The 461,373-nt window shown below is 36.3% G+C and carries 367 protein-coding genes, 12 tRNA genes, 3 rRNA genes, 1 other RNA gene and 1 riboswitch (2 of these 384 cut by a window edge); of the genes, 194 read left to right on the top strand and 189 right to left on the bottom strand.

Annotated elements, in window-relative coordinates; genetic code table 11:
* Both M2265_RS13790 and M2265_RS13785 read right to left on the bottom strand, forming a co-directional pair.
* Positions 1 to 749 carry the 5' portion of a trypsin-like peptidase domain-containing protein gene (locus M2265_RS13790; RefSeq protein ID WP_243655489.1) on the bottom strand. It extends 364 nt beyond the left edge of the window, so only the first 749 of its 1,113 coding nucleotides appear in the window; it begins with the start codon at positions 747 to 749; its stop codon lies beyond the left edge, outside the window.
* A gap of 26 nt (positions 750 to 775) precedes the next feature.
* The gene (locus M2265_RS13785; RefSeq protein ID WP_132772517.1) at positions 776 to 1,345 is read right to left on the bottom strand and encodes an RNA polymerase sigma factor; all 570 of its coding nucleotides are present in this window, start codon (positions 1,343 to 1,345) and stop codon (positions 776 to 778) included.
* 800 nt (positions 1,346 to 2,145) lie between these two features.
* On the opposite strand from M2265_RS13785, the gene M2265_RS13780 reads away from it, so the two are divergent.
* Complete coding sequence (locus M2265_RS13780) at positions 2,146 to 6,189, top strand: glycoside hydrolase family 2 TIM barrel-domain containing protein (protein WP_207902492.1); 4,044 nt, start codon at positions 2,146 to 2,148, stop codon at positions 6,187 to 6,189.
* Positions 6,190 to 6,602: 413 nt separating this feature from the next.
* Here M2265_RS13780 and M2265_RS13775 read toward each other — a convergent pair.
* The 9 genes from M2265_RS13775 to M2265_RS13735 all read right to left on the bottom strand — a co-directional run bounded on the left by M2265_RS13775 (position 6,603) and on the right by M2265_RS13735 (position 12,218).
* Positions 6,603 to 6,676, bottom strand: a tRNA-Asp gene (locus M2265_RS13775).
* Between the two features lie 14 nt (positions 6,677 to 6,690).
* Positions 6,691 to 6,767 (bottom strand) — tRNA-Asp (locus tag M2265_RS13770).
* 26 nt (positions 6,768 to 6,793) lie between these two features.
* Positions 6,794 to 6,870 (bottom strand) — tRNA-Asp (locus tag M2265_RS13765).
* Positions 6,871 to 6,918: 48 nt separating this feature from the next.
* Positions 6,919 to 6,995: transfer RNA gene (locus tag M2265_RS13760), tRNA-Asp, on the bottom strand.
* A gap of 73 nt (positions 6,996 to 7,068) precedes the next feature.
* Complete coding sequence (gene prfA, locus M2265_RS13755) at positions 7,069 to 8,142, bottom strand: peptide chain release factor 1 (protein ID WP_132772513.1); 1,074 nt, start codon at positions 8,140 to 8,142, stop codon at positions 7,069 to 7,071.
* 92 nt (positions 8,143 to 8,234) lie between these two features.
* Positions 8,235 to 8,564 carry a DMT family transporter gene (locus M2265_RS13750; RefSeq protein ID WP_021189301.1) on the bottom strand — a complete coding sequence of 110 codons (330 nt, stop codon included), beginning with the start codon at positions 8,562 to 8,564 and terminating at the stop codon, positions 8,235 to 8,237.
* A 62-nt stretch (positions 8,565 to 8,626) separates the two neighbouring features.
* Positions 8,627 to 9,205 (bottom strand): Crp/Fnr family transcriptional regulator, encoded by a 579-nt coding sequence (locus tag M2265_RS13745; protein WP_132772511.1) that lies wholly within the window; start codon positions 9,203 to 9,205, stop codon positions 8,627 to 8,629.
* Positions 9,193 to 9,942 carry a UDP-2,3-diacylglucosamine diphosphatase gene (locus M2265_RS13740; protein WP_132772509.1) on the bottom strand — a complete coding sequence of 250 codons (750 nt, stop codon included), beginning with the start codon at positions 9,940 to 9,942 and terminating at the stop codon, positions 9,193 to 9,195. Before M2265_RS13740 ends, M2265_RS13745 begins: the two co-directional genes overlap by 13 nt.
* A 101-nt stretch (positions 9,943 to 10,043) precedes the next feature.
* Complete coding sequence (locus M2265_RS13735; RefSeq protein WP_132772507.1) at positions 10,044 to 12,218, bottom strand: M1 family aminopeptidase; 2,175 nt, start codon at positions 12,216 to 12,218, stop codon at positions 10,044 to 10,046.
* 149 nt (positions 12,219 to 12,367) lie between these two features.
* Between M2265_RS13735 and M2265_RS13730 the strand changes: the two genes are divergently transcribed.
* Entirely contained in the window at positions 12,368 to 14,485 is a 2,118-nt protein-coding gene (locus M2265_RS13730) for a prolyl oligopeptidase family serine peptidase (RefSeq protein ID WP_132772506.1), read from the top strand.
* Between the two features lie 80 nt (positions 14,486 to 14,565).
* Positions 14,566 to 15,615: an NAD(P)-dependent alcohol dehydrogenase gene (locus tag M2265_RS13725; RefSeq protein ID WP_132772504.1), complete on the top strand. Its 1,050-nt coding sequence runs from the start codon at positions 14,566 to 14,568 to the stop codon at positions 15,613 to 15,615.
* Positions 15,616 to 15,694: 79 nt separating this feature from the next.
* Here M2265_RS13725 and M2265_RS13720 read toward each other — a convergent pair whose 3' ends face one another.
* The 18 genes from M2265_RS13720 to M2265_RS13635 all read right to left on the bottom strand — a co-directional run bounded on the left by M2265_RS13720 (position 15,695) and on the right by M2265_RS13635 (position 33,444).
* Positions 15,695 to 16,924 carry a thioredoxin family protein gene (locus M2265_RS13720; protein WP_132772502.1) on the bottom strand — a complete coding sequence of 410 codons (1,230 nt, stop codon included), beginning with the start codon at positions 16,922 to 16,924 and terminating at the stop codon, positions 15,695 to 15,697.
* A gap of 129 nt (positions 16,925 to 17,053) precedes the next feature.
* On the bottom strand, positions 17,054 to 18,241 hold the full coding sequence (locus tag M2265_RS13715) for an aminopeptidase C (protein ID WP_132772500.1): 1,188 nt from the start codon (positions 18,239 to 18,241) through the stop codon (positions 17,054 to 17,056).
* A gap of 131 nt (positions 18,242 to 18,372) precedes the next feature.
* Positions 18,373 to 19,431, bottom strand: coding sequence for a TerC/Alx family metal homeostasis membrane protein (locus tag M2265_RS13710; protein ID WP_021189307.1), 1,059 nt, complete (start codon positions 19,429 to 19,431; stop codon positions 18,373 to 18,375).
* A gap of 3 nt (positions 19,432 to 19,434) precedes the next feature.
* The gene (locus M2265_RS13705; protein WP_132772498.1) at positions 19,435 to 20,406 is read right to left on the bottom strand and encodes a polyprenyl synthetase family protein; all 972 of its coding nucleotides are present in this window, start codon (positions 20,404 to 20,406) and stop codon (positions 19,435 to 19,437) included.
* Positions 20,407 to 20,464: 58 nt separating this feature from the next.
* A complete protein-coding gene (locus M2265_RS13700; protein WP_132772496.1) occupies positions 20,465 to 21,028 on the bottom strand; it encodes a DUF3109 family protein in 564 nt (187 codons plus the stop codon).
* Positions 21,029 to 21,037: 9 nt separating this feature from the next.
* Complete coding sequence (locus M2265_RS13695; protein WP_132772494.1) at positions 21,038 to 21,823, bottom strand: DUF3108 domain-containing protein; 786 nt, start codon at positions 21,821 to 21,823, stop codon at positions 21,038 to 21,040.
* A gap of 41 nt (positions 21,824 to 21,864) precedes the next feature.
* Positions 21,865 to 22,377 carry a DUF2480 family protein gene (locus M2265_RS13690; RefSeq protein WP_132772493.1) on the bottom strand — a complete coding sequence of 171 codons (513 nt, stop codon included), beginning with the start codon at positions 22,375 to 22,377 and terminating at the stop codon, positions 21,865 to 21,867.
* A 61-nt stretch (positions 22,378 to 22,438) separates the two neighbouring features.
* Positions 22,439 to 24,535: a peptidylprolyl isomerase gene (locus M2265_RS13685; RefSeq protein ID WP_264599355.1), complete on the bottom strand. Its 2,097-nt coding sequence runs from the start codon at positions 24,533 to 24,535 to the stop codon at positions 22,439 to 22,441.
* A 169-nt stretch (positions 24,536 to 24,704) separates the two neighbouring features.
* Complete coding sequence (lptC, locus tag M2265_RS13680; protein WP_132772489.1) at positions 24,705 to 25,313, bottom strand: LPS export ABC transporter periplasmic protein LptC; 609 nt, start codon at positions 25,311 to 25,313, stop codon at positions 24,705 to 24,707.
* 13 nt (positions 25,314 to 25,326) lie between these two features.
* Entirely contained in the window at positions 25,327 to 26,649 is a 1,323-nt protein-coding gene (locus tag M2265_RS13675; protein WP_021189314.1) for a hypothetical protein, read from the bottom strand.
* Positions 26,650 to 26,873: 224 nt separating this feature from the next.
* Positions 26,874 to 27,857 carry a DUF6427 family protein gene (locus M2265_RS13670; protein WP_021189315.1) on the bottom strand — a complete coding sequence of 328 codons (984 nt, stop codon included), beginning with the start codon at positions 27,855 to 27,857 and terminating at the stop codon, positions 26,874 to 26,876.
* A 127-nt stretch (positions 27,858 to 27,984) separates the two neighbouring features.
* Entirely contained in the window at positions 27,985 to 28,200 is a 216-nt protein-coding gene (locus M2265_RS13665) for a CcmD family protein (RefSeq protein WP_132772488.1), read from the bottom strand.
* A gap of 28 nt (positions 28,201 to 28,228) precedes the next feature.
* The gene (gene ccsA, locus M2265_RS13660; RefSeq protein ID WP_132772486.1) at positions 28,229 to 28,894 is read right to left on the bottom strand and encodes a cytochrome c biogenesis protein; all 666 of its coding nucleotides are present in this window, start codon (positions 28,892 to 28,894) and stop codon (positions 28,229 to 28,231) included.
* Positions 28,895 to 28,927: 33 nt separating this feature from the next.
* Positions 28,928 to 29,587: a heme exporter protein CcmB gene (locus tag M2265_RS13655; RefSeq protein ID WP_132772485.1), complete on the bottom strand. Its 660-nt coding sequence runs from the start codon at positions 29,585 to 29,587 to the stop codon at positions 28,928 to 28,930.
* Positions 29,588 to 29,660: 73 nt separating this feature from the next.
* Positions 29,661 to 30,068: a hypothetical protein gene (locus M2265_RS13650; protein ID WP_031287862.1), complete on the bottom strand. Its 408-nt coding sequence runs from the start codon at positions 30,066 to 30,068 to the stop codon at positions 29,661 to 29,663.
* Between the two features lie 96 nt (positions 30,069 to 30,164).
* Positions 30,165 to 31,997, bottom strand: coding sequence for an ABC transporter ATP-binding protein (locus M2265_RS13645; RefSeq protein WP_132772483.1), 1,833 nt, complete (start codon positions 31,995 to 31,997; stop codon positions 30,165 to 30,167).
* A gap of 59 nt (positions 31,998 to 32,056) precedes the next feature.
* Positions 32,057 to 32,581 carry a hypothetical protein gene (locus M2265_RS13640; protein WP_132772482.1) on the bottom strand — a complete coding sequence of 175 codons (525 nt, stop codon included), beginning with the start codon at positions 32,579 to 32,581 and terminating at the stop codon, positions 32,057 to 32,059.
* A gap of 74 nt (positions 32,582 to 32,655) precedes the next feature.
* Complete coding sequence (locus tag M2265_RS13635; protein ID WP_132772480.1) at positions 32,656 to 33,444, bottom strand: S-adenosyl-l-methionine hydroxide adenosyltransferase family protein; 789 nt, start codon at positions 33,442 to 33,444, stop codon at positions 32,656 to 32,658.
* A 355-nt stretch (positions 33,445 to 33,799) separates the two neighbouring features.
* Here M2265_RS13635 and M2265_RS13630 point away from each other — a divergent pair, with 355 nt between their 5' ends.
* The 11 genes from M2265_RS13630 to M2265_RS13580 all read left to right on the top strand — a co-directional run bounded on the left by M2265_RS13630 (position 33,800) and on the right by M2265_RS13580 (position 43,462).
* Positions 33,800 to 34,765 carry a PhoH family protein gene (locus tag M2265_RS13630; protein WP_132772558.1) on the top strand — a complete coding sequence of 322 codons (966 nt, stop codon included), beginning with the start codon at positions 33,800 to 33,802 and terminating at the stop codon, positions 34,763 to 34,765.
* Positions 34,766 to 34,814: 49 nt separating this feature from the next.
* The gene (locus M2265_RS13625; RefSeq protein WP_132772478.1) at positions 34,815 to 35,765 is read left to right on the top strand and encodes a phosphoribosylaminoimidazolesuccinocarboxamide synthase; all 951 of its coding nucleotides are present in this window, start codon (positions 34,815 to 34,817) and stop codon (positions 35,763 to 35,765) included.
* Between the two features lie 17 nt (positions 35,766 to 35,782).
* The gene (locus tag M2265_RS13620; RefSeq protein WP_132772477.1) at positions 35,783 to 36,163 is read left to right on the top strand and encodes an STAS domain-containing protein; all 381 of its coding nucleotides are present in this window, start codon (positions 35,783 to 35,785) and stop codon (positions 36,161 to 36,163) included.
* A gap of 1 nt (position 36,164) precedes the next feature.
* Positions 36,165 to 37,076, top strand: coding sequence for a ribonuclease Z (locus M2265_RS13615; protein WP_132772475.1), 912 nt, complete (start codon positions 36,165 to 36,167; stop codon positions 37,074 to 37,076).
* A 196-nt stretch (positions 37,077 to 37,272) separates the two neighbouring features.
* Positions 37,273 to 38,331, top strand: coding sequence for a histidinol-phosphate transaminase (hisC, locus tag M2265_RS13610; protein ID WP_132772473.1), 1,059 nt, complete (start codon positions 37,273 to 37,275; stop codon positions 38,329 to 38,331).
* Between the two features lie 4 nt (positions 38,332 to 38,335).
* Positions 38,336 to 39,475, top strand: a complete 1,140-nt coding sequence (gene hisB / locus M2265_RS13605) for a bifunctional histidinol-phosphatase/imidazoleglycerol-phosphate dehydratase HisB (RefSeq protein WP_132772472.1) — start codon at positions 38,336 to 38,338, stop codon at positions 39,473 to 39,475.
* A gap of 154 nt (positions 39,476 to 39,629) precedes the next feature.
* Entirely contained in the window at positions 39,630 to 40,223 is a 594-nt protein-coding gene (hisH, locus tag M2265_RS13600) for an imidazole glycerol phosphate synthase subunit HisH (protein WP_031287866.1), read from the top strand.
* Between the two features lie 20 nt (positions 40,224 to 40,243).
* Positions 40,244 to 40,996 (top strand): HisA/HisF-related TIM barrel protein, encoded by a 753-nt coding sequence (locus M2265_RS13595; protein WP_132772470.1) that lies wholly within the window; start codon positions 40,244 to 40,246, stop codon positions 40,994 to 40,996.
* 2 nt (positions 40,997 to 40,998) lie between these two features.
* Positions 40,999 to 41,751: an imidazole glycerol phosphate synthase subunit HisF gene (gene hisF, locus M2265_RS13590; protein WP_132772469.1), complete on the top strand. Its 753-nt coding sequence runs from the start codon at positions 40,999 to 41,001 to the stop codon at positions 41,749 to 41,751.
* A gap of 61 nt (positions 41,752 to 41,812) precedes the next feature.
* Positions 41,813 to 42,397 (top strand): bifunctional phosphoribosyl-AMP cyclohydrolase/phosphoribosyl-ATP diphosphatase HisIE, encoded by a 585-nt coding sequence (gene hisIE / locus M2265_RS13585; protein ID WP_132772467.1) that lies wholly within the window; start codon positions 41,813 to 41,815, stop codon positions 42,395 to 42,397.
* Between the two features lie 144 nt (positions 42,398 to 42,541).
* Positions 42,542 to 43,462: a WD40 repeat domain-containing protein gene (locus tag M2265_RS13580; RefSeq protein ID WP_031287868.1), complete on the top strand. Its 921-nt coding sequence runs from the start codon at positions 42,542 to 42,544 to the stop codon at positions 43,460 to 43,462.
* Positions 43,463 to 43,468: 6 nt separating this feature from the next.
* Here the strand turns inward: M2265_RS13580 and M2265_RS13575 are convergent, their stop codons facing one another.
* From M2265_RS13575 to dacB, 4 genes are all read right to left on the bottom strand, one after another.
* Entirely contained in the window at positions 43,469 to 43,939 is a 471-nt protein-coding gene (locus tag M2265_RS13575; RefSeq protein WP_132772466.1) for a GAF domain-containing protein, read from the bottom strand.
* Between the two features lie 70 nt (positions 43,940 to 44,009).
* A complete protein-coding gene (ruvA, locus tag M2265_RS13570) occupies positions 44,010 to 44,591 on the bottom strand; it encodes a Holliday junction branch migration protein RuvA (RefSeq protein ID WP_132772464.1) in 582 nt (193 codons plus the stop codon).
* Positions 44,592 to 44,603: 12 nt separating this feature from the next.
* The gene (locus M2265_RS13565) at positions 44,604 to 46,883 is read right to left on the bottom strand and encodes an NADP-dependent malic enzyme (protein ID WP_132772463.1); all 2,280 of its coding nucleotides are present in this window, start codon (positions 46,881 to 46,883) and stop codon (positions 44,604 to 44,606) included.
* Between the two features lie 109 nt (positions 46,884 to 46,992).
* Complete coding sequence (dacB, locus tag M2265_RS13560; RefSeq protein ID WP_132772461.1) at positions 46,993 to 48,414, bottom strand: D-alanyl-D-alanine carboxypeptidase/D-alanyl-D-alanine-endopeptidase; 1,422 nt, start codon at positions 48,412 to 48,414, stop codon at positions 46,993 to 46,995.
* 136 nt (positions 48,415 to 48,550) lie between these two features.
* Here dacB and M2265_RS13555 point away from each other — a divergent pair, with 136 nt between their 5' ends.
* The 3 genes from M2265_RS13555 to M2265_RS13545 all read left to right on the top strand — a co-directional run bounded on the left by M2265_RS13555 (position 48,551) and on the right by M2265_RS13545 (position 52,703).
* On the top strand, positions 48,551 to 50,326 hold the full coding sequence (locus M2265_RS13555) for an aminopeptidase P family protein (RefSeq protein ID WP_132772460.1): 1,776 nt from the start codon (positions 48,551 to 48,553) through the stop codon (positions 50,324 to 50,326).
* Between the two features lie 134 nt (positions 50,327 to 50,460).
* Positions 50,461 to 51,570, top strand: coding sequence for a beta-N-acetylhexosaminidase (locus M2265_RS13550; protein WP_264599354.1), 1,110 nt, complete (start codon positions 50,461 to 50,463; stop codon positions 51,568 to 51,570).
* Positions 51,564 to 52,703, top strand: a complete 1,140-nt coding sequence (locus tag M2265_RS13545; RefSeq protein WP_413716346.1) for a family 20 glycosylhydrolase — start codon at positions 51,564 to 51,566, stop codon at positions 52,701 to 52,703. The genes M2265_RS13550 and M2265_RS13545 overlap by 7 nt, the downstream gene beginning before the upstream one ends.
* Before the next feature lie 116 nt (positions 52,704 to 52,819).
* Here the strand turns inward: M2265_RS13545 and M2265_RS13540 are convergent, their stop codons facing one another.
* The 3 genes from M2265_RS13540 to M2265_RS13530 all read right to left on the bottom strand — a co-directional run bounded on the left by M2265_RS13540 (position 52,820) and on the right by M2265_RS13530 (position 57,045).
* Positions 52,820 to 53,248: a response regulator gene (locus tag M2265_RS13540; RefSeq protein ID WP_132772457.1), complete on the bottom strand. Its 429-nt coding sequence runs from the start codon at positions 53,246 to 53,248 to the stop codon at positions 52,820 to 52,822.
* Positions 53,249 to 55,120, bottom strand: coding sequence for a PAS domain-containing sensor histidine kinase (locus M2265_RS13535; RefSeq protein WP_132772455.1), 1,872 nt, complete (start codon positions 55,118 to 55,120; stop codon positions 53,249 to 53,251).
* A gap of 134 nt (positions 55,121 to 55,254) precedes the next feature.
* Positions 55,255 to 57,045: an alpha-L-fucosidase gene (locus M2265_RS13530; protein WP_243655488.1), complete on the bottom strand. Its 1,791-nt coding sequence runs from the start codon at positions 57,043 to 57,045 to the stop codon at positions 55,255 to 55,257.
* A gap of 888 nt (positions 57,046 to 57,933) precedes the next feature.
* Between M2265_RS13530 and M2265_RS13525 the strand changes: the two genes are divergently transcribed.
* The 8 genes from M2265_RS13525 to M2265_RS13490 all read left to right on the top strand — a co-directional run bounded on the left by M2265_RS13525 (position 57,934) and on the right by M2265_RS13490 (position 69,063).
* Positions 57,934 to 59,667 (top strand): hypothetical protein, encoded by a 1,734-nt coding sequence (locus M2265_RS13525; protein ID WP_132772453.1) that lies wholly within the window; start codon positions 57,934 to 57,936, stop codon positions 59,665 to 59,667.
* A gap of 25 nt (positions 59,668 to 59,692) precedes the next feature.
* Positions 59,693 to 63,178, top strand: a complete 3,486-nt coding sequence (locus tag M2265_RS13520; RefSeq protein WP_132772452.1) for a DEAD/DEAH box helicase — start codon at positions 59,693 to 59,695, stop codon at positions 63,176 to 63,178.
* Between the two features lie 18 nt (positions 63,179 to 63,196).
* On the top strand, positions 63,197 to 63,862 hold the full coding sequence (locus M2265_RS13515; protein WP_132772450.1) for a hypothetical protein: 666 nt from the start codon (positions 63,197 to 63,199) through the stop codon (positions 63,860 to 63,862).
* Between the two features lie 12 nt (positions 63,863 to 63,874).
* Entirely contained in the window at positions 63,875 to 64,531 is a 657-nt protein-coding gene (locus M2265_RS13510; protein ID WP_021189872.1) for a hypothetical protein, read from the top strand.
* A 32-nt stretch (positions 64,532 to 64,563) separates the two neighbouring features.
* Positions 64,564 to 65,316 (top strand): hypothetical protein, encoded by a 753-nt coding sequence (locus M2265_RS13505; RefSeq protein WP_021189873.1) that lies wholly within the window; start codon positions 64,564 to 64,566, stop codon positions 65,314 to 65,316.
* A gap of 4 nt (positions 65,317 to 65,320) precedes the next feature.
* Positions 65,321 to 65,692, top strand: coding sequence for a hypothetical protein (locus M2265_RS13500; RefSeq protein WP_132772448.1), 372 nt, complete (start codon positions 65,321 to 65,323; stop codon positions 65,690 to 65,692).
* Between the two features lie 101 nt (positions 65,693 to 65,793).
* Positions 65,794 to 66,276: a hypothetical protein gene (locus tag M2265_RS13495; RefSeq protein WP_132772447.1), complete on the top strand. Its 483-nt coding sequence runs from the start codon at positions 65,794 to 65,796 to the stop codon at positions 66,274 to 66,276.
* A gap of 420 nt (positions 66,277 to 66,696) precedes the next feature.
* Complete coding sequence (locus M2265_RS13490) at positions 66,697 to 69,063, top strand: glycoside hydrolase family 3 N-terminal domain-containing protein (protein WP_132772445.1); 2,367 nt, start codon at positions 66,697 to 66,699, stop codon at positions 69,061 to 69,063.
* Positions 69,064 to 69,169: 106 nt separating this feature from the next.
* Here M2265_RS13490 and M2265_RS13485 read toward each other — a convergent pair whose 3' ends face one another.
* The 9 genes from M2265_RS13485 to M2265_RS13445 all read right to left on the bottom strand — a co-directional run bounded on the left by M2265_RS13485 (position 69,170) and on the right by M2265_RS13445 (position 84,955).
* Positions 69,170 to 70,204 (bottom strand): sialidase family protein, encoded by a 1,035-nt coding sequence (locus M2265_RS13485; RefSeq protein WP_021189876.1) that lies wholly within the window; start codon positions 70,202 to 70,204, stop codon positions 69,170 to 69,172.
* Positions 70,205 to 70,273: 69 nt separating this feature from the next.
* On the bottom strand, positions 70,274 to 70,891 hold the full coding sequence (locus M2265_RS13480; RefSeq protein WP_132772443.1) for a hypothetical protein: 618 nt from the start codon (positions 70,889 to 70,891) through the stop codon (positions 70,274 to 70,276).
* Between the two features lie 105 nt (positions 70,892 to 70,996).
* Entirely contained in the window at positions 70,997 to 72,577 is a 1,581-nt protein-coding gene (locus M2265_RS13475) for a SusD/RagB family nutrient-binding outer membrane lipoprotein (protein ID WP_132772441.1), read from the bottom strand.
* 2 nt (positions 72,578 to 72,579) lie between these two features.
* The gene (locus tag M2265_RS13470; RefSeq protein ID WP_132772440.1) at positions 72,580 to 75,900 is read right to left on the bottom strand and encodes a SusC/RagA family TonB-linked outer membrane protein; all 3,321 of its coding nucleotides are present in this window, start codon (positions 75,898 to 75,900) and stop codon (positions 72,580 to 72,582) included.
* A gap of 22 nt (positions 75,901 to 75,922) precedes the next feature.
* Complete coding sequence (locus M2265_RS13465; protein ID WP_132772438.1) at positions 75,923 to 77,098, bottom strand: ROK family protein; 1,176 nt, start codon at positions 77,096 to 77,098, stop codon at positions 75,923 to 75,925.
* 329 nt (positions 77,099 to 77,427) lie between these two features.
* Positions 77,428 to 78,864, bottom strand: a complete 1,437-nt coding sequence (locus M2265_RS13460) for an alpha-L-fucosidase (protein WP_132772436.1) — start codon at positions 78,862 to 78,864, stop codon at positions 77,428 to 77,430.
* 73 nt (positions 78,865 to 78,937) lie between these two features.
* Entirely contained in the window at positions 78,938 to 80,518 is a 1,581-nt protein-coding gene (locus M2265_RS13455; protein ID WP_132772435.1) for a SusD/RagB family nutrient-binding outer membrane lipoprotein, read from the bottom strand.
* Between the two features lie 12 nt (positions 80,519 to 80,530).
* Positions 80,531 to 83,755 (bottom strand): SusC/RagA family TonB-linked outer membrane protein, encoded by a 3,225-nt coding sequence (locus tag M2265_RS13450; RefSeq protein ID WP_132772434.1) that lies wholly within the window; start codon positions 83,753 to 83,755, stop codon positions 80,531 to 80,533.
* 21 nt (positions 83,756 to 83,776) lie between these two features.
* Positions 83,777 to 84,955, bottom strand: coding sequence for an ROK family protein (locus M2265_RS13445; protein WP_132772432.1), 1,179 nt, complete (start codon positions 84,953 to 84,955; stop codon positions 83,777 to 83,779).
* A 383-nt stretch (positions 84,956 to 85,338) separates the two neighbouring features.
* On the opposite strand from M2265_RS13445, the gene M2265_RS13440 reads away from it, so the two are divergent.
* From M2265_RS13440 to pnp, 3 genes are all read left to right on the top strand, one after another.
* Positions 85,339 to 86,553: an acyltransferase family protein gene (locus tag M2265_RS13440; RefSeq protein ID WP_132772430.1), complete on the top strand. Its 1,215-nt coding sequence runs from the start codon at positions 85,339 to 85,341 to the stop codon at positions 86,551 to 86,553.
* 230 nt (positions 86,554 to 86,783) lie between these two features.
* Entirely contained in the window at positions 86,784 to 87,062 is a 279-nt protein-coding gene (gene rpsO, locus M2265_RS13435) for a 30S ribosomal protein S15 (RefSeq protein ID WP_021191167.1), read from the top strand.
* 262 nt (positions 87,063 to 87,324) lie between these two features.
* On the top strand, positions 87,325 to 89,484 hold the full coding sequence (gene pnp, locus M2265_RS13430; RefSeq protein WP_132772429.1) for a polyribonucleotide nucleotidyltransferase: 2,160 nt from the start codon (positions 87,325 to 87,327) through the stop codon (positions 89,482 to 89,484).
* Between the two features lie 96 nt (positions 89,485 to 89,580).
* Here the strand turns inward: pnp and M2265_RS13425 are convergent, their stop codons facing one another.
* Together M2265_RS13425 and M2265_RS13420 are read right to left on the bottom strand one after the other, a co-directional pair.
* Complete coding sequence (locus M2265_RS13425; RefSeq protein ID WP_021190954.1) at positions 89,581 to 89,907, bottom strand: DUF493 domain-containing protein; 327 nt, start codon at positions 89,905 to 89,907, stop codon at positions 89,581 to 89,583.
* 68 nt (positions 89,908 to 89,975) lie between these two features.
* The gene (locus tag M2265_RS13420; RefSeq protein WP_132772427.1) at positions 89,976 to 92,258 is read right to left on the bottom strand and encodes a GH92 family glycosyl hydrolase; all 2,283 of its coding nucleotides are present in this window, start codon (positions 92,256 to 92,258) and stop codon (positions 89,976 to 89,978) included.
* 149 nt (positions 92,259 to 92,407) lie between these two features.
* Here M2265_RS13420 and M2265_RS13415 point away from each other — a divergent pair, with 149 nt between their 5' ends.
* Positions 92,408 to 93,412: a LacI family DNA-binding transcriptional regulator gene (locus M2265_RS13415; protein WP_132772425.1), complete on the top strand. Its 1,005-nt coding sequence runs from the start codon at positions 92,408 to 92,410 to the stop codon at positions 93,410 to 93,412.
* Here the strand turns inward: M2265_RS13415 and M2265_RS13410 are convergent.
* Positions 93,396 to 93,881, bottom strand: coding sequence for a methionine-R-sulfoxide reductase (locus M2265_RS13410; protein ID WP_132772423.1), 486 nt, complete (start codon positions 93,879 to 93,881; stop codon positions 93,396 to 93,398). The two genes, M2265_RS13415 and M2265_RS13410, sit on opposite strands and share 17 nt — an antisense overlap.
* Before the next feature lie 345 nt (positions 93,882 to 94,226).
* Between M2265_RS13410 and M2265_RS13405 the strand changes: the two genes are divergently transcribed.
* The 16 genes from M2265_RS13405 (at position 94,227) to M2265_RS13330 (ending at position 111,322) form a co-directional block, all read left to right on the top strand.
* The gene (locus M2265_RS13405) at positions 94,227 to 95,492 is read left to right on the top strand and encodes a c-type cytochrome (protein WP_132772421.1); all 1,266 of its coding nucleotides are present in this window, start codon (positions 94,227 to 94,229) and stop codon (positions 95,490 to 95,492) included.
* A gap of 38 nt (positions 95,493 to 95,530) precedes the next feature.
* On the top strand, positions 95,531 to 98,536 hold the full coding sequence (locus tag M2265_RS13400; RefSeq protein WP_132772419.1) for a TAT-variant-translocated molybdopterin oxidoreductase: 3,006 nt from the start codon (positions 95,531 to 95,533) through the stop codon (positions 98,534 to 98,536).
* Between the two features lie 29 nt (positions 98,537 to 98,565).
* Positions 98,566 to 100,041: an NrfD/PsrC family molybdoenzyme membrane anchor subunit gene (nrfD, locus tag M2265_RS13395; protein ID WP_021189355.1), complete on the top strand. Its 1,476-nt coding sequence runs from the start codon at positions 98,566 to 98,568 to the stop codon at positions 100,039 to 100,041.
* 5 nt (positions 100,042 to 100,046) lie between these two features.
* Complete coding sequence (locus M2265_RS13390) at positions 100,047 to 100,583, top strand: DUF3341 domain-containing protein (protein ID WP_021189356.1); 537 nt, start codon at positions 100,047 to 100,049, stop codon at positions 100,581 to 100,583.
* Positions 100,567 to 101,205 (top strand): c-type cytochrome, encoded by a 639-nt coding sequence (locus M2265_RS13385; RefSeq protein ID WP_380918722.1) that lies wholly within the window; start codon positions 100,567 to 100,569, stop codon positions 101,203 to 101,205. The genes M2265_RS13390 and M2265_RS13385 overlap by 17 nt, the downstream gene beginning before the upstream one ends.
* A gap of 19 nt (positions 101,206 to 101,224) precedes the next feature.
* The gene (locus M2265_RS13380) at positions 101,225 to 102,460 is read left to right on the top strand and encodes a hypothetical protein (protein ID WP_021189358.1); all 1,236 of its coding nucleotides are present in this window, start codon (positions 101,225 to 101,227) and stop codon (positions 102,458 to 102,460) included.
* A gap of 42 nt (positions 102,461 to 102,502) precedes the next feature.
* Entirely contained in the window at positions 102,503 to 103,840 is a 1,338-nt protein-coding gene (locus M2265_RS13375; protein ID WP_132772417.1) for a cytochrome c oxidase subunit II, read from the top strand.
* Between the two features lie 28 nt (positions 103,841 to 103,868).
* Positions 103,869 to 105,731, top strand: a complete 1,863-nt coding sequence (locus M2265_RS13370) for a cbb3-type cytochrome c oxidase subunit I (RefSeq protein ID WP_206368676.1) — start codon at positions 103,869 to 103,871, stop codon at positions 105,729 to 105,731.
* 76 nt (positions 105,732 to 105,807) lie between these two features.
* Complete coding sequence (locus M2265_RS13365; RefSeq protein ID WP_132772415.1) at positions 105,808 to 106,851, top strand: COX15/CtaA family protein; 1,044 nt, start codon at positions 105,808 to 105,810, stop codon at positions 106,849 to 106,851.
* 78 nt (positions 106,852 to 106,929) lie between these two features.
* A complete protein-coding gene (cyoE, locus tag M2265_RS13360; protein ID WP_021189361.1) occupies positions 106,930 to 107,838 on the top strand; it encodes a heme o synthase in 909 nt (302 codons plus the stop codon).
* Positions 107,838 to 108,425 (top strand): heme-copper oxidase subunit III, encoded by a 588-nt coding sequence (locus M2265_RS13355; RefSeq protein WP_021189362.1) that lies wholly within the window; start codon positions 107,838 to 107,840, stop codon positions 108,423 to 108,425. Before cyoE ends, M2265_RS13355 begins: the two co-directional genes overlap by 1 nt.
* Before the next feature lie 9 nt (positions 108,426 to 108,434).
* Positions 108,435 to 109,169 carry a cytochrome c oxidase subunit 3 gene (locus tag M2265_RS13350; protein WP_021189363.1) on the top strand — a complete coding sequence of 245 codons (735 nt, stop codon included), beginning with the start codon at positions 108,435 to 108,437 and terminating at the stop codon, positions 109,167 to 109,169.
* 27 nt (positions 109,170 to 109,196) lie between these two features.
* Entirely contained in the window at positions 109,197 to 109,574 is a 378-nt protein-coding gene (locus M2265_RS13345) for a cytochrome C oxidase subunit IV family protein (RefSeq protein ID WP_021189364.1), read from the top strand.
* Positions 109,575 to 109,579: 5 nt separating this feature from the next.
* A complete protein-coding gene (locus M2265_RS13340; RefSeq protein ID WP_132772413.1) occupies positions 109,580 to 110,308 on the top strand; it encodes an SCO family protein in 729 nt (242 codons plus the stop codon).
* Position 110,309: 1 nt separating this feature from the next.
* Positions 110,310 to 110,852 carry a DUF420 domain-containing protein gene (locus tag M2265_RS13335; protein WP_132772411.1) on the top strand — a complete coding sequence of 181 codons (543 nt, stop codon included), beginning with the start codon at positions 110,310 to 110,312 and terminating at the stop codon, positions 110,850 to 110,852.
* Positions 110,853 to 110,866: 14 nt separating this feature from the next.
* The gene (locus tag M2265_RS13330; protein WP_132772409.1) at positions 110,867 to 111,322 is read left to right on the top strand and encodes an ABC transporter ATPase; all 456 of its coding nucleotides are present in this window, start codon (positions 110,867 to 110,869) and stop codon (positions 111,320 to 111,322) included.
* A 64-nt stretch (positions 111,323 to 111,386) separates the two neighbouring features.
* Here the strand turns inward: M2265_RS13330 and mtgA are convergent, their stop codons facing one another.
* Complete coding sequence (gene mtgA, locus M2265_RS13325) at positions 111,387 to 112,115, bottom strand: monofunctional biosynthetic peptidoglycan transglycosylase (RefSeq protein ID WP_132772407.1); 729 nt, start codon at positions 112,113 to 112,115, stop codon at positions 111,387 to 111,389.
* Positions 112,116 to 112,373: 258 nt separating this feature from the next.
* On the opposite strand from mtgA, the gene mutS reads away from it, so the two are divergent.
* A complete protein-coding gene (mutS, locus tag M2265_RS13320) occupies positions 112,374 to 114,983 on the top strand; it encodes a DNA mismatch repair protein MutS (RefSeq protein ID WP_132772405.1) in 2,610 nt (869 codons plus the stop codon).
* Here mutS and M2265_RS13315 read toward each other — a convergent pair.
* Positions 114,980 to 116,158, bottom strand: a complete 1,179-nt coding sequence (locus M2265_RS13315; protein ID WP_132772403.1) for a hypothetical protein — start codon at positions 116,156 to 116,158, stop codon at positions 114,980 to 114,982. The two genes, mutS and M2265_RS13315, sit on opposite strands and share 4 nt — an antisense overlap.
* A gap of 97 nt (positions 116,159 to 116,255) precedes the next feature.
* Here M2265_RS13315 and M2265_RS13310 point away from each other — a divergent pair, with 97 nt between their 5' ends.
* Positions 116,256 to 116,963, top strand: a complete 708-nt coding sequence (locus M2265_RS13310; RefSeq protein WP_132772401.1) for a tRNA1(Val) (adenine(37)-N6)-methyltransferase — start codon at positions 116,256 to 116,258, stop codon at positions 116,961 to 116,963.
* Position 116,964: 1 nt separating this feature from the next.
* The gene (locus M2265_RS13305) at positions 116,965 to 117,459 is read left to right on the top strand and encodes a metallophosphoesterase family protein (protein ID WP_132772399.1); all 495 of its coding nucleotides are present in this window, start codon (positions 116,965 to 116,967) and stop codon (positions 117,457 to 117,459) included.
* 7 nt (positions 117,460 to 117,466) lie between these two features.
* Here the strand turns inward: M2265_RS13305 and M2265_RS13300 are convergent, their stop codons facing one another.
* Entirely contained in the window at positions 117,467 to 117,802 is a 336-nt protein-coding gene (locus M2265_RS13300; protein WP_021188513.1) for a MerR family transcriptional regulator, read from the bottom strand.
* 199 nt (positions 117,803 to 118,001) lie between these two features.
* Between M2265_RS13300 and M2265_RS13295 the strand changes: the two genes are divergently transcribed.
* A complete protein-coding gene (locus M2265_RS13295) occupies positions 118,002 to 118,343 on the top strand; it encodes a hypothetical protein (RefSeq protein ID WP_132772397.1) in 342 nt (113 codons plus the stop codon).
* Positions 118,344 to 118,409: 66 nt separating this feature from the next.
* Here the strand turns inward: M2265_RS13295 and accD are convergent, their stop codons facing one another.
* The 5 genes from accD to dprA all read right to left on the bottom strand — a co-directional run bounded on the left by accD (position 118,410) and on the right by dprA (position 122,376).
* Positions 118,410 to 119,252 carry an acetyl-CoA carboxylase, carboxyltransferase subunit beta gene (gene accD, locus M2265_RS13290; protein WP_021188511.1) on the bottom strand — a complete coding sequence of 281 codons (843 nt, stop codon included), beginning with the start codon at positions 119,250 to 119,252 and terminating at the stop codon, positions 118,410 to 118,412.
* A gap of 121 nt (positions 119,253 to 119,373) precedes the next feature.
* Positions 119,374 to 119,471, bottom strand: an RNA gene (ffs, locus tag M2265_RS13285) — signal recognition particle sRNA small type.
* Between the two features lie 84 nt (positions 119,472 to 119,555).
* The gene (locus M2265_RS13280) at positions 119,556 to 119,783 is read right to left on the bottom strand and encodes a DUF6814 family protein (RefSeq protein ID WP_021188509.1); all 228 of its coding nucleotides are present in this window, start codon (positions 119,781 to 119,783) and stop codon (positions 119,556 to 119,558) included.
* On the bottom strand, positions 119,776 to 121,260 hold the full coding sequence (locus M2265_RS13275; RefSeq protein WP_132772395.1) for an MFS transporter: 1,485 nt from the start codon (positions 121,258 to 121,260) through the stop codon (positions 119,776 to 119,778). The genes M2265_RS13280 and M2265_RS13275 overlap by 8 nt, the downstream gene beginning before the upstream one ends.
* 24 nt (positions 121,261 to 121,284) lie before the next feature.
* On the bottom strand, positions 121,285 to 122,376 hold the full coding sequence (gene dprA, locus M2265_RS13270; RefSeq protein ID WP_132772393.1) for a DNA-processing protein DprA: 1,092 nt from the start codon (positions 122,374 to 122,376) through the stop codon (positions 121,285 to 121,287).
* A 154-nt stretch (positions 122,377 to 122,530) separates the two neighbouring features.
* Here dprA and M2265_RS13265 point away from each other — a divergent pair, with 154 nt between their 5' ends.
* Positions 122,531 to 122,761, top strand: a complete 231-nt coding sequence (locus tag M2265_RS13265; protein WP_132772391.1) for a hypothetical protein — start codon at positions 122,531 to 122,533, stop codon at positions 122,759 to 122,761.
* Positions 122,762 to 122,850: 89 nt separating this feature from the next.
* Positions 122,851 to 123,456, top strand: coding sequence for a hypothetical protein (locus M2265_RS13260; protein WP_132772390.1), 606 nt, complete (start codon positions 122,851 to 122,853; stop codon positions 123,454 to 123,456).
* A 1-nt stretch (position 123,457) separates the two neighbouring features.
* Here M2265_RS13260 and rsmG read toward each other — a convergent pair whose 3' ends face one another.
* Together rsmG and M2265_RS13250 are read right to left on the bottom strand one after the other, a co-directional pair.
* On the bottom strand, positions 123,458 to 124,093 hold the full coding sequence (gene rsmG, locus M2265_RS13255; RefSeq protein ID WP_132772388.1) for a 16S rRNA (guanine(527)-N(7))-methyltransferase RsmG: 636 nt from the start codon (positions 124,091 to 124,093) through the stop codon (positions 123,458 to 123,460).
* A gap of 24 nt (positions 124,094 to 124,117) precedes the next feature.
* Positions 124,118 to 125,263 carry a glycosyltransferase gene (locus tag M2265_RS13250; protein WP_132772386.1) on the bottom strand — a complete coding sequence of 382 codons (1,146 nt, stop codon included), beginning with the start codon at positions 125,261 to 125,263 and terminating at the stop codon, positions 124,118 to 124,120.
* A gap of 201 nt (positions 125,264 to 125,464) precedes the next feature.
* Here M2265_RS13250 and tgt point away from each other — a divergent pair, with 201 nt between their 5' ends.
* From tgt to M2265_RS13235, 3 genes are read left to right on the top strand one after another with little or no spacing between them, the layout of a single operon-like run.
* Positions 125,465 to 126,595: a tRNA guanosine(34) transglycosylase Tgt gene (gene tgt, locus M2265_RS13245; protein WP_108160421.1), complete on the top strand. Its 1,131-nt coding sequence runs from the start codon at positions 125,465 to 125,467 to the stop codon at positions 126,593 to 126,595.
* Between the two features lie 23 nt (positions 126,596 to 126,618).
* Complete coding sequence (locus M2265_RS13240; RefSeq protein ID WP_132772385.1) at positions 126,619 to 127,698, top strand: LptF/LptG family permease; 1,080 nt, start codon at positions 126,619 to 126,621, stop codon at positions 127,696 to 127,698.
* 11 nt (positions 127,699 to 127,709) lie between these two features.
* Positions 127,710 to 128,621 carry a DMT family transporter gene (locus tag M2265_RS13235; RefSeq protein ID WP_132772383.1) on the top strand — a complete coding sequence of 304 codons (912 nt, stop codon included), beginning with the start codon at positions 127,710 to 127,712 and terminating at the stop codon, positions 128,619 to 128,621.
* Between the two features lie 129 nt (positions 128,622 to 128,750).
* On the opposite strand, the gene M2265_RS13230 is transcribed toward M2265_RS13235, so the two are convergent.
* The 3 genes from M2265_RS13230 to gltB all read right to left on the bottom strand — a co-directional run bounded on the left by M2265_RS13230 (position 128,751) and on the right by gltB (position 137,953).
* Entirely contained in the window at positions 128,751 to 131,696 is a 2,946-nt protein-coding gene (locus tag M2265_RS13230; RefSeq protein ID WP_132772381.1) for a VIT domain-containing protein, read from the bottom strand.
* Positions 131,697 to 131,965: 269 nt separating this feature from the next.
* Positions 131,966 to 133,423, bottom strand: coding sequence for a glutamate synthase subunit beta (locus M2265_RS13225; RefSeq protein ID WP_132772379.1), 1,458 nt, complete (start codon positions 133,421 to 133,423; stop codon positions 131,966 to 131,968).
* A 15-nt stretch (positions 133,424 to 133,438) separates the two neighbouring features.
* Positions 133,439 to 137,953 (bottom strand): glutamate synthase large subunit, encoded by a 4,515-nt coding sequence (gene gltB, locus M2265_RS13220; protein ID WP_132772377.1) that lies wholly within the window; start codon positions 137,951 to 137,953, stop codon positions 133,439 to 133,441.
* A gap of 932 nt (positions 137,954 to 138,885) precedes the next feature.
* On the opposite strand from gltB, the gene M2265_RS13215 reads away from it, so the two are divergent.
* The 7 genes from M2265_RS13215 to M2265_RS13185 all read left to right on the top strand — a co-directional run bounded on the left by M2265_RS13215 (position 138,886) and on the right by M2265_RS13185 (position 144,877).
* Positions 138,886 to 139,983: a mandelate racemase/muconate lactonizing enzyme family protein gene (locus M2265_RS13215; RefSeq protein WP_132772375.1), complete on the top strand. Its 1,098-nt coding sequence runs from the start codon at positions 138,886 to 138,888 to the stop codon at positions 139,981 to 139,983.
* A 133-nt stretch (positions 139,984 to 140,116) separates the two neighbouring features.
* Positions 140,117 to 141,097 (top strand): deoxyhypusine synthase family protein, encoded by a 981-nt coding sequence (locus M2265_RS13210; protein WP_021188785.1) that lies wholly within the window; start codon positions 140,117 to 140,119, stop codon positions 141,095 to 141,097.
* Positions 141,098 to 141,104: 7 nt separating this feature from the next.
* The gene (locus M2265_RS13205; RefSeq protein ID WP_132772373.1) at positions 141,105 to 141,662 is read left to right on the top strand and encodes a hypothetical protein; all 558 of its coding nucleotides are present in this window, start codon (positions 141,105 to 141,107) and stop codon (positions 141,660 to 141,662) included.
* 67 nt (positions 141,663 to 141,729) lie between these two features.
* Complete coding sequence (locus M2265_RS13200) at positions 141,730 to 142,302, top strand: non-canonical purine NTP diphosphatase (RefSeq protein WP_132772372.1); 573 nt, start codon at positions 141,730 to 141,732, stop codon at positions 142,300 to 142,302.
* 2 nt (positions 142,303 to 142,304) lie between these two features.
* Positions 142,305 to 143,270, top strand: coding sequence for a glycosyl transferase family 90 (locus tag M2265_RS13195; RefSeq protein WP_132772370.1), 966 nt, complete (start codon positions 142,305 to 142,307; stop codon positions 143,268 to 143,270).
* Between the two features lie 129 nt (positions 143,271 to 143,399).
* Entirely contained in the window at positions 143,400 to 144,218 is an 819-nt protein-coding gene (locus tag M2265_RS13190) for a helix-turn-helix domain-containing protein (protein WP_132772368.1), read from the top strand.
* Between the two features lie 80 nt (positions 144,219 to 144,298).
* Positions 144,299 to 144,877, top strand: coding sequence for a DUF417 family protein (locus M2265_RS13185; protein WP_132772366.1), 579 nt, complete (start codon positions 144,299 to 144,301; stop codon positions 144,875 to 144,877).
* A 70-nt stretch (positions 144,878 to 144,947) separates the two neighbouring features.
* On the opposite strand, the gene M2265_RS13180 is transcribed toward M2265_RS13185, so the two are convergent.
* The gene (locus tag M2265_RS13180; protein WP_243655487.1) at positions 144,948 to 147,305 is read right to left on the bottom strand and encodes an OstA-like protein; all 2,358 of its coding nucleotides are present in this window, start codon (positions 147,303 to 147,305) and stop codon (positions 144,948 to 144,950) included.
* Between the two features lie 142 nt (positions 147,306 to 147,447).
* On the opposite strand from M2265_RS13180, the gene tilS reads away from it, so the two are divergent.
* The 7 genes from tilS (at position 147,448) to M2265_RS13145 (ending at position 152,236) form a co-directional block, all read left to right on the top strand.
* Positions 147,448 to 148,773 carry a tRNA lysidine(34) synthetase TilS gene (tilS, locus tag M2265_RS13175; protein ID WP_132772362.1) on the top strand — a complete coding sequence of 442 codons (1,326 nt, stop codon included), beginning with the start codon at positions 147,448 to 147,450 and terminating at the stop codon, positions 148,771 to 148,773.
* Between the two features lies 1 nt (position 148,774).
* Positions 148,775 to 149,269, top strand: a complete 495-nt coding sequence (locus M2265_RS13170; protein WP_132772360.1) for a hypothetical protein — start codon at positions 148,775 to 148,777, stop codon at positions 149,267 to 149,269.
* Positions 149,270 to 149,361: 92 nt separating this feature from the next.
* Positions 149,362 to 149,685: a DUF4834 family protein gene (locus M2265_RS13165; protein ID WP_021188792.1), complete on the top strand. Its 324-nt coding sequence runs from the start codon at positions 149,362 to 149,364 to the stop codon at positions 149,683 to 149,685.
* 35 nt (positions 149,686 to 149,720) lie between these two features.
* Positions 149,721 to 150,824 (top strand): DNA replication/repair protein RecF, encoded by a 1,104-nt coding sequence (gene recF / locus M2265_RS13160; RefSeq protein ID WP_132772359.1) that lies wholly within the window; start codon positions 149,721 to 149,723, stop codon positions 150,822 to 150,824.
* Positions 150,817 to 151,143, top strand: coding sequence for a DUF721 domain-containing protein (locus tag M2265_RS13155; RefSeq protein ID WP_132772357.1), 327 nt, complete (start codon positions 150,817 to 150,819; stop codon positions 151,141 to 151,143). Before recF ends, M2265_RS13155 begins: the two co-directional genes overlap by 8 nt.
* A 29-nt stretch (positions 151,144 to 151,172) precedes the next feature.
* Positions 151,173 to 151,745, top strand: a complete 573-nt coding sequence (locus tag M2265_RS13150) for a Crp/Fnr family transcriptional regulator (RefSeq protein WP_132772355.1) — start codon at positions 151,173 to 151,175, stop codon at positions 151,743 to 151,745.
* Positions 151,746 to 151,789: 44 nt separating this feature from the next.
* Positions 151,790 to 152,236, top strand: a complete 447-nt coding sequence (locus M2265_RS13145; protein WP_132772354.1) for an SRPBCC domain-containing protein — start codon at positions 151,790 to 151,792, stop codon at positions 152,234 to 152,236.
* On the opposite strand, the gene M2265_RS13140 is transcribed toward M2265_RS13145, so the two are convergent.
* From M2265_RS13140 to sucC, 3 genes are all read right to left on the bottom strand, one after another.
* On the bottom strand, positions 152,231 to 152,851 hold the full coding sequence (locus M2265_RS13140; protein WP_021188797.1) for an L-threonylcarbamoyladenylate synthase: 621 nt from the start codon (positions 152,849 to 152,851) through the stop codon (positions 152,231 to 152,233). The two genes, M2265_RS13145 and M2265_RS13140, sit on opposite strands and share 6 nt — an antisense overlap.
* A 100-nt stretch (positions 152,852 to 152,951) precedes the next feature.
* Positions 152,952 to 154,397 (bottom strand): asparagine--tRNA ligase, encoded by a 1,446-nt coding sequence (gene asnS, locus M2265_RS13135; RefSeq protein ID WP_132772352.1) that lies wholly within the window; start codon positions 154,395 to 154,397, stop codon positions 152,952 to 152,954.
* 184 nt (positions 154,398 to 154,581) lie between these two features.
* A complete protein-coding gene (gene sucC / locus M2265_RS13130; RefSeq protein ID WP_132772350.1) occupies positions 154,582 to 155,775 on the bottom strand; it encodes an ADP-forming succinate--CoA ligase subunit beta in 1,194 nt (397 codons plus the stop codon).
* Positions 155,776 to 155,948: 173 nt separating this feature from the next.
* Here sucC and M2265_RS13125 point away from each other — a divergent pair, with 173 nt between their 5' ends.
* From M2265_RS13125 to M2265_RS13110, 4 genes are all read left to right on the top strand, one after another.
* The gene (locus tag M2265_RS13125) at positions 155,949 to 156,602 is read left to right on the top strand and encodes an ABC transporter ATP-binding protein (RefSeq protein ID WP_183916712.1); all 654 of its coding nucleotides are present in this window, start codon (positions 155,949 to 155,951) and stop codon (positions 156,600 to 156,602) included.
* 96 nt (positions 156,603 to 156,698) lie between these two features.
* Entirely contained in the window at positions 156,699 to 157,187 is a 489-nt protein-coding gene (locus M2265_RS13120) for a hypothetical protein (RefSeq protein ID WP_132772346.1), read from the top strand.
* Between the two features lie 7 nt (positions 157,188 to 157,194).
* The gene (locus M2265_RS13115; RefSeq protein ID WP_132772344.1) at positions 157,195 to 157,740 is read left to right on the top strand and encodes an HAD family hydrolase; all 546 of its coding nucleotides are present in this window, start codon (positions 157,195 to 157,197) and stop codon (positions 157,738 to 157,740) included.
* 138 nt (positions 157,741 to 157,878) lie between these two features.
* The gene (locus tag M2265_RS13110) at positions 157,879 to 158,886 is read left to right on the top strand and encodes a LacI family DNA-binding transcriptional regulator (protein ID WP_021188801.1); all 1,008 of its coding nucleotides are present in this window, start codon (positions 157,879 to 157,881) and stop codon (positions 158,884 to 158,886) included.
* Between the two features lie 74 nt (positions 158,887 to 158,960).
* Here M2265_RS13110 and lpdA (M2265_RS13105) read toward each other — a convergent pair whose 3' ends face one another.
* Positions 158,961 to 160,349, bottom strand: a complete 1,389-nt coding sequence (gene lpdA / locus M2265_RS13105) for a dihydrolipoyl dehydrogenase (RefSeq protein ID WP_132772342.1) — start codon at positions 160,347 to 160,349, stop codon at positions 158,961 to 158,963.
* 253 nt (positions 160,350 to 160,602) lie between these two features.
* Here lpdA (M2265_RS13105) and M2265_RS13100 point away from each other — a divergent pair, with 253 nt between their 5' ends.
* On the top strand, positions 160,603 to 160,896 hold the full coding sequence (locus M2265_RS13100) for a DUF3817 domain-containing protein (RefSeq protein WP_232789346.1): 294 nt from the start codon (positions 160,603 to 160,605) through the stop codon (positions 160,894 to 160,896).
* A gap of 18 nt (positions 160,897 to 160,914) precedes the next feature.
* On the opposite strand, the gene M2265_RS13095 is transcribed toward M2265_RS13100, so the two are convergent.
* The 7 genes from M2265_RS13095 to M2265_RS13065 all read right to left on the bottom strand — a co-directional run bounded on the left by M2265_RS13095 (position 160,915) and on the right by M2265_RS13065 (position 170,106).
* Positions 160,915 to 161,319 carry an acyl-CoA thioesterase gene (locus M2265_RS13095; RefSeq protein WP_021188803.1) on the bottom strand — a complete coding sequence of 135 codons (405 nt, stop codon included), beginning with the start codon at positions 161,317 to 161,319 and terminating at the stop codon, positions 160,915 to 160,917.
* A 66-nt stretch (positions 161,320 to 161,385) separates the two neighbouring features.
* The gene (gene lpdA, locus M2265_RS13090) at positions 161,386 to 162,792 is read right to left on the bottom strand and encodes a dihydrolipoyl dehydrogenase (protein ID WP_021188804.1); all 1,407 of its coding nucleotides are present in this window, start codon (positions 162,790 to 162,792) and stop codon (positions 161,386 to 161,388) included.
* Between the two features lie 162 nt (positions 162,793 to 162,954).
* On the bottom strand, positions 162,955 to 163,491 hold the full coding sequence (locus M2265_RS13085) for a plastocyanin/azurin family copper-binding protein (RefSeq protein ID WP_021188805.1): 537 nt from the start codon (positions 163,489 to 163,491) through the stop codon (positions 162,955 to 162,957).
* A gap of 43 nt (positions 163,492 to 163,534) precedes the next feature.
* Entirely contained in the window at positions 163,535 to 165,139 is a 1,605-nt protein-coding gene (locus tag M2265_RS13080; protein ID WP_132772340.1) for a response regulator, read from the bottom strand.
* Positions 165,139 to 165,714: a chemotaxis protein CheB gene (locus M2265_RS13075; protein WP_021188807.1), complete on the bottom strand. Its 576-nt coding sequence runs from the start codon at positions 165,712 to 165,714 to the stop codon at positions 165,139 to 165,141. The genes M2265_RS13080 and M2265_RS13075 overlap by 1 nt, the downstream gene beginning before the upstream one ends.
* Before the next feature lie 129 nt (positions 165,715 to 165,843).
* A complete protein-coding gene (locus tag M2265_RS13070; protein ID WP_132772339.1) occupies positions 165,844 to 166,653 on the bottom strand; it encodes a CheR family methyltransferase in 810 nt (269 codons plus the stop codon).
* Positions 166,654 to 166,665: 12 nt separating this feature from the next.
* Positions 166,666 to 170,106, bottom strand: a complete 3,441-nt coding sequence (locus tag M2265_RS13065) for a response regulator (protein ID WP_132772337.1) — start codon at positions 170,104 to 170,106, stop codon at positions 166,666 to 166,668.
* 364 nt (positions 170,107 to 170,470) lie between these two features.
* Here M2265_RS13065 and floA point away from each other — a divergent pair, with 364 nt between their 5' ends.
* The 4 genes from floA (at position 170,471) to M2265_RS13045 (ending at position 174,490) form a co-directional block, all read left to right on the top strand.
* Entirely contained in the window at positions 170,471 to 171,460 is a 990-nt protein-coding gene (gene floA / locus M2265_RS13060; RefSeq protein ID WP_021188810.1) for a flotillin-like protein FloA, read from the top strand.
* 143 nt (positions 171,461 to 171,603) lie between these two features.
* Complete coding sequence (locus tag M2265_RS13055; RefSeq protein WP_132772335.1) at positions 171,604 to 172,905, top strand: DUF3472 domain-containing protein; 1,302 nt, start codon at positions 171,604 to 171,606, stop codon at positions 172,903 to 172,905.
* 484 nt (positions 172,906 to 173,389) lie between these two features.
* Positions 173,390 to 173,908 carry a KdsC family phosphatase gene (locus M2265_RS13050; RefSeq protein ID WP_206368672.1) on the top strand — a complete coding sequence of 173 codons (519 nt, stop codon included), beginning with the start codon at positions 173,390 to 173,392 and terminating at the stop codon, positions 173,906 to 173,908.
* A gap of 3 nt (positions 173,909 to 173,911) precedes the next feature.
* Entirely contained in the window at positions 173,912 to 174,490 is a 579-nt protein-coding gene (locus tag M2265_RS13045; protein WP_183915987.1) for a Maf family nucleotide pyrophosphatase, read from the top strand.
* Between the two features lie 34 nt (positions 174,491 to 174,524).
* Here M2265_RS13045 and M2265_RS13040 read toward each other — a convergent pair whose 3' ends face one another.
* The 12 genes from M2265_RS13040 to M2265_RS12985 form a co-directional block, all read right to left on the bottom strand.
* Positions 174,525 to 177,458, bottom strand: a complete 2,934-nt coding sequence (locus M2265_RS13040) for a TonB-dependent receptor domain-containing protein (protein WP_132772334.1) — start codon at positions 177,456 to 177,458, stop codon at positions 174,525 to 174,527.
* 97 nt (positions 177,459 to 177,555) lie between these two features.
* On the bottom strand, positions 177,556 to 177,999 hold the full coding sequence (locus M2265_RS13035; RefSeq protein ID WP_132772332.1) for a hypothetical protein: 444 nt from the start codon (positions 177,997 to 177,999) through the stop codon (positions 177,556 to 177,558).
* Positions 178,000 to 178,189: 190 nt separating this feature from the next.
* Positions 178,190 to 179,359 (bottom strand): IS4 family transposase, encoded by a 1,170-nt coding sequence (locus M2265_RS13030; protein ID WP_132773957.1) that lies wholly within the window; start codon positions 179,357 to 179,359, stop codon positions 178,190 to 178,192.
* 137 nt (positions 179,360 to 179,496) lie between these two features.
* Positions 179,497 to 180,258, bottom strand: a complete 762-nt coding sequence (gene trpA, locus M2265_RS13025; RefSeq protein ID WP_132773387.1) for a tryptophan synthase subunit alpha — start codon at positions 180,256 to 180,258, stop codon at positions 179,497 to 179,499.
* Between the two features lie 3 nt (positions 180,259 to 180,261).
* Positions 180,262 to 181,446, bottom strand: coding sequence for a tryptophan synthase subunit beta (gene trpB, locus M2265_RS13020; RefSeq protein WP_132773389.1), 1,185 nt, complete (start codon positions 181,444 to 181,446; stop codon positions 180,262 to 180,264).
* On the bottom strand, positions 181,427 to 182,065 hold the full coding sequence (locus tag M2265_RS13015; protein WP_132773391.1) for a phosphoribosylanthranilate isomerase: 639 nt from the start codon (positions 182,063 to 182,065) through the stop codon (positions 181,427 to 181,429). Before M2265_RS13015 ends, trpB begins: the two co-directional genes overlap by 20 nt.
* A gap of 1 nt (position 182,066) precedes the next feature.
* The gene (gene trpD, locus M2265_RS13010; protein WP_132773393.1) at positions 182,067 to 183,056 is read right to left on the bottom strand and encodes an anthranilate phosphoribosyltransferase; all 990 of its coding nucleotides are present in this window, start codon (positions 183,054 to 183,056) and stop codon (positions 182,067 to 182,069) included.
* A 208-nt stretch (positions 183,057 to 183,264) separates the two neighbouring features.
* Entirely contained in the window at positions 183,265 to 183,729 is a 465-nt protein-coding gene (locus M2265_RS13005) for a hypothetical protein (protein WP_021188821.1), read from the bottom strand.
* A gap of 80 nt (positions 183,730 to 183,809) precedes the next feature.
* Positions 183,810 to 184,031, bottom strand: a complete 222-nt coding sequence (locus M2265_RS13000) for a DUF2795 domain-containing protein (protein ID WP_021188822.1) — start codon at positions 184,029 to 184,031, stop codon at positions 183,810 to 183,812.
* Between the two features lie 144 nt (positions 184,032 to 184,175).
* Positions 184,176 to 184,934, bottom strand: coding sequence for an ABC transporter ATP-binding protein (locus tag M2265_RS12995; protein WP_021188823.1), 759 nt, complete (start codon positions 184,932 to 184,934; stop codon positions 184,176 to 184,178).
* Positions 184,935 to 184,963: 29 nt separating this feature from the next.
* Positions 184,964 to 185,707 carry a lysophospholipid acyltransferase family protein gene (locus tag M2265_RS12990; protein WP_132773395.1) on the bottom strand — a complete coding sequence of 248 codons (744 nt, stop codon included), beginning with the start codon at positions 185,705 to 185,707 and terminating at the stop codon, positions 184,964 to 184,966.
* Between the two features lie 100 nt (positions 185,708 to 185,807).
* Positions 185,808 to 187,178, bottom strand: a complete 1,371-nt coding sequence (locus tag M2265_RS12985; protein WP_132773397.1) for a dipeptidase — start codon at positions 187,176 to 187,178, stop codon at positions 185,808 to 185,810.
* 200 nt (positions 187,179 to 187,378) lie between these two features.
* Here M2265_RS12985 and M2265_RS12980 point away from each other — a divergent pair, with 200 nt between their 5' ends.
* Together M2265_RS12980 and M2265_RS12975 are read left to right on the top strand one after the other, a co-directional pair.
* Positions 187,379 to 190,099, top strand: coding sequence for an outer membrane beta-barrel protein (locus M2265_RS12980; protein WP_132773399.1), 2,721 nt, complete (start codon positions 187,379 to 187,381; stop codon positions 190,097 to 190,099).
* A 10-nt stretch (positions 190,100 to 190,109) separates the two neighbouring features.
* The gene (locus tag M2265_RS12975) at positions 190,110 to 190,904 is read left to right on the top strand and encodes a GLPGLI family protein (protein WP_132773400.1); all 795 of its coding nucleotides are present in this window, start codon (positions 190,110 to 190,112) and stop codon (positions 190,902 to 190,904) included.
* 133 nt (positions 190,905 to 191,037) lie between these two features.
* Here the strand turns inward: M2265_RS12975 and M2265_RS12970 are convergent, their stop codons facing one another.
* Positions 191,038 to 191,217 carry a hypothetical protein gene (locus M2265_RS12970; RefSeq protein ID WP_021188827.1) on the bottom strand — a complete coding sequence of 60 codons (180 nt, stop codon included), beginning with the start codon at positions 191,215 to 191,217 and terminating at the stop codon, positions 191,038 to 191,040.
* Positions 191,218 to 191,344: 127 nt separating this feature from the next.
* Positions 191,345 to 193,483 carry a S46 family peptidase gene (locus tag M2265_RS12965; RefSeq protein ID WP_132773402.1) on the bottom strand — a complete coding sequence of 713 codons (2,139 nt, stop codon included), beginning with the start codon at positions 193,481 to 193,483 and terminating at the stop codon, positions 191,345 to 191,347.
* Between the two features lie 186 nt (positions 193,484 to 193,669).
* Here M2265_RS12965 and M2265_RS12960 point away from each other — a divergent pair, with 186 nt between their 5' ends.
* The 4 genes from M2265_RS12960 to M2265_RS12945 all read left to right on the top strand — a co-directional run bounded on the left by M2265_RS12960 (position 193,670) and on the right by M2265_RS12945 (position 196,184).
* Complete coding sequence (locus M2265_RS12960) at positions 193,670 to 195,019, top strand: DEAD/DEAH box helicase (protein WP_132773404.1); 1,350 nt, start codon at positions 193,670 to 193,672, stop codon at positions 195,017 to 195,019.
* Positions 195,019 to 195,258 (top strand): hypothetical protein, encoded by a 240-nt coding sequence (locus M2265_RS12955; protein WP_132773406.1) that lies wholly within the window; start codon positions 195,019 to 195,021, stop codon positions 195,256 to 195,258. Before M2265_RS12960 ends, M2265_RS12955 begins: the two co-directional genes overlap by 1 nt.
* 157 nt (positions 195,259 to 195,415) lie before the next feature.
* On the top strand, positions 195,416 to 195,766 hold the full coding sequence (gene gldC / locus M2265_RS12950; protein WP_021188829.1) for a gliding motility protein GldC: 351 nt from the start codon (positions 195,416 to 195,418) through the stop codon (positions 195,764 to 195,766).
* Between the two features lie 10 nt (positions 195,767 to 195,776).
* Positions 195,777 to 196,184, top strand: coding sequence for an EVE domain-containing protein (locus M2265_RS12945; RefSeq protein WP_021188830.1), 408 nt, complete (start codon positions 195,777 to 195,779; stop codon positions 196,182 to 196,184).
* A gap of 60 nt (positions 196,185 to 196,244) precedes the next feature.
* Here the strand turns inward: M2265_RS12945 and M2265_RS12940 are convergent, their stop codons facing one another.
* From M2265_RS12940 to M2265_RS12910, 7 genes are all read right to left on the bottom strand, one after another.
* Positions 196,245 to 196,772: an acyl-CoA thioesterase gene (locus tag M2265_RS12940; protein WP_021188831.1), complete on the bottom strand. Its 528-nt coding sequence runs from the start codon at positions 196,770 to 196,772 to the stop codon at positions 196,245 to 196,247.
* Positions 196,773 to 196,785: 13 nt separating this feature from the next.
* On the bottom strand, positions 196,786 to 197,703 hold the full coding sequence (locus M2265_RS12935) for an SDR family oxidoreductase (RefSeq protein WP_243655511.1): 918 nt from the start codon (positions 197,701 to 197,703) through the stop codon (positions 196,786 to 196,788).
* Entirely contained in the window at positions 197,703 to 198,653 is a 951-nt protein-coding gene (locus M2265_RS12930; protein WP_132773408.1) for a M20/M25/M40 family metallo-hydrolase, read from the bottom strand. Before M2265_RS12930 ends, M2265_RS12935 begins: the two co-directional genes overlap by 1 nt.
* A 55-nt stretch (positions 198,654 to 198,708) precedes the next feature.
* Positions 198,709 to 199,359, bottom strand: a complete 651-nt coding sequence (locus M2265_RS12925; protein WP_021188832.1) for a lipoprotein signal peptidase — start codon at positions 199,357 to 199,359, stop codon at positions 198,709 to 198,711.
* 60 nt (positions 199,360 to 199,419) lie between these two features.
* Positions 199,420 to 199,806 carry a TraR/DksA family transcriptional regulator gene (locus M2265_RS12920; RefSeq protein WP_021188833.1) on the bottom strand — a complete coding sequence of 129 codons (387 nt, stop codon included), beginning with the start codon at positions 199,804 to 199,806 and terminating at the stop codon, positions 199,420 to 199,422.
* 3 nt (positions 199,807 to 199,809) lie between these two features.
* The gene (ileS, locus tag M2265_RS12915; protein WP_132773410.1) at positions 199,810 to 203,223 is read right to left on the bottom strand and encodes an isoleucine--tRNA ligase; all 3,414 of its coding nucleotides are present in this window, start codon (positions 203,221 to 203,223) and stop codon (positions 199,810 to 199,812) included.
* Positions 203,224 to 203,458: 235 nt separating this feature from the next.
* On the bottom strand, positions 203,459 to 203,812 hold the full coding sequence (locus M2265_RS12910) for a HesB/IscA family protein (protein ID WP_132773412.1): 354 nt from the start codon (positions 203,810 to 203,812) through the stop codon (positions 203,459 to 203,461).
* 409 nt (positions 203,813 to 204,221) lie between these two features.
* Here M2265_RS12910 and glyA point away from each other — a divergent pair, with 409 nt between their 5' ends.
* The 8 genes from glyA (at position 204,222) to purE (ending at position 211,759) form a co-directional block, all read left to right on the top strand.
* Positions 204,222 to 205,493, top strand: a complete 1,272-nt coding sequence (gene glyA / locus M2265_RS12905) for a serine hydroxymethyltransferase (protein ID WP_132773414.1) — start codon at positions 204,222 to 204,224, stop codon at positions 205,491 to 205,493.
* 242 nt (positions 205,494 to 205,735) lie between these two features.
* Complete coding sequence (locus tag M2265_RS12900) at positions 205,736 to 206,326, top strand: RNA polymerase sigma factor (protein ID WP_132773416.1); 591 nt, start codon at positions 205,736 to 205,738, stop codon at positions 206,324 to 206,326.
* A gap of 214 nt (positions 206,327 to 206,540) precedes the next feature.
* On the top strand, positions 206,541 to 207,224 hold the full coding sequence (locus M2265_RS12895) for a zinc metallopeptidase (protein WP_132773418.1): 684 nt from the start codon (positions 206,541 to 206,543) through the stop codon (positions 207,222 to 207,224).
* A 155-nt stretch (positions 207,225 to 207,379) separates the two neighbouring features.
* Positions 207,380 to 208,717, top strand: coding sequence for a signal recognition particle protein (gene ffh, locus M2265_RS12890; protein ID WP_132773420.1), 1,338 nt, complete (start codon positions 207,380 to 207,382; stop codon positions 208,715 to 208,717).
* A 259-nt stretch (positions 208,718 to 208,976) separates the two neighbouring features.
* Positions 208,977 to 209,576: an NADH-quinone oxidoreductase subunit A gene (locus M2265_RS12885; RefSeq protein ID WP_132773422.1), complete on the top strand. Its 600-nt coding sequence runs from the start codon at positions 208,977 to 208,979 to the stop codon at positions 209,574 to 209,576.
* Entirely contained in the window at positions 209,573 to 210,076 is a 504-nt protein-coding gene (locus M2265_RS12880) for an NADH-quinone oxidoreductase subunit B (RefSeq protein WP_021188837.1), read from the top strand. The genes M2265_RS12885 and M2265_RS12880 overlap by 4 nt, the downstream gene beginning before the upstream one ends.
* 24 nt (positions 210,077 to 210,100) lie before the next feature.
* Positions 210,101 to 211,243 carry a 5-(carboxyamino)imidazole ribonucleotide synthase gene (locus M2265_RS12875; RefSeq protein ID WP_132773424.1) on the top strand — a complete coding sequence of 381 codons (1,143 nt, stop codon included), beginning with the start codon at positions 210,101 to 210,103 and terminating at the stop codon, positions 211,241 to 211,243.
* Between the two features lie 6 nt (positions 211,244 to 211,249).
* Positions 211,250 to 211,759, top strand: a complete 510-nt coding sequence (gene purE, locus M2265_RS12870; RefSeq protein WP_132773426.1) for a 5-(carboxyamino)imidazole ribonucleotide mutase — start codon at positions 211,250 to 211,252, stop codon at positions 211,757 to 211,759.
* 54 nt (positions 211,760 to 211,813) lie between these two features.
* On the opposite strand, the gene M2265_RS12865 is transcribed toward purE, so the two are convergent.
* The 4 genes from M2265_RS12865 to bshA all read right to left on the bottom strand — a co-directional run bounded on the left by M2265_RS12865 (position 211,814) and on the right by bshA (position 215,437).
* Positions 211,814 to 212,794, bottom strand: coding sequence for a sugar phosphate isomerase/epimerase family protein (locus M2265_RS12865; RefSeq protein WP_132773427.1), 981 nt, complete (start codon positions 212,792 to 212,794; stop codon positions 211,814 to 211,816).
* Positions 212,795 to 212,924: 130 nt separating this feature from the next.
* The gene (gene frr / locus M2265_RS12860) at positions 212,925 to 213,488 is read right to left on the bottom strand and encodes a ribosome recycling factor (protein WP_132773429.1); all 564 of its coding nucleotides are present in this window, start codon (positions 213,486 to 213,488) and stop codon (positions 212,925 to 212,927) included.
* 30 nt (positions 213,489 to 213,518) lie between these two features.
* Complete coding sequence (gene pyrH / locus M2265_RS12855; RefSeq protein ID WP_021189335.1) at positions 213,519 to 214,223, bottom strand: UMP kinase; 705 nt, start codon at positions 214,221 to 214,223, stop codon at positions 213,519 to 213,521.
* A gap of 77 nt (positions 214,224 to 214,300) precedes the next feature.
* The gene (gene bshA / locus M2265_RS12850; protein WP_021189334.1) at positions 214,301 to 215,437 is read right to left on the bottom strand and encodes an N-acetyl-alpha-D-glucosaminyl L-malate synthase BshA; all 1,137 of its coding nucleotides are present in this window, start codon (positions 215,435 to 215,437) and stop codon (positions 214,301 to 214,303) included.
* A gap of 159 nt (positions 215,438 to 215,596) precedes the next feature.
* Here bshA and M2265_RS12845 point away from each other — a divergent pair, with 159 nt between their 5' ends.
* From M2265_RS12845 to M2265_RS12825, 5 genes are all read left to right on the top strand, one after another.
* Positions 215,597 to 216,313, top strand: coding sequence for a DUF1003 domain-containing protein (locus M2265_RS12845; protein WP_132773431.1), 717 nt, complete (start codon positions 215,597 to 215,599; stop codon positions 216,311 to 216,313).
* A complete protein-coding gene (gene arfB / locus M2265_RS12840; protein WP_021189332.1) occupies positions 216,303 to 216,707 on the top strand; it encodes an alternative ribosome rescue aminoacyl-tRNA hydrolase ArfB in 405 nt (134 codons plus the stop codon). Before M2265_RS12845 ends, arfB begins: the two co-directional genes overlap by 11 nt.
* A 324-nt stretch (positions 216,708 to 217,031) precedes the next feature.
* Positions 217,032 to 217,406, top strand: a complete 375-nt coding sequence (locus M2265_RS12835; RefSeq protein WP_021189331.1) for a BlaI/MecI/CopY family transcriptional regulator — start codon at positions 217,032 to 217,034, stop codon at positions 217,404 to 217,406.
* 27 nt (positions 217,407 to 217,433) lie between these two features.
* Entirely contained in the window at positions 217,434 to 219,251 is a 1,818-nt protein-coding gene (locus tag M2265_RS12830) for an energy transducer TonB (RefSeq protein WP_132773433.1), read from the top strand.
* 43 nt (positions 219,252 to 219,294) lie between these two features.
* Positions 219,295 to 220,176, top strand: a complete 882-nt coding sequence (locus M2265_RS12825) for a hypothetical protein (protein ID WP_132773435.1) — start codon at positions 219,295 to 219,297, stop codon at positions 220,174 to 220,176.
* A 34-nt stretch (positions 220,177 to 220,210) separates the two neighbouring features.
* Here the strand turns inward: M2265_RS12825 and M2265_RS12820 are convergent, their stop codons facing one another.
* The 13 genes from M2265_RS12820 to M2265_RS12760 form a co-directional block, all read right to left on the bottom strand.
* Positions 220,211 to 220,501 (bottom strand): chaperone modulator CbpM, encoded by a 291-nt coding sequence (locus tag M2265_RS12820; protein WP_132773437.1) that lies wholly within the window; start codon positions 220,499 to 220,501, stop codon positions 220,211 to 220,213.
* A gap of 4 nt (positions 220,502 to 220,505) precedes the next feature.
* Positions 220,506 to 221,402 (bottom strand): DnaJ C-terminal domain-containing protein, encoded by an 897-nt coding sequence (locus M2265_RS12815; RefSeq protein WP_021192046.1) that lies wholly within the window; start codon positions 221,400 to 221,402, stop codon positions 220,506 to 220,508.
* Positions 221,403 to 221,447: 45 nt separating this feature from the next.
* The gene (locus tag M2265_RS12810) at positions 221,448 to 224,135 is read right to left on the bottom strand and encodes a carboxypeptidase regulatory-like domain-containing protein (protein ID WP_132773439.1); all 2,688 of its coding nucleotides are present in this window, start codon (positions 224,133 to 224,135) and stop codon (positions 221,448 to 221,450) included.
* A 256-nt stretch (positions 224,136 to 224,391) separates the two neighbouring features.
* Positions 224,392 to 225,966 carry a M28 family peptidase gene (locus M2265_RS12805; RefSeq protein ID WP_132773441.1) on the bottom strand — a complete coding sequence of 525 codons (1,575 nt, stop codon included), beginning with the start codon at positions 225,964 to 225,966 and terminating at the stop codon, positions 224,392 to 224,394.
* Positions 225,967 to 226,053: 87 nt separating this feature from the next.
* Positions 226,054 to 226,500 (bottom strand): ribose 5-phosphate isomerase B, encoded by a 447-nt coding sequence (rpiB, locus tag M2265_RS12800; RefSeq protein WP_021192041.1) that lies wholly within the window; start codon positions 226,498 to 226,500, stop codon positions 226,054 to 226,056.
* The gene (gene tatC, locus M2265_RS12795; RefSeq protein WP_021192040.1) at positions 226,500 to 227,369 is read right to left on the bottom strand and encodes a twin-arginine translocase subunit TatC; all 870 of its coding nucleotides are present in this window, start codon (positions 227,367 to 227,369) and stop codon (positions 226,500 to 226,502) included. Before tatC ends, rpiB begins: the two co-directional genes overlap by 1 nt.
* Positions 227,370 to 227,444: 75 nt before the next feature.
* Positions 227,445 to 228,794 carry an acetyl-CoA carboxylase biotin carboxylase subunit gene (gene accC / locus M2265_RS12790; RefSeq protein WP_031289467.1) on the bottom strand — a complete coding sequence of 450 codons (1,350 nt, stop codon included), beginning with the start codon at positions 228,792 to 228,794 and terminating at the stop codon, positions 227,445 to 227,447.
* Between the two features lie 82 nt (positions 228,795 to 228,876).
* Positions 228,877 to 229,350, bottom strand: coding sequence for an acetyl-CoA carboxylase biotin carboxyl carrier protein (gene accB, locus M2265_RS12785; protein WP_132773443.1), 474 nt, complete (start codon positions 229,348 to 229,350; stop codon positions 228,877 to 228,879).
* Positions 229,351 to 229,430: 80 nt separating this feature from the next.
* Positions 229,431 to 230,420 carry a beta-ketoacyl-ACP synthase III gene (locus M2265_RS12780; RefSeq protein ID WP_021192037.1) on the bottom strand — a complete coding sequence of 330 codons (990 nt, stop codon included), beginning with the start codon at positions 230,418 to 230,420 and terminating at the stop codon, positions 229,431 to 229,433.
* Positions 230,421 to 230,425: 5 nt separating this feature from the next.
* On the bottom strand, positions 230,426 to 231,364 hold the full coding sequence (plsX, locus tag M2265_RS12775; RefSeq protein ID WP_132773445.1) for a phosphate acyltransferase PlsX: 939 nt from the start codon (positions 231,362 to 231,364) through the stop codon (positions 230,426 to 230,428).
* 106 nt (positions 231,365 to 231,470) lie between these two features.
* Positions 231,471 to 231,662: a 50S ribosomal protein L32 gene (gene rpmF, locus M2265_RS12770; RefSeq protein WP_021192035.1), complete on the bottom strand. Its 192-nt coding sequence runs from the start codon at positions 231,660 to 231,662 to the stop codon at positions 231,471 to 231,473.
* Positions 231,663 to 231,676: 14 nt separating this feature from the next.
* Positions 231,677 to 232,213, bottom strand: coding sequence for a YceD family protein (locus M2265_RS12765; protein ID WP_132773447.1), 537 nt, complete (start codon positions 232,211 to 232,213; stop codon positions 231,677 to 231,679).
* Positions 232,214 to 232,321: 108 nt separating this feature from the next.
* Positions 232,322 to 232,972, bottom strand: coding sequence for an epoxyqueuosine reductase QueH (locus tag M2265_RS12760; RefSeq protein WP_021192033.1), 651 nt, complete (start codon positions 232,970 to 232,972; stop codon positions 232,322 to 232,324).
* Positions 232,973 to 233,127: 155 nt separating this feature from the next.
* Between M2265_RS12760 and M2265_RS12755 the strand changes: the two genes are divergently transcribed.
* Positions 233,128 to 234,255: a hypothetical protein gene (locus M2265_RS12755; protein WP_132773449.1), complete on the top strand. Its 1,128-nt coding sequence runs from the start codon at positions 233,128 to 233,130 to the stop codon at positions 234,253 to 234,255.
* Positions 234,256 to 234,262: 7 nt separating this feature from the next.
* Here M2265_RS12755 and M2265_RS12750 read toward each other — a convergent pair whose 3' ends face one another.
* The 7 genes from M2265_RS12750 to M2265_RS12720 all read right to left on the bottom strand — a co-directional run bounded on the left by M2265_RS12750 (position 234,263) and on the right by M2265_RS12720 (position 245,580).
* Complete coding sequence (locus M2265_RS12750; protein WP_132773451.1) at positions 234,263 to 235,111, bottom strand: transglutaminase-like domain-containing protein; 849 nt, start codon at positions 235,109 to 235,111, stop codon at positions 234,263 to 234,265.
* 78 nt (positions 235,112 to 235,189) lie between these two features.
* Complete coding sequence (locus M2265_RS12745; RefSeq protein ID WP_132773453.1) at positions 235,190 to 235,849, bottom strand: ABC transporter ATP-binding protein; 660 nt, start codon at positions 235,847 to 235,849, stop codon at positions 235,190 to 235,192.
* 68 nt (positions 235,850 to 235,917) lie between these two features.
* Complete coding sequence (locus M2265_RS12740; RefSeq protein ID WP_132773455.1) at positions 235,918 to 238,314, bottom strand: ABC transporter permease; 2,397 nt, start codon at positions 238,312 to 238,314, stop codon at positions 235,918 to 235,920.
* 431 nt (positions 238,315 to 238,745) lie between these two features.
* Positions 238,746 to 239,654 (bottom strand): DUF4097 family beta strand repeat-containing protein, encoded by a 909-nt coding sequence (locus M2265_RS12735; RefSeq protein ID WP_132773457.1) that lies wholly within the window; start codon positions 239,652 to 239,654, stop codon positions 238,746 to 238,748.
* 227 nt (positions 239,655 to 239,881) lie between these two features.
* Entirely contained in the window at positions 239,882 to 242,326 is a 2,445-nt protein-coding gene (locus M2265_RS12730; protein ID WP_132773459.1) for an ABC transporter permease, read from the bottom strand.
* Between the two features lie 243 nt (positions 242,327 to 242,569).
* Entirely contained in the window at positions 242,570 to 242,791 is a 222-nt protein-coding gene (locus tag M2265_RS12725; protein ID WP_031289462.1) for a helix-turn-helix domain-containing protein, read from the bottom strand.
* Positions 242,792 to 243,138: 347 nt separating this feature from the next.
* On the bottom strand, positions 243,139 to 245,580 hold the full coding sequence (locus M2265_RS12720; RefSeq protein WP_132773461.1) for an ABC transporter permease: 2,442 nt from the start codon (positions 245,578 to 245,580) through the stop codon (positions 243,139 to 243,141).
* Positions 245,581 to 246,089: 509 nt separating this feature from the next.
* On the opposite strand from M2265_RS12720, the gene M2265_RS12715 reads away from it, so the two are divergent.
* Positions 246,090 to 246,773, top strand: coding sequence for a hypothetical protein (locus M2265_RS12715; protein WP_132773463.1), 684 nt, complete (start codon positions 246,090 to 246,092; stop codon positions 246,771 to 246,773).
* A gap of 157 nt (positions 246,774 to 246,930) precedes the next feature.
* Here M2265_RS12715 and M2265_RS12710 read toward each other — a convergent pair whose 3' ends face one another.
* From M2265_RS12710 to M2265_RS12635, 16 genes are all read right to left on the bottom strand, one after another.
* A complete protein-coding gene (locus M2265_RS12710; RefSeq protein ID WP_132773465.1) occupies positions 246,931 to 249,336 on the bottom strand; it encodes an ABC transporter permease in 2,406 nt (801 codons plus the stop codon).
* A 71-nt stretch (positions 249,337 to 249,407) separates the two neighbouring features.
* Entirely contained in the window at positions 249,408 to 251,792 is a 2,385-nt protein-coding gene (locus M2265_RS12705; RefSeq protein WP_132773467.1) for an ABC transporter permease, read from the bottom strand.
* 38 nt (positions 251,793 to 251,830) lie between these two features.
* Positions 251,831 to 254,215 carry an ABC transporter permease gene (locus tag M2265_RS12700; RefSeq protein ID WP_132773469.1) on the bottom strand — a complete coding sequence of 795 codons (2,385 nt, stop codon included), beginning with the start codon at positions 254,213 to 254,215 and terminating at the stop codon, positions 251,831 to 251,833.
* Positions 254,216 to 254,255: 40 nt separating this feature from the next.
* Positions 254,256 to 256,646 (bottom strand): ABC transporter permease, encoded by a 2,391-nt coding sequence (locus tag M2265_RS12695; RefSeq protein WP_132773471.1) that lies wholly within the window; start codon positions 256,644 to 256,646, stop codon positions 254,256 to 254,258.
* 63 nt (positions 256,647 to 256,709) lie between these two features.
* A complete protein-coding gene (locus tag M2265_RS12690; RefSeq protein ID WP_132773473.1) occupies positions 256,710 to 259,070 on the bottom strand; it encodes an ABC transporter permease in 2,361 nt (786 codons plus the stop codon).
* A gap of 164 nt (positions 259,071 to 259,234) precedes the next feature.
* Positions 259,235 to 261,598 carry an ABC transporter permease gene (locus M2265_RS12685; protein WP_132773475.1) on the bottom strand — a complete coding sequence of 788 codons (2,364 nt, stop codon included), beginning with the start codon at positions 261,596 to 261,598 and terminating at the stop codon, positions 259,235 to 259,237.
* Between the two features lie 54 nt (positions 261,599 to 261,652).
* Positions 261,653 to 264,034 carry an ABC transporter permease gene (locus M2265_RS12680; protein WP_132773477.1) on the bottom strand — a complete coding sequence of 794 codons (2,382 nt, stop codon included), beginning with the start codon at positions 264,032 to 264,034 and terminating at the stop codon, positions 261,653 to 261,655.
* A 136-nt stretch (positions 264,035 to 264,170) separates the two neighbouring features.
* Positions 264,171 to 266,543, bottom strand: a complete 2,373-nt coding sequence (locus M2265_RS12675; RefSeq protein ID WP_132773479.1) for an ABC transporter permease — start codon at positions 266,541 to 266,543, stop codon at positions 264,171 to 264,173.
* A 164-nt stretch (positions 266,544 to 266,707) separates the two neighbouring features.
* Complete coding sequence (locus M2265_RS12670; RefSeq protein WP_132773481.1) at positions 266,708 to 269,113, bottom strand: ABC transporter permease; 2,406 nt, start codon at positions 269,111 to 269,113, stop codon at positions 266,708 to 266,710.
* Between the two features lie 52 nt (positions 269,114 to 269,165).
* Complete coding sequence (locus tag M2265_RS12665; protein ID WP_132773483.1) at positions 269,166 to 271,571, bottom strand: ABC transporter permease; 2,406 nt, start codon at positions 271,569 to 271,571, stop codon at positions 269,166 to 269,168.
* 46 nt (positions 271,572 to 271,617) lie between these two features.
* Positions 271,618 to 274,017, bottom strand: coding sequence for an ABC transporter permease (locus M2265_RS12660; RefSeq protein ID WP_132773485.1), 2,400 nt, complete (start codon positions 274,015 to 274,017; stop codon positions 271,618 to 271,620).
* Between the two features lie 71 nt (positions 274,018 to 274,088).
* A complete protein-coding gene (locus tag M2265_RS12655) occupies positions 274,089 to 276,488 on the bottom strand; it encodes an ABC transporter permease (protein ID WP_132773487.1) in 2,400 nt (799 codons plus the stop codon).
* A 54-nt stretch (positions 276,489 to 276,542) separates the two neighbouring features.
* The gene (locus tag M2265_RS12650) at positions 276,543 to 278,942 is read right to left on the bottom strand and encodes an ABC transporter permease (RefSeq protein WP_132773489.1); all 2,400 of its coding nucleotides are present in this window, start codon (positions 278,940 to 278,942) and stop codon (positions 276,543 to 276,545) included.
* A 93-nt stretch (positions 278,943 to 279,035) separates the two neighbouring features.
* Entirely contained in the window at positions 279,036 to 279,713 is a 678-nt protein-coding gene (locus M2265_RS12645) for an ABC transporter ATP-binding protein (RefSeq protein ID WP_132773513.1), read from the bottom strand.
* 49 nt (positions 279,714 to 279,762) lie between these two features.
* Positions 279,763 to 282,129 (bottom strand): ABC transporter permease, encoded by a 2,367-nt coding sequence (locus M2265_RS12640; protein WP_132773491.1) that lies wholly within the window; start codon positions 282,127 to 282,129, stop codon positions 279,763 to 279,765.
* A 105-nt stretch (positions 282,130 to 282,234) separates the two neighbouring features.
* Positions 282,235 to 283,488, bottom strand: coding sequence for an efflux RND transporter periplasmic adaptor subunit (locus tag M2265_RS12635; protein ID WP_132773493.1), 1,254 nt, complete (start codon positions 283,486 to 283,488; stop codon positions 282,235 to 282,237).
* A gap of 312 nt (positions 283,489 to 283,800) precedes the next feature.
* Here M2265_RS12635 and M2265_RS12630 point away from each other — a divergent pair, with 312 nt between their 5' ends.
* The 4 genes from M2265_RS12630 to M2265_RS12615 all read left to right on the top strand — a co-directional run bounded on the left by M2265_RS12630 (position 283,801) and on the right by M2265_RS12615 (position 288,787).
* A complete protein-coding gene (locus M2265_RS12630; RefSeq protein ID WP_132773495.1) occupies positions 283,801 to 285,108 on the top strand; it encodes a TolC family protein in 1,308 nt (435 codons plus the stop codon).
* Between the two features lie 104 nt (positions 285,109 to 285,212).
* Positions 285,213 to 286,574 (top strand): sigma-54-dependent transcriptional regulator, encoded by a 1,362-nt coding sequence (locus M2265_RS12625; RefSeq protein ID WP_132773497.1) that lies wholly within the window; start codon positions 285,213 to 285,215, stop codon positions 286,572 to 286,574.
* Positions 286,575 to 286,577: 3 nt separating this feature from the next.
* Positions 286,578 to 287,897: a sensor histidine kinase gene (locus tag M2265_RS12620; RefSeq protein WP_021191053.1), complete on the top strand. Its 1,320-nt coding sequence runs from the start codon at positions 286,578 to 286,580 to the stop codon at positions 287,895 to 287,897.
* Between the two features lie 362 nt (positions 287,898 to 288,259).
* Positions 288,260 to 288,787 carry a hypothetical protein gene (locus M2265_RS12615; RefSeq protein WP_031288932.1) on the top strand — a complete coding sequence of 176 codons (528 nt, stop codon included), beginning with the start codon at positions 288,260 to 288,262 and terminating at the stop codon, positions 288,785 to 288,787.
* A 72-nt stretch (positions 288,788 to 288,859) separates the two neighbouring features.
* Here the strand turns inward: M2265_RS12615 and M2265_RS12610 are convergent, their stop codons facing one another.
* Positions 288,860 to 290,023 (bottom strand): BamA/TamA family outer membrane protein, encoded by a 1,164-nt coding sequence (locus tag M2265_RS12610; RefSeq protein WP_132773499.1) that lies wholly within the window; start codon positions 290,021 to 290,023, stop codon positions 288,860 to 288,862.
* A 456-nt stretch (positions 290,024 to 290,479) separates the two neighbouring features.
* Between M2265_RS12610 and M2265_RS12605 the strand changes: the two genes are divergently transcribed.
* The 36 genes from M2265_RS12605 (at position 290,480) to M2265_RS12430 (ending at position 331,373) form a co-directional block, all read left to right on the top strand.
* Positions 290,480 to 290,552, top strand: a tRNA-Thr gene (locus tag M2265_RS12605).
* Between the two features lie 21 nt (positions 290,553 to 290,573).
* Positions 290,574 to 290,654 (top strand) — tRNA-Tyr (locus tag M2265_RS12600).
* 55 nt (positions 290,655 to 290,709) lie between these two features.
* A tRNA-Gly gene (locus M2265_RS12595) sits at positions 290,710 to 290,782 on the top strand.
* A gap of 94 nt (positions 290,783 to 290,876) precedes the next feature.
* Positions 290,877 to 290,948, top strand: a tRNA-Thr gene (locus tag M2265_RS12590).
* Positions 290,949 to 291,004: 56 nt separating this feature from the next.
* Positions 291,005 to 292,192, top strand: a complete 1,188-nt coding sequence (gene tuf / locus M2265_RS12585) for an elongation factor Tu (RefSeq protein ID WP_132773501.1) — start codon at positions 291,005 to 291,007, stop codon at positions 292,190 to 292,192.
* A gap of 164 nt (positions 292,193 to 292,356) precedes the next feature.
* Positions 292,357 to 292,427: transfer RNA gene (locus M2265_RS12580), tRNA-Trp, on the top strand.
* Between the two features lie 19 nt (positions 292,428 to 292,446).
* Positions 292,447 to 292,641, top strand: coding sequence for a preprotein translocase subunit SecE (gene secE, locus M2265_RS12575; protein ID WP_031288930.1), 195 nt, complete (start codon positions 292,447 to 292,449; stop codon positions 292,639 to 292,641).
* Positions 292,642 to 292,659: 18 nt separating this feature from the next.
* On the top strand, positions 292,660 to 293,205 hold the full coding sequence (gene nusG, locus M2265_RS12570) for a transcription termination/antitermination protein NusG (RefSeq protein WP_132773503.1): 546 nt from the start codon (positions 292,660 to 292,662) through the stop codon (positions 293,203 to 293,205).
* 186 nt (positions 293,206 to 293,391) lie between these two features.
* Positions 293,392 to 293,835: a 50S ribosomal protein L11 gene (gene rplK, locus M2265_RS12565; protein ID WP_021191050.1), complete on the top strand. Its 444-nt coding sequence runs from the start codon at positions 293,392 to 293,394 to the stop codon at positions 293,833 to 293,835.
* Between the two features lie 22 nt (positions 293,836 to 293,857).
* The gene (gene rplA, locus M2265_RS12560) at positions 293,858 to 294,556 is read left to right on the top strand and encodes a 50S ribosomal protein L1 (RefSeq protein WP_021191049.1); all 699 of its coding nucleotides are present in this window, start codon (positions 293,858 to 293,860) and stop codon (positions 294,554 to 294,556) included.
* A gap of 2 nt (positions 294,557 to 294,558) precedes the next feature.
* Entirely contained in the window at positions 294,559 to 295,077 is a 519-nt protein-coding gene (rplJ, locus tag M2265_RS12555) for a 50S ribosomal protein L10 (protein ID WP_132773505.1), read from the top strand.
* An 80-nt stretch (positions 295,078 to 295,157) separates the two neighbouring features.
* Positions 295,158 to 295,529 carry a 50S ribosomal protein L7/L12 gene (gene rplL / locus M2265_RS12550; RefSeq protein WP_021191047.1) on the top strand — a complete coding sequence of 124 codons (372 nt, stop codon included), beginning with the start codon at positions 295,158 to 295,160 and terminating at the stop codon, positions 295,527 to 295,529.
* Positions 295,530 to 295,698: 169 nt separating this feature from the next.
* On the top strand, positions 295,699 to 299,508 hold the full coding sequence (gene rpoB, locus M2265_RS12545; protein ID WP_132773507.1) for a DNA-directed RNA polymerase subunit beta: 3,810 nt from the start codon (positions 295,699 to 295,701) through the stop codon (positions 299,506 to 299,508).
* A 74-nt stretch (positions 299,509 to 299,582) separates the two neighbouring features.
* Positions 299,583 to 303,860 carry a DNA-directed RNA polymerase subunit beta' gene (gene rpoC, locus M2265_RS12540; RefSeq protein ID WP_132773509.1) on the top strand — a complete coding sequence of 1,426 codons (4,278 nt, stop codon included), beginning with the start codon at positions 299,583 to 299,585 and terminating at the stop codon, positions 303,858 to 303,860.
* A 1,235-nt stretch (positions 303,861 to 305,095) separates the two neighbouring features.
* A 16S ribosomal RNA gene (locus M2265_RS12535) occupies positions 305,096 to 306,625 on the top strand.
* A gap of 126 nt (positions 306,626 to 306,751) precedes the next feature.
* Positions 306,752 to 306,828 (top strand) — tRNA-Ile (locus tag M2265_RS12530).
* Between the two features lie 79 nt (positions 306,829 to 306,907).
* Positions 306,908 to 306,981 (top strand) — tRNA-Ala (locus M2265_RS12525).
* Between the two features lie 263 nt (positions 306,982 to 307,244).
* Positions 307,245 to 310,132, top strand: a 23S ribosomal RNA gene (locus M2265_RS12520).
* Positions 310,133 to 310,225: 93 nt separating this feature from the next.
* A 5S ribosomal RNA gene (rrf, locus tag M2265_RS12515) occupies positions 310,226 to 310,337 on the top strand.
* Together the 16S, 23S and 5S rRNA genes with 2 tRNA genes alongside form the textbook arrangement of a ribosomal RNA operon.
* Positions 310,338 to 310,472: 135 nt before the next feature.
* Positions 310,473 to 311,489 carry a LacI family DNA-binding transcriptional regulator gene (locus M2265_RS12510; protein ID WP_021187795.1) on the top strand — a complete coding sequence of 339 codons (1,017 nt, stop codon included), beginning with the start codon at positions 310,473 to 310,475 and terminating at the stop codon, positions 311,487 to 311,489.
* A gap of 184 nt (positions 311,490 to 311,673) precedes the next feature.
* Positions 311,674 to 314,265 (top strand): alpha-amylase family glycosyl hydrolase, encoded by a 2,592-nt coding sequence (locus M2265_RS12505; RefSeq protein WP_132772091.1) that lies wholly within the window; start codon positions 311,674 to 311,676, stop codon positions 314,263 to 314,265.
* 21 nt (positions 314,266 to 314,286) lie between these two features.
* Complete coding sequence (locus M2265_RS12500; RefSeq protein WP_132772092.1) at positions 314,287 to 317,271, top strand: SusC/RagA family TonB-linked outer membrane protein; 2,985 nt, start codon at positions 314,287 to 314,289, stop codon at positions 317,269 to 317,271.
* A gap of 19 nt (positions 317,272 to 317,290) precedes the next feature.
* On the top strand, positions 317,291 to 318,847 hold the full coding sequence (locus tag M2265_RS12495) for a RagB/SusD family nutrient uptake outer membrane protein (protein WP_132772093.1): 1,557 nt from the start codon (positions 317,291 to 317,293) through the stop codon (positions 318,845 to 318,847).
* A 26-nt stretch (positions 318,848 to 318,873) separates the two neighbouring features.
* The gene (locus M2265_RS12490; protein WP_165905965.1) at positions 318,874 to 319,848 is read left to right on the top strand and encodes a SusF/SusE family outer membrane protein; all 975 of its coding nucleotides are present in this window, start codon (positions 318,874 to 318,876) and stop codon (positions 319,846 to 319,848) included.
* 49 nt (positions 319,849 to 319,897) lie between these two features.
* Positions 319,898 to 321,745 carry a glycoside hydrolase family 13 protein gene (locus M2265_RS12485; protein ID WP_132772095.1) on the top strand — a complete coding sequence of 616 codons (1,848 nt, stop codon included), beginning with the start codon at positions 319,898 to 319,900 and terminating at the stop codon, positions 321,743 to 321,745.
* A 3-nt stretch (positions 321,746 to 321,748) separates the two neighbouring features.
* A complete protein-coding gene (gene pgmB, locus M2265_RS12480) occupies positions 321,749 to 322,396 on the top strand; it encodes a beta-phosphoglucomutase (protein ID WP_021187800.1) in 648 nt (215 codons plus the stop codon).
* A 15-nt stretch (positions 322,397 to 322,411) separates the two neighbouring features.
* Positions 322,412 to 324,694: a family 65 glycosyl hydrolase domain-containing protein gene (locus M2265_RS12475; protein WP_132772096.1), complete on the top strand. Its 2,283-nt coding sequence runs from the start codon at positions 322,412 to 322,414 to the stop codon at positions 324,692 to 324,694.
* A 19-nt stretch (positions 324,695 to 324,713) separates the two neighbouring features.
* On the top strand, positions 324,714 to 326,051 hold the full coding sequence (locus M2265_RS12470) for an MFS transporter (protein ID WP_132772097.1): 1,338 nt from the start codon (positions 324,714 to 324,716) through the stop codon (positions 326,049 to 326,051).
* 103 nt (positions 326,052 to 326,154) lie between these two features.
* Positions 326,155 to 327,045, top strand: coding sequence for a DUF4886 domain-containing protein (locus M2265_RS12465; RefSeq protein ID WP_132772098.1), 891 nt, complete (start codon positions 326,155 to 326,157; stop codon positions 327,043 to 327,045).
* A 52-nt stretch (positions 327,046 to 327,097) separates the two neighbouring features.
* Entirely contained in the window at positions 327,098 to 328,045 is a 948-nt protein-coding gene (locus M2265_RS12460) for a polysaccharide deacetylase family protein (protein ID WP_132772099.1), read from the top strand.
* 53 nt (positions 328,046 to 328,098) lie between these two features.
* Positions 328,099 to 328,587, top strand: coding sequence for a DinB family protein (locus M2265_RS12455; protein WP_132772100.1), 489 nt, complete (start codon positions 328,099 to 328,101; stop codon positions 328,585 to 328,587).
* Positions 328,588 to 328,745: 158 nt separating this feature from the next.
* Entirely contained in the window at positions 328,746 to 329,261 is a 516-nt protein-coding gene (locus M2265_RS12450; RefSeq protein WP_132772101.1) for an RNA polymerase sigma factor, read from the top strand.
* Complete coding sequence (locus M2265_RS12445) at positions 329,227 to 329,877, top strand: hypothetical protein (RefSeq protein WP_132772102.1); 651 nt, start codon at positions 329,227 to 329,229, stop codon at positions 329,875 to 329,877. Before M2265_RS12450 ends, M2265_RS12445 begins: the two co-directional genes overlap by 35 nt.
* 5 nt (positions 329,878 to 329,882) lie before the next feature.
* Entirely contained in the window at positions 329,883 to 330,356 is a 474-nt protein-coding gene (locus M2265_RS12440) for a DUF4252 domain-containing protein (RefSeq protein WP_021187807.1), read from the top strand.
* A gap of 4 nt (positions 330,357 to 330,360) precedes the next feature.
* Positions 330,361 to 330,888, top strand: a complete 528-nt coding sequence (locus tag M2265_RS12435; protein WP_132772103.1) for a DUF4252 domain-containing protein — start codon at positions 330,361 to 330,363, stop codon at positions 330,886 to 330,888.
* A gap of 2 nt (positions 330,889 to 330,890) precedes the next feature.
* Positions 330,891 to 331,373, top strand: a complete 483-nt coding sequence (locus M2265_RS12430) for a hypothetical protein (RefSeq protein WP_132772104.1) — start codon at positions 330,891 to 330,893, stop codon at positions 331,371 to 331,373.
* 67 nt (positions 331,374 to 331,440) lie between these two features.
* Here M2265_RS12430 and sucD read toward each other — a convergent pair whose 3' ends face one another.
* Complete coding sequence (gene sucD, locus M2265_RS12425; RefSeq protein ID WP_132772105.1) at positions 331,441 to 332,319, bottom strand: succinate--CoA ligase subunit alpha; 879 nt, start codon at positions 332,317 to 332,319, stop codon at positions 331,441 to 331,443.
* Positions 332,320 to 332,410: 91 nt separating this feature from the next.
* Positions 332,411 to 332,944 carry an RNA methyltransferase gene (locus M2265_RS12420; protein ID WP_132772106.1) on the bottom strand — a complete coding sequence of 178 codons (534 nt, stop codon included), beginning with the start codon at positions 332,942 to 332,944 and terminating at the stop codon, positions 332,411 to 332,413.
* A 111-nt stretch (positions 332,945 to 333,055) separates the two neighbouring features.
* Here M2265_RS12420 and rpsT point away from each other — a divergent pair, with 111 nt between their 5' ends.
* Positions 333,056 to 333,310 (top strand): 30S ribosomal protein S20, encoded by a 255-nt coding sequence (gene rpsT / locus M2265_RS12415; protein ID WP_021187811.1) that lies wholly within the window; start codon positions 333,056 to 333,058, stop codon positions 333,308 to 333,310.
* 139 nt (positions 333,311 to 333,449) lie between these two features.
* Here the strand turns inward: rpsT and M2265_RS12410 are convergent, their stop codons facing one another.
* Complete coding sequence (locus M2265_RS12410; RefSeq protein WP_132772107.1) at positions 333,450 to 334,292, bottom strand: DUF1080 domain-containing protein; 843 nt, start codon at positions 334,290 to 334,292, stop codon at positions 333,450 to 333,452.
* A 43-nt stretch (positions 334,293 to 334,335) separates the two neighbouring features.
* Positions 334,336 to 335,169: a helix-turn-helix transcriptional regulator gene (locus M2265_RS12405; protein ID WP_021187813.1), complete on the bottom strand. Its 834-nt coding sequence runs from the start codon at positions 335,167 to 335,169 to the stop codon at positions 334,336 to 334,338.
* Between the two features lie 397 nt (positions 335,170 to 335,566).
* Between M2265_RS12405 and M2265_RS12400 the strand changes: the two genes are divergently transcribed.
* Positions 335,567 to 337,057 carry a succinate CoA transferase gene (locus M2265_RS12400; protein ID WP_021187814.1) on the top strand — a complete coding sequence of 497 codons (1,491 nt, stop codon included), beginning with the start codon at positions 335,567 to 335,569 and terminating at the stop codon, positions 337,055 to 337,057.
* 171 nt (positions 337,058 to 337,228) lie between these two features.
* On the opposite strand, the gene M2265_RS12395 is transcribed toward M2265_RS12400, so the two are convergent.
* From M2265_RS12395 to M2265_RS12380, 4 genes are read right to left on the bottom strand one after another with little or no spacing between them, the layout of a single operon-like run.
* Entirely contained in the window at positions 337,229 to 338,170 is a 942-nt protein-coding gene (locus M2265_RS12395) for a glycerophosphodiester phosphodiesterase family protein (RefSeq protein ID WP_132772108.1), read from the bottom strand.
* An 11-nt stretch (positions 338,171 to 338,181) separates the two neighbouring features.
* Positions 338,182 to 338,694, bottom strand: coding sequence for a shikimate kinase (locus tag M2265_RS12390; protein ID WP_132772109.1), 513 nt, complete (start codon positions 338,692 to 338,694; stop codon positions 338,182 to 338,184).
* Positions 338,695 to 338,698: 4 nt separating this feature from the next.
* Positions 338,699 to 339,889: a BT_3928 family protein gene (locus M2265_RS12385; RefSeq protein ID WP_410528397.1), complete on the bottom strand. Its 1,191-nt coding sequence runs from the start codon at positions 339,887 to 339,889 to the stop codon at positions 338,699 to 338,701.
* A gap of 1 nt (position 339,890) precedes the next feature.
* Positions 339,891 to 340,436, bottom strand: coding sequence for a DUF1599 domain-containing protein (locus tag M2265_RS12380; RefSeq protein ID WP_132772111.1), 546 nt, complete (start codon positions 340,434 to 340,436; stop codon positions 339,891 to 339,893).
* Positions 340,437 to 340,623: 187 nt separating this feature from the next.
* Here M2265_RS12380 and M2265_RS12375 point away from each other — a divergent pair, with 187 nt between their 5' ends.
* The 6 genes from M2265_RS12375 (at position 340,624) to M2265_RS12350 (ending at position 349,401) form a co-directional block, all read left to right on the top strand.
* Positions 340,624 to 341,421 (top strand): HipA family kinase, encoded by a 798-nt coding sequence (locus tag M2265_RS12375; protein WP_021189641.1) that lies wholly within the window; start codon positions 340,624 to 340,626, stop codon positions 341,419 to 341,421.
* Positions 341,399 to 341,782 (top strand): DUF3037 domain-containing protein, encoded by a 384-nt coding sequence (locus M2265_RS12370; protein WP_021189640.1) that lies wholly within the window; start codon positions 341,399 to 341,401, stop codon positions 341,780 to 341,782. Before M2265_RS12375 ends, M2265_RS12370 begins: the two co-directional genes overlap by 23 nt.
* 65 nt (positions 341,783 to 341,847) lie before the next feature.
* Complete coding sequence (locus M2265_RS12365) at positions 341,848 to 342,657, top strand: serine O-acetyltransferase (RefSeq protein WP_021189639.1); 810 nt, start codon at positions 341,848 to 341,850, stop codon at positions 342,655 to 342,657.
* A 1-nt stretch (position 342,658) separates the two neighbouring features.
* Positions 342,659 to 343,531, top strand: coding sequence for a cysteine synthase CysM (gene cysM / locus M2265_RS12360; RefSeq protein ID WP_132772112.1), 873 nt, complete (start codon positions 342,659 to 342,661; stop codon positions 343,529 to 343,531).
* A gap of 749 nt (positions 343,532 to 344,280) precedes the next feature.
* A complete protein-coding gene (locus tag M2265_RS12355) occupies positions 344,281 to 347,502 on the top strand; it encodes a SusC/RagA family TonB-linked outer membrane protein (RefSeq protein WP_206368692.1) in 3,222 nt (1,073 codons plus the stop codon).
* 12 nt (positions 347,503 to 347,514) lie between these two features.
* Positions 347,515 to 349,401, top strand: a complete 1,887-nt coding sequence (locus M2265_RS12350) for a RagB/SusD family nutrient uptake outer membrane protein (RefSeq protein WP_132772113.1) — start codon at positions 347,515 to 347,517, stop codon at positions 349,399 to 349,401.
* Between the two features lie 98 nt (positions 349,402 to 349,499).
* Here the strand turns inward: M2265_RS12350 and M2265_RS12345 are convergent, their stop codons facing one another.
* The 3 genes from M2265_RS12345 to M2265_RS12335 form a co-directional block, all read right to left on the bottom strand.
* Complete coding sequence (locus M2265_RS12345; RefSeq protein WP_132772114.1) at positions 349,500 to 349,790, bottom strand: hypothetical protein; 291 nt, start codon at positions 349,788 to 349,790, stop codon at positions 349,500 to 349,502.
* 63 nt (positions 349,791 to 349,853) lie between these two features.
* Positions 349,854 to 352,100 carry a Tex family protein gene (locus M2265_RS12340; protein ID WP_132772115.1) on the bottom strand — a complete coding sequence of 749 codons (2,247 nt, stop codon included), beginning with the start codon at positions 352,098 to 352,100 and terminating at the stop codon, positions 349,854 to 349,856.
* 96 nt (positions 352,101 to 352,196) lie between these two features.
* The gene (locus M2265_RS12335; protein ID WP_132772116.1) at positions 352,197 to 352,712 is read right to left on the bottom strand and encodes a twin-arginine translocase TatA/TatE family subunit; all 516 of its coding nucleotides are present in this window, start codon (positions 352,710 to 352,712) and stop codon (positions 352,197 to 352,199) included.
* Positions 352,713 to 352,920: 208 nt separating this feature from the next.
* On the opposite strand from M2265_RS12335, the gene M2265_RS12330 reads away from it, so the two are divergent.
* Positions 352,921 to 354,276 (top strand): MATE family efflux transporter, encoded by a 1,356-nt coding sequence (locus M2265_RS12330; RefSeq protein ID WP_132772117.1) that lies wholly within the window; start codon positions 352,921 to 352,923, stop codon positions 354,274 to 354,276.
* 61 nt (positions 354,277 to 354,337) lie between these two features.
* Here the strand turns inward: M2265_RS12330 and M2265_RS12325 are convergent, their stop codons facing one another.
* From M2265_RS12325 to M2265_RS12315, 3 genes are all read right to left on the bottom strand, one after another.
* Positions 354,338 to 355,729: a dihydrolipoamide acetyltransferase family protein gene (locus tag M2265_RS12325; RefSeq protein ID WP_132772118.1), complete on the bottom strand. Its 1,392-nt coding sequence runs from the start codon at positions 355,727 to 355,729 to the stop codon at positions 354,338 to 354,340.
* Positions 355,730 to 355,836: 107 nt separating this feature from the next.
* Complete coding sequence (locus M2265_RS12320; RefSeq protein WP_132772119.1) at positions 355,837 to 357,099, bottom strand: competence/damage-inducible protein A; 1,263 nt, start codon at positions 357,097 to 357,099, stop codon at positions 355,837 to 355,839.
* 102 nt (positions 357,100 to 357,201) lie between these two features.
* Positions 357,202 to 359,844 carry a putative LPS assembly protein LptD gene (locus M2265_RS12315; RefSeq protein WP_243655477.1) on the bottom strand — a complete coding sequence of 881 codons (2,643 nt, stop codon included), beginning with the start codon at positions 359,842 to 359,844 and terminating at the stop codon, positions 357,202 to 357,204.
* 171 nt (positions 359,845 to 360,015) lie between these two features.
* Here M2265_RS12315 and M2265_RS12310 point away from each other — a divergent pair, with 171 nt between their 5' ends.
* Both M2265_RS12310 and M2265_RS12305 read left to right on the top strand, forming a co-directional pair.
* Complete coding sequence (locus M2265_RS12310; RefSeq protein ID WP_232789198.1) at positions 360,016 to 360,846, top strand: N-acetylmuramoyl-L-alanine amidase family protein; 831 nt, start codon at positions 360,016 to 360,018, stop codon at positions 360,844 to 360,846.
* Between the two features lie 69 nt (positions 360,847 to 360,915).
* Positions 360,916 to 361,869: an MlaD family protein gene (locus M2265_RS12305; protein ID WP_021189627.1), complete on the top strand. Its 954-nt coding sequence runs from the start codon at positions 360,916 to 360,918 to the stop codon at positions 361,867 to 361,869.
* A 40-nt stretch (positions 361,870 to 361,909) separates the two neighbouring features.
* On the opposite strand, the gene M2265_RS12300 is transcribed toward M2265_RS12305, so the two are convergent.
* The 3 genes from M2265_RS12300 to M2265_RS12290 form a co-directional block, all read right to left on the bottom strand.
* Positions 361,910 to 363,994, bottom strand: coding sequence for an alpha/beta hydrolase family protein (locus M2265_RS12300; RefSeq protein ID WP_132772120.1), 2,085 nt, complete (start codon positions 363,992 to 363,994; stop codon positions 361,910 to 361,912).
* 319 nt (positions 363,995 to 364,313) lie between these two features.
* On the bottom strand, positions 364,314 to 364,577 hold the full coding sequence (locus M2265_RS12295) for a hypothetical protein (protein ID WP_021189623.1): 264 nt from the start codon (positions 364,575 to 364,577) through the stop codon (positions 364,314 to 364,316).
* Between the two features lie 35 nt (positions 364,578 to 364,612).
* Positions 364,613 to 364,706, bottom strand: a riboswitch (SAM-I-IV-variant riboswitch).
* A gap of 88 nt (positions 364,707 to 364,794) precedes the next feature.
* Positions 364,795 to 365,529, bottom strand: a complete 735-nt coding sequence (locus tag M2265_RS12290; RefSeq protein WP_132772121.1) for a class I SAM-dependent methyltransferase — start codon at positions 365,527 to 365,529, stop codon at positions 364,795 to 364,797.
* Positions 365,530 to 366,190: 661 nt separating this feature from the next.
* On the opposite strand from M2265_RS12290, the gene M2265_RS12285 reads away from it, so the two are divergent.
* Positions 366,191 to 366,823 (top strand): DUF6266 family protein, encoded by a 633-nt coding sequence (locus M2265_RS12285; RefSeq protein ID WP_132772122.1) that lies wholly within the window; start codon positions 366,191 to 366,193, stop codon positions 366,821 to 366,823.
* 404 nt (positions 366,824 to 367,227) lie between these two features.
* Here the strand turns inward: M2265_RS12285 and creD are convergent, their stop codons facing one another.
* Genes creD through M2265_RS12265 form a run of 4 tightly spaced genes read right to left on the bottom strand, consistent with a single transcriptional unit; the run spans position 367,228 to position 370,154 of the window.
* Positions 367,228 to 368,670, bottom strand: coding sequence for a cell envelope integrity protein CreD (gene creD, locus M2265_RS12280; RefSeq protein ID WP_132772123.1), 1,443 nt, complete (start codon positions 368,668 to 368,670; stop codon positions 367,228 to 367,230).
* Between the two features lie 10 nt (positions 368,671 to 368,680).
* Positions 368,681 to 369,184, bottom strand: coding sequence for a Coq4 family protein (locus M2265_RS12275; protein ID WP_132772124.1), 504 nt, complete (start codon positions 369,182 to 369,184; stop codon positions 368,681 to 368,683).
* Positions 369,185 to 369,234: 50 nt separating this feature from the next.
* Entirely contained in the window at positions 369,235 to 369,537 is a 303-nt protein-coding gene (locus M2265_RS12270; RefSeq protein WP_021189616.1) for a winged helix-turn-helix domain-containing protein, read from the bottom strand.
* The gene (locus tag M2265_RS12265; RefSeq protein ID WP_132772125.1) at positions 369,537 to 370,154 is read right to left on the bottom strand and encodes a hypothetical protein; all 618 of its coding nucleotides are present in this window, start codon (positions 370,152 to 370,154) and stop codon (positions 369,537 to 369,539) included. The genes M2265_RS12270 and M2265_RS12265 overlap by 1 nt, the downstream gene beginning before the upstream one ends.
* A gap of 158 nt (positions 370,155 to 370,312) precedes the next feature.
* Between M2265_RS12265 and M2265_RS12260 the strand changes: the two genes are divergently transcribed.
* Both M2265_RS12260 and M2265_RS12255 read left to right on the top strand, forming a co-directional pair.
* Positions 370,313 to 370,394, top strand: a tRNA-Leu gene (locus M2265_RS12260).
* 77 nt (positions 370,395 to 370,471) lie between these two features.
* A complete protein-coding gene (locus tag M2265_RS12255) occupies positions 370,472 to 371,797 on the top strand; it encodes a trigger factor (RefSeq protein WP_132772126.1) in 1,326 nt (441 codons plus the stop codon).
* A gap of 222 nt (positions 371,798 to 372,019) precedes the next feature.
* Here M2265_RS12255 and M2265_RS12250 read toward each other — a convergent pair whose 3' ends face one another.
* Positions 372,020 to 376,339: a translocation/assembly module TamB domain-containing protein gene (locus M2265_RS12250; RefSeq protein WP_165905966.1), complete on the bottom strand. Its 4,320-nt coding sequence runs from the start codon at positions 376,337 to 376,339 to the stop codon at positions 372,020 to 372,022.
* Between the two features lie 83 nt (positions 376,340 to 376,422).
* Here M2265_RS12250 and tsaD point away from each other — a divergent pair, with 83 nt between their 5' ends.
* Positions 376,423 to 377,424, top strand: a complete 1,002-nt coding sequence (gene tsaD, locus M2265_RS12245) for a tRNA (adenosine(37)-N6)-threonylcarbamoyltransferase complex transferase subunit TsaD (protein ID WP_132772128.1) — start codon at positions 376,423 to 376,425, stop codon at positions 377,422 to 377,424.
* Positions 377,425 to 377,481: 57 nt separating this feature from the next.
* Here tsaD and M2265_RS12240 read toward each other — a convergent pair whose 3' ends face one another.
* The gene (locus tag M2265_RS12240) at positions 377,482 to 378,267 is read right to left on the bottom strand and encodes a hypothetical protein (RefSeq protein ID WP_132772129.1); all 786 of its coding nucleotides are present in this window, start codon (positions 378,265 to 378,267) and stop codon (positions 377,482 to 377,484) included.
* Positions 378,268 to 378,462: 195 nt separating this feature from the next.
* Between M2265_RS12240 and M2265_RS12235 the strand changes: the two genes are divergently transcribed.
* A complete protein-coding gene (locus M2265_RS12235) occupies positions 378,463 to 379,359 on the top strand; it encodes an energy transducer TonB (protein WP_132772130.1) in 897 nt (298 codons plus the stop codon).
* Positions 379,360 to 379,506: 147 nt separating this feature from the next.
* Positions 379,507 to 380,016, top strand: a complete 510-nt coding sequence (locus M2265_RS12230) for a hypothetical protein (protein ID WP_132772131.1) — start codon at positions 379,507 to 379,509, stop codon at positions 380,014 to 380,016.
* 69 nt (positions 380,017 to 380,085) lie between these two features.
* Here M2265_RS12230 and M2265_RS12225 read toward each other — a convergent pair whose 3' ends face one another.
* The 3 genes from M2265_RS12225 to aspS all read right to left on the bottom strand — a co-directional run bounded on the left by M2265_RS12225 (position 380,086) and on the right by aspS (position 384,539).
* A complete protein-coding gene (locus tag M2265_RS12225) occupies positions 380,086 to 381,222 on the bottom strand; it encodes an acyltransferase (protein ID WP_132772132.1) in 1,137 nt (378 codons plus the stop codon).
* A gap of 80 nt (positions 381,223 to 381,302) precedes the next feature.
* Positions 381,303 to 382,691 carry a LutB/LldF family L-lactate oxidation iron-sulfur protein gene (locus M2265_RS12220; RefSeq protein ID WP_132772133.1) on the bottom strand — a complete coding sequence of 463 codons (1,389 nt, stop codon included), beginning with the start codon at positions 382,689 to 382,691 and terminating at the stop codon, positions 381,303 to 381,305.
* A gap of 93 nt (positions 382,692 to 382,784) precedes the next feature.
* Complete coding sequence (aspS, locus tag M2265_RS12215) at positions 382,785 to 384,539, bottom strand: aspartate--tRNA ligase (RefSeq protein WP_132772134.1); 1,755 nt, start codon at positions 384,537 to 384,539, stop codon at positions 382,785 to 382,787.
* A gap of 519 nt (positions 384,540 to 385,058) precedes the next feature.
* Between aspS and mraZ the strand changes: the two genes are divergently transcribed.
* The 14 genes from mraZ (at position 385,059) to M2265_RS12145 (ending at position 402,184) form a co-directional block, all read left to right on the top strand.
* Positions 385,059 to 385,532: a division/cell wall cluster transcriptional repressor MraZ gene (mraZ, locus tag M2265_RS12210; protein WP_031288067.1), complete on the top strand. Its 474-nt coding sequence runs from the start codon at positions 385,059 to 385,061 to the stop codon at positions 385,530 to 385,532.
* Positions 385,525 to 386,439, top strand: a complete 915-nt coding sequence (gene rsmH, locus M2265_RS12205; RefSeq protein ID WP_132772135.1) for a 16S rRNA (cytosine(1402)-N(4))-methyltransferase RsmH — start codon at positions 385,525 to 385,527, stop codon at positions 386,437 to 386,439. Before mraZ ends, rsmH begins: the two co-directional genes overlap by 8 nt.
* A gap of 20 nt (positions 386,440 to 386,459) precedes the next feature.
* Entirely contained in the window at positions 386,460 to 386,870 is a 411-nt protein-coding gene (locus tag M2265_RS12200) for an FtsL-like putative cell division protein (RefSeq protein ID WP_021189603.1), read from the top strand.
* Between the two features lie 9 nt (positions 386,871 to 386,879).
* Positions 386,880 to 389,003, top strand: a complete 2,124-nt coding sequence (locus M2265_RS12195) for a penicillin-binding protein (protein WP_021189602.1) — start codon at positions 386,880 to 386,882, stop codon at positions 389,001 to 389,003.
* A 1-nt stretch (position 389,004) separates the two neighbouring features.
* Entirely contained in the window at positions 389,005 to 390,462 is a 1,458-nt protein-coding gene (locus M2265_RS12190; RefSeq protein WP_132772136.1) for a UDP-N-acetylmuramoyl-L-alanyl-D-glutamate--2,6-diaminopimelate ligase, read from the top strand.
* Positions 390,463 to 390,466: 4 nt separating this feature from the next.
* Entirely contained in the window at positions 390,467 to 391,711 is a 1,245-nt protein-coding gene (mraY, locus tag M2265_RS12185; RefSeq protein ID WP_132772137.1) for a phospho-N-acetylmuramoyl-pentapeptide-transferase, read from the top strand.
* A 4-nt stretch (positions 391,712 to 391,715) separates the two neighbouring features.
* Positions 391,716 to 393,089 (top strand): UDP-N-acetylmuramoyl-L-alanine--D-glutamate ligase, encoded by a 1,374-nt coding sequence (gene murD, locus M2265_RS12180; protein ID WP_132772138.1) that lies wholly within the window; start codon positions 391,716 to 391,718, stop codon positions 393,087 to 393,089.
* Between the two features lie 35 nt (positions 393,090 to 393,124).
* Positions 393,125 to 394,333, top strand: coding sequence for an FtsW/RodA/SpoVE family cell cycle protein (locus M2265_RS12175; RefSeq protein WP_021190261.1), 1,209 nt, complete (start codon positions 393,125 to 393,127; stop codon positions 394,331 to 394,333).
* 12 nt (positions 394,334 to 394,345) lie between these two features.
* Complete coding sequence (gene murG, locus M2265_RS12170; protein WP_132772139.1) at positions 394,346 to 395,449, top strand: undecaprenyldiphospho-muramoylpentapeptide beta-N-acetylglucosaminyltransferase; 1,104 nt, start codon at positions 394,346 to 394,348, stop codon at positions 395,447 to 395,449.
* Positions 395,450 to 395,454: 5 nt separating this feature from the next.
* The gene (gene murC / locus M2265_RS12165; protein WP_132772140.1) at positions 395,455 to 396,810 is read left to right on the top strand and encodes a UDP-N-acetylmuramate--L-alanine ligase; all 1,356 of its coding nucleotides are present in this window, start codon (positions 395,455 to 395,457) and stop codon (positions 396,808 to 396,810) included.
* Positions 396,803 to 397,645 (top strand): cell division protein FtsQ/DivIB, encoded by an 843-nt coding sequence (locus tag M2265_RS12160; RefSeq protein WP_132772141.1) that lies wholly within the window; start codon positions 396,803 to 396,805, stop codon positions 397,643 to 397,645. Before murC ends, M2265_RS12160 begins: the two co-directional genes overlap by 8 nt.
* A 24-nt stretch (positions 397,646 to 397,669) precedes the next feature.
* Positions 397,670 to 399,034 (top strand): cell division protein FtsA, encoded by a 1,365-nt coding sequence (gene ftsA, locus M2265_RS12155; protein WP_132772142.1) that lies wholly within the window; start codon positions 397,670 to 397,672, stop codon positions 399,032 to 399,034.
* 140 nt (positions 399,035 to 399,174) lie between these two features.
* Positions 399,175 to 400,860: a cell division protein FtsZ gene (gene ftsZ / locus M2265_RS12150; protein ID WP_132772143.1), complete on the top strand. Its 1,686-nt coding sequence runs from the start codon at positions 399,175 to 399,177 to the stop codon at positions 400,858 to 400,860.
* Positions 400,861 to 401,041: 181 nt separating this feature from the next.
* Complete coding sequence (locus M2265_RS12145) at positions 401,042 to 402,184, top strand: sugar phosphate isomerase/epimerase family protein (RefSeq protein WP_031288438.1); 1,143 nt, start codon at positions 401,042 to 401,044, stop codon at positions 402,182 to 402,184.
* A 23-nt stretch (positions 402,185 to 402,207) separates the two neighbouring features.
* On the opposite strand, the gene M2265_RS12140 is transcribed toward M2265_RS12145, so the two are convergent.
* The gene (locus M2265_RS12140) at positions 402,208 to 402,849 is read right to left on the bottom strand and encodes a response regulator transcription factor (RefSeq protein WP_132772144.1); all 642 of its coding nucleotides are present in this window, start codon (positions 402,847 to 402,849) and stop codon (positions 402,208 to 402,210) included.
* Between the two features lie 257 nt (positions 402,850 to 403,106).
* On the opposite strand from M2265_RS12140, the gene mscL reads away from it, so the two are divergent.
* The 5 genes from mscL (at position 403,107) to tsaB (ending at position 405,296) form a co-directional block, all read left to right on the top strand.
* Positions 403,107 to 403,514, top strand: coding sequence for a large-conductance mechanosensitive channel protein MscL (gene mscL / locus M2265_RS12135; protein WP_021190117.1), 408 nt, complete (start codon positions 403,107 to 403,109; stop codon positions 403,512 to 403,514).
* A gap of 188 nt (positions 403,515 to 403,702) precedes the next feature.
* Complete coding sequence (rpmH, locus tag M2265_RS12130; protein WP_045753170.1) at positions 403,703 to 403,861, top strand: 50S ribosomal protein L34; 159 nt, start codon at positions 403,703 to 403,705, stop codon at positions 403,859 to 403,861.
* A gap of 66 nt (positions 403,862 to 403,927) precedes the next feature.
* A complete protein-coding gene (locus tag M2265_RS12125) occupies positions 403,928 to 404,365 on the top strand; it encodes a ribonuclease P protein component (protein ID WP_031288357.1) in 438 nt (145 codons plus the stop codon).
* Positions 404,316 to 404,570 (top strand): membrane protein insertion efficiency factor YidD, encoded by a 255-nt coding sequence (gene yidD, locus M2265_RS12120; RefSeq protein ID WP_132772145.1) that lies wholly within the window; start codon positions 404,316 to 404,318, stop codon positions 404,568 to 404,570. The genes M2265_RS12125 and yidD overlap by 50 nt, the downstream gene beginning before the upstream one ends.
* Before the next feature lie 18 nt (positions 404,571 to 404,588).
* The gene (gene tsaB / locus M2265_RS12115; protein WP_132772146.1) at positions 404,589 to 405,296 is read left to right on the top strand and encodes a tRNA (adenosine(37)-N6)-threonylcarbamoyltransferase complex dimerization subunit type 1 TsaB; all 708 of its coding nucleotides are present in this window, start codon (positions 404,589 to 404,591) and stop codon (positions 405,294 to 405,296) included.
* Here tsaB and M2265_RS12110 read toward each other — a convergent pair.
* Both M2265_RS12110 and M2265_RS12105 read right to left on the bottom strand, forming a co-directional pair.
* The gene (locus tag M2265_RS12110; protein ID WP_132772147.1) at positions 405,291 to 406,193 is read right to left on the bottom strand and encodes a CorA family divalent cation transporter; all 903 of its coding nucleotides are present in this window, start codon (positions 406,191 to 406,193) and stop codon (positions 405,291 to 405,293) included. The genes tsaB and M2265_RS12110 overlap by 6 nt on opposite strands.
* Positions 406,194 to 406,304: 111 nt before the next feature.
* Positions 406,305 to 406,916, bottom strand: a complete 612-nt coding sequence (locus M2265_RS12105) for an OmpH family outer membrane protein (RefSeq protein WP_021190122.1) — start codon at positions 406,914 to 406,916, stop codon at positions 406,305 to 406,307.
* 190 nt (positions 406,917 to 407,106) lie between these two features.
* Between M2265_RS12105 and gyrB the strand changes: the two genes are divergently transcribed.
* The 4 genes from gyrB (at position 407,107) to M2265_RS12085 (ending at position 415,663) form a co-directional block, all read left to right on the top strand.
* On the top strand, positions 407,107 to 409,065 hold the full coding sequence (gene gyrB / locus M2265_RS12100) for a DNA topoisomerase (ATP-hydrolyzing) subunit B (RefSeq protein ID WP_132772148.1): 1,959 nt from the start codon (positions 407,107 to 407,109) through the stop codon (positions 409,063 to 409,065).
* 567 nt (positions 409,066 to 409,632) lie between these two features.
* Entirely contained in the window at positions 409,633 to 411,678 is a 2,046-nt protein-coding gene (locus tag M2265_RS12095; protein ID WP_165905967.1) for a helix-hairpin-helix domain-containing protein, read from the top strand.
* Complete coding sequence (locus M2265_RS12090; protein WP_132772150.1) at positions 411,678 to 413,765, top strand: ComEC/Rec2 family competence protein; 2,088 nt, start codon at positions 411,678 to 411,680, stop codon at positions 413,763 to 413,765. Before M2265_RS12095 ends, M2265_RS12090 begins: the two co-directional genes overlap by 1 nt.
* Positions 413,762 to 415,663 carry an ATP-dependent DNA helicase RecQ gene (locus M2265_RS12085; RefSeq protein ID WP_132772151.1) on the top strand — a complete coding sequence of 634 codons (1,902 nt, stop codon included), beginning with the start codon at positions 413,762 to 413,764 and terminating at the stop codon, positions 415,661 to 415,663. Before M2265_RS12090 ends, M2265_RS12085 begins: the two co-directional genes overlap by 4 nt.
* Position 415,664: 1 nt before the next feature.
* Here the strand turns inward: M2265_RS12085 and M2265_RS12080 are convergent, their stop codons facing one another.
* From M2265_RS12080 to M2265_RS12045, 8 genes are all read right to left on the bottom strand, one after another.
* Complete coding sequence (locus M2265_RS12080; protein ID WP_207902484.1) at positions 415,665 to 416,003, bottom strand: YciI family protein; 339 nt, start codon at positions 416,001 to 416,003, stop codon at positions 415,665 to 415,667.
* A gap of 123 nt (positions 416,004 to 416,126) precedes the next feature.
* Entirely contained in the window at positions 416,127 to 416,690 is a 564-nt protein-coding gene (locus M2265_RS12075) for a YdeI/OmpD-associated family protein (RefSeq protein ID WP_132772152.1), read from the bottom strand.
* Between the two features lie 13 nt (positions 416,691 to 416,703).
* The gene (locus M2265_RS12070; RefSeq protein WP_132772153.1) at positions 416,704 to 417,537 is read right to left on the bottom strand and encodes a sulfurtransferase; all 834 of its coding nucleotides are present in this window, start codon (positions 417,535 to 417,537) and stop codon (positions 416,704 to 416,706) included.
* Between the two features lie 105 nt (positions 417,538 to 417,642).
* Positions 417,643 to 419,577, bottom strand: coding sequence for a 30S ribosomal protein S1 (gene rpsA, locus M2265_RS12065; protein WP_021190131.1), 1,935 nt, complete (start codon positions 419,575 to 419,577; stop codon positions 417,643 to 417,645).
* A 468-nt stretch (positions 419,578 to 420,045) separates the two neighbouring features.
* Positions 420,046 to 421,020 (bottom strand): YihY/virulence factor BrkB family protein, encoded by a 975-nt coding sequence (locus M2265_RS12060; protein WP_031288364.1) that lies wholly within the window; start codon positions 421,018 to 421,020, stop codon positions 420,046 to 420,048.
* A 2-nt stretch (positions 421,021 to 421,022) separates the two neighbouring features.
* Entirely contained in the window at positions 421,023 to 421,430 is a 408-nt protein-coding gene (locus tag M2265_RS12055; protein ID WP_132772154.1) for an acyl-CoA thioesterase, read from the bottom strand.
* A gap of 1 nt (position 421,431) precedes the next feature.
* On the bottom strand, positions 421,432 to 422,472 hold the full coding sequence (mltG, locus tag M2265_RS12050; RefSeq protein ID WP_021190134.1) for an endolytic transglycosylase MltG: 1,041 nt from the start codon (positions 422,470 to 422,472) through the stop codon (positions 421,432 to 421,434).
* 2 nt (positions 422,473 to 422,474) lie between these two features.
* Positions 422,475 to 423,293 carry a PASTA domain-containing protein gene (locus M2265_RS12045; RefSeq protein ID WP_132772155.1) on the bottom strand — a complete coding sequence of 273 codons (819 nt, stop codon included), beginning with the start codon at positions 423,291 to 423,293 and terminating at the stop codon, positions 422,475 to 422,477.
* Between the two features lie 155 nt (positions 423,294 to 423,448).
* Between M2265_RS12045 and M2265_RS12040 the strand changes: the two genes are divergently transcribed.
* Positions 423,449 to 424,453, top strand: a complete 1,005-nt coding sequence (locus M2265_RS12040) for a D-alanine--D-alanine ligase (protein ID WP_132772156.1) — start codon at positions 423,449 to 423,451, stop codon at positions 424,451 to 424,453.
* A gap of 54 nt (positions 424,454 to 424,507) precedes the next feature.
* Here the strand turns inward: M2265_RS12040 and M2265_RS12035 are convergent, their stop codons facing one another.
* From M2265_RS12035 to M2265_RS12025, 3 genes are all read right to left on the bottom strand, one after another.
* Positions 424,508 to 425,692, bottom strand: coding sequence for a serine hydrolase (locus M2265_RS12035; RefSeq protein WP_132772157.1), 1,185 nt, complete (start codon positions 425,690 to 425,692; stop codon positions 424,508 to 424,510).
* A 136-nt stretch (positions 425,693 to 425,828) separates the two neighbouring features.
* Positions 425,829 to 426,323: a dihydrofolate reductase gene (locus M2265_RS12030; RefSeq protein ID WP_132772158.1), complete on the bottom strand. Its 495-nt coding sequence runs from the start codon at positions 426,321 to 426,323 to the stop codon at positions 425,829 to 425,831.
* Between the two features lie 37 nt (positions 426,324 to 426,360).
* Positions 426,361 to 427,182 carry a thymidylate synthase gene (locus M2265_RS12025; RefSeq protein WP_132772159.1) on the bottom strand — a complete coding sequence of 274 codons (822 nt, stop codon included), beginning with the start codon at positions 427,180 to 427,182 and terminating at the stop codon, positions 426,361 to 426,363.
* A 334-nt stretch (positions 427,183 to 427,516) separates the two neighbouring features.
* Between M2265_RS12025 and mtaB the strand changes: the two genes are divergently transcribed.
* Positions 427,517 to 428,836: a tRNA (N(6)-L-threonylcarbamoyladenosine(37)-C(2))-methylthiotransferase MtaB gene (gene mtaB / locus M2265_RS12020; RefSeq protein ID WP_207902485.1), complete on the top strand. Its 1,320-nt coding sequence runs from the start codon at positions 427,517 to 427,519 to the stop codon at positions 428,834 to 428,836.
* A 55-nt stretch (positions 428,837 to 428,891) separates the two neighbouring features.
* On the opposite strand, the gene M2265_RS12015 is transcribed toward mtaB, so the two are convergent.
* Positions 428,892 to 429,788 (bottom strand): EamA family transporter, encoded by an 897-nt coding sequence (locus M2265_RS12015; protein ID WP_132772160.1) that lies wholly within the window; start codon positions 429,786 to 429,788, stop codon positions 428,892 to 428,894.
* Between the two features lie 190 nt (positions 429,789 to 429,978).
* Between M2265_RS12015 and M2265_RS12010 the strand changes: the two genes are divergently transcribed.
* The 3 genes from M2265_RS12010 (at position 429,979) to M2265_RS12000 (ending at position 432,793) form a co-directional block, all read left to right on the top strand.
* Complete coding sequence (locus tag M2265_RS12010; RefSeq protein WP_243655478.1) at positions 429,979 to 430,470, top strand: C40 family peptidase; 492 nt, start codon at positions 429,979 to 429,981, stop codon at positions 430,468 to 430,470.
* Positions 430,471 to 430,563: 93 nt separating this feature from the next.
* Positions 430,564 to 431,076, top strand: coding sequence for a hypothetical protein (locus tag M2265_RS12005; protein WP_232789200.1), 513 nt, complete (start codon positions 430,564 to 430,566; stop codon positions 431,074 to 431,076).
* Between the two features lie 145 nt (positions 431,077 to 431,221).
* Positions 431,222 to 432,793: a calcineurin-like phosphoesterase C-terminal domain-containing protein gene (locus M2265_RS12000; RefSeq protein WP_207902486.1), complete on the top strand. Its 1,572-nt coding sequence runs from the start codon at positions 431,222 to 431,224 to the stop codon at positions 432,791 to 432,793.
* Positions 432,794 to 433,031: 238 nt separating this feature from the next.
* Here M2265_RS12000 and M2265_RS11995 read toward each other — a convergent pair whose 3' ends face one another.
* From M2265_RS11995 to M2265_RS11975, 5 genes are all read right to left on the bottom strand, one after another.
* On the bottom strand, positions 433,032 to 434,357 hold the full coding sequence (locus M2265_RS11995; RefSeq protein WP_132772163.1) for a mechanosensitive ion channel family protein: 1,326 nt from the start codon (positions 434,355 to 434,357) through the stop codon (positions 433,032 to 433,034).
* A gap of 43 nt (positions 434,358 to 434,400) precedes the next feature.
* Complete coding sequence (locus M2265_RS11990; RefSeq protein WP_031287965.1) at positions 434,401 to 435,774, bottom strand: nucleoside permease; 1,374 nt, start codon at positions 435,772 to 435,774, stop codon at positions 434,401 to 434,403.
* 45 nt (positions 435,775 to 435,819) lie between these two features.
* Positions 435,820 to 436,437 carry a bifunctional nuclease family protein gene (locus M2265_RS11985; RefSeq protein WP_132772164.1) on the bottom strand — a complete coding sequence of 206 codons (618 nt, stop codon included), beginning with the start codon at positions 436,435 to 436,437 and terminating at the stop codon, positions 435,820 to 435,822.
* Between the two features lie 241 nt (positions 436,438 to 436,678).
* Positions 436,679 to 437,653: an electron transfer flavoprotein subunit alpha/FixB family protein gene (locus M2265_RS11980; protein ID WP_132772165.1), complete on the bottom strand. Its 975-nt coding sequence runs from the start codon at positions 437,651 to 437,653 to the stop codon at positions 436,679 to 436,681.
* A 21-nt stretch (positions 437,654 to 437,674) separates the two neighbouring features.
* Positions 437,675 to 438,412 (bottom strand): electron transfer flavoprotein subunit beta/FixA family protein, encoded by a 738-nt coding sequence (locus M2265_RS11975; protein WP_132772166.1) that lies wholly within the window; start codon positions 438,410 to 438,412, stop codon positions 437,675 to 437,677.
* Positions 438,413 to 438,748: 336 nt separating this feature from the next.
* Between M2265_RS11975 and M2265_RS11970 the strand changes: the two genes are divergently transcribed.
* Positions 438,749 to 439,081 carry a tetratricopeptide repeat protein gene (locus M2265_RS11970; protein ID WP_132772167.1) on the top strand — a complete coding sequence of 111 codons (333 nt, stop codon included), beginning with the start codon at positions 438,749 to 438,751 and terminating at the stop codon, positions 439,079 to 439,081.
* An 84-nt stretch (positions 439,082 to 439,165) separates the two neighbouring features.
* Positions 439,166 to 439,585 (top strand): copper resistance protein NlpE, encoded by a 420-nt coding sequence (locus M2265_RS11965; protein WP_021189447.1) that lies wholly within the window; start codon positions 439,166 to 439,168, stop codon positions 439,583 to 439,585.
* 66 nt (positions 439,586 to 439,651) lie between these two features.
* Here M2265_RS11965 and M2265_RS11960 read toward each other — a convergent pair whose 3' ends face one another.
* The 5 genes from M2265_RS11960 to M2265_RS11940 form a co-directional block, all read right to left on the bottom strand.
* Positions 439,652 to 440,779: a cysteine desulfurase family protein gene (locus tag M2265_RS11960; protein WP_132772168.1), complete on the bottom strand. Its 1,128-nt coding sequence runs from the start codon at positions 440,777 to 440,779 to the stop codon at positions 439,652 to 439,654.
* A gap of 50 nt (positions 440,780 to 440,829) precedes the next feature.
* Positions 440,830 to 442,458 (bottom strand): apolipoprotein N-acyltransferase, encoded by a 1,629-nt coding sequence (gene lnt / locus M2265_RS11955; protein WP_132772169.1) that lies wholly within the window; start codon positions 442,456 to 442,458, stop codon positions 440,830 to 440,832.
* A gap of 2 nt (positions 442,459 to 442,460) precedes the next feature.
* Complete coding sequence (locus M2265_RS11950; RefSeq protein WP_132772170.1) at positions 442,461 to 443,174, bottom strand: PH domain-containing protein; 714 nt, start codon at positions 443,172 to 443,174, stop codon at positions 442,461 to 442,463.
* A gap of 33 nt (positions 443,175 to 443,207) precedes the next feature.
* Positions 443,208 to 443,873, bottom strand: a complete 666-nt coding sequence (gene rsmI, locus M2265_RS11945; protein ID WP_132772171.1) for a 16S rRNA (cytidine(1402)-2'-O)-methyltransferase — start codon at positions 443,871 to 443,873, stop codon at positions 443,208 to 443,210.
* 139 nt (positions 443,874 to 444,012) lie between these two features.
* On the bottom strand, positions 444,013 to 445,005 hold the full coding sequence (locus tag M2265_RS11940; protein WP_132772172.1) for an aldo/keto reductase: 993 nt from the start codon (positions 445,003 to 445,005) through the stop codon (positions 444,013 to 444,015).
* 299 nt (positions 445,006 to 445,304) lie between these two features.
* Between M2265_RS11940 and serS the strand changes: the two genes are divergently transcribed.
* The 4 genes from serS (at position 445,305) to M2265_RS11920 (ending at position 453,158) form a co-directional block, all read left to right on the top strand.
* Positions 445,305 to 446,576 carry a serine--tRNA ligase gene (serS, locus tag M2265_RS11935; RefSeq protein ID WP_132772173.1) on the top strand — a complete coding sequence of 424 codons (1,272 nt, stop codon included), beginning with the start codon at positions 445,305 to 445,307 and terminating at the stop codon, positions 446,574 to 446,576.
* A 545-nt stretch (positions 446,577 to 447,121) separates the two neighbouring features.
* The gene (locus tag M2265_RS11930) at positions 447,122 to 450,331 is read left to right on the top strand and encodes a SusC/RagA family TonB-linked outer membrane protein (protein ID WP_132772174.1); all 3,210 of its coding nucleotides are present in this window, start codon (positions 447,122 to 447,124) and stop codon (positions 450,329 to 450,331) included.
* 11 nt (positions 450,332 to 450,342) lie between these two features.
* Positions 450,343 to 451,917, top strand: coding sequence for a SusD/RagB family nutrient-binding outer membrane lipoprotein (locus M2265_RS11925; RefSeq protein WP_132772175.1), 1,575 nt, complete (start codon positions 450,343 to 450,345; stop codon positions 451,915 to 451,917).
* A gap of 278 nt (positions 451,918 to 452,195) precedes the next feature.
* The gene (locus M2265_RS11920) at positions 452,196 to 453,158 is read left to right on the top strand and encodes an endonuclease/exonuclease/phosphatase family protein (protein ID WP_207902487.1); all 963 of its coding nucleotides are present in this window, start codon (positions 452,196 to 452,198) and stop codon (positions 453,156 to 453,158) included.
* 248 nt (positions 453,159 to 453,406) lie between these two features.
* On the opposite strand, the gene M2265_RS11915 is transcribed toward M2265_RS11920, so the two are convergent.
* The gene (locus M2265_RS11915; RefSeq protein ID WP_132772177.1) at positions 453,407 to 454,192 is read right to left on the bottom strand and encodes an IS4 family transposase; all 786 of its coding nucleotides are present in this window, start codon (positions 454,190 to 454,192) and stop codon (positions 453,407 to 453,409) included.
* Positions 454,185 to 454,448 carry a DUF4372 domain-containing protein gene (locus M2265_RS27015; protein ID WP_132772178.1) on the bottom strand — a complete coding sequence of 88 codons (264 nt, stop codon included), beginning with the start codon at positions 454,446 to 454,448 and terminating at the stop codon, positions 454,185 to 454,187. The genes M2265_RS11915 and M2265_RS27015 overlap by 8 nt, the downstream gene beginning before the upstream one ends.
* Before the next feature lie 205 nt (positions 454,449 to 454,653).
* On the opposite strand from M2265_RS27015, the gene M2265_RS11910 reads away from it, so the two are divergent.
* Positions 454,654 to 454,992, top strand: a complete 339-nt coding sequence (locus tag M2265_RS11910) for a hypothetical protein (RefSeq protein ID WP_132772179.1) — start codon at positions 454,654 to 454,656, stop codon at positions 454,990 to 454,992.
* Positions 454,993 to 455,003: 11 nt separating this feature from the next.
* Here the strand turns inward: M2265_RS11910 and M2265_RS11905 are convergent, their stop codons facing one another.
* The gene (locus tag M2265_RS11905) at positions 455,004 to 456,236 is read right to left on the bottom strand and encodes an IS256 family transposase (RefSeq protein ID WP_132772180.1); all 1,233 of its coding nucleotides are present in this window, start codon (positions 456,234 to 456,236) and stop codon (positions 455,004 to 455,006) included.
* A gap of 971 nt (positions 456,237 to 457,207) precedes the next feature.
* Here M2265_RS11905 and M2265_RS11900 point away from each other — a divergent pair.
* The 4 genes from M2265_RS11900 to M2265_RS11885 form a co-directional block, all read left to right on the top strand.
* Complete coding sequence (locus tag M2265_RS11900; RefSeq protein ID WP_132772181.1) at positions 457,208 to 457,498, top strand: transposase; 291 nt, start codon at positions 457,208 to 457,210, stop codon at positions 457,496 to 457,498.
* A 59-nt stretch (positions 457,499 to 457,557) separates the two neighbouring features.
* The gene (locus M2265_RS11895; RefSeq protein WP_207902488.1) at positions 457,558 to 457,842 is read left to right on the top strand and encodes an IS3 family transposase; all 285 of its coding nucleotides are present in this window, start codon (positions 457,558 to 457,560) and stop codon (positions 457,840 to 457,842) included.
* Positions 457,843 to 458,191: 349 nt separating this feature from the next.
* Positions 458,192 to 459,682 carry a transglutaminase-like domain-containing protein gene (locus M2265_RS11890; RefSeq protein ID WP_132772183.1) on the top strand — a complete coding sequence of 497 codons (1,491 nt, stop codon included), beginning with the start codon at positions 458,192 to 458,194 and terminating at the stop codon, positions 459,680 to 459,682.
* A gap of 22 nt (positions 459,683 to 459,704) precedes the next feature.
* On the top strand, positions 459,705 to 461,373 hold the 5' portion of the coding sequence (locus tag M2265_RS11885) for an O-antigen ligase family protein (RefSeq protein ID WP_132772184.1). Its footprint extends 92 nt past the window's final position; 1,669 of the gene's 1,761 nt are visible here — the first part of the coding sequence; it begins with the start codon at positions 459,705 to 459,707; its stop codon lies beyond the right edge, outside the window.

Raw genomic sequence — 461,373 nt, 5'->3', positions numbered from 1 at the left:
TAAATATCTTCCCCTAAATCTGATGCTGCGGTTTTAAAGGTGTATGGTAAAGTTTTGCCTCTTTTAAAGTTAGCATCTTCAATTAGTAGTATCGCTAAATCATTGCTGGCGTCCGAATGGATTACCTGTGCTTTGTATGATTCCCCTTTATTATTTTGCAGGTATATTGAATCTGCACCGCTTACAACATGGTAGTTGGTCACGACATAACCATTATTTGAAACCATAAACCCTGTAGCTCCATATTGACTGACAGAAGATTCACTTGCTTTGGTTGATTTATTATTAATACTTTTCAGCGCAGCATTATGTTCATTGACATCTTTCTTCACATTATTCATGTCACGCTTCAATGCACTGTAATCTGTATTAGCTTTATCAATATTCTTATAATATCCTGAAATCCATAATGTGGAAAATACGGCAACTACGGCTACCGAAGCAGCTACTAATGAACTTGCTTTCAATTTTTCCCATAAAGAGATTACTTTTGTTTGCTTCATCGGAATCACTTTCGCCTGCTGATGCGACTGGTGATAACTTTTAGCGGACTGTGCGAGTTGCTGTTTAAAATCAATACGTGACTGTGTATCTTTAAGATTGTCAAGAAATTGACGGTGTTGCGTTAGCTGTGCCGAGAAAGAAGGGTTTTCTGCACAGAAAGATTCGAAAGAAGCACGCTCTTCTTTTATCATTTCATCCCTGAGATAGCGATCTGCTAATTCAAAAAACTCTTGTTGACTCATCATACTCATTGTTTGTTATACTAATTTCTTTACTGCATGAAAAATAGTTTTTTCAATCTTTGCAGGCATTTGTATTTTTGAGTTTTGGCATTGTCAGTATTGGTATATCCAAACTTCTCGCAGATCTCCTGCATGGAATGGTTCTGGATATAGAAATCGTGGAGAATGGTTTTACAAGGTTCTCCTAAAAGAGACATTGCGTGTTCCATTTGGTCAAATTTTTTGTCAAGCTCCTGATGTCGCTCGATATCATCGTTATCCGGTAACGAATCTTCATAACCTCGGATATCTACTGATCCAAAACCTGCACGATTTAACTGCTTAAGCCAAAGTCTTCGGCAAATCGAATATAGATAGGTTTTAAGTTTACTGCTTAATTCAAAATTACCTTTAGAAACCTTGTCATAAAGAACAATCACGGCCTCTTGGAAGATATCTTTTGCCTCATCTTCGCTTCCGTTATTTTGAGAAATCATATGGGCAATAGATGGATAGTATAATTCATATATTGCATCCAATGCAATACTACTACCCGATTTAATACCGGCTATGATTTGCTCATCATTTTCGAGCTTATTTGATTTACTGATCTTACTCACCTATTAATACCTTAATATAACTAATAGTAACCCAACGAGTTTAATATTTGTGTTGTTTGGTAGAAAAACCCATTCTACGTAGGGCCAAACCTACTCTTTTTTTTTGATAAGCGTAAATTTTTTAAACGAAAAAAATAACGGTTTCGTGTGCATCAAGTTTATTTTTGATTTTGGCCACTTAGATCTTTCTGATGCTTTCCTGATTAACTTTTTGAATGGAATGGCACTAATTCATCTTTAGAGCCTATTTAAAAATCATATATGAGAGAAAGCAGTTTTACTATTAATGCGCTTTCTAAAAGAAATGCCCACCGATATTGCCTTCTAATTTGATGCTACCTTTTGAAATGCTAAAAACTAATTATGTGTTGGTTATTGTTAAAGGGAATTAACTTGGTGGATTAAAGATAATATGCTATTGTACCGTATCTGTAATGTAATGATAATATAGGTGTACTGTAACTTAATAAGATACACTAAACCTACATAATACCTACATAATACCTACATAATATCTATATAATCTATTCACGAACAGCATCTTTAATATTACTTAAGGATGAAGAGCAAAGGAGGATAATTGAAAAGCGTTTTCATGGTTTAACAAATAATCAAAGATTATGTCGAAATTAAGAACTGCTAATGGAAAATATTGAACGGTCCGCCATAAAACTTTATTGAACAAAATTTAAACAGGATCTTATATATAAATTTTACGCAATCGAATGATTAATTGTAGGTACTTGTATTTCATTATATTGCTTATATTTTTGTGGACAACCTCTATTTAATAAATGAATATGATCAAATCATTATCTATGCGAATAAGCTGTGTCATGGCAGTTTTATTAGCATCGGCCTTTCAGGCGAATGCACAAATCGGAGATCCGATTGCGGGCTTTCGTTATGGGGTCGAAACGATTCCAACAGGTAAAGAGTGGGAGTCTCCCCAAGACCTCGCGCTCAATAAGGAGCAACCCCATGCTTATTTTTTCTCTTTTAAAGATGCTGATAAGGCTCGTAAAGTATTACCGGAAAATAGTGAGTATTGGCAGTCTTTGAACGGTACCTGGAAATTTAATTGGGTAAAAACCCCTGATGAAAGACCGAAGAATTTTTTTGATCCTAAAGCAGATGTAACAGCTTGGGATAATGTTGGTGTTCCAATGAGCTGGAATATAGCGGGCATTCAAAAAGATGGTACGCTAAAATATGGTGTGCCTATTTATGTTAACCAACCGGTTATTTTTCAACATCAGGTAAAAGTGGATGATTGGCGCGGAGGTGTTATGCGTACTCCTCCGAAGCATTGGACAACGTATATCTATAGAAATGAAGTCGGATCTTATAGACGCTCATTCGAGGTACCAACCAATTGGGACGGCCGTGATATCTATATTAATTTTGATGGTGTAGATTCATTTTTTTATCTATGGATCAATGGGAAGTACGTCGGTTTTTCAAAAAACTCACGTAATGTAGCTTCTTTTAATATCACTGATTATTTGAATAAGAAAGGTGAGAATGTTGTCGCTGTAGAAGTGTACAGGAATTCAGATGCTTCTTTTATTGAGGCTCAGGATATGTTCCGTCTTCCGGGGATATTTAGAACTGTCGCTTTAACAGCAAAGCCGAAGGTTCAGATTCGTGATGTTGTCGCCATTCCAGATCTGGATGAAAAGTATCAAAATGGAACTTTAAGTATTAAAGCTGAAATCTTAAATAAAGATAAAAAAGTTGCTAAAGGTCATCAGATTAAATATTGTCTCTATGCGAATGAACTTTATAGCGATGTTAATACAGCTGTAAAATCTATTTTGGTATCTAGTGATGTGGTAGATATTAATCCGAATACCTCATCTATCGTTAAAGCTACTCTTCAAGTTGAAAACCCCAATAAATGGTCAGCAGAGCGTCCATACCGTTACACACTTGTTGCTGAATTAAAAGATAGTAAAAACCGTACAATAGAAACATCTTCTCTTTATGTTGGTTTCCGTAAAGTGGAAATTAAAGATACAAAGGCTTCTGATGATGAGTTTGGTTTGGCAGGACGTTATTTCTTTGTAAATGGTAAAACTGTAAAATTAAAAGGGGTAAATCGCCACGAATCAAATCCTGAGAAAGGAAAAGTGGTGACACATGAGCAGATGGAGCAAGAAATCATCTTGATGAAGAAAGCGAATATCAATCATGTTCGTAATTCACATTATCCAGATGATCCATATTGGTATTACTTATGTGATAAGTACGGAATCTATTTAGAAGATGAGGCTAATATTGAAAGTCATGAATATTACTATGGCGATGCTTCTCTTTCACACCCTCCGGAATGGAAGAATGCACACGTAGCACGTAACTTGGAGATGGTTCATGCAAATGTAAATCATCCTGCTATTGTTCTCTGGTCATTGGGTAATGAGGCCGGCCCAGGAAACAACTTTGTAGCGGCATATGATGCGATTAAAAAATTTGATACATCACGTCCTGTTCAGTACGAGCGTAATAATAATATCGTTGATATGGGATCAAACCAATATCCTTCAATCGAATGGGTTCGTCAAGCTGTAAAAGGGCAGTTTAAGATGAAATATCCTTTCCATATTTCCGAATATGCACACTCTATGGGGAATGCATCGGGTAACCTGATTGATTACTGGGAAGCGATTGAATCGACAAATTTCTTTATGGGCGGAGCTACTTGGGATTGGATCGATCAGGCCATGTATTTTTATGATAAGCAGTCTGGTGAAAAGTTCTTTGCTTATGGAGGTGATTTTGGTGATAAACCTAATGATGGAACATTTGTCAATAACGGATTGATTTTCGCAGATATGAAGCCAAAGCCACAATATTATGAGGTAAAGAAAGTTTACCAGAATGTGGGTGTTAAGGCTGTTGATATTGCACAGGGTAAAATAGAAATCTTTAATAAGAACTATTTTGTTTCTTTAGCGGATTACGATATCGTTTGGTCTTTATATGAAAATGGTGTGGAGATACAGAAGCCTGTCTCAGTAGTAAAGGGTGAAACAGTGGAAGCACGTGAGAAGAAAGTGGTTACATTACCTTTGGACTTTCAAAAATTAAATAAACAATCTGAATACTTTGTTAAAGTACAGTTCTTATTAGCTAAAGATCAATTATGGGCAGCTAAAGGATATTTACAGATGGAAGAACAGTTGTTTGTTAAAGCCGCAACAGAAAACCCTACTATAGCTGCTGTTCAGACAAACGCTAAACTAAGCATCGTTGATGAACAAAAGTTAAAAGTAATTAAAGGTTCAGATTTCATTATTAAGTTTGATACGGAAAATGGTAGTATTTATAGCCTAAGCTATGCTGGTAAACAGGTTATTCGTGATGGTGAGGGACCTAAATTAGATGCTTACCGTGCACCTGTAGATAATGATAACTGGGCTTATCAGCAGTGGTTTCAAAAGGGCTTACATAATCTGAAGCATAAAGCTTTATCCAGCTCGATCTATACCAGACAAGATGGGGCAATAGTTCTATCATTTATGGTCGAATCGCAAGCGCCTAATGCAGCGACTATTCATGGTGGTACTTCTGGAACATATACGATTGAAGAACATAAAGACAAACTTTTTGGCGCTAATGACTTCAAGTTTACAACAAATCAGGTCTGGACAGTGTACCAAGATGGTTCGCTCGAATTAGCCGCTAATGTAACATCCAATGATGAAACGTTAGCTTTAGCCCGACTAGGTTATGGTTTGCAATTACCAGAACAATATAGCAACTATACATATTATGGAAGAGGACCGATCAATAACTATGCAGACCGTAAAACTGCACAAAATATAGAGTTACATACGAGTACGGTTAAAGATCAGTTCGTTCCATGGCCAAATCCTCAAAGTATGAGTAATAATGAAGAGGTGCGTTGGACAGCTTTAACGGATGAGTCGGGGTCTGGTGTGGTCTTTATTGCCAAAGATCATATGTCGACATCTGCATTACCCTGGAGTGAGATGGAAGTTACCTTAGCAAGTCATCCCTATAAATTACCAAAAAGCTCAGGTACACATTTACATGTGGATGCGGCAGTTACCGGTTTGGGTGGCAATAGCTGTGGGCAAGGACCTCCATTGGAACAAGATCGTGTGAAAGCAAAATCAACTTCGTTTGGCTTTATTATCCGTCCTGTTGCTAATCAGGATTATCGTCAGAAGTCTCAAGTTTCTCTAGCGGGTGATGTGCCGATCTCGGTATCAAGAAGCCGTAACGGCGACTTGCATATCGCAAGTGAGCAGGTAGGTGCGGAACTATATTATACCATTGGTAAAGGAAAGCCACAAATATTCAAAGCTCCTGTTAACTTACGTGAAGGTGGTATTGTGACAGCATGGGCAAAGGGCAATGAGAAATTGAAAGCTTCTTTCCAATTTCCTAAAATAGAAAGTATCCCGATGCAAGTTATATTTGCTTCGAGTGAAGAAACAGGGGAAGGTGAAGCTTCTAATTTATTAGATGGTGATCCAAGTACAATTTGGCATTCGATGTATTCAGTTACTGTGGCACAATATCCGCATTGGGTAGATTTTGATGCGAATGCAATTAAAACCATTAAAGCCTTTACCTATACCCCACGTCAAGGTGGTGGTAATGGTACCATTAAAAGCTATAAATTGCAGGTGAGTATCGATGGCAAGAACTGGAGCGAGCCAGTTGCTGAAGGTAATTTCGAAAATAATGGAAAACCGAAGACCGTAACTTTGGCTAAGCCGGTAAAAGGTCGTTTTATTCGTTTTACAGCACTAAGTTCGCAAAATGGACAAGACTTTGCTGCAGCAGCGGAATTCTCTGTGAGCGCAGAATAATAGCTTTATAATAAAGCAGGAGAGAAGCCTTAGTATGCCTTGCATATTAAGGCTTCTTTTTTTGTCAGTATCTATATATTGATCGGAATTTTAGATTGTATGTTTAATTTAGACAGTTAGCCAATGATAATCTTGTCTTGCGCTATTGTGGGTCAAAAATGATGTTAGGGTAGAGACTTGCCACAATAATCTGCTAGATCTATCTCTGGGTTTGAAAAATAGATGAAAAGCGTTAAAATAATAAGGTATTTAGATGTTCATGAAGTTGAACATGTCTTGCGTTAAGCATATTTCGTATAGCTATACTAAAAGCTATCTATAGAAAATGTAATAAAAAAGAATAGGTGAATTAGGGAGAAGTTCTAATAAACAAAAAAAGCTTTCAATTTTCATTGAAAGCTTTTTTATTCCAGCGGTCCGGACGGGACTCGAACCCGCGACCCCATGCGTGACAGGCATGTATTCTAACCAGCTGAACTACCGGACCGTTTTTACTTTTTTTGGCGGTCTGGACGGGACTCGAACCCGCGACCCCATGCGTGACAGGCATGTATTCTAACCAGCTGAACTACCAGACCGAAAAATGTAAAATGTTATTTAAAATTGGCGGTCCGGACGGGACTCGAACCCGCGACCCCATGCGTGACAGGCATGTATTCTAACCAGCTGAACTACCGGACCAAATTTTAAATGTTGTTAAAGAACTATTCGAGATTACTCTCTTATTTCTGGCGGTCTGGACGGGACTCGAACCCGCGACCCCATGCGTGACAGGCATGTATTCTAACCAGCTGAACTACCAGACCGTTTACCTTCTCTCTTGAAGGTGTGCAAATATAGCGTTTATTTCTTTATTTGCTAATATTATTTTAAAAAAAACTAGTCTACGGCTCCGTCTTTCATCTTTTCTGCATTCTCAGCGAACTGTAATGCGTCGATAATCGGCTGAATATCACCGTCCAAAATAGCTGGTAAATTGTATGTTGTCATTCCAATACGGTGCTCTGTAAATCTTCCCTGAGGGTAGTTATAAGTACGAATTTTTGCAGAACGGTCACCGGTTGAGACTAAAGTTTTTCTTTTTGCTGCAATATCGCCGTTCTTTTTGTTCAATTCGATCTCGTAAAGTTTAGTACGAAGCATTTCCATTGCCAATTCACGGTTCGCTAATTGAGAACGTTCTACTTGACATACCACTACAATACCAGAAGGTTTGTGAGTCAACTGTACTTTTGTTTCTACCTTATTGACGTTCTGACCACCGGCACCACCTGAACGTGACGTATGCATCTCAACATCTCCTGGGTTGATGTCAACATCCACTTCTTCAGCTTCTGGAAGAACAGCAACAGATGCCGCAGAAGTATGGACACGACCTTGCGTTTCTGTATCAGGAACACGTTGTACACGGTGTACACCTGATTCATATTTCAATTGCCCGTAAGTATCTTCACCCATTACTTTCAAGATTACCTCTTTATAGCCACCAGAAGTTCCTTCCGTTACATCCATAACCTCAACTTTCCAGCCTTTGGTTTCAAAGAAACGGGTATACATACGGTATAAATCTCCGGCAAATAATGCCGCTTCATCACCACCAGTACCACCACGAATCTCTAAAATTGCATTTTTGTCATCTTCCGGATCTTTCGGAATCAGCATCATGCGGATTTCATCTTCCTTCTCTTCTTTTGCAACTAATAATTCATCAAGTTCTTCTTTCGCCATATCGCGAAGTTCTTGATCTTTCTCATTGCTGATAATATCTTTATTGGTATCGATATTGCTTACCATATTTCTGTAAATATGGTACTGATCTACGATTTTGCCTAAATCTTTGTATTCTTTATTTAATTTGGCAAAACGCTTCATATCTTTGATGGTCTCTGGATTGCTTAATTCAGCCTCCACTTCTTCCCATCTTTCTTTTATCGCCTGTAATTTTTCTAACATAATTCACATTATTCAAACCCTGCGACATGCGCAAGAGCTTTTAAGCTTACAAAAGTAAAGAAATTTTGTCGATTTAATAATAGTTCTATTGCTTAATGTGAAGAAACTGCCTTCAAGCCTACAATAGATGCGATAAGAGTGAAAATGAAGAATATGCGCCAAAAATCTGCAGGTTCTTTAAAGAAGAAGATTCCGATTAAAACTGTTCCTACGGCACCAATTCCTGTCCAAACTGCATAAGCAGTACCGAGCGGTAATGTTTGCGTTGCTTTGATTAGTAAACCCATGCTTAAAAACAGGGAAAGGACAAATCCGAAATACCAAAGATACATGGCAGAACCTTCGCTTTGTTTTGCCTTTCCTAAGCAGGTGGTAAACCCAATTTCAAATAACCCACCTAAAATTAATAATATCCAATTCATAGCCTTTTTTTTTGCAAAGATGGATACAATTAGCGTAATTATTTTTTACTAATGTTAAAAAATTACCGAATGTTGGCGCGGATACGGCTTAGGGTGACTTGGGAAATTCCTAAATAGGAGGCAATGTAACCTAATTTGATACGGTTGATATAAGTGGGGTATTTGTCTAGCAGATCCATATATCTACTTTGTGCAGTATTGAAAAGTTTGGACATCGCTCTCTGTTCAATTTTAATAAACTCGTACTCTGCAATTTTTCTCCCTAAGTTAGCAATGCGAATATTTTCTTCATACAACCTAAAAAGGGCGGGAGAGTTTATTTTAAATAAAGTAGCATCTTCTACAATAGCAATGTTTTCATATCCAGGCTCATTTCGGGCGTAGGTATTGATCGACATCAGCATACAGCCTGCATCATTAAAATCAAGTGTGATTTCTCTATTAGGAACTTCATAATAGACGCGTGCTAATCCTGATGATAGTATGTAGATATCATGTTGCAGTTTGTCCTGTTGTATAATGATGGTATTCCGAGGGATATGGACTTCGGTCGTAATAGCTTCTATAGCCTCAATGTCATCTGCTTCTAAGGGGTAGTAACTCAAAAGGCAATCGCGTAAACTTTTTTTTATTTCGACCATTTTTCAAGTTTTAGTTTATGACCATCCCAGACTGCATAGGTCTGGTAATTCATCCATTCACCTAAGTTTATCACTCGGCTCTGATCCGAAAGTTTGATGTCATAAGGTAAATGACGATGTCCGAAAATGTAGAAATCATGGTGCTGCTTGGCTTCCATTTCTTTTGCATAACCAATGAGCCATTCCTGATCTTCACCTAAAAAATGCTCATCTTCATTATTAGCAAGTCGACTGTGTTTTGACCAGCGTGTGGCAATGCCGATTCCTAAATTTGGGTGCAATCTTGCAAATAGCCATTGACAGGTCTTACTTCGGAAGAATTTTTTTAAGATTTTATATTTACGATCTCCCGCACCTAAGCCATCACCATGATGGAGATAAAAAGATTTTTGATCTCGGTTTATGAGTAGTTCGTCATCGACAATAGTTGCTTGCAGTTCGTTTTTAAAATAATCGAACATCCACATGTCATGATTTCCTTTAAAGATGGTTAATTTGACTCCCTTATCCACCAATTCTGCCAGTTTTCCTAGAAAACGAATATATCCTTTTGGTACAACGGTACTGTATTCAAACCAAAAGTCAAAAATATCACCGACTAAATATAATTCAGCAACATCATCTTTAATATGATCAAGCCAAGATATAATTAGACGTTCCCTTTCTTTGGATTTACTTTGTGGATAAGATCCCAAATGAAAATCCGAAGCGAAATAGATATTTTTTCCTGTTGACATGTGGTCAAAACTACCTAAATCACTTCGGATTTCAAACTTCGATAAATTTGTTTTTTACAATTCTAATTTTTAATGGAAATAACATCCATTAAAAATTACCATCAGCGTTTTTCTTTAAGCTGTTTGATGAATGGTGCTAAATATGCTTTTGCTTCGGAATCCAATGATTCAATTGATTTATTCAATTTTGAAGGAGCGATTTTTTTTATGGCCAGCAATGATGCACTTAATACAGCATAGGATTGTTCTTTTAGACCTTTTTCAATAATAGGCAAGTATTTATGATTATCGCTATTTCCTAATGCGGCCAATGCTGAAGCTCTTACTTTCGTTTTGGGATCCTGTTGCGCCATGGAGATAATTTTTGCTTCAACACTATTTTTAACGGATGGATCTGTTAAATCCAATCCTTGAATTGCAGCAGCTCTAAGATCTTCTTCTTTGTCGTTTAATGCTTCTATTAACAATTTTGTTGTTTCCGTATTTTTATTGTGTAAGGCATATCCAATAGCTTTAATACGGTTATAATAGGTCGGTACATTTTGATATTGATACGTATAGTCGGACATTGTTTTATTATCGATAACCTCACCAACCAATATTTTAGCAGGATCAAAATCGATAAAATCAGGTTTTTGTTCAAAAGGAAAACTAAATTCCTGTGCTCGCTGATTAATAAGAATAGTTTTAGTCTCTTTTCCATTTGCCGTATAAAAATCGATGCTTAAAGGTAAAGTGAACGTTTGTAAGCTGACATCCTGCATCTGCTTAATGGCTAATTTCTGCGTCCCATTTTCATAAGTATATTGGATATTTAAAATAGGATGACCGCCTTGATAATACCATTGATTGAAATATGGACTCCAATCTTTACCTGTTATTTCTTCCATAGCAAGTCGAAGCTGGTGCGTTTCTCCTGTTTTATGGGCATTGTCTGTTAAATATTTTTGTAACGATTTATAGAAAGCAGCATCTCCCATCTGATTTTTTAATGCATAGAGAATTACCGATCCTTTTGAATAGGAAATATTATCAAACATATCTTCTTTATCGTTATAATGAAAGCGTGCTAAGGTAGGGCTTATTCCATTTTTGGTCGATCTTAAATAACTTTGCAGTTTTTCAAACCGAGATTTATCTTCTTTATCTTGTCCGCCATCATGACCGCGCCATATCACCTCTCCAAATGTTGCAAAAGATTCATTCATGGTCAGATTTGACCATGATTCGGCTGTTACTAAATCACCGAACCATTGATGAAATAGTTCATGGGCAATAGTTCCTTCCTCATTATCATCTAGTAATTCCCGTGTTGTCTTTTGTACCGGTTCACCATGTAAAGTTGCGGTTGTATTTTCCATAGCTCCCGATACATAGTCTCGCGCAACTACTTGGGCATATTTATTCCAGGGATATTCTACGCCTAAAATTTGACTGTAGTAAGCCATCATTGCTGGTGTTTTGCCGAATATATCTTTCGCATATGGAGCGTATTTTGGTTCGAGGTAATAATCTACCGGAATGGATTTGTAGTGATCATTTGTTATTTTGAAATCACCAACGGCCATCATAAATAAGTATGGAGCATGAGCTTGGGTCATTTCCCAAGTATCTGTTCGGGTACCATCCGTATTTTTATGCTGTGCTGTTAACGCTCCATTAGAAAGGGTTGTATAGTGGTCCTGCACCGTAATGGAGATTTCAGAAGTAGTTTTTTGATTTGGTTTATCTATGGTAGGAAACCAGGCCGAAGAGGCCTCCGTTTCACCCTGTGTCCATATCTGGATCGGTTTATTTGGAACTTTTCCATCCGGGTTGATAAAATACAATCCTTTTGCATCGGAAATTGCCGCACTGCCTTTGGCTTTTAATTCATCTGGTTTAGAAGTGTAGGCTATATAAATGGTGTATTTCTCGGTCCCTTGAAATGGTTTTCCTAAGTTAATGAATAGCGATTCGCCATCATAATCATATTTGAGTGGTGTTTTTTGATTACCTTCTTGTAATGCAATCTCTTTTATGTCCATCCCCTTGGCATCTAAGCGTAAAGAGTCGGTCGGATAGAAGTGAGGTTTTAGCGTCAACCATTCTTCTCCATATAGGTAGCGTTTTCCGTAATCAAATTTTACATTCAGTTTAGTATGGACCAAATCATTGATTTTAGTCTCTGTGGCCCGGTATTGATTGATCGGTAACGCTTGATTAGGTTGTGCAAATACTGTTGTTAAGCTGGCAGCAGTTAGTACACTTAGCGTTAAAAATATTTTATGAATCATTCGATGTTAATTTATACTTAGGCAATTTGCGATATTTTCTGTAGTAAACGAATTTTGTTGAAAAAATGTTTGCCTAATCTAATTATTTAAGCGACGCTGAAACACGTTATAATTTATTAAATTTGTTTATAACCTCATTTGAAAAAAACATGAATAAAAAACTGAGTTTAATTTTAACAGTAATAGCTATGTCGTCCGTACATCTTGGAAACGCACAAGAATTGAAATATCCAGAAACAAAAAAAGGTCAGGTAGTTGATCAGTTCTTTGGCGAATCAGTGCCAGATCCTTACCGTTGGTTGGAAAATGACTTAGCAGCGGATACAAAATCTTGGGTTGTTGCACAAAATAAAGTGACGTATGATTATTTAGCTCAGATTCCATATCGCGATCAGCTGAAACAACAATTGACAGATATTTGGAATTATGAGAAAGTTGGAACTCCTTTTATAGAGGGTGCTTATACTTATTTTTATAAAAATGATGGTTTGCAGCAACACGCCGTTCTATATAGAAAATCAAATAAAGGTGGAAAGGAAGAGGTCTTTTTAGATCCAAATACATTTTCTAAAGATGGATCAACTTCTTTGTCAGATGTAAGTTTTTCAAAAGACGGTAGTTTGATGGCTTATTCTATTTCAGAAGGAGGCTCGGATTGGAGAAAAGTAATTATTTTGAATACTGCTGATAAAAAACAAATTGGTGAGACGTTAATTGATATCAAATTCTCAGGTATTGCCTGGAAGGGGAATACTGGATTTTATTACTCCAGCTATGATAAACCGAAAGGCTCAGAATTATCGGAGAAAACAGATCAGCATAAAGTTTATTTTCATCAACTAGGTATCGCTCAGGCAAAAGATAAAATGATTTTCGGTGGAGCTGCTGTTCAACGCCGTTATATCGGTGCCAACTTAACGGATGATGAGCGGTTTTTAATCATTTCTGCCGCAAATACAACGACCGGCAATGAATTGTATGTACAGGATTTATCTAAGCCTGGAAGTAAGATCATCAACATCTTAAGTGGATTTGACAGTAACACAAGTATTATTGATAATGATGGCGATACTTTTTATGTGCAAACAAATTTAAATGCACCAAATAATAAATTGGTGAAGATGAACATTCGTCAACCTGAATCGAAGAACTGGATTGATGTTATTCCTCAAACGGAAAATGTTCTTGAAGTTTCGACTGGTGGCGGTTATTTATTTGCTAATTATCTTAAAGATGCAATCTCAGTTATTGAGCAATACGATTATACAGGAAAAAAAATCCGTGAGATCAAATTACCGGGTGTAGGAACTGCTGCAGGTTTCTCCGGTAAGAAAAAGGAAAAAACAATCTATTACGGTTTTTCAAATTACATCACCCCATCTACAAGTTTTACATTTAATGTAGACAATGGACAATCTGAGGTTTATATTAAACCTAAAGTGAAGTTTAATTCAGATGAGTTTGAATCTAAACAGGTTTTCTACACATCAAAAGATGGAACAAAAGTTCCAATGATCATCACGCACAAAAAGGGATTGAAGCTGGATGGTAAAAATCCGACCATTGTTTACGGTTATGGTGGCTTTAATATCAGTTTGACTCCTGGTTTTAGTGTATCTACAGCCAATTGGATTCAAAATGGTGGCGTATATGCTGTCGCAAACTTACGAGGTGGAGGCGAATATGGTCAAAAATGGCATGATGGTGGCCGTCAGTTTAATAAGCTGAATGTGTTTAACGATTTTATTGCCGCAGCAAAGTATTTACAGAGCAATGGCTATACTTCTCCTGATTATACTGCACTATCTGGAGGTTCAAATGGAGGATTGCTCGTTGGGGCAACCATTACCTTAGATCCAACTATTGCAAAAGTAGCTTTACCAGCAGTAGGAGTGCTGGATATGTTACGTTATCATACATTTACAGCTGGAGCAGGTTGGGGATATGATTATGGTACTGCTAATGACAGCAAAGAGATGTTTGATTATCTGAAGGGATATTCACCTGTACATAATGTTAAAGAAGGTGTTTGTTATCCTGCGACTTTGGTTACCACCGGAGATCATGATGACCGTGTAGTGCCTGCACATTCTTATAAGTTTGTTTCAGAACTACAGGCAAAACAGAAGTGTGATCGTCCTGTTCTCATTCGGATTGAAACAAAAGCTGGGCATGGGGCAGGCCGTTCTACAGAAGTGGTGATTAATGAAACAGCTGATAAATATGCTTTTACCCTGTGGAATATGGGAATTAAAGCACTAAAATAAATATCATTTCAAAGTAAATCCACTCCCGACAAGAGTGGATTTTTTATTAAAAGAGCTACTTTTACTTAAAACAAACTAAGATGAGTACAAAAGCATATGCAGCCTTTTCGGAGGCGGAAGATTTAAAACCACATCAGATTCAACGCCGGGATTTGCAGGATAAGGATATTTTTATTGATATTCAATATTGTGGTGTTTGCCATAGTGACATTCATACAGCAAGAGCAGAATGGGGACAGCCTCATTACCCCGTAGTTCCTGGTCATGAAATTATTGGACGTGTGTTGGCCGTAGGACCAAATGTGACAAAATATGAGGTCGGTGACCTTGTTGGTGTAGGCTGTATGGTCGAATCATGCAAGCACTGTAATCCTTGTGATGAAGGGTTGGAGCAGTACTGTGAAAGTGGGATGATCGGCACTTATAACAGTGCTAAATCTAAATATGGTGGTATTACCTATGGTGGCTACTCGGAGAATATCGTTGTAGAGGAAGATTTTGTCCTGAGTATCCCGACAACAATTGATGTGAAAGCAGCTGCTCCTTTATTGTGTGCAGGTATTACAACATGGTCGCCTTTGCGTCACTGGAATGTGAAAAAAGGTGATAAAGTTGGTGTAATTGGTCTTGGAGGATTGGGGCATATGGGTGTTAAATTTGCGAAAGCGATGGGTGCACATGTTGTCATGATTACAACTTCTCCAGAAAAGGGTGAAGATGCAAAGAAATTAGGTGCTGATGAAGTTTTGATTTCTAAAGATGCGTCACAATTGCAGGCGCATGCAAATACGTTTGATTTTTTATTGAATACAATTCCAGTGGGTCATGACGTTAATCCATATTTAAGTCTTTTAAAATTGGATAAAACAATGTGTATTGTAGGAGCTGTAGAGCCATTGCCTGGAGTTCATGGTGGTTTGCTGATCGGTAAGCGTAGACACTTAGCAGGATCGTTGATCGGTGGCATCAAAGAGACGCAGGAAATGTTAGATTTCTGTGGTGAACACCAGATCGTTTCAGATGTTGAGGTTATCAATATTCAAGATATCAATAATGCATACGAGCGTATGATTAAATCAGATGTGAAGTACCGTTTTGTAATCGATATGAAATCATTGAAAAACAGTTAATAATTTCTGCGGTATCGAAAAGGGTTGAAAATAAATAATTTTCAACCCTTTTTCTATTTAATAATTATGTTCAAGAGTATTATAAATTCCAGGTTGGGATATCACTTTTCATTTTAGCTAGTGTATCCTGATAGTTATCTTGTTCGCCTTCTGTCGCTAGAGATAATGCTTCTTCTTGCCATTTTATAGCATTTATCTTATCTCCTTTTTTATACAGTAGATTGGCATAGGTGTCTAAGTATGCGCTTTTTACATCTTGTTCTACAGCTCTTTTGCTCCATTTTAAAGCTGCGTCTAAACATGCCGCATCGGTACTGTTTTCAAAAATTTCCCAAGCATAACTATTCAATTGATTTGAATTTAGATCTTCTGATGTTAAATAGCTGTCAACAATATTTGTTAAAGAAGACCAATTACGCGATTGTACATAATACTGTGCCTTCATCAATTTGAAGATTGGGTCAAAATTGATATTTGCGTATTTGTCGGAAATTTCTGTTTTTAAAGCTTCCCAATTAGGTTCTGTATTGAAATCGATTTTAGTTCCTAATACTTCATTGATGGCCACAGTGGCAAGTACACGATTTGCCGCGCCGTTTTTTTCTAATAAAGCATCAATTTTTTCAGGATTATCCCGTAGTAGCTCGAAAGCTTTAGATCGGGATGTGCGTGTGTTTGCCACGAGATAGGCAGCACATTCTTTCGTTAAATTTTCAGGTTTGGTATGGGAGATAATGATATCTTCAGCTTGTGTCACAGTAGCTTCATCATAAGCTGTGTTCGCAGCTCTAACCATTCGGTGCGCTAAGGCTAAATCTGTTGGATTCTCGTTAAACGCTTTTAACAAAGCATAATACTGTGTTTCAGGTTTTAAAGCATCTTTACTCCGCTCAATGAATTCATCAGCATCGCCACCTCCGACCATACGGTGCACAAGTTCACCTTGAGGATTGAAAATTAAGAAGGTAGGATATGCGGCAATTTTGTAGTCTTTACCGAACCGTTCGGCTTCTTCATACCATGCTTTCACTTCTTCACTATCCTTGTCCGTTTTATCCATTTGGATTTTGGCGTTAACAAATTTAGAATTGAAGAAATCTCCCACTTTTGTTTGTGGAAATACACTAGCACTCATGTATTTACAAGGACCACACCAGGTAGTAAACAAATCCACAAAGATAAATTTGTTTTCTTTTTTTGCTTTTTCTTTAATTTGGCTCCAGTTCAATCCGTGCTCAAATGTTATTCCTTTTTCTTGACCTATAACGGCAAAGGGTAAAATAAGGAGGAATAATAATATCTTTTTCATAACCAGTCTCTAAGAAGTTGCTCACTTAATCATTTCTTGAAATTAAAGTTATGTAATAAAATTGTAAAAAAAATAGGTTACAGAAATTTATTTCTGTAACCTATTTGTAGAATGGTGCTTTTTATAAGCCTAGATCTTCATTTTGGACTTTAAACCTTTTTGAATTCCGTCTTTATGAACTAAAAGTGATGTTGTTTTGTAACGAACAAACTCTTTTGTGACATACAAGTAACCTTTATAATCGTTTGTCACACCCCAAGAGTTTTTAACGATATAATACTCTTTACCTGTTTGATCTTTGGCTAATCCAACGATGTGCATACCGTGATCATCAGTTGTTTGGTAGTTGTCGAAAGCAGTCTGTCTTTGTTCAGCTGTAATTTTAGCCTCAGGTTTTGGTCCAACAAACATTTCTTGTTGTTCTTGTGGGGTCATTTGCTCGAATGGTTTTGCAGGGACATACGCCACACCATTTTTCCAGCTAAAGCTTTTCTCAGAAACATCTGTTGCCCAAGCTACTGTATAACCATTATTCAATGCATTATCAATGATATCAGTTAGGTCATTGATTTGAACATTATAAAAATTATCAAATGACCAGTTATCAGGAATCAATAATACAAATTTATTGTAGTAAGGTTGATCTGTAACAGAAGCAATACCGACATATTCATCAGGGTTAATACCAATTACTTGATCAGCAAATGTACGTGGTGTATAGCTTTTACCTTTGTATTGGAAGTTTTTAGGGACTTCACCTAGGTACGAATCCATTGCGGCAGTGTACGCTTTTTCCCAGTTTGGAGTTAACGTTTTGCTTTTTACAAAAGTAGCTAACATGGCATCCAACATATTGGTCATTTCACCAAAGTTGTTTTTATCAGATCCATAGTGTAGGCCTGTGTACTCTGTTTGTGGCAAAGCACCATAGTGGCGGAACGCATTTAAAACATCATGAAATTGTCCACCCTCGCCTAAAGATAATCCGCCGTGTAAACGCACGTAGTTTTTTGCTTTTCCTAAATAAGTATTACGAGCAGAGAAAATCTGTGAAATTTCTACAGGTTCTTTTCCCATACGGATCATTTCAGACTCGAGGAATGAATTCCCAGAATATGACCAACAAGTACCGGAAGAACCTTGGTTTTTGATCGAAGTATTTTTTAGATTAATGATTTCGGTAAAAGTGAAGCCAGCCTTACTGTTATCATTTTGATTTGTTTTTAAGGCATTGATTAAATTATCCTGAGCCTGTACTACTTGTAATGAAGCTGCAAATAGTGATGCTGCCAATACGAGTGATTTATTCCAATTCATTTTTTAAAAGTTAATGATTTTATGATGCTAAATTAAAAATAAATTCATTTACCATCATGACATTCTTACAATTTGATTGTAATAAAATTGTGCTTAACAAAAAAACGGGGCTTTTAAAGCCCCGTTTTTTATTAATTTTCTATTTTGAGATCTGGTTTTTTAGGAAATACCAATGACGCGACGACACTGATCACCAAAATACTGACGATAATAATCAATGAATGTGATGTTGAAAAACCAATTTGTACCAACCAGTGATGCAGTAACATTTTTAATCCAATGAAGATTAGTAAAAATGCTAATCCTACCTTCAAGTAATGGAATTTGTGAATGATATTAACCAGTAAGAAGAACATAGAACGCAATCCTAATACCGCGAAGATATTAGAGAAAAATACGACGTATGCATCTTTTGTTACCGAGAAGATCGCTGGAATAGAATCTACAGCAAAAATCAAATCGGTAAATTCAATTACCAGCAGAACCAAGAATAAAGGTGTCATATATTTGACACCATTTTCAATATGGAAAAAGTGACCACCATCTAATTTAGGCGTTACCTTAAAATATTTAGATGCAAATTTTACCACAGGATGGTTTTGTGGATCCACTTCTTCCTCTTGATTTCTATTTAAGAACATCTTAATACCGGTAATCAATAAGAATCCTCCGAAGATGTATAAGATCCACCCGAATTTTGTAATCAATGCTGCTCCTAAGAAGATGAATATGAAACGCATTAATACGGCTCCAATTACGCCCCATACCAATACTTTATGGTAGTAACGTTCTGGAATACCAAAAGATGAAAATAAGAGCACCATAACGAAGATATTATCGACAGAAAGGGCATATTCTACTACATAGCCTGTTATAAATTCTAGGGCTAGGTTATTATTGTATAACGCAATGCTTCCTTCCAGATCTCCAGGTATGATTTTAACGTCATGCAGATGAGCTTTGATGACTTGTTGCAGATGATCTAGATCTTGAATGTTGTGTAATTCATGGCCATAGTGACGTAACACCCAGTAGAAGCCTAATGCTAATAATACCCAGATTATACTCATGATGGCGGCACTTTTTAGGGATACAGTTTTGTCTCCTTTCGAAAACACTCCTAAATCGATCGCTAACATTAAAATAATGAAGATTAAAAATCCTCCAAAAAACATGATCTCGTGACTCATTTTCTATTTTTTTCTTTCAGTTGTAAATTTGACAAGTTGTAGTAACCCTGTTTTATATTCATTATCAGGAAATTCATCTAATATTTTAAAAGCATCTTTTTGGTAATCCAACATTTTTTCTGTTGCATATTCCAATCCACCACTTTGTCTTACAAACGCGATGACTTCTGCTACTTTTTTATTGTCATCATTATGGTTTTTTACCAGATTGATGATTCTTCTTTTTTCTGATTTGTCCGCTTGACTCAATGCATATATCAGTGGTAGAGTCATTTTTTTCTCTTTGATATCATTACCGAGTGGCTTGCCCACATCGTCGACTCCAAAATCAAATAAATCATCTTTTATCTGAAAAGCGATACCGATTTTTTCGCCAAATGCATGTAGTTTCTGAACGGTCGCCGCATCGGCTCCCGAAGATGATGCTCCACAAGCACAACAGGAAGCAATCAATGAAGCTGTCTTCTGACGGATGACTTCAAAATAGATTGATTCTTCGATATCCAGTTTCCGCGCTTTTTCAATCTGTAATAATTCACCTTCACTCATTTGTTCAACGGCCTCTGAAACAATTTTCAGTAAGTCATATTCATGATGCTTTACTGAGAGAAGCAATCCTTTGGAAAGTAAAAAATCTCCGACTAGAACGGATACTTTATTTTTCCAGAGTGCGTTCACAGAAAAGAAACCTCTTCGTTCATTTGCATTATCTACAACATCATCATGGACCAATGACGCTGTATGAAGTAACTCAACTAAGGAAGCGCCACGATAGGTGGATTCTTTTATACCGTTGCACAGGCCTGCCGAAAAGAAAACAAACATTGGACGCATCTGTTTTCCTTTGGTTTTCACAATATATCCTGTAATACGATCTAATAGAGGGATTGAACTTTTCATTGAAGCTTTAAATTCAGTTTCAAAAGTTGCCAATTCCTTGAGGATGGGACGTTGTATTTCTTTTAATTTCAGCATGCAAGATGGTTAAAAACCACTATAATCTCCTTAAATGTCTATAAATATAAGCAATAGATTATAATGAATCTACCGCATTCTCTAATTTTTGGTACCATTCGTCACCATATTCCCGAATCAACGGGTCTTTTAGAAACTTGTATACGGGAACCTGTAGTTCTTTTCCAAAAGTACATGCATCTTTGCAGATGTGCCATCTGTCGTAATGAAGCACATCAAATTCAGGATAATTTGTCGTGCGAATAGGGTATAGGTGACAGGAAATTGGCTTTTTCCAGTTGATATCTCCAAGCTCATATGCTTTTTCAATGGCACATTTTGTGATACCATTTTCCCAGGTAACATAGGCACATTCTTTATTGCCATCGACACATGGGGTTGTTAAATCTCCGTCCATATCAATCACATGTGTGCCTTGATCTTCTATGGCTTCTATACCCTTAGCTGTCATGTAAGGTTTTACTTTTGGATATATCTCCGCAAGTATGGCCAGCTCATTTTGTTTTAATGGAGCGCCGGAATCTCCTTCTATACAGCAAATGCCTTTGCATTTGGAAAGATTGCATACGAAATCATTGTTAATCAAATCTTCGTGCACTAATACATTTCCTACTTCTATCATGATATTTTTTTATTTTGAATAACTCGCACGCTGTCCGAGTTTATGTTTCAAGCCTTCGGCTTTTAAGAGTTCTAATGTCACAGAACCAATTAAAATGTCTACGTTAGCTTTTACTGGGATACGATTCCCATCATTGGTTACCCAAAGATATAACTTACTGTTTTTCTTGAAAATTCGACCTGGCTTTATTTCAGGACTGAATTTAAGACATTCTAATGATCCTAAATCTGTTTTTATGGTTTCTACACCAATATATTTGATGCCTAATGTGGCGATTTCGTCGTTTAAGAAATAAGTCAATTTAAATGACTCTCCTGGCTTGACAGACGAAAGGTCCAAATTGCGCGCAAAATAGTATGCTGATAGTAAATCAAATGTTTGAGATACTACACTTTTAAAGTCTCCTTTGTTTCCGCTTACTGATCTTGTCTTTTGGTCGAAAGTAACCTTATCATTCCTTCTGTAGCCTCCTTCTCGGATGTTTTCAGTGTAATAATAAGGAAGATAAGTCTTACCATCTATATAGGAGTTGTATTCGTTCTTTACTGTATATAAAGCAAATGCTCCGGCAGTTTTCCCAGTTGCATATAACCGAAATGCAGGCGCCCCACTACCTGATTTAGTATCTGTTACCGTCAATAGGCCAGTTGCCGCAGAGAGAAAACCATACTTTAATTTGTACTCTAATTTTTCTCCGCCTTTAAAAGCGGATTCTTTCAAATGAGGAAGTTCTTGAGCAAATATCTGACCGCAGAAACTGAGCACTAAGAGTATTAACGAGACTAGCTTTTTCATATACGTAAGAATACAAAAATATTTTGAAATTACGAATACCGCTATTTACGTTTAAAGACAGGAACGGTAGAACAAGGTTCTCCATACATGATACTTTTCGCAACTTTTGCCAAGGCAGTAGTGAACTGAACGAAAGCCGATTCTGGAATTTTGATATCTCCACATCCTTTTACAACTACGCGTTGATCTGTATATTCAGACATGTCAATTTCGGCTATAGTTTGGGCGTATAGTATACGTTCCAGTTCAACCAGATCTCCAAATACAACAGTCTTTGCAAATGGTTCTAATTTGGTCGCTAAGAGCATATATGCCCATGTCTGGACAATAGCATCAGTCGAACATGTAATTGCGACATGTTTGCCCGCATATGCTGACCAGTCATGTGTTTTTATAAAATCTCTAAAGTCTTTCTCTTTCAAGATCAGGCCATGAAATAGATTGTCTTTAATATCATATTCAACAAGTTCACCTGTTGGCTTGAACTTCGCAAGATCTACAGTGATAATACCACTCTGAGCAACTTTATTTACAATGTCGGTTTGAATATCCATATCAAATAATAAAAAAGCCGGACGATATACTCGTCCGGCTACAAAGTTAATTAAAATTATCTTAAAAGAATTTCACGCGATTGTCAGTGATTTCTGATTTATCTTGTAAAGCTTTGAAAATTGAAGCCCAAGAACGTTGCAGTTTTCCGGCTAAAATTTGTTTTTTCTGAGCATTTAAATCAGGAATCGCAGCAGGGTTAACAAAGCCATTCACTTGAACAGCGTATACACCTTGTGCACCTTCAATTGCTTTAGATGGTTTGTTCGGTTGTAAACCAAATACAGTACCTACCACTTTGTTTTCTAAAGAAACTCCAGGGATAACTGGATTTGCCAATACGATATTTTCAACTGCTACTGGAGTTTTACCTAATTTCTGTCCTACCTGATCAAGAGAGCTAGCACCGCTTAAGGCAGCATTCATTTTCTCTGCCAATAGTTTTGCTTTAACTGCATTTTTTACAGCAGGCTCAATATCTTTTTTTACAGTTGCTAAAGGCAAGATACCTTTAGGTTGTACATCTACAAGGCGTGCTAATATATACGATTGTTCTGTTTCAAAAACACGATCAGAAATATCATCTTTTTTAGCTTCGAATGCCCATTTGATCAATTCTCTTGGAGCTTCATTGCCGTCTAATGTATTATCCATTGCTAAAACACGAGTTGCAGTAGTTGCTTTCAATCCTAATTTTTGAGCTTCTTGAGCAAAGTTTTGTGCTGTAGCTGCAGTCAAGAAAGCATTTGCTTTGCTATGTGCCGTGTTTAATGTTTCTTTACCGCTGATAATCGCTTTATCTACGATCGCAGCTTTAACATATTTTGCAGAACCAATTTGATTCTCGATTTTGATGATATGTACACCAAATTGTGATTCCACAACTTTAATATCACCTGTTTTTCCATTGAATACAGCGTTATCAAAAACAGGAACCATTTGTCCACGAGGGAATGTTCCAAGTTCGCCGCCATTTACTTTACTACCTTGGTCAGTACTGAATTGGACAGCTAGTGAAGAGAAGCTTTCTCCCTTCGCTAATAAACCTTTGATTGAGTCTGCTTTTGCTAATGCTTTCTGAACACCACCTTCAGCAGTTGCATTCAATAAAATGTGACTAGCTTTTACGGAGTCAGGTCCAACAGTTGTTTGTGCTACTTTAGCAATTTCAAATAGACCGTTAGATTCGTAAGGACCAACAATAGTTCCAGCCGGAACATTGAAAAGTACTGAATCCAATGCTGGACTTAATTGACCTTTTTTAACAAAAGTGTAAGGGTATTTATTGTCGGAGTTGATCGATGCAAATAAAGAATCGTTTGTTGAAGCTGCTAATTCAGTTTTCAATCTATTGATAGTCTCTTTTGCATAATCGATATCTTTTGCAGTAGGACGTGCATCTACAACAACATACTCGATAGAGCGAGTTTCTTCTTGATTTTTAAATGAGTTTTTATGCTCATCGTAATATGCTTGATAATCAGCATCCGTGATTTTAATTTCACTATCCTTAACGCCAGCATAATCCAATAATACATATTTGAAATTTGCTAATTTATTGCGTTGTTGATATTCATCATTAGCTTCTAAAGATGTAACATAAACACTGTTGTTTAATAAGCTTGAGTATTTATTGTTCAAACGTTCTTCCTTTACAGCTGCTAATAACATTTCCCACTGTTGTGCTGCCTGAGGATTACCTGCAGTGTTTAATTGTGAAATGAATGTTAACAATTGGTTACGATTAAATTGACCTGTCTGTGGATCAGTAAAAGCTTGAACGATTTGATTAGAAGGACGATTACCAGTTACTAAATCATTTAATTCATTCTTACCAACCTCTAAGCCGATTTTTTCAATTTCGCTTTTTAGGATTTCTTTTTGCAACAATTGATTCCATACCTGTTGTACAGCATATGATTTCATTTGAGGAGTCAAGTTACCACCCATTTGTTGCTTAAACATTTCTGCTGTTTGATCAACTTGTTGGTTGAATTCTTGGAAATCGATTTTCTCTCCATTTATTTCTGCTACGCGATTTTGGTTTTTAGCCCAAAACGGAGTTCCAGATTTGACAACATCTCCTAATAAAAATGCTAGAATTGCCACAGCCATAGCTCCAGTTAAAATGAAACCAGCTCGGTTGCGCAAAAAGCTCATTAATCCCATAGTCTGTTTATTGTGTTTATTATTGTTTAAATACTTAAAATACCATTATTTAGGAAATAGTATGCCTAAATGCGGTGCAAGATACAATTTTTATAAAAAAAAGAGTAATTATTTCTGATTAAGGGAAACTTATTTCATCCAAATTTGTTTTGAGCAAATTTTATTGACCAAATGAAGGGAACATACTATTGTCTTTTACGAGCATGACACCTGTTGAATTTTGGATATTTATTTTTTTAAAATCCTTATCAGAAGTAAAGGAAGATCCTTGCAGGTTACCTCTATTATCTTTGAAATAGGCCGTTATAGGCATATTATTATAGAAAGATTCTTTGCCTTCATCGTAGATGATTTCATCTGTTTTAATGATTGACCCGTCTGCCATCGTTACGACAACGTTCTTTTTGAAAGTTGTTGTTTTTGCCGCTTCATGCTGAATCGCATAATCCGAGATAATACGTTGTGTTTCTTTAACATCTTTATCATAGAATATGATCTGGATACCTTTAGGGAATTCATACACTTGCGTACTATCATGTTTAATGCGCATTTCAGGAGCAGTCATCCGTGCTTTTACGATCGTTGAATCGCTATAGATGACGTCGACGTGACGAGAGATATCAACGGCTTCTTCTTTTTTAAGATTAGCGATCCGATCTACTTCTTTTAAATCGGGTTCACAAGCTGTAAAGAAGATTGCCCCTACTGCAATGAGGAGCAGTAGAGGCAATGTATAATGCTTTTTTGAGGCAATTGTATGTGTTGCCATATCAGTCTCTTGATTAATCAATGGAGTTTCTTCTAAACCAACGGTCATTTAAAGTAAAACCAACATTCAAGTTGACGTATCTCTCTCTGATCAAGCTATTGTTCATGGTTCCCATTTGTCCCAGTTCTGCAGAGATATTGATTTTGGAAAATGCACCACTGTAAGGATTTCTTGCTAATGGAAGGCCAACACCAAAGGTAATAGCCATATCATTGATATCCTGTTTGTTGATAAAGTATTGCGTTCTGTTATAACGGAAGCCGATACGGTAATCCATTAAGCTTGTGTATTTAAATGAAGTTGGATCTGGTGTGATTTGTCCACCGATTGCAAATCCATAATTTGTTTTTAAGTTTTCTTCGTTTTTTCTTACCTGAAATTTCGACCAGTCTGCATATTTGAATTCTGCCCCTACTAACCAACGGTTTGTTCTGGCAAAAGTAATACCTACATTATGTTTTAATGGAAGGTTTAAATCTCTTCTTGTTCGCTCAGTTTGACTCACTGTATCCAAAGCGATGTTTGTGTCGTCACTATTGTTTGAGGGTAGCGTACGCGTTACAAATGATGTTGTGCGGTCATGGATCGCATTATTCAATGATCCCGAATAACCAACTGTTATAGAATATTCTTTATTGATCGTTTTGTAATACTGCGCTCCGTAGTCAAAGCTTACGCCTTGGATTTCACGTTTATCTTGTTGTTGTACGTTCAGACCGTAGTTAAAGGGCAATTCAAGTCGGCTAAAATCATTTAACGTACCAAATAGGTAAGAAATATTAGCTCCGACACTGAAATTCTTCGTGATATTAACACCGTATCCGAAATAAGCTTTTGTTAACCCACCTTCTCCGGTAAATGTTTTTCTGTAATTAACGGTATCTATTTTTTGTGTACTGTTTGAGTTGTAACCTAAATCTGAGTATGGTAAAAGACCGATACTGATACCGCCCGCTTTTTTCATTGGGAAGGTCATTGTGATATGACTGAAAGCAAAATCTGCCGTATTATCTGACTTATTTTTCGAACTCAATTGGGTGAAATTTCCATATAGACCGGCATCAAAAGTACTGAATTGGGCAGCAGAGTATGAAGCTGGATTACTAGGATTCGTATTATAAACTGAACCGAAGTAACGGACACCCGTGGATAAGCCACCCATCGCACGATGTTGAGGTAGTAGATCTTCACGCATTTGACCTAAGCCAAATTGTGAATAAGGTGATGCAGACGTCGACTTCTGCGCAAATGCTGCTGACGAGCTGTATAATAAGCCTAAAGTCAATAACACTTGAGGTACTTTACTTGTAATGGAGCTTAAAAAGCGTTTCTGCATGATTATAGATTAAAGTTGCGAAACTTTTATTTTATATAAATAATATATTAAAGTTTTGTGTTTCAAAGATTCTAAAAATATGCGAAAAGATCGGTATAACGGGTTAAAAATCTGTTCAAATTTATATTTTAAGATGATCCTATCAGCATACAAAACTATTTAATTTTTGCGACCTTGTAGAGTTGATTTTGTTAAAAAAGGTTAAACTCCTGATAGCTAAAATTTTAGAAAAACTGAAAATACAGTATTGTTAAAATAATGATTGCATATACACTCTCAAAAAGCCATTTTTTCTTTGCATGTGTGAAATAATAAGCCATATAAATTGCCAATGGAGGTGCACATAGTAGAAAGTGTGTTTCGGTTATTTGCTTGTTCCAATAAAAGGAACCAACTGCTAATAACAACATGAAAAATAAGAGCTGAAATGATTTTCGAATATGTACTACGCTCTTAAAAAAATTATCTTTTAGAATGATGAGAAAAAGTATCAAATTAAATACGATGGGTATAAGTACAAAGTAATCATGAATTTCCATCGTTACTGTTGTTGGAAATGTTTTCGTCAGCGGTAGCCAGATGCTATAGAAATCCTTAAATCTCCCTAACCAAAGGTAGATTACCGCAAGGATAAAATAGATGGTTGCAAAACCCAACAACGGTGAAATCCATTCTCTCCAGTTGAATGGTCTGAAAATGATGAGACTGATCCAAAGTAATAGAAACATGATGATGAAAGGGAAATAGATCAAGCTACCGATAGCTACGATCATGCCCAGGTCAAACATCAGTGCCTTGATATCTTGTTGCCGGTATAAACTTAATAATTTGCTCAGCATCCATACTGATATGAAATTACAGATCAGGGTAGGTGATATAACCAGAAATGGTAAAAACAAACTGGCTAAAGTCAAATACATCAATGCAACAAGAAAACTTGGTTTACCCAACAAGTTGAAATGACCGATGATTCGATTTAGGATGGTCGCTTGAATAATGGTTAATCCTAATGTCACCAGCACATTCATTTGCGGTGATAAGGTATTGATACCGTCCTTTCCGAGTAAATTACCAAGTGCGGGCTCAAATAGGATAGGAGTCAGGCTTTCGGGCAGATGAATGAATACGCCAAAGCATAAGAAAAATCCTATAAGTATAAGAAGAACGATATTAATGGGCGTGAATTTCCTAAATTGACTGATAATCATGTATGCCTTGTTACAAGTTGTTCTCTACAATATTACTATTTAATTCCGAATTAGGTTGATTAAAACCAACAATGCCATCACATTTTTGATATGATAGCATTGCCTTTTATAAGATGATATTGTAAAATTATTTTTGATTTTGTTTCTTTTCTAATCTTGTTATTTTCCTATCCAGGATAAACAAATAACCAGCTATTCCTAAGAACAAAACGAGCATAACCAAAACAACCACGTATATTTTACCTGAACTTCTTAGTCCGGTCGCCATATCAATTTCGCTTTGTGCAAAGATGTTTAATGTTGTCATGAAGACTAAAGCGATTGATAGTGATAACTTTTTCATATCAATTGTAATAAGATTTTTCAAAAAATTAATTAATTTCATTTTGCTTCTGTTCGATGATACGTAAACGGTAGCGTAAGGTAAACATCCAAGTACCGATCAAAATCCACCCAATGACGGCTGTATAAAATACCGGTCTTAACTGATTGTTCATGTCCAGGTTACTGAAAGCGCTATTTCCTCCGCTTCCTGGGTGCAGTGAATCAGTCAGTTTTGGTAAGATATAAAGCAAAACAATCATGATAGGAAAAGCAAAAATATTATATACGGCAGATATTTTAGCTCTTTTCTGCTCCTCTTCAAGCGCATTTCTTAAGACCAAGTAGGCCAAGTACATCAATGTCGCAATGGCAGATCCATTCAATTTAGGATCATTGGGCCATGCTTCTCCCCAGGTAATATTTGCCCATAGCATACCTGTGGCTAATCCCATAAAACAAAATGTAATCCCGGTATTTACAGCTTCTACCGCCATTAAATCATACTCTTGCTTACCCGTATTCAAGTACTTGATGCTGTAGATAACAGATATTGTATAAAGGAATAGCATTGCAAACCACATCGGGACATGGAAGTAAATATTTCGGATGGTTTCATGAAGAAGGAATAAAGCAGGTACTGGACCTAGTAGCCCTGCAATGATGACCAATGAAATTAAGACTACTGCCAAAATTTTCCACCAACTTTTTCTCATTTTTATGAATATTTAAAAACTGTAATTGTGCAATTAATCACGCCAAAGGTAAGGAAATAACAATAAAGAAACAGTGATTGTGATGATATTAATTGCAATTAAAACGACGATTTCATTCAAACTTTCTGCTCTATCCATACCCTGCATTGCATTCTGTGACAGCTTAATCAGTACAATAAGCAACGGAATAATAACGGGAAAACTCAGGATGGCCATTAAAGTGCTGTTATTTCCAGCTTTAGAAGTAATACCCGAAACCATAGTGAAAACAGAAGAAAAACTGACACTGCCCAGGATGACTGCAAAAAAGTATAAAACGGGATCGCCTAATGGATTTTTAAAAATTACAGAGTAGGTGATGTATGCAACTACGGCCAAAAATGCCATCAAGCACATATTATAAAAGATTTTAGCGAGTATAACTGCTTTCGGGTTTACGATGGAGTAATAATAAAGTTGGCGTTGTTGGTTTTCTTGTGTAAAACTCTTATTAATGGCATTCACCGATGCGAAGAGCATGATAATCCAAAATAAAGCGTTCCATACCGTAGCATCTACAGATTTGAATGCTTGATAGCAAACAAATACTGTAGATATTACATATAGTAAAATGCTATTGATGGCATATTTGGATCGCCACTCTAGAATAGCATCTTTATAGACTAAAGTTTTTACTTGTTGTAGTAAATTCATACAGCGCAAAGATACAAATGAAATGTAATAAGCTGAATGAATAGTGCAACGAGGAAGTAAATTTTAAAAGGTTTTAGGCTTTATCAACTTTGCTTTTTGCTGTATCGACAGCATCGTCAACGTGATCTGCTAATTTATGAGCAGCGCTATTGGTATTATTCAATGCTTCTCTGCCTACTTCTTTTGCTTTATTTTTTAAAGCATCCACTTCATCAGAAGCTTTATCTTTCAATGATCCAAATCCTTCAGCAGCTTTATTTTTTAAAGCATGTAATTCTTCGGAAGCCTGGTTTGCTAATTTCCGAGCTCTTTTTGCTTCTCTTTTTGATACATCTTTTAGAGAACGAGTCAGATCTTTAATTCCGTCATTAGCACGACTTAATTGTTTCTTGCCATCATCAGTACCTAATAAATACCATGCTGCAGCACCTGCTGCTAAACCTATTAACGCAAATGCAACTAATCCATTTTTATTTTTCATATCGCTCATATTTTAATATACTTCTTTCAACTATGATACCAATTAAACAGTTGATACAGAGAAAAGTTTTAAATGGGCTTATGAATTAACATTTTTTTACACTTCAATCTTATGTTTGGATTGCAATGAGTACAGGTGATGGTATAGTCCACTACCTTTGCTCATTAATTCGATATGATTTCCTGATTCGGACACCACGCCGTTTTCGATGACCATAATTTGATCCGAGTCTACAATAGTAGACAATCGATGTGCGATGATAATGGAAGTTCTTCCTTTCATTAATTCTTCAAGTGCTAATTGTACTTGTCTTTCTGATTCGGAATCCAATGATGATGTTGCTTCATCCAGGATAAGGATCGCAGGATCTTTCAATAAAGCGCGCGCAATTGCGATACGTTGACGTTGACCTCCGGATAATTTAACCCCTCTTTCACCTACCAGTGTATCATAGCCCTCCGGGAAATTCATAATAAAATCATGTGCATTTGCACGTTTTGAAGCTGTAATGATATGGTCAGCATCAGCGTCTAGGCGTCCATAAGCAATATTTTCACGAATAGTACCGCCAAAAAGTAAGACGTCTTGTGGAACAATGGCGACTTGATTACGGATGTCAGACAATAAATAGTCAGCGCTGCTCATCCCATCATATAGAATCTCTCCGCTGTCAGGTTTGTAAAATTGCAAGACCAATGAAGCAATAGTTGACTTACCGATACCACTCGGGCCGACGATCGCAATTTTTTGTCCAGCTTTCGCATGAAAGGTAATATCTTTTAATATTTTAATATCAGGTCTGCTAGGATAAGAGAAAGATACATGGTTGAAAGTCAGATCACCATGAAAATGTTTACGGATCTCTTTAGAAGATTCATCGATTGTGATACTTTCCTGTTCTTCCTGTAGAATTTCCAGTACGCGTTCGCTTGCTCCCAGAGCTTTCTGAATATTGGCATAGAGTTCTGGAAAACTACCCATAGATCCAGCAACGAACATCGAATATAGAATGTAAGTGGTCAAATCTCCAACAGACATTTCTCCTAAAAACACTAGCGTAGAACCGTACCAGATCACTGCAATGACAGCACCAAAGATACAGAAGATGATAAAGGAAGCAAATGCACCACGATATGTTGCACCTTTTACTGCTAAGCCAACAACGGCATCTAGTTTATTGGAATATCTGTTTGATTCATAATATTCATTGACAAAAGCTTTAACATTGCTGATTCCCTGTAATGTCTCTTGCACGATGGTGTTAGATTCTGCCAATTTATCTTGAGCCTGACGTGATAGATTTCTGATGAATTTACCAAATACAATAGCTGTTACAACGAGTACTGGCAAAATGCATAAGTTCATTAAAGCTAGCTTTGGTGATACAAAAACTAATAATGCAACACCAAATGCTAAGCTGATACACTGTCTCAAGATTTCAGCTAAAGTAGTTGTCATGGTGTCTTGTATCTGCGCTAAATCTGCAGATAACCTACTATTGAGTTCGCCAACGCGACGATTGGCAAAATACTCCATGGGAAGTGATATCAATTTCTGGTATGAATCCCGGCGAATTGATGCGAGAGATTTTTCTGCAATCTCCACAAATAAACGAATTCTAAAAAAAGAGACAATGGAAGTAAAAGTGAGGATAACAAAAGCGATGGATCCTATTTCAAAAACATCGGCTGGGAGCCATGTGTAAGTTTGTTTTCCTTCAGAAGCATCAATCATTGCACCTAAAAGTGCTGGGAAAGTCAGCATTGCCAAACTTGAAAGTATCAAGAAAAGCATTCCTAACAAAAACTTGGTTCTAAATGGTTTTAGATACGCTAGTATTTGTGCCGCTCTTTTTAATAATTCCTTATTAAGTTTCGGTTTTGGTAGTTCTTCTTCTTGCTTATTTCCGCTGTTAAATCCTCTTGCCATAGCACCAATCAATTTAATATTGAGACCTGCAAAAGTAACTACTCTTCATTAATCACTTATCATCCTTTAGTAATTTTTTGATTTCGATATACGAAATAACTCAGAACAGCTATGATAGCGAGGGCGATATAAAGTAAAATATTTGAACTATTGTCACTTCCTTCTAGGTTTTCTATATCTTTTTTGAGTTTCTCATTCTCTTTTTGCAGCTTATTGATGGTACCCATGTAAGCAGAAACCTGTTTGTCATATTCCGAAGCTAGATTCTGGAACTTCTGTTTTTCATCATCTTTGATGCTGATGAGTCTACGTGTTTCCAAAAAAATATTGTTGTCAGTGATGACGATATTTTTTAAAATATCTATGGTGCGCTGCATATCATCTTTCGATTTAAAAAGCCCAAATATGGCTGATTTCTTTTCCAGACTTAGATCGTATTCTCCAAATTTTACTTTACGATCTTCAATAAGTTTATTGACACGCATACGTTGTGCCTCAAAGGAAGTTGAGTCTGCATTTTGTGCGCTAACAGCAAAACCTGTCAGAAAGAATAGAAGAAAAGAAAGACTTTTTATAAACTGCATATTCAAATGATATTTTTTTAAAATCTTGGATAAGACAAAAAAAAGGAATAAAAGTTTAATCGCTCGTTTTGTTATTAATTGTGGAATTCGATTCTGATGATATGAGATTCATCATCAAATAATCCTAAGAGCTGACTTGCGTTTGCTTTATTCATAGCGATCTCCAGGTAATTACTGATTCCAAACAAACATAGTTTTTCTCCCTCCGTTACCTCATTGTAGTTCCATGATAAATTAGTGATGGTTTCACTTCTTTTAAAATAGAGTGTGAAGCTTCGACCTTTTTGTACACGGTTAAATAGTTCCTTGGAGATATTGGTAATCGCATTTCCAAAAGCATCGACATAGACGACATTACCGCGGATGGTATCATTGTCATATATAGGTTGTAATGTGACTTTTTCAACGGTTTGATCTATGGAATTGCCAATATCCGTTAATTTACCGCCTTTAGCAATGTGACAGGCCGATTTGGTCAAAATATCAGCAAGTGGAAAATGTAAGTATCGAAGATCCTGAATCAAATTAAGTTCAACAAGTTCTTGAGGTTTATCACCATTTAAGAGTAAGCTAAAGATGCCATTGTCAGCACCTACAAAGAAGTGATCATTATACATCATTGCCACGTAACGTGATCCTTCATGAAATAAGGTGTTGATTCCAATGATATGGACTGTTTTTTTTGGGAAATAATGATAAGCATTGGCCAGCACAAAAGCTGCTCTCGGAATATTGAAGGCAGGTATTTCGTGTGTAATATCAACAATTCGAACATCCGGAAGTTCCGATATCAAACTGCCTTTAAGTGCTGCTTGATAGAAATCTTTATGTCCTAAATCTGTTGTTAATGTAATAACTCCCATTCTTCTTAATTACCCTTTATGATATACCCTAGAATTCTTTTTGTTAAGGTTTTAATATATAAACTTAATCCTCAAAATTAAAGTAAAATTAACTCAAAAAAAAGAAAAGGTACGCAAAAGTACGTAATGTCTTCTGATAAAAATAAATAGAATGTACATATTCGATCCGATCGATTTGAGTTGGATGTTTTTAATCTTGATATCCACCAATATAAAAATAAAAAATGAACTCTTTTTTTTATTTTTGTTGCATATTCTGATGCTAAAATTGATATTAATACTGTATTTTTGGATATTGGTTGATGTTTGTAGGTAACAGGCCAATATGGAAATAATTCACCTTAAATTGAATGATTTGAACGAATTACAAATTACATTGGATGCTATCAATTTAGCGATACTTTGGGGCGCTCAGAATGAGCACTTTGACTACATAAAAAAACAGTATCCAAAATTGAGAATTGTAGCTAGGGGTAATGAGATGAAGGTATTGGGTGATGAAAAGCAACTTGAATCTTTCAAAAATTCCTTTGACGATGTTATCAACCATTTGGAAAAGTACAATAAACTTTCCTTAATGGATTTGGAAAACCTGATGCAGACAACTTCGGGATCTGCTGTACTGGAAGAAAAAATGCTTGCTGATAAAGCTGCAAGTGTCGGTTCCGAGCCTATTGTTTTTGGGCCTAATGGCATTATTGTGCGTGCACGTACACCGAATCAAAGAAAGATGGTGGATAGCATCACGAACAATGACATCCTTTTCGCTATAGGTCCTGCAGGTACAGGTAAAACCTACACCGCTGTTGCCTTAGCGGTCCGTGCATTACGCAATAAAGAAATCAAACGTATCATCTTAACACGACCGGCTGTTGAAGCTGGAGAAAATTTGGGCTTTCTTCCGGGAGATCTAAAAGAAAAAGTTGATCCTTACTTACGTCCTTTATACGATGCGCTTGATGATATGATTCCAGCAGAAAAACTTAAAGGATATCTCGAGAATAGAACCATTGAGGTCGCTCCGTTAGCTTTTATGCGTGGACGTACTTTAGATAATTGTTTTGTGATTTTGGATGAGGCACAGAATGCAACCGATATGCAATTGAAAATGTTTTTAACCCGAATGGGACCGACAGCAAAATTCATTGTTACGGGTGACGTGACGCAGATCGATTTACCAAGAAAGAATCAGTCAGGACTAGCAACTGCTGTACGATTGCTGGATAATATTGAGGGTATTGATATTATACATTTAAACGGTTCAGATGTTGTGAGGCACAAATTAGTGAAACGCATTTTAGAGGCTTACGGAGATATTTAATAGTCAATAATAAATTTGAGATAGAGAGATACTATCCATTCATCAATATATGAACGCAATACAAGAAACAAATTTCAATTTCGAAAATCAAACCTCTTTTTACAGAGGTAAAGTACGTGATGTATATACCATTGCTCATGAATATTTAGCTATGGTGGCTTCAGATCGTATTTCGGCATTCGATGTGGTTTTACCAAGACCTATCCCGTATAAGGGACAGGTGTTGAATCAGATCGCTGCAAAATTTTTGAAAGCAACGGAAGATATTCTGCCAAACTGGGTAGTTTCTGTTCCGGACCCAAGTGTTACCATTGGTAAAATGTGTGAGCCTTTTAAAGTAGAAATGGTGATCCGTGGCTATTTATCTGGTCACGCTTGGAGAGAGTATAGTGCAGGAAAACGTTCGGTATGTGGCGAAGCGCTGCCAGAGGGATTGAAAGAAAATGATAAATTACCAGAACCTATTATTACTCCCACGACAAAAGCAGCAGTAGGTCACGATGAGGATATTTCAAGAGATGCTATTTTAGCAAGAGGGATCGTGAGTGAAGAAGATTATATCCAGTTGGAGAAATATACAAAAGCATTATTTCAACGAGGTACTGAAATCGCAGCCGAAAGAGGATTGATCTTGGTGGATACCAAATATGAATTTGGCAAAAAAGATGGTCAGATTATTTTGATTGATGAAATTCATACACCAGATTCTTCCCGTTATTTTTATGCGGAGGGTTATGCTGAACGTCAGGCGAGTGGTGAAGCACAAAAGCAATTGTCGAAAGAGTTTGTACGCAAATGGTTAATTGAAAACGGATTTCAAGGTAAAGATGGACAGCAGGTTCCGGAAATGACAGATGAAATAATAAAATCAATTTCTGAGCGATATATCGAACTTTATGAGCATATTGTAGGCGAGAAGTTTGTTTATCCAAATCAAGAAGATGTTTTGGAACGTGTAGAACGGAATGTGACTCAAGCTTTAAAACAACTAAAATATTAAGAGAAAGGATCTAAATTATGAAATATACGATTGATAAGCATGACCGCTATATTGTAATAGAACCGCTTTGTGATAGCTTAGATGCGGAAAAAGCGATTAAATTAAAAGGTGAGTTTTTGTTGAGAAACACGGTTGGTCAACGTAATATTATTTTAGATTTATCTAATGTGCGTAAAATAGACGAAAGCAGTATTCGCTTGGCACTATTGGCAAATCGTCTTTGTGATTCAAGTGGTGGGCTATTCATTCTAGCAAACTTGGACTCTGAAGTCCTTGAGGTATTGGAAATGTCTCACCTACAGACCAACTTTACGATCGTAAACTCTGTTAAAGATGCTGAAGACCGTGTTTTTGCACACGAAATTGAATTAGATTATAGAGGAGAGAAAGAAAAATAATATGCGATTTGAAGTTTTGATTTTAGGGAATAGTTCCGCAACGCCTATGTATGATAGGCATCCAACTAGTCAAGTCGTAAACTTCAATGAGCAATTGTTCTTAATTGATTGTGGAGAAGGTACACAAATGCAGCTTAGCCGTTATGGCATTAAAAGCAATAAAATAAATCATATTTTTATCAGTCATCTGCATGGAGATCATTACCTCGGTTTAGTTGGGTTATTGTCCTCCATGCACCTGATTGGGCGTAAAAGTGATTTACACCTTTATGGACCAAAGGGACTTGATGAAATATTGGCTGTTCAGTTTAAATATTCAGAGACATTACTTCGCTACGATCTTATTTTCCATGAAACTTCTGCCGAAGAACCACAGGTTATTTTTGAAAATAGAACCATTAAAGTAAGTACATTCCCTTTGACTCACCGAATTCCCTGTACGGGCTTTCGCTTTGACGAGGGACAGCGTTCACGCCACCTACTTGTAGAAGATATTGAGGAGGCCGGTATTCCTGTTGCTTATTATCAATTATTGAAAAACGGGGTGGACTATGTTCGTGAAGATGGGCAGGTATTCAGCGCATCAGACTATACTTTACCTGCACCATTATCCCGCAGTTATGTGTATTGTTCAGATACCATTCGTACAGCAAACTACTTACCCTATATTCAACATGCGACATTAATCTACCACGAATCTACTTTTCTCCATGAGATGGTCGATCGTGCAAAGGAAACTTTTCATACGACAGCCTTGGAGGCCGCAGAGATAGCAAAGGAAACGCATGCAGATAAATTATTATTAGGTCATTATTCTGCACGATATAAAGATTTACAGCCTTTATTACTTGAGGCGCAGTCTGTTTTCCCGAAAACGATGCTATCGCAAGAGGGAAAATGGTTTTCGGTATAATGTTATTTGTAAAATCTCCCTGTTATATTAAATTACGCCAAAAATTCTCAGAAGGGAGCAATAAAGTTATATTTGAGCAGCATGCGTCAATACCTATGAACTAACAATAAATAAGGCTAAATTTCTATTGATCTGTAATTATATTGTGGATGTAAGCAAATTTATCTAAGTTTACGATTTAAAATTTAATAATTTAATGGACACTCCATTCAACTTAACGAAACTTTTACGGGAAAATATTAAAAATCTCGTACCTTATTCTTCTGCTAGAGATGAATTCAAGGGGGAAGCATCTATCTTAATTGATGCCAATGAAAACGCTTTTGGTTCTCCTTTAGCGCATAACTATAACCGTTATCCAGATCCTCTGCAACATCAACTTAAGCATAAGCTAGCACATATTAAAGGAGTGCCTGCAGAGAATATGTTCTTAGGTAATGGAAGTGACGAAGCTATTGATATCTTATTTCGTGCATTTTGTCGTCCAGGTGTTGATAATGTAATTTTAGTCCCACCTACATACGGCATGTATGAGGTTTCAGCCAACATCAACGATGTTGCTTTTCGGAAGGTAAATTTAACAAAGGAGTATCAATTGGACTTAGAGGGCATTGAAAATGCTGTCGATGAGCATACTAAATTGATCTTCATTTGTTCACCGAATAATCCAACCGGTAATACGATAAATCGTCATGATATCGAAACCATTTTGAACAACTTTGATGGTCTGGTTGTGGTGGATGAAGCTTATATTAATTTTTCACAAACTAAATCCTTTACTCAGGAATTGGCCGAATACCAAAATTTAGTTGTTTTACAGACGCTTTCAAAAGCATGGGGCTTAGCAGCTTTACGTTTAGGGATGGCCTTTGCAAGTATCGAAATTATTTCGGTGTTCAATAAGATAAAACCACCGTATAACATTAACCAAGCGACACAGGATATTGTTCTGGAAGCATTAGATCAAGTTGATCAGGTTAATGGCTGGATCAAACAAACTGTGGTGGAACGTGAAAAGTTAGTGCAGGGATTGTACAAACTGGATATGGTCCAACACATTACTCCTTCTGACGCCAACTTTATTTTGGTAAAAATGAATGATCCAAGAGCAGTATATGCCTATTTGGTATCACACGGCATCATTGTACGTGACCGCTCGAAAGTTGAACTTTGTGAAGGCTGTCTTCGAATTACAATCGGTACACCAGAAGAGAATCGTATATTATTGGAAAAATTAACCACAATCAACATATAAAATAATGCCTAATCAGCTAAAACGTGTATTGTTTATCGACCGTGATGGTACTTTAATTTTGGAGCCTGAGGATCAACAAATTGATTCTTTTGCTAAACTTAAATTTTACCCAGGTGCATTGCAATACCTTCCACGCATCGCGAAAGAATTAGATTTCGACTTAGTATTAGTTTCTAACCAAGATGGTCTGGGTACAGATGTTCATCCAGAAGAAAACTTTTGGCCTGTCCATCAATTTATACTGGATACATTTGCGGCTGAAGGTGTAGTTTTTTCTAAAGAACATATCGACCGTACGTTTCCTCATGAAAATGCGGCTACACGCAAGCCAGGTATTGGTATGCTATTGGATTATTTCGATCCTTCACAATATAATCTAGCACAGTCTTTTGTTATCGGAGATCGTGTCAATGATGTAAAGCTGGCTCAAAATCTAGGTGCTAAAGCTATTTGGCTACGTAATAATGATGACTTGGGGGCTTTGGAAAATGTGCAGATTGATGCAGAAACAATTGGTCTTGAAACAACCGACTGGAAGTCTATTTATGAATACCTGAAGTTAGGAACACGCACCGGTGAACATCATCGTAAAACGAATGAAACGGATATTTATATCAAATTGAATTTAGATGGTTCAGGAAAAGGTGATATTGAAACAGGTTTGCCATTTTTTGACCATATGCTGGATCAGATTGCCCGTCATGGTGCAATCGATCTGACAGTAAAAGCGAAGGGTGATTTACATATTGATGAACATCATACGATAGAAGATACTGGTATTGCGCTGGGAGAAGTATTCTTAAAGGTTTTGGGTGATAAACGTGGTATTGAACGTTATTCATATACATTACCTATGGATGATTGCTTAGCGCAGGTTGCTTTGGATTTTGGTGGCCGTAATTGGATTGTTTGGGAAGCTGATTTTAAGCGTGAGAAAATTGGTGATATGCCTACAGAGATGTTTTTCCACTTTTTCAAATCATTTTCGGATGCATCTAAGTCTAATTTAAATATCAAAGCTGAAGGTGACAATGAGCACCATAAGATCGAAGCAATATTTAAGGCCTTTGCCAAATCAATAAAGAAAGCTGTACGTCGTGATGCTGATAATATGGAGCTCCCGAGTACGAAAGGAGTTTTGTAATCGATAGATTAGAGATATTAGATTTGAGACGATAGATAATAGATTGGAGACCGTATATTGTTTCCTAATTTCTAAAAAAAAATAGAATATAAGAAAATCAGATATCTTCAATCTCATGTCTGATATTTATTATCTGACATCTAAAAAGACAAAAATGATAGGAATTATAAATTACGGAGCCGGTAATATATTTTCATTGACAGCAGCTTTAGATCGTGTTGGACTAGCCTATGGCATGGTCAACAAGGAAGAAGAGCTGGAACAATATGATCGTATTATCATTCCTGGAGTAGGGCATGCAGGTGCAGCGATGCAAAAACTGCGTGACTCAGGTTTAGCTTCATGTATCCATAACATTGATAAGCCTGTTCTGGGTATTTGTGTGGGCATGCAGTTGCTAACGGATTTCTCAGAAGAAGGAAATGCCTCTTTATTATCCATTATACCTTTGAAGACCTTACACTTTGATAAAAAAATCAAGGAAAAAGTTCCGCATATGGGTTGGAATAGTGTATCGATCAGAAATGACAATCCATTATTCAGCAATATAGAAGATAATGCTTATTTTTACTTTGTACATTCGTATTTCATTGAGTATGATGCGAAATACACGGCAGCAATGTGTGCTTATGGATTGCCATTTTCGGCCGCTATAGCAAAAGGTAATTTTTATGGTGTGCAGTTTCATCCTGAAAAATCAGGAAAGGCTGGCGAGCAATTATTAGTGAATTTTTCAAAATTAAGTTAGAAAATAAAAAACAGTTTACAATGTATATTATACCCGCAATTGATGTATTAGATAAGAAAGTTGTTCGTCTAAGAGAAGGAAATTATGACGATGTTACTACTTATGAAATCAGTTTAGAAGAGCAGATTGAGAAGTATCATGCAAATGGTACAGAATTGGTACATATCATTGATTTAAATGGTGCAAAAGGTGATTTTAGTAATCAAGAATATTTATTTGATATCATTCAAAAAACAGAAATGAAAATTCAATACGGTGGCGGTGTTCGCAGTATTGAAAAAGTTAAAGAATTGGTTGATGCTGGTATTTACCGTGTTATTGTTGGTACTCAGGCAATCACTAATCCATCATTCTTGGAAGAATTAAGTACCTTGAATGAGGGTAAAGTTAAATATGCCGATCATATCGTTATTGCAATTGATGTATTGGACGAGGTGATTAAATATTCAGGTTGGTTGGAATCTTCTCCAATCAAGTTAATTGCATATATCGACAAATGTTTAGCTTTAGGTTTTTACCGTTTCTTATGTACTGATATCAGCAAAGATGGTAAATTAGGCGGTGCTGGTGTTGAATTATATAAAAAACTATTAGATCATTCTCCTATAATTAAATTAATCGGATCTGGTGGTATCAGTTCAATGGAAGACATCAGCAACTTAAAATCATTGGGAAGAATGGAGTCTGTTGTTGTTGGTAAAGCGATCTATGAGAATAGAATTTCAATTGAAGAGATTAAAGATTGGAATTTGAAATCGTTAATTAACTTCTAGGGATGTTAGCAAAACGTATAATTCCTTGTCTTGATGTTAAAGATGGCCGCACAGTAAAGGGAGTTAATTTTGTTGATTTACGTGATGCTGGTGACCCAGTTGAATTGGCATGGCAGTATTCTGAACAGGGGGCTGATGAATTGGTCTTTTTAGATATTGCAGCCACGCATGAAGGGCGTAAAACAACTATTGACCTGGTTAAGGCTGTTGCGCGTCAGGTCAATATTCCATTTACAATCGGAGGTGGAATTAACGAAATGAAAGATGCTGAGATTTTGTTGAATGCTGGAGCGGATAAGATTTCGATCAACTCTGCTGCTGTTCGTAATCCACAATTGATCAATGATCTTGCCGCAGCGTTTGGTGCACAATTTGTTGTTGTTGCGATTGATACGCGTTTTCTAGAAGGTCAAAACTTTGTCCACTTAAGTGGAGGCCGTATCAAGACTGATATCAAAACGGAGGATTGGGTACACGAAGCTCAGGAAAGGGGGGCAGGTGAGATTTTGCTGACATCTATGGACCATGATGGAACGAAGAATGGATTTGATAATGGATTATTGAAAAAAATCAATGATGCTATTACTATTCCGTTAATTGCATCCGGTGGTGCGGGTAATCAGCAACATTTTGTCGATGTATTTCAACAGGCAAATGTAGATGCCGCTTTGGCAGCATCAGTGTTTCACTACGGTGAAATCCTTATCCCAGAATTAAAGAATACTTTAAGGAGTAATGGTATTGTAGTACGTTAAATTTGCTTACTAAAGCAACTCTAATGACTTCATACCATGTACTCGATACTAATTAAAAGAAATGTTAGATTTTTCAAAAAGTGACGGACTTGTCCCTGTAATTGTACAAGACGCCCAAACATTGGAAGTGTTAATGCTCGGTTATATGAACGAAGAAGCATGGCAAAAAACACAAGCCGAGAAGCGTGTTACTTTTTTTTCAAGAAGTAAAAACCGCTTATGGACTAAGGGTGAAGAAAGTGGGAACTTTTTAGAGGTTGTTGGCTTACATATTGACTGCGATAAAGATACGGTATTAATTAAAGCGAGACCTGCAGGCCCTACTTGCCATACAGGTAGCCGCAGTTGTTTTAATACTGATTTTAATCAAAACTTCTTGCTGGAGCTAGAGCGAATCATCAAGCATCGCTATGAATTTCCTTCCGATGAATCATATGTTAATCGTTTGCGTTCAAAAGGAATCAATAAGATTGCTCAAAAAGTAGGTGAAGAAGCCGTAGAAACTGTTATCGCTGCATTGACAGAAACAGAGCATGATTTTATTAATGAAACTTCTGATCTATTGTTTCACCTTCTCGTATTATTACGCGAAAAAGGAATTTCATTAGAGACAATTGCTAAGAATCTCGAAGGTAGACATCAATAGTATTGTTCTACGTTATTAAGATGTATAAAATTTGTAAAAAAGGCACCTACGGGTGCCTTTTAAGATTTATAATACGCTGTAAATTTACTGATATAGCTTCTAGTTGATGTAAATTTAGCTAAGTTTGTATAGGGTAATATGATTATGGATACATTAGAAATGGAATTAGCAGCAACATTAACTGGACATCAAAATCCTATCTTCGCTTTGGAGAGAGGATATTTTACCAATACGTTCTTTTCTGGAGGAAATGATAAAGGTGTAGTGGAATGGGATTTGCAAACGAAGTCATTCAAGCGCATTCTTTGTGCTGTAAGTTCTTCAATTTACGCCTTGCATCTTATCCCTAATACCTCTTTTTTGGCGATCGCACTTCGTGAGGGTAAAGTTATGATTGTTGATGTTGAAAATCAAAAATTAATAGCGAGCATTCAAGTTTCTAAGAAAGCAATTTTTGCCCTTCAGAGTATTCCGACCAAGAATGAGCTGGTTGTCGTAGGGGAGGACGGTATTGCTAGTGTATGGTGTTTGACAGATTACAAGAAGATATATGAATTTGCTATTTCCTCAAATACAATCCGTACGATTGCTCTTTCTCATGATCAAAAGAAAATCGCATTTGGAGATAAGAACGGGGATATATTTTTATTCTCTGCAGAAGATTATCATTTTCTATTAGCGAACCAGAAACATACCATGCCGATTACGAGTCTGATCTTCTCTCGTAGCGGACTTGAGCTCTTGAGTGGAGCTAGAGATGCCGCATTGAAAATCTCCGACGTAGCAACTTTAAAAGAGCAGCATGGGTTTGTTCCGCATATGTTTACCGTATATGGCATTTACCCACATCCCAGTTATCCAGTATTTGCGACGGTTAGCCGGGACAAATCTTTCAAAATTTGGGATGAGGAAACCTATGCTTTACGCAAAACAGTCAGTCGTGATAAATTTTATGACTCGCATACTTTATCGATCAACACCGGACTTTGGACTACTTCTGGAAAATACTTTCTCACTGCAGGTGATGATAAATTAATCAAAGTCTGGGAGATGAAATTGTCTTAGGTATTCTTAAGAAAGCAAAGCAACTATTTCAGTTAAATATTGCTCATCGACAGCATCGAAATCGTTGAGTTCGCTACTATCTACATCTAGAATACCGATGATGTTGTTGCCCTTATAAACAGGGATAACAATTTCTGATTTTGAAAGTGAGCTGCAAGCGATATGCCCGGGGAATTCATCCACATTGGGTACGATAATGGTTTTATTTTCTTTCCAGGAAGTTCCGCAAACGCCACGACCATACTGGATACGCGTACAGGCTACTGGTCCCTGAAAAGGTGCTAGTACAAGTTGCTCACCCTCAATCAAGTAAAAACCTACCCAGAAAAAATTGAACTGTTCCTTCAGTGCTGCGGCAATATTTGCCAGGTTAGCGATTTGATTCGTTTCACCGGTGATCAAGCCTTTTATTTGAGGAAGAAGAGCAATATATTGTTCTTCCTTTGTTCCTTTTTTAATTGTTAAATCTTCTGCCATAAAAAAAGCGCTATTATGCTGTTCAAAGTTAACAGAATAATAGCGCTTGTTAAAAATAAATAATCTTTCTTTACAACTTTTTCAAAGCTAATTTGATCATTCCTTCGACGGTCAGATTTGGATCCGTTTGGATGACAGTATTTAAAACTTTTTCTGAGGTAGCTTTATTGAATCCTAACATGACCAAAGCAGATAATGCTTCGTCTGGTACAGATTGTGCCATTGGAATCGTTGATAAGGATTCTACACCTTGTTTTTTTAGCTTATCCTGCAATTCTAAAATCAAACGTTGCGCTGTTTTAGGACCAATACCTTTTATTTGCTGAATCAGTGTAACCTGACCATTTACAATAGCAGATTGTATTTCTTCCGGTGTATTGGATGAAAGGATCATACGCCCTGTATTTGGACCAATACCTGATACTGAAATCAGATTTTCAAATAGTTTTTTTTCACCTTCTGTTGCAAATCCGTACAAGGTATGCGCATCCTCCCTAACCTGAAAAGAAATGAATAGCTTACATTGCTCCTGGTCTTTAATCAAGGAAAAAGTATTGAGGGAAATATGGATATAATAGCCAATCCCACCCACGTCGAGAATAACATGGGTAGGTGCTTTATGTGCTAATTTCCCGTTAAAATATGCATACATAGCGATACGGAATTAATTACCTTGTTTTTCGTGAGATTGTACATCGACAACAGCGATCGTTACCATATTCACGATTTCGCGAACTGAACTATCCAATTGTAATACGTGAACTGGTTTGTTCATACCTAATAAGATTGGACCAACTGCCTCGGCGTTGCCTACTTCCTGTAATAATTTGTATGCAATATTTCCAGATTCCAAATTCGGGAATACCAACGTATTTGCTGGTTGTCCTTTCAATGTACTGAATGGAAAGTTTGCTTCTAATAGCTCACTGTTTAATGCGAAGTTTGCCTGTAAATCACCGTCTGCAACAATTTCAGGATGCTCCTTGTGTACGATTTTAATTGCCTCACGTACTTTTGTAGGTGTGTTACCTTCGTTAGAACCGAAATTAGAATAAGAAAGTAATGCAATACGAGGGCTTACATTCATTTTTCTAACTGCTTTATCTAACAATACGGTGATGTCTGCCAACTCTTTTGCTGAAGGCTCTTTGTTAACAGTGGTATCTCCTAAGAAGATAGGACCTTTTTTTGTTAACATCATATACATACCTGCAATACGGCTACCTTCTTTTGCTCCAATAACATGGATTGCTGGTTTGATCGTATTTGCATAGTTTTTTGTTAATCCAGAGATTAGCGTATCGGCATCGCCAAACTGTACCATGCTAGCTCCGAAGTAGTTGCGGTCGATTAAAAGTTTTTTAGCATCTAATTTCGAAAGACCACGACGTTGTCTCTTCACAAATAAATGTTCAACATATTGGTTGACACGTTCTGTTTCCATTTCTTCAAATGGATCAATGATCTGTACGCCTGCTAATTCAAAACCGTACTCATTAATTAAAGCATTGATTTTTCCTTTTTTACCTAGCAAAATAGGAACTGCAATACCTTCTTCTTTTACGATCTGCGCCGCACGAAGTGTTTTGTAGTTATCTGCTTCAGCAAAAACAACACGTTTAGGATTACGTTTTGCTGCCATTGTCAAGTTGCGCATAATAGCATCATCTTGACCTAATCTTTTACGAAGAGTTTCTCTGTATTTATCCCAATCTTCAATGGTATGTTTGGCAACACCAGATTCAATCGCCGCTTTTGCTACTGCTACCGAAACTTCAGTGATCAAACGTGGATCATTAGGTTTTGGGATGATATAATCTGCTGAGAATTTTAGATTATTGGTGTTATATGCTAAGTTTACTTCTTCTGGAACAGGTTGTTTAGCTAGATCAGCAATCGCTTTTGTCGCCGCTACTTTCATCTCTTCGTTAATCGCTGTAGCACGTACATCTAAAGCACCACGGAAGATGTAAGGGAAGCCCAATACATTATTTACCTGGTTCGGGTAATCCGAGCGTCCTGTACCCATAATTACGTCGTTACGTGTCGCAATTGCTAGATCGTAAGCGATCTCCGGGTTAGGGTTTGCCATTGCTAATACAATCGGCTGATTAGCCATAGTCAATAACATCTCTGCTGTCAACACATCTGCAGCAGAAAGTCCGATGAATACATCAGATCCGTTTACCGCATCAGCAAGCGTATGGATATCACGATCGGTAGCGTAAGTTGCTTTCATCGCATCTAACGTTTCACGGTCACGACGAATAACACCTTTACTGTCTAACATGACAATATTTTCTTTTCTAGCACCAGCAGAAACGTACATACCTGTACATGAAATAGCTGCAGCGCCGGCACCGTTTACAACGATTTTTACATCCTCGATCTTTTTGTTGATCAATTCGCAAGCGTTGATCAAAGCTGCACAAGAAATAATTGCTGTACCATGCTGATCATCGTGCATGACCGGAATATTCATTTCCGCTTTTAAGCGTCTTTCGATTTCAAAACATTCTGGAGCTTTAATATCTTCCAGGTTGATACCACCAAAAGTCGGTTCCATTGCTTTTACGATGTTGACAAACTCATCCACATTTTTAGTGTCAAGTTCAATATCGAAAACATCAATATCAGCGAAGATCTTAAATAATAAACCTTTACCTTCCATAACTGGTTTACCGGCTACAGCACCGATATCTCCAAGACCTAAAACGGCCGTACCATTACTAATAACTGCAACTAAATTACCTTTTGCAGTATATTTGTAAGCATCTTCATTATTTGCAGCGATAGCTAAACAAGGCTCAGCAACACCTGGTGAATAAGCTAGCGATAAGTCTCTTTGAGAATTTGTTGGCTTGGTTGGCACAACAGCTATTTTACCAGGTCTACCCATTGAGTGGTAGTCTAATGCCGCTTGTTTACGATTTACATTACTCATTTTAATTCTTTTATATAGTGCTAGTTTGTTAAACTAAGGTTACAAATGTATCATTCTTTTTTTGAGAAAGAAATGATAATTAGTCAAAAATTTATTCTGAAGTGTCAATTTATTTTAATACATCAAGAAGTGTGAACATTCGTTTGCGCATAGCGCTAGTCGATCCTGAGTAATTATTCACTAACAGTGTGAAGGTAAACTTTTGTCCTGTGCTATTATTTTGGATACCTGTATAGCCCAGTGCACCTCCAATTGTACCGCTTTTCATCTTCATATTATTGTATTCGGGCAGACTTTTATAGAATTCCGGGAACCAGGATTGTGATTGAGCATATTGCATAATTTTGTTCATTGCAGCAGTCGTTACCCTATTTTGTGGAGAGAGACCGGACCCATCCTGATTGTTGAGTTCACTGCTATTGATCTGCAATTTATTCTCCCAATATTTTTGAATAAAGGATGCTCCCTCACTCGTTTCAGTCTTTTGTGCCGTTTGGTATGCAATTGCTTTCAATAATGCTTCACCGTATAAGTTGATGCTTTTTTGGTTGAACCAGTAGATAATCGCAGCAAGATCGGGTGATTCATGGGTGTCCAGAAGATGTCTTGAGATTTCTGTTGTTGAAATCGCTTTGCTGTTACTTGGTGATTCAGCAGTTTTAATGCCGACATTCTTAAGTGCTTTTGTTAATTGAAAGGCAACATCATAAGCGGGATCCGGTACGGAGATTTCAATTGTTTTTTTGAGATCTGAACCATACGTGCCCCTGATGTAAATATTTGTAGCGTAAGGACCTGAATAAGCATATACATTGTCGCCCGAGCCGTTTTTTCCGGTAGTCACTTCGTTCGTGATTTTTACATAGGAAAGATCCGCAGTGAGCTTTTGTATTGTTGCTGGTTTTCCAAGCGCATCGTTAGGTGTGAAAACTACCCCTACGGTATTTTCTCTCCAGTTTAGTGAAGACACTCCTGCACCGTAATAGTTTCCAATATCGGACCAGATCCAGCCACCTGGAACTTTATATCCTTGATAGCGGCTATCATCACCGATGATACGGCCTTTTATTTCCTTAATACCTGCATTCTGGATTGCGTAAATCCATTTGTTGAGTATTTGTTCTTCACTGGTTTCAGGGTAACGGTTACTTCCTAAGGTAGGATCTCCACTACCTTCAATAATAATATCTCCATGGAGCACGCCGTCGGCCTGTATCGTTCCGGTATAAGATAGATTGGTTTTAAATTTAAAATCCTTGCCTAGGATATCAAATGCTGTGCTGGCGGTGATAATCTTCATCGTAGAAGCCGTTGCTAATCCTATCTCTTGATTATGCTGAAAAATGGGTATTCCTGTGCTTGCATCAAATACGGATAGCGATGCTGTACCATTTTTTAATGAAGGGTCTTTTTCAAATTGACGGTAAGCTTCTTCAATTTTTGTTTTTGTTGCTGACTGTGAAAAAGTAGGAATACTGTATAACGGGGATAAGCAGATACTGAGAAGGGTAAGGGATATACTGGTTTTCATTAATATTAAATCTTTCTGTTTTCATAAAGATACTATTGTTTGATCAAAAGTGTTTAATATGAAAGTCAAAAGTTACCCTTGAAAAGGTGTTTACTTCTTGAAATTTTATAACTTGCATGATCAAATTAAAGAAACAATGACGCATTCAGAAAAATTGACGGCAATTAGAAGTCTGATGAAAGAGCAAGGTGTTGATGGTTATATCATTCCTTCTTCTGATCCGCATATAAGTGAATATTTACCAGATCGTTATAAGTGTATCGCTTGGACATCAGGGTTTACAGGTTCAGCAGGTACTTTAGTTATTACACAGGATTTTGCTGGTCTGTGGACAGACACCCGTTATTTTGTTCAGGCAAATGAACAGTTGGCAGGAAGCGGTTTCGAACTTGTGAAATTAAAAGTTCAAGGGAATGCGGAGTACGCAGATTGGTTAGGCGAGCATTTAACAAAAGGTGCCAAAGTTGCTTTTGACGGTAATTTAGCTTCTTTGTTAGTTGCACAATCTGTTCAACAAATCTTGAAACCTCTTGATATTGTAGTTGACGGTCATGTGGATCTATTGTCTCCATTGTGGGAGGGTAGACCGGCTTTGCCTTTAGCAAAAGCATATTTATTGGCCGATACGACAACAGGTCAATCTACAAAATCTAAATTGGCGGCTGTTCGCGCTGTATTGGCCAAGAATAGAGCACAGGCACATCTGGTTTCTTCTTTAGATGATCTAGCTTGGTTGCTTAATATCCGCGGACGTGACGTACCATGTAATCCTGTTGTTTTAGGATTCGTTTATGTGACAGCAGATGAAGCTATTTTATATATTGAAACAGCTAAATTAGACTCGGAAACGGTTATCAGTTTAGAAGCTTCCGGTGTAACTGTTAAGCCTTATGAGGAAGTGTATGCACAAGTGAGCAATCTAGCTGTAGAATCTATTTTGATTGATCCGAAAAGAACTTGTTTTGCTATTTATGATTCTATTCCTTCTGGCGTAAAAATCATTGAGAAAATCAATCCTTCAGCTTCTCTGAAAGCCATTAAAAATGAAGTAGAGATTGGACATACGCGCGAAACGATGATCAATGATGGTGTTGCGATGACTAAATTCTTTAAATGGCTGGAATCGGCAGTGCCTGCCGGTGGTCAATCTGAGATTTCTATAGCCGCAAGATTACAAGAGTTTAGAGAGGAGCAACCTGGTTTTAATGATATTAGTTTTGGTACCATTGCCGGCTATTTAGACCACGGTGCATTGCCACATTATTCCGCTAGTAAAGAAAGCAATTACGATTTAAAAACGTCAGGGCTGTTATTGGTCGATTCGGGAGGTCAATATCAGACAGGAACAACAGATATTACGCGTGTGGTTTCGTTGGGAAATATTACGCAGGAAGAGAAGGAAGATTATACAATTGTATTGAAAGGTACGATAGAAGGTAGCCAGGCTATTTATCCGCAAGGATCTAAAGGCTATCAGATTGATGCGATTACACGTCGTCCGATTTGGGCTACATTACGTAATTATGGCCATGGTACTGGTCATGGTGTTGGTTTCTTTTTGAATGTGCACGAAGGTCCGCAGACATTTAATGCCGCAAATATTGATGTTGCAATTGAAGCGGGAATGATCAGTTCGATTGAACCGGGGTTATACCGTGAGGGAAAACATGGTATCCGTATTGAAAATCTTGTCTTATCAAAACATGCTGATTCTTCCATATTCGGAGAGTTTATGGATTTTGAAACATTGACAATCTGCTATATTGCAACAGATCTAGTTGATAAAACGTTACTGGATCAGCAACATATAAACTGGTTGAATCAGTATAACCAATGGGTTTATGATAAACTGGAAGGCAGATTGAATGATGATGAAAAGGCTTGGTTGAAAACCAAAACGCAAGCAATTTAAGATTATTTAAAATGTAATATAATAGGAAAAGGAGATCATATGATCTCCTTTTTTAGTTTAATGTAACGGGCATGCTATAACGTTTTAATTTTTTAAAATTAATGCTACTTTTGTTGAAAGACCAAATCACTATCATGCGTAAAATCCTATTTTTAAGTTTTATTTTTTTCTATTCTTCTGTCTTATTCGCACAGAAGAACCTGATACCGATGCCTCAGCATTTGGAGATATCAAAGCAAGGTTCCTTTCCTTTAAAAGGAAATCTAACCGTTGGAGCAGGGGCATTTGAGACCCAAGCAAAATATTTGGCTAATCAATTAGAAAGCTTATTACAGACGAAAGTTACTCTTAAAAAATCGGGACCAATCCGATTTCAGAAAATCAACAATACTGTCTCGGAAAAGCATGATTATTATGAATTAAAGATAGGTCCTAGTGGTGTCTTCATAGCCGCTTCTACAGAAAGTTCCGCTTTTTATGCTGTTCAAACTTTGTTGCAGCTTGTGGAGGAGAACCAAGCTAGTGGAAGTATTCCTGCTTTGGAAATTAAAGATTATGCGAAGTTCACTTATCGTGGTGCACATCTTGACGTCAGCAGACATTTTTTTACTGCCGATGAAGTGAAATTATTTTTAGATTATTTATCGCGTTATAAAATGAATAAGTTTCACTGGCATCTTACAGATGACCAAGGATGGCGTATTGAAATCAAAAGTCATCCGAAACTTACCGCTATCGGAGCATACCGTGCAGTGACAGATGATGTGAAAGATTCTAAATTAACTAAAGATGGCCGTTACGGCGGATTTTATACACAGGAGCAGATTAAAGATGTTGTTGCCTATGCAAATAAACTACAGATTGAAATAATCCCTGAAATTGAAATGCCAGGTCATGCTCAGGCTGCATTGGCTGCATATCCTGAACTTTCTTGCACTGGGGGTCCTTTTCAGGTAGGAACAACTTGGGGTGTTATGGATGATATCTATTGTCCTAAGGAGGAAACTTTTGCGTTATTGGAAGATGTGATCGATGAAGTTGTTACACTTTTTCCAAGTCATTATATTCATATCGGTGGCGACGAGGCACCTAAAACAAGATGGAAAACCTGTGCACATTGCCAGGAAATGATTAAAAAAGAAGGATTAAAAGATGAGTTCGAGTTGCAATCTTATTTCATCAAACGGATGGAAAAATACATCAATGCAAAGGGAAAAGATATTATCGGCTGGGATGAATTTTAGAAGGCGGTCTGGCTCCAAATGCCACAGTTATGAGTTGGACAGGTATTGAAGGTGGTATTCATGCCGCAAAGACAGGACACGATGCCATCATGACTCCCGTCAGTCATATGTATCTGGATTATTATCAAGGGAATCCGCAATCTGAACCGTTGGCTTTTAATGCTGAACTTCGCTTGGATAAAGTGTATAGCTTCAACCCGATACCCAAGGAGTTGAATGCGCAAGAAGCAAAGCATATCTTGGGACCACAGGCCAATATGTGGACGGAGTATATTACAAATTTTAAACATGTTGAATATATGTTGTTTCCTCGATTGTTGGCTTTGTCTGAAGTGGCATGGGGAACATCAAAACCGGAAGCGTATAAATCTTTCGAAAACAGGGTGATTCATGAGTTTACTTATCTGGACAGAAAAAAGATCAATTATAGTAAAGCTATTTTTGAATTGAATGGTAATATCGTTTCCAGAGACGGAAAGATGTATTATGAATTGTCAACAATCAAAAATGATAATACGATTCGCTATACTACAGATGGAACAGCACCGACTGTTCAAAGTGCCGTTTATAAGGAGCCTGTTGTAGTGGATAGAACAATGACCATCAATGCTGCAAATTTTAGTGCTGCACGTATGGTCGGTTCGGTCCTGAAGCAGGACTTTGTAATCAGTAAATCTACTGGGAAATCTGTTCAACTATTGCATGAGCCAAATGAAGCATATCAAGCTAACGGTACAGCAACATTGGTGGATGGAGTTTATGGAAATAAGCAGTATTTTAAGAAAAACTGGTTAGGATTTAATGGTAAAGATTTAGTGGCTACGATTGATATGTCTGAGCCAGTTTCATTTTCAAATGTGGAACTGAATGTCGTTGATCAAAATGCGAGTTGGATATACTATCCGCAAGCTGTTAAAGTTTATATTTCTCAGGATAATCAAAATTTTACTTTAGTAAAAGAGGTGGGAAAAGAAGTGATCGCCGTATCTAAAGGGACCATCAAATTGTCGTTTGAAAAGCAGACTGCTAAATTTGTTAAAGTTGAAGTGCAACATCTGAATAAGATTCCTGCAGGATCTGGTGGTGCGGGTTCGCCGGCTTGGTTATTTGTGGATGAGCTGTCGGTATATTAGTATTTATCATACCTATTGAAATATGCTAAAGAGCTACTTTAGGATCTGAATACAGACAGATTCATAAAGTAGCTCTTTTAATTTGTCGGATGCAAGATTAAATAAATAGCATCATGTTATGCTTCATTATTGAGTTTGCGGATCAATTCATACAATTTAAGTTTATCTATGGGTTTCAAAATGTATCCATCAATGAATGGATAGTCTTGAATTTGTTCCCTATCGGTCCTGCTTGTTGATGAACTTATGATATAAATGTTCAAAAGATTTAAAAAGTCATGACCAAACTCTTCTAATTTATCCATCATTTCCCAACCTGTCATAAAGGGCATGTTAATATCGACAAATATTATTTCTGAAGAAGGATCGAGATTTTCCTTTTTATTTTCAAAATACTCTAATGCATCTAGCGCATTTTCAAATAAGTTGATCTGTAGCGGAAAGTCTGGAAAACTCTTGATCATGTTACTGAAAATAACGCGTAAAATAGCATTATCATCGACAAGGGTGACAGTTCTTATTTTTATAGTATTGGTTGATCCCATTTAGTTGTTTTCTAAAAAATTTACTAAAAAAGTAGTGCCGTTATTTGGCTTGCTAATAACATCGATCTTACCTCCTAAAGATTCAATCTGATAGCGTGTGATGAATAAACCTAGGCCTTTGCTATCAAAGCCACGATGAAAAACTTTTCTAAACATAAAGATTTGCGATTTGAATTTGGGTAGGTCAATGCCTATTCCATTATCTTGGATGCTCAATAAGGTTGAATTATTCTGTTGATATGTTCTGATATGAATTTGTGGCTGAACACGGGGAACGGTGTATTTTAGTGCATTGCTAAGCAGATTATAAATAATACTTTCGAGATATATTCTAGAGTATTGCAAATACTCAATCTCAAAATCTGTTGTCAGGATCACTTTTTTACTATATATCTCTGCTAAAAATTGATCATATACCTTTTTAAAAATTGTAGGCAAATGACAGTTCACCTTTTCTATGTTTCTATTTTGACTAATTTCTAATATCTCTGATAGCTCTTGCAACGTATCTGTTAGACTGTTGTTACTACTTTTCAGTAGTCTAAAATATTCTTTGTTAACTTCTTTTCTGTTTTCATCTTTCAGTTCATCGATGAGCATATGGATATTGCTTACGGGCTCTCTTAAATTATGGGCTACAATATGATTAAACTCTTCCAACTGGCGCACTTTAGTTTCCAGATCTATCTTGACAATTTCGATTTCCTTTTTTTGCCTTTCTAAAATTTCAAGATTCTTTTTACATTCCGATATGTCCTGTAGCTGAACAATAAAAAAAGATACTTCATTACACTGATTATGTACTGCCGAGGTGGTTACTGAACACCATACATAGTGGCCGAGTTTATGGCGGTACCGCTTTTCTAACATGAAGCTGTCTATTTCTCCTTTTAACAATCGTTGACGTTGCTTATAATCATTATCGATATCGTCAGGATGTGTGTAATCAAAAAAGTTGGTGCAGGATAGTTCATCTTGCGAAAAACCTAAAATTTTAGTGAGCATTTTATTTGCATCAAGGCAATAACCTTGAATACTTGTCAATGATATCCCTAATCCGGAGAAATGAAAAGCTTGATTGAATTTATGTTGATTATATCTAATTTTCTCAAGCGATTTAATTTTTTGGGAAATATCGGAGACAACAACTGCTACACGATCTTTTGCTTTATGTATGGGTTTAATTTTTAATTTGAACCATCTACCTTTATGCGTATCAAAAGGAGAAGGAAATTCCATATGATAAACCTTGTTATAGGTTAATGCCTTATTGATCAATGGTAATGTTTTTTCGGCCATTTCCGAAGGAAATAGATCTGCAATATTTTTGTTCAAAAATTGCTCTGGTTCATAAAATAATAAATCCGGTTCGCTGGTCCAATAGTTTTTGAAAACTCCTTCTTTAGTTACTTCAAAGACAATATCATCGAGCGATGTTATTAAAAGTTGAAGTTCTTGTTTGCTATCTAGTAACTTTTTGTTTTCATTGACGAGTGGGGAAACATCCTGAATGCTGATGAGCATGTGGATATCAGGTCTATCAGGTATTAATTTAGAGCTAAAAGAAAGCCAGATAAACGTATTGTCTTCTGTTGTGATACCGTAGATCATATCACGCTGAACCGCACCAGTCTCCAATGTCCTAAAAAATGATAATTCATTGGGATGTATCGGATGTTGACTTTCTTTGCTGTAGAAGACCAACGCCTCATGTATTTTTTTATGTGCTATTTTGTCATAAGGTAATAAGGATTTCGCCTGATTATTTAATGCCAAAATATGCCCTTCACAATCAAGCGCAACTAATCCTTCAAAACCTAAAGTTTCTAGAAGTATATTTTGTTTGTCCAATGCTTGATTGTGAAATTTCATTCGCAATTCTAGTTGAGAAAACCTGTTTTTCTAATGTTGATGCATGCAAATGTGCACATTTTCTTGAAATTTAATAGCAAAACTGCATATTCAAATGTATATTAATGGCCTTATATGCTATACATAACCCATATTTATTTAATTTTTTCTAACCAAATACTGTTTAACCAAAGTTGTTGATTTCCACCTGTCTGGAACGTGATCTTTTGTTTACCTGTTTGACGAATATGAAATGTACCTATGGAAGTGTTCACAAACTCATCGGTGTAATTATTCTCGTTCGGTTCTACTACCATTTTTCCATTTGGTGTTAGTTTTCCTGAAGCTGTTTGATTGCTTGTTTGAACCTTAATTTCTACCGGATCTGTATTAGGATTATGTGCAGATACATCTATTTTATAAGTTCCTACTTCAGGAAAATCTATCTCCCAGACAATGGTTTCTCCAGCTGTTTGAATATGGTTAGGTTTTTTTCCGTCATAACGAATTACTTTTAATTGTTCTCTGTTTTGTGCATTAGTACTATTTAAAGCAAAACCACCAAAAGTGGACTCAGCAACGATATCTTTATCCAGTTGCAATGGTTCATTGTAATGGATTACTATGGTAGATACATAGTTGTCTGTTTGCTTATTGGGAAGATGTACATGCAGGATGCCACCAATTTGTTCAAATTTTAAATTTTTATTGTCTGTCGTTCCTTGTATGGATACCTGTGCTGGTTTTGTTTTAATTCCTGATATCCGCAATACCCGATCCAGTGGCCAATTAAACACCTGAGCATATACATTTGTTTGTTTTCCTGTAGTTTTGGTTGTTAAATACCCCCAATCATGCTGGTTGGCTCTTAGATCTAGACCAGTTGCCCCATAGATACTTTCTCCATGTTTATTGAGCCATTTACCGATATCTTCAAGTCTTGATACACTTTCATAAGGTACAGTACCATCTGCACGAGGTCCAATATTTAAGGTAAATCCACCGTTTAGGCTAACATTTGAAATCAGCGAATTGAAGATCTGACTGGTTGATTTCCATTCATTTTCTTGACCGTTGTAGCCCCACGAATGTGCAATAGTACCTGGTGTTTCCCACGGATGTTGAATGTATGAGGTTCCAAATTGATTATCGCCGAAGGTTTCAAAATCAATATTTTTCTCATCCGTAGGTAAACCTAGTCTTGAATTAATCAGGCAGTTGGGCTGTAAGGTATGAATAAGCTCCACAACCTGTTCAAGCTGTTCTTTTTTAATTATTGATTTTTGATACGGAATCCACATATCAAACCACATAAGTGCGATATCGCCATAGTTTGTTAAAAGTTCACGTAATTGTGGTATTACTTTTTCCTGCCAATACTGATTGTACTGGGTGTCGGTGACATGTCCTGTGAGCTCCTGATTATGATCCCAGGCATATGGGTGTTCCCAGTCAATCCAATGTGAATAATAGAAACCTAGCTTCATGTTATGTTTTTTACATGCTGCAGCTAATTCTTTGATGATATCTCGATTGCTTCCGCTTAATTTACTAAGACTATAATTCCCAATTTTGGTATCCCAGATGGCTACACCGTCATGGTGTTTTGTAGTCATGATGATATATTTCATGCCTGCCTTTTTAGCAAGCAGTACCCATTCTTCAGGATTGATCTGATCCCATACGAAGCGTTTCGCTAACTCACCATATTCATCTTTAGAAACCCGGTTTCGATAGCGGAGCCATTCTGCGTAATTGTTGATATAGCGTAGTTTTTCGCCTTTCCACAATCCTTCTGCGCCACTGTATAAACCCCAGTGTATAAACATCCCGAAGCGATCATGACTAAACCATTTGGTTTTAGGATTTTCCTGGGCAAAAAGTGTAAATGTTAACGTTAAGAATAAAGAAATAGTAATTGAAATTCTTTTCAGATTTTGTAGCATAAAGGTTCCAGTTCTTATGTCTTACTAATATAGTGAAAAAAATCTTACGTAGGGCTAGTGATAGATGATTTTGGTTATTCTACTATCTTAGTTTAGGCGTAGTTATTTCAGTTTTATTTTTCTTACTTCTTGTCTAATAGGATAATAACTATTTTCGATTTTTACCTGAGCACATTTTATTTAAATTGAAAACGCACCGTTACACAAACGTAGGTTCCTCTCTTTTAATTTTTAGGGAGCAAACGAAGATCAGATGATTACCAGATTATGTCTTTTAACATTACTTGTTCAGTGTTTGTTCAGTGCTTGCTCAGTGATCACTCAGTGTAGACTGTATCAATAATGACTGATTACTGTCTAAAAATTGGTTAAAAATTGGTATTAGTTATCATATGGTATTAGGATGTTCCCGTTCTAACTTGATTATCTATAAAACTAATCAGGTAATTCAGACAATCTTTTGTCATCCTAAATTGCTTTTAGCACATCAAATTCGTGGAACCGTATGGTGAGTTGTTCATCTTTATCCAAGAAGAGCTCCGGATCAAGTTATAAGTAGTCTTCCAAATGATTTTTTTCATTGAATTGAAATCCAACTAACCGTTTGAGAATTGCGCGTTCCATAGACATATTTCCGGACAATTGATCGAGATTGGATTGGAGTGCCCGATACACTTGCTTATTTAGCCTGTTGATCATCTGTGAGTCGTAAAGATTCTGGTGAATCTCTGTAAAGCCAAAGCTGAACTATGTAGCTGTAAAGTATAGATGTTATTGTAATTCATATCTTTTGTATAGATATTTTATACAAATAATTTAAAATTACAATATTTAATATATATTTGTATATTAAATCTATACTAATTATTTATTGTTAAATCTCTAATTATGCAACTTAACACCCAATTATTGGTCGATCGATTGGTTCAGCGGATTGATTTAGATCGTATTTTTTTGTTTAATTTTCTCAATGATAGCGACGAAAGTCCACATCTTTTATTAGTTGTTAATCCTATAAAGGGTATCTCTGTTCAAAGTATTGAACCTATTATCCGCCTCTGTATGGCCGATATGCCCGATATTCCATTCCATGTGATCTGGACAGGGGAGTGGAGTAATCAGTTGAAAAAAGGAAGCCTTTATTTTACGTATGCTTCTTTGCCTGCACACCTGCTTTATCAGGCAGACAGCAAAAAGAGCCCCATTTTAGGGGGTAAGCTCGTGATCAGTTTAATGGAAATGTCTCATGTAGACTATGCTAAAGGCAAAAATTTAGCCGATGAATTTATGTTCGCATGTTACAATTTTCAATCTAAAACGGATTATTTTCAAGCAACTGCCATGTTGCATCAGTTTATTGTGTTGCGGTTAAAAGGATTTCAAACCATGGCGGGTGTAACGATTGGTAAAGCACAAAATCTGGAGCATATTCTTAAACTGATGCGGGGCACTTTACCTGGACTTTTTAAGATTTTTACTTATGATGCCCATAGTACACCTTTGTTGCGGTTATTGGATACTTGTCATAGTTATTTGAAGAAAAAGGATCGTCTCGATATTTTAGAAGAGGAATTTGAGTTTTTACTGGCGCATTGTCAGGCATTTGGTCAGGCTTTGGATAGTATGGTTGATTATATTTGGAATGGCGTAGCGGTATATATTAAGGAGAAGAGTGATCGTGCTGCTGCTGTATCGGTAGCTAAAGATACTGTTGCTATTATGGCTAAAAAATCTCATCCAATAGTTTCAGGGCCTGCTACATTGGAAAATTTTTCAGGTTTTCCATGGCCACAAAAATATAAGGATGATGCTAATTTACTTCTTGATAAGTTGTATTCAGGCTGTCATCCAGAACAGATCTTATTGGTCAATTATCAAACTGACGGCTTATCACATGGTAATCCTTTTCAAGAGCGTGTTGCTCAAGAGGAGAATGGTATCAAAGTTGAACTTTTTCTGGTGGTGCTTACTAAACGGAACTCACCCTATACATTTCAGATTAGGAAAGTGGGTGATGTTCGAGCATCAGTTGTATTTCTTGATTTGCCTTATGTGGAAAAGCAGTTGACTCTTGGAGGCCGGTTTGTGAGTGTTGTCTGGCAGAAGTCTTGGATTTTGCGGCAAAAGTCTACTTTCAATTCTAAATTGGTACCTGTAGTAGTAGATTGGTCTGCAAAATTTGAGAAAATTAAAATCATATCAGAAAATGCTGTTGTTGTGATGCGTAATATATTGATGACGATAACAGACTCTCCACTATTGATGGCAGATACGGCTTTGTTGCTATTGCGCGAATTGTACAGTATTGGTATACAGACCTATCTGCGATGTGCTGTGGGATATATCCCTAAAAATACTGATTTATTGGATCTCATGGAGTGGTCTGCTATTGCCAGTACCGATGTAATAGAGGGTATTCTGAATGATAATGAACTCGATATGTTGATCCTTTCCATCATTTTGAAACCACAGGAGATCTGGTGGAAAAGTGCGGCAATGGATATGGATGATCAGCATAAAAATTTAATCATAACGCGTGCTCGTTCCGTGGTTGAATTGTATGAACGACTGTTAAAAGCCGTCGTTAAATCTATAGAACAGCGTATCGAGCAAGTTAGCTAGGGAATAAACAACAAACAATAAATTTATGGGAATTAATAAAGTACAGGATAGCCAAGAGCTCTCCTTAGCCACTGCTTTGCCTAAACGGAAGTCATCAGAACCTTTTCAGATTCCTTGGGAGGATGGAGATCCTTTTAAAATGGGAAGAGAATATCTTTTACAGTTTTGTAAAAGGAAGTCTTTTGGGATCGATTATTCCGGGCGGATAACAGTTCATGTAAATGGTATACCTCCACATTTTGAGATTCGTAAACCTGGTGTGGAGGAGGTTGTTCAGATTAAAGTAAGTCGTGATTATCTTGAAGTTAATTGTAGTTGTGGGAAAAAGGCAAAGGGACTTTGTACACATGAAGCCCGTTTTCTTTACGACAAAATACCAGATAGTAGGGATCTTTACTTTAAAGGGCTTTATCCCAAAGTTCTGGACGAACTCTTACCGTGGCAACTCAAGATGCTACATTTTGAAATAGAAGATTTTTACGGTAGTATCAATTTAAAGATATGCAACCATACTACATATGGTAGGATGTTTAAAGTAATGGGACAGTCGTCGAATGATGAACAAAGAATCCAGATTCCAGATAGTCATATTATCGCGGACATGCCAGCGGAGAAGAGTGATAACGTTAAGTTTTTTGTTCCGCTCAATTTTTTGGCTTTTGGAATCCCTGTTGTTTTTCCATTTAAATCCAGGAGTCCGAATTCCGATTCTTTTACAAAGAGTTATTTGTTTGATGAATTACAGACCGTACTTTTCTTGAGCCCAAAAGATGGATACCTAGAGCGTTTCTGCAAAAGAATTGTCTCTCTTATTCTGGCTGATAAGGCTTTTAAAGAAAAGAATCTAGGTAGTTTAGATTTTTATAGTCATTATCGTAAGAACCAACAACAGATACTGCAGGTCTGGCGCGATCTATTATCGGATCCAATATTTAATATTAACCTTAATTTCGTCAGTACAAATCGATCATATCAATATGCTTATCAGATCAATTTAAGTAGAACTTACGGCCTACATAGTTCTCAGGTTTTGCTGGCAGCAGATCGATTAACAATAAAAGCACATCTTTATGATGAAGTCGTTTATCAAAAGCTCGTCGTGGAGGTATATGTAGATGGTATTCTTCTCGAAGAACCTACTTTTCTTGATTTTAAAAACTGTTACTTCTTAAAAATCAGTGATGCTCAGGTGCTTTTTATCGATAATCTTGAAATGGAATATCTGTTGCGCCGCTTTCGGGCTTTTGACTTTACTGTCACGGCTCTGCCGGAGCAGTACGCTGATTTTTTGACGGATTTGGTTGTTCCGTTGAGTAAATCTTGCTCTCTTGAGATTCACTCTCATCAGGAAATAAAGAGGAGACATGTTCTCTACGATCCTGCGTTTAAGCGGATGCTGACGATTCGTGAGCTAGATAACTTTCTTCATCTGGAGGCACATGTTGTATATGAAAATATAGGAACTTTTCCACTGAAATGGGATGCTAATTTGGTAATTGCACCGAAACAGGAAGACTTTACTTATTTTATGCGCGACAAGATACAAGAGGAGGAATTTCGAAGTTTTATTTTGCAACAGCATCCCTCTTTGGCATCATCTACGGCTGATAGTAACTGGTTTATCCCGATTGATTTACTTCAGCATCGTAGTTGGTTACATGATTTTATTGATAAGTGTAAGTCGGAGGGTATCTTGATTGTACTTGAGGAACTTCAAGTTGGTACTTCCTATTATCAACATCAGCTCAATTGTACGGTACGGAATATTCATTTTGAAAATAATCAATGTGCAATTTTGTTGGCTCCTAAATTTGGCAATCAGGCTATGACAATCTCTGATTTTGAAGATCTGATTATGGAGGGACAGCAAGTATTTCGATTGCCCGATTCTTCTTATGGAATTATAATGAAAGAGGTTCGACATCTCTATAAGCCTTTATTTTTAAGTTCGGTTCGGGATGAAGACAGCTTAGTGCTCAATACGGTACAGCTTATTTCGCTACAGCCTAATTTGGAAAAGATAGATGCTAAAATTATTCAAGGGAGCATCCGAGAACGTCGGGAGAAATTGATGAATATGGATGAGATGCCTTTGCTGAATGTTCCTGATACTGTGTTGGCGACATTGCGCCCTTATCAACAGGTTGGATTCAGCTGGATGGCTTTTTTGAATGAGTTTGGTTGGGGTGGTCTTTTAGCGGATGATATGGGATTGGGTAAGACCCTGCAGGTAATTACTTTGCTAGAGTATTATTATCATGCAAATCCTCAAGGTGCTCCTTCTCTTATTGTATTGCCCAATACGTTGTTGTTTAACTGGGAGCAGGAATATCAAAAATTTGCGCCGAACCGTCTGGTTCGAGTTTATCATGGGAAGTTACGAGCGCCTGTTGCGGAGTTAGAAGCGGGGACTGTTGTGTTGACGACATACGGTACGTTGATGACGGATGTGGAAGAGTTTGAAATGACGACATTTAGCTATCTGGTTATGGATGAGTCGCAGGCTGTGAAGAATCGGAATTCAAAGCGTTTTGAATGTTTGTCTGAGATAAAAGCATCTTATCGGATCGCGATGACCGGTACGCCTATTGAAAATGGGATTCAGGATATCTATTCACAAATGATGCTGGTCAATCCTGGTTTTTTTGGTAATTATCGAAATTTTAATAAAACGTATAAAGGTGTTAAGGATGAAAATCTTGTACAGGAAACTGTGGGAAGCCTTCAAAAGGTGATCGCACCTTTTATACTTCGCCGCACTAAAAAACAAGTGGCTCTTGATCTTCCCGAAAAAACAGAAACTGTCCTTTATATGGATATGCTTCCTGACCAAAGGAAGGTTTATGATCGATATAGGAAACTTTTTAAGGGGGAATTGAAAGAGAATCTAAAAGGAAAAGATGCATCGAAGTCTAAGTTTTTGGCTATTGAGGCGCTCAGTAAATTGCGGCAGATCTGTAATTCTCCGAGCTTGATTAAAGGGGAGGTGTTAACGAGTTCTTCAGTGAAATTAAATTATATCGATGAAATTTTGGATGAGGTTGTGCCAGGGCATAAGGTTTTATTGTTTTCTTTTTATACGTCTATGTTGCAATTGGTGGGAAAAAGAATCGCTGAAAGGGGTATAGACTATGCGTATTTGGATGGTAAATTGAATCAGTTGGATCGGAAGAAGGCGGTGGAAAGGTTTCAGAATGAGGATGATTGCCGGATCTTTTTGATCAGCTTAAAAGCTGGTGGTACGGGGTTGAACCTGACGGCGGCGGACTATGTCTATATTTTGGATCCTTGGTGGAATCCTGCCGCAGAGGCGCAAGCGATAGACCGTTGTTACCGCATCGGTCAGGATAAACATGTGATGGCTTACAAAATCGTGTGTAAGGATACGGTGGAAGAAAGGATCTTGGAGATGCAGGCGAGTAAAAAGAGTGTGGCTGATGGGTTGATTTTGGATGAAGCGAATCTGATGAAATCGTTGAGTAAGGATGACCTGCTGAAATTATTTGAATAACCTTTATAAACTTCAATTATGAAAAGTGATGTTATAATTAAATCCTCTTATTCGGGGATGATGTATGCTAATGATTTTCAACGTTGGTATACTTATTTTGATCGGAGGCTCAAGGCTGAATGGAGTCCTTCTGATCTTTCTTTTTTACTCGGTAAGCCTGATCATTTTTATATGGATTTCGAGAAACTATTTGAGGTTTCTAAATTTTTATTATCTGAATCTATTTTACTAGATCGCATTTATGCTTGTTCGAAAGTTGTTCCAATGGAATTTTTTAGGGAACCTTACGAAGGTTCTACAGAGCGTATTGTTCGTGTTAAAGTAGTCGAAGATGAGGTTAAATGGTATTATAAAATCGAATTAGGCTGGACGTTTCAGCGGGGTAAAGATAAACCTGCTGCTCCTTTGCTTTATCTGGAAGAATGGAAGCCGGAAATTAATCTTCTACTGGAGTCTGATGCCATGATCCATGTGCGCTCTAGATTGGAAGGATTGTTAGCGAGAGGTGGATTTGAAGAAGGAAAATCCTCGTGGGAATTATTTCAAGAGGTGCGGCATACGGGTTTGTCGAAATTGATCATTTACCCGAGACACTTGAAAAACTGTTTGTATCAAATGATTCAGCAAGGAAAAATAGTAGTACGCAATGTAGATGATCGTTATTGTTTTAGTTCTGTGAAATAAGAGTGATTTAATATGATAGAATTATTTAAAAGTGACAAGGAGAAGCATCGTTTTTCTTCAACGATGAAGTATGCAAGTTCGATCTATTTTTTGCTGTTGCATCGAATAAGTTGCGATTACAGTCCTGAAGAGCTTTCATTCTTATTAGGACAGGATGATGACTTTGTATATCAATTAGAGCGGTTTAAGATATCTATGAGTAATCTAGAACTGATGACTCACCTAACTTGGGTTTTTGAAAAAAAGGAGCTAAGTTTTGAATCTTATGATGACAAAACTAGTTATGAGTTTGAACTTGGGGTTTGGGTGGAGAATGGGGTGAGATACTACCAAATGGATTATTTTATTAATGCAGTTGAAAGCATTTCTTTTTTTAGATTAATGGAAAATCTAAATATCAAAAGAATTGAAGATGCTGAAAGTCCAAGTTCATTTGAACGGGGTGTATGCCAAACATTTTTTGAAGCGATATTGTCCACCGATTATTTTAAAAGACCTAGGACAGCTAGACAAATTAAGGATTGCCTTGACGGCCATTTGGAGGATTATAAGATTCCTGTTATTTATTTTAAGAGAGAGTTGGATTTGCTCTGGGGTAGGAAGGGAACTGCTCCTCTAAAAAGAAGCAAAGCAAATAGCTATAGTTATCGGTATAGCCTGCATAAATAAACGGAAGTTATTATTTTTTAAACTAAAAATCTATGAAAAATATGGATTCAGAGGCTATTGCTATACCACAAAGTTTTCAACTCGCTTGTCAGCTTTTTGGTATTAAAGTGGCTGACTTTTTACAGCTTTATGTAAATCATTTTTCTTACATAGACCTGCATTTTGATGACAAATCTGTGTATTCTTTGGTAACTAAATCTTTCGATTATGTGATTCCAAAACAAGAAGAGGATAAACATAAATTGAATATTGAATTAACTGCAATAGAGCGCGATAAGGGGGTGAAATTAGTTCAGAGGCAAATTAAACTGGCCATGAACAGAAACTACAGTTATTCGCAAAGGAGAATGAAGGGTAAGCTGTTGACGAATCAACTTTATGATCTTTTTTCAAAAGATTGTGAGATAAAGAATGTCATTTATCTGGATGAAGAAACCAAGATAACACTAAATAAAGATTTGATGTTTAGATCACTTGTTTCGGGTATTTCGGCAACGCAGTTTTTGAATGGTATCATGCAATGTGTGGCGATCCCAGATTATCTAGCGAGAATACATTTAAATAAATCCATCTATAACCCAGTTTTAGGTGTATTTATTAGGGTATTTGATGGTTACGGTAGTATACGTGATAAGGAATTTCAAGATTCGGTACCATGCAGAGAAATGATGATGGAAATTCAAGAATTGAATAAGCGTTATTTCTTTTGTAGAGATGTGGACGAGAGAAAAGCGCATTATCAGGGATGGTTAAATAACTATTTAGAAAATAACAGTTTAAGTTAATGATATGAAGAATTTAGAGAATATTAAGCTCACTGATGAGTTTAAACAATTTTGTGATATTTTTAATTTCACACCTGAAAATGTTATTCAGGCTTTTGTTGATAAAGTTGATATAGCGGCGTACATGTGCTTTCCATTGGATCCTGATCGATGGGCCAATTTGTTTATGATGGAGTATTTAATTAAATATACGGATTCGGAAGGAGCATTGCAGGCTTACTTTGAATTTGGGGAAAAGTGGGCTATGATTATGAGAGCAGGGGAAAAGGATGCTCTTGAGAAAACTAAAAAACTGCTGGAGGATTGGCATAAATCTGTATTGGAAGACCGTATTAATCAGATTATGATGGGGGATGACGATAAGTTACAAAAATAAAAGTTTGAGACCTAACAGTTGAATTATCATGTTATGTTTACGTAAAGCTGTAGCACTCCTTCACTTATTTGCGTTATCTTTATACTAACGATATATAAACTATGACAAAAAAAATTTTTTATGGTGTTGCTGTTCTGGCTTTAATTAGTAGCTGTGCAAAAGATAGTGGTACTCCAGATCCTGACTTTTCGAAAGATATTCAAGTTCGATTGGGGGCATATGTGTGGCATCCTGTTATAGGGAACGCGAAGGAAACCGATTATAATCTAGATGACTGCGAAATGGATAACAGTTACCGCTTTATCTTTCAGGAAAAGTCAAATCAATTGAATCTGGATAAAGGGGTGAAAGTCTGTGAGGCGAATAAAGGAGCTTTTGAGGAGTTTATTTTCAAAGATGAGAATAATACAGGCTTTACTTTTAATAAAGAAAAGGGTACGATTAAATTTGCAAATCAAGATCAGTATTCTTCCTATACCGTAGTGGTTAATGGGGATAAACTGGTGTTAACGAGTCAGAATAATAATCCTGCGGCTTTTGTTAGGCCCGTGAAATATTATTTTAAAGGGGTGAAGGCTCAATAATTTGATATTCGCGTGAATGCATCCAATTAGTGAAGGCGTTCTGCTGGGGTTGAAAAAAACAAAATTTCCTCTGAGCCTAATATTGAGCTATAAAGAGAAGGATTGAGTTATTCGTTATTGGAAAGATTTGAAATGACTACTCGTCTTTATAAAATTTAACAGACCTTGAGAAAAGCTCATATTTTTTATAATCCATTCTAAAGAGAAGGATATTTTTGGTCAAGTTATTATCAGATTACGGTAGGAAGAGGATCGTTTATAACGCGTTTACATTAGTCATAAAAAAGGACGATCAAAATCGTCCTTTTTTATGTTTGTTACTTTTAGTAATATTATTATGATGTATTACTGATTTCTAATGCTAAAACGTTAATTTAGGGGTTTACAAACCGACCGATGGTCTCTTTTATACAATCTTAAATGAAACTTAGCAGTATATTTTTTAGTGGAATGTTATTTCTAGCGATTCCAAACTTACAGGCGCAGCAGCCAGCTTATAAAAACAGTAAACTTCCGACAGAGAAAAGAGTTCAGGACCTATTGGGGAGAATGACTAAGGAGGAGAAAGTTGGTCAATTGTCGAAATTGTTGGGTTGGGAGATGTATGAGAAGAGGGCTAAGGGTATCGGTGTAAGTGCAAAACTGAAAAAAGCAGTTCAGGAGCAGCATATTGGTCTGCTCTGGGCAACCTTGCGTGCTGATCCGTGGACTCAAAAAACGCTGTTAAATGGTTTGAGCCCTGTGGAAGCGGCACGAGCGACTAATGCGATTCAACGCTATATGTTGGATAGTACCCGTTTAGGTATTCCTTTGTTGTTATCTGAAGAAGCTCCGCATGGTCATATGGCTATAGGTGCTACTGTTTTTCCTACAGCAATTGGTCAAGCAAGTACTTGGAATCCAGTTTTAATTGAACAGATGGCGGCTACGATTGCAAAGGAAACTTACGCTGTAGGTGGAAAAAATGGTTATGGTCCTGTATTGGATCTAGCACGTGATCCACGGTGGTCACGAACAGAAGAGACTTATGGTGAAGATGCGTACTTGATCGGGCAGATGGGAAGGGCGATGGTGAAGGGCTTCCAGGGTGATGTAATTGGGAAAGAAGATAAAATAATTGGTACACTTAAACACTTTGTTGCCTACGCTGTTCCTGAAGGTGGTCATAATGGTGAAGGTGTTTCTGTCGGTGAAAGAGCAATGCGTCACCATTATCTGTATCCTTTTGAACAAGCTGTTCACGCAGGAGCAGGTTCTGTGATGACGGCTTATAACAGTATTGATGGTATTCCTTGCTCTGCAAATCCCTGGCTACTGAAAGATGTATTGCGTAAAGATTGGGGATTTAACGGTTTTGTCGTATCCGATTTATTAAGTATTTCTGGATTAAACGGAGGGCACGCCACAGCTTCTACTGCAGCAGAGGGAGCCTCACAAAGTATACATGCCGGTCTTGATGTAGATTTGAGCGGTACAGGATATGGTGCTAATTTATTGGAGGCGGTCAATAGCGGTCTTGTAGAAACTTCAGTTCTTGATACTGCTGTGGCACGTGTACTGCGTATGAAATTTAATCTGGGTTTATTTGACCGTCCTTTTGTGGATGAAAAACTGGTTGCAAAAAAGGTAGCTACTGTTGAAAATGTGACTATAGCACGTAAAGTAGCTCAGGAGTCTATCGTATTGCTTAAAAATGAAGGAGACTTATTGCCTCTGAAGAAAACGGTTAAACGTATTGCAGTTGTTGGTCCTAATGCGGATAATGCCTATAATCAATTGGGAGACTATACTGCTCCGCAGGCTGATGGTAAAGTGAAAACAGTATTGGCTGGTATCCGTGCTGCGGTAGGTAAGGGGACACAGATTGATTACGTGAAGGGCTGTGCTATCCGTGATACGCTTAATAGTAATATACAAGATGCGGTTGCGGCGGCGAAGCTGTCGGATGTGGTTGTTGTGGTATTGGGTGGTTCTAGTGCCCGTGATTTTAAAACAACTTATCAAGCTACAGGTGCCGCAAATGTCGATATCAATGCAGTTAGTGATATGGAAAGTGGTGAGGGTTTTGATCGTGTCTCTTTGGATATGATGGGGCATCAGCTACAGTTATTACAGGCTTTGGAGAAAACAGGTAAACCTATTGTGCTTGTGACCATCATGGGAAGACCTTTGAATTTGAATTGGGCAGCTGCACATATCCCCGCTATTGTGAATGCCTGGTACCCTGGGCAGGAGGGTGGACTTGCGATAGCTGATGTGCTGTTTGGAGATTATAATCCTGCTGGACGCATGCCGATTTCAGTACCTCGTTCTGTAGGACAGTTGCCAGTACATTATAATCATAATAAACCTAAACATCATGATTATGTGGAGATGTCGGCTAAGCCTTTATATGCTTTTGGCCATGGTTTGAGCTACAGTAAATTTGAATATGCTAATCTTGTTGTTGATGTGAAGGAAAGTGCAGACGATTTTGCTTGTACGGTTGCTTTTGATGTGGAAAACAAAGGACTGTTAAACGGTGATGAGGTGGCTCAGCTTTATGTTGTGGATGAGGTTAGTTCAGTAGTTACAGCTATCAAACAATTGAAACGATTTGAACGTAAGTCTATTGGGGCTGGTAAGCGTGAAAGGGTCACTTTTCAATTGACTAAAGAGGATCTGAAGCTTTGGGCTGTGGATAACCGGTGGAAAACTGAGAAGGGAAAATTTAAATTACTGATTGGTGCAGGATCTGATGATGTGCGACTGGAAGGTACATTGGAATTGAAGAAGGACTATTTGTAGGAAAAATAATACACTCGGAAAGTATACTATACTTGCATCTTTAATGATCCTACTCGTTTAGGATGTAAAATAAAATTGGGGCTGTCTATTATTGACAGCCCCAATTTTATTTTAATACAATGTGTTTAATATTCTTTCTATTCCAGGTATAGGTAATATGTATCAAACCATCATCATCTTGTATTATTGTCGGGTAGGAGTATTCATCCCCCTTTTTACCATCTTCTAAGATCAATGCATCTTTCCAATTCAGACCGTCTTTAGATAGTGCCACGCGTAGTTTCGTACGTCCTTCCCACCAATCTTTTCCGGCAAGATCGGGATTATAAACGATCATAAATTTTCCATTGTTTAGACGTATTGCGTCTGTTGCCGCATTTGGATTAAGCAGATTTGTAGCTTGCCAAGGTTGCCAAGTCTTTCCGTTATCGTTGGAAAAGGAGCTCATGACTTTATTCTCTTTACTGCGACACAGGACTTGAATTTTTCCATCTGCATGTTGTACAACACTCGGTTGGATCACCTGAATGGGGCTATCATGGTTAATGTTAACAATTGACCACGTTTTACCTCTATCTGCGCTGATCTCTAAATGAGCTTTCCAAATTTCGTCTTTTGACTCGGTGCTTGAAGGGGAAAGGATAGTACTATTTTTTAGGGTGATGGGTTTGTTTTTGATGGGACCTAAAATGTTTTGGGGTAATGCTTTCGCTGTTGACCAGGTATTGCCCTTATCTAGCGAATATTTGTAATAACCTTTCCATTCTCGAGGATTAGGTCCTATTTTATAATAAAGATATAGGCTGTCCGATGCTGGATGTTGATAAAATACAGGGTTCCATGTTGGATAGCGTTTGTCTCCAAGGACTCCATCGGCAACTTGCACAGGGGTCTGCCATTTGCCATTAATATAATGTGAAGTCCAGATCACAACATCGGGATTGGATTCATGTGTACCTCCAAACCAGGCGGCAATTAGGCTATCTTTTCCAATTTGTTCGATGGTAGAGGCGTGGCACTGTTTGAAAGGTACCTGACCTTCGTTAAAAATCTGAGTTGATGTTAATAGTGCTGGTCTATAATTATTGCAAGAAGAAAGGATAGTTAGTATGATTATAGAAAAGAAGAATAGTTTGTTCATATAAGTTTATTTGGTCCTGCACTTTTTCATATGTTAAACGAAGTACAGGAGTCTTTTTGGTTTTATTTTTTAGTTCGTTAATGTTTTAATATCTGATATATTGATTCCGGTAAAGCAATCGTCCTGACAATTTCCTATGACATAACCGCATGATGAGATCATCCCATTATTTTTCGTTTCAAAAAATATCTTTTTCTTTTCTTGTGCTACAAGCCATTCACCTTTTGCCTTGGTATAAACGTCATCGAGTGTCATAATTTCAGTTGCTCCTAATCCATTATATTTTCCTAATTCTTTTTCAGATTCTGACCAGCTGAGGTATTCTTTTAATGTAATCTTCTTATCCTTGAGGTATGTTTTGAATGCTTCCGTTATATTTGCTTCAATTGCTTCAATTTTCTCATCTGTCCAGCCCGTAGCCGGCGAGATAAATTGATTACCAAACCGCTGAATGAGATGCTCTCGTTTTGTTACTTTTCCATTGATGACTGATATTGTTGTTGTGGCACTTTGTGTCATTAATGAGGTGTTTGTTTGGTATTGATAGGAGTTATAGCTTTCTTTTTTGAATTCTTTAAACTTATCAAAGCTCTCTTCAAATTGATTTGAATATTCAAGGTCGCTATTTTTACAGGAAAATACAGACAGACTCAATAATAAAGATAAGGTGTAAATGATCTTTTTCATATATAAGTATATTGATTGGTTGAAAAGATAACGAGGTTTGACGAAATATTGCTACAAAATAAAGGAAGCCACTTGTGTGGCTTCCTTTGTTAAGATTATTTAATTTTAATTAACGTCCCAGAAAAGTTTGGTGTTGACATTATCTTGTGCTTTTACAGCGTCGTAATTCGTCCCGTTATTAGACAATTCAGATTGTGCGATGTTCCATCTAACAGGTACGGTTTTCTGTCTGTCTGACGGTGCTACTCGGAAAGCGAAAGTTGGATAGTCCAATCTTCTCACTTCTGACCAGTTTTCTGTAGATTGAATGATATTAAAATGTAACCATTTTTGCATGGCAATAAGTTGAATCTTATTTCCTCCCCAGCCCACATTTGAAATATATTTATTTATTTGTTCTCCTGTAGTAGGGGCAGGAACAGCCACATCATTATTGTTACTTGCTGTACGAATATTTTGTTGCATTTCAATTGAAGCTCTGATACCATCTTCGAAGGAAGTTTTTGCTGAAGCATCGTTTCCACCTCGTAATCTAAATTCTGCAATTAAAAATTTAACTTCAGCAGCCGTTATCAATATACCCGGGAATCTCTCATTTCTGGAATATGTCGAACGGTTGTAAGTCGTAATTTTACTAGGATTTGTTGTTGTGTTAATCAGTAATTCAGCTTGCGAAGCAACAGGTAAAGCTGGATCTAATCCCATATATTTCCCTGCTGCGCCAGGTCCTGGTTCGAACATATATGGCAATCTTGGATCAGCTTTGGCTACCATATCGTCAATCATAGTCTTCCCCGCAATATTATTGTTCCAGCTTTCAAGGGCGTCTCTAAATCCTTTGGAATTAATATCTGTAGCGATATCGACGATATCTACCTGGATATTGTCTTTGTTCTCTAATACTAATGGGGCACTGTTTAGAATATCAGCAATTTCTTGATTGGTTCTCGCAGAAAAAGCTTGAACTTGTCCAACTCGGGTTAGCATACGGAGGCGCAATGAATTGCAATATTTTCTCCATAAATCCAAAGATCCTGAGTTTACTAAATCCTGGGTTTTGAAACCTGTTAAAATACCAGGGGCAACCTTAAGATTTGTAAGTTCAGTGTTAATTGCTTTCAGATCATCTAACATAGCAGTGTATATGTCAGTAGCTTTATCATATTTAGGATAAGAAATTGTATAATTACCTCCATTCGTACTTAATTTTCCTGCTTCCGACCAAGGAATATCTCCATGCAAATCAACTTGCTGCTGGGTCATATCATAAAAAAATATTTTAGCAGCCAGATAAAATATTTTCTTATCATTCTTCTCTAATTCAGGAGCAGCATTATAGATTTTTTCAAATTCTCTAAATTGTGTTAGGCCTTGATAGTATCTTTCCCAACGATCTGTAATTGCAGCGGCCCCCGGTGTTAGTTGTTCATCGGCATTTTGCCAGCCAATTGTTTGGATATAGCGATGAGTTGTGGGCGCAAGGGTTACAAAATAGTTGCGGTATGTAGGGATAACTAATTCACGGTAAGTATATAATATTCCTGTAAATTGTTTTTCTATAGTTGTCTCAGTAACCTTTGATGGGTCACGATAGAGTTCATCAAAGGATGATTTTTTACAAGATGTTATTGTCGAAAGTGAAGCTGTACATAGCCCAGCGATCACAAAATATTTATTAATTTTCATAATTAGAAACTTGCTCTTAACATTAAACCATATGTTCTTGTTGCAGGACTTGTGCCAGCATTAGATACTTGATTAACCCAATACGATCCTCCTGTCATTTGTTCAGGATCTAAATCTTTGATACTTCGGTAGATAAAGAATAGATTACGACCAAACGCTGAAATTTGAATGTTTTTTGCTTTTAGTTTAGACGTAACCGATGAAGGAAGTCTATACCCAAATGAAAGTTCACGCATTTTAATATAATTGTTATCTTTTACGTAGAGACCATAATTAGAGTTTGAATATTGAGGGCCACCCCAGTTGTAGGTCTGTGCATAGTAATAAGCCTGTGAAATGATATTACTATTTGTTGAACCATCACTTAATGTACCTTGCATTAACATTCCGTCATGAAATACTTTTTCACCATTGGGTCCTGAGCTGCCATTGGTTGCAATTCCTTTACCACTTGATAAGTAGTAACTTAATCCGCCGTGTTCTGTATCCATTGCATTTAAACTTTCTTCTAGTAAGCCTCTGCTGATCATCCAATTAATACCTGTTGGCATAACTTGTCCACCCCAGCGGAAATCAATTAGTGCGTCTAGTGTAAAGTTTTTATATGTAAATGTATTAATAAAACCACCTGTCACCTTTGGCATAGCATTACCCGCTTTGATCCATTTGTCTGCATCTAATTTGTAGAGTCCGTTGTCTGACACAATTTTGTTACCATTAGCATCTAGTGCATTAGGATGAACCATGATATCTCCCATTGATTGTCCTACTACTGCTACTAATTGTGCAGCATTGCCATCATAATCTCTTAGTAGAAGTTTTGATTCTTTTCCAGGAAGTTCCTCAACAACGTTTTTATTTGATGCAAAGTTTAGGACAGAATTCCATTTAAAGTTTTCGGATTGAATTGGTGTACCTGTAATCGCAAATTCCCAACCTTTATTTCTAAGAGTACCAACATTTGCTAAGATTGAAGAAGAACCTGATGAAATCGGAAGTGTAAAATCAAGAATTTGATTAACGATTTTTCCATTATAATAAGTAAGATCAATACCTAATCTATTTTGAAACATTTTAGTTTCTAAACCAAATTCAAATTCATGTTTATTCTCTGGTTTAATGAGTTCGTTTCCGAAACTCGATGTAGGTACATTAGTGTAAAGAGTCGGTAATGAGCCCCCTTGAATTCCTAAGGAATTCTGTGTATAGCTCAATGCGCTTCTGTAAATATCAGGGTATTTTCCCACGATACCAAAAGATCCTCTTAATTTGGCGTAATTGAAGGCCTCTGGTAAATCAAATGCTTCCGATAAAATTAAACTTGAATTGACTGAAGGATAATATAGTATGTTACGATCCGGATGCATTGTTGATACGACTTCTCTTCTTAGCGTTCCTTCAAGAAACCAATAGTCTTTGAAGTTAAAGTTCAATGTTCCGAAAAATGCATCTTGTAGTCTGTTTCGTTTAAGGCTATAACCTCTGCTTAAATTTACTGAAGAACTTACATCAAACCAATCTCTTACACTTAATCCTCCACTTGTAGCAGATTCCACATCGGTACTTAAGGTTTTTGTAGCAGTATAACCAACCATTGCACCTAATTTAATATCTTCAGTTATTTTCTTGCTATATGAAGCAAGAAAATCTGCATAATAAATGTTTGCATTTTGATTTTTTAACGAGTAGTAACCCGTATTCTCAAAAGCCAGTGGTCTTTCGTTTGGTTGCTTATCTTCAATTCTTCCTCCTGTAATATCTGCCGAGAAGCGGGCACGTAGAGATAGATCATCAGTTACTTGATAGGTGTTCGTGAAAGATCCGATGAGACGATTTGAATATTCATCATATTGTTTTGCCTTCACATTCCACATATAATCCAAAACATCTGCTTTGTAACCGTTGTATCTTAAATTTTCATCAGGTGTTAGACTTTGTGCTGTAGGACCATCAATAACATACTTATAACCCAAACTTGTTCTATATTTGTCAAGATACCATTCTGGATTGTCGAATGTGGAAATCATTCCCGTAAAGTTGTTAATTAGACGATCAGTAAGGAAAGGTCTATTATGTGTATGCTGGTTAATAAAATTGACTGTAACGTCAGTGGTTAGTTTCTGCCATAATTTAAAACTAGCACCTAGGTTGGCAATATTCTTTTTATTATAAGAATCTAGCGAAGTCATTTGATTATCTTGACGTGTCAACGAGAAGCGAATATTTGAAGTTTCTGTTGAATGTCCTAAAGCCAAGTTTATTGTTGAATTATTGGGATTGTTGAATAATTTATTATAAGAGTTTTGGGCTACATATGGTCTAACTTTTCCATCCCATGAAATTATAGGTTGTCCATCAAATTTTGGTCCGAAGTTGATTGATGCAGGTAGTACTCCTCTTGTAACACCATCAATAGCACGATCAGCTCCGTAATAGAAAAATTTATCTTCTGCTTGCCCACCATTAGCATATTCTTGACTATATCCAGGTCCTCTTACATCTTGAAATCTTGGTAAATAAGCGATCTGATCATGTGTATAAGTTGCATTGAAATCAATAGAGAAACCTTTTCCTCCTTTTCCAGATTTTGTTGTCACCATAACAACTCCATTGAGTGCTTCAGATCCATACAGTGCCGCCGCAGAAGCTCCTTTCAGAATAGTGATGTTCTCGATATCTTCTGGATTCAGGTCTTCAAGACCATTACCCCGTGCACGTTGGTCGCCCCAGTAATCACTATTGTTAAAAAGGTTTTGGCGCATTGGAACACCATCTATAATTACTAGAGGTTGTGAGCTGCCTGTAATGGAATTTGTACCACGAATATTGATGTTGATCCCCGAAGTTGCTCCACCTGGAGCCGCGGAAATACGGACACCAGGTGCTTTACCATATAATGCTCCTGCAAAGTTAGGACTTCCTGTTTTGGTTAGCTCTGCAGCTCCAACTGTACTCATGGCATATCCCAGCTCTTTAGGGGCTCTTTTTATACCCATTGCGGTTACAACAACTTCATCCAGTGCTGAAGCATCTTCTGTTAAAGTAGCATTAACCGTTTTAGTTGAACCAACTACAATTTCTGTTGACTTGTAGCCAATATTGGAAAAACGTAAAGTTTCACCTTGTGAGGCTTGGATTGTAAAACTACCATTTGCATCTGTCTGTGTACCGCGAGCTGTTCCTTTTACGGAAACGGTTACACCGGCGACAGGTCCTTTTGCATCTGTTACTCTCCCGGTAATAGATTGCTGTGCGAAAAGGGAGGATGCACTAAATAAGGTGCATAATGCCAATCCCGCACTTTTTTTGTAAAAATAACTCATAACGAATGGTTTATAAGTGTGATTAGTTTGTGTGAAAAAGTGTTTGTATAAAGTTTTCTATGATAAAGGCTGAAGTTCCTAGACTTTGTGCCTGTTTATTGGTATCAGATATTTTTAGTTGTGTGGCCTGTGCTAATCGTGGGATACAAAATTCATTGATTGCGGTTTGGATCTGAGGCATTAAAATTGTTCCTGCCCGAGCTCCTCTTCCACTAATGATGATTGCTTCAGGATTGAGGATATGAATTAATGTCGCAATACCTTTTCCCAGCATATAGCCTATTTTGCCTAAGTTGGCAACAGCTAATTGATCGCCATTTAGCGCACTTTCTAATAGTGCATCGCCCTGAGCTAATAGATTATTGTGCTGATCTTCTTCTAAGCTTGATTTTTCTCCAGCATTAATTGCTGTCTGTACGTTTTTTACTGCGGCGGTAAGAGAAGCTTCTACTTCAAGACAGCCCTTTTTTCCGCAGGAACATAATTCATTGCTGTCACTAAGCGGAATATGACTGAATTCACCAGCGTAACCGCTTGATCCTTTGAATATTTGGTCGTTCACGATCATGCCCAAACCTACACCCCAGTTGAGATTGATGACTAATGAACTTTTTATGTTTTTAGCAGCACCAAATTTTTGTTCTGAAAAAGCAATACACGTGGAGTCATTTTCAATGATCGTTGGGATTTTAAAATGATCGAAAATATGTTTTTTAATATGATGTAACTTAGATTGTTTGTCATATGAATCATTAATACCTTTTTCTGTATCCACAAAACCAGGCATACTAATACCGATACCTAAGAAATTGGTAGCAGGTATGTTTGATTCTGCAATTAAGTCTTCAGTTAGACTAATGATTGTTTCTAAAGCTTTATTGCTGTTTTTTAATGGATTATAGTTGTCGACATTTTCTGCTATGACGTTATTTTCTAGATCAAATATGTAAATAGATGTGTAGAATTGGTCTAGTGCAATAACTAAGGTATAGGTGTTTAAATTGTTGTTTATTTTAAATTGGATAGCTCTTCTGCCACCAGTAGAAGCTGCGAGGTCATTACCTTCAATTAAATTCATTTCCAGTAATGAATTTACTGATTTTGTAATAAGTGGAATACTCTTATTAAATGTCTTGCTCAACTGCGCAATCGATTGCAGTTTTTGAAAGTAAATTGCTTTTATAATCTGGTTATTCATAATTGGATTGGTTTTCCGTAATAGTAAAGTTACAGCAATATTATTAAGATGCAAATACTTTTTGCTTTTTTTTAATAAGTAAATTTTCTTAATAAGGGGAATTAATATCATTTTAATCTAGTGAAGAGATTTAGATTAAGATTTCGATATTTTGTGGGGAATTAGAAGGGGAAATTAAAATTTTTAGGAACTTTTTTATTTTAAAGCTATTTTTTGAAAAAAGATATAAGTTTCGAACAATTGTAACAGGATTCGGAGAGATGGAGGAAAAAAAACCCTACTGCAGGATCAGATGCAGTAGGGTTTGTGTAGTTATTTATTATTAAACCTTATTTCGATTTTAATTGAATAACGGTAGCATAGTTTAATTTAGTACCTGGATTCTTAATAACAATTTGATTTTCCTTTTGTGTCCATTTCAATTTTCCTTTGTGACCTAAGATACTCATGTCTTTAATTTTGAAATTCTCAGGAACGTTGAACGTAAACTCACTTGGTTGTTTATAGCTGTCACCTTCTACAATATGGAAAATATTGACGGTCTTGCTATCCTTACTTCTGGTATAGTAGTAATCTCCTTCATGATAGGGTGCAATAGGTCGGGTAGCATAGACTGCTCCTTGGTTGATCTGCATCCATGATGCTAATTCTTTTAATCTGTCGTAAGCCGCTTGATCGTAATCCCCGTTTGGTCCAGGCGCGATATTCATTAAATAATTGCCACCCCTTGCGATAATTTTGATCAAAGTTTCTACAATTTTTTTAGTTGGTTTGTATTGATCATTAGGAACATAGCTAAAAGAGTTGCCCATGGTAATACAGCTTTCCCAAGGGATGTCTAATGTATGTTCTGGGATGGCCTGCTCTGGTGTGACATAATTTTCCCACTTACCCGGTACAGTACGGTCGACGACAATGATGCCGGGTTGGTTCTTACGGGCCATATTTCCGATACGGTCCATATCAATATCTTGTTCTACCTTAATGGTTCGTTGCCAGTCAACAGATTGGTCAATGGTTTTGAATGGTCTTACCCAACCGCCGTCTAGCCATAAAATATCCACTTTTCCATATTCAGACGTCAATTCATTTAATTGGTTGTAGGTATAGTTTTTAAACTTCTCCCATCTTTCAGGATGTTTTTGCGGATCGTAATTTACGTTACGGTCTTTAGGCGGGAAATAGTTCCACCAATAAAAATCGGTATGCCAATCAGGTTTGGAAAAATAAGCTCCAATTTTAAAACCATCGCTACGGAAGGAGTTGAAAATTTCTTTTGTAATGTTGGCTTTTGGGTTTTTTGAAAATGGTGTATTTGGGGAGGTGACTTTGTAGTCAGACTCTTTCGTGTCAAACATAGCAAATCCATCGTGGTGTTTTGTGGTAAATACGACATATTTCATCCCGGCAGCTTTTGTGGCATCGGCCCATTTTTTAGGATCGAAATCTGTTGGATTGAATGTTTTTTGTAAATTTTCGTAGTTCTTTACATAATCATAGTAGTTTTTGCCGTGCTCTGGTTTACGTTGTGTCCAACCTTCATCTTCCGGACATAAGCTCCAGCTTTCGACAATTCCCCATTGACTGTACGTGCCCCAGTGCATAAAAAGTCCGAATTTCATGTCCTGCCACTGTTCTAGGTTTTCAATAACTAACGGGTCTGTTGGTTTTTGATAACCAGAAGATACATTGTGCGCTTGTCCAAATGCTACTGTAGCTGTTGTCGCTATTAGAGCAGTTGATATAATTGTTTTTAATGTTAGCATGTATAAATATAGTTAAAATGATAAAAAGAAAGCCGCCATTTGGCAGCTTTCAATAGGTATGTTGTGGGTTTAATTAATTTACATCCCAGAAGATTTTGGTATCACGCGTATCTTTTGAACGAACAGCATCGTAATTCTCCGAGTTAACAGAGATCTCTCCGGTAGGATATAAGAATCTTAATGGTAGAGTCGAATAATTCGCTGCCCCGGCTGTTAATATCGTGATTTTTGGGTAGCCAGTTCTTCTGTATTCAGACCACGCATGTTGTGCTTGTAAGAATCCGTAATGCAGCCATTTTTGAGTTAAAATCAGTTCTAATTTTTGTGTTGAATTTCCACTATATTTTGCTGTTGAATTGTCAACGAAATTAGTGATTACGGCATCGGTAGGCTTTGTTTCTGTTTTTAAGCCAGACGTATTTAAATTATTAAGATAATAATAGAAAGTAACGGATTGCTTAAGTGCTAGATCATAAGCGGCTTTCGCATCTGTGTCATTTCCCCATCTTAAAAGCGCCTCAGCTTTAGCAAAGTTTGTCTCAGATGCTGTTGCAACTATACCTGGCAGTTTTGCGTTATCAAAGAATGTTGCTGAATCCAGCACTGCATATTTTTGATAATTTGTTAATATGTCATTTTCAGTGAAGGTTATCGGCATGGCATTATATTCCTTATTTGGGGTAAATATACCATCTTTTGTCACACCGAATTTATCATAAAATACAGGGATACGCGGGTCATCAGCAGGTTTCATTATTTTATTTAGCATGTAATCTGTAGCATATTGATTATTGCCCTCTGTTAATGCTTCACGTAATGTTCCTGTGTATGTTGTTAATGGTTGGAGCAAAATATCTGTACTACCAGGAACGTAGTTTGCATTAGAAGAACCGTCAACTAGCGGGTATGTGCCTGGATCATTCAACATTTCTAAAACTTCTATTTTAGCTTTACTTTCGTCTACATTTGAAATTCGCATTAATAAGCGTAAACGTAAAGAGTTGGTATACCGTCTCCATTTATTAAGACTACCGGCATTTAAAATATCAAACTTTGAAAAATCTCCGGTGGTTGCCGCTTTGCTAAAATAAGTGTTAATTTCTTTCAGATCGTCTATAAAAGAATAATACAGTTCTTTTTGATCATCGAATTTTGCTTTTTTTGCAATACTTGTTAAAGGTAAACTCCCAGCTTCTGAAAATGGAATATCACCATAATTGTCAATCAGCTTTGAAGCTTCATCGTACATAACAACTTTGCCTGCTTGTAGGAAAATTTCTTCCTTCGCTTGATTTTCTTGGCTTAATTCTGCATACGCAGCTTCCATCTTTCGATAGACACCTAATACGCCTGGAGCATAGAAATCTGTCCAGTAGCCATAGGAATAACTGTCATTTGGCTGGTACATCGTATTGTTCGGTATAAAAGACGATGTCTGACTGTATATTGTTTGATTGGATAGAATAAATGTTCTGTAATGCCAATAGGATGGGCGAACTCTATCGTTGTTTAACAAATCTGCAAAAAAGCCAGGTATACTAGCCTCAGTGGTTTGATCGGGATTGTTAAACGCATCTTCCAATTGTGATTTACATCCTGTAAACCCAAGGGTAGATAGCGTTAAAAATAATAGGATATAAAATGATTTATTCATGATTAATTACGATTAAAAATTAGCATTCAATGAAAACCCGAAACTTCTAGTAGCAGCATTAGAACCCACATCTACACCTTGGGACCACCATTGATTTCCAACAGGTGATTCTGGATCAAGATTTTTTAGTGTTCTGTAGAAATAAAATAGATTTCTACCCATTAACGATACTCTAACGTTGTTTAATTTGAGTTTTTGTGTTACAGAAGATGGAATTCGGAAACCAACTGAGAGTTCCCGCATTTTTACAAACGAATTATCATATACTGCTCCTTTCTCAGTCCATGAATCCGCTCCCCAAGCGAAGGTATTCATGTAATAGTCAGCGGCGCTTAGGTGTACATCATTTTTCTCACCAGTATTCTGATTTACACCATCCAAAGTAACACCAGTTTCTCTGTATTCCAAGGTGTTTTCATAAGCACCGGTTCCCATGGCATATTTCTGATTTTCAGAAACCATTTTACCCCCTAATCTATAATCGACGGTGAAATCTAATGACCAATTTTTATAGTTGAATGTATTAGTCATACCACCTATTGCCTTTGGTAATATATTTCCTACATATTTATACTTTGTTTTATCAATAACATAGTAACCTTCATCAGAAATTAGATTATTACCCTGATCATCTTTAGCAATATCGTAGGCATAAATATTGCCTAATTTTTTACCTACTTCGGCAACGACTTTTAAGGAGTTCTCATCTGCGCTGTAGAACGTTAGCATATCGCCGCCACTATTTAATTTATCCACCATAGTTCTATTGAAGGAATAGTTTAGACGGGTATTCCAACTGAAATTTTCACGCTGGATAGGAGTTGCTGTTAATGAAACTTCTAGACCATTATTTGAGATACGACCTACATTCGTCCATTGAGAAGTTGCTCCTGATGATGCTTCTGTTGTTAGATTTAGAATTTGATCGTCAATGTAATTATCATAATAGCTGATATCTAAACCTAATCTGTTTTTTAAAAATTTAAGTTCTAATCCATACTCCCATTCGTATTTCATTTCAGGCATAAGTCCCAAATTTCCATAGCTACCATTATATGTCAAAGAAGGTACAGATCCATTAATTGTAGCTATTGCATTTTGACTATTTGCGACATTTGCAACATATATTCCGGCATCGTTTCCGACAATACCGTAGGACACACGTAATTTTCCAAAATTGAAATTTTGAGACTTCCAGCCCAGAGCATCACTAAAAATAAAACTTCCGCTTACAGAACCATATTTGTAGTTGTTGTTGCCGGGAGGCATGGTGGAAGAATACTCGGAGCGATAAGTACCGTCTAAATAAGCAAATCCTTTATAACCAATATTGGCCATTCCGAAATATGCATATTTTATTTTTTTCTTACGCTCATTCCCTGTCGTCGCTGGTGCATAGCTATTGCTGATACTAAACCAATTTTCTTTCACAAGCCCACTTTGTGTAGTAGACGATTGGTCATCATAATTTTCTTCTCTAGATTGAAAACCTGCACTTACACTGTAATCCCAATCACTGTTTATTTTGTTAGCATAAGTCGCTAATACATCGCCATACAGTATTGAGTACAGTCCTTTTGAAGTGCTGAATCCACCGGAACTATTCGTTGTTGAATTATAGCGTGTTGCATGCTCGTTGTATTGTTTATTTGTGATGGCTGCCGAAGTAAAATCATTACCGATACGGCCTCTTAATTTGAGGTGATTCACGACATCCCAATTTAAGGTGGCACTTGTTAACAAGCGATTTTCTGTTTCGTCGTAGCTATTTTTATATTGAGACCAGAAATAATCCAACAAATTATATGGTCGAATGGCATATTTGAAATCCTCATCACGACCAGTAGTAGCTACAGAATATTTATAGCCATCCGAAGTTTGATATTTTTCTTTTAGAACAGACATGTCTTCTGTACGACTAAAGAAACCTCCAAAAGATCCGAGAACTTGTCCTAGTAATTGCGATCGATTATGAGTTTCTGTATTTGTATAGTTTGCAACGAGATCCAATGACAATTTTTCGTGCATTTTTACTGTACTATTTAGATTGAAGGTATTTCTACTTTGTTTTGAACCCGGACTTGTACTTTTATAATCCATACGTGTACCGCTCAAACGATAGTTCACTTTGTCTGTTTGATTTGAAATTGCAAAGTTAATATTTGAATTATAACCATTGTCAAAGATATCCTTAAAGTTATTTTCGCGTGCTTCGTATTTCTTGGTTGTTCCATCCCACCAATTTACTTCTTCACCAGTAAATTTTGGGCCAAAATTTCCGTATGAACGGAAGTATGGGCGTCTTCCTGAGGGTGAGTCTTTATCTGCGATCCAACCCTCCGCATCAGCACCGTTCGCTAGATTGGTCGCAGCGTCATAACCAGGGCCATAGATATTTTGGAATTTCGGTAAGAATGCGGCACGTTCTATAGAACCATTATAGTTAAAATCAATACCTAAACCTTTTCCTTTAATGCCTTTTTTAGTGGTGATGACAATAACTCCACTTGCCGCATCAGATCCGTATAGTGCACTCGCCGCAGATCCCTTTAAAATAGTCATACTTTCAATATCGGCAGGATTAATATCTAACATTCCATTACCACGGACACGTTGGTCATCCCAATAGTTATTGTTATTGGCGCCTTTGGTTCCATATTGTTCATCATTACGAATAATTACACCGTCTACAACATAAAGGGGTTGACGTTGGTAATTTAAAGAGTTAATACCGCGAATTTGAACATTTACAGCACTTGATGCGCCGCCAGGCGCTGTAGTAATTTTTACGCCAGAAACTTTACCATATAAGGCTGATCCTATGTTCGTATTTCCTGCTTTAGTAAGTTCCTCTGCTTTGATGGTGCTAACTGCATACCCTAAAGCTTTTGCATCACGTTTGATACCCATTGCTGTTACGACGACTTCGTCTAATGCAGAAGCATCTTGCGTTAGTGTTACATTAATCGATTTAGTTGAGCCAACAGTAATTTCAGTAGTTTTGTATCCAATCGTTGTAAATCGCAAGATTTCTCCCTGTGAAGCCTGGATGGTAAAACTGCCGTTTGCAGTGGTTTGTGTCGCTCGTGAGGTTCCTTTTATGGTAACTGTTACGCCAGATACTGGTCCTGAAGCATCTTTTACTGTTCCGGTAATGGATTGCTGTGCGAATAAGGATGATGCACTGACTAAAGTGCATAAAGCTAATCCCGCACTCTTTTTCTGAAAATAATTCATGAGTTATGATTTATAAGCTAATTAGTTTGTAGTTATAAGGGTTTGTAATGTGTTTTCTATAATAAAGGCAACAGTCCCAATACTTTGTGCCTGTTTATTTGTTTCTGATATTTTTAATTGTGTTGTGCTGGCCAATCTAGGTATGCAAAATTCATTTACTGCAGTCTGAATCTGAGGCATGAGTATGGCGCCGGCTTTGGCTCCCCGGCCACTGATGATAATGACTTCAGGGTTGAGGATATGGATTAATGTAGCAATGCCTTTTCCTAACATATAGCCAATTTTTCCAAGACTGGCAATAGCAAGCTGATCACCCTGTAATGCATTCTCCAGTAAAGCATCTCCTTGTGCTAATAGGTTATTATACTGCTCGGCTTCTAAACTCGATTTTTCTCCGGCCTTTAAAGCATTCTGTACATCTTTTACTGCAGCGCTGAGGGATGCCTCTACTTCTAAACATCCTTTTTTTCCACAGGAACAAAGGGTGTTGCTATGGCTTAGCGGTATATGGCTAAATTCTCCTGCATAACCACTCGATCCTTTAAATATTTGACCGTTTACGATCATGCCTAATCCGACTCCCCAATTTAAATTGATGACTAACGCATTTGTTGTCTTTTGTGCCGCGCCAAATTTTTGTTCGGCAAAAGCAATGCAGGTGGAGTCGTTTTCAATAATCGTCGGAATTTTAAAATGATCAGTGATGTGTTTTTTAATGTGGTGTAGGTTACATTTTTTATCGTACGAATCATTAACGCCTTTTTGTGTGTTTACAAATCCGGGCATACTGACACCAGCCGCAATAAAATTGGCTAGTGGAATCTGTGACTTAGTAATAAGCTGATCAGCATAACTGATGATGTTTTGGAGTGCTTCTGACTCGCAAGAAAGGGGATTATATTGATCAGTAATCTGTTCAATTATTTTGTTTTCAAGATTATAAATGTAAATCGATGTATAATATTGATCAAGCGCAATAACTAACATATAATGAGAAAGGCTATTGTTTAGCTTGAATTGAATAGCGCGTCTTCCTCCCGTTGATGTCGCAAAACCATTACCCTCAATAAGTTTCATTTCCAGTAAGGAATTTATTGATTTGGTAATAACCGGAATACTTTTATTAAAAGTTTTACTTAGCTGTGCAATTGATTGGGATTCCTGAAAGTAAAGTGCTTTTAAGATTTGGCTGTTCATCATTAATAATCTTCGTATTGTCGTATTGAAAGCATAAAGAAAGCAAAATTTATTTGTAAATTCAATTACTTTATAATATTTATTAATAAGTAGTGACGTCTTCCTCTTTTTTTATCAATAATGAATAGTTTAATTTGATTTTATTTTCAAAAGTTTTTTGGAATGTAACAGACGTAAAAAGCTCGCGGATTTTTTTACAGTTGTTATGCATACTTTATTGCTTCTACTTTCTTATGTTTTTGTTTCAGGTGATGATGGATAATATTGGTGTCATTTAGATATTATTAAGAAAAAAATAAAAGTCCGTGTTTATGCTATTTTAAATTAAAATGCGCGTAAAAGTGAACAGTAAAATTGTTATTTTTATGCCATAAACAAACTATTTTATGAAACAGCGTTATTATTCACTTGACGTATTCCGAGGAGCTACAGTTGCTCTGATGATTATGGTCAATAACCCTGGAACATGGGCTCATATGTTCGCACCATTAAAACATGCCGGTTGGCATGGCTGTTCCCCAACAGATCTTGTTTTTCCTTTTTTTCTATTTGCAGTTGGTAATGCCATGTCTTTTGTTATTCCTCGACTTCAGGAAGCTGGAGATGTTGTATTCTGGAAGAAAGTGATCAAAAGAACGGTTTTGATTTTTGCTATTGGTTTATTCCTTAACTGGGCTCCGTTTGTGCAGTGGGACGGTGATACACTTGGTCTGAAACATTGGGTAAATCCAAATAATCCTGAAAAGGGTATCCGGATATTAGGTGTACTTCAGCGCATTGCTTTGGCGTATTGTTTTGCTTCTATTCTGGCTTATTACTTTAAAGAGAAGGCGTTAATCTGGATTTCTTCTGTTATCTTATTGGCTTATTGGGCTATTTGTGCTTTTGCTGGACAGGCAGGAGATCCTTATAGCCTTGCAGGTTGGTTTGGAACTCCGATTGATATACAGCTATTAGGAGTAGCTCATATTTATAAGGGAGAAGGTGTGCCTTTTGATCCTGAAGGCCTGATGAGTACATTACCGACTATTGTACAAGTCGTTTTTGGTTATCTTGCCGGTACTTATATCAAGAAGCAAGGGCAGGTAGATTGGTTATGGTCTAAGGTTTCTGAAAGTAAAGAGCCTCATTTCAAATTACTTTCAGGGTTATTTGTAACGGGGTTTATTCTGGTAGTTTTAGCATGGATCTGGTCATTAGGTTTTCCGATCAACAAAAAAATATGGACAAGTTCCTATGTGCTGTACACAACGGGATTAGGAATTATGACCATCGGTGGAATGATCTGGTTTGTTGAAGTACAAGGTGTGAAAAATGGTTTGACTAAATTTTTTGATGTGTTTGGCAAAAACCCACTTTTTATCTTTGTACTAAGTGGTGTTTTACCGCGATTGGTAGGGCTGATCCGTATTCCGGATGGGGTAGGAGATGATGGAACTGTTTTATACACCAACGCATTTACCTGGTTTTATATATCAATCTGCAAACCTTTACCAGGCCCACCAGAGGTCGGTTCTTTCTTTTACTCGTTATGCTTTTTGGCCTTGATGTGGGGTATATGCTATTACTTGGATAAAAAGAAAATCTATGTGAAAGTTTAAGGTATTCCTTATTAATGCAGAACGAATTTTAAGTTTATTGTTATCAGGTGTTTTGTCCCTCAATTGATTTCAACTTTATGTAAATTACCAGGTGCATATTAAGGTGGCACTTTAATATTACTGCGTTACTACTTAAATTTTAATCTTCATTTTCTTTGCAGATTAAAGTTTAAGTGCTACCTTTGCAGTCAATTAACAAAAATTTTTAACGCTTTAATATTATTTCAGAGATGTATTTAAGTAAAGAGTACAAAGCAGATATCTTCGCGGAATTTGCAGGTTCGGCAACGAACACAGGTTCTACAGAAGGACAAGTAGCTTTATTCACTAAGAGAATTGCTCACTTAACTGAGCATTTGAAAAAAAACAGAAAAGATTTTAACACACAACGTGCCCTACAAATGTTAGTAGGTAAACGTCGTTCATTATTAGCTTACCTGTACAAAACTGACATCAACCGTTACCGTGCGATCATTAAAGGTCTTGGTTTACGTGATATCATCAAATAAGCTTTTAGTTATAAAAACTTTAGAAAGCCGTCTCTTTGGAGATGGCTTTTTTTTGTCGCTAAATTTTGAAATGATGATCTTATGCTACTTATTATTATAAAACCACCTTCAATGGTTAAGGGTAGCATGATAATTACTGTCATAAATGCAACTTACGTCAGTTTGATTATAAATATTTTACCTTATCTTTGCGATGAAATTAAAATATTTTTAATATAGGTATGCTGCCAAAAGATGAAAAGCATATCGCAAATAACAACGAATGAGTTATAACGAAATCAAAACAGTAATTGATATGGGCAATGGCTCCCAGATCGAACTTTCTACTGGTAAATTGGCTAAACAGGCTGATGGTGCAGTAGTTTTAAAACAAGGTGATACGATGCTTCTAGCAACAGTCGTTTCTGCTAAAGAAGCGAAATCTGGAGTTGACTTTTTACCTTTGTCAGTAGATTACCAAGAGAAATACGCGGCGACAGGCCGTATTCCTGGCGGTTTCTTACGTCGTGAGGCACGTTTGTCAGATTATGAGATCTTAATCTCTCGTTTGGTAGATAGAGCTTTACGTCCTTTATTCCCTGAAAACTATCATGCAGATACGCAAGTAATGATCTCTTTGATCTCTGCAGATAAAGATATTATGCCTGATGCATTAGCTGGTTTAGCGGCTTCTGCTGCTATTGCGGTTTCTGATATTCCTTTCAATGGACCTATTTCTGAGGTTCGCGTTGCTAAGATCGATGGCCAATTGGTGATTAATCCAAAAATGTCTGAATTAGAAAGAGCAACTTTAGAATTTATCGTAGCTGGTTCTGCTCAAGATATCGGTATGGTTGAAGGTGAGTGTAGTGAAATTTCTGAGGCTGAAATGGTAGAAGCAATTGCTTTTGCGCATGAGGCGATCAAAAAACAAGTTGCTGCTCAAGTTGAATTAGCAAATTTAGTCGGTAAAAATCTAAAACGTGAGTATAACCACGAGCCAACTAATGAGACTTTGAGAGCTGAAATTTTCAGTGCGACATACGATAAAGTATATGCTGTAGCAGCTTCTGCTTCTGCAAAACATGACCGTTCTGAAGCCTTCGCAAAAATTGCTGAAGAATTCAGAGCGACACTTCCAGAAGAATTGGATGAGGATACAAAATTCTTATTCAAAAAATATTTCCATGATGTACAATACGATGCAGTTCGTAATTTAGTATTGGACGAAGGAAAACGTCTTGATGGACGTGATGTACGTACTGTACGTCCAATCTGGTCGGAAGTAAATTATTTACCTGCGGCTCACGGTTCGGCTGTATTTACACGTGGTGAAACACAATCATTGACTTCTGTTACTTTAGGTGCTAAAGATGCAGAACAAATGATCGATGGTGCTTTCATCAACGGTTATAACAAATTTATCTTACACTACAATTTCCCGGCTTTCTCTACAGGTGAGGCTAGACCAAATAGAGGTCCAGGTCGTCGTGAAGTAGGTCACGGAAATTTAGCATTACGTTCATTGAAACGAGTATTGCCTGCTGATACTGAAAACCCTTACACGATCCGCGTTGTTTCTGATATTTTAGAATCTAACGGTTCTTCTTCAATGGCAACTGTTTGTGCTGGTACATTAGCATTATTAGATGCGGGTATTAAATTGAAAGCTCCAGTTTCTGGTATCGCGATGGGTTTAATCTCGGATGAGAAAACGGGTAAATATGCAATTCTTTCTGATATCTTAGGTGATGAAGATCATTTAGGTGATATGGACTTTAAAGTAACGGGTACTGAAAAAGGTATTGTTGCTTGTCAAATGGACTTAAAGATCAATGGATTGAAATGGGAAGTTTTGACACAAGCTTTGGATCAAGCGAAAGAGGCTCGTCTTCATATCTTAGGTGAAATGAAGAAAACAATTTCTGAGCCACGTGAAGATTACAAACCTCATGCTCCTCGTATTGTTCAGATCATCATCGATAAAGAATTTATTGGTGCTATCATCGGTCCAGGTGGTAAAATTATCCAAGAAATGCAACGTGAAACAGGTGCTACTATTTCTATTGAAGAAGTAGATGGTAAAGGTATCGTTCAGATCTTTGCGGACAATAAAGCTGCTATTGATGATGCAAGTACACGTATTAAAAATATCGCTGCTAAACCTGAGGTAGGTGCTACTTACGAAGGTAAAGTGAAGTCTATTATGCCTTTTGGTGCTTTCGTTGAAATCATGCCAGGAAAAGATGGTTTATTACACATCTCTGAGATTGATTGGAAACGTTTTGAAACGATGGATGGAATCTTTACTGAAGGTGATAAAGTAACGGTTAAATTATTGGATATCGACAAACAAGGTAAATTGAAACTTTCTCGTAAAGCTTTATTGCCTCGTCCTCCTCGTGAAGATAAACCTGCTGCTGACGCAGCTCCACAAGCGTAAGTTTTAAAAACTTAATCATATAAAAAGCTCACTGAAAAGTGAGCTTTTTTTTGCTAAAAAAAACAGGCTGTCTATTTGACAGCCTGTTTTCATTTGTTATAACATGATAACGGATTCTATTTTAGATACTTCTTTGTAATAATCAATTACTTCATCGGCATTATTGACAAAAGTCTCTACGGTGATGGACTTGTATTTACCACCTGATGATTCTTTTTCCGCGTATTTGGTGCTTGCATGCGTAAATACTTGTTTTACTTGCTCTATTTTCTCCAAATCGGCTTTTACAATGAATTTGAATTTGTACAAGGATGGAAATTGTTCTACAGCAATCAATTTTTCTTTGAAATTTGTATAGAAATCTTGCTGATTATTTCCGTCTTCAATATCTTGGATATTGATGTTGTTGTTTAATTCTGACATTTTTAATCTCCTTTTGTTGATTATTATCAAAAGCTATTCCATAAATAGTGGCCTGACAGACTTGCAGATTAATTGTCGACTGCAATAGGTCTATCCTGTGGTGCTTTACCCCAATTTTTGTTTGGTGTACTGCTCATTTCAATTTCGATCGTACCACCTTTTAAAACTTCGTCATAAGTGATGAATGATTTGGAATACGATACGCCATTGCGTTTTATACTTTTGATATAGCTGTTTTTCTTCGCTTGGTTTTTAACCTGTATCGTTAACTGTTTATCATTTGGAAGGGTAATTGTAGCTTTTTCCATCATCGGTGATCCGAAAACATAGACACCGCTGATTGGATTTAATGGATACATACCCATTGCTGAAAACACATACCAAGCACTCATCTGTCCAGCATCGTCATTACCACACAAACCATTAGGTTTGCTTGTATAAAATTCCATCATGGCTTTACGGGCAAGTGCAGAACCTTTCCAAGCTTCTCCTGCATATGCATACAAGTAAGGGATATGGTGATTGGGTTCATTGCCTTGAGCATATTGACCAATAAGACCAGTAATATCATTTGAAGCTTCTCCGCCCAGATCTGAAGACATTGTTGTGAACTCGTCAAGTTTTTTTAAGAAGTTTTTATCGCCTCCAAAAAGATTGATTAGGCCTTTTACATCTTGAGGAACTAACCAGGTGTATTGCCATGCATTACCCTCACAGTAATCGTTTTCGCGGTGTTTAGCCATCAATGCGTTGAATGGTCTTCTAAACTCACCGTTAGCTTTTCTTCCCACAAAATGACCTACTTCTTTATCAAAATATTGCTCATAAAGCTTATATCTCTTCTCAAAATATGCAGCATCTTCTGTTTTGCCTAATTTCACCGCCATTTTGTAAGCACTATAATCTGCAATAGCATATTCTAATGCCCAAGCTACAGATTCATGATCCATGCTGTCAATTGGAATATATGTTAAGTCACGTACGAATTTTAACCCGTTTTCGTAACCCATTGCGGTGGTTTTTACTGCTTCCCAAGCCAATTCGTAATCTTTCTCATCTAAAATCCCTTTGATAACTGCATCAGCTACTACAGGTATTGCCGGTAATCCAACCATAGTATTGGTCTCATTACCCTGTAAATGCCATACCGGTAATTTTCCCTGTTGCTGATAAATCGCCAGCATGGTTTTAATAAAATCCTGATTGATCTTACGATCCTCCAGTAAATTCATTAACGGGTGAAGGCCACGGTAAGTATCCCATAAAGAGAATACGGTATGGTTGGTAAAATCCTGTTTTTCGTACACTTGTTTGTCTGTACCTAGATAATCGCCATTTGCATCATTAAAGATGGTCGGTGCAAAATAGGTATGATACAAAGCGGTATAAAAAATGGTTTTGGTATCTGCATCTCCTTCAAATTGAATTTTATTTAAAGTGCTGTTCCATTTGTCATTTGCTTGTTTCTTGGCATCTGCAAAATTCCAGTTCGGCATTTCCACCTGTATGTTTTCTAAAGCATTTGTCGTACTTACAGATGAAAGACCAACCTTCACTTCAATGGTTTTATTTTTTACAGCATCAAAAAATAAAGCAGCTTTAATCGCTTGACCTTTTACGGTAGAAGAACCCAATTTTTGACTGTTCTCCTCATAGAACTGCACTTTTTGGATAGGAACAGATGTTTTTAAAGCAAAATATACTTTTTGATCACTTGCCCAACCTGAAGAAAAGCGGTATCCGACGAATGTGCTGTCATTGATTTGCTTAATGTACGAGTCTGTTGTTTTATCCCAGTTCATCTTAAAAGAAAGGTCGATGAATAAGTGGGCATTGTCCGATTTATTATAGACATACTGATGATAGCCAACACGCTCAGTTGCTGTTAGATTTGCCTGAACTTGGTAATCGTCTAATAGAACACTGTAAAATCCAGGCTGGGCTATTTCATTTTCTTTTTTAAAGCTAGATCCATATCCAGTACCCATCTTGTTAAACTCTGCAGGTTTTAACTGTACTTTACCGTTTGCAGGTACAATCATAATATCATTAAGATCGCCAATACCGGTACCACTAAGATGTGTATGGGTAAAACCCAGAATTTCTTTGCTTTTATAATTGTAACCACTGCACCAGTCCCAGCCATTAAACTGATCCCAGGTCTGTGCAATCTGAGATGGACCTAATTGTACAGCTCCTAATGGCACATTGGCTCCGACAAATACGTGTCCATGATCTTCGGAACCGATAAAAGGGTTCACATATTGAGTCAAATTTTGTTGAGCCATTAAACTTAATGGCGATAATGCAAGAATACTTAATAAAATTTTATTGTAATTCAATTGAATCATAATTAATTAGTTTGATCTTATTTAGGGGTGAAATATAGCATTTTTTTTGCTTAATAAATCCTTTTAGCTTAAATATTTTTACAATATATGGCGTTATTACTTTATTTTTTTTTAGATTAGTAACTCATATTATAAACACATTATACTTAATGAAGAAGAGAATTTTGATCAGTGATATAGCAAAGGCTTTAGGGGTTTCGGTTACTACGGTATCTTTTATATTGAATGACAAAGCCAAGGAGAAGCGTATAAGTGAGTCATTGACAAAGCGAGTTCTTGATTATGTTAAAAAAGTCGGCTATAAACCTAATGAACTTGCTAAAAGTTTACGTACAGGTAAAACGAAAATTATCGGTCTCATCATCGAAGATATTTCAAATCCATTCTTTGGTAATATCGCGCGTTTGATTGAAACTAAAGTTTATGAGCAAGGATATCGGATTATCTATTGTAGTACCAATAATGATAGCGAGAAGACCAAAGAGCTGATCGGTATGTTCAATGACAGACAGGTTGATGGTTTTATCATTACACCTTCCGAAGGAATTGAGGAGACAATTTCTAATTTGCTTCAATCTAATGTGCCTGTTGTTTTATTTGACCGCTATTTGCCGGATGTGGAAACAGATTATGTTATCGCTGATAATTTTCAAGGCGCCTTTGATGCCACCGTTCATTTTAATGAGCAGGGCTATAAACGAATCGGTCTAGTGTCGTTATACTCTGATCAGACCCAAATGCGGGATCGCCTAGATGGCTACATGAAAGGTATGGATCAATTTAAAAAGCAGGTATACATCAAGAAAATACAACTGGACGCATCAGAAGCAGAGGCAATTGATGACTTACATGAGTTTGTTGTAGATAATCGCCTGGATGCTGTTTTATTTGCAACTAATTATTTGGCAATTACAGGACTTAAGTCTGGGAAGAAACATAATTATAAATTACCGGCACTAATTGCATTTGATGATCATACGGTATTTAAATTGCACGAACCTGCCATCACTGTTGTTTCGCAACCTATTGAAGAAATTGCGGATCACATTATCAATATTTTATTGCTAAAATTGCAGGGTAAAGCCAAATCAATAAAACATCTGACACTACCCTGCGAATTGAAAATACGTGAATCTTCTATTTTGAAGCAATAGTATCTGCTACAAATACCATAGAAATGGAGTTGACACAATGACGTGTGTTTTTATCGGTCAATCTTTCGCCGATGAAAACATGCCCGAGGTGTGCTCCACATGCGTTACACAGAATTTCTGTTCTTCTTCCATCTGCATCTGTTTCTTTTCGTATGGCCCCTTTGATTTCATCATCAAAACTAGGCCAGCCACAATGCGAATCAAATTTATCTTCCGAACGATAAAGTGCCGCGTTGCATCTTTTGCAAACGTAAGTTCCTTTTGTTTTATTATCCAGTAGGGTGCCCGTGTAAGGACGCTCCGTTCCTTTGTGAACAATAACATGTTCCTCTTCTGGCGTTAATTTGTTATATTTTGTTGAATCTTCCATTGTCTTAAAGATTGATGTTTGTTTTGAAGCTTGATGCGTCTGTGCATTACAGGAGGTTATTAAAAAAATCAAGCCATATAAAAATACTAATTTTTTCATGATAACTGCATATCTGTAAAGTTACAATTCTCTAATCAATTCTTTGTCAGCATACTGTTATCAAGAATCACTTTCGGGTAGTTTTGAATTTTTTTATGTCCTATTGATGTCTTAAATTTGAGGCTTATCAATTTCCGCCTTGAAGTACAAGAGGTGGTTTAAATCTGCATTAAATAGTCATTTTAAAATAATTTAGAACGATTATAAATTGATAAATAACGTCACAAAATTGTCAGGGATTTATTAATAAGTTATACTTTTGTGGCATTACTAGGCAGAGTGTGCTCTGTTTAGAATGGTGTTTAAATTTTTATATTCACAAATAAATAGTATAAAGTGTTAAATATGAGAAATATCTCATCCGTTTTGGGAAAACTTGCGAGGATAGCGTCAATGAGTTTGGTGCTGTTATTTGCCGTTACGACGCTGCATGCGCAAGATGTCAAGGAAGGTGAAAAAATCTTCAAAGCAAAGTGTACGAGCTGTCACAAAGTTGATAGAAAAGTTGTTGGTCCTGCCTTAAAAGGTATAACCGAAACTAAGTCTGAAGAGTGGTTGATTAAATGGATTAAAAACTCTCAAGCTTTAATTGCTTCCGGTGATGCCGATGCAATTGCAATTTTTGAAGAGTACAATAAATCTGTGATGACTTCTTTTACAGATTTGTCAGATGATAATATTAAGTCAGTATTGGCTTATATTAAAGCTGAGTCTGTTGAGAAACCTAAAGAAGATGGTGCTACAAGTGGTGGAGCTGCGAAAGATGACAATGCTAACATGTTTATGATCTTCGGATTAATAGGTGTTGTTGTTTTAGCAATTGTTGTTATCGTTGTTTTAAACCGTGTTATCCGTACTTTAGAGAAAGTAATCGCAACAAATCAAGCTGCTGTTGAAGCAGAAGAAGAGCCTCAAACGAGTTCTAAATTCCTTGCTTTTGCTAAAGCTTTTGTTAAGAACAAGAAATTAGTCGGATTTGCTGTATTAATGCTTGTTGCTTTATTGGCTGTTGGTGGTTGGAAAACCATGTGGAACGTAGGTGTTCACACAGGTTATCAGCCGGTTCAACCGATTAAATTCTCGCACCAATTACACGCAGGTGTAAACAAAATTGAGTGTCAATATTGTCACGGTGGTGCTTTCAAATCTAAAAATGCATCTATTCCTTCTGCAAATGTTTGTATGAACTGTCACAATACGATTACTGGTTCTGAGCATTATGATGGTGAAATTTCACCTGAGATTGCAAAAATCTACCGCGCATTGGACTTTAATCCTGAGACTCGTACTTACGGAAACAATCCTAAGCCGATTCAATGGGTTCGTATTCACAACTTGCCAGATTTTGCTTATTTTAACCACTCACAACACGTTACAGTAGCAGGAGTAGAGTGTCAGACTTGTCACGGACCTATTGAAACAATGGAAGAAGTATACCAATACTCGCCATTAACAATGAAATGGTGTGTGGATTGTCATAAGGCAACAGATGTGAAATCAGATAACAAATACTACGAAGACTTAATCAAAGCGCATGAAAGCATCAAAAAAGGTGAAAAAATGACAGCGGCGATGATCGGTGGTCTTGAGTGTGGTAAATGTCACTATTAATAATTATTCAGAAATACGCAATCTTATATACAGCTTAAATGGATAGCAATAAAAAATATTGGAAAGGTTTGGAAGAATTGAAACAAACACCTGCTTTTGTAGAAAAAAGCAAGGGTGAGTTTGCCGAATCTATTCCTGTAGAAGATGTCTTAAATGAAGCAGGGTTGAGTACAAAAACTCCTCGCCGTGACTTCTTAAAAGCATTAGGTTTTGGTGTTGGGGCTGTTACTTTAGCAGCTTGTAACAGCACTCCTGTGCATAAAGCAGTTCCTTATTTAATTAAACCAGAGGAAATTACTCCAGGTATTCCTAACTTTTATACTTCGACTTTTAACGGTCAGAGTATCTTAGTAAGAACGCGTGAAGGTCGTCCTATTAACGTAGAGGCAAACCCGAACGCAATTGGTTTAAATCAAGGTACAGATTCGGGAACTGCAGCATCAGTTTTAGACTTATATGATGAGTCTAAATTAAAAACAGCCCAAATAAAAGGGCAGGATGTTGAATGGTCTAAATTAGATAGTACTGTTATCGCTGCTTTAAATGCAGCAGCTACTGCTGGAAAACAAATTACTATTGTTGCAAGCACAGTAAATAGTCCTACTACATTGGCTGCAATCGCTAAATTAACAGCGAAGTACCCAACGACTAATTTGGTTCAAGTAGACGCTGTTTCTTATAGCGCTATTATTGAAGCGAATAAAAACTCTTTTGGTAAAGCAGTTGTTCCTTCATACAATTTTGAAAAAGCAAATGTTGTTGTTTCAGTAGCAGCTGATTTCTTAGGAACTTGGTTAGCGGGTGAGGAGCATACACAACAATATATTAAAAACCGTGATTACAAATCATTGAAAAATGGTAAGATGTCACGTCACATTCAGTTTGAGTCAGGTCTAAGTATGACTGGTTCAAATGCCGATGTGCGTATCGCAATTAAACCTTCGGAAGAAGCAGCTGTTTTAATTTCATTATATAATGCAATTACAGGTTCTTCTTTAGCAGGTGGTATTGCTGCAAAAAGAGCACAAACTGCGGTTACTTTAGCGGCAAAAGAATTGTTAGCGAACAAAGGTGCTGCTGTTGTGGTTGCTGGTTCGAATGATATTAACATTCAAACATTAGCAAATGCGATCAACAGTGCATTAGCTTCATACGGATCGACAATTGATTTAGATAATTTCTCTAAACAACATCAAGGTTCTGACGTTGCATTTGCACAATTCTTGACAAACGCAAATGCAGGTCAGGTAGGTGTTGCTTTATTCTTAAACAGTAACCCTGTTTATGATTATTTCAAAGCTGAAGACGTTAAAGCGGCATTGAAGAAAGTTGATTTTACATTATCTTTCTCTCAACGTGCTGATGAAACAGCTTCAGAATTGACTGCTATTGCTCCAACAAATACATTCTTGGAGTCTTGGGGTGATGCTTCTCCAAAAGAAGGTTTATTCTCAATCGTTCAACCGACAATTAATCCTGTATTTAACACACGTCAAGCGGATCAATCTTTATTGGTTTGGGCAGGTGATACAACAGATATCTATTCATTCGTTAAAAACCTTTGGACTTCAACTATTTTAGCTGGAAGTACAAAGAACTGGAATAGCGTTTTGCAAACAGGATTTGAATATAAAGGTGCAAAAACTGCAGCTTCTTATTCATTCGCTGGTAATGTAGAGGCTGCTGCTAGTGCTGCTATCGCAGCTGCTAAAACAGTAGTTGGTGAGTTCGAATTGAAATTATATGAATCAAGCGCTTTACGTGACGGTAGATATGCAAATAATGCCTACTTACAAGAAGTTCCTGATCCGGTTTCAAAAGTAACTTGGGACAACTATGCTGCTATTAATCCTAAAGATGCTGAGAAATTAGGATTGGGTGAAGATGCAACAGTTACTGTTGAAGCTAACGGTTACAAAGTTGAGTTACCAGTTGTTCAACAACCGGGACAAGCTTTGGGTACTGTTTCAGTAGCTATCGGTTACGGACGTACTAAAGTTGGTAAGGCTGGTAATAATGTAGGTAAAAATGCTTACCCTTTTGCAAGCTTAGTTAATGGTACAATTCAGTTTGTAGCTAAAGCAACTATCGCTAAAGCGAATACCATTTATCAATTAGCGCAAACACAAACACACCACACAATCGAAGGTCGTAACATCATTCGTGAAACTACTTTCGCTAAATATTTACAAGATCCTAACTCAGAGTCAGGCCGCTTTACAGATAAACACAAAACGTATGATTTGTGGAACAAGTATGAGCAACCAGGTCACAAATGGGTGATGGCAATCGATCTAAATGCATGTACTGGTTGTGGCTCTTGTATCGTTGCTTGTAACGTAGAAAACAATATTCCTGTTGTAGGTCGTGATGAGGTTCGCCGTCGTCGTGAGATGCACTGGTTACGTATTGACCGTTACTACACGATCGAAGAAGATGGTAAAGAATATACAAAAGAAGCGGATATTGAAAAACTGAATAGTTTCGAAAATGTAACCGTTGTTCACCAACCGATGTTATGTCAGCATTGTGCACATGCACCATGTGAGACGGTATGTCCAGTATTAGCTACTGTTCACTCATCAGAAGGTTTGAACCATATGGCTTACAACAGATGTTTCGGAACACGTTACTGTGCGAATAACTGTCCATATAAAGTACGTCGTTTTAACTGGTTTAACTACTGGAATGATTCACGTTTTGACAACTACTTGAATAATGAGTTTACACAATTGGTATTGAATCCAGATGTAACGACACGTTCACGTGGGGTTATGGAGAAATGTTCGATGTGTATCCAACGTATCCAAGCGGGTAAATTACATGCGAAAATGGAGAACCGTAAAGTAAAAGACGGCGATATCCAAATGGCGTGTCAACAAGCATGTTCTGCAAATGCGATTATCTTTGGTGATGCTAATGATCCAGAATCAGAAGTATCTAAAGCATTACGCAATGAGCGTGTTTATTACGTACTTGAGGAAATCAATGTACAGCCGGGTATCGGTTATATGACAAAAGTTAGAAACACTTTTGAGGCGTAATCTTGTTCATTATTTGAAATAAAAATACTATGTCATCGCATAACGAATCAATATTAAGAGAACCATTAATGACCGGTAAGGACATTACGTATGCTAAAATTACGGATGATATCTTACTACCGGTTGAAAATAAACCGAATAAAGCATGGTGGATCGGATTCACTGTAGCCGTATTAGGTGCTTTATTATGGGTAGTCAGCGTTAGTTATACCTTTTGGACAGGTATCGGCGCTTGGGGTCTGAACAAAACTGTAGGCTGGGCTTGGGATATCACCGACTTTGTATGGTGGGTAGGTATCGGTCACGCAGGTACGTTAATTTCGGCCGTATTATTAATTTTCCGCCAGAACTGGCGTAATTCTATCAACCGTTCGGCAGAGGCGATGACGATCTTCGCCGTTATCTGTGCCGCAACGTATGTTGTAGCTCACATGGGGCGTCCTTGGTTAGCATACTGGATTTTCCCTTTGCCAAACCAGTTCGGATCTTTATGGGTTAACTTTAACTCACCATTAGTATGGGATGCATTTGCGATCTCTACATACTTCACGGTATCCTTAGTATTCTGGTACTGTGGTTTATTACCGGATATCGCGACTATTCGTGACCGTGCTACTGGTTTAAGACAAAAGATTTATTCTGTATTGTCTTTCGGTTGGAACGGATCAGTAAAAACTTGGCAACGTTTTGAGATTGTGTCAATTATCTTGGCAGGTATCTCAACTCCATTGGTACTTTCGGTACACACGATTGTATCTTTTGACTTTGCAACTTCTGTTATCCCAGGATGGCATACAACAATTTTCCCTCCATACTTCGTTGCTGGTGCGATCTTCTCAGGTTTTGCGATGGTGCAGACTTTATTGTTGATCTTACGTAAAGTAATGAATTTTGAGAATTATATCACGATGTTCCACATTGAAGCCATGAATAAAATTATCATGACGACAGGTTCTATCGTTGGTATTGCATATTTAACAGAGTTATTCATCGCGATGTATTCACAATCGGAGTACGAAATGTACGCTTTCCAAAACCGTATGTTTGGTCCTTATGCTTGGGCTTACTGGTCAATGATGACTTGTAACGTAATTTCTCCACAATTATTCTGGTTTAAGAAAATCCGTACGAGTATTCCTATTTCATGGATCTTATCAATCGTGGTAAACATCGGTATGTGGTTTGAACGTTTCGTAATTATCGTGACTTCATTACACCGTGATTATTTACCTTCATCTTGGGCTATGTTTTACCCAACTTGGACAGATGTTGGTATTTTCGTTGGATCGATCGGCTTATTCTTTACATTGTTCTTATTGTTCTTACGTTTCTTACCAGGTATCGCGATTGCAGAGGTTAAATTATTGCTGAAAAGCTCTAGTTTACAACAAAAAACGAAATTGGTTAAAGAAGGCGCATTCCCAGCTGAACAAGTGGAATACTTTAGAGATTCTTTAGGTAAATATGATTCGGTAACAGAACAAGAAATTAAAGAGTTAAAATAATAGCAATGGGCAATACAAAATATATATTAGGTAGTTTTGCTGATCCGGATGAAATGATGCATGGGATCGACAAATTGCAGAAAAATAATGTAAGCATCTATGATTGCTTTACTCCAATGCCAATTCACGGTATTGAAGATAAATTGGGCGTTAAACCTTCGCGTTTGCCTATTGCAGCATTTTGCTTTGGAGCACTAGGAACAACATTAGGATTCAGTTTATTGTACTATACAATGGTACACGACTGGCCAATGAATATCGGCGGTAAACCATCATTCGCTATCCCGAACTTTGTTCCAGTAACATTTGAGGTGACTATTTTAATCTGTGCCTTGGGTATGGTTGCAACTTTCTTTTATCGCAATCATTTATTCCCGGGACGTACACCTCGCGTAATGGATTTAAGAGCTACAGATGATCGTTTCGTTATCGCTATAGATGCTCGTGAGAACACAGACCATGCTTTGATCGATTCTTTATTGAAAGAAGCCGGTGCTGTAGAAGTTAAGTACAATGATAGAAAATATGTTAGTTATGAATAAGAAGAATTTACTAGTTACAGTATGTGCAGCTCTGTCGTTGACAGCAGTCGTTTCTTCTTGTGGTGACAAGACTACTCGTAGTACAGGTTGGGAGTTTTCTCGCAACATGTACGATCCGATTGCTTTCAATCCTGATCAACCAAACGAGAATTTTAAAAACAAGCAAACTGCACAAACACCTCCAAAAGGTACAGATCCAATCGGTTTTACCAGATTTGAATATGCTAACACTTTGGAAGATTACGAACGCGCAGGACGTGAAGTTACTAACCCTTTTGAGTTAACACAGGCAAGACTTGAAAAAGGCCAAGCTTTGTTTACTACTTACTGTGCTGTTTGTCACGGACCAGAAGGTAAAGGTGATGGTTCTATTACAAAAGACCGTGAAATTACAGATTCTAGAGGCACACGTAAGCTTGAGAATTTCCCTAATCCACCGTCTTATCATAAAACGGATGCTGCAAATTCTTCTCGTGGCGGTATGATGGCTGATTTGACAGATGGTAAGATTTACCATACGATTTATTACGGTCACAACTCAATGGGATCGCATGCATCGCAGTTGTCTCCTGAAGAACGTTGGGAAGTTGTTATGTACGTTCATGAATTACAAAAGAAATAATCTAACATCAGATAAATAAATGGGAACTCACAATCATCATCACGATTATAATTTCAACGAGCGATTCGAGTTTGCTGGTAAAGCAAAAACATTCAGTATCATCGCAATCGTTGTTGGTATAGCTGCAGTAGCCTACGGAATGCTTATGGGCGATCATATTCTAGTAGAGCGTACTTATGCTAACTTATTATTGATGGGTTATTATTTTACATGTGTATGTGCTGCTGGAGCTTTTTTCCTAGCATTACAATATGTAACACAATCTGCTTGGTCAGCTGGTATCATCCGTATACCTCAGGCTATGGCAGGTATTTTGCCTATTGCGTCAATCATTTTATTAGTGATTGTTGCATTGGGATTAAGCACTCACAATCTATACCATCACTGGTATGCAGAAGGTCTTACAGATCCGAATAGCCCTGCTTATGATAGTATCATCGCTGGAAAGTCATGGTATTTGAATTTTTCAGGTTTTTTAAGTCGCCAGGTAATTTTTATGGGACTATATAGTATTTTTGCCATTATCTTAGCGAAATTGTCTTATAAAGAAGATTTAGAAGGTGGTTTAAATTCTTATAAAAAGAGCTTTAAATTATCAGCTATATTTTTAGTTATTTTTGGTTTCACAACTCCAATTTGGTCATTTGATACCATCATGTCATTAGAAGCACATTGGTTTTCTACGATGTTTGGCTGGTATAACTTTGCAGCAATGTGGGTTAGTGGTCTTTGTGTGATTACAATTATTTTAATTGTATTACAAAAAGCAGGTTACATGAACTGGGTAAATGAAAATCATTTACATGATCTAGGTAAATTGATCTTTGGTTTTTCTATCTTCTGGACTTATGTTTGGTTTGCACAGTTTATCTTAATCTGGTATGCTAACATGCCTGAGGAAACTGTATATTTTTACAAACGTTGGGAGCCGGAATATAAACCATGGTTCTGGTTAAACATTGTTATCAACTTTTTAGCTCCTTTATTGCTTTTAGTTGATCGTGATGCAAAACGTAAGAAAAATGCCATGTTATTCGTTGCGATTTTATTACTAGCAGGTCACTGGTTAGATTACTATATCATGATTATGCCTGGTACAGTTGAATCTCATCGTGGGTTTGGTATTGTAGAAATTGGTACAGCACTTGGATTTGTAGGTTTATTTACATTCTTAGTAATGAGTAAATTGAGTAAACAGAGCTTAGTGGCTAAAAATCATCCTTTCTTGGATGAGAGTTTACATCACCAAATATAGTTTCGCTTTTAAAGGGATATTACGTAAAATCGTTATAAAGAAATGAGCTTTAAATTAAATAATAGATTCAAATCCATCTCAGGTTTGGTCCTTGCAATCGGGTTGTTATTCACAGTCCCATCGTTTGCAAGCCAAGATTCTGTAGTGGTAGATACGACTAAAGCTACGGAAGCTGTTGCAGCTAATGCAACAGCTGCTGGAGCAAATGTTGTCGATTCGGCTACAACTGCAAAAGCAGAAGTTGCTGCGTCAGCAGGTACGGCTACAACAAAAGTTGACGCCAAAGCTGCAGAGGTAGAGAAGAAGATAGACCCTCAAGTCTATAAAAACTTCATTTATTATGTTTTATTATTCTTAGTTATCTGTACAGTTGTTGCTGTTATTGGTAAAGTTATCTCAATATATGAGTTAACAAATAAGATGAATAGAAAGCATAATCCTTTAGCATCAAATAGTTTCCAGGCATGGTTATTATTCATCTTCCTATTTGTTTTCTTAGGAGGTGTTTATTATTCATTCTCTCACTATGGTGGTATGTCTTGGAGAGACGCTGTAACAGAGCATGGTGCGAAGATCGATACGATGTTTATCATCACAACAGTTATTACAACTTTTGTATTGATCATTACACACATTTTATTATTGACGTTTACGTTCATTTATAGAATGAAGAAAAATGGTAAAGCTTACTATTTACCACATAACAATACGATTGAAAAGATTTGGACGATCGTTCCAGCTGTTGTTTTGACAGTATTGGTATTATTTGGTTTCTTTACTTGGAGATCAATTACAAATGTGCCAGAAGATTTACAAAAATCTGCTCTTCAGATTGAAGTGTTAGGTGAGCAATTTGCTTGGCATGTGCGTTACCCAGGTTTAGATGGTCAGATTGGAAAACGTAATTATAAATTAACAACTCCGACTAATCCTTACGGTATCGATTTCAATGATAAAACTTCATGGGATGATATTCAAGGTGCTGATATCGTGATTCCGGTTAATAAGTCTGTTCGTTTCCACATCATTTCGAAAGATATTATTCACTCATTCTACATTCCTGATTTCCGTGTTCAGATCAATGCTGTACCGGGTATGACGAATTACTTCCAATTCACTCCTACTGTGACGACTGAAGAAATGCGTGAGCGTATGAATGATCCTAAATACGATTTTGTTATGTTATGTAACAAGATATGTGGTCAAGGTCACTATAATATGCAGAAAAAAGTAATAGTTGTTAGTGAAGCGGAATATAAAACATGGTTAGCGACGCAAAATAAATATTTTACTGAGGATTTACAGAAAGAGTTTGCCGCTAAAGAAGTAAAAACACCACAGTTAAAAGATAGCGTAAACCTTACTGCTTCATTAAATTAATTAGAATAATTGAATTTTAAAAACGAATATGTCAAGTACAGTTATTTCGCATAGCGCTGAGCATCACGATTCGCACGGACATCATCAAGAGTCATTCATCTCGAAGTATATCTTCAGTGGTGACCACAAGATGATTGCTAAGCAATTTTTGATCACGGGTATTTTCATGGCGGTATTTGCTATGATCTTATCCATCTTATTCCGTATCCAACTTGCGTGGCCGGATAAGGAATTTCCGATTCTGGAAGTATTCTTAGGTAAATGGGCTGAAGGTGGTCGTATTGCCCCTGATTTTTTCCTTTCTCTGGTAACCATTCACGGTACCATTATGGTATTCTTCGTTTTAACAGCGGGTCTATCGGGTACTTTTAGTAATTTACTGATCCCTTATCAAATCGGTGCACGCGATATGGCGTCTCCTTTGATGAATATGTTGTCCTACTGGATGTTCTTTGTAGCTTCGGTTATCATGATTGCTTCTTTCTTTGTTGAAAGTGGACCTGCATCAGCTGGTTGGACAATTTATCCACCGCTATCTGCAGTACCTACAGCAATTGCAGGGTCTGCTACAGGTATGACTTTATGGTTGGTAAGTATGGTTCTTTTCGTAGCATCACAGTTGATCGGTGGTATTAACTACGTAAGTACAATCTTGAACATGCGTACTAAAGGTATGGATCTTTGGAAAATGCCTTTAACAATCTGGGCTTTCTTCTTAACTGCCATCGTAGGTATGTTATCTTTCCCAGTATTAGTATCAGCAGTTGTTTTATTGATTTTTGACCGTTCATTCGGTACTTCTTTCTATTTATCAGATTTAGTTGTTCAAGGTCAGATTTTACCTAATGAAGGTGGATCTCCAATTTTGTTCCAACACTTATTCTGGTTCTTAGGTCACCCGGAAGTTTATATCGTTGTTATGCCTGCATTGGGTCTTACTTCGGAGGTTATCTCAACAAACTCTCGTAAACCGATCTTTGGTTACCATGCCATGGTTTACTCGTTAATTGGTATTACAGTTTTATCATTTATCGTTTGGGGTCACCATATGTTTGTGACAGGTATGAATCCTTTCTTAGGAGGTGTATTTATGATCACAACATTGATTATTGCAGTTCCTTCTGCGGTAAAAGCATTTAACTATATGGCGACATTATGGAGAGGTAACATCCGTTTCACTCCAGCTATGATGTTTGCTATTGGTTTAGTATCTTTCTTTATCTCAGGTGGTCTTACAGGATTATTCTTAGGTAATGCAGCATTAGATATCAACCTGCACGATACTTACTTCGTTGTAGCCCACTTCCACTTGGTAATGGGATCTGCTTCGATCTTCGGTATGTTATGTGGTGTTTACCATTGGTTCCCTAAAATGTTTGGTCGTATGATGAACACTAAATTGGGTTACTTACACTTCTGGATGACATTTATCGGTGCTTACTTGGTATTCTTCCCGATGCACTTTATGGGTATTGATGGCGTTCCACGTCGTTACTATGCATTTACTGAGTTTGCCTTCATGGAGAAATGGGTTTCTGTTAACATGTTAATTACTTGGGCAGCTATCGTTGCAGGTTTAGGTCAAGTAGCTTTCTTGTTCAATTTCTTCTACTCCATTTTCTTTGGAGAAAGAGCTCCTCAGAACCCTTGGAAGTCCAATACATTAGAGTGGACTACTCCAGTAGAACATATCCACGGTAACTGGCCAGGAGAGATCCCAACAGTACACCGTTGGCCATATGACTACAGTAAGCCAGGACATGATGAAGATTTTATTCCTCAGACTGTACCTTTCTCAGAAACAATGAGCTCTAATTTCCTTCATGATTTCGAAGGTAATGAAGAAGCTGAGCGTATCCAGACAGAATGGGATGCTCAAAATAAAAAATAAGTAAAATGAATATTTAGAGTAAGTTGTGCGAAATGACTTACTCTAAATATTATTGATAACCAAAAAGGTAAAAGATATGTTTCCAGCAGCTGAAAAGCGTTTTATTCGATCCAATTTCATTACAATAGTTGTTTTGTTTTTAGTGATTGTAGCTGGAGGTGTTGTACGTAGTACGGGGTCTGGAATGGGATGTCCCGATTGGCCTAAATGCTTTAATCGGATTATTCCCCCTACGGATGTATCACAGTTGCCGGTTGGTTATGAAGAACATTATATAACAGGTAGAGCTAAGAAAAATGAGCGATTTGCCAAGATGATTGAATTCTTTGGCTATCGTGATTTGGCAACTAAAATTCGTCATGACAAAAGTATTCTTGCACATGAAGAGTTTAATGTAGCAAAAACATGGACAGAATATGCCAATCGTTTAGTTGGTGTTGTAGCTGGTTTTTGTTTACTGTTTACAGCCATCTATTCTTTTACCTATATTAAATCTAAACGATCAATTTTTATTTGGTCGGTGGTTAATGTTTTTGTTGTTGTCGTTCAAGCTTGGTTGGGTTCGATAGTTGTTTCAACTAATTTAACTCCTTGGGTGATTACAGTACACATGCTTCTTGCATTGGTTATTGTAGCAATCTCCATCTATACCTACTTTAAAGCAACAACATTACGGGATAAGTCCATCCTGATTAACCGAGATTCCAGTGGATTAAAAGTACTTGCTATCGTCTCTTTAGTGTTGATGTTAGTGCAGGTTGTCTTCGGAACAGAAGTACGGGAAATTGTTGATATGTTGACAGCTTCCGGTATGCCTAGAGAAGATTTTATACAAAATATTGGCCAACATTTTGAAATACATCGTTGGCTAGCATATAGTTCTTTGATTTTAGTAATTGTATTGTTCTTTTTAGTGCGTACAAAGTTTAGTAGTAGTACAGTTCAAGCAAGATTTGGTACGCTACTCTTTATTTTAGTAGGTATTCAGATGTTATCGGGTATTATCCTGGCAAGATTTGCTGTTCCTGCATTCGCACAGACAACTCATTTGGTCATTGGCAGTCTTTTATTTGGATGTCAATATTATTTGATGTTGTTGTTAGGAAAATCGCAACGTTAATTGAATGAATGAAATGGATGTATAAGGTAATTTAGTTTTTACTTTGTACAAACAATTAAAAAGAGGACATTTGTCGCTATGAAAGAATTTATTTCTGATTTCAAGAAATTAGTTAAGTTAAGACTGACATTAACGGTTGTTTTTTCGGCATCCATCTCTTTTTTGATCGGAGCAAAGCAACTTGGAGGGGATATTTTGTGGATCAATTGGTTGCTATTGACATTAGGAGGCTTCCTAGTGACAGGTGCAGCGAATGGTTTCAATGAGATTATCGAAAAAGATCTAGACAAGTTAATGACCCGTACTGCTGACCGTCCGCTTCCTTCAGGAAGAATGACAACTGGTCAGGCCTTGATTCTAAGTTTATTTATGGGAATCTTGGGAACTTTGGTTTTGGTACGTTTGAATTTTGTTGCGGGATTATTATCGGTGTTTTCCATATTGTTATATGCATTTGTGTATACGCCATTAAAAAGAAAATCACCGATTGCTGTATTTGTAGGTGCCTTTCCTGGTGCATTGCCACCATTGATTGGTTATTTTGCTGCATTTAGTCAAGATGACTTAGCGATCTACAGTCAAACGAATGAAAGTGCAATCATTATGATTCCATTTATTTTGTTTGGAATTCAGTTTTTGTGGCAATTCCCACATTTCTGGTCTCTAGCATGGGTGATTGATGACGATTATAAACAGGCGGGTTTTAGGTTATTGCCAACAACCAAGCGTGATAAGATTTCTGCTTTTATGGTCTTTCTTTCGGCATTGATCATGATACCAGCAGCATTTCTTCCCATGTATTATGGTTTCGGAGGCTGGATCTTTACAGCTGTTTCTGCGATAGGGGGTGTGTTCTTTGCTTATTATGGCTTTCAGCTTTTTAAGAATCAGGATATTGCTTCGGCTAGAAAAGTGATGTTTACTTCATTTTTTTATCTTCCTATTACGCAATTAGTGTTATTATTTGACTTTATACCTTTGAAATAATGTTAAATCAAGGAGTACAACAAACTGACGAGAAGTTAGTATCGCGTAAGGCTCAAAAATTCACCCTATGGTTGGGGATGCTGGGTATGTTTATGATGTTCGCAGCATTGTCCAGCGGTTTTATAGTCTATACGGCAAGTGGTGTTGATAAAGGACTTAAAACATTATTACCAGATACTTTTATCTATAGTACGATGGCAATTGTTTTAAGTAGTGTTACCATGCATTTTGCTTATAAGGCAGCGCAGGTAGGTAATTTGGCTAGACAGAAAGCGTTGCTTTTTGCTACCTTAATTTTGGGAATTATATTTTTTGCGCTACAGGTTTATTCGTGGGAAATATTAACAGAAAGAGGCGTTTATTTTGTGAATAACAATGCGTCACAGTCTTTTGTTTATGTTTTTACAGGAATGCACTTAGCACATATTATTGCGGGAGTGATCGTGTTGATTACCGCTTTAGTGGGAGTATTTAAACCACTTCCTCCAGACGGCAATCAATTCCGCATGAATCTAGCCACTATTTTTTGGCATTTTCTCGATCTTTTGTGGATTTATATATATGTTTTCTTACTTTTGAATCAATAATAGTAAACAATGAGTACAACTGTATCACAATTGGATAAGGTAAAAACCGGTCCATGGAATGGTGGAAAATCACCTTGGAATTTGGAATACGGAAAAATCATGATGTGGTTTTTCTTAGTTGGGGATGCCTTTACATTTTCTGCGTTTTTGGTTTATTACGGAACGCAACGATTTGCACATAGTACATGGCCAGATGCGGATAAGATTTTCCAATCTATACCAGGTATTGCAGAACACGGACAACCTTTAGTGTTCGTTGGTATTATGACTTTTATTTTGATTATGTCTTCTGTGACTATGGTTTTAGCTGTAGAAGCAGGGCATCGTAACTCAAAAAATGAAGTCGTAAAATGGATGTTATGGACAATACTTGGTGGTATTGCTTTCGTAGGCTGTCAAGCGATTGAGTGGACTCACTTACACCATGCTGGTTTCTGGTTTGGTCAAAACCCGGCTACAGGTTTAGAGGGTGATGCTATTAAAGATGCTTTGCAACCGTATTTTACACATGATATCTCCTATACTTCAGCGTTGCAGTTTGCCAATCTGTTCTTTACGATCACAGGTTTTCACGGTTTTCACGTTACTGTAGGTATTATCTTAAATATTATCGTCCTGTGCATGACTTTGAATAACACATTCGAGAATCGCGGTTCGTATTTAATGATTGAAAAAGTAGGTTTATACTGGCACTTTGTGGATTTAGTTTGGGTGTTTGTATTTACATTCTTCTATTTAGTATAATTATAAGTTTTTAATTTTAGAAAAGCTATGTCACAACATCACGATAATATTGCTCATGAGGAGCACGGACACGGAGAAGGAATGGACAAAAAGGGTATCTGGAGAATTTTCTTCGTCCTTTTAGCATTAACTGCTGTCGAATTCTTAATCGCATTGGGGTTTGTTCATCATTGGCAAATCTTAGCAAAAGGTGCTTTAGTTAATACCATCTATATTGTATTAACATTAGTAAAAGCTTACTATATTGTAGCTTACTTTATGCACTTGAAATTTGAGAAATCCAGTTTCATCGTTACTGTAAGTATTGTATTTATCTTCATTATTTATTTTATCATTTTAATGCTAACTGAAGGTAACTTCTTATTGAATGATTTGCATCCTCACCAGTTGTGGGAAAATAAATAAAATAAATGGGTAAAAATACTGGTAAAAATAAAGGTATTCAAACTATCATGATCCTGGCAATAATATTATTATTGCCAGGATTTTTGTATGTAGTGCTGAATAGAACTGGAATGGCGAATTCGTATTCTACTTTGCCAATATTCGGTCAGAAAGAAGTTCCAGGTACTACCCATCGTAAATGGGGCAGAGATATCATGGATACAATCTATCATGAGGTTCCAAATATGTCTTTTATCAACTACGATGGCAAACCCGTTGAGCTGTTTGGGAAGGATAGCGCTATTACTGTTGTACATCTTTTTTATTCAAGAGATAAGTCGTTTTCGACAACAATGATTAATAGCCTAAATAAGATATCTGGTGAGTTTAGACATAATAAGATGATTAAGTTCTATTCTGTTTCTGTCGACACGACTTATGACACACCCGATGTATTAAAAAATTACATTAAGAATATTGATCCCTCAGATAAAAGATGGTACTTTGTAAGTAAACCAAATTCGGATATCTTTAAATTTGCAAAAGATGGTTTACTGCAGGATGCTTTAGCCACAGCAGATGTCAATAATCCTTTTGTTGTAGGATCATCTTACGTTTTGATTGATACGAAACGTAGGATCAGAGGATTTTATGATATCACGATGAAAAAGGAAGCGGAACGCTTAAGTGATGAGATTAAATTGTTGGTTGTGGAGGAAATAAGAAATCATCCTCCAAAGATTGAAACTAAATAAAATGGGACAAACAGCAGAAGAGAAGAAGTATAATAAGTGGATTGTCGTTTTATCGGTTGTTATACCACTTGTAGTAGCAGCTTTGTTTGGCGTTAATTTACGCAAATTAGGGTATGATGTAGAGCCTTTGGGATTTTTGCCCCCTATATATGCAACGATCAATGGTATCACTGCGGTATTATTGTTCTGGGCGGTTTTAGCGATTAAAAAAGGTAATCGTAAATTACATGAAAGATTAATTAAACTTTGTGTATGTTGTTCTGTTGCGTTTCTAGGGATGTATGTTGCTTATCATATGACCGCTAACTCTACACCATACGGTGGAGAGGGCATATTACGCCCGATATACTATTTTATATTAATAACACATATAGTATTATCTGTTATTATTATCCCTTTTGTACTGATTACTTATGTAAGAGGTATTGCCGGGTCGTATGAAAGACATAAAAAGATAGCACGTATTACTTACCCGATGTGGTTATATGTAGCGGTAACGGGTGTTATTGTATATTTGATGATTTCACCATATTATGTTCACTAATTAATTCAAAAGTTATGACAAGTGCGTGGGTATATCAATCAAATCGTTTCTTTACTGATGATGAAGCGTTATTGATTCAAAACAGGTTGGCAGATTTTGCCGCAGGCTGGAAAGTGCATGGAGAACCTTTATCTGCTCAGGCGGAGATTAGGTATAACTTGTTTATTGTGCTATCCGTGGATGAGCAGATTGCTGCAGCATCTGGTTGTTCAATTGACAGTTCCGTTCGCTTTTTGAAGACACTAGAAGCAGATTTTGATATTCAGCTTTTTGATCGTATGAACGTTGCTTTCAAAAAGGAAGGTCAGTTGCATGCTGCATCCAGATCTGAATTTGAAAATTTAGTAAAAGATGGTCAAATTGACGACACAACTGTTGTCTTTGATAATACGATCACCTCTTTAGCGTCTTTAACTGATAAATGGCAGATTCCTTTTGGAGAAAGTTGGCATAAACGAGTTTTCGGCTAGATAATAAAAGAAGCGATGATTGATTAATCATCGCTTCTTTTATTATAACCTGATCATATTTTTGCTATTCTGGTATTTGGTAATGATCCATGTAACGAACAATACTATTTGCTCTACGATTGACATATGCTGAAGGATTTCGGGCATCCCACTGTCTTGGATTGGGCAGGATTGCAATGATCAGTGCGGCTTGTTTCTTTGATAAGGTAGATCCTGATTTTTTAAAGTAATACTGGGATGCAGCTTCTGCTCCATAAACACCTTGCCCCATTTCAATAACATTGAGATAGACTTCCAGAATTCTTCTTTTACTCCAGAATGTTTCGATTAAAACAGTAAAGTAAGTTTCTAAACCTTTTCTAAGCCAAGAACGCTTTGGCCACAGGAATACATTTTTTGCTACCTGCTGACTGATTGTACTTCCCCCACGTAATTTTTTTCCATCTTTATTTTTCTCTATAGCTTTTTGAATAGCATCAGTGTCAAAACCCCAGTGCGTCATGAAATGAGCATCTTCACCTGCTATCGCAGCACGTTTTAGGTTGTCCGAGAGCTCATCGTAATTTAACCAATCTTTTTCCAGTTTAAATCCTTTATCAGCTGCCTGTAACTCAAACCCACGTTGGATCATGAGCCAGGTAATAGGTGGATTGATCAGTTTAAGTGCGAGTACCCAAAATAGAGTTATTGCAAAGAAACCTCCAACAATACGTATTGACCAAGTTTTAACTTTTTTTTGCCAACCTGTTTGAACCTTTTTTTTCTTTACTTGATTCGTTCTTTTAATTGCCATATCTTTTGAAAAACAATGCAAAGGAACGAAATATTTTGCCCAATTGTTATGTTCAGTATTGTTTATGATATGCTTTTTTTTAGATGTTCTTTTTTACAAGCCTGAGATCGAGGTAATGGATATTCTTCGGTATGTATGTATATTGAAAAATGATTTAAGGCGAAAAGAGAATTAAGTTTTTCATATTCTACGAGATCGTTTGTCTAATCAGGTAGATTATGTTATTTTTACGGCTTATTATCAATAAACGAAATCCAATTGGCAAAGGCAGAAAAAAAGGTAACTCCATTAATGCAGCAGTACAATGCGATCAAGGTGAAATATCCAGGTGCATTATTGTTGTTCCGTGTAGGTGATTTTTATGAAACATTTGGTGAAGATGCCATTAAGGCCGCCAGTATTTTAGGGATCGTACAAACTAAGAGAGGAAATGGAACCGAATCGGAAACTGCTCTGGCAGGTTTTCCGCATCATTCTCTGGAGACTTATTTGCCAAAACTTGTCCGTGCAGGTCAGCGTGTAGCTATCTGTGACCAATTGGAAGATCCTAAGCAAACCAAAACCATCGTTAAACGTGGAGTAACAGAATTGGTGACTCCTGGCGTTTCTTATAATGATAATATTGTCCAACAGAAGTCCAATAATTATTTAGCCTCAATTTATATTGAGAAAACGCAGATCGGAATTTCTTTCTTAGATATTTCTACTGGTGAGTTTTTAGTCGCACAAGGTACGCAGTCTTATATTGACAAACTTTTGCAGGGATTTAAACCAACTGAAGTCATCATGTCGCGTAAGCAATCCAAAGAATTTTTGGAGCTATTCGGGAGTCAGTATTATACCTATATGCTAGACGAATGGCCTTATACTGGAGATTACGCAACAGAGCACTTATTGAAACATTTTGAAGTTAATTCAATGAAGGGTTTTGGTATCGACCGGATGCCTATTGGGATGGTTGCTGCCGGTGTTGCCTTACATTATCTGAATGAAACAGAACACCGCAATCTGCAGCATATTTCTAATATTTCGCGTATTGAAGAAGATCGTTACATGTGGTTAGATCGTTTTACAGTTCGTAATCTCGAACTGATCGGATCTGCAAATGAAAATGCGACGACTTTATCGGATGTTTTGGACCAAACTGCTTCTCCCATGGGGGCGCGTTTATTAAAACGTTGGATTGTAATGCCATTGAAAGATCGTAAATCAATTCAAGAGCGTCTCGATGTGGTTGCTTACTTTTCTGAGCATAAAGATTTACGCGATGCCTTGATTCAAGAGATTAAGTATGTAGGCGATCTTGAGCGGCTTATTTCTAAAATTGGTCTTCAGAAAGCTTCACCCCGCGAAATTGTACAGTTGAAACGTGCCTTATATGCTGTTGAAAAATTAAAGGAGCTAACGAATCAGGAAAATTCTGAAGCCCTTCGAGCCATTGCTGATCAGCTGGATGTCTGTCGTATCATTCGTGATAAGATTGAAAAAGAAGTTTTCGCAGAACCTCCTGTTGCCTTGAATAAAGGAAATGTAATTGCTGATGGTGTGGACGATGAATTGGACCGTTTACGTAAGATCGCTTTCGGAGGAAAAGATTATTTAATCGAAATCCAAAAGAGAGAAGCAGAGGCAACTGGTATCCCTTCCCTTAAAATTGCTTTTAATAATGTTTTTGGCTATTACTTAGAAGTTACCAATACACACCGTGATAAGGTACCTACAGAATGGATTAGAAAGCAGACTTTGGTGAATGCCGAACGCTACATCACCGAGGAGCTAAAAGAATATGAAGATCAGATTTTAGGTGCTGAGGAAAAAATTCAGGTCATTGAGAATCGTCTTTATGCCGAATTGTTAATTGCTATTGCGGCTTTCATTAAACCGATTCAATTGAATGCCCAGTTACTGGCGAAATTAGATGTGCTTTTGAACTTTGCTGTTATCGCAGAAAAGAATTATTATGTTCAGCCCGACATATCAGAAAGTAAAGTATTAGATATTAAAGGTGGTCGTCACCCTGTGATTGAAAAGAAAATGGCCATTGGTGAAGATTATATCACGAATGATGTTTACTTAGATAATACGACGCAACAGATTATCATCATTACTGGTCCTAATATGGCCGGTAAATCGGCGCTCTTGCGCCAAACGGCATTAATCGTACTCATGGCTCAGATCGGTTCTTTTGTTCCTGTAAAGGAAGCAAAGATAGGTCTTGTGGATAAAATCTTTACCCGGGTAGGAGCATCTGATAATTTATCGTCCGGTGAATCAACATTTATGGTTGAAATGAATGAAACGGCCAGTATCATGAATAACCTCTCTGACAGGAGTTTAATTTTATTGGATGAAATTGGTCGAGGAACAAGCACTTATGATGGTATCTCTATCGCTTGGGCTATCGCTGAATTTCTTCACAACCATCCTGCAGCTAAGGCCAAAACATTGTTTGCTACTCATTATCATGAATTGAATGAATTGACCAATTCCATGCCCCGCATCAAGAATTATAATGTGACGGTTAAGGAGATGAACAATAAGGTTATATTCTTACGTAAGTTAGTTCCAGGAGGCTCAGAACATAGCTTTGGTATCCACGTAGCTAAATTAGCAGGTATGCCACCAAAATTACTATCCCGTGCAAATGAAATCTTAAAAAGATTAGAGCAGGAGCGGACTGGTGGCGAACAGATTAAGGATAGTATGCGCAAAATCCAAAAGCAAGCCTATCAATTACAGATGTTTTCGATTGATGATCCCGTCCTTGAGAAAATCCGTGATATGCTGAATAATTTGGATGTGAATACGTTGACCCCTGTGGAAGCGCTTATGAAATTGGATGAGATCCAGCGGTTATTGAAAAATTAGAATCTGAAAAATAATTCAATACTTCCGTAGTGGTTGTAGATGTTGCTGAGAAGATTATGATCCCACTGGTATGGGGTATAATGATATCCAGCTTCTATTCCTATATAATTTTTTCCTTTAATCTGACGCATTCCTGCCATACTAAGTCCCAAGTGCATAGTATTCACAGTATGTAATTTTGTGGAATTTCCGCCGGATATATAATCGCCATAGCCATCGTAATAACCATCTGTATAGATATCTTCAGATATTCCTGTGTCGACCATATCTATTCCGATATTAAGTTTAGGAATGACAATATACTTGGTGTTATCATAGATTTTGTAACCGACAGCTCCGCCAAAAAATAAACCGAAATTGGAATTCACAGATTCGCTCTGATCGTAATAATTGTAGTCAAAATTTTTATCGTTGCTATTGATACGGACCTTAAATCCCCCTTCAAATATAAATGACTTTTGGAGCGAACTCATAATAGTAAAACCAAGAGAAAGATTAGGTCCAAATGTGGTGTTTTTTCCACCTAAAGGACCATATACACCTATATATGGAAGAAAACCTATCTTAGACTTATTGTAATAATCTGCTAAAGCTAATGTCTCCTCAAGTTCCTCTTTTACTGCATGCTCTTGTTTTTCAGGTACCGTTTGTTTTACAGATGATGCCTGGTTACGCAATAACTCTTCGTTCGAAAAAAGATTTAAGATGTCAATTTCTGCATCGGAAAGCGTATAGGATTGAGACTGCAATAAAGCTTTTGCACGTGTTTTAATGAGCTGGTCGATCGGATGTCTTAGTGGAACATAATTATATTGTTGTTTATTAGATTCATACTGATAGGCAAAATCCTCTCTTGCAGCATCAGCAAAGCGGTTCAATAATTGTTCATCAAAACCATTGTCTAAATAACGCTCGATGGCATTGCCACTACTTTGTTTAGCGATGATCAAATGTACTATTTTGATTCGCTGAACAAGTTCTATAGTCCCACAGCTTTGTTCTATCTGAGCTAAGATCGATGCTAATTTATCGTACTGGTTTGCATTTAATATCTTAGTCAAGGGGTCAAGCGAGCTGTTGATCGTTAGTTCGCATTTATCTTGTGCAAAGGATGAAGGAATGATCGTGAATAGGGTGATAATACTGAAGAGAATAACAGAAATATATCGGTTCATACGTATTTGTTTTTATTGACCTAAAGTAATAAAAATTTATTCAAATATTGTAAAGATCAAATAGTGCAACGGTTTTAAAAGAATTATCTTTGTGACAATGGCTTCTATATTTCAGTTTAAAGAGTTTGCCGTTGATCAATCTGATTGTGCGATGAAAATTAATACCGATGCTGTGTTATTAGCTTCACTCGTTCATGTTGAATCCTCGGAACGTATATTAGATATTGGTACAGGTACAGGTGTGATTGCGCTTATGTTAGCACAGCGCTGTGCGGATAGCGAGGTGATCGCTGTGGAAATTGACCCTGCAGCCGCGAAGCGTGCAGCAATAAATTTTAGAAACTCCAATTTTGGAGACCGAATGGTGATGCACGCTTGTTCATTTCAAGATTTTACTGATACAGGCTCTTTTGATTTTATTATTTCTAATCCGCCATTTTATACCGATTCGTTGCATAATCCCGATGCGAGGAAGAAGTTGGCCAGACATACCGATCTTCAGTTTTTTAACGAGCTGTTGACCTTCGCAGCAGACAAACTACAGGTAGATGGGCAATTGGCTTTGATCGTTCCAAAACTGTTGGCCGATGAACTGAAGGATATTGCGGAAACTTTGGATTTATGTTTAAAAGAGGAGATTCAGATCCGATCTTTCAAAGGTGATGCCGTAATCCGCAAGATAATTGTTTTTCAGAAAGCTTATCGTGGAGTTTCAACAGTTTCTGATTTTATAATTTATGAAGCGAAAGGTGTTTATTCAGAAATGTATAAGACTGCTTTACGACCTTATTTTTTAGCTTTTTAGTATGACAAGAATTGGATTGATATCAGATACACATGCTTATCTGGACGAGTCGGTGTTTAAGCACTTTGAAAACTGTGATGAAATCTGGCATATTGGTGACTTTGGGAATGCCGAAGTTGCAGACCAACTGGAAGGTTTTAAACCTTTACGTGGAGTGTATGGCAATATCGATGATCAAGGACTACGTCATCGTTTTCCCGAAGATCTGAGGTTCACCTGTGAAGGCGTAGATGTTTGGTTGACACATATCGGCGGATATCCCGGTAAGTATGTACCACGGATAAAAAAGGAGATAACTACTCATCCTCCCCAGCTTTTTATTACGGGGCACTCGCATATCTTGAAGGTGATGTATGATCAGAAGTTAAAATGCCTGCATCTAAATCCAGGGGCTGCGGGAAAACAGGGCTGGCACAAAGTGAGAACACTTATGCGCTTTGAAATTAATGGCAGTAAAATTGAAAATTTAGAAATTATTGAACTTGCAGGAAGGTAGCAACTCATTATAAGCTGTCGCGTACTTCCAATAAAAAGCTCTTTAATTTTTCTAAAGAATCGACGACGCGCTGATTTTCTTTAGCTTCAGATTTATTAGTGCGCAGATATTCACGTGCACCTTGAAGGGTATAACCTTTATCTTTAACCAGATTGAAGATGATTTTTAAATTAGCAATATCATCTTGGGTAAATAGACGATTTCCTTTTTTATTCTTTTTTGGTTGAATAATATCAAATTCACGCTCGTAGAAACGAATTTGGGAGGCGTTGACATCAAACATGGTTGTCACTTCACCCATCGTGTAATACAATTTATTAATTTCGCGCTCTTTGTAAGGCATACTAATCTGTTAATTTTTATATAACAAACTTAGATAAATTTGTTGAATATCGTTGCACCTAATATAAAACAAATTTATCGTTCTTTCCTCTACCATCAAGAATTATTTTATAGAGGAAATATACAATGTAAGATAGATAATAAAAATTATCTATCTTGATTCGTAGTAATTTATAGTATTGGATTTAATTTGAAAAGATATGATTTTGGTTAGTCGGTTTTGGACAAAAGTATTTTCATGGGGAAAGGCTGATGCCATTACTATTTATCCTTTTATTTTTCTAAAGAAGCGTATATTTAAAGATAACCGTCAATTGATCAATCATGAGCAGATACATATGAGGCAGGCGGTGGAATTACTCATCATATTCTTTTATATCAGTTATCTTATTGAATTTTTATTTCGTTATCTGCAGTACAGAAATTTCCATCAGGCTTATCTGAATATATCTTACGAGCGGGAGGCTTATGCGAATGAGGCTGATTTTGATTATTTATCCAAGCGGAGATTTTGGGCTTTTCTAAAGTATCTAAAAAAATAAGAGCTCCAATAGTAGGAGCTCTTGTTTTTTTCGGTGTTCCACCGAAGATATTTTAAAGACCGATTATTATTTAATCAATCTCAAGTATGTTGATACTTTTTCTTTTAATTGTCTTCTGTCTACGATAAAATCCAGGAAGCCGTGCTCTAAAATAAATTCTGAAGTCTGGAATCCTTTAGGAAGATCTTTTTTGATTGTTTCTTTGATAACACGTGGACCTGCGAAACCGATTAAAGCTCCAGGTTCAGCAATATTGATATCTCCTAACATGGCGTAAGAAGCGGTAACACCTCCTGTCGTCGGATCTGTAAGCAAACACACATAAGGCAGTTTTGCTTTAGCCAATAGGGCTAATTTTGCCGCTGTTTTTGCCATTTGCATCAATGAGAATGCAGCCTCCATCATACGGGCTCCACCTGATTTGGAAATCAACATAAAAGGAATGTTATGTTCGATACAGTAATCGATGGAACGTGCAATTTTCTCACCTACTACAGAACCCATAGAACCTCCGATGAAGTTAAAGTCCATACAAGCGATAACCAGTTCCTGCCCATCGATTTTACCATGGCCAGAACGAATAGCATCAACCAGACCTGTTTTAGCCTGACTTTCTTTTAAGCGTTCTGTATAAGGTTTTGAATCGAAGAAATTGATCGGGTCACCTGAGCTTAATGTCGGGAATAATTCAGTAAACTCGTTATTATCAAAAATGATTGAAAAATAAGCTGCAGAACCAATTCTAAGGTGGTATCCACAGTATTGACAAACGTAATTGTTTTCGATTTGTTCAAGGTTCAACAACGGTTTTTTACATGATGGACATTTGTTCCACAATCCGTCTGGCGCCTCTTTTTTATTTTCTGTTGCCGTGTTAATTCCGGCTTTATCTCTTTTAAACCAACTCATACGATAGTTCTAATTCAGTTACAAATAAACAAAATTATTTTGTTTAGTAGAAGTATTCCTTAAAATTGCTGTGTATTTACGATTTGTGAAAGGAAGCTGACCCGAAATTTTGGGCATAAAAAATGGGTAAGCTCCTTTTATCGCACCGCTCAACCAAATACCCTTGCTTTGTTCCCAACCTGGGGGAGTCAATGGGAGCTGGTCGTAAAAGACTTACCCGTCACAAAAGTAGAAAAAAAATCCTTCTAAAGAAAGATATTTTGCTATTAGTGCTTACTTCGCTGATAGTCAATAAGAATAATTTTAAGTCTTGTCTTTTCCATACTCGCCACAGAGCGAATAATACCCAAAAAGACCTAGACCAAGTGAGATAATTGGTGTTAAAATGAACATAATAATGATTCCGAATACTAAATCTTCTTGATGTCCGATCATTATTTTAGGAATTGCGAGCTCAAAAAGACAAAAGTATGCAGTAAATAGCGCCAGCGCAATCCAAAGAATCCCTAATATTTTTTTTAGTTTATCCATTGTTGAGGTGATTAGGTTTATTTTTAATATACAACGATCCGATTATGAAACATACAGCCGCAATAATGATCGGATACCAGAGTCCTGCCAAATAAAATTCAGGATCCTGAGCAATTTGCGCATTTGTCGTCAGGTAAGTCGAAATTGCAGGCAATAAGCCTCCGAAAATGCCATTACCGACATGGTAAGGTAAGGACATGGACGTGTAACGAATTTTAACCGGAAACATTTCCACCAGAAATGCCGCGATTGGTCCATACACCATGGTGATGTATATGATCTGAATAAATATCAATGCCGTTAAACCTATGCGGTTACTACCATGCACAGTTACCGTTTTTTTAATGAGCGTATCTTGTTCGGTCGATTGATCATGGCTTATTTCTTGAGAACGTGTTCCATCAGTATACTGGATGATCGTTTGAAGCTTGTTATCGGCCAATTTTAATGTATTGGTCGAGCTCACTTCTTTTGTGCTGGTATCCGCTAGTTGATACATCGCTTTGTATATAGGTCTATAGGTACAAAGTGCCAGTAGCATACCCAAAAGCATAATCCATTTACGGCCGACTTTGTCACTTAACCAGCCAAAAAGAATAAAAAATGGTGTTCCGATCAGCAATGCCGTTCCTAAGATCATATCAGCTTCGTCCGAATTGAGGTGCATCACAGTTTTCATGTAACTCATGGAATAGAATTGTCCCGTATACCATACGACTCCTTGTCCCATAGCTGCGCCAAATAAAGCAAGCAACACAAATTTTAAGTTATACCGGTTTCCAAAGCTTTCTTTTAAAGGATTTTTGCTTGTTTTACCCTCTTCTTTCGCTTTGGCAAACTCGGGCGATTCACTCATGTTTTTACGGATGAGGTAAGACACATACACCATCAATATGGATAGAATAAATGGAACACGCCATCCCCAGGCGTCAAATTGTTCTTCGGTCAAGATGTATTTTGTTACGAGTATAACAACCAAAGAGATAAATAAACCGAAAGTTGCTGTCGTCTGTATCCAGGATGTCCAATAGCCACGTTGACCTTCAGGGGCATGTTCTGCCACATAAGTTGCCGCTCCACCATATTCACCACCAAGTGCCAGCCCTTGCAATAAACGTAAGATCAGTACCAGTAAGGGGGCAAGAAAGCCAATGCTCTCATAGCTGGGTATACAACCGATCAAGAAAGTGGCACCTCCCATGAGCAACAGTGTAACCATAAATGTGTATTTTCTTCCGATAAGGTCTCCTAATCTACCGAAAAAAAGTGCACCGAAGGGTCTGACAACAAAACCAGCAGCAAACGTGGCTAAGGTAGAAAGGAAAGCCGCAGTCGGATTGTCCGCAGGGAAAAATTTGGTTGAAATGACGATGGATAAACTTCCGAAGATAAAAAAGTCATACCATTCAATCAGTGTTCCCATGGAGGACGCACCGATTACTTTCCAAATAGTTTTGGTATTTGTATTTTCTTTCATTTAGATTTATAAGGTTGTTTAGGTTTAAATTTTATACATTTTTCCAGGTAAAGAGGTGATATGACCATTCATCTCCATTTCGAGTAAAATCATCGCAAGTTTACTTTGTGGCCAGTTACAGTAACGCGTGATGTCGTCAATACCCACTTGCTGTTTACCCTGGAGAAAGAGATAGAGGTGCAACTGATCTTTATTTAACTCAGGAGGTAGGAGTGGGAGCTGTATACCTGTTTGTTTTTCTGAAGTTTCCCAATTCATCAGGTAGCAAAGATCTTTCGCATCCCGGATCAGATGTGCGCGGTTGGTTTTAATTAAATAATTACAACCTGCCGAATAAAGCTGATCTATTGCTCCCGGGAATGCGCATACATCGCGGTTATAGCTATTTGCTATTTCAGCAGTAATGAGCGCGCCTCCCTTTGTGGCCGCCTCTATGACAATCGTTACATCAGACATGCCTGCTATAATGCGATTTCGCATAGGGAAATTTTGTCGGTCAAGATTGCTGTCTGACGGAAATTCGGTTAGTAATCCACCTTGTTGAAGCATTGCTGACGCTGTTTCTCTATGAGTCGCCGGATAAATCCGGTCTAGTCCATGTCCTAATACACCCACTGTTGGTATCCGATGCAGTAAAGCATTTTTGTGAGCCATGATATCGATACCATAGGCCAGTCCACTTACAATTGTGGTATCAAGAGGCTGCATCTGTTCAATGAGCGTATCGCAAATTTTGCGACCATAGCTGGTGGCATTTCTCGTTCCGACAATGCTGACCATACGTTCTTTATTGAGGTCGGCATTCCCTTTGTAATATAAGACCAGTGGTGCATCCTCACAATTTCTCAATTTCTGAGGATAATCCGGATTATCTATCCATAAAACTCTTATCTGGTGTTTTTCAACAAATGCCATTTCTTTTTCGGTTGCTTCCTGATAGTTTTTCGCAGCGATTTCATTAGCTGTTCGACTGTTTACTCCTGGAATTTTTGCTAAAGTACTGGCATTTGTCTCTAAGATTTCTTGCACAGAGCCGCAGTGCGTAAGCAAAGCTCGCGCAGTTTTAGGTCCTACCCCCTTAATTTTGGTAAGTGCTATTTGATGATAAAAGTTCATATTCGGTTATTTAAAGATAATAATATTTTACTGAAATTCAGGCTAAAACAGTTTTACTTTTGGTATCAAAAATGATTAGAAAAGAATTTTACTTTCATATTTTAGAGAATTATGAGATAGCTTGTATCTTTGTTTGAAATAAAAATATATGACTATGGAAATGAAAGAACCGTTTGATATAGAAATTGAAAATATTGTTTACTCGGTATTCCCAGAAGAGGAAGATACTTATGTGATTTTTAAAGAAGGGGTAGAATATGTACAGATTATTAAAGATACAGAGAATCTGTGGTTGAAAACCAATCCTGAGACTGGTTTACCAATGTTTGGTATGGATGAAGAGATTAATGCGATTGGCAAAAAAATTATAGAAGAATTGGGTTAATAATTCAAGATAGATAGACAGTTAAACAAAGTTAAAATCGTCGCTCATATTTCTTTTGTTGTTATTTTTAAATAACTAATTATAAAGAAATGAATCCAGGTCGCTTATTTTTTTTGATGTCTATCTGTCTGCTTTTATTTTTTAGCCGGGTCAAATCTTCATCTGCTCATTTTGTTTTTTCCTATCAAGATACCACTCTTCGGAATAAAAAAATAATTAATCAGGATACCAATATACTGGATACTGCGCTAATAGTTGGGAAAAAATTAACGGCGGAAGAGAAAATGGCCGAAAAGCAGGTTACATATAAGTCCATATACTTTTGGGGAGATACCAAAAATATGGTGACCTTGCCATATCAGGGCGGTCTTGCCGTTAATCTCAATAAGTTGTATAATCTTTTGAGTAAGAAGGGTCGTGCTTCTCGGAGACTTCAAAGACTATTCGAGCGGGAGTTCGAGCAAGACAAAGTCTTAGCACAATGGACTGCGCTAACTGAAGCCTACACGTCTTTAACGGGAGACTCTTTGGTTAAATTTCGTTCTTATTATGAACCTTCCTCCAAATGGTTGCGCAAGGCAGACCATTACGATCAGATTGCTTATGTGCAGCACAGTTTAAAAAACTACCTAGATTCTGTCGAAATCATTCATCAACGTCTGAGTCTCCCTAAATTAGAAATCTTAAATCCCTAAATTACATCGGAACATAAACGACATATTTCGTTTCGAAGAAATCTTCTTTAAAATAATCGGAAAGTGGGTGCAGCTCAGCTTTCAGTCGTGACTCTTTAATTTCTTCTTTAAGATCACCACCTTTTAGATATAAGATACCGTTAGGAATTCCATTTTTATCCTGTTTAAGGAATTTATTGCGGATCCAAGGAGCAAAATCTGCTAATCGTGTTACAGCACGTGATACAACAAAATCATATTTGTCGTCCAATTGTTCTGCACGGATGTGATCTGCTTCAACATTCTCAAGTCCTAAAGCAGACGCAACTTCGCGAACAACTTTAATTTTTTTTCCGATCGAATCTACTAAATGAAATTTTACTTCAGGAAATAAAATAGCCAATGGTATTCCTGGGAATCCTCCGCCTGTGCCAACGTCTAAAATACGAGTGCCCGGAGCAAATGTCATGACGTATTTTGCAATACCTAAAGAATGTAATACATGATGCAGATAAAGGCTTTCAACGTCTTTGCGTGAAATAACATTGATCTGATTGTTCCAAAACGGATAAAGTTCTGCAAGTTGTGCAAATTGTGTTTTCTGAACTTCTGTTAAGTTTGGAAAATACTGATATATGATGTCTACTGTAGGATTCAAAGTGAAAGTTTTAAAATATGAATATTATTTCCAGCTAAGTGATTTCTTTTTACGGTTGAATAGTCCGTTGATGCAAATATAGAAATAGTAGATGATGTCTAATAATGGTAACCACCAAATGAGGTCAGAAACTGCTAATTTCTTATATATTGCCCTAAAAACAATGAGCTGTGCAAGTAGGCGAATTAGATATGCAGCTACAGGTACGTACCAGTAATTAGGGAAAATAATCGCAGTCAGGATAATCGTAAAGTAGAATAAAAATGAAGTGATCAATTGCATACCCAACATACGCTGATGTCTTTTTTTGTAGATAACCGAAGCGCCCGAATGCCGTGCTTTTTGTTTGTAATAGCTTTTCCAGGTTGTTTTAGGTTCTGAGTAAACGATAGCATCCTCATGAATGGATATGGCTACATTTTTCTTCGTAGCGTTTTCATTTACAAAAAGATCGTCATCACCAGATTTAATGTGCATGTGTGATGCAAATCCCTTTTTACTGAAAAATAACGTTTTTGTGTAGGCCATGTTTCTGCCTACAGCCATGTAAGCATCTTTTTTTATCGCATACGATAAGTAACTCATTGCTGTATGCGTTGTCTCGAACCGGATAAGTTTATTGAGAAAACCTCTATATTTAAAATAAGGGGAGTACCCGATGACAATCTCTGTATCCGGTTGGTTAAGTGCTCCAGCTATTTCTTTTAACCAATTGCTTGAATTTGGATTGCAATCAGCATCTGTGAAAACCAGTTTTTCGTAAATAGCAGATTTAATTCCTAGGGTAACGGCGAATTTTTTTCCATGCTTAAGCCGTATATGTTCCTTAATATCGACAATTCTTAAGTTATCATATTGAGATTGATATTCTTTTAAAATCCATTTTGTCTCGTCAGTAGAGTAATCATTAACAACAATCACTTCAAATTGGGGATAATCCTGCTCTAAAATTGATGCTAAAAACTGCTTTAGATTTTTTTGTTCGTTATGTGCACAGATGATGACAGAAATAGGATCAAATTGATCTTGTTCCTGATAAGAATGCACTTTATGACGACTCAGTTTTCCGTATACAATTATAATATAGTACAACTGGATGAGCAGTAATAAACCGATGATGCCAAAGGCGATATAAGGGTAATAGAAGGCGTATTGCTGTACGATGTTCATAGGTTGCAAAGATAGTATGTTCCAAGGATATTTGCTTTAATAATGTTTTTTGTGCTGTAAATGTTAAAATCTTGTAAAAGGTCAATCTTTGCATTGCTTTTTATAGTATTTTTGCAAAGATTTTAAAAAAAGCATGTTGGGGAATTTGCTTCTGAAACAGTAAAAATCATCAAATTAGAATCCCCAAAAAATAAAAGATTAATGAAATTCACTCTTCAAGTACAAGATAAATTTTCTAAAGCGCGTGCAGGTGTTGTTGAGACAGCTCATGGAAAAATTCAAACTCCCATTTTTATGCCGGTTGGAACAGCTGGTACGGTCAAAGGTGTGCATCAGCACGAATTGAGAAATGATATTAAAGCTCAAATTATTTTGGGAAATACTTATCATTTATATCTAAGACCGGGACTGGATGTTTTGAATAAGGCAGGTGGTCTTCACAAATTTAACGGTTGGGACCGTCCAATTTTAACAGATTCTGGAGGTTACCAAGTTTATTCATTGTCAGACAATCGTAAGATACGAGAAGAAGGTGTGACGTTCCGGTCACATATTGATGGTTCAAAGCATTTATTTACTCCTGAAAATGTGATGGATACACAACGAGTAATCGGTGCGGATATTATCATGGCTTTTGATGAGTGTACTCCTTATCCATGTGACTATGGGTATGCCCGTCGTTCGATTGAAATGACTCACCGTTGGCTGAAAAGATGTTGTGATCGTTTTGATAGTACAGAACCATTATATGGATATGACCAGACATTGTTCCCCATTGTTCAAGGATCAGTATATAAAGACTTACGTGAAAGATCTGCTGAGAAAATTGCGTCTTTCAATCGTGAAGGAAATGCAATCGGTGGTTTATCCGTAGGAGAGCCTGCTGAGGAAATGTATGCGATGACGGAAGTTGTCTGTAATATTCTTCCAGAAGATAAACCTCGTTACCTAATGGGGGTAGGTACACCAATCAATCTACTTGAAAACATCGCTTTGGGTATAGATATGTTTGATTGTGTAATGCCAACGCGTAATGCACGTAACGGTATGATTTTTACACGTCACGGAACGATCAATATCAAGAATGAAAAATGGAAAGACGATTTTTCTCCAATTGATCCAGATAGTGATCTTTACTCAGATCAAGTATATACAAAAGCATATTTACGCCATTTAATCCGTTCGCAAGAACTTTTAGGTGCACAGATTGCTTCTTTACATAACTTACACTTCTATTTATGGCTGGTAAATGAGGCACGTGAGAAAATTGTAGATGGTACATTCTACGATTGGAAAAATAAAATGGTCAAAGTATTAGGTCAACGTTTGTAATTTTTTTGCATCTTAGTAGTATTATGTTTTCTATTATCGATCGTTACATTATTAAAAAGTACTTGAGCACATTTGTGTTCACGATGGCTATTTTTACAGTCGTCATGGTCATTTTTGATATTTCTGAGCGATTGGATGATTTCTTGAAATATAATGCTCCTATGGACAAAATTATATTTGAATATTACGCAGGATTTATCCCGTTTTATTTAAATTTCCTTTGTCCTCTGATCAATTTTATCGCTGTTATCTTCTTTACTTCGAAGATGGCCGATCAAACGGAGATCGTACCCATATTAAGTGCCGGCTATAGTTTTAACCGGCTTTTAAGACCCTATATTTTTTCTGCAACGCTTATATTTGCAGTTTCTTTTGTCTTTAACCTTTATATTATTCCGAAAACGAATAAAATGAAGATCGGTTTTGAAAATGTGTATGTAAAACCTTTGAAAGATAATACGAAAGTGTCCACGCATATGCAGATTGATAAAAACAGTTATGTATACATAGACAACTTTGATAACAACTCCAAGATTGGATATAAGTTTGTACTGGAAAAATTTAAGGGTGATACCTTATTGGAAAAAATGATCGCTGAGCGTATTACATGGGATTCTGTAACGACTAAGTGGAAAATACATGATTATACAAACCGGATTATTAATGGTCTTCATGAACGAATGGACAAGGGTACCGTAAAAGATACCACTTTGGATATGAAGCCGAGTGATTTTGAACTGTATGATAATATTTTTACAGCCATGGATACGAAAGAGCTGGACGAGCGTATCCATAAAGAGGAAATTAGGGGTACAGGGATGATGACAGATCTTAAATTGGAGAAATATAAACGTTATGTCTATCCTTTTTCGGCATTTGTGCTTACTTTGATGGGCGTTGCCTTATCCTCTAAGAAGGTCAGAGGAGGTATTGGTCTTAGTTTGGGTATCGGTATCGGATTGAGCTTTACCTACATCGTGTTCATTCAATTTGCCACTATGTTCTCATTAAAAGGAGGGCTCCCTCCTTTGATTGCAGTGTTAATTCCCAATATTACATTTTTAATTATTGCAATCTATTTGGCTATAAAGGCGCCAAAATAAACAAACCGACAATGTCAAAAATTAAAATTAATCAGAATGTTCTTATTCTGCATTTAACAATCCTGATATGGGGTTTTACAGGAATTTTGGGTAATTTGATTTCGATATCTGCTATACATCTTGTTTGGTATCGGGTTTTGATTGCGGCGATTTCTCTATGGATTTATCTTGCCGTTAGCAAGCAGCAGATTCTGGTAAAAAGAAAGGATTTTATCTCTTTCATAATGGTCGGAGGTGTCGTAGGGCTTCACTGGGTACTCTTTTTTTATGCAATTAAGGTATCTACAGTATCAGTAGCTTTGGTAACATTATCTTCTTTGACATTGTATACTTCTATTTTGGAACCCCTGATCAATAAGAAAAAGATCGCCCTAATGGATATGTTAGTTGGTGTAGTGATAATAATGGGTATCTATATGATATTTCAATTTGAATCCAATTATATTGAAGGTATTCTTGCGGGCTTAGCATGTGCATTCTGTGCAAGTATTTTCTCGATTGCAAATGCCAGAATGGTTAAAAAATCAAGCGCTACCTTGATCACATTTTATGAAATGCTGGGTGCTTTTTTCTGGGTGTCAGTTTTTATGTTATTCAGTGGAGATTTTAATGAAAATATGGTTCTCAATCAATCGGATTTAATTTATCTATTGATCTTAGGGGTATTGTGTACTGCCGTTGCGTATGTTTTAGGTGTTGCTGTGATGAAAGAATTGAGTGCTTTTACAGTTGCTTTAACGACAAATCTGGAACCTGTTTATGGCATTTTATTGGCCATGCTGATCTTCGGTCAAAAAGAGACGATGAGTTTAGGTTTTTATGGTGGTGCTGCCATTGTTTTAGGTGCAGTTTTCTTCTATCCTTACTTAAAAACAAAAATCGAGAAACGGAAGCAGGATTTGGTTATTAGAAAAATCTATTAATTATCTATTTTAGCTTTATATATCTGCTCTTGTTACAGAACGGAATTTAATGGATTTATTGCGTATCCTGATAAAAAAAGCGTGCTTAAAACTGATTTTAAGCACGCTTTTTTTTGACTTAGCACTGGATTAAAAATCAAATGTTCCGATGGTCACATGCTGCTCTTTGGTTTTATCTAAGTACAGGGGGATGATTTTACGTTCCTGTTTTCCGGAGCTATAATAGGTGAATATTTCTGCCATAACTGCTGTTGGACCTGCTAGCGTTAGCGAATTATCATTATAAAAATCTACTTCGACTTTATATTTTCCTTTGACTGCTCTTTTTAATAGAAATTGTTCAGGGCCATATCCTCCGGTAAAATCATTACTTAAACGTCCTCCCATTGCAGTGCTATTATTGCTGTAAAAGCATTTTTCTCCATATGGATCTGTCACCCAAAGATCTATATCTGTATTGTTTGAATTCCAATTGATCACTACACGAATATCAACAGGAAGATCTGCAGTGAGTTTTTTGCTGATGTTATTGCTATTAACATGAGTCTGGTTTAATTTTAATAAATTATTTAACTCCATCACAATAATTTCTTCAATACCATCGTCGCGATCGGCTGCTTCAGGGGAATAACTTTGCGTTAGGATACTATATAATTGATCAAAAGCTTTTTGATATTGTTTATTATCTAATAATGCTAAAGCATAATCGCGGTGGCTTTGCGGATCCATAGGACGCCAGTCTACGATTTTCTTATTGATGTAAAGTTCATATTGATATTGTTCCCATTGTTTAAGTGTGTAAGCTATTGTCTTAAATAAATCTGCATTTTCAATTTGAAGATCTGCAAGTGAGCTCAACACTAATAATGCTTTATCTTTTGTGCCTTTTCGAAAGAAAAAATTAGCAACGTCAAAATAGAAGCTCGGAGTACCCAAATATGCTTGGCGAAGTTCGAGATATGTTTGATAGGGATTCGCTGATTTTTTTAAGACCTGCAGATACATATTGTCATTTTTAATGTCAGGAATGGTGATTTTTGCACCAGCAGTTATTCTGTCACTCACATCAGTGCCGGAATAATGCTGTTGATCAGAAACTGGGTCTTCTAAATCGCTTAATATTATTTCCTTCAGATTTGAATATTGATCATCTGCTAAAAACATCTGTCTGCTTTCTGATGATACCATTTTTGATGTTGCAGCTTGTGCATTATTGATTGGATGAACTTCGGGCTCTACAAATGATTCTTCTACGATCCTGTTAGGCTGTGGATAACTTTTCTTTGCTTTGAAGTCGGTCTGCCACCATTTTTTTAATTCTTGGACAGCGGTTTCAGCCTGTGCCAATAAATCATGCATACGTTCCTCCCGAAGAACGCTTTGTTCTTTAATCAATTTATGATAAGCTGGAAGCAATTCTGTTGGAGGCAGGATGGCATATCGTACATAATCTTCCACGGTTTCCAATACAATTAAACTTGTGTTACGGGTAACAATACCAAATTGCTTACCAAGTTCTTCAATACGTTCTTTATTTTCCGTGTAATCAACATCTAATGTTGCAATCTTTTTCTGAGCCCAGATTTTATGAATATCCAACTCATTTTCTTGATAATTGATGTCAATTTTGACTTCTTGAGTTGCACGATTCCCGTAGCCAAAGAGTAAGGTAATCTGTTTTAAATCGTTGTTTTTTCCGAGACCTGAAATCGCGATATGATCCTGTACTTCTGTATGGATCGCTGGATATATTTCTGAGAAATCAGCATGTTCTTTGATCCCTAAAAATTTTAAATTTTCTGAACTTAATTTCTTGATACCGTCAATAGGTGATGTGTTCAATAGATTGAGCGTTTTTGCACCAGTTTTTTTGCTAATGGCCTGGAGTGTGCTGTAATCTGCAATAGCAGAAGAAGAGATACAATATGTTGGTTTGTTGATGGTTACTTGATTTGACCCAAATGTGGATAACCCTTCGGTAAAGAAAAGATATTCCTCCGCTTGCAGCACTTGATCATTCAATTTTGAATAGTCTGTTCCGCCATCATAAGTTAAATGCAAGAGATAATTTTTTAGAGCAGTCCAATTTCCCTGTTCTATGTGAAATGTTCCCGCTTTTACATAGCTGATATTCAGTAAGCCCAGCTCTATAGTTAAATTCTTTTTTTGTTGTATGATGAGATCCAGAAGTGCTAATTCTTTTTGAATGTCCTTATCTTTAGCACTTAAAGAATTGTCCCAGATGATCCCAATTTTGTTTTTCCAGGTTTTTGCTTTCGAAGGAGCATCGATAAATATATTGCTAAGGAAATAGAAAGATTGATCTTGATTAACCTGTGTCAAAATGATGTTCTCATTTGGTCGCTTAGGTAGTCCAATAACTAATGATTTTTCAGGTATAAAATTGTTTTTAGCTATAGCCGCTTGATAAATGTGATTTTTTTCTGAAAATATGAGTGATCCATCTGGTTTGCTGATCAATGTCGGTACCTGGTCTGTTTGGTAGATATTTACCTGAAGTTTAAACCGCTCGATCGCTTGTTTATAGGCTAAAGGTAAATGGTATTGAAAACCAGTCGAAGCATGGAATTGTAAATTCTCTTCATAAGTTATGCTAATGGTTCGTTGACCTTGTTCAGGTATAGGATATATTCTGGTCTTAAAATTATTGCCTTCTACACGCTCTAATAATCCAGGATCTACACGACGAGATTCAATACTTTCGAAGACTTCAGTCCCTTTGTTTTTATCAACTGCAACAGCTTGACGTAGTTTTCCATTAATATCAAGGGCGTATCCTGTTACCGAAACACCTTCAGGCATGGGGAATGTCAGTATGCCCTCCAAGTCTTTGTTTTCATTATTACGGAAGGTCATTGTCATCGTTGTTTTCGCGATGTTACCAAAAATATTAACTTGAATATCGAGCTCCTGTAGATTAACTTTTGCCTGATCTTTTGGATCATTCGATATTTTTAAGCTGGGAATAGGTCTATTTGGATTATTCTGTGATTTAATATTCTCTCCCTGAAGTAGGAGACATAAAATCAATGCTATTATGAGGATCTTATTCATATTTTTTGAATTAGCTTGCTGTGTTCATTTAAGATGATGCATCTTAGTAACGAATTCCATAATTAACCGCAGGATTAAAAAACTTCATGTAGGTTGAAAATCTTAGTCCCGGTTAAAATGAATAAAAGCTTTTTGAGATCAGCGAGGGTCCATATGCTACTCATCTTTGAGATGAAATAACCGGATGAGTCAGTGACAGGAAGTGCTATAAAAGAATAAACCCCGTAAATATATTTACGGGGCTCATTCTTTTCTATTTAGGATTGGTATTAAGCATATTGATGAATAGCTTCTTTGCTTTCAAGCTCCGAATGCCCCATTAGGAATTCGTCTACTTTTCTAGCACACTCACGGCCTTCTGATATCGCCCATACAACTAATGATTGTCCTTTCCTACAATCTCCAGCTGTAAAGATCTTATCTACCGAAGTCTGGTAAGCTTTATCTGTCGCAACTATATTTCCTCGGCTATCGACTTGAACACCCAGTTTTTCTGGCAATTGTTGCTCTGTATGTTGATAACCGACAGCTAAAAGAACAAGATCTGCCGGAATTTCTTTAGGCTCTGATTGACCTAATTTTGTTCTTCTACCGAAATCATCTACTTCGTATTCGACCTCTATGATCTGAACAGCTTTGACATTTCCATGGTCATCACTGATGAAGGCTTTTGTTTCGGTTGCCCAAAGTCGGTCACAACCTTCTTCTTGTGATGATGAAGTGTTGAAGGTGATTTTATCTGATGGCCATGGATTATTCTTTAATCGTTCCTTTGCAGGGATTGGTTTACGTGCGATCTGGGTAATGCTCTGTGCCAGTTGTCGATTGGAAGTACCGATACAATCCGATCCAGTATCACCGTCACCGACTACGACTACATGTTTTCCTTGGGCGATGATGTGCTCTTCCGTGTATTCAATACCACTCACTTTTTTATTCTGCTGTTTCAGAAAGTCCATCGCGAAATGAACACCCTTTAATTCTTTTCCAGGAATATCCAAATGCCAAGGAACAGTTGAGCCTGTTGCTAAAATAACAGCATCAAAAGAAAGTAACTCATGGTGGGAGATGTTTTTGCCAACCTCAGCGTTTACGTTAAATTTAATACCTGATTCCTGCATCACCGAAATCCGGCGGTCAATAATTTTCTTGTCTAATTTAAAATCTGGAATACCATAACGGAGTAAGCCTCCCAGTTGATCATCACGTTCAAAAACGACAACGTCATGACCAGCTTTATTTAATTGTGCGGCTGCAGCTAAACCCGCAGGTCCTGATCCAACAATAGCAACTCTTTTATCTGTTTTAATATAGCTTTTGTTAGGTTTTACATAACCTTTATTGAAAGCAATTTCAATAATATGTTTTTCAATTTCTTCAATGGTAATAGGAGAACTGTGTATACCCAATACACAGGCCGATTCACATGGAGCCGGACAAATTCTTCCTGTAAATTCGGGAAAGTTATTTGTTGAGGTCAATATGTTGTATGCATCTTCCCATTTTCCATCGTAAACGGCATCATTAAACTCAGGTATTACATTGCCCAAAGGACATCCTGAGTGACAAAATGGAATACCGCAGTCCATACAACGTGCGGCCTGTGTATTCAGTTGACTATCTGTGTAACCCTTGTTGAATTCCTGAAAATTCTGTATTCTGTAAGCTACCGGTTCTTTTTGCGGAAGCTCACGATCGTATTCTTTAAATCCTGTTATTTTTCCCATGATTTTTCCTCCTGATTATGCTTCAACTAATTTTGTACGTAATACCTGTTTGTATTCTTTTGGAAATACTTTGATAAAGCTGTTTTTCTCAGCAGTCCAGTTTTCGAGAATATGTTGTGCAATTTTGCTGTTTGTGAGTAAAATATGTCTTTTTAGCAATGCAATAATTGCGGTTTCATCTTCTTGTTCCAATGGATCAAGATCAACCATTTCAGTATTACAATTGTCTCTAAATGTTCCTTGCTTATCATAGATCCAGGCGATACCACCGCTCATACCAGCGCCGAAATTTCTTCCAGTAGCTCCTAAGATAAGTGCACGTCCCCCGGTCATGTATTCACAACCATGGTCGCCAAGTCCTTCTACTACTGCCGTAGCACCTGAATTACGAACAGCAAATCGTTCGCCGGCTTGTCCATTAATAAAGAGATGTCCCGATGTAGCACCAAATAGAGCAACATTACCGATGATGATATTTTCATGCGGTATCAATTTACTTTCTGCTTTCGGATAGATCGCTAATTGTGCACCAGATAATCCTTTACCAACATAATCATTCGCTTCACCTTCTAACTCAAATGATAGTCCTTTTGTTGAGAATGCACCAAAACTCTGTCCCGCAGAACCTTCAAATTTGTAATTGATGGTATTATCAGGTAAGCCTTCGGATCCGTATAGTTTAGAAATCTCATTCGACAATAGCGTACCGATGGTACGATCCGTATTTTTAACCGTGAAAGTTCCAAAAACTGGAGTTTTGCTTTCTAAGGCATGTTTCGCTTGTTTCAATAATCCCCAGTCTAAGATCATACCCATGCCGTGATCTTGTTCTTCAGTATTGTAAAGAGACTGATTAGGATCGTTGGGCTCAACATATAATATGCCTGAGAAATCAATTTTGGAAGCTTTCCAATGATCTATGTTCTCACGTTTTTTAAGGAACTGTGCTTTTCCTACCATTTCATTGATGGTACGGAAACCCAATTCTGCCATGGTCTCTCTGATTTCTTCGGCCATGAAGCGGAATAGGTTAACAATGTCCTCAGGTTTACCGGTGAATAATTTTCTTAATTCTGGATCTTGTGTGGCTACACCTACTGGACAAGTATTCAAGTGACACTTACGCATCATGATACAGCCACCAGCAATAAGGGCAGCAGTTGATACGCCCCATTCTTCTGCACCTAATAAGGTTGCTACAACGATGTCCCGTCCAGTTTTTACCTGTCCATCTGCTTGTAGTACGATACGGCTTCTAAGTTTGTTTTTCACCAAAGTTTGGTGTGCTTCTGCTAATCCCAATTCCCAAGGTAAACCTGCGTGCTTTGTCGAACTGATCGGAGAAGCTCCTGTTCCTCCGTCAAATCCTGCTATCAGAATAACGTCGGCATGTGCTTTTGCGACACCCGCAGCAATAGTTCCAACACCCGCTTTTGAAACGAGTTTGACATTGATACGTGCAGCACGGTTTGCATTTTTTAGATCAAAGATTAATTGTGCTAAATCTTCAATCGAATAGATGTCATGATGTGGTGGCGGGGAAATTAACCCTACACCTGGCGTTGAATGTCTTGTTTTAGCAATCCATTCATTAACCTTAGGTCCAGGAAGCTGACCGCCCTCTCCAGGTTTAGCACCTTGAGCCATCTTGATCTGTATTTCGTCTGCCTGTGTCAGATAGTTAGATGTTACACCAAATCGTGCTGATGCCACTTGTTTGATTGCAGAACGCATGGAATCGCCATTCGGTAGGGGCTGATAACGGAGCTCATCTTCACCACCTTCTCCAGTATTTGATTTTGCACCGATGCGGTTCATCGCAATTGCCAGTGTGCTGTGTGCTTCATGTGAAATAGAACCAAATGACATCGCACCTGTGGCAAAGCGTTTTAAAATATCACTAGCTGGTTCTACTTCTTCTAAAGGAATTGCTGTTCTATGTTTAGCAAAATCTAATAAACCACGCAGGGTGAACATCTGTTCTTTTTGGTTGTTTATTTTTTCCGCATATCTTTTATAAGTAGCATAGTCGTCATTGCGACAAGCCTGTTGCAGAAGATGTACAGTATCAGGGTTCCAAAGGTGTCCTTCACCTCTTCGTTTCCATTGGTAGAGACCACCTTCAGGAAGTAACGTCTGTGGAGTACGGCTTTCTTTGAAATTCACCCAATGTTTTGTCAGTACTTCCTGTGCAATATCATCAAGGTTTAAGCCGCCGATACGGGATACAGCACCGCAAAAATATTTGTCTACAACAGTTTTATCTAAACCTAATACTTCAAAGATTTGTGCACCATGATACGACTGCAGGGTCGATATTCCCATTTTTGAAAATATCTTTAATAATCCTGCATTTACTGCCTTTACGTAGTTTTTGGAAAGTTCAGGCCATGTTAATTCGGTTTCGATTTTACTTTGTTCTTTCATCGTACGAATACTCGCAAGCGCCATGTAAGGATTGATTGCGGTGGCTCCGAATGCTAGTAAACATGCAAAATGATGAACTTCCCAAGCATCTCCAGCTTCTACAACAAGACCAACAGCACCGCGGTTTCCTGTTTTAATTAAATGGTGATGTACTGCAGATACAGCTAATATAGATGGAATAGGTGCATGTTGCGAATCTATCGCACGATCTGAAAGTATTAATACTTCGAATCCATCACGTACAGCATCATCTGCATAACGACAAAGACGTTCTAATCCAGCTTCCAGGGAACCATTTTGACCATCTGCTCGGAAGTAAGATTGTAAAGTTTTTGCCTGAAATACACCCGTGTCTATTGACCGTAGCTTTTCTAATTCTTTCGAGGTCAATATCGGATGTTCAAGCGTAACGCAGTGACAGAATTTTTTATCTTCAATGAGTATGTTGCCTGCATTTCCAATGAATGTTGCTAGACTCATAACCAAACGCTCTCTTATTGGATCAATAGGAGGGTTTGTCACTTGAGCAAAAAACTGCTTGAAGTAACTGGATAAGTGTTGCGGTTGATCGGAAAGTATAGCTAATGGTACATCAGATCCCATGGAACCTGTTGGCTCATACCCGGTCAATGCCATTGGTGTTAGAATTGTTTCTAAGTCTTCTCTCGAATATCCGAAAGTCTGCTGATACTTAAATACCGATTCTTTAGACAGGTAGGTATAGGTAACTCGAGGCTCAGCCAATTCTGTTAATTTTATTTTATAACTGTCTAACCAATCGCCATAAGGCTGTTGACGTATTAAGTCACCTTTTACCTCTTCGTCAGATAAAATTTTACCTTGTTCCATATCGACCAAGAAAATTTTACCAGCTTGTTGTCTTCCCTTTTTGATGATTGTTGATTCATCAATTGGAAGTGCTCCTGCCTCTGAAGCAACGATAACACGATGATCTGAAGTGATGGCATAGCGTAACGGACGCAGTCCGTTTCGATCTAAGGTTGCACCAATGGACTTGCCATCAGTAAAACAAAGAGCAGCTGGACCATCCCAAGGCTCCATTAATGTGGCGTGGTATTCGTAAAATGCCCGTTTTAATGGATCCATTTGTGTATTGCCATCCCAAGCTTCAGGTACCAGCATCAGCATCACATGGGAAAGACTACGGCCACTGTGTAATAAAAGTTCTGCAACATTGTCTAGACATGCAGAATCAGATTGACCACGGTCTACAACAGGTAGTAAGATCTCCATCTCTTCTTCTGTAAAATAAGGAGACGAAAGCGCACGCATGCCTGCGTAAAACCAGTTCAGATTTCCTGTTAATGTGTTGATCTCACCATTATGCGCTAACATACGGAAAGGCTGTGCTAAAGACCAGGAAGGGAAAGTATTGGTTGAAAAGCGAGAGTGTACTAATCCAAATGCAGAAACAACTCTTGGATCGCGAAGGTCTTTAAAATAAGTGCCAACTTGGTAAGTTGTCAACTGACCTTTATAAATAATTGTTTTGCAAGATAAGGAAGCGAAGTAAAGCGGTAGTGGGTATTCTTGATATTGTTTGATTTTTTGGATAATCAAACGTCTGAGGACAAATAATTTGCGTTCAAATTCTTCAGTGTTATGTACGGTCTCGGGTCTGTCGATAAAGAATTGAACTATTTCGGGTTCAGCGCTTAATGCTGTCGGGCCTATACCTGCTCTACTTACTGGTACATCCCGAAATCCAAGGAATTTCATATCCCTTTCAGTAGCCGCTTCTTGTATAACTGTTCTGCAAATTTTGTTCATTTCAGGTTCTTTGGGTAGGAAAACCATTCCTGCTCCATAATATCCTGGTTCTTTAAGTTGTATACCCAGGTTAATACATTCTTCCCAAAGAAACTCATGTGGTAATTGGATCATAATACCTGCGCCATCTCCACTCTCTGGATCACAGCCACAAGCACCACGATGCTCCATATTTTCTAACATGGTCAAGGCATCTTTTACCTGTGCATGTGATTTTATTCCTTTAATATGCGCTACAAAACCAACCCCACAGGCGTCATGCTCAAAACTCGGGTCGTATAGCCCTTGCTGATTTGTGTTACTTTCAATCATCTTCCTATTCAATTATTACTTTGCTAATATATGAATAAAAACATTAAAATATTATAGATTTTATAAATTATTTTAAATAAGCTTATGTTATTTGTAAATAAAAAGTCTTTTATTGCTGATATTGTATTTTGGAAGAGCTTTGTGATTTGTTTTTTGAATGAGCATGTTACGTGTTGTAATAAATGATTTGTATTATCTTAATGATTGGTGACGCAGTTTTAAAGCGGGTTCATCAAGATTATCTGCCTTTTACTTGATTAAAGTATGCTTCACTCTTTATTCGCACTTTGTTCGGGAAGCCTTCGGTAAAGCTCTACCTTTTGTCTTCTGTTTGTCTACTGTTTGTCTTCCGTTTGTCTACTGTTTGTCTTCCGTTTGTCTACTGTTTCAGTATAGGCGAGGTATAGGATGGGTATAGGATCGGTATAAGCAAGCCGAATCCTTTTCGAACCTTTTGCGAACGAAGGGCGAAATGAACTCTTACTTTATTCAATTGTGAATGACTGCCGTTTGACTTAAGTTCGAGTTTGCTAGGGGAGAGATAGGAGGCAGGTCCCACAGTTGTTCGTGTTTTATTCGGTAGGTGTTCGCCACCCTGCCGAATACCTGTCGAATAATAATCGAAGGGTACTCGAACCAGACTCGAAGAGTTGTCCTGCCAGTGCCCTAGCAATGTCGGAGTAAGGCGAAAGAACGTATGCACTTGTATGGACTTTTACGGACTTCCATGGACTTTCACGGACTTTCCTTTGCGCATTGTATTCCGATCTCAATAAGAAGTCGATCGGAGACAGGTCCTTAAAAAATAATAGATTTCAGTATATAACTAATTCTGGAACGGATAAGCTTTGCGCTATATTTTAGATATTCTTTATCTATCTTAGCTTTTGTTATTTTCGCTGTGAGGTAGGAAATACATAATAGTTTAAACCATGAAAATCACTGAAATAGAAATTTATAGATTAAGCATTCCTATGGAGCCTTTTGTCATTGCAACAGGCACTATGGATTTTGCACAGAACACCTTTATTCGGATTCTTACGGATACCGAAATCGTTGGGGTTGGTGAATGTTCTGCCTTTCCTATGATTGTAGGGGAAACCCAGGACACCTGTTTAGTGATAGCGCGTGACTTTGCGAAGTTATGGAAAGGTAAAGATCCTTTAAATATAGAGGAGCGTCTCGCAGAGCTAAATATGTATATAGCCGGCAATACAACAATAAAATCTGCATTTGACATGGCTTTATATGATATTGCATCAAAAAATGCAGGAGTTCCGTTATATCAATTTTTAAAAGGTATTCCACGAGAGATCGTAACCGATATCACTTTAGGTATCGCCAGTCCGGAAGAAATGGCAGCTAAGGCAAAAGAGTTGTACCGTGCAGGGGCTGTGATGTTGAAAGTGAAATTGGGCAAGGATCCTAAAACGGATATCGCAAGGATTCGGGAAATCCGTAAAGCGGTCGGCTTTGATATGCCGATTCGTATTGATGCAAATCAAGGATGGACATACGAAGGTGCTGTAGAAGCTTTGCAGGGACTGGAACCTTTTAAGATTCAGTTTTGTGAACAGCCTATGCGTACTTATTTAGATCATTTGCTTCCTGAACTTCGTACCGAAACAACGGTTCTGATCATGGCAGATGAATCTGTTTATAGCCATCATGATGCGGAGCGCTTGTGTCGTGCAGATGCCTGTGACTATATTAATATTAAATTTTCAAAATCAGGAGGCATTCATGAGGCATTAAAAATCGCCGCAATAGCTGCTGAATTTAATATTCCCTGTATGATAGGGGGGATGCTTGAAAGTCGATTGGCTTTAGCCGCGAAAGTTCATTTTGCTTATGCTGCGCCGAATGTGAAGTTTTATGATTTGGATACTTGTATGGTCGGCCATCTAGAGGATCCTGTTGTCGGTGGTATTCAATATAAAGGATATCATATTCATCTTTCGGATCTTCCGGGTATTGGTGCTGATATTAACCAGGAATTTTTGGATTCCTGTGAGCGATGGGTAATTTAAGATTGCAAATATTTTTTAACATTTGTTAAAAAATGCTTGAATAGCATGCTGTTTGGCAGACCTCCAAGCTTAAAATAAATAATATTCAGTACCTTTGCTACACTTATTATTTTATTAAAAGTAACAAAATATTATGAGTACACAAAAAGGTCCTATTTCTCAGTTTATTGAGGAAAATTACCTTCACTTCAATGCTGCGGCATTGGTGGATGCAGCTAAAGGTTATGAGGCTCATCTATTAGAAGGTGGTAAAATGTTAATTTCTTTAGGTGGTGCAATGAGTACTGCTGAATTGGGAATTTCTTTGGCTGAAATGATTCGTCAAGATAAAGTACATATCATCTCATGTACAGGTGCTAACCTGGAGGAGGATGTTATGAATTTAGTAGCACACTCACATTACAAGCGTGTTCCTAACTATCGTGACTTGACTCCAGAGCAAGAAAGAGAATTATTAGATCAACATTATAATCGTGTTACAGATACTTGTATTCCTGAAGAGGAAGCATTCCGTCGTTTACAGAAACATCTGGAAGATGTATGGCATGCAGCTGAAGCAAAAGGTGAGCGTTATTTACCACACGAATTTTTATACCAGGTGGTTAATTCTGGAGTGTTGGAACAATATTACGAAATTGATCCTAAAAACTCTTGGATTGTTGCTGCTGCAGAGAAAAACTTGCCTATTGTTTGTCCAGGATGGGAAGATTCAACGACAGGTAACATCTTTACTTCTAATGTCATCAAAGGTAAATTAAATGTTCATACAGTGAAATCTGGTATCGAATATATGATTTACTTAACAGAGTGGTACCGTGCTAACTCTTCTGGTAAGGGTGTTGGTTTCTTCCAAATCGGTGGTGGTATCTCTGGTGATTTCCCTATTTGTGTTGTTCCGATGATGTACCAAGATTTAGAGTGGGAAGATGTTCCTTTCTGGTCTTACTTCTGTCAGATCTCTGATTCAACAACATCTTACGGTTCTTACTCTGGTGCTGTTCCAAATGAAAAAATCACTTGGGGTAAATTAGATATCGATACACCTAAATTCGTAGTTGAGTCTGATGCAACTATTGTTGCTCCTTTGATTTTCTCTTATATTTTGGGTAAATAATAAGAATATGTCGAATTTACTGACTACAGACCCCATTGCTTTACAGGCATTCATGTCCGAGACTATATTCGCGACGGCCGATGCTGTAGAAGCTTTTTCGGGTCAGTCTGAATCGGTATCTTCACCTTTAAATCCTCAACAGGTTACTGCTCATCAGGAATCTGTTGAGGAATTTATATATCAGGGCTCTAAAGCAAAAGGAATTCTGTTTATCTTAAGATATCCCGCTTATCCTTACTTTTCTCCGGATGCAGAGGAGGCATTTGTAAAGACAATTGGGGCGCTTAAGCTAACAGTTGCTGATGTTGCGGTTGTTAATTTGGCCAATGCACACAATCCAAATGACTTTAAGCGAATCATGTCATTTTTCACTCCTAAAAAGATTATTCTTCTAGGCGTTGAACCTTTATCATTAAAGTTGCCTGAGATTGCGCATAACTCCTATATGCACGGTCGTATTGCGACAGTCTTTAATACATACAGTTTTGAAGAGATGTTTGCAGACATGGTTAAGAAAAAAGCTTTTTGGACTGAGTTTAAGTCATTAATTCAACATCAGAGCTAGTCTTTAGCTCGGATAATTAGCTGTTTTTTCTATTATATTTAATACATTTGAATAAAATCTTATTCGGATGATTGAACTTATTTTTGCGACTAATAATGCACATAAATTGGAAGAGGTGCAGGCTATTGTAGGAAAGAAATTCCTACTTAAATCTTTGGCTGATATTGATTGCCATGAAGATATTCCTGAAACAGGTGTTACTTTTCATGAGAATGCAAAACAGAAGACAGATTATTTAGTCAATAAATATGGATTAAATTGTTTCGGAGATGATTCTGGGTTGGAAATTGATGCATTAAATGGTGAACCAGGTGTGTATTCGGCCCGTTATTCTGGTAGCCGTGATATGGAAAAAAATATCAATTTGGTTCTGGAGAAGTTAGCAGGTATCGCTAATCGTACCGCTCGATTTAAAACAGTGATTTCACTTAACCTAAACGGTCAGCAACATTTTTTTGAAGGTAGTATTGAAGGCCACATTATTGATGAACGTAAAGGTGCGGATGGATTTGGTTATGACCCTATTTTTATACCAAATGGCTATAGTAAAACATTTGCGGAAATGACTGCAGACGAGAAAAATAGTATCAGCCACCGGGCAGTCGCTGTTCAGAAATTAGCCGCGTTTTTGAGTAATTAGAAATGAATATAAAACGAATATTTTTTAAGAATAAGAATTTTAAGTTTGGATATTATGTGAAAGCTAGTTTCCGGGAATATTCATTTTTGCCTTTGTTTCGATCCAAAAGAGTAGCAATGATCAACAATCTTTCTTCTTATGACCATGCTATAATTGATCGTCTGGCTTATTACAATAAGCTAGATGAAATTCAAACAGTGGGAGAGGGTGCTTGCTACTTAAAGGATATGAAGAGACCTAAAAAAGGTTCGGTTTATTATTTTGATCTGAAAGAATATTTACGATATTTTGACGGTGATCTTCGAATAGATATGATTCCAGGTGATGTTGTTGATATTCCCAAAACACCTGCAATTGTGAAAAGCAGACCTATTGGAGGAAATAACTGCAATTCAGTATTGCTAAATATGGATAAAGTCAGGCATTTTAATTTTATCAAAGATGAGATTGCTTTTCGAGATAAAAAAAATATGTTGCTGGGACGCGCTACAGTTCAACAGGAGCACAGAAGCCGTTTTTTTCAGATCTATTTTGATCATCCTCTGTGCGATTTAGGAGATGTCTCTAAAAAGAATCAACATAAAGGCTGGTATAAACCTGCGATTTCAATAACAGAACATCTACATTATAAATTTATACTGGCCTTAGAAGGAAATGATGTGGCGACCAATTTAAAATGGGTGATGTCATCAAATTCTATTGCCGTAATGCCAATTCCAAAGTTTGAAACATGGTTTATGGAAGGGTTATTGATCCCTGATTATCATTATATACATATCCAAGATGATTATTCGGATTTAGAAGTGAAATTAAATTATTATATCGAAAATCCGGAAAAGGCAGAAGAAATCATTAAGAATGCACATCAGTTTGTGAAACGGTTTGAGAATCAGATGGTAGAAGATCTGGTTTCTGTCCTGGTATTAGAAAAGTTTTTTATAAAAACTGGTCAAAGAGCAGTATTATAGCAGTGAGTGTTGCTTTTCAATTTAGTCAGCTGTAAATCGATGTTACTTTAATTAAGCGAACGCTAGAATAGTCTATTTTATTTTTTTCAAAGTAGATTATAATGGAGCTAAAAATTTAGAAGAAAAACTATGTTAATCGATATTCAGCATCTTCATATATCTTCGCTCGAAGATGATTTTCAATCGGCTTTATATCAGATTTTTATGTTCGAAAATCCGGCGAAATTTTCGGTTGATTTTTCAAATTATTCCAGCGCGGCTTATAGTTTGGTTTTTTTATCTCCTTATCAACATTTCAAGTGGCAGGGGACAACACCGGCTTCCATTATTAAATTGGAGTTCCATGGTGATTTTTACTGCATTGAATATCATAAAAAGGAAGTTGCTTGCAATGGTTTATTATTTAACAATATCTACTTAACACCATTTGTGACTATTTCTCCGATTTTATTTACTGAAATAAAAACAATTTTTAATAAAATTGAAGTGGAGAAAGATGGAGGAAGTCCATTTTCTGAATCTGTATTAAAATCTTATCTACAACTTGTTTTGGCTCTTTGCAGTAAAGAAAAATCTCTTCAGCTTGTTCATACCGATGTTTATCAGAACGAATTGACAGTTAGTCTAAAATTTCAAGAACTATTGGAGTCTGCTTTTCTTTTTGAGAGATCGGTGCAATTTTATGCAGATGAACTTGCTCTTGGAGTAGATTCATTCAGCAAAAAGGTTAAAAAAGAATTTGGAAAATCTCCTTCCCAATTGATCCAGGATCGTGTTGTTCTTGAAGCAAAAAAAATGTTGCATCTGACATATTTATCTGTCAAAGAAATAGCTGCAAAACTTCAATTTGAAGATGAGTTTTACTTTAGCAGGTATTTTAAGAAGAATGTTGGTATTTCTCCTTCAGGTTTTCGAGAGCGTGTAGGGATCTCCATTGTGGCTAAATAATCTATTGAATTTACCGATTTGTCCATGTCATAGCTGATTTAAAAAATGGAAGTTTGTAGCTATATCAAATATAGACAACTATGTACAGATTTATTTCTTTTCTAGCGGGACTACAAAATCAATTTATTAATTTTTTACGTTTTGCAGTCTTTCTTGTGATGGCATGGATAGGTGGTTTAAAGGCATTTCAGTACGAAGCTGATGGTATTGTTCCATTTGTAGCAAATAGTCCTGTTATGTCTTTTTTTTACAGCAAGAAGGCACCAGAGTATCAGCAGTATAAAAATCCTGAAGGTAAAACTGTTCAAAAAAATGTGGATTGGCATAATGAAAATAGGACATATCTATTTTCTTATGGCTTGGGAGCGGTTATTGTCGGAATTGGATTTTTTGTTTTATTAGGTATATGGTTTCCGAAAATAGGATTGCTTAGTGGTGTTTTGACATTTGGGATGTCCCTCGTGACTTTATCATTCTTGATTACCACGCCAGAAACATTTGTGCCAAATTTAGGTGGTGATTTTCCGACACCTCACTATGGATTTCCCTACCTTTCCGCAGCAGGGCGTTTGGTTATAAAAGATATTATTATGTTGGCAGCAGGTCTTGTGATCGCTGCAGATAGTGCTAAGCGCTTGTTGGTTTCCGAAAGACATTAACTTATTTGAAGATCATCAACAATGCGGTATTACTGATAGGCCGCATTGTTGATGATCTTTTAATTAAATCTTACTTTTTGATCGGTTCTTTATTTGGAGAAACTGCTTTAATAAGAGTGCTATCTTGTACGGCCTGCAATTTTTCTCCTTGAGCCTTACTATCCATTTTCTGAATTTCCCGCTTAGGCGTAGTTTGTTTTTTAACTTCTTCTTGAGGCTTTTCCTCGGGTTCGCTTTCTATATTCTTAATTGTTTTCTCTTTAGGTTTTCCCTCTTTGTTTTCAGCCTCGGGAACTTTAATCTCGTCTTTTGCAACAGATCGTTTTCTATTGAGTAAATCTTCTTTTGACTTCGGTCTATCTTCCGGCCTCCAGATAAACCCCGGTAGAAATTCTTTTTCTTGCGTTAACTGGGCAATTGGGTAGACTTTACCATCAACTTTTCTAATGGAAACATACTCTTTCAATTTATTGTTTTCCATGTAAATTTTAATGCGGCTGCTGCGATCATGGAATAATTCTGTTGCTACATTGGTTTCTTCATTGACGACATAAATGATGTTTTCGGCATTTCCATCAACGAACATCCGCTCTAAACTGTTTTTATCAAAGAATCCGGTTATTTTACGGCCTTTTAACTGATTGTATTTAGCGGAGTCCAAAGTTGCATTTACCATAAAAGCATTACCTACAATTAACGTATTGTCCAGTTTCTGATTCACAAATTGCAGAAAAATCGTATCACCGGATATTTGAGATTTCTCTGCCCAGATCATCGGTTTTCCCATTAGCCTGAACATAGAATCTGCCATACCATAGTAAACGGAATCTGCTACAGCTTGAAAATCGGATTTAAACATGCGCACATTATGGTATGCTTTGACAATACGGGTTTTTGCTGTGTCGGGCGGAGCTGCAGGTTTTTCATGATTGTTTTTCGCAGCTTTAAGAGCTTTATTAAAGATCTGATCACTATAATCTGCTTTTGGGACGACTGCATTTTTTCGCAAAATACTGTCAGCCTTACTATTTTTCTCTAATTCAAAACGATTTAAATCTTTTACAACAGGTTTTGCTGTTGTTTTTTCAGTATTTGGACTTGCTTTTTTAGGCTCCTGTTTGGTTTTTTCTTTTAAGACAGCTTGCTTGTCTTTAATTTTCTTTTGAGGTGCATCGTTATTGATTTCCTTTTTTCCTAAGGTATCACCTTTCAGCTGCAAAGAATCTAAACCTGCTGTAAAATCGGTATCCGTACTATCATTATCGTCTCCATAATCTTCATCTACCTCTACATCTAGCTCACCACCGTCACGGCTTAGTTTGAAATTTTTGGGTATGTAGGTGCTTCGGAGAATCATTTTTGAGAACAGGGTATCTGCAGTCATAAATATAGAATCCATCTGTACAGAGTCCTTAGGTACTACTACAGGATCTAATTTGACTAGTTTATTCTCTCCCTTGTTATCATCTTTTGAGACAACTTCTTCTTTAACCTTTTTATCTTCTTTTTCTTTCTTCTTTACCTCTTTTTTGTTGGACGGATTGGTTTTTATATTTCCAGTATTTGTTGAATCACTTTGCGTACTATCTTTTTTGACGACAGAGATGATCAAGGGCTTGTCGGTCATCGTGATGGATTCATCCGACTGTCGATATAATCCTTTGTCCCCATAGGCATAAAACTTATCGGTCGTATCGACAAATACAACATTACGGATCGCTTCTCCTTCTCCGGTTCGTCGGTCATAATGCAGCGTATCTCCTTTTAGCATTTTACTGCCTTCGGTATATAGATTTTTCTTTGTGAAGTTTGCTACGCCGGTATTGGTATTATAATCTCCTTTTTCTGTATATAGATTTTCCCCTTTATTCCCTTTGATATTGGTAGGGGTATAGAAGTAAGTCATACTGCTAGGCGAATTATACTTCATTGAATCCGTGTATATTTTGACATTTGGTGTTCGTACCACGACTTTTTTATTGAAAAAGGCATCTTGTGTATTTTCGAAATAAGTCGCATTGGTACTCGTAATGGTATCTGTACCACTAGTGATACGGCCGCCACCATAATAATTTCCAACACTACTTCTCATGTTATACTGCAGATGATTGGTCGTAAGTATGGAAGACCGACTGACCATACGGACGTTTTGCGTTAGCGTTGCATTTTGTGAAGCCGCATCGTAGTGAAGTTTATCCGCGAATATTTGAGTCCCGGTAGGCTGTGTAATGATCACATTGCTATAAGCTTCAAAGAACTGGCGCCCTATGTCGTCTTTATGTAAATAACCGCTATCTGCAGAGAGGGTAGATCCTTTATGTTCATAAACCGGTCTGTAAAACATTGCATTGCCTGTTTTTGAATTGAGAACACTGTAAGAAGACGACAATAAACGGAGTTCATCTTGCTGTTGTGCAGATGCTAGCATGAGGCCCAGGGCCATAAATATAAAGGACAAAAAGTATTGTTTCACAGAGACAAAAATATGTATTTTAATTGAACTTGTTGATTAATGGTAATTTTTCATTTAAACAAATATATGCTCAAAAAATATACATTATCTTTGATATATGAATTTGCTGGAAAGATTAACATTTTTTATCAAAGATAACAGCCTTTTTGAGGATGATGATAAGATCTTGTTGACAGTGAGCGGTGGACGCGATTCGATGCTTTTGACTTTTTTATTGGCAAAGGCCGGTTATCAGATAGCTATTGCTCATTGTAATTTTAAATTACGTGGTGCAGAATCTGATCTGGATGAGTGCTTGGTTCGGGATTTCGCTGAAGCGCATGGTATCCCTTTTTATGTGAGGCATTTCGACACAGAGCAGATAGCTTCCGAAAGAGGAATTTCTATACAGATGGCTGCGCGCGAACTGCGGTATTCCTGGTTTGAAGAATTAAGAGAAGCGTTAAGTTTTGACAAAATAGCTGTTGCACAGCATTTGAATGATCATATTGAAACGGTGTTGTTAAATCTATCCCGTGGAACAGGCCTTCAAGGCCTACAGGGCATTCAGGCAAAACGCGACCGTCTGATTCGTCCATTACTGTTTCTTAAAGCAGAGGAAGTATTGCATTATGTCCAGGAATATCAGATTCCATACCGTGATGATCAATCCAACTTTTCGACAAAATATGCGCGTAATAAAGTACGTATCGACATTATTCCGCAATTTAAAAAAATGCAACCTGATTTTGAACGTATTTTTGAACAGAACATTGCTCACTTCAAGGAAAGCTATGCTTTGTTGCAACAATTCATAACACCCCTTCGTAATGACCTTTTTATAAAGGAACAAGAAGCTTGGATTATTGAAAAGGAAAAGCTTCGGAAGCATATAACGGATCTTCCCCTGTTGTATGAATTATTTTCACCATTTTGTTTTAGTAAAAGTGTGCTGACCGATCTCCAATCTTGTTTTGATAAGGAATCAGGTCGATTGTTTCAATCTGAGGGATACGATCTGTTACTTGATCGCGATTTTTTGATTATTCGTGAAAAAGAGTATAAGCAGGAAGATGAAACCATTATTACTTCAGAAACTAAATCTGTATCTTGGAGAAATTATAGTTTTTGTTGTGATTATAGTCATGATGTTTCTATTGTTCGGGATAAGCAGATTGCAAAAATAGATACTAATCTTCTGATTTTTCCTTTGACGCTAAGAGCTTGGAAAACGGGTGATTATTTCTATCCTTTGGGAATGACAGGACGTAAAAAATTGAGTGATCTTTTTAATAATTATAAGGTGAATGTTTTTGAAAAGGGAAATGTTCCAATTTTAATAAACGGTAACGGCGATATCATCTGGGTAGCAAACTATCAACTTGATAATCGATATAAAATAAGTGGAAATACAAATAAAGTGTTTATTTTAAGCTGTAAATAACATGATAAAAGAAGGACTTCTATATACTGAAAATCAATATTTGGGGCGGGACCGTGTTTGGATAAGTGTACGTCTGGTTCTGGCCTTGTTTTGTTTTACAGCTGTTTATCTCAACATAGATCAATTACTTTCCAGCCAATTGTTTTTTTTAGTCGGAATAGCGATTATTATTACCTCTGTGGTCATGATGTATCTATTGCTGTACCGTATCGAAGTTTTTGAAGGAAAGGTGATGTTGAGTGGCTTATGGACTACGCGCTTAGTTAAAATTGAATTGAGTTCAATTGTTAAGGTGGAAAAAAAACCATTTAGTAAGTTTTTCTTCAATAATCCTGTTTATAATCTACATATTAATGGTAAGATTAAGTTTTATGCAGGTGGGAAAGATGCGGTATGGTTAACAGATAAAGATGGTCTGGTGTACGTAATTGGTACGCAACGTCAAGAGGAATTATTTCGTGCAATTGAGACAGCGAAGTCCAAAACAAACCCTTAAAAATTGTTAAATCGAATATACTGACATTTTTAAGACAACTGTTTTGAACGAGATTCTTTATTTTTGATTAAAATGACAACGAATATAAAGTTATGGCAGGATTATTAAAATTTTTATTGATTGCATTCGCTGTATGGTATTTAGTTAAATTCTTAATTCGATTAATATTACCATTTGCAATGCGTAAGGCTGCAGAAAAGCTTATGAAAAAAGCGCAGCAACAAGGTGGCTCTACCTATACCAATGGTGGTGGCTCGTTCCATTATGAAACATTTGGTCAAAATAATAACAGTTCGCAATCAGCTCCAAAAACAGATGGTCGTATATCGGTAGATTATGTTCCACCTAAACAAGAGTCAAAAAGAAAAGTGGCTGACAATGCTGGTGAATTTGTGGATTTTGAAGAAATAAAATAGATGAGTTGCTACGCTAAATAGCGTATCTTTGTGCTATGTGGTTGCGTCAGCTTTCAGTTTTAAATTTTAAAAATTATTCAGAGTCTTCTTTAGAATTCCTACCGGAGGTAAATGCTTTTGCGGGGGATAATGGTGTTGGTAAAACCAATCTTTTGGATGCTATACATTATCTTTCCCTATGTAAAAGTTATTTTAATCCCATCGACTCGCAACATATTAAACAGGGCCAAGACTGGTTTATGTTGCAGGGTTCATTCGAAAAAAACGAATTTCAAGATGTTATTTCCTGTAGCATCAAACGTAATCAAAAGAAACAATTTAAGAAAAATAAAAAGGATTATCCTAGATTGGCTGATCATATCGGTCAGTTTCCTTTGGTAATGATCTCTCCTAATGATACCCTAATTATTACTGATGGCAGTGAAGAACGCCGTAAATTTATCGATAATGTCATCTCGCAGACAGATAATAAATATCTGGATACGCTTATTATTTACAATAAAATCATTGCCCAGCGTAATATGCTATTAAAGCTGGCCAAACAAATTGGGGTATTGGATCTTGGTCTTGTTGAAGTGCTAAACATGCAACTCGATGAAGTTGGTACTGTCATTTATAATAAACGTATTGCTTTTATGGCTGAATTTCAGCCGGAATTTGATCGGCATTACTTATACCTGACTGAAAATGCAGAGACTGTCCAGCTTGTCTATGAATCTCCTTTGATGGAAGATTCATTTTTGAACATTTTGGAAAAGAATCTGGAACGCGACCGCGCACTGGAGAGAACCACAGTGGGTATACATAAAGATGATCTAATTTTCACCATCCACGGAGGTATGCCCTTGAAAAAATTTGGTTCTCAGGGTCAGCAAAAATCATTTTTAATTGCACTAAAATTAGCACAGTATTCCTTTTTTCAACAAAAGAAAGGCTTTAAACCGCTATTGCTTTTGGATGATATTTTTGACAAATTGGATGATAAACGTACGCACAAACTGATGCAGATGGTATCTGATGATGAATTTGGTCAAATTTTTCTAACAGATACAGATGCAAAAAGAATTAAGCGAATTTTTGATGCGATTGCCAGTCCAGTGCGTATCTTTGACATAGCAGGAGGTGAAGTTTATGTATAATAAGAAGTATAAGGGCGGATTGGAATATATTCGTTCGAGTGATGATATCACAATAAAAGAGGCGATCGACCGTCTTTTGGATGTTTACAAATTGAAACGTAAATTTGAAGAAACTTCTATTCTGGCAGTATGGCCAACGTTGATAGGTAAGGCTATTGCCAATCGGACAAAACAGATCTATATTAAAGACAAAAAGCTCTTTGTAAAGGTCGAGTCTGCTGTAATTAAAAATGAACTTGTTTTAATGCGCAGGCAGATATTGGGACGAGTCAATGAGCATGTTGGTCACGTCATCGTTGAAGAACTTGTCGTTTTATAATTTAATTCTCAAATCTTCAGTATTAGGAGATGAATACATTTTTTCAAGATCAAATTGCGAAGCTTTTTGATGTTTCCCACAATAATCTGACCGCCATATTATCTTCTTTTGTCGAAGAGGATCTTTTAAAAGGAACATATTTTTTAGAGCACGGTAAACGCTGTGATCGATTGAGTTTTATTCAGTCGGGTATTGTCCGCGTGTTTAAAGAAAATGCTTCAGGCGAGGTTACGCAATGGATAGGGCAGGAGGGGTACTTCGTTACTGATTTATCTTCGTTTCTTTTTGATGAGCCTGCCAGATGGAGTATTCAGGTCTTAGAGGATACGAAGTTACTTTCCATTTCTAAACAGGATTATCTTTTATTTGAACAGCAGATCCCTGATTGGAACCGGTTGGAAAAAAGATTTATAGCCAAATGTTTTTTACAATTGGAAGAGCGCATATATAACTTTATAGCGCATACGGCCGAAGAACGCTATCATTTATATTTTGAACAGCATAAAGCGCTGTTTAACCGAGTGCCGCTTCAATACATTGCGTCTGTACTGGGTATGTCTCCAGAAACATTGAGCCGAATAAGAGCAAAAATTAATTCTTGATAAAAGTCAAGTGTATGGTTATTTTAATATACTAGTTTTGGTATATGAAAGCACATATCGAACAGACAATTACTATTAATACATCAATCGAATCAGTTTGGAATGTATTAGCTGATTTTAATAGTTACTCTATCTGGAGCCCTACAATTAAGCATTTTTTTTCTATTCCAAGCGTTGGAGAAAGATCGAAGGTTAGATTGGAACAGCCTGATGGACCAAGTATGACCATGAATCCGATATTTTTAGTTATCAATCCTCAGAAGGAGCTTCGTTGGAAGGGCAGTCTTTTTATTCCAGGTTTGTTCGATGGCGAACATTATTTTATACTCGAAAAAAAATCTGATCATGCAACAGTTGTGACTCAAGGTGAATACTTTTCCGGAGTGTTGGTTTATTTTTTTCGAAAGATGATTTATGGTGTAACCTCCAATGGTTTTAAGTCTTTTAATGAAGCTTTAAAGAAACAGGTGGAGAACAGGAATATTTTATAGATATTCCTCTAAGTTTCCTTTGCCAGCTCTGATAACTTCAAATTCGCCCTCTGTAAGGTCAACTACTGTAGAAGCAACATTATCACCATAACCACCATCAATTACTAAATCGACTAGATTTTCATATTTTTCATGGATCAATTCTGGATCTGTTGAATACTCTAGAATGTCATCTTCATCTCGAATGGAGGCTGTTACAATGGGATTACCAAGCACACGTACGATTTCGCGTACGATATTATTATCAGGAACACGGATACCCACTGTTTTCTTTTTGGAACTTAATAATTTTGGAACTTGACTGCTGGCATTAAAGATAAATGTAAATGGACCTGGAAGGGCTTTTTTTAATACTCTAAAAACGGTTGTATCAAATGGTTTGGTATACAAAGATATATCTGTCAAGTCATAGCAAATAAAGGATAGATTGGCTTTATCTGCCTTTAATCCTCTAATTTCACAAACTTTTTCTATTGCTTTCTGATTTGTAATGTCGCATCCTATACCATAAACCGTATCGGTGGGGTAGATGATGACTCCACCTTTTTTTAGAACGTCAACAACTTGCTGTATTGACTTTTCATTGGGGTTATTATCGTAAATTCGGACTAACATAACGTTGAGATATAGTACTAAATTACAAATTATTTATAGATAAAAGAAAAACGGTCAAAACTGGATATGTTTTGACCGCTTGCTATCGTATTGTTATCGATTAAAATTCTGCGTTGTTCGGTGTACGAGGGAACGGAATAACATCTCTAATATTGGTCATTCCTGTTACAAATAATACCAAACGCTCGAATCCTAGTCCAAAACCGGAATGCGGAGCTGAGCCATAACGACGTGTATCTAAGAACCATTCCATTTCTTCCGCAGGGATGTTGACTTCAGCCATACGTGATAATAACTTATCTAAGTTTTCTTCACGTTGTGATCCGCCCACCATTTCACCGATTCCCGGGAAAAGAATATCCATCGCGCGTACTGTTTTGTGTCCATTAGCATCTACATCATTTTGCTTCATATAAAATGATTTGATCTCCGCTGGATAATCAATCAGGATCACCGGTTTTTTATAATGTTTCTCTACTAAATAACGTTCGTGCTCGGACTGTAAATCAGCTCCCCATTCATCAATTAAGTATTTAAATTGTTTCTTTTGATTTGGTTTACTGCGCTTCAATATGTCGATCGCTTCTGTATAGGTTACGCGTTCGAAATCATTATTCAGTACAAACGTTAATTTATCTATTAGATTTAATTCTGCTCTTTCTGTCGTAGGTTTATTTTTCTCCTCTTCTAATAAACGTGTTTTTAAAAATTCAATTTCTTCAGGACAGGTATCCAGCGCATACTTGATGACATACTTCAACAAATCTTCTGCTAAATCCATGTTATCTTCCAACTCATAAAATGCCATTTCTGGTTCAATCATCCAGAATTCTGCTAAGTGACGGGTTGTATTAGAATTTTCAGCTCGGAAAGTTGGACCAAAGGTATAGATATTCCCAAGGGCCATAGCCGCTAATTCACCTTCTAATTGTCCTGATACGGTTAGATTAGTAGATTTACCAAAAAAGTCTTCTTTAAAATCAATATCACCATTTTCTGTACGTGGAATATTATTAAGATCTAATGAAGTTACACGGAACATTTCACCAGCACCCTCTGCATCAGAGCCAGTAATAATTGGCGTATGCATGTAAACAAAATCTTTGTCATTGAAGAATTTGTGAACAGCAAATGCTAAGGCATTACGTACTTTAAAGACAGCATTGAATGTCGTTGTACGGAAACGTAAGTGAGCGATTTCACGTAAAAATTCTAAGCTGTGTTTTTTAGGTTGCAAAGGATATTTTTCAGCATCTGAATCACCTAAGATCGTCAACTCATTTACTTTGATCTCAACTTTTTGACCTTTACCTTGTGATTCAATTAAATTTCCTTTTACGCGTAATGCAGCACCTGTTGTGATCCTTTTTAATAAAGCATCGGGTGTGTTTTCAAAATCAACTACTGCTTGGATGTTGTGAATGGAAGATCCATCATTGATTGCTATAAATTGATTGTTTCGGAAAGTTTTAACCCATCCTTTAACAATAACTTCATGCCCAAATTCAGTGGCATTTAATAATTCTTTTATACGTGTATGTTCCATTTTTATTGTGGCATTTCAAATCAGGTCTAAATAATAGATCAGGATCTTATTTTTTTGTATGAAACTCAAAAATAGGGTATAATTTATAAAAATCCTTTATTTATTTAGAAATATTCGGTATTTGTTTTAATTAAAAAAGCCTCTGAGATTTCAGAGGCTTTTGATATTGTTTTAAAGGGAAGAATTATCCTTTTAATACTTTAGTTACTAATTCAGCAGCTTCTTGTAATTGAATTGCAGAATAAACTTGTAAGCCTGAATCATCAATTAATTTTTTCGCTTCAGCAGCATTTGTACCTTGAAGACGTACGATAATTGGCACAGGAATATTTCCGATTTCATTATAAGCATCGATTACACCTTGCGCAACACGGTCACAACGAACGATACCACCGAAGATGTTAATTAAGATTGCTTTTACATTTGGATCTGATAAAATGATATTGAAACCAGCTTTTACCGTTTCAGCATTTGCAGTACCACCTACATCTAGGAAGTTAGCAGGCTCACCACCAGCAATTTTGATGATATCCATAGTTGCCATTGCAAGACCAGCACCATTTACCATACAACCTACGTTACCGTCAAGTTTTACATAGTTTAAGTTAGATTTACCAGCTTCAACTTCTGTAGGATCTTCTTCCGTTACATCACGTAATGCTGCATAATCCGGGTGACGGTATAATGCGTTCTCATCTAAGTCTACTTTCGCATCTACAGCTAAGATTTTATCATCAGATGTTTTTAATACAGGATTGATTTCGAACATAGAAGAATCTGTTGAATCGTATGCTTTATATAAAGCAGCAACGAATTTCACCATTTCTTTATGTGCACCACCAGTTAAGCCTAAGTTGAAAGCAATTTTACGTGCTTGGAAACCTTGTAAACCAACTTTAGGGTCGATTTCTTCTTTGAAGATTAAGTTTGGAGTTTTCTCTGCTACTTCTTCAATATCCATTCCACCTTCTGTAGAATACATAATGATATTACGACCTTTAGCACGGTCTAATAACACAGATACATAAAATTCTTTAGTTTCACTTTCACCAGGATAGTAAACATCTTGAGCAACTAATACTTTATTTACTTTTTTACCTTCAGCGCCAGTTTGAGGAGTTACTAATTGCATACCGATGATATCTGTAGCACGTTGTGATACTTCTTCTAGGTTTTTAGCTAATTTAACGCCACCACCTTTACCGCGACCACCAGCATGAATTTGAGCCTTGATTACAACCCAGTCAGAATTGTATTCTTCTTTCAATTTTTTAGCAGCTTCTACAGCTTGCTCTGGAGTTTCAGCAACAATACCTTCTTGTACTCTTACGCCAAAACTTTTAAGTATTTCTTTTCCTTGATATTCGTGAATGTTCATTGCAAAAATGTTTGTGTTGTAAAAGTATTATTTTTTAAGTGAATGGTCAAGTTCTGAAGCATAAATTTAGCTTAAATTGACTTTTATTATATACTACTTGGCGGATATGGAGTTAAAAGGTCTTGATTTATTCAAAGGTTTTGTTCATAAAAAATATTTAACTTTGTCATATGATGTTACAAGCCAAAAGTATTTTCAAATCATACGGTCCTTTACCTATATTAAAAGGGGTGGATATAGAAGTTGCAAAGGGTGAAATTGTGAGTATTGTTGGAGCTTCTGGAGCTGGAAAAAGTACGCTTCTTCACATTTTAGGGACCTTGGATTTAGCAGATAAGGGAGAACTGTATATCAATGGAACCAACATCAGTGCACTGAATGCAAAAAAACTGAGTGCCTTTCGCAATGAACATATCGGGTTTGTTTTTCAGTTCCATCACCTACTCCCAGAATTTACGGCTTTGGAAAATGTGTGTATCCCAGCATTTATTAAAGGTGTGGGGCGCAAAGATGCAGAAGTTCGTGCGATGGAGATATTGGATTTATTAGGTGTAGCACATCGGGCTAGCCATAAGCCGACTCAAATGTCTGGTGGAGAACAACAACGTGTATCTGTTGCTCGTGCCTTAATTAATAACCCTTTTATTATTTTGGCAGATGAACCTTCAGGAAATCTAGATTCTGAAAATGCTACAGCATTACATCAGTTGTTTTTTGACCTAAGGGATAAATTTGAACAAACTTTTGTCATCGTTACTCATAATGAAGAGCTGGCACGTATTTCGGACCGTACTATTCATATGCGTGATGGAATTGTGATCGTATAGTATGTATACAGTCATTATAAGTCACTTAGAATACATAAACCGCGATAAATGTATTGCTCATAATAACTTTAACGCTTAAAAAAACACTTTATTCTGATGAAAAAAAGAATACTAATAACCTTTGGAACTAGAGGGCTTGGGCAACGTATTGCAAAGCTATTAGGGGATGAATTTGAAATCTTTTTTGCGAGTTCTGAGGAGATTCCATCACTGTTATTAAATTCAGGCAAGTATTTTAAATTGCCTGCGGGGTTAATGCCAACCTATGCTCACGAAGTATTAAAAATAAGTTTAGATCATCAGATTGACTATGTCCTGCCATTGGGAGGTTATGAATTTGAACCTCTAGCCGTGGCCAAAATATTATTTGAAGAATATGATATTAAGGTAATTGTTCCAGCTCAGGATGTTTTACAAGATTACTATGTGATTGAAAATCCACCAAAAGAATTATCACTTGCTTTATTAGTTGATGGTAAGTCATTGATTGATGATTTTACAACTGAACATCCTGGATTGGATGGTTTGTTTGTGGTATCGGATTCAGGTGATGATTTTGCCTTATGTGCTGTTTCAAAAGATTAATTGTTTTATGTTAAGATATCAAGATTTCCCAACGGATAAAAAGGTATTTATTTTTGAACTGGATGACGTTATTTATCCAAAACGGGACTATTTATTACAGGTCTATTATCTTTTTGCTAATTTTCTTGAATTTACAGAGACCTTTCCTCCTCAGGCTGATTTGGTTACATTTTTTAAGAATCATCTAGATAGTCAAGGAGAAGATATGATCTTTGAACATGCTGCCGAAGTTTTTCATTTTGATTTAAAGTATAAAGAGCATTTCGAAAGATTATTTGTTAATGCTGTTTTACCCGTTAAATTATTGATGAAAGATGGTATTCCAGAATTATTAACAGCTATTGTTAATGCAGATAAACAGATCTGTATTTTGACGAAAGGGAATCCGCTTATGCAGTTGAATAAAATAAAACATATGGAGTGGGGGCCTTTGGCATCTAAATTAAAGGTTTATTTTGTTGATGAGTTAAAATTCCGCAATTTGGAGCCTCTCGATTATATAGCTGATGAGCTACAAATAGCTAAAAATGATTTTATATATCAAGATTGTTAGTTTTTCGATTTAGCCATTGATTATCAGTTGTTTAAATTTATGTAATTAATTGCTTTTTTCTAAAATTAAACTCTAATTCTAAAAAATATGCTAAAAAATGTTATATTTATCAGAATGTAAATTTAGTGAGATTCGACTATGAGTATACAAGGAGATAAACCAACAACAATTAAGGAAATAGCGAAGAAGCTGAAAATTTCACCCTCTACTGTATCTCGAGCGTTGAATGACCATCCAAGTATTGGATTAGTGACGACCATGCGTGTGAAAAAAGTTGCTGAGGAATTGAATTATGAGCCTAACCAAACGGCGATATTTTTTAAGCAACGCAAAACTTTTACAATCGGTGTTTTATTACCAAGTCTATCTGAACCATTTTTCTCTTCTGCAATTAGTGAAATTGAAAATGTTTCCAACGACCGTAAGTATACCGTGATCATGGGGCAATCTTTGGACGATGCCGAAAGAGAAGAGAGAATTTTGAAAACCTTTAAAAGCCATCGTGTTGATGGTGTTTTAATGTCAGTAGGTAAAAATACCACAAATCTTGAGTTTCTTGAAAAGCTAGAAAATTCTGGAACACCAATTGTATTCTTTGACTGTGTACCCGATATTCCTAAAATTAATAAAGTTGAAAGTGATCTAGCAACGGGTATGAACGAAGCTATTGATGCTTTCGTTGCTCGGGGTCATGCTAAAATAGCACTTATTAATGGTCCACAATTGCTTCCTGCAAGTGAAGAACGCAAAAATTCCTTTTTATCCGCTTTGAAACGTAATGGCTTGGACTATGATGAAAAGTATATTGTGAATACGGATTTAACGACTGAGGGAAATGAGGCTGCTATGGAGAAACTATATGCCTTACCGGAAAGGCCTACAGCAGTTGTGTCTTTTAATGACTTTGTGACTTTAGATGTTATGAAGGCTGCCCGAAACAGAGGTCTGGTTCTTAATCATGATATTCACTTTATTAGTTATGCTAATTATCCTCTCTGGAAATATATGGAAAATCCTCCAATGGGATGTATCGAACAATTTCCAGGAAACCAAGCTAAGAAAGCAGCTGAGATTTTATTTGAAAAAATAAATAATCCTGATCTTGCTCCACAACAGATTGTATTTAAGTCGAGATTGATTATGTAATCATTCTTTTAACATAAAATAGAAAGGGCTTATCATTATGATAAGCCCTTTCTATTTTATGTTGTCCGTTACCGTTATAAGTGTATCACTTCATCGTAAGCATCGGCACAAGCTTCCATAATAGCTTCACTCATAGTTGGGTGAGGATGGATCGCTTTAATCATTTCATGACCAGTTGTTTCTAATTTTCTTGCTACAACAATTTCAGCAATCAATTCCGTAACATTTGCACCGATCATATGAGCTCCTAAGAATTCACCGTATTTTGCATCAAAGATAACTTTTACAAAACCATCTTTTGCTCCGGAAGCAGATGCTTTACCTGAAGCAGAAAAAGGAAATTTACCCACTTTAACTTCGTAACCAGCTTCTTTTGCCGCTTTCTCAGTATAACCTACTGAAGCAATTTCAGGAGAACAATAGGTACATCCAGGGATGTTGTTATAGTCAATTGGTTCTACATGAAGACCTTTAATCGCTTCTATACATAAAATTCCTTCTGCTGAAGCAACGTGTGCAAGAGCTTGTCCTTTTACGATATCACCGATAGCATAAACGCCGTCGATATTTGTTTTATAATAATCGTCAACCACAACACGGCCACGGTCTGTTTTTACACCAACTTCTTCAAGACCTAGGTTTTCGATATTTGGCATGATACCTACTGCTGATAATACAACTTCAGCCTCGATAACTTCCATGCCTTTAGCAGACTTGATATTTACTTTACTTAAAGTACCTGAAGTATCAACAGATTGTACTTCAGATGAAGTTAAAATGTTAATGCCTTGTTTCTTTAAGCTTTTTTCTAATTGTTTTGATATTTCTTCATCTTCAACAGGAACGATTCTGTCCATGAATTCTACTACTGTTACTTTCGTACCAATTGCATTGTAGAAATATGCAAATTCGATTCCAATAGCTCCAGATCCAACAATCACAAGTGATTTTGGTTGTTTTGGTAATACTAATGCTTGTCTGTAACCGATGATCTTTTTACCGTCTTGTGGTAAATTTGGTAATTCACGTGATCTTGCACCAGTAGCTAAAATAGTATGTTTCGCGGTGTATTCTTTTGATGAACCATCTGCAGCTTTAACATCGATCTTACCACCGGTTTTAATTTTTGCAGTACCATTAATGACGTCAATCTTATTCTTTTTCATTAAGAATTGAATACCCTTGCTCATTCCATCTGCTACGCCACGACTTCTTTTTACAATAGCATCAAAGTCAGGCTCACCACCTTGTACATTAATACCATATTCAGCAGCATGATTTAAATATTCAAAAACTTGTGCACTTTTTAATAGAGCTTTCGTCGGGATACAGCCCCAATTTAGACAAATACCTCCTAAAGATTCGCGCTCGATGATAGCAGTTTTGAAACCTAATTGTGAGGCTCTAATGGCAGCAACATATCCACCAGGACCACTACCAATTACAATGATGTCGTAATTCATAAAATAATTATTGTGTAGTTGAATGCTCAATCTATTTCTGAATTTCTTGAGATTCAGAATAGCAAAGCTTATTCAAAAGTACGCATTTTTTCTGAATGTTATAAAATTGAGCGACATTATATTGGCAGATTTTAATAAGCGCACGTCATTTTAAAGATTAATATGTCAAAGGAAGGTCAAAGCATTCAGAAAAAATATCCATCTCACTAAATAATTCTATTTTTGGGATTACTTATTTTTAAATCAAGTTTTTATGCTCCGTATTTTTAGACAAATAGCACTTTGGGAAGCTGTTTCAACCATTTGTTTGTTTTTCTTTGCTATGCCGATGAAATATTTTTTTGAAACGCCCGAAGCGGTGAGAATTGCAGGCTCGATTCATGGCTTTTTTGTCGTCATATTTGTCATCATGTTGATCATGTGCACAGTAGAATATAAATGGAACTGGAAAAGACCATTGACTTATTTTGTCTTATCTCTAATTCCTATTGTAGGTTTCTGGGTAGAATTGGATGTGAAGAAGATTATTAATGGACAAAAGAAATAGAAAATAAAAAAGGATGATTTATTCATCCTTTTTTATTTTATCAATACCTACATAAGCATAAGTAATTTCGGTGCGTCCGTGCGGTGTTGGTGTGCCTTCTTTATTAAGGTTGACAAAAACTAATTTGTCGATGGATAGAATTGTTTTTCTCGTAATTTTGTTGCGAACCTCACATCTCATCGTGATGGATGTTGTACCAAAATTAGTTGCTTCTATTCCTAATTCTATAATATCACCTTGTTGAGCCGAACTGACGAAATTGATTTCAGAAATATACTTCGTTACTACATGTGAATTTGCCAATTGCACAATTGCATAGATAACGGCCTCTTCATCAATCCATCTCAATAGGGTCCCCCCAAATAGTGAACCGTTAGGGTTTAAGTCTTCTGGTTTTACCCATTTTCTTGTATAGAAATTCATGTTTTATTTTGGGCTTGGTTTGTTGAAAAAGAAAGGGGAAAATTTTATTTTCCCCTTTTTAGTATTTTAAGCGTGAATTGCTCTATTCGAAGTTGCGGCTAACGCAGCTTCTTTTATTGCTTCCGTATATGTCGGGTGTGCATGGCAAATGCGACCGATATCTTCTGCTGATGCGCGATATTCCATCGCTACGACTGCTTCTGCAATCATATCAGCAGCTCTTGGTCCAATCATATGTACGCCAATAACTTCATCAGTTTCAGCATCAGCTAATATTTTTACAAAACCATCCGTATCCATCGAAGCTTTGGCACGACCAGAAGCTTTGAATGAGAATGAACCCGTCTTGTATTTAACACCAGCTTCTTTTAATTGCTCTTCTGTTTTACCTACAGAGGCAACTTCAGGCCATGTGTAAACAACACCAGGAATTAAATTATAATCGATATGTGGTTTTTGACCAACAATGCTTTCTGCTACGAAGATACCTTCATCTTCTGCTTTGTGCGCTAGCATAGCACCTTTGACAACGTCTCCAATTGCGTATACACCTGGAACGATTGTTTCTAAATGATCGTTCACTGTGATTTTTTTACCTCTTTCTTCAACAGTGATGCCGATATTTTCTAAACCTAAATTATCCGTATAAGCAGTACGTCCTACAGCTACGATACAGTAATCACCTTCTAATGAGATGATTTCACCTTTAGGGTTTTCAGCCGTCACAGTTACAGTTTTACCTTTTGAAGTTGCTCCTGTTACTTTGTGGCCAGTATAGAACTCCATACCAACTGATTTTTTCAAAACGCGTTGTAATTCTTTACCTAAACCACCATCCATAGTTCCGATGATTGATTTTGCAAATTCTACAACAGATACTTTAGAACCAAGACGAGCGTAAACAGAACCCAACTCAAGGCCAATAACACCACCACCGATTACGATTAAGTGTTTAGGAATTTCTGTTAAATTTAAAGCTTCTGTCGAAGTAATAATTCTTTTTTTATCAACAGGTAAGAATGGTAAATAAGTAGGTTTCGAACCTGTAGCAATAATTACATTTTTACCTGTAATTTGCTCAGAAGTACCATCATCTTTTGTGATTTTAATGGTGTTCTTATCTACAAATGAACCAATTCCTTGGAAACTTTCAACTTTGTTCTTTTTGAATAGGTATGTGATACCTGCAGTATTTTGATTGATAACATCGTCTTTACGAGCAATCATCTTCTTAATATCAACTTTTAAATTGCTTAAGCTAATACCATGTGCTTCGAAAGAATGTGCAGCATTGTGGTAATGCTCAGATGAATCTAATAAAGCCTTTGAAGGAATACAACCTACATTTAAACAAGTTCCTCCAAAAGTGTTATACTTCTCAATTACAGCAGTTTTTAACCCTAATTGTGCACAACGGATTGCTGCTACATATCCGCCTGGTCCACTTCCAATTACTATTACGTCGTATTGCATCTATTACGTTTTAAATGTTTGAGCAAATTTAGTCATAATTAACATTATAGGAAATCTATTTTGTTAAAAACGTGTATAAATTTGAAATAGTAGTCTCGTTATAATGTCATAAAAAAAGGCATCCCTATTTAAGGAATGCCTCATTGAAATATTTCTGAATGATTATTCTGCAACAATCTTTCCTTGCATTACACCGTAATGTCCTGGAAAGCTACAGATGAAATCATAAGTTCCTTTTTCTAACGTGAAGGTGATTTTATCTGTTTCACCTGGACCTAATAATTTTGTATGTGCAATTACAGAAGAAAGTGCTGATTTAGGTACATATTCATCTGCTTGAGCACCAGCTGCTTCAGCGCCAAAAGTCGCTAGGTCAGTTCCTGGTTTTAAAATGACAACATTATGCCCCATAGATTCTTTAGGCATAGTACCAGCATTCTTAAAATTTAACTCAACGCTCTCTCCAGCTTTTACGCGGAATAGGTTTTTATCATATTTCATTGCATCATTACCTTCTAAAGCTAATGTATTAGAAAGCTCTACATTCTCAATTCCAGGGATTTTTTCTGTTTCTGTTTCAGCAACCTCTGGAGTTGTTTGTTCAGTTGTTGAACTGGTTTCTTTTTTCGTTGAATCGCCACCGCAAGAAGCAAAGGCTACTGCTAAGGCAATAACTGGTAAAACAAATAATTTTTTCATTATGTTAATTATATTTTTACTAAAAATAAGGAAAATATTGCTTTTAATTGTATTTTTTGCGTAACATTTTTTCTATCATTTCATGTAGGTGGTTTGGATCGAAAGGTTTTCCAATCACATTGTTCGCTCCAGCATCAAGAGCTTCCTGTTGTTCTGCCTCAAGCACAGATGCGGATATCGATATGATGAGAATATTCGAAATTGCTGGATTATCATGCTGTCTGATTCTACGGATAGTCTCAAAACCGCTCATAATAGGCATATGTGAATCCATGAAAATAATGTCAAAATCTTCACTTTCTACCTTTTCAAGTGCGGCTTTACCATTATTCGCAGTTTTAATTTCACAGTTCCAAGTTCTGAGGATATTAGCAAGCATGAAACTATTCAATTCATTGTCTTCTGCCACTAGAATTTTTAAATTATCGAAACTTTTGAGTTCTGAGTATAGTATTTTTTCAGGTTTAGACTTTGTGACTGCATTTGTTCTGTCAAACCAGCAGTCAAATGTAAATTTACTCCCTTTTCCATAAGTACTAACAGCAGTAACTTTTCCTCCTAACAATATGGAGAGTTTTTTCACAATTGCTAAACCAAGACCTGTTCCTCCAAATTTTTTCGTGATTCCATCCTCACCCTGTTCGAATGCAAAAAAGATTTTCTCCAAAGAATGTTCCGGTATACCTATTCCAGTGTCGGTAACTTGAAATTGTAGGTGAAGTTTTGAAACATTGCTATCAATTAAATTGATATTTAAAGTGATACTGCCTTCTGCAGTAAATTTGAAACTATTTGATATGAAATTGGTGAGAATTTGTTTTAATCGCAATGGATCTGCTAAGAAAAAACTATCTATTTTTTCATCGATATAAATAGAAAAATTTAGACCTTGATGAATCGCTTTATGTACAAATAGATTTTTGAGGTCGTCTGTTATATCATGTACGGAGGTGGGTTCAATTTCTAGTTTCATCATTCCGGAATCAAATTTGGAAAGATCTAAAATATCATTTACGATATTAAGTAAATTGAGCGATGCACTATTTAACTTATTGACCCAATCTTGTTGTTCAAGTGAAAGCGGTGAGTTTTTTAACATTTGAGCGATCCCCATCACACCATTGATTGGTGTTCTAATTTCATGACTCATATTTGCTAGAAAAGTTTCTTTGGATTTTCGGGCTAATTCTGCCTCTTCCTTTGCTCGTATAAGTTCTTCTTTGGAGTTCTCTAAAGCCTGATTTTTTTCTTTAATCTCGTTTTGAGTTTGCACCTGCTGAATAAAGGATTTTACTTTAGCAATGGTGATTTCAGGACTTAGCGGTTTATAAAGGTAGTCGACAGCCCCACTGTTCAATCCTTGAATGAGATATTTTTCCTCTTTAGATATAGCCGTAACCATGATGGCAATAATGTGGCTGGTTTTCGGATTATGCTTGATAAGCTCCACAAATTCGAACCCATTAATGTCTGGCATTTGTACATCAACCAATGCAATATCAATGTTTTGTTTATAGCAGATACGAAGTGCTTCATTAGGATCTTGACTACTGATAATATTGATACCTACAATATCATTTAATAATGCTGTAAGGCTAATGAGATTTTCAATTTTATCATCAACTATTAATAAGTTTATATTCTTCATTATACTAGTCCATTTAAATGATCAATGTACTTTACAATTTCTTCTGTTGTATAAATATGATGTTGAGCATGTAAATCGATAGCGGCTTGAGGCATTGTAGGAACTTCTGCAGAATCTGGATGTTGTACTATACATATTCCGCCCCTATTTTTAATTGCTAATAAGCCTTTTGCACCATCTTGATTCGCTCCCGAAAACAAAATTGCGATACAGTTCTCTTTATAAACTTCGGATGCTGATTCAAATGTGACATCAATCGAAGGCCTTGAAAATTGGACGGGTTCTGAATTATCTAATGCAAGTTTGAAATCAGGTTCTATCAATAAATGGTAACCAGGGGGCGCAAAATAAACCTTTCCTCCTTGAATCTGTTCTTTATCTTCAGCCGATTTAATTTGTAGGGCATAGTTTTTTTTTAAAACTTGCTCAAAATTAGATTCAAATTTTGGGTTACGATGAACGATTACAAGTATTGGAATCTGAAAGTTCTTCGGTATTGATTTTAATAGATTTAAAATCACACCAAAACCTCCGGCAGATCCTCCCAACAGTAATATTTTATTGCCCTTATTCATATACGGCTAATTTTTTTAATGCGTGTTCGTTTTAGTGTTATTATTAAGCTCGTTTATAGCGTTAATGAAATCTTTGTTATGTACTGGATCTCGCCCGCTTACGAAATAGCTTATTCCATATGATATTTCTTACGCTATTTTTTGATAGATATTGTTTTTTTTATCAATTAACTTGAATCGGTTTGCGTGCTTATAGTTGATTAGGGATTCTTTTGATCCTAAGCATAGAAATCCTAATTTGCACAAAGAATCATAAAAAAGATCAAGAACTTTTTCTTGTAATTTAAGATCAAAGTAGATTAATACATTTCTACATGTAATTAATTGAAATTCATTAAAAACACCATCAGAAATTAAATTGTGAATAGAAAATAGTATATTTTTTTTTAGATCATTCTGAATGGTGGCCGCATCATACATCGCGGTATAATACTCGGATAAAGAATGTTCAGTTTTTGTTTTAATATAATTTTCGGAATACTCCTTAAGCTTTGTTAAGGTGTAAATACCTTTTTTTGCTTTTTCTATAACCTGCGAATTAATATCAGTACCATATATAAACGATCTGTTGAGTAAATTAGCTTCTTTTAGTAAGATAGCTAGGGAATAAACTTCTTCGCCTGTAGAACAGCCAGCACTCCATATTTTTATATGTGGATAAGTTTCCAGATAGGGGAACAGTTTTGTGGTTACAGATGAATAAAAGTCGGGGTCCCGAAACATCTCTGTAACATTTACCGTCATTTCTGGGATGAAATAATGTATAAAACCTTCCTGATTGATCAGATTTGATTTAAGACCAACGACATCCAGTTTATTAATATCCATGATGCGGGTAACTCGTCTTTTTAAAGATGCTTTTGAATATCCAGAGATATCTAATCCATGGAAATTTTTTATGATTTCTATAACGTCGTCTAATTCGGAATAGTCTAACATATCTAATTCTATTTAACTAACCCAAACACGGATCAATGAAATTAATTTGTCAATATCAATAGGCTTACTGACATAGTCATTGGCACCCGCTTCGATAGCTTTTTCTTTATCACCTTTCATCGCTTTTGCTGTTATGGCAATGATGGGTAACTCCTGATACTTTTTATTTTTACGGATATTGGCAATGGCTTCATATCCATCCATAACGGGCATCATAATATCCATTAATACCAGATCAATGTTATTTTCTAAATTGAGAATATCAAGCGCTTCCTGACCATTATTGGCAATTTCAACATGAATATTTAAACTTTCAAATGCACTTGTTAACGCAAAGATATTTCGCATATCATCATCTGCTAATAAAATTGTTTTGTTTTCTAATGTTTTTTCAAGTTGAAAATCATTTGCTTTATCAATTATCCTCGATTTATTTTCTGTTTTCTGGTCAATTTTATTCAGGAAAAGGCGTACTTCGTCTACTAATCTGTCGTTTGACTTGGCAGATTTTAAAACCATAGCTTGTGAGTGTTTTAAAATTCTAGTAGTCTGTTCAGAGGTCAATTCCATCGCCGTGTTGATGATGATAGGAGTTTCATTGTATGTCTCTAAGGATTTTATTTCGTCTAGTAATTCTAACCCTGATTTATCTGGAAGATTTAAATCTAAAATAATACAATCGTAATTATTCGCTTTATTCTTCAATAATTCAAGAGCTTTATTGGCATCATAGGCTTGATCTACGGTTAGTTTTTCATCTTTTAGCCCGTGCTTAATAAAATCGCTTTGTACTTTTTGGTCTTCAATAAGTAAAACTCTTTTCATAACATTTGAAAGCATGGATTGAATTTTTTCAAACGTGTTTTGAAGAGTTTTTTCAGAAACGGGCTTAGCCATAAATCCAATTGCTCCAGCATTGATTGGTTCATTGTCCAAATAGGTGCCCGCAGACATCATATGTACAGGTATTGAGGAGGTCTCCCGATTTGCTTTTAAAACTTTGAGTACATTCCAGCCATCAATTTTAGGAAGCATAATATCCAAAATAATCGCCTTTGGTCTTAGTGCCATTGCCTTTTCTAATCCTTCTTCTCCGTCATGGGCAAGTATGACACGGTAATGATATGCTTCGGCATAATCCTTTAGTATTTCTGCAAAAATCAAATCATCTTCAATGATCAACAAGGTATTCAGGTCATCCGGATTTCGAATTATATCTTTATTTTCTGGTAACAGTATTGAATCATCGGTTTCAGTGGACGGGATTATTTTTTCCGTATGTTCCTCATTAGATTTAAGTGTTTGAATGGTACCAGGTGCAGTACGTAGTGGCAATGTAAAGATAAAGGTGCTTCCTACTCCGATTTCACTCGATAATGTGATTCGACCACCTAGTAATTTTGCAGTTTCTCTACATATTGATAATCCTAAACCAGTTCCACCATATTTGCGGCTTGTAGAACCATCTTCTTGTCTAAAAGCTTCGAATATGAGTTTTTGTTTATCAGCAGCAATGCCAATTCCAGAATCGATAACTTTAAAAGTAAGTTCATCACCCTTATTTATATCAATATGAAGTGTTACATTTCCATTAGGATTGGTGAATTTGAAAGCATTTGATAGTAAGTTTTTCAAGATCTGCTGGATCCGATATTCATCCGAATAAAAATGAGTAGGCACATCGGGAGAAAGAGCTATCTTGAAATTTATTCCTTTGTCTTCCGCAGTATTCTTGAAGAAATTTAAGATATAATCGATGAGATCTTTGTTGTCAATGTTCTCTTGTGCCAGTTCCACTTTGCCCGATTCTATCTTAGCAAGATCAAGTAAGTCATTGATTAAATGAAGTAAATCAGTTCCTGCATTATGGATCACACTGGCATATTTGATTTGTTCACTAGTTAGATTGTCTAGTTTATTATCTTGTAATAATTTTGCTAATATTAAAATACTATTTAAAGGCGTACGCAATTCATGGCTCATGTTTGCCATGAATTCTGATTTGTAATTTGAGGCTGACTCGACCTCTTTGATTTTTAAAGCAATGTTATCTTTTGCTTTTTCTAATTCATTATTCTGCTCCTGTAGTAATTTAGCTTTTTCATCCAGTTCATTATTTGTTTGTACGAGCTCCTCTTGCTGTACTCTCAATTCCTCTTCGGATGCTTCTAGCAAATTCGTTTTATAACTTAATTCCTCATTCGTTGTTCTCAGTTCCTCCTGTTGCGCTTCTAATTCTTCCGTTTGTTGCTGTAATTCTTCATAGAGTTCCGCCATCTTTGAATGCGCTTGCGCAACTTTCAAACTAACAGCTAATATTTTGCTAACGCGGTGTAAATATTCAATATTTTCATTTTCATTCTTTTTGTCTTTTGGACATACTAATTCAATTATACCAATAGATTGTTCTTCATATACGATCGGAATAAGATAGAGATTCGTTTCAAATTGATCAATTAACGAAGACGCAATCTGATATTTGTTTGCATTTACATCGCGAATGATCGTTAATTTTTGATTATTAATCACATCACTGAGTATCCCATCTCCTTCTGAAATAAAAGTTTTAATAGGGACATCTAATGGGATTCCTTTATTTGCTAATAGGGAAAAAAGGGTACTATTTTCTTTTTTGACATATACTGTACCAGCAAGAGAGGAAGTCGTTTTACAGATATTATCGAGTCCTATCGTTGCAATTTGTTTTTCATTAAAATCGCCTCGTAGGTTGTGGTCTAAAGTGTTGATGTTATTTAAAATGGAGTTGTCTTGTTCAACTTTAGAGGTTAATTTTAAAAGGGCTGTATTGGACTTCTTTTCATCAATTATACTCTTTTTTAATGTTTTAAAAACATTAAGAACAATGATGAATATATAGATCATGATTGCTAGACCCACAAAAACTAAAAAGTAAGTTAAATACCTGATATTTTCTAATCTATCTGTTGATTTTTTAATTAATTCTTTTCTTTTATCGATTAAGTCTTTGGAGATTATAGAAATCTGATTTTGAATATCAGCTCGTTTATTGTTTACATTTAGCGCTTTAAATTTGTTTTCCTTACTTAACGAGATGGCTCGCTCGAAGTCATAGAAATCTAAAATGGTATTTTTTAAATTATTTAGCTTGTTAGCATCAAATGTGTAGTAGCTGTCCTTTTTGCTTAAGTTTTTTATAGTTTCAAGGACCACAGTTATTTCACCAGCATAGGGTGCAAATACACTTGCATTTTTTTCTGTATAAAACTTAAGTTTTGCATCATTTACTCGGGCAACACTATTCTTGATATTATCGATGAGATCAAACTTTGCTTCTGCTTTTTGTATAAGGTCTTGTTCATGAGCCGTACTTTTATCCAATTGGATGAAAAATAATAACGATGCCGAAAGTATGATTAGAAATGAAAATATAATTCCAATGATGAGTTGTTGTTGAAAACGTAGCTTTTTCATCTTGATATAAGAGTAATATTTTTTGATAACACGTTAAAATAATACGCTAATTGACATTAGAGTAATAGCATAATAATTTTCTGATTTCTTTTGATTCCTTATTTATCATTCAAATGCGTCAAAGAAAGCTGTTCTTTAGCGTTTTTCAATAATTTTTAAGGGAAAAGTGGCAAATTAGAAATCAATGCTAGTTCTAAGTAAAAGTAGTAAAAAAATGAGGAAGTACTCGTAGTTTTTGAGGTTAATATTTGGAAGTTGAGTTTGGTTGTATTTTACTTTATTTACACTTTTTAAATTGTTTTGGCTCATGTTTGATCATAATTTGATATCTTTAAGACAATTACTATTTAATTAATCTAATCAAATGGATCCAAATTTTTCTTTCGCTTTAATGATTATAGGCTGTATTGTAGCCTTGTTTCTATTGCTTTATTTATTACCTGTAAATCTTTGGTTTACCGCACAGCTTTCTAATGTTAAAATTAGTTTATTGAACTTGGTTTTGATGCGATTACGTAAAGTACCACCTTCTTTGGTCACTAACGCAATGATAATCTCAACAAAAGCAGGGCTAAACATCACATCTAATGAAATTGAAACCCATTATTTGGCGGGGGGAAATGTTAATAGAGTAATTAAAGCTTTAATATCCGCCGATAAGGCAAATATTCCTTTGAGTTTCAAGCTTGCTACAGCTATTGATTTGGCTGGTCGTGATGTATTTGATGCTGTGCAGTTATCAGTAAATCCTCAAGTTATTAATACACCTCCAGTGGCAGCTGTTGCTAAAGATGGAATTCAATTAATAGCGAAAGCAAGAGTAACTGTTCGCGCCAATATCAATCAATTAGTTGGTGGTGCCGGCGAAGAAACTATCTTAGCGCGTGTTGGTGAAGGTATCGTAACAACGATAGGCTCGTCGGAAAGCCATAAGCAGGTCTTAGAAAATCCAGATCGAATCTCTAAAACTGTTCTTTCAAAAGGACTTGATAGCGGTACGGCATTTGAAATATTATCTATTGATATTGCAGATATAGATATCGGTGAAAACGTAGGAGCAAAATTGCAGACAGATCAAGCTGAAGCTGATTTGAAAGTTGCTAATGCAAGAGCAGAAGAGCGTAGAGCAATGGCTGTTGCAAGTGAACAAGAGATGCGTGCCAAGGCACAGGAAGCAAGAGCGAAAGTTATTGAAGCCGAAGCACAGTTACCATTAGCTATGGCGGAAGCTTTTAGAAATGGAAATTTGGGTGTAATGGATTATTATAAGATGCAAAATATACAGGCAGATACAGACATGCGAACTTCTATTTCCAAACCTGGACATGATACCAGAGGACAGCAGAAAGATTAAAAGCTGATGTAACAGATTTTTTATACGAATCAACAACCGATTGCAGTTAAAATGCAATCGGTTGTTTTTTTTTAAATATTTTGGACTGTTCTATATTCCTATTCCTATCATTATATTTAGTGCTATAATTAATTATTATAAACATGAAATCAATAAAAAAGTTATTATTTCTCTTCCTTTCTTTGAATCTGACGCTAGCTTACGCACAGTCTTTGACATCGGGAAAAGAGAATTTTGTCCCTATTGGAGGTAATAGTTGGGAGTATCCGAATAGCAATCATAGAGAATCTATTGTAAAGAATGGAAAGATTGAAAATTGGAAAGACAATAAACGGACAGTAAAAACATTTGTTCGCTTTGGTAAAACTGGTCAGGTAAATCTTTCCGTTCAGGTACTTGAAGCCAATGCTGGTGGGAAATTCACTTTTACATTCGCTGGTAAAAGCGTTGATGTAACAATAGAACCGAATCAAAAAGGACTGATCAATGTTGCTGATTTTAGTATTGCGGATACCGGATATCACGCAATTGAATTAAAAGCAAAAACTACAGCTTCATTGTATCCGACAATAGGTGGTTACGTTTTGAAAGGAACAGCTTCCGATGGTCAAATGAACTATGTTAAAGATAATGAAGATAATTTCTTCTACTGGGGTAGAAGAGGGCCGTCAACCCACATGGGATATCAACAACCGAAAGATAAGAATATAGAATATTATTATAACGAAGTTACTGTTCCAAAGGGTAGTGATGTGGAAGGATCTTATTTTATGTCCAATGGTTTTAATGTAGGATATTTTGGTATGCAGGTAAATAGCAGTACAGAACGTCGTGTCTTATTCTCCGTATGGAGTCCTTTTACAACAGATGATCCTAAAGAAATTCCTGATGACCATAAGATTATTTTGAAAACAAAAGGTCAAACTGTTCATACAGGCGAATTCGGAAACGAAGGCTCTGGTGGACAAAGCTATTTGAAATTTAATTGGAAAGCCGGAAGTACTTATAAATTCTTATTGCGAGGTAGACCTATTGCAAATAATTATACTGCTTATACTGCTTGGTTTTATGCGCCTGAAGTAGGTAAATGGCAAATTATAGCCGAATTTGAACGTCCTCAGACGAATCAATATTTAACAGGCTTTCATTCTTTCTTAGAAAATTTTAACCCTGATCAAGGTATTTATCAACGGGAGGTACAGTTTTCAAATCAATGGGTAGCCGATGACAAAGGGGACTGGTTCGAATGTACTGAAGGTAGATTTACCATTGATAATACTGGCCGTAAAGGTTACCGTATGGACTATGCCGGTGGCGTAAATGAGAAAGGGTTTTATTTAAAGAATTTTGGGTTCTTTAATAAGTATGTTCCGTTTGGTAGTAAATTTATTAGAAAAGCAACAAGAGTGAAGCCTAATATTGATTTCAAATCACTTCCAAGATAATAACGTTTTTTTAAGGAATTATAGCTGTAAATAGTTTATTTGCAGCTATTTTTTTGTCTTGCTAGTTGTTTAAAAAACAAAACCCTGGTGATGGGCACCAGGGTTTGTTACTAACCAATTATAAACCTAAATTATGAAAAGACATTTTTAATAATCACTGTTTTTAAGTAGTGATTTGATACAGCAAAATTAATGATAAACATTTGATATTATGTTATGTGAATGTCATTTCAAATATTTCTTGATGTCATTCATCATTATTCCCCTGCAATAGATAACCTTAATTATCTCCTACAAAGATACATCAAAAAACCTATTTACTCCAAATGTTTTTGAATTAAAGTTGTCTCCACAATATGTGTTGTGACATTAATATGATTTTTTGTCTATTTGTAATAATAAGTTGTCTTAATAGCTGTAAATTTTGTATTATTTTGTATTGTATTTCGAATTATATATTACTTATTTTTGAAAGAAAACAGCTATGATTTTTGATAATCTTAAAAAAGTGAAAGCTTTTGTATTGGACGTGGATGGTGTGTTGACTGATGGGCGTGTGCTGGTCAATGAGGCTGGTGAACAGTTGCGCACTTTTAATATTAAGGATGGTTATATCATGCAGTTAGCTGTTAAGCGGGGTTATCCAATCATCATTATTACAGGTGGAAATTCTACTGGTGTTGTTAAAAGACTAAAGGGGTTAGGTGTTCAAGAAATTCATTCAGGAATCTCCGATAAGATTGGAAAGCTGAATGAAGTCCTGGCTTCACTGAGCCTGAATTTTGAAGATATCCTTTATATGGGAGATGATATGCCAGACTTTGACTGTATGAAACTGGCTGGTCTAGCCACATGTCCTGCTGATGCTATTGAGGAAATTAAAGGAATTTGCCATTATATTTCTCCAAAAATTGGTGGTGATGGGGCTGTACGAGATGTCATGGAAAAAGTATTAAAAATTCAGGGTAAATGGCAAATGGATACAACAGTCAAAAGTATATAAGTAATGATAAATTTAGAGAATAGACAAATAATACTGGGCTCTCAATCGCCGCGAAGAAGCCAATTGTTAAGTGAATTGGGTTTGAAGTTTGAAGTGGTGGTCCGCGAGACGGATGAAGTTGTCGATGAACTTCTAAAACCTATAGCGGTAGTGAAGGCCATTGCGACAAAAAAAGCTGAGGCTTTTCTTAATGATTTTGAAGGGGCTGTAATCATTACTGCAGATACTATTGTTGTTACCTCTGATCAAAAAATATTAGGAAAACCCAAAAGTAAAGCGGAAGCTTTTCACGTGTTAAAGATGTTATCTGGTGATATCCACGAAGTAATTACTGCAGTTTGTATTCTGGAAGATGAAAAATTAATTACTTTTTCGGAATCCACTGAAGTAGAATTTTATCCGCTTAGTGATGATGAAATTAATTTTTATATTGAAAAATATGAGCCATTTGATAAAGCGGGCTCTTATGGAATACAAGAGTGGATAGGTCGTATCGGGATCAAAAGTATCAAGGGAGAATATACAAATGTGGTAGGATTGCCAACAGCTCGACTCTATCAGGAACTAAAGAAACTAAAATAAAAAAGGGAACCGCTAACTTGGTTCCCTTTTTATTTTAGTTGATATGAAATCTTACACCGGTGTAGAACATTCTTCCCGTTAATGGTCCCCATAATAGAGACGTGTCAAAGTAAGATCCAAATGGATCATCTGCTCCTAAAATTGGATTATGTTGGAAATAATTTGTTAAGTTTTCACCACCGACATAAATTGTGAAGTTTTTATTTTTTCCAAAATCTTTACTTACCTGCGCATTCATCGTTACATAAGCATTTGATTTTGTTGCTACCTGATATGCAACTGGGTTTTCTATTGTTGAAGGTATTCTTTTATCTCCTACAATATTTAAGGTATAGTCAAAGCTCCATCCTGATGAAGGTAATGTATAAGCTAGATTAGTAAAACCTCGGTGCTTAGCCAATAGCGGTTTACTTTTTCTACCACTTTCAAAGTCAGTTTGAACATCGAGTAAACGATATGCAAGTCTTGTTTCTAAACGAGGAAGAGGATTGAAACGTAATTCTGCCTGAAGACTATTTGAATATGATTTACCTGTTAAGTTATAAAAAGATATTTCTCTAGGGTTTTCATAGTCAACTACGACCTGATTTTCAAAACTGTTTCTAAATAACTCAACCGATGCAGTTGCCTCTCTGTTGAACAATCTGAAACTTTGATCAATTGTAAAGCCAGTATTCCAAGAAACTTCAGGATCTAATCCGTAAGCATTTTTAAAATTGTCTGGAGATTTGATAATTAATGTACGGCTACTTGCTAGTGCAGACATATTTTCGGCAATAATGTTAGCCGTTCTTTGCCCTCTACCAGCACTTAAACGCATTGTATTACCTGTAAAAGGTGCATAACGTAAATTTAAACGAGGTGTAGTAAACCAACCGTACAATGAGTTATAATCTTGTCTTAAACCTACGACGGCATCAAATTTTTCATTTGGACTGAAAGTATATTCTACAAAAGCACCGGAAACAGTTTCTTTTCTCTTAAAATTCTGAACATCCAGATATAACTCATCATAGTTATCATAATTTACCGAAGCTCCCACACGGTATTTGTGAGCTACAGTTCCGAGAACATCTTGAAATATCAAATTGGCATATCCATTCTGTTGTTCACCATTATAATTTTTTAGACCAAAATAACTTTTTTGATTATAGTTTGAACCTGCAAGTTGTAGACCTATACTGCGGTGTCTGTTTTCTGGAAATACATAGCCGATTTTAGCAAAACCTTCGATTCTTTCAATATCAAAACCTAGACCATATCTATTGGTAGTTCCTTTATCTGTTTTTTTGTTAAAATCTGTTTGACCACCTGTACGGTCATCATTTAAATATTTAATTCCAAACTGTGCCATGAAGCCTTTTCCATTTTCGTAGTTCCAACGGTTTACTCCGGAAAAGAGGTTTCCAACAGGGATATCACGAAAACCGTTATCACTGAAATTCATTGTTTTATTATACATGAAATTATCATGTAACAGGACAGCGGTAGACCAATTGTTGTTTATTTTTTGAGCTAAATTTAAGTTTACATCTGTTCTTCCCATGTTGTTTGCATAGGCATTGAAATAAAGTCTGTCCGAATTTTGAGGTTTTTTAAGTTCAACATTAATTTGTCCAGCCATGTTTTCATATCCATTTGCAACAGAACCAATGCCTTTTGCAATTTGAATAGATTCTATCCAGCTTCCAGATATCGAATTTAAACCTAGTGGGGCTGCTAAGCCTCTAGGTCCAGGTAAGTTCTCTACAGTAAGCTGTGTATATATACCGCTTAATCCTAGCATTTGAATCTGTTTAGAACCTGTTACAGCATCATTACTTACGACATCAACAGAAGCATTTGTTTCGAAACTTTCACTTAAATCACAACATGCAGCTTTAAATAGTTCTTTAGTTGTTAATACCTCTACACGTGCAGGATTCATTCGATTGATGAAGTTTGATCTTCTGCTTCCTGTTACTACCACCTCAGATAAGACATTGCTTTTTGCGTTTATCATCAATACTTCATGCAAGTCTTTTATAGTAATCGTATCCGATTGCATACCTGCAAAACTCACAACGATCTTCTTAAAATTTCCATGATGCTGTAATTTGAAAACACCATTTTCATTTGTTCTTGCATTTTTGCTTTTATCTTCTAACCAATGGATATTAACACCTGTGATTGGATTGAGGTCTCCTTTTTCATTTTCTTCAACAACTACGCCCGTTAAAATGTGGTTGTGATCATGATGATCATCTTTCTTTGCTTTTACATCCGTAATTTTACCGTTTTCCATTCTCGGATATAAACAACATTCATGTAATTGTTCATATACTTGATCATCGGCACGTACATTGTCTACATCGTGTCCAACGGCAGCAATGCTCTTTTTTATTTCTTCTAAAGGTGCTTTTTGATGATTATGTTTTACTACCAGCTCTTTTGTGTTCACATCCCAGATTGCTGATGTAACACCATTAATAGTTGCCGCAGTTTCGATTCTTTTTTTACATAAAGCACAGTTTCCTGCTACATGCATAGTGGTTGTGCTATCAACAGAAACGGTTGTTGTAGCACTACTATTGTTTGTGGTAGCACTAACTGTTAATGGCGAAGCTTGAACTTTTTCTAATCTAGGATATAAGCAGCATTCATGTAATTCGGCATATGCTTTATCGTTTCCTCGTACATTCTCAACATCATGTCCGACAGCCGCAATGCTTTTTTTAATCGTTTCTAATGTTGATTTTTTAGCACTATATGTTAAGGACAGTTTCTGAGTATCTTCACTCCACACGGCGTTCGACACACCCGGAAGATTGGCTGCTTTTTCAATACGTTTTTTACACATACCGCAGTTTCCAGCGACATGTAATGTGACCGTACTGTCTTGTTTAGCAATATAAGAAGTGGCTTTCAGCGAAGTATTTGCAAGAAAAATAAATAGGGGTATAAGTGCGTATTTTAATATTTGTTTCATGATTTTTTTAAAATTTTGAAATAGTAGTATACTTCAGCTTTTATCGCTAAAGTTTGACCTTGGTTGTCTTTAAAAGACCTATTAAAAAATTTAAAAATCAGATTCTGAAGTTACAGTTTATCAAATAAGGAGAAATATCAGTTGCCGATATCGGTTTATTTGACGCGAAAACACATTTGGAATTGGCAATGTTTTCAAAGTAGTTTTGATTTATAATAATCCAGTTTAATACCAGAATGGCTGGACTGATAACCGGATAAACCTTTGCACTATCCGATGAAAAATGATTGTCGTCGACGTTTTTTAAATCGACAGAAACATTTTTACATTTATTATCTTCAGTCGATTTCTGTTCTTCCGAAACAGGAGTTTTATGGCAGGCATCATTTTTTTTGCATAATGCACATTCTGCATGTGAGGCCTCGTCTTTATTCAGGGAGATGGATTGCGTTTCTCCATGACAAAAATGAAAATATACAGTTGCACTAGTCGCCGTAAGGGAATAGTGAAAAATCAAGATAAGTATGATCAACTGTTTCATTTCGACAAAGCTAATAAACAACTTGCTCTCTTAAGCATTCTTGTTGTCATATTATTGCTACAATTTTTGTTCAGTTAGTACAAATTTCAGTACCGTCCTAAATAAATTTTAGGGCCATATAAATCCCTATCTGCTGGTGTTTCCATGCAGATTTTATTGTTACTCTCCGAATAAATCCTCCCTGTCCGTTTCAGAAAAGGTTAAACTGTCCATTTTGATCGGGCGGTTTGCCCGAAATAAACGGGTCATCGGCCCATTTCCACAGATCAATCTTCACGAAGATATTCAGCCGTATGAAATTCACCAGATTTGACAGGTTCCAGCTATATTTCGCCCTTTTCTGAATATACTTGAAGAGTAATATCCCGATCAGGGCTGTCCATATCTGGATGTAAACGGCATTCTGGGAGGTGCCTACAAAACTGGTGACCTTCAGCCGCTGCTTGAGGTGTTTAAAGAACGTCTCGATCTCCCAGCGCTCTTTGTAAAGTGCAGCTACGGTGGCAGCCTTCCACTGAAAATGATTGGTCAGGAACTCGTATTCTAAATTTTTGATGCTGTCCCAAACCCGGACAAGACGCATCTTCTTATCTCCGTACCGAGCTGCTGAGCTGCCATCCAAGGCAATAACCTGATCTTCAATCACCCCGGCTTCTTTCAGTTCATCGCTTTTCCAGGACTTCAATACCGTATATTTCATATTGGATTTGCTCCTTGTTACGAAAAAGCAGCCAGTGCTGTCCAAAACGTTCATCCAGGCGTAATCGACATAGCCCCGATCCACCACTACCACACATCCTTTGGGAAAGGATAGGGTCTTTGCCAGGGTGGATTCATGTGTTTTGCCATCGGTAATATGCACGAAGCTGGGCATACAGCCATCGTAATCCAGTACCGTATGCAACTTCACCGCACCTTTGGCACTTCGGAACCTTGCCCAATCAAACACCGACAGGCAGAGCGGGATCACCGTGGCATCCATCAGCAGCACTTTGCGTTTCAGCATGCGCAGTTCTGAGCGAAGATGCGTCTGCTTCTGCCAGAGTGTGTCCAATAACCCAATATACAGGTCGCGGAATAACACGTGGTCACGATGCGCATTCATGTAGGAAAGATTGGACTTGCTGGGCACCCTGCTGATACCCATGTGGTGCATATTGCCCGTCGTACTCCGCAAACCGTTGCTGATGTCCCTGACAGAATCTGCAGACGATAAATGGCAGAAAAGCATGCTTACCAAATGCGTCCAGCTGTTGATCCCCTTGTGGTGCTTGTCTGACTCATGCTTGCGCACCAAAAAATTGAAACCACCGCGGTCGATAAGCGAGAGAATCTGAGAAAATACATTTATATTTACCATGGTGGTGATTTGTTTTAGCAAACTAAATATAGCATTCCATGCTATATCATTCACCACCACTTTTTAAAAAACGTTTAGGACGCTACTGTGCAAATTTATAAAAATAGTCCTTGATAGAGCAAGGACTATTTTTTGTTTTAACCTTTTATTGATTTAATAAAATTAGGAATTTCATCTAAGTAATTGTCCTTCGTTAGTAGTTTCACAAATGCTGTACCTATAATAGCTCCTGTGGCAAACGATGTAGCTTGTTCAAAAGATTGCTTATTTGAAATGCCAAATCCGATTGCAATTGGATTTGCGAGTTGCATATCTTTTATTCGCTGGAAGTAAGCAGTTGTTGTGTCTCCTACATTCAGTTCTGTACCTGTAGTTGCATTAGAGGAGAGCAAGTAGATAAAGCTATTGGAAAGTTTATCAATCTTTCTGATACGTTCTTCTGAAGTCTGTGGGGTCACTATAAAAATATTGGCAACGTCATTCTTTTCAAATGTATCTTTATAAAGTTCTTCATATTCATACATCGGTAAGTCTGGTACAATAATTCCATCAATACCCACCTTTTTGCAGTCAGCACAAAAGCGTTCCACACCATATTGTAATAAAGGGTTTACATAGCCCATTAAAAACACGGGAATGGTCACATGCTTACGTAACTCTTTCAATTGTTCAAAAAGAATTTCTACTGTCATGCCATTCTTTAAAGCAACCTCGGAGCTATGTTGAATCGTGGGGCCATCGGCAACAGGATCTGAATAAGGGAAACCGATTTCTAAAAAATCAGCACCTGATTCCTCCAGCTTTTTGGCAATAGTTACTGTGCTATCAAGTGTTGGGTAACCAGCAGTATAATATATCGATAAGAGACCTTGATCCCCTGTTTTTTTTATTTTTCTCATCGTTTAAAAGCCAAAATATTTCATGTAATTGTCCAGATCCTTATCTCCGCGTCCTGACAGACAGATGACCACAGTATCATCTGGTTTTAAATCCATTTTTTCTAAGTATGCTAAAGCATGGGCACTTTCAATAGCTGGAATAATTCCTTCCAGTCTTGTGAGCAACAATCCTGCTTCCATTGCCTCTTTATCCGTCACGCTCACATAATTGCCGCGTCCGGATTTAAATAACCAGGCGTGCTGTGGACCAATTCCAGGATAGTCTAATCCCGCAGATATGGAGTATGGTTCTATAACCTGTCCATCTGAAGTCTGCATCAGCAATGATCGGCTTCCATGTAATACACCTTCTTTTCCAAGTGCCGTTGTTGCAGCAGACTCGCCAGAGTCAACACCTAATCCAGCAGCTTCTACAGCAATCAGCTTTACTGATTCTTCATCTACAAAGTGATAAAACATACCTGCAGCATTCGATCCACCACCTACACATGCTATTGCATAGTCAGGATTGGATTTGCCTGTTTTTTCTAAGAGCTGTTTTTTTGTTTCTTCAGATATGATGGACTGAAAACGAGCAACCATATCTGGGTAGGGGTGAGGCCCTACTACAGAACCAATGATATAATGTGTGTCAACGGGATTGTTTATCCAATCTCGTAAAGCTTCGTTAGTAGCATCTTTTAAAGTTTTGCTTCCCGATTGTGCTGGTACTACTTGTGCTCCCATCATCTTCATTCTGGCAACATTTGGTGCTTGACGCTCAATATCTATGGCGCCCATGTAGACCACACATTCTAATCCTTTTAATGCACATACAGTAGCAGTAGCAACACCGTGTTGCCCAGCTCCCGTTTCAGCTATGATCCTTTTCTTTCCTAGTCGCTGTGCAAGTAAGATTTGACCAATTGTATTGTTTATTTTATGAGCACCTGTATGATTTAGATCTTCTCTTTTTAAATATATTTTACTCCCATACTTCTCGGATAGACGGCCTGCATAGTATAAAGGTGATGGTCTACCGACATAATCTCTTAGAAGTTGATTAAACTCTTCCTGAAAACTGGGTTCTTGAATAATATCTAAATATTTTTGACGTAGTTCTTCTACATTAGGGTATAGCATTTCTGGAATGTAAGCACCTCCAAATTGACCATAATATCCTTTTTCATTAACCTGGTACTTGCTCATAATTCATGTTTTTCAATGTCTGTTCTAATAATTCTACATTTTTTATTCCTGACTTAAATTCAAATTTTGAATTTAAATCGAGACCGTATAAACGAGGATCGGAAATCTGGCATGCCTCTCTTATATTTTCAGCACTTAAACCACCACTTAAAAAATAGGGTTTCTCTAATGGGTAGTTCCTCAATAAATCCCAGTCAAAGTGTATTCCCGAACCTCCATGGTTACTAGTTTTAGTGTCAAATAAAAAATAATCAGCAACCGATTCGTATGCGTTGAGAGATTGCCAATCAAAGTTTTCGTCAATGCCAAAAGATTTGATGACAAGAATATCTTTAGATTTTAACCTAAGACAAAAATCAGGATCCTCATGACCATGTAACTGAATTCCGGTTAATCCGTAATCACTGATTTTTTGTAGAATTTCCTGCTCGCTGGCATTTACAAAAACACCTATTTTTTTTATTCCTGGGATTGCCTTTATAAAATGGGCATCCAAAGCACTGACATATCGTTTTGATTTTTCATAGAAAATCAAACCCATATAATCGATCGGTAATTTAATGAGATCTAGCATATTATCCAGATCTTTCATGCCACAAACTTTAATTTTTAAGCTCATGTTATTTATTTATAAGTTTTTTGAAACTATTGAATGCTCTTCCGCTTTTAAGTGATTCTTCTGCTTCGGCCAAACAAGCTGCAAATGTTTTTTGCGGATCAAATGTATTGATAGCAAAGGCGGCATTTGTAAGTACTACGTTATTTTGAATGTCATTGCCATCATTGCTAATAATTTTCAAAAATGTGTCTGCCGCTTCATTGATTGTTTCCCCACTAGCTAAAGAAGCTGGTGCAACAATATCAAAGCCAAGTTCAGGAATACTGTAGTATTTTTCTCCAGCATTGGTTATAACTTTGAAATCACCTGTAAGTGATATCTCATCGTATCCATCCAGTGCATGTATAATCGAATATTGTTTTACTGAATCTTGATAGAGGTATCCATACAATCTTGCAAGCTCTAGACTAAAAACACCTACAGATTGAAATTTTGGATTCGCAGGATTCGTCAAAGGGCCTAGCATGTTAAAGAATGTTTTAACGGCCAACGCTTTTCGAATAGGTGCTACCGTCTTCATCGCAGGATGAAATAAAGGGGCATGTAAGAAGCAAATGTTAGCCTCATCCAGTTGTCTGTTTAGCTCGCCTTTATCGTTTGTAAATTGATAGCCCAAATATTCCATAACATTGGAAGAACCACAGCCCGATGAGACGCCGATATTACCATGTTTAGCGACATGATAACCTGCTCCAGCTACAACAAAAGATGCTAATGTAGAAATGTTGAAAGTGTTTTTTCCATCTCCACCTGTACCACATAAATCGATTAAATCATAACCGCTGAAGTCAAGTTGAAGACATAGATCGTACATCGCATCTCTAAATCCACCAAGTTCTTCCACACGGATACTTCGCATGCCGTAAGCTGTCATGAATGCAGCGATCTGATGGCTATCATATCTGCCCTCTGTGATATTGATGAGGATATCATAAGCCTCTTTTCTGCTGAATGATTTATATTCAAATAAATGCGCTAATATTTTTTTCATGGTATTGTTAAAATAAAAAAAGGCTTACCTAAAAAGGCAAGCCTACTATTTTGATGTATAGATAAATCTAAGCAATAGTTCTTTGCCACAACAGTTTAACTGTTATGCCACCACCAAGACTTATTTAATACGTTTATATTCATTTCTTTATTGTAATAGCAAATATGGTTGATTATTTTAAAAAAAGCAAGTGATTTAGTGAATAATTTTAATATGTGACAAAATGTGCTAAATTATTTCCTTTTGAGACTAAAGTAAAGGATGCAATTTTGTCTGCTTCAAGATAAAGGGATACAATCAGCCTGTCTTTTATTTTAAGAAAGTAAATGTTCGACGCATTTTTTCCTTCTAAGTCGATATCCCTAGTTTCCTTTTTAGGAAGCTGATGATAGTTGAGATACTGAATTTGACTAATATCTTTCATCTGTATATTGAGACGGACTTCGTTTAGACTTGCTTCGAGATATTCAAAATATTCATCCGTAAGCTTTTTGTTGATGATGATGTGCTGACTTAAGATCACATCGGTAGCAATATTGGGGTCATTAAGAGCAGTGACAAATTTTTTCACAATAACCAAATTGGAATCAGGAACTCTGTTTTCCTGTGCAAAATTGATATTGGGAACCAGAAATGCCAAAAGTATACATGCACTTTTAAGATATGTTATCATATAGTGATAAGACTGCTATTTAGTGAAAAGGATTAAACCGTATAAAAAATGCCTTACAATTCAATGTAAGGCATTTTTTATTAATACTCGTCTTCGTTAAAGAAGAAATCATCCTTAGTAGGATAATCTGGCCAAATTTCTTCTATATTCTCGTAAGGCTCACCGTCGTCTTCTAAATCTTGTAAATTTTCGATTACTTCAACAGGAGCACCAGAACGAATACCATAGTCGATTAATTCATCTTTTGTTGCCGGCCAAGGGGCATCTTCTAAATGTGAAGCTAACTCTAATGTCCAATACATAATAAAAACAGATTAAGTTTTCAATTTTCGCAAAAATATAATTTAATTTGTCTTTAGCAAGTTATTTGACATTTATTTTTTTATTATCAATTTAAGTGATTGATATTCAGTTTGAAAAAATATGCTGGCATTGTGCTTGTCTTTCTAAATATTTTCAAAATCATCACCTTTTTCTTCTAATGCTGATAGTCTTGGAGAAACGGATTTGATATCTGTATTTGGATAATCAGCTTCTATAAGTCCATCTCTCATGCGGACGATTCGATGTGCATGCTGTGCAATATCTTCCTCGTGAGTTACCAATATGATGGTATTTCCCTTAGAATGGATTTCTTCTAAAAGCCCCATGATTTCGATAGAAGTCTTTGTGTCAAGATTTCCTGTAGGTTCATCCGCAAGAATAATGGATGGGTTGTTTATCAATGCACGGGCAACTGCTACACGTTGGCGTTGACCACCTGATAACTCATTCGGACGATGATCAACACGATTTCCTAATCCGACACTATTTAAAGCCTGTGTTGCTTTTTCCTCCCGTACACTTTGTTTAATCCCTGCATAAATTAATGGAAGTGCAACATTTTCCAATGCTGTGCTTTTGGGTAAAAGGTTGAATGTTTGAAAAACAAATCCAATCTCCTTATTCCGAACCTCAGCCAGTTCATCATCTGTCATATCACTGACATTGATGCCATTTAAAATATAATCACCATAATTAGGAGTGTCTAAGCAACCTAAAATATTCATTAATGTTGACTTTCCAGATCCAGATGGACCCATTAAAGCTACAAATTCACCTTTCTTTATATTTAAAGAAACAGATTTTAACGCATGAATAGTCTCTGTTCCTATTGTATATTGTCGAGCGATCTCTTGAATTTCAATTAATGTTGCGGAAGCCATAGCAAACTTGTTTAAATTTGGTGCTCAAATTACAATTTATTCTGCAATTTCCAATGTGAAAGCATTTTATTGTAAACGTAATTTTCTAAGTCAGCAGCATTTTGTTCATCATAATTATCTGTATTAATCGGAGCAAATACTTGCACTTTTACGATGCCTGGATGCGATCCTAATTTATGACCGTCATCCCATAAAATTTCCCAGGCATTTTCAATGACAATCGGTATTATTGGAATATTATTCTCAATTGCCAGACGAAATGCACCAGATTTAAAAGGATGTATAGTAGGTGGATACTGCTCATCAATTTTTCCTTCCGGAAAAATGGCAAGAGATTTTCCATCCTTAAGCATTTCATTAGCCTTTTTAAAAGATCTGAAAGAAGCCATTCTGCTCTTACGATCTACAGGGATATCAATTGTTTTAAAAAATATGCGTGTTACGGGGTTTTTCAATAACTCTGCTTTTCCAATAAAACTAATAGCTTTCTGGGATATAAAAGTCATCGCCGTGATGTCTAGAACGGAAGTATGGTTGGCACAGAGGATATAAGGTTTGGACCAGTCAATTTTTTCTTCAAACTTTACGCGGTAAAAAATACCGGCACCATATGAACCGATGAGGCTCATCCATCTCCTGAGATACGCGATTTGATTATAGTTTTTGGATGCATTTCTTGCATATAGCCATATGATGGGAAAAAGACAACAGAATACAATAAAAACACTGGCAAAATAAAAATAGCGATGCAGTTTCTTCAGAATTTTAATCATTCAATAATATTTTTATACAAGATAGCTTTTCGTAAGGAGAGCAATATAATAAAAAAGGGGTTCAAATTAGCGAACCCCTTTCTGTATTTTGTGCAGGTAGTTATTTACTTAATGCAGCATAATATTTATGAAACAAAGGAATAGTTGAAATACCTTTAAGATAATTTTCAATACCATATTTCTCGTTCGGAGAATGTAGGTTGTCACTATTTAATCCGAAACCAAGAAGGACAGTTTTTAAGCCTAAAACTTCCTCAAATAAGGCTACAATAGGAATTGAACCTCCGCCGCGGGTTGGGATAGGTTTTATCCCAAATGTGTCCGTTAATGCTTTCTCAGCAGCTTTGTAAGCGACACTATCAGTTGGAGTTACAACCGGTTCGCCACCATGATGCGGTTTAACTTCGACTTGTACATTTTTTGGAGCGATTGCTTCGAAATGTTTTTTAAATAAGTCTGTAATGCGCTGTGAATTTTGATTTGGAACTAATCGCATCGAAATCTTGGCATATGCTTTCGAAGGAAGTACAGTTTTTGCACCTTCACCAATATAACCTCCCCAAATACCGTTCACTTCTAAAGTCGGGCGAGTACCTGTACGTTCAATTGTTGAATATCCTTCTTCTCCCCATAGCTCTTGAACACCTAAATCTTTTTTATATGCTTCGATTTCGAATGGCGCTTTATTGAGCTCATCGCGTTCTTCCTGAGATAGTTCGACGACATCATCATAAAATCCTGGAATGGCAATATGATTGTTCTCATCATGTAGAGATGCGATTAATTTTGCTAAGATTGTAGCTGGGTTTGCAACTGCGCCCCCGTAAACACCAGAGTGTAAATCTCTATTTGGACCAGTTACTTCAACTTCAACATAAGATAATCCTCTTAATCCAGTTTCTAAAGATGGAGTTTCCAGACTGATCATCGATGTGTCAGAAATAACAATTACGTCAGCTTTTAATTTTTCCTTATTTTCTTTTACAAAAGTTCCAAGGTTAGCAGAACCAACTTCTTCTTCTCCCTCGATCATGAATTTAATATTGCACGCAAGTGCATTATTTTTCATCATATATTCAAATGCTTTTACATGCATATAGAATTGTCCCTTATCATCAGCAGAACCACGTGCGTAAATTTTACCATCACGTACTGTTGGCTCAAATGGTGGCGTATCCCACAATTCATATGGATCAGCAGGTTGCACATCATAATGCCCATAGGTTAATACCGTAGGTAAAGCAGGATCGATAATCTTTTCTCCATATACAATCGGATTACCCGCTGTTTGACAGATTTCTACATTATCTGCGCCAGCCTCCTTTAACTTTTGTGCTACAAATTCTGCCGTTTTTTCGATATCACCTTTAAATTTTGGATCAGCACTTACTGACGGAAGACGTAATAAATCAAACAACTCATCTAAAAATCGTTGTTTGTTCGCCTCAACATATTCTTGTATAGTTTGCATAGTATGAATGTATTTAAAACAAAAATAGGTAAAACATTATAATTTCACCTTGGTAATTATGGTTTTAGAGGCATAATTAAAGGATTTAAAAAAAAGTTATAAAAAGTTGTAACATTTCTATTGAAAGCCTATCTAATAGGGGTAACTACACAATATATTTGTGCAGTTTTATTAACCAAAGTGATAATTATAGTTTTTAGATGAAAAGAAAAACGATTTTCCATTTGCTGTTGCTATTACCGATGCTTGTGAGCTTTTGCTTTGCTCAGAGTAAAATTCAAGGTAAAATTAGTGATGCCAAAGATCAGCAGAAGTTGTCAAATGCAACAGTCATGCTTTTGAGTGCCAAAGACTCTATTCTTTTAGATTTTACCAGATCTGATGAAAATGGTAATTTTTCGTTAAGTACACCCGTACAAAGTGAAGCAGTACTTATTGTAAGTTATCCCAAATATGGAGACTATTATACCGAAATTTTACCAAATCAAGATTATTCAGCATTAAAGGTTGGTTTGACAAGTACAGCGCAACTTTTACAAGAAGTTATCGTAACAGGTCGCATTCCGATCACTATTAAAGGAGATACTACAGAGTATGATGCAGGTAGCTTTAAAGTGGAAAAAAATGCTAAAGTTGAAGATTTATTGAAAGTATTGCCGGGTATTACGGTTGATGCATCGGGAAAGATTACTGCCCAAGGTAAAACTGTGAAAAAGGTTTTAGTAGACGGTGAAGAATTCTTTGGCGATGATCCGACATTAGTGACACGTAACATACGTTCAGACATGGTTGATAAAGTGCAGGTCTACGAAAAAAAATCAGAACAAGCAGAGCGTACAGGGGTTGATGATGGTCAACGAGAGCAAACCATTAATGTGAAACTAAAAGATGGCGCCAAAAATGGCATGTTTGGTAAGGCTTTAGCAGGTGGTGGAACAGATCAATACTACATGGGGCAGCTGATGATTAATAAGTTTAAAGGTTCGCAAAAAATATCAGCTTATGGTCTATTTGGTAACAATGGTACTACATCGATGAATTGGCAAGATGCAGAGAAATATGGGGGCGATTCCGGAGTAAGTTATGGTGACGATGGATCGATGTCCTGGTCAAGTTTTACTGATCCATTCTCTGGCCAAGGTGTAATTGGTGTCCCAAGAGCAATTAATTCAGGCATTAACTTTTCAGACAAATTTGATAAAAACAAGCATAACGTAAATATCAATTATAAATATGGCCGTATTAGTAGTGATGGTCAAGATGAAACCTTGATGAGTGGTCTTATCAACAGCCGTACTGTAAAAACTGTAGATACGGAAAATGATCAACATCGTGTAAATTTGAAATACGATCTTAACTTTGACTCCTTAAATACATTGACAATTCGTGGAGGAGCATCGCAAAAGAACCTTTGGTCTGATAATAAGCGCGAAGCGTACCAATTTTCTGAAAAATTGGATACAGTAACAACTGAAAATACAAGAGAAGTTGCGGACAATAAGGTTAAAGCATTTAATTTAAGTGCGTTGTTTACTCATAAATTTAAGAAAAAAGGAAGATCATTGACATTTAGTGGAGAGACAAGGAAAGATGAAACTACTGGAGAAGGAACACTTTTTTCAACAGTAAGTAAATATAAGGTTAGTACTGATACTACAGATCAGCGGAAAAAGAGGGAACAAAATGTAACGACTAGTCGTGCATCTTTAACCTATACAGAACCATTGTCTAAAGTCTTAAATATGTCAATTGGTGGGGGAATCGAAAGTAATAAAAGTTCTTCTTTGGTGGAATCTTTTAATAAAGGATCTGGAAAATATGATGTACTAGATCCTGATTTTAGTAATAATTATGATTTCAATAGAACAAGCAGTAATTATAAACTGGCATTCGGTTATACAACGGAAAAGTTAAGATTAAATTTTACGAATAGTTTCAATAATGATGATTTAGAGCAACGGAATAACGATACGAAAGAACAGTTTTCCAGAAACTTCTTCACTTATAATCCGTCATTAGGTGGTGGTTATTCATTTACTAAAAGTAAGCAGTTGTGGTTTAATTACAATGGACGTAATCAACTACCTGCTTTAAATCAAATCCAGCCGATACTTGATAACTCAGATCAATTGAATCGCTATATTGGGAATGAGAATTTGAAACCATCTTTTAGTCATAATATAAACTTAGGTTATAATACATTTAAGTTATTGACAGGAAGTTATGCATATGTAGGAGGGAACGTAAATGTTGTAAAAGATCCTATTTCACAGAACATCACTACTGCGAATGGTATAAATACCTACGAATGGAATAATATAATAGGAAAAACTAATCTATCTGCTAATTTTTGGTCCGGTTATTACTTTAAGTTGAATAAAAAATTGGGATTGAGTAACTCGCCACAATTATCATTGTCAACATCGGAAAATTATAATTTCTTCAATGGTGAACTGAATAAAGTAAATACAACCAATTATAATTTTACTTACACGTTGACCCGTGATACAAAAACCGGGCTAAACTTTAATATTAATTTAAGTCCGCAATACCGTGTTATGGAGTCTAACTTACAGCAAAATACAAACAGTAATGGTTTTGTATTCGGTTCTTCTGGAAGTGTAGAATACTTTTTTACAAAAACACTTAAGGTATATACCAACTACGATTATACTTACGAGGCTGCAACGAAAGCGTTTGACCAGAAGTTTGATCAATTTTTACTTCATCCAGGAGTTAGTAAGAAATTCTTGAAAAATGAGTCTTTGATTTTAGATTTTACAGTTAATGATGTCCTGAATCAAAATAAAGGCTTTAGCAGATCGGCCTCTAGCTCTGTATTTACGCAAAGAAGATATGATACGATCAGACGTTACTATATGTTAAAGCTATCATGGGATTTTACAAAAATGTTTTTATAAGATGAAACACATGAAAATACTAAATTACGGTATACTTTTTATACTCTTATGTTGTAGTACGCTTGCTAAAGCACAGTATACACTTTTTTCTAAGGTCGGTACCATTTCGTTTGATAAAACGATGTATATGAAGAACATCGTTAATAAACAGTTTATTGCCAAAGCTGATGGTAATTCCAGAACTCAGTTTGAACAGATGCTTCCAAATATTCCAGAGAATGTTGTCTTAAAGAAGACCCTTAAATTCAATGGAAATGAAACACTATTTCAACCGGTCGCTGGACAGGAATTGGATATGAAAGCAAAGCAACTGATTATGATGTTTGCTCTGGACTTTGATGCGCAGACTTTATCAAATTTAGCAACGAAGGATTATAAACGTTTTAATGATATGATGGGTGATAAAATTATCATTCAGGACTCCGTTAAAAAAATTCAATGGCGTATTACTGATGAGTACCGCGATATTGCAGGTTATACATGCCGACGGGCAAATGGGTTTACTTCAGATTCAACTTATGTAATAGGGTTCTATGCAAATGAAATTCCAGTTAGTGGAGGCCCTGAGTCTATAAGTGGCTTGCCGGGTATGATTTTGGGTCTCGTGGTACCAAGTCAACACGTATCTTATTTTGCTACGCAGGTAGAATTGAGCAATACTATTGTGATGGATAAGAAGGTTTTTGAAAATAAGAAAACTAAAACCATGAGCCGTAAGCAAATGATTGATCAATTTACATCCACTATATCGCAATGGTTGAACAAAGATACAGTAAAATATATTATGCAATTAGCTACTTTGTAATTGTAGAACCACGTTGTATATAATTTAAAAAGCCCTTAAACATTACATTTAAGGGCTTTTTAATATTAAAAAATAATAGCAAAATAAAAGGCGCTTTAAAAGCGCCTTTTATTTTGATTAAGATAAATAAGAACTATTTACCGTCATTTTTCTTAGCAGTAACTTCATTACGAATTTCTTGTGCTAATGTTTTAATGTCTTGTAATCCTTTGCGTACACGAGTACCTGCAGCAGAGTTACCATTGTTGAAAAATTTGTCTGCATCTCCTTCGATTGATGCTACTAACTCTTTTAATTTTACGTAGTTTTCCATTTTAATAATTATAATTTTAGTTTTATGGTCTTGTTTATTACTCTAATTAACACAATAAATATACAAAAACCAATTTAATAGAAAATATTTTTTCAGAAAAATTTCTGTTAAAAATTGTGAAATATGATTATTCTACAATTTTTAATTCACTAATGATATTGGTAGCTCCAGCAAATTTGTCAATTACAAATAAAACGTAACGAATATCTACAGATATCGTGCGTTGCAATTTGTGATCAAAAATAACGTCACCTGCCATCGCTTCAATATTACCATCAAAAGCCAAGCCAATTAGTTCGCCATTTCCATTTATTACAGGAGAACCTGAATTTCCACCTGTTATATCATTGTCACTTAGAAAGTTAACTGGAAGGTATCCAGCTTTATCTGCATAGCGACCGTAATCTTTATTGTTTTGCAAATCAATCAATCTCTGAGGCAAATCAAACTCTTCGTCTCCTTTTTTGTACTTAGCAATAGTGCCTTTCAAAGTCGTATAGAAGTTTTGTGCAGCATCATTACGTTTATCTGCAGGCAATGATTTAATAGAACCGTATGTTAAACGTAACGTGCTATTTGCATCTGGATAGAATTTTCCTTTTGGATTAGATGCTAATACGCCAGCAACATATTTACGGTGTGCAGCCTCGAATTTATCCGTTGCTTCTTTATCTGAAGCCGAAGACTCACGGTATTTATTTAATAATGCTGTCGATAATTTGTACAATGGATCGTTATCTAACGCTAACGCTGTCGGATTGTCTAAAAAGTTTTTAAGTCTTTCTTCGGAAGCAAAAATACTATTTTTGACAGCTTCACGAATATATGATGTTAGATCATTGTTGTTTTTACCAGCTAGTTCTGCAACATAAGGAGCGATGTTGCCACCTTTTTTTGCATATAGGTTCAATTCATCAATCAATACATCTTCCTCTAGAGGTAAGTATAACTTCTCATAACTTGAAGCAATTGCTCCTTGCAACTTTGGTAATAACTCTTTACGTTTCGCCTCATTAGACTTTACATATAAATCCAATCCATTTCCGATTGAAAAAGGTAAAGCGGCTAATGTACTCGAACGGATCATACCACTTAAATAGTTGTCATGACGCGCTTTTTCATTCGTAGCGGCATAATATGCGTTAATCGTAGCAATTACATCACCATATTCTGCTTTATTCTCTTTTTTATTAGCCCATTTGTTAAATTTAGCCTCATCTTGAGCTTTTGTCACCGCAGTTTTGTGCAACGTTAAAGCGTCGATCATTCCTTGGCGATTTTTCCAGTAGTTAGCTACTTGAGAATATTTAGAAGCATAATTGATTTTAACAGCTTGATCTTTGTCCATGTATTTTTTCATGGCATCCATTCCTGTTTTTGATGCTTCTACCCAAGCAGGGTAAGCAAACTTTACATTTTGATCAATTCCCCCTGCAGGCATCCAACGATTTGTACGACCAGGGTATCCCAATATCATAGCAAAATCACCTTCTTTAAAACCCTTTAAGCTGATCGGTAAGAAGTGTTTTGGTTTTAAAGGAACATTTTCCTTAGCATATTCTGCTGGGTTACCATTCTTGTCTCCATATACACGGAAGATAGAAAAGTCTCCTGTGTGGCGTGGCCACTCCCAGTTGTCCGTATCACCACCAAATTTACCAATGCTGTTAGGAGGAGTTCCTACTAAACGGACATCGTTAAAATCTTGATAAACGAAATAATAATATTCATTGCCATTGTAAAATGATTTCACATTGACGATGTATTTACCGTTTTCGCTATTTTCTTTTTCGATCTTAGCGATCTCCTGATTAATGATTTTTTGACGTTCAGATTCAGACATTTTATCATTTACTAATGACAAAATTCTTTTTGAAACATCATCCATACGAACAAAGAAGCGAACGAATAAAGATTTTGGCTTTAATTCTTCAGATTTTGTTTTTGCCCAGAAACCATTTGTTAAGTGGTCATTTTCAGGAGTTGATAATTCTGCAATTGCACCATATCCACAGTGGTGATTTGTGAATACTAAGCCTTGATCAGAAACAATTTCTGCAGTACAACCACCATTGAATTGTACGATCGCGTCTTTTAAACTTGAATTGTTGATGCTGTAGATTTCTTCAGCCGTCAGTTTCAATCCTTTCTTTTGCATATCAGCTTCATTAAGTCGCTTCAAGTGCATTAAGAACCACATTCCTTCATCTGCGAATGTGGTCATACTTGCTGTGATAAGCAGCAATAAGATCCATAATTTTTTCATACAAACTTGATAAAAAAGTTTAGTTATTTACTACAAAGGTGGTTTAATTCTGCTTTAAATCAAAATGCGACCAATGAAGCATCTTTTTAACAATAATAATGAAACAGTTATGTCAGTTTTACGTCAATCTGATAATCATTTAATGCATAAGATAAGCATGTGGATGCTTTTCATTATCTTTGTAAAATGCAGCAAACATTTGAAAATTTTAAATTGAATAAGCAGCTTTTGAATGCAATTGAAGAAGCAGGTTATTCGGTTCCAACAGAAATACAACAAAAAGCTATTACACCGATTCTAGCTGGTCAAGATATCATGGGAGTAGCGCAAACAGGCACTGGAAAGACGGCTGCATTTGTCTTACCTATATTAATGAAATTGAAATATGCGCAAGGTCAAGATGCACGCGCTTTAATTTTATCGCCAACCCGCGAACTTGCTATGCAGATAGAGGAAAATATCCAGACATTTTCAAAATATCTTGATTTACGTACAGTTGTTTTATATGGTGGTTTGGGGCCTAAAACCCAAATTGAAAACCTTGAAAAAGGAGTAGACATAATTGTCGCGACACCAGGGCGCTTTTTAGATTTATATTTAGAAGGTCATATTAATGTGAAATCATTGAAATTTTTGGTGATGGATGAGGCCGATAAAATGATGGATATGGGATTCATTTCTAAATTGCACCGTATTTTGGAAGTCGTGCCTAGAAAAAGACAAAATCTATTATTCTCCGCAACAATGGGAGAGCTGGTTCGGAAAATTGCTGGCGATTTCTTAGCTTTTCCAACGGTTATAGAAGTTTCTGAGCAAGCAACGCCAGCTTCGACGGTGAGTCAGAGAGTTTATTTCGTTCCTAATCAAAAAACAAAACTCAATTTATTGCAACATCTACTGAAAGATGATGAATCATTTCATCGTTTAATTGTTTTTTGCAAAACAAGAACAGTTGCGGATAATGTTTTTGCTTTTTTAGAACGTAAATATGGCAAAGATCAAGTACGGGTTATACATGCTAATAAAGGTCAAAATACACGTATCAATTCTATTAATGCCTTTAAAGAAGGAAATATACGAATATTAGTGGCGACTGATGTAGCAGCACGTGGTCTTGATGTTTCCAATGTTTCTCATGTGATTAACTTTGAAGTTCCTATAGTGACAGAAGATTACGTACACCGTATCGGACGTACCGGCCGTGCATTTAATTCTGGTGATGCTATTACTTTTTGCAATGATGCAGAAAAATATTATTTCAGAAAAATTGAAAAGTTAATGCGTCAGTCTGTTGATGTTGCTCCACTACCAGGTGAAGTTTTTATCGAAGAAACACCATATTTCGAACGCCAGGCTATTGCCAAAGAAATCGATATTCAAAAACGAAAAGAAGATCCAGATTTTAAAGGTGCGTTCCACGAAAAGAAATTTGCAATCAAGCAGAAAGAAGCAAAAGCATCACAGCGTGCATCGGGGTTCAAGTCTAATAAACAAGGTCCTAAAACTTCTACTAAAAGAAATTATAGAACAAAATAGTGAGACTTACACCAATTAATATCGTATCGGCATGCTTACTAGCTTGGTATTTTGTAGAGGATATGTCCGATACAAAACCATTACTGTCTATGACTGCGCTGTCGATCTTAATGGTGGTATTACTATTGGTGGATATTTTCTTCCGGATTATTGTCAAACAAAATAAAAAACTTTGGCTCTATGAGTTGGGTTTTATAGTGGTAGTCGCGATCTTAACACTTATTATAAAAATAGCGTAAGCCTTTTGTAAAAAGCATTATTAATATGAAACAGTCTTGAGCATATCATAGAGAAATCAACATGTTCAGAGTAGCTTCATAGCCTTTAAAAAACGAGTGAAACTAGCTTAATAATTAGTAAAAGCTAACACTCATTATTAAAACAAATCATATTCTAATGAAAAAAGCAGAAATAAAATTACAGGTTGAATTGGATGATGCAAATGTGCCTGACAAAATTACTTGGTCTTCTAATGATGGTGAATCTTCTGATGAGCTTCCTGCCAAAGCCATGTTTTTAGCATTATGGGATTCTGCATATAAAAACTCAATGCGTATCGATTTATGGACTAAAGATATGCCTTATGATGAGATGAAACGTTTTTTCTATGAGACCTTACAGACATTAGGAGATTCATTTCTACGTTCTTCAGGCGGTGATCCTATGGCAGAGAAAGTAATCGCAGATTTACGTGATTATTGTGCTCACTTTGCTGATAAAATGGAAGTATTAGAACAACAAAACTAATTTTTTCGATATGAATTACTTTTTGGTCAAATCTGAGCCTTTCAAATACAGCTGGGAGCAATTTAATAAAGATGGTCAGACGTTTTGGGATGGTGTACGTAATTATCAAGCCCGTAACAATCTTAAAGCAATGAAAGAGGGTGATCTTGTTTTATTTTACCATAGCAATGAAGGAAAAGAAGTGGTGGGTATTGCAAAAGTTGTAAAAGAATACTATCAGGACCCTACAACTGAAGATCCGAAATGGGTAGTCGTAGATTTAGCTCCGGTGGAAACATTTAAGAAATCAGTTACGTTAGAGCAGATCAAAGCAGATGAATTTTTACAGGATGTTGCATTAGTACGTCAAGGAAGATTATCTGTAATGCCACTAAAGGCTGAAGAGTTTGATCGTATAGTGGCTTTAGGCTCTGAATAATAGCGTTTGCACTAATTAAAATTAAAAATGCCTCAGATACATCATCTGAGGCATTTTTAATTAGCCTTTGTGATCAAATAAATTGACAAGGTTTTTTAATTCAGTAGCTTTGCTTGGATCTAGCTTACCACTTAATATTAAGCGTAACTCACGACGTCTCATTGCCTCATCGTAAAGCCTATGTTCCAATTCTGTTTCAGGAACTACTTTCGGAATAGGCTGCGGTTTGGCATGTTCGTCTACCGCTACGAATGTATAATAGGCTTCATTTGATTTTTCTTTTGTTCCCAATGGAAGATTTTGAGCAAACACTTCCATTCTTACTTCAATTGAAGTGTTAAAAGCACGCGTTACCTTTGCTTCAATGGTCACAACTTCTCCTAGTCGAATGGACCTTTTGAATGAAACGTTATCGACCGATACGGTTACTACTGGACTATTACAGTGTTTCTGCGCTGCCATTGCAGAACAGATATCCATCCAATACAACAATCTACCGCCCATTAAATTACCAAAAGTATTCGTATCATTTGGTAATACTAATTCATTCATTACCGTAGTAGACTCTTTAGCACATTTCTCCTTCATCTCTTTTTTATTATTAACGGAAGATTCCGTATTGTTTATCGATTATTTCTAAACTCGCTTTGAAAGGAGTTGGTTGAAAGCCCAAAATCGACTTGGCTTTTGATAATATAAATCCTGTTTTTTGTGGTCTGTTTTCAGATTGACCTATTGATGCCGCCGTAATTTCTGAAATTAAGGATTTGTCAAAGTTCCAAAAATCTGCAATTTGATAGACTGCTTCAGCAATTGTAAACATTTCCTCCCCACTGATGTGGAAAACTCCTGTTGCACGTTTCTCAATAGCTAAAAGACAGGCTTCAGCTAAATCATCAACAAACGTTGGCATGCGCCACTGATCTTTCACAACTTTTATCGGTTCATTTTTTGAAAGTTTTTCTTTTGCCCAAAGCACTAAATTAGAGCGGTTTGGATTAGCATTTATTCCATACACCAATATAGTTCTTAAGATCGCATATTCACATCCAGAGTTATGGATAACTTGTTCTGAACGTAATTTGCTTTTACCATATTCACTTAATGGATTGATTGAATCATCCTCTTTATATGGACCATTTTGGCCATCAAAAACAAAGTCTGTGGATAACTGTACTAAAAAACCATTTGTCTGCTTACAATAGTCGGCCAATTGCTTCGCTACCTCAACGTTCATCTTTTCACAGAGCACTTTATCAGCTTCGCACCCTTCAACACTTGTGATTGCAGCAGTGTGAATGATGTAATTTGGTTTAACTTCTGACAGATAGGTGTTTAAAAGATCCGAATTCATCAAATCCAATTGTTGAAAATGATAATTCGCTACATTCGGATTGTCGTTTTTATTCATGGAAATAGCAAAAACTTCATAATTGAGGTTTTTACTAAGTAGATCGATTAGTTTTTGTCCTAAAAACCCATTTGACCCAGTTATTAACACTTTGTTGGTAACCATCATTAATTTGTGAATTGGAATTCGAGTTTCTCACTTTGTTTTAACATATTGTTGATAACCATGACCTCGAAATCAATAATTCCAGTAAGTCCTGAATAGTTGATTTTTTCTGGATCATCTGTTGGCATATGATAATCAGGATGACCTCCTGTGTGGAAAAATAGAACTGGAATATTCTTCTTATAGAATGAGGTCTGGTCAGAACCACCATTACCATCATGACCTGTATAAAACTTAATTTTAGGTGTGATACCCTTAAATATTTCCGGCCATTTTTTACTTGTCCCATATCCAATTACAGCAACACCCTGTTCAGGATTTAACCTACCGATCATATCCATGTTTAACATACCTGTTATTTTATCAAGTGGTAAAGTTGGGTGTTCGGTAAAATATTTTGATCCGATTAATCCTAACTCTTCAGCACCAAATGCGATAAAAAGAAAATTATAACTTTCCTTTAAATTATTCGTACTATAATAACGTGCTAATTCCAGTAAGCCGGCTACGCCCGAAGCATTATCATCTGCTCCGTTATGTATTTTACCAACACCCAGGGAATCTTTCGAACTGCCTTGATGACCAGTTCCTAAATGGTCATAATGTGCCCCGATTACAATAGTAAGTGGAGCGCCATTGTCTAAAAATGCAATGATGTTATCTGCTTTGCGAATGCTGTCACTCACTTTAACTTTCCATACTTTAGCATCAAATGATTGTCTGAATCCTTTTTCACCTAACGGTTGAAGTTTAAGTTTTTTAAAATATTTTTCAATATAATCTGCCGCTTTGAATACTTCTTTGCTTCCTGTTCCGCGACCTTTCATCTTATCACTTGCGAGATAGTTGATATGTTTTTTTACGAGTTCAGGATTGCTGTATTGTGCAATTCCTTGTAAACTTAGAACACTGAAAAGTGTTAAAAGGGTGCATTTAATATATAATTTTATCATTTGTAGTTGTTCATAAAAAAAGCCTTGAAAATTCAAGACTTTTTAGAAGTCGTTATTAATCTTCTACGATTTCACTATGTATACTTGTTTTTTCTTCTTTCTCTTCTTTAAAATATTTCTTTTGGAAGAGTAGAATCAGCACAACCCCTACTGATATTGCAGAATCAGCAATATTGAATACCGGTCGGAAGAATAGAAATTCTTGACCACCCCAAATCGGGAGCCAGGATGGGAATGTTCCATTAATCAGTGGAAAATAGAGCATATCAACGACCTTTCCATGGAAAATCGTTGCATATCCTCCATCTGCAGGAAATAATGAAGCTTTATCGTACCAGGTGCTTTCACTAAATATCATACCATAAAAAGTAGAGTCGATAATATTTCCAAGTGCTCCTGCAAAGATTAAGGCAATATTGAGAATAAATCCGCGATTATATTTCTTTTTAACCATGTAATGCAGGCCATAGCCGATTGCTCCGACAGCGATAATACGAAAAAGTGTTAGCATCAGTTTCCCAAATTCGCCACCAAATTCCATTCCATAGGCCATTCCATTATTCTCTATAAAATGGATTTGTACAAATTTACCAATCACCTCATAACTTTGACCAATGGTCATATTTAATTTGACCCATATTTTTGATATCTGGTCAATTAAAAGAACGAGAATAATCAGAATTACTGGTTTAGTATAGCCTTTCATAGTTGTAAAAATGGTCTTTACTTTTGGTAAAGACCATTATGTTTTTGTATTTAAAAAATATTAATACTGTTTATTTTTAGCTTCGATACTTAACGTAGTGTGAGGAACAGCTTTCAATCTTTCCTTTTGGATCAATTTTCCCGTTTCTCTACAAATACCATAAGTTTTGTTCTCAATACGAACTAAAGCCGCATCTAAGTTGTCGATGAATTTTCGTTGGCGAGCAGCTAACTGATTCGTTTGTTCTTTTTCTAAAGTGGCAGAACCATCTTCCAAAGTTTTATAAGTACCAGCAGTATCATCCGTACCGTTTGCATCACTATTATTTAGAGAGGCTGTTAAGGCAGCAAGTTCCTCTTTTGCAATTCTTAGTTTTTCTAAGATAATGCTTTTAAATTCTTGTAGCTCTGAATCGCTATAGCGTGTCTTTTCGTTATTAGTTGCCATAATTTAAATTTTTTCGATTAAAACATTCAATTCCTTTCCGTCAATATCAATGCTATCTCCGGTAGTTAGTGATTCTTCGAAACTCAATGAATCCGCTAGAATTTCGGTACAAATATAAGATAAATTTTCATTCGTTGCGCTCTCAATATCAGCATCTTTGCTAACTAAAACACGGATACGGTCAGTAACCTCAAAACCTTTGTCTTTCCTTAGGTTTTGGATACGGTTAACCAACTCTCTTGACAATCCTTCTTGTTTTAATTCCTCAGAAATATGGATATCCAGGGCTACGGTTAATTTAGCTAAATTAGCGACCTGCCAGCCAGCAACATCTTCTGCTATAATTTCTACATCGCTCAATTGAATTGTATAAGGTGTATCGGCTAATAAAATTTCACCATCGCTTTCCAATTTTGCAAGCTCTTCTGTAGAAAGTGCATTGATTTTTGCAGACACTAACTTCATGTCTTTACCAACTTTCGAGCCAAGAGCTTTAAAGTTCGGTTTAATTTTTTTCTTGATGATACCTGTCGTGTCCGTAATGAATTGAATATCTTTAATATTCGTTTCGGAAAGTATCAAATCTTTTACCTTTTCTACACGTTCTTGGAAGCTATTATCCAGTACCGGAAGTAAGATTTTGTTTAACGGTTGTCGTACATTGATGCCTACTTTTTTGCGCAGTGATAAGGTAAGGGATGAAATATCTTGAGCCAATGACATACGCTCTTCCAGATCCTTGTCGATCAATTTTTCCTGATAATTCGGGAAATTTGCTAAATGCACGGATTCAAAAGTTTCCCTACCCGTAGCGTTGTTCAAATCTAGATACAACTGGTCTGAAAAGAAAGGCGAGATAGGAGACATCAATTTCGCTATCGTATCCAAACAAGTAAATAAAGTTTGGTAAGCAGAGATCTTATCTTCAGAATATTCTCCCTTCCAGAAACGACGGCGGCAAAGACGAACGTACCAGTTACTTAAATGCTCGTCAACAAAATTTTGGATGGCACGTGCCGCTTTTGTGGGCTCGAAGTCCGCATAAAATTCATCGACTTCTTTAATTAAACTGTTCAATAGTGATATTACCCAACGGTCTATTTCAGGACGGTTTTCTAAAGCAATATCCGCTTCACTATAACTAAATTTATCAATGTTAGCGTACAGAGCAAAAAATGCATAAGTATTATATAAAGTTCCGAAAAACTTACGACGTACCTCATCCAGCCCCTCTTCATTGAACTTTAAATTATCCCATGGTGAAGCATTGCTGATCATGTACCAACGTGTTGCATCAGCACTATATTTATCTAACATGGTAAATGGATCAATCCCATTCCCAAGACGTTTAGACATTTTATTACCATTTTTATCTAAAACCAATCCATTCGAAATGACATTTTTGAATGCAACCGATTTTTGTAACATCGTTGAGATTGCATGAAGTGTGAAGAACCAGCCCCGTGTCTGATCAACTCCCTCCGCAATGAAGTCTGCCGGAAATGCTTCTTTATAACCTTCTTTAAATGGAAGTGCTTCTCCTTTTGCAAGTTTTTCATAGTCTAGACCCCACTGGGCGTAAGGCATAGCACCAGAATCAAACCAAACATCGATTAAATCAGGTTCACGGAATAATTTTTGACCCGCATCCGATACAAATACAATATCGTCTACATAAGGACGATGCAGATCAAGTTTTTCAGTTCCGAATTTATCCAAATATGCTTTGTTGGTTTCTTTTTCTTTTTCAGATAATACATCAGAAACCAGAGATGCTTCCAATAAAGCCTTTAATTCAGGCATAGAACCAACGCAGATTTCTTCATTCTCATCTTCAGAGCGCCAGATAGGTAGGGGAGTTCCCCAGTAACGTGAGCGTGATAGATTCCAGTCAACTAGATTTTCCAACCAATTACCAAAGCGTCCAGTACCAGTCGCTTCAGGCTTCCAGTTAATGGTTTTATTTAGTGCAACTAAATCATTTTTAACAGCGGTGGATTTAACAAACCAGCTATCCAATGGATAGTAGAGAACAGGTTTGTCTGTACGCCAGCAGTGTGGGTAAGTATGCTCGTATTTTTTAACATCAAAAGCTTTGTTGTCTTCTTTCAATTTTATGGCGATAAGCACATCTGTAGGTCGGAAATCTTTATCGGCACGTTCAGCATCTGAATAATATTCCTCTTTAACAAAACGACCTGCAAAGTCAGTGATTTCCTTAACAAATCGACCTGTACGATCCACAGTAGGTACCTCTTTGCTATTTTCATCTTTGATCAAGATTCCCGGTACACCTTGCTCTTTAGCTACTCTAAAGTCATCTGCGCCGTATGTTGGTGCAGCATGCACGATACCTGTACCATCTTCTGTGGTTACAAAATCTCCAGGGATTACACGGAAAGCTTTTTCCTGTAGTTCATCTGACGTGATATAAGGCATCAACTGCTCATAGCGTAAACCAACAAGCTCTTCGCCCGTAAAAGTTGCCGCGACTTCCCAAGGAATAACCTTATCACCTAAATTATAATCTTGAAACGATGCGTCTTTTCCTTCAGTTTTAAAATGTTTAGGGATTAAATCTTTAGCCAATATAACCGAAACCGGTGTCCCTGTATATTGATTAAAAGTTTTAATTTTTACATAGTTTATTTTTTTACCAACGACCAGTGCCGTATTGGAAGGTAATGTCCAAGGCGTAGTTGTCCAAGCAATGAAAGCAACATCTTCAGAGTCATCTTCCACTAAAGTGGCAATTGCTGGATGCAATTGATTTTTGATTAATCTAAATTGTGCGACAATTGTCGTATCCTTTACATCTTTGTAAGTACCAGGTTGATTTAGTTCATGTGAGCTCAATCCTGTTCCCGCCGCAGGTGAATAAGGCTGTATGGTATACCCTTTGTATAAAAGCCCCTTTTTATAAAATTCTTTTAAGATGTACCAAAGTGTTTCAATATATTCATTTTCATAGGTAATATAAGGGTTTTCAAGATCTACCCAATACCCCATTTTTATAGTTAAATCATTCCATACATCAGTATATTTCATTACCTCTGTACGGCAGGCATCATTGTACTCTTCAACAGATATTTTCTTTCCAATATCTTCTTTAGTAATGCCAAGTTTTTTTTCAACAGCAAGTTCAATTGGAAGGCCGTGCGTATCCCATCCGCCCTTACGTTTTACTTGAAATCCTTTTAAAGTTTTATAACGACAGAAGATATCTTTGATTGCGCGCCCCATTACATGGTGAATACCAGGCATACCGTTGGCAGAAGGAGGACCTTCATAGAAGGTGTACGTTTTATTTCCTGGACGGTTTGTGATACTTTTTTCGAATATTTTTTCCTGTTCCCAACGGGTCAATATTTCTTTGCCTATTTCCGGCAAATTAAGCTGCTTATATTCTTTATACATCAGTGTCTCGTATTCTTTTTCTAAAGGTCGCTAATTTAATCAATTAAGCTGAAAGGTAAAAGCTAAAAAACAACCCTTTTAAGGTAAATACAACCTTTAACATCAGGTTGTATAGCATAATCAATCTAAAAAGTGATATTTCAACTTGAAGGAGTGATCATATCAATAGGATTCATAAATAAAAAAAGCCCAATATTCACTGAATATTGGGCTTTGTCTGTATATTTTTAATTCTTTATGCAGAGAAAGAACTTCCGCAACCACAAGTGCTGGAAGCATTTGGATTGTTGAAGGTAAAACCACGTGCATCTAAACCGTTTCTAAAATCAACTTCCATCCCAGCTAAATATAAACCATGTGCTTTGTTCATAAATACCCTAATTCCCGAAATACTGTATTCGCTATCACCATCTTTTTTCTGGTCGAATCCTAAAATATAGCTCATCCCAGAACAACCGCCACCTTCAACACCAATACGTAATCCAAAATCATCTGAAATTTCTTGTTGATCCTTCAGTTTTTTTAGTTCCTTTATCGCTCCTTCAGTTAATGTCAAGGGAGCTTTTTCTGTTATAGTCTCTGTACTCATCGTGATAATATTTTAACCAACTTAAACAAAATTACATAATTTTAATAGAAAATAGGACTGCTTCTAATTTATGACATTGATTAAACACATTGATTGCCAATATCGGACATCGGTCGGTTCGTAACATGTTACAAAGTAATATGTATTAACATCAATTTGATCGTCATGGGATTCCTGATATTGATATTTATTTGTGGATGAGCAACTTTCTTTTATTGATTTTATGTGCATCATATGCAGGAAAGAATCAGGAGATATTTGAATTTTTCATTTTAATGAATTTTAATAAATAAGGGGTTTTTGTGAAATTTCGTAATAATAAAGCCTGTTTTTTGAGGCCTTTTTTAAGTATTATACTATATTTGTAGACTAAAATCATAATATTCATATTTTACACTAGATTAAAACAATGGAAAGAGATCAAGCCATTTTCAATTTGATAGCTGATGAGCTGAAACGCCAAGAGGAGGGTATCGAATTAATCGCATCAGAAAACTTCGTTTCAAAACAAGTTATGGAAGCTGCAGGTTCAGTTTTGACAAATAAATATGCTGAAGGCTTACCGGGAAAACGTTACTATGGAGGTTGTGAGGTAGTCGATGAAATTGAGACTATTGCCATCAACCGTGCTAAGCAATTATTCGGTGCAGAATGGGTAAACGTACAACCACATTCAGGAGCACAGGCCAACGCAGCAGTTTTTTTAGCAACAATTAAACCAGGTGATAAAATACTAGGTCTTGATTTATCGCATGGTGGTCACTTAACACACGGTTCTCCAGCAAATCTTTCAGGTAAAATTTACCAACCTTTGTTTTATGGTGTAAAAGAAGATACAGGACTAATTGACTATGAACAATTAGAAGAAACAGCACTTCGTGAAAAACCAAAAATGATTATTTGTGGTGCTTCTGCTTATTCTCGTGATTGGGATTATGCGCGTATCCGTAAAGTTGCTGATGAAATTGGAGCTTTGGTTTTAGCGGATATTTCTCACCCAGCAGGACTTATCGCAAGAGGATTGTTGAATGATCCACTTCCACATTGTCATATCGTAACAACTACTACCCATAAAACACTTCGTGGGCCACGTGGCGGTATGATCATGGTAGGTAAAGATTTCGAAAACACTTGGGGTGCAAAAACACCAAAAGGAGAAACAAGAACTATTACACAGTTGTTAGATTTAGCAGTATTCCCAGGTACACAAGGTGGACCTTTGGAGCATACTATCGCTGCTAAAGCTATTGCTTACGGTGAAGCTCTTTCTGACGAATATATGGAGTATATTGTTCAAGTAAAGAAAAACGCAGCGGCTTTAGCACAGTTCTTCGTAGAAAGAGATTACAAAATTATTTCTGGCGGTACAGACAATCATTTAATGTTGGTTGACTTACGTAATAAAGATATTTCTGGTAAAGAAGCAGAGGCAGTTTTAGGAAAAGCGGGTATCACAACTAACAAAAATATGGTTCCTTTTGATTCTCGTTCTCCTTTTGTTACTTCAGGTGTTCGTTTTGGTACAGCAGCCATTACAACTCGCGGTATCAAGGAAACAGAGATTGTACAAATCGGTGAATTAATTGATGCAGCTATCGTAAATGCATCAAACGAATCAGAACTTGCTAAAATCCACGCTAAGGTAAAAGAGATGATGGCAGGTTTCCCTCTTTATAAATAAGCAGTACGTTAACATATCATAACATAATAAGTGCCCTTGATTTAAAATCAGGGCACTTTTTTTGTGCAAATGTTAAAAAGTCTTAAATTCCATTGTAATAATTTGATTACTCGATAATTTTCTCTTGTTTTGAGTATACGAAAATTGATCACTATATAAACGAAATACTATACGACAGACATCTACTTTTTAAACAGGTTGTAATTAAAATTAATTTGGTAACTGCTAAAAATAGGTGAAGTATGAGTATTTTAAATAAAAAGACGGATCAAGAATTAATCCATATATATTTAGATGGTAAAGAAACAGCGTTAGCAGCTTTGTTAGAACGTTATAAATCAAAAATATACACATCCATTTATATGAAAGTAAAAGATGAATATCTTGCAGAAGATATTTTTCAGGAAACTTTTATAAAAGTAATCAATACATTAAAAGGAGGGAAATATAATGACGAGGGTAAATTCTTGCCCTGGGTTATGCGCATTGCCCATAATATGATTATCGATCATTTTAGAAAAGAGAAAAGAGCTCCGAGTATTGTCAATACAGAAGGTTTTGATATTTTCGATGTATTGGATTTCAGTGATGAAAATGTGGAATCAAAAATGTTAAGAGAACAGCGTGATATCGATTTGAAGAAAATGATTCAAAAACTTCCTGATGATCAAAAAGAGGTATTGATTATGAGACATTTTTGCGATATGAGCTTTAAAGATATAGCTGATATCACTGAAGTGAGTATCAATACTGCATTGGGACGTATGCGGTATGCATTAGCCAACCTTCGTAAGATGATCGAAGGCCAAAGTCTGATGTTGCAGATCGGTTAGTATCACACTATATACTACTATTTAAAAGGGATGAACCGATGAGGGCATCCCTTTTGTTTTTTGACTTTCTATGTAATAATGTCATATTTTTGTTTCACTTATTGTTCTTTTATGTATTAATGAATGATTTTAGTACATTAGTATGTGAAATTTTGTCTGTTATGACAAGGTGGAATGTATTTTGATAAGTAACTACTAAAACAGAGAAAATATTATGTATTGGATTTTATTTATAGGGATCATGGTTATAAGCCTGATCGTTCAAACCCGATTTAAAAATAAGTTTAAAAAATATTCTGAAATTCCTTTAACGAGTGGATTGACAGGGGCAGAGATTGCACAAAAAATGCTTCATGATAATGGTATTTATGATGTGAAGGTCGTTTCGATCCCTGATCGTTTAGGTGACCACTATAATCCAGCAGATAAAACAGTAAATCTAAGCCCTGAAGTTTACAGTGGAAGAAGTATTGCCGCAGCGGCAGTTTCTGCTCACGAATGTGGTCATGCTGTGCAACATGCTACGGCATATAAATGGTTAGGATTTAGATCTGCCATGGTACCCATGGTGAGCTTCGCTTCAAAATTGACATCTTGGGTTTTGATGTTGGGTGTTATATTGATGGCCTTTTCACAGAACTATATTGTTCTAGCAATAGGAGTTGCAGCATTAGCAATTACAACAATTTTTAGTTTCGTGACGCTTCCGGTAGAATTTGATGCATCAAATCGCGCGAAAGCCTGGTTAAGCAATAATGGTGTTACTTACAGTTCGACAGAAGATGAAGGTGTGAAAGATGCATTAAAATGGGCTGCAATGACATATGTAGTAGCAGCATTAAGTGCTTTGGTTACCCTATTATATTATGCTTCCCTACTATTCGGAAGAAGAGATTAAGGGCTTTACGGATACTTAAAAGCACAAAAAAGCGAATGTTTTTATAAATATTCGCTTTTTTTATGTATTAATCCTTGGAATTGAATTCTATATGCTTCAGCTTCCGACTATTTTTTTAACTTTGCTTTTTATAATAGCATAGACTTACAATTATCATGTTTCAGAACTTACAGGATAAATTAGATAGAGCCTTTAAGGTTTTAAAAGGCCAAGGCAGTATTACCGAGATCAACGTTGCAGAAACGATGAAAGAAATTCGTAAGGCATTATTAGATGCCGATGTGAATTATAAAACTGCAAAGACATTTACAGATGATGTTAAACAAAAAGCGTTAGGTGAAAATGTATTAACAAGTATCTCACCCGGCCAATTGTTGACCAAAATCATGAATGATGAGTTGACAGCGTTAATGGGAGGCTCTGTTACTGAATTAGAAGCTTCTAAAAATCCGACTGTTATATTAATCGCCGGATTAAATGGTGCTGGTAAAACAACATTCTCAGGGAAATTAGCTTTATACTTAAAAGATAAAAAAGGTAAAAAGCCTTTATTAGTAGCTGGTGATGTGTATCGTCCTGCGGCAATTGACCAATTGGAAGTATTGGCAGGACAAGTAGGTGTTCCGGTTTATGTAGACCGTAATTCTACAGATCCAATCGCTATTGCAAAAGCAGGAGTAGAGGAGGCAAAAAGAAGTGGACATAATGTAGTGATCATTGATACTGCAGGTCGTTTGGCTATTGATGAGCCTTTAATGGTGGAGATTACTGCCGTAAAAGAAGCTACTCAACCGCATGAAATTCTCTTTGTTGTAGATTCGATGACTGGTCAAGATGCTGTGAATACAGCTAAAACATTCAATGACCGTTTGGATTTTACAGGTGTAGTATTAACAAAACTAGATGGGGATACTCGTGGTGGTGCCGCATTATCAATTAAATCTGTTGTAAACAAACCAATCAAATTTATCGGTACAGGCGAGAAGATGGATGCATTAGATGTGTTTTATCCGGATCGTATGGCTTCCCGTATTTTGGGTATGGGTGACGTTGTCTCTTTAGTAGAAAGAGCACAACAACAATTTGATGAAAAAGAAGCCGCAGAGCTTCAAAAGAAAATTCGCAAAAATAAATTTGACTTCAACGATTTTAAATCGCAGATTCAGCAAATCAAAAAAATGGGTAACATGAAAGATTTGATGGGTATGATTCCTGGAGTCGGTAAAGCGATGAAAGATATTGAAGTAGATGATAATGCATTCAAGCCAATTGAAGCAATTATTGATTCAATGACTCCATTTGAAAGAGAAAATCCAGATGCGATCGATCAAAAAAGACGTTCTCGTATTGCCAAAGGTTCAGGTACGGATATCAATGAAGTGAATAAGTTAATGAAGCAGTTTGGCGATATGCGAAAAGTGATGAAACAGATGTCAAACCCGGCAATGGCAGCGAAATTAATGAAAAGCATGCCTAAAATGCCAGGGAAATAAGATAGAAATTATTTTTTATATCCTTTAATACCCTAAAAATGCATAATTTTTAGGGTATTTTTTTAGAGATATAAAAAATGCCAGTTCGATTGTAAATGGGGCGTTGCAGCTGGCCTATTGTCATAGAGTTATCAAAGATGAAATAAATGAGCTATAAGGGCATGGATTCTCTGATATCTTTTGACAATTCGTATTTATTTTTTTGTATTTTAGACTTAGTTCTGATTGTAATAGAATTATTTTTTAACTTTGTAAAACAATGGATGACCCCGGGCAATTATCGGAATACGGAAAGATACTTATCATAATTTTGGTAGGCATATTTTTAGTTGCGATGACCATTATGGCAGGAAGAATGCTTTCTGTAAATAAACCTACTCCTCAAAAATTAAGTACTTATGAATGTGGTGAAGACGCAGTAGGCTCTTCTTGGGTTCAATTTAACCCAAGATTTTATGTTATTGCACTTATATTTTTACTTTTTGATGTAGAGCTCATTTTCATATTTCCTTGGGCTACTGTATTTGGGCAGGCCGAATACATTGCCGCCGATGGAAGATGGGGTTGGTTTACTCTGATTGAAATGGCATTATTTGTAGGTATACTTATTATAGGGTTGATTTTTGTGTGGGTAAAGGGCGATCTCGAGTGGGTAAAGCCGATACATCAACGACCAAAGGTCAATGTAAGTATTCCAAGTAATGCTTATGATGGTCTTAATCAAGCAACTTATCCCTTAAGGGCGTATACAGCGCAGTTAGACGATAAAACAACTGCAGAAAAAGCTAATGAAGAAACGCCTGTAGCCGCAAAAATAGCTTTTAAACCCAGATTCAAAAAACCAGGAGCAACATCATGAGTTTAGAAAGTCAAATACAGAATAATGGTGTTATTGTAGCCAAATTGGACGATCTCCTGAATTGGGCAAGACTATCATCGATGTGGCCGATTAGTTTTGGTATAGCCTGCTGTGCCATCGAGATGATGGGAGCCATGGCTGCCAATTATGATCTCGATCGATTAGGGGTTTTTCCTCGTCCTTCACCTAGACAGTCGGATGTGATGATTATAGCAGGGACGGTAACCTTTAAAATGGCCGATCGTATTCGGAAGCTATATGAACAGATGCCAGAACCAAAATATGTGATTTCGATGGGATCATGTTCAAATTGTGGAGGGCCATATTGGCAACATGGATATCATGTTGTAAAGGGAGTTGATCGCGTTATACCGGTGGATGTATATGTGCAAGGCTGTCCTCCGAGACCAGAAGCATTGATTGGCGCATTTTTAGAACTACAAAAGAAAATTGAAAAAGAAAGTTTATTGGGAGAACAGTTGTTTAACCAAAAAGCTTAATAGAATAGAAATAGAAAAATAGACATGGGAAAAGATTTTTATGGTGATTTGCAATTAGGTGTTCTTGGCGGTGGTCAATTGGGCCGTATGTTGATTCAAGAGGCCATTAATTATAACGTTAATGTTCACATTCTTGATCCAGATAAGAATGCTCCTTGCCGTAAATTATGCAATCGTTTTGAATGTGGCTCTCTGAGCGATTTTGAAACTGTATACAATTTTGGAAAAGATCTTGATATGATTACCATTGAGATCGAAAAGGTAAATGTGGACGCCTTAGAAAAATTGGAAGAAGAAGGTGTACTTGTCTATCCACAATCGCGTATCATTCGTCTTATACAAGATAAAGGATTGCAAAAGCAGTTTTTTAAACAAAATGATATTCCAACTTCGGCATTTCAGCTGATCTCTACCAAAGAGAATCTTAAAAATACAAATTTGACTATTCCTTATATTCAAAAACTACGTAAAGATGGTTATGATGGTAAGGGAGTGAAGAAGATAAACACAGTTGATGATTTAGAAACTGCTTTTGATGAACCCTCTTTAATTGAAGAATGGGTTGATTTCGAAAAAGAAATAGCTGTTATAGTCGCACGAAATGATGATGGTGATGTTGCAACTTTTCCAATGGTAGAAATGGAGTTTAATCCCGAAGCTAACCTGGTGGAGTTTTTAATAGCACCTTCAACATATGGTTTCGATATTCAGCAACGAGCAGAAGAATTAGCCAAGAAGATTGCCAATGACTTACAGATTGTCGGGCTTCTAGCTGTTGAGATGTTCTTAACAAAAGACGGTGAGATATTAGTCAATGAACTTGCGCCACGTACACATAATAGTGGTCATCAAACGATAGAAGGGAACTATGTTTCTCAATTTGCACAACATTTGAGAGCGATCTTTAATTTGCCATTAGGCGATACACGTTGCCGTTCTAATGCAGTGATGATAAATCTTCTTGGTGAAGAAGGTTATGAAGGATTAGCTAAATACGAGGGTGTAGAAGAGATTCTGGCTATGGAAGGTGTATATGTACACTTGTATGGCAAAAAATTCACTAAACCTTTCCGTAAGATGGGACACGTGTGTATTATCAATGACGACCGTGAATTAGCCATCAGTAATGCTAGAAAAGTACAAGAAATTTTAAAAGTAAAAGCTTAAAAATATATGTCAACATTGAACCAGGTTTTAGTTGGAATTATTATGGGAAGTAAATCAGACTTACCTGTAATGCAAGATGCAGTAGATGTATTAAAAACATTGGGAGTTCCTTTCGAAGTAACGATTGTTTCCGCACATCGTACGCCGCAACGAATGTTTGATTATGCGCAAGATGCGGCGAAAAGAGGTTTGAAAGTTATTATTGCAGGTGCAGGTGGAGCAGCACATTTACCAGGTATGGTAGCATCAATTACGCATCTGCCTGTTATCGGAGTTCCGGTAAAGTCATCTAATTCAATTGATGGATGGGATTCGGTATTATCGATCTTACAGATGCCAAATGGTATTCCTGTAGCGACAGTGGCATTGAATGCAGCGAAAAATGCAGGTATCCTTGCCGCGCAGATAATAGGAACACAAGATAAAGAAATCGAAAAAAATATCATCGCTTTTAAAACTGAATTAGCTGCAAAAGTGATTGAAACAGCTGAAGAAGTTGAAAAAATGACTTTTTAAGTGTGAATATAATTATAAAAATAAAGGGGGCTTAAGCCCCCTTTATTTTTATAATTATATTTTAGCTAAATGCTGTTCTACGTAATCGTAGCTTTTCTTTAAGCTCTCAAATTTATTAGGTAGATAGATATCATCTTGTTCAACAAAAGCATATTTTAAACCAGCTTTTGCTTTTGCCTGTGCGATAGCAATAAAATCAATATGGCCAGTTCCAACTTCTGTATATTTTACCTCTTTTGAAATTGCGCCAAAGTCTAATTTGTCAAATTCAGGTCCAACAATAGTTTTTGTAAATGCTTTATCCATATCCTTGATATGCCATAGTTTGAATCGGTTCGGAAATTTTTCAAATAAACTGACAGGGTTAATTCCTGCCTTTTCTGCCCAGTATAAATCAAGTTCAAAATCAACAAGGTCGGGCTCTGTAAAAGCCAACAATACTTCTTCCCCTTTGGTGCCATTTCCTAAATCTCTAAATTCCCAGAAATGATTATGGAAAGCAACCTTTAAACCATGTTTCTTAGCGGCTTCACCCGCTTTATTTAGCTGTTCAGCTATGTAAAGAAAATCATCCTTCTTTAAGGCAGAAATATCAAACATTGGAGAGACAGGAGCGATAACATATTCTTGTCCTAACTCTTTTGCCGCATCAAAATAGATATTTAGATCCTCTTTATCTTGATGGTTTCGGCTGAAGTATTTTGACATATCGTAATGACCGCTATGCGATTTTAGGCCGTTATCGTCTAATACTTTTTTTAAACTTTTATAATCTAAACCCCAAAAACTTTTTGCTACAGTATCTATTCCATATGTTTCAACATGCTTATAACCTATTTTAGAAACCTGCTGTAAAGAATCGGTCGGGTTTGCAGTCATCAGATCTCGAATCGAATATAGTTGTACACCTATATTAGCAAAAGGTGAATCAATACCTGGTTTCTTACTTTCACAAGAAAGGAGCTGTGGTAGGAAATATGCTGCAGAAAGTCCAAGACCAGCTTTTTTGATAAATTGACGGCGTGAATTATTCATACTGTTTAATTTGTTTGTAGTTTAGTTTAAGGATTAAGTTACAACTAATTTTAAAGAAAACCATTATTATAAAATAAAAAATGGGGATGTATAGCATACATCCCCATTTTAATATTCTCAGAAAAGAAAATTATACCGTCATGATATCTTTTTCTTTTAATTCTGCTAATTTATCAACTTTTGCAATGTATAAATCAGTCAATTTCTGAACTTCAGCTTCACCAACTTTTATTTCGTCTTCAGAAGCACCGTCATTTTTCAATTTTTTCAAAGACTCATTTGTTTCTTTGCGGATATTACGAACAACAACACGACCTTTTTCAGTTTCTTCTTTTGCCTTTCTTACTAAATCACGTCTTCTTTCTTCTGTTAAAGCAGGAATTACCAAACGGATCACAATACCATCATTTTGTGGGTTAACACCTAAGTTAGCATCTGTGATAGCTTTTTCAATAGCATTGATCAATTGTTTTTCCCATGGTTGGATAACAATAGTACGTGCGTCAGTTGTATTAATATTACTAACTTGAGCCAACGGAGTTGGAGATCCATAATAATCAACCGAAATGCCATCTAACATAGATGGTGAAGCTTTTCCGGCACGAATTTTTGTTAATTCTGATTCTGTAAAAGAAACAGCTTTGGACATATTCTCCTTACAATCGTCCAATTCAAGTGAAATCAATTCATTCATATCTTAATATCGTTTTTTTCTTTTTTATGATTAGCGTACGATAGTACCTACCGGCTCTCCGTTGGCTAATTTAGACAAGTTACCAGGCTTGTTCATATCGAACACAATAATTGGTAAGTTGTTTTCTTGACACAGTGTAAATGCTGTCATATCCATTACATTCAAACCTCTTTGATACACTTCTGTAAATGAAATTTCATCAAAACGTGTAGCTGAAGGATCTTTTTCAGGGTCTGCAGTATAAATACCATCAACACGAGTACCTTTTAAAACTGCATCTGCATTAATTTCAATCGCACGAAGTGAAGCTGCGGTGTCCGTCGTAAAATATGGGTTACCCGTTCCGGCTCCAAAGATAACAATACGACCTTTTTCAAGGTGACGCACAGCTCTTCTGCGAATAAAAGGCTCACAGATCTGCTCCATCTTAATAGCTGTCAACAAACGGGTTTTCAAACCTACTTTTTCAAGACCATCTTGCAACGCCATACTATTGATAACCGTTGCTAACATGCCCATATAATCCGCTTGTACACGGTCCATACCAGACTGTTCTGCACTTAAACCTCTATAGATATTACCTCCACCAATAACAATAGCAATTTCTAAGCCTTGAGTATGTAACTCTTTGATGTCTTTTGCATATTGTGCAACTCTCTTGATGTCAATGCCATAGCTTTGATCTCCCATTAAGGATTCGCCGCTAAGTTTTAATAGGATACGTTTGTATTTCATAATTGTTTTTTTGGAAATTCTCCAAAGGCCAAAGATAAAATTTTTTTTTCATCCGATAAGGACGAATGTCATATTTATTAGGAATTTTTAACTTTTTCTATCACCTGCCTATAATATTCCTCGTATTGGGGCATAATATTACTAAGCTGGAATGTTTTAGCTCGCTCTAATGCAGCATCTTTAAACTTTTCTAGGCGATCATTATCCTCTAAAATATAGATTGCATTTTTCGCCATTTCATCAACATCACCAATATCACTTAAGAATCCTGTTTCTCCATTAACATTCAGTTCTGGTAAACCTCCCGTATTGGTTGAAATAACAGGAACTTTACAGGCCATTGCTTCCAAAGCGGCTAGACCAAAACTTTCAGAACTTGATGGCATTAAGAAAAGATCGGATACGGATAGAATTTCTTCAACAGCATCTTGTTTACCCAGAAAGCGAACATCTTGACATACACCAAGATCACGACATAATTCTTCAGCATTCGTCCGTTCTGGTCCATCACCAACCATTAATAGTTTACTGGGGATATGTTCATTTACTTTTTGAAATATGCGAATCACATCTCCGGTATTTTTAACTTTTCGAAAGTTGGAGGTATGAATCAAAATGCGTTCATTTCCAGGAGCAATAGCTCGTTTAAAATGAGAACGGTCTTTTATACTAAAGCGTTCCAGATCAATGAAATTAGGAATAACTTGAATGTCTCGCTTAATATCAAAATAAGTAAGCGTTTGATCCTTTAAACTCTGTGATACGGTTGTTACACCATCAGACTGATTAATTGAAAAAGTAACGACAGGGCTAAAGCTTTTATCTTTACCAACTAAAGTAATATCAGTGCCATGTAATGTCGTTACAACAGGGATATTGATGCCGTAAGTTAATAAGATTTGTTTAGCCATAAAAGCAGCTGAAGCATGTGGAATGGCGTAGTGAACGTGGATGACGTCTAGTTTTTCAAAACGAACAACATCAACAAGTTTACTTGCTAAGGCAGATTCGTATGGCAAGAAATCAAAAAGAGGATATTGTGAAACAGCAACTTCGTGATAAAATAGATTTTCCGAAAAAAAATCCAAGCGGGCAGGTTGCCGGTAAGTGATGAAGTGAACCTGATGTCCATGCGTAGCTAAAGCCTTTCCAAGTTCTGTTGCTACGACGCCACTACCGCCGAATGTTGGATAACATACAATCCCTATTTTCATAATGCTTATTTATTTACTGCAAATTAAAGATTAATTTGTAAAACAGCCAATCACACGAATGCAATAATTTGTGAAGGACTATTTTCAGGTATTATGAATCGGTATTGCTGGTTTATTGCTGGAAATAAATTATCTTGTTATATATTAACTAAACTTATTATGAAGACTTTTGTAAGCAGTATATCTGGAAAGACATTTCCCATTACCAGTAAAGTGTTGGGATCTACATTAAGAACTTCTATTTTTGATCTTGTCAAGGAGGATTTTCCAGAATTTTCAAAAGAATCTCTCATTGCCGCTAGCGAACTGGATGGATATAAAGAAAAGTATATCTCAACTATCTTGAAAAATGAGCTGGGAGAGCTTACACGTTTAGATCAGCTGGTGATTGAGAGTATGAATAATAATCAGATGATTAGCGCATCTATTGACCAAGAGGAAGTTGCAGATTCTTTTGGGGAACGTATTGCAGATAGAGTTGCTGGCTTTGGAGGGAGCTGGACATTCATTTTATCCTTTTTAGGATTTTTAGTTTGTTGGATTGTGTTAAATATGTATTGGTTGAGTAACAAAGGATTTGACCCATATCCATTTATATTGCTCAATTTGTTGTTATCCTGTATTGCTGCTTTACAGGCTCCCGTTATTATGATGAGTCAAAACAGACAAGAGGATAAAGACCGTAAAAGAGCGCAGAATGATTATATGGTCAATCTTAAAGCAGAGTTGGAAATACGTACTTTACATGAAAAGATAGATCATTTATTGATTCATAAAGAACAGGAGCTCATCGAGATGCAGCAGTTCCAGTTAGATATCATAAAAGATCTAATCAATAAAATAGATAAGTTGGAAAGAAGTAACAATGGTAAATAAAGAATTATTATTAAGAGAATTAACCTTTAAATTTGCACGTTCGGGTGGAGCAGGGGGACAAAATGTCAATAAAGTTTCAACTAAGGTCCTGTTACAATGGCCAGTTTTGGCCAGTACATGCGTTGATGAGGATATGAAGAGTCTCATTATGGAAACATTAAGTAACCGTATCAATAAAGATGGTATCTTTCAATTAGAATGTGATACAGATCGTTCTCAATTGAAAAACAAAGAAATTGCAATCGAACGATTTTTACATATTATCAAAACGACATTGACACCCGTAAAAGCACGGAAAAAAACAAAAATACCTTATCGGAAAGTTTTAGATAGGCTAGATAGAAAGGCGAAACAATCAGAAAAGAAGAGTAACCGACGTTGGAGTGCTGAATAATGGCTATTAAAAATCATTCAAGCTTAAAACTCAAATTTAAAATATAGCCACTTAGGCCTATGCTAGTATATTCCTGTAAATATTGAAGGTAATTCTTCAGTATTTATAGGAATTTAATGAACCTAAATTACAGTTATCCCAAATGATTCAATTTAGCAATAGTCTCTTACAATATGACAATGTAACTTTATTGTTAATTTTAATTCATTGTATATCAGTGCAATATGTTGTAAACTAAAAAATTAGTTTGATAACTAGGTTTTTAGTTTTATACTTGTTATATAATCGATTATCGGCAGACGTGCCATTTTAATAAATAGAGTTATGAACGAAATTAAAGAACTTACAAAAGCTGAAGAGCAAATCATGCATGAGCTTTGGGAAATGGATGGAGCCTTTGTTAAAGAAGTGATAGATCGTTTACCAGAGCCCAAACCAGCTTACAATACAGTCTCGACCATAGTGCGGATTTTAGAAACCAAGGGTTTCTTAGTGCACGAATCTTATGGGAAAAGTCATCGATATATCCCTAAGATTACAAAAGAAGAGTATAAGAAACTGATTACAGGGAAACTTTTAAATAATTATTTTGATAATTCAGCGAGCAGCATGTTATCTTATTTTCTTGAAGAGAATAAACTTGATCTCGGCGAAGTCAACGAATTATTAGAGATGATTGCCAAACAAAAGAAAATTTAAAGATTTCAATCACTTAACACCTGAATTATGATAGCTTATCTGATTTTAGCAAACACAAGCCTCGTCATATGCTATTTACTTTATCATTTAGTCCTGAGAAAACTCACATTTTTCCAAGGAAATCGGATCTATTTATTGGTTGCTGTATTATTATCTTTTACATTACCAGCAATACAATTTGTAGATCTATCTGAAATGGATTATAAGACTACGTTAATTCCTGCTATTTCGCTGGAATTAACAGAATTTAGTATACCTGAAATTGAAATCGTGGGTAAACAGCAATTTTGGCAACTGCATTCGAATGTTGAACTCGTTTATTGGGTCTCAATCATCGTTGCTACTTCGTTTTTACTAATTCGATTGTATAAGCTATACCGTAGGTTTCATAAAGCTGATGGCAGCGACTCATTTTCTTTTTTGAATTTTGTTTATATCGGTGAGGAAGTGAAAGAAAATGAAATCATCCACCGTCATGAATTAGTTCATGTACAGCAAGGGCATTCTTATGATATTCTTTTTTTAGAGATTGTTCGAGTTTTTAATTGGTTTAATCCTGTATTCTTTTTTTATATCAGAGAATTGAAATTTCAGCATGAATGTATTGCTGATCAACTTTGTGCTGCAAAAGATAAAGCATCTTATGCAGAATTATTAATTGCAAATGCGCTCCGGGTATCGACAGATGTGTTATCACATGGCTTTGCCACAGAGTCCATTTTAAAAAAGAGAATTATGATGTTATTTCAAAATAAATCAAAGAAATCAAACCAGTGGAAATATATGTTGATTATTCCAATTGCTGGTTTAGTAGGTTTGGTGGGACTCGTATTAAACAATACCGTTGACGCAAAAACTGAACTGATTGATAAAGTGATCGATGTGAAATTACCAGTAGTATCGGAGGCAGTAACTAAACTGATGGATATCGAACCAGAAGGTGTACAACAGGAAAAGATTCTTAGTAATCCAGAAGTGCTAGCACAACCTTCAGGAGGTATGCAGGCTTATCAAAAGTATATACGTCAAAATTTTAAGTACTCTCAAGAGATGCTTGAAAATGGAATTAATGGTACTGTTGAGATTGCTTTTGTAGTAGAAAAGGACGGCCGTATTACAAATGTTAAAACTAAGAATGATATTGGATTTGGTGCTGGGGCGATGATTCAGAATCTCGTGAAAAATGGAAAAAAATGGAAACCTGCGATTCAAAATGGTAAAGCCGTTCGGTCATCCTACTCACTTCCGGTGAAATTAGCGGCAGGTAGCTTTGGACCTGCAAAATCTAAAAGCAATAAGGAGACCTCTTCAGACGGATCTACAGAAAATATTATTAGATTTCCGCCACCTATAATTACGAAGGATGAAGTACCAAAGAAGAAGTCTGTTAAATCTTCGGAGGATGTCGTTCGTTTCCCACCACCGAAAGTAACAAAAGATGAAGTGCCAAAGAAGAAACCTATTAAATCGTCTCCTGATGAAGTTCGTTTTCCGGAACCCAAGAAACCAGAGGAAAATACGGTTATATTTTCCGCGGTTGAAGTTAAACCAGCGCCACCAAGGGGGATGCGTGATTTTATGAATTATGTGGGAGAAAATTACAATTTTCCAAAGGAGGCCTTAGAAAATAATATTAACGGTGTCGTAGAAGTATCATTCATCGTTGAAAAAGATGGTAGCCTATCTAACTTTGATATAAAAAGAGATTTAAAGTACGGAACTGGACAGGAGGCTGTGAATGTTTTGAAGAATTATCCTGAAAAATGGAAACCTGCGATACAAAATGGACAGCATGTAAGGGTTGCTTACACAATGCCTATCCGATTAAATACAGCTGCCCAATAATTAAATAACGTTTTATGCAATGGCGCCTTTTTTGAATAATGTTATGAAAGCTTTTTATATTTTATTTGGACTATTCTTATTAACGTCTTGTCGATCAGCTTATCAATTCACTCCAAAAGGTTTTATTGTTGATGGTGATGAGTATTTTGTTAATGTCGAACGAAATCTGTCTGTATATGTCGGTGAAAATTTCTCAAATTATGATGAAAAGACGAAAACAGGACTACAAACTGTTCATCTTTCACATGACGATCAGAAGATTATAAAGAAATTAGGTTATGATGCAACGAAGTATACGGTGTTGTTCAATGGGAAAAGTCTTGGAGATACGACATTTAGATTGATCAGCTTAATCAATAACAAATCGGATGAGCGGTTTAAAAATACAAAAGAATTGTTGTCAAGAGATGGATTCGAAATTAAAAGGACAGCAGAAGGGAAATACTATTATCGAACTACGACCTTAAACAAACAAGTTATTTATCATGCTATGGTTCCCTTTAAGCAGCAATTGGGAAGAGAAGAGTATGTCAGTTTGATTTACATTATCCCCGAAAAGTACTTTAAGAATTTTGATCACATTGAAGATCTGGCGATATCAAATGCTTCTATGTATAGACAGCATTATATTTTTACGCCAAGTCGTACCGAAATTCTATGTCCTGATGATAGCAGCAGGGGGCATTTTGATTACCGTATTCCTGATCAATATATACAAAAGGAAAATTATACTTTAATGAAGGGTTTTTCTGCCAATACCATTGAAGGAAAAAACCATTTGATTATTTACCGGCTTGTTAAACCAGGACAATCATATGGTTCGTTTGTAGTTTGTAAAGGTGCTTATAGAATTGAATTAACAGATTTACGGCATAATGTGATTTGGAAAGATACAATAACAGTTGATAAAGACTTAGATTATTAATACCATATTGTAGAAATCAGCTTAAAGCTTTGAATTATGATTCCAAAGCTTTAAGCTGATTTTTTATGCGCTGTAATTCACTTTGTAATGCTTCCACTTTCTGAATGAGATGATGTGCCACCTCAATACCAGCAGGATTTACATCTAACTCATAGTACCAGTCCGAAAATCTTTCCAGATCGCGAAGCTGCTCCTCTTCAATATATTTTTCTTCCTGTTGGATGATAATATGGAGAAGACCATACTCATTTAAAGTTTCTATAAAAGTAATCTCCGCTTTCCTTGAATAGCAGTAATCAGATAATTTAATTAGGGTCCTTTCCATAGGATTATTTCTTTAAATCGGCCAACTGTTTGAATAGTTCTTTTTCTTTGTCGGTTAAATTGGTTGGTATCATCACGTTCATACTGACATATAGATCTCCAAATTCACCATCTTTTTTATAGACAGGAAAACCTTTTCCTTTTAACCTAACTTTGGCATTATTTTGTGTTTCAGGTTGAATTTTAAGTTTTATTTTACCGCCATATGTATCAATGATGGCATCCCCGCCTAAAATAGCGGTATACAGATCGATATCTAATGTTGTATAAAGGTCATTACCCTGACGTTTAAACTTTGGATCAGCGATGATGTGAAAAGTAATATAAAGATCTCCTTTTGGCCCTCCGTTTACACCTTCACTACCAAGGCCTTTAAGTTTAATTTTCTGACCATCTTCTACACCCGCCTGTATGTTGATTCGGATGTTCTTACCATTAATCGTAAAGGTTTGTGCATGAGTCGTATAAGCTTGTTGTTGTGTTAACTCCAATTCAGCATTGAAATCTTGTCCACGAAAGTTATTTCTTCTTCCGCCCCCGGAGCGGTTACCAAACATTTGTTCGAAAAAATCTGAAAATTGTCCATCATCAAAATTTCCTGTATAGCCCTGCGAACCTCCGAAAGGATTTTCATTCGACTGTCGGTACTGCTGTTGAGACCGCTCATATTCCTCTCCTCGCTGCCAGTTTTCACCATATTGATCATATTTCTTACGTTTTTCCGGATCGGATAATACCTCATTGGCTTCATTAATCTCTTGAAACTTCTGTTTTGCAGCCTCATCATTAGGATTGAGATCGGGATGATATTTGCGGGCTAATTTTCGATAAGCTTTTTTTACATCATCAACAGATGCCGTTTTGCTTATGCCAAGTACTTTATAGTAATCTTCAAATGCCATATTATTTTAGTTGCTATAGTTTCAACAATTGTGAAGCCTGTTTGTTTAATTTTTCAGTTTTGTTACTTTAAATTTATAAATATATCCTAACAAAAAGTACTGTCTTAAAGTAACCGTGTTTTGAAAATAGGTTGTATTGCCACTGGTACCCCAGTAGTTCTGTCTGTTTTGATTTAAAATGTCAAAACCCGTTAATTTGATCTGGGAATTATTTTTCAACGTGTAATAAATAGAAGAGTTCAGTATATGATAATTGTCTCTTCCACTTAGGCCACTTGCCCTATTCTCTAGTGAATAGGAGGTCTCTAAAGAAAAACCTTTTATAGGATTTATATTTAATCCAACGCCAACATTGTGTGTTCTATTAGCGGTAGCAATAAAATCGGGATTGTTTTTAACCGAATTCTGAGCCTTGTTCCAGCTGTAGGTATATTTAGGCGTTAGACCGATTAGATTTTTCCAAGTTACAGAAAATTCCTGTGTTAGATTGATACCGAGGTTAGTTAATTTATTGTCCACATCATTGATCGAAGAATAATATTGGTAGGTATATAAGCTACTGTTTTGGGATATATAAAATACCCAATCGTTACCAGCTTTAAAATTATATCTACCATATAAATAGCCATTATAATTAGTCGTTGATCCTGCTTGAAATGCCTGTATGGTATAATGTCCATTTGTCACATTACGCCAACTTCTATGACCCTCACTTTTATCTTTATAGTTTACACCGGAACTAAATCCCAGTTGGTATTTTTGTGTGTATTTATTGAATGAAAAGCGCGTACTTTGTTGCAGTTTATTCTCATAGAAAAAAGCTGACAGTCGCGTCATCAGAGGATTTAGTGTATCCCTAATACTTTGGATCTGATATGTTGCAGGTGATTCTAAATCTTTTGACCAAGAAAGATCAAAATCTTTATAGCGAATATTGATATTAGGTAGCCAGTAACCATTCGAAGTTGTTTTTCGTTTATTGATTTTGAATAAATCAAATTGATTATCCTTAACTGCATATGCTGTACCGAAGTTTACCGCTAATTTTTTGAAAGGTTTCCAGTAAAATTTCATGGCAGTCACATATTCCTGTGATTTAAAACTATAGCTGTTTTCAAACTGCTCACCATGGATAGTTCCTGTATTATCTCTGTTATAGAATAAACTTTGTGTAGGTCTGCTACTCGAAGTATTATAAGAAATATAGAAATCAAAATTTAGTTTTTCGATACTGGTATTATTATACCCAGCAAAAGTTTTGATACTGCTGGATTTCTCTCGATTCGTTCTGTTTTCCCATAGACTAGTATTTGGGATCGGGTTCTGGAATATCTCTGTTAATTGATTGCCAATTTCTTCTGATTTATCATTTCTAATATTGATGGTATTTTTTAGAGATACAAGATGTTTCTTACTTAATTGTTTTTCAATGTGGAAATTATGATCGTAATTAATATTATACCCATCTGATGTGTTATTGCTTTTGCTGTTATTTATTTTTTTGTCTTCGGTATAGGTATTCATCCAGCTATCAGTTTTACCATCATTATTGGTAATTGAAAGCTTAGGTGTAAACTCGACGTATGCTGTTGTATCCATTCGGTGTCTGAAAAGCGTATTGATATTGTGCGCAAGCGACTTCCGATAGCTATTATATTCGTTTTCGCCAAATTGCTTAACATTATCATACAGCGAGGTTTGACTTCCTTGGTTTTGGCCTTCTTCATTTTTGTACTTTAACATGTACATGAGGTTTAGTTTTGTTTTCTTTCCCCAATCATTATTGAGGTTAAAGCCACCGGCAATATCATTTGCTTTGCCATTATAATTTCTGCCACCAAAGTCATTAAAACCATAATTTTCAGCTCTTCCTAATCCACCGTGTTGATTAAGTTCATTGTAATCAAAACTTTCTCGATTGATATTATTACCAAATCCGATTAAACTCAATTGCAAAGTATCTTGAAAAGTATTGAACAGACCACCAGCTTCATAGCGGTCCCGAGTTCCGACACTGCCATATAATTTACCAAAACTTGCTTTCAGAAAATCTTTTTTGAATTTCAGATTGATGGTAATAGGTAATTTTTCTTCATCCTCCACTGTTTTTTTTGATTCGCCTTTATCGCGGTATACCTGTACCGTTTTAATTAAGGAAGCATCTAGATTGCGTGTAGCAATTCGCAGATCGCTGGCAAAAAAATCTTTACCATTTACTTTTACCTGAGAAACTTCTTTACCTTCATAATAAATAGTACCATCCATATTAATTTGTAGACCAGGCAACTGTTTTAAAAGTTCTTCAGCATTGGCGTTCGGTCTAGTCTTAAAAAAATCAGTGTTATATTCTAATGTATCTTTATTCATGCGCACAGGTGGTGCAACAGAAATGACGACCTCGTCCAATAGTTTTCCCCCCAGTTTAATCGAATCTAATTGCTTTTTTTCGTCAGGATTTAAAAGAATGTCCTGATGATAGTTGCTGCTATTGACGTGCGAGATATATAAGATCAGATTTTTATTTGCAGGCAGTTTAACGAGGTTGAATTCTCCTTTATCATTTGTCAGAGAATAGGAGAGTACCGAAGAATCCTGTTGCATAAGAATGGAAACTGTTGCTTTTTCAAGCGGTTTATTTGTATGATCAATAACAGTCCCTTTCAAACTTCCTGAGTTTTGGGAATAGGCAAAATTAATGCATAAAAATAGCAAGCTTAATACATATAGCTTCATAATTGACTTTTTAGGAATGGTTGGTTTATTGCTCGCTAAGATAATTACTTTTTTATATATCGATTTTTAATTAACTTATTTTTAACACATTCACTTTGTTTTATGCTGCATGAAATTGTTTATCCGATTTAATCAGTTGGATCGGTTATCAAAATAGGAAGCAGTTTTACTCGTTTAATTAGGTGCAATAAGCACATAAAAAAAAGTGGTTTCCTTATTCAGGAGAACCACTTTAAAAATCTTACGCAACTAATTTTTAATCCTTCTTGCTATCTACAGCAGGTTTTGTAGCACTATTGGCAACATCCCAAGCCGTTTGAAAAATAAATTTTTCTCTTTTGACCATAATCGGGAAATCTATTTTATCAACAGTATCTTCAGGCGTGTGATAATGCGGATGTAAACCTGAGAAGTAAAAAATTGAAGGAATACCTTTACTGGCAAAATTATAATGATCAGATCGGTAATAAAGACGCATTGGATCTTTTGGATTATCGTACATGAAGTCTAATTCCAGTTTGCTGGATTTATCATTTGCTTCCTTATTGATTCTTGCTAATTCAGAGCTTAATTTATCTGCTCCAATGGAATGAATATAGTTGTGATTTCCATTTAAATGCTTATCGTCAATGCGTCCTATCATATCAATATTGATACAAGTAACGGTATTTTCAAGAGGGAAGACCGGGTTTTCGGTATAATACTTAGACCCTAATAAACCCTTTTCTTCTGCAGCATATGTGATAAACAAGATACTTCTCCGAGGACCTTTGCCCTCAGCTTTAGCCTGACTAAATGCTTTCGCTAACTCAAGAACAGCAGTAGTTCCTGAAGCATTATCATCAGCTCCAGGAAAGATAGTGCCATTTGAACTTTTGCCGTCGTGATCATAATGGCCACCTATAACAATTATTTCATCTTTCAGATCAGACCCTTCAAGCAAGCCCAGTACATTAGGATCCGTGAATTGTTCAGCCACCATACCCAATTGTGCATTAAAACTTGTATTGATAGCAAAAGATTGAGGCTTTTGACTCTGATTGATTTTTGATGTAATATTTGCAAGACTTGTTTTTCCCTGATTCAGGATATAGTTAGCAACATGATCGGTGATATTGACAACAATAGGCATTGGATTAGTTTCAGGAGCTGTTTGATCCTGAGCTAAATTAAAGCGTCCTTCGGTTGCACGATCTCCTGCACTTTCCAGCCATGTACCGAGATCCTCAGTGTATGCAAGAATAAGTTTAGGCTTATGTTTTAGCACCTCTCTAATCTTTTTATTGCGCACGGTGGACCATTCCGATAATTTTGTCGTTCCAGTGATCACAGAATTCCCTTTTGCATCAACAGGTTCTTTGTTATTGATCAGCATCACAATTTTGTCTTGCAAATCAATTCCTTTGATATCAGAATATTTGGGGTCATCAATACCGTAACCGATAAAAATAATCTCTTTATCGTCGATTGATTTCAACTCATTATTACCTAACGCCAGTAGATCTTGTCCATTGACAAAAGGACGGCCTCCAATTTTAAAGCTCTTAACCTGATAACTGTTTTTTAGTAAACTTACCGGTTGAAAATATTTACCTGCAACAGGTGGTGTTAATCCTAATTTTTTAAATTCATTTGCAATGTATTCAGTAGCCAAACGACCACCTTTTTGACCTGTGCCACGTCCCTCAAGATCTGCAGATGCTAGGATAGTAAGATGCTTTCTGGAAGACTCTTCAGTAATCAGATCAGCATATTTTGCAGCTGGATTTTGTGCAACTGCACAGCTGTAAATGGACGAAATAAGACAAATTAAACTGAATAATTTTTTCATTGTTTTTTCATTTAGAACAAATAGAACAAAAAAAACGGAGAAAAAGTATATATATACCTTTTCTCCGTCTATTAAATTATGTTAAAATTAACAACCACAGGCAATTTTACCAACACGTGTAGCATGTCTACCACCTTCAAAATCTGTCGTTACAAATGTTTTAACGATTGATTTTGCAAGATCAAGATCAATAAATCTTGCTGGAATACACACAATGTTAGCATCATTATGTTGACGTGCCAATGCTGCAATTTCTTCTAACCACGCTATTGAAGCGCGGATCCCTTGATGTTTGTTTGCTGTAATTGCCACACCATTTGCGCTACCGCATATCAATACACCTAATGTTGCTTTTTCTTCTTCCACTTCACTTGCAACCGGATGAGCATAATCTGGATAATCAACAGAATCCGTATTATATGGTCCGAAATCTTTTACTTCGTAACCTAATTCTTTTAATAAAGCTACGATAGCCGTTTTGTATTCAAAACCTGCATGGTCACTTCCTATTGCAATTGTCTTTACAGTACTCATTATATATTGTTTTTTTCTTGTGCTAATTTTTGTTTTTTAACTTTCGCTGATACTAAGATACTAATTTCGTATAAAAGGAACATTGGGGTAGCTACCGTCAACATGGTGATGACATCCGCTGTAGGAGTAATAATCGCTGCCACAACAAGGATAATAACCGTTGCATATCTTCTGCTTGCACGCATAAACTCTGGAGTCATAATACCTAATTTTGATAAGATAAAGATCAGAATTGGTAATAAGAACACAATACCACAGCCTAACGATAATGTAGCGATCGTTGAAAGGTAAGAGTCAATGGTAATCTGATTCGTAATTTCGATACTTAATGAAATATTGGCTAAGAAGTTAACAGATAACGGAACGACTACATAATAACCAAATAATACTCCTAATACAAACAATAGGGTAGCATAAAAAACAAATCCTCGAGCAGATCTTCGTTCAATATCTGTTAAAGCTGGTTTGATAAAAAGCCAGATTTCAAATAAGATGTAAGGGAAACCCAATAGTAAAGACATGAGCAAACAAGAGTTGATTTGCAACATAAACTGTCCCGCTAGTTCAGTATTGATAATATTGAAAGGAATATGTTCGACACAGAATCCATCGATATTAAACTTGTTACCAACAAGACACATCATTCTATATGTCCAGAAATTAAGACTTTTTGGCCCCATAATGATTTCGTTAAATACGAAATCATAGAAAGTGAATGATAAACCTGCGAAAATACAAATTGCAATCACCGAACGAACCAAATGCCATCTCAGTACTTCGAGATGATCAAAGAATGACATTTCTGCTTCTAAATTTTTTCCTTTATCTTTTATAGATTCGACTAGGCTTTTCCGTTCTGTAGTACTCATAAAAATTGTTTGTAAACAAAAATACCATTCTTATTGAAAAGAATGGTATTTTTTATCTATGTAAAGATAATTTTATTATACATTATCTTCTGAAAGGTCAAAAGTTTCCATAAACTTCGTAGTAAAGTTACCAGCTCTGAAGTTAGGATCGCGCATTAAACGTAAATGAAGAGGTATTGTTGTTTTAATACCTTCGATAACAAATTCACTTAAAGCTCTTTCCATTGTTGAGATAGCTTCTTCACGTGTTTGCGCAACACAGATTACTTTAGCAATCATCGAATCGTAATATGGAGGAATCGTGTAACCCGCATATACATGTGTATCGATACGTACACCGTGACCACCTGGTGAATGGAAATTAGTAATCTTTCCTGGTGATGGGCGGAAGTTATTAAATGGATCTTCAGCATTGATACGGCATTCGATCGCGTGCATGGTCGGCTCGTAGTTTTTACCTGAAATAGGGATACCGGCAGCAACTTTGATTTGTTCTTTGATTAAATCAAAATTAATGACTTCCTCTGTTACTGGATGCTCAACCTGAATACGTGTATTCATTTCCATGAAGTAGAAGTTACGGTTTTTATCAACTAAAAACTCTACTGTACCAGCACCTTCATAGTTAACAGCTTTAGCACCTTTGATAGCCGCTTCGCCCATTTTCTGACGTAATTCTGGCGTAATAAAAGGTGAAGGAGCTTCTTCCAATAACTTTTGGTGACGACGTTGAATAGAACAATCTCTTTCAGATAAGTGACATACTGTACCGTATTGATCACCTACTACCTGAATTTCGATATGTCTTGGTTCTTCTACATATTTCTCCAGATACATACCGTCGTTACCGAAGGCTGCAGCAGATTCCTGACGTGCAGAATCCCAAGCATGTTCAAATTCTTCTTCTTTCCAAATAATGCGCATACCTTTACCGCCACCACCAGCCGTAGCCTTAATGATAACCGGGTATCCGATTTCTTTAGCAAGTTTAACACCTTCTTGCAATGAGCTCAAAAGACCATCAGAACCAGGTACCGTAGGTACGCCAGCTTGTTTCATTGTATCTTTTGCTTGTGATTTATCGCCCATTTTTTCAATCTGCTCTGCAGTGGGACCAATAAATTTGATACCATACTGTGCACATATTGAAGAAAATCTCGCATTTTCTGCTAAGAAACCATATCCAGGATGAATCGCATCTGCATTTGTTAATTCTGCAGCTGAGATAATATTTGGGATGTTTAAGTAAGAATCTTTACTGGCAGGAGGACCGATACAAACAGCTTCATCCGCAAAACGAACGTGTAAACTATCTTTATCAGCTGTTGAATAAACAGCTACACTTTTGATACCCATTTCGCGACATGTGCGGATGATACGTAAAGCGATTTCTCCTCTATTAGCTATTAATATTTTTTTAAACATTGTATTTTCTGTAAGTTTTGAGGTATGAGTGCACAGTACCTGTGCGCTCATGTTGATCGACAATAAAAATATTGACGATTGTTTATCTAGGATCTACCAAGAATAATGGTTGATCGAACTCAACTGGTTGAGCATCTTCTACCAAGATTTTAACAATTTTACCTGAAACTTCAGATTCAATTTCATTGAATAATTTCATCGCTTCAATGATACACAATACATTACCATTGTTAATTTCGTCGCCAACATTAGCAAATGTCGGTTTACCAGGTCCCGCAGAACGGTAAAAAGTTCCGATCATTGGCGATTTAATCGTGATAAAATTAGCTTCTTCAGAAACTACTGCAGGAGTTGCCGCTGCTGGAGCAACTGCAGTCGGTTGAGGAGCTGCTGCCACTGGTGCTGCTGCAACTGGAACCGAAGCGGTTACATATGTAGGCTCCTGATTTGTTTTTATCGTAATTTTGAAATCTTTTTCTTCGATTGCTACTTCATTCACACCTGATTTTGAAACGAATTTAATCAAGTCTTGAATTTGTTTAATGTCCATACCCATAGTTATGCAGGTTAAATATTTTAGTGTTAATTTTTAAAATTCTTAAAACAGCCTTCAAAGCTACAAAATAATATTTGTACTTAGTAAGCCCATTTTAAGTATACAGATCCCCAAGTAAATCCACCCCCAAAAGCTGCTAAAATCAGGTTATCACCTTTTTTCAGTTTACTTTCCCATTCCCATAAACATAAAGGAATAGTGGCACTTGTGGTGTTACCATATTTCTGAATATTAATCATTACTTTTTCTTCCGGTAGTCCAGCACGTTCTGCTGTTGCATCGATAATACGTTTATTTGCTTGATGCGGTACTAAATAAGCGATATCCGAAGCTTGAAGATTATTTTTCTCCATAATCTCGGCTGCTACATTAGCCATATTGGTAACAGCAAATTTAAATACCGTTTTTCCCTCTTGATAAGCATAGTGTAAACCAGCGTCCACAGTAGCATGGGATGCCGGATTTAGAGAACCGCCACCTTTGATATTTAAATATTGACCACCTGAACCATCCGTTTTCAAGATTGCATCTTGAATACCATTGCCATCAGTGTTAGGTTCCAGTAGCACTACACCACAACCATCTCCAAATAAAATACACGTATTACGATCTTGATAGTTGACTACTGAAGACATTTTATCGGCACCGACAACCAATACTTTTGTATGTTTACCCGATTCAATAAATTGGACACCAGTTGTCAAGCCAAAAAGAAAACCTGAACATGCCGCTTGTAAATCATATCCCCAAGCATTTGTAGCCCCAATTTTATCGGCTAAGATATTAGCTGTGGCAGGAAAAAGCATATCTGGAGTACTTGTACAGAAGATGATCAAATCAATATCTTTTGCAGTAATTCCTCTTTTTTCTAATAATTGTTGCACCGCAGGTACAGCAAGGTCCGAAGTAGCTTTACCTTCTCCTTTTAAGATTCTACGTTCTTTGATACCTGTACGAGATACAATCCACTCGTCATTGGTTTCAACCATAGTTTCCAGCTCTTTATTTGTGAGGATATAATCAGGTACATATCCACCAACTGCTGTAATCGCAGCATGAATTTTTGACATAAAATTTAATTAAAAGCAGATCTGATTTTGTCAATAAAATCTGACTGGATCATATCTCTAGATTGTAAAACCATATTTTTAATAGCCTGAGGAGTTGATATTCCATGGCCTATTATAACAGGAGCATTAACTCCTAAAACAGGACTACCTCCATACTGCTCGTAGTTGAATCGATCAAAGAACTCATCTTTAAATCCTTTTTTCAATGTTACTACGTAAAATGATTCTGCTAGCTTTAAAACAACATTCCCTGTAAAACCATCACAAACATACACGTCGGCAATATCTGAAAACAGATCGCGGCCTTCGGCATTTCCGATGAAATTAATGCGTTCGTTATTTTTTAAAAGGGGATAGGTGGTTGTGGTTAGGATATTTCCTTTTTCTTCTTCTTCACCGATGTTTAATAAACCAACCTTCGGAGAAGAAATACCAAACATATGTTGCGAATACAAACTTCCCAAAATTGCAAATTGATTAAGCATTTCGGGTTTACAGTCCGCATTAGCTCCGACATCAAGTAGTAATCCAAAACCGGATTTCAGTTTGGGTACAATTGTCGTTATAGCAGGTCTTAGTACGCCGGGTACCGTTTTTACACTAAAAATAGATCCGACAAGCATTGCTCCGGTGTTACCAGCAGAAGCAAAAGAATCAATTTCACCGTTTTTTAGTAATTCAAAGCCTTTGGCTATACTAGAGTTGGGTTTTTGTGTAATCGCTTTAGTAGGGTGTTCACCCATACTAATGTTTTCAGGTGCGTGTATATATTCAAAGTCCGAAGGATTACCCCCAGCTTTTTCAATAAGCGATCTAGTCTCATCCTCATCACCAAAAAGAACAAGTTTTTGATCTTTTGTCAAGAGTTGCTGAGCTTCTATCGCACCTAATATTGTTGCATTAGGGGCATAATCGCCACCTAAAATATCTAAACCAATCTTCATTCGTGATTATTTTTCAAGTCAATAATACGCAAAAAACATCCCAAATTAAAGTATAATTTGAAAATTATACTCGTTTTGGGATGTTTTATGTTTTGAAAGATCTAAGTTAGACAACAGCCGTATTTTCAATGATCAATTTACCGTTGTAGTACAAATTACCATCTACAGTGTATGCACGGTGTGGTAAATGAACTGCACCAGTTTCTTTACAAATGCTTAAGCTAGGTCTGTCTGCTTTATAATGTGTTCTTCTCTTGTCTCTTCTTGATTTAGAAGTCTTACGCTTTGGATGTGCCATCTCGTATTTCTGTTTTAGTTATTTTTAATATTTCTTAATGCGGCCCAACGTGGGTCAATGTTCTCTTCTTTTACTTGCTCTTCCTTCTGTTGCTCAGTTGATATATGCGCTAACATAATCGGATCACAGGTAATATCTTTTCCTTGGTCACTACACTTAGCAAACAAAGGAACTGCCAAATTGATATATTCATATAGCAATTCGGTCAGGTCTAGCTCATGATCGGTTTTAGACAATACCAGTACTTCTTCCGTATTATCAGTCCAGTCCTCAGCGGTGAATTTGACCAATATCCGCTCTTTTACTGTAATAGGCGATGGAAATTCGCTTAAACAAACATCACATGTTAATCCGATATCCCCAACAATTGTGAAATTTAAAATAAGCAGATTTTCTTGCTTCTGTAATTCAACATTTGCTGTTAGATGACCATCTTTAACAATGGAATGCTCAAAACAATCAAAGAACTTTTTATCGATCTCAAACTCAAAATTGTGCTTCCCTGCATTTAGCCCCGAAAACGGTATTTTGTATTGTATTAGATGTTTCACAATCTTGCATTTGAGCCTGCAAAGGTATGTATAAATAAGTTAGCATTGAAATTTTTTTTAAAAATATATTTCAATTTCGACTTCATTTATATGCCTTATAGCAAGCGGTTATTCATAATAATTTTTACCTAATTCTATTTTTTCCCGACCGTTTTCCATTCGCCAACGGTTGGTATCCCGTAAAGAGTAAGCGCAACCACAATATTCTTGCATGTAGAACTTTTCTTTTTTAGATATTTCTAACATGCGGATAGCACCACCTTTTTTTCTCCAGTTGAATGTCCAATAGTCCATTCCCTCAAAGCGGGAGGCAGCACGTACACCACAATCATTGATTTGATCCATGTTTTTCCACCTTGAGATTCCTAAAGAACTTGATATAACATCAAATCCATTCGCAGCAGCATATTCTGCTGTTTTCTCAAAGCGCATGTCAAAGCACATCGTACAACGAATTCCCTTCTCAGGTTCGTTTTCCATTCCCTTTGCTAAGTCGAACCAATGATCTACATCATAGTCGGCATCAATAAAAGGAATATTATGTTTTTCTGCAAAACGGATATTCTCCTCTTTTCGTAAATCGTATTCTTTACGAGGATGAATGTTAGGATTGTAGAAATAGATTGTAAATTTGATATCCGAGCTGATCAAAGCCTCCATTACTTCACCAGCACAGGGTGCACAGCACGAATGTAAAAGCAGATTTTTGCCTTCGTTAGGTAATGTTAACTTTTCTCTGATGAACTCCTTCTCTTCCATTGCTATTTTACTGATAAAAGTTTGGCAATTTTACTCAAAAAGTACTGAACTAGCAAATATTTGATAAACAGAATTTATTGTACCCTCGCCAATCTCTCTTTTTTTATCTTTATATTGGATCATATTTGTAGATTTGTACCTATATCAGATTAAAAATGAAATCACTAACAACGTATATAACTTTACTTTTATTGGCTATTGTAACATGCTTGACTTCATGTGTACGAGAGGATGATGAGCCAGCATTGGCTAAGGTAGCAATCTCGAGGCTGTATGTTTCTTTTTCGGATTATCAATTGGATGAGGGGCAGACACCTTATAACAATGTCGATATTATTGATCCTGCTGACTCATTGACTCATTTTGAACCTTCTTTATCCTATAATTCAAGTACAAAAGGTGGGGCAGCAATATTATTTAACCCAATCGCAAAATATATTTTTCAAAGCAGTGCTAATGATGGTGGTATTGTAAAAGATACAAGCATTCAGGTAATGTCTGTAAATCCTGTAACAGGAGCTCCCGCATCTAATGGTTTAATTTCAAATGGATTGTTAACCCGTGTCAGAGGATTAGCCTACCATTATAATAAGGGTACAGAAAATTTATATGTAGCAGATCTTGGTGAAGGTACTAGACCTCCGAGTATCTATCTGTTTCAACGACCAGGAAGTTACAGAGGAAAAGCAAAAAGAAATCAACAGATATCCCTAGGGAAATTAGTCCCATGGACAATGGCTTTTAAAAACGCTGAAGATAATTCAGACTTATATGTCGCTGTCAATGGAGAAAAGAAAGGTATTGCGATATTTAAGGATATCTTAAGAAAAAATCAACCCGCAGATTCAGTTTTGAGTGAGACAGCATTTCCACCCAAAGCTGTTCTAACTATAGCAGATCAGGGGGAAATCAGAGGATTTAGTTATTCCGCCCGTCAGGACTTACTTGCTGTTGCTAGTTATACCTCTACCGGCGGCACTAGTGTCGGAAGAATTTTATTATTTGAAGGAGCAGGAGCATTATTAGCAGTCTCAGGAGACCGTGCTATTCAACCAACACGTATCATTACAGGGGCATTAACAGGATTAAAAAGACCACTAGATGTTGCTATTGACAATCGTGATGGAGCGAAATATTTATATGTCGCCGATGCCGATACTAAGATTGTTTCCCGTTTTTTGATTACCGATAAAGATAATGTAGAACCCAACAAGAAAAAACAATATACCTTAACACCTGTTGCATTATCTTTAGATGCGAGAGGGCCAAGTGAGAACGATTAAGATTATATTATTCCTCTAAGAGTTTAAAGAGTATTTCGATTTCTTGTTTCTTATTGACACTTTCATTTTGTTCGTAAGCTGTAACAAGATTACGTAATACTCTTTTTAGTATCGTCACATTATCACAGGGCAACATAAATTCTTTTGAGAGCGGGAGGTTCAGTTGTTTTAAGAATGAAATAACATCTGCTTTTTGCATCACTTGACCTTTATTAAACGCATTTAGATAGAACAATAAATGATCAGCGTTCTGATCCTCATCCAGATAAGATAAAATAAAATGCTTAGGAAGATTAATGCCGAAGATCGGGATATCCAGTTTTTGAGCAACGATACTGTAGATACATGAAAGGGTCAGGGGATTTCCCTTTTTTGTTTCCAAAACCCTACCGATAAACGAATTCTGCGGATTATGATAATCATTTGTATTTCCGGAAAGACCAAACTTATCAAATAGAACATAATTCATCAGTGATACTTTTTCGTAGGGTGTCATTTCATACCGCAACTCCATCCATATATCGCGCTTTAGCTCTTCTAAGCTCATCCTTATGAGGTTATTGTCGTAAGAAGGGTATTGATAGCTATTGATGATGATGAGGCCATCTAAGAGGTTAAATGAGTTGCTCATCTTCCAGATCAGAAGTTCACTTTTAATTTGATCAAACTGTATTGCATGGATAATTTTCTCCAGGCGTTCCTGTATGAAGGGATCAAAAGCAGATTCCCAATACTCTTCTAAAGAAGGTATGATCTCTGGTCCTAAACTCAATAATTTATTTTCGATTTCTTCAGAAATCAATTGATCCGGATCATCTAGTAAAGTAACCAAAGCATGTAATTCTTTTTCATCCATATACAAATTTAACAAAAATCCCCGCGATATGCCAAATGAAGCATATGCAGGGATATATCTAGGTATATGGTTATAGAGTTACTTTAATTGACCATCCAGCATGTGGACCGTTCTTTTTCCGTAAGTGGCGTTTTTGTCCGAGTGGGTCACCTGTATAATCGTGACACCTTCCGTGTTGAGCTGTTGAAACAATTCCATGATTTCTTCTCCTTGTTTAGAATTCAGGTTTCCCGTTGGCTCATCAGCCAATAGCAGCGACGGAGAACCGGCTAAAGCTCTTGCAATCCCTACAATCTGCTGTTGACCGCCCGATAGCTGTGAAGGAAACAGATCTTTTTTACCGACAATGTTAAAACGGTCCAATAGATCACTGACAATGGACTTACGCTCCGACGAAGATTTATTCTTATAGATCAATGGTGTTTCAATGTTTTCATACACAGTCATTTCATCAAGCAGATGATAAGATTGAAAGACATAGCCCATGTGAGATTGAAAAAGCTGCGTTCTTTTTTTAGGCTTTAGCTCCAACACATTTTCACCTTGAAATAGGTATTCACCCTCATCGGGTTCATCAAGCATTCCAATGATGTTTAATAGTGTTGATTTTCCAGATCCAGAGGGTCCCATGATCGAAATAAAATCCCCCTCTTCAATATTTAGACTGACATCTTTTAGTACAAATGAACGTGTACTTCCAACATTATACCATTTAAATAAGTGTTTTAACTGTATCATTTTATCTATTTTTGTTGGTTATTTTAACTGTATGTAATATATAATTTTTAAACTGTTGTTATCCTAATTTACTCATTTCTCAGACTATCTACCGGATTAACTTTTGCTGCACGTATAGTCTGATAGCTGATCGAAACGCAGATGATGATGAAAATTATCATGATTGCAATTAGAAAATACCACCACTGCAAGTCAATGCGGTAAGCAAAATTGTCCAACCATCTGTTGAGTATGAAGTAAGTCAGAGGAAGAGAGATTAGAGTAGCAGTTACAAACAGTCGGAAAAACGGTTTGTTGAGTTGCATGAAAATAGATTGTACAGAAGCACCTAATACTTTACGTACACTCATTTCTTTTTTACGAATTGTCACTTGATAAGCGGCCATACTAAAAAGACCAAGAGCCGCAATAATAACTGCTAAAAATGTAAAGCTATTGAAAGCAGTCTGCATCTCCTGTTGTTTTTTATGCAACAAAGCATATTGTTGATCCATAAAAGCATATTCTAGAGGCAATGATTTTGTTGATGAATTTTGTTGCCATTCTTTTTTTACAGTTTCGATAGCTTGTGCTGCTTTTCCTTGAGCAGCTTTTACAATTAATGTTGCCTGGGGTCTTGCAGATCCACATTCATTTTTATAAGAATAGACCGTTGGCTTCACGGCATTTTCAAAACCATAAGCTTTACTATCTTTTACCACAGCGATAATTTCAAAATTGACATCACAACCGGCTAACTTAGCTCCGATAGGCTGTCCTAGATCTAATGCCATAGCCGCAGATTCATTGATAACCGCATAATGCGAAGTAGAATCTTGTAGCAATTGCTTGATTGATGTGGGAATATTTCCCTTTAATACCGCTATATTCAGTGTGCTGAAATAGCTTTTATCGATCCCAACGTGATCGAATTCCAATTGTTTTTGGTTATGAGAAAACTGTTTTTTGGGAGGAAGCTCCCCATCTCCAGGCATATTTGTTGCTGAAGCAACCGATAAAATACTGGGATCTTGTTGCAGTCGTTCCTTAAGATTGTAGTATGTACCATTTAATGTGCCATCATAATACATTCCTAAGCCCTTATATGTAATCACCTGTGCCGGTTCAAATCCTTTGTCTGTGGTTTGAATATACCGGATTTGCTCATGTATAACGAGCATCCCTGTCATAAATAGTAAAGCAATACCAATTTGAAAAACCAGTAAACCATTACGGAGTGTATTTTTTCGTTGCGTCTTACCAAGTCCGCCCCTCAATAAACTAACAGATTTGAATCCCGAAAGTACGAAGGCTGGGTAAATTCCGGATAGACAGGTTGTGCCAATTACACCTAGAAAAAGATACATTACCGTATCTTGATTTAAAATGTACTGTTTGAGGTCATCATTGAACCACTTTTGCAATACATTTCCGGTAATACTTAGCATAAAAAAACTAAACACAGCTGCAGTTAATGTCAAAATAAAGACTTCCAAAAGTAATTGACGAATGATCGTCCAGCGCGAGCTTCCCAGTATTTTCTTTAATGCTAACTCTTTCATGCGTTTGTCAGCTTGTGCCATGATCATGTTGGCAAAATTTGCTGATGCTAATACAAGTATAATAATCGATACAATGCCAATTATCCATAACATGAGATAAGGCGTATTACTTCCATTTTTTGGTCTTAAATGTAGATTAGTTAATGGATCTAAATAAATTTTTCCTTGCGATAAAGCTGCTGTTTGAGATAGAGGAACAATTTTATCGTGGTAGAGTTTATCTATTTTACGGGTCAGAACATCGATATTAGTTCCGGGCTTTACTTGAATGTATGTTTGATATGAAAATGGAATTTCTCCTGTAAATAAATCCTCAGGTTCTTTTATAAAAAGTAAGTCATGGTCAATAAGAGATAAACCATTATTCTTACTAATTCCATAAATACGTTCATGGTGATCTAATAGTAAACTAAGCACCGGAACAGACTTAGGGGTGTCAAAATTTAAATCCCCCTTTTTGAAAATTTTCTCGGCGATACCTTGCTTTACTAGAGTGGCCTCATTTTGAATTTTACTCTTATAAAGGTTCCCGGTCTTACTTTCAATTTGAAAAATATGTGCTGCAGAAGAGTCTATTACCGCAGCATTTTTAATTAATACCGTATTTTCTCCGAAAAGTGGATAAGTACCAAAACTATAAATTATTTTTCTGCCGGCAGTTTCTATTTCGGGTAAACTTTTTTTCAATAAGGGCGCAAGCATGGCATTTGTTGCATCTGTAAATTCTTCTGAAGAGGTCAGTCCAACCTGATAGATCCGATCATAATTGGGGTTCCATTTATCATAGCTTGTTTCTCTATTGATGTATTGGTACGACAGGATAAAACCTGTAAATCCCAACATCAGTCCGAATACGTTCAACAATGAAAAGAACTTATTTTTCAATAGGCTTCGCCATGCAATTTTGATTTCGTTTAAGATCATATGTCGCCTGTTTAGTTCGTTGTTAAAAATGAAATGTATGAAGTCATTACAAAAGCGGAAGATGCAATTGCGTTGCCATTTTGGTTTATGTTTGATTATCAGTGTGTTGTTCTGTATTTAATTTATATTACTGTTCGATATCGAACAGTAACCGTTCAGTATTGGACAAGAAATCCTCATCATTTGTTAATAGCAGAATATTTAAACAAATTATGCATAGTCAATTAGACAGTGCTAATGCGTGATTAGGATGGAAATAGGGGAGGCGGGAAATTTCAATTTGCAGGGGGAATTCATAAGAGACGTCAGTAATTTTTCGCTTGCTTCGTTAGAAAAGCAAGCGAAAAATTCAACACTCTTTTTTATTATACTCAGATTATTAACATGTGATCTATTGACTTTTGCATGTTAAAACTCTGGTATATATTTAGTTAATAGAAATCTAGCGATACAGAACCTGAAGAAGTACGGGCATCTATTTTTTTGCCACCTCCATTAATTGCACCCTGAGCTAAAGATCTGTTAGATCTGCCAGAAAAATTTTGAGCGGACGGAAGATTGACACGTGAACCTTTTAGGTCGACGTTATATTTTCCTTCTGGTACTTTAATCTTCACGCTGCCACCAGATGTAGCTAATGTAATGTCATCCGACATCCGCTTCATATCCATAGTAATACTTCCGCCACTTGTATGTGCATCAACTAATCCTTCTAGATTCTTACCATTAATTGATCCGCCACTTGTAGCGATACGGATATTACCAGAACAATTATCCAGATTTATAGATCCTCCAGAAGTGTTGAGCTGTATATCGCCCTGACTGTTGCTAGCAGTGATACTGCCACCTGAAGTCTTACCTGAAATATTTCCTGCTAACGATTTAATTTGTAAACTTCCACCCGAAGTTCGGAATGTTTGCTTGCCATTTAGTGCATTCAGCTGTATACTACCTCCTGAAGTGCTCAGATTACTGTTGACAGACTCAGGAACTGTTACATAAAAAGCAACAGAAATCGAACTGTTACCATTGTTTCCTTTTTTACGTTTAGCAGATGCGGTCAATTTTCCACTTTCTAACTGGATGACAACGTCATACTCTTCATGCAATAATTTTTCTAAATCCGCTGATGAATTGAGTAAGTTTCCGTTGCGAGATACCCAGACTTCAACCGAACCAGGTTGGTTATTAGACCCGGTTACTTTAATTGCCCCGGCCGATGTGCTGACTTCGAGATCTTTAATTTTGCTGTTCTGAAAAGTTTCTTTCCGTACCATTTTTTGACCGAAAGAAACCTGTACCAACAATAGTAATAATGTGGTTTGAATAAATCTTTTCATATTCGTGTTTTTATTAAGATATTAATTGGCGTACCTTATTAAGGTCCAATCACAATGTATTCACTAAAACACACAATCATTTTGCCATTCTCCTTATCAATTAGTAGTCAGTGATTTGTTGTTTTTATTTTAAAAATTACCTGTTCGCTATTGAACAGTTTACGTTCGGTTTTGAACAATAATGAATCTCAATCCCGCAACAAATACAGCTGGTGATCAGAAAATTCCTATTCATTTCTTAAACTCTCCACGGGATTTGTATGGATTACCTTTAACGTTTGCAAGCTGATTGTTGCCAAAGCAATCAGAATAGCACATCCACCAGCAATAATAAAATATATCCAACCGATGTCGATACGATAATTAAAGTCCGCAAGCCATGTGTTCATGGCCCACCAGCCAATAGGTGTGGCAATGACAATAGCGACTAATACAAGTTTCATAAAATCTTCCGATAATAATTTCAATAAGCGCATATCACTTGCCCCTAAAACCTTTCTAACACCAATTTCTTTAGTTCGCTGTTGCGTGATATAGGTGACCAGTCCAAAAAGACCCAGTGAAGCGATAAAGATGGCGATAACTGCAAAGCAGGTGAAAATATTTTTTGTTCGCTCTACATCTTGATATAATATTTTAAAACTCTCATCCATAAAGCTATAATTGATCTTTTGATTTGGACTAAACTGATCCCAGACTTTTGCTATCGCATTCAGTGTCTCATCCATATGTTGCGGTTTTACCTTAATAGACAACAAAGAAGGGCTATCCCGGAGTACCAGACCAACCGGAGCTGTACCTTCACCTTTGAGCGATTCGAAAATAAAATCATCGACTACCCCTAAAATCGTCCATGTTTCACCATTCGTAATCTTTGTGCCGATTGGATTCTTAATTCCCATTTCTTTAACCATCTGTTTGTTAACGATGATTCCCATGCTGTCCGAGGCTATCTGCGCATTGAAATTGCGGCCTTCAGCCATTTCAATTTCAAAAGTAGCCAGATACTCTTGATCGACTCTCCAAAACTGACCCTGAGTTGCAAGATCAAGTTCACGTCTTCCATCTAACCAAAACGCGTTACCATTTCTTTTTGCACCATCTATCGGAACCGGAAGATAGTCGCTAACGGAAATATGATTTACGGTAGGAATGGAAGTTAGTTCATTTTTAAATGGACCAAGCTGATCGCCTATTACATTTAGACCTCGAAGTACAATAACCTGATCCTTGTTAAATCCCAGATCTTTTTGCAGCATGTATTGAATTTGCTGATGACTGATCAATGACCCAACGATTAAAATAATCGATGTTGTAAATTGAAAAATGACTAAACCATTCCGCAGCAATGAAGGGTTTGCATTATTAACCAGTTTATTTTTTAATGCCGTGATAGGTCTAAAACCCGAAAGATAAAGTGCTGGATATGTCCCTGCGATGCTACCGATCAGAATAGCCGACATGAATAAACAAGGTATAAAATACCATGTGAACCACGGAATTTCAATTGATTTATGAGCGATATTATTAAAGACAGGTAGTAATAGGTGAGCGATGAGTATCGCTAAAAATAGAGAAATAAAGCTATAGCTTAATGCCTCCGTCATAAACTGACTGATTAGACTTTTTCGGTTAGATCCAATTGTTTTTCGGATACCGATTTCTTTTGCTCTAGTTGTGGCATTGGCAGTCGATAAGTTTACAAAATTGATACAAGCTATCAGTAGGATAAACAGAGCTACCGATGCAAAAGTCCACACCATGCGAATATCACCGCGATTTAGTGTCGATACTTGATCATCTTCGATATCAGATGAATGTAAATGAATGTCTAGAGCATTTTGAAGACTGATCTTAATTTGATGGACAATAGGTCCTATTTTTCTTCCCGCTTTTATCAGTTCCGGAATGTAATGGCCAGTGATGTAAATTTTATTAATCTCTTTTTCAACAAGATCTATATTTGCCTGTGGAGTCAGTTTGATATAAATCGTGTAATTATTGCTTGTCCATTTGTTCTGTTCACCAGGGTGAAATGGTTCTCCGGCCAGGGACATAAAGAAACCATATCCAGATAAGGTCGAATTACTGGGAATATCATCGATGACCCCTGTAATGGTAAAAGCCTTTGACTTATTGTTATTGAGATAGATCTGTTGACCAATAGGATTACCCTTAAAGTATTTAAACGCTTTACTTTTGGTCAGTACAATGGTATTCGGTTTATCTAAAGCATGCTGTAACTGACCATATTGAATCGAAGATGGAAACATATCCAATATGGATTGGTCGATATAGACAAATCCATCATCATAATGACTATCGGGCAAATTATTAATCGAAAGCTGATTACTACCTGCTCCTAATTGCGGATTTGGGAGTATTCTCCCGGAGTTCTCTATGGCAGGAATTTCCTCTTTTAATGTTCTAGCTCCAGGAGCAGAAAGCGATACCCAGCGATTGATTTTATTTCCCTCTGGAGCTTGGACAATGAGACGATAAACACGATCCATTGACGGATAAGACTTGTTGTAACTTATTTCATGTTTGATGTAGAGAACGATCAGTACACAAATTGCAATACTAAAAGCAAATCCGCCAATTTTAATACTGGAATAAAACTTATTCTTTGAAATATTTCGCAGGGCAATTTTAAGGTTATTTACCAACATAACAACAGTATTTATTTACATAGCCATATCCTATCATGATAATAGTGGGGGCGTAACTTATAGAGACAATTGTGTTGCCAAATAGTTATATCGCTGTTAATGAGTTTATTGCAGTTGTTTTTGGTAGATTATATTTGTACGGAAATGAACAGTTTCCGTTCGCTTCCGTACAAATACTTTAGTCAGGATCTAAAAACCGATCGGTTATATTGTCATTGGACAGGTCCGATCATTTTATTTTTATTATTCAGGCTCTTTCAAGCGTAGGTCTTCACATAATTTAAGCATCATCTCATTTGGATCACTATCCGTTGCCAGAGCAATAAGATACATTTCATCTAACCGCAATTTTGCTGTATCATTCATCGTTAGTTCATTGATACGTGCTTTACTTAGTCCCGTCTTGCGTGCCACCATAGATTTATTGACGGATTTCTTTGCTAAAATCTCTCCAAGTTTTGTCATTATAATACTATTTACTGTCTGCTCATCTGTATAGATAAAAATACAAAATGTTGTATTTAAATATACAATCATTGCGAATATTGCCAGTTATTCGGTTTGTTTGTATAGAATATGTATATAAATAAATTAATGAATGAGAAAAACTTAAAGGAAAAACTGATAATTAGAAAAAACTTATGTTGACAAGAAGGAAAATTTCTACATAAGAAGAATGTACATAATAGATGTTATAGTAAAAAAATGCCGGCTGTCCATCATCGAACAACCGGCATAACATAAACATATTAATCTCTTAGAAGAGATTTTAAACAAACACTAAAATCCTTTATTATATTTTATCACGAACTTTACTCATCGCGTAGACTATCTACAGGATTGGTTCGAATAACCTTCAACGTTTGGTAACTGATTGTAACGGTAGCAATAAGGATAGCCGAAAAGCCTGCCAATAAAAAATATAACCAGTTTATCTCAATGCGATAGTTGAAGTCCTGTAACCACGTATCCATAGACCACCACGATATAGGAACAGCAATAACGATAGCAATGAATACCAGTTTTATGAAATTGCTAGATAGCAGTTTTAACAAACTAATACTACTTGCACCCAATACTTTTCGGATACCGATCTCCTTTGTACGCTGTTGAGTGATATATGTAGCAAGGCCAAATAAACCTAATGAGGCAATGAAAATAGCGATAAAGGCAAAGCTTGTAAAAATATTTTTTGTACGCTCAACATCCTGATATAAACTTTCAAAACCTTCATCTAAAAAACTATAATTGATCTTTTGATTGGGAGAAAATTTATCCCAGACTTTAGTAATCTGTGCAAGAGATTGATCTATCTGACCAGTTTTAACTTTTATAGATAGGAGGGAAGGGCTGTTTCCAAGAGCTAAAGAAACTGGCCCAGACTCCTCTTTTAGCGATTCAAATATAAAGTCGTCCACCACTCCAATGATAGTCCAGGACTTACCGTTATTGATTTTGGCACCGATTGGATGAGTAAGTCCCAATTGTTCCACAAGCGTTTTGTTAACAATAGTAGCCGAACTGTCTGAAGCCAATTTGGGATTGAAATTGCGTCCTTCAGACAAGCGCAACTCAAATGTGGATATATAAGTATCGTCCACAAGCCAGAATTGCGATCCTCTAGCAAGTTGCACATCTTTATTATCATCAAGTGCAAAGGAATTTCCATTTCGTTTCACACCATCAATAGGTACAGGAAGGTAGTCTCCCACAGAAACATCAGAAACGTAAGGAAGTGATTTTAATTCATTCTTTAGACTAGCTAGATCCTGAGATAAAGTGGTGATGCCACGTAATACGATGACCTGATCTTTACTGAAACCCAGATCTTTGTTTAAAATAAAATTAACCTGTTGATTGGCAATAAGTGCACTCACGATTAAAATAATAGAAGTTGCAAATTGAAACGTAACAAGACCATTGCGTAATAACGAACTTTTTGGAGTAGAATCCTGTTTATTTTTTAATGCTGAAATAGGTTTGAATCCCGATAGGTAAAGTGCCGGATAAATACCGGCTAAACTTCCAATAAACAGCAAAGAAACAAGGAGTGTCGGAATAAAATACCAGCTAAATATTGGAATCTCTAAACTTTTATTAGCCAGATTGTTAAATAATGGTAATAAGATCCAAGCTAACAAAAGGCCGATGATCAGTGAAATTAAACTATAACAGATAGCTTCGACCATAAACTGACCAATTAAAGATTTTCTGTTTGAGCCAATGGTTTTACGAATACCAATTTCTTTAGCTCTTGTCGCCGCATTTGCGGTAGAAAGATTGATGAAATTGATACAGGCGATCAGTAAGATAAAGGCCGCAATAGATGCAAATGCCCATATCATCTTAATATCTCCCCGATTTAATATCGAGACTTTGTCATCGCGGATACCCGTAGAGTAAAGGTGTATATCAGAAGCATTTTGTAAATACATTTTTACCTGACGAAACCAAGGTTTAATGCTTCCACCTGCTTTTTGCGTCTCAGGGATTAGATGACCATCTATATATACTTTCTGAATAATACTTTGCGTTTGCTTGGGATCACTATTTTCTCTCAGTTTGACATACACAGTGTAATTTGTAGCCATCCAACTATTTTGCTCACCTGGATATAAAGGCTCACCTGCTAAAGACATGAAAAATGTGTAGCCATACAGCGTAGAATTGCTTGGGATATCATCGATAACAGCGCTAATCGTATAAGGCTTTGATTTATCATTGTTCAGATAAATCTGTTGACCTACAGGATTATCCTTAAAATATTTTGAAGCTTTACTTTTGGTCAGGACGATAGAATTTGGATTATCCAAAGCATGCTCTAATTGTCCATAGATCATGGGCGATGGAAACATTTCCAAAATAGACTGATCCACGTACACAAATCCATCGTCATAATAGTTTTCCGGTCCAGATCCCAATGTTAATTGATTACCTCCAGCCCCAAAAAGCGGATTGGGCAATATCCGACCGGATTGTTCCACTGACGGGACTTCCTCTTTAATTACTTTTGCCGCTGGTGCGGTCAAAGATAAACCTCTCATCACATCATCCCCATCCGGAATTTGTGATACAATACGATAGATCCGGTTTACATCTGGATAAAACTTATTATAGCTCGTCTCATGTTTAATATATAAAACAATTAAAATGCAGATGGCAATACCAAAGGCAAAGCCGCCAATCTTAATACTGGAATACAGTTTATTCTTTGTGATATTCCGCCAGGCGATTTTAAGATTATTGATCAACATAATAATTGTTTTTATTTCACAGGGTCCTATCAATATAGTATTGGACATACATCTGAAAACAATTGCATTGCCAAATATTTATGTATTTGATTTGTAGTTGTTTAGTTGTTTTTTCGCAGTTGAGGTTTGTACGAAAATGAACAGTTTTCGTTCGTTTTCGTACGAATGCGCTTTAAGATTTTAAAATATTCCTAGGCTATGTCCATTGTAAATATCGATTATGAGATTATTATGTTGATCAAAATTTTTCAATGAGATGTCTAGATTTAACCTGATCAGTACTTGTCATTAGTTTGTTAATGAGTGTTTTAGCGTGGTAAATAGAACTGTAGTCATTGATTTTACCTATTTACTAAAAATACATGGAGGGTTGTTGCTATAAACATCTTTTAATATATTATTATGTATAGAAAAAAATATAGAATGAATTATTTATCTATACAATCGTTTTGAATATTGCTTATTGTTATGTTTATTTGTATAGAATAACTATATAAATTTATTTAATTATGGAAAAGAAGGAATTCAAACCAATAATCAAAGTGTATTCAATCCACTGTAGTGAGATTGAAATCACCATTATCTACCGCATGATGCTACTACGGACAGCAAAACATTTATCAACAGAAGAAGTTTCATTTTTAATGGGTAAAGAGCATGATTTTATTGAAAAAATAGAGACTTTTAAAATAAAGAGTGTCTATGCGCATGATCTTTACATATTTACACAGGTGTTAGATTATAATGCCGGAGCAGCTTACCCTAAATCTGTTGATGTTGATCATCAAAAGTTTGACTATGACATGTTTGTAACTATTTGTAGTGATCGTGTAATTTATGAGCTCAAACAGTTGGATGAAAACAAGAAAGCTATCAAAACCATCTTCTTGTTAATAGATTCAAGACATGATATTGATTGCTTTAATAATTCAACAGCTACAAAAATTGAACAATTAAGAAGTCTTATGCGACAGTTGTTTGTAGAAGGTTATTTTACAGAAGAAAGAATCGCTTATGAAATACTTAATAAATGTCAAAATTCTATCGATACATCTATATCTCCTAAAAATTTGATGTTGGTTTTACAAGATTATTTAGATAAGAAGGAAGACTATCATTTAGAGCAAAAGATATCCAGTAAAAAGAACTTTTCTGGATTTGCGTATTTACAGATAAATAAGGTGAAATCTTAAATAGAAGCAAGAAACTATGAAAAATAGGAGTAAGCTAAGCTTATGACAATTTAGATTAGCATTTTAAAACCTTAAGCCGTAGGAGCACACCAATTATAAACCGTCCATCTCTCAGTCGGCTTACTTTTCTTATTTGCACCTCCTACGGCTTTGTTTTTTATTCATCCCTTAACTTCTCAATTGGATTGAATTTCGTAGCTCGGTATATAATACCGATAATCAGTGTACCCAGCAATAATGCTAAAAACCCCAATGGGAGCAGGTATGTCACTACATCGATAACAATACGATTGTTATAATTCTGTAGCCAGACATTCATCATCACATAACTGGCAGGTATAGTTACCAATAAAGCCATAACAAAAATTAGATAAAACTCTTTCGAAAAAAGTAAAATTAAATGCATCAAAGAAGCACCAAGCACTTTGCGTACACCGACTTCTTTATTACGCAGGTTGATGGATAATGTAATCAACCCGATGATGCCCAAGGCGACGATCAGTAAAGATGCAATAGTTGCAATCTGGGAGGCACGTTGCAATTGCAGTTCTGTTTCATATAATTTTTGGATGCGGTCATCTGTAAATTGATACTCAAACGGTGCATCAGGAAGGAGTTCTTTCCATTTTTTTTCCAAAGCCTCCATAGATGAAGACAAAGAACCATCCTTTAAACGGATACTCAAAAATCGGAATTGTGCAGATCTGGAAATATTGATCCACGCTATTGCCGTAGCTTCATCGTTCATGGAGTTTGGAACGAAGTCTGCTGTTACCCCAGATATCATGACAGGAACGTTAGCTTCTCCAAAACCGATGGTTCGGCCAATAGCCTCTTCCGCCTTTGTAAACCCTAAAGCGAGCAGTGCCTCTTTATTAATGACTACATCAGGATTTTGGTCATTTTGTGAACTGTTAGGATTTAAAAAATGACCCGCTAATAGCTGGATCTGATACGTTTTTGCAAAATAAGAATCAGACATAATGATCTTAGAGTGCACTGTTTTTTCCGATTTCGTGTTGAAAAGTGATTGATTATTGCCTCCTATAAAGCCAGGGATCTCATAAGAAAGACTAATGGACTCTATTTGTGGAAGTCTTTGGAACTCATCTCGCGTCGTTTCCATCTTTTTAAGCCCCTGTTCAGTCCAGTCACGGGGTACCTGAACGTTCAATACCGATTCTTTATTATAGCCCAGCTCACCATTTATAAATAGATTAATTTGTTTCGATATAATGATTGTAGCCATTAGTATAATGACAGCGACCGCAAACTGTGTGAAGATGAGTACACGACGAACGGCCTGCTTGCCGTTACCTTGTGTAAACTTATTTTTCACAGACTGTAGAATGTCATTGCCTGAAAGTTTGATTGCTGGATAGATACCTGCTAAAAGACCAACAATACATGCAAATAAGAAAAGTAAAATATAAAAACTAAAAGGTAGTGCTGTCAACGATGGTAACTTGCGCATAAAGATTTCTTCAAAAATAGGACTTAAAAGTACATAAATAGGAAGACTGATCGTGACAGCAATCAGCATGGTTGTCATGTATTCGGCTATCAACTGGGAAATGATCTGTGAACGGGAAGAACCCATCATTTTGCGAATCCCGATCTCTTTCAATCGGGTAATGTTTTGACTGATGGTGATATTGATGAAGTTAATGATGGCCATCAACAATACGAAGCCTGCAATCCATAATAAAGTAGCAATCATTTTGCGGACAGCTCCCTTATTATCATCTAGAAAGTAACTTTTCAAAGGCTTTAAATCCGGGGCATAGTTTGTTGAAAACTCACCATCCGTATTGCGCTTTACCAGATCCTGGATAGGAATAGCGAGTTGCTCAGGCGTAACACCTTTCTGTAGCTCAATAAATGATGCAATATAAGGGTTTTGCCAGTTGTCGATAGACCTTCCAAAATACGATTCACTCGCTATCGGTAAAAAAACATCGGACTTCATGGCGTCATTTAATTGCATGACGGAGTTTTGAGTATTTTCTTTGATTACACCTGTAATGGTGAAGGGTTGCTTATCGCCTTTGAAGTTTTTGATTTCAAGTGTTTGACCCAAAACATCTATTTTTCCAAAATACTTTTGAGCAGCTTTTTCTGTGATGACCACAGTGAAAGGCTTCGTTAATGCAGTTGTTGAATTTCCAGCAAAAACCTCAAAACCAAACATATCCAGTAATGTCGGATCGCCTAAAACTGTCCCTTCTTCAAATATCTGGTCGCCATGGGAGACAATACAGGTCAAACCGTCGATGCGGTAATAATTTGCCACCAATTGTGGATACTCTTCTTTTAAAGCTTTTGGCAAAGCACCAATACTTGTTAGTGGGATGCCGAAACCTTCTTTCTTATAATTACTTTGTAATATATATTGTTGCTCTTTGTTGCGAAGTTCACTATTGACCTGATGCACTTCCCAAACATATGCGCCGACCAGTATGACGAAAGTAATACTGCAGATCAAACCCAAAAGATTGATTAAACTTTCATACTTACGTTTTATGATATTGCGCCAGGCGATTTTGATATTATTCTTTAACATAGCTATATTTTTTACCGCAGCGCTAAGCTTCGGGTTTGATTATCTTATTTTGGGTTTATTAATCGCGTTAATTATTCATCCCGCAAACTGTCTACCGGATTTGCTCGCGCGGCTTTGAAAGATTGAAAGCTGATTACCAATAACGTAATCATGACTCCAAAGAGCAACGCTGAAGCAAAAATCCAACATGTCAGCTCAATTCGGAAAGGAAAATCTTCTAGCCATCTATTCATCAAATAAAAGGCAATAGGCGTAGCTATTATACCAGAAATGATCATCCATTTAACGAAATCTTGCGTCAATAATTGAATAATTCCTGCTATAGAAGAGCCAAGAACTTTTCGGATACCAATTTCTTTGGTTCGCTTCAGAATAGTAATCGATAACAATCCTAAAAAGCCCATAGTGCTTATGATAACAGAAACGACTGCAGCGATCCAAATCAGTTTTTCAGTTAGTGTTTCTTTTGCATACAAATTAGCGATTTGTTCATCATAAAATTTGTATTCAAATATTTCCTTAGGGTACCAATCCCTCCATTGCTGTTCAAATTCATGTATAAATTGCTGTGGATTTGTACCATTAAACTTGATGGCTATATTTTTTAAACGCCCCGCATTATAACCGATAACTGTCGGCGCTATACCTTCCTTTAGAGAGTTTGTACTAAAATCAGCTACAACACCAACAATCTTTCCGATGCTTTCCTCATTTAATCCTCCCGCGTTAAGGCTTTTTCCTAAGATATCATATGGGTTCTCATATCCAAGGTCCCTAGCCATTTTTTGATTGATCAAAAACTCCGGATTCTTGGGGTTATCATTAAAATTATGTCCAGCGACAAGTTTGATATTAAATGTTTTAATATATGAAGAGTCAGCAATAGCATAACGGGCAGGCCATTTTTCCCAATCTGATCGATCATCAAATTGAATAGTTCCTCCCCAAACTTTATCATTTGCTGGCGGATTATCACAAAAACTAAATGAGGTAATATCAGGCCGTTTCGCAAGGAAATGCTTAATTTTTTCTTTGCTGGCAAACATTTCTTTTTTCATAGGAAAAAGGAATACCTGCTCGCGCTCAAATCCCAGATCCGTATTTTTAAGATAATGGACTTGAAGAATGATCACTAAGGTTGCGATCAGAAGTACCATCGCGATTACATTTTGCAAAATAATGAAAGACTTTCTGGTGAAACTCCATGGACCCATTGTCAGTTTTTTTAGAGCATCTTGTATAGGTGTCCTATTGACGAAAAGTAAAGGATAAACACTAGTCAGAAGAGCCGTGCAGATCCAGGTCAATCCGACAATACTAATCAGTGAACTGAAAGAAAGAATTGCTATAGGTTCATCTTGAAAAAGATATCCATTACTCCAGTTTAGGAAAATGCTTAATAAAATGAGTGCAAAAATAGTGGACAGAAAGGTCAATATTAAAGTCTCCAATAAAAACTGGAAAAAGAGTTGTTTCTTTGAGCTCCCTAAAATTTTTCTTACCCCCATTTCAACACTACGGTTCATTTGTTGCGCAAAAAGAATATTGCTGTAATTCACGATTGCCATGATACTAATGCCAAGGGCAATAACTGACAATATCTGTAGTAGCGATTTTTGGGTACCTTTTCCATAGTCTTTATCAAAATGAAAATCGGTTAACGGAAGCAGTTTATAGGAATAATATTCTAGTACACTTTTATCATAATATTTTCCGACAAGCTCATGGATGGTTTTTTCTACCTGAACCTTATCTTCATTATTCCTTAAAGTCAATAAAATATTGTTGTTCGTATTTGTATAACCCCAATTATGAAAATAATCATCCTTGGTATCAATCTTAAAAAGTGTCGGAATCGATTTTAAGGAAAAGTAAACTTCCGATCTAAAGTCAGAATTCTTTCGACTATCCTCGATAATACCAATAACTTTTATAGGAAACTCACCCTCAACTAGGATTGTTTTTCCTATTGCATTTTCATCTCCGAAATAAAGCTTAGCAGTAGATGCAGTAAGCGCGACAGTATTAGGCGCATCTAAGTCTTTAGGATTTCCCTGTTTCCAGGGGAAATCAAGCATATTAAAGTAATTTGAAGAAGCAAAAGCTGCTTTTCCATCAGTTTTGAACTGTTTATCTTCGATGCCTATAGTGAAATCTTTTTTGTCAATATATAAAGCAGTTTTCTCGATCTGTGGCATTTCTTTCGAAATGGCCTCATACATGGCAAATGATCCTCCTTTTTCATGCTCAACCTGCTCCAGCTTAAGATCGTAAACAACCATGTAAGTCCGATCTTTTTGATGATGAAATTGATCGTAGCTAAGCTGATAGCTATTGTAAATATAAATGAACAAACCACATGCAATCGCTAATCCTAAACCAATAATTGTCAGAATTGAATAATACCGGTGCTTTAAGAGCTGCCTAAATGCTGTTTTAAAAAATAACTGAATCATTAGCTTGTTCTAAATTATTTAAAATATCTATTAAGCTGTTATTCATCACGTAGACTATTGACAGGATTTGAAAGAGCGGCTTTGATCGCTTGGTAACTAATCGTTGCCAAACTGATCAGAATAGCCATAAGACCTGCAATAGCAAAATAATGCCATTGGATTTCAATGCGATAACTATAATCTTTCAACCAGTCATTCATTGTCCACCATGCTATCGGTGATGCGATAAGAATTGCTATAAGGACCAATTTTAGAAAATCTAAAGAGAGCAAAGATGTTAATTGCCCAACAGATGCCCCCAATACCTTCCTAACAGCAATTTCCTTCATCCGTGTCTCTGCCATGTAGGCGATAAGAGCCAATAGTCCAAGACATGAAATAAAGATTGTTAATCCTGCAAATAGCATAGAAATTGTTCCAATGGATTGTGTCTCTTTAAATTTAGATTCGAAATTTTTATCAATAAATTTATAATCAAAAGGATAGTCAGGATTAAATTTCTTGAAGATATCCGCTATCTTTTTTAGGTTTGTTTCGGTACTGTTATTCGGATTCAGTCGATAATGTATCGTTGTGAACCAGGATTTAGGACCAAGAATAATCATTGGCGCTATTTCGTCATAGGGTGAATCAATGATAAAATCTTTGATTACACCAACCACTGGCCAATTTTCACTGTCGCCTTGAATAATCTGCCCCACTGGGTCACTTATTCGCATTGATTTTATGGCTGTTTCTGTCAATAATACGGCAGTACTATCTGTAGCATATTTGTATACGTCAATATCTCGACCTTTCACAAGTTTGAAGCCTAGATTTTGTACAGCATTGGCATCAGAACTAAAGCGATTGAACAATATTTTTTTATCACTTTCAGTACTTCCCGGCCAGCTGAATCCCCATCCATTGCTAAAGCGATCAGTAACAGGAGACATATTTTTGGATACCGAAAGGACAGCATTACTGTTAAGTAACTCATTCCGTAAACTGATGTAATTTTTACTTAATTTCCCTGATAAGCTCGTATATACTAAACCATTTTCATCATAACCACGTTCCCTGTCTTTCGTAAATTGAATTTGCTTGGAAACGATGATAGTAGCAATGGTTAAGATAATGGCTAGTGAAAACTGAATAATTACCAACATCGAACGGATGCTCATTCCCTTATTGTAAGTATTTAACTTTCCTTTCAATGTCTTCAAAGGTTTAAAAGATGAAAGAAAAAATGCTGGATAACTTCCTGCCAGTATACCCGTAATTACACTGAATGCTATTAATGATAACCAGGTTTGAATTGAGAGAAGAGAAAGTGTTAGATTTTTTTGTACTAAATTATTAAAAGCTGGTAGTACCAACACCATAAATGTGATTGCAAGTACCATAGCTAACAAGCTGATCAAAATACTTTCAGAGATAAATTGTAACATGAGGCTTTTACGATCAGCACCTACAACTTTACGAACACCTACTTCTTTGGCTCTTCTTTCAGAGCGAGCAGTACTTAGATTCATAAAATTAATACAGGCGACGAGCAAGATAAAAGCACCGATCCAAGCGAACAAACGAACGAGTTGAATGCGACCGGAAGTATAGTTTCCACCGTCACCTTTATCGTAGAGATAACTATCTTTAAATGGAAATGCAAAGATTTCATTTGTGGACTTGATCTCATTATCGCCAATGTTTATATGATTTTGACTAACTAATCTTATTTTTTCATTGAATGCTGGCAACGATGTCCCTGCTTTTAATAGTACATAGGTATAGGTGGAGTTATTACTCCAATTTGTATCTACATATCTTATTTTTTTTGCATAATCCCAAGAAACTAAACCTTCAAAATTCATGCTGCTATTATTGGGCAGATCTAGAAGAAGTCCAGTTACAGTAACCAAATTGACAGAATCAATTTTAATGATCTTTCCTATAGGATCTTCGTTTCCAAAGAGAGTCTTTGCATATTTTTGTGTGATTACGATCGAGTTAGCATCATTCAATAGGTTGTTTTTATCTCCTTTCAACAAAGGGAAACTAAACATGTTGAAAAATCCAGGATCAGCGAATCCGATTTGGGATACTATTTTTTGATCCTTGTATGTTGCAATAAATTGATTACCAGTTCCATCGTCAAGTCTTGTAAAACTTTCAATTTCAGGAAAATCATTTTTCAAGGTTGGTCCCATTATTTTGGGTGTATTTAACCATGCCCATTTCTTGCCAGTATGATCATCTCGGTTACTTATCGCATAGAGCCTATCACTTTTCTCGTGAAACCGATCCATACTCAGCATGTTTTGCAACCATAGCGCAATAAGCAAAGCTCCGGCCATACCAATAGCCAATCCAATGATGTTGATGCTAGAGAAAGCCTTATTTTTCAATAAATTACGCCATGCGATTTTGATATAGTTCTTTATCATCGTTATCGTATAAAGTAGTCAATTTTTTTAATGCAGTAAATTATTCATCCCGTAAACAATCAATTGGATTGACCATAGCAGCACGGACAGTCTGGTAACTTATTGTTAAGAACGAGATGAGTAAAGCACTGCCACCGGCAAGTATAAAGATCCACCAGTCAAGTTCAATATGATAAGCAAAATTGTCTAGCCATTTATGCATTGCAAACCAGCCAAAAGGAATGCTAATAGCGAGCGCAAGAACTACTAACCTGAGGAAATCTACACTTAATAAGCTAACAATTTTTATAACAGATGCACCAACAATTTTCCGGATTCCAATCTCTTTAATTCTTTGTTGCACCGTATAGGTCGAAAGTGCAAATAATCCCATACACGCTATGGAGATAGTAATTAATGAAAAAAGTTGCATCGCTCGTGTTGTCTGTTGATCCTGTAGATAAAGTTGATTAAAGTCGTCATTTAAAAAATGATAGTCATAATTGTTTTTCGGAGCGATCTCTTTTACAATCGTTTTGATCTGATTCAATGCGTCTTGTGTAGGAACTCCAGCATGCAGCTTAATAAAGATATTTCCGAAATAACCATATTCAGGAAAGAGCACAACAGGAGTGATTTCATTATGTAAAGATTTAAAATTAAAGCTTTCAACCACTTGTTTTACAGTGCCCTTGCGGCCATTTAAATTTATTTTTTTACCGATTGCATCTTTAGGAGTCCAGCCCATAGCAGTTGCAGCTAGCGTATTAATAATAAAACTATTCTCCGGAGCGACGGTATCGCTTGCTCTTAAAATGTCCGTATCCGATAGGGAAGAACCAGCAATAGATTTAATGTTGAACACGGATACAAAGTCTTTTTCAATAGGAATAGCAGTGACATCAATAGAGAAGTCTGGAGCCTGTCCTTCTACTTCATTAATCGTATAGCCCCCCTGAATATTAACCGGACTATCATAAGATGCCGTTACGCCTTTAACACTGTTTAATTGAATTAGCTTATCCTTTAGCAATTGACGCTCTTTATCCTGCCATCCTCGGCCATCGAGCACCAATATATCTGAACGATCCAGTCCTGTATTTTTAGATTGAATAAATTTCATTTGTTGACCAGCAAATAATGTACAGATGATAAAAAATATGGAAATACAAAATTGGAACACAATCAGCACTTTACTCAAGGATATCCCTGTCTGTTTTTCGATCAGTTTACTTCTGAATATTGAAATCGGTTTTGAACTCGAAATCGAGTAGGCAGGCCAACCACCTGCAAGTAGTGACAGGATAATAAAGAAAGCTAATATTGCTATATAGAGGATAGGTTTGTTCCAAAGGTTGATCTGCATTTCTACTCCCATGAAATGACCGAATAGAGGTAACAGTAACCATGTTGCCACTAAGCTTATAATTAAGGATATCAAAATCATTAAGCTACATTCGAAGAGGAACTGAAAGAATATTGTTTTTCGCCCTGCACCCAGGACCTTCTTTACACCGATCTCTTTTTTTCGTTCAATCGCATTTGCAAGAATCAAATTGGTGAAATTAATGCAGGTCAAGATGAGAAGAGCAATACCTAGAGCCACTAAAATATAAACATAGAGGATATTTCCAGTACCTGCAGTTTTTGAGTGCAAATGAATATCACTTAATTTTTCTACTTTAAAACCGAATTCATATCCCTGTTTAATAGACTCACTAAATTTGTCCTTAACCAGATTATCCAGTTTAAGTTGTACCGATTGAAAGCTTTGATCAGTTTTTAATAATCCTATAGTAATATCGTTAGCTGAATTCCATGAAGCCTCTTTATAGCGTGTTAGGCCTTGGTTAGAGAGAATGGCAGAAAATCTGAACTGTGTATTACTAGGCATATCGGCTATAACCCCAGATACCTTCCAGTTCACTTTATCAATAATCAATGTTTTATTTATAGCCGATTCATTTGGGAAATATTTTTTAGCTAAAGTTTCTGTCAATACAATTTGATTAGGCTCATCCAATACATGTTTTTTGTTTCCCTCAATAAAATCATAATCGAGAATTTCAAATACGTTCTTATCAGCATAAATCAGCTTATTTTCCTTTAAAGATTGATTTCCAATATCAATTAATCCACCTTGTATATACGGATATAAACGACTGGCCTGCTCAATTTCGGGAAAATCAGATTGTAAAGTCTGTTGTAGACCTGTTGGCGTTGTACTGGATGAAACCATTTCTGCGCTGTTTGGAGCTTTGTATGATAGGCTGAAGTACGCAAGTCGATCTGCATGAGAGAAAAAACGTTCATAACTGGATTCATGGTATATATAAGTAGCTAATAACAAAAAGCAGGTTATTCCAATCGTTAATCCCGACATGTTCAACAGTGAAAACCCTCTATTCTTTCGAATATTCCGCCATGCTATTTTAATATAGTTTCGTATCATTTTTTATGCTTAAAAGCTTTTTTCATTAATTCATTCAGATAACGCTACAGTAAGTGTATGTTATTATTCATCCCGTAATGTTTTTACAGGATTTGTATTTGCCGCTTTAATAGCTTGTGTACTCACCGTAATAATTGCGACAGTCAATGCGGCGATCCCTGCTAAAGCAAAGATCCACCATTGAATCTCGATGCGGTAAGAAAAATCCTGCAACCATTTATTCATTGTCCACCAGGCAATAGGTGAAGCAATTAAAATGGCTATAAGAACCAGTTTTACAAAATCTCTTGAGAGCATGGCTGTTATACCTGTCACAGATGCTCCCAGTACTTTACGTATACCAATCTCTTTTGTTCTCAGCTCAGCGATATAGGATACTAATCCAAACAGTCCAAGACAAGATATAAAGATGGCCAATGCTGAGAATATGAGTGCCAACTGAGCTGTTTGTTGTTGCTCTTTAAACTTTGAGGCAAAGCGCTGATCAACGAATTTATATTCAAATGGGTAGGCTGGATTGAATTTCTTGAGTACTTGCTCTATCTGTTTCAAGTTCTGTTCTACGGGAGAAGATGGATTAGTACGAACGACCATATTTAACATCCACTCTTTTGCAGGGTGAATGAGAAGTGGAGTAACTGGGCTGTATGGAGACCCGCTGATGTAATCATTGATAACTCCTATAATCGTAAAGGTATTACTTCCCCATTTCAGGATGCTACCAATAGGATTTTTCAATTTCATTTCTTTGATCGCAGCCTCATTTACGAGTACCGACATACTATCAGAAGCCAATCGCTCGAAGTCAATATCACGACCTTCGATCAATTTTAATCCCAGAGTTTTAACAAAATCACTTTCTGATTTTCCAAGATTGAAAACGATTTTCTTCCCTTGTTCCGGAGTTGAACCTTCCCATGAAAAATTACCCCCTGAATTGGAATTGTTTTGGGTAATTGACCATCCGGTACGGGTCACAGCTTGCGCAATATCCTTATTGATCAATTCAGATTTGATAACTTCATAATTTTTTGTCATATCACCTTCCATTGGAATTTCGATCAGTTGTGAAGGTGAGTAACCAACATCACGTTTTCCTGCATATTCAATCTGTTTATTGACGATCAGGGTTGCAATAATCAAGATTAAGGCAACTCCAAATTGGAAAACAACTAATACTTCACGGAAATTGAAGGCAAATCTTTGAGACTTTCCAGATACTTTCAATGATTTAACGGGTTTAAAAGACGATAGCACAAATGCAGGGTATAACCCAGCTAATATTCCTGTAAACAATATAAATCCGAGAAGAGAGACCCAGATCATAGGATCTGTAATCGAAAAAACTAAAGGTTTGTCCAATACTTTATTAAATAGTGGGAGGGATATAGATGTTAATCCTATGGCAAGTATTCCTGCAATACAAGATAGTAGGACCGACTCTGTTAAAAATTGTATAATCAAACTGCTGCGTTGGGCGCCAACCACTTTACGTACCGCGACTTCTTTTGCTCGCTTTTGACTGCGCGCAGTGCTTAAATTAATGAAATTAATACAAGCGATCACTAAAATCAAAAATCCAAGACCAGCAACAAGTTTAACTTGGGTGATTTTGCCTCCAACTGGGATACCTTGTTCAAATTTAGAATACAAGTGCATTTTGGATACTGGATATAAAAAGAGTGAACCTTTCTGCTCATTATTCGTTTTCTTTGCAATGATATTGACTAGTTTTTTATTAAAGGCATCTACATTTGTCCCATTCTTTAGCTGGATATAAGTCATAAATGTATTTATGTTCCAAGTGGGAGATTGACTACTTGCATTGATTAAGGGAATCAGATATGTAAAATCAAAATCTGTATTGCTGGGTAAATCTGCTATTACTCCAGTCACCTGATAAGGTTCTTTGTTATCCAATGTAATCGTTTTGTTCAAAGGATCCGCATCCCCAAATATTTTTTTTGAGAGTCGCTCTGTTAGGATAATATTGTTTGGACCGTTTAATACTTCATTGCGATTACCCTTTAAAAGTTTGAAATCGAACATTTCAATAAAATTTGGATCAACTTCATTTCCTTTAGATTTTATCTTTTTATTATCAAAGGATAATAATCTATCGGTGCTCCAATACATACGAGCAGCATGCTCCACCTCTGGATATTCTGCTTTTAAAGTAGATGAAGCAGTTCCTGCTGTGATGTTTAGCAAGTTGATTTCACCCTCCTCGTCATATTTGTTCCAGAGTCTATATAGATTATCTTTATTGCTATAGAAATTGTCAAATTGTGATTGATTCTGTATCCAGATGCCTATTAACAATACAGCTGCCATACCAATAGCTAAGCCAATAATGTTAATGGTTGCATATCCCTTACTTTTCAAAAGATTGAGCCATGCTATTTTAATATAGTTCTGTATCATTTGTTTAAACTTTAGACTCGTATTTTTTTGCCACTTTTTAAGTTCAATCCATAAGCCAATGTTTTAAATTATTGCTAATCAGTTAATTGTTTATTGCTGTATCCTTCTTTAACTGTACGCTTTCGAACACCTAGCGTTCGTAAGCGTACAGGTTATGAGGGTGATTATTCATTCCGTAGTGTATCAATAGGATTTGATAAAGCAACTTTAATAGCCTGATAACTTACGGTGATTAACGTAATGAAAAGAGCAAGACCTCCCGTGACAGCAAAAATGGACCAGCTAATAGTAATACGGTAAACATAATTTTCTAACCATTTTTCCATAAAAAGATAAGCAAGCGGGGTGGCTATCATAAAACCGATAAAAGTAAGCCAGATATACTCGGTTGATAGTAACTTCCATAAGCCGAGCTCAGATGCGCCTAATACCTTTCGGATCCCAATTTCCTTTTCACGTTGTTCAGTTAAGAATGAAACGAGGGCGTACAATCCTAGGCAGGAAATCAAAATTGCAAGACCAGTAAATAAACTGGTTAAACTACGAATCATTTCCATCTGCTTAAATTGTTTCGCATATTCTTGATCTGTAAATGTGTATTCAAATACCAGATTCGGATCTATAGCAGAAAATTTCTCCCCGATATTTTTTAGTATTTGACTTTGATTTTCTCCATCTTTTAAGCGAAGTGTAATTTTGTTTTTAGGAAGGAAATCAAGAAAATAAACCGTTGGTGTGATTGATTTGAAAGGAGATTCCGACATTGTGTTCTGTATGATGGCAAGGATTCTGTATTTTACACCTCTAAAACTTAATTGCTTGCTATTCAAATCGGATACTCCCATATATTTTGCACCAGCTTCGTTTAAAATGACAGCAATAGAATCTGTTTTAAAATCTTTCGAAAAGTTTCTACCTTTCATAAATTTCCATTGGACAGTAGGAGCAAAATTTTCGTCAATAGTATATATGCCCATGATTGATCCTTCTTTAGCATCATTACCTTGCCAGGTAAATCCACCGCCTGTTAAAGCGAGATTGTTTACAAAACTAGAGGATAAAGTTGCGTTTTGGATTAGTCCCTTGTCAAACAATTCTTTTTTGAGGACGTCGAATTTTTTAATAATCTCACCGCTTGAACTCGTGACATTAACTAAATTTTTGTTGCTGTAGCCAATTGGACGATCTTTTACATAGTTTAATTGGGTGATGACGAGGTATGTGGCGATCATCATAAAAATAGAAATAGCGAACTGAATAACAACCATAATCTTCCGCGCTTTAAATTTACTATTTCCTTGAATTGATTTTCCTTTAAGTGCTAAAATTGGATTAAATGAAGTTAGGAACAGGGATGGATATAATCCGGATGAAAGACCAAGAAGAACGATGCTTAAGAAAGCAATAAGATAGAAAAATATCGAATGAAAAGGTATTCGTAATTCAGTTCCTATAAAACCGTTTATCCATGGAAGAAGTAAGAGTATAAGGGGGAGGCTGAGTATAAATGCTAAAAATACAGATAAGATAGATTCAAATAAAAAGCCCTGAATCAATTGGCGGCGATTTACGCCGATCGATTTTAATATACCGATTTCTTTACCTCTTTTGATACTTCTAGCGGTACTGAGGTTGATAAAGTTAATACATGCTAGCAAAATAATCAAAGCACTTACCAATGCAAACATCCAAACATATTGAATCTGCCCACCGATATTTTTACCATTTTTAAAATCATCATACAAATACCATTTAGACATAGGATGTAAAAGAACTTCAGGATCTATGTCTGTAAGTTTCGATTTTAAAATGGTGGTTGTCGTTCTCTCTAATGAAGGTAGAGAGAGCGGATTTTGAATAGAGGCATAGGTATGGAAAAAACAATTACCCCAACTTTGATCGGCATCAGGGTTTTGTTTCAGATAGTCGCAAAATGGCAATATATAATCCAATTGATGAAAAGTACTATTTTCTGGCAAGTCAGCATAAACGCCTGTTATCTGGTACTGCGCTTTACCGTTAAGTTCAACGACTTTACTTATAACGTCTACATCTCCAAATAACCGACGTGCTAATGATTCGGAAATAATCATTTTTGATGGTAGGGCAGGTGTAGATACGTCTCCTTTTATAGATTCAAATGTGAAAAGTTCAGAAAATGCACCCATTGCATACAATCCTTTGCCAGTGATCCTTTTTTCACCACTCTTAAAATTAGCATTTTCACGTTTACTGACTAAAGTAATATGTTGCATTTCATTTTTAAAATCAGATTGCAATAGCTTAGCCAATGGTATGGGAGTAGATCGATCTGTAGACTTCTCACCATTAAATGTACCTGTGATCATGACCTGGTAGATATCATCGTAGTTTTTGAAGTTTTTGTCAACAGAAAACTGCTTCATTATCCACAATGAACTAATTATGACGACTGTAAATCCCAATGCTAGACCGATTATATTGATAATTCCACTTAATGGATTACGTTTTATATTGCGTAGAAAAGTTTTAAAAAATAGTTTTATCATGATTTTGAATCAATTATTTTATTTAGCAATCTCTTTTATATGAAAAGGTCGTAACTATTCGTCTCTTAAACTATTTGCAGGATTGATAATTGCAGCCTTAATGGATTGAAAACTAACTGTAAGTGCCGTGATGAACAATGTGAGAATACCGGAAAATAAAAATATAGATATAGGTAAATTAGTTCTAAAGGCAAACCCCTGAAGCCAGTCATTTGCGAAATATAAAGCAAGAGGAATCGCAATAATATTCGCAATAATGACTAAGATGAAAAACTCCCGATTCAGCATTTGTATAATGTGGAAAACCGTCGCACCTAGCACCTTTCTAATCCCAATTTCCTTTGTTTTTACTTGTGCGGTGTATGTACATAAACCTAAAAGACCTAAACAAGATATTAAGATGGTTATGACAGCAAAGAAGTTAAATATGGTACCCTGTTTTTGTTCACTTGTGTATAGTTTTTGATAGCTTTCATCCAGGAAATTATAAGTGAAAGGCATATCATTATAGTATTGCTTCCAAATTTTTTCCATAGCGCCTATAGCATCAACAGTTTTATTTTCATTCGTTTTTATATAAAGCTGTCGAGAATTTTTTGGATTAAACTTAAAAACGATAGGTTCAATCTTCTGACGTACACTAGCGTAATTAAAATCTTTCACGACACCAATAATAGTTCCAGGTACAGTTCGGATTCTCAAACGGGTGCCAATAGGATTTTTTAACCCCATCTCTCTAACAGCCGTTTCATTTAGAATAAAATGAGTAGAGTCCGCTAATGAGCCCGTAAAGTTTCGTCCTTCTACTAGTTTTATCTTAAAGAAATCGAGCGTATGTTGATCTGAATGCGTGATATTAAACCAGAGATTTGACTTTGCAGGTTTTCCTTCCCAATCGTTATCTCCAGTAGCATCACCGCCGTGTATCATATCACGCCCCAGTCGGATTACATCATTTATTCCTTCGCTTTTTATCAGTTCATTTCTGATGGCATCAAAATGTTCGCCTATTTTTGATCCCATAGGAACCGCGAAAATATGGGTTTTTTCGTAGCCAAGATTTTTGTCGCGGATAAACTCTAATTGACGACCAATGACAATTGTCATGGTTATCAAAACAATAGAAACCGTAAACTGCAATACAACCAATACTTTTCTGGAACTAGATTTTTTCATTCCCAGATTACCTTTTAGGACTTTGATAGGATCAAAAGTTGATAGCAGTAATGCTGGATAGATGCTCACTAAGAGAAGTGTTCCAATCAGTAAGATGAAAATGTAGACCCATAAATTAATACTGGCGAGATCCAATGCTATTTGTTTTCCAGAGAAGTTATTAAAAGAAGGGAGAAAAATAAAAACGACCGTTATCGCAATGGTTACTGCAAAAAGAAACAATAATGTAGTTTCTATGATAAACTGAAAGAAAAGTTCCCTTTTGCCAGCCCCAATAATTTTTCGAATTCCGACTTCTTTGGCCCGATTTAAAGAACGTGCAGTCGAAAGATTAATATAATTAATACTCGCTATTGCTATAATCATCAGGGCTACTCCCATAAAAATATGTACAGCGCCGATTCCTCCATCGCTACCATCCATGTGGTATAAGTGAACTTTAGATAGTGGTTGTGCTACGTAAGGTACAGGTGTATCTTCAGGTTTATTGCGTTCATGTATCTGTTGTAACTTTTTAGTTAAAGCAGTGAGGTTCGCTTGGGGAGTTAGCAGTAGATAAGTTTCAAATGAAAAACTGGACCAATCCATATCCATGGATGACAAATATGTTTTGTTGTCATAAGTGGTTTTATTTTTTACGTACGCCTGCTCATTAAACCTAGAAAGGGGAAGAAGTACCTGCAATTGTAAACTTGAATTTTCGGGATAGTCTGCGATAACACCCGATACCACACAAAGTTCATCTAGACCTATGGTGACCGTTTTACCAATGGGATCTTCATTTCCAAAATAGCGTTGGGCAGTACTGGCTGTGATGACAATCGAATTGTTGTCTGGAAAAGGTAACTTTTGATTGCCTTGAACCAAAGGAAAATTAAATACAGAAAAATAGCTCGGATCTACAAAAGCAAAGCTTTTCTCGATAAATATTTTCTCTTTATATTTGATGGGACCATCTCCAATTTTGAGGATACGAACGGCATCTTTAACTTCCGGAATCTCTTTCTTTGCAAAAGTACCAACGGGAGCAATGATATTCTCAAATATTTTTTTAGTTATTCCAGTTCCACCTTCAATACCAATTTTATAGATACTCCGCTCATTTTTATGGAATCTGTCAAAAGATAGCTCATCTTGAATCCAAAGTAGGAGGAATATCCCAACGACTAATCCAGCCGACAATCCTAAAATATTAATGCCTGTATAGAATTTATTAGCGAAAATACTTCGCCATGCGATTTTTATATAATTCTTTATCATGATTGAGTTGATTGCCAGTAGTTAGATTTAATTGGTCACCATACTTTTTTCGTTAACATAGAAAGCCGTCGATTTCAAAAACCGACGACCTTCATTTTCACACTTAATACTTAACTTATAAAAACACGTATGTTAATTATTCATCTCGTAGGCTATTGATCACATTTACTTTTGCCGCACGAATGGCTTGATAACTAATGGTCAGCCCTGCAATTAATAGCGCTATACTAGCGCCGATTAAAAATATCCAAACATTCAATTCTGTTTTAAAACTGAAATTAGCCAGCCATTCATTTGCAAAATACCAGGCAAGGGGACTTGCAATTAAAATAGCGATGATGAGTAAGCTCACAAACTCTTTTCCTAATAACTGAACAATTTGTGGTATGCTAGCACCTAAGACTTTGCGGATTCCGATTTCTTTTACTTTAGTTTGTGCCGCATTGGTAGCCAAAGCTAAGAGACCAAGAGAAGAAACGAAAATAGCAATCGAAGCAAAGATGTTGAAAAGCAATCCTGTACGTAAGTCCGATTTATACATCTTATCAATTTTACTGTCCAAAAATGTGTATTCGAATGGCCTTTCCGAAGGATAGCTATTGTAAATCGTTTTTACTTTCTCAATTGCTTTTTGAGCATTTGAAGCAGTCGTTTTAACATATAAGGTGCCTGAGAAGCGATGTGTCCAATATACCATAGCACCAATCGGTTTTTTAAGATTATTGAAGTTAAAATCCTTGATGACACCAACCACCGTTCCGGGGACTTCATGCAATGACATTTGCGCGCCAACAAATGGTTTTTTCAGTCCCATTTGTTTGGCCATGGTTTCATTGATGATATAACTTGAAGAGTCTGCTGGAGTGCCTTTGATGTTACCGCCCTCTACGAATTTCATACCCATTAAAGGAATGAAATTTTTATCAATCGTAGCGCGTCCAACAATGAGTGTGTAATCTTTTGGACGATTTGGCCAATCGATATCCCCGGTAGAATTACCATAGCTCATAGGATCATAAACACCATTGATGGAGTATGCAGTGATAGCGGGATCTTCTGCCAATTTAGTTTCTACTGTAGATTTATTTTCTATAGAGCCTTCATTAAGTGAGACTGTAAAAATATACGAGGTATCATATCCTAAGTTATAATTACGGATGTATTTCATCTGTTTTTGAATAACTAGGGTGCAGATAATTAGAATGATGGATGTCGCATATTGAAATACAACCAGGCCTTTTCGGAAGATACTATTTGTGGGTTTGGATGATTTGCCTTTCAGTGCTGCAATTGGCTTAAAAGATGACAGTTGTATGGAAGGATATATACTGGACAATAAAACAGTAAGTAACAATGCAGATCCAATTAAAAGCCACAACGCTGGATTTTGCAGGTCAAATACCATTGATTTACCCGAAATACTGTTATATGCGGAGAATGATAGCATCACCCAGATACCTGCAGTAAAAGTTGCTAAGGTAAATGTTAGGAAGGTTTCGGCCATAAACTGAAAAAACAGTTGCTTGCGGCTAGCGCCTACAATTTTTCGGATGCTTACCTCCTTAGCACGGTCCATAGCCCGAGCTGTAGCAAGATTAACATAGTTGATAGCGCCAATAAAAAGTAGGAGTAAAGCTACTGCACCAAATATCTGCACCATACGCAAGGCCGATTTATTTCCATCAGGAGCGATTAAATGTTTATCAGCTAGTGATCCAAGTTTAAAAGTAGTTTTTGTATTTCCATTACGAGCCTTGATGAAGCTGTTATTAATTTGAGCAATTGCCTGATCAGGGTTTGATTCGGAACGTAATTTTATGTAGGTGTCAAAATAATAATTACCCAGATCCTCATCAATTGTTTTCCAGACACCATTTCCTCCATTTTCAGTAAATGATTTTGCAAGAAAGCTCATTGGAAAGATAATATCGTATTTTAAAGATGAATTTTGTGGCATATCTTGAAATATACCTGTCACTAGGAAAGGAGTTTTCCCCAATAGTAGTGTTTTTCCAATTGCATCCTGACCATTAAAAAGTTTTTTATTCAGCGTTTCGCTAATCGTCACTTCATCTAGAGAAGTCAGAATATTAGGCTTACTGGATTGAAGTAGTGGAAAAGAAAAGAATTTGAAAAATGTACTGTCAGCATAGGCTATAGCAATTCCAGTGTAGACATCTTTTTGACCCTTTAAGCTAATGACTCCGGAATCTTCTCCTACTATCCTAACCGAAGATTCAATGGCAGGAACATCTTTTGCATAAAATCCGACCGGACCAGGTGTACTATTGGAAATTTGTTCCTTATCGCCATCTTTCCAGATGTTATGGACATTATATATCTGTTTATAATCTTTATGGAAACGATCAAAACTGATTTCGTCCTGTACCCATAATAAGATCAAGATTGCTGTAGCAATACTGATCGAAAGTCCTAAAATATTGATTGCGGTGTAAAACTTGCTTTTTTTTAGATTACGCCAGGCAGTTTTAATATATTTAAAAATCATAAAGGTTTTGATTGATTATATTTTGTTCCTTTTATAATTTTAAAGTCCAATCCCTAAGCCAATATTTTAATAGTCTTATATATAGGTGTTTAGATTGTTTTGTGTGCTCGCATAAGTGTACGTTTCCGAACAGTTGGCGTTCGCAAACGTACATGTATACTAAATTACTGATCTCTTAAACTATCAACAGGATTTGCCTTTGCAGCTTTTAAAGCTTGATACCCTACAGTTGCTAAAGCAATGAATAATGCGCTCACCCCCGCTATACCAAACATCCACCATTGCATATCAATGTGATAAGCAAAATTATTGAGCCACTTACCCATTGCCCAATAGGCTACCGGTATGGCAATACATATAGCAATAATGACAAGTTTGATGAAGTCAAGAGATAATAATTGTATGATTCCAAAAACACTAGATCCGAGGACCTTACGGATGCCAATTTCTTTGGTACGTTGTTGAGCGGTATAAGTCACAAGCCCCAAGAGTCCTAAACAGGCAATAAAAATTGCAAATCCTGAAAATGTGGTGAAAATTCTTTGGAAACGATAATCTGCTTCATATTGACGTTTAAAACTCTGATCCAAAAATGTATAATTAAAAGGAATCTGGGGAGCTAGACCTGTCCAGATCTTTTCGATGCGGGCAATAGTTTCCGGTTGATTCGCTTGTTGCAATTTAATCGTTATAAATTTGCTGCTCCACGGTGATAATCGCAAAGCAAGTGGTTCAACCTTATTATGTAAAGACATATAGTTAAAGTCTTTTACAACGCCGATAACCTGTCCCTCTTGTCCCCATTGCGTAAAACGCTTTCCAATAATATCCTGTGGATTGCTATAGCCCCAAAGTTTAGCTGCAGCTTCATTGATTATCATGGAGTGTGCAGTGTCGGCAGGAAAATCCCGGGAATAAGCCCGTCCTGCGACCATTTCAATGCCCATGTTCGGGATAAAATCAATATCCACCTCAAAAAGTGCAGGACCCAACATCGTCATTTTTCCTTCTTTAGTCTCTATCTCTGTGCCCGCATTAGGGAAAAATGTACCCGGAACACTGCGCGATGATGATACCGCTATGACGTCCTTATCTCTCTTAAACGTATTTTTAATTGCTTCTAAATTCTTGTTGACCCCATCGTCAAAATTATAATCGATAACCAGCATCTGATCTTTCTGAAAACCAAGATTCGTATGTTGCAGGTGATATAATTGTGAAAAGACAATACAGGTTCCTGCAATAAGTACAATGGATAAACCAAACTGAAAGATTACTAATCCCTTTCGTAAAAATTGCCCTCCACCAGCAGTTTTAAATGTTCCCTTTAAAACTTCGATAGGTTTAAAACGCGCTAAAATAAAAGCCGGATAACTAGCAGCAACAATACCGGTTATTGTCACGATACCTAGAAAGATACTGAATGTTGTCAAATTGAATAGACTGCTCCATGCAAAATGTTTCCCTGCAAAGGCCTCCATGGAAGGAAGAAGTACGATAACCAATAGCAATGCCAGTAATGCAGCGATAAAAACTAAAGCTAACGACTCACACATAAATTGAAGAATCAAATTACGGTGGTTCGCGCCAATCGCTTTTCGCACACCTACTTCTTTCGCTCTCTCCATGGAACGAGATGTAGCCAAATTCATGAAATTTACACAGGCGATGAAAAGGATAAATAGACCTATGATAGCAAATATGTACAGATTCTGTACGCTCCCCGTTACACCAGGCTGTCTGCCTGCAGACGAATGCATATAGGCATCCAGTATAGGTTCGAGTTGGAAATTATACTTGCCCTCTGCAGAAGGAACATTCTTTTTGAGAAATTGCGGAATTTTCTTATTAAAATTAGAAAGGTTAAATTGATCGGATACCAGTATGTAAGTATAAAAATCGACATATCCCCAGCTTTCAAAACGATCTGTAAAAGCTTTTCTAAAGGTACTCATCGAGAGCAAAGCATCAAATGTAAAATGGGAGTTGGAAGGAACATCTTCAATAACCGCTGTGACTTTGTATAGTCCCGGATCTGCCCGTCCGGCGGCAAGTCCCCCTTCTAGTGTTTTCCCAATCGGATTTTCATTCCCAAAATATTTTTTGGCTGTGCTTGCGGTTAAAACAGCAGTATAAGGAGCAGTCAAAGCAGTTGTTGGACTACCCGCCAGTACTTTCCAGCTAAAAATATCAAATGCCGTTGAGTCCATAAAAAATACACGCTCTTCCTGGAATACCTTTTCCTTATTCTTTAAAGAAATGGAGGTAACTCCTGAAAATTGGACCACATTCTTCACTTCTGGGAAATCAGCTTTTAAAGCTGGACCTATAGGGGCAACCCCCCATACATTTTTTCGGATTAATTTCTCGTTGTCTTCGAAAGAATTAATAACACGATAAATGCGGTCTTTATTTACATGGTATTTATCATAGGATAATTCATCATGAATATATAAGACGATTAATAAACAGCAAGCTAAGCCTATGGCTAACCCAACGATGTTGATGGAAGAATAACCCTTGTTTTTCCAAAGATTTCTCCATGCGATTTTTATATAGTTCTTGATCATTGTTTATATTTTAGGTCTTTATTTCTTTTGAAGTATGTGGGCTTTAATTGTATTATTCATCTTTTAAACTATTGACAGGGTTAGCAACCGCCGCCCTTATTGCTTGTGAACTGACTGTAAATAGCGCAATGAAGACAGCTAAAAATCCTGTAATAGCAAACATCCACCATTGAATGTCGATGCGATAAGCGAAATCTTCCAGCCACATGTGCATCATCCACCAGGCAATAGGGGAGGCAATAATGATGGCAATGACCACTAATCGAATAAATTCAAAGGATAACATACGCGCAATATCAGGAACAGAAGCACCGATTACTTTTCGGATTCCAATTTCTTTTTTACGTTGATGCGTGGTGAAAATCGCCAATCCCAATAATCCAAGGCAGGCAACAAAAATGGTCAGTGACGCAAAGATAGTCAGTAATTGTCCGGTCTTAAGTTCCGACTGATAGGTCTGATTATAACGATCATCAAGAAAAGAATAATCAAAGGGAAGATCTGAAGGATATGCATTGTAATACTGTTTTACTGTTGCCAGTAATTTTTCCATGTCTGTCGCCTTAGTTTTGATAATCAGATTTCCTGCCTGATCATTCAATACCATCACCAAAGGAGCAATAGTTTCATGCAACGGTTTAAAATGAAAATCTTCAACAACACCGATCACCTGCAATACTTTATTATCCTTATCAGTTAATGTTCGACCAATGATATTATCTTTCCAACCTAGATTTTTGGCAGCAGTTTCGTTGATCACAACCGATAGACTATCATTGCCATAGTTTTTTGAAAAATTACGACCTTCTTTCAACTTCATACCCATGGTAGGAATGTATTGCTCGTCAACATCATAACGGAGAGTTTTTACCCATTGGTTAGGGCTCTCTTTTGGATAGATAAAAAAATTGTTATTGTAGGTAGCTCCCGCAGGAAGATAAGACGAGTGTGAAACATGTAGTACGCGGCTATCCTGAGTTAGGCGTTCAGCGAAATCTTTTTCGTTAGCTCCTAGAGGCCAGCTTTGAATAATGACAACATTTTCCTTGTCATAACCAAGTTTGATATGACGCATGTAGTCCAGCTGACGACTTACCACTACAGTGCTAAATATCAATCCGACTGAAACGATAAATTGAAATACCACAAGGCCACTTCTTAATCCCAGACCATTTCCAGAGGCGTTGAACCTGTTTCTTAAGATCATTATAGGATTAAATGATGATAAGTATAGAGCAGGATAACTACTGGAGAATAAACCGATCAGTAAACCAAATCCAAGTAATAAAGGAATTGTTGTGATGAAGGAAAGCTGTCCGATCTCCAAATATTTTCCCGAAAAGTGATTAAACAAGGGGAGTGCAAGTAATACAATAGCTATAGCTAATACTAAAGCAATATAAGTAGTCAGAATACCTTCGGTGAAAAATTGAATCAACAGTTTTTGTTTTCCAGCTCCTAATACTTTTCTTACGCCAACTTCTTTAAATCTTTTAGACCCACTGGCGGTCGATAGGTTCATAAAATTGATCGTAGCAATCAGGAGCATAAAGATGCCGATTACTCCAAAAATATAAAGGTATCTGATATTGCCAGACGGACTCAGGTCATATACAAAGTCAGAGTGTAGATGGATATCAGTTAAAGGCTGCAGATAAAGTCCGATCTTATTCCCGGTCTTTTTGTAATCTTCATAACTCATTCCGAAACCTGCCATAAACTGAGGTCCCACATGCTTGTCAAATAAGGTCGCGAGTTTAGTCTCCACTTGTTTAACTGTTACATCTTTTTTTAATAGCGCATAGGTATAATATTCCGAAGTCATCCAGGAAATAGATCGTGCATCTTCAAGCGCATCGATGGAAGTGAAAATATCAAAATTAAAATGAGAGTTTTTGGGTATATTTTTCATTATACCCGTTATTTTAAGAATTGTCCCATTTCCCTTTATTGGTAGTTCTTTCCCGATCACATCATTGGTATTGAAGTATTTACGTGCCATCGTTTCAGATATAATAGCAGTATTCGGCTCCGCTAATGCGGTTAAAGGATCTCCTTTCAATAAAGGTAATGTGAATATCTTGAAGAAGGATGCATCAACATATGCTAAATTGGCATCGTGAAAAACCTGGTTGCCTATTTGAAATAGCGGAACTCCTCCCATGCGTAAGCGAGCCGTTTCTTCGACATCCGATAATTCAGCCTTCATCGTTGAAGCAACAGGTGGCATGATATGAGCTTCCTTGATATCGCCACCCTTTACTTTTCCTTTAAAAACTACGCGAACGATGCGGTCAGCCTGTTTATTAAAACGATCATAGCTAAGTTCATCAGTGATATACAGACTGATGAGTAAGCAGGTCGCAATGCCTAAAGCTAATCCACATACATTGATTAATGAAATAGAAATATTTCGCTTTAAGTTTCTTATTGCTATTTTAATGTAGCTCTTGATCATGGCTGTAATTATTTAAGATGTTAACATTAATGTCTAAATTTTAGCTTTATTCATCGCGCAAACTCTCAACGGGATTGGCGTTTGCGGCTTTGATGGAATGATAGCTCATGGTAATAAATGCAATAAGCAAAGTAATCACTGCAGGAATTGTAAACATCCACCAACTGAGCGTAATTTTATAAGCAAAATCATTCAGCCAATGATTCATCGCCCACCAGGCAATTGGAGATGCTATCAGAATCGAAATGAAAATTAATTTGATGTATTCTTTGGATAGTAATGCAATGATTCCAGAAATTTTGCTACCCAATACCTTACGGATTCCAATCTCTTTTGTCCGTTGGGCTGTAGTAATCGTCACAAGGCCAATCAGTCCTAAGCAACTTAATAAAATGGTTATTGAGGTAGACAAATTGATTATTTTTGAAAACTTCGTATCGTTTTCATATTGATTTTTTATTTGCTGATCATAAAATTCGTATTTAAATGGAGCATTTGGATAGTATTTTTTCCATTCCTTTTCAATCTGTTGCAAGGCAGATGACCATTTTTCCTGATGATCCGGCAATTGAATACTCATATTCTTTAATTGTCCTTTTTTGTTTGAAGGTCTGAGCTCTAAAGGGCCAATTTTACTGTGCATATTTTTACTGTGAAAGTTATCAATCACGGTAACGATTTGTCGATCCTGATCATCTATTTTTACAAAATTACCAATAGCCTCTGATGCAGATTTAAATCCTAGTTTCTCAATAGCCACTAGATTTAGAGCAATACCTGAAGCTGTGTCCGATAGTTTAATCGCTCGACCAGCCAGTATATTGATATTGTATAATTTAAAATAGTCATCGTCTATAAACTTAAATTGATGATCCACCCGTACTTCTCCGGTATCACTTTTTACAACGATCGAATTACCCCAATGATCACCGCTCATCGGGAGATGCCCCAAAGAAACGTGTTTGATGACAGAAAGTCCTTCCAAAGCATGCTTATAGGTGAAGGGATCCGTATCAGCATTTTGAAAGCTTTTATATGGAAGCTGTAGCGTAATAATTGCTTCTTTGTTGAAGCCAAGTTTACTATTTAAAGAATGTTTAAGTTGCATTCCGATGATAAACGTGGAGACAACAAATATTTGAGCAATCACAAATTGAAATACAATAAGTGTTTTTCGTAAAGACAGGCCGCCCATTTTCACTTTACTGCCTCCTGTAATTTTGATAACTTCGGAGATTTTAACTCGATTAATGAGCATGGCCGGATACCAACTAGATAGTAGTGTGATTAAAATTGTCGTCCCGGCTATAAATGATAGAACCGTTAAGTTGTCAGCAAAGCTGTACATCTGCTGCGGAATGTAGGAACTTAAGCTCGATTGGATAATTTTAACTAGTGGCCATGATAACAAGAGTGCCAATATTGTGATGATAAATGTTTCGAGAAAGAAGATGACGGTTATTCTCTTTTGACTCTCTCCCAACGTTTTTCTGATACCTATTTCCTTTGCTCTATGTGGAACTTGGGCTGTCGTTAAATTGATATAGTTTATGCAAGCAAGTATCAGTAGAAAAATTCCGATGCCAATAATGCCATACATTGTTTTTTTGTCGCTACTTTTTTGTGCAAATGATGTGAAATGTAATTCAGATAGCGGAATTAAGTTTGATGACATACTGAAGCCGTATTTTTTAAATTCTTCATTGGTCATCTCATGGAATTTAGCATTAACCGATTTTAAAATGGGAGCAATAACGTTCGGCGATTTAACCTTAATAAACATCTGCCAATTGGAATTAGAATTTGTCCAAGTGGTACTTGTCCAATCCTTTGTCGGAATCTGCATAAATTCTTTACCGATAAAACTACTTGGGTAAGCTAGATCTTCCACGATTCCAGCAACTGTAAATAACGTACTGTCGTAGGATAAGGTTTTGCCAATAATATCTGCAAACGTGTTTTTCGGGAAATACAATTTTGCTCTTGATGCCGTCAAAACCACTTCATTAGGGTTCTTAAATACGATATCTTTATTTCCCTGCAACCAGTGATAATCGGTGAGTTTGAAATAATCTGGTGTAGTTCCAATAATTTCCTTTGGGTCTTCAAAAACTAATGCTTTACTATTCGGTAAACTAACCTTTTCAAAATATTCACTGAATACAGGAACAGATAATGCTACATCAGAAAAATTATCTTTTACAAAGGCGGGTAGTGGTGCAGGAATACCGTCAAAATGATCTGTTTTGTTGTTTTCAAGATAGCTCGTGTGGACTTTATAAATCAATTCCTTATCAGGATGTTTCTGGTCAAAACTAAATTCATAATTGACAATACGGAATATCACCCAACAGGCACTGATACCGATGGATAACCCTACAATATTAAGTAAGGTGAAGAGGCGGTTGCGCCATAATTGTCTAAATATTAATTTAAAATTGTTCATTATCGTAAGGTTTATTATTGATTTTACTAACAGAATCAATAGTGTTTTTTTTAGTATTGATTAAAAACGGTTTACTCATCTCGCAAACTTTCTACAGGATTTATTAAAGCTGCTTTTAGTGCTTGATAGCCTACGGTTACAAACGCGATTATCAGAGCAAATAAGCCAGCTATAGCGAATGACCATAATGGAAATGTAATTCTATCATTGAAATCCTGAAGCCAATGAGAAAATAACCACCAAGCTATGGGTATAGCAATAAATAAAGAAAGGATAATCAAAATTATAAAGTGGCCAGAAAGCAGTTGAACGATTTTAAAGGTACTTGAGCCTAAAACTTTTCGTACTCCAATTTCTTTTTTACGTTGTTGTGCAGTAAATGCAACCAATCCAAATAAACCCAAACAAGCAATAAAAATTGTTAAAATGGAGAATGTTGAAATAATATGATTAGTTCTGTTCTCTGCTGTGTAATATTTTTTGATATGTTCATCTAAAAATTGATAGTCAAATGCTGCCTCAGGAACCTGTTGTGTAAATAATTGTTGGATTTGGGTAATATAGGAAGATACGTTTTGTGTATCATAACGAACAAGTAAATAACGATAACTTTCAGTGGGGTTGTGCATACGGTAATATATATACCCACCAATGGATTCTTTTAAACTTTGAAAGTTAAAATTTCGAACGACTCCAACTATAATTGAATTTGAAGCCATTTCAGTCGGTATGATCTGTCCCACAGCATCGCTTGCATTCTTAAACCCTAAATAGGCAGAAACGACTTCGTTAATCAAAATATAGCAATTAGAATCTGTAGGAGCTAAGTTTTCCGGTAAATCTTTTCCCGCAATCAACTGTAGTCCTAGTGTGGGAACTATAGCTTCAAAACTACTAGAAGTCTTTATTGGTAGCCCTTCATTCGTATCGCCTGGTTTATGCATTGTTTTTCCACTTTCACCAAAACCAGGAAATGTTTGTAAAGTAGCGATACTGACAGTCCCCGTTAACTTTTGTATAGATTCTTTAATATTCTTCAGCTTGTCCATAGAAGGCACGGCGCGTATTGGAATCGTGACAATGTTTGTCGGCTGATATCCGAGATCTTTTCTAGAGATATGGCGCATCTGTAGCGAAATGATAATAACACCAATAATCAATATAATAGAGCAGGTGAATTGGAATATAACTAACCCCTTACGCAGATAATGGGTAACCTTACCTTGTGTAATGATATTTTTCATAAGAGACAGGCTCGGGATATTGGCCATCATAAAGGCGGGATAACTCCCACCTACAAGTGTAATAATTAGCCAAATAGTCAAACAAATTCCTATGTTTTCTAGCGTAAACAAGTTCGAAACAGCAATACCAGAACCAATCACATGGTTAAATAAAGGGAGAGCTACGAGAGCCAAAACTATTCCAAGGGTAATGGAGAGAAATGCAATAATTCCTGTTTCAATGTAAAATCGAAATTTGATTTGGTTACGATGAGCCCCCAATACTTTGTTAATACCAACTTCCTTCGCATTTTTTTGTGAACGAGCGGTCGCCAGATTCATATAATTAATACATGCGATCAGTATAATAAGAAAGGAAAGAAAAAATACTGTTTTTACAGTTTTCATGTTTCCTTCGCGAGTGGACATATTATCACGTAAATCCTGTGAGTTTAAATAAACTTGGGATAAAGGCTGTAAATAAAATTGAGTAAAATATTGATTTTCTTTTGGAATATATTTATCAATAAGGGCCGTTGTTTTTTTTGCTATTTGAGCGGGATCTGCATGATTGTTTAATAAGCAAAATGTGTAGTAGCTGGCATTTGACCAATAGAGATCTTTCCCCATCCAAGAATCCATCATATTCAAGAAAATATCACCTTCAAATGAACTGTTCGCTGGAAAATCCTGAAATACACCTGAAATATTTAAGGTATCTCGCTGATTGATGATGATTTTTTTATTTAATGCAGATCCTTTACCAAATATTTTACTTTTCTTACTGGATGAAATAACAACATTTTTTGGATTTGAAAAGGCAGTAAGACTATTTCCTTCTATAAATTCAACATCAAATACATTAAATAATGAGGAGTCGGTTAGGTAAATATTTTTTTCGATGAAATTATTATCATTAGCACGGACAGAACCAAACCCTGTAAAATCTAGCCTTACCAATCGGGCGGTTGATTTTACTTCAGGAATATCATCTTGCATTGCGGGACCAACCGCATTAGGAAGATTGCTCCATTTCTCATAATTATATTTCCCGTTGGACTCCAATAGAACACGATATATATTGGCTTCTTTCTTAAATTGCTTATTAAAACTTAATTCTTGGCGACCGTAAGTTATCAATAGGATAGCAACGGACAAGCTTATGGCTAAACCAAATATATTGAGAATACTGAAAAATCTATTCTTCCAAAGACTACGCCATGCGATTTTGATATAATTCTTTAACATAATATTTTTATAACACAGACTATTAAAACCGGTAAGTGCTTTATTTTTTATATACTACTCATTCCTTAGATTATCAGAGATATTTGAACGGGATGCTTTTACAATATGAATGCATATCGTACAGGCTGCGACAATAAGTAAGACAGCTGCCGATAGTACAAATTGCCACACACTAAGAGATATTTTATAAGCGAAGCCTTGCAACCAAGCATTTGTCGCCCACCAACCAAGCGGGATTGCAATCAATACAGCTAAAGCAACTAGACGTAAAAAATCTTTACCGAGTAACATTCCTAAATCGCTTAAGTCTGCTCCCAGAATCTTACGGATACTGATTTCTTTTGTCCTACGTCCAATTAAAAATGCAGTTAGCGCGAATAGCCCAATAATGGCCATTGCAATGGCTGTAAATCCAAAGAAGGTGACGATACGTTTTAAGCGCAGATGACTCGCAAATAGTTGTTGAAAATTTTCATCTAAAAAAGAGTGACGAATTCCTAAACCAGGTTCAATATCTTTCCATAGTTTCTCAATACCTGCAACCGTTTTGTGCGAGTCACCGCCAGAAAGTTTAACCAAAATCGCACCTCCTGATTGAAAAACACAAGCATCATTACCTATAGTGAAGACAGTCGGTTGTATTTCCTGCTCAAAGCCCAGCACATTAAAGTTTTTCACAATTCCTACCACCTCGATAGGAACACTATCACAGTCAGGGTAACTGATATATGCTCCGCCAGTATGTTTAAGACCTAATTTTTGAGCCGCGGCCTCATTAATAATAGCCGATCTTGTATGCAGGTCAGCATGACTGTCATTGAATGGCCTTCCGTCGACTAAATCAATGTTGAGCGTTTTAAAATAGTCCTGACTTACTTTGACCGACCCCAGGCGATAGGAAGCTCCTGCATGTTTAAAATTCATTGTCGATGTATCCGATAAAACATCACCAGGTACCTTGGTTGTTTTCGCGACAGACTGTACCCCTGGTATACGAAGCAGTTCATTTTTAACCTGGTCAAAGTTTTCGTCTCTGTTTTTCTGTATGAATGCTTGCACACGTAGTACCTGTTCACTCGAGAACCCTTTGTCTGACTGCTGCATGTAAGTCAATTGCCGATTAACAACTACAATACTGATAATGAAGAAGGTCGCCACCACAAATTGAACCACAATTAATCCGTTTCGTAAAGCAAGCCCTTGTTTTCCGGTTGAGTAATCACCTTTAAGAACTTTTGTGGTGTTATAGCGCGAGAGGAAAACGGCCGGATAAAGTCCGGAAAGCAAGGTGACAGTAACGAGGCAACCGGCAATCTGAGCAATTATTGACCACGAAGATCCTATACCAAATAAATTTAAAGAGACTCCGAATTCCTGATTAAAATAAGGTATGGCTACGCTTAAAAGTAGGAAGGATAAGAATAATGCGATGGTACATTGCAGGGCAATTTCCACCATAAATTGCCAAAATAAATTAGCACGGCTAGAGCCTAGAACTTTTTTGATCCCGACCTCTTTAGCGCGTCTCAAAGAAGATGCGATCGAAAGGTTACTAAGATTAATTGCTCCAGTAAAGAGAAGCAGTATAGCTAAAACCAATAAGATTGAAATCGTGCCAATATTGCTAGTTCCGTGTTTAGGGAAATTATGGATATCATGAACGGCATCGACAAAAAGACTTGTGCGATTGGCAGATTTGATATACTGATCATACGTCTTTCCTGTTTCTTTCATAAGTCTTTCCGTATAATAAATACGGTCTATTGCTGTCTCCAAATCATTTCCAGCTAGGATATCTTTGGTTTTAACATACGTATGGAAGGACCAATTTCCCCAATGATAGTTTTGTTTTTCAAATGGTGAACGGTATACGATTTCAATATTCAGATGAGTCGGCCCTTCTGGATTTTCCATAATTGCAGTCACCTCGAAATCAAATGAATTGAATGTTTTAATAGTCTTTCCTATTGGGTTTTCATTTCCGAAAAGTTTATTAGCCATCGATTCACTAATAACCATGGCATTTGGTTTCTGTAGAGGATTTAATGCATCTCCTGCTACAATCTTATATGGAAAGACTGAGAAAAAGAGTGAGTCTGCAGATATGGTACCACTTTGTGAAAATGTTTTTTCTCCTACAGAAAGAGGTACTTCAAAAGTAGCATCTGTTGAAATTTTAGTGCTAGATTCGATTTGAGAACCATTTTCAAGCAATAAAGTCGCTAAAGGTGCCTGTGTATTGGGAGAAATATCATTCTCGGCGTCACGAAGCGATACTTTATATACTTTTTCAAGTTCCGCATCCCAACGGTCATAATTAAGTTCATAGTTGAGGTATAATAAGATCATCAAGAAACTAGTTAGACCTACAGTGAGTCCAAGAATATTAATGGCCGAATACCCTTTGATTTTCCAAAGGCTACGTAAGGTTAGTTTTAAATAGTTCTTTATCATCTTAATTTATGTTGCTTCAACTGGTGTATTTTTTCTTACAACCCTGATTCAGTTTTTAGACTTGTTATTATAATTATTTATTAAAGTGATCAATTATAATGTTGCTGTTTCCATAATGACCTGTCCATCTAACATGCGGATCACACGATCGGAAAACTTAGCATCATGCTCACTATGTGTTACCATGACGATCGTTGTTCCAGCTTCATTCAACTCTGTTAATAATTGCATCACTTCGTTACCATTATTGGAATCTAAGTTACCTGTAGGCTCATCGGCAAGAATTAGTTTTGGATTATTGACCACGGCGCGAGCCACTGCAACACGTTGCTGCTGACCTCCAGACAGTTGTTGAGGGAAGTGATTGCGTCGATGCATGATCTGTACTTTCTCCAGCACCTCTTCAACACGACGTTTACGCTCTGCTGCAGGAACATTGGTATAAACTAGAGGAAGTTCTACATTTTCAAATACCGTCAATTCATCGATCAGATTAAAACTCTGAAAGACAAAACCAATATTATGCTTACGTAAATCCGAACGGCCACGTTCTTTGAATTTAGCGACTTCAATTTCATTAAATAAGTAGCTACCTTCATCCAAATCATCCAGAAGCCCGATAATATTGAGCAGCGTTGACTTACCACATCCAGAGGGTCCCATGACGGCAACAAATTCACCCTCCTTAACATGGATATTCAAATTGTTGAGTGCCACGGTCTCTACTTCTTCTGTACGATAGTACTTTTGAAGGTTACTGATTTTGATCATATTTTTTGTGCTCATATCTTTATGTATTGTTTGTAATTGTTCTATTTTATTATTGATCTCTTAATGAGTTTGTAGGGTTAGATAATGCCGCCTTTAAAGCTTGGCCTGAAATCGTTATGATGGCGATAACAAGTGCAAGTGCTCCACTGAGTAAAAATACTAGCCAGGAGATATCAATGCGATAACCATAATTACCTAACCATTGATTCATCATGTACCAAGCGATCGGAAAAGCGATCAGGCAAGATAGAAAGATGAGTATAATGAATTCACGATTGAGCATATTGATCAGTCGCGTAACAGATGCTCCCAATACTTTTCGAATACCAATTTCTTTTGATCGCTGTGCTGTTGCAAAAGCTGACAGCCCAAATAGACCTAGGCAAGAGATGATAATAGAAAGGATGGAAAACACTGAGGCTAGTTTTTGAATAAACAGTTCAGATTGAAATGTATTATTAAAAGAATCATCTAAAAACCGATATTCAAAAGGATAAGAGGGATTATATTTTTTAATAATTTTTTCAATTTGCTGAATAACGACCGGAAAATCAACACCATTTTTAGTTTTAATATTTAAGATTCCATTAGATGCAGAAAAAGGAATAAAAATAAGTGGCATTGGCGATGAATAGACACTGTTATAAAGAAAGTTTTTAACAACACCCGCTATTCGAAAGGATTCTGTTCCATAGGTAATCGTACTTCCTGCAACCATTCCATCTTTTTTGATCATTTTTGCGAGAGTCTCATTTACGATAATAGATGTACTATCTCCTAAAAAGTGTGGATTAAAGTTACGTCCATCTATCATTTTCATGTCCATGCTTGGAATAAAACCATCATCAGTTCGCAACATACTAATTAGAATACTGGATTTGGGATCTTTCCCTTCCCATTCAAACCCACTTGAATTGCTGCCGATATTTAAAACACTCATATCGCTAAGCCCTACATGTTCAATATTTCCTGTAGCTTTTAACTGATCTTTTATTAAATCAATATGTTTAGATAAATCACCTTGGAGATTGGTGGTAATGACTTGACTGCGATTATAACCTAAATCTCGACCTTTGGCATAGTTTATCTGTTGATAAATGATAATCGTACTTATAATAAGAACAATTGATGCGGTATATTGCAAAACTACCAATCCTTTTCGAATGAAAATTGACGCACCAGCTTTCTGCTTGTGTCCTTTTAACGTCGAAATAGGATTGAATGACGAAAGATAAAATGCAGGATAACTTCCAGCAAATATGCCACATGATAATACAATAGTGAGTAAAAATAATAGATGGTTTGTACTCAATAGATTTACTTCGAGTTTTTGATTGATAATACTATTGAATGGTCCAATGGATATGTAGATAAACACAATCGCCAATAATGCGGAAAGAAAGGCGAAGATCAAAGATTCTCCCAAAAACTGAGCAATTAAAGAATTTTTTGTTGCTCCAACCACTTTACGCATACCAACCTCTTTAGCTCTTTTTTCCGATCTGGCTGTAGCCAGGTTCATGAAATTAATGCAAGCAATTAGTAATACGATGCAGGCGACAAGACTAAATAACTTGACATTTTTAATCCCACCTTCTTTCTCGTTCCCATTTTGATCGAATGCATTGTAAAGGCGCCAGCGGTTCATCGGATAAAGGAAGTTCTTAGAAAATGTAACTTGGCCGTTTGTTTTATTTTTAACAAAGTCTAATAACTTAGCATTAATCTGATTAACATCAGCATTTTTCTCCAGTTGGATCAAGGTCATGATTCCATTATTACCCCATTCTTTTAACCATTCTTGTCCGGTCTCAAATTTTTTGAAAGGAATCATCCAATTAAATTTCAAACTGCTATTATTCGGAAAATCCTGGACAATACCAGAAACAATATACGATTCATTGTTACCGATATGAACAGACTTTCCAAGTGCGGGTTCATCCCCAAATAATAGCTTTGCACCATCCAAACTAAGAATAATATTATTAGGCTCTTTAAGTGCTTCAGAACGATTACCTTGTAGGAAATTTATTGATAATAAATCGAGAATTTCGGGTTCGGCATGATAACCATTTAGATAGAGATTATTCTCCCCATTTGAAAACAATAGGGAATTATTCGAGCCAACTCTTACTGCATGTTTTATACCTGGAATTTCTTTTTCAATAGCTTGGCTTAAGGTGCCTGGAGTTGATTCGAATACGAAAGTAGCACCATCATAAGTCTGTTTGGATTTAACAACATAGATGTCATCTATTTTCGTAAAGTTCTTATTATAGTTTATCTCATTTTCTACCCATAGAAAAATTAAAGCTGCTGCGGCAATGCCAATAGCGAGCCCAAAAATATTAAGAAAGCTGTAGCTTTTGGTTTTCCAAAGGTTACGAAAGGTGGCTTTTATAAAATTTTTAATCATGTCTTTAATGTATTAGAATGAGGTGTTAAACTATTGAAAAACACCTCAGAAATTTTCTCTTTACTTTTTTGGAGGATTAGCGCGAGCATCCTATCATAAGTTTTATTAGCGTTTAATATTTAACTCCTGTACTTTATCATAAGTCTCATAGCTGGATACAATTACTTTATCACCAGGTTGTAGACCTTTAATGACTTCATAATATTCAGGATTCTGTCTTCCCAGTTGAATATCCACACGGTAAGCAGTATTTCCATTTTTATCCAGTTTAAAGATCCAATTACCACCGGTCTGCTGATAAAATCCTCCTTTTGCAAGTAATACTGCTTTGGTCTCGTCACTCAAAGCCAATCTGATCTGTAAAGTCTGCCCCCTACGGATACCTTTAGGAACTTCATTGATAAATTCCATATCGACCTGAAACCGTCCATTTGTTACTTGCGTATATACTTTTTTGATTCTTAACTTATATGCTTTATCACCAATTGTGAATTCACCTTGAAGATCCGGGAAAATTCGATTGATATAATGCTCGTCAATATCCGCACGAACCTTAAATCCCGTAAGCACGTCGATCTGTCCAAGACGTTCACCTGCATTTTTATTTTGTCCAATCTCAGCGTCAAATGATGTTAATTGACCATCTACAGGAGAACGAACGATCAAATCGCCGATTTTTCTCTTCATCAATTCAAGAGCACTTTGTGTACGTTGATACGTTTCTTTATCCTGATGCGCTTTTTGATTGGTCGAAACCTCATCCTGTTTTAGGATTTGTTTTGTTAAGTTAACCCGTTCTTTTTGGTAGTTATATTCATTTTTTGATTTTTCAAATTCTTGTGATCCAATCGCTTTTTCATTCAATAATTTTTTATTTAATTGATATACACGTTCAGCCTCTTTATAAGCCTGTTCTACATCTGCCATCTGGTTACGGTTATTGATCGAAACCTGTTGTGCATTGGTTTGGGCAATCTGTGATTGTGTCAAGAGGTTTAAAACCTGTGTTTCCTGTTGAATAAGAGTAAGCTCCTGATCGGTATTGGACAACCGCATGATTGGATCTCCCTTTTTTAAGGTCGCACCATCTTCTACATATTTTTCCTCCACACGGCCTCCAACAGAAGCATCTAAATAAATACTGCTAATAGGAAGAACAGATCCATTGATTGGAATGAATTCCTGAAAATTGTCTTTTTTAATCTCAACGATGGAAATACGATCTGCTTCTACATTCAACTTACTGTTACCGCTTGTAAAATAAAAGCTTGCGGCTATAAGGCCGACCAAACCTGTAATTCCGACTAAGGTTAATATGCGTTTGTTATTCCACTTCTTCTTTTCTAAAGGTCTGTCCATAATACGTTTCAATTTTGTTATTATCTATGAAAGATGTGCCATAAATGTAATGCATTGATATTCATTTCATTATTGTGTTTTAGCTATTTGTTTAGTGTTCGTAATCGAACACTTATTGTTCGGCTGCGTACAACTTGATCACAAAGCCGTTTTTTATGGTGAACAATGAGTGTATTCTTGAAGTGTTCGAAAGCGAACACCTGCATGTACGAAGATGAACATATATCATTATTGGTTATTGTTATTTAGTTGATAATTAGTGATTTGTTTGTTTGGCATGGCCTGTGGTTAAAGATTTGGAAAATATGAAATATGAAACGAATCTTTATATACAGTTTGTGTTTTCTTTGTAGCTTGACTTTTGTCCGTGCACAAGTTCAACAGCGCTCGTTGAATGAATGCATACAGTTGGCTATAAAAGCAAATCCGGCTTTAATGCAGAATGAACTAGATGTAAGAAGGGCGGATATTAATTTGAAACAGGCAAAAGCGAATCGACTGCCAGATGTCAATGCAGGTTTAAATCACGGTTTTAGTACGGGGCGTTATTTGGATAAAACAATCAATCAATATACGACAACAAATAATTCTTCGGGAGGAGCTTCTTTAGGAGTAACTGTTCCTGTATTTAACGGATTTCGAATTTTGCACGACATACGTATGAAAGCTGATGCAAAAACTGCCAGCAAGTTGGAATTCGATTCGAGAATAAATACGCTTAAATTGGATGTGATCGAATCGTTTATTCAGATTTTGACTGCTCAGGATGTCTTGAAACAGTCCGAATTGCAAACAGAGGTAACAAGGGAACAGGTTCGTAGGGCAGAAGTACTTCATAAAGAAGGTGCAATTGCACCGGGAGATTATTTTGATCTGAAAGGACAATTGGCGAATGATATCAATGCAATTGAAAATAATAAACAGATTTTGTATCTCAATAGAGTGAGGTTATCTACTTTATTGAATGTAGATGAAACAAGTTTGGGCGAGTTGAAAGCGATCGAATTTAAACAGGATGCTGAAATTAAAACTGCAGCGCAATTGTTTGATGCTGCAAGTGAGAATTTGCCAATTATACCAGCACTGGATTGGCGGATCAAGGCTGCTGAACGCAATATTAAAGTGGTGAAATCAAATTATTGGCCATCCTTGTCTTTCAGTGCAGGTTTATCTACAAATTATTCAAACGGTGCTGATTTTGGTTATTTTAAGCAATTCAACAATAATTTAGGGAAGTCAATTGGACTCAATTTAAACATTCCGATCTTCAATCATCTCGCTGTATATAATCAAGTGAAATTAGCTAAATTAGATTTGGAATCTGCCAAATTTCAAAAAGATGTTAGTCTCAATGAATTACGTACCGAGACGGCTAAGGCTGTTTTTAATTTGAAAAATGTCAGTAATAACATCGTTCAATTGCAAGAACAGCAACAAAGTTATTCGGAATCATTTCGTATTGCACAGGTACATTTTGAGGCAGGAAATAGCAATTCCGTACTTTTCTTAACAGCAAAGAATAAATTGGACAGTAGTCAGATTCAGTTGCTTGTGAAGCAATATGAATGGTTGCTTCAAAAATATATCAATGATTATTATGCAGGCTCGTTGAATTTATAGTTATCTTAGTATCTGAATAAATGCATGCATGAGTATTCTTTTAGAATAATGAACAATAAATTACTCATGATAACCTCATTGCCAGTGCAGAACAAATTATTTTAATGAAAAAGTCAGCAGTTTTAGTCGTCGATGATGACCATGATTTATTAACAGCAGCACGCATATTACTCAAGCCCAAAGTGAGCCATGTGCAAGTAGAATCTAATCCAGAAAATCTCATGGGACATCTGGATAAGATGTCGTACGATCTGGTTTTACTGGATATGAATTTTAAAAGTACAATCAATACGGGTAATGAAGGATTGTTCTGGTTGTCACGGATAAAAGAAAAATATCCAAATATTCGGGTTATCATGATTACAGCGTATGGAGCTGTTGACCTAGCCGTGAAATCGCTCAAACAGGGAGCTTCAGATTTCGTGGTAAAACCATGGATTAACGAACATCTATTGGCTACAATAGAAAGTGCGCTGACAGAAAATAAAAATCAAGACAAAAAAGTTAAAAATTCGCTTTTAACGTTGGACGGTGTTCCCGATTTAATCGGGCAGTCGGTCGTAATGGATGAGTTGCAATATAAGTTAGAGAAGATTGCTCCGACAGATGCAAACATATTGATTTTAGGAGAAAATGGTACAGGAAAGGATCTGATCGCACAGGCCATTCAGAAACGTTCACTTCGTGCCAATGATGTCTATGTGAAAGTTGACGTAGGCTCTTTAACGGAAAGTTTGTTTGAAAGCGAATTGTTTGGATATAAAAAGGGAGCTTTTACGGATGCACGGGAAGATCGTCAAGGTCGGTTTGAAACAGCCAATGGAGGGACTTTGTTTTTAGATGAAATTGGAAATATCTCGCTGCAGCAACAGTCTAAATTATTGACCGTCCTTCAAAATCGTTATGTGACGCCATTAGGATCACATCAGATGATTCCTGTCGATATCCGCCTCATAACAGCTACAAATGCTGGCTTGAAAGTACTTGCGGATGAAAATAGGTTCCGAAAAGATCTGATTTACCGGATCAATACTGTAGAAATACAGGTTCCACCTTTACGACATAGGGGACATGACATTCAACTTCTCGCAGAACATTTTTTAAACGTTTATGCTAAGAAATATAATAAACGGATTGACGGATTTGAAGCAGATGCCATAAAAAAACTCTTTTCTTATCATTTTCCGGGTAATGTACGAGAATTACAATACAGCATTGAACGCGCGGTGATTATGGCCGACCAAGCGAGTATTAGCGGTAACGATATCTTTTTTTCCCCAATTGAGCAACAGCCCGAAGAAAGTTCATTTGACACGAGCATTGCTGGTACAAATTTGGAAGAATTAGAAAGAAAAGCGATTAAAGCGGCGATAGACCGATTTAATGGAAATATAAGTAAAGCAGCAAAGGAGTTGGGACTGACACGGGCAGCCTTATACAGAAGATTGGAAAAATATGATATCTAAAGAATGAAAGGTAATCGATTCTTTAATCTAGTTAAATTACTGATTTTGTTGGCAGGATGTGTGATCGATGCCTTTCTGGTGTTTAAGGGTTTTTATACCTATGCTGTTTTGATTTTTATTCTGCTTGCCTGCTTAGCTTACAGCATCTATCAGCAAATCCACTTTTTATCGCAGCAAGTGGTCGAGTTTTCCGAGGCGGTGAAATACCATGATTTTACACGTAGATTCGTTGTTAAAAATGCGAAATCAACGGAAGGTAGACTTTTTACCTCTTTTAATCAGATTAACGACACCTATAAGGAGATCAGCATGGATAAGGAGATCCAGCATCAATATCTCGACAGGGTTATTAATATGCTAAATTCGGCTATTATATTCTATCAATTGGACAACGGAAAAGTGATGTGGGTAAATGATGCTTTTAAGCAATTGTTTCATATGCCGCATCTAGGAAATATTTCTGCCCTGAAGAAAAAACACGAAGAATTGTACGAAAAGACCATGCGTTTGGATGTTGGACAGCAACAAATGGAATCTGTACAGTCAAAAAAAGGAAAGATAAAGTTGCTTATTCAGAGTTCCAGCTTTGAAACACAAGACGCAGTCTTTCGGATTGTCGTCTATCAAAACATCAATGAAGCGATGGATGAGACCGAAACGAAAGCCTGGCAAAAGCTTTTAAGGGTGTTGACGCATGAAATCATGAATTCAATTGCTCCGATCAGTTCGCTAGCAGAGACTTTAAACGGAAGGCTAAATCATTTCAGAGGACAGGAAGATATAGAGGATTTAAAAGTAGGAATTTCGACCATCCAGCGCAGAAGTCAGGGACTTTTGCATTTCGCTAAAAGCTACAGGATGATCAATAAGGTCGACGAGCCTTTGCTGGTTCCCATTTCTGCGGCACAGCTTTTTGAACATATTTACCAATTATTGGAACCGACAATTCTTCAAAAGAATGTGGATGTAGATATTATTCTGAAGAATACGCGCTTGGTTCTTCACGCTGATGTTAATCTGATTGAACAGGTTATCATCAATTTGATGTTAAATGCTATTGACGCAGTTAAATTAAATGACAATCCATATATCAGTCTTTCTGCCATAGAAGCCGACGGTAAGATACAGGTAAGGATTGAAGATAATGGAATTGGTATACCCAGTGATTTGCAAGAACAAATTTTTACACCATTTTTTACAACAAAGAAGACCGGTACAGGTGTTGGCTTGACATTGAGCAAGCAGATCATGCTGTTGCACAAAGGGACGATTTTTGTTAATAGTGAAGAAGGAAAAGGAAGTGTTTTTATTTTACAGTTTTAAGTTATTTCTTGCTATTGACTCATTTTATCGCTAACAGTTCTCCGCTGGTTAGTCCTATGTTTCTGTGTTTTATCATCAACCATTCACGAATGTTCCATGTGAAATATTTCCTGTTTTATATCTTTTTAGAGAAACGAAGGTAGATCATGTTGTTTCTTAATAGGAAATATGTGTAGGCCTTATTATTATTTTCTAAAGGATTTATAGAGCTTTTCTAGAGGTTTGATAGAGGGTTTATAGAGCTAAAGCTCTATAAACCCTCTATTAATACTAAGTAAAATTAGTATAAACGCTAAAGAAATGTCCAATATGCTATACAGGTGATCCAAATATGTATAACTCTATGTACATTTGTTCTCGAAATGCAGTTTTATCTAAAATATTTACGCCATTACTTAATCTCTCATAGTCGTCATGGGACTCATTCACCTTTTGTATATAAATTGGTTGATGAAGTTCTTTATCGAAAACCTACTGTTGAACAGTTGGATGCTGTACCATTATTTTATAAGAGAGCAGGGAAGAGGGCTATTAAAAAATATTTATTTCTAGAACGTTTTTTTGGGACATTTGCCTTTAAAACCTTTAAAATAAGAGGTAAATTGGTCCAGCAGGATCTTTTAGAATTGTTTGGGCAAATTAGAAGAGATGACTTCCCTAGAGTTATTTATTATATTGATACCGATGAGGATTATCTATCTGTATTGGATGATGTTGATGAACATGCTATTTTAATCATTGAAGAGCCACATGCTTCTAAAAACCATGAAAAATACTGGAACCTACTAAAACAAGCTGAAAAGGTAGTTGTGACTATTGATCTTTTCCATTTAGGATTGGTTTTTTTTAAAAAAGGTCAAAGAAAAGAAGATTTTGTCATTCGTTTTTAGAAGAAGGGGTATTTATGAAATTGATCATCTCTTATTAGGAAAAGATGATCAATTAATTATTGGTATTTTATTTTAAAATGCTTCGCTAAGAGAAAGGTAGAATCCCGATTGTCTTTTTTCTCCAGGCCTCTGTTCACCGTAAGCGTAATCAATTCGAATATTACTATTATGTTCTAAGCTGAAAAAATAACGAAATCCTCCTCCATACGATGGAATAAATCGAGCATTATACTCTTTTGAAAAGACAGATCCCACACCTGTAAAGGCTGCTGCTGCAAATCTGGGATGAAAGCGGTAACGTAATTCCGCTTGCGATGCCAGGTAGTTCTTATCTTTATACCGACCGATATAATAACCCCGCATCATCATGTCTCCGCCTAAATCTCTATAGGCGTAATATGGAATGGTTTTGCCAAAGGTAGATCTATAAATAGCCTGAGCAGCCAATGTTAGTTTGGGATGAATAGGAAAAAATGCACGCAGATCAGCGTCAAAATTGCCACCTTCAAAATCTTCTTTTGTCCATAGTTTTGGAGCATAAGCTAGTTTAGCTCTTGCGTAATATCCTTGAGTCGTGTAAGATACATTGTTTCTGCTGTCAAATAGCTGTGAAATACCCAGCAGTAACTGCTGTCCACCATTTTTTCCTAGTAACGATGCGTCGTCAAAGATACCGTCTATTTCCTTGTCCTTAAATTGTACATAGTCATATTGTATATTGACACCAGCATAATATTTGGACGCAATTCTTTTTTCTACTTCTAATTTGACACGGAAAAGTTTCTGACTGATAAGATCTTCGTCAGCTTTTTTTGTATCCATACCTATACCATAGTAATTCGAGGGCCAATTGCGGTACCGGATCTCTGAAATAATATGATAATCATTATTATCTGTCCAAATATCAGCCTGTAGTTTAATATTTGATTGTTTTTTAGTTGTATAGGTACCCATTAATAAAATGTTTGATGACCTAATACTTGAATCTTTTTTGTTAAAATAGAAATTGTAATTGCTGGCGATGCCATATTCAGCACCTGTTTCTTGCGCATAACCCAAAGCCGGCAATACCATGAATACGCCAGATCTTGTTGAGTCCTTTGAGGTCGAAAAAACTTTTTTTGTAACTTTTTCTATTATATTTTGAGCTTTTACAATATGTGTATCGGTGATGAAAACAATGAATAGTATTGAAACTAGTATTTTGATCACTTTACGCTGATCTCGATTTTGCATGGCCAAACTTAGATAAATTTGTTTTATTTACAATTTTAATTGCGTCATATAGATAACAAATTTATCGATTAACATTTATTTTTTAGGCTTTATGTTTGCTGTTCTGTTCTTGATCCCGAGCTGTCAAGGATAATAATCTAGTAGATGAAATACCGAATTTTGCACCAGCGTTATTAATTGTCTTATTTCGCTTGAAATTTATTTATCTGCGTATCAGTAGTGTTGTGAAAAAGTAGCGTTTTTTTTAAAAAAATATTTTTGTAATGTGGGTTTAGTGTATATCTTTGCATCAGCAAACAAGGAAATAGCGATGCTAACACAGAAAGTTTGATAGTTCTTTTAAGAGTGAAAAAAAATAAAAAAAAAGCTTGCAAGTGTCAAAATTAAAATAGATATTTGCACTCGCTAAACAAAAGAAATTGCGTTTGGAGATTAAAAAAGCTTTTAAATAAAGATGCCTCTTTAGCTCAGCTGGTAGAGCAACTGACTTGTAATCAGTAGGTCATTGGTTCGATTCCGATAAGAGGCTCAAACATAACTTTAGAGTTATGGGGGGGTTCCAGAGCGGTCAAATGGGACGGACTGTAAATCCGTTACTTCGGTTTCGAAGGTTCGAATCCTTCTCCCCCCACACTAAGCAGTTAGCGTACTGTTGGTGACGAAAGTCTAAGAAAAACGCAAAAAAAGCGAAAGTAGCTCAGTTGGTAGAGCGATAGCCTTCCAAGCTATAGGTCGCGAGTTCGAACCTCGTCTTTCGCTCAAATTTTTAAGTCTTGATTTTTAGTCTCTGTCTTCTTTGATAATATTATATCTAAAGGTGGGGGCATTAATCTGTAGATAGGATTTTCGAAAAGCCGAAGTAGCTCAGGGGTAGAGCACTTCCTTGGTAAGGAAGAGGTCGTGGGTTCAAATCCCATCTTTGGCTCGTACAACATTGTATAACAAGTATAGAAATATTTATAATTACTAATTCGCATAAACATGGCAAAAGAGAAATTTGACCGTAGTAAACCACACTTAAACATTGGTACAATCGGTCACGTTGACCACGGTAAAACTACTACAACTGCAGCTATTACTAAAGTATTAGCAGACGCAGGTTTATCAGAAGCTCGTTCATTTGATTCAATTGACTCTGCTCCTGAAGAAAAAGAGCGTGGTATCACTATTAATACTGCACACGTTGAGTACTCAACTGCTTCACGTCACTATGCACACGTTGACTGTCCAGGTCACGCCGATTACGTGAAAAACATGGTAACTGGTGCTGCTCAGATGGATGGCGCTATCATCGTAGTTGCTGCTACTGATGGTCCTATGCCTCAAACGCGTGAGCACATCTTATTAGGTCGTCAAGTAGGTATTCCTGCTATTGTTGTTTTCTTAAACAAAACTGACTTAGTAGATGATGAAGAATTATTAGATTTAGTTGAAATGGAAGTTCGTGAATTATTATCATTCTACGATTATCCAGGAGATGATGTTCCAGTAATTAAAGGTTCTGCTTTAGGTGCTCTTAACGGTGAGCCTGAGTGGGTTGCTAAAATCATGGAATTAATGGATGCTGTTGATAGCTACATTCCAATCCCTCCACGTTTAACTGAATTGCCTTTCTTAATGCCAGTAGAGGATGTATTCTCGATCACAGGTCGTGGTACAGTAGCTACAGGTCGTATTGAAAGAGGTGTAATCAACTCTGGAGATCCAGTTGAGATCTTAGGTATGGGTGCTGCTGAAGGTTTGAAATCTACAGTAACAGGTGTTGAGATGTTCCGTAAAATTTTGGATTACGGTGAGGCTGGTGATAACGTAGGTTTATTATTACGTGGTATTGAGAAAACTGATATCCGTCGTGGTATGGTTATCGTTAAACCAGGTTCAGTAACTCCACACGATTACTTCAAAGCTGAGGTTTACGTATTATCAAAAGCTGAAGGTGGACGTCACACTCCATTCTTTAACAAATACCGTCCTCAATTCTATTTCCGTACAACAGATGTTACAGGTGAAATCACTTTAGCTGAAGGTACTGAGATGGTAATGCCAGGTGATAACGTAACGATTACTGTTAAGTTGATCTCTGCTATTGCTATGGAAAAAGGTTTACGTTTCGCTATCCGTGAAGGTGGTAGAACTGTAGGTGCTGGTCAGGTAACTGAAATTTTATAGTCTTTAAAGATTCTAGAATCACATATAATAAGCTAATCAGTTCATACTGATTAGCTTATTTTTTCAGTCTGAAATATTGATTAAAAAACAATAAAAAAAGATTAAAAAAATTTGCAGGGAATAGTTAAAAACACTATATTTGCATCATTAAAATAAGATAATACACGGGAATAGTTCAACGGTAGAATAGAGGTCTCCAAAACCTTTGATCAGGGTTCGAATCCTTGTTCCCGTGCTTAATAAATAAACTGAAAATGGCAAAAGTACTTGATTTTTTTAAAGACTCTTATGTCGAAATTACAGAGAAGGTTACTTGGCCTACTTGGGGTCAATTACAGAACTCCGCTGTGATTGTACTTGTTGCTTCTGTTATAATAGCATTATTGGTTTTTGTAATGGATAAAGCTTCAAGTAACGTATTAGAGTTATTGTACGGTATTGCTTCTTAATTTCATCAAACATTATTTATGGCAGATCAAAGTTTAAAATGGTACGTAGTTCGTGCAGTGAGTGGTAAGGAGAAGAAGGTAAAGCAATATATCGATGCCGAAGTTAGCCGTTTAGGAATTGAGCATTTGATTACTCAAGTGTTGATTCCGATGGAGAAGTACTATTTGATGCGTGATGGAAAGAAAGTGGCTAAAGAGCGTAACTACTATCCTGGATACGTTTTGCTAGAGGCTGCTTTAGATGGTGAGTTGGAACACATTATAAAAGGAGTTAATAGTGTCATTGGATTTTTAGGGGATAAAGCAGGTAATGCTATTCCGTTGCGCCAAGCTGAGGTTAATCGTATTCTAGGTAAAGTAGATGAGATGGCTGAGCAAGGTGAGACAATTAATGTACCATATTACGTTGGTGAGACAGTGAAAGTGAATGATGGTCCATTTAATGGTTTCACAGGTGAGATCGAAGAAGTTCATGAAGATAAGAAAAAACTGATTGTGATGGTGAAAGTTTTCGGAAGAAAAACACCATTGGAATTAAACTACATGCAAGTAGAAAAAGAATAATAAAAAGAGCAAAGCACAACTTTGCTCTTTTTATGTTAAAATAAATTTGCAAATAGATTTAATTCTATATATCTTTGCACCTCATTTGGTGGTTAAACGCAAGTTAATAACCAGGTGAAATAATAAATGTTACGTTATTTGCTTCCAACTTACTAACAAACATTTAATAATTTAATTCAAAACAAGATGGCAAAAGAAGTCAGTGCGTTAGTAAAATTACAAGTTAAGGGCGGAGCTGCGAATCCATCTCCACCAGTAGGACCTGCTTTAGGTGCTAAAGGTGTGAACATTATGGATTTCTGTAAACAGTTCAACGCTCGTACGCAAGACAAACCAGGAAAAGTATTGCCTGTTGTCATTACAGTTTACGCTGATAAATCTTTTGATTTTATCATTAAAACTCCACCAGTTGCTATTCAATTGAAAGAAACTGCGGGTTTAAAAAGCGGTTCAGGTGAGCCTAACCGTAAGAAAGTAGCTTCAGTTACTTGGGAACAAGTAGAAGTTATTGCTAAAGATAAAATGGTAGATTTAAACGCGTTTACTTTAGATGCTGCTATGAGAATGGTAGCTGGGACAGCACGTAGTATGGGGATTACTGTAGCAGGTAATGCTCCTTGGAACAATTAATTAAGAAATCAATTTAAGAAAAGTGGCTAGATTAACAAAAAATCAAAAAGCGGCACTATCCAAAATTGAAGCTGGTAAAGCATACTCTTTAAAAGAAGCTGCGGCTTTAGTTAAAGAAATCTCATTGACCAAATTCGATGCTTCTGTGGATATCGACGTTCGTTTAGGCGTAGATCCCCGTAAGGCAAATCAAATGGTTCGTGGTATTGCAACTTTACCTCACGGAACTGGTAAAACTGTACGTGTTTTAGTTTTATGTACTCCTGATAAGGAAGAAGAAGCTAAAGCAGCAGGTGCTGACTTCGTGGGTTTAGATGAGTATATCAGTAAAATTGAAGGCGGTTGGACTGACGTTGATATCATTATTACAATGCCTAGTGTGATGGCTAAAGTAGGTAAATTGGGTCGTATTTTAGGTCCAAGAAACTTAATGCCAAATCCTAAAACTGGAACTGTAACTACAGAAGTAGGTAAAGCAGTGACAGATGTTAAAGGCGGTAAGATTGATTTCAAAGTTGATAAAACTGGTATCATCCATACTTCAGTTGGTAAAGCGTCGTTCGATGCAGACAAAATTTATGAAAACGCATTAGAGGTATTACAAACTATCTCTCGTTTGAAACCGTCTGCAGCAAAAGGAACATACTTTAAAAGCATTCACATTTCATCAACTATGAGTCCTGGTATTCATATTGAGACTAAATCAGTAGCGGGTATTTAATCATGAGAAAAGAAGAAAAACAAGAAATTGTTCAAGCTCTTGCCGAGCAGATTAAATCTTACGGTAATTTCTATATTACTGACACTTCTGAATTATCGGTTGAAAAAGTGAACGGCATTCGTCGCAAGTGTTTCGAAGGTGGTATTGAAATTAAAGCTGTTAAAAACACTTTAATCAAAAAAGCATTAATTGAAGCTGGTGTTGATTCAGAAGAAATTATTGGCGCATTGAAAGGTGCATCTACAATGATGTTTTCTGAGGTAGCAAATGCTCCAGCAAAATTAATTCAAGCTTTACGTAAAGAAGGTGATAAACCTTTGTTAAAAGCTGCTTATATTCAAGAAACTGCATTCGTAGGTGACAATCAGTTGAAAGCATTAGTGAGTCTTAAATCTAAAAATGAACTCATCGCTGACGTTATCGCTGCATTGGAATCTCCTGCTAAGAATGTTATTTCAGCTCTTCAATCGGGTGGAAATACAATTTCAGGTTTAGTAAAAGCTTTAGAGCAAAGAGGTTAACGAATACTCTTTTAAAATAAAACATTCGTACTATTAATAATAACAATTTTTCATAACGACATTCAAAAATTCAAAATAAAATGGCAGATTTAAAACAACTTGCTGAGCAGTTAGTAAACTTGACAGTAAAAGAAGTTAAAGAACTAGCTGATATCTTAAAAGACGAGTACGGTATCGAGCCTGCTGCTGCTGCTGTTGCAGTTGCTGCTGCTCCAGCTGAAGCTGCTGCTGCTGAAGAGAAAACATCTTTCGATGTTATCTTGAAAGAAGCTGGTGGTGCTAAATTAGCTGTAGTTAAATTAGTAAAAGATTTAGCTGGATTAGGCTTGAAAGAAGCTAAAGATTTAGTAGACGGTGCTCCTAAAGAAGTTAAAACTGGTGTTTCTAAAGACGAAGCACAAGCGTTGAAACAACAATTAGAAGAAGCTGGAGCTGTTGTTGAGATTAAATAATCTTAGCTAACAAGCCCTCAAAAGGTTTAGACTCTGACGTATTTTCGTTAGAGTCTATTCCTATTTATGATATTTGACTACTAGTCTATGTGTGTGCTGAACATAGTCGAGATGTAGTAATAACAGCATAGTTAAGCTCAGTTTTTTTAAAACTAAAATTCATATCCCCTTGGCAAACAATAATATTCAACAAGAAAGAGTAAATTTTGCGACAAGCAGGAAAGTTCTGGAATATCCAGATTTCTTAGATGTGCAATTGCAATCTTTCAAGGAGTTTTTTCAATTAGAAACTACTTCTGACAACCGCCATCAGGAAGGGCTGTTCAAGGTATTCTCGGAAAACTTCCCTATTTCTGATTCTAGAAACATTTTTGTGCTCGAGTTTTTGGATTATTTTATTGATCCTCCTCGCTATGATATACAAGAATGTATCGAACGTGGGTTAACTTATAGCGTTCCTCTAAAGGCGAAGTTAAAGTTATCATGTAATGATGAAGAACACGAAGATTTCGAAACTATTGTACAGGACGTATATTTGGGAACTATCCCATATATGACACCGAAAGGTACTTTCGTGATTAATGGTGCGGAGCGCGTAATCGTATCTCAATTACACCGTTCACCTGGCGTTTTCTTTGGTCAAAGTAGACACACAAATGGTACTAAACTATATTCTGCAAGGGTAATTCCTTTTAAAGGATCTTGGATCGAGTTTGCAACTGACGTAAATAACGTTATGTATGCTTATATCGACCGTAAGAAAAAATTCCCAGTTACTACTTTATTACGTGCTATCGGTTATGATTCGGATAAGGATATCTTAGAATTATTTGATCTTGCTGATGAAGTAAAAGTTAGTAAATCTGGTCTTAAGAAATACGTTGGTCGTCGTTTGGCGGCAAGGGTATTGAAAAAATGGATTGAAGATTTTGTTGATGAGGATACAGGTGAAGTTGTATCTATTGACCGTAATGAAATCATACTTGAACGTGAGACTGTTTTAGAAGAAGATCACATTGACTTGATCATCGATGCTGGAGTAAAATCTATTATTTTAGCGAAAGAAGATGCATCTAACAATGCGGACTATTCAATTATATATAACACATTACAAAAAGATACGTCTAACTCTGAGAAAGAGGCAGTAGAGCATATCTACCGTCAGTTACGTAACGCTGAACCACCTGATGAGGAAACTGCTCGTGGTATCATCGACCGTTTATTCTTCTCGGACAAACGTTACGATTTAGGGGATGTTGGTCGTTACCGCATTAACCGTAAATTGAAATTAAATACTCCTGATGAAACGAAGGTATTGACTCGTGAAGATATCATCGCTATCGTGAAGTATTTGATTAACTTAATCAACTCTAAAGCTGAGGTGGATGATATTGACCACTTATCTAACCGTCGTGTACGTACTGTAGGTGAGCAATTATACGCGCAATTTGGAGTAGGTCTTTCTCGTATGGCACGTACTATTCGTGAACGTATGAACATTCGTGATAATGAGGTTTTCACACCAACAGATTTAATTAATGCACGTACGTTATCGTCTGTTATTAATTCTTTCTTTGGTACTAACCAGTTATCACAGTTCATGGATCAAACGAACCCTCTTGCAGAGATCACGCACAAGCGTCGTCTTTCAGCTTTAGGTCCAGGTGGTCTTTCTCGTGAGCGTGCTGGTTTCGAGGTTCGTGACGTTCACTATACGCACTACGGTCGTTTGTGTACAATCGAAACTCCTGAGGGACCAAATATTGGTTTGATTTCGTCATTAGCTGTTCACGCTAAGATTAATAATTTAGGTTTTATCGAAACGCCATACCGTCGTGTTGAAGATGGTCGTGTTGTGGTTGAAGAACCTGTACATTATTTATCTGCTGAGGACGAAGATGAGAAAACAATCGGTCAAGCTAATGCACAATATGATGATAATGGTAATTTTATCGATGCTAAAGTAAAAGCTAGATATTTTGGTGATTTCCCGGTAATCGAACCTACACGTTTGGATTATATGGATGTTGCACCTAACCAGATTACGTCTATTGCGGCTTCATTAATTCCTTTCTTGGAGCATGATGATGCCAACCGTGCATTGATGGGATCAAACATGCAGCGTCAAGCTGTTCCAATTTTACGTCCACAAGCACCTATCGTAGGTACTGGTCTAGAAGGCCGTGTTGCGAAAGATTCTCGTACATTAATTAATGCAGAGGGTAATGGTGTAGTTGAGTATGTAGATGCGGATGAGATTAAAATTCGTTACGACCGTACAGATGATGACCGTTTAGTGTCATTTGATGACGACGTGAAAACATATAGATTGATCAAATTCAAGAAAACCAATCAGAATACTTGTATGAACTTAAAACCTATTGTAGGTAAAGGGCAACGTGTGACTAAAGGTCAGGTATTATGTGAAGGTTATGCCACTGAAAATGGTGAATTAGCATTAGGACGTAACTTGAAAGTTGCATTCATGCCTTGGCAAGGATATAACTTTGAGGATGCGATCGTAATTTCTGAGCGTGTAGCAAAAGAAGACTGGTTTACTTCTCTTCATATTGAAGAGTTTGAATTGGAAGTTCGTGATACAAAACGTGGTGAAGAAGAATTAACAGCAGATATCCCTAACGTTTCGGAAGAGGCGACTAAAGACTTAGACGAAAACGGTATCATCCGTATTGGTGCTGAGGTTAATGGCGGTGATATCTTGATTGGTAAGATCACTCCAAAAGGTGAGTCTGATCCTTCTCCAGAAGAGAAATTATTACGTGCAATCTTTGGTGACAAAGCGGGTGACGTGAAAGATGCTTCATTAAAAGCTTCTCCTTCATTGAAAGGTGTTGTTATTGATACGAAGTTATTTGCACGCGCTAAGAAAATGTCAAAAGAAGTTGAGCGTAAAACATTAGAGAAATTAGAAACAGCACATGAAAGAGCTGTTAAGATTTTGAAAGAACGTTTAGTAGAGAAATTGTTTACAGTTGTAAATGGTAAAACTGCTCAAGGTATCTATAATGTATATAAAGAATTATTAGTAGCGAAAGGAGCTAAGTTTACACAAAAAATCTTAGCTGAATTAGACTACAATAACATCAACCCTACAGGTTGGACAACTGACGAAGATAAGAATGAAATGATTAAAGCTTCTTTACACTTCTATAACATTAAGTTAAACGAAGAGTTAGGTGCTTTCAAACGTGATAAATTCGCAGTTTCTGTCGGTGATGAATTGCCATCAGGTATCGTTCAAATGGCTAAAGTTTACGTTGCTAAGAAACGTAAATTGAAAGTAGGAGATAAGATGGCTGGTCGTCACGGTAATAAAGGTATTGTTGCACGTATTGTACGTGATGAAGATATGCCTTTCTTAGATGATGGAACACCAGTAGATATCGTGTTAAACCCATTAGGTGTACCTTCTCGTATGAACTTAGGACAGATTTACGAAACTGTTTTAGGTTGGGCTGGTCAAAAATTAGGTGTTAAATTTGCAACTCCTATTTTCGACGGTGCTGAAAAAGAAGAGGTAGAAGACTGGGTAGCTAAAGCTGGTTTACCTGCTTCAGGTAGAACTTACTTGTACAATGGTTTAACGGGTGAGCGTTTTGACCAACCAACTACAGTTGGTGTGATCTATATGTTAAAATTAGGACACATGGTTGATGATAAGATGCACGCTCGTTCGATCGGACCATACTCATTGATTACACAACAACCATTGGGTGGTAAAGCTCAATTCGGGGGTCAGCGTTTTGGTGAGATGGAAGTTTGGGCATTAGAGGCATTTGGTGCATCTAATATCCTACAAGAAATCTTGACTGTGAAATCGGATGATGTTGTTGGTCGTGCGAAAACTTACGAGGCTATCGTAAAAGGAAACAATTTACCAACTCCATCTGTACCAGAATCGTTTAACGTATTGGTACATGAGTTACGTGGTTTAGGTTTAGATATCACATTGGATTAATTAAGCAAAGTGAAGTTTTAGTGATCGCTATGATCACTAAAACTTCTTCATAAAGCTTTAACTTTTGAATAAGTATGTCTTACAAAAAAGATAATAAAATTAAAAGCAACTTTACATCAATTACTGTAAGCTTGGCGTCTCCAGAAACAATTTTAGAGCGTTCAAGTGGTGAAGTTGTAAAACCGGAAACGATTAACTATCGTACCTACAAACCAGAACGTGATGGTTTATTCTGTGAGCGTATCTTTGGTCCTGTAAAGGATTATGAATGTCACTGTGGTAAATACAAACGTATCCGTTATAAAGGTATCGTATGTGACCGTTGTGGTGTTGAAGTTACGGAGAAAAAAGTACGTCGTGAGCGTATGGGACACATTTCATTAGTGGTTCCTGTTGCTCATATCTGGTACTTCCGTTCTCTTCCAAATAAAATTGGTTATTTATTAGGTCTTCCTACCAAGAGACTAGACATGATTATCTACTACGAAAGATATGTAGTTATTCAGGCTGGTATTAAAGAGGACGATGGTATCAACTATATGGACTTCTTGACTGAAGAAGAATATTTAGATATTTTAGATACATTACCGAAAGAAAATCAATATTTAGATGACAACGATCCTCAAAAGTTCGTTGCTAAAATGGGTGCTGAAGCGTTAGAAGAATTATTGAAACGTATTGATTTAGATAAATTATCTTATGATTTACGTCATCAAGCGGCTAACGAAACTTCTCAACAACGTAAAAATGAGGCTTTAAAGCGTCTTCACGTTGTAGAAGCATTCCGTGGTTCTAGAGACCGTATTGAGAATCGTCCGGAGTGGATGATTGTTAAAATCGTTCCTATTATTCCACCGGAATTGCGTCCATTAGTGCCTTTAGATGGTGGTCGTTTTGCGACTTCAGATTTAAATGATTTATACCGTCGTGTTATTATCCGTAATAACCGTTTGAAACGTTTAATTGAAATCAAAGCTCCAGAAGTAATTTTACGTAATGAAAAACGTATGTTACAAGAGGCTGTAGATTCATTATTCGATAACTCACGTAAAGTTAACGCAGTGAAAACTGAAGGTAACCGTGCGTTGAAATCATTATCTGATATCTTAAAAGGTAAACAAGGTCGTTTCCGTCAAAACTTATTGGGTAAACGTGTGGATTATTCGGCTCGTTCGGTAATCGTCGTTGGACCTCACTTGAAATTGCACGAGTGTGGTATACCTAAAGATATGGCAGCAGAACTTTACAAACCGTTTATCATTCGTAAGATGATCGAACGTGGTATCGTTAAAACTGTAAAATCGGCTAAGAAAATTGTAGATCGTAAAGATCCTGTTGTTTGGGATATTTTAGAAAACGTGTTGAAAGGTCACCCTGTATTATTAAACCGTGCACCTACGCTTCACAGATTGGGTATTCAAGCTTTCCAACCTACTTTAGTAGAGGGTAAAGCAATTCAATTACACCCATTAGTGTGTACAGCGTTCAACGCCGATTTTGATGGTGACCAGATGGCAGTCCACTTACCTTTAGGTAATGCTGCAGTTTTGGAAGCACAAGTTTTAATGTTGGCTGCCCACAATATCTTAAATCCTGCAAATGGTTCTCCAGTAACAGTACCATCTCAGGATATGGTTTTGGGTCTTTATTATATTACTAAAGGCCGTAAGAGCACACCAGACCATATCGTTCATGGTGAAGATATGATTTTCTATTCTGCTGAAGAGGTAATTATCGCTTTAAATGAGAAGAAAATTGATTTGCATGCTTTTATTAAGGTAAAAACTAAAATCAGAACAAAAGACGGTAGTATTGTTGATACGTTATTAGATACAACAGTTGGTCGTGTTATCTTCAACCAGGTTGTACCTCATGAAGTAGGTTTTATCAATGAGTTATTAACGAAGAAATCTTTGCGTAATATCATTGGAGAAATTGTGAAAACTACGGGTATGGCTCGTGCTGCACAGTTCTTGGACGATATGAAGGAATTAGGTTTCCAAACGGCCTTCAAAGGTGGTTTATCGTTTAACTTGCAAGATTTGAACATTCCTGCTGCTAAAACTGACTTAATTCAACAAGCTACTAACGAAGTTGAAGAAGTAATGAATAACTATAACATGGGTTTCATTACTAACAACGAGCGTTATAATCAAATTATCGATATCTGGACACGTATCAACAATAAGTTGACATCACACGTAATGGATATCTTATCGAATGACAACCAAGGTTTCAACTCCGTATATATGATGCTTGATTCTGGGGCGCGTGGTTCGAAAGAGCAAATTCGTCAGTTGTGTGGTATGCGTGGTTTGATGGCTAAACCTCAGAAATCTGGTTCAGCTGGTGGTGAAATTATTGAGAATCCGATTTTATCAAACTTTAAAGAAGGACTTTCAGTATTAGAGTACTTTATCTCTACCCACGGTGCGCGTAAAGGTCTTGCCGATACGGCATTGAAAACTGCCGATGCGGGTTACTTAACACGTCGTTTACATGACGTTGCACAGGATATGATTGTTATTACGCAAGACTGTGGAGGTTTAAGAGGTATTTACACAACTGCATTAAAAGATAACGATGATGTTGTAGAACCGTTATATGATCGTATTTTAGGTCGTGTTTCATTGTACAATGTATATGATCCTGAAACAGGTGAATTACTCGTTTCTGAAAATGAAGATATTGAAGAAGCTGTTGCTGAACGTATTGAAGCTTCAGGTATTGAGGGTGTTGAGATCCGTACTGTATTAACATGTGAGTGTAAACGCGGTGTATGTGCTAGCTGTTACGGTCGTAACTTGGCATCTGGTAAACGTGTTCAATTGGGTGAGGCTGTCGGTGTAATTGCTGCGCAATCAATTGGTGAGCCAGGTACACAGTTAACGCTTCGTACGTTCCACGTCGGTGGTACGGCTTCTAACATTGCTGCTGAGTCACAAATATCTTCTAAATATGCTGGTACTGTAGAATTTGAAAATCTACGTACAGTATCTCAAGAAGGTGAAGACGGTACGCATCAAGTAGTATTGGGTCGTTCAGGTGAGATTAAAATTTTGGATGAAACTAAAAAAGTTGTATTCCAACAAAATATCCCTTACGGTTCTCAATTATTCGTTGAAGAAGGAAATCAAGTAGCTAAGGGTGATAAATTAGTATCATGGGATCCATACAATGCTGTTATTATCTCTGAGTTTGCCGGTAAAGTTGAATTTGATGCAATTGTTGAAGGTGTAACTTTCCGCGAAGAGTCAGATGAGCAAACGGGTCACAAAGAGAAAGTAATTATTGAAACTCGTGATAAAACGAAGAATCCTGCTATTAAGATTTTAGATAAAAAAGGTGAAGTAATTCGTACATATAACATTCCAGTAGGAGCTCACGTTTCTGTATCGGACGGTGTAACTGTTAAAGAAGGTGGTATCTTGGTTAAGATTCCTCGTTCTACAGGTAAAACGCGAGATATTACAGGGGGTCTACCTCGTGTAACAGAATTATTTGAAGCGCGTAATCCTTCTAATCCAGCAGTTGTAACTGAGATTGATGGTGTTGTAACTTTAGGTGGTGTTAAACGTGGTAACCGTGAGATCTCTATTGAGTCACGCGATGGCCAGATTAAGAAATACTTAGTTCCACTTTCGAAACATATCTTAGTACAGGATAATGACTTTATTAAAGCAGGTATGCCTTTATCGGATGGTTCGATCTCTCCAGCAGATATCTTATCAATTAAAGGTCCTTCAGCAGTACAGCATTATATCGTAAATGGTATTCAAGAGGTTTACCGTCTTCAAGGTGTGAAAATTAATGATAAACACTTTGAGACGATTGTTCACCAAATGATGCAGAAAGTGAATATTGAAGATCCAGGAGATACGCGTTTCTTAGAAAAAGAAGCAGTTAACAAATGGGATTTCATGGAAGAAAACGATTCACTTTACGACAAGAAAGTTGTAGTTGAAGCAGGTGACTCTAATGACTTACGTCCAGGACAGATCGTTTCATTACGTAGATTACGTGAAGAAAACTCAAGCTTGAGACGTCGTGATCAAAAACTAGTAGAGGTACGTGATGCTATTCCAGCAACTTCAAGTCCTTTATTACAAGGTATAACTAGAGCTTCGTTAGGAACGAAATCATTTATCTCTGCAGCATCATTCCAAGAGACTACTAAAGTCTTGAACGAAGCAGCTATTGCAGGTAAACGTGATAATTTATTAGGATTGAAAGAGAATGTAATTGTGGGTCACTTGATCCCTTCAGGTACAGGTCTTCGTCAATACGGTAATATTATCGTTGGTTCACGTGAAGAATATGATCAATTATTAGCTTCGAAAGAAGAAGATTAATAATTTTTAATAATACGTAAAAGGGTTGCAGATTTTATTTGCAACCCTTTTTTTGTTTAACATTATACTGCGACTCTTGTATATATGCCTGTTGTAGTTTTAACCTTGTTAAAGAATGAATGCTATTTGGTTTCAGTTACCTCTTGGTGAATAGGCATTTACTACTTTTTGAGAAACATCAGCAAAGCCTCAATCTAAGCATAGTATACTGAATTCAGTAGCAACAGAGGTTAACGGTTTAGTGTTGATGATCGTTCAACACCAGTTCGAATGTTTAGATAAAATAGTCTTCATCGGGAGTGGTTGAGCAGGGCGGGAGACTCAAGAAAATAGCACGACATGCTGCATTTGATAAATCGATGTGCGTTCCAGATAAGATTTTCGTTCATTACGTAAAGGTTTTTGTTACGGATAAGATGTAAGTGAAGATCTTTTGATGCTCCACATATCGGGTGCTAAAAGTTAGACTACTGAAATGTACATTCCCTATTAAATGATCGGCTATTTCCCGTTATTGATAAAAGATCTGCATTAAATGCTTATCTGAGCACGTCTGTAGTGGGCGCGAATCATTGTTTTTCTCAGATTAGCGAATATTTTTTTGAGCATTATACCAATATATATTATGGGATTGCAGCAATTAGTTATTGAAATGGAGTTCAAGTATAGCAGTCAAAAATACCTTGTAAAAGAAGGAATCAGTCCTTTTTTATTCCAGATGTCTTGCTATAGATCTATAGCTTATAAATGAATCACCCAATGTTACAGTTAGTTAACCTTATTATTTAGAAATAAGCGAAAAAAGATTAGGAAGTGATTATAAAAAGTCGCTATCTTTGCACCACTCCGCAAGGGAGGAACGGCTTATCCGAAAGGATAGGCACTGAAAAAAGAAGGGTTTAATGAAGATTAAACGCAGAAACAGCAGGAAAACAAAAAAAATAAATTTTCACATTTATTTTGGAGAAACCAAAAAGATTTCTACCTTTGCAGTCCCAACGGAAACGAAGGGAAACAGAAACAAGATCGATAACGGCGCAATGCCGACATCATAAAAGCCGAAGCGAGATGCGGAAGCGAGAGAAGTTCTTTAAAAATATAATCATGTAACGTAACGAGTAGTGTTGAGAAACAGCGAAAGTTAAAAAAATCAACCTGTTCAATTTTAGAATTAGAAATTAAAATACAAGACAATTCTATTTATTATAAATAGTCTTGATCTTACACTTCATTTTACAATGGAGAGTTTGATCCTGGCTCAGGATGAACGCTAGCGGCAGGCCTAATACATGCAAGTCGGACGGGATTCAGGGAGTAGCTTGCTACGAACTGATGAGAGTGGCGCACGGGTGCGTAACGCGTGAGCAACCTACCCATATCAGGGGGATAGCCTCTCGAAAGAGAGATTAACACCGCATAACATCATTAACCGGCATCGGTTTGTGATCAAATATTTATAGGATATGGATGGGCTCGCGTGACATTAGCTAGTTGGAGAGGTAACGGCTCACCAAGGCTACGATGTCTAGGGGCTCTGAGAGGAGAATCCCCCACACTGGTACTGAGACACGGACCAGACTCCTACGGGAGGCAGCAGTAAGGAATATTGGTCAATGGAGGCAACTCTGAACCAGCCATGCCGCGTGCAGGATGACTGCCCTATGGGTTGTAAACTGCTTTTGTCAGGGAATAAACCTTTCTACGTGTAGAAAGCTGAATGTACCTGAAGAATAAGGATCGGCTAACTCCGTGCCAGCAGCCGCGGTAATACGGAGGATCCAAGCGTTATCCGGATTTATTGGGTTTAAAGGGTGCGTAGGCGGTCCTATAAGTCAGTGGTGAAAGACGGCAGCTTAACTGTCGCAGTGCCTTTGATACTGTAGGACTTGAATCTATTTGAAGTGGGCGGAATAAGACAAGTAGCGGTGAAATGCATAGATATGTCTTAGAACTCCGATTGCGAAGGCAGCTCACTAAGTTAGTATTGACGCTGATGCACGAAAGCGTGGGGATCAAACAGGATTAGATACCCTGGTAGTCCACGCCCTAAACGATGATAACTCGATGTTTGCGATACACAGTAAGCGTCCAAGCGAAAGCGTTAAGTTATCCACCTGGGGAGTACGGTCGCAAGATTGAAACTCAAAGGAATTGACGGGGGCCCGCACAAGCGGAGGAGCATGTGGTTTAATTCGATGATACGCGAGGAACCTTACCCGGGCTTGAAAGTTAGTGAATGATCCAGAGACGGATCAGTCCTTCGGGACACGAAACTAGGTGCTGCATGGCTGTCGTCAGCTCGTGCCGTGAGGTGTTGGGTTAAGTCCCGCAACGAGCGCAACCCCTATGTTTAGTTGCCAGCACATAATGGTGGGGACTCTAAACAGACTGCCAGCGTAAGCTGTGAGGAAGGTGGGGACGACGTCAAGTCATCATGGCCCTTACGTCCGGGGCTACACACGTGCTACAATGGACGGTACAGCGGGCAGCTACATAGCAATATGATGCTAATCTCTAAAAGCCGTTCACAGTTCGGATTGAGGTCTGCAACTCGACCTCATGAAGTTGGATTCGCTAGTAATCGCGTATCAGCAATGACGCGGTGAATACGTTCCCGGGCCTTGTACACACCGCCCGTCAAGCCATGAAAGTTGGGGGTACCTAAAGCATGTAACCGCAAGGAGCGTGTTAGGGTAAAACCGATAATTGGGGCTAAGTCGTAACAAGGTAGCCGTACCGGAAGGTGCGGCTGGAATACCTCCTTTCTAGAGCATTCGGAATTGAAGCTCGTTACGGATACACATGATTTATATAAGAAACAAATAAGAAACATTTGAAGAAATGTGCCCATCCCTGAAAATGGATGGTCCAGAGAGATAGAATGATAAGCTAGTCCCGTAGCTCAGTTGGTTAGAGCACTACACTGATAATGTAGGGGTCAGCAGTTCAAATCTGCTCGGGACTACCATCTAGATGTGAGATGACAGATATGAGATCTGAGACGTAAAGTCTGCTGCCTCTGTTCCGGAATCTATAATCTACACCACGGGGAATTAGCTCAGCTGGCTAGAGCACCTGCCTTGCACGCAGGGGGTCATCGGTTCGACTCCGATATTCTCCACATCCTTAGACGTGGGACACAGGATAAGAGACATTAGACACTTTATAGTTTCTGATATCTCAGATCTGATATCTCCGATCTAAAAGAAGAGTTCTTTGACATATTGAAAGAAAAAAAATTACAAGAGAAGACAACAGTAGAGACAATACTGTGATGTGCTCGATGTATTATGAAGACCCTCGGTCAAGGCCGAACGGATTAATGCGTAGCATCACGGTTATATATCAAAAAGCAACCCATAGTAGCAAAAGGGCTATGAGGTGAAGAAAGTAAATAAGGGCACACGGGGGATGCCTAGGCTCTCAGAGGCGATGAAGGACGTGATAAGCTGCGATAAGCTTCGGGGATTAGCAAATGTGAGTTTGATCCGAAGATTTCCGAATGGGGCAACCTAGCATACTGAAGGTATGTTGTAAAATACGCGAACGCGCTGAACTGAAACATCTAAGTAGGCGTAGGAGAAGAAAATAATAATGATTTCCCAAGTAGTGGCGAGCGAACGGGAAAGAGCCCAAACCAATAATGTTACGGCATTGTTGGGGTTGTAGGGCTGCGATGTGGCATTAGCAAACAGAAGTGGAATGGGATGGGAAGCCCAGCGATACACGGTGATAGCCCTGTACACGTATAGAATGCTAGCCTAGCAGTACCCTGAGTACCGCGGGGTCGGAGACGCCCTGTGGGAATCTGTCAGCACCATCTGATAAGGCTAAATACTCCTGAGAGACCGATAGTGAACTAGTACCGTGAGGGAAAGGTGAAAAGAACCTCGAACAGAGGAGTGAAAAGAACCTGAAACCGTGTGCTTACAAGCGGTCGGAGCTGCCAGGTGCAGTGACGGCGTGCCTTTTGCATAATGAGCCTACGAGTTACTCTTGTCTGGCAAGGTTAAGTGGTTCAGCCACGCAGCCGAAGCGAAAGCGAGTCTTAATAGGGCGCATAGTCAGATGAGGTAGACGCGAAACCTTGTGATCTACCCTTGGGCAGGTTGAAGTTGCAGTAACATGTAATGGAGGACCGAACCGATAAACGTTGAAAAGTTTCCGGATGACCTGAGGGTAGGGGTGAAAGGCTAATCAAACTGGGAAATAGCTCGTACTCCCCGAAATGTTTTTAGGAACAGCGTCGGCATGGAGTCTTATAGAGGTAGAGCTACCGATTGGGTGCGGGGGAGTCAAATCCTACCAAATCCAGACGAACTCCGAATGCTATAAGATATGGCCGGCAGTGAGGCTTTGGGTGCTAAGGTCCAAGGCCGAGAGGGAAAGAACCCAGACCATCAGCTAAGGTCCCTAAATATACGCTAAGTTGAACTAACGAGGTCCGACTGCACAGACAGCTAGGATGTTGGCTTGGAAGCAGCCATTCATTTAAAGAGTGCGTAACAGCTCACTAGTCGAGCGGTCGGGCGTGGATAATAAACGGGCATCAAGTGTATTACCGAAGCTATGGATTCATGCATTATATGTATGTCTGGTAGGGGAGCATTCTATTTACGGAGAAGCGGTCTGGTAATGGGCCGTGGAGTTGATAGAAAAGCAAATGTAGGCATAAGTAACGATAAGGCGGGTGAGAAACCCGCCCACCGAAAGACTAAGGTTTCCTGATCAACGCTAATCGGATCAGGGTTAGTCGGGGCCTAAGGCGCATCCGAAGGGAGTAAGCCGATGGACAACTGGTTAATATTCCAGTACTTTTTATAACTGCGATGTGGTGACGGAGTAGTGACACTGCCGCGAACTGACGGAATAGTTCGTTAAAAGGCGTAGGTATAGGGACGGTAGGCAAATCCGCCGACCCTGCTGAAACCCAATAGTACAGCAAAGCTTCGGCGGCGCTGATAGAGCAGGTAAACAGACTTCCAAGAAAACCCGCTAAGCTTCAGGTTATAAAAACCCGTACCGTAAACCGACACAGGTAGTCGAGGAGAGAATCCTAAGGTGCTCGAGTGAATCATGGCTAAGGAACTCGGCAAAATGGCCCTGTAACTTCGGGAGAAGGGGCGCTTCCTCCAGCGATGGAGAAGCCGCAGTGAAAAGGCCCAGGCGACTGTTTAACAAAAACATATGGCTTTGCAAAATCGAAAGATGAAGTATAAGGCCTGACACCTGCCCGGTGCTGGAAGGTTAAGAGGGGATGTCATCGCAAGAGAAGCATTGAATCGAAGCCCCAGTAAACGGCGGCCGTAACTATAACGGTCCTAAGGTAGCGAAATTCCTTGTCGGGTAAGTTCCGACCTGCACGAATGGTGTAACGATCTGGGCGCTGTCTCAGCCATGAGCTCGGTGAAATTGTGGTATCGGTGAAGACGCCGATTACCCGCAACGGGACGGAAAGACCCCATGCACCTTCACTATAGCTTAACATTGAAATTGGGTACAGGATGTGTAGGATAGGCGGGAGATGTTGAAGTGGCTTCGCCAGGAGTCATGGAATCAACCTTGAAATACCGCCCTTTCTGTATTCGGTTTCTAACTCGATCATGTCGAGGACATTGTTTGGTGGGTAGTTTGACTGGGGTGGTCGCCTCCAAAAAGGTAACGGAGGCTTTCAAAGGTAAGCTCAGTACGCTTGGTAACCGTACGGGGAGTGCAATGGCATAAGCTTGCTTGACTGTGAGACCAACAAGTCGAACAGGGTCGAAAGACGGACATAGTGATCCGGTGGTTCTGTATGGAAGGGCCATCGCTCAAAGGATAAAAGGTACGCTGGGGATAACAGGCTGATCTCCCCCAAGAGCTCATATCGACGGGGAGGTTTGGCACCTCGATGTCGGCTCGTCACATCCTGGGGCTGGAGAAGGTCCCAAGGGTTGGGCTGTTCGCCCATTAAAGTGGCACGCGAGCTGGGTTCAGAACGTCGCGAGACAGTTCGGTCCCTATCTGTTGTGGGCGTTGGAAGTTTGAGTGGATCTGTCCTTAGTACGAGAGGACCGGGATGGACTGACCGCTGGTAAACCAGTTATGCCGCCAGGTGTACGGCTGGGTAGCTACGTCGGGAATAGATAAGCGCTGAAAGCATCTAAGTGCGAAACTAGCCACGAGATGAGACTTCCTTATAGGGCCGTAGTAGACTACTACGTTGATAGGTTGCAGGTGTAAAGGTAGAAATACCATAGCTGAGCAATACTAATCACCCGAAGCTTTCTCAAGCAACGCAAACACTGTTGTCTTCCTCTTTTAGTTTTTCTTTCAATTGTCTATAGATAATGCTTTTTATAGAGCATATATCACATAAAAACATTTTAGGTGCCTATATCGGCGGTGTCTACCTCTTCCCATTCCGAACAGAGAAGTCAAGCCCGCCAGAGCCGATGGTATTGCCGTAACAGGTGGGAGAGTAGGTCGGTGCCTTTTTTTATACAGAAGCCTTTGCTATACAGCAGAGGCTTTTTTGTGTTTATACCTTTTTATACCTGAGCTATTCTTACTTTAAGCTTCATTTAAATCCTAAATTTGTTCTATATTTGAAATGCTTTTATTTCAGCACGAATGTCACATATAACAATTATAGAATTAGCGGAACGTTTAGGTCTATCCAAGTCTACAGTATCACGGGCTTTCCGCGATGGTAATGATATCAATCCCAATACAAAAGCACGTATTTTAAAAATGGCTGATGAATTAGGATTTTCACCTAATATGTATGCGAGCAATTTAAGAGCTAATAAAAGTAGTACCATCGCTATTATAATACCTGAATTTGGAAATAAATTTTTTAGTCAGGCGATTAAAGGAATTGAATTGGTTGCCCGTTCAAAAAATTACCATACTTTAATTTATGTAACAGACCACCGCGTGGATAAAGAAGCTTCTATTATACGGTCGTTGATCAACGGACGAGTAGATGGGGTTATTATGTCTGCTTCTGGTGAAGGCCATGATCATAGCCATCTTCAGGTACTAAAAGATAATAATATACCGGTTGTTTTCTTTGATAGAACTTATGATGATGTGAATACCAGCTATGTGACTGGAAACGATTTTGAAGCAAGTTTTGCTGCTACAGAGCATTTAATAGAGAACGACTGTAGACGAATTGCTTATTTAGTAATTAATCAAAATGTCTCTATTGGTAAGGTACGTATGGCGGGTTATCAGGCTGCTTTGGAAAAATATAAAATTCCTTTTGATGCTAATTTGGTGCTTGATACGGTGAATGAATCAGAAGGTAATATGGAAGACATTAAGAATTTGTATAAAATACAAAAACCTGATGGTCTATTTGCTTCCGTTGAACGTTTGGCTATTTCGGCAATGCGTGTTGCCAAAGATCAAGGAATTAATATTCCTTCTGAATTAAAGTTGATCTGCTTTTCATGTTTAGATATTGCAGATCTTCTAGAACCTGGATTAAGTGTTGTTAAACAACCCGCTTATGAAATGGGAAAAACTGCTACAGAATATCTGTGTCAACTGATTGCTAAACCGATTAGCTTCTCTAATCAAGAAGTAACTTATCTGGAATCTTCTCTAATTTTTCAGAAATCTAGTAAAAAAAATCATTAAAAAGTTTGGATTTAAGCCTTTAGCTTTTTATCTTAGATAAATATTGGGAACGTTCCCAATATAGGATTACCAATTGTAAAGGGATTTTAGCTTTGAATTCATAGTATATTTTTAGCGTACAAGATGCTTTAATGCATCATTATGGGAACGTTCCCATAAATTATATTGCCAATTGTAAGGAGTTATGAGACATTATTTTATCTGTATATTTTTTAGTATATCGGTTATTTTTTTTAGTTGTAAAAAAAGTAATCCTGCCACTATAGCGATAGAAAGTGAAGTGTCTCCTAGTGATATTGGTTTAGTCACAACGAGTAAGCTGTTTAATTATTGGGATGAGTCCATTACATTTATGTTTGATGTAAATGAGGGGAATCGGGCACTGGTATCGGCAGATGGACCATTGTTTTTACATATTGGGCTAATTACTGCTATAAGTAAAGATGAAAATGATTGGAAAGAGGTTGCTACGGATTGGACAAAAAATGATGATGCATTTAAGCTAAGCCGTCAATTTGATGGACGGTATAGCATCACGTTAAAACCGAGTGAAGTTTTTAAAGGAATTGCTGGAACTGACGTGATTAAAATTGCGTTAGTAGTACGCAATGGTTCAGGAACAAAAATTCAGAGGAATAGAGATGGGTCTGATATTTATGTAGATGTTGCTACAAAAGGGGAAGTTCATCTTTCATTTTTAAAACCTAGCACACAGCCTACTTATATTTTAACATCGGAAAAAGAAGCTTATTTATTGAATGAAGAGCTCGCTATCGAAGTTTTTTCTACGGTAGCGGGCAAACTTTCACTACGTATTGATGAAGTTGAACAGGAAACTGTAAGCAATTCATCGCAGCACACATTTAAATGTAAGTTTGGAACTTTAGGTGTACATCTTATTACTGCTCGCATAGAAGTTAATGGAAATAGCTACGAGAAGAAGTTACGGATATTCGTTAATGATAAGCCTGAAATTGCAGCACTTCCTATCGGCGTCAATAAGAACGGTGTAACGATCGACAAGGAAAAGAAAACAGTGAGTTTCGCGTTAACTGCTCCTGGAAAATCAACTATTTTTCTATTAGGTAGTTTTAATAATTTTCAGGCAGAATCAAAGTATGTCTTGAAACAGGCACCTGATGGAAGTACATGGTGGTTAACAGTAGCAGATTTGGATTTTTCAAAAAAGTATACCTATCAATTTCTAATTGATGGTCAGTTAAGAATAGGGGATCCTTATAGCAAGTTGGTATTAGATCCAATCTATGATAACAATTTAGGAAGTTCAGTCGCTGAGTTGCCAGCATATCGTATACAGCAGACTACAGGTCAGGTGAGTGTATTGGAATTAAATGGTGCGGACTATCCTTGGAAAGTTCAAAACTTTAACAAACCAAATGCTTATGATTTAGTGATTTATGAATTGCTTACACGTGATTTTTCAAAACAGCATAATTTTAATGCGATCCGCGATTCCATTCCATATTTAAAGCGTCTAGGTATTAATGCCGTCGAACTGATGCCTGTTCAGGAAAGTGAAGCCAATTCTACTTGGGGTTACAATCCTTCTTATCATTTAGCCGTGGATAAATATTATGGTCGTCCAAATGATTTAAAGAGTCTCATCGATAATCTTCATCAGGCAGGAATTGCGGTCATCTTAGACGTGGTACTTAATCATGCATTCGGACAATCACCTCTTGCTCAATTGTATTTTGAAGGACAAACCACGAGCTCTAATAATGTTTGGTTTAATATGATGCCAAGACATCCTTTTAATGTCGGATATGACTTTAATCATGAAAGCCCTTATACACAAACTTTTGTGAAGGATGTTATGAAGTATTGGATTACAGAATTTAAGATAGACGGCTTCCGTTTCGATTTATCAAAAGGATTTACACAGAAAAATACGGGTACTGCAGAAACTAACGTTGGGTCTTGGTCTGCTTATGATGCTAGCCGGGTTGCGATCTGGAAAAATTATCATGATTATCTTAAAATTCTTGATCCAAGTTGCTATGTTATTTTAGAACATTTCGGTTCTGATCAAGAAGAACAAGAATTAGCTGCTGAAGGAATGTTACTGTGGAATAATTTAAATTGGAATTTTAATGAAGCGACTATGGGCTATAATAGCGGATCTAAATCGGATTTGAGTAGATTATTTGCGGAATCACATGGTTTTAAGACAGCTAATATGGTGAGCTACATGGAGTCTCATGATGAAGAAAGAATCCAATTTAAGAATGCTCAATATGGTTATGCTGACGGTTCTTATTCTGTTAAGAATCTTGCTACTGCTTTGGATAGGACTCAAGCAGCAGCAACGTTTTTGTTAACTAGTCCTGGTCCAAAAATGATCTGGCAATTTGGTGAATTCGGTTACGATATCTCGATAGATGAAAATGGTCGAACAGGGGAAAAACCATTGAAATGGGATTATTTGTCCAACATTTCTCGTAAGCGTTTATTTGAGCACTATGCAAAATTGATCAGGTTGAAAAAATTAAATTCAATTTTTAGAAAAGCAACTTTATTATCGTCCTCACTGCAGGATGGATTGAAACACTATAGCATGTCTGATGGAAATCAAACTGTATTTGTAATCGGAAATTTTGACACTGTAACGAGAGCGTTTCAAATTACATCAGATTTAGCGGGGAGCTGGTATGATAATATGACCCGATCGAATCTAAATTGGGATCAAAATAGTCAGATTACAATTAAGCCTGGTGGATACTACCTTTTAAGTAAAACTAAATTAATAAACTAAACATATAAAATCAATTACATTATGAGCAAATTTACATTACGTGCTGTAATGACCTTTGGTCTTTTGATGATGCTTTGGATGAATGCTTTTTCGCAAAATTCTTCACTTTCTGGTAAAGTGGTGGATGATAAGGGAGAAGTTGTGATCGGAGCTACTATTGTAATCAAAGGAAATCCAATTTCAACAGCAACAAATCAAAACGGGGAGTACACAATTAATCAAGTGCCACTAGGAAAGACGACTGTTACGGTCAATATGATCGGTTACAGTTCTATGGATTTACAGATCCAAATTGTCTCCGGTGCAAATGTGTTGAATTTCAACTTGAATTCAAGTACCAAAGATTTAGAAGAAGTAGTTGTGATCGGTTACGGTGTGGCCAAGAAAAAACAAATTACAGGTTCTATATCAAGTGTCGGACCAAAAGAATTTAATACTGGGGTAGTGAGTTCGCCTGACCAGTTATTGGCAGGTAAAGTTGCAGGTCTGACGGTGAATAGATCAGGTGGTGACCCTACTGCAGCATCCACTATCCAATTGCGCGGACCATCGTCATTGACTGCTAGTTCTTCACCATTATATGTGATTGATGGGGTAGTCGGTGCAAACATTGAATTGGTAGCACCAGATGATATCGTATCGATGGATGTTATGAAAGATGCTTCGTCCACTGCAATTTATGGGTCACGTGCTGCAAATGGAGTTATTTTCGTGACGACAAAACGCGGTAAAGCAGGTAAGCCTGTCTTATCTTATAGTGGTTATGCTGCTATTGAAAGAGTTGCAAATCGTGTCAATGTGTTAAGTGCTGCTGAGCACAAGCAATTTGTTGCAGACAATGGTTTGACTGTGGCTGCCTCCGAGACTGGTTTTGATACTGATTGGCAAGATGAAATAACACGGACTGGGGTTTCTCATAATCACAATCTCTCGCTAACAGGTGGTTCTGAAGGAACTCGCTATAATGCTTCTGTAAATTACTTTAATAATCAGGGTATTGTGAGAAGAAGTGATTTAGAAAGGGTCGTAGCGCGAGTTGGTATTGATCAAAATGCTTTTGATGATCGCTTGAAATTAGCGCTTAATGTTGCTAATAGTATGAACAAATCCAATCATGTAGACTACGGGATCTTTAATGGGGCAGCTCGTTATCTCCCTACTTCACCGGTCCGTTCTGATGATGTTGCTTATGCGCCATATAATGGTTATTTCCAAGTACCTGGAAGAACAAACTATTTTAATCCTGTAGCTATGTTAAATCAACGCGATGAAGAGAGAAATAACAATACTTTGCTAGCTAGTTTAAAAGCGGATCTGACGATCTTCAAGGGATTGACCTGGACTAACGTGATATCGTATCAGCAAAATCAATTTGATAAAAAATACTATATGCATCGTACAGACTTTGATTCGAAGGCATTGGGAAGAGGATTTGCTGAACGTTCAAACTTGAAAAATATAGATAAGATTTTTGAGTCTTATGTTAATTATAATGTCACTAAGAATCTTCATTCTTTTGATGCAATGGCTGGTTATTCGTATCAGAAAACTAAAAATAATGATGGCGTTGTTGCTTCTTCTGTCGGTTTTATGTCTGACGATCTAGGAGGCAATAACCTTAATTTAGGAACCTTGCCAGATGGTTATAATCCTTATAGTACCTATCCTTATATTTTAGAATCTTTATTGATTTCGGTTTATGGTCGTGTGGGATATAATTATGATGAAAAATATTTGTTAAGTGCATCTGTACGTCGTGACGGTTCATCAAAATTTGGAAAAAATAATAGATGGGCAACATTTCCTTCAATTTCCGGAGCTTGGAGAATAAGTAGGGAAAGTTTCATGCAAGACCAAGATTTATTTAGTGAATTAAAGTTACGTATGGGGTATGGTGTTTCAGGAAATCAAAATATAGATCCATATCGACAGATCATTATTTTCGGTCCTCAAAATGGTCAATTTCTATATAATGGTAATTGGATGAATGCCTATGGCGTTAACCAAAATGAAAACCCTGATTTAAAATGGGAAAGTACATCAATGTTTAATGCTGGATTGGATTTTGAATTATGGAGAGGGCGTTTTGGAGGTACCATTGAATATTATAATAAAGAAACTAAGGATTTATTGTATGAGTACGACGTTCCTTCGCCACCTTATCAGTTCAATCGTTTATTAGCTAATGGAGCAAGCATGAGTAATAAAGGTGTTGAGATCACTTTAAATGCCGTCGTTTATCGCAATAGTGATTTTTCATATAATACAACTGTCAACTTCGCCCGTAATATCAATAAGGTTGGTTCATTAGCTTCAAATATCGAAAATATTGGCGTATCGCAGCGTTATGAAGGAAGTATTGGTCTTGACGGCTGGACCGGTCAAACGGCAGCAATTGTTTTACCAGGTCATGCATTAGGAACATTCTATGTTGCTAATTATATGGGCTACGATGAAGTTGCGAAGAAAACGATTTATCAAAAACCAACAGGTGAACTTGTCACACAGGATCAGATTTCGGCACCAGATGATTATATGGTCATGGGGCAGGCGCTTCCTAAATTTACTTATGGATGGAATAATAGTTTTCAATATAAAAACTGGGACTTAAACTTCTTCTTACGTGGTATGTATGGCAATCAAATTTTTAATGCTACCCGTGCCGATTTAAGCCGTCTTCAACAAGCAAATGTGACGAATATTTCTAAAGATGCAGTTGAAGAAGGCATCTTTGAAACGCCACTAATTGCTTCTAGCAGATTTATTGAAGATGGTTCATTTTTAAGACTAGATAATGCAACATTGGGTTATACATTTAGTACCAAAGAATCTAAATATTTAAAAAATGCTCGGTTATATGTATCTGGACAAAATTTATTTACGATAACCAAATATTCGGGTGTAGACCCAGAGGTAAGTTTAGGTGGTTTAGCACCTGGTGTTGATAATAGAAATTATTATCCGAAAACAAGATCTTTCTTGTTAGGTGTGAAATTAACTTTTTAACCCTTATTCACAATTAGTTATGAAAAAGAGATTCAGTAAAATTCATTTATTCTTATTTGCCGGGTTACTGGTTGCAGGACAGTCTTGTACCAAATTTGACGATAAGATGTATTCAGCATATACAGAAGATACATTTCCCAAGACTCCAGAACAATTTATCGCCTTAACAGGGCCTGTATATACCAGTGCAAGAGGTTATTTTGATAATTATTTTAGTCTGCAAACAGCGGGATCTGATGAAGTTATTATCCCAACAAGAGGAGGAGATTGGTTTGATGGTGGAAAATGGCGGGACATGCATTACCATACTTGGTCAGCGTCACATGAAGTTGTTCAAAATAATTGGGATTGGGGTTTCAATGCAATAGGTACTTGTAACCGTGTGCTTAGTATTTTAGAACAAGCTCCAGAATCAACTACAAAAGCACAGACAATTTCTGAAATAAAAGCCATGCGCGCTTGGTATTATTTTATGATGATGGATGCTTACGGAAACATTCCGCTAGTTACCAGCTTTGATACAGGAACAGAGTTACCGGCAACTACAGCTCGGGCAGAAGTCTATAAATTCATTGTAAAAGATTTAGAAGATAATCTAGCAAATTTAAGTGAAGAAAAAACAGAAGCTACTTATGGTCGACCAACAAAATGGTTTGCACATACCTTATTAGCAAAACTGTACTTAAATGCACAGGTTTATAGTGGCACTGCAAATTGGAATAAGGTGGTTGAACATAGCAATGCTGTCATTAATTCGGGGAAATATGCGCTAGAAAATGATTTTTTGACGCAATTTAAACCTGATAATGGCGCTTCAAATCCTGAACCAATATTTTCAATTCCTTATGATGCTTCCCGTGCTACAGGGAATACTTTATTCAACCGTGTACTACATTATGCACATCGTCAAACCTTTGAATTGAGCATTAATCCGTGGAATGGATGGAGTGCACAACCGGCCTATTTTGACTTGTTTGAAAATGCGGATAATCGTAAAAAACAATGGTTATATGGTCAACAGTATAATTCTACGGGTCAACCTCTGAATTATAACGGACTTAATGTCATCTTAGATCCATATAATTATAAATTAATACCGGGATCTGATTTTGACATTGGAGGAGCGGATGATGGAGGACGTTTAGCAGGTGCACGTTGTATCAAATACTATCCGGATAAGAACCAGATTAGTAATAATGCCGGCAATGATGTGGTTGTATTCCGCCTAGCAGACGTGTTGCTGATGAAAGCCGAAGCTGTTTTAAGAGGAGCTACAGCAGCAAGTGTTTCCCAAGCTGTTGATGCAGCTAATCAGGTCCGTAAACGTGCATTCCCAGTTAATCCGGAGAAACATTTTACGGCTAGCACATTAACTTTGGACGCTATTTATAAAGAACGTGCCTTAGAATTTACGTTTGAATTGACCAGAAGAACAGATATGATTCGTTTTGGTAGATGGGAAGATGCTCAGTTATTTAAACCAGCAAATGCTGGAGAAACTTACAAACGTCTATTTCCTATTCCCGCAAGAGCAAGAGCTAATAATAATAAATTGGATCAAAATCCTGGTTATTAATCTTTAAATGAATAGAAATTATGAAAATGTCTAATATATTTCGATTACTATTAGTTTTATTTGTTGGTATTACTTCCCTTTTGTTCTCTTGTAAGAAAGTGGAGCACGGTACGGACGTTCCAATATTGTCGATTAACGAAAGTACAGTTTCGACCATTCAAGTCGGGAAAAAATTAAAAGTTAGTTTTATTGCTAATCAGGTTACGGATTTTACATTCTCTATTGTACCCGTAAGTGCAGGCGAAGCTTTGATCACAGAAAATATTACTGTTGATCCCAATACATTTATTTTATCAAAAGAATTTGATATTCCTAATCAAGCATCATGGATAGGAGAGGCTTTACTCAAAATCAGTTATAATTCTTCAGGACAGATTATTGAAAAAACAAGACCAATTACTTTCACAGAGAGTAATCCACAAATGTTTCTTGTTGGAGGCTCAGTTGCCGCTGGTTGGGAACCAACTTTAGCGCTTCCGATGAGTTTGTACGATAAAGAAAGTAAAACTAAGTTTGAGATTTATGAGTACGTTACCGTAGATGGTTCTGGATTTAAATTTTTACCGACTAATGTTGACTGGACAGATGCTTTTGGTAAAGGAGCAACAGACGGAACATTATTACAAAGCGGTGATGCTGGAAATATTACTGTTTCTTCGAATGATTTTTATAGAATTCGGATGGATGCTGAAGCTCAAACCTATGAAGTGTCAAAATCAACCTGGGGGGTTATCGGTAGTGCAACTCCTAAAGGTTGGGATAGTGATACAGATTTAACTTTTGTAGGTAGCAAGGGAGTATATACCTGGAAAGTAACAGTAAACCTGGTTGCGGGTGAATTAAAATTCCGAATGGACGATGATTGGGCTGTGAATATCGGGGGCGACTTATCCGCTCTACAACAAGATGGTGCCAATATAGCAATTGCTACTGCTGGTAAATACGATATTGAACTGTCACGAACAGCTTCAGGTTATTCTGCAAAAATTTCTAAAAACTAATTTAATAGGGAGCATGAGGCTCCCTATTTCTTCAAACTTTTTTTGAACGATGATACGTTTATTGTTAAGTGGTGTTTTTATGCTACTTCAGCTTTCTTATGCCTTCTCTCAAGGTAAATTTTCTATACAAAGAGTCGAACCTTTGCATTGGTGGGTTGGTATGAAATCTTCTGATTTGCAGTTGATTATTTATGGAAAAGGCATTGGTAAAAGTACGGTTAAAATCCAGAAGAAAGGTTTAACCTTAGTCAAAACCAATCCGGTTGAAAATTCCGATTATTTATTTCTAGATCTATCGGTTGACTCCGGCGCAACTGCTGGGTTTTATCCAATTGAATTTTATGAAAATAATAAGCTAGTAGGAAGCTATAAATATGAATTAAAAAATAGAGAAACATCTTCTGTAAAAGCTCAGGGTGTCCATGCCGAAGATTTGATCTACTTAATCATGCCAGATCGCTTTGCCAATGGAAACACAAAGAATGATCAAATAAAAGGTTTACGGGAGATTCAGGTAAACCGTGATTCCATGTATGCTCGTCATGGTGGTGATATAGATGGTGTTATCCAACACTTAGATTATCTAGCTGATCTAGGAGTTACTTCTGTGTGGTTAACACCAGTACTGACCAATGATATGCCCCAGGCTTCCTATCATGGTTATGCAAATACAGAAAACTATCATATTGATCCACGATTGGGAACCAATGAAACCTACCGTAAACTTGGGGAGGAACTACACAAACGAAATATGAAATTGGTACATGATGTCGTTCCGAATCACGTAGGACTGTATCATTGGACCGTAATTGACAAGCCTTTTAAAGACTGGTTGCATGAATGGCCAAGTTTTACACAAACTACTTATAAAGATCAGACTATTTTCGATCCTTATGCTTCCGTTGCAGATCGCGAGCGAATGGAAAAAGGATGGTTTGTAGAGACGATGCCCGACATGAATCAAGAAAATGAATATGTTCAGAAGTATATTCTACAGAGTCATATTTGGTGGATTGAGTATGCAGGTATTGATGGTTTTCGTATAGATACCTATCCATACAACGATTTGGATTTTATGGCTAAATGGACAGCGGCAATTCAAAAAGAATATCCTCAGTTTTCATTCTTTGGTGAAACATGGGTACAGTCTGTACCGAATCAAGCTTATTTCTTAGGAGGACAACGTGTTGGCCAGTCGATCGATACGAAGCTTGATGGTGTCACTGATTTTCAATTAAATTATGCTATCGCAGATGCATTGAATAATGAAAAGGATGGTGCAAATAGATTGTATGCAACTTTAGGATCGGATTATCAATATCCTAATCCATTAGCGAATGTAATATTTTTAGATAATCATGACAAGGACCGTTTTTTCTCTGTGGTTGGAGAGGACATAGAGAAGTATAAAGCGGCATTCTCTTGGTTGCTGACATCTCGTGGTATACCACAGATGTATTATGGTGCAGAGGTATTGATGAAGAATTTTAATAGACCTGATGGCTTACTACGTGAAGATTTTAAAGGTGGATTTGCGGGTGATACTGTTAATAAATTTAATGCTTCAGGCCGATCTGATGCAGAAAATGAACTGTTCGATCATATTAAAAAGTTAGCGAATTATCGTAAGAATAATACGGTGCTACAATATGGAGCAACACAGCATTATGTACCGGAACATAATGTGTATGCATATTTCAGATCTCACGAAAACCAAGTAGTATCTGTTTTTATGAACTGTAATGACAAGGAGGTTAAATTACCCTTAGCTAGATTTAGGGAGAGTATGAAAGAAGCAACGCGAATGAAAAATATTTTAACAGATATCGATCAAGAAATACCATTGGAAATTACATTAAAACCTCATCAAACAGTGGTGTTTGAATTAAAAAAATAAAAAATGAAAAGTGCATTGGACCTTTTGAAGGAAATTAAGGGAGTAATTTTTGATCTCGACGGTGTTTTGGTGGATACTGCGGTATTTCATTTTCAAGCTTGGAAAAGACTTGCTCAGGAATTGGGATTTGATTTTACAGAGATTGAAAATGAACAATTAAAAGGTGTAAGTAGAATTGCTTCACTAGAGAAAATTTTAAACTGGGCTGGAGTTGATGCTTCTGAAAGTGAAAAAATAGAAATGGCAGAACGGAAAAATCGCTGGTATTTAGATTTAGTTGAGCAAATGAAAGCAGATGAAATTCTACCTGGATCTCTTGAACTGTTGCATTGGTTAAAGAAAAATGGATATCAGGTTGCATTAGGGTCTGCGAGTAAAAATGCACCGCTTATCCTCGAGAAAACGGGTATGATTTCTTTTTTTGATGTCCTTGTTGATGGTAATAGTGTGAGTCTTTCTAAACCTAATCCAGAGGTTTTTTTAAAAGCTGCCCGTGATCTTAAGTTACTTCCAGAAGTATGTCTGGTGTTTGAAGATGCGCAGGCCGGGGTAGATGCTGCAAGGGCTGCAGGAATGAGTGTGATTGGTATCGGTTCAAACTTGAATGGAACCGATTTGTCAATCAGCAGTTTGGAAGAAGTTTTAAATTAATTAGTTGATTTTGCAATGAAAAATTACATCGTCCACGATGAGTGGAATATCATAGAAGAAGGGTTTCAGCCCGCATATAATGAAGTCTCAGAAAGTATATTTTCTATTGGAAATGGAAGAATGGGACAACGAGCAAATTTTGAAGAAGACTATAGCGGTAAATCATTGCCAGGATCATATTTGGCTGGAGTTTATTATCCTGATAAAACCCGCGTTGGTTGGTGGAAAAATGGTTATCCTGAATATTTTGCGAAGGTTATTAACGCTATCAATTGGATTGGTCTTCATATCGAAGTGAATGGTGAGGTTTTGGATCTCGCAAAATGTGATGTACATAGTTTTCAACGAAAACTGGATATGAAGCATGGATTATTAGTTCGATCTTTTGACGCAAGACTTCAAAATGGTGTGGAGATTCGTGTAAAGAGCATGCGGATATTTCATCTTTTTCAGTCTGAAACAGCATCTTTAAAATATACTATCCAAGTTCTGAATCAAAAAGCTTCTTTACAGGTGGAGTCTTATTTGGAAGGAGATGTCGTGAATAGAGACAGTAACTATGATGAACATTTTTGGAATTTTATTTCAAGTGGTACATCAGATTCACAGTTAAATGTGACGATGAAAACGAAGAAAACAGATTTCATAGTCCGGGCTGATTTGTTTAATAACTTTACTTTAAATAATAAAACTCTGGAATCCAAACTTTCAAAAGAAGGTGCATATGTTTCTGAAAGTGTAGCAATTTCTATAGAGCCAGGCGATATATTCTCTGTAGAAAAACGTGTTTCGATGGTTACTTCTCAAAATTATACTGAAACTGAATTAGTTGTGACGGGAAAAGCAAATATCGAAAAAATTTCTGCCATAACATTTGATGAATTACAACATAATCAGGCATTGGCCTGGGGAAATTTCTGGAATGAAAGTGATATTGAGATCACTGCAGATGTTGCCGCACAGCAAGCTATTCGTTTTAATATATTCCAATTATACCAAACTTATACTGGCGAAGATTCCAGACTTAATATTGGTCCAAAAGGATTTACGGGTGAAAAGTATGGTGGTGTGACCTATTGGGATACAGAGGCTTATTGTGTTCCTTTTTACCTTGCTACGCAACCCTCGGCTATTGCCCGCAATTTATTGCTGTATCGCTATCAGCATCTGGATAAGGCGATTGAGAATGCCGCAAAACTTGGTTTTTCAAATGGAGCGGCTTTATATCCTATGGTTACAATGAATGGAGAAGAGTGTCATAACGAATGGGAGATTACTTTTGAAGAGATCCACCGTAATGGCGCAATTGCTTTTGCCATCTACAATTATCAGCGCTATACCGGTGATTGGTCATATGTCGAAAATTATGGGCTTGAAGTATTGATCGCTATCAGTCGTTTCTGGGCACAACGTGTCAACTGGAGTGCGGAGAAGGATAAATATGTTATACTGGGAGTTACTGGTCCTAATGAATATGAAAACAATGTCAATAATAACTGGTATACCAATACGATTGCTAGCTGGTGTTTAAAGTATACGCTGGAATCCATACAAACGTTAAAAGATAGTGATCATATCAAACTAAAGGTCTTATTTGAAAAAGTTGCTTTTAAGCAAGAAGAAGCCGTTGCATGGCAGCATGTCATGGATCATTTATATTATCCGATCGATACTGAAAGCGGGATATTTTTACAACAGGATGGTTATTTAGATAAAGAGCAAGTCTTAGTTGCTGATTTGCCTGATACAGAGCGACCGATCAATCAAAAGTGGAGTTGGGACCGTATTTTGAGATCATGTTTTATAAAACAAGCAGATGTACTTCAAGGCTTATATTTCTTTGAAGATCAATATGATTTAGATACGATAAGAAAGAATTATGATTTTTATGAACCGCGAACTGTTCATGAAAGTTCACTGTCACCCTGTGTTCACGCTATTTTAGCTTCAAAATTGGGTAATGAGGCTAAAGCATATGAATTTTACCTTAGAACAGCCCGTTTAGATCTGGATGATTATAACAATGACACCGAAGATGGATTACACATCACATCGATGGCCGGAACCTGGATGTCTATCGTCGAAGGTTTTGCAGGGATGCGGGTGAAAAACAATACATTGATTTTTCAAACTTTCATTCCTAAAACTTGGGAAAGTTATGCTTTTCATGTTCAGTTTAGGGGAGTGAAATTATTTGTAAAAATAAAACAGCATGATTTTGAACTGATCAATAAGTCTAATCAAGAAATTAATATTATTTTTAACGGAGAGGCAATCTCTGTTAAGCCAAGTGCATAACCAGCTAAGCAATAAAATTATGATTTCAAAACTGCATAAACCAAAACTGTCAACTGTTCAGATTATCAATATGAGCATAGGCTTTTTGGGTATCCAAACAGGGTTTGCTCTTCAAAATGGTAATGCCTCGCGCATTCTCCAGACATTTGGAGCTGATGTTGAGCATTTATCACTTTTTTGGTTGGCAGCTCCGATCACCGGAATGATTGTTCAGCCCATAATAGGCTATTATAGTGATCGGACATGGAATAAAATTGGACGTCGCAAACCTTATTTTTTGATCGGTGCTATTTTAACTGCAATCGCACTGATATTAATGCCTAATGCTGCATTGTTTACGGCTATTTTACCTCCGTTATTAGTAGGGGCGGGAATGTTGACCATTATGGATGCATCAATTAATGTTACGATGGAACCATTTAGGGCATTGGTTGCAGATAATTTACCGAGTTCACAACGGAGTTTAGGATTTTCTGTTCAAACCTTTATTATCGGATTTGGGGCAGTAATAGGATCTTGGTTACCGTATGTGTTAACTCATTATTTTGGAGTGGAAGGAACAGCTGCAGAAGGGGTAATTCCTCTCAATGTAATATATTCCTTTTATTGTGGGGCAGGTATATTGCTGTTATCCATTTTATGGACAGTTTTATCGACAAAGGAGTATAATCCAGCGGAATTAGCTTCTTTTGAAGATGCATCTCAAGAAGTTGAAATTGAGCATCATTCTGGTTTATTTGCTATTGCTGCAGATTTTAGATCCATGCCAAAGACGATGAAACAATTGGGTGTCGTACAGTTTTTTTCATGGTTCGCACTTTTTATGATGTGGGTGTATACTACTCCCGCAATTGCAGAACATATCTTTTATTTAAAGGGGGGGGATAAATCGAAGCTTTACATGGATGCAGCCAATTGGGTAGGAGTGCTTTTTGGTATTTATAATGCCGTTTCGGCAATCTATGCTTTGTTTTTAGCTAAGATAGCAACTAAATTTGGGCGCAAGCAGACACATGCTTTTTCACTTGCTATGGGAGGTCTAGGATTGATGTCGATTTTTATTATTAAAGATCCCAATCTCTTAATTATTCCTATGATTGGGGTAGGACTGGCTTGGGGAAGTATATTAGCAATGCCATATGCTATTTTGAGTGATAGTTTGCCTGCAAAAAAAATGGGGGTTTATATGGGGATTTTTAATTTCTTCATCACATTTCCTCAGATTGTCTGTGGTTTTTTTGGAGGTTATATGATCAAGATATTCTTTGATAGTAATTCTGTTTACGGAATATTATTAGCAGGTGTCTTTATGCTACTTGGTTCATTATCTGTATTGCGCATTAAAGATAAAATTTAAGATATAATATGGATAAAAAAAAAGCTTCTCTATTGAGAAGCTTTTTTTGCTCAAATTGAAAGATATTTTTTAATTTAGAGCTTATCTGTATAAATGCATTCATATGTTTAGCACTCGAATTACTTATATTCTTTTTCTTTTTTCTTTTATTTTTCTATCAAAATTAAAGGCCCAAACTGATGACCGGACATTAGATGATGGGGTGATTCGTATACTGGCTATTGGTAATAGTTTTTCAGAAGATGCTATTGAAAACAATTTATTTGAACTGGCAAATGCTCGGGGGAAAAAAATTGTGATCGGTAATTTATATATAGGAGGAGCACCCTTGGAGCTACATGTTAAAAATGCTTTGGGAGATAGTAGTGCCTATAGCTATCGAAAAGTAGATGAATCCGGAGCGATGAGCGTACATGAGGATATGAAAATATCGGCTGCTCTTTTAGATGAACCATGGGATTATATCAGTTTTCAACAGGCAAGCCCTCTATCGGGAAAATATGACACTTATGTAAAGGATTTACCTTTGCTATATGCTTATGTAAAGGAGCATGTCAAGTATCCGGAAACTAAGTATATTCTACATCAAACTTGGGCTTATCAACATGATAGTGATCATAGTGGATTTAGTTTATATGAACGCAATCAAGAGCAAATGTATAAAGCTATTGTATCGACATCTGAAAAGGTATATAAATGGGGGAATTTTTCAATTTTGATTCCTTGTGGAACTGCAATACAAAATGCTAGAACGACTTATATCGGAGACCATTTTACCCGGGATGGCTATCATCTTAATTTAAATTATGGTAGATTTATTGCTGCCTGTGTTTGGTATGAAGCCCTATTTAAGGAAGATGTTCGGAATAATGCGTTTGTACCGCTTTCAATAAGTTATGTTGAAAGTAAAATAGCAAAGCAAGCCGCTCATCATGCTATTATACATCCATATAATATAACGCTTCTCACGGATTATACTTTTTGGACTTATTGATATCTTATCGATGAAACAGAAAAGGCAAAGATTTTCATTTAAACACATCTATTTGGTCATATTATTCGTGATTCTTGCATCCGATGTGATTTATGCACAACGTTTTGAACATATTGTGGACTATCAGGTAAATTTTGCCAATGTTTCTTACAAAGGAAAGCAGTATGTTGGTATTCGAAGTTTTCAGAACCAAGGTCAGCATTACGTGTTGTCAGTAGATCCAATAACATTGGAGACATACGTGTTGAATCGTAATGCTTGTAAAATTGTAGCCGTTACTTCCATTGAGAAGGTACAATATTTTGATTCATCTTTGTATATGAAGAGCTTTAAAGATGTTCGAAGTAATGAACAGGTGCTTCAAGATGCTGGAATAGATTTTCCCTTTCCAAAGGAGCGAGGCATCAATCTGACTATTGATTTATGTCCATCGCATAGGCCATTGGATAAAATTGTTTTTGAGACTCTATTTGTTGCTTTTAAAGGTGTTGAAAATTCGCTTCCAGTTGCTATTTCTCTTTCGGGAAAATGGATTTTGAATCATGAAACGGACCTGCAATGGCTCATTAATTTACAAAATAAAGGGTTGTTAACGATAACCTGGATCAATCATACTTATAATCATAAAGTGAATAAGGATCCTTTAAATCATAATTTTTTATTAGCCACAGGCACTGATGTAAATTATGAAGTAATAGCCAATGAGAAGTTGATGCTTTCTAAAGGAATAGTTCCGTCCGTCTTTTTTAGATTTCCAGGTCTTGTTTCGAGTAATAAAATTATTGAACAAGTATTGAGTTTTGGTTTGATACCGGTAGGATCAGATGCGTGGCTTGCGAAGGGACAGCATGCAAAAGACGGCAGTATCGTTTTAATTCATGCTAATGGAAATGAAGAGATAGGTGTACAAGATTTTATTCAATTATTGAAGAGTGAACAAAATAATATTAAGAGTAAACACTGGATTTTGCATGACCTGCATGAAGGTTTCCAGTATTAACATTTATTTTTAAAATAGATTAAGCAAATCATTTTTGTATTTAAAATAAGGTTATGAGTATTAAAAAGAGTTTTTTGATTGAATTAGAAAGAGAGACAAGTAATACAGGTCGTGTTTTGGATCGCATTACAGATGAACATCTGGATTGGCGTCCACACGAAAAATCGATGAGTTTAGGCGCATTGGCAGCACATATTGTGGAATTGCATAATTGGGTTTCTAAAGCTATTCCGAAGGATGTCTTCGATTTTAAAACTGATTATCAACCTTTAAAAATTAATTCCATTGACGAATTAAAAGATATTCTAATCAAAGGTCTAATTGCAAATAAGGAAACTATTGAACAATTGCCTGAAGAGGACTGGTTAACAGAATGGGTGTTAAAAGCTGGTGACTGGGAAATGGCACGATTGCCCAAGGCTGGAGCCGTGCGCTATATCATTACCAATCACCTGATCCATCACAGAGGTCAGTTGACTGTTTACTTGAGATTATTGAATATTCCAGTACCAGGACTTTATGGTCCTTCTGCTGATGAATAGACTAATTTTAAACCGAAGCCAAAAGCTTCGGTTTTTTTTATGTTCCTTCGTATTAGGAAGACAATTCCTAGAATATAACAGCACCAATTATTTTTTTAAAAAAGTATGTAATATTTCGATACCCTTGCATGTCTTCTATATAAAAGCGATTAAAATTTATGAACCAAGAAACCTTTAAAACGACAGTCTTCATCCATAAGGATCGGTTATTTCGTTTTGCAAATAGGTTTTTGCTAGATCAGGATGATGCGTTTGATTTGGTTCAGGAAGTATTATTGAAGTTATGGGAATCGAGGAGTGAACTTTTAAAAATTACGAATATCGAAGCTTATGCGATGCGAATGACAAAAAACTTTGCCTTGAATAGATTAAATAGAGAGGGGGTCAAAACAAAATATATGGCACAACTTGATCAAGATATTCAAAAAGAAAAGTATCCTTCCTTAACTAGAGAACTTATCTTAAAATTCATAGATCAGCTCCCTGAAAAGCAAAGACTGGTGATGTATCTCAGAGATATTGAGGAATATGAAATTGCAGACATTGTTGCCTTGGTCGGAATAGATGAAAATGCAGTGCGCGTAAATTTATCGCGAGCTCGAAATGTGGTAAAAGTCAATTTGACAAAAGTATTTGATTATGAAGAAAGAAGAATTAAAGAAATTAGAAGCTAAATATTTAGCAGGAGAAACGACTCTTGCCGAAGAAAGGTTACTAAAGGAGCAAAGCGAAGAGGGGTATTTTTCGGTCTTATCAGAGCAGGGTAAAGCGGAGATGCCGTTGGATTTTGAATCTTTTTTAACAACAACAGAAAAGGTGCAATCTGTCCATCTGCCGCAAAAGAGAAAAATATGGACATTGTTTTCGTCTATCGCAGCAGCTGTTTTGGTCATCTGTTTAGGTATATGGTATTTGCCTAATCAAAAAGCAGTGGAAGTAGAAGAGGTGGCCACTCTTAAGATTCCCTCGAAAGAGCATCATGAAAAGGATATCATTGAAACGAAACCATTGGTTGAGAATAAAGAAAGTGAAAAAAAGCTATCAAGGAATTCAACGGTTGTAAGGATCGATACTTACAATAGTGACAGATCAGTTTTAAAGCCAGAATTAGATCTGGCAAGTGAGCCACTTGCGTCAGAAGAATTTTATGTAGAGGTCAATGGGGTAAAAATTACAGATGAAGCGGAAGCATTAAAGATTACTGAAAATGCACTGCTATTTGCCTCTTCGAACTTAAAAAAAGGAATGAAGGAAGTTGAAAATATAAAATGTTTAAGTATTGAATTATAAAAATTATGAAAACGATATTATTAGTATTAGCGCTATTGTGTTCAAGTTTGGCACATGCTCAACTATCGAAATTAGATGAGATCTTCGAGCAATATAAAGAAGGAAAAGGGGTGACTTCTATTAAAATTGGTAAGCCTATGTTCAGCATGCTGAATAAGATGAAATTATCCGATAATGAAGTGAATAGTATAAAACCATTGCTTTCTAAAATAAACAGTATTAAGATGCTGATCTTAGAAGAGGCAGATCTAGGAGTGCAATCTGATGTATCAAAAGCTATTGGCAAATTGAAATACGAAGAATTGATCACCATTAATTCGGAAGGTAATAAAATTAAATTTTTAGCAGAAGATACAGCAACGGATGTTATCAAAAATCTATTGCTCAGTATTCAATCTGAAGGAAGTACGATTTTTATGATCCTGGATGGTAAGGTGAGCTACGATGATGTAAATAAATTGGTCAATACTAAACAATAGGATTATGAAGCATTCAATAATTATAGGAGCCGTTTTACTCTTTTGTCTGACCTTGCAAAGTTGTTTTGTGAAAACAAGTCCAAACATGTCTTTTGTGAGTAAGAGAGACCTCTCAAGTGATACAGAAGTTGCATCAATAAGGGTACCGATGTTTTTAACAAAAGCATTTATTAAAGGTAAAATAAAAGAATTAGATGAAGAGGATGCGATTGCGGCATTGGCCTTACGGAAAATCAAGAAGTTAAAGATCATGACAATTTCTGGAAATAAAAAAGATAATCTCATGAGTAAGTTTAATGCTTATCTAGCTAAAAATAATTTTGAAGAAATGATGAGTTTATATAGTGAAGGATCAAAAATTACGATTAATACAGAGATGAAGAAAGATCATGTGAAGCGTGTGTTATTGGGGATCGCAGATGAGGAGGACTATGTTTTTGTTGATATTAAGGCTGATCTGGATTTAAATGAGTTATCCAAAATGATCGAGTATTACGAAAAGAAAAATAATAAAACTAAAATAATAAACTAGTTATGGAAAAGTTAATAACCGCAATTGCGCTTGTTTTTAGCGTATTTACCGCTCAGGCACAGCTTTCTAAAGTTAATGAATTTGTAAATTCATTGCCGAAAAAACAAAAAGGGATAGACATCTTTAGATTTAGTGGTGCTAATATAAAAGATGTAAACAAACTTAGCGATGGAGATTTGTTTATGGATATTAAACAATTTGTTCCCGATTCTTTATTGAAGGATATTCAAGATTTGGTCATCTGCCAAATTGGGGCTGAGCAAGCTAAAGAATCTAAAGCTCTTGAAAATGCTATAAAAAAAGCAGATTTAAAAACGCTATATGCTGTAGAAACAGATGGTGTGGCAGTGCAGATGTTGACAACAGATTTTGATCAGAATAATGCGCAGGATTTACTAATTGATGTGAAATCGGAAGATGATTCCAGGATAACTGTCATGCTAAAAGGAAAGATTCCAATGGAGTTGACTGGTAACGGTAAGTAGAAGCGGGTATATATAAAAAAAGCCTTGCAATTTTTTGCAAGGCTTTTTTTATATATAAAGCTTACGCTTAGTTTTTCTTAGCTAATTCTTCAGCGATTGCTTTTCCGATTTCAGCAGGAGATTGTACTACACGGATGCCACACTCAGCCATGATTTTCATCTTAGCAGCTGCAGTATCGTCAGCACCACCAACAATAGCACCAGCGTGACCCATACGACGTCCTGGAGGCGCTGTTTGACCCGCGATGAAACCTACTACTGGTTTAGTGCCATTTTCTTTAATCCAAAGAGCAGCTTCAGCTTCCATACCACCGCCGATTTCACCGATCATGATGATCGCTTCAGTTTCTGGATCATTCATTAATAATTCTACTGCTTCTTTAGTTGTAGTACCAATGATTGGGTCACCACCGATACCGATAGCAGTTGTAATACCTAGACCAGCTTTTACAGTTTGATCAACAGCTTCGTAAGTTAATGTTCCTGATTTAGAAACAATACCAACATTACCTTTTTTGAAGATGAAACCTGGCATGATACCAATTTTAGCTTCATCAGCAGTGATGATACCTGGACAGTTTGGTCCGATTAAACGAGAATTTTTGTCACTCAAGTAAGATTTTACTTGAATCATATCTTTAGTAGGAATACCTTCAGTGATACATACGATTACTTCGATACCTGCTTCTGCAGCTTCCATAATCGCATCTGCTGCAAATGCAGGAGGTACGAAAATAATAGAAACGTTAGCACCAGCTTTTTCTACAGCATCTTTAACAGTATTGAATACGGGACGGTCTAAATGTGTTTGACCACCTTTTCCTGGTGTAACACCACCAACTACGTTTGTTCCGTACTCGATCATTTGACTAGCATGATAAGTACCTTCTGTTCCAGTGAAACCTTGAACAACTACTTTTGAATCTTTATTAACTAATACACTCATTTCTTCTTAAAATTTTGCATCACAAATCTACTATTTTGCATTGGAAATAGGAAGTAATATAAATACTTATATCCCCTTAATTGATAAAAAATTAAGAGAACTTACTTTTTTGAATAAAATCCCAAGTTACGATGCCAATTGTGACAGATACATTGAAGGAATGTTTTGTGCCAAATTGCGGAATTTCGATACAATAATCCACTAATGTCATGACTTCTTCATCGACACCATTCACTTCATTGCCAAATATTAAAGCATACTTAGCATCTTTTGCATGTCTAAAGTTTTGTAATAGTACACTGTTTTCGGCTTGTTCGATCGCAATAATGGTATACCCCAATTCTTTTAAAGTTTTAATTGCTTCCGTAGTTTCCTCGACATGTTCCCATGGAATCGTTTGTGTCGCACCTAAAGCTGTTTTTTCAATTTCGCGATGTGGAGGTGTAGCCGTGATACCACATAAGAATATTTTTTCTATTGCAAATCCGTCAGCCGTTCTAAAAGCTGATCCGACATTATGCATACTTCTCACATTGTCTAGAACGAGTGTGATAGCTGTTTTCTCTTGGTTTTTGAATGTTTCAACATCAGCACGTTGCAGCTGATCCATGGATAATTTTTGCATGTTGCAAAGATAAGTATAGAAAACTTTAAAATAGATTTTGAATATTAGAAATAAGATGTTATTTTTGCATTCCGAATTTTAAGTAAAGAACGAATAAAAATTAGCTAAAAAATGGCAAATCATAAATCAGCGATCAAAAGAATTAGAGCAAACGCTACAAAGCGTTTAAGAAACCGTTACCAAGCAAAAACTACTCGTAACGCAATTAAAAAATTACGCACTTCTGCTTCAGCAGAAGAAGCTAAAACTTTATTGCCTCGTGTAATTTCTATGCTTGATCGTTTGGCTAAGAAAAATGTAATCCACAAGAAAAAAGCTTCTAACAACAAATCTAAGTTAACTAAATTTGTTAACGGTTTAGTTTAAGCTTTCAGTATAATATATAAAGGGATACAGTTCTCTGTATCCCTTTTCTTTATGTTTTTACTTTACCCTGGATTTTCTCTTTTCCAAGCGAATGAATGTAAATAAAAGTGTCGAGATTCTCGACACTTTTTTATTTTTCTTATTTTTCCATTACCGCTGCAATTGCCTTTTTCAGAGCCGCTGGGTTTTTCATATAAGGTTCTAAATCGTAAATCTCAACCTTTTTAAAGTCTATAGGATGACTCTCGCTTTGAAGAGAGATTGTTCCTTTACTGAGTAGTTGCCCCGCTTTTGTTTTTGGAAGGTCAGAGTGCGATACATTTCCACCGCCATATTGCGGCTTCTGATATTCGAGAACTTTTTCTCCATTTACAAAATGTTGGATAATAGAATCTCCTAAGACAAGAAAATCTGCTGTTACCCATTGATCTCCATGATAAGTTTTCGATGTAGAGCTTACACAATGTGGTGTAAATAATTTATTGTTCATGACAACATTTGTACCCGGTGTACATAGATTACTTGTTGTCCGTTCATTTGTTCCGTCGCCACCTAATAACTGGCCTTCAATTGAAACTGGAAAATCTTGATCTTTTGCCATTGTTTTAGGATCTTGACCATGTAACATAGCACCACTGTTGCGCCACGCCCAACCTTCACCTCCATTAGCTTGATCGCCAACGAAACGATATTGAACACGCAGGATGTAAGCAGAAAATTCTTTATTGTAGAATAAATGGCCATATTGTTGATCAAATTGATCATACCCATCATATCTTACTTTTAATAAACCATCTTCAACACGAAACGTATTCGCATAGTTTTCTCCAACCTCGTGTTTGCTGATTTTTGGCGTCCAATTTTTTATATCCTTGCCATTGAACAATTGTAATGGTTTTGGTTTCTTGTTCAGTGAGCTGGCGCCAACTGAAACACACAGGGCAAGTCCTGCTAAACTAAAAAATAGTTTTTTATAATTCATTATTAAGATTTTAGGTATTAGAGAACTAAAATACTTAAAAATATTAAATTAACAATTGTTTTTGCTTTACATATTCGCTTGGCCTTACACCGATCACTTTATTAAAGGTATTACTGAACGTCGGCAAACTACTATAACCGACTTTCAGAGCAACTTCATTAACACTCAGTTTTTCATCTAAAAGAAGTTTAAGAGCCGTTAACATTCTTAATATTGTATAATACTGTATAAAAGACATATTGAGTTCTTTCTGGAAAAGACGCGCTAATGTACGTTCGCTGATGTTGAATTTTTGAGAAAGTGTTTTAAAGCTTACATTTTCCTCAATGCGGCTTTCCAAAAAGGTGACGATATCTTTTAGTTTTTGATTGTTCGGATAGGGTAGTGCTAATGGCAGCTCGTGCTGGGAGACTTCAGGTAATAATAATTTAAATGCTTTTGCAAGCGAATATTTAGGCTCTTCAACAGGGAAAATATTACCGTTCCATCTGTTTGTGAACATGATCAACTCATTAAGAAGATCGTCGACAGGGTAGATGCTTATCTTCTTGTAGAACTCCTGGTCAGTATCATACTTTGGAAAATAAAGATTACGCATAACCACATCAGGGGTGCTCGGATGAATACTGTGGCGAATGCCAGCCGGTATCCAGATGTAATGTCTTGCAGGAAGAAAATAGGACTTCTCAGCTGTTTTTAAAAAAACAACACCACCTTCTGTGTAAAGAAATTGATCTTTATTGTGCACATGCTCGGTAATAAAATTTTCGCCAATGATAGCGTGGTGACAATAGATGCTATCCTCAAAAGAATCCACTTCTGTTACGTAATAACGATTAACATATTTGGGATCTTTTATATCGCTTTTTATATTCATGATTTCCTTCCGTTTCCGTTGCAAAGTTAAAGTTTTTATACAAAAGCTTTGTATTACTTTATGAATGTAAGTTAATACTCACCATTATTGATTGTTAATTTGGGTGTGTAAGTAAGTGTATACTAATTTTTTGAAATTTTTTAAATAATTAAGATGTTGATTGATAGTGTTTTATGCGTTTTCAAATATTTAATATTAAAACGATTTCTTCTGATAAAAAATATTAAATGCTGATTTATAAATAATTACAAATATATCGTCTTTATTGGATAATTTTGTGACTAATTGCAATAAATTGACATAGAAAAAATAACTTAATATTGTTTGTTCTAATATTCAAACAATTACTAAGAATATGTTTGTAAATATTAGTAAATTGGGAAATAAGTAAAGGAATATGTCATACGATAGAATTAAACTTAAAAGTTTACTTGATAAAGTAATTACAGCAGAGCAGGCTGCACAACTATTTGAAAATGGTATGATCGTTGGCTCAAGTGGATTTACGAAAGCCGGAGACAGCAAAGTCGTATTGCCAGCTTTGGCAGACCGGGCGAAAACAGATCCTTTAAAGATAACATTGATCACAGGTGCTTCTTTAGGTCATGGCACAGATGGTAAGCTGGCTGAAGCTGGTGTTCTTGCTAAGCGTATGCCGTTCCAGGTGGACCGAACACTTAGAGGAAAGATTAATAGCGGGGAAGTCCTATTTATTGACCAGCATTTGAGTGAAACAGCAGAGTTGCTGCACAATAAGAATTTAGCCTCTGTTGATATTGCCGTACTTGAAGTAGCAGCGATTGAAGCCGATGGTAGTATTATTCCGACCACTTCAGTGGGTAACTCAGCAACTTTTGCTGCTTTAGCCAAGCATGTGATCTTAGAAATAAATACAGCTGTTCCGATGGAGATTCGTGGCATCCATGATATCTATCAAGCCGAAGATTATCCAAGAAGAAACGTTATACCTATAGTAGCTCCTGAGAATAAAATTGGGCGAAAAACAATTGCCTTAGACCCTTCAAAAGTCGTTGGAATTGTATTTACTGATATCGAAGATAGTCCGGCAGATATTGCAGAACCAGATACTAAGACAACGGCTATTGCCAGTCATATCTTAAATTTCTTTGAGAAAGAAGTAGAAATGGGACATCTGTCTTCCAGTTTATTGCCGCTTCAGGCGGGGATAGGTAAAGTTGCGAACGCTGTTTTAATGGGTTTTAAAGACAGTAATTTCCGCAATTTAACGATGTTCTCAGAAGTTTTACAAGATAGTACCTTTGATTTAATTGATGCGGGAGTAATGGATTTTGCATCGGCTTCTTCCATTACGGTTTCAAAGCCCTGCTATGATCGTGTATTTGGAAACTTGGATAAGTATCGTGATAAGATGGTCTTGAGACCGCAAAATATCTCAAATACTCCAGGATTAATTCGTCGTTTGGGTGTTATCGCTATTAATACGGCTATTGAATTTGATATTTATGGCAATGTAAATTCCACACATATTTCAGGTACCAATATTATGAATGGTATAGGTGGTTCAGGTGATTTTGCAAGAAATGCTTACTTAAGTATATTCGTTACACAGGCAGCATCAAAAGAAGATCGTATTTCGCATGTGTTACCCATGGTATCACATGTTGATCATACAGAACATGATGTTGACATATTAGTAACTGATATCGGTCTAGCTGATTTAAGAGGATTAGCTCCTCGTGAACGCGCTCAAGTTATTATTGATAACTGTGTTCATCCAGATTATAAAGAGCAGTTACAAGACTACTATGACCGCGCCTGTGAGCGCGGGGGCCATACACCACATATCTTGGAAGAAGCATTTAGCTGGCATGTGAATTTGCGCGATCAAGGAAGTATGAAGAAATAAAAAAAGAGTGATACAATAAAAAAGTAAAGCAGCTATTCTTAAGAATAGCTGCTTTACTTTTTTGTCCCCAATTCAATGATTGGTAATAGACAATGATAAAAGCTCGCTTACTCTAAAATATGCTATTTTTTAACCATGTTTTAGTTTTACTTGCTTCTTGTCTTACCATCGTTATTGAATAAATTTGGAAGTTATATTTCTCTTTTTTATGTAAAAGTCTAAAACGCGTCCCGCTTCTAGGGGTCTATCGGTGCTCAAAATATCTGCGCCATTTTCAATAAAGCGGGCATATAGTTGATCTCCTTTTTGTTTGGCCTGGCGGTCTAAATTTCCTAGTGTACCTAATATACACATGATACCATGTTCATGAAGTAGCTCTATTAAGTTTTTATCCGCTTCTCTGGTGCCGAGAAAGGCAATAATGCGATTATCTGGAATATCTCGATCATTGAGCCGCACTAAATCTGCTTCATTTTTTATAGGTGCAGATAGCATGAGGTCAGGGGCTAAATTATGCACAACAGCAGCCTGATTTGCGGAATACGTAATGATTATGGCATTACTTTCAGCTTTTTGACTGCGAATAGCACGGATCACCAAATCATAGGGAACCCCTTGTTTAATATCTAAGGTGAAGATGACTCTACCTTTGCCCCATGCTAAGGCTTCTTCCAAGCTCGGAATTCGATAAGGGGTTAGCTTTCCATTAGGATCTTTTAATCTTAAACCTTTTAATTCATTTTTAGTTTTAGAATCTACTGATCCCGAGCCATTAGTTGTTCTGTTTAAGTTGCTGTCATGCATCAATATTAAAGCAGAGTCCTTAGTCAACCTAACATCACATTCCACAATGACAGGTCTGTAGCTCGCGTTAAATGCAAAAGTTTCTACTGCATTTTCAGGATAACCGGTTGTAGGGCCTCCTCGATGTAAGCTGATGAGCGGATATCGGTTTTCATCGTATGTTAAAAATTGATAAAGCTCCTCTGCTGTTTTTAAATTGAGTGTTTTACTACCCGCCAGAACATCCGAAGATGTGCCGGTCCGAAAGCAGGATGCTAAAAGTGCGGTTGTAAAAATTAAAAAAGGGAAGAGATTTATTCTTCTAAACATACAGTGATTTGTTATTGGTTTTTCTTTAATAAAATGATGAGATCATCTATTGGTGTATTGATATGATCAATAATTAGATGAGCTTGTTGATAAAACGGTTCTCTTTCAGTTAGTTTTTCAGTAATAAAATTAAATAGTTCCTCTTCAGTTTTACCGATTAAAATAGGTCTTTTATTCGGTTTTGACTGAGACAATCTATCAAATAGCGATTTTGGTGACATCTGTAAATATACCGAAATACCATTTTCATTCATCCACTGCATGTTATCAAAAAAACATGGAGAGCCACCTCCGGTAGAAACGATTGCATTTTGTTGCGCAGTTTTTAGTAACTGCTTGCGTTCTAATTCTCTAAATTTTTCTTCCCCGTGCAACTGAAAATATTCTGTGATGGACATGCCTATCTCTTTGACGATTTCATCATCAGTATCGATAAAAGGTAACTCTAATTTACTTGCTAACTTTTTGGCTAAAGTGGTTTTTCCACTTCCCATATAACCAATTAAAAAAATAGGTTTTGGCATATTATTATTTATCTAAACTTAAGTATCGCTCTTCTATATCTTTTGCATCGGGTATAGCATTGTAATGCCATTTGTCGATTACGGTTCCTGATTTTAATAAAAGTACCCCAGGATTTGCACGGATCATGCTTTTCAACGGAATAAGATCAGCATAGAATATTTCTGAAATTAAGTGTAATTTATCACTTAGGTAGTCTGAATCTTCAGAAGAACTGGCCGTCAATAACACTATTCGTAGATTGTAATCTTCAGTTAATTTTGTCGCTATTTTATTGATTTTATCTAAAGCCTCTACATTAGCTTTGGACAGGTCTTTAGCAACAATAATTAAATTATAATAAGGATTATTGATTATTTCTTGGGTATGGTCATTTCCTTCAGCATCTGTAATCAGAAGATCTGTAATCGGAATCTGATAGCCTTTCTTCACCAATTTACTTTGCGGTTCGCCAACGATTTCCCAGTTTGTGTCTTCCCAGACTTTTTCAGACATGTAAATTTTATCGGTAATGGTTTTTGTTTGCCCCGTTTTAACATTTTTCATGCTGTAGATCTGTTCATAAACATCGCCTTCTTTTCCTTCAGGTAGAACCATTAGGGATGGGATATTATTACCGATTTTATAAGGTAAAAAATCTATAAACGGTAAATACATGAACGTATAGATTCCAATGCCAAAAGATAGGACTGCTGTAAATGTTGCTACGAGGCCACGATTGGTCGGATCTTTAATGAGTGGTGTAATTTGATTGCGGTAAACAAAAATGATTAAGATCAAAGCAAGCAATACGAGATCCTTGCCAAAGGACTGCCAGGGTGTCAACGGAATAGCGTCGCCAAAACAACCACATGAAGTGACAACTTCAAAAAAAGCAGAGTAAAAAGTAAGGAAAGTGAAGAAAATGATCAGCATTAATAAACCCCACGCTACAAGCTTTTTGTAAAAACCTAACAAAAGCCATATACCCAATATTATTTCTAGTGCACAGACAACGATAGCAATCGCTGTAGCATAGTCATTTAAAAAGTCGGTATGAAAAACATGAAAATATTCTTCGAGTTTATAACCAAAGCCAGTAGGGTCATTAGCCTTTATAAAACCGGAGAAAATAAAAAGAAGACCTGTAAAGATGCGCGCAAAGCAAAGTAGATAGTTTGTTTTTTGCGATTTATTATTGATGACTGCTGACATAATTTTAGTTTGATTGAGCTAACCCCATTTTTATAAGTGCAAAAACGGCATAATTTAACATATCTTGATAATTGGCATGTATTCCTTCGGAGGCGATGGTGGCGCCGTTATTGTCTTCAATTTGTTTCACACGGTGAATTTTCATGAGTATCAGATCTGTTAACGAAGAAATCCGCATATCTCGCCATGCTTCGCCATAATCGTGATTTTTAGCAAGCATAAGGTCACGTGTTTCATTTACTTTTTCCGTGTATTTTTCATTTACAAATTCTGGACTTAAATTTTCTTCACCATCTTCACCCAATTCGAGCTGAATCATACCTATAATACAATAATTGATGATACCCACATATTCTTCCAAAATACCTTCCCCAACTTTAGATACTTTTTTGATCTCTAAAGTACGAATGCGTTGTGCTTTAATATAAATTTGATCGGTTATAGAAGGAAGTCGCATAATACGCCAGGCTGTTCCATAATCTTTCGTTTTCTTGATAAATAAATCTTGGCAGTGCTCGATAACTGTATTGTATTCCTGAGTCGTATTCATAACTATTATTTGCGTATTTCACGAGAAAGTGAGTGAACTATTGTTACAAATATAATTAGAATTAACCATTTTTATGCGTCACAATTATGTCCAATTTAGCTGAATATCGCTAATAAAAAATAAAAATGTTGATATTTGATTTAAGGATTTATCGCTTGAGTATCGGTAAATTATAAAAGGATGACAGATGATAATTAAAAAACCTGAAATAAGAGAAGTTAGAATTACCCGCTACATACAGCCTTTTCGTGAAGGAGGTTCTTTGCCGGCATTGGCCGATGCAGATGATGGCTTTAGTTACGTGATTAAGTTCAGAGGTGCCGGACAGGGAAAGAAAGCTTTAATTGCAGAGTTGATAGGCGGAGAGATTGCCCGTGTTCTTAATCTCAGAATGCCTGAAATGGTTTTTGCAGATTTGGATGAATCTTTTGCCAGAACCGAACCTGATGAGGAAATTCAAGATTTATTAAAATTTAGTGTTGGCAAAAATCTAGGTGTTCATTTTTTAAATGGGGCCATTACTTTTGATGCCAATGTTGATCAGATAAGTCCTGAAGAAGCATCTCGAATTGTCTGGCTCGATGCGTTGTTGATGAATGTTGATCGTACGGTCCGTAATACAAACATGCTGATCTGGCATAAAGAATTATGGTTGATTGATCATGGAGCTTCCTTATATTTCCACCATAGTTGGGACAATTGGGAAGAGCAAGCTATAAAACCCTTTGTGCAGATAAAAGATCATGTGTTATTAAAGAACGCCAACCAAGTTGAATCGGTGGACCGACAATACCGTTCTTTATTAACCGAAGAAGTGATCCGTAATATAGTGGATATCATACCAAGTGAATGGTTAGTTGATGAATCGAGAGATTTATCTGCAGCTGAGGCGGGAGAAGTTTACGTGTCCTTTTTGATGAAGCGCTTAGCACATGCTGATCATTTTTTAAATCAAATTGAAGATGCCCGAAAAAACATTATATGAGTATGCGGTGGTACGCTTAGTACCACGTGTGGAGCGTGAAGAGTTTATTAATGTTGGTGTGGCGTTATATTGCCGGAAATACCGATTTGCAAATGTTCTGTTTGATATCGATGAAGTGCGCGCCAGATCTTTATTTCCGGATATGGATATAGAAATGATAAAGGCTCATCTTGAATCTTTTGTGAAAATATGTACAGGAGCAAAAGATGGTGGCAAATTAGCTGCGTTGGATCAGACAGAACGTTTCAGATGGCTGACCGCCAATCGAAGCACAATTATCCAGTGTTCTCCGGTACACCCCGGTTTATGTGAAGATCCGGCAGAAACTTTACAACTTCTTTTTAACAAGCTGGTTTTATAAATTGTATATTTTATCTACCATATAAGTATAGTATATTTGTACTATTACATAAAGGGATTACACCCATGAATGATTTTTACGAACACATTTATCAAAAACAATTGGAGGTATTTGAAATGCCTTCCAATAAAAAAATATCAGGCTGGGCAGTAGGGATCTTAGATCTGTTATTTCCAGAGCGAAATGCAGGTGGGATAAAATCTGTCGCAGAAGTGCAACTTGCTTTTCAGCAAGCTGAGCTTGAATTAGAGCAACTGTTAAGTAAATCAAAGGCTTGTGAAGCATGTGATCACTCGCTTGTTGCACGTGATTTTTTTCAATCATTACCACAATTATATGAATTGATGTGTTCAGACGCTGATGCTTTAATAGCAGGCGATCCGGCAGCAAAGAATCAACGGGAAGTTATTCGTACATATCCCGGTTTTTTCGCAATAAGTATTTTTCGGATCGCAAATAGACTTCACCGTCTTGGTGTTCCTTTGATACCCCGTATTTTAACAGAGCACGCGCATTCGAAGACGGGCATTGATATTCATCCGGCAGCAACTATCGGCCATCATCTTTATATTGATCATGGTACAGGTTTAGTCGTAGGTGAAACCTGTGTTATCGGAAATTATGTAAAGCTTTATCAGGGGGTGACGCTAGGCGCATTGAGTGTTGAGAAAATTTTATGCAATGTGAAAAGGCATCCTACAATCGAAGATCATACCATTATTTACTCGGGAGCAACCATATTAGGTGGCGATACTGTTGTAGGCCATCACTCCGTTATCGGGGGAAATGTGTGGTTGACAAATTCTGTAGAGCCTTATACAACTGTCTATCATCAAGCAAATTCTAAATTTATAGATTCCAAACCTTTAATTTAATATGGGAAATATCATTGATACCATTGGCAATACTCCTTTAGTTGAAATCACAAAATTTCATAGTAATCGAAATGTGAAGATTTACGCTAAAATGGAAGGAAATAATCCTGCAGGTAGTGTAAAAGACCGTGCTGCATTGAATATGATTCGATCGGCTATGGAAAGAGGTGAAATTACGAAGGATACAAAGTTGATTGAAGCAACGAGTGGAAATACGGGTATTGCACTCGCTATGATTGCAGGTATTTATGGCCTAAGTTTAGAACTAGTAATGCCCGTTACTTCTACGCGCGAACGGACATTAACGATGCAGGCATTTGGTGCACAGGTCACATTATTAGAGAGCATGGAGATCTGTCGTGATTATGCGGAAGATAAAGCTGCCACAGGAGATTATTTTATTTTAAACCAGTTCGCAAATCCCGATAATTATAAAGCACATATTAAAACTACAGGTCCGGAGATCTGGCGTGATACTGCAGGAAAGATTACACATTTTGTTAGTGCAATGGGTACTACCGGTACGATAATGGGGAACTCGATATATCTGAAGGAGAAAAATCCTGAAATACAGATCGTCGGTTGCCAACCAACTGAGGAGTCATCCATTCCGGGGATTCGTCGCTGGCCTGAGGAATATCTGCCGAAGATATTTGACGCTTCTCGTGTCGACCGTATCCTAGATATCTCGCAGAAAGAATCTACCGAGATGGCTCGTGAGTTAGTGAAAAGGGAGGGTATATTTGCAGGTATGAGTTCCGGAGGGGCATTTGCGGCCGCATTGAAGGTAGCAAATGAAATTGAAGAAGGAACTATTGTATTTATTGCATGTGATCGGGGTGACCGTTATTTAAGCTCAGACTTATTTGCCTAAGTAGTATTTTTATAATTTTAAAAAAAAGAGTCATCCCGTCCGGATGACTCTTTTTTTTACCTTGTTATTTCATTTTCTACATCTTTATTTTTTAATCAGATTTGATGATTCTCTCCTTGAAGTTATCCACATTGTGAATTAATATTGTTGATAACTATAGGGCTTGTATTTTATGTTATTCACATTTTATAACAAAAATGTGAATAAGGTATTTATGCCGGATTTATTGCTTTGTGGCTGATTAAATGATATTTAATGCTGTATTTTTTAAATTTAAGTTTTACAAAAAAAAGTATTAAACATTTATACTTCTTTTGATAATCTTTTTAAACTTATTTATTTTGTCCATAAATAACTAGAATATATGTGAATAGACAAGTGTTAATAAGTTAAGATTACTACAATTATTAACACGTTATGTTAGTTATTAACAATTCAATGTTAATAACTTATTACGGCCAAACATCTGTTACACTGTAAAAAAACTCTTCAACTTTTACTTTCCTGGTAATGAGAAATTTAACTATTTTTTTTATAAAAGGATATATTTTTCTTTTTAGACAACTTTAATTTGATATAACTTAGTTGGTGTACATAATACAGCCTTAGTGTTTTGTATACATTACCAATTTAAACCGATTAAATTAAATAACGGTCTTGTTTAATAGACTATTGGTATACTTCCAATAGAAACAGTCTGTTTACCTAATTTAATTAACATCAACTATTTTAAACCAAACTAAAAAATTATGAGCAATCTTAATTTAGGTCAACAGCAATGGAAGAAAGCCTTTTGGATGGGAGCTATCGTCTCTTTATCTACAATCTGCCAATCACCAGTGCTTGCAAATCCAAAGAGTTTAACTTTTATGAGTTCGACTCAAGAAAAGATTTCAGTTAGTGGCATTGTCACTAATACAGATGATGGTTCACCAATTGAGGGTGTCACTGTATCTGTTGTAGGGACAAATATCGCTACCAAGACAAATCAAAAAGGGGAGTACGTTTTGACAAATGTTCCAAGTGACGGAAAGTTGAATTTTCGAATGATCGGAATGACTTCTACAGATGAAGAAGTTAAAGGAAGAACCAGCATTATGGTGAGTCTCATTAGTTCCAGCGCCAACCTAGAAGAAGTGGTTGTGGTTGGTTATGGGGTGCAAAAGAAGGAAACTGTTACAGGATCTGTAGTCGCTGTAAAAGGTTCTGAACTATCAAAGTCACCAGCTCTCAATGTTTCCAATGCCTTAGCAGGCCGGGTGCCGGGGGTAATTGCGACGAATGGATCTGCAGAACCCGGCTATGATGGGTCAACTATAAGTATCCGCGGAACCAATACCTTAGGAAATTCGAGTCCACTAATTGTTATTGATGGAATTCCGGCACGCCAAGGTGGTTTTGAAAGATTAAATCCGGCAGATATTGATAATATTTCAGTTTTAAAAGATGCCTCTGCAGCCATTTATGGTGCCAGAGCGGCAAATGGAGTTATTTTGGTAACGACAAAAAGGGGAACAAACGGAAAACCTAAATTATCGTATAATTTTAATAAGGGATTTTCACAACCGACGGTCATTCCAAAATTGACAGATGCCGTTGAATACTCCGAATTGCGAAATGAACTCGAGATTTATAAATTACCGGTAGCAGAGTGGGCTGCGGCACAAAATGCCTTCAAAACAACCGGTACTTTTATCCGTCCAAACAATACAGCTGTTTCCGCTCCTTTTACACCAGAAGATGTTCAATTATTTAAAGATGGCAGTGATCCCTGGGGACATCCTAATACAGATTGGTATGGGGAAACCTTAAAGAATTGGTCTCCTCAAGAGAAGCATAATGTACAGATTACCGGAGGAAATGATGCGGTGAAATATCTAACCTCAATTGGATATCAGAATCAAGATGCCTATTATAAAAAATCTGCAACCGGATATAAACAATATGACTTAAGAATTAACTTGGATGCCAAGATAAGTAAATACATCACAACCAAATTTGGAGTTTTAGGGCGTCAAGAAAATAGAAATTTCCCAACTAAAGGAGCCGGTACTATTTTTAGAATGTTGATGCGGGGTAATCCTACACAACCTGCTTATTGGCCAAATGGAATGCCTGGGCCTGACATTGAAAATGGTGAAAATCCTGTGGTGATCACGACTAACGAAACAGGGTATGAACGCGATAAAAGATATTACTTTCAAACCAATGGACAGATTGATATTACAATTCCTTGGATAGAAGGCTTGAAGTTTTCTGGTAATGCAGCTGTCGATAAATACATTAAGAAAATTAAACGTTGGGAGACGCCGTGGTACCTGTATACTTGGCAGGGAGCTTATGAAGCTGATGGAGTAACTCCACAATTGGTAGCGGGCAAAAGAGGTCCGGCAGATCCACGGTTAAACCAATCTGATGAAGATCAGTTGAATATATTGCTGGGCGGTGTGCTGACTTATGATAAGGTCATTGGTGATCACACGTTCAATATACTAGCTGGGGTAAACAGAGAAACAATCCAAAATGATAACTTCTCCGCTTATCGACGCTATTTCTTATCGGATAAGGTCGATTATCTGTTTGCTGGTGGTGATGCCGAGAAGAATAATGACGGTAGTGCATGGGAGCGTGCAAGATTGAATTATTTTGGAAGGATCAATTACAATTATAAATCGAAGTACATTGCTGAGTTGCTATGGCGTTATGATGGTTCTTATATGTTCCCGGAGAAAACGCGTTATGGATTTTTTCCAGGGGCGATGTTAGGTTGGGTCGCTTCAGAAGAAGGATTTTGGAAGGATAATATAAAAGCCATTAATTATTTTAAGATACGAGCATCTTATGGTCAGATGGGAAATGATAATGTCTTTTATGATGATCTCCTACAAGAATATCAATTCTTCTCCACCTATAAATTTGGATCTTATATTCTTGGCGATGAAATGATTAAAACCCTATACGAAAGCCGTGTCCCAAATAATTTCATTACTTGGGAGGTTGCTAATAATTATAATTTAGGTATTGATGCGCAGCTTTTAGGGGGTAAGATTAACTTTGAGTTTGATGTTTTTAAAAATAGAAGAAACTCAATCCTATGGAGACGTAATGCATCTATTCCTCAAAGTACGGGTATGACGTTACCTGCTGAGAACATCGGCAAAGTTGATAACAAAGGATGGGAGTTTAATTTAGGTTATCGCGATCAGAAAGGCGATTGGGGATATAGTGCTTCCATCAATGGCGGGTATGCTAAAAATAAAATTGTATTCTGGGATGAAGCTGCTGGAGCACCATCTTGGCAGCAGACAACTGGTAGAGTGATCAATTCCGGGTTGTATTATCAATATGATGGTGTATTTAAAAGTCAGGAAGAGATCAACTCTAATACCTTGGATTACTCGGCAATTACGAATAATCTAAGACCTGGTGATATGAAGTATAAAGATTATGATGGAGACGGAAAGATTACGCCGGATGATCGTGTGCGGACAAATAAGAATACGAATCCAACTTTTCAAGGTGGTTTGAATCTGGGATTACGGTATAAGAATTTTGATCTATCCATCTTATTTCAAGGGGCTATGGGTGGAGAAGTTCGGATAGCGACAGATGAATCTGGTGCAATTGGTAATTACTTACATGAATTTTACGAAAATAGATGGACGATCGATAATCCTAGTTCTGAACATCCGCGTATCACCGATCGTTCTGATCAGTATTATTCCAAAGACAATACCTATTGGTTGCATTCAAACAATTACCTGCGTCTAAAAAATGTGGAAATAGGATATAATCTAAGTGCGAAACTTGTGGAACGCTTAGGTATTTCAAGTTTTAGAGTTTATGCGAGCGGTATGAACTTAGTTACTTGGTCCAAATTGAAAATGTATGATCCTGAATCGACTAATACTTTAGGACATTACTATCCTCAAGCTCGATTAATCAACACAGGGATACTTTTATCTTTTTAATTCGCTATCATTATGAAAACAATAAAATTATTTTATATACCGATTTCTGCATTATTATTTACAGGATTATTTGCCAGCTGTAATGATGATTTTGTCAATACCAAACCATTGGCAGAGGTTCCAAAAGAGCTTGTATGGACAGATGCAGGACTCGCTCAGGCATTTGTAAATGATCTATATAATGGATTTGGACAGGGAGGTTTTAACGAACAGATGTTAGCCTCGTTGACAGACGAGTCGATGTTTACCCATCCGGGTAGAGGAATCAATACCATTACGGAGAGTAGGTCTAATCCAGCGGATCAGGGCTGGATTGTTGATTCATATGAGTATGGGAATATGTACAAGCGTATCCGCGCGACTAATATTGCGATCGAAAATCTTATTACGCCAAAATTCAATAATGAAGCGCTAGCGAAACAGATGTTGGGAGAGGCTTATTTCTTAAGAGCCTATTACTATCAGCAACTTTTGCGTTTTTATGGTGCAATTCCATTGATTACCAAGATTTATACGCTTGAAGATACGGATTATACTGCTGCTCGAAATACGTATGAAGAATGCGTCAATTTCATTGTTAAAGATTGCGAACAGGCAGCTACTTTATTAAGCGGGGTGGCAAAAGTAGATGGTCGTACCAGTGAGGCGGCAGCTTTAGCTCTAAAAGCTCGTGTGTTACTATATGCAGCTTCCGATTTGCATGATGTACCAACGGCAAAGACCAAATCTTCAACTATATCAGCATATGCTAACCCAGAACTACTAGGTTATGTATCTGGAAATCGTACAGAGAGATGGCAAAAAGCTAAAGCAGCGGCAAAGGCTGTGCTGGATAAAGCAGAATTTGCATATAAGTTAGATTTATCTAAGAAAGAAACGCCAGCTGATGGACGTGCAAATTATATCGCTTTAGCGATGGCGGGTAATTCAAAAATTGCCGATGCTGATGCAAAACGGGATTTAATTTTAGGAAGATTCTTTAATGACTTGAAAGATGAAGGTGGGGCTTATGTAGGGCGTAACAATGGACCTAATGGCTATCATAACTGGGCAGGAAATAGTCCTACGCAATTACTGGTAGATGATTATGAGACCCTGTCCGGTGAAAAATTTAATTGGAATAATTCTGTTCACACAGACAGTATATATAACAATCGTGATCCTCGCCTTGGTGCTTCTATATTATATGACGGTGCTACTTGGAAACCAAGAACAGATGATGTTAAGAAGAGAGATCCTGCGAATCAAATCCAAACAGGTCAATATGAGGTAATCAATGATAAGGGAGCGAAAGTCATCCAGTATGGATTAGATACGCGTAATTCTCCGGTTGAAGATTGGAATGGAAGCTATACAGGTTATTATATGCGAAAATTTGTAGATGCGGACCCGAGAATTGTTGATCAGAATACCAGACAACGTGTGCCGTGGCCAGTACTCCGTTATACTGAAGTCGTACTGAATTATGCAGAAGCTTGTCTTGAATTGGGAGAGGATGCTGAAGCACGTACTTGGCTCAATAAAATTAGGTTCAGATCCGGAATGCCTGGAATTGATAACGATGAATCTGGACAAAAATTAAAAGATCGGTACCGTAATGAAAGACGTGTTGAATTGGCTTATGAGGAACACCGCTTCTTTGATACACGCCGTTGGATGAATGCCAAGGAAACGATAGGGAGACAAGTTACTTTAATTAATATTTTTGGGACTTTAAAAGCGGGTAAGCTTGTGAGTCTTTACCAATATAATACAGACAATTATAGCTACTCCTATAAAGTGAATACAATTGCACCTGGGATAGAAAATAGAAATTGGTTGGATAAAATGTATTTCATATCCATTCACCGAGATGAAATGAATAGAAATACCAAGTTGATTCAAAACCCGGGTTACTAGTTTTAATTAGCTAATTAATAAAATGGGGTTATCTTGAGTAAGTCATGACTTTAATTATAAAAGTTTCATCGTGCTTATTTGAGATAACCTTTTTTTTGTTAAAATAAATGAATGCGAACCAATTGTTCCCATTCGTCGTCAAGTGAGCCTATAAATTCAGGTTTCTTAGCACGGTTATACCAGTAGCGTGCATTCCAAAGATCTTTTTCTTTACGGTGTAGGTAAGCATGCACATGTGCCGATTTTGAATCTTGTAGATGATCGATTAAATCATGGGCTTTTTGCCAATCACCTTTTTTATCCCACCAAAGTGATTCGAGCCATATAGAAAGTTCAGACGGTGGAACTGCCAATACGGTGGAAGATGAAAATTTTTCAAATGTTAACATGCTTCTAAAATAATGAATAATGTCAACATAAAAGGGTGATTTTATTAAAATCACCCTTTTATATTATTTAAATCTGCTTGCTAATGCGGCTAATTTTGAAGCCATATCATTCTCAGGTTCTTTTTCTTTTCGCTCTTTGTTGTGAAAACTTTTTGGCTCACGCTTCTGTTTTGGTGATGAGGTTGCGTCATTTGTTTTCATAGAAAGGCCGATACGATTTCTTTTCTCATCAATTTCGGTTACTGTAACCTCTACATGTTGTTGTACTTTTACTACTTCGTGCGGATCAGAAATAAAACGGTTCGACAGTTGGCTCAAATGTACCAGTCCATCTTGGTGAACGCCAATATCAACGAAAGCACCAAAATTGGTAATATTAGTGATGATACCAGGTAATTTCATTCCTACCCTTAAATCCGATACTGCATTTACACCATCAGTAAAAGCGAAAGCTTCGAATTTTTCACGTGGATCCAGTCCTGGTTTTGCCAATTCGGCGATAATATCATTCAGTGTCGGAAGACCAACTTCATCTGAAATATAATTTTTTAGTGGTATTGTTTTCCTTAGTTCGGCATTACTCAACAGCTCATGAACACTTGTTTTAAGATCTTTAGCCATTTGCTCGACTAATTTATAGCGTTCAGGATGTACTGCTGATGCATCTAAAGGATTTTCAGCATTGCGGATTCGTAAAAATCCGGCGGCCTGTTCAAAAGCTTTATCTCCCAACCTAGGTACTTTCTTCAATTCACGACGTGATTTGAAAGGTCCGTTTTCTTTTCTGTAATTGATGATTGATTGTGCCAAAGCAGGACCTAAACCAGATACGTAAGCTAGAATTTGTTTTGATGCGGTATTTAATTCAACACCTACATTATTCACACAGCTCATAACTGTATCGTCTAGTGAGCTCTGTAATTTGTTTTGATCAACGTCATGTTGATATTGTCCTACACCGATCGATTTTGGATCGATTTTCACTAACTCTGCTAACGGATCCATCAACCTGCGACCAATAGAGACAGCGCCACGCACCGTGATATCCTGATCCGGGAATTCATCTCGTGCAGTTTCTGATGCAGAATAAATAGAAGCGCCACTTTCATTAACCATCACAATAGTAACTTGATCTAGATTCAGTTTACGGACGAAATCTTCTGTTTCCCGACCTGCTGTACCATTGCCGATAGCAATGGCTTCGATATCATATTTTTTTACTAAGTAAGGTATAGTACGCGTTGCTTCTGCTAGACCTCCGGCACCACTATGTGGAAATATAGCAGTATTTTCTAGTAAAGCACCTTGCTGATCCAAAACGACAGTTTTACAACCCGTTCTAAATCCAGGATCGATTGCTAAAATTCTTTTCTGTCCTAATGGGGCCGCCAAAAGTAGTTGACGTACATTATCTGCAAATACTTTGATTGCTTCTTCATCTGCTTTCTGACGTGTCAAAACTCGAATTTCAGTTTCCATAGAAGGTTTTAATAGTCTCTTAAAGCTATCTGTTAAGGCTAAGCGAACTTGCGCAGCTGCTTCATTATTCGCTTTGATATAAATGTGGTCAATTGCAGGAATAACTTCTTCTTCAGCAACTTCGATATCTAAATAAAGAAATTCCTCTTTCTCACCACGTCGCATGGCCAAGACACGATGTGAAGGTGCATTTTTTAATGATTCTGACCATTCGTAATAATCTTTATATTTTAATGCAGCTTCTTCTTTTCCTGGAACTACTCGAGATACAAATTGACCTTTGCCCACAAATATTTTACGCGCTTTATCTCTTACTTCAGCATTTTCAGCAATAGTCTCTGCAATAATATCGCGGGCACCTGATAGTGCCTCATCGATCGAGTTAACACCTTTTTCTTCATCAATAAGTGATGCCGCTAAATCGGTGAAATCTGTACGTTCCTGCGCTAATAGCAGGTCAGCAAGCGGTTGCAGTCCCTTTTCTCTGGCCATACTTGCACGTGTTTTACGCTTAGGCTTATAGGGAAGGTAAATGTCTTCTAGATTTGCCATCGTCTCTACATTCTGGATTTTTAACGCTAGTTCTGGAGTTAATTTTCCTTGATCTGAGATGGATTTTAAGATGGCTTCTCTTCTTTTATCTAAGTCACGTAATTGCTGAATACGGTCACGGATGGTCGTAATTTGTACTTCATCTAGACTGCCCGTCATCTCTTTTCTATAACGTGAGATAAAGGGTACAGTAGCACCTTCATCTAATAATCCGATTGTTGTTTGTACTTGTTTTTCGCTAATCGCTAATTCCTTCGAAACTATAATTTCGTGTGTCATAAATAGGGAATGTAATATTTATTAAAATAGAAAGCTGCTGGAAATAATCCAACAGCTTTATTTGACGATATCTTATTGAAAATAATAGGCTTAAACTTATGCTTCTTTAGAAGGTTCTTCTGCTTTTTTAGCTGGATCAACTGCTGTTTTTTCAATAGATTCAGTTGTATTATCCTCAGTTGCCTCTGTTTGTCCGTTATCTGCAAAATGATCGTTGTAACCATATTGAAAATGATTTGGCTCTTCACCATATTCAGGCTGACGGCTATACTGCATAGTACCTTCAGGTGCTGTAAACTGAGGCGTCTTCTTTTCGGATTCTTCTTTGTTTTCAGCTTCAGCTTCTTCTTTTACTTTTTGTTCTGCTGCTTGAGCTTCTGCCAAAGGATTTTCCTCTATTTTTAAATCAATGTCTTTTTCGAAATTATTAATTTGATCGGAAATTTCTCTTTTGATACCTTCTGAAGCATCTTTAAACTCTCTGATCCCACGCCCTAGACCTCTTGCCAATTCAGGAAGTTTTTTACCCCCAAATAATAAAAGAGCGATAACCAGAATCAACATCATTTCTGATGTTCCTATGTTAAGAAATGCAAATATTTGACTGTACATTTTACTATCGTTTTAATAAATTATAAATGCTAAGTTACAGCAATATTTTAAAAATGAAATAGTGTTTAAGGAAATATTAACATTTCAATTGTAAAAATTTAGTGTGCTAATTTGACATTTTCATTATGATTTATTGATAGATAAGAAATGTAGGATTGGGAAAAATCTCGTACTTTTGGAATCTTTTCAAATTAAGTAGCGGGAAAATATGTTGAAGCGATTAAAATCTTACAAGCCTTATTATTGGAGCACTTTTATACTGGCAGGACCAGTTGTGATCTCTCAACTTGGTCATACCATGGTACATATGGCAGACAGTGTCATTGTAGGGCATTTTGCAGGTACAGTTCCTTTGGCTGCGGTATCATTGGTCAATGCGGTCTTTATGGTCGTTATGGTTATTGGTTTGGGTATTGCTTACGGAATTACCCCATTAATTGCGCAGGAAAATGGACGTGGTAATAAAGAAGAATGTGCCAAGTTGCTTTCGAATAGTATTTGGATGAATGCCATAGCAGGGATACTCTTATTTTGCCTCGTATATTTTGGTTCTATGTTGGCTATTGATCATCTAGACCAAGATCCTGCGGTGGTAAAAGAGGCGAAGCCTTATTTACTTATTCTGAGTTTATCTATCTTTCCTTTGATGATTTTCAGTGCATTTAAGCAATTTGCTGAAGGTTTAGGTTTTACTAAACAAGCCATGAATATTACTATATGGGGCAATGTTCTCAACATTATCTTGGCTGTTATTTTTGTTAAAGGAATGTTTGGTATCAAACCTATGGGCGTCAGTGGGGTAGGATACAGTACGTTGATCGACCGTATTATGATGATGGTCGTCATGTTGTTCTATGTTATGAGATCTTCTTATTTTCAGCCTTATATCAGTAAATTTAAACTATGGGCTGTTGATCTTATCCGGGTTCGAAAAATTTTAAAAATAGGAGCACCTGTTGCCATGCAATATGTTTTTGAAATCGGCGCATTTGCAGGGGCCTCATTGATTGCTGGTACTATTGGTGCTGTTGAGCAAGCTTCACATCAGGTTGCTATTCAATTAGCTGCTATGACTTATATGATGGCAAGTGGAATTGCGGCGGCTGCAACTATTAAAACAGGGAATAGCTTTGGTAACAAAAACTTCTTTCGTTTACAGCGTTTTGCAGTTTCCTCTTATCAATTGGTTTTAGTATTTATGACACTGACGGCTTCACTTTTTGCTATCTTTAATAACTATCTTCCTTTTATTTTTACACAGGACATGGCAGTCGTTACTATTGCAGCTCATTTGTTGATTATAGCTGGATTATTTCAGCTTTTTGATGGAACTCAGGTTGTAGGTTTAGGCATATTAAGAGGTATGGGGGATGTCAATATCCCGACAATAATCACTTTTATTGCCTATTGGATTATTGGATTGCCAAGTGGATATTTTATGGGAGTTCATTTAGGAATGGGCGTAGAAGGAATCTGGTATGGTTTAACTTTGGGCTTGCTCACATCGTCTGTTTTATTATACTGGCGTTACCGTATTGTAATTCATAAACATTTGAATGCTTAGCATAAAAAAAAGGCTTCTTTTAATTTAAAAGAAGCCTTTTTTTTAATATGTTATATAACCGTTAGATTTCGCGATTAATATCCCAGTTCTCTAAATAATCGGCCACTCTTTTCAAAAATGTTCCTCCCAATGCCCCATCTATGACACGATGATCATAAGATAGCGAAAGATACATCATCTGTCTGATACCAATTAGATCACCATGTTCTGTTTCAATAACAGCAGGTTTCTTTTTAATAGTACCAACGGCCAGAATAGCTGCTTGAGGCTGATTGATAATGGGGGTACCCATGATATTTCCAAAAGCACCAATATTAGTAAAGGTAAATGTCCCACCTTGGGTATCATCAGGTTTTAACTTGTTAGCACGTGAGCGATTAGCCAGATCATTGACAGATTTGCTAAGTCCCACTAAGCTTAATTGATCTGCATTTTTGATTACAGGAACAATTAGATTACCATTTGGAAGTGCGGCGGCCATTCCAATGTTAATATTTTTCTTTTTGATAATATGATTCCCATTAACAGAAATATTGACCATAGGGAAATCTTTTAGCGCTTTAGCGATTGCTTCAATAAAAATAGGAGTGAAGGTGATATTTTCGCCATCTCTCTTTTTATACACCTCTTTCGCCTTATTGCGCCAGTTGACCAAATTAGTAACATCTGCTTCCACAAAAGAGCATACATGTGGTGAAGTCTGTACACTTTTCACCATATGATCTGCGATGATCTTGCGCATACGGTCCATCTCGATGATTTCATCCCCGCCTGAATTTATAGTATGAGCAGTTTCAACTGGAGTTGTAGCATACTGTTCTTTTTTCTCGGGAACAACAGTTGCTACTGGTTGAGGTGCACTTGTGCTAGTATAATCAGTACCAGTCTGCTCTCTTTTGCGTGTTACATATTTTAAAATATCTTCTTTGGTTACACGTCCCTCAGAACCTGTTCCAACCACCTGATCTAACTCTTGTTGACTTAGGCCTTCATGAGAAGCTATATTTTTGACTAAAGGAGAATAGAATCTAATTCCATTATGAATGCTGGACTGATGATTTTCAATAGCAGGTTGAATCTGATTTAATCCTGGTATTTCTATTTTTTTATCTTCAATCTGAATCGTCGTCGGAGCAACTTCTATTTTGTCTTGATTTTTCTCTGATACTGATTGCGTATCTACTGTTGGAGATTCTATTCCATCTTGGTCACCTTCGATCTCAATAATGGCAATTATATCACCTACTTGTGCAACTTGATCAATTGAAAAAAGTTGTTCTTTTAATATTCCTTTTACTGGAGAAGGTACATCCGAATCGACTTTATCAGTTGCTATTTCTAAAATTGCTTCATCTTCACTAATGGTATCACCTGGTTGTTTTAACCATTTTGTTACAGTAGCCTCAGATACACTTTCCCCCATTTTAGGAAGTAATAATTTATATAATGCCATAATAATTCAACTGCAATCCTTTTAAATACTAAGTTAGTTATTTTAAGGTTTATATTTTACAAAGTAAAATATAATTTTTGATAAATCAACTTTTGCGGAATAATATTTTACAAATCAATGCCTATCTGATGTTCTTTGACAAGTAATTGCCAAAGCATGAAAAGCGCTAATTGTCTGGTTCGTTCGATATTTATCGTTCTGTCATTTTGAAATTGGAACTTTCTGGCAATGGTTTCTTTTTCACCGGCAATTGCGATCCAAACTGTACCTACAGGCTTTTCAGGAGTACCTCCTGTTGGCCCTGCAATTCCACTGGTTGCAACTGCATAGTTTGTATCAAACTTATATTTAGCACCTTGAGCCATTTCAATAACGGTCTGTTCACTTACGGCTCCGTATTGACTCAGCGTTTCTTCTCGAACATCCAAAAGCTGTTGCTTTAGCTTATTCGAATAAGGAACGGTACCACCCACATACATCGCACTACAGCCAGGCACCGCAGTGATCATAGCGGCAAGACTGCCTCCAGTACAGCTTTCTGCTGTTGTTAACGTTAACCGGTGACTAATAAATTTCTGGATTAAAAACTTTTCTATTGAGGTGTCATGATTTGCAATGACATGATCAGCAAGTCTGTCGATCAGCTTACTTGCGAATTCTTTTGTTTCTTTTGTAATGTCGTCTTTATGAGAGCCAGTTCCAGATAGCCGTAACCTAACAAAGGCAAGGGTGGGCAAGTAAGCGAGTTTAATATGTGCGGGTAATTCAGATTCTAGATCCGCTATTTTTTCAGCGAGATAAGATTCACCAATTCCTCCAACGATAATATTCTCTTGAGCCAGATAGGTTGTGTTATCTTGTTTGCAAAGTATGGGTAATACTTGTGTGTTCATGAGATGCTTCATTTCAAATGGAACACCAGGCATAAAGATATAGGCGGTATCACCTTTTTTTATGAGCATACCCGGAGCAGTACCGTATTGATTGAACAGGATAGTACATCCTTTTAACACATCCGCTTGCTGTCTGTTGATTTCCAGCATTTCTTTTCCACGAGCTTCAAAAAATTGCGTTACATGCTGTAAGACCTCTTCATCGCGTTGAAGGAAAGTATCAAAATACTTCGTCGCAGTTTGCTTGGTTATATCATCTTTCGTAGGACCTAATCCCCCTGTAATGAGTACAACATCCGCCTGATCCTGACTATTGGATAATGCATTGAAAATAGCTTCCTCTTTGTCCGAGATCGAAAGAATCTGTGTTACGGAAATATTATTGTTTTGAAGCTGAGTCGCTATCCAGGCTGAATTGGTATCAATAATTTGACCGATCAGGATTTCATCTCCTATGGTTATAATTTGTGCTTTCATGGATATATAATAAAAGAAACGTACTGGTGTTGCGAGCAAAAGCTACCGAATTTCAACGTTGAATCTTTTAGGTCAATTAAAAATGTTAAAAAAAAGCAGTTATTAAAAATAACTGCCACCTGAACTATTCCTTTTCGAAAGTTTTAAATCTTGCAGGATTGAAGATTTAGCTCTTATCGTAATGTTATAACTTTGGTATCTTCCAAAAGGTGTCCATCCAATTGCCATATCCCAACAGTGAAGGTCTCTATAGATATTAAACTGTGTCAACGATATCTCTTTTGCTTTTAGATCGTAGCCCGAGTTAAAGGTTACTTTCCATTTCGGCGTTAAACTAAAATCACCATGAATATTTACCGTGCTCGTGATGGTCGAAACATGACCTGGCTTAGAATATTGGAAACTAAATGATCCGGCTAAGTTCCAAGGTATATTGAAATTCACAAACGCATTCGGGTCGGCACTGATGCGGGATAGAGCCTGTGCCTGTTCCGGAGTCATATTGGCTCCCATTTGGTTACGTAAAGAATCGATGTTATTATTTCTGTTTTTTGAGGCCTTTGGATTGAAACTATAATCAAATGAAAGACCGAAATTGGTCAAACGTGCAAGTTTACCATCACTGAACATATATTTGTTATAGCGTTGTCCTGCTTGATCAATTGCATAGGGATCTAATGTTCCGTTGAAGTTAATGTTAATTTTTTCACCAAATACGGCAGTTCTTCCAGAGAAAGAGATGGGTGATAATTTCATGGAATCGGCCACAAAATTGTAGTTTCCACTAAATGATAAACCCTGTAGGATCGGAATCTTTTTAAACCCACCATCTGTGGTATCCGATTTACTCTTTACTTTTGCTTCGATATTATTATCAACAGAGAAACCGATTCCCATAGATTTACCTGCCGAAGGTGAGCCGTACACATTATCCTGAAAAATAGAGTACTGGTTTAACATACCATATTGATCAACATAATTTTTATAGAAGCCATATTTCGAATCAGAAAAATCAGGTCTGTAGTTTAAATTGACAGATGGGGTGATGACATGCCTTATAGCCTGTATTTTACCGATTTTTGGATACATACCATAGATTTTGGTAGATACTCCGGTTGATACAGAATAATCATAAGCCCTTTTAAATCCTTGTACTGTATCTTTGGCCGCAACATAACCTTCTTTGGTATTCTCCATTCGCTGACGGGTACTCTGTAAATACCATCTTTCCGTGTAATTCACACTTGTGTTGAATTGGAAATGACTAACATTTAGGGATAAACTGATCGGGATATTATGTTGAAAACCGTTTGTAAATTGTTTTAAGGTCTGTTTTGAAAATAAGGTTGAGTCGCCAGTATTTAAGGTATTAGTTCCCTGTAGACTATATCCTACGTTGATACGTTGGTACCACTTTTGTTCATTTACACGGTCTTTAGAATCAAAAGGATTGAAAGAAGAAACGTTTAAACTGAAATTAGGAAGTTGCAAATAGACATTGCCTGTACTCATGTCCTGGCGATGGCTCAGACTCGAGGTAAAGTTAACTTTTCCGTCAGCAAATACACGACCATAACTAATGGAGGAAGACATGTTATTTTTGGTGATATCGTTATACGTATTGGTTCCGTTTGCACCTGTATTTCTAAAATATGATCCCGTTCCAAAATTCACATTTGCTGAAAAAGAGGTTCCCGGATTTGCTTCCTGACGCTGTGTATGGTTCCAAGTAACATTGAAATCTTTGTTAGTCCCATAATTATCTGTTCCTTCAACTCCGGCTTTGGTTGAGGCATAACGGATATTGAATCCACCATTATATTTATAGTTGACCGTATATCTTGTATTGATCGATGCTTCCCATGATCCTTTCGAATATAAGCTTCCTCGAACTTCACTATCCCAATAATCATTGAAAGCTAGATACCAACCGATGTCACGCATGGCAAATCCACGGGTATAGTCTTCTCCAAATGACGGAAATAAAAAACCTGAAGATCTTTTGTCCGGTTTAGGGAAAAAGGCAAACGGGAAACCGATAAATTTTAAAGGGATGTTCTGTAATACGAGATAGGATGGACCTGCGATAATTTGGTTTTTAGTCACAATAGCTTTGCTGAGAAAAATCCCGAAGTGTGTGTGTGGTTCTGGAAGATTACAGGTACTATACAGTCCATGATACAGCGACATTTCATCGTAAATATTCTTACGAACTACCTTTGCCTGGATATAACCTCCTTCTACATCAGTCATGATTCCGTAGGTATTACCCTCTTGTTTTTCGTAATCATATAGGAGGGAGTCGACCGTTTTAGGACTTTCAGCTCCAGTCATTACAATAGGACGCCCTACATACTTGCCATTATGGTCGATAATACCTGATGCAAATATTTGTTTTTTATTTCGGTCTAATCGAATATAATCGGCAGATAGTTCAAAATCTTGATACTTAACTTTAGCACCTCTATATAAGTGACTTATATTTTTATCGACTTCCGTACGTTGTGAATCTCTGGCGATGATACTGACCTCCGCCTGCAATCCACCCTTATTTTTGGTACTGTCTTTGCCGATAATTGTAGAATCTCGTTTAACACGAACGGAATCAGTTGTTCCTTTGACCGAAACAGAGTCTTTTAGACTCTTTGACGTTGTCTTTACGGGGGTTTTTTCTTGCGAAAATGTTGCAGAAACACTTAGCGAAAGAATAAGAAATATTGTTAAAATGTGTGTTAACGACTTCAAAATTAAAGACAAATGTTATTTTTGTAAAAATATTTAAACTAAGCTTGACAAAATTAGTCAAAAACAAATAGAAAGTGATGTTTTTTAACGAGATTAACATTTCCTATTTTTGTACCACAATATTACTCATAACATTTTGTTATTAAATTACAGAAATCAAAAAAAATATACATGAAATTAGATTTGAATATTAGAAAGCGGAAACTTATATTTTTTTTAGCTCCAGCGATTTTTCTATTTATGGTTTTGACGAGTGCTACTCCTCCAAGCAATACTATTTCTAAAGCGCATGTTACTCCACCCCAGGATTATCAAATTAAAACAATTGTAATTGATGCCGGCCACGGTGGGAGGGATTCCGGAGCCAAAGGATCACGTTCTTTGGAAAAAAATATAGCTTTAGAGGTGGCTTTGAAATTAGGTAAAGAAATCGAAAGACAGTTGCCTGGAGTACGCGTAATGTTTACCCGTAGAACAGATGAGTTTATTGATTTATATAAGCGTATCCGAATGGCTAATGCTGCGAAGGCTGATATTTTTATATCGATTCACTGTAATTCTGCACCAGGAAGATCCTCAAGAGGTACAGAAACAATTGTATCAGGTTCACATCGCTTAGGTGAGCAGACTGCTGCCATTCGTGAAAATGCGTCCCTATTATTAGAGGAGAATTATAAAGAAAATTATCAGGGATTTGACCCAAAAGATCCAGAGAGTTATATCATCTTCTCTTTGATGAAAAATCAATACCGCGAGAAAAGTGTCAAATTAGCAAATCTGATGCAACAAGAATATGTTAAATCAGGAAGAGTAAGCCGAGGGATTCTTGAACAGGGATTGGCAGTATTAGCAGAAGCAGGAATGCCAGCGGTTTTGACCGAAATTGGTTTTGTAAATAATCGTGCAGAAGAAGACTATATGCTATCGGATGAAGGACAAAGTGAGATCGTACAAAACTTAGTCTCAGCAATCAGCGCATTCAAAAAAAGCGTAGAAAGATAAACTTATTTGCCATTGTCTTGTTTAAATGATAAATTGAGTTCAATAAAAACACCTTAAGGAAATATTATTTTGAAAATATCAAACGAGACTAAAGTCGGAATTTTAGCTGTAATAGCAGTAACATTATTATTTATAGGATATAGCTTTTTAAAAGGTAATGATGTATTTAGCAGTGATAATACCTATTATACATCTTATCAGGCAGTGGATGGTCTTACAGCCTCTAAGCCTGTATTAGTGAACGGATATCAGATTGGCCGTGTTTCTAAGATGACATTGCAACCAGATGGAAGCATTCTCACAGAATTTAAAATTAAAGCCGAATACAAAGTTCCGAAAAATACCGTTGCACGTATAGCAAGTACAGATCTCCTGGGTGGAAAAGCAATTGTATTTGATATGGGCAATAGTACAGAAATGGCTAAAGATGGTGAAACATTAGCTTCAGGTATTCAGGCAAATATAATGGACAAAGTAGAGCCTATTCAGAAAAGAGTTGAAACCATCACCATAAAATTAGATTCTGTACTAACAGTTGTCAATTCTGTTTTGGACGATCAATTTCAAGAAGACTTTAAGCAAAGTGTTCATAGTATTTCAACATCTTTAAAAAATGTGGAGCTAATTACGAAAGATGTAGAAGGTCTGGTTGGTTCGGAACGTAAAAGATTAACCACGATTATCTCTAATCTTGAAGTTATTACCAATACATTTAAAAATAATAGCGGTCAGATCACAGCTATCATGTCCAATTTGAATACTGTAACAGATAAAGCAGCTAAATTAGATTTCCAACAAACTATGGATAAAGCTAATATGGCTATGACAGACTTCCAAACAATCGTAGATAAGATCAACAAAGGGCAGGGTTCAATTGGATTATTGATCAATGATAATAAGCTCTATGATAATTTGAATAATGCTTCAGAAAGCCTTGATCACCTGATGAAAGATATTAAAGAGAAGCCGGGAAAATACATTAAGCTTTCCATCTTTGGTAAAAAGGGAGAGCAGGAGAAATAAAATTAAAAAGGCTTGAAGGTAAACTTCAAGCCTTTTTAATTTATAAGGTTTCTTTCAGCCATCCGAAAAATTCTCTTTGCCATACCTGAGCATTATGCCCTGATAGCACCCAGTGATTTTCGTCGGGTAAATAAACTAATCTACTTTTGATTTTCTTCAATTGTGCAGCCTCAAAAGCACCTAGTCCCTGGCCAATCGGCACGCGGTAGTCATGACCTCCTTGAAAGATTAATATTGGTGTATTCCACTTGTCAACATATTCAGAAGGGTTGAATTCGGTATATGATTTTACATTTGCTTTATCCCAATAAGGACCGCCTAGTTCGTGGTTCGCGAAAAACAATTCTTCTGTCGTACCATACCAACTTCTCATATCGAATAAGCCGTTATGTGCAATTAATGTTTTAAATCTATTTTCATGTACTCCAGCTAGCATATATACTGAATAACCACCATAACTAGCACCGATAGCAGCACGACGTGTTGTATCTACATATTTCTCTTTAGAAATATCATCAATGGCAGATAAATAATCCCGTATAGGCTGTCCGCCCCAATCTTTGGATATTGCTTCATTCCATTTGACTCCCCAGCCAGGCATCCCGCGACGATTTGGAGCGATCACAATATAACCTTGAGAAGCGATAAGCTGTAGATTCCAACGGAATGAGTAAAACTGGGTCAGTGCAGACTGAGGGCCACCTTCGCAATATAAAATCGTTGGGTATTTTTTTGTTGGGTCAAAATCTGGCGGATAAATTACCCAAGAAAAAAGATCTTGGCCATCAGAAGCTTTTGTAATTCTGGATTCAATTTTATTATCACTGATATGAGCATACATTTTATCATTGACAGTCGTCAATGCCGTTAACGTTTTATTCGCTAAGTCATATTTGTAAATCTCTGTAGCTCTTGTGAATTTTGTTGATGTTACGATCAACTGATTGGCTACCTGTCCCACAATTCCTGTGATATCAAAATTTCCTTCAGAGATTTGTTTAATCGATGCTAAAGATTTGTTTTTTAAATTAGTAGGAACAGTCAGTTCGAAAAGTTGTACGGTACCTTTGGATGGTGCCACAAAATAAATCTTACGATTGTCCTTGCTCCATATGAAAGAGTTTACTGTGCCGTCCCAATGTGCAGTAAGATTTAAACGCTGAGATGATGCTTTATCGAAAATAATGATATCATTTTTATCGGCTTCGTAACCATCTTTTTTCATACTTAGCCAAGTTAACTTAGTTCCATCTGGACTGTAAGTCGGGTTGGTATCATAGCCATTCATACCCTCAGTCAGATTTGTTGTTTGCTTAGAAGTAAGATCATAGCGGTAGATATCCGTATTTGTACTCACGGCATACGCTGTTCCAAACCTTTTTTTACTGACATATAGCACAGCTTTACTATCTGGTGTCCATTCAAAATCTTCAGAACCGCCAAATGGCATTTGAGGGCTATAGAAAGGCTCATCCTGCAATAAATCAATTGCTTCGCCAATCTTACCGTTGTTATAGCTGGCTACAAATGGATGATTGAATTTTCCATTATTGAACGTGTCCCAATGACGGTAGTCAAGATTGTCAAAAACATAAGCGTCAGATTTTGGTAAATCAGGATATTTGTCGGTACTGTGATATTTTTTGATTAAAACTGCTTTGCTAAATAAAATATATTGACCATTTGGAGAGAGTTTTACATTTTCTAGATCAGTTTCGCTGTGTGTCAATTGTATAGCTTCACCTTTATATCTATTCTTTTTCCAAAGTTGCCCTTTGAACAAGTAAATGATATCGCCATTTTCTGTAATCTGTACAACAGACTCGCCGCCCTTTTCACTTGTTAGAGGAGCTGTGTTACCTGTTTCTAGGGATAATGTGTAAAGGTTTTTTTCCGAACTGTTTGTTTCTATAGCATAATTAGAGACACCATATATTAAAGTTTTTCCATCTGTTGAAATTCCTTCTCCAGAAACTCGGCCTAATTTCCAAAGTGTCTGCGGATCTAATGGTGCTTTTGTGGTGTTTTCCATATTAAGAACCATTTTGGTTTCTTTGTTTTCCTGAGCTATTGATGCCGAAGCGCATAATAAAATGGAAAGCGTTATTAAAGATTTTTTTTTCATAAAGAATACGAATATGAACAGGCAAGATACAAAATCTAAGATCATTTAACATATTAAATAAAGTATTGGAGAAAGAAAACAAGGTGAAGGAATTGTTCAGAATGACGCGATATCACTTTGTGTTAAACTATTGAAGGGAATTGGAGAAATTATAAAATACTATCTTAACGCATTAAAAAAAGCATACCATTGATATTAGTGACTGAAAATTATATAGAATTAGTTGGATAAAAAAAGCTTCACTCAGTGCTCAAAAAGGAAGGGCTATTTAACCTTTTTAGCGCTGAGTGAATACGCAATTTTAAAGCTGTCTTTGCTCTTATTGGAGAATCGGGATAAGCGTATTTTCCTCTAATCTTACTGCGACATACTTTACGGAAGTAAAACCATCTTCTCTAGAAATGATGTTGGAAAGATCTAGCCCTCTTTTAGAAAAAGTACTTATGAGCGCAGTGCGGAATGTAGATTTGGAAGAACCCCAACCTTTTTCCGATACCGTATCATTGTTGAGCTGTATCAGTTCGTTGATTGAATAATAACTGAATTTTTCCAGTAAATGTTGATAAAGATTTGGTGTTGACATACAATTTAAAAATTTAAAGGATTAAACCATAAACTGTATCCAGATATTTTTGGTCGAAACCCATATTAATTTACCACCGCGGTTATGTAACTCGGTTGGTATTGCAACGTGCAATTCTGAATACTCTACAAATTTAGTAGATTTTATTTTGTTTCAAAATTTATTTTAAAATAATTAATTCATGATGAGAATTTTATGAATGATGTCGATCCGATTATTATTTCTTTATGGCAGCAATTATAATAAATATTGGCCTTCTCATCTCGTCTTTCATTTCCGGATAAATTTTTAAAACTTCCTCTGAAGGTTTGGATTCCGATATTTGTTGAATATCAAAATTAGATTTAATAACTGTGTTGATGATAGTTTCTAAATTTCGATGGTATTTAGTTACCTCGTGTCCAAGAAATCGAGTGTTTCTTTGACCTTCTTCCTGATAATTGTCCATCGGCCAATGCAGACGATTTCCATTTTCATCCTTAAACCAATCCTGTTCAGCTCTTGAAGTAAAAGCAGGGTGCTCCATTGAAAAGACAAAACTTCCTCCTTTTTTAAGAATTTGATTTATTTTCATAAAAACACTGCTTAAATCTTTTAGGTAATGGAATGCAAGTGAACTAATAACGACATCAAATTCTTCATAGTCAAAATTAATATCCTCGATGGCCATTTTTTTATATTCAATTTCAAAGTTTTTGGAATGCTCTTTTGCTTTATCAATCATTTTTTGAGATAAGTCAATTCCAATTACATTTTTAGCCCCTTTTTGCTTAGCATAAATACTGTGCCATCCATATCCGCAACCTAGATCAAGTACTTTCTTATTCTGGAAATCGGGTAACATTCTCTGTAAAACATGCCATTCTCCAGCAGCATTTAAACCATCTATAGAACGTTGTATCTTTCCATAGTTTTCAAAGAAGCTAGGATCATCATATTTGTTTTGCTTCATCTTATTATTCGCTGTTTTGATATGAGATCAAAATTACTGCCAATATCAGTTTGTGGAAAACTTCCATTTTAACAATTCCAAAAATATAGATTTTTTATGTCGTGGCGCTTTTTCGTGTTTCTGCATATCTTAATATATGCAGGTTTTGGGCATTAACTAATGCATATTTCAGGGTGTTAAGAAGTTATTGATCAAGATAATTAATTGTTATATATCGATTATTTAGTTTTTTGTTAAGGTTAGTATTGTCTAAAGTCGTTTAAAAAAAGGATAAAATCAGTTACTGGATATGATATTTTCGCGACTTCGTTAGAATATCAACAATTTCAAAACAGTGCTGGGTCTGATAAAAAATTGTATTGAGTTGAAGTAAGGTCCCATATAGAGTACGAAAGTAATTTTGTAGTCATTATAACGATAGATTGAGATAACTAGCAATATGGATCTGCTTATATATTTCTTCTAGAATTGTTATAATATATTAGAGGTATTATACAGTAATTATACAGGGTTAATAGAGGTAAAACTGTGTAAAACCACTATTTATCCTAATTGAAACTTGTTTAAAATCACTTTAATTATTAAATTAGAACTTCATGAGATACAAACGCAGTCATAACAGCTTTATATCTTAACCAATTTCCAACATAAATAAACCATTATGGCAATATTAAAAGCAGGAGTAAACGGACCATTTTCGGGTAAAGTGGGAAGTATTGTTGGCTATGAATTAAATGATCAAACCATTATTCGTTCTCTACCCGCAGTGGTAAAAAGAGCCCCTAGCAAGTTGACCATCATTAACCGGATGCGTATGAAAGTGGTATCCAAATTTCTAAGTCATCTTAAAGCACCGATCGCGTTTGGTTATAAAAATCTTGCACCAAAAGGTAGCCGTGTCGGAACTTTTCAGACGGCTCAGTCCTATCTACTCAACAATGCCTTAGATTATGATGCCGAAAATATGCCCTATGTTAATCCTGAAAAAGTGCTGGTGTTTAGAGGTGATATGGTTCCGCCACTGCTCATTAATGTGGAACGTAGGGACAATAGTTTGTATATTGAATGGAATACTGATGCCTGTAAGGGTTATCCTGCGGCAGTCGCTGTGCTGGCATATGTGATTGAAAAGTCGTGTATTTTGAATGAAGGAACAGCCATCTCAACAGAGGGTAAAATGGTATGGGAACATACACAATTTTCAAATGATGAGGAGCAGGTGCATATCTATGTCGGTTTCTACGATATGCTTCATGATAAATTCTCAGATTCTGTATATGGAGGATGCGTATAAAAAGTATTCTTTATTTTGTCTATTTTTTGAAATAGGATAAGACAACCAAATTTTTTAGCCTAACTCCAGACAATATTAAAATAAGCACGAATCTATAAGCATACAACACTGACTATACAATCACCCTAGCGATACACAACAAATAGCCTGCAAGCACACAAGAGCGACACTAGGATGAGCCTAGAATCACACAAAGTCGATTATACTTCCATGATACATGTGCACAACGATGCCCCTTTCTATGGCCTCGCTATGCACATGTCATAGACAGCAAATGAGCAATTAGGTTTATCCGACCGCTATAGATGGAAATAGAAACAATAATCCATTTCATTATATTGCTTTTCTTTTAAGGAGTATCAAGATATATGTTAAATATATCTTGATACCTTCTGTTGCCAATCTCATCGTTTATCGTATTGATACCAATTGATCTTTGTGGATATGCGCATTAAAATTGCCAATATGATAAATATACCTATTGTACCCACTATCAGTGAATAATCACGTAATTGCATTAAGATAAATATGAAACTATAGAAAATGGAAAGTATTCCAGAAAAGATAAGTGCAGACCTGCTATCATTGGTAATAGATTTAATGAATGAAGCGATAAGAATAATAGTAGCTAATGCGGCTAGTAGGTAAGCGAGGTTGAAACCGAGATGCTCACTAATGGAAAGAAGCAGGGAGTAAAAGAGTACCATAGCAAAACCAATCAGCATATACTGTATAAGATGTATGCGTTGTTTTTTTATAATTTCTGTGAAGAACAGTGCCGCAAATGTTAGAATAATAATCAAAATTCCATATTTGGCTACACGGGTAGTTTTTTGATAATTATTGACTTCCTCTAAGAAGTTGATTTGAATCATATCTTTTTCTGTCGCTATACTGCTCTCAGTGGTAGTGGTAGGTTCGACAGTACTGCTATATCCTTCACTGACGGCATTACTGATTTCATAATTGTTTTTAATTTCATACAGTTTCTCTGCATCACCAACCCATTGTTGCGAAAATTTACGGTTGAAACTTGGAATATTCCAGGTTGCCTCAAAATTGTTCCCTGTTATATTTCGGTCATCGGCTAAAACGGCACCGTTAAAACTTGGATTAGCCCAATTTCCCTGGGTATGGATCTTAGTCTGTTTTGCCAATGGAAGGAAGTTAATGGATTGCGAACCTCTTACATTAAATTTAATCTGAAAATTACCTAAGGTTGTTTTTGTTTGAGTAAGATCGATGGCTGCAATCATGTTATTCTCAAAAGGATTTAGAGCAGACATATTAGGTTCGAAGTCAATTTTCGTTTGATTGAAAACCAAACTTGGAGATGCTCCAAGCCCTTTAAGATCACTTAAACCAATTAGTATTTTGGCATTTTTCCATTCTAGTTCCTGACCGCTCAAGTCTATTTTGTTAAAATCGATCGCATCAAAAGAACCTTTTAAATCAAGTTGGGCATTGTAGACGACGCTTTTATAAATACCTCTTTTAAGCGATTCTGGTGAAATCGTACTATTAATGTCCAATGATTTTGGCATTAGGTAAACGTATTGCGTTATGTAGGTATTCTTAGTGGAGATGATATTCTTATCCGTAGTGACAATTTCTTTTACAACCTGATAGGGGATGGCAATAATAGGGCCTGATATCACCTGTTGACCAGCCCATTTAAATGCAATTTCACTGCTTACTTCTGACTGTCTATTTTTTCTTTCTTCAATAAGATCCTTCACCCAGAATAATGGGATTAGCAGTAATAGAACCAGTACAACAATGGTACTCAGTTTGGCGAAAATAGATGAACCAATACGTTCTAAGAGGGGTGTTTTATTTGTTTCCATGATTTTAAATTTATAATGCTGTTAAATTATGATGGTTAAGGTGTGTTTTTAAATTAAAAGATAAGCTGTTTTTGATTTCAGCTAAAGGAATTTTCAATAATGCCTTAAAATCCAGATCATAGAATTTTTGCATAGAATTTCCTTTTGCTAATGCTCTGAAGTACGTTTTTAGATATTCGGGATATATACAGGTCCCTATTCCAATCATGGCAAATTGGTATAAACTTATCTTTCCATTGCCAAGTAATAGATACTGCATAGCAACTTCGTCCTGTATTTCTGTGCCGCACTCTGTGATGACATGAAACACATCGTGATTCTCTAGTTTTGGGATAACATCAAAACCTTTCTCTTGATAGAATATACCTATATGATATCCTAAAGAGTCTTTCGGGAATTTTAGAAAATCTTCTTTACTGATTTTCCAAGCTGATTTATTTTGTTTAAATAACTCTGTGTAAATCTTTTGACTGGAGTTGTACAAAGCGAGCATTATGGTTAATCGTATTTTCATGTTTTTTATTTTAAAAGTACTTTGAAATTCAAAGTAAATGGATAAAAAAATTATTTGTATTGTTGTTTGATCAATTTTTCAAGAGCCTTTAAATGTTCTTCGAAAGCCCTTTCACCTTCGGTTGTTCTTCTATATCGTGTATTTGGCTTTCTGTCGACAAAGGTTTTAAAAACTTCGATGTATTTTTCCTTTTCCAATGTTTTCAAATTAGAAGCCAGATTTCCATCAGTGACATCCAGTATGGATTTTAATGAATTAAAATCATATTCGTCATTAGCCATCAATACGCTCATGATCTGTAAGCGGACTTTATTTTCAAATACTTTATTATACTGTGTTAAGTCTAAATTCACTATTCGTATTTTTTATGAACGATTACTCCATATATGATATGTAGAACTCCAAATCCCAATGCCCAAAAAATAATTCCATTACCTGGAAAAAGCAAAGCTAATAGTCCTAGTACAATTTCTAAAATTCCAAGACCTTTTATTTCACTAAATGTATAATGACTACCGGCTGTAAGTGCCAGACCGTAAAAAATCAATAGGATAGAGGATACCACCGCATAGTTTTCTTTAAAGATAGCTATGATGGCAAATAGGCCTCCAGTACAAAGCGGAACTGCCATTGCAAAAAATAAAGCCCGGCTTGTGGTATTCCAAATATTTTGGCGATTAGCTTTAGCTTTTTTTATGGCCATAAAGACTCCCGTAAAGATAGAGGCTATTAAAACGAGAATAGCTGTCGTTAGAAGTTTCATGATAATCAATGGTTCATTGACATAATGATCCCGATAACCCATTTGACTATCAAAGCCATAAACTTCATAGTAGGCATATGCTGCTCCTAGTAGTGCATATGTACCAATAAGAACACTGGAAATCCCGCTAATGGAAATAAATTTGCTAGATTTTTCCATTAAATTCCGAATACTTGCTATTTCTTTTACTAAATCTTCTTGTTTCATAAAAGTACTTTGTTTTTCAAAGTAAATGAATAAGAATGAATTATGCAAATTTATTTTTTACCATAAAATATAAATTAGAAAATAATGAAAATTTATTGAGAAAAGACTTGCATCATATACGTTTCGTTTCTATCTTTGTGCCAACAAGAAATCCTAATGCGGAAGTGGCGTAATTGGTAGCCGCACCAGACTTAGGATCTGGCGTCGCAAGACGTGGGGGTTCGAGTCCCTTCTTCCGCACTTGAATGTCCTCCCGAAATTAAATCATCGGGAGGATTTTTTTTTATCAAAATAATGCGTAACGGTTTAGAAAGAGTATGAACATTTCACACGAAAAAGTTGACGCGATCAACGCAGTAATTACAGTTGATTTAGCGCCAGAAGATTATAACCCACAAGTAGACAAAGAAATCAAGGATCAAGCTAAAAAAGCTAAATTACCTGGATTCCGCCCTGGTTTAGTGCCTGCAGCACATATTAGACGTACTTATGGTAAATCAATTTTGTTGGATACAGTAAACAAAATTGTTAATGATAAAATTACAGCGTACATCGGCGAGAATAAATTAGAAGTTTTAGGTCAACCTCTTCCTATTGAAGAAACGGCTACATATAACTGGGACTATAAAGATAACTTCCAATTTAAGTATGAAATTGGTTTAGCTCCAGAATTTGTAAATCCTTTCACTAAAGAAGCTGAATTTACAGAATATGACATTAAGGCTGATGATGAAACTTTAGAATCACGTATTAAAAATTTACGTCGTAGCTATGGTAAAATGACTAACCCTGAAGTTTCTGAAGAAGGTGATGTTTTATACGCTACGTTGAAACAAGATAAAGAAGACGGTATTGAGAAAACAACTTCGGTACGTACTGATATTATCGAAGATGCAAAAATTAAAAAATCTTTAGTAGGTCTTAAACAAGATGATACGGTTAAGATTGATATTAAAAAAGCATTCAATGCTGAAGATATCTCCCGTATTTTAGGAATCACTCCTGAGGAGGTTGAAGCTTTGGACGTTACTAAATTTGAGTTAACGGTAAAAAATATCAACCGTTTAGAAGAGTCTGATTTAAATCAGGAGTTCTTCAATAAATTGTTTGCTGAAGGCGAAGTTACTGAAGAAGCTGAATTCAGAACAAAAGTAAAAGAAGAAGTTGAAAACTTATTCAAACAAAATTCTGACCAACGTTTACGTAATGATATGTATACTTTCGGTATGGAAAAAGTTGATGTAGCTTTTCCAGAAGAGTTTTTGAAAAGATGGTTAAAAGCAACGAACCCAAGTATCTCTGAAGAAGAGTTGAACGAAGGTTTTGCTGATTTCTTGAATAACTTGAAATGGACGATCATTGAGAACCGTGTTGTTACTGAAAATGGTCTTGAAGTTAAATATGATGAAGTAATCAATTTGGCAAAAGAGCGTATTTATGCGCAGATCAAAATGTACAACATCAATGAGGAGCCAAGTGATGAGCAATTATCGCAATATGCAATTCAAATGTTGCAAGATAGAGAGCAAGGAAACCGTTTGTTCGAAGAAGCAAAAGCACTTAAAGTGTTCGAATTCTTAAAAGAGCAAATTAAAATCAATAAAGAAGAGATCGAATATAGTGCATTCGAAAAATTAGCGTAAGCTATTCAACTTCTAATCATAGAAAAAGCCTTTCCATATTTTGGAAAGGCTTTTTTTAGGTGCAATTACTGGTTTCTAAGCTTGATATAATATGAAGTGAGCCTTAGATAAGAAAGTTTTAGTATGATTACACGAGCTTTTATATGACCTTCATGTTGTTTGCACCAAGATGGTCTATTTGTTTTTAATTGAATAAATTATTAAGCTGTTGAAGGGCTATTGCTATTTCGCTTTTTTCTTTTTTCCAAATGGAAACATCCGCGATAGAAATTCTGAAAAGGAATTGAACTCCTGACGGTATACTAAACCCACGGCACTCACATATTCCTCACCATTAGGATTGATAAGGAAATTCCGTGTATTTAGACGGTTAGACCCTCTTAGAAGTAAACGACCATCTTTACGAAGATAAAACAGGGCTTCTGCATCCGTAGTTACACGGTCCGAAAATACATTTAAATCCGTCAGCTGGTTGCTCCTGTTATCTGTGATTCCACCCGTCAAGATTAAACGATCATTAAAAAGTCTCAATGATGCTGAAGCATCATTTAAACTTTTAATATTGATGTCGAAAAAATTGATATTTAGAGATTCTGCAATGATATTATTTAATTGATTGAAAGCAATTTCAGTTCCGGCAGATAATAAGGTATTGTTGACTTCTTTACCGAAATCAGTCTGCGATCCTGGCGTAAAGCTTCTGCGAACGATTAAACTGAGGGCTTGCTGATTGATGTTGTTAACATCTGAAAGATAACCTTGAAGTTCATCTTTGACATATGGATCCTGAGGAAAGTTGAGATCAAAATTTATTTCGGGCTGACTCAATAAACCTTTTAGATTCATATCCGCTTGGGCAAGAATTCGTTGCGGATTGTCTGTTTGTCCTGCCGCATTATAAAGAGGGGACAGGGAAGTTCTTTGTTGGTAGATCGCAGTCAAATTAATGTTGGCTTCGGCGGGTTTACCAGCCCAGCGAATAGTTCCTCCTTCTTTAAGATCGAAGATCTTATTCAGATAATCCTGTGCTTTAAAATTGAATTTACCAGAACTGATGATATAATCGCCGAACATTCCAAAGTCACCTAGAGAGCTGATATTCATTGTGATATTTCCTGTTCCACGTCCAGAAACACCACCTAAAGTAGTATATAAATTCATTTCTGCATTTGGACTTAAAGAAAGATCCATATTCATCGTGATACCGTTAAAACTTTTTCTTTTTATCTGTTCGGAGGTAGTTGCGCTATCTGGAGAAACGAAATAGATAAAATCGTTATCACTGATTGTCATCGAACTATTGAAGGGAATGTTAATAACTGTATTATCTTCCGACTTAGCTTTGATATCGATATTGATAGCTGAGGTTAGACCTTTGAAGTTGAAATCACCACTGGCATATGCTGTTCCATAATAAAGATTGTTGTCCTTAAGCGTAGTGTTGAGCGTTAAAAAATTATTCGCTCTTACCTTAACATCAATAGTCGGATCGGAAAGCTTATTTAGATCGACCATACCATTGACAAGGGCTTCACTGTTTTTAGGATCAAGAATTTTAAAATTGTTGAGGAAAATACCATTTGATACTATAATGGCTTTATCAGTAAGATGGTAGGGAGTCCTTAAATAATTGATGATAAATGATGCATCGGTGAAATTAGCATTTCCACTTATTTTTGGCTTGTCGATATTTCCTTTGATATCAAGCTCACCATGGACTCTTCCTTGGAGATTTGAAACTAATGATTTCAAAAAAGGTTGGAAAAGGATAAGATCAGTATTCTTTAGGGAAGCCTTGAGATTTATTTTATCCTCCTCCTCTTTGATATTATAGGTGCCGGCAAGTGTAATGCTTTTGTTCCCATCATCGATTTTACTGTCTAAATGGACAATATTGGCATTTTGGTCGTAATTTGCCTTTAAGCTAAGCTGACCGATTGGAAGTTGATTATAAAGGATCGGATTTGTCTGTAGGTTAGCAATAAAATATGGGGACTTAAAAAGGGAATTGATTTCAAGATTACCATTCATTGCGCCTGACATAGTAATGCCAAGTGGTTTTGTAATACCATTTAAAGAACTTAGATTAAAATCTTTGAATAAGATATTCAATTGGTCGCTTTCAGCATTAGACAATATCCCATTGAGCAGTACTTTTTGTTCATCATGCTGTAACGTCAAATCTTGCAAGAACCATTTCCCTTTGGAAACTTTAAGTTCTGAACCCTGGGTAAGTGACCATTGGTTTTTATTAATAATAATAGTTGATGGATCAAAACTGATAAATGCAGGCTTCTGGTGAGCAAAACGAATAACACCATTAAGATCAAGGTTATTACTAGCATCTAGTTCGGATAGTTTTATATTGAAACGTAAACTATCATTGGAAAGAATGTTAGCAATATTTACATTTTTAATATAGGTGCTATCAGTGAGATTTATACGGTCTGCTGAAGCTGATACAGACATGGATTCTGTATTAGAGATCTGATCTACAATAAGGTTAGAAATCTTTATGCCACTATATTTGAAAATGGGACTATATAAATTGAATTGTGCAGCGTTTTCCTCGCTTGAAAATTTAGCGTGCATAGTTGCTCCGCTATCGAGGCTGATTTCCTTTTTAAAGAAGGTAGCGATGGGTTCAAATGATTTGATTTGAAGGTCCAGTTCAAAGTTTTGATTATTGTACAGCTCTGTTTCAAAACCAATCGCAGGTGCATAGCGCATGGCAAGCATTTTAAAATAAGGAACAATTGTTTTTAGATCAATCTGTCCAATAAGCGAGGCGATAACAACATCAGAAGATACCGTCAGTAATCGGTTGATTTCATCTCCGGAGGCTTGGAATACAACTTCTTTGATATCAAATGTACCTTTTTTTGTGCTGAAATTGATGTTGTTTGCTTTCAGATCGCCGACAAGGTTATTGATGTTTGATCCTTTTAAATTAGTTTCTATCGTTGTGTTGTGAACAATTATACTATCTTGTTGTGAAAGATGAAGTGCATATAAATTGGTTTCATGAATACCTGCTACTAGATTGTACAGAACGGAGGTATCTGACCAGTCCACATCTGTTTGAAAGTCTATACTTGCATTTGGGTCTTTAATGGAACCAGATCCTTTAAATTTTTCTTCAGCTATAATTCCCGATATTGGAATCTGTTGATAGGTATAATTTCTGAAATTAAAATTTTCTAAATTACCATCTAAATCTATTGAAAGTGTTTTTGATGAACTTCCTTTACCTTTTAAATTGAGGCTAAACCCAGTTGTTTTTAAAAAACTATTGTTCAAAAATCTTCCTATGTCAAAAGATTTTGATTCATAAAGACCCGAAAATTGTGTTTCATTTTGAAAGTTTAAAGATGACTTGGTACTAAGCGCTCCTAACTCTGTTTTTAATTCTCCATCAATATGAAAATTATTATAAAGCCCATGTAAATCTCCCTGGTACGAAACTGTATTTAATATTTTTACAATTTCTGGCAGTTTAAAATTCTTGTTATTGCTCAGTTTTGGAAGAATAACCTGCAGGTCAGCGTAGGTTGATTGTAATGATAGGTCTGTTAATTTAAAATCTGTTTGATCAATATCTGGTAAGCCAATTATTTTAACGTTGCCTTTTAATTTAGTTGCTTTTTCCGCTTCAATCTGTATATTTTTTGCATCAATATGATTTACGCTACCTTGCGCTGTGGCCTGCTTTATTTTTAAATCAAATTTGACCCGGTGCATTGATGAAGAAAAGAAGGCAATATCTTCTGAATTTAAAATAGAATTTTTGATTCTTAGGCTTACATTCACCCGATTGTTAAAATCAGAAAAGTCATCAAAACTATTAAACTCTAATTTGACAAAGTCTTTTATCGTTGATTTATTCGTGATCAATAAAAGCTTATCCAATTGAATTCTCTTGTTGCTCACAAATGCTTTTGCAACTAATCCTTTAACCTCCAATCCCTTTTTTTCTCGAAGATTTAATTTCTTAATGTCAACTTGTATGGATTTGTCCGTAAGTTTTATATTTCGAAAGTCGGCATTTAATTGTTTAATGTCTAGGTCGCCAAAATCCACAACTTTCGCATAATGTTTCTTGGTATGATCAAGATAGCGAAACTGATTATTTATTAATTTCAGTTGTTTTAAATCGAAATTTAAATTTTTACTGACTTTCTTTTCCTTTTTCTTTGGTGGAGTAAAGTACTGCAATAAAAACTGAATGTTTGAGCTGTCTTTATAAGCCTGATAATAAGCTGTGGTATTTTCTAGTGTAAGTTTATTGATAACAATTTTTTTGTCATCCCAGTATTGATTTAGATCTACCGATGCATTTAGCTTTTCAGCTATCAAAATCGTATCACCATTTGGACTGTATAATTCAAACCCTTCTAGAACCAAAGAACGAAAGGGTTTAAAATATATTTTTTTTAGAGCGATTTTTGTATTTAATTCTTTGGAGAGGTAAGAAACTGCTCGCTTGGCAATAAAATTCTGAACGGGCTCTAATTGTAACGATAGTAGCAATACTCCTAGCAAAACGAGTATGCTAGCCAGTGTAATCAGTGCTATTTTAATTATTTTTTTGATACTTTTGTACAATTATTAATTACCCCAAAGCTATGGCTGTTATTTTAGGTATTGAATCATCTTGCGATGAAACATCTGCTTCAATTTGTATCGACGGTGAAATATTTTCTAATGTTATTGCTACTCAGGCGATTCATGCTAAGTATGGGGGTGTTGTACCCGAACTAGCATCGCGTGCGCATCAACAAAATATTATTCCTACAGTAGAAGAAGCCATTCGCATTGCAAAAATACATAAAAATCAAATAGATGCAGTAGCTTTTACACGTGGTCCGGGATTATTAGGCGCATTGTTGGTTGGAACTTCATTTGCAAAGTCTTTTGCTCTTGCTCGTAATATCCCCTTGATAGATGTCAATCACATGCAGGCTCATATATTAGCGCATTTTATTGAAGATCCTAAACCTACTTTCCCGTTTTTATGTCTTACTGTATCTGGGGGACATACACAAATTGTGTTGGTGAAAGATTATTTCGAAATGGAAATTTTAGGGCAGACATTAGATGATGCCGCCGGCGAGGCGTTTGACAAAACAGCAAAAATTCTGAATTTACCATACCCGGGCGGGCCGTTAATCGATAAACATGCACAAAATGGTAACCCAGATGCCTATAAACTTCCTGAACCGCAAATACAAGGTTTAGATTTTAGTTTTTCGGGTTTGAAGACGGCCATTCTTTATATGGTGCAAAAGGAGGAAAAAGCGGATCCCGATTTTTTGAAAAATCATATGGATGATGTTTGCGCTTCAGTTCAATCGCGTATCGTATCGATATTGCTCAATAAACTTAAAAAGGCAGCCAAAGAAACTGGAGTAAAAGATATTGCAATTGCTGGTGGAGTTTCGGCAAATTCAGGTTTAAGAAGAGAATTGCTAGCAATGGGAGAACGGTATAAATGGAATGTATTTATTCCGAAGTTTGAGTACTGTACTGATAATGCGGCTATGATTGCAATAGCGGGATATCAAAAATATTTAATTAAAGATTTTGTCGGACAGGATGTCGGTCCACTGGCACGTATGCCTATGTAGTACATGGATCCCGATCATAAAAAAAAGACTAGTTGTTTAACTAGTCTTTTTTTGTTTCTACAATGGGGCACTATAACCGTATGCTTCAGCAATGTTTTTAAAAACTCCATCTACTGATTTGTAAAAATTGAGATTATAACCCTCTGCTCCCCAAAATGCGGTTGCTATTTTGATGGATTTATCGGATTGAAAAATAGATAATACTTGTAGATTTTCAAAATCAAATACGCCGCCGTCATCTACTCGCCAAGTACTCATTTCATCATATTTTGCAGGAAAATCTAACGTGATCAGCTGATCATCATGCAGATAAGATAGTACAGCAAGTGCTGAATCATTTTTAACCTCAAATAATGTTATATTAATCTGAGCTTTATTATTAAGTTCTGCTACTATTGAACTTTGGGAGATCTTTCGATTATACTGCTTCGCTATTTTTAACTTTATCTGTTCATCTGTCGCTTTGTCCATCTTCTTGAATGGTAGAATTTGATTTTGATCAATGAATTTTTGATTCACTATTAAAGCAAAATCACCCTCTTTTATTTGCTCCTTTATACTGAAAAAAGTACCACCATTATTCGAGAAATTGTTGCTTGTTTGTCGACCATTAGAGGATTCACTTTCAGATTTAGTACCTGAAAAATCAATAGAAGTGATTTTGTTTTCAATAATAGCATGTGTTGCCACCTCAGGTTTAATTTTTTCGTCTTCAACAGCCAAACTAACTAAAGAATCTTTTTTTTCATTTAAAAAAGCAAAACCTACAAAGGCTTCAGCCTTGTCTGTTTTGAGATTGCTTTCTTTTTTTTCTTGCTTGATTTGTTTTGGTTTTTCGTTCATGCAACTTATTAATAATGAAGAAGCTATGATGGTCGATAAGAATGTTGTAAAGTTTTTAACCATTTTCTATTTTATGGATTGATTTGTTCTCTATGGTTTAAAAATACGGGAAATTTTATAAATGAAAAATTTTCTTTTATGGAATTTTAATTACGGTGCATCATATGTTAAAATGTAAACTTAATTTTTAAAGCTATGCTAAACTCCAAATTGAATATTTACAAATCGGAATGGTTAGAGGTTGTTTTTGCAGGACGTAACCAATCTTATGGCGCTTTTGAATTGCGTAATTTATCGAATAGGGCAACGAACTGGTCGGTCGTAATTGTTTTAAGTGCAGTTGCTTTAATCGTGCTAAGTAGTAGCATATACAAAACATATTTCAAATCAGAAGCGCCAATTATAAAAGAACGAATAACAGTTGTCGATTTAGCTCCCCAGGTTGAACAGAAGGAAAAAGAGGAGGAAGACAAAATTGTAGAACCTATTCCTATTGAAAAAGAAGCACCACAACAGGTTGCTATAGATTTACCAAAGGAGGAGGTAATTCGTTTCGTTGAACCTAAAGTTGCTCCTCAAAGTATGGTAAAAGAAGATGTGGTGACGCAAGATGAACTAAACAAAACCAATAAATTGGCGGGACGCTTGAGTTTGAAGGCAAATCCTAATGGAACATCTATTGCAAGAGGTGAGTTTGGTACAGTAAAACGGGATGGTGGAATAACCGGCACGAACAAAGATGGTGCATTACATGGAGATCCAGATGCTATTGTTGGGTTTGAGCATATAGAAATTCAGCCCAGACCGCAGGGTGGGATGGAAGCTTTTATGAAATGGGTGGGCGAAAATTATCAGTATCCTGAAGCCGCTTTACAACAAGGTGTCAGTGGAATTGTTGAGGTTTCATTTGTAATAGAGAAAGACGGTACATTAACAGATATCCATGTAAAGCGTGATGTTTCCCATGGAACAGGGAAAGCTGCTGTTGAATTGCTTGTCAAAGCAAAAAAATGGAAACCAGGAGTTCAAAACGGTCGTCCGGTTCGGGTAGCCTATACATTGCCTATTCGGTTAAATACAGTCTCTCAATAAATAAATTACTATTAGGGTTTAACTTTATTTAACAGTGGACGATTTAAACTTTAGGTAGTTTTCAACATCTTATTAACAAATGTCTGTAAACTCATCAATTAAAAACGGAGTAGACAAAGTTGTTAATAGTATTAAATAGAAAATATCATGAAAAAGTTAATGTTAAGTTTGTTGCTATCTGGAGCAATGTTTGCGGGTTTTGCACAAGAAAAAGCTAATATTAAAGAAAACGTAAACCATGATGGTCACCGTTCTGGAAAACGAGAATTTAAGTTAGATAAAAAATCAGCAGAAGAAATAGCACAATTGCGTACGGATCGTATGGATCAAAAATTAAAATTTACGGATAAGCAGCGTAAGGAAATCTATTCATTGCAATTGGATCAAGCGAAAAAGGATAAAAAGAACTTTGCCGATCGTAAAGCTGCCATGGAACAGATGAAGAAGGATCGTATGGCTCAACGTGAAAAGTTGATGAAAAATCTAAATCCTGATCAACAAAAACTGTATAAAGAGTCATTCGCTGAAAATCATAAACAGCACCGCATGCGTAAATCTGAAGATCGTCCAATGCGTCGTGATCGTTTGGACAGAAATAATAAAGGTGAAAAAAATAGTATAGAGGTAAAAAAAGATATAACCGAAAAAAATAGTTAGTCTGTTTTAATGGTTTGGTTTTAATTGGTTTTTGGTCAAAAAGGTCCGTTCGTAAGAGCGGACCTTTTTTTATTTAACAAATCTTCTTGTTATGGAATTGGTGTAAAATAGCTTAGTCACTAGGTAACTTAAGACAAAACTAATAACGGCGATGAGAATTATTTTTAGACCAGCAGGTAGATATGGAATTTTAAAAAACAAGTCTGAAATACCCTGTACAATTATAAAGTGAGAAAGGAATATCCCAAATGTTGCAAGAGACCAATCTTTTAATGCTTTTGATTCACGCACCTTCAATCTTTGAAAAATTATAAATACTGAAAAAGTCATCATCGCGACGTTTATGGAGCAGAAATACCACACGATCTCTAAATTAGCATAGTTGGCAGGAAAATATTTTTGTGTAATTAGGAAACCTGAAAAAGTTATAACAAATCCGATCAAAAAGAGCGGAACAGCGATTGATAATGTTTTGTTCCAAGACCAATTTAAAGGGAATTTTACTAAATAATAGGCGAGAATGATGTAGCCGATAAAACCAGAAAAATAATAAAAAGTTCCAAACTCATTCCAGGTACAGACTCCCCAAATACCCGTATTGCCGTAGTTGTCGTTGTAACCTAATAGTGGAGCAGCCATTTTAATGTAGGGCAAAACTAAGGTTACAATCCAAAAGCCTAAAAAGATCTGTATGTCTTTTTTCGAAGCGCGATCTAACCATGAACCAAATATGGGTATGATTAAATAAATGCCAATGAGCATGTAAATGTACCAAAGGGGTGTTGTATCGTAATTGAAATTAAAAATTGAGGTAATTATTTTCGTCATAGTTCCTTCTACAGTGTATTTTTCAATTGAAATCAACCCATTTGGGCTTTTTTGAATAAAATAGGCGTATAATGCAAATGCTACTGGAAGTGCAATGGACCAAAATAATAATGGAATAATGATGCGCCCGATACGTTTTTTATAAAATGTAGCGAGGTCGGTCTTAATCGGAAATAATAAAATACCGGACATCATGGCAAATAAAGGAACGCATGGTCGCACAAGACTTCCTATGAATACTGCTGTATGAAAAGAAAAGCTATTATCAAAAGAAGCGACAAATGCATCGCAGCTATGGCAGAGTACGACTAAAAAGCAAGCGAAGATTCTTAAAAAATCAATCCAGGGAATGTAAGTTCTTTTTGTTTGTAAATCCATAAATAAATTAGGTTTTTATTGATGGAGCTAAGCTAGGAAAAAAAATAGCAATTGATTTCAAATCAATTGCTACAATCTTGTTAATCTTTATTTTTTTGTTGCTCTTTCCACTGTTTGGAAAATGATTTGTCTGCGATTTTTGGTAATTGTCGATTATTTCCCCATGTTTTTTTGAAAAATTTACTAATAAAGAAGTTCTTGATCTTTCCGCCGAATAAATCGATCAGCTTTCTCCTTTGTATTAAGTAAGTAAATCCTTTCCATGCTTTTTTCTCGATTGCTGGTGATAGATCCTCTGCTACGGAATCTCTACGGTTTAGCAACAGCATACGTTGAATATCGATACCAACCGGACATACTTCTGTACATTTACCGCAAAGAGATGAAGCATAGCTTAAGTGTTTAAACTCTTTCATGCCACTGAGGTGTGGGGATATCAATGAACCGATTGGACCTTGATAAGTCGTTTCATAAGTGTGTCCACCAATATTTTGATAGATAGGGCATACATTCAGACATGCTCCGCATCGGATACAATAAAGGCCCTGACGCTGCTCTTTTTGCGCTAATAGATTGGTTCGTCCATTATCCAGTAAGACGACATACATCTCTTCTGGACCATCAGATTCATAAGCTTGTCTTGGGCCGCTCAGTAGTGTATTATAAACTGTTAAATTTTGACCTGTTCCATGAGTGGCAAGCAAAGGCCAGAATAAATCAAGGTCATTGATCGATGGTAATATTTTTTCAATACCTACAATAGCAATGTGAATTTTTGGGAAAGCTGTTGTTAGACGGGCATTTCCTTCATTTTCTGTAATGGCAATACTACCGGTGTCTGCTATTAAAAAGTTTGCTCCGGAAATACCGATATCAGCAGTTTTATATTTTTCACGTAAAAGTTCACGTGCTTTCATTGTCAATTCTTCAGCTGTTGCTTCGAGCGGAGTGCCAAATCTTTCGTTGAATAATTGCGCTATATCTGCAAGACTTAAATGCATCGCCGGTGTAACGATGTGGTAAGGTTTTTGATCCAATAATTGAATTATAAATTCACCGAGATCACTTTCTAATGCCTCTATTCCTTTATTTTCTAGAAAATGATTGAGTTCAATTTCTTCAGAAGCCATGGATTTGGATTTGATAACAGTTTTTGCATTATTTCGTTCCATGATCTTCCAGATTTCCTGACGCGCTTCTTCTGCGTTATTGGCCCAGATTACTTTACCTCCTCGTGCTATAAATTTGCTTTCAAATTCGAGTAGATATTTATCTAAATTTTCAATAGCTCTCCATTTTGTTAGATTGGCTTCTAAACGGGAGTTCTCCAGATTTACAAATTTACTCTTCCCTTTTTCGAAAGCAATAGTATACTTGTCGATATTATAGTTAATAATATCGCGATGTTTACTGTCGAAAGATTTTGTCGCACTTTCTTTTAAAAATTTATCTGCAGAGCTTACTGACATCTAATTCTTTTAATTTTACAAAAAAAGTTGGTAATAAATTACCAACTTTTAAAGATAACGCTTATAAATTATTTATCGCATGATGCGATCAAATTATTTAAGTTTTAAATTCAAATTTAAGCTCAATTCGTTCAATTGATCCTGATGGATAGTTGAAGGAGCATCGATCATCACATCTCTTCCTGAATTGTTTTTAGGGAAAGCAATGACGTCACGAATAGAGTCTATTCCAGCTAATAATGCAACTAAACGATCAAATCCAAATGCTAATCCACCATGCGGAGGAGCACCGTAAGTAAATGCTTCCATTAAGAAACCAAATTGTTTTTGTGCCTCTTCGGGTGTGAACCCTAAATGTTTGAACATCAAAGATTGCAATTCACGATCGTGGATACGAATCGAACCACCACCTACTTCAGTACCGTTGAGTACAAAATCGTACGCATTTGCTCTAACTTCACCAGGATTAGTATCCAATAATGCAATATCCTCCGGTTTTGGAGAAGTAAAAGGATGGTGCATCGCATGGTAACGTTCAGATTCTTCATCCCACTCTAATAGTGGAAAATCAAGTACCCAAAGTGGTGCAAATTTGTTTTTATCACGAAGACCCAATTGATTGGCCACTTCAAGACGAAGTTCATTTAATTGTTTACGTACTTTATCCTTTGGACCGGCCATGATTAGGAATAAGTCACCAGGTTTAGCATTAAATAATTTTGCAAATTCTAATAATTGCTCAGGTGTATAAAACTTGTCAACGGAAGATTTTACCGTACCGTCTTCATTGTAGCGCGCATATACAAGACCTGTTGCACCAACTTGAGGACGTTTTACAAAATCGGTCAATGCATCGAGCTGTTTACGAGTATAGTATGCACAATTTTCTGCGTTAATACCAACTACTAATTCAGCTGCATCAAACACAGGGAAGCCTTTATCTTTTGCAACTTCATTTAATTCTACGAATTGCATACCGAATCGGATATCTGGTTTATCAGAACCGTATAAACGCATCGCATCGGCGTACGTCATACGAGGTACTTCTCCCAAATCAATATTCTTGATTTTTTTGAAAATATGATTTGCTAAACCTTCAAATATATTTAAAACATCTTCTTGCTCTACGAATGACATTTCGCAGTCAATCTGTGTAAATTCGGGTTGACGGTCTGCACGTAGATCCTCGTCGCGGAAACATTTTACAATTTGAAAATACCGGTCGAAACCAGATACCATCAATAATTGCTTGAATGTTTGTGGCGATTGTGGTAAGGCATAGAATTCTCCTGCATTCATACGAGAGGGAACAACAAAATCACGAGCACCTTCCGGTGTTGATTTGATCAATACAGGGGTTTCAACTTCTAAAAAGTTTTGCTCGTCAAGAAAACGACGAACTTCCTGAGCTGTTTTGTGACGTAAAATTAAGTTTTCACGAACTGGGTTACGACGTAAGTCTAAGTATCTGAATTTCATTCTGATGTCTTCCCCGCCGTCGGTTTCATCTTCGATGGTAAATGGTGGCGTTTTCGCCGAATTTAATATTTCTAAAGAAGAAACTTTGATTTCAATTTCTCCAGTTGGAATTTTTAGATTTTTACTCGAACGTTCGATAACTGTTCCAGTTACTTTAATCACATATTCACGGCCTAGTTCACGTGCGCTAGCGCGTAAAGAATCGTCGTCATCCGAATTAAAAGTTAATTGTGTAATGCCATAGCGATCTCTTACATCTATGAAAGTCATTCCGCCTAAATCGCGAGATTTTTGAACCCAACCGCTAAGTGTTACTGTTTTACCTAAGTCAGCTATTGTTAATTCTCCGCACGTGTTTGTTCTATGCATACGCTAAATTTTAATTTTACTACAAAATTATCTGTTTTTAGGGAGAATAACGAATGGCAATTTTGTTTTTTGAAAGAAACTCCATTACACTTTTGGAAGCTGCTATTATTTCCATGGTAAATTAAATTTTTCATTCTTAGAATTGGTGAATTTTGAAACTAGTTGGTGTATTTTAAGGATGAATTTTAATGTTTTTATTTAACTGTTTTTTTATCCCACATTCTCCCATTTTTGAGTCATTTTGTGTAAAAAATATGTTTTTTGACGTAGTTTCAGTCCAGTTTGACGAAAATAAAAGTGATTTTTGAGGTCTTTTTTTTCGTGTTATACCGTTTTTTGAAACGGTATAAAAACTGTATTTATGCGCTGATATTTAGCTTTTTGCCTGCTTTTTCCTCAAGTAATTTTCAATTAAATGTAGCGGTCGGGCTATGTGGAAAACTTTTTTGTGGGTAAAAGTGGGTAAAAGTGGGTGAAAGTGTATACTTTTACATTGAATTTGAAACCAATGTGTACAAAATGAGTTTTTTAATTGGCGAATATGAATGCAAGTTGGACACCAAAGGAAGAATGGTGTTGCCCGCTGCGCTCAAAAGGCAATTGCCTGATGTTGAGCGTGAGGGACTTGTGATCAATCGTGGATTTGAAAAACATTTGGTGATCTATACGCGCGAGGAGTGGAATGCGATTACAGCTCGGTTAGCTCAGTTGAATCAGTACGTTGAAAAAAATAGGATGTTTATCCGAAATTTTACACGTGGTGCAACAGAGCTAAGTTTGGATGCTGCTGGTCGTGTTTTGTTGCCAAAGGGTTTGCTAGATTATTCAGGTATCACAGGTGAAGTTGTTTTGGCTTGCCAGGTTAATAAAATTGAAGTTTGGTCCAAAGACGGATATGAAGAGTTTATGAATGGAGATCTTGGAGAGGATTTTTCAGCTTTGGCCGAGCAGGTTATGGGAGGTTTTGATTTAGGAGGATTAGCGAATGGATAATGTTTATCACGTACCAGTAATGTTAAAAGAGTGCATGGATGCTTTGGCGATTAAGCCAAATGGTATTTATGTGGATGTTACTTTTGGTGGCGGAGGGCACTCAAAAGAAATTTTGAAACACTTGGGACCTGAGGGCAGGTTATTTGCTTTTGATCAGGATCCAGATGCATTAAATAATGTAATTGATGATGCTAGATTTACCTTGATCCATCAAAATTTTCGTTTCTTAAAAAACAATCTTCGTTTGAACGGGGTGAAGCAGGTGGATGGTATTTTAGCTGATTTGGGAGTTTCGTCTCATCAGTTTGATGCCGCTGACCGTGGCTTCTCTATTCGTTTTGATGCGGATCTGGATATGCGTATGGATCAGATTTCTGATGTTGACGCTCGTGCAGTATTAGCGACTTACGCTGAGGAGGATCTTCATCGTATTTTCGGAATGTACGGGGAGATCGTTAATGCAAAAACATTGGCAAAGACAATTGTGACAGCTCGTTTGACTGCTCCTATTAATACGGTTGCGGAATTAAAGGAAGCGATCAAGAAGTTAGTGCCTAGAGGGAAAGAGCATAAATATCATGCGCAGGTTTTTCAGGCTTTGCGTATTGAAGTTAATAAAGAGTTAGAAGCTCTGCAGGAGTTTTTATTACAGACGGTCGATGTTTTAAAATCAGAAGGACGTCTTGTGGTCATGTCTTATCATTCTTTAGAAGATCGCTTGGTTAAGAATTTTATGGCTAAGGGCAAGTTTAGAGGTGATGTAGAGAAGGACTTTTTTGGGAATGAAATAAAACCATTTCATGTTATCAGTCGTAAAGCAATTACTGCTAATGATACAGAACTGGTTGAAAATAATAGATCGCGTAGTGCGAAACTGCGTATTGCTGAAAAGTTGGAGATAGCTTAATGCTTTAATAAAGTGTCGAGATGGGCAAGAATACAATAAAACAGCAGGGATTAAGCGAGGAGCTTCAAGAGGAACTACAGGAAGCAGTTGAGGAAAAAGCCGAGGAGACCCAGAAGTTTCTGCGGACGCTACTTACTGCTGGTAATTTGTCTATATATTCCATCGTCAATTATCTGCCATTTATTGGTTTTGTAACACTGCTCATGTTGCTTTATATTACAAATAGGCATTTTGCGGAGCGTACGATTCGTAATATTGATAAGCTGGGAAAGGAAGTTAAAGAGTTAAGCTGGGATCATAAATCACTTTCAGCAGAACTCATGAAAATGTCCACTCAAACTGAAATTGCGAAACGTGTAGATTCTTTAGGTTTGAAAGAGCGGGTAGAGCCACCGATCAAGATTGAAATTGTAAAAGAAAAAAAGAAGTAGGAGACGTTTATGAATATCAGAACTACCATTCTATTTCGTGTTTATATCGCATTCGGTTTAATCGTCCTTGTGGCGATTGCTGTGTTTACGAAGCTTTTTCATTTACAGTATATTGACGGTGATAAATGGCGGGAGTTGTCAGATAGTTTATCCATTCAGGAGCGTGAAGTAGAGGCGGCTCGTGGAAATATCTACTCTAATGATGGAAGCTTACTGGCGACATCTGTACCTGAATACGAATTGCGCTTTGATGCTATGGCTATTCCGGAAGAGGAAAACGATTATTTCAATCTGAAAGTTGATTCTTTGGCGATTAAACTGTCGGGATTTTTTAAAGATAAATCTTCTAGACAGTATTTGACATTATTAAAACAGGCAAGAAATAAAAAGCAACGTTATGTCTTGATTAAGCGAGCTGTTTCGCATCAAGACCTGAAAGTTATTAGGAATTTTCCGTTGCTTAAAGCTGTTCGTGTTGGTAAAGAACGTTATCCTGGTGGTTTGATTACAGAGCGTCAGAATAAGCGTATTCTTCCGTTTGTTAATTTGGCTGCGCGGACAATAGGCTATAAAAATGTCAAAGAAAATATTCATGTTGGACTTGAAGGTGCCTATGGTGAATATATTGACGGAAAAAGTGGAAAACGCCTGATGCAAAGAATTGCAGGGGGTGTATGGATTCCTGTTAACCGTGATATTGAAGTGGCTCCTGTAGATGGGGCTGATATTATCTCAACCATTGATATCAATATGCAGGATATGGCACAAAGGGCCTTGGAGAAGCAGATGATAGCAAGTAATGCTGATGAAGGTTGTGTTGTGATGATGGAGGTTAAAACGGGAGAAGTTCGTGCTGTTGCAAATTTTACGAAAGACAAAGATGGTGTCTACCGTGAAAAAATGAATATTGCGATTGCACAGAGTGCTGAACCAGGATCTACATTTAAACTAGCATCTTATCTGGCTGCTATTGATGATGGGTTAATCGATTCGAGTACTCATGTGAATGTTGGAAACGGAAACTGGCCGATCTACCGTCACACGATTAAAGATTCACATGCGCCTAAAAAATCAATAATGAGTGCGCAGGAAGCTTTTGAACAATCGTCAAACGTAGGTATTACGAAATTGATTTATGAGCATTATAAAGATAATCCAGGGAAATTTTCAGCTAAGCTGCATTCTTTTGGATTAGATCAGAAATTAAAATTACAAATAACGGGAGAAGGAGCTCCCTTGATAAAAACTCCAAAAAGTAAGAGTTGGAGTGGTCTGTCACTTGTACAAATGGCTTATGGCTACGAGCTAAAAGTGACACCATTACAGATGTTGACATTGTATAATGCCGTAGCGAATAATGGAAGAATGATTTCTCCGCTTTTTGTAAAAGAAATCAGACACCTAGGTAATACGGTTGAAAAATTTGAAGCAAGGGTTATTAATGAGAAGATTGCTTCTGATAAAGCCTTGGGACAAATCAGGGGAATGCTGGAAGGTACGATGAAAGATGGAACAGGGAAAACCTTGAGAAATCCATTGTATAGTTCCGGTGGTAAAACAGGAACGGCTCAAATGGCAGACGGTGCGATGGGATATCGTAATCGTAAATATCAATCTTCTTTTGCAGGATATTTTCCTGCTGAAGATCCAAAATATTCGATCATCGTGGTGATTCGAAATCCGAGAAACGGATATTATGGTGCGTCAACAGCGGGACCGGTTTTTAAAGAGCTAGCTGATATGGTGTATGCAAATGATTTGGATATGCACAGTGCTTTTAATAGAAAAAAACTAAATACGTCGGCCTTGAATACGAAGGCTTTAACATTAAAGGGATCGCGCGAAGCGACTCAGAAGGTGTACGAGCAGTTAGGTTTAAAAATTGTGAATTGGAATTCAATTGCACAGAATGATTCAACAAGTTCAACGCTTGGAGTTCCATTTGTGGAGTATCAAATAAAAGAGGGTGTAGTGCCAAATGTTATGGGAATGGGGTTGATTGATGCTTTGTTTGCTCTGGAGAATTCTGGATTTAAAACAAGCGTGATTGGAAAAGGAAAAGTGATTAAGCAATCTTTGATTGCAAGTCAAAAATTACCAATTGGTACAGGTGTAACAATAGAACTGAAGTAGAATGAAGAATTTAAAATCAATATTACATGCTATTCCTGTACAGGAGGTAGTCGGTCAACTAGATGTTGAGGTAGTATCGCTTTGCTTTGATTCGCGTCAGGTCGTGTTCGGAAGTTTGTTTATTGCCGTTAGAGGTGTACATACTGATGGGCATTTATTTATTGAAAAAGCAATTGCATTTGGAGCAAGAGCAGTAATTGTAGAAGAGTTGCCGACAGAGACGTTGGATTCTGTTGTTTATATTGTTGTAGCCGATTCAGCATTAGCTTTGGGTATTGTTGCATCTAACTTTTATGATAATCCGTCAAAGAAATTGAAATTGGTTGGCGTGACGGGAACGAATGGTAAAACAACTGTTGCAACGTTGTTGTTTCAGCTGTTTTCAGAATTGGGTTATCATGTTGGGCTTTTGTCAACTGTACAGAATCAGATCGGTGATCGTATTATACCTGCAACACATACAACTCCTGATCCTATTCAATTAAATCACTTATTGAGTGAAATGGTTGAAGAGGGATGTGATTACTGTTTTATGGAGGTAAGTTCGCATGCAGTAGTGCAACAACGGATTGCAGGTTTGAAATTTACAGGCGCTATTTTTACGAACATTACGCATGATCATCTGGATTTTCATAAAACTTTCAGTAGTTACATTAAGGCAAAGAAAAAGTTTTTTGATGATTTAGATACAGCAGCTTTTGCACTGACGAATGAAGATGATCGTAATGGACAGGTGATGTTGCAAAACACATTTGCTTATAAAAAGACATATGGCTTGCATTCTGGTGCTGATTTTAGTGCTAGAATTGTGGAAAGCCATTTCGATGGGATGTTGATGAACATCGATGGTTATGATGTTTGGGTGAAATTGGTTGGAGGCTTTAATGCTTATAATTTACTGGCAGTTTATGGAGCTGCTATTTTGCTGGAGCAAGAAACTGTTCGTGTATTGACTGCAATGAGTGTCTTGACTGGTGCAGAAGGACGTTTTGAAACCATGAAAGCACCGAATGGCGTCTTTGGAATTGTTGATTATGCACATACACCTGATGCTGTTGAGAATGTATTGCAGACCATTGAAAAATTACGTAATGAGAGTCAGCAGATTATTACGGTACTGGGATGTGGTGGTGATCGTGATAAAACAAAAAGACCTGAGATGTCACAGTCGGCATTACGTTATAGTGATCGTCTGATTATTACATCAGATAACCCGAGAACGGAAGATCCGCTTGTTATTATCAAAGAGATGGAAGCGGGTGTTGCTCCTGAGCAAAAGAGTAAAGTTTTGTCTATTGCCGATCGTAAAGAGGCCATCCGAGTAGCATATCAATTGGCTAAACCAGGTGATATTATTGTGGTAGCTGGAAAAGGACATGAAAAGTATCAAGAGGTGAATGGTGTACGCCATCATTTTGATGATAAAGAAATTTTAGAATTAACATTTAACGAAGAATAAGAATATGTTGTACCATTTATTCACATGGTTAAACGAATACGTGCACATTCCAGGAGCTGGACTGTTTCAGTATATTTCTTTCAGAACATCGATGGCGGTGATTGCATCATTGATCATCACGACTGTCTTTGGAGGAAAACTGATTCAGGTACTTCAGAATAAGCAAGTGGGAGAGACCATCCGTGATTTAGGATTAGAGGGGGAGAAAAAGAAACAAGGTACACCAACTATGGGTGGTTTGATTATTATTGCAGGTATTCTAATTCCGACTTTATTGTTTGCGAAGCTGACGAATATTTATGTCATCATTATGATCGTTGCTACACTTTGGATGGGAGCTGTCGGATTTTTGGATGATTATATTAAAGTATTTCGTCATAATAAGGAAGGTCTGGCTGGCCGTTTTAAGGTAATCGGTCAAACTGGTCTAGGTATTTTCATTGCATGTACAATGTATTTTCATCCAGAAATTGTCGTACGTCAAAATGTTGCGTCACCTACTTCGACTAAACCTGTTGAGGTTGTGATCAATCAGAGTACCGGTGAGAAGACTTATGCAGAGAATGTGAAATCATCGAAAACAAATATTCCTTTTTATAAGAATAACGAATTTGACTATGCTAAAGTGTTTAAGGTATTTGGACTTAATAGTAATGTTTTAACGTTTATTGTATTCTTGGTCGTTGTAGTATTTATTGTGACAGCGGTATCTAATGGTGCAAATATCACAGATGGTATTGATGGTTTAGCAACGGGTACTTCTGCAATTATTGGTGTTACACTAGCCATTTTAGCTTATGTGTCCGGTAACGTTATTTTTTCAGACTACCTGAATATCATGTATATTCCTAATTCGGGAGAGCTTGTGATTTTTGCAGGTGCTTTTGTTGGGGCATGCGTTGGCTTTTTATGGTACAATACTTATCCTGCTCAGGTATTTATGGGAGATACGGGTAGTTTGGCTATTGGTGGTATTATTGCCGCTTTTGCGATTTTGATCCGTAAAGAACTGCTGATCCCGATATTGTGCGGTGTTTTCTTATTGGAACTGGTTTCTGTTATTTTGCAGGTTTCTTATTTTAAATACACAAAGAAAAAATATGGTGAGGGAAGACGTATTTTCTTAATGTCTCCTTTGCATCATCATTTTCAAAAGAAAGGTTATCATGAAGCTAAGATTGTAACCCGGTTTGTGATTGTTGGAATTATTTTGGCCATTTTGACCATCGTAACATTAAAAATTAGATAACAGTATGGCGAACATTTCATCAACATATTATCCACAGTCGGGAAAACTAATCGTTCTTGGAGCAGGTGAGAGTGGTGTAGGTACTGCTATACTGGCAAAACAGAAAGGTTTTGATGTTTTTGTTTCTGATATGGGAATGATTGCATCGCACTATAAAGTGCAGCTGGATGGAGAACAGATTGCTTATGAGGAGGGCACTCATACCGAGGAACGTATTTTATTGGCGGATCTTGTTGTGAAAAGTCCCGGTATTCCGGAACATGCTCCTTTAGTCATTGCGTTGAAAGCTAAACATATTCCTGTTATTGCAGAAATAGAATTTGCTGCACAATATACCGACGCTAAATTGATCTGTATTACGGGATCAAATGGGAAATCGACCACTACCATGTTGACCTATGAGATGCTGAAGCATGCAGGTAAACATGTAGGATTAGCTGGAAATATCGGTAAAAGCTTTGCGCTGCAAGTAGCACGTGAGCAATTTGATGTTTATGTATTGGAAATTTCGAGCTTTATGCTGGATGATATGTACCAATTTAGAGCAGACATCGCTGTTATTTTGAATATTACCGCTGATCATCTGGATCGTTATGGTTATAAGGTGGAGAATTACGTGGATTCTAAGTTTCGAATGATTCAAAATCAGACGAAAGACGATTACTTCATTTATTGTCTGGATGATCCACAAACTGCAGCAGGTTTAAAAAGACATCATACTGCAGCAATGCATTTGCCTTTTACACAGGAACAAAAAGTAGAATTTGGAGCATATTTGACTTCAATTAAAGATATTATAATTAACATACCTAATAGCGATACATTTACTATGAGAACGGAAGAGTTGTCTTTGACAGGGAAACACAATGTGTACAACAATATGGCTTCTGGCCTTATTGCTAAGGTTCAAGAGTTGAGAAATCAAGCTATGAAGGAAAGTATGAGCTCATATGTTAATATTGCACATCGTTTGGAGCAAGTAGCTTGTATAGGTGGCGTTAATTATATTAATGATTCAAAAGCAACCAATGTTAACTCGGTTTGGTATGCTTTGGAAAGTGTATCCACACCTATCGTTTTGATGTTAGGTGGCGTGGATAAGGGCAATGATTATGAAATGTTGCGCGATTTAGTTAAAAATAAAGTACGTGCTATTGTTTGTGTCGGCAAAGATAATACGGCTATTCACGCCGCATTTGAAGATGATACGGAATTGATCGTAAACAGTTCTTCTATGAAAGATGCGGTGCAATTAGCATCTCATTTGGCTCAAAAAGGAGATACGGTATTGTTGTCACCAGCGTGTGCAAGTTTTGACTGGTTTAAAAATTACGAAGATCGCGGTGATAAATTTAAAGCCGCGGTGATGGAGTTGTAGTGGATATAGGTTTTATAAATCTAAAGTAATTAAATATGGTAGAGCATCTACTTTCTAAATTAAAGGGCGACCGTTGGATATGGATTATTGTAATCCTGCTTTCGGGCTGGTCTTTGTTAGCGGTCTACAGTTCTGTAGGAACGTTGGCATATAAAGAAGGTAAGGGAACAGAATTATATCTGTTCAAGCACTTCTCTTTAATTGCTGTTGGTTTTGTGTTGATGTATTTATCGCATAAACTGGATTACCGTTATTATGCAGGTATTTCCAAATTGTTGATGGCGATAACGGTTCCATTGCTTTTATATACATTGATTTTTGGAAGTAAGGTGAATGATGCAAGTCGTTGGGTTACGATCCCTGTGATTAATCAGACTTTTCAAACTTCCGATTTGGCAAAGTTGGCATTGATTACGTTCTTAGCTCGTATGTTGTCTAGGAAGCAAGAGGAGATAAAAGATGTCAAGAAATCATTTATTCCGATCATGGGTGCTGTTTGTGGTGTCTTTGTTTTAATTGCTTGGGCGAATATGTCTACAGCAATTATGTTGTTTGGGGTATGTGTATTACTGCTCTTAATTGGGCGTATTAGTTTTAAGCAGATCGCTATTGTATCTGCCGGTGTGGTATTGCTCGGAATAATTGTTGTTTCGATCGGTCCAAGACGAGCAACTTATTACAGTCGTGTCAAGTCTTTTATCGGGGTTGAAAAAGATAAACAGGAAGGTATGCCTGTTTCATTTCAGGATGATAAAAACTATCAGGCTAATAATGCTAAGATTGCAATAGCGACGGGAGGTGTTTTTGGTAAAGGACCAGGTAATAGTATTCAGAGAAATGTATTGCCACACCCTTATTCGGATTTTATATTTGCCATCATCATTGAAGAATATGGAACAATAGGCGGTGTCGTCTTAATTTTTCTATATCTCGCTTTGATGTATAGATGTATTCGTATTGTGACATTAAGCCCTAAAGCATTTGGTGCTTTTTTGGCCGCAGGGCTAGGCTTTAGTTTGACTATTCAAGCATTTGCGAATATGGCAGTAGCAGTAGGTTTGGGTCCGGTGACCGGTGTTCCGCTTCCCTTAGTGAGTATGGGAGGAACATCAATTCTATTTACCAGTATTGCATTAGGAATTATCTTAAGTGTAAGTAGAAATATTGAAGAGTTAAAAGGTAAACAGGAATTGGATGAACGACCAAAGGAAAAAAGAGTGGTCGTTGGTACGATTCCGGTATAAAAGATATAAAGAATGGCTATACGTGTGATCATAAGTGGTGGTGGTACTGGCGGACATATTTTTCCGGCAGTAGCAATTGCTAATGCACTAAAAGCATTGGATCCGCAAAATGAAATTCTTTTTGTTGGAGCTAACGGCCGTATGGAAATGGAGAAAGTTCCAGCAGCAGGTTATAAAATCGTGGGATTAGATATTCAAGGGATCAATAGACAACAGTTTTGGAAAAATATATTTTTACCGTTCAAGCTGTTTAAAAGCATGAACAAAGCACGTAAAATTGTCCGTGAGTTTAAACCTGATGTAGCTGTTGGTGTTGGTGGTTTTGCTTCTGGCCCCTTATTGATGGTAGCAAATCGATTGCATATACCAACACTCGTACAAGAACAAAATTCTTATGCGGGAGTTACCAATAAGCGCTTAGGAAATAAGGCAGCTAAGATTTGTGTTGCTTATGAAGGTATGGAACAATTTTTTCCAGCAGAGAGATTATTGTTAACGGGTAATCCGATTCGCCGTGCTTCTATTGAGATTGAAGGTAAGCGTGAAGAAGCGTTGGCATTTTTTGGATTAGATGCTGATAAAAAGACAATTTTAGTCACGGGTGGCAGTCTAGGAGCACGTACTTTGAATGAAAGTGTAATGGCTTCTCTCGGGAAGTTTGATGATGCAAATATACAAGTGATATGGCAGTGTGGAAGTTACTATTTCGATCAATTAAGTCAAGAATTGAAAGATAAACTTTCTGGTCGTGTTCATATGCTTGCTTTCTTGCAACGTATGGATTACGCTTATGCAGCGGCTGATATGATTATTGGCCGTGCAGGTGCTGGAACGATCTCAGAACTATGTGTTGTTGGTAAGCCGGTAATATTGGTTCCTTCGCCCAATGTAGCGGAAGATCATCAAACAAAAAATGCGATGGCTTTGGTGAATAAACATGCGGCGGTATTAGTTAAGGATAACGAGGCAAAAGCAACATTATTTGACACAGCTATTGCTTTGCTCGGTAATGAATCTGAATCGAAAGCTTTGGCTCAAAATATAAAGAAATTAGCGCTTCTTGATGCGGACGTAGTCATTGCAAAAGAAGTTTTAAAATTAGCAAATAAAGGGTAAAAATAATGAAAATTGACGCAATCAAACAAGTATATCTTATTGGGATAGGTGGAATTGGAATGAGTGGACTTGCTCGTTATTTTGCTCACTTAGGATGCGTAGTGAAGGGATATGATCGTACGGAAACGGAATTGACTAAAACATTAGTGTCCGAAGGAATTGAAATTTCGTATCTTGATGATGCCAATACGATAGATCCGATATTTAATATTTCTAATGAAGAAACATTAATCATTTTTACTCCTGCTATTCCTAAAGACTCTAAAATTAAACATCATCTGGAAGAAGTAGGGCATACGCTACATAAGAGATCTGAAGTTTTAGGTATCATTAGTGAAAGTCGTTTTACAATTGGTGTGGCGGGTACACATGGTAAAACGACAACTTCTACCATGGTGGCCCACATATTAAAGGATAGTGGTTTTGACTGCTCTGCTTTTCTAGGCGGTATCAGTTCCAATTACGATACAAATGTTTTGTATGGTAATAATGATGTGGTCGTCGTAGAAGCGGATGAATATGATCGCTCATTCTTAACCTTACATCCTAATATAGCTATTGTGACTTCAGCTGATGCTGATCATTTGGATATTTATGGTGATGCAAGCCAACTTTTAACGACTTTTCAAATGTATTTGGATCGAGTTGTTGAAGGTGGTACGCGTATTGTTAAGAAGGGTTTACCATTTGAAAGTCAAATCTCGTATTCTGGACATGATGTTGCAGATGTTTATGCTTCTAATGTACATGTTAAAGATGGAGAATTTTATTTTGATTACATTTCAGGAGATGCAAAGATTGAAGATATTCATTTGGGAATACCGGGCACGCATAATGTTGAAAATGCTGTAGCGGCAATAACTGTTGCCCGTATTTTGGGTATTGCAGATGATAAAATAAAAGTTGCACTAACGAATTTTAGAGGTGTTAAAAGACGTTTTGAATATATCGTAAGAAGTCAGTCTGCTATTTATGTAGATGATTATGCACATCATCCGGAAGAGTTGCGTGCATTTTTGAGCTCGATGCGTAAGCTATATCCGAATAAGAAGTTGACAGTTGTATTTCAGCCACATCTCTTTACGAGAACCCGTGATTTTATAGAAGGATTTGCAGAAGTGCTTTCTATGGCAGATCGTGTACTACTTATGGAAATCTATCCTGCTCGTGAATTACCTATCGAAGGTGTAAATTCATCTTGGTTGTTGAGTAAAATCACGGCACCGGAAAAAGCTGTTGTTACAGCCCAGGAAGTATTGGCAATTGCTCAGTGTGAAAAATTGGAATTGTTGGTGACAGTTGGAGCTGGTGATATTGATAAATTAGTAAAACCATTGAAGGAAATTTTAGCACATGCTTAAATATTTACACAACATACGATGGAATCGCGTATTATATTTATCACTCTTTTTTTTAGGTGTGATAGCTGTAATCATTGTGATGTCCTTGGTCAATCGCAAAGATGACCTTCAAGTATGTCGTGAGGTAAATATTTTTATTGAAGGAAAAGAAGCTTTTATTGATCAAGGAGATATCTCTGCGCTTATCAGTAAAAGTTATGGCAATATAATTGGTAAGCCATTACTTGATATTCCTTTAGAAAAGATCGAAAAAACGTTGAAAAAGTTGCCTTACGTATCTAAGGCAACGGTTCATTTGGATATGGATGGTATTCTAGCCATTAATATCGCGCAACGGGAAGTCGTTATGCGTGTCATTAATAAGAATGGTCGGGAATATTATATCGATTTAAATGGATTGAAGGTACCAACTACATTGAAATATGTACCTCATGTCATGATTGCAACAGGTAATATTGAAGAGGGGTATAAGAATCCTTTGGATTCGATTAACTCTACACTGGTAAAAGATTTATTACAAGTGACACAGTTTATCGAAAATGATGAGCTGTGGAGCAATCAAGTTGTACAGGTATTTGTTAACAATGATAAAGATATTGAATTGGTACCTCGGGTCGGAAATCAGCAGCTTGTTATCGGCACTGCCGATTCTTTAGACCAAAAGTTTAGTTTGTTGCAGACATTTTATAAAGAAATAATCCCTAAAGTCGGGGTTGACGCTTACAATAAAGTGAATGTAAAATATGCAGGTCAAATTATTTGTGAAAAACGTGGTGTTTGGACATTTGATGATCTGCATAACCCGGAGAAGAAAGTAAAGAATAACACATTATAGTATACAGCATCAATACAGAATATTATGAATCCAAAATCAGCAGAAATCGAAAGAGAGAACCCAATTATTGTGGGACTCGATATTGGTACAACCAAGATTTGCGTTACAGTTGGAAGACGTAGTGGCGGAAATAAAATAGAACTTTTAGGCGTTGGTAAAGCAGATTCGGCAGGAGTAAGCCGAGGTGTGGTCGCGAACATTCAAAAAACGGTGAGCAGCATTCTTGAAGCGGTTGAAATAGCCGAAAATCAATCAAATGTTGATATCAAAGTGGTGAATGTTGGTATTGCTGGCCAACATATCAAAAGTATTCAACATCGTGGTATTTTTACCAAGACTGATAGCGATGATGAAGTTACAAGAAAAGATATTGAACGTCTTATTTCGGATATGTATAAATTAGTGTTGCCTCCTGGAGAAGAAATTATCCATGTGTTGCCGCAGGAATTTACGATCGATAATGAGCCGGGTATTCGAGAACCGATCGGTATGGCAGGACGTCGCATTGAAGCGAATTTCCATATTATTTCGGGACGTGTTACGGATATTCGAAATATTAAAAGATGTATTGATAATTCAAATTTAGAGGTTTCAGAATTAATTCTTGAACCTTTGGCATCATCTGAAGCTGTATTGGATGATGACGAAAAAAATGCTGGTGTTGTTTTAGTTGATATTGGAGGAGGTACTACAGACGTAGCGATTTTCCATGAAGGAATCATTCGTCACACTGCTGTAATTCCTTTAGGAGGGAATATCGTGACGGAAGATATTCGTCAAGGTTGTTCTGTATTGAGAAGTCAAGCTGAGTTGTTAAAAACACGATTCGGATCTGCATTAGCTGATGAAAATAAGGAAAACGAAGTAATTTGTGTTCCCGGATTAAAAGGTCGTGAACCTAAAGAGATTTCAGTAAAAAATCTTGCATACATTATTCAAGCACGTATGGAGGAGATTATTGAACATGTGTACTATGAGATCAAATCTTCTGGTTATGAAAATAAACTGATCGGTGGAATCGTTATTACTGGAGGTGGTGCCCAATTGAAACATTTGGTACAACTTGTTGAATATATCACTGGCATTGATTGCCGTATCGGTTTTCCTAATGAATACTTGGCAAAAAATGAAGTTTTGCCAAAGGCTTTGTATGAAGAATTGAAAAGTCCATTATATGCTACCAGTATAGGTTTGTTGATGAAGGGTATTCAGGCGCACGAGGATGAAGTAGAGACCAGAAGAGCGCCTAAAGTTGTGAAGAAGGATGCTGAGTCTGTGAAAGAGGTCGGCGAGCAACAACAGAAGGAGCATGGTTTGCTAACATGGTTCAAAAAATTAATGAAGGATGGCAATGAAATTGATGATGCCACTTTCTTGGATAAAAAATAGTTTTCAACACTTTATGTTTTTTTCCACATTTTAAACATTTGTGGAAAAAAATTGTTGAAAATATGTTATTATTACATTACGAATATTGAGTTTAGGTGAAGTTTGTACTGAAGTCATTATGAGTTAAATAGGGATAAGTTATGTCAATACAGTTTGAAATGTTAAAAGAACAATCATCAATAATTAAGGTTATTGGGGTTGGTGGTGGTGGCGGTAATGCCGTTAACCACATGTATAAACAAGGAATTAGTGGGGTAGATTTCATCGTGTGTAATACCGATGCTCAAGCTTTGGAGTTAAGTCCAATACCTAATAAAGTACAATTGGGTATGAGTTTGACAGAAGGTATGGGTGCTGGTGCAGATCCTGATGTAGGTGAAAATTCAGCTATCGAAAGTATTGACGATATCAAACGTATGTTAGGTACTAATACCAAAATGCTGTTTATTACTGCAGGAATGGGTGGTGGTACTGGTACTGGAGCTAGTCCCGTATTGGCAAAAGCAGCTAAGGAATTAGGTATTTTGACTGTTGCGATTATTACAACTCCCTTTACTTTCGAAGGTAAACGTCGCCGTTCGCAAGCCGAAGAAGGTTTATCGGAATTGCGTAAATATGTAGATTCGTATTTAGTGATCTCTAACGATCGTTTGAGAGAGATTTTTGGGAATCTTACCATGACAGCAGCTTTTGCAAAAGCTGATGATATTTTAACAACTGCCGCAAAAGGTATCGCTGAGATCATTACTATCCCTGGTTATGTAAATGTCGATTTTAAAGATGTGCGCACAGTGATGAATGATAGTGGTGTTGCCATTATGGGTAATGCTGTTGCTGAAGGTGAAGACCGAGCTATTAAAGCAGTTGAAGGAGCTCTTGCTTCTCCGCTATTAAAAGATAATGAAATTGAAGGTGCTCGTTATATCTTACTGAATATTACTTCTGGTTTAAAGGAAGTAACCATGGATGAGGTTGCTATTATTACGGATTATATTCAAGAGAAAGCTGGTCTTTCTGCAGATTTAATTTGGGGTAATTGTATTGATGAAAACTTTGGCGAGGAACTATCTGTAACAATTATTGCGACAGGATTCCAGACTTCTGAGGAAAGGGATATTGAACGCGAAAATACGAAAGTTACGATGCCTTTAACGGCTGCAGAACAAGTAGCATCTTTTGTTAAACCGGTTAATCAATTTGTACAGAAGGAAGTGACGAATACACCTCTTGTTAATCCTGTGCAAACAAATCCAGAAAACGTTTCAGCTCCTATCCCGACTAACGATTTGTTTTCTGCACCTAAAAATGCTGTTCAACAACAGGTGGCTGTTGAAGGGAATTCGATTATTCGTCATGAATTAAATTTTGAAGAAGTGGTCGAAGAAGAGGCTTCGTCAGCAAATCAGGGAAATGATTTCCAATTAAAAACTTCTCCTTCTGTATTTCAATTTCAGATGCCTACGGTATTTGACGATTACACTGCTGGATCTGTTTCTCCGCAAGAGGAGCAGGCAAATAATTTCTCTGCTTCTGTTAATAATAAAGCTGAGATAGAACAGGTGGAAGAGGAGCAAGTTTCTTTTGAAGATCAATTGGTACGTACAAAAGAACGTATTTTGAGATTGAAGGAGTTGAGTATGAAATTAAAATCTTCAAATGGTCTTCAGGAATTGGAAAATGAGCCAGCTTACAAAAGAAAGCAAATGTCATTAGATGATACGCCGCATTCTTCACAATCTCAGGTTTCCAGATTTACACTGTCTTTTGAAGATGGAAATACAGAAATTAGACCCAATAATTCTTTTTTACATGACAATGTAGATTAGTTTAATTTTGCATAAATAATATGAAAGCTATCTCGTGTGAGATAGCTTTTTTTTGTATCTTTAATTTTTACCATTTATATAGAAATACATTATATTTATGAAATAGCAATGTTGTAAAAACTCTAAAAAAGAGCATATGCATGGTTATGTCATAGAACCGATAAAAACAAGTAGTATAGATATGAATCGCAAATTGAATAATCCAATATGGGTGATGAGTTCAGCATTTGACAAGCTGGATTTACCTGAATTAATAGATAAAACAAAAGAAGTCGGAGCTTCAGGTATTGATTTATGTGTGTTTAGAAAAGATGGCACACGTCAGGATCATACGGCAACACATCTCAATTATGAAGGTTTTACAGCGGAGGATGCAAAACGTACAATAGAAGTTTTCAATCAGGCCGCTTTACATCTGTCTTTGGGAGCTTTCGAGAATATGATCGGTGGAGAAGAAGGTGAACGGGTTAAAAATCAGAATCATTTATTAAAACTTATTCGGATTGCTCATTTACTCGGAGGAGATGCCAATAATGTAAAAGTGGGGACTTTTGTTGGTTATAATCATGATCTTGGTAATCAGATAGATGGCTTTCAGAAAAATCTAGATGAGTACAAACGTGTTTTTGCACCAATTATTAAATATGCTGAAGATCTAGGGGTAACGGTATTGTATGAAAACTGTCCTATGGAAGGCTGGAGATCGTCGCGTTATAGCAGTACTTATAATAATTTGCCAGCAGTATTGGCCGCACGAAAATTGATGTATGAAATGATACCAAGTAAAGCACATGGTGAAATCTATGATCCATCACATGATGTCTGGCAAAATACAGATCCAGTATCTGTTATCAATGCTATGGATATAGAGCGGTTACACCGTATTCATATCAAGACTACACGCAATTTAAGTACGCAAGCGCGCACGGACTGGGGCGGTATGTATCCAATGCAGCATGTTGATGCTGAACTTGCTAAGGCTGCTAATATTGCAATTCCAGCACATGATTGGGATAGACATCATTACGAAGCCATGCTTCCCGGATTTGGAGGGTCAGATAGCATGGACTGGAGAGCATTTGTTGATACTTTGCAAAAACGCGCTTTTAACGGAGTTTTTGAAATAGAAAACGAAGCTAAAAATTCTAAAGATACAGGGGTTATGTCTGCTATCTTACAGGGCTTTAGTACCTGTGTTAATTTCTTTGCACCAATGCTATGGGAACTGGATGAAAAGAGCGGGTATTCATATAAAAATGAACGTGACTTACAGATCGTACACGGAAAAGATATTCCTGTTGTAACAATTGATGAGTTATCTTAAAAAAATAGAATTCACTCTGCAAACTAGTTTGCAGAGTGAATTCTAAATATTTCAATGAGCTCTGGAATATTAGAGACATTTAATTTTTCAAATATTCTGCTTTTGTAAGTACTTACAGTTGACGGGCTAAGATCTAAGCTCGTAGAGACTTCAATGATACCCAATCCCTGCATTAAATACTTTGCAACATCCACTTCTCTGTTTGAAAGTCGTGAAAGCGGATTCATCGTGTTTATCTTAGCTTTGGTTTGAGTTAGCTTCTTAACGTAAAGGTCTTTTACTTCATCCGACATGTATTTTCCTCTTTCTTTTATTGTTAATATTGCATTACTAAGCTCTGCCATAGCCGTGCTTTTATTGACAAATCCGGCAGCGCCAGCTTCAATATATCTTAAAGCATAAAGAGATTCATCATAAGAAGAGAATACCAGTATTTTGATGGACGGTTGTATTTCTAGAATTTCTTTTACTACTCTAATATTATTTCCTCCAGGCATATTGATATCGAGTAATAGTAGATCAAAATCTTCTTTTTCCAACAATGTTAGAACCTCACTATAATCCTGAGCCTGTGTAATGATACAGGATGGCATAGTTTCTTTTATAATGACAGATGCTCCTAATCGAACAATACTATGGTCGTCGGCAATTAATATTTTTTTCATGAGCGATATTTAGGAAATATTATTTTGCGAATTGTGTTGTTTAAAAATAAACAAAAATACTGAATTCGAAATAATAAATGCGTGTAAATATAGTCAAAGATTAGTTCTTTTCTGTTTATTTTATTTCTCGCTACTTTGTGTTGTAAATTGGCTAACGATATTTTACCGTAAATATTAATATTTTGTGTCAGTTTTATTGAAATAAGTTTATATTTAGGTAGAGAATTACAATAATTGCAATATTAAACATTTATTTTATGGGAATTTTGAAAGAGTTTAAAGAATTTGCTATGCGCGGTAGCGTAGTTGATTTAGCAGTCGGTGTTATTATCGGTGGTGCATTTGGAAAAATTGTAACGTCATTGGTAGATGATATCATCATGCCACCAATTGGTTATTTGACAGGAGGTGTTGATTTTTCAGAAATTAAATATGTACTTAAAGCTGCAGATGAGGTTGCAAAAAAGCCAGAAGTAGCGATTAATTTAGGAAACTTTATTAATGTCGTGATCCAATTTCTAATTGTTGCATTTTGTATTTTTATGGTGATTAAAGCCTTAAATTCGATGAAACGTAAGGAAGATAAAGCTCCTGAAGTGGCACCTGCTCCAACAAAAGAAGAAACACTTTTAACAGAAATCAGAGATTTACTTAAAAATAAGTAATCATATACTTTGGTGAAAAATTAGATGAAGAATAGGGTATTCTTCATCTGTTTTTTTATGGAATATTTCGATATTTTGGAGAAGTTGCATTTATTGTTTGTTATTCTCTAAAATATATTTTACTTTTGCATTCCTCTTTAGGGAGTTTTATTAATAGAATCAAAACATAATTTAGCATATTAAGCGTCATGAAAAGAACATTTCAGCCATCGCAAAGAAAAAGAAGAAACAAGCACGGATTCAGAGATCGCATGAGTTCTGCAAATGGTAGAAGAATTTTAGCTTCTCGTAGAGCAAAAGGTAGAAAACGCCTTACAGTTTCTGACGAAGGTCGTCACAAAGGTTAATATTTTTGCGTAGCTGGTGGCCAGGAGGCTCGTGTAATGACATGGCCGACTTTTCAGTCATCGATTATGATTAAAAATACATTTAAGAAAGAAGAACGTTTATGTAGTGTCAAGTTGATTGATACGCTGTTTCATAAAGGTTCTTCTTTTGTTTGTTATCCCTACCGTGTTGTCTTCTATGCTCCAAGAGAAGACGATCATCTCATCATGGAAAATTCTTCATCACAGGTCATATTAGCGGTTTCTAAACGCCGGTTCAAACGTGCTGTTGATCGTAATCTGATGAAGCGCCGTATGAGAGAATGTTTTCGTTTACAAAAAAATGAAGGCTTAACACCATTTTTAGAAGAACATCAATTACCTTTGTTATTCACAATACAATACGTAGGTAAAGGTCTGTTAGCATATGATTTTCTGTATAGTCATATGGAAAAAGCTTTGGTAAAATTAAAGAATGAATGTTCTAAACTATATTTGGCAAAAGATTATCAAGCGGATATTTAGTCTGTTATTTTTAGCTATTATCCGGTTTTATCAGATTTTTATTTCTCCCTTTTTGGGAGCTAACTGTCGTTATACACCAACCTGTTCACAGTATGGTTATCAAGCCATTCAAAAATATGGTCCCTTTAAAGGAGGATGGCTTGCTATAAAACGTATTTTAAGTTGTAATCCCTGGGGTGGCCATGGTCACGATCCTGTTCCTTAATATTTTTTATTTTTTTGTATGCATACTTATATTTTACAAATCGAGACTTCTACTTCTATGTGTTCAGTCGCTTTGGTTGAATCGGGAATTGTTCGTCAGCACGAAAGTGTCAATGAACCTAATGTTCACGCCTCACAGCTAACTTTGTTTATACAGGCTTTGTTGGATCAGGAGAATATAGGTTTTAAAGATTTGTCAGCAATTGCGGTGAGTATGGGGCCAGGTTCTTACACCGGCTTAAGGATCGGAGTTTCTACCGCTAAGGGTTTGTGCTATGCCCTGGATATACCTTTGATCGCTGTCAATACGCTAGATGCTATTTATTCGGGTTTTCGTGCGAATGAAGGGAAATCACTATCGTACGATCTTTATATCCCGATGTTAGACGCGAGAAGGATGGAGGTGTACTGTGCTTCATTTGATGATACAGGCAGATCGGTAGTAACAACTCAAGCTTTGATTATCGATAACGCAAGTTTTGGTCAATTTATAGTACAATACCCTCGTATTTGTTTATTTGGTCCGGGAGCGGATAAATTAAAAGATGTATTTAGTACTGGACAAGGTGTAGATATTATTGAGGAAGTACAGACGAACGCGACTGATATGAGCAAAATTGCTTTCGATAAGTATCAAGCTAAAGATTTTGAAGATGTTGCTTACTTCGAACCCTATTATTTAAAAGATTTTGTTGCAACCACTGCAAAGAAAAGACCTGGTTTATAACCAGCCTTTTCTTTTGAACCAGTAATAGATTGCTAGCGATATTCCGAGCATAATAATAATTGCTACAGGATATCCATAGTACCATTCTAGTTCAGGCATGTTTTTGAAATTCATACCGTAAACGCCAGCGACAAAAGTAATCGGCATAAAAAACACGGAAAAAATGGTTAAGATACGCATGATTTCGTTCGTGTGATTGGAGGAAATATTAAAATAGATATTGAGGAGCTGACTTGTGTTCTCTGAAAGATTGTCGTACAGCGTATTGGCTCTCAAATATAGATCTTTTAAATCTCGGCTGTAGACATTGCGTTTTTGATTAGCATGAAAGTGCTCTACAATTTCTTTGTACAATATGATAACCTTCCTGACAACATCAATCTGTCTTTTAATAAAATAGACATGTTTGAGGACTAGCTTTTTTTGACGTGTCAGAAAAACGCTTTCTTCATATTCATCCAATTTAGTAGATATTTTGGGCAGTATTTTTTCAAAAGAGGCGAGCGCCGCCGTGCTCAGGTAATTAGCTAAATGTTTACTGTCTTTTAATTTTGGAGATCTAAAATCCAAAAGTTTCATTTTATGAATGAATTCTACATTTTTCTTATGAAGTGTAATGACGAAGTCTGCACCATAGAAAATAGTTAAACGGTCTGTTATTTCACCAATATTGTCGGAGTTATCCTTAAATGTTGCAGATACCATCCTTAGGATAATAAAAGTATAGTTGTCAAACTCTTCTATTTTTGGAAGATGTTCAGGTTCTAAAGAATCTTTAATAGATGCCTGATTGAGGTTATATTTTTCTTTCAAAATTTCGAGATCCGTTACACTTGGCTCGAATACATCGACCCATTCATAACTAGCTTGCTCTTTACTTACTATAGTGGATATCATAAATTAATCGGATTTTAGGTTAATATACCGAAGAGATTTTCAAAAAGCAAATTGTTGTTAAATAAGAAAGCCGCTCATGAGCGGCTTTCTTATTTAACAATTTTAGAAATGTTATTTCTTTTCTTTTTTATATTCTTCATTTAATTGTTTCACCACTTCATTCGTGATTTCCAATTTTGAATCAGCATATAATACTGTCGGATTTGATTTCGAATATGTCAGTACAAGTGTATAACCGTTATCACTTGCATGTTTCTTCAAAAATTCGGTAATTTTATTGTAGACATTATTAAATTCAGCGGATTCGTCTTGTTGTATTGAAGCAGATGCATTTTGATCTAAACGGCTTAATTCGTCTTGTTTACGTGCTAATTTTTCTTCTGTTGCTTGTCTTTCTGCAGCACTTAAATTAGGTGCTTTTTGTTGGTATTCTGCAACTTCACGTTGAAAAGCTTGGCTTTTTGCCTGAAGATCTGTTTGTGCTTTTTTAACTTTTGCTTCTAATTTACTTCTAATGTCCTTAAAGTACTCATATTTTTGAGATAAAGAATCTGAATTGATGTATACAATTTTCTCAACTTTTGTTGAAGAAGTGTTTGCTGAAGTAGAATCTTTGGAAGTTGTAGCACCAGTACTTTTTCCCTCTTGGTTACAAGAAATAGCGGCTACTGATATTGCTACGCCTAAAGTTACCTTTGATAATGTTGAAAATATATTACTCATTGTTTATTTGATTACACGTTTTAATAAGAACAAACCTACTATAAAAAAATTACATTTAGGATTTTCGACTGCTAAAATATAAAATAATTATGGAATAATAGCGCATTAAATTGCTTGTTATCACTTCTCGTTGACTTGTTAAAGTGGTTAAAATTTCGTATTTTTGATTACAAGTATTTAATTAGTTTCAATGAGCGAAGAAAACAAAAATGCATCATCCTATTCAGCCGATAATATCCAAGTTTTAGAGGGATTAGAGGCTGTACGTAAACGTCCTTCCATGTATATTGGAGACACAGGGGTTAAAGGTTTGCACCATTTGGTATATGAGGTCGTCGATAACTCTATCGATGAAGCCGTTGCAGGTTATTGTACAGATATTTTTGTCACTATCCATAAAGACAATTCTATTTCCGTAAAGGATAACGGACGTGGTATTCCAACAGGTATCAATAAAAAGGAGAATAAATCGGCACTGGAAATTGTAATGACTGTATTACATGCTGGTGGTAAATTTGATAAGGATACGTATAAGGTATCAGGTGGTCTTCACGGTGTGGGGGTGTCCTGTGTAAACGCTTTATCTATTCATTTGTCAGCAATTGTTCACCGTGATGGTAAAGTTTTCCAGCAAGAGTATGAAAAGGGAAAACCTTTATATACGGTGAAAGAAATTGGTGATTCTGATGCTACTGGTACTATTGTTACGTTTACTCCGGATAGTGAAATTTTCACAACGACTACGACTTATAACTATGATACATTAGCGAGTCGTCTTCGTGAGTTATCTTTCTTGAATAAAGGAATCACTTTATCTTTGACAGATGAGCGAGAAACTTTGGAAGATGGTAATTTACGTCAAGATGTGTTTTTATCTGAAGGTGGTTTACAAGAATTTGTTCAGTTTTTAGATAGTAACCGTCACCCGATCATACCACATCCGATTTATGTGGAGGGTATCAAACAAGGTATTCCAGTTGAATTGGCTTTACAGTATAACGAGACCTATACTGAAAATGTGCATTCATATGTCAATAACATTAATACCATTGAAGGTGGTTCACATGTTGCTGGTTTTCGTCGTGGTTTGACCCGTACATTAAAGGCATATGCTGATAGATCAGGTTTATTGAAAAATTTGAAGGTAGAAATTACTGGAGATGATTTTCGTGAAGGCTTAACTGCAGTTATTTCAGTGAAAGTTGCGGAACCACAGTTTGAGGGACAGACAAAAACCAAATTGGGTAACTCCGAAGTAATGGGTGCTGTTGATGTTGCGGTAGGGGAGATTTTAAATATCTATTTAGAAGAGAATCCTCGCGAAGCAAAAGCAATCGTACAAAAGGTTGTTATCGCAGCTCAGGCTCGTGCCGCGGCTCGTAAAGCTCGTGATCTTGTACAAAGGAAAACTGTAATGGGTGGTTCTGGTTTACCTGGTAAGCTCGCAGATTGTCAAGATAATGATCCTACAAAATGTGAAATTTACTTTGTGGAGGGAGATTCGGCAGGTGGAACAGCAAAATCAGGACGTGATCGTAAATATCAAGCGATTATGCCACTTCGTGGTAAAATTCTAAACGTAGAAAAAGCAATGGAACATAAGATCTATGAAAATGAAGAGATCAAAAATATGTTTACTGCCCTAGGTGTTAGTTTAGGTACCCCAGATGATCCTAAAGCATTAAACTTAGATAAATTACGTTACCATCGTATCATTATCATGACCGATGCCGACGTCGATGGTTCTCACATCACAACTTTAATTCTAACGTTCTACTTTAGATACATGAAAGAATTGATTGAGAAGGGATACATTTACATCGCTACTCCACCATTATATTTGGTTAAAAAAGGTAAAGATCATCAATACGCTTGGACTGAAGATCAACGCTTAAATGCTATTCAGCAATTGAAAGGTGGAGGTAAAGAAGACAGCGTACATGTACAACGTTATAAAGGTCTTGGAGAAATGAACGCTGAACAACTATGGGATACAACAATGAATCCTGAGACGCGTACATTAAGACAAGTGAACATCGAAAATGCGGCTGAATGTGATCGTATATTCTCAATGTTAATGGGTGATGAGGTTGCACCCCGTCGTGAGTTTATTGAGCGCAATTCACGTTACGCTAAGATCGATATTTAATTATTTTAGATTTTAATCTTTGAAAGGTCTAACTACTCAGGTAGTTAGACCTTTTTTTTTTGAATTAGAAAAATCTATATTTTTTGTCTAATTAGGTTAATAACTGTAACTTATATATGGTATTGGTATTTTCGTTGTACTTAAATTACGTTTTTTCGTCGATTTTATGTTAACGATTAGCTCTCTGCTAAAGCGTGTTCTATGATCCGTTGATAATCTTCTTCAACCATATAATACGTATTAGTTTGCTGTAATTAAAGATTAATGATGCTGATTGATAAAAATTATGATTTACTGCGCCTATCTTATTTAGGTGATTATTTTTGCTTTTACCCTAAGTGAGAATGCGATAATGCTATAAAAAAACCTCTCCTGGTTTTTAATTGTAGCAACCGTTATAGCTTCTTTTAAAGAATTAATTGATGCATTCGTTACAATATTTCTTTAGGTAACATAATTATTACTTATTGTAATAGTCGTGTTCCGATATGTGAAATAATATGAAATTAAACTTTTTATTATCTATATATCAAATTTATGATTCTTATTTTTTTAAGTAATAAGTTTTTGAGACTTAAACTTTACCTATTAATTTGGATCTTGTTAGGTAGCGCTATTGCAACATATGGTCAAGAGTATAATGAATTGACTTTTGATCAGTTACTTGAACAACTATCGGAAGAATTAGAGGAGGATGTCGATGCGAGCGAAATTTCAGAGAGATGGTCATATTACCTGAAAAATCCGATTGATTTAAATAAAACAGACGGACGTGAATTACACGATTTATTATTTTTAAGTGTTATTCAGATCGAAAGCCTGTTGGCACACAGAAAAGAATCCGGTGATTTTATTTCTAAACAGGAGTTACAAAGTATAATCGGGTTTGATTTGCGTACAGTTCAGTATTTACTTCCTTTTGTTACTGTTTCAGGTGATATGCATTACAGAGATTTTACAGTTAAGAATTTCTTAAAATCGAAGCAAGAAGTTATGTTACGATATGGACGTTTATTGCAACGTGCCAAAGGATATTCGATTACTGATACAGCCAGGTCGCGCTACATTGGGGATCCGAATCGATATACTGTACGTTATAGGCTCAATTATAATGATAAGATTCGGCTTGCTATTAATATGGATAAAGATGCCGGGGAGTTATTCTTCAGAGACAAGCAACAATATGGTTTTGATTTTTATGGTGCGAGTCTATCAATTAGAGATCTTGGGAAAGTAAAACATGTAGTCATTGGAGATTTTGCCTTACAAATTGGTCAGGGTTTGACGATGTGGAATGGATTGAGTTTCGGTAAAGGAAGCATGATCGAAAGTTCTGCTAGGCAGGGGATAGGTTTAAGACAGTACACATCTTTGAATGAAGCAAATTTTTTAAGAGGTGTAGCAGGTTCTTTGATCTTAGGTAAGTTTGAATTTACACCTTATATTTCTTATCGAAAGATTGATGGCAATATGGAAAAGGTCAATGATGATTGGGTGATATCTACTTTGTCCACTTCAGGTCTTCATCGTACCCCAACAGAACAGCGATATCGAAATGCGATCGGACAACTGGTTTATGGAGGTAACTTACTTTACAGCAAAAATAGGTTTAAGATAGGTGGAAATTTTGTTGCTACCCATTTAGAAGGTGTTAAACTTTTGGGTAAAGCTCTTGAAAATAAATATGATTTTGAGGGTAATTTACTTCGAAATGCTAGTCTTTATTATAATTACACATATCGTAATTCTTATTTTTTTGGAGAGATTGCTACGAGTTTTGATGAAGGATATGCTTGGTTAACCGGAATTATGACCAGTATCACTCCAAAGTTTTCCACAGTTCTTTTATATCGTGATTATCAAAAGAATTATCATAGTTTCTTTGCCCAGTCAATGGGAGAAAATAGCAGTACTAAGAATGAAAAAGGACTTTATACAGGTCTTGTTTTTCATCCCTCTCGGAAAATTCAATGGACCGCTTATCTTGATGTTTTTAAGTTCCCATGGTTGCGATACCGCGTATTGGCACCTTCTTCAGGGTATGATATTATGTCCCAATTCTCTTATATCTGGTATAAGAAGGGCCAGATATCAGTGCGCTTCCGATACCGTGTGAAAGAAGAAAATACTTCAGCTTCAAAAAATGAAAAGGTTTTCTTGGCAACAGTTAATAAATACCAACTGAGATTTGAATACAAATATAAATTAAGTAATATCTGGAGCATTCGTAGTAGGCTCGAAGGTATTCAATATCTGAAAGAGTCCGAACAAAAAGAATTTGGGTGGATGGCCTATCAGGATCTGTTTTTTAACCCCAAAAGTAGTAAAATAGCAACAAATATACGTTTAGCTTATTTTCATACTGATAGTTATAATACCCGGATTTATGCTTTTGAAAATGATGTCCTATATGCTTCTTCCTTTCCACTGTATTATCAAAAAGGTTGGCGAATGTATAATAATATACGTTACAGAATACATCGAAATATTGATTTGTGGACTAAAATATCAGCTTTCTATTATCCTGAACTTGAAAAAATAGGTTCGGGTTTAGATGAAATTCAGGGAAATATCAAATCAGAAGTTAAAGTACAGCTAAGATTCCAATTTTAATGAAGACGAATTTTGAAGAACAGCTGAAAAAGCTTCCATTTCTTAAAATTGTGCTATTTTATGGTATTGGAATAGGAATTGCCAATTTTTTTGGGCCTAGCAAAAGCATGTTTAATTTGATACAAATACTGCTTGTTTTTAGCTTTTTATCGCATCTCGTATTTTTCTTTTATACTCCCCGTTTAGGAATTTTATCTATTGTAAATAGCTACATTATTTTGATTTTTTTCGGAATTTGGAATATCTGGAGAACGCATGTTCAGGTGGATATTAACCATTTTCTCATTGGTTCGAGTGATCAATATATTGCGATGGTGGATGAAGAACCGTTTTTTTACAATAATTCAGTCCGATTTTCTGTAACCCTATTAGCAAAACGTATCGATTCAACATTTCAAAAGGCGACAGGTCGGCTCATGGTGACGTTGCCTTTTGATCAAAATGATTCTCCTATACAATATGGTGATGAGATGGTTTTAAAAAATAAGGTGAAACCCATCCCAAAGCCACTTAATCCATTGGAGTTCAATTATAGAGATTATTTAAAAAATCAAGGTATCGATGGCCAGATTTATTTGAAGTCAAAGGAGTATAAAATCATTCGTCATCATCAAGGTTTTGGTATTAAAGCCCAAGCTTTAGAATTAAGGAAGGAGCTCGTCAGTAAATTTAGAAAATATCTGAAAGATGAGGATTCTTTTCAAATTGCAGTGGCATTGATTGTTGGTTATAGAGCAGTGATGTCACAAGATATCGTGCAGACTTTTAGTAATACAGGTACTATTCATGTGCTGAGTGTTTCAGGTATGCATGTTGGAATAGTCTTTATTGTTTTGATGTGGTTGCTAGCCAGGGTAAGTGGTAATCATACTCTAAATCTTTTAAGAATTGTTATGTTGCTTTGTGCGATCTGGAGTTATACCATCTTAACGGGAATGGCACCTTCCATATTACGCGCAGCGATCATGTTGAGTTTTTTTCTTATTGCTAGATCAATGCAGCGGGAAGGCAATATGCTCAATACAATGGCATCTTCTGCATTCCTACTTTTATTATTGCAGCCCAATATATTATTTGATATCGGGTTTCAGTTATCTTACTTTGCTGTTTTAGGAATTGTTTTATTTTTTCCACTGTTTAAACGTCTATCTATTTTTGAAAGTAATGGCTTCAGTCGTATTATATGGGATAGCGTCGCTATTTCTTTGAGTGCTCAAATTATGACAGTACCGTTTTCATTGTTTTATTTTGGACAGTTCCCAAATTATTTTTTAATTGCGAACTTACTTGTTGTTTTACCTGTTACGCTCATTATGTATATCGGGATGGCGATGATGTTCATTCCTGTTGATATTTTCAATGTTTGGTTAGGGTATGCTATGGATTGGCTTATTAAGAAAATGTTTTTCACATTGGAGTTTTTGGATCAATTACCTTTTGCAACATGGACTGGAATTGTCCTTTCTCCAGCTTTAGTTTTGATCAGTTTAGTTTTCTTGTTCAGTTGCAGCTATGCATTTTATTGGAAAAATAAGGTTGCTTTATACATGAGTGTATGTTTTCTATTGATTGGCCTTAGCACTTTCAGCTATTTACAGTATTTGCAGTTTAATTATATAGGATTTCGCATTTACAGTACCAGAAAAGAGATTGCACTTGCTTTTATACAAAAGAATAACATCACCATGGTTAGTTCTTTTGATTCTTTAGATGCCAGAAATTTGGTTTATAGTGCGAAAAGGGATTTGTCCCGTTTCTCTAATTGGGAAGATATTGATTTTCTTCCATTGATATCATATGATTCTGTAAGGACAAATTACCTGATTCAGAAACCCAATTTAACAATACAAATTATGGAGCATTCTTTACTAAGTCATCGCCCTACAGATATTTTACTTGTCAGAAAAAATAGCAAATGGAATTTTATCGAAAATGTAAAAATTATAAAACCTAAGCTTGTGCTGTTTGATGGAACGAATAGTGACTTCAATATTCAGATGTGGAGACAGCAACTTGATGATATGGGGGTAGCGCATTATACCATAAAAAATAATTTTGCGTATGTTTGGGACAAGGAGTTATTATGAGTGTAGATAGCATCAGCATATTAAAACAGTATTGGAGACATGATGAGTTTCGACCTCTTCAGGAGGAAATCATCCAATCTGTACTGGATAAGAAAGATACCCTAGCTTTATTGCCTACAGGTGGTGGTAAATCAATATGTTTCCAGGTTCCGGCAATGATACTTCCGGGTATCTGTATTGTCGTGACGCCTTTAATCGCTTTGATGAAAGATCAGGTAAAACATCTCAAGGATATCGGTATCGAAGCTGTTGCTATTTATTCGGGTCTTAAACCACGAGAAGTCGATATTATATTGGACAATTGTATTTTTGGCCATATAAAATTTCTTTATTTATCTCCCGAACGTTTGTATAGTGAATTGATACAGGAGCGTATCAAACATATGCCTGTCAATCTCTATGCAATAGATGAAGCCCATTGTATTTCACAATGGGGTTATGATTTTCGACCTTCTTACCTACAGTTGTCTAAACTGAGGGAGATACATCCAGATATTCCTTTTCTTGCTTTAACTGCAACAGCTACGACATCTGTAATTGCAGATATTCAGGATAAATTGGCCTTTAAAAAGAAGAACGTATTTGTTAAAAGTTTCTTGCGTGATAATCTCGGATATATGGCGCTGGAAGAAGAAAATAAATCGGGACGGATGCTTCGTGTCATTCAAAAGCTGGGAGGCTCAGGTGTCGTCTATGTGCGAAATAGAAGAGAGACTCAAGAGATTGCACGTTTCTTAATAAACAATGGGATCTCCGCGGATTTTTATCATGCTGGTTTGATAGGAAAAGACCGTGATGATAAGCAAGAAGCTTGGATGCAAAATAGAACACGCGTTATTGTTGCTACCAATGCCTTTGGGATGGGAATTGACAAATCGGATGTCCGGTTTGTTATTCACTTGGATATCCCTGAATCTTTAGAAGCTTATTATCAAGAAGCAGGAAGAGCAGGCAGGGATGGAAAAAAGGCTTATCCTGTTATGTTATATCAGCAGGAAGATAAGAATCGTCTTTTAAAAAATTTAGAACTGAGTTTTCCAACCGTCGCTTTCATTCAACAAGTCTATCATTACTTATGTAATCACTTTCAAATTCCTTATGGTGCAGGGGAGGGAGTTGTATTTGATTTTGATGTAGTCTCTTTTATAAAAAAATATAAACTTGAAACAATTCCTACTTTAAGTGCCCTCAAGTTTTTAGAAAAGGATGGCTGGTTGACGCTTTCTGAAGCTGTCTTTATTCCTTCTCGATTTAAATTTGCAGTGAACCATCAAGAGCTCTACAAAATTCAAGTTCAATATGAGCGTTATGATAAACTTATAAAGGCTATATTAAGATCGTATGGAGGAGTATTTGATGATTATATTTCCATAAATGAATATGAGTTTGCAAAAAAGTTAGGTGTTTCTTATGAGCAAATTGTAAGTTTAATCAACGCCTTGGTTAAAATGGAAATTGCGAGTTATATTCCTCCAACAGATAGCCCACAGCTATCTTTTCTGCAGGACCGTGTTGATTATAAAAATCTTTATGTAGACCATGTTTTCATTAGAGAAAGACAACGCGTAAAGACTGTTCAGATCGAGGCGATGCTCAATTATATTGAGCATTCACAATGTCGTAGCCAGTCACTACTCCATTATTTTGGTGAACAGAATACACTATTTTGTCAGGTCTGTGATCTGTGCCTAATTCGTAATCATCGTGTGAAATTGCATCATAATATAAAATTAGAGATAGAACGCATTTTACTGAACGAAGCTCAAACGATACATGATCTGATTGGAAGGCTTTCTCTTGGTGATGATGAAATAAAATTGGAAGTAGTGCGAAATTTAATAGATCATCATAAGATTAAGGTCGTAGATGATCGGTATATCTGGAATACCAATATCTAATTTAAAATTTAAATTTATTTACTTTTTTACTGGCTTCCAAATATAATGGTAGCGCCGCAGATCCGTACCATAACGTGATTTCGGAGATTAATAAACCAGCGTTAATGGCAGGATCTGTAGCCAATAATGCTTCTGCTTCTTTGATAGTTTTAACATTTAATATAAAGATACCGCGATAATCTCTTTCATTTTTCCCAAATGGACCAGCTACAATTAGTTTTTTCTCTTTTGCTAGGCGTTGAATATTTTTCATATGTCCATCAAAAAGTCGATTGACAGAATCTTTATCGGTTATTTTTGTTGCGCCCGTTTTTAGAAGCACAAAACTATAATACTTCATTCCATAATTGTCAGCTCCTAATTAATCGGCTAATAAATGGTCATATTTGGCATTAGCTTTTTGTGAATACGAACGAGGTAGCGTACCTAATATCAATAATCCAAGGTAAAGTATATTTTTCATCTATTTTTTATATTTATCATATAAACCTTTTCCACTTAATATAATAGGTTTAATTTTTTCTAGACGGTTTACTTTTGTTTTATCTTGTTTTGCTTCATGAATATACTCATAATATTCATTCTTTTTTGCATCACTGAGATTCTCAAAATTCCTTTTTAATTGCGGGTCGTTCTTTAATGCTTCTTCAATTAATGCGGGAATGGATAAATATTCTTTTTTCCCTGGAATGAGTTTTAATCCCATTTCTTCAATATTAATGGCCTGCTGTATATATTGTCTGAGTAGAGATTTATCAATTTGGCTTGGATCTGTAAATTTCCATTGGCGCAGGTTTTTCGTTTTTTCTCCCTGTGTTGCCGTTAAAACTGCTGCGGGATCTACTAGGTGCGATCCGTTAAAAAACCAGAGTGCAAAATGATCTTTAAATCCAGCAAATGAAATAACATTTTTTTGTTGGTACGTGAATACCGGACCACCCCATTTTGTTGTTTCTTCAAGTGGGAACTCTTCAATTATGCTGCGTAGGATTAATAATTCTTCCCCCCATTTGCTTTGCTTATCCATAAATTTGTAATAACTAGTTGGAAATAGGTAAATTGAGTTTTTCCTGTCCCCACTCAGACCAAGAACCATCATATACTTTGATGTTTTTATTCCCAAGTAAATGACTGGCAAAAGCTAGGATCGATGCTGTAACACCTGATCCACAGGTGAAGATCTGTTCATTGCTGTTATTAAATGATTTAAACAATTTTTGCAACTCTTCTTTTGAATCGTAGCTGTTTCCTTCGAGAACAAGATCAAATGGAAGATTATGAGAATTGGGAATATGTCCCCCTTTTAATCCTGCTCTGGGTTCTGGAGCTGATGCAATAAATCTTCCTTGACTACGAGCATCAATAATGCTTGTTTCACTATTTTCATAATGAGCTAACACGTAATCTTTATCTGCATACCATTTTGAATTAAAATGAGCTTTGGCATTACCTCTTTGTTTTGATTTTATATGATGGTCTACTATGGGAAAATGTTGTTCTTTCCATGCTGGAATTCCACCTTCAAGTATATAAACTTGATCAAACCCCATAATCTTAAACATCCACCAAGCTCTAGGACTTGAATATATACCCCACCGGTCATATAGTATAATGATGCTATCTTGATTGATACCTAGTTCCTGAATTCCATTTGTGAAAGTTTCTTGGGAAACAAGTGTGTGTGGTAGCGGGTTGTTTTTATCTGAAAAGGTATTTTCGATATCAAAAAAGAGCGAGTTGCCTATTACTTCTAAGTTCGTACCCTTTAGCGATTGACCTACTTTGTCAATTGTACAATCTAATAATACAATTTTGGAATTGTTTAATTCACTACTAAGCTGTGCAGGAGTGATTAGTGAAGAGGGAAAGTACATGGTTTATTTTATTTACGTTACGTAAATTTAATCATGTTTTTGTTATAAACAAAAAAAGCCCTAGCTAAATGCTAGGGCTTAATATTATCGAGTTGATGTTAAAAACTATTTAGCGTTTTTCTCATCACCTTCCATTTGCTCTTTCAATTGTGCAAGAACGTCTAAGTCACCTAATGTAGATTTCTCAACTGAATCTTTTACTTTTTTAACAGCATTGTTTGCTACTTTAGCTTCTTTTTTACGAGCATTGAATTCTTCAACACGTGCTTCAGCTCTTTCATCTTCCCAGATACGAGAGTGAGAAATTACTAAACGTTTGTTTTCTTTGTTGAATTCAATGATTTTGAATGAAGCAACTTCGTCAACTTTAAGTGCAGAATTATCTTCTTTTACAGAGTGTTTAGATGGACAGAATCCTTCAACACCATATTGTAAAGCAACGATATCACCTTTGTCACCAACTTTCAATACAGTACCTTCATGAACTGAATCAATTGTGAAGATTGTCTCGAAAGTATCCCAAGGGTTTTCTTCTAATTGTTTGTGACCTAAAGATAATTTTCTGTTTTCTTCATCTAATTCTAAAACAACAACATCTAATTTTTCACCAACTTTAGTGAATTCGTTAGGGTGGTTGATTTTTTTAGACCAAGATAGATCAGAAATATGGATTAAACCGTCGATACCTTCTTCTAATTCTACGAACACACCGAAGTTAGTCATGTTTTTAACTACTGCAGTTTGTTTAGAACCAACTGGGTAACGCTCAACAATGTTTTTCCAAGGATCTGGAGTTAATTGTTTGATACCTAAGCTCATTTTACGCTCTTCGCGATCTAAAGTTAAGATCTCAGCTTCGATTTCATCGCTTACTTTTAAGAACTCTTGTGGAGAACGTAAGTTTTGAGACCAAGACATTTCAGAAACGTGAATTAAACCTTCAACACCCGGGATGATTTCTAAGAAAGCACCGTAATCAGCAACTGTTACGATTTTACCTTTTACTTTAGAACCAACAGCTAAGTCTTTATCTAAAGATTCCCAAGGATGCTCAGAAAGTTGTTTCAAGCCTAAAGCGATACGTTTTTTCTCATCATCAAAATCTAAAACAACTACGTTAATAGTTTGATCTAATGATAATACCTCTTTTGGATGCTCGATACGACCCCATGAAATATCAGTAATGTGAAGTAAACCATCAACACCACCTAAATCGATGAACACACCGAAGTCAGTGATATTTTTAACAGTACCTTCTAATACTTGACCTTTTTCTAATTTAGATACGATTTCAGATTTTTGGTTCTCTAAATCGTTTTCAATTAATACTTTGTGTGATACGACAACGTTTTTAAATTCGTGGTTGATTTTAACAACTTTGAATTCCATTGTTTTACCTACGTAGATATCGTAATCACGGATAGGTTTAATATCGATTTGAGATCCAGGTAAGAATGCTTCAACACCTTTGATATCAACGATAAGACCACCTTTAGTACGACTTTTAACAAAACCGTTAATGATAGCATCATTTTCCAATGCTTCATTGATAGCTTCCCAAGATTTTTGAGTTTTAGCACGTTTGCGAGATAATACTAATTGTCCATTAGCATCTTCTTGCGACTCTACAAAAACGTCAACTACGTCACCAACTGCCAATTCTGGTAAGTCACGGAATTCAGATAATGAAACCAAACCATCAGATTTGAAACCAACATTTAAGACAACGTCTTTATTGTTGATAGAAACAACAGTACCTTCGATAATTTCACCTTGATTGATTTGGTTGAAAGTACCTGCGTATTGTTCTTCTAATTTAGCGCGCTCAGCCTCGCTGTAATTTCCGAAACCTTTATCACTAGCATCCCAGTCGAATTCGCCTTCTGGAGTGATCCATGTGTTAGATTTGATTTCTTCGATTAGTTTTGAATCAGCCTCTGATTCAATTTTTTCTGTGTCTTTCACCACTTTGGTGTCAGCGCCTTGTAGCTCCGCGTTTTTCGCTGCTAACTCTTTTTCTACTTCTTGTTTTTTTGCCATTAATTATTTTTTCTCCTTTTCCCCACATTGTAGGGACTGCAAAAATACGAAAAACTTTTATTAACAAGTATTTATATCTATTTTTTTTTAAATTGTTATCCACATTTATGGAATTGCTGGCAATTTCGAGTGAAATCCACTGCTAAAACATAATTGAATTATGACTCTTCCATATGGAATTGGGGCGTATGTTCCTATCAATTGTTCCAATCTAGGAGTTATTGTAGGGTGTAAATTACTTTGATTTGGTTGTACAAGTACATTTGAGAAATTATTGAGCAGTATGATCGAATTGTAACGTAAAAAATAGGGGCTATGAATTTTGTTGATTTAGAGGGAGATAGGGGATTGTGCCTTTTTTCTGGTAGCCGATATTTAAAAGCAGAATTAATAAGAAGATTGAACAGCTGTTCCGATTTATATTGTAATAAACTAATTTTTAAAAAATAGACGATATCTCAAGCCGAACTATAAATTTTCGTTATTTGCTCTGAATGAATTGTAGGTTTTTGGCCTTACGATTTTAATACTTTGTTTGGACAGAGCAATGGCCGCATTTAGTTCGTAACCTATCAGTAATATTAATGTATTGAGATACATCCAGATCATGATGACAATTAAAGTTCCAATAGACCCATATAGCTTATTGTACGTGCCAAAGTGGTTGATATAGAATGCGAATCCGGAGAAAGTTAGAATAGCTAAAATAGTAGCTAAAGTTGCTCCGGGGCTAAATATTTTCCAGCGACGGGAAGATGTTGGTGCAAATTTATAAAGGCAGCTCACAGTAAAGAAATATATACCGAATATGACGAACCAACGAGCCGCCTTTATGACAAAGGCCCAGAAACTATTGGTTATAGCAATACTATCTTTAAGATAATTAACAACAATGCCAGCATAAGTAAATATAGTCATTCCTATGGTTAAGGCTGTTATAATCAAAAAAGCGAGTCCAAGCGCAATCATTCTACGTTTTATCCACGTACGTTTTTCAGCAATAAGAGAAGCCTTATTGAAAGCCCGCATCATGGAGGCCATTCCATTGGTAGCAAAGTAAGCTGCCAATATAAAACCGAAAGATAAAAGTCCTCCATTCTGATTTTTAATAATGTCTTCTAATGTAGTCTCGACTACTTCATAAGCATTATGTGGAATGACTACTTCCAAAAAATCTAAAAGCTGTTCTTGAAAATTGTCTATTGGTATATAAGGGATCAATGTAAATAGAAAGATGATCCCCGGAAAAATAGCCAGCATGAAACTATAAGAAAGTGATGATGCTTTGCTTAAAATAGAGTCACGAGATATTTCTTGAAAAAAGAATATGGCTACAGTATAGAGAGGCAAAGATCCAAATCCAGGTAAAATCACTCCTTTACTCCATTCAATAACTTGATTGTAAGGTTTTAATTTCAATAAGTATTGATGAATATTGGACATGTTTATTCAAAGTATTGCGCCATTTTTTCAAGAAAAATGGCGGGTGGCATTGTGGGTTTGTTCTTACTGATATCAACAAATACGAGTGTTGTTTCACCTGTATTTAGGAGCTCTTCTTTTTCATTGAACAGTTCATATTCAAAAACTATTCTTACTGCAGGTTTTTTTCTGATTGTAGTTTTAATCGTTATTAAATCATCGTAACGTGCAGGTTTAATGTATTTACATTTCATCTCCATAACCGGTAGCATAACACCCATCTCCTCCAGTTCACGGTAAGAGATTCCGGTGCTTCGTAGCATTTCGGTTCGAGCTATTTCGTAGAATGCAGCGTAGTTTCCATAGTACACATAACCCATTTGATCGGTTTCTGCATACCGTACACGTGTTTGATATTCGAATTGAAACATACTATTTTTTGATATTTCGTTCGTCTAATGCTTTTTGAAATTTGCGGGCGTTTATTTGATGTTCAGCGACATTAGTAGCAAAAGCATGGTATCCAGAAAAGTCTTCTTTAGCACACATATAAATATAGTCGTGATGCTTATAATTTAATACAGCATCTATGGCAACAATACTAGGCATCATAATAGGACCTGGAGGAAGACCTTTATAGATATAGGTATTATATGGATTATCAGTTCTTAAATGTTTATTCAATACACGTCGGATAGTAAAATCTTGAGTGGCAAAAATAACTGTCGGATCAGCCTGTAAAAGCATTCCTTTTTGTAATCTGTTGAGATATAACCCGGCGATAGCGGGCATTTCGTCTTTGTGAAGTGCTTCACCTTTAACAATGGCAGCAAGAGAACTAACTTCCTGTGGTGTCAGGTTGATTGCTTTTGCTTTTGCTAAGCGATCTTTTGTCCAAAATTTTTCCCATTCATCATGAAAACGTGCAAATAATTTTTCGGGCGCAGTATTCCAATAAAGTTCATATGTATTTGGAATAAACATTGCAATGAAATTATCTTTAGTAAAACCGTATGACTTTGCTAGATTCTCATCATTTAATAGTTTTAAGAACGTGATAGAGTCAGCCTCGAAATTTTCTGCAAGTTTACCAGCAAAGTTTTCCTTTAAGCGGATATTTTCGAATCTAAATTTAACAGCATCTTGATAGCCTCCTCTCAAATTACCGATAAATCTTCGGTTGTTCATTCCTGGAGTCAAAGCATAACGACCAGGCTTAACACTCTCCGTATAATTCTGATATTTAGCAGCGCGATCAAAACTATTTGGATCTTCCACTATTTTTTGATCTTTTATTTTTTGTAATACTTGTAAATAAGTATCACCTGTATTGATATACAGGTATTTTTGATTATCTGTAACATTTGATGCTAGGAAAGTGGTGTAAGCTGTCCAGCCGAAATATCCTCCAATAATAAAGATTAGGAGTGCAATGATTTTTAACCAATTTGGTATTCTCTTTTTATTTTCCATATTTATGGATTTGTTTTTTGTTTTTGCGGTGAAGAAGGAGCTGTTACTGGTGGAGTAGCAGGGACAGTATTGGACAACGTAAGATCCACTTTGGATCCAATACTCGTGATCCCGGTCTCTAAACCAGGAAACTGTGTGATAACACGGGCTGTACTCGTATCCGACACGCCAATATCGTAAGTCACCGTACCCAAAGATAATCCTATTCCCTGTAATGCAAATTTTGCTTCCGTAACAGTCAATCCTGATAAATCCGGTATTTGAACTTCATTTGCGCCCTGACCATTACCCAATATTAAATCAATTTTAGATCCTTTTGGAATCATTCTGCCATCACGAATAGATTGCCCTGCAAATTGGGCATCTAAAACAATATCTCTTGCTATGTCTGCAATATAAGTTGTATCACCTATACGTAAATTATGGTTTTTTAGTATAGAGGATGCTTCAATTAATGTTTTATCCTTGATTTTTGGAAACGCGATTTCAGGAGCTACCTGTGTAATAATAGTTAAGTAGATTGTACGTCCGCTTTTTACATGAAATTTAGCTTCGGGATCTTGTTCAATTACTAGACCTGGTTTAGCATCCATTTGATAAACGGAATCAATTTGATATTCCAAGTTCGCATTTTCTAATGCTGAGATAGCAGCATTAATATGTAAGCCTTTTACTTGTGGAACTTCTATCGATTCATCGTGTTTGGTATATACTTTTAAACCAAGATAGATGAATAGGAAAATTGCTAAAACAAATCCAATAGCGATTAGAATGTTGTTTCTAAACGTATTCGTTTTTAAATACTGTAATATTTTTGACATTTATATTTCTTTAAAAAATCATTTTATCGTATATTTTCTAAGCAAGATTAAAGCCACTATTTTTGTTCAATATCTGCCCTTTTAAATATTGAACAAAAATATTCGTTTTTCTGTGTATAGCAAATTATATTTGTTAGAAGAATCACGATAATTTTATGAAAACAAAAATAGCATTAATAACTGGAGGTTATACAGGTGAAGCAGAAGTTTCTTTTAAAAGTTCTGCATTTGTATACTCACAGCTTGATCACAATAAGTACGATATCTATCAAATTACGATTACCAAAGATGCATGGTTTTATGTTAGTGATTCAGGAATAAAGCATGCAATCAATAAAGAAGATTTTACTTTAGTGCTTGATGATAGTATTGTTCAGTTTGAATTGGCTTTTATAATGGTTCATGGTTCACCCGGTGAAGATGGGCGATTACAGAGCTATTTTGACTTAGTTGGCATACCTTATACATCATGTGATGCGTTGACTTCGGCGCTAACAATGAATAAGGGATATACAAAAGCGATTTTGGCAGATCTTAATGATTTGTTTTTAGCTAAATCTGTCTTATTGTTTGAAAATCAACGAGCTCAAGCCGTTGAGCTAGTAGAAGATAAATTATCCCTGCCTTATTTTGTAAAACCTAATGCTGGAGGTAGTAGTATAGGTATGACCAAAGTAAAAGTGGCAGATGAACTAAAAGTAGCCATTGATAAAGCTTTTGATGCTGAAAACACCGGTAGCCAGGTTATTGTTGAGGAGTTTGTAAACGGCCGTGAATTTTCGGAAGGTATTTATCGTAATGTCGACGGGGAATTGGTTGTTTTACCGGCTACTGAAGTGAAAACAACACGTGAGTTTTTTGATTTTGAGGCAAAGTATATTCCCGGGCTTACAGAAGAAATTACACCAGCGGATCTGGATGTAAATCAGCAATTGCGTATAGGAAAGATTTTAAAAGATATTTATGTGCGATTGAATTGTAAAGGAATGGTCCGTATTGATTTCTTTTTGGAAAACGATACGGATAAGTTTTATTTTATTGAAATCAATACCATTCCAGGGCAAACTCCCCAAAGTTTTATTCCTCAACAAGTCCGCGCGGCAGGATTGACGGAACAAGAGTTTTACGGTAATTTAATCGAAGTGGCGCTAAAAAAATAACTTCAGTATGAGATTTTAAAAGTTACATTACAACTTCATGTAATGTAACTTTTTTTATTTTCTAAAATCAAATTTCGTTAGATCAGGTCTAAATTCTTTCGTTCTTTTGAGTTCTTCCTGGTAGATAATTTGGCCTATGTTTTTTAGAAATGGGTAGGTGACAGTTTCATACTCGTAGATTCCATCATTATAAATTCCATTTTCATTAGATTGGATTACTACAGCCAATAGGAACTCTATCCCCTTTTCAAAATCAACAATGTATGCGTTATCAATATTATAACCATAGGAATCTCCATATTTATTGAAAATGCGAATATTTGGATTTATTGTTGCCTTTTTATCACGGCCATAAAAAAGCAATTTACTATATGTCGGCCAGAATTCAGTTGTGTCATATTTAGGGTAATCCGACTCAAACGGATAACGCGACATGTAGTCGTACAAAAATGAATAATCATCATTTGTTAATTTGAATCTTTTGCGAGCATCGAAAGCTTCCGGGAAAAGTAATTTTTTCATGATCAGTTGCTGATCATCTAACGGGTAAACATTTAACCCTTCAAAACTCCATTGTTCATGAATAAGCTCGTCTTTGTCATTCATGTAACCTTTTCCTTGACGAGTATTTTCTAGCTTAATAGGGTAGTCGTTTGGATCAAATTGGGCATCCTGTTTATAGAGGGTTTTATCTTCTAAGTAGAAAGTAATGGGATTGGTGTGTTTTGCCCAGACACCTTTGTCACCTATGGCCAGTCTATTGACAATGCGTGAGTTTTGTGCGCCATGCTTTTGTAATTTGCTATTCAATTCAGCACGTCCGATAAATTCGAAAAGTCTGTTCTGTGCGTCATTGTCACTTGTCAAAAGGATTTTTTTAATATATTGACCAACTGACGGGAGACCATTTTTAGCAGACTCATCTTGTACAACAGCTGTTTGTTTCTCATAAGAAGAGTCGATTCTTAACGGTGTATCTTTTGATAATCCAGCAATCTTTAGCTCATTTATTTTTTCTAATGCTAGGATTGCCGTTGGGAGCTTAACTGTGCTGGCAGGATAGAAATACCAGTTTGGATTTAATCTATAACTGAATGATTTAAAATGTGGCACATTATTTTTATCCCGATCAATTTGCGTATAGAGAATTTGAACTTCATTTTTACTCGGGTGATCTAAGATCTTTTGAAACAATTCGGGATGGCCTTGTAATAATTTTTCGAGGTAAATTGTATCCATTTTTTGAGCAAAGGAGTAAGGAATGATACTGATGAAAAAAAATGTTAGAAATTTATGCATAATTGGATTTAGTATACTGATTTTCGAAAGGATGGTTTACAATAAAGGCTTCTTACAATTAGAGAAGCCTTTATCTTTATTTTCTGACGTACACCTGAAAGCTATAGTCAAAAGCATGTTTTTCATCTTTTTCATGCGTGTCTTCGCTTTCTAATATCCATTCATGTGCTGGTAATTCTGGAAAGTAAGCATCTCCATCAATAGTTGTATGCAACCTGGTCAATAATATTTTATCTGCGAATGGTAACGTTTGTTTAAATATTTCGCCACCACCAATAACAAAGATCTCTCTTTCATCTCTGCAATAATTTAATACTTCTTGAAAGCTATTGGCGATATCCACATCATCAGATTTTGCGGTCATGTCTCTTGTCAAGATAATATTTCTGCGATCTGGTAATGGTTTACCAAGAGACTCAAAAGTTTTTCTCCCCATAACCACACTATGTTCAAGTGTGTTTTTTTTGAAATATTTAAGATCATTTGGTAAATGCCAAGGCATTTTATTTCCTTTACCGATTACATTATTTTCAGTAGCGGCGACAATTAATGTTATTTTAAGTTTACTCATTTCTATAGGTTACACATGTATATAAAGAAGATTCTTTTTAAACTGCTACAGGAGCTTTAATATGCGAATGGGATTCATAATTTAACAACTCGAAGTCCTCAAATTTAAAATCAAAGATATCTTTTACTTCTGGATTGATTTTTAATTGAGGTAAAGCCTTTGGTTCACGGCTCAATTGTAATTCTGTTTGTTCGAAGTGATTACTGTATATATGGGCATCTCCTAAGGTGTGAATAAATTCAGCGGCTTCCATATCACAAACCTGTGCCACCATCATGGTTAATAAAGCATAAGATGCAATATTAAATGGTACACCTAGAAAGATATCTGCACTTCTTTGATATAGCTGACAAGACAACTGTGGTTTTAAGATTCCATTTTCAGGATCAGCAGGAGCAACATAGAATTGAAAAAATGCATGACAAGGAGGTAAAGCCATATTTTCAATTTCTGCAACATTCCAGGCAGACACAATGATTCTTCTTGAATCGGGTGAAGTCTTCAATTGCTTGATTATTTTTTCAATCTGATCGATATGGCCTCCATCAGGAGTTGGCCATGAACGCCATTGTGATCCATAAACAGGACCTAAATTACCATTTTCATCAGCCCACTCATCCCAGATACTGACACCATTGTCTTTTAAATATTTGATGTTTGTTTCACCTTTCAAAAACCAGATCAATTCATGGATAATTGATCTTAAATGTAATTTTTTTGTCGTAACAAGTGGAAAGCCCTCCTTTAAATTGAAACGCATCTGATATCCAAATACACTTTTAGTTCCAGTTCCAGTACGGTCAGTTTTAATAACCCCGTTTGTATATACGTGCTTTAGTAAGTCAATATATTGTTTCATTGTAAATAGTTGCTTTTATTTATTTTGTGATTAACAAACAGCGTCTTTTTGGCTGTAATATACCAACAAAGATGCTCGCTGTATAATCATGTAATATTCTATACGAAGGTAAGATTTTTTGAAGTATTCTCATGAAAATTTATAAAAGTGTGCACATCATTTTCATATGTGTTACACTATCATAGCAATGTAAAGAAAGACGGTAAAATAAAGAAATCAAAACTGATATTGTTAAATTTTGGATCATTAAAATCTCATAATTAATTGAAAAGCGTTTAAATCAGAATTAAGAATTTTCATTTGGAGCTTTTTGTTGTATTTTTGCAAAATCATTATGAGTAAAAAAGTAGCTTTCTATACCTTAGGATGTAAATTGAATTTTTCAGAAACATCCTCCATAGGTCGTGTCTTTCAAGATGCGGGTTATGAAACCACGCCATTCAATAGTGCGGCAGATGTTTATGTTATTAATACATGTTCAGTAACGGATCATGCAGATAAGAAATGTCGCAAGGTAGTAAAGGAAGCACTTAAATATTCACCTAATGCTTATATCACCATTGTCGGTTGTTATGCGCAGTTGAAACCAGCTGAGATTGCTGAAATTCCGGGAGTGGATATGGTTTTAGGTGCCGCAGAAAAGTTCAATATTATCGAACATATCAATGATCTGACAAAAAACGAGAAGGCTGTTGTTCATAATGCACCAATTGATGAAACCAATCAATTTGTATCTGCATATTCAATCGGTGACCGTACGCGTACATTCCTAAAAGTACAAGATGGATGTGATTATTCTTGTACTTTTTGTACAATTCCTCTTGCTCGTGGAGCAAGCCGTTCGGGGAAAATTGAGGATATCGTACTTCAAGCCGAGGAAATTGCGGCATCTGGCGTAAAAGAAATTGTGCTAACGGGTGTAAATATCGGTGATTTTGGTATTCGAGACGGTAAACGACAAGATAAATTCTTAGACCTTGTAAAGGCTTTGGACGAAGTGTCAGGAATAGACCGTATCCGTATTTCTTCGATAGAGCCAAATCTTTTGGCCAATGAGATTATTGAATTTGTAGCACAATCAAAACGTTTTGTTCCACATTTTCATATGCCTTTACAGTCTGGAAATAATAAAGTATTGAGTATGATGCGCCGCCGTTACAAGCGGGAGCTTTATGCACAGCGTGTGGAGAAGATTAAGGAATTAATGCCGGATTGCTGTATTGGCGTTGATGTCATTGTGGGGTTTCCTGGAGAGACTCGTGAAGACTTTATAGACACTTACAATTTTTTAAATGACATGGACATTTCCTATTTGCATGTCTTTACTTATTCTGAACGTGAAAATACAATAGCTGCACAGATGGAAGGGGCAGTCCCTGGATCTCAGCGCAGTGACCGTAGTAAAATGCTACACATTTTGTCAGAGAAAAAGCGTCGTGCTTTCTATGAGAAACAATTGGATAAAGTAGGCGAAGTACTTTTTGAGAGTGATGAGAAGGACGGATATATGCATGGTTTCTCCAAAAATTATGTGAAAGTTCGTACAGCCTACGATCCTTTGCTGGTCAACGAAGTTGCACATGTAAAATTCTTATCGATTACAGACGGTTGTGAAGTTGAAATAGTAGAGTTAAAAGAAATATTAGCACACTAATGCTAGATGATATAAAAGATAAGGGCTCAATTCTAATCGAATTGAGCCCTTGTCGTTATGCGACTTTTTCTTTTTTAGCATTTAACCAAATGACGGTTGCTAATATCATGAATACACCTATCCATTGAACAGGACTTACAGCTTCTTTAAGTATGAAGTATGACATAGCAGTTGCTACTGGTAGTTCTGCAGAACTTAAAATACCACTTAGAGAATAACCGATTTTAGGAATTCCATAAGCAAATAATAATGGTGGAATAACAGTTCCGAAGAAAGAAAGAATAAGTCCGAAATGCCATATGCTGTCACCTAAAGCTCCCGATATCAAAAATGTTGGCGGAAAGATGGAACAGATCATGATGCAGGATCCAGTGACCATTAATGCACTTTTTTGAACTGGCGGATAGTCATTTCCAACTCGTCCGTTAACAATTAGAAATACTGCATAAGCAGTTGCCGCTAATACGCCGTAGGTAATGCCGGTCCAATTGAGTTTATCGATTCCTTGTTCAATAAGACCTGTTGCAAATACAGTTCCTATAAGTACAATTGCAATACCAATCAATTGACGATTGGTAGGTCTATTTTTGAATATAATATATTCAATTAACGTTCCTATCCAGATGTATTGCATCAATAGAACAATCGCCAATGAAGCAGGCACTAATTGAACGCATTTGTAATAAACTAAACTTACTAGACCTGTAGAAATACCACTGATAACAATTTTCCATTTATTAGATTTTTTAGAGAAACCATGATTTGCTTTTGGGTTTAGCAACTGAATGAGCAGATAAACTGCCCATAATATAATCATTCCAAAAATAGCTTGTACTCCAGTTACTTGCCCTAAAGTGTAATCTTGCGCATATGCTTTTTTAACAAATGTTGACAACAGTCCAAAACTACTTGCACCGACAAATACAGCAATAGCACCTTTTAATTTTTCCATATTATATTTTACAAATTCCGACAAAATTACAATTTGAAAAGAGATATGAAGAAAGAAGGGCTTGTTTGCCAGTTAAATTTGGTTTTATTACATTTACCTAACATTTATTCTTGATATGTCTATAAAACGTAATATATTATTTTTTTTCAGCGTGATACTTTTACTCAGTAGTTGTTCAGTTAAGAAAAAGGTGAACAGTAACAGTGGCCACAGCAGTGCAGTTTTGACAGATGCCAGTGAAGCTAGGGGTAAGAATTATAGTACAAGTTCATTAGATAATTACGTAGATCTTTTGCAAGTAAAGAAAAAGGAACTCAATCCTACGCTTTATTCTTTTATTGATGAATGGATGGGTATACCACATCGTATGGGAGGTGCAACAAAAAGAGGGGTAGATTGTTCAGGTTTTGTTAATATATTATATCTTAAAGTATATAAAGAGAATTTACCTCGTTCATCCAGAGATATGGATGGTGCAATTAAGAGCAAGCGAAATTCCCAGCTTAAAGAAGGTGATTTGGTGTTTTTTTCGTTCGGGGGACGTAATGTGGATCATGTTGGCGTATATCTGCATAATAATAAATTTGTGCATGTATCGACAAAAAAAGGTGTTATTATTTCTGACTTAAAAGATTCGTGGTACGCCAAATATTTCACGAATGCTGGAACACCAAAATCCTGATAGGTAATACGAATTCCCTTTTTTATGTCAAATAATAGATAAAACTTTATAAAGCTATTTTAATCCTTATTTTTGTCAAAAACTAAAATAAAGATGAGTATCAAGGGTAAAAAGATTTTTTTGGGTTTATGTATTGTTGTACCATTTCTAATTTACTGTGTTTACTACTACAGTAATATGATTAGCAATGCGCCTTTCCGTTTCACAGATTTTCAGTCTGTGGTCTTTCGATACGGTGAGCCTAATCATATGGATAATCAGTATGATTCAAAAACTGGAATTTTTCAGTATGTGACCAAAACAAACGAGATAGAGCGTGATACCGTTCGCATGACTAAAGATGATTTGCTTTACTTACATCGAAAAGCTCAAGAATTAGGTTTTTGGAATTTAGATGATGACATGACGGGACCTGAAGCAAAAGTAAATCCTGAAACAGAAACGCCTCGTTTTTATTTAGAGATGAATTATAAAGACAAATCAAAAAAAGTCACGATGGACGCTGATTTTGCTGGTAATGAAAAAATGCGAAATGCAGGAAAATCTATGATCGATGAAGTCAACCGAATATTAGCCGCGGCTCAATCTAGATCGAACGTTAAGTAGATAAAATAAAATATTATATACAAAAAAAGGGATAATCATATGATTATCCCTTTTTTGTATATAAATTAACAGTTTGTTAAACATCAGGTGACTATTGATTCATATTAGAGTATTAGCTTCGGCTTTAATTATGCTATATATTCAAATGAAAAATATTTTTGCTGTTGCAACAGCTTTATCTTTAAATTACACGGTTAGTGCTCAGGAAATTGCAAAAGGTGTTGTTTTTGATGATATCAATAAAAATGGAATTCTTGATAAAAAAGAACGGGGTATACCAAATGTCTCTGTGAGTAATGGGGTAGAGGTCGTTCAAACTGATGCTCAGGGTCAATATAAATTGCCTGTTGATGAAGACAATATTATTTTTGTTATTAAACCTGCTGATTATGCACTACCGCTTAGTACAGCAAATCAACCACAATTTTATTATATACATAAACCTCAGGGAAGTCCCGAATTGACCTATAAGGGAGTTTCACCTACTGGAAAATTACCTAAGGACATCAATTTTGGTTTGACAGCTCAATCTGAATCAAGAGATTTTTCTGCGTTTGTATTTGGAGACCCGCAAGCTTATGATATGACTGAAATGGATTATTTTAAAAGGGGAATTATTGATCGGGTATCCAATAAAAATGCTGCTGTGTTTGGGATCAGCTTAGGAGATCTGGTTGGTAATGATTTGTCATTGCATCCGGCATATAAAAGTACAATTTCATTAATGGGTTTACCCTGGTTTAATGTAATTGGTAATCATGATTTAAATTTTGATACAAAAGAAGATAGCTATTCGGATGAAGCTTTTGAAGCTTCTTTTGGTCCCGCAACTTATTCTTTTAATTATGGAAATGCTCACTTTTTAGTTCTTGATGATATTATTTATCCTAATACTGATACAGGAAAAGGATATAAAGGAGGTTTGCGTAAAGATCAATTGGAGTTTATTGCCAATGATCTGAAGTTTGTACCAAAAGATAAGTTAATTATATTGGCTTTTCACATCCCGCTTGAACATGAAAATTCTGAAGTTTTCCGTACTGAAGATCGTGATCGATTATTTGATATTTTAAGTGAATTTCCTCACACACTTTCTTTATCGGCTCATACACATTTCCAGCAACAAAATTTCTTTGGCGCTAAGGATGGCTGGAAGCAATCAAAACCGCACCATGAATATAATGTAGGAACAACTTCTGGCGATTGGTACTCTGGAGAACTGGATGAAAATGGAATACCTGTATCGACCATGCGAGATGGTACCCCAAAAGGTTATGCTATTTTAAATATTAAAAATAATCAATATACATTTGATTATAAGGTGGTAGGGAAAGATGAGGCTTATCAAATTGCACTATCTGGACCATCAATTGTAGATCAAAAATATGTACAACGATACCCAGTTTATGCAAATTTTTTTATTGGAAAAGAAGGTGATCAAGTATTATATCGTATAAATGATAGTCAATGGAAAGAAATGGATCAGGTCAAAGAAGTTGATCCATCCTTTGATGATGCGGTTAAGCAGTATGACCTAGCAACCGATTATAAAGAGGGAAGAAGGCCTTCTGATGGTACTAATAGTTCTCACTTATGGAGATTGAAATTGCCAAAGTTAAAGGCAGGAAAATATAAAATTGAAGTGAAAGCCACTGATTTATTTAACCGGATACATACAGCTGTAAAGGAAATTGAGGTTGTAAATAAAACAAAATAGTAGATAACCATATAAAACCGTGAAGCAACCTTTTTAAGGTTGCTTTTTTTTATAAATAATGATGAAAGATTAAACTTTAGTTAAGGATTGCTTAATATGACAACTTTATATTTGTATCAGAGTAATTTTTGATTCATATAGTAAAGGGTTAATGTGGGGTCTGTTGGGAAACACACCCAGAAATTTAGTTTGTTTTTAAAAAGAAAGGTAATCTTGGAGAAGATTACCTTTTCTTTTTTTATTGTAAATGTGTATGATCTATTTTGATACTTAAGTTACGCAGATCATCAGATGCAGGACTTTCAAAAACTTCTAGTTTGAAGTATGTAATGACAGCAAATAAATGGTCAAATAAATCAGATCGGATACCTTCATATATCTCAAAGCGGGTATCATTTGAAAATACGTATATTTCTAATGGTACTCCATGTTCTGTCGGATCCATCTGACGTACCATACTGATCATATCCTTGTTTATGTTTGGATTCTGTCTAATATAGGCTGTCGCATAAGCTCTAAACAGACCGATATTTGTCATTTTGCGCCCATTTACCGGCATGGACTGATCGGCTTGACTTCTATTGTTATATTCACTAATTTCTAATCTACGTTGCTCAATAAAAGGTTTAAGAATTTGAATCCTCTCTAAGTCTTTGATCTCTTCTTCAGTCATAAACCGAATAGTCGAAATCTTAATATTTATTGCCCTTTTTATTCTTCGCCCACCAGAGGTCTGCATACCTCTATAATTTTTAAAAGAATCAATCAATAAAGTATGCGTGGGTATCGTTGTGATCGTTTTGTCAAAATTTTGCACCTTCACATTATTTAGGTTGATTTCGATAACTGTTCCATCGGCATTATGTTTTGGCATTTCAATCCAGTCCCCCACCCGTATGGAGTCATTTGCAGAAACGGATATGCTTGCGACAAAGCCAAGGATGGTGTCTTTAAAAACCAACATTAAAATGGCAGAGGCAGCTCCTAGCGAGACCAAAAATGATAGCGGAGAAATACCTGTTAAGATAGAAAAAGTAATTGTTCCTCCAATACAGATTAAGACAATCTGTGAAACTTGCAAATAACTTTCCAATGGTTTGTCAGCAAAGCTTTTTCGAGTTTTCAGGATATCACGTAGTGTTTTTAATGCAGAATGCACAATGAGCATAATGTTTAAAACTAGCAAGATCTCTATCCCTTTATTAATCGCTTTTAACCAATTTGGAAATCCTAGAAATATGATTGGACTGATCTGCTGGGCAATGAAAAGTGGAATGAAGTGGCTGATGTATTTCAGCGTTTTATTTTTTATCAGATAATCATCTATTGAGTTTTTCGATTTTATTATAAAACGGGTTACAACAGAAAGGATTACCTTTCGGGCTATAAAGTCTATAATTAATAAAATTAGAATAACTAAAAATAGAAGAACGATGGAATTGATGGTATGTGCCCATTCACTATTGAAACCTGCCTGTAAAAGTTTGTGATAGGACCAATCGTAAAATTTTGATTGAGATTGTTTATTTATTTCTTCTAAATAGTCTGTAGTAGATAACTGCATCTACAAATATAAAAAAAGCCATTCGACAGAATGGCTTTTTTTATTATTTAGCGCCTAAAGGCATGTTTTTATCGTGTTTATGTTTGAAAAGAATAGCAAAAAGAACTGCTAAAACCAAAGTATAAAGCGAAAATGTTAACCAGATATGATGCCAGTCTTTAAGTATCAAATTTGTATCGAATAAACCATTTTCACTAATGGAGAGTCCTCTTTCTTTAACAAAATTGACTAATTTACTATTATTTACATCTGTATCTAAAAATGACGCGAGCTGTTTTACATTAGTAAATGAAATGGAGAAATATTTATCGATGATCCATCCTGAAACTAAACTGCCAAATACTGCACCAAAACCATTGGTCATCATCATAAATAGGCCCTGAGCTGAACTTCTTATTTGTGAACTAGTGGATGTTTCTACAAATAAGGAGCCTGAAATATTAAAGAAATCAAAAGCCATACCATATACGATACATGATAATATAATCATCCATAAACCAGAAGATGGATCGCCATAAGCAAATAGACCAAAACGCAATACCCAAGCAAACATGGATATCAGCATAACTTTTTTAATTCCAAATCGTTTTAAGAAAAATGGTATGGCAAGAATAAATAGTGTCTCAGATATCTGTGAAATTGACATGATGATCGTTGAGTATTTGATTACAAACGAATTTGTATATTTAGGAAAGAATTTAAACTCATCTAAAAATACATCTCCATATGCATTTGTCAACTGAAGTGCAGCCCCTAAAAACATAGAAAAGATAAAAAACAAAGCCATCTTATAATTTCCAAATAATTTGAAAGCTTCCAGACCTAGTGTACGTACCAGAGATGATTGCTCGCTTTTGATATTTCTAGGTGGACATTTAGGAATAGAAAAAGAAAACAATCCTAAACCTACTGCAGAGGCTCCGGCAATATAAAATTGCATACCTGTTGCTTTACTGCCTGTCAAGTTAACAATCCACATGGCTGCAATAAAACCAATAGTTCCCCACACACGGATTGGGGGGAAAGCCTTTACCAAGTCATATTTCCCTTGAGTGAGCACAGTATATGCGATGGAATTTGATAGGGCAAGGGTTGGCATGTAGAAACACATGGCAAGGAGCATCGCATAGAAAAAAGTAACAGGATCATTTATTTGTGGTAGATAAAAGAGTACCGCCGCATATAAAAGATGTAATACCAAATACAGTTTTTCAGCGTTAACCCATCTGTCTGCGATAATTCCCATTAAAGTAGGCATAAACAAAGAGGCAAAACCCATTGTTGCAAATATAGCTCCAAACTGGGTACCGTCCCATTGCTTAGTACCAAACCAGTAATTTGCTATTGTAATTAACCACGCTCCCCACACAAAAAATTGGAGGAAGTTCATAATGGTCAACCTTAATTTAATAGACATAAGTAATATAGAGTTGAGTTTGTTTTTCTGTCGATGATTGTGACCTTATTTTCTACGTGATATCTCATCACGGATTAATGCAGCCTGCTCATAGTTTTCATCATGAAGGGATTGTTCGAGAACCGTTTTTAATTGTTCATCAGTAAGACTTGAGAAAGGATTTTCAATTTTTGACGTTTCTTCTTTGACATCATCTTCAACGATTTCAGCATTTACTGCATTTTCGAGGTTTTCAAGAAAGGCAAACTCGTTGCCTTCGATAACGATGCCGGCAGATGATAAGATGAAGTCGTAAGCATAAATGGGTGTTCCAAAACGTACAGCCAGTGCAACAGCATCTGAAGTTCGGGCATCGATTTCTACAGTTTTCTCTCCATCTGAACAGATGATTTTAGAATAAAAAATGCCTTCTATTAAATTATAGATAAGGACTTCCTGTATATTAATTTGAAAAGCTTTTGCAAAATTCTGAAATAAATCATGTGTTAGAGGACGACTTGGAACCATCTTTTCTATTCTAATCGCAATAGCTTGAGCTTCGTGACTCCCTATTATAATGGGAAGACGGCGATTACCTCCAGACTCACCAAGTACCAATGCATATGCACCTGATTGTGTCTGACTGTAGGATAGTCCAATAATGTCTAACTTGATTTTCTTCATTATGATACCTTTACGGTTTACAAATTTAGATAAATTTGCTTAGATAAGCAATATAATCAGGGAGATATAAAGGTAATTTTATTCATGAATACCTATTTTAAATGGCTTAAAAGATTATGCTCTGGTAATCACTATATGCTCTGTAATAGGATGTTTCAAAGTAGAAAATGAAAAAATAATTTGGAATAAAAAAAACTCCATTAACAAATAAATTGCTAATGGAGTTTTTTATTCAGGACCTTTATATTCCTTTATAAGCTTTTAAAGCTGTGATTAATTTAGGAATAACGTCAAATGCGTCTCCGACAATTCCATAATCTGCTACTTTGAAAAACGGAGCTTCAGGATCTTTGTTGATCACAACAATTGTTTTTGAAGCACTAACCCCTGCTAAATGTTGTATCGCTCCTGAAATACCAATTGCAATATATAAATTGGGACTTACCGCTATTCCCGTTTGTCCAACGTGCTCTGAATGCGGTCTCCATCCCGCGTCAGAAACCGGTTTTGAACACGCTGTAGCCGCACCAAGTACATGAGCGAGTTCTTCAATCATACCCCAGTTCTCTGGACCTTTTAATCCTCTACCCGCGGAAACAACAATTTCTGCCTCAGGTAATGAAATTTTATCTGTTGCTCTAATGATATCCTTAACGATCGTACTAAAATCTGAAGTATCTATACTCGGAGAGTAGGGTTCAATAGTTACTGTTCCTTCGGCCTCTTTTACTTCAAATGAATTGGGATTGACAGCAATTACTTTAACAGCCGAAGTTAAAGCGACATAAGCAAAGGCCTTGCCTGAAAAAGCTCCAGTTTTGACTTGTAGAGTTTCTCCATTTACAGTAGGTAATTCAATAGCTCCGTCTGCTAAACCAGCTTCTAATTTCGCAGCAACCCGCGGGGCTAACCCCTTTCCAGAAAAGGAATTTGACAATACAACTATTGATGCACTTGATGATTTTGCTGCATCAACGATGATAGCGGCGTAAGCCTGGTTTACAAATGACTTTAATTGTTCTGTATTGACATTTAATACCTTACTTGCGCCATATTTACCCAAAACACTTAATTGCGATTCTTCAACATTACCGATTGATAATGCAATAACTTCAGTTCCCGATTGTTCTGCAATAGCATTAGCATAAGAAACAACCTCAAATGCCGATTTCTTGAACTTACCGTCTGTATTTTCTACATATACTAATATTGACATATTCTTTACGATTAGAGTTGATTAAATAACTTTTGCTTTTTCATGCAAAAGAGAAACTAATTTTTCGACATCTCCAGCATCAACCAAAGTGACAGCACCGCGTGGAGCTGGAGTTTCAAATTTGACAATATGCGACAACTGAGCTACTTCAATAGGTTCAATTACATCTAATGGCTTTGTTCTAGCGGTCATAATACCTCTCATATTCGGTATTTTTGTTTCTGCTACCCCTTCAGCTGTACCAATTACAGCTGGTAGATTTAAAGTTAGAACTTCTTTGCCACCTTCGATTTCTCGTTCTACAGTTGCGCTATTGCCGTCAATATCTAGTTTTTTACTGATAGAAACGGAAGGAATATTTAGGATCGTAGCTACGAGAGATCCTACTTGAGTTCCATTATAATCAATGGATTCTCTACCGGTTAATATAAGATCAAAGCTGTTGTCTTTTGCATAATGAGCAATCTGATTGGCAACAAACCAAGCATCTCTTGGTAAGGCATTTACTCGTATTGCATTATCTGCACCAGTCGCTAGCGCTTTTCGGATAGTAGCCTCAGTACTTGAGTCCCCAACTGTAATAACAGTTACGGTGCCTTTACCGCCTTCAGCCAAATCTATTGCTTTTGATAAAGCAATTTCATCGTAAGGATTCACTATGTATTGCACACCAGCATTATTAAAAGCGGTGTTGTCATTGGTGAATGTAATCTTGGAAGTAGTGTCAGGGACATTACTTATACACACTAATATTTTCATAATTTATTACCGTTTTATACAAACCTAATATAATTTACTTTAAATGTAAAGATAATTTGGGAGAGTACCATACTGTCTGCAATGGAATGTTGAGTTGTGTTTTTGTTAAAATAAAGGTATGTAAATTATTTTATTGATAATTTATGGTCTTTAAATAGATTTTTATTTATTAAATGTGTATTTTTTATTATAGGTTGATTAAATTTTATACAGTTTATGATTCGTCAATGGTTTGTCATTTTTGTATGCTAGCATAGTAATTTGTTGTCGAAATGAGCTTTTTAGCTTCTTTGATTATTTGTAGCTTTACCGGTATAAAATTAAAAGCTATACATAATGTCAGACCGTTTAGAACAATTGAAGGAGTTTTTGAAAGATTCTCCACAAGATCCTTTTTTGAAATATGCTTTGGCTACCGAATATTTAAAATTAGGAAATCAAGATGAGGCGCTTAAGGGGTATACTGATCTGATAAGTGATCATGCCGATTATGTTGGAACTTATTACCACTTGGGGAAACTTTATGAGAAAATGAATCGTGTAGAAGATGCACGAGATATTTATAAAAAAGGTATGGTCATAACACAACAAAAACGCAATATGCATGCGTTAAGTGAATTGCGCGGAGCATTAAGTTTACTGGACGGAGATGATGAAGATGAATATTAACATTTTTTTAACATTTTAATCTTGCTTTTTGGTACTTAATTTGTCTATATCTCTGTGGAGATTTGAGAAAGAGTTTTAAAGAAGATGAAAAGGCTATTTATTATATTATGCTGTATCTTATTTGTTTTTGTTGCATGTGATAACCAACGTAAAGGTGCTGAAGCAGTTAAAGACAAACAAGATCACCAAAGCGCTACTCTATATGAATTGAGCGGAGCATACAGCGGAGTAATGCCTTGTGCAGATTGTGACGGGATCGAAACTGTTTTAAAGTTAAACCAAAATTTTTCCTATAGTTATACCTCAAAATATCTTAATAAAAGTGATGAAGTATTTGTCAAAGATGGAAAGTGGAAATTTGAAAATAATGTGATCACACTTGAAGGAGTGGATTATAAATTCAAACTGGGTGAAAAGGCAAAACTTTGGCAATTGGATTTATCAGGTAATGAAATCGTCGGAGAATTGGCAGAGAATTATAAGTTAGAAAAACTAACACAATAGTCATTTTAATAAAATCACATTAACAAAAAAAGACCTTCAAATTTTGAAGGTCTTTTTAGTTTTTTTCTATTTGCAGATCTCTTTGAGGTGATTAACAACGAAGTCTACTTCTTCTTTTGTATTGTTTCTACAGTAAGAAAAACGTACTGAAGGTCTTGTGCCGTCCGCCCTTATAGCTCCTAGTACATGTGATCCGATATCGGTTCCAGAACTACAGGCACTTCCACCCGAACAGGAAATACCAGCAATATCTAGATTGAATAATAACATATCTGCCATATCCGTACATGGAAATGATACGTTTAAAACAGTGTAAAGTGCTTTATTTGGTTCAGTGACACCATTAAATTTAATATCTGGAATTGCTATCTGCAATTGTTCAATCATATAAGATTTTAACCCCTGTATGTAAGCACTATGTTCTTCCATATGTTCGTAGCTCAGTTCTAAGGCTTTTGCTAGTCCTGCGATACCATATACATTTTCAGTTCCACCACGCATATTACGCTCTTGTGCACCACCATAAATCATGGGTTTGATTTTCGTATTTGCATTAATGTATAGAAAACCAACTCCTTTCGGTCCATGGAATTTATGTCCAGCTCCCGTTATAAAATCAATTTTTAGCTTACTTAGATCATGTGGATAGTGACCCATAGTTTGGACAGTATCAGAATGAAAGATTGCTTTATACTTTTGACATATTTCTGATATTTTTTCAATATCATTTAAATTTCCAAGTTCATTGTTACCATGCATAATGGAAACGAAAGTTCTAGGGTTTTTTGAGAGTAAGTCTTCTAATTGATTTAAATCAATATTACCAGTGGAATCTACATGCAGTAAGTCGAGATGAACTTTTCCTGATTTTTCCAATTCTTCTAATGTATGAAGCACAGCATGGTGTTCTATTGGTGTAGTGATCGCATGTGTAATTCCAAAATCTACAATAGAACGTACAATTGCCATGTTATCAGCTTCTGTACCACCAGAGGTAAAGAAAATTTCAGATGGAGAAGTATGTAAGATTTGCGCAATGGATTTACGCGCCTTTTCAACAATTGTTTTTACTTGTCGTCCATGTGAATGAATAGAAGAAGGGTTTCCAAAATTATTTTCCATGGTGTCTATCATGACACGAATGACTTCTGGATCTAGCGCTGTAGTTGCAGCATTATCAAAATATACTTGCATAATGGACAAAATTAAGTAAAAGTAAGTTTACTTATTTAGTGGTATTGAGATTATTTAATAAAATTGCTTGTTTTTGATTTTTTAAAAAAGGTCAGTGTGGCAAGCAAAGCCCCCAAAAGACCTAGATAAGCGAGGATATCACCATTTTTTGTGTAAATAGTCAATTCCTCACTGAGGTTGATTTCTTGTGTTAGGGCTGCAGGTACCCACCAATCTGTTTTTTGAATGATGTCTCCGCGCTGGTTGATAAAGCCCGATATTCCCGTATTCGCAGAGCGGGCTACCCATCTTCGATTTTCAATGGCTCTTAACTTTGCGTAATCTAAATGCTGATCTTTACCAGAAGTATTTCCCCACCAACCATCATTTGTAATGATGGCAATAAATTGGGCCCCTTGTTGGATATATTGTGCAACATAATTCCCCCAGATAGACTCATAACAGATGACGGGAGCTGCACCGATACCACTTTGTGAATAAAATACCGATGGTTTATCCTGTTTTCCATATCCTCCGGTCGTTCCACCAAATGCACTAAATAGAGGCTTTAAGAAATTAATTGCAGTGCCAAATGGCATTTGCTCAACACCGGGAACTAGTTTAGATTTATGATAAAATTGTAGTTTGGAAGACACGTCAACTAAAGTTGCCGCATTGAAATTGTCTTTATATAAGTTTGGTCCTACTTCTCTAGCAGTACTTGTTCTTTTATCGTTATATAATCTATAACTCTCTATCCCAGATAGTACGTTGCCATTTTTATAGTCATTTAGAAAATTAATAAGCGAATCAAATGTACTTGTAATTCTAAAATCTTCTTCATCGAAATCACCTCTTTGTGACAATGCTGTTTCTGGCCATATAAAAAACTCCGTATTCGGATTGGCAACAGATTTTGATAGTTTCATCAAAGTTTGCAATTGTTCTTCAGGGCTGATATGACCAAATTTTCCAAATGGGTCAATATTAGGTTGGACAGTTACAATCTGAGAAGGGTTAATATGCTCCTCGTACGTCATATAGCGAATGACTGAGTATGAAGAGGGGATAAGCAACGTAAGGACTAACACAATAGTAATCCTACGAGGTTTTGCTACAATATTCATTTCTTTCTTGTTTAAATAAAGTAAGAAAATTAAAATATTGCTTAACCATATCCACATTGTACCACCATATACTCCAGTAAACTCATACCATTGAATTAATTGATGAAAATTTGAGAACCCATTACCTAAAGTCATCCAGGGAAATGCTAGATCCCAGGATTGGTGTAAGTATTCGTAAGATATCCAGAAAGCCATTAATCCAAACAAGGAAGGAATTATAGATACTTTTTTTCGCATCTGATAGTATAGTCGAAAAGCAAGCGCCATTAATAATGCTCCTAATAAAAAAGGAATGAGTGAAATAAAAATGGCAATATACCACGGCATTACTGCGGATATAGAATTGTATACCCAATAAATAGAGGCCGTATTCCATAGCACTGCCGTTAATCCTGCTGTAAGAAAAATCTTTTTACCTTTTTTAATGTAGGTTTCGTTGCGGAAGATATTTTCAACTGCAATTAAGAGCGGAAGAAAGGCAATTAATAAGATCGGACTACTGTAAGGTACAGGTGGCCATCCTAACCATAATAAAAAGGCACTTAAAAGTGCCAGTAAATATTGATTTCTCACGATTAAATTTGAGATAAGATTTCGTTTTTCTTGTTTTCGTACTCTGCCTGTGTAATCAACTGTTTGTCAAAGAGGTTTTTTAATTTTCTTAATTTGAGTGTTATCTCATCATCTTCTTCAACTACAGCAGGTGCAGTTACCTCAATAATCGGAGGGACTGTAGTTTCGGGTACAATAGTTTCATTGACCTCTTCCACTATAGGCAAGGACGGTATGTTTTTAGAGGTAGGCTCTTCCTCTATTATAGGTTGATGAATTTCAAATGAGGGAGCTGTCTGTTTAGGAGCGGTTACAATAAATTTTTCTCTCTCCTGCTCGATTTCTTTTAATTTAGATGTTTCTAAAGCTCCTTTGATTAGCTGGTATAATTTACGTGCCTGTACTTTAGGGATGTAATCAATACTTAAATTTTCCCCTGTACTAGGGATTACGGTTACTTTAGAACCAAAAATCTCTTCTTTGAAAGCTATATCTTTAATATCTTTCCAACTGAAAATTTCAAAATCTGTTGCTAAGCCCAGCTTTGTAAATTCACACATGAAAATACGTTTGTTACTAATCGTTATACTGTCGGGAAGAATGGTAACGGCCGGTTTTTTCTGTACGGCGATATAATCAATTCGCTCTCCCTCTGTCATCATATCTTGCAATTTGACAACTAACTTTTCTACAATTTTTATGTCTTGGCCATCAATGGCAAAAAGTTCAAAGTTCATGTTAAATCTATTTTAAATAAATGAAGGCTAAACTTATTCTAAACCTCCCACACAAAATACAAATTCTCCTTTAATAGGATTGTTTTCAAAATGTAATTTTAAATCAGTTAAAGTACCTCTTACATTTTCTTCATACAGTTTACTTAATTCTCGTGATATCGAAGCTTGTCTTTCTGCTCCAAAAACTTGAATAAACTCATCAATTGTTTTAAGGATACGATGTGGTGATTCGTAAAATATCATCGTTCGTTTTTCTTCAGCCAAAAATTTCATACGGGTTTGACGTCCTTTTTTCACAGGTAGAAATCCTTCGAAACAAAAACGGTCATTTGGAAGTCCTGAATTAACCAAGGCAGGAACAAAAGCGGTTGCACCAGGTAAACATTGTACTTCAAGCCCCTCTTTAATTGCCTCTCGTACTAATAAAAAACCGGGGTCAGAGATAGCAGGAGTACCGGCATCTGAAATTAAGGCAATGGTCTGACCTTCTTTCAGAAATCTAATGATTTCTGAAATCGCTTTATGTTCATTGTGCTGATGATGCGCAAATACTTTTTTTTCGATTCCAAAATGTTTCAAAAGGGGGGCACTTGTGCGTGTATCTTCGGCAAGAATAACATCTGCTTCTTTTAACACACGTATAGCGCGAAAAGTCATGTCTTCTAAATTGCCAATTGGCGTAGGAACTAAATAAAGCATTTACAAAGGTAAGTTTTTTTTAATAATTGTAATCAAGGCTTTGACTTGCATTTTTTTAATAGCATGTGCTATTTTATTTATAGCAGTATTAAGCTCACTTCATTGTATAGAATCCTAATATGAAATGAGCTTTTTAAATTTATTTTGCTAAAATATTTTCAATTTGCTGTAATTCTTCTCTTGAAAATTGCTGGTTCTTTACCGCATTGACGGCGTCTTGAATCTGTGATACTTTACTTGCTCCAATTAAAACTGATGTCACTTGAGGTTTCTGTAATAACCACGATACCGCCATTTGTGCCAATTTTTGATTTCGTTGCAGTGCTATTTCATTTAAAGCTTTTATTTTTTCGATTTTATCTGAAGTGATATCACTTTCATGAAGTGAAATACTTCCAGAAGCTGCTCGTGAATCTTGCGGAATACCATGTAAATATTTATCAGTAAGTAAACCTTGGGCTAAGGGTGAGAAAGGAATACAACCAACTTGCTCCTCTGTAAGTAAATCCAATAGGCTTTCTTCGACCCAACGCTCAAACATAGAAAACTTAGGTTGGTGGATGAGACAAGGCGTGCCCATTTGTTTTAAAAGATCTATCGCACGTTTTGCTTCAGGTGTTTTATAGTTCGATATCCCGACATATAAAGCCTTTCCTTGTTGGACCAATAAGTTTAAAGTAGCCATTGTTTCTTCCAGTGGTGTTTCTGGGTCCGGTCTATGGTGATAAAAAATATCTACATAATCCAGGTGCATTCTTTTTAAACTTTTGTCTAAGCTAGAGACTAGGTATTTTTTCGAACCCCAATCGCCATAAGGGCCATCCCACATCGTATAACCAGCTTTGGAAGAGATAATCATTTCATCGCGAAGTCCTTTAAAGTCTGTTTGTAATATTTTTCCGAAATTTTCTTCTGCCGAACCAGGAGGCGGCCCATAGTTGTTCGCAAGGTCAAAATGAGTGATACCCGAATCGAATGCTGTCTGTATTAACTTACGACTGTTCTCAAAATCATTGACATGACCAAAATTTTGCCATAAGCCCAATGAAATTGCTGACAATTTAATTCCGGAATTACCCGAACGGCGGTATTCCATTTCTTGATATCGATTATTCGCAGGTGTATAGTGCATCTGTTATTATGCTTTATGAGTTTATTTAAAGGCAATTTACAAGTAATCTTACACATATAAAGATCTTGATGTAAAATTGATTTTAATTTTCATTCGGACTTATTAATTGAACTTCACCTATTATATTTCTTCTCTATAATAATTCGTGATGGAAGAGTTGGATATCGATTCGTGTATAACAATCATGAGTGCCAAATAGAAAGGACGGGAACGAACAATTTTGTTTAATAAATGACAGAATAAAAATTGTAAATAAAACAAATTTATCTAAGTTTGTTTCTTTAAAAATACATACAATTATGTTGCAATTGAATTATATCCGTGAAAACAGGGATAAGGTAATCGAAAGATTAGGTGTCAAAAATTTCAAGGAAATTGGATTAGTAGATGAAATCATCACTTTGGATGAACAACGTCGTAAAATTCAATCCGAGTCAGATGCCCTTTCAGCAGAAGCAAATTCATCCGCAAAACAAATCGGAGAATTAATGCGTCAAGGTAAAAAAGAAGAAGCTGAAGCCGTAAAATCCCAATCCTCCGGATATAAAGAACAGATCAAAAGTTTGACAGATCATTTAGATCGTGTTGAACAGGATTTAAATGCAAAGATTGTCCAACTTCCCAATCTTCCACATACTACCGTTCCTGCAGGTGTATCAGCAGATGATAATGAAGTTGTGTTAGAAAACGGAACTATCCCTACATTGGCCGATGATGCGGTTAGTCACTGGGATCTGTTAACTAAATACGGTATCGTAGATTTGGAGTTAGGTGTAAAGGTAACAGGAGCAGGTTTCCCTGTCTATAAAGGAAAAGGAGCTCGCTTGCAACGTGCATTGATCAACTTCTTTTTAGATGAAGCTGCAAAAGTGGGGTATGAAGAAGTACAGGTGCCAATTATGGTTAATGAGGCATCTGCATTTGCTACTGGTCAGTTACCTGATAAGGAAGGCCAGATGTATCATGTAACACACGATGATCTATACCTGATACCAACAGCGGAAGTTCCCGTTACTAATATCTATCGCGATGTTATCGTAAAAGAAGAACAATTCCCTATTAGACATTGTGCGTATACACCATGTTTCCGTCGCGAAGCGGGATCGTATGGTGCGCATGTTCGTGGTTTAAATCGTTTACATCAATTTGATAAAGTGGAAACAGTACAAATCGTTCATCCTGATCGTTCTTATGATGCATTGGAAGAAATGAATACATATGTGCAGGGACTGTTACAAAAACTTGAATTACCTTATCGTGTATTGCGTCTCTGCGGTGGTGACATGAGCTTTACAGCCGCGTTGACTTATGATCTGGAAGTATACAGCGCCGCTCAAAAACGTTGGTTAGAAGTGTCATCAGTTTCAAATTTCGAAACGTATCAATCTAACCGTCTGAAAGTGAGGTTTAAAAACCAAGATGGTAAAATGCAATTGGCTCATACATTAAATGGATCTGCATTAGCTTTACCACGTATAGTAGCTTCTTTATTGGAGAATAATCAAACAGATAAGGGCATAAAAATACCTAAGGTATTGGTCCCCTATACAGGATTTGAATATATTGATTGATATTAATTTAATATAAATTAAAAGGGTTGTAATTTTTTACAACCCTTTTTTTATGTTAAAATTTTGTTAAATCTAATGATTACCGTATTTAATTCTGTGTAATGGGTAATTATGAAAATTTAATTTATATCAGTACTGCTTGCATTATTCGTAATATAGAAGCTTCATATTTACATTAGTTATGAAAAAAAAACTTTTTTGTTAAAATACTTGTAATAACAACTTTGTCTATATATATTTGCTTCCCGCTTTCAAGATGTAATGTCTGTGAAGGCTTACTACCACATTATTCATCGTAAATTTTAAAAAGAAAATTTACAGATTCTTATAAGATCACCATAGTGAATGCTGATTGCTGTCACTATTTGTTGAATCTACAATTTGTTAAATCTGTTTGCACACGAAAAGCTATCCGTCAAGGTGAAGGAGGTTTTGATTTGTGTTTTTTGAATTGTTTAGACAATTAAAGCTTAAACGTTTTAAATACACATCTAATTTTATGGACATAAACATATTTATATAAATTAATTAACAAACTAAATAACATGAAACAAACATTACTTAGTTTTCTCGTTGGGGGGATGATTCTATCATCAGTAGCATTCGCTCAAGAGAAGAAGATTAGTGGACGTGTTACATCAACAACTGGGCAAGCGGTACCAGGAGTTACTGTTGTTGTGAAAGGAACTAATCAAGCTACCCAAACCGATGCAAATGGTAACTATTCATTGAGTGTACCAGCAGGTAAGGTAGTTTTATTTCGCTCGATAGGTTTTGGCGAAAAAACAATTATTGTCAACAACAATACTTCAGTTTTTAATATCTCATTAGAAGATAATGCGAATGCGATAGAGGAAGTTGTTGTTACAGGAATGGGCCAAACGCGTCAGAAAAGATCTTTAAGTTATGCTACGCAAGAGCTTAAGGGAAGTAAATTGACAGAAGCGGCGAATAGTAATTTAGCAACAGCATTGCAGGGAAAAGTATCTGGTGTACAGGTAACTCCTTCTTCAGGTATGCCGGGGGCGTCTGCTAATATCACGATCCGTGGCGCACGTTCATTTACAGGAAATAATTCTCCATTATATGTAGTCGATGGATTGCCAATCTCTTCTACTTCCGATGTTTCTACTGGAAATGGTGTGACGGGTTCAGATTATTCTTCTAGAGGTTTGGATATCGATCCTAACGATATTGAGAGTATCAACATCTTGAAAGGACAGGCTGCCTCAGCTCTATACGGTATGCGTGCTTCTAACGGTGTCATCTTGATCACGACGAAAAGTGGTAAAGGAAAGCAAGGTAAACCACAGATTTCTTATAACTCAAACGTATCATTTGATAAAGTTTCAGTTCTACCAGACTTTCAGACAACTTATGCACAGGGTGTAAATGGTAAGTATGGAGAAAAAAGTGGTAATTTATCTTCTATGTCTTGGGGACCAAAAATTCCTGATTTAGCATTAGACCCTATTTATGGAGGTAGTACTGATAATGCTTATACTAAGCAATATGGTAAACAAGCAGGTAAATATTACGTGCAACAACGTGCTAATGCAGGCTTAGATCCTTGGGCTACTCCGCAATCTTATAATAATGCTGAAGATTTCTTTAACGTAGGTAATACGTTTAATAATTCATTCAATATTGTGCAAGGTTTTGATAAAGGAAGTTATGCTTTATCTTTAGGATCGACTAATGCAGATGGTATCGTACCATCTACAGGTATGGATCGCTATACTGCAAAATTATCGGGTGAAGCTAAATTGTCAGAAAAATGGACAACTGGTTTTACAGGTAATTATGTGAATTCAAGGATTACAAAACAGACTGGCGCGAATAATGGTATCATGGCAACTGTATATGGTGCACCAGCTTCTTATGATTTAGCGGGTATTCCATCATATTATTTAGATAATCCCACAAAACAAAATACTTATCGAGGAACAACTGGTTTTGATGGTCCTTATTGGGCTACTGAAAACAATAAATTTTCTGAAGATACACAGCGTTTTTTTGGTAATGGATTTGGTCAGTACGCGACAGATTTAGGTAACAATCAAAAATTAACATTGAAATACCAAGCAGGAGTTGACTCGTACACTTCAAACTATACTGATTTATGGGGATATGGTCATGCTAATGGTAAAGGAGAGGTAGAAAACTACCACTTTTCTGTAACCGAATGGAATTCATTAGGTACTGCTGCTTACAATTGGAAAATCAATGATGATTTGGTATTAGATGCGATGGTCGGTAATGAAATTGTTAACCGTGTCCGTAGAAGAGACTATGCTTTTGGTCAAAATTTCAACTTTCCTGGATGGGATAATATTAACAATGCAGCTACAGTTACTGCAGAGCAAACATTACGTCATACCCGTACTTTTGGTACCTTCGGTAGCTTAGCCTTAGCCTATAAAAACATGTTGTTTTTAAATGCAACAGGTCGTAACGATATCGTTTCTTCGATGCCTCGTAACAACCGTTCATTCTTTTACCCATCCGTTTCAGCAGGTTTTGTATTTACGGAATTGGAAAGTCTGAAAAGTTCAGTCTTAACAATGGGTAAGATTAGAGCTTCGTTTGCCGAAGTAGGGCAGGCAGGAGACTACTATGAAAGTTATTATGATAAGCCTACATATGGAGGTGGATTCTCTTCAGGTACACCAATTTTATACCCTGTTAATGGCGTTACTTCATATACTACTTATCCAGTTGTTTACGATCCAGCCTTGAAGCCGCAGAATACGCAAGCATATGAACTTGGTACTGATTTGACATTCTGGAATGGATTGATCAATATGAACTATACTTTCTCTCGTCAAAACGTGAAAGATCAAATTTTTGAAGTGCCATTGGCCGCTTCTACAGGTTATTCAAGTTTAGTGACGAATGGTGGTAAAATTCATACCAATGTACATGAATTAACATTGGCTGTTGCTCCATATCGTTCAGGTGATTTTAAATGGGATTTTGCATTCAACTTTACTAAAATTGATAATTACGTAGATGATTTGAAAGAAGGTGTAAACAGCATTTTCATGGGAGGCTTTGTTGAGCCACAAGTACGTGCAGGTATTGGTTACAAATTCCCAGTGATCTATGGAGTGTCTTACTTAAGAAACGATGCAGGACAGATTGTTGTTGATGAAAATGGTTTACCACAAGCTGGTGAAGAAAAGGTAATTGGAAATGTATCTCCAGACTTTAATTTAGGCTTCAATACCAATTTCGAGTACAAAAAAGTTCGTTTATCTGCCGTATTAGATTGGAAACAAGGTGGACAAATGTATCACGGTACGTCAGGGCTTTTGAATGTCTATGGAGTGTCACAGCAATCAGCTGATTTAAGAAATGGTGATGGTTTCCTATTCGAATTACCAGCTGTGAAAGCTAATGGAGAAGTGAATGATATCATGATTGATGCACACCCTACTTTTGATAATGAAGGAATAGTAAATAATACTTCAACTTACGATTATTTTAACCGTTTGAGTAATATTTCTGAAGCATCTGTTCGTGGAACTTCATTTGTGAAATTGCGTGAAGTGGCTGTAGGTTATCCTGTTTATCAAAACTCGAAAATCAAAGTAGATGTGAACGCATTCGCACGTAACATTATTCTTTGGTCTGAACTTAAAGGTTTTGATCCAGAGGTTTCTCAAGGAAATACAAATATGTCAGGTGCATTTGAGCGTTTCTCTTTACCGGGAACATCAAGTTATGGTCTAGGTGTAAACATTAAATTCTAAAAATTAGGACAATGAAATTAAAATTAAATATAGTAGGATTATTAGCAATGGGTGTTTTAGCTACTCCGATAATCTTTACTTCTTGTTCAGAGGATGCAATGGACAGCGTTAATAATAATGTTAATAATCCAAGCGATGTTCAGGCTAAATTTATTTTAACTGACGTTATTACACGTACTGCTTTTTCAAATGTAGGTGGCGATTTCAATACATATTTGTCGACTTATGTGGAACATGAGGTTGGTACAGATAACCAATTATGGAACGCAGAACATCGTGAAAACGAACCTGTGAGATCATCTACTTTCAATAATACATGGGGCAACGTTTATACAACGTTGAAAGATGCGCGTATTGTGATTGAAAAATGTTCTGAAGGTGGAACGCAGTCAGGAAACTATGCAACATTAGGTATGGGACAAGTAATGGCAGCGTATAACTTAGCATTGCTGACGGATTTATTTGGAGATGCTCCTTATTCAGAAGGATTCAAACCTTTAGAAATCCGTAATCCAAAATTGGATAAACAAGAAGAATTGTACAAACAAGTCAATGCTTATTTGGATGCAGCAATTGTAAATTTACCCAAAGGTGATACTCACGCATCAGGTACTGTTGCAGGTCAAGACTTTTTATTTGGCGGTAATACTGGTAAATGGTTAAAATTTGCTCACGGTTTAAAGGCCCGTTATGCAATGCGTTTATTAAAAGTTACTACTGATAAAACTGCGGCTTTAAATGCTATTATTGCTCATGTAGATAAATCTTTTGCTAATGCAAGCGAGGAAGCTAAATTTGCTCAGTATAATGCATCAAATCTAAACCCATTATTTGACTTTCAATGGTCAAGAGATGGTCTAGCTGCGAGTAAAAGTATTGGTGACAAAATGTTAGATCGACATGATCCACGTTTAAATCGTAATTTTATGAATGCAGATTGGGAGCAGGTTAATGATATTTCACTTTCAAGTGATTCATATAAATTACTAGCACCAAACGGCTTAAATACACAGATTAAATATTATTATTTGACGTCGACATTTGTATATTCTCAAACTGCACCTACTCAATTGTTGAGTTACCACGAGTTATTATTTTTGAAAGCAGAAGCTATGCAACGTTTAGGTCAGGGAACAGCTGCTATTGAGCCGATCTTGAAGAATGCAGTTACTGCGGCAATTAAAAATTCAGAAAATTCTGTAAATGCCGCATTTGTCGCACCTACGGTTAATGCTAATGGTAAAATTGTTGAAACATCTGCAGATTTAACAGATGCTGATATTTCAGATTATTTTGTTAATAACGTTAAACCATTATTTGTTGCTAATCCATTAAAAGAAATTGCTAACCAAAAATATTTAGCATTCTTTGGAGCATCTGGTGAGTCTACTGAAATGTACAACGACATCCGTCGTTGGAAAGCTAATGGTGAAGAGTTGATCGAGTTGAAAAACCCAGGTAAATTCCCATTACGTTTACCATACGGTAATGACGATACAACAACAAACCCTTATGTTCAGGCTGCATATGGTAATGGACAATATGTCTATACTGAAAATGTATGGTGGGCTGGTGGTTCTAGATAGTATCAAAGTTTAATTATATTATATTGACGGCAATCTCGAAAGAGATTGCCGTTTTTGTTTGTTGGATGGGAATATGGATTAGTGTAATCTTAAGCTTTCAAATAAACTAATAACAAGATTTTATTTCAAAAATATTTAACTTCACAATTATTTCGTATTCAGAAATATTGCTGTTTAAAAATAGTATTATGAGATATATCAACAAATTAAAAAATCTTCTATTCATAGTGACTATCTTTTTTGTTGGGCAAGTGGTTCTCGCTCAAAAAAAATCACAATTGAAGATACTACAAATTAATATTTGGCAGGAAGGTACAATGGTTCCAGATGGCTTTCCAGCTATTGCAAATGAGATTATTGCTAAGAAAGCAGACGTAGTGTTGTTTAGTGAGGTAAGGAATTACAATAACACAGATTTTGTACAACGAATCCTGGCCGAATTAAAAAATAAAGATGCCGTGTATTATGGTATATCCAGTGAACCATCTTTAGATGTTGCTTTCATTTCTAAATTCTCCATTAAGGATCAAATACCCTTATATACTGAAGCCAGTAAGGTGGGTAATGTGTTAAAAAGTAAAATTCAAGTAGCAGGTAGAAATTTTACATTTTATGCTGTTCATTTGGATTATACTAACTATGCCTGTTATCTGCCTAGGGGGTATGATGGCGTTACCTGGAAAAAACTTGATCAGCCGATTGTAGATGTAGCGAGCATTATAGAAGCAAATATAAAAGGAAAGCGGGATGAAGCGATACGTGATATCATTCTAGATGCAGATAAAGAAAGTAAGAGTGAGACGATTGTAGTTGCCGGTGACTTCAATGAACCGTCTCATTTAGATTGGACTAGTGAAACAAAAGATTTGTTTGATCATAGAGGTGCAATAGTTCCATGGGATTGCTCTGTGCTATTGACCAAATCTGGCTTTGTGGATAGTTTTAGAGAAAAATATCCCAACCCAGTTAGTCATCCCGGTTTTACTTATCCAGCCTATAACAAGGATGTCTCCATTGATAAATTAGCTTGGGCGGCACAGGCAGATGACAGGGATCGTATTGATTATGTTTATTATAGAACAAATAAGCCTTTAAAAGTTTCTGAAGTTAAAATTGTTGGCCCTTCTGGAACAGTAAAGTATGGTAAAAAACAAGATGAGGATAGTCAGGATGAATTTATGCTACCTGTAGAAGTATGGCCCACTGATCATAAAGCTTTATTTGTCGAGTTTGAATTCTAAAGTGTTTGTATTTACTGTCAGTAGCGTCCTAAATAAAATTTAGACGCGTAAAAATCACTTATTTTATCACCAATAAGCTTGGTTTTTCACTTAGTATTTTTTTGAACCCTATGTTCTTTTCAAAAAACTATAAATTGTCCATTTTTATCAGGCACATTTTCCTTTATAAATGGAACATTTGCCCATTTACAAAAATCAATTTTCACAAAAATATTCATCCTTATAAATCCGACCAAATTGGACAGATTTCATTTATAGATGACCTTCTTTTGGATGTATTTCAATAAAAGTATTCCGATCAGTGAGGTCCATATCTGTATCTGAACCGCATTCTTTGAAGTTCCAACAAAACTGGTCACTTTGAGGCACTGTTTGAGATGTTTGAAAAAGATCTCGATCTGCCACCGCTGTTTATATATCATTGCAACCATTGTAGGCTTCCATTGCAGGTTATTGGTTAAAAATTCATATTCATCTCCGGTTGTGCTGTCCAAAACGTGGACAAGCCTGAGCTTTTTGTAACCATATCGTTTTGCAGCAGCTCCATCCAATGTAATTGGCTGATCTTTAATGATTCCACCTGCTAACATAGCCTCGCTCTGATAACTCTTGATCACGCTATATTTCATATTAACCTTGCTTCGCGTAACAAAATAACATCCCTTGCTGTCCAAAACGTTCATCCACTGAAAATCAACATAACTACGGTCCACAACAACAACACTTCCTTTAGGAAAGCTAAAGCTGTTTGCCCTTTTGCTCTCATGAACCTTACCGTCGGTAACTTCCATAAAAACAGGAAGACAGCCATCGTAGTCCAACACTGTATGCAACTTGGCCGCACCCTTATTACTGCGGAATACCGCGCAGTCGAACATCGAAAGGCACACGGGAATCACACTGGCATCCGTCAGATAAACCTTGCGCTTTAAGATTCGTAATTCTTTACGGTGATTAACATCTTTGGCCCATAGACTGGAAATAAGGGCGAAATAAAGATCCCTGAACAAGTTATAGTCTCTATGCTCATTCATTATAGGAGATACTGGATTTACTGGACGACCTGGAAATCCCCATGTGCCTCATATTTCCAGTAGTGCTACGTAGCCCATTGCTGATATCACGAACTGAGTCTGATGAGGATAAATGGCAGAAGAGCATGCTAACTAAGTGCGTCCAACTGGTAAGTCCTTTCTGATGCTTATCACTATTATATTTAGATACTAGTCGTTTGAAAATATCTCGATCTACCAAAGACAGAATCGGGCTAAAAACATTTATATTTATCATGGCGGTGTCTGATTTTTTGCAACTTCAAGTTAGCTATTTTTTAAATAGCTAAACACCGCCATTTTTTAAATAGCTAAACACCGCCATTTTTTTATCCTTTTTCCTAATCGTTTAGGACGCTACTGACATCTTTATTTTTAAATATCCTAAAATTTTATTTTTAAATAATAATTGTTAAAGATTGGGATTAATTGCTAAAGAATTTATGAAAAGAAGCGAAATCAAAGCAAGACAAATTCTTGCTGAATTAAAAAATGGGAATACAGTGGAACAAGTTATTTCACATAATCAATTCAATGCATTTGAATGGAATAATTTATCTAAGGCAGCATATAATATAGAATTAGAGGAAGAAATAATTAAAAGAAGGACTTTATTTGAAAAAAAAATTGTTTTGCTAACTTCTAATGATGAAATTGAAAAGATTATCTCATTAAATTCAAATTTGTCAAGTTATGCTTTAGCATTACATCCATTTGCAACAAAAAACGATCTCAATGTTATTTTTGAATGGGAGTGTAACTCAAACTGTGTCATTGGATAATTAGCCTAATTCTAAAAGCCTCTATCCAGCTTGAGCCTATCTCCAAATTTAATGTAAAGCCCGGATATCGTCAAGCCCCAGTTGTGCATCGGCATTGTCCACTTTTTAGAGATGTCCTTTATTATCAGGTACATCAACTTCATAAGAGCCTGCTCAGAACTGAATGCACCTTTAGTCTTCGTAATTTTAAGGACCTGACGGTGCATTCCTTCAATAGGATTAGTGGTGTAAATAGTCTTGCGGACCTGCTCATCATACTCGAAAAAAGTAGATAAGTTCGTCCAATTATCCAACCAGGATTTAGCAGCAATTGGATATTTCTTACCCCATTTCTCTTCGAAGATAATTAAGTTTTCATAACCCATTTCTTCGTTAACAGCTTTATAAACGGGCTTTAGGTCTTTAATGAGAGCTTTTTTATCCTTTTCTGTAACATAGCGCATACTTGATCTGATCTGGTGGACAATACATAATTGAACTTTAGTTTTAGGGAAAATAGCTTCAATAGCTTCAGGAAAGCCTTTTAAACCATCGATACAGGCAATTAGAATGTCTTCGACACCACCCTGTTTTAGGTCTGTAAGAACAGATAGCCAAAACTTCGCACCCTCATTCTCTGAACTATAAAGACCTATCAGATCTTTACGTCCATCCATTCCTACACCTAATATATTATAAATAGCTCTAGATTCAACCGTGTCGTTCTGACGGACTTTATAATGCATGCAGTCCAGGAAAACAAAGGGATAGACGGCCTCTAGCGGACGACTTCGCCACTCATTAACGGCAGGCATAACACTTTCTGTGATACGGGATATTTCGGTTGCAGAAATATCCATAGCATACATCTCACGGATAAAATCACTTATAGCACGTGTGCTCATCCCTTTGGCATACATACTCAGGACATGGCCTTCTAATTGTTCTGTAATAATGAGCTGACGCTTGGGAATTACCTTAGGCTCAAATGTACCGGATCTATCCCGTCCAGACTCCAGTTCAAAAGTACCTGTATTAAGACCGCGGACAGTCTTTTTAGTCTTACCATTACGACGATTGGAATTACCTGAGGCTTTATCTTCCTGAAGGTGACTCTCTAGCTCGCCATCCATCATAGACTCTAGTAAATGCTTCATTAGGGGCGCCAGAACGCCGTCGTTGGGAGAAAAACTCTTCCCGTTATAAAGACCTTGCATAGCTTCATCTTTGAAGCGTTCAAAGTCGAATGGGGTCTTTTCTTTCATGACCATGTCGTTTGAATAATTAAATATAAAAAATCTTATTAAATTATTCCGTTGACACAGTTTACGTTACAGTCTCTTTTGAATTAGCAAACGATCTTCCGAATAAATTAGAAAATCTAATTATTGCAACCGAAGAAGTATTATTTGATCCTCGATTACGTACCTTACAAAAAAAGGGAAGATACGAGGTCCTGCCATATTTTCAACAATTCTCAAAGATAATCGAAGCTGCTACAATTAGTTATTATCGTAGGAACTATATATCAGCGTATATGACCTTAATGCCGATTATAGAAGGAGTATTAATTCGTTGGGCAGGTTATGATGGTACTAGTAAAAAGCCAGATTATGAAAAGCTCAGAAAATTTTTTACCAATTCCCATTTAAGACAACCGTCACCCTGGAACATCGCTTTTCATAATGTTTATTGTAAGATATGCTCCTCAATAATAAGTAATCATTTTTTTTTGCCAACAACAGAAGGTTTTGCTCATAACAATTTTAATAGACATTTTGCATCCCATTTATTAGGTGAAGAAAATTTTGCTACTCGAGAGAATTCAATGTGATTATTCTTGTTGCTTGACTTGATGACAGAAATATTTATTTGGGAATCAAAAGGGAAAGACCCTCGTAATGATTGCACAAACGAAACAATAATGTTGGAATACAACATATATTCAAATATTCAAGCTGTTGAGCAAACGAATAGTCCAGAAGACATTTTATTAAATAGTGATAATTAATTTAGGATCAGCAATTCTTTCACTATCTAGACCACATATTTTTTAATCGGGAATTGGAACCTCTTATTTATTTATTATAAACTATGGACATAAAAATAGAAGCAACAGATAAGATTAAATGCATCACCCTCCAAAAACTAAGGGCACTGAAGCTAGCATTTGTAAGTGTCCCAAAAAATCAAACAGCTTAAAACTGGACATAAATGTTTAGATTTAAGTAATAAGATGAAAAAGACACGTTTTACAGAAACCCAGATTGTAAGAGCTCTCAAAGAGGGAGAAGAAGGTAGAAAGACGGATGATATCTGCCGGGAGCTTGAGATTAGCAAAGCCACCTTTTATAACTGGAAAAGCCGTTACGGTGGCATGGAAGCATCTGATGTCAAGCGCCTGAAGGAACTTGAAGAAGAAAATGCACGCCTGAAAAAGATGTTTGCCGAGCTGAGTATGAACCACGATATCCTAAAAGAAGTCATCACAAAAAAAGGTTGGGGCTCCGGCAACAAAAACAGTTAACTCAGGAAATTGTCCTAGATCACGGTTTGAGTGTCGCCGGAGCCTGTAAATTGACAGGTATGTGCCGTTCACAATATTACTATGTTAGCAAGAAAGACGACAGTGCCGTGATGGCAGCATTAGATGATCTGTCCTCCAAACATCCTGTATATGGATTTCGAAAACTATATGCCTACTTGCGCAGAGAAGGTAAGCCCTGGAACCATAAGAAAATATACAGGGTATATAAGCTGCTCAATATGAATAAGAAGAGACGTGTCAAACGTCGGCTTCCTGTTCGGGAGAAACAACCTTTGGAACAACAGGTCAGCATTCTTATCCGTTATTTGTATAATTCTGCTTAAATGTGCTGACCGATCTCAAACAGCGTGGTGTCGAGGATATTTTTATGTCAATCATTGATGGCCTGAAAAGATTTTCCAGAAGTAATAGAGGCGAATTTTCCAAAACTGCGGTATAGTTATCTATCTTCCATCAGATCAGAATGAGGTATGAAACCGAAAGTTACAAAGCGGTGATATTAAAGATAAGCTTCACCATTTAATGAGAACAATGGATTGATTCAGATCTTTTCATACTAAAAACGAAGATCAAAATTGAAATATTTATAATTATATATTAATTTCTGTAAAAAAAATGTATATTGCTTTTGTGTTAAATAACCTAAAGAAAGTCATTCCTATATTTAAATAAATGTTGATTTGCAGAATTCAAAATCTTTTAAAAGTATTAGTTGTTTTAGTTTTAGCTTTTTCTTGTCAAGGATCACGAAGTAAGCTTAATTGGAATTATTTGGAAGAAAAATATAGTAATAATGATTTAAAGCTTAAAGCTATTAGATTTTTGAAGCAAAATATTGACTCTTTATATTCTGAGAAATTAGTTTTTTATGATCAAAATTCTGGTAAAATAATAAATATTAGATTGGATACAATTTCAAGTGAAAAGAGCCTTAAGGAGATCTTAACAAAAAGGAAATTGAGCTATAAATGGGTCAAGGTACGTGATGTTAGATTGTTGAATATTAAACAGATCGATACTTATATAGATGAAGCGTTCAAAATAAGAGAGAAATATGTTTGGAGCAAGAATATTTCTGATAGTTTATTTATTCATTATGTTTTGCCATATAAAATCGCAGCTGAATTCCCAACGGATTGGAGAAAACATTTTTTCTCAAAGTTTAAGCAAGATTTAGATTCTTTAAATCAAATTGATGGAATTGATGTTCAGTATGTTACTCGATTTTTAGTTAAAAAAATGGAGAAAATGTATAAGTATGATTCAGAAAATTATTTGTCTAGTCCATTTCCTGATGTAGATGAACTTTTATATTCTTCAAAAGGTGATTGTTATAGAATTTCATATCTATATGCATATATGTTGAGAGCAGCTGGTATTCCGTGTGTTGTTGATATCGTTCCGTTATGGGGAAGCAAAAATTCTGGTCATGCTGAGTATTCTAGCTTAGATTCTACTGGTTCATTGGCATCTAATGTAGCGACCTCTCATAAAGCTGGACTTAATAGAGCTGCTAAAGTTTTCAGACTAACATTTGATAACAATGGTTTTTATTCCAAAGATATTCATCCACATATTTTAAATTATCAGTTTTTAATCCCGAGTTTAAAATTTGATAATTTAATTGATGTAACCGATCAACATTCTGAAACTTTTGATGTAAACTATAGTATTAAAAAGATTAATAATCAAAGTCCATTTGCCTATATATGTGTTTATAATTATGGTAAGTGGGTACCGGTTTTTTGGGGTAAAATTAATAATGGAAATGTGATATTTCCAAAAATGAATTCTAATATTATTTATCGTGTAGGATTACCTGATTATAAAGGTATTATTTTTTCAGACGATTTATTTTTTATAGATCCAAAAGGTAAAAGCCATTTTATTAAGCAATCACATAGTACAATTAATAATGCGAGACTCTCAAAAACTAATTCTGGTGAATTTGCTTTTTTAGATTCTAGTCAAGTATATGAATTACATAAACTTTCTCCAAGAGGTACTTGGTTGAAGGTTGGAAATTATGCAACAGATAAAAATAGAATTATTACTGTCCCGAAGATTGAGTTAGATACTTTTTATTCACTTTTTAGAATTGGACAGAATAATAAGTATGCAAGACCTTTTCTATATTCTAATAATGAGCAGGAATGGTGGTAATTATTAATTTAAAGATAAAGGAATGAAAATATTATCGTTATTATTATTTATTGTATTAGCATTGGCCTTTATAAATAATCCTATGCTTAGTCATTGGAAAGATGAACCAAGAGTTTATTACTTTTTCTTTGCGTCTGTTTTTTTTTCTCTCCCTTTATTGCTTCTAGAATTTAACGACCAGCAAAAAAAAATTAATTTAATTGATTTAGCAGTTCTATCTGTTTTTCTTTTGCTGTTCATTTACAGTTTATCCAAAGTCTTATTTCATAAGACTGATTTCGATGATTTTTTATTGTCAATTACTTCTATTTGGATAATGTATTTTCCTTTCAAATATTTGATTAAAAAGGATCATTACTCTGTTATAAGACTTTTTATTTTAATATTTTATTTGCAAGTTTTTATTGGTATTGGGCAATTTTTGTATGCATTGGTGAATGATCTCAACATATCATTATTTATTACAGGGAGTTTTAGACATTCCGGAATTTTCGCGATATATCTAGCAAGTTTTTTTCCTGTTAAAGCAAGTGTTCTAAATATTGACACGAGATTAAAGTTAATTTGGAGCGTTGTAGTGTTGTTTTTAATTCTGTTAACTCAATCCCGGACCGGAGTATTCCTTTATTTATGTTCCATTACTTTCATCTTTTGGCCACATATTAAAATGTTGTACGAAAAGAGTCGTTATAAGTTAGCATTTATTTTGATACCGACCATTTTAACTTTTCTCTTAGCATCAATACTTGTCTATTTTAAATTACCATCAGCAAAGGGAAGATTGTTCATTTGGCAAAATTCTTTCGATATGATTTTGCAAAAACCAATTTTAGGCTGGGGTTATAATGGATTTGAAAAGTTTTATTTAAGCCAACAAGCAAATTTTTTCAAGAGTAGTAATTTGGTTAATTCATATAGCATAGTTGCAGATAGTGTATCGACACCTTTAAACGAATATATTAACTTGTTGGTTGAGTTTGGTTTTTTAGGTGCTGCGGTATTATTACTAATTGTGATTATAAGCTTTCTTTTTTTTAAAGTTTTTGATGCGAAGAAAGTTTATTCTTATTTTTTATTTATTTTATTATTCTTATCATCCGCTTTTTTCTATTTTACTTTTAAATCTACTGGACTTATTTTATTAATACTTTTAGCGATATCCTATATATCTTGCGAGTATGACGATTCAAAAGATTCAACATTTCTATTTATAATAGAGGGAAAAACATTAGTAGTAATAAAGTGTTGCTTATTTATTTTTCTTAGTTTAATGTTTTATTTTACTTATAAGCAGTATTCTGCTACAGTAAAGTGGAGAATGGCTATTAATTATATCCCTACTAATTCTGAACTTTCATTTAAAATGTATGATAGAATCTATAAAGATCTTGAACATCGTCCTGCTTTTCTTTATAATTATGGTGCGGAACTTTTTCAAGATGCAAAATTTAGTGAAAGTACAGCAGTATTTACTACTCTTCGAGCTCGATTCATCACGTTAGATGGTATGGTTTATTTAGGCAAGTCCTACAAAGAGATGGGAAATTTTAATCTTGCTGAGAAAACATTTAAAGAAGCATCATTTATGGTACCTAATCGTTTTATACCAAAATATCAATTATTTAAATTGTATTGTGATACAGATAAAATTTTAGAAGCATACTCAATTGCAGAGGAGATTTTAAATATGC

This window comes from Sphingobacterium kitahiroshimense (assembly GCF_025961315.1).
Taxonomy (GTDB): domain Bacteria; phylum Bacteroidota; class Bacteroidia; order Sphingobacteriales; family Sphingobacteriaceae; genus Sphingobacterium; species Sphingobacterium anhuiense.
This window is presented reverse-complemented; position numbering and strand designations above follow the sequence as displayed.

What these genes read in the sequence shown, in the direction of transcription:
- M2265_RS13780 (WP_207902492.1), top strand. Translation starts at nt 2,146, where the DNA reads ATGATCAAATCATTATCTATGCGAATAAGCTGTGTCATGGCAGTTTTA.
- prfA (WP_132772513.1), bottom strand. Translation starts at nt 8,142, where the DNA reads ATGTTAGAAAAATTACAGGCGATAAAAGAAAGATGGGAAGAAGTGGAG.
- M2265_RS13750 (WP_021189301.1), bottom strand. Translation starts at nt 8,564, where the DNA reads ATGAATTGGATATTATTAATTTTAGGTGGGTTATTTGAAATTGGGTTT.
- M2265_RS13745 (WP_132772511.1), bottom strand. Translation starts at nt 9,205, where the DNA reads ATGGTCGAAATAAAAAAAAGTTTACGCGATTGCCTTTTGAGTTACTAC.
- M2265_RS13740 (WP_132772509.1), bottom strand. Translation starts at nt 9,942, where the DNA reads ATGTCAACAGGAAAAAATATCTATTTCGCTTCGGATTTTCATTTGGGA.
- M2265_RS13735 (WP_132772507.1), bottom strand. Translation starts at nt 12,218, where the DNA reads ATGATTCATAAAATATTTTTAACGCTAAGTGTACTAACTGCTGCCAGC.
- M2265_RS13730 (WP_132772506.1), top strand. Translation starts at nt 12,368, where the DNA reads ATGAATAAAAAACTGAGTTTAATTTTAACAGTAATAGCTATGTCGTCC.
- M2265_RS13725 (WP_132772504.1), top strand. Translation starts at nt 14,566, where the DNA reads ATGAGTACAAAAGCATATGCAGCCTTTTCGGAGGCGGAAGATTTAAAA.
- M2265_RS13720 (WP_132772502.1), bottom strand. Translation starts at nt 16,924, where the DNA reads ATGAAAAAGATATTATTATTCCTCCTTATTTTACCCTTTGCCGTTATA.
- M2265_RS13715 (WP_132772500.1), bottom strand. Translation starts at nt 18,241, where the DNA reads ATGAATTGGAATAAATCACTCGTATTGGCAGCATCACTATTTGCAGCT.
- M2265_RS13710 (WP_021189307.1), bottom strand. Translation starts at nt 19,431, where the DNA reads ATGAGTCACGAGATCATGTTTTTTGGAGGATTTTTAATCTTCATTATT.
- M2265_RS13705 (WP_132772498.1), bottom strand. Translation starts at nt 20,406, where the DNA reads ATGCTGAAATTAAAAGAAATACAACGTCCCATCCTCAAGGAATTGGCA.
- M2265_RS13700 (WP_132772496.1), bottom strand. Translation starts at nt 21,028, where the DNA reads ATGATAGAAGTAGGAAATGTATTAGTGCACGAAGATTTGATTAACAAT.
- M2265_RS13695 (WP_132772494.1), bottom strand. Translation starts at nt 21,823, where the DNA reads ATGAAAAAGCTAGTCTCGTTAATACTCTTAGTGCTCAGTTTCTGCGGT.
- M2265_RS13690 (WP_132772493.1), bottom strand. Translation starts at nt 22,377, where the DNA reads ATGGATATTCAAACCGACATTGTAAATAAAGTTGCTCAGAGTGGTATT.
- M2265_RS13685 (WP_264599355.1), bottom strand. Translation starts at nt 24,535, where the DNA reads ATGAGCTTTTTGCGCAACCGAGCTGGTTTCATTTTAACTGGAGCTATG.
- lptC (WP_132772489.1), bottom strand. Translation starts at nt 25,313, where the DNA reads ATGGCAACACATACAATTGCCTCAAAAAAGCATTATACATTGCCTCTA.
- M2265_RS13675 (WP_021189314.1), bottom strand. Translation starts at nt 26,649, where the DNA reads ATGCAGAAACGCTTTTTAAGCTCCATTACAAGTAAAGTACCTCAAGTG.
- M2265_RS13670 (WP_021189315.1), bottom strand. Translation starts at nt 27,857, where the DNA reads ATGATTATCAGTCAATTTAGGAAATTCACGCCCATTAATATCGTTCTT.
- M2265_RS13665 (WP_132772488.1), bottom strand. Translation starts at nt 28,200, where the DNA reads ATGAAAAAGTTATCACTATCAATCGCTTTAGTCTTCATGACAACATTA.
- ccsA (WP_132772486.1), bottom strand. Translation starts at nt 28,894, where the DNA reads ATGAGAAAAAGTTGGTGGAAAATTTTGGCAGTAGTCTTAATTTCATTG.
- M2265_RS13655 (WP_132772485.1), bottom strand. Translation starts at nt 29,587, where the DNA reads ATGAATTTACTACAACAAGTAAAAACTTTAGTCTATAAAGATGCTATT.
- M2265_RS13650 (WP_031287862.1), bottom strand. Translation starts at nt 30,068, where the DNA reads ATGAAAAATAAAAATGGATTAGTTGCATTTGCGTTAATAGGTTTAGCA.
- M2265_RS13645 (WP_132772483.1), bottom strand. Translation starts at nt 31,997, where the DNA reads ATGGCAAGAGGATTTAACAGCGGAAATAAGCAAGAAGAAGAACTACCA.
- M2265_RS13640 (WP_132772482.1), bottom strand. Translation starts at nt 32,581, where the DNA reads ATGCAGTTTATAAAAAGTCTTTCTTTTCTTCTATTCTTTCTGACAGGT.
- M2265_RS13635 (WP_132772480.1), bottom strand. Translation starts at nt 33,444, where the DNA reads ATGGGAGTTATTACATTAACAACAGATTTAGGACATAAAGATTTCTAT.
- M2265_RS13625 (WP_132772478.1), top strand. Translation starts at nt 34,815, where the DNA reads ATGAACGCAATACAAGAAACAAATTTCAATTTCGAAAATCAAACCTCT.
- M2265_RS13620 (WP_132772477.1), top strand. Translation starts at nt 35,783, where the DNA reads ATGAAATATACGATTGATAAGCATGACCGCTATATTGTAATAGAACCG.
- M2265_RS13615 (WP_132772475.1), top strand. Translation starts at nt 36,165, where the DNA reads ATGCGATTTGAAGTTTTGATTTTAGGGAATAGTTCCGCAACGCCTATG.
- hisC (WP_132772473.1), top strand. Translation starts at nt 37,273, where the DNA reads ATGGACACTCCATTCAACTTAACGAAACTTTTACGGGAAAATATTAAA.
- hisB (WP_132772472.1), top strand. Translation starts at nt 38,336, where the DNA reads ATGCCTAATCAGCTAAAACGTGTATTGTTTATCGACCGTGATGGTACT.
- hisH (WP_031287866.1), top strand. Translation starts at nt 39,630, where the DNA reads ATGATAGGAATTATAAATTACGGAGCCGGTAATATATTTTCATTGACA.
- M2265_RS13595 (WP_132772470.1), top strand. Translation starts at nt 40,244, where the DNA reads ATGTATATTATACCCGCAATTGATGTATTAGATAAGAAAGTTGTTCGT.
- hisF (WP_132772469.1), top strand. Translation starts at nt 40,999, where the DNA reads ATGTTAGCAAAACGTATAATTCCTTGTCTTGATGTTAAAGATGGCCGC.
- hisIE (WP_132772467.1), top strand. Translation starts at nt 41,813, where the DNA reads ATGTTAGATTTTTCAAAAAGTGACGGACTTGTCCCTGTAATTGTACAA.
- M2265_RS13580 (WP_031287868.1), top strand. Translation starts at nt 42,542, where the DNA reads ATGGATACATTAGAAATGGAATTAGCAGCAACATTAACTGGACATCAA.
- M2265_RS13575 (WP_132772466.1), bottom strand. Translation starts at nt 43,939, where the DNA reads ATGGCAGAAGATTTAACAATTAAAAAAGGAACAAAGGAAGAACAATAT.
- ruvA (WP_132772464.1), bottom strand. Translation starts at nt 44,591, where the DNA reads ATGTATGCATATTTTAACGGGAAATTAGCACATAAAGCACCTACCCAT.
- M2265_RS13565 (WP_132772463.1), bottom strand. Translation starts at nt 46,883, where the DNA reads ATGAGTAATGTAAATCGTAAACAAGCGGCATTAGACTACCACTCAATG.
- dacB (WP_132772461.1), bottom strand. Translation starts at nt 48,414, where the DNA reads ATGAAAACCAGTATATCCCTTACCCTTCTCAGTATCTGCTTATCCCCG.
- M2265_RS13555 (WP_132772460.1), top strand. Translation starts at nt 48,551, where the DNA reads ATGACGCATTCAGAAAAATTGACGGCAATTAGAAGTCTGATGAAAGAG.
- M2265_RS13550 (WP_264599354.1), top strand. Translation starts at nt 50,461, where the DNA reads ATGCGTAAAATCCTATTTTTAAGTTTTATTTTTTTCTATTCTTCTGTC.
- M2265_RS13540 (WP_132772457.1), bottom strand. Translation starts at nt 53,248, where the DNA reads ATGGGATCAACCAATACTATAAAAATAAGAACTGTCACCCTTGTCGAT.
- M2265_RS13535 (WP_132772455.1), bottom strand. Translation starts at nt 55,120, where the DNA reads ATGAAATTTCACAATCAAGCATTGGACAAACAAAATATACTTCTAGAA.
- M2265_RS13530 (WP_243655488.1), bottom strand. Translation starts at nt 57,045, where the DNA reads ATGCTACAAAATCTGAAAAGAATTTCAATTACTATTTCTTTATTCTTA.
- M2265_RS13525 (WP_132772453.1), top strand. Translation starts at nt 57,934, where the DNA reads ATGCAACTTAACACCCAATTATTGGTCGATCGATTGGTTCAGCGGATT.
- M2265_RS13520 (WP_132772452.1), top strand. Translation starts at nt 59,693, where the DNA reads ATGGGAATTAATAAAGTACAGGATAGCCAAGAGCTCTCCTTAGCCACT.
- M2265_RS13515 (WP_132772450.1), top strand. Translation starts at nt 63,197, where the DNA reads ATGAAAAGTGATGTTATAATTAAATCCTCTTATTCGGGGATGATGTAT.
- M2265_RS13510 (WP_021189872.1), top strand. Translation starts at nt 63,875, where the DNA reads ATGATAGAATTATTTAAAAGTGACAAGGAGAAGCATCGTTTTTCTTCA.
- M2265_RS13505 (WP_021189873.1), top strand. Translation starts at nt 64,564, where the DNA reads ATGAAAAATATGGATTCAGAGGCTATTGCTATACCACAAAGTTTTCAA.
- M2265_RS13500 (WP_132772448.1), top strand. Translation starts at nt 65,321, where the DNA reads ATGAAGAATTTAGAGAATATTAAGCTCACTGATGAGTTTAAACAATTT.
- M2265_RS13495 (WP_132772447.1), top strand. Translation starts at nt 65,794, where the DNA reads ATGACAAAAAAAATTTTTTATGGTGTTGCTGTTCTGGCTTTAATTAGT.
- M2265_RS13490 (WP_132772445.1), top strand. Translation starts at nt 66,697, where the DNA reads ATGAAACTTAGCAGTATATTTTTTAGTGGAATGTTATTTCTAGCGATT.
- M2265_RS13485 (WP_021189876.1), bottom strand. Translation starts at nt 70,204, where the DNA reads ATGAACAAACTATTCTTCTTTTCTATAATCATACTAACTATCCTTTCT.
- M2265_RS13480 (WP_132772443.1), bottom strand. Translation starts at nt 70,891, where the DNA reads ATGAAAAAGATCATTTACACCTTATCTTTATTATTGAGTCTGTCTGTA.
- M2265_RS13475 (WP_132772441.1), bottom strand. Translation starts at nt 72,577, where the DNA reads ATGAAAATTAATAAATATTTTGTGATCGCTGGGCTATGTACAGCTTCA.
- M2265_RS13470 (WP_132772440.1), bottom strand. Translation starts at nt 75,900, where the DNA reads ATGAGTTATTTTTACAAAAAAAGTGCGGGATTGGCATTATGCACCTTA.
- M2265_RS13465 (WP_132772438.1), bottom strand. Translation starts at nt 77,098, where the DNA reads ATGAATAACCAGATTATAAAAGCAATTTACTTTCAAAAACTGCAATCG.
- M2265_RS13460 (WP_132772436.1), bottom strand. Translation starts at nt 78,864, where the DNA reads ATGCTAACATTAAAAACAATTATATCAACTGCTCTAATAGCGACAACA.
- M2265_RS13455 (WP_132772435.1), bottom strand. Translation starts at nt 80,518, where the DNA reads ATGAATAAATCATTTTATATCCTATTATTTTTAACGCTATCTACCCTT.
- M2265_RS13450 (WP_132772434.1), bottom strand. Translation starts at nt 83,755, where the DNA reads ATGAATTATTTTCAGAAAAAGAGTGCGGGATTAGCTTTATGCACTTTA.
- M2265_RS13445 (WP_132772432.1), bottom strand. Translation starts at nt 84,955, where the DNA reads ATGATGAACAGCCAAATCTTAAAAGCACTTTACTTTCAGGAATCCCAA.
- M2265_RS13440 (WP_132772430.1), top strand. Translation starts at nt 85,339, where the DNA reads ATGAAACAGCGTTATTATTCACTTGACGTATTCCGAGGAGCTACAGTT.
- rpsO (WP_021191167.1), top strand. Translation starts at nt 86,784, where the DNA reads ATGTATTTAAGTAAAGAGTACAAAGCAGATATCTTCGCGGAATTTGCA.
- pnp (WP_132772429.1), top strand. Translation starts at nt 87,325, where the DNA reads ATGAGTTATAACGAAATCAAAACAGTAATTGATATGGGCAATGGCTCC.
- M2265_RS13425 (WP_021190954.1), bottom strand. Translation starts at nt 89,907, where the DNA reads ATGTCAGAATTAAACAACAACATCAATATCCAAGATATTGAAGACGGA.
- M2265_RS13420 (WP_132772427.1), bottom strand. Translation starts at nt 92,258, where the DNA reads ATGATTCAATTGAATTACAATAAAATTTTATTAAGTATTCTTGCATTA.
- M2265_RS13415 (WP_132772425.1), top strand. Translation starts at nt 92,408, where the DNA reads ATGAAGAAGAGAATTTTGATCAGTGATATAGCAAAGGCTTTAGGGGTT.
- M2265_RS13410 (WP_132772423.1), bottom strand. Translation starts at nt 93,881, where the DNA reads ATGAAAAAATTAGTATTTTTATATGGCTTGATTTTTTTAATAACCTCC.
- M2265_RS13405 (WP_132772421.1), top strand. Translation starts at nt 94,227, where the DNA reads ATGAGAAATATCTCATCCGTTTTGGGAAAACTTGCGAGGATAGCGTCA.
- M2265_RS13400 (WP_132772419.1), top strand. Translation starts at nt 95,531, where the DNA reads ATGGATAGCAATAAAAAATATTGGAAAGGTTTGGAAGAATTGAAACAA.
- nrfD (WP_021189355.1), top strand. Translation starts at nt 98,566, where the DNA reads ATGTCATCGCATAACGAATCAATATTAAGAGAACCATTAATGACCGGT.
- M2265_RS13390 (WP_021189356.1), top strand. Translation starts at nt 100,047, where the DNA reads ATGGGCAATACAAAATATATATTAGGTAGTTTTGCTGATCCGGATGAA.
- M2265_RS13385 (WP_380918722.1), top strand. Translation starts at nt 100,567, where the DNA reads ATGTTAGTTATGAATAAGAAGAATTTACTAGTTACAGTATGTGCAGCT.
- M2265_RS13380 (WP_021189358.1), top strand. Translation starts at nt 101,225, where the DNA reads ATGGGAACTCACAATCATCATCACGATTATAATTTCAACGAGCGATTC.
- M2265_RS13375 (WP_132772417.1), top strand. Translation starts at nt 102,503, where the DNA reads ATGAGCTTTAAATTAAATAATAGATTCAAATCCATCTCAGGTTTGGTC.
- M2265_RS13370 (WP_206368676.1), top strand. Translation starts at nt 103,869, where the DNA reads ATGTCAAGTACAGTTATTTCGCATAGCGCTGAGCATCACGATTCGCAC.
- M2265_RS13365 (WP_132772415.1), top strand. Translation starts at nt 105,808, where the DNA reads ATGTTTCCAGCAGCTGAAAAGCGTTTTATTCGATCCAATTTCATTACA.
- cyoE (WP_021189361.1), top strand. Translation starts at nt 106,930, where the DNA reads ATGAAAGAATTTATTTCTGATTTCAAGAAATTAGTTAAGTTAAGACTG.
- M2265_RS13355 (WP_021189362.1), top strand. Translation starts at nt 107,838, where the DNA reads ATGTTAAATCAAGGAGTACAACAAACTGACGAGAAGTTAGTATCGCGT.
- M2265_RS13350 (WP_021189363.1), top strand. Translation starts at nt 108,435, where the DNA reads ATGAGTACAACTGTATCACAATTGGATAAGGTAAAAACCGGTCCATGG.
- M2265_RS13345 (WP_021189364.1), top strand. Translation starts at nt 109,197, where the DNA reads ATGTCACAACATCACGATAATATTGCTCATGAGGAGCACGGACACGGA.
- M2265_RS13340 (WP_132772413.1), top strand. Translation starts at nt 109,580, where the DNA reads ATGGGTAAAAATACTGGTAAAAATAAAGGTATTCAAACTATCATGATC.
- M2265_RS13335 (WP_132772411.1), top strand. Translation starts at nt 110,310, where the DNA reads ATGGGACAAACAGCAGAAGAGAAGAAGTATAATAAGTGGATTGTCGTT.
- M2265_RS13330 (WP_132772409.1), top strand. Translation starts at nt 110,867, where the DNA reads ATGACAAGTGCGTGGGTATATCAATCAAATCGTTTCTTTACTGATGAT.
- mtgA (WP_132772407.1), bottom strand. Translation starts at nt 112,115, where the DNA reads ATGGCAATTAAAAGAACGAATCAAGTAAAGAAAAAAAAGGTTCAAACA.
- M2265_RS13315 (WP_132772403.1), bottom strand. Translation starts at nt 116,158, where the DNA reads ATGAACCGATATATTTCTGTTATTCTCTTCAGTATTATCACCCTATTC.
- M2265_RS13310 (WP_132772401.1), top strand. Translation starts at nt 116,256, where the DNA reads ATGGCTTCTATATTTCAGTTTAAAGAGTTTGCCGTTGATCAATCTGAT.
- M2265_RS13305 (WP_132772399.1), top strand. Translation starts at nt 116,965, where the DNA reads ATGACAAGAATTGGATTGATATCAGATACACATGCTTATCTGGACGAG.
- M2265_RS13300 (WP_021188513.1), bottom strand. Translation starts at nt 117,802, where the DNA reads ATGCCTTACAAAGAGCGCGAAATTAATAAATTGTATTACACGATGGGT.
- M2265_RS13295 (WP_132772397.1), top strand. Translation starts at nt 118,002, where the DNA reads ATGATTTTGGTTAGTCGGTTTTGGACAAAAGTATTTTCATGGGGAAAG.
- accD (WP_021188511.1), bottom strand. Translation starts at nt 119,252, where the DNA reads ATGAGTTGGTTTAAAAGAGATAAAGCCGGAATTAACACGGCAACAGAA.
- M2265_RS13280 (WP_021188509.1), bottom strand. Translation starts at nt 119,783, where the DNA reads ATGGATAAACTAAAAAAAATATTAGGGATTCTTTGGATTGCGCTGGCG.
- M2265_RS13275 (WP_132772395.1), bottom strand. Translation starts at nt 121,260, where the DNA reads ATGAAAGAAAATACAAATACCAAAACTATTTGGAAAGTAATCGGTGCG.
- dprA (WP_132772393.1), bottom strand. Translation starts at nt 122,376, where the DNA reads ATGAACTTTTATCATCAAATAGCACTTACCAAAATTAAGGGGGTAGGA.
- M2265_RS13265 (WP_132772391.1), top strand. Translation starts at nt 122,531, where the DNA reads ATGGAAATGAAAGAACCGTTTGATATAGAAATTGAAAATATTGTTTAC.
- M2265_RS13260 (WP_132772390.1), top strand. Translation starts at nt 122,851, where the DNA reads ATGAATCCAGGTCGCTTATTTTTTTTGATGTCTATCTGTCTGCTTTTA.
- M2265_RS13250 (WP_132772386.1), bottom strand. Translation starts at nt 125,263, where the DNA reads ATGAACATCGTACAGCAATACGCCTTCTATTACCCTTATATCGCCTTT.
- tgt (WP_108160421.1), top strand. Translation starts at nt 125,465, where the DNA reads ATGAAATTCACTCTTCAAGTACAAGATAAATTTTCTAAAGCGCGTGCA.
- M2265_RS13240 (WP_132772385.1), top strand. Translation starts at nt 126,619, where the DNA reads ATGTTTTCTATTATCGATCGTTACATTATTAAAAAGTACTTGAGCACA.
- M2265_RS13235 (WP_132772383.1), top strand. Translation starts at nt 127,710, where the DNA reads ATGTCAAAAATTAAAATTAATCAGAATGTTCTTATTCTGCATTTAACA.
- M2265_RS13230 (WP_132772381.1), bottom strand. Translation starts at nt 131,696, where the DNA reads ATGAATAAGATCCTCATAATAGCATTGATTTTATGTCTCCTACTTCAG.
- M2265_RS13225 (WP_132772379.1), bottom strand. Translation starts at nt 133,423, where the DNA reads ATGGGAAAAATAACAGGATTTAAAGAATACGATCGTGAGCTTCCGCAA.
- gltB (WP_132772377.1), bottom strand. Translation starts at nt 137,953, where the DNA reads ATGATTGAAAGTAACACAAATCAGCAAGGGCTATACGACCCGAGTTTT.
- M2265_RS13215 (WP_132772375.1), top strand. Translation starts at nt 138,886, where the DNA reads ATGAAAATCACTGAAATAGAAATTTATAGATTAAGCATTCCTATGGAG.
- M2265_RS13210 (WP_021188785.1), top strand. Translation starts at nt 140,117, where the DNA reads ATGAGTACACAAAAAGGTCCTATTTCTCAGTTTATTGAGGAAAATTAC.
- M2265_RS13205 (WP_132772373.1), top strand. Translation starts at nt 141,105, where the DNA reads ATGTCGAATTTACTGACTACAGACCCCATTGCTTTACAGGCATTCATG.
- M2265_RS13200 (WP_132772372.1), top strand. Translation starts at nt 141,730, where the DNA reads ATGATTGAACTTATTTTTGCGACTAATAATGCACATAAATTGGAAGAG.
- M2265_RS13195 (WP_132772370.1), top strand. Translation starts at nt 142,305, where the DNA reads ATGAATATAAAACGAATATTTTTTAAGAATAAGAATTTTAAGTTTGGA.
- M2265_RS13190 (WP_132772368.1), top strand. Translation starts at nt 143,400, where the DNA reads ATGTTAATCGATATTCAGCATCTTCATATATCTTCGCTCGAAGATGAT.
- M2265_RS13185 (WP_132772366.1), top strand. Translation starts at nt 144,299, where the DNA reads ATGTACAGATTTATTTCTTTTCTAGCGGGACTACAAAATCAATTTATT.
- M2265_RS13180 (WP_243655487.1), bottom strand. Translation starts at nt 147,305, where the DNA reads ATGCTAGCATCTGCACAACAGCAAGATGAACTCCGTTTATTGTCGTCT.
- tilS (WP_132772362.1), top strand. Translation starts at nt 147,448, where the DNA reads ATGAATTTGCTGGAAAGATTAACATTTTTTATCAAAGATAACAGCCTT.
- M2265_RS13170 (WP_132772360.1), top strand. Translation starts at nt 148,775, where the DNA reads ATGATAAAAGAAGGACTTCTATATACTGAAAATCAATATTTGGGGCGG.
- M2265_RS13165 (WP_021188792.1), top strand. Translation starts at nt 149,362, where the DNA reads ATGGCAGGATTATTAAAATTTTTATTGATTGCATTCGCTGTATGGTAT.
- recF (WP_132772359.1), top strand. Translation starts at nt 149,721, where the DNA reads ATGTGGTTGCGTCAGCTTTCAGTTTTAAATTTTAAAAATTATTCAGAG.
- M2265_RS13155 (WP_132772357.1), top strand. Translation starts at nt 150,817, where the DNA reads ATGTATAATAAGAAGTATAAGGGCGGATTGGAATATATTCGTTCGAGT.
- M2265_RS13150 (WP_132772355.1), top strand. Translation starts at nt 151,173, where the DNA reads ATGAATACATTTTTTCAAGATCAAATTGCGAAGCTTTTTGATGTTTCC.
- M2265_RS13145 (WP_132772354.1), top strand. Translation starts at nt 151,790, where the DNA reads ATGAAAGCACATATCGAACAGACAATTACTATTAATACATCAATCGAA.
- M2265_RS13140 (WP_021188797.1), bottom strand. Translation starts at nt 152,851, where the DNA reads ATGTTAGTCCGAATTTACGATAATAACCCCAATGAAAAGTCAATACAG.
- asnS (WP_132772352.1), bottom strand. Translation starts at nt 154,397, where the DNA reads ATGGAACATACACGTATAAAAGAATTATTAAATGCCACTGAATTTGGG.
- sucC (WP_132772350.1), bottom strand. Translation starts at nt 155,775, where the DNA reads ATGAACATTCACGAATATCAAGGAAAAGAAATACTTAAAAGTTTTGGC.
- M2265_RS13125 (WP_183916712.1), top strand. Translation starts at nt 155,949, where the DNA reads ATGTTACAAGCCAAAAGTATTTTCAAATCATACGGTCCTTTACCTATA.
- M2265_RS13120 (WP_132772346.1), top strand. Translation starts at nt 156,699, where the DNA reads ATGAAAAAAAGAATACTAATAACCTTTGGAACTAGAGGGCTTGGGCAA.
- M2265_RS13115 (WP_132772344.1), top strand. Translation starts at nt 157,195, where the DNA reads ATGTTAAGATATCAAGATTTCCCAACGGATAAAAAGGTATTTATTTTT.
- M2265_RS13110 (WP_021188801.1), top strand. Translation starts at nt 157,879, where the DNA reads ATGAGTATACAAGGAGATAAACCAACAACAATTAAGGAAATAGCGAAG.
- lpdA (WP_132772342.1), bottom strand. Translation starts at nt 160,349, where the DNA reads ATGAATTACGACATCATTGTAATTGGTAGTGGTCCTGGTGGATATGTT.
- M2265_RS13100 (WP_232789346.1), top strand. Translation starts at nt 160,603, where the DNA reads ATGCTCCGTATTTTTAGACAAATAGCACTTTGGGAAGCTGTTTCAACC.
- M2265_RS13095 (WP_021188803.1), bottom strand. Translation starts at nt 161,319, where the DNA reads ATGAATTTCTATACAAGAAAATGGGTAAAACCAGAAGACTTAAACCCT.
- lpdA (WP_021188804.1), bottom strand. Translation starts at nt 162,792, where the DNA reads ATGCAATACGACGTAATAGTAATTGGAAGTGGACCAGGCGGATATGTA.
- M2265_RS13085 (WP_021188805.1), bottom strand. Translation starts at nt 163,491, where the DNA reads ATGAAAAAATTATTTGTTTTACCAGTTATTGCCTTAGCAGTAGCCTTT.
- M2265_RS13080 (WP_132772340.1), bottom strand. Translation starts at nt 165,139, where the DNA reads ATGAAGAATATAAACTTATTAATAGTTGATGATAAAATTGAAAATCTC.
- M2265_RS13075 (WP_021188807.1), bottom strand. Translation starts at nt 165,714, where the DNA reads ATGAATAAGGGCAATAAAATATTACTGTTGGGAGGATCTGCCGGAGGT.
- M2265_RS13070 (WP_132772339.1), bottom strand. Translation starts at nt 166,653, where the DNA reads ATGTTAGACTATTCCGAATTAGACGACGTTATAGAAATCATAAAAAAT.
- M2265_RS13065 (WP_132772337.1), bottom strand. Translation starts at nt 170,106, where the DNA reads ATGAAAAAGCTACGTTTTCAACAACAACTCATCATTGGAATTATATTT.
- floA (WP_021188810.1), top strand. Translation starts at nt 170,471, where the DNA reads ATGGATCCAAATTTTTCTTTCGCTTTAATGATTATAGGCTGTATTGTA.
- M2265_RS13055 (WP_132772335.1), top strand. Translation starts at nt 171,604, where the DNA reads ATGAAATCAATAAAAAAGTTATTATTTCTCTTCCTTTCTTTGAATCTG.
- M2265_RS13050 (WP_206368672.1), top strand. Translation starts at nt 173,390, where the DNA reads ATGATTTTTGATAATCTTAAAAAAGTGAAAGCTTTTGTATTGGACGTG.
- M2265_RS13045 (WP_183915987.1), top strand. Translation starts at nt 173,912, where the DNA reads ATGATAAATTTAGAGAATAGACAAATAATACTGGGCTCTCAATCGCCG.
- M2265_RS13040 (WP_132772334.1), bottom strand. Translation starts at nt 177,458, where the DNA reads ATGAAACAAATATTAAAATACGCACTTATACCCCTATTTATTTTTCTT.
- M2265_RS13035 (WP_132772332.1), bottom strand. Translation starts at nt 177,999, where the DNA reads ATGAAACAGTTGATCATACTTATCTTGATTTTTCACTATTCCCTTACG.
- M2265_RS13030 (WP_132773957.1), bottom strand. Translation starts at nt 179,359, where the DNA reads ATGGTAAATATAAATGTATTTTCTCAGATTCTCTCGCTTATCGACCGC.
- trpA (WP_132773387.1), bottom strand. Translation starts at nt 180,258, where the DNA reads ATGAGAAAAATAAAAAAAACAGGGGATCAAGGTCTCTTATCGATATAT.
- trpB (WP_132773389.1), bottom strand. Translation starts at nt 181,446, where the DNA reads ATGAGCAAGTACCAGGTTAATGAAAAAGGATATTATGGTCAATTTGGA.
- M2265_RS13015 (WP_132773391.1), bottom strand. Translation starts at nt 182,065, where the DNA reads ATGAGCTTAAAAATTAAAGTTTGTGGCATGAAAGATCTGGATAATATG.
- trpD (WP_132773393.1), bottom strand. Translation starts at nt 183,056, where the DNA reads ATGAAAAAAATATTAGCGCATTTATTTGAATATAAATCATTCAGCAGA.
- M2265_RS13005 (WP_021188821.1), bottom strand. Translation starts at nt 183,729, where the DNA reads ATGATAACATATCTTAAAAGTGCATGTATACTTTTGGCATTTCTGGTT.
- M2265_RS13000 (WP_021188822.1), bottom strand. Translation starts at nt 184,031, where the DNA reads ATGTATTGGACATTAGAGTTAGCTTCACATTTAGAAGATGCCCCTTGG.
- M2265_RS12995 (WP_021188823.1), bottom strand. Translation starts at nt 184,934, where the DNA reads ATGGCTTCCGCAACATTAATTGAAATTCAAGAGATCGCTCGACAATAT.
- M2265_RS12990 (WP_132773395.1), bottom strand. Translation starts at nt 185,707, where the DNA reads ATGATTAAAATTCTGAAGAAACTGCATCGCTATTTTTATTTTGCCAGT.
- M2265_RS12985 (WP_132773397.1), bottom strand. Translation starts at nt 187,178, where the DNA reads ATGCAAACTATACAAGAATATGTTGAGGCGAACAAACAACGATTTTTA.
- M2265_RS12980 (WP_132773399.1), top strand. Translation starts at nt 187,379, where the DNA reads ATGAAAAGAAAAACGATTTTCCATTTGCTGTTGCTATTACCGATGCTT.
- M2265_RS12975 (WP_132773400.1), top strand. Translation starts at nt 190,110, where the DNA reads ATGAAAATACTAAATTACGGTATACTTTTTATACTCTTATGTTGTAGT.
- M2265_RS12970 (WP_021188827.1), bottom strand. Translation starts at nt 191,217, where the DNA reads ATGGAAAACTACGTAAAATTAAAAGAGTTAGTAGCATCAATCGAAGGA.
- M2265_RS12965 (WP_132773402.1), bottom strand. Translation starts at nt 193,483, where the DNA reads ATGAAAAAATTATGGATCTTATTGCTGCTTATCACAGCAAGTATGACC.
- M2265_RS12960 (WP_132773404.1), top strand. Translation starts at nt 193,670, where the DNA reads ATGCAGCAAACATTTGAAAATTTTAAATTGAATAAGCAGCTTTTGAAT.
- gldC (WP_021188829.1), top strand. Translation starts at nt 195,416, where the DNA reads ATGAAAAAAGCAGAAATAAAATTACAGGTTGAATTGGATGATGCAAAT.
- M2265_RS12945 (WP_021188830.1), top strand. Translation starts at nt 195,777, where the DNA reads ATGAATTACTTTTTGGTCAAATCTGAGCCTTTCAAATACAGCTGGGAG.
- M2265_RS12940 (WP_021188831.1), bottom strand. Translation starts at nt 196,772, where the DNA reads ATGAAGGAGAAATGTGCTAAAGAGTCTACTACGGTAATGAATGAATTA.
- M2265_RS12935 (WP_243655511.1), bottom strand. Translation starts at nt 197,703, where the DNA reads ATGATGGTTACCAACAAAGTGTTAATAACTGGGTCAAATGGGTTTTTA.
- M2265_RS12930 (WP_132773408.1), bottom strand. Translation starts at nt 198,653, where the DNA reads ATGATAAAATTATATATTAAATGCACCCTTTTAACACTTTTCAGTGTT.
- M2265_RS12925 (WP_021188832.1), bottom strand. Translation starts at nt 199,359, where the DNA reads ATGAAAGGCTATACTAAACCAGTAATTCTGATTATTCTCGTTCTTTTA.
- M2265_RS12920 (WP_021188833.1), bottom strand. Translation starts at nt 199,806, where the DNA reads ATGGCAACTAATAACGAAAAGACACGCTATAGCGATTCAGAGCTACAA.
- ileS (WP_132773410.1), bottom strand. Translation starts at nt 203,223, where the DNA reads ATGTATAAAGAATATAAGCAGCTTAATTTGCCGGAAATAGGCAAAGAA.
- M2265_RS12910 (WP_132773412.1), bottom strand. Translation starts at nt 203,812, where the DNA reads ATGAGTACAGAGACTATAACAGAAAAAGCTCCCTTGACATTAACTGAA.
- glyA (WP_132773414.1), top strand. Translation starts at nt 204,222, where the DNA reads ATGGAAAGAGATCAAGCCATTTTCAATTTGATAGCTGATGAGCTGAAA.
- M2265_RS12900 (WP_132773416.1), top strand. Translation starts at nt 205,736, where the DNA reads ATGAGTATTTTAAATAAAAAGACGGATCAAGAATTAATCCATATATAT.
- M2265_RS12895 (WP_132773418.1), top strand. Translation starts at nt 206,541, where the DNA reads ATGTATTGGATTTTATTTATAGGGATCATGGTTATAAGCCTGATCGTT.
- ffh (WP_132773420.1), top strand. Translation starts at nt 207,380, where the DNA reads ATGTTTCAGAACTTACAGGATAAATTAGATAGAGCCTTTAAGGTTTTA.
- M2265_RS12885 (WP_132773422.1), top strand. Translation starts at nt 208,977, where the DNA reads ATGGATGACCCCGGGCAATTATCGGAATACGGAAAGATACTTATCATA.
- M2265_RS12880 (WP_021188837.1), top strand. Translation starts at nt 209,573, where the DNA reads ATGAGTTTAGAAAGTCAAATACAGAATAATGGTGTTATTGTAGCCAAA.
- M2265_RS12875 (WP_132773424.1), top strand. Translation starts at nt 210,101, where the DNA reads ATGGGAAAAGATTTTTATGGTGATTTGCAATTAGGTGTTCTTGGCGGT.
- purE (WP_132773426.1), top strand. Translation starts at nt 211,250, where the DNA reads ATGTCAACATTGAACCAGGTTTTAGTTGGAATTATTATGGGAAGTAAA.
- M2265_RS12865 (WP_132773427.1), bottom strand. Translation starts at nt 212,794, where the DNA reads ATGAATAATTCACGCCGTCAATTTATCAAAAAAGCTGGTCTTGGACTT.
- frr (WP_132773429.1), bottom strand. Translation starts at nt 213,488, where the DNA reads ATGAATGAATTGATTTCACTTGAATTGGACGATTGTAAGGAGAATATG.
- pyrH (WP_021189335.1), bottom strand. Translation starts at nt 214,223, where the DNA reads ATGAAATACAAACGTATCCTATTAAAACTTAGCGGCGAATCCTTAATG.
- bshA (WP_021189334.1), bottom strand. Translation starts at nt 215,437, where the DNA reads ATGAAAATAGGGATTGTATGTTATCCAACATTCGGCGGTAGTGGCGTC.
- M2265_RS12845 (WP_132773431.1), top strand. Translation starts at nt 215,597, where the DNA reads ATGAAGACTTTTGTAAGCAGTATATCTGGAAAGACATTTCCCATTACC.
- arfB (WP_021189332.1), top strand. Translation starts at nt 216,303, where the DNA reads ATGGTAAATAAAGAATTATTATTAAGAGAATTAACCTTTAAATTTGCA.
- M2265_RS12835 (WP_021189331.1), top strand. Translation starts at nt 217,032, where the DNA reads ATGAACGAAATTAAAGAACTTACAAAAGCTGAAGAGCAAATCATGCAT.
- M2265_RS12830 (WP_132773433.1), top strand. Translation starts at nt 217,434, where the DNA reads ATGATAGCTTATCTGATTTTAGCAAACACAAGCCTCGTCATATGCTAT.
- M2265_RS12825 (WP_132773435.1), top strand. Translation starts at nt 219,295, where the DNA reads ATGAAAGCTTTTTATATTTTATTTGGACTATTCTTATTAACGTCTTGT.
- M2265_RS12820 (WP_132773437.1), bottom strand. Translation starts at nt 220,501, where the DNA reads ATGGAAAGGACCCTAATTAAATTATCTGATTACTGCTATTCAAGGAAA.
- M2265_RS12815 (WP_021192046.1), bottom strand. Translation starts at nt 221,402, where the DNA reads ATGGCATTTGAAGATTACTATAAAGTACTTGGCATAAGCAAAACGGCA.
- M2265_RS12810 (WP_132773439.1), bottom strand. Translation starts at nt 224,135, where the DNA reads ATGAAGCTATATGTATTAAGCTTGCTATTTTTATGCATTAATTTTGCC.
- M2265_RS12805 (WP_132773441.1), bottom strand. Translation starts at nt 225,966, where the DNA reads ATGAAAAAATTATTCAGTTTAATTTGTCTTATTTCGTCCATTTACAGC.
- rpiB (WP_021192041.1), bottom strand. Translation starts at nt 226,500, where the DNA reads ATGAGTACTGTAAAGACAATTGCAATAGGAAGTGACCATGCAGGTTTT.
- tatC (WP_021192040.1), bottom strand. Translation starts at nt 227,369, where the DNA reads ATGAGTACTACAGAACGGAAAAGCCTAGTCGAATCTATAAAAGATAAA.
- accC (WP_031289467.1), bottom strand. Translation starts at nt 228,794, where the DNA reads ATGTTTAAAAAAATATTAATAGCTAATAGAGGAGAAATCGCTTTACGT.
- accB (WP_132773443.1), bottom strand. Translation starts at nt 229,350, where the DNA reads ATGGGTATGGACATTAAACAAATTCAAGACTTGATTAAATTCGTTTCA.
- M2265_RS12780 (WP_021192037.1), bottom strand. Translation starts at nt 230,420, where the DNA reads ATGTCAAAAATTCATGCTGCGATTACAGCAGTTGGTGGATATGTACCT.
- plsX (WP_132773445.1), bottom strand. Translation starts at nt 231,364, where the DNA reads ATGAAGATTGGTTTAGATATTTTAGGTGGCGATTATGCCCCTAATGCA.
- rpmF (WP_021192035.1), bottom strand. Translation starts at nt 231,662, where the DNA reads ATGGCACATCCAAAGCGTAAGACTTCTAAATCAAGAAGAGACAAGAGA.
- M2265_RS12760 (WP_021192033.1), bottom strand. Translation starts at nt 232,972, where the DNA reads ATGGAAGAGAAGGAGTTCATCAGAGAAAAGTTAACATTACCTAACGAA.
- M2265_RS12755 (WP_132773449.1), top strand. Translation starts at nt 233,128, where the DNA reads ATGAAATCACTAACAACGTATATAACTTTACTTTTATTGGCTATTGTA.
- M2265_RS12750 (WP_132773451.1), bottom strand. Translation starts at nt 235,111, where the DNA reads ATGGATGAAAAAGAATTACATGCTTTGGTTACTTTACTAGATGATCCG.
- M2265_RS12745 (WP_132773453.1), bottom strand. Translation starts at nt 235,849, where the DNA reads ATGATACAGTTAAAACACTTATTTAAATGGTATAATGTTGGAAGTACA.
- M2265_RS12740 (WP_132773455.1), bottom strand. Translation starts at nt 238,314, where the DNA reads ATGATCTTAAACGAAATCAAAATTGCATGGCGAAGCCTATTGAAAAAT.
- M2265_RS12735 (WP_132773457.1), bottom strand. Translation starts at nt 239,654, where the DNA reads ATGAAAAGATTTATTCAAACCACATTATTACTATTGTTGGTACAGGTT.
- M2265_RS12730 (WP_132773459.1), bottom strand. Translation starts at nt 242,326, where the DNA reads ATGTTGGTAAATAACCTTAAAATTGCCCTGCGAAATATTTCAAAGAAT.
- M2265_RS12725 (WP_031289462.1), bottom strand. Translation starts at nt 242,791, where the DNA reads ATGACAAAACTTGGAGAGATTTTAGCAAAGAAATCCGTCAATAAATCT.
- M2265_RS12720 (WP_132773461.1), bottom strand. Translation starts at nt 245,580, where the DNA reads ATGTTGATCAATAATCTTAAAATCGCCTGGCGGAATATCACAAAGAAT.
- M2265_RS12715 (WP_132773463.1), top strand. Translation starts at nt 246,090, where the DNA reads ATGGAAAAGAAGGAATTCAAACCAATAATCAAAGTGTATTCAATCCAC.
- M2265_RS12710 (WP_132773465.1), bottom strand. Translation starts at nt 249,336, where the DNA reads ATGTTAAAGAATAATATCAAAATCGCCTGGCGCAATATCATAAAACGT.
- M2265_RS12705 (WP_132773467.1), bottom strand. Translation starts at nt 251,792, where the DNA reads ATGATTCAGTTATTTTTTAAAACAGCATTTAGGCAGCTCTTAAAGCAC.
- M2265_RS12700 (WP_132773469.1), bottom strand. Translation starts at nt 254,215, where the DNA reads ATGATAAAGAACTATATCAAAATCGCATGGCGTAATTTATTGAAAAAT.
- M2265_RS12695 (WP_132773471.1), bottom strand. Translation starts at nt 256,646, where the DNA reads ATGATACGAAACTATATTAAAATAGCATGGCGGAATATTCGAAAGAAT.
- M2265_RS12690 (WP_132773473.1), bottom strand. Translation starts at nt 259,070, where the DNA reads ATGATACAGAACTATATTAAAATAGCATGGCTCAATCTTTTGAAAAGT.
- M2265_RS12685 (WP_132773475.1), bottom strand. Translation starts at nt 261,598, where the DNA reads ATGATAAAACTATTTTTTAAAACTTTTCTACGCAATATAAAACGTAAT.
- M2265_RS12680 (WP_132773477.1), bottom strand. Translation starts at nt 264,034, where the DNA reads ATGATAAAGAATTATATAAAAATCGCATGGCGAAGTATTTTCGCTAAT.
- M2265_RS12675 (WP_132773479.1), bottom strand. Translation starts at nt 266,543, where the DNA reads ATGATTTTTAAATATATTAAAACTGCCTGGCGTAATCTAAAAAAAAGC.
- M2265_RS12670 (WP_132773481.1), bottom strand. Translation starts at nt 269,113, where the DNA reads ATGATCAAGAACTATATAAAAATCGCATGGAGAAATCTTTGGAAAAAC.
- M2265_RS12665 (WP_132773483.1), bottom strand. Translation starts at nt 271,571, where the DNA reads ATGATCAAGAGCTACATTAAAATAGCAATAAGAAACTTAAAGCGAAAT.
- M2265_RS12660 (WP_132773485.1), bottom strand. Translation starts at nt 274,017, where the DNA reads ATGAACAATTTTAAATTAATATTTAGACAATTATGGCGCAACCGCCTC.
- M2265_RS12655 (WP_132773487.1), bottom strand. Translation starts at nt 276,488, where the DNA reads ATGTTAAAGAATTATATCAAAATCGCATGGCGTAGTCTTTGGAAGAAT.
- M2265_RS12650 (WP_132773489.1), bottom strand. Translation starts at nt 278,942, where the DNA reads ATGATAAAGAACTATTTAAAACTAACCTTACGTAGCCTTTGGAAAATC.
- M2265_RS12645 (WP_132773513.1), bottom strand. Translation starts at nt 279,713, where the DNA reads ATGATCAAAATCAGTAACCTTCAAAAGTACTATCGTACAGAAGAAGTA.
- M2265_RS12640 (WP_132773491.1), bottom strand. Translation starts at nt 282,129, where the DNA reads ATGATTAAAAATTTTATAAAAGCCACCTTTCGTAACCTTTGGAAAACC.
- M2265_RS12635 (WP_132773493.1), bottom strand. Translation starts at nt 283,488, where the DNA reads ATGGACAGACCTTTAGAAAAGAAGAAGTGGAATAACAAACGCATATTA.
- M2265_RS12630 (WP_132773495.1), top strand. Translation starts at nt 283,801, where the DNA reads ATGAAACGAATCTTTATATACAGTTTGTGTTTTCTTTGTAGCTTGACT.
- M2265_RS12625 (WP_132773497.1), top strand. Translation starts at nt 285,213, where the DNA reads ATGAAAAAGTCAGCAGTTTTAGTCGTCGATGATGACCATGATTTATTA.
- M2265_RS12620 (WP_021191053.1), top strand. Translation starts at nt 286,578, where the DNA reads ATGAAAGGTAATCGATTCTTTAATCTAGTTAAATTACTGATTTTGTTG.
- M2265_RS12615 (WP_031288932.1), top strand. Translation starts at nt 288,260, where the DNA reads ATGCAGTTTTATCTAAAATATTTACGCCATTACTTAATCTCTCATAGT.
- M2265_RS12610 (WP_132773499.1), bottom strand. Translation starts at nt 290,023, where the DNA reads ATGCAAAATCGAGATCAGCGTAAAGTGATCAAAATACTAGTTTCAATA.
- tuf (WP_132773501.1), top strand. Translation starts at nt 291,005, where the DNA reads ATGGCAAAAGAGAAATTTGACCGTAGTAAACCACACTTAAACATTGGT.
- secE (WP_031288930.1), top strand. Translation starts at nt 292,447, where the DNA reads ATGGCAAAAGTACTTGATTTTTTTAAAGACTCTTATGTCGAAATTACA.
- nusG (WP_132773503.1), top strand. Translation starts at nt 292,660, where the DNA reads ATGGCAGATCAAAGTTTAAAATGGTACGTAGTTCGTGCAGTGAGTGGT.
- rplK (WP_021191050.1), top strand. Translation starts at nt 293,392, where the DNA reads ATGGCAAAAGAAGTCAGTGCGTTAGTAAAATTACAAGTTAAGGGCGGA.
- rplJ (WP_132773505.1), top strand. Translation starts at nt 294,559, where the DNA reads ATGAGAAAAGAAGAAAAACAAGAAATTGTTCAAGCTCTTGCCGAGCAG.
- rplL (WP_021191047.1), top strand. Translation starts at nt 295,158, where the DNA reads ATGGCAGATTTAAAACAACTTGCTGAGCAGTTAGTAAACTTGACAGTA.
- rpoC (WP_132773509.1), top strand. Translation starts at nt 299,583, where the DNA reads ATGTCTTACAAAAAAGATAATAAAATTAAAAGCAACTTTACATCAATT.
- M2265_RS12510 (WP_021187795.1), top strand. Translation starts at nt 310,473, where the DNA reads ATGTCACATATAACAATTATAGAATTAGCGGAACGTTTAGGTCTATCC.
- M2265_RS12505 (WP_132772091.1), top strand. Translation starts at nt 311,674, where the DNA reads ATGAGACATTATTTTATCTGTATATTTTTTAGTATATCGGTTATTTTT.
- M2265_RS12500 (WP_132772092.1), top strand. Translation starts at nt 314,287, where the DNA reads ATGAGCAAATTTACATTACGTGCTGTAATGACCTTTGGTCTTTTGATG.
- M2265_RS12495 (WP_132772093.1), top strand. Translation starts at nt 317,291, where the DNA reads ATGAAAAAGAGATTCAGTAAAATTCATTTATTCTTATTTGCCGGGTTA.
- M2265_RS12490 (WP_165905965.1), top strand. Translation starts at nt 318,874, where the DNA reads ATGTCTAATATATTTCGATTACTATTAGTTTTATTTGTTGGTATTACT.
- M2265_RS12485 (WP_132772095.1), top strand. Translation starts at nt 319,898, where the DNA reads ATGATACGTTTATTGTTAAGTGGTGTTTTTATGCTACTTCAGCTTTCT.
- pgmB (WP_021187800.1), top strand. Translation starts at nt 321,749, where the DNA reads ATGAAAAGTGCATTGGACCTTTTGAAGGAAATTAAGGGAGTAATTTTT.
- M2265_RS12475 (WP_132772096.1), top strand. Translation starts at nt 322,412, where the DNA reads ATGAAAAATTACATCGTCCACGATGAGTGGAATATCATAGAAGAAGGG.
- M2265_RS12470 (WP_132772097.1), top strand. Translation starts at nt 324,714, where the DNA reads ATGATTTCAAAACTGCATAAACCAAAACTGTCAACTGTTCAGATTATC.
- M2265_RS12465 (WP_132772098.1), top strand. Translation starts at nt 326,155, where the DNA reads ATGTTTAGCACTCGAATTACTTATATTCTTTTTCTTTTTTCTTTTATT.
- M2265_RS12455 (WP_132772100.1), top strand. Translation starts at nt 328,099, where the DNA reads ATGAGTATTAAAAAGAGTTTTTTGATTGAATTAGAAAGAGAGACAAGT.
- M2265_RS12450 (WP_132772101.1), top strand. Translation starts at nt 328,746, where the DNA reads ATGAACCAAGAAACCTTTAAAACGACAGTCTTCATCCATAAGGATCGG.
- M2265_RS12445 (WP_132772102.1), top strand. Translation starts at nt 329,227, where the DNA reads ATGAAGAAAGAAGAATTAAAGAAATTAGAAGCTAAATATTTAGCAGGA.
- M2265_RS12440 (WP_021187807.1), top strand. Translation starts at nt 329,883, where the DNA reads ATGAAAACGATATTATTAGTATTAGCGCTATTGTGTTCAAGTTTGGCA.
- M2265_RS12435 (WP_132772103.1), top strand. Translation starts at nt 330,361, where the DNA reads ATGAAGCATTCAATAATTATAGGAGCCGTTTTACTCTTTTGTCTGACC.
- M2265_RS12430 (WP_132772104.1), top strand. Translation starts at nt 330,891, where the DNA reads ATGGAAAAGTTAATAACCGCAATTGCGCTTGTTTTTAGCGTATTTACC.
- sucD (WP_132772105.1), bottom strand. Translation starts at nt 332,319, where the DNA reads ATGAGTGTATTAGTTAATAAAGATTCAAAAGTAGTTGTTCAAGGTTTC.
- M2265_RS12420 (WP_132772106.1), bottom strand. Translation starts at nt 332,944, where the DNA reads ATGCAAAAATTATCCATGGATCAGCTGCAACGTGCTGATGTTGAAACA.
- rpsT (WP_021187811.1), top strand. Translation starts at nt 333,056, where the DNA reads ATGGCAAATCATAAATCAGCGATCAAAAGAATTAGAGCAAACGCTACA.
- M2265_RS12410 (WP_132772107.1), bottom strand. Translation starts at nt 334,292, where the DNA reads ATGAATTATAAAAAACTATTTTTTAGTTTAGCAGGACTTGCCCTGTGT.
- M2265_RS12405 (WP_021187813.1), bottom strand. Translation starts at nt 335,169, where the DNA reads ATGAATATAAAAAGCGATATAAAAGATCCCAAATATGTTAATCGTTAT.
- M2265_RS12400 (WP_021187814.1), top strand. Translation starts at nt 335,567, where the DNA reads ATGTCATACGATAGAATTAAACTTAAAAGTTTACTTGATAAAGTAATT.
- M2265_RS12395 (WP_132772108.1), bottom strand. Translation starts at nt 338,170, where the DNA reads ATGTTTAGAAGAATAAATCTCTTCCCTTTTTTAATTTTTACAACCGCA.
- M2265_RS12390 (WP_132772109.1), bottom strand. Translation starts at nt 338,694, where the DNA reads ATGCCAAAACCTATTTTTTTAATTGGTTATATGGGAAGTGGAAAAACC.
- M2265_RS12380 (WP_132772111.1), bottom strand. Translation starts at nt 340,436, where the DNA reads ATGAATACGACTCAGGAATACAATACAGTTATCGAGCACTGCCAAGAT.
- M2265_RS12375 (WP_021189641.1), top strand. Translation starts at nt 340,624, where the DNA reads ATGATAATTAAAAAACCTGAAATAAGAGAAGTTAGAATTACCCGCTAC.
- M2265_RS12370 (WP_021189640.1), top strand. Translation starts at nt 341,399, where the DNA reads ATGCCCGAAAAAACATTATATGAGTATGCGGTGGTACGCTTAGTACCA.
- M2265_RS12365 (WP_021189639.1), top strand. Translation starts at nt 341,848, where the DNA reads ATGAATGATTTTTACGAACACATTTATCAAAAACAATTGGAGGTATTT.
- cysM (WP_132772112.1), top strand. Translation starts at nt 342,659, where the DNA reads ATGGGAAATATCATTGATACCATTGGCAATACTCCTTTAGTTGAAATC.
- M2265_RS12355 (WP_206368692.1), top strand. Translation starts at nt 344,281, where the DNA reads ATGAGCAATCTTAATTTAGGTCAACAGCAATGGAAGAAAGCCTTTTGG.
- M2265_RS12350 (WP_132772113.1), top strand. Translation starts at nt 347,515, where the DNA reads ATGAAAACAATAAAATTATTTTATATACCGATTTCTGCATTATTATTT.
- M2265_RS12345 (WP_132772114.1), bottom strand. Translation starts at nt 349,790, where the DNA reads ATGTTAACATTTGAAAAATTTTCATCTTCCACCGTATTGGCAGTTCCA.
- M2265_RS12340 (WP_132772115.1), bottom strand. Translation starts at nt 352,100, where the DNA reads ATGACACACGAAATTATAGTTTCGAAGGAATTAGCGATTAGCGAAAAA.
- M2265_RS12335 (WP_132772116.1), bottom strand. Translation starts at nt 352,712, where the DNA reads ATGTACAGTCAAATATTTGCATTTCTTAACATAGGAACATCAGAAATG.
- M2265_RS12330 (WP_132772117.1), top strand. Translation starts at nt 352,921, where the DNA reads ATGTTGAAGCGATTAAAATCTTACAAGCCTTATTATTGGAGCACTTTT.
- M2265_RS12325 (WP_132772118.1), bottom strand. Translation starts at nt 355,729, where the DNA reads ATGGCATTATATAAATTATTACTTCCTAAAATGGGGGAAAGTGTATCT.
- M2265_RS12320 (WP_132772119.1), bottom strand. Translation starts at nt 357,099, where the DNA reads ATGAAAGCACAAATTATAACCATAGGAGATGAAATCCTGATCGGTCAA.
- M2265_RS12310 (WP_232789198.1), top strand. Translation starts at nt 360,016, where the DNA reads ATGAAATTAGATTTGAATATTAGAAAGCGGAAACTTATATTTTTTTTA.
- M2265_RS12300 (WP_132772120.1), bottom strand. Translation starts at nt 363,994, where the DNA reads ATGAAAAAAAAATCTTTAATAACGCTTTCCATTTTATTATGCGCTTCG.
- M2265_RS12295 (WP_021189623.1), bottom strand. Translation starts at nt 364,577, where the DNA reads ATGTCAACACCAAATCTTTATCAACATTTACTGGAAAAATTCAGTTAT.
- M2265_RS12290 (WP_132772121.1), bottom strand. Translation starts at nt 365,529, where the DNA reads ATGAAGCAAAACAAATATGATGATCCTAGCTTCTTTGAAAACTATGGA.
- M2265_RS12285 (WP_132772122.1), top strand. Translation starts at nt 366,191, where the DNA reads ATGGCAATATTAAAAGCAGGAGTAAACGGACCATTTTCGGGTAAAGTG.
- creD (WP_132772123.1), bottom strand. Translation starts at nt 368,670, where the DNA reads ATGGAAACAAATAAAACACCCCTCTTAGAACGTATTGGTTCATCTATT.
- M2265_RS12275 (WP_132772124.1), bottom strand. Translation starts at nt 369,184, where the DNA reads ATGAAAATACGATTAACCATAATGCTCGCTTTGTACAACTCCAGTCAA.
- M2265_RS12265 (WP_132772125.1), bottom strand. Translation starts at nt 370,154, where the DNA reads ATGAAACAAGAAGATTTAGTAAAAGAAATAGCAAGTATTCGGAATTTA.
- M2265_RS12255 (WP_132772126.1), top strand. Translation starts at nt 370,472, where the DNA reads ATGAACATTTCACACGAAAAAGTTGACGCGATCAACGCAGTAATTACA.
- tsaD (WP_132772128.1), top strand. Translation starts at nt 376,423, where the DNA reads ATGGCTGTTATTTTAGGTATTGAATCATCTTGCGATGAAACATCTGCT.
- M2265_RS12240 (WP_132772129.1), bottom strand. Translation starts at nt 378,267, where the DNA reads ATGAACGAAAAACCAAAACAAATCAAGCAAGAAAAAAAAGAAAGCAAT.
- M2265_RS12235 (WP_132772130.1), top strand. Translation starts at nt 378,463, where the DNA reads ATGCTAAACTCCAAATTGAATATTTACAAATCGGAATGGTTAGAGGTT.
- M2265_RS12230 (WP_132772131.1), top strand. Translation starts at nt 379,507, where the DNA reads ATGAAAAAGTTAATGTTAAGTTTGTTGCTATCTGGAGCAATGTTTGCG.
- M2265_RS12225 (WP_132772132.1), bottom strand. Translation starts at nt 381,222, where the DNA reads ATGGATTTACAAACAAAAAGAACTTACATTCCCTGGATTGATTTTTTA.
- M2265_RS12220 (WP_132772133.1), bottom strand. Translation starts at nt 382,691, where the DNA reads ATGTCAGTAAGCTCTGCAGATAAATTTTTAAAAGAAAGTGCGACAAAA.
- aspS (WP_132772134.1), bottom strand. Translation starts at nt 384,539, where the DNA reads ATGCATAGAACAAACACGTGCGGAGAATTAACAATAGCTGACTTAGGT.
- mraZ (WP_031288067.1), top strand. Translation starts at nt 385,059, where the DNA reads ATGAGTTTTTTAATTGGCGAATATGAATGCAAGTTGGACACCAAAGGA.
- rsmH (WP_132772135.1), top strand. Translation starts at nt 385,525, where the DNA reads ATGGATAATGTTTATCACGTACCAGTAATGTTAAAAGAGTGCATGGAT.
- M2265_RS12200 (WP_021189603.1), top strand. Translation starts at nt 386,460, where the DNA reads ATGGGCAAGAATACAATAAAACAGCAGGGATTAAGCGAGGAGCTTCAA.
- M2265_RS12195 (WP_021189602.1), top strand. Translation starts at nt 386,880, where the DNA reads ATGAATATCAGAACTACCATTCTATTTCGTGTTTATATCGCATTCGGT.
- M2265_RS12190 (WP_132772136.1), top strand. Translation starts at nt 389,005, where the DNA reads ATGAAGAATTTAAAATCAATATTACATGCTATTCCTGTACAGGAGGTA.
- mraY (WP_132772137.1), top strand. Translation starts at nt 390,467, where the DNA reads ATGTTGTACCATTTATTCACATGGTTAAACGAATACGTGCACATTCCA.
- murD (WP_132772138.1), top strand. Translation starts at nt 391,716, where the DNA reads ATGGCGAACATTTCATCAACATATTATCCACAGTCGGGAAAACTAATC.
- M2265_RS12175 (WP_021190261.1), top strand. Translation starts at nt 393,125, where the DNA reads ATGGTAGAGCATCTACTTTCTAAATTAAAGGGCGACCGTTGGATATGG.
- murG (WP_132772139.1), top strand. Translation starts at nt 394,346, where the DNA reads ATGGCTATACGTGTGATCATAAGTGGTGGTGGTACTGGCGGACATATT.
- murC (WP_132772140.1), top strand. Translation starts at nt 395,455, where the DNA reads ATGAAAATTGACGCAATCAAACAAGTATATCTTATTGGGATAGGTGGA.
- M2265_RS12160 (WP_132772141.1), top strand. Translation starts at nt 396,803, where the DNA reads ATGCTTAAATATTTACACAACATACGATGGAATCGCGTATTATATTTA.
- ftsA (WP_132772142.1), top strand. Translation starts at nt 397,670, where the DNA reads ATGAATCCAAAATCAGCAGAAATCGAAAGAGAGAACCCAATTATTGTG.
- ftsZ (WP_132772143.1), top strand. Translation starts at nt 399,175, where the DNA reads ATGTCAATACAGTTTGAAATGTTAAAAGAACAATCATCAATAATTAAG.
- M2265_RS12145 (WP_031288438.1), top strand. Translation starts at nt 401,042, where the DNA reads ATGAATCGCAAATTGAATAATCCAATATGGGTGATGAGTTCAGCATTT.
- M2265_RS12140 (WP_132772144.1), bottom strand. Translation starts at nt 402,849, where the DNA reads ATGAAAAAAATATTAATTGCCGACGACCATAGTATTGTTCGATTAGGA.
- mscL (WP_021190117.1), top strand. Translation starts at nt 403,107, where the DNA reads ATGGGAATTTTGAAAGAGTTTAAAGAATTTGCTATGCGCGGTAGCGTA.
- rpmH (WP_045753170.1), top strand. Translation starts at nt 403,703, where the DNA reads ATGAAAAGAACATTTCAGCCATCGCAAAGAAAAAGAAGAAACAAGCAC.
- M2265_RS12125 (WP_031288357.1), top strand. Translation starts at nt 403,928, where the DNA reads ATGATTAAAAATACATTTAAGAAAGAAGAACGTTTATGTAGTGTCAAG.
- yidD (WP_132772145.1), top strand. Translation starts at nt 404,316, where the DNA reads ATGAATGTTCTAAACTATATTTGGCAAAAGATTATCAAGCGGATATTT.
- tsaB (WP_132772146.1), top strand. Translation starts at nt 404,589, where the DNA reads ATGCATACTTATATTTTACAAATCGAGACTTCTACTTCTATGTGTTCA.
- M2265_RS12110 (WP_132772147.1), bottom strand. Translation starts at nt 406,193, where the DNA reads ATGATATCCACTATAGTAAGTAAAGAGCAAGCTAGTTATGAATGGGTC.
- M2265_RS12105 (WP_021190122.1), bottom strand. Translation starts at nt 406,916, where the DNA reads ATGAGTAATATATTTTCAACATTATCAAAGGTAACTTTAGGCGTAGCA.
- gyrB (WP_132772148.1), top strand. Translation starts at nt 407,107, where the DNA reads ATGAGCGAAGAAAACAAAAATGCATCATCCTATTCAGCCGATAATATC.
- M2265_RS12090 (WP_132772150.1), top strand. Translation starts at nt 411,678, where the DNA reads ATGAAGACGAATTTTGAAGAACAGCTGAAAAAGCTTCCATTTCTTAAA.
- M2265_RS12085 (WP_132772151.1), top strand. Translation starts at nt 413,762, where the DNA reads ATGAGTGTAGATAGCATCAGCATATTAAAACAGTATTGGAGACATGAT.
- M2265_RS12080 (WP_207902484.1), bottom strand. Translation starts at nt 416,003, where the DNA reads ATGAAGTATTATAGTTTTGTGCTTCTAAAAACGGGCGCAACAAAAATA.
- M2265_RS12075 (WP_132772152.1), bottom strand. Translation starts at nt 416,690, where the DNA reads ATGGATAAGCAAAGCAAATGGGGGGAAGAATTATTAATCCTACGCAGC.
- M2265_RS12070 (WP_132772153.1), bottom strand. Translation starts at nt 417,537, where the DNA reads ATGTACTTTCCCTCTTCACTAATCACTCCTGCACAGCTTAGTAGTGAA.
- rpsA (WP_021190131.1), bottom strand. Translation starts at nt 419,577, where the DNA reads ATGGCAAAAAAACAAGAAGTAGAAAAAGAGTTAGCAGCGAAAAACGCG.
- M2265_RS12060 (WP_031288364.1), bottom strand. Translation starts at nt 421,020, where the DNA reads ATGTCCAATATTCATCAATACTTATTGAAATTAAAACCTTACAATCAA.
- M2265_RS12055 (WP_132772154.1), bottom strand. Translation starts at nt 421,430, where the DNA reads ATGTTTCAATTCGAATATCAAACACGTGTACGGTATGCAGAAACCGAT.
- mltG (WP_021190134.1), bottom strand. Translation starts at nt 422,472, where the DNA reads ATGGAAAATAAAAAGAGAATACCAAATTGGTTAAAAATCATTGCACTC.
- M2265_RS12045 (WP_132772155.1), bottom strand. Translation starts at nt 423,293, where the DNA reads ATGTCAAAAATATTACAGTATTTAAAAACGAATACGTTTAGAAACAAC.
- M2265_RS12040 (WP_132772156.1), top strand. Translation starts at nt 423,449, where the DNA reads ATGAAAACAAAAATAGCATTAATAACTGGAGGTTATACAGGTGAAGCA.
- M2265_RS12035 (WP_132772157.1), bottom strand. Translation starts at nt 425,692, where the DNA reads ATGGATACAATTTACCTCGAAAAATTATTACAAGGCCATCCCGAATTG.
- M2265_RS12030 (WP_132772158.1), bottom strand. Translation starts at nt 426,323, where the DNA reads ATGAGTAAACTTAAAATAACATTAATTGTCGCCGCTACTGAAAATAAT.
- M2265_RS12025 (WP_132772159.1), bottom strand. Translation starts at nt 427,182, where the DNA reads ATGAAACAATATATTGACTTACTAAAGCACGTATATACAAACGGGGTT.
- mtaB (WP_207902485.1), top strand. Translation starts at nt 427,517, where the DNA reads ATGAGTAAAAAAGTAGCTTTCTATACCTTAGGATGTAAATTGAATTTT.
- M2265_RS12015 (WP_132772160.1), bottom strand. Translation starts at nt 429,788, where the DNA reads ATGGAAAAATTAAAAGGTGCTATTGCTGTATTTGTCGGTGCAAGTAGT.
- M2265_RS12005 (WP_232789200.1), top strand. Translation starts at nt 430,564, where the DNA reads ATGAGTATCAAGGGTAAAAAGATTTTTTTGGGTTTATGTATTGTTGTA.
- M2265_RS12000 (WP_207902486.1), top strand. Translation starts at nt 431,222, where the DNA reads ATGAAAAATATTTTTGCTGTTGCAACAGCTTTATCTTTAAATTACACG.
- M2265_RS11995 (WP_132772163.1), bottom strand. Translation starts at nt 434,357, where the DNA reads ATGCAGTTATCTACTACAGACTATTTAGAAGAAATAAATAAACAATCT.
- M2265_RS11990 (WP_031287965.1), bottom strand. Translation starts at nt 435,774, where the DNA reads ATGTCTATTAAATTAAGGTTGACCATTATGAACTTCCTCCAATTTTTT.
- M2265_RS11985 (WP_132772164.1), bottom strand. Translation starts at nt 436,437, where the DNA reads ATGAAGAAAATCAAGTTAGACATTATTGGACTATCCTACAGTCAGACA.
- M2265_RS11980 (WP_132772165.1), bottom strand. Translation starts at nt 437,653, where the DNA reads ATGTCAATATTAGTATATGTAGAAAATACAGACGGTAAGTTCAAGAAA.
- M2265_RS11975 (WP_132772166.1), bottom strand. Translation starts at nt 438,412, where the DNA reads ATGAAAATATTAGTGTGTATAAGTAATGTCCCTGACACTACTTCCAAG.
- M2265_RS11970 (WP_132772167.1), top strand. Translation starts at nt 438,749, where the DNA reads ATGTCAGACCGTTTAGAACAATTGAAGGAGTTTTTGAAAGATTCTCCA.
- M2265_RS11965 (WP_021189447.1), top strand. Translation starts at nt 439,166, where the DNA reads ATGAAAAGGCTATTTATTATATTATGCTGTATCTTATTTGTTTTTGTT.
- M2265_RS11960 (WP_132772168.1), bottom strand. Translation starts at nt 440,779, where the DNA reads ATGCAAGTATATTTTGATAATGCTGCAACTACAGCGCTAGATCCAGAA.
- M2265_RS11950 (WP_132772170.1), bottom strand. Translation starts at nt 443,174, where the DNA reads ATGAACTTTGAACTTTTTGCCATTGATGGCCAAGACATAAAAATTGTA.
- rsmI (WP_132772171.1), bottom strand. Translation starts at nt 443,873, where the DNA reads ATGCTTTATTTAGTTCCTACGCCAATTGGCAATTTAGAAGACATGACT.
- M2265_RS11940 (WP_132772172.1), bottom strand. Translation starts at nt 445,005, where the DNA reads ATGCACTATACACCTGCGAATAATCGATATCAAGAAATGGAATACCGC.
- serS (WP_132772173.1), top strand. Translation starts at nt 445,305, where the DNA reads ATGTTGCAATTGAATTATATCCGTGAAAACAGGGATAAGGTAATCGAA.
- M2265_RS11930 (WP_132772174.1), top strand. Translation starts at nt 447,122, where the DNA reads ATGAAACAAACATTACTTAGTTTTCTCGTTGGGGGGATGATTCTATCA.
- M2265_RS11925 (WP_132772175.1), top strand. Translation starts at nt 450,343, where the DNA reads ATGAAATTAAAATTAAATATAGTAGGATTATTAGCAATGGGTGTTTTA.
- M2265_RS11915 (WP_132772177.1), bottom strand. Translation starts at nt 454,192, where the DNA reads ATGAATGAGCATAGAGACTATAACTTGTTCAGGGATCTTTATTTCGCC.
- M2265_RS27015 (WP_132772178.1), bottom strand. Translation starts at nt 454,448, where the DNA reads ATGATAAATATAAATGTTTTTAGCCCGATTCTGTCTTTGGTAGATCGA.
- M2265_RS11910 (WP_132772179.1), top strand. Translation starts at nt 454,654, where the DNA reads ATGAAAAGAAGCGAAATCAAAGCAAGACAAATTCTTGCTGAATTAAAA.
- M2265_RS11905 (WP_132772180.1), bottom strand. Translation starts at nt 456,236, where the DNA reads ATGAAAGAAAAGACCCCATTCGACTTTGAACGCTTCAAAGATGAAGCT.
- M2265_RS11900 (WP_132772181.1), top strand. Translation starts at nt 457,208, where the DNA reads ATGAAAAAGACACGTTTTACAGAAACCCAGATTGTAAGAGCTCTCAAA.
- M2265_RS11895 (WP_207902488.1), top strand. Translation starts at nt 457,558, where the DNA reads ATGTGCCGTTCACAATATTACTATGTTAGCAAGAAAGACGACAGTGCC.
- M2265_RS11890 (WP_132772183.1), top strand. Translation starts at nt 458,192, where the DNA reads ATGTTGATTTGCAGAATTCAAAATCTTTTAAAAGTATTAGTTGTTTTA.